The 461,373-nt window shown below is 44.5% G+C and carries 411 protein-coding genes, 5 tRNA genes, 3 rRNA genes, 1 other RNA gene and 7 pseudogenes; 190 read left to right on the plus strand and 237 right to left on the minus strand.

Going from position 1 to position 461,373, the window contains the following annotated elements; genetic code table 11:
* Positions 1-179 precede the first annotated feature (179 nt).
* Positions 180-252 (minus strand) — tRNA-Pro (locus E4N69_RS07990).
* A 386-nt stretch (positions 253-638) separates the two neighbouring features.
* Between E4N69_RS07990 and E4N69_RS07995 the strand changes: the two genes are divergently transcribed.
* Positions 639-2,291, plus strand: a complete 1,653-nt coding sequence (locus E4N69_RS07995) for a nucleoside kinase (RefSeq protein WP_253823496.1) — start codon at positions 639-641, stop codon at positions 2,289-2,291.
* Between the two features lie 311 nt (positions 2,292-2,602).
* On the opposite strand, the gene E4N69_RS08000 is transcribed toward E4N69_RS07995, so the two are convergent.
* The gene (locus E4N69_RS08000; RefSeq protein ID WP_253823497.1) at positions 2,603-3,181 is read right to left on the minus strand and encodes a hypothetical protein; all 579 of its coding nucleotides are present in this window, start codon (positions 3,179-3,181) and stop codon (positions 2,603-2,605) included.
* A gap of 270 nt (positions 3,182-3,451) precedes the next feature.
* Here E4N69_RS08000 and E4N69_RS08005 point away from each other — a divergent pair, with 270 nt between their 5' ends.
* The 7 genes from E4N69_RS08005 (at position 3,452) to E4N69_RS08035 (ending at position 9,534) form a co-directional block, all read left to right on the plus strand.
* Complete coding sequence (locus E4N69_RS08005) at positions 3,452-4,087, plus strand: TetR/AcrR family transcriptional regulator (protein ID WP_371922347.1); 636 nt, start codon at positions 3,452-3,454, stop codon at positions 4,085-4,087.
* 250 nt (positions 4,088-4,337) lie between these two features.
* Complete coding sequence (locus E4N69_RS08010) at positions 4,338-6,119, plus strand: ABC transporter ATP-binding protein (RefSeq protein WP_253823499.1); 1,782 nt, start codon at positions 4,338-4,340, stop codon at positions 6,117-6,119.
* A gap of 118 nt (positions 6,120-6,237) precedes the next feature.
* A complete protein-coding gene (locus E4N69_RS08015) occupies positions 6,238-6,447 on the plus strand; it encodes a hypothetical protein (protein ID WP_253823500.1) in 210 nt (69 codons plus the stop codon).
* Between the two features lie 229 nt (positions 6,448-6,676).
* Entirely contained in the window at positions 6,677-7,108 is a 432-nt protein-coding gene (locus E4N69_RS08020) for a GNAT family N-acetyltransferase (protein WP_253823501.1), read from the plus strand.
* Between the two features lie 37 nt (positions 7,109-7,145).
* Positions 7,146-7,463 (plus strand): BrnT family toxin, encoded by a 318-nt coding sequence (locus tag E4N69_RS08025; protein ID WP_253823502.1) that lies wholly within the window; start codon positions 7,146-7,148, stop codon positions 7,461-7,463.
* Positions 7,435-7,701 (plus strand): BrnA antitoxin family protein, encoded by a 267-nt coding sequence (locus tag E4N69_RS08030; protein WP_253823503.1) that lies wholly within the window; start codon positions 7,435-7,437, stop codon positions 7,699-7,701. Before E4N69_RS08025 ends, E4N69_RS08030 begins: the two co-directional genes overlap by 29 nt.
* 75 nt (positions 7,702-7,776) lie before the next feature.
* Positions 7,777-9,534, plus strand: coding sequence for an ABC transporter ATP-binding protein (locus tag E4N69_RS08035; RefSeq protein WP_253823504.1), 1,758 nt, complete (start codon positions 7,777-7,779; stop codon positions 9,532-9,534).
* 45 nt (positions 9,535-9,579) lie between these two features.
* On the opposite strand, the gene E4N69_RS08040 is transcribed toward E4N69_RS08035, so the two are convergent.
* Entirely contained in the window at positions 9,580-10,443 is an 864-nt protein-coding gene (locus E4N69_RS08040; protein ID WP_253823505.1) for an Rpn family recombination-promoting nuclease/putative transposase, read from the minus strand.
* Between the two features lie 297 nt (positions 10,444-10,740).
* Here E4N69_RS08040 and E4N69_RS08045 point away from each other — a divergent pair, with 297 nt between their 5' ends.
* From E4N69_RS08045 to E4N69_RS08090, 10 genes are all read left to right on the plus strand, one after another.
* The gene (locus tag E4N69_RS08045) at positions 10,741-14,331 is read left to right on the plus strand and encodes a leucine-rich repeat protein (RefSeq protein WP_253823506.1); all 3,591 of its coding nucleotides are present in this window, start codon (positions 10,741-10,743) and stop codon (positions 14,329-14,331) included.
* A gap of 378 nt (positions 14,332-14,709) precedes the next feature.
* Positions 14,710-14,940, plus strand: coding sequence for a hypothetical protein (locus E4N69_RS08050; RefSeq protein WP_162663440.1), 231 nt, complete (start codon positions 14,710-14,712; stop codon positions 14,938-14,940).
* 5 nt (positions 14,941-14,945) lie between these two features.
* Positions 14,946-15,203 (plus strand): type II toxin-antitoxin system RelE family toxin, encoded by a 258-nt coding sequence (locus E4N69_RS08055; protein ID WP_006188751.1) that lies wholly within the window; start codon positions 14,946-14,948, stop codon positions 15,201-15,203.
* Positions 15,204-15,323: 120 nt separating this feature from the next.
* Positions 15,324-15,467 (plus strand): hypothetical protein, encoded by a 144-nt coding sequence (locus E4N69_RS08060; protein ID WP_253716417.1) that lies wholly within the window; start codon positions 15,324-15,326, stop codon positions 15,465-15,467.
* 130 nt (positions 15,468-15,597) lie between these two features.
* Positions 15,598-16,515: an Rpn family recombination-promoting nuclease/putative transposase gene (locus tag E4N69_RS08065; protein ID WP_162663815.1), complete on the plus strand. Its 918-nt coding sequence runs from the start codon at positions 15,598-15,600 to the stop codon at positions 16,513-16,515.
* A gap of 82 nt (positions 16,516-16,597) precedes the next feature.
* On the plus strand, positions 16,598-17,137 hold the full coding sequence (locus E4N69_RS08070; protein ID WP_253823507.1) for a hypothetical protein: 540 nt from the start codon (positions 16,598-16,600) through the stop codon (positions 17,135-17,137).
* Positions 17,134-18,699, plus strand: coding sequence for an InlB B-repeat-containing protein (locus E4N69_RS08075; protein WP_253823508.1), 1,566 nt, complete (start codon positions 17,134-17,136; stop codon positions 18,697-18,699). The genes E4N69_RS08070 and E4N69_RS08075 overlap by 4 nt, the downstream gene beginning before the upstream one ends.
* Before the next feature lie 212 nt (positions 18,700-18,911).
* Entirely contained in the window at positions 18,912-19,805 is an 894-nt protein-coding gene (locus tag E4N69_RS08080) for an Rpn family recombination-promoting nuclease/putative transposase (RefSeq protein ID WP_253823509.1), read from the plus strand.
* 82 nt (positions 19,806-19,887) lie between these two features.
* The gene (locus E4N69_RS08085; protein ID WP_253823510.1) at positions 19,888-20,427 is read left to right on the plus strand and encodes a hypothetical protein; all 540 of its coding nucleotides are present in this window, start codon (positions 19,888-19,890) and stop codon (positions 20,425-20,427) included.
* Positions 20,424-22,193 carry an InlB B-repeat-containing protein gene (locus tag E4N69_RS08090; protein WP_253823511.1) on the plus strand — a complete coding sequence of 590 codons (1,770 nt, stop codon included), beginning with the start codon at positions 20,424-20,426 and terminating at the stop codon, positions 22,191-22,193. The genes E4N69_RS08085 and E4N69_RS08090 overlap by 4 nt, the downstream gene beginning before the upstream one ends.
* A gap of 85 nt (positions 22,194-22,278) precedes the next feature.
* Here the strand turns inward: E4N69_RS08090 and E4N69_RS08095 are convergent, their stop codons facing one another.
* From E4N69_RS08095 to E4N69_RS08115, 5 genes and pseudogenes are all read right to left on the minus strand, one after another.
* Positions 22,279-23,001 carry an Rpn family recombination-promoting nuclease/putative transposase gene (locus E4N69_RS08095; RefSeq protein ID WP_371922348.1) on the minus strand — a complete coding sequence of 241 codons (723 nt, stop codon included), beginning with the start codon at positions 22,999-23,001 and terminating at the stop codon, positions 22,279-22,281.
* Between the two features lie 205 nt (positions 23,002-23,206).
* Positions 23,207-23,449: pseudogene (locus tag E4N69_RS08100) on the minus strand (PD-(D/E)XK nuclease family transposase); the annotation flags it as partial.
* Between the two features lie 207 nt (positions 23,450-23,656).
* Positions 23,657-24,334: an Rpn family recombination-promoting nuclease/putative transposase gene (locus tag E4N69_RS08105; RefSeq protein WP_371922349.1), complete on the minus strand. Its 678-nt coding sequence runs from the start codon at positions 24,332-24,334 to the stop codon at positions 23,657-23,659.
* A 205-nt stretch (positions 24,335-24,539) separates the two neighbouring features.
* Positions 24,540-24,782 (minus strand): annotated as a pseudogene (locus E4N69_RS08110) (PD-(D/E)XK nuclease family transposase); the annotation flags it as partial.
* 118 nt (positions 24,783-24,900) lie between these two features.
* Entirely contained in the window at positions 24,901-25,689 is a 789-nt protein-coding gene (locus E4N69_RS08115) for an Rpn family recombination-promoting nuclease/putative transposase (RefSeq protein ID WP_253823513.1), read from the minus strand.
* Between the two features lie 197 nt (positions 25,690-25,886).
* Between E4N69_RS08115 and E4N69_RS08120 the strand changes: the two genes are divergently transcribed.
* From E4N69_RS08120 to E4N69_RS08140, 4 genes and pseudogenes are all read left to right on the plus strand, one after another.
* On the plus strand, positions 25,887-26,225 hold the full coding sequence (locus E4N69_RS08120; protein ID WP_253823514.1) for a four helix bundle protein: 339 nt from the start codon (positions 25,887-25,889) through the stop codon (positions 26,223-26,225).
* Positions 26,222-26,449, plus strand: a pseudogene (locus E4N69_RS08125) (hypothetical protein); the annotation flags it as partial. The gene E4N69_RS08120 and the pseudogene E4N69_RS08125, both read left to right, overlap by 4 nt.
* 756 nt (positions 26,450-27,205) lie before the next feature.
* Positions 27,206-28,960, plus strand: coding sequence for an ABC transporter ATP-binding protein/permease (locus E4N69_RS08135; protein ID WP_253823515.1), 1,755 nt, complete (start codon positions 27,206-27,208; stop codon positions 28,958-28,960).
* A complete protein-coding gene (locus E4N69_RS08140; RefSeq protein WP_253823516.1) occupies positions 28,961-30,664 on the plus strand; it encodes an amino acid ABC transporter ATP-binding/permease protein in 1,704 nt (567 codons plus the stop codon).
* A gap of 67 nt (positions 30,665-30,731) precedes the next feature.
* On the opposite strand, the gene E4N69_RS08145 is transcribed toward E4N69_RS08140, so the two are convergent.
* Entirely contained in the window at positions 30,732-32,519 is a 1,788-nt protein-coding gene (locus E4N69_RS08145) for an adenylate/guanylate cyclase domain-containing protein (RefSeq protein ID WP_253823517.1), read from the minus strand.
* A complete protein-coding gene (locus tag E4N69_RS08150; protein ID WP_253823518.1) occupies positions 32,491-33,432 on the minus strand; it encodes a CHASE2 domain-containing protein in 942 nt (313 codons plus the stop codon). Before E4N69_RS08150 ends, E4N69_RS08145 begins: the two co-directional genes overlap by 29 nt.
* A 96-nt stretch (positions 33,433-33,528) precedes the next feature.
* Between E4N69_RS08150 and E4N69_RS08155 the strand changes: the two genes are divergently transcribed.
* The 7 genes from E4N69_RS08155 to E4N69_RS08185 all read left to right on the plus strand — a co-directional run bounded on the left by E4N69_RS08155 (position 33,529) and on the right by E4N69_RS08185 (position 39,482).
* Positions 33,529-33,987, plus strand: coding sequence for a hypothetical protein (locus tag E4N69_RS08155; protein WP_253714018.1), 459 nt, complete (start codon positions 33,529-33,531; stop codon positions 33,985-33,987).
* Positions 33,984-35,183, plus strand: coding sequence for a hypothetical protein (locus E4N69_RS08160; protein WP_253823519.1), 1,200 nt, complete (start codon positions 33,984-33,986; stop codon positions 35,181-35,183). Before E4N69_RS08155 ends, E4N69_RS08160 begins: the two co-directional genes overlap by 4 nt.
* Positions 35,184-35,246: 63 nt before the next feature.
* Positions 35,247-35,951 carry a FecR family protein gene (locus E4N69_RS08165; RefSeq protein WP_162663827.1) on the plus strand — a complete coding sequence of 235 codons (705 nt, stop codon included), beginning with the start codon at positions 35,247-35,249 and terminating at the stop codon, positions 35,949-35,951.
* Positions 35,952-36,063: 112 nt separating this feature from the next.
* Positions 36,064-36,627: an O-acetyl-ADP-ribose deacetylase gene (locus E4N69_RS08170; RefSeq protein WP_253823520.1), complete on the plus strand. Its 564-nt coding sequence runs from the start codon at positions 36,064-36,066 to the stop codon at positions 36,625-36,627.
* A 22-nt stretch (positions 36,628-36,649) separates the two neighbouring features.
* Positions 36,650-36,865 carry a hypothetical protein gene (locus E4N69_RS08175; RefSeq protein WP_162663829.1) on the plus strand — a complete coding sequence of 72 codons (216 nt, stop codon included), beginning with the start codon at positions 36,650-36,652 and terminating at the stop codon, positions 36,863-36,865.
* Between the two features lies 1 nt (position 36,866).
* Positions 36,867-37,844, plus strand: coding sequence for a PstS family phosphate ABC transporter substrate-binding protein (locus tag E4N69_RS08180; RefSeq protein WP_253823521.1), 978 nt, complete (start codon positions 36,867-36,869; stop codon positions 37,842-37,844).
* An 81-nt stretch (positions 37,845-37,925) separates the two neighbouring features.
* Positions 37,926-39,482 (plus strand): bifunctional folylpolyglutamate synthase/dihydrofolate synthase, encoded by a 1,557-nt coding sequence (locus tag E4N69_RS08185; protein WP_253823522.1) that lies wholly within the window; start codon positions 37,926-37,928, stop codon positions 39,480-39,482.
* Here E4N69_RS08185 and E4N69_RS08190 read toward each other — a convergent pair.
* From E4N69_RS08190 to E4N69_RS08265, 16 genes are all read right to left on the minus strand, one after another.
* Positions 39,400-40,398 carry a pseudouridine synthase gene (locus E4N69_RS08190; protein ID WP_253823523.1) on the minus strand — a complete coding sequence of 333 codons (999 nt, stop codon included), beginning with the start codon at positions 40,396-40,398 and terminating at the stop codon, positions 39,400-39,402. The two genes, E4N69_RS08185 and E4N69_RS08190, sit on opposite strands and share 83 nt — an antisense overlap.
* Positions 40,399-40,405: 7 nt before the next feature.
* Positions 40,406-41,392: an RluA family pseudouridine synthase gene (locus tag E4N69_RS08195; RefSeq protein WP_253823524.1), complete on the minus strand. Its 987-nt coding sequence runs from the start codon at positions 41,390-41,392 to the stop codon at positions 40,406-40,408.
* 1 nt (position 41,393) lies between these two features.
* On the minus strand, positions 41,394-41,966 hold the full coding sequence (locus tag E4N69_RS08200; RefSeq protein ID WP_371922382.1) for a hypothetical protein: 573 nt from the start codon (positions 41,964-41,966) through the stop codon (positions 41,394-41,396).
* 81 nt (positions 41,967-42,047) lie between these two features.
* Positions 42,048-42,905, minus strand: a complete 858-nt coding sequence (rsmA, locus tag E4N69_RS08205; protein WP_253823526.1) for a 16S rRNA (adenine(1518)-N(6)/adenine(1519)-N(6))-dimethyltransferase RsmA — start codon at positions 42,903-42,905, stop codon at positions 42,048-42,050.
* Positions 42,886-43,776: an acyl-[acyl-carrier-protein] thioesterase gene (locus E4N69_RS08210; protein ID WP_253823527.1), complete on the minus strand. Its 891-nt coding sequence runs from the start codon at positions 43,774-43,776 to the stop codon at positions 42,886-42,888. Before E4N69_RS08210 ends, rsmA begins: the two co-directional genes overlap by 20 nt.
* A gap of 64 nt (positions 43,777-43,840) precedes the next feature.
* Positions 43,841-44,302 (minus strand): type III toxin-antitoxin system ToxN/AbiQ family toxin, encoded by a 462-nt coding sequence (locus E4N69_RS08215; protein WP_162663836.1) that lies wholly within the window; start codon positions 44,300-44,302, stop codon positions 43,841-43,843.
* 604 nt (positions 44,303-44,906) lie between these two features.
* The gene (locus tag E4N69_RS08220) at positions 44,907-46,097 is read right to left on the minus strand and encodes an SGNH/GDSL hydrolase family protein (protein ID WP_253823528.1); all 1,191 of its coding nucleotides are present in this window, start codon (positions 46,095-46,097) and stop codon (positions 44,907-44,909) included.
* A 15-nt stretch (positions 46,098-46,112) separates the two neighbouring features.
* Entirely contained in the window at positions 46,113-47,654 is a 1,542-nt protein-coding gene (locus E4N69_RS08225) for an MBOAT family O-acyltransferase (RefSeq protein ID WP_253823529.1), read from the minus strand.
* 11 nt (positions 47,655-47,665) lie between these two features.
* A complete protein-coding gene (locus E4N69_RS08230; protein WP_162663838.1) occupies positions 47,666-48,289 on the minus strand; it encodes a periplasmic-type flagellar collar protein FlbB in 624 nt (207 codons plus the stop codon).
* 96 nt (positions 48,290-48,385) lie between these two features.
* A complete protein-coding gene (hflC, locus tag E4N69_RS08235) occupies positions 48,386-49,384 on the minus strand; it encodes a protease modulator HflC (RefSeq protein WP_253823530.1) in 999 nt (332 codons plus the stop codon).
* The gene (gene hflK / locus E4N69_RS08240) at positions 49,381-50,319 is read right to left on the minus strand and encodes an FtsH protease activity modulator HflK (RefSeq protein WP_253714029.1); all 939 of its coding nucleotides are present in this window, start codon (positions 50,317-50,319) and stop codon (positions 49,381-49,383) included. Before hflK ends, hflC begins: the two co-directional genes overlap by 4 nt.
* Positions 50,320-50,560: 241 nt before the next feature.
* Positions 50,561-51,028: a protein-export chaperone SecB gene (locus E4N69_RS08245; RefSeq protein WP_253823531.1), complete on the minus strand. Its 468-nt coding sequence runs from the start codon at positions 51,026-51,028 to the stop codon at positions 50,561-50,563.
* The gene (locus tag E4N69_RS08250) at positions 51,010-51,291 is read right to left on the minus strand and encodes a hypothetical protein (RefSeq protein WP_006189886.1); all 282 of its coding nucleotides are present in this window, start codon (positions 51,289-51,291) and stop codon (positions 51,010-51,012) included. Before E4N69_RS08250 ends, E4N69_RS08245 begins: the two co-directional genes overlap by 19 nt.
* Complete coding sequence (locus E4N69_RS08255) at positions 51,288-51,788, minus strand: hypothetical protein (protein ID WP_253823532.1); 501 nt, start codon at positions 51,786-51,788, stop codon at positions 51,288-51,290. Before E4N69_RS08255 ends, E4N69_RS08250 begins: the two co-directional genes overlap by 4 nt.
* A 143-nt stretch (positions 51,789-51,931) precedes the next feature.
* The gene (locus E4N69_RS08260) at positions 51,932-52,885 is read right to left on the minus strand and encodes a D-2-hydroxyacid dehydrogenase (RefSeq protein WP_253823533.1); all 954 of its coding nucleotides are present in this window, start codon (positions 52,883-52,885) and stop codon (positions 51,932-51,934) included.
* A 137-nt stretch (positions 52,886-53,022) separates the two neighbouring features.
* Positions 53,023-54,726, minus strand: a complete 1,704-nt coding sequence (locus E4N69_RS08265; protein ID WP_253823534.1) for a hypothetical protein — start codon at positions 54,724-54,726, stop codon at positions 53,023-53,025.
* Between the two features lie 174 nt (positions 54,727-54,900).
* Between E4N69_RS08265 and E4N69_RS08270 the strand changes: the two genes are divergently transcribed.
* From E4N69_RS08270 to E4N69_RS08300, 7 genes are read left to right on the plus strand one after another with little or no spacing between them, the layout of a single operon-like run.
* On the plus strand, positions 54,901-55,320 hold the full coding sequence (locus tag E4N69_RS08270) for a hypothetical protein (protein WP_253714035.1): 420 nt from the start codon (positions 54,901-54,903) through the stop codon (positions 55,318-55,320).
* Complete coding sequence (locus E4N69_RS08275) at positions 55,298-56,443, plus strand: nucleotide-binding protein (protein ID WP_162663856.1); 1,146 nt, start codon at positions 55,298-55,300, stop codon at positions 56,441-56,443. The genes E4N69_RS08270 and E4N69_RS08275 overlap by 23 nt, the downstream gene beginning before the upstream one ends.
* 10 nt (positions 56,444-56,453) lie before the next feature.
* Positions 56,454-58,655 carry a FapA family protein gene (locus E4N69_RS08280; RefSeq protein ID WP_253714036.1) on the plus strand — a complete coding sequence of 734 codons (2,202 nt, stop codon included), beginning with the start codon at positions 56,454-56,456 and terminating at the stop codon, positions 58,653-58,655.
* An 11-nt stretch (positions 58,656-58,666) separates the two neighbouring features.
* The gene (gene lgt, locus E4N69_RS08285; RefSeq protein WP_162663858.1) at positions 58,667-59,656 is read left to right on the plus strand and encodes a prolipoprotein diacylglyceryl transferase; all 990 of its coding nucleotides are present in this window, start codon (positions 58,667-58,669) and stop codon (positions 59,654-59,656) included.
* Positions 59,657-59,663: 7 nt separating this feature from the next.
* Entirely contained in the window at positions 59,664-60,113 is a 450-nt protein-coding gene (locus tag E4N69_RS08290; RefSeq protein ID WP_253823535.1) for a hypothetical protein, read from the plus strand.
* A gap of 27 nt (positions 60,114-60,140) precedes the next feature.
* On the plus strand, positions 60,141-60,602 hold the full coding sequence (nrdR, locus tag E4N69_RS08295) for a transcriptional regulator NrdR (protein ID WP_162663859.1): 462 nt from the start codon (positions 60,141-60,143) through the stop codon (positions 60,600-60,602).
* A 54-nt stretch (positions 60,603-60,656) separates the two neighbouring features.
* Entirely contained in the window at positions 60,657-62,753 is a 2,097-nt protein-coding gene (locus E4N69_RS08300) for a ribonucleoside triphosphate reductase (protein WP_253823536.1), read from the plus strand.
* A 170-nt stretch (positions 62,754-62,923) separates the two neighbouring features.
* Here E4N69_RS08300 and E4N69_RS08305 read toward each other — a convergent pair whose 3' ends face one another.
* A complete protein-coding gene (locus tag E4N69_RS08305; protein ID WP_253823537.1) occupies positions 62,924-64,078 on the minus strand; it encodes an iron-containing alcohol dehydrogenase in 1,155 nt (384 codons plus the stop codon).
* Between the two features lie 363 nt (positions 64,079-64,441).
* On the opposite strand from E4N69_RS08305, the gene E4N69_RS08310 reads away from it, so the two are divergent.
* A complete protein-coding gene (locus E4N69_RS08310; protein ID WP_253823538.1) occupies positions 64,442-65,452 on the plus strand; it encodes an SIR2 family NAD-dependent protein deacylase in 1,011 nt (336 codons plus the stop codon).
* 22 nt (positions 65,453-65,474) lie between these two features.
* Positions 65,475-65,894, plus strand: coding sequence for an Rrf2 family transcriptional regulator (locus E4N69_RS08315; protein ID WP_253823539.1), 420 nt, complete (start codon positions 65,475-65,477; stop codon positions 65,892-65,894).
* Positions 65,895-66,060: 166 nt separating this feature from the next.
* Here E4N69_RS08315 and E4N69_RS08320 read toward each other — a convergent pair whose 3' ends face one another.
* Positions 66,061-66,765: a B3/B4 domain-containing protein gene (locus E4N69_RS08320; RefSeq protein ID WP_253714042.1), complete on the minus strand. Its 705-nt coding sequence runs from the start codon at positions 66,763-66,765 to the stop codon at positions 66,061-66,063.
* A gap of 101 nt (positions 66,766-66,866) precedes the next feature.
* Between E4N69_RS08320 and folK the strand changes: the two genes are divergently transcribed.
* The 4 genes from folK to E4N69_RS08340 all read left to right on the plus strand — a co-directional run bounded on the left by folK (position 66,867) and on the right by E4N69_RS08340 (position 69,682).
* The gene (gene folK / locus E4N69_RS08325; RefSeq protein WP_253823540.1) at positions 66,867-67,355 is read left to right on the plus strand and encodes a 2-amino-4-hydroxy-6-hydroxymethyldihydropteridine diphosphokinase; all 489 of its coding nucleotides are present in this window, start codon (positions 66,867-66,869) and stop codon (positions 67,353-67,355) included.
* 123 nt (positions 67,356-67,478) lie between these two features.
* Positions 67,479-68,252 carry a segregation and condensation protein A gene (locus tag E4N69_RS08330; protein WP_253823541.1) on the plus strand — a complete coding sequence of 258 codons (774 nt, stop codon included), beginning with the start codon at positions 67,479-67,481 and terminating at the stop codon, positions 68,250-68,252.
* Position 68,253: 1 nt separating this feature from the next.
* Positions 68,254-68,787: an SMC-Scp complex subunit ScpB gene (gene scpB, locus E4N69_RS08335; protein ID WP_006189743.1), complete on the plus strand. Its 534-nt coding sequence runs from the start codon at positions 68,254-68,256 to the stop codon at positions 68,785-68,787.
* Between the two features lie 160 nt (positions 68,788-68,947).
* The gene (locus E4N69_RS08340) at positions 68,948-69,682 is read left to right on the plus strand and encodes a pseudouridine synthase (protein ID WP_253824895.1); all 735 of its coding nucleotides are present in this window, start codon (positions 68,948-68,950) and stop codon (positions 69,680-69,682) included.
* A gap of 64 nt (positions 69,683-69,746) precedes the next feature.
* Here E4N69_RS08340 and E4N69_RS08345 read toward each other — a convergent pair whose 3' ends face one another.
* Together E4N69_RS08345 and E4N69_RS08350 are read right to left on the minus strand one after the other, a co-directional pair.
* Complete coding sequence (locus tag E4N69_RS08345) at positions 69,747-70,073, minus strand: DsrE family protein (protein WP_162663865.1); 327 nt, start codon at positions 70,071-70,073, stop codon at positions 69,747-69,749.
* Positions 70,074-70,107: 34 nt separating this feature from the next.
* Entirely contained in the window at positions 70,108-70,863 is a 756-nt protein-coding gene (locus E4N69_RS08350) for an RluA family pseudouridine synthase (protein ID WP_253823542.1), read from the minus strand.
* Here E4N69_RS08350 and E4N69_RS08355 point away from each other — a divergent pair.
* Positions 70,840-72,045: a hypothetical protein gene (locus tag E4N69_RS08355; protein WP_253714046.1), complete on the plus strand. Its 1,206-nt coding sequence runs from the start codon at positions 70,840-70,842 to the stop codon at positions 72,043-72,045. The two genes, E4N69_RS08350 and E4N69_RS08355, sit on opposite strands and share 24 nt — an antisense overlap.
* A gap of 61 nt (positions 72,046-72,106) precedes the next feature.
* Here the strand turns inward: E4N69_RS08355 and E4N69_RS08360 are convergent, their stop codons facing one another.
* On the minus strand, positions 72,107-73,063 hold the full coding sequence (locus E4N69_RS08360) for a TraB/GumN family protein (RefSeq protein ID WP_162663867.1): 957 nt from the start codon (positions 73,061-73,063) through the stop codon (positions 72,107-72,109).
* A gap of 223 nt (positions 73,064-73,286) precedes the next feature.
* Here E4N69_RS08360 and mraZ point away from each other — a divergent pair, with 223 nt between their 5' ends.
* The 9 genes from mraZ to E4N69_RS08405 all read left to right on the plus strand — a co-directional run bounded on the left by mraZ (position 73,287) and on the right by E4N69_RS08405 (position 82,341).
* Complete coding sequence (gene mraZ / locus E4N69_RS08365) at positions 73,287-73,736, plus strand: division/cell wall cluster transcriptional repressor MraZ (protein WP_253714047.1); 450 nt, start codon at positions 73,287-73,289, stop codon at positions 73,734-73,736.
* A gap of 5 nt (positions 73,737-73,741) precedes the next feature.
* On the plus strand, positions 73,742-74,689 hold the full coding sequence (gene rsmH, locus E4N69_RS08370; protein ID WP_253823543.1) for a 16S rRNA (cytosine(1402)-N(4))-methyltransferase RsmH: 948 nt from the start codon (positions 73,742-73,744) through the stop codon (positions 74,687-74,689).
* 5 nt (positions 74,690-74,694) lie between these two features.
* Positions 74,695-74,976, plus strand: a complete 282-nt coding sequence (locus E4N69_RS08375; RefSeq protein WP_162663869.1) for an FtsB/FtsL family cell division protein — start codon at positions 74,695-74,697, stop codon at positions 74,974-74,976.
* Positions 74,977-74,980: 4 nt separating this feature from the next.
* Entirely contained in the window at positions 74,981-76,372 is a 1,392-nt protein-coding gene (gene murF / locus E4N69_RS08380) for a UDP-N-acetylmuramoyl-tripeptide--D-alanyl-D-alanine ligase (protein ID WP_253823544.1), read from the plus strand.
* A complete protein-coding gene (gene ftsW, locus E4N69_RS08385) occupies positions 76,369-77,511 on the plus strand; it encodes a putative lipid II flippase FtsW (protein ID WP_253714049.1) in 1,143 nt (380 codons plus the stop codon). Before murF ends, ftsW begins: the two co-directional genes overlap by 4 nt.
* The gene (locus E4N69_RS08390; protein WP_253823545.1) at positions 77,504-78,343 is read left to right on the plus strand and encodes a cell division protein FtsQ/DivIB; all 840 of its coding nucleotides are present in this window, start codon (positions 77,504-77,506) and stop codon (positions 78,341-78,343) included. The genes ftsW and E4N69_RS08390 overlap by 8 nt, the downstream gene beginning before the upstream one ends.
* Positions 78,336-79,577 (plus strand): cell division protein FtsA, encoded by a 1,242-nt coding sequence (ftsA, locus tag E4N69_RS08395; RefSeq protein WP_253714051.1) that lies wholly within the window; start codon positions 78,336-78,338, stop codon positions 79,575-79,577. The genes E4N69_RS08390 and ftsA overlap by 8 nt, the downstream gene beginning before the upstream one ends.
* A 22-nt stretch (positions 79,578-79,599) precedes the next feature.
* The gene (ftsZ, locus tag E4N69_RS08400; RefSeq protein ID WP_253714052.1) at positions 79,600-80,883 is read left to right on the plus strand and encodes a cell division protein FtsZ; all 1,284 of its coding nucleotides are present in this window, start codon (positions 79,600-79,602) and stop codon (positions 80,881-80,883) included.
* A gap of 699 nt (positions 80,884-81,582) precedes the next feature.
* Positions 81,583-82,341, plus strand: coding sequence for a hypothetical protein (locus E4N69_RS08405; RefSeq protein WP_253823546.1), 759 nt, complete (start codon positions 81,583-81,585; stop codon positions 82,339-82,341).
* Between the two features lie 120 nt (positions 82,342-82,461).
* On the opposite strand, the gene E4N69_RS08410 is transcribed toward E4N69_RS08405, so the two are convergent.
* Positions 82,462-83,763, minus strand: a complete 1,302-nt coding sequence (locus tag E4N69_RS08410; RefSeq protein ID WP_253823547.1) for a dicarboxylate/amino acid:cation symporter — start codon at positions 83,761-83,763, stop codon at positions 82,462-82,464.
* A 443-nt stretch (positions 83,764-84,206) separates the two neighbouring features.
* Here E4N69_RS08410 and E4N69_RS08415 point away from each other — a divergent pair, with 443 nt between their 5' ends.
* The 7 genes from E4N69_RS08415 to E4N69_RS08445 all read left to right on the plus strand — a co-directional run bounded on the left by E4N69_RS08415 (position 84,207) and on the right by E4N69_RS08445 (position 89,926).
* The gene (locus E4N69_RS08415; protein WP_253823548.1) at positions 84,207-84,698 is read left to right on the plus strand and encodes a hypothetical protein; all 492 of its coding nucleotides are present in this window, start codon (positions 84,207-84,209) and stop codon (positions 84,696-84,698) included.
* 91 nt (positions 84,699-84,789) lie between these two features.
* Positions 84,790-85,536 (plus strand): ABC transporter ATP-binding protein, encoded by a 747-nt coding sequence (locus E4N69_RS08420; protein ID WP_253823549.1) that lies wholly within the window; start codon positions 84,790-84,792, stop codon positions 85,534-85,536.
* Positions 85,537-85,572: 36 nt separating this feature from the next.
* Positions 85,573-85,767 (plus strand): hypothetical protein, encoded by a 195-nt coding sequence (locus E4N69_RS08425; RefSeq protein ID WP_253823550.1) that lies wholly within the window; start codon positions 85,573-85,575, stop codon positions 85,765-85,767.
* Positions 85,754-86,092 (plus strand): type II toxin-antitoxin system PemK/MazF family toxin, encoded by a 339-nt coding sequence (locus tag E4N69_RS08430; protein WP_253823551.1) that lies wholly within the window; start codon positions 85,754-85,756, stop codon positions 86,090-86,092. Before E4N69_RS08425 ends, E4N69_RS08430 begins: the two co-directional genes overlap by 14 nt.
* Positions 86,093-86,152: 60 nt before the next feature.
* A complete protein-coding gene (locus E4N69_RS08435) occupies positions 86,153-87,685 on the plus strand; it encodes an ABC transporter permease (protein ID WP_253823552.1) in 1,533 nt (510 codons plus the stop codon).
* 34 nt (positions 87,686-87,719) lie between these two features.
* Positions 87,720-89,054 carry an ABC transporter permease gene (locus E4N69_RS08440; protein WP_253823553.1) on the plus strand — a complete coding sequence of 445 codons (1,335 nt, stop codon included), beginning with the start codon at positions 87,720-87,722 and terminating at the stop codon, positions 89,052-89,054.
* 92 nt (positions 89,055-89,146) lie between these two features.
* Positions 89,147-89,926, plus strand: coding sequence for an outer membrane lipoprotein-sorting protein (locus E4N69_RS08445; protein WP_253714059.1), 780 nt, complete (start codon positions 89,147-89,149; stop codon positions 89,924-89,926).
* A gap of 507 nt (positions 89,927-90,433) precedes the next feature.
* On the opposite strand, the gene E4N69_RS08450 is transcribed toward E4N69_RS08445, so the two are convergent.
* On the minus strand, positions 90,434-91,771 hold the full coding sequence (locus E4N69_RS08450) for an MATE family efflux transporter (RefSeq protein WP_253823554.1): 1,338 nt from the start codon (positions 91,769-91,771) through the stop codon (positions 90,434-90,436).
* Positions 91,772-92,078: 307 nt separating this feature from the next.
* Here E4N69_RS08450 and E4N69_RS08455 point away from each other — a divergent pair, with 307 nt between their 5' ends.
* From E4N69_RS08455 to E4N69_RS08470, 4 genes are all read left to right on the plus strand, one after another.
* Positions 92,079-93,629: an AbgT family transporter gene (locus E4N69_RS08455; RefSeq protein ID WP_253714061.1), complete on the plus strand. Its 1,551-nt coding sequence runs from the start codon at positions 92,079-92,081 to the stop codon at positions 93,627-93,629.
* An 85-nt stretch (positions 93,630-93,714) separates the two neighbouring features.
* On the plus strand, positions 93,715-94,284 hold the full coding sequence (locus E4N69_RS08460) for an HD domain-containing protein (protein WP_253823555.1): 570 nt from the start codon (positions 93,715-93,717) through the stop codon (positions 94,282-94,284).
* 111 nt (positions 94,285-94,395) lie between these two features.
* Positions 94,396-95,037 carry a TetR/AcrR family transcriptional regulator gene (locus E4N69_RS08465; RefSeq protein WP_230977639.1) on the plus strand — a complete coding sequence of 214 codons (642 nt, stop codon included), beginning with the start codon at positions 94,396-94,398 and terminating at the stop codon, positions 95,035-95,037.
* 28 nt (positions 95,038-95,065) lie between these two features.
* On the plus strand, positions 95,066-96,643 hold the full coding sequence (locus E4N69_RS08470) for an L-lactate permease (protein ID WP_253823556.1): 1,578 nt from the start codon (positions 95,066-95,068) through the stop codon (positions 96,641-96,643).
* Between the two features lie 18 nt (positions 96,644-96,661).
* Here the strand turns inward: E4N69_RS08470 and E4N69_RS08475 are convergent, their stop codons facing one another.
* The 7 genes from E4N69_RS08475 to E4N69_RS08505 form a co-directional block, all read right to left on the minus strand.
* Entirely contained in the window at positions 96,662-98,278 is a 1,617-nt protein-coding gene (locus tag E4N69_RS08475) for a peptide ABC transporter substrate-binding protein (protein WP_253714064.1), read from the minus strand.
* Positions 98,271-99,680, minus strand: coding sequence for a TP0584 family protein (locus E4N69_RS08480; RefSeq protein ID WP_253823557.1), 1,410 nt, complete (start codon positions 99,678-99,680; stop codon positions 98,271-98,273). Before E4N69_RS08480 ends, E4N69_RS08475 begins: the two co-directional genes overlap by 8 nt.
* Before the next feature lie 138 nt (positions 99,681-99,818).
* Positions 99,819-100,673, minus strand: a complete 855-nt coding sequence (locus E4N69_RS08485) for a carbohydrate ABC transporter permease (RefSeq protein WP_253823558.1) — start codon at positions 100,671-100,673, stop codon at positions 99,819-99,821.
* Positions 100,670-101,584 (minus strand): carbohydrate ABC transporter permease, encoded by a 915-nt coding sequence (locus E4N69_RS08490; protein WP_253823559.1) that lies wholly within the window; start codon positions 101,582-101,584, stop codon positions 100,670-100,672. Before E4N69_RS08490 ends, E4N69_RS08485 begins: the two co-directional genes overlap by 4 nt.
* Before the next feature lie 411 nt (positions 101,585-101,995).
* Entirely contained in the window at positions 101,996-103,258 is a 1,263-nt protein-coding gene (locus E4N69_RS08495) for an ABC transporter substrate-binding protein (protein ID WP_253823560.1), read from the minus strand.
* Positions 103,259-103,299: 41 nt separating this feature from the next.
* Positions 103,300-104,085, minus strand: coding sequence for an alpha/beta hydrolase (locus E4N69_RS08500; RefSeq protein WP_253823561.1), 786 nt, complete (start codon positions 104,083-104,085; stop codon positions 103,300-103,302).
* Between the two features lie 11 nt (positions 104,086-104,096).
* The gene (locus tag E4N69_RS08505) at positions 104,097-104,282 is read right to left on the minus strand and encodes a hypothetical protein (protein ID WP_253823562.1); all 186 of its coding nucleotides are present in this window, start codon (positions 104,280-104,282) and stop codon (positions 104,097-104,099) included.
* Positions 104,283-104,506: 224 nt separating this feature from the next.
* On the opposite strand from E4N69_RS08505, the gene E4N69_RS08510 reads away from it, so the two are divergent.
* From E4N69_RS08510 to uraA, 7 genes are all read left to right on the plus strand, one after another.
* Positions 104,507-104,761 (plus strand): DUF6364 family protein, encoded by a 255-nt coding sequence (locus E4N69_RS08510; RefSeq protein ID WP_253823563.1) that lies wholly within the window; start codon positions 104,507-104,509, stop codon positions 104,759-104,761.
* Positions 104,758-105,174, plus strand: a complete 417-nt coding sequence (locus tag E4N69_RS08515; RefSeq protein ID WP_253823564.1) for a PIN domain-containing protein — start codon at positions 104,758-104,760, stop codon at positions 105,172-105,174. Before E4N69_RS08510 ends, E4N69_RS08515 begins: the two co-directional genes overlap by 4 nt.
* Before the next feature lie 25 nt (positions 105,175-105,199).
* Positions 105,200-106,102: an N-acetylmuramic acid 6-phosphate etherase gene (gene murQ, locus E4N69_RS08520; protein WP_253823565.1), complete on the plus strand. Its 903-nt coding sequence runs from the start codon at positions 105,200-105,202 to the stop codon at positions 106,100-106,102.
* 11 nt (positions 106,103-106,113) lie between these two features.
* A complete protein-coding gene (locus tag E4N69_RS08525; protein ID WP_253823566.1) occupies positions 106,114-107,031 on the plus strand; it encodes an N-acetylglucosamine kinase in 918 nt (305 codons plus the stop codon).
* A gap of 104 nt (positions 107,032-107,135) precedes the next feature.
* Positions 107,136-110,873 (plus strand): right-handed parallel beta-helix repeat-containing protein, encoded by a 3,738-nt coding sequence (locus E4N69_RS08530; protein ID WP_253823567.1) that lies wholly within the window; start codon positions 107,136-107,138, stop codon positions 110,871-110,873.
* A gap of 430 nt (positions 110,874-111,303) precedes the next feature.
* Positions 111,304-112,206 carry a tyrosine-type recombinase/integrase gene (locus E4N69_RS08535; RefSeq protein WP_162663892.1) on the plus strand — a complete coding sequence of 301 codons (903 nt, stop codon included), beginning with the start codon at positions 111,304-111,306 and terminating at the stop codon, positions 112,204-112,206.
* A 196-nt stretch (positions 112,207-112,402) separates the two neighbouring features.
* Positions 112,403-113,656 carry a uracil permease gene (gene uraA / locus E4N69_RS08540; RefSeq protein WP_253714071.1) on the plus strand — a complete coding sequence of 418 codons (1,254 nt, stop codon included), beginning with the start codon at positions 112,403-112,405 and terminating at the stop codon, positions 113,654-113,656.
* A gap of 252 nt (positions 113,657-113,908) precedes the next feature.
* On the opposite strand, the gene E4N69_RS08545 is transcribed toward uraA, so the two are convergent.
* Positions 113,909-114,988, minus strand: coding sequence for an NAD(P)-dependent oxidoreductase (locus tag E4N69_RS08545; RefSeq protein WP_253823568.1), 1,080 nt, complete (start codon positions 114,986-114,988; stop codon positions 113,909-113,911).
* Complete coding sequence (locus tag E4N69_RS08550) at positions 114,985-115,953, minus strand: sodium/glutamate symporter (RefSeq protein ID WP_253715758.1); 969 nt, start codon at positions 115,951-115,953, stop codon at positions 114,985-114,987. Before E4N69_RS08550 ends, E4N69_RS08545 begins: the two co-directional genes overlap by 4 nt.
* A gap of 23 nt (positions 115,954-115,976) precedes the next feature.
* Between E4N69_RS08550 and E4N69_RS08555 the strand changes: the two genes are divergently transcribed.
* The gene (locus tag E4N69_RS08555; RefSeq protein WP_253714073.1) at positions 115,977-116,288 is read left to right on the plus strand and encodes a helix-turn-helix domain-containing protein; all 312 of its coding nucleotides are present in this window, start codon (positions 115,977-115,979) and stop codon (positions 116,286-116,288) included.
* Between the two features lie 168 nt (positions 116,289-116,456).
* Here E4N69_RS08555 and rpsD read toward each other — a convergent pair whose 3' ends face one another.
* Complete coding sequence (gene rpsD / locus E4N69_RS08560; protein WP_253714074.1) at positions 116,457-117,071, minus strand: 30S ribosomal protein S4; 615 nt, start codon at positions 117,069-117,071, stop codon at positions 116,457-116,459.
* A gap of 375 nt (positions 117,072-117,446) precedes the next feature.
* Here rpsD and E4N69_RS12815 point away from each other — a divergent pair.
* From E4N69_RS12815 to E4N69_RS08595, 8 genes and pseudogenes are all read left to right on the plus strand, one after another.
* Positions 117,447-117,515, plus strand: a pseudogene (locus tag E4N69_RS12815) (BrnA antitoxin family protein); the annotation flags it as partial.
* 204 nt (positions 117,516-117,719) lie between these two features.
* The gene (hsdR, locus tag E4N69_RS08565) at positions 117,720-121,094 is read left to right on the plus strand and encodes a type I restriction-modification system endonuclease (protein ID WP_253823569.1); all 3,375 of its coding nucleotides are present in this window, start codon (positions 117,720-117,722) and stop codon (positions 121,092-121,094) included.
* Positions 121,095-121,109: 15 nt separating this feature from the next.
* The gene (locus E4N69_RS08570) at positions 121,110-122,540 is read left to right on the plus strand and encodes a class I SAM-dependent DNA methyltransferase (protein WP_253823570.1); all 1,431 of its coding nucleotides are present in this window, start codon (positions 121,110-121,112) and stop codon (positions 122,538-122,540) included.
* The gene (locus tag E4N69_RS08575; protein ID WP_253823571.1) at positions 122,540-123,352 is read left to right on the plus strand and encodes a Fic family protein; all 813 of its coding nucleotides are present in this window, start codon (positions 122,540-122,542) and stop codon (positions 123,350-123,352) included. The genes E4N69_RS08570 and E4N69_RS08575 overlap by 1 nt, the downstream gene beginning before the upstream one ends.
* Before the next feature lie 27 nt (positions 123,353-123,379).
* Positions 123,380-124,957 carry a restriction endonuclease subunit S gene (locus tag E4N69_RS08580; RefSeq protein WP_253823572.1) on the plus strand — a complete coding sequence of 526 codons (1,578 nt, stop codon included), beginning with the start codon at positions 123,380-123,382 and terminating at the stop codon, positions 124,955-124,957.
* Between the two features lie 374 nt (positions 124,958-125,331).
* Positions 125,332-125,475: a hypothetical protein gene (locus tag E4N69_RS08585; protein ID WP_253823573.1), complete on the plus strand. Its 144-nt coding sequence runs from the start codon at positions 125,332-125,334 to the stop codon at positions 125,473-125,475.
* A gap of 90 nt (positions 125,476-125,565) precedes the next feature.
* Positions 125,566-125,826 (plus strand): hypothetical protein, encoded by a 261-nt coding sequence (locus E4N69_RS08590; protein WP_253823574.1) that lies wholly within the window; start codon positions 125,566-125,568, stop codon positions 125,824-125,826.
* Positions 125,827-125,926: 100 nt separating this feature from the next.
* Complete coding sequence (locus E4N69_RS08595) at positions 125,927-126,637, plus strand: endonuclease/exonuclease/phosphatase family protein (protein WP_253823575.1); 711 nt, start codon at positions 125,927-125,929, stop codon at positions 126,635-126,637.
* Between the two features lie 135 nt (positions 126,638-126,772).
* Here E4N69_RS08595 and E4N69_RS08600 read toward each other — a convergent pair whose 3' ends face one another.
* Positions 126,773-127,582: a tyrosine-type recombinase/integrase gene (locus tag E4N69_RS08600; protein ID WP_206182126.1), complete on the minus strand. Its 810-nt coding sequence runs from the start codon at positions 127,580-127,582 to the stop codon at positions 126,773-126,775.
* A 61-nt stretch (positions 127,583-127,643) separates the two neighbouring features.
* Between E4N69_RS08600 and E4N69_RS08605 the strand changes: the two genes are divergently transcribed.
* On the plus strand, positions 127,644-128,171 hold the full coding sequence (locus E4N69_RS08605; protein ID WP_253823576.1) for a restriction endonuclease subunit S: 528 nt from the start codon (positions 127,644-127,646) through the stop codon (positions 128,169-128,171).
* Here E4N69_RS08605 and E4N69_RS08610 read toward each other — a convergent pair.
* A pseudogene (locus E4N69_RS08610) lies at positions 128,142-129,533 on the minus strand (restriction endonuclease subunit S); the annotation flags it as partial. The gene E4N69_RS08605 and the pseudogene E4N69_RS08610 overlap by 30 nt on opposite strands.
* 320 nt (positions 129,534-129,853) lie before the next feature.
* Here E4N69_RS08610 and E4N69_RS08615 point away from each other — a divergent pair.
* Together E4N69_RS08615 and E4N69_RS08620 are read left to right on the plus strand one after the other, a co-directional pair.
* Complete coding sequence (locus E4N69_RS08615; protein WP_253823578.1) at positions 129,854-131,344, plus strand: slipin family protein; 1,491 nt, start codon at positions 129,854-129,856, stop codon at positions 131,342-131,344.
* A 10-nt stretch (positions 131,345-131,354) separates the two neighbouring features.
* Entirely contained in the window at positions 131,355-133,805 is a 2,451-nt protein-coding gene (locus E4N69_RS08620; protein WP_253823579.1) for an ATP-dependent helicase, read from the plus strand.
* 558 nt (positions 133,806-134,363) lie between these two features.
* Here E4N69_RS08620 and E4N69_RS08625 read toward each other — a convergent pair.
* From E4N69_RS08625 to E4N69_RS08650, 6 genes are all read right to left on the minus strand, one after another.
* Positions 134,364-135,326 carry a UDP-glucuronic acid decarboxylase family protein gene (locus E4N69_RS08625; RefSeq protein ID WP_253823580.1) on the minus strand — a complete coding sequence of 321 codons (963 nt, stop codon included), beginning with the start codon at positions 135,324-135,326 and terminating at the stop codon, positions 134,364-134,366.
* A complete protein-coding gene (locus E4N69_RS08630; RefSeq protein ID WP_253823581.1) occupies positions 135,301-138,504 on the minus strand; it encodes a radical SAM protein in 3,204 nt (1,067 codons plus the stop codon). The genes E4N69_RS08625 and E4N69_RS08630 overlap by 26 nt, the downstream gene beginning before the upstream one ends.
* Positions 138,462-140,090, minus strand: coding sequence for a glycosyltransferase family 2 protein (locus tag E4N69_RS08635; RefSeq protein ID WP_253823582.1), 1,629 nt, complete (start codon positions 140,088-140,090; stop codon positions 138,462-138,464). The genes E4N69_RS08630 and E4N69_RS08635 overlap by 43 nt, the downstream gene beginning before the upstream one ends.
* Positions 140,074-140,760, minus strand: a complete 687-nt coding sequence (locus E4N69_RS08640; RefSeq protein ID WP_253823583.1) for a queuosine precursor transporter — start codon at positions 140,758-140,760, stop codon at positions 140,074-140,076. The genes E4N69_RS08635 and E4N69_RS08640 overlap by 17 nt, the downstream gene beginning before the upstream one ends.
* Positions 140,753-141,535, minus strand: a complete 783-nt coding sequence (locus tag E4N69_RS08645) for a Rossmann-fold NAD(P)-binding domain-containing protein (protein WP_253823584.1) — start codon at positions 141,533-141,535, stop codon at positions 140,753-140,755. Before E4N69_RS08645 ends, E4N69_RS08640 begins: the two co-directional genes overlap by 8 nt.
* A 278-nt stretch (positions 141,536-141,813) precedes the next feature.
* Positions 141,814-142,098: a hypothetical protein gene (locus E4N69_RS08650; RefSeq protein WP_253823585.1), complete on the minus strand. Its 285-nt coding sequence runs from the start codon at positions 142,096-142,098 to the stop codon at positions 141,814-141,816.
* Positions 142,099-142,110: 12 nt separating this feature from the next.
* Between E4N69_RS08650 and E4N69_RS08655 the strand changes: the two genes are divergently transcribed.
* Positions 142,111-142,587, plus strand: a complete 477-nt coding sequence (locus E4N69_RS08655; RefSeq protein WP_253823586.1) for a pyridoxamine 5'-phosphate oxidase family protein — start codon at positions 142,111-142,113, stop codon at positions 142,585-142,587.
* A gap of 133 nt (positions 142,588-142,720) precedes the next feature.
* Here the strand turns inward: E4N69_RS08655 and E4N69_RS08660 are convergent, their stop codons facing one another.
* The 8 genes from E4N69_RS08660 to E4N69_RS08695 all read right to left on the minus strand — a co-directional run bounded on the left by E4N69_RS08660 (position 142,721) and on the right by E4N69_RS08695 (position 149,839).
* Positions 142,721-143,989, minus strand: a complete 1,269-nt coding sequence (locus E4N69_RS08660) for an ABC transporter substrate-binding protein (RefSeq protein ID WP_253714084.1) — start codon at positions 143,987-143,989, stop codon at positions 142,721-142,723.
* A gap of 139 nt (positions 143,990-144,128) precedes the next feature.
* Entirely contained in the window at positions 144,129-144,713 is a 585-nt protein-coding gene (locus tag E4N69_RS08665; RefSeq protein WP_162663931.1) for a hypothetical protein, read from the minus strand.
* A gap of 180 nt (positions 144,714-144,893) precedes the next feature.
* On the minus strand, positions 144,894-145,430 hold the full coding sequence (locus tag E4N69_RS08670; protein ID WP_253823587.1) for a GNAT family N-acetyltransferase: 537 nt from the start codon (positions 145,428-145,430) through the stop codon (positions 144,894-144,896).
* 213 nt (positions 145,431-145,643) lie between these two features.
* Entirely contained in the window at positions 145,644-146,438 is a 795-nt protein-coding gene (locus E4N69_RS08675; protein ID WP_253823588.1) for a hypothetical protein, read from the minus strand.
* A gap of 4 nt (positions 146,439-146,442) precedes the next feature.
* A complete protein-coding gene (locus tag E4N69_RS08680) occupies positions 146,443-147,390 on the minus strand; it encodes a DMT family transporter (RefSeq protein WP_253714087.1) in 948 nt (315 codons plus the stop codon).
* A 3-nt stretch (positions 147,391-147,393) separates the two neighbouring features.
* The gene (locus tag E4N69_RS08685) at positions 147,394-147,846 is read right to left on the minus strand and encodes a hypothetical protein (RefSeq protein WP_253714088.1); all 453 of its coding nucleotides are present in this window, start codon (positions 147,844-147,846) and stop codon (positions 147,394-147,396) included.
* Between the two features lie 173 nt (positions 147,847-148,019).
* On the minus strand, positions 148,020-149,114 hold the full coding sequence (locus E4N69_RS08690) for a class I SAM-dependent methyltransferase (RefSeq protein ID WP_253823589.1): 1,095 nt from the start codon (positions 149,112-149,114) through the stop codon (positions 148,020-148,022).
* 77 nt (positions 149,115-149,191) lie between these two features.
* On the minus strand, positions 149,192-149,839 hold the full coding sequence (locus tag E4N69_RS08695; RefSeq protein ID WP_162663937.1) for a redox-sensing transcriptional repressor Rex: 648 nt from the start codon (positions 149,837-149,839) through the stop codon (positions 149,192-149,194).
* A 300-nt stretch (positions 149,840-150,139) separates the two neighbouring features.
* Here E4N69_RS08695 and E4N69_RS08700 point away from each other — a divergent pair, with 300 nt between their 5' ends.
* The gene (locus E4N69_RS08700) at positions 150,140-150,892 is read left to right on the plus strand and encodes a HEAT repeat domain-containing protein (RefSeq protein WP_162663938.1); all 753 of its coding nucleotides are present in this window, start codon (positions 150,140-150,142) and stop codon (positions 150,890-150,892) included.
* Between the two features lie 203 nt (positions 150,893-151,095).
* Here E4N69_RS08700 and E4N69_RS08705 read toward each other — a convergent pair whose 3' ends face one another.
* From E4N69_RS08705 to E4N69_RS08830, 25 genes are all read right to left on the minus strand, one after another.
* The gene (locus E4N69_RS08705) at positions 151,096-151,461 is read right to left on the minus strand and encodes a VOC family protein (RefSeq protein ID WP_162663939.1); all 366 of its coding nucleotides are present in this window, start codon (positions 151,459-151,461) and stop codon (positions 151,096-151,098) included.
* Positions 151,462-151,592: 131 nt separating this feature from the next.
* Positions 151,593-152,696 (minus strand): endonuclease/exonuclease/phosphatase family protein, encoded by a 1,104-nt coding sequence (locus tag E4N69_RS08710; protein WP_253714091.1) that lies wholly within the window; start codon positions 152,694-152,696, stop codon positions 151,593-151,595.
* A 348-nt stretch (positions 152,697-153,044) separates the two neighbouring features.
* Complete coding sequence (locus E4N69_RS08715) at positions 153,045-153,941, minus strand: type I phosphomannose isomerase catalytic subunit (protein ID WP_253823590.1); 897 nt, start codon at positions 153,939-153,941, stop codon at positions 153,045-153,047.
* 29 nt (positions 153,942-153,970) lie between these two features.
* On the minus strand, positions 153,971-155,971 hold the full coding sequence (gene priA / locus E4N69_RS08720; protein ID WP_253823591.1) for a replication restart helicase PriA: 2,001 nt from the start codon (positions 155,969-155,971) through the stop codon (positions 153,971-153,973).
* Positions 155,972-155,974: 3 nt separating this feature from the next.
* Positions 155,975-156,910, minus strand: coding sequence for a uracil-DNA glycosylase (locus E4N69_RS08725; RefSeq protein WP_162663942.1), 936 nt, complete (start codon positions 156,908-156,910; stop codon positions 155,975-155,977).
* A gap of 489 nt (positions 156,911-157,399) precedes the next feature.
* Positions 157,400-157,834 carry a CC/Se motif family (seleno)protein gene (locus tag E4N69_RS12710; RefSeq protein ID WP_269138844.1) on the minus strand — a complete coding sequence of 145 codons (435 nt, stop codon included), beginning with the start codon at positions 157,832-157,834 and terminating at the stop codon, positions 157,400-157,402.
* A 66-nt stretch (positions 157,835-157,900) separates the two neighbouring features.
* Positions 157,901-158,728, minus strand: coding sequence for a hypothetical protein (locus E4N69_RS08740; RefSeq protein ID WP_162663944.1), 828 nt, complete (start codon positions 158,726-158,728; stop codon positions 157,901-157,903).
* A 10-nt stretch (positions 158,729-158,738) separates the two neighbouring features.
* Complete coding sequence (locus E4N69_RS08745) at positions 158,739-159,434, minus strand: ATP-binding cassette domain-containing protein (RefSeq protein WP_253823592.1); 696 nt, start codon at positions 159,432-159,434, stop codon at positions 158,739-158,741.
* A 15-nt stretch (positions 159,435-159,449) separates the two neighbouring features.
* Positions 159,450-160,820: a tRNA uridine-5-carboxymethylaminomethyl(34) synthesis GTPase MnmE gene (gene mnmE / locus E4N69_RS08750; protein ID WP_253823593.1), complete on the minus strand. Its 1,371-nt coding sequence runs from the start codon at positions 160,818-160,820 to the stop codon at positions 159,450-159,452.
* Between the two features lie 13 nt (positions 160,821-160,833).
* The gene (locus E4N69_RS08755) at positions 160,834-161,469 is read right to left on the minus strand and encodes an adenylate kinase (protein ID WP_253823594.1); all 636 of its coding nucleotides are present in this window, start codon (positions 161,467-161,469) and stop codon (positions 160,834-160,836) included.
* A gap of 21 nt (positions 161,470-161,490) precedes the next feature.
* Positions 161,491-162,180, minus strand: a complete 690-nt coding sequence (locus tag E4N69_RS08760) for a late competence development ComFB family protein (RefSeq protein ID WP_253714098.1) — start codon at positions 162,178-162,180, stop codon at positions 161,491-161,493.
* A gap of 92 nt (positions 162,181-162,272) precedes the next feature.
* On the minus strand, positions 162,273-163,574 hold the full coding sequence (rodA, locus tag E4N69_RS08765) for a rod shape-determining protein RodA (RefSeq protein WP_162663948.1): 1,302 nt from the start codon (positions 163,572-163,574) through the stop codon (positions 162,273-162,275).
* A complete protein-coding gene (gene mrdA, locus E4N69_RS08770) occupies positions 163,571-165,424 on the minus strand; it encodes a penicillin-binding protein 2 (protein ID WP_253823595.1) in 1,854 nt (617 codons plus the stop codon). The genes rodA and mrdA overlap by 4 nt, the downstream gene beginning before the upstream one ends.
* Before the next feature lie 5 nt (positions 165,425-165,429).
* Positions 165,430-165,930: a rod shape-determining protein MreD gene (gene mreD / locus E4N69_RS08775; protein ID WP_162663950.1), complete on the minus strand. Its 501-nt coding sequence runs from the start codon at positions 165,928-165,930 to the stop codon at positions 165,430-165,432.
* Positions 165,927-166,790: a rod shape-determining protein MreC gene (gene mreC / locus E4N69_RS08780; RefSeq protein ID WP_162663951.1), complete on the minus strand. Its 864-nt coding sequence runs from the start codon at positions 166,788-166,790 to the stop codon at positions 165,927-165,929. The genes mreD and mreC overlap by 4 nt, the downstream gene beginning before the upstream one ends.
* Before the next feature lie 4 nt (positions 166,791-166,794).
* Entirely contained in the window at positions 166,795-167,829 is a 1,035-nt protein-coding gene (locus E4N69_RS08785) for a rod shape-determining protein (protein ID WP_162663952.1), read from the minus strand.
* A 16-nt stretch (positions 167,830-167,845) separates the two neighbouring features.
* A complete protein-coding gene (locus tag E4N69_RS08790) occupies positions 167,846-168,778 on the minus strand; it encodes a tetratricopeptide repeat protein (protein WP_162663953.1) in 933 nt (310 codons plus the stop codon).
* A 47-nt stretch (positions 168,779-168,825) separates the two neighbouring features.
* Positions 168,826-169,170: RNase P RNA component class A (gene rnpB / locus E4N69_RS08795), an RNA gene on the minus strand.
* Positions 169,171-169,187: 17 nt separating this feature from the next.
* Positions 169,188-170,012 (minus strand): zinc ribbon domain-containing protein, encoded by an 825-nt coding sequence (locus E4N69_RS08800; RefSeq protein WP_162663954.1) that lies wholly within the window; start codon positions 170,010-170,012, stop codon positions 169,188-169,190.
* A 14-nt stretch (positions 170,013-170,026) separates the two neighbouring features.
* Positions 170,027-171,850: an RNA polymerase sigma factor RpoD gene (gene rpoD / locus E4N69_RS08805; protein ID WP_162663955.1), complete on the minus strand. Its 1,824-nt coding sequence runs from the start codon at positions 171,848-171,850 to the stop codon at positions 170,027-170,029.
* Positions 171,851-173,638, minus strand: a complete 1,788-nt coding sequence (gene dnaG / locus E4N69_RS08810; protein WP_162663956.1) for a DNA primase — start codon at positions 173,636-173,638, stop codon at positions 171,851-171,853. It lies immediately after the preceding gene.
* Positions 173,639-173,643: 5 nt separating this feature from the next.
* Positions 173,644-174,663 carry an endolytic transglycosylase MltG gene (gene mltG / locus E4N69_RS08815; protein ID WP_162663957.1) on the minus strand — a complete coding sequence of 340 codons (1,020 nt, stop codon included), beginning with the start codon at positions 174,661-174,663 and terminating at the stop codon, positions 173,644-173,646.
* 3 nt (positions 174,664-174,666) lie between these two features.
* Positions 174,667-174,846: a hypothetical protein gene (locus E4N69_RS08820; protein ID WP_162663958.1), complete on the minus strand. Its 180-nt coding sequence runs from the start codon at positions 174,844-174,846 to the stop codon at positions 174,667-174,669.
* Positions 174,843-175,811: an MBL fold metallo-hydrolase gene (locus E4N69_RS08825; RefSeq protein ID WP_253714104.1), complete on the minus strand. Its 969-nt coding sequence runs from the start codon at positions 175,809-175,811 to the stop codon at positions 174,843-174,845. Before E4N69_RS08825 ends, E4N69_RS08820 begins: the two co-directional genes overlap by 4 nt.
* A gap of 8 nt (positions 175,812-175,819) precedes the next feature.
* Positions 175,820-176,377 carry a YkgJ family cysteine cluster protein gene (locus E4N69_RS08830; RefSeq protein ID WP_253714105.1) on the minus strand — a complete coding sequence of 186 codons (558 nt, stop codon included), beginning with the start codon at positions 176,375-176,377 and terminating at the stop codon, positions 175,820-175,822.
* Between the two features lie 100 nt (positions 176,378-176,477).
* On the opposite strand from E4N69_RS08830, the gene E4N69_RS08835 reads away from it, so the two are divergent.
* Both E4N69_RS08835 and E4N69_RS08840 read left to right on the plus strand, forming a co-directional pair.
* Complete coding sequence (locus E4N69_RS08835) at positions 176,478-176,840, plus strand: DUF488 domain-containing protein (RefSeq protein ID WP_253823596.1); 363 nt, start codon at positions 176,478-176,480, stop codon at positions 176,838-176,840.
* Between the two features lie 81 nt (positions 176,841-176,921).
* Positions 176,922-177,341 carry a thioesterase family protein gene (locus E4N69_RS08840; protein ID WP_162663960.1) on the plus strand — a complete coding sequence of 140 codons (420 nt, stop codon included), beginning with the start codon at positions 176,922-176,924 and terminating at the stop codon, positions 177,339-177,341.
* 35 nt (positions 177,342-177,376) lie between these two features.
* On the opposite strand, the gene E4N69_RS08845 is transcribed toward E4N69_RS08840, so the two are convergent.
* On the minus strand, positions 177,377-177,550 hold the full coding sequence (locus E4N69_RS08845; protein WP_162663961.1) for a hypothetical protein: 174 nt from the start codon (positions 177,548-177,550) through the stop codon (positions 177,377-177,379).
* Between the two features lie 481 nt (positions 177,551-178,031).
* Between E4N69_RS08845 and E4N69_RS08850 the strand changes: the two genes are divergently transcribed.
* Complete coding sequence (locus E4N69_RS08850) at positions 178,032-178,775, plus strand: hypothetical protein (protein ID WP_253823597.1); 744 nt, start codon at positions 178,032-178,034, stop codon at positions 178,773-178,775.
* A gap of 85 nt (positions 178,776-178,860) precedes the next feature.
* Positions 178,861-179,787: an SAM hydrolase/SAM-dependent halogenase family protein gene (locus tag E4N69_RS08855; RefSeq protein ID WP_253823598.1), complete on the plus strand. Its 927-nt coding sequence runs from the start codon at positions 178,861-178,863 to the stop codon at positions 179,785-179,787.
* Positions 179,788-180,039: 252 nt separating this feature from the next.
* Here E4N69_RS08855 and E4N69_RS08860 read toward each other — a convergent pair whose 3' ends face one another.
* The 13 genes from E4N69_RS08860 to E4N69_RS08920 form a co-directional block, all read right to left on the minus strand.
* The gene (locus tag E4N69_RS08860; protein ID WP_253823599.1) at positions 180,040-180,246 is read right to left on the minus strand and encodes a hypothetical protein; all 207 of its coding nucleotides are present in this window, start codon (positions 180,244-180,246) and stop codon (positions 180,040-180,042) included.
* Positions 180,247-180,320: 74 nt separating this feature from the next.
* Positions 180,321-181,037: a potassium channel family protein gene (locus tag E4N69_RS08865; RefSeq protein ID WP_253714111.1), complete on the minus strand. Its 717-nt coding sequence runs from the start codon at positions 181,035-181,037 to the stop codon at positions 180,321-180,323.
* Between the two features lie 44 nt (positions 181,038-181,081).
* Positions 181,082-181,699, minus strand: coding sequence for a DedA family protein (locus E4N69_RS08870; protein WP_253714112.1), 618 nt, complete (start codon positions 181,697-181,699; stop codon positions 181,082-181,084).
* A 12-nt stretch (positions 181,700-181,711) separates the two neighbouring features.
* A complete protein-coding gene (locus E4N69_RS08875) occupies positions 181,712-183,730 on the minus strand; it encodes an NAD(+) synthase (protein ID WP_253823600.1) in 2,019 nt (672 codons plus the stop codon).
* A gap of 48 nt (positions 183,731-183,778) precedes the next feature.
* Positions 183,779-184,882, minus strand: coding sequence for a hypothetical protein (locus E4N69_RS08880; protein ID WP_253714114.1), 1,104 nt, complete (start codon positions 184,880-184,882; stop codon positions 183,779-183,781).
* On the minus strand, positions 184,879-186,003 hold the full coding sequence (gene ispG / locus E4N69_RS08885) for a (E)-4-hydroxy-3-methylbut-2-enyl-diphosphate synthase (RefSeq protein WP_253823601.1): 1,125 nt from the start codon (positions 186,001-186,003) through the stop codon (positions 184,879-184,881). The genes E4N69_RS08880 and ispG overlap by 4 nt, the downstream gene beginning before the upstream one ends.
* A gap of 11 nt (positions 186,004-186,014) precedes the next feature.
* A complete protein-coding gene (locus E4N69_RS08890; protein WP_162663968.1) occupies positions 186,015-187,169 on the minus strand; it encodes a tetratricopeptide repeat protein in 1,155 nt (384 codons plus the stop codon).
* Entirely contained in the window at positions 187,169-188,386 is a 1,218-nt protein-coding gene (locus E4N69_RS08895) for a hypothetical protein (RefSeq protein ID WP_253823602.1), read from the minus strand. The genes E4N69_RS08890 and E4N69_RS08895 overlap by 1 nt, the downstream gene beginning before the upstream one ends.
* The gene (locus E4N69_RS08900) at positions 188,386-189,540 is read right to left on the minus strand and encodes a tetratricopeptide repeat protein (RefSeq protein WP_253823603.1); all 1,155 of its coding nucleotides are present in this window, start codon (positions 189,538-189,540) and stop codon (positions 188,386-188,388) included. The genes E4N69_RS08895 and E4N69_RS08900 overlap by 1 nt, the downstream gene beginning before the upstream one ends.
* Positions 189,537-190,166: a ribulose-phosphate 3-epimerase gene (gene rpe, locus E4N69_RS08905; protein ID WP_253823604.1), complete on the minus strand. Its 630-nt coding sequence runs from the start codon at positions 190,164-190,166 to the stop codon at positions 189,537-189,539. The genes E4N69_RS08900 and rpe overlap by 4 nt, the downstream gene beginning before the upstream one ends.
* A 94-nt stretch (positions 190,167-190,260) precedes the next feature.
* Positions 190,261-192,288, minus strand: coding sequence for a hypothetical protein (locus tag E4N69_RS08910; RefSeq protein ID WP_253823605.1), 2,028 nt, complete (start codon positions 192,286-192,288; stop codon positions 190,261-190,263).
* A 24-nt stretch (positions 192,289-192,312) separates the two neighbouring features.
* Positions 192,313-192,912 carry a DJ-1/PfpI family protein gene (locus E4N69_RS08915; protein WP_253823606.1) on the minus strand — a complete coding sequence of 200 codons (600 nt, stop codon included), beginning with the start codon at positions 192,910-192,912 and terminating at the stop codon, positions 192,313-192,315.
* Between the two features lie 7 nt (positions 192,913-192,919).
* Positions 192,920-193,276 carry a TraR/DksA family transcriptional regulator gene (locus tag E4N69_RS08920; protein WP_162663973.1) on the minus strand — a complete coding sequence of 119 codons (357 nt, stop codon included), beginning with the start codon at positions 193,274-193,276 and terminating at the stop codon, positions 192,920-192,922.
* Between the two features lie 195 nt (positions 193,277-193,471).
* Here E4N69_RS08920 and infA point away from each other — a divergent pair, with 195 nt between their 5' ends.
* Entirely contained in the window at positions 193,472-193,690 is a 219-nt protein-coding gene (infA, locus tag E4N69_RS08925; RefSeq protein ID WP_016523428.1) for a translation initiation factor IF-1, read from the plus strand.
* On the opposite strand, the gene E4N69_RS12715 is transcribed toward infA, so the two are convergent.
* The 6 genes from E4N69_RS12715 to E4N69_RS08955 all read right to left on the minus strand — a co-directional run bounded on the left by E4N69_RS12715 (position 193,687) and on the right by E4N69_RS08955 (position 199,445).
* Complete coding sequence (locus tag E4N69_RS12715; RefSeq protein ID WP_162663975.1) at positions 193,687-194,226, minus strand: DnaJ domain-containing protein; 540 nt, start codon at positions 194,224-194,226, stop codon at positions 193,687-193,689. The two genes, infA and E4N69_RS12715, sit on opposite strands and share 4 nt — an antisense overlap.
* A 4-nt stretch (positions 194,227-194,230) precedes the next feature.
* Positions 194,231-194,917, minus strand: a complete 687-nt coding sequence (pyrH, locus tag E4N69_RS08935; protein ID WP_253823607.1) for a UMP kinase — start codon at positions 194,915-194,917, stop codon at positions 194,231-194,233.
* A 135-nt stretch (positions 194,918-195,052) separates the two neighbouring features.
* Complete coding sequence (locus E4N69_RS08940; protein WP_253823608.1) at positions 195,053-196,729, minus strand: transglutaminase domain-containing protein; 1,677 nt, start codon at positions 196,727-196,729, stop codon at positions 195,053-195,055.
* The gene (locus E4N69_RS08945) at positions 196,726-197,439 is read right to left on the minus strand and encodes an anti-sigma factor family protein (RefSeq protein WP_253823609.1); all 714 of its coding nucleotides are present in this window, start codon (positions 197,437-197,439) and stop codon (positions 196,726-196,728) included. The genes E4N69_RS08940 and E4N69_RS08945 overlap by 4 nt, the downstream gene beginning before the upstream one ends.
* Positions 197,423-197,965, minus strand: coding sequence for an RNA polymerase sigma factor (locus tag E4N69_RS08950; RefSeq protein ID WP_253823610.1), 543 nt, complete (start codon positions 197,963-197,965; stop codon positions 197,423-197,425). Before E4N69_RS08950 ends, E4N69_RS08945 begins: the two co-directional genes overlap by 17 nt.
* A gap of 16 nt (positions 197,966-197,981) precedes the next feature.
* Entirely contained in the window at positions 197,982-199,445 is a 1,464-nt protein-coding gene (locus E4N69_RS08955) for a cysteine--tRNA ligase (protein WP_253823611.1), read from the minus strand.
* Between the two features lie 237 nt (positions 199,446-199,682).
* Between E4N69_RS08955 and murB the strand changes: the two genes are divergently transcribed.
* The 4 genes from murB (at position 199,683) to E4N69_RS08975 (ending at position 203,258) form a co-directional block, all read left to right on the plus strand.
* Positions 199,683-200,651, plus strand: coding sequence for a UDP-N-acetylmuramate dehydrogenase (gene murB / locus E4N69_RS08960; RefSeq protein WP_162663981.1), 969 nt, complete (start codon positions 199,683-199,685; stop codon positions 200,649-200,651).
* A 66-nt stretch (positions 200,652-200,717) separates the two neighbouring features.
* Complete coding sequence (locus tag E4N69_RS08965; RefSeq protein ID WP_253714121.1) at positions 200,718-201,980, plus strand: cyclic nucleotide-binding domain-containing protein; 1,263 nt, start codon at positions 200,718-200,720, stop codon at positions 201,978-201,980.
* Positions 201,981-202,043: 63 nt separating this feature from the next.
* Positions 202,044-202,676: a hypothetical protein gene (locus E4N69_RS08970; RefSeq protein ID WP_253714122.1), complete on the plus strand. Its 633-nt coding sequence runs from the start codon at positions 202,044-202,046 to the stop codon at positions 202,674-202,676.
* A gap of 72 nt (positions 202,677-202,748) precedes the next feature.
* Positions 202,749-203,258: a DUF192 domain-containing protein gene (locus tag E4N69_RS08975; RefSeq protein ID WP_253823612.1), complete on the plus strand. Its 510-nt coding sequence runs from the start codon at positions 202,749-202,751 to the stop codon at positions 203,256-203,258.
* Between the two features lie 86 nt (positions 203,259-203,344).
* On the opposite strand, the gene E4N69_RS08980 is transcribed toward E4N69_RS08975, so the two are convergent.
* The 7 genes from E4N69_RS08980 to E4N69_RS09010 form a co-directional block, all read right to left on the minus strand.
* A complete protein-coding gene (locus tag E4N69_RS08980; RefSeq protein ID WP_253823613.1) occupies positions 203,345-204,508 on the minus strand; it encodes a protein-glutamate methylesterase/protein-glutamine glutaminase in 1,164 nt (387 codons plus the stop codon).
* Positions 204,509-204,591: 83 nt separating this feature from the next.
* Positions 204,592-205,410, minus strand: coding sequence for a CheR family methyltransferase (locus E4N69_RS08985; RefSeq protein ID WP_253823614.1), 819 nt, complete (start codon positions 205,408-205,410; stop codon positions 204,592-204,594).
* A gap of 68 nt (positions 205,411-205,478) precedes the next feature.
* Positions 205,479-207,185, minus strand: a complete 1,707-nt coding sequence (locus E4N69_RS08990; protein ID WP_253823615.1) for a DUF5312 domain-containing protein — start codon at positions 207,183-207,185, stop codon at positions 205,479-205,481.
* Between the two features lie 75 nt (positions 207,186-207,260).
* Positions 207,261-207,375: ribosomal RNA gene (rrf, locus tag E4N69_RS08995) — 5S ribosomal RNA — on the minus strand.
* Between the two features lie 115 nt (positions 207,376-207,490).
* Positions 207,491-210,456 (minus strand): 23S ribosomal RNA (locus tag E4N69_RS09000).
* A 195-nt stretch (positions 210,457-210,651) separates the two neighbouring features.
* Positions 210,652-210,725, minus strand: a tRNA-Ala gene (locus E4N69_RS09005).
* A gap of 102 nt (positions 210,726-210,827) precedes the next feature.
* Positions 210,828-212,377: ribosomal RNA gene (locus E4N69_RS09010) — 16S ribosomal RNA — on the minus strand.
* The 16S, 23S and 5S rRNA genes sit together here with 1 tRNA gene alongside, the layout of an rRNA operon.
* A gap of 851 nt (positions 212,378-213,228) precedes the next feature.
* Between E4N69_RS09010 and E4N69_RS09015 the strand changes: the two genes are divergently transcribed.
* The 3 genes from E4N69_RS09015 to E4N69_RS09025 all read left to right on the plus strand — a co-directional run bounded on the left by E4N69_RS09015 (position 213,229) and on the right by E4N69_RS09025 (position 215,627).
* Positions 213,229-213,840 (plus strand): HAD family hydrolase, encoded by a 612-nt coding sequence (locus E4N69_RS09015; protein ID WP_253714127.1) that lies wholly within the window; start codon positions 213,229-213,231, stop codon positions 213,838-213,840.
* 156 nt (positions 213,841-213,996) lie between these two features.
* Entirely contained in the window at positions 213,997-215,253 is a 1,257-nt protein-coding gene (gene pgk, locus E4N69_RS09020; RefSeq protein ID WP_253823616.1) for a phosphoglycerate kinase, read from the plus strand.
* Between the two features lie 11 nt (positions 215,254-215,264).
* Positions 215,265-215,627, plus strand: coding sequence for a DUF1667 domain-containing protein (locus tag E4N69_RS09025; RefSeq protein WP_253823617.1), 363 nt, complete (start codon positions 215,265-215,267; stop codon positions 215,625-215,627).
* Between the two features lie 225 nt (positions 215,628-215,852).
* Here the strand turns inward: E4N69_RS09025 and thrS are convergent, their stop codons facing one another.
* The gene (thrS, locus tag E4N69_RS09030; protein ID WP_253823618.1) at positions 215,853-217,613 is read right to left on the minus strand and encodes a threonine--tRNA ligase; all 1,761 of its coding nucleotides are present in this window, start codon (positions 217,611-217,613) and stop codon (positions 215,853-215,855) included.
* 155 nt (positions 217,614-217,768) lie between these two features.
* Here thrS and E4N69_RS09035 point away from each other — a divergent pair, with 155 nt between their 5' ends.
* The 6 genes from E4N69_RS09035 (at position 217,769) to E4N69_RS09060 (ending at position 222,314) form a co-directional block, all read left to right on the plus strand.
* Complete coding sequence (locus E4N69_RS09035) at positions 217,769-218,812, plus strand: threonine aldolase family protein (protein WP_253823619.1); 1,044 nt, start codon at positions 217,769-217,771, stop codon at positions 218,810-218,812.
* A 91-nt stretch (positions 218,813-218,903) separates the two neighbouring features.
* Complete coding sequence (locus E4N69_RS09040; RefSeq protein WP_253823620.1) at positions 218,904-219,818, plus strand: DUF4349 domain-containing protein; 915 nt, start codon at positions 218,904-218,906, stop codon at positions 219,816-219,818.
* A 47-nt stretch (positions 219,819-219,865) separates the two neighbouring features.
* Positions 219,866-220,138, plus strand: a complete 273-nt coding sequence (locus E4N69_RS09045; RefSeq protein ID WP_253823621.1) for an antitoxin — start codon at positions 219,866-219,868, stop codon at positions 220,136-220,138.
* 31 nt (positions 220,139-220,169) lie between these two features.
* Positions 220,170-220,634, plus strand: a complete 465-nt coding sequence (locus E4N69_RS09050) for a hypothetical protein (protein WP_253823622.1) — start codon at positions 220,170-220,172, stop codon at positions 220,632-220,634.
* 34 nt (positions 220,635-220,668) lie between these two features.
* Positions 220,669-221,703 carry a S66 family peptidase gene (locus E4N69_RS09055; RefSeq protein WP_253823623.1) on the plus strand — a complete coding sequence of 345 codons (1,035 nt, stop codon included), beginning with the start codon at positions 220,669-220,671 and terminating at the stop codon, positions 221,701-221,703.
* A gap of 254 nt (positions 221,704-221,957) precedes the next feature.
* Positions 221,958-222,314, plus strand: a complete 357-nt coding sequence (locus E4N69_RS09060; RefSeq protein ID WP_253823624.1) for a hypothetical protein — start codon at positions 221,958-221,960, stop codon at positions 222,312-222,314.
* Positions 222,315-222,318: 4 nt separating this feature from the next.
* Here the strand turns inward: E4N69_RS09060 and E4N69_RS09065 are convergent, their stop codons facing one another.
* Entirely contained in the window at positions 222,319-223,320 is a 1,002-nt protein-coding gene (locus tag E4N69_RS09065) for a PDC sensor domain-containing protein (protein ID WP_253823625.1), read from the minus strand.
* 198 nt (positions 223,321-223,518) lie between these two features.
* Positions 223,519-226,281, minus strand: a complete 2,763-nt coding sequence (gene ppdK / locus E4N69_RS09070) for a pyruvate, phosphate dikinase (protein WP_253714147.1) — start codon at positions 226,279-226,281, stop codon at positions 223,519-223,521.
* 202 nt (positions 226,282-226,483) lie between these two features.
* On the opposite strand from ppdK, the gene E4N69_RS09075 reads away from it, so the two are divergent.
* Together E4N69_RS09075 and E4N69_RS09080 are read left to right on the plus strand one after the other, a co-directional pair.
* Positions 226,484-228,148 carry a Na/Pi cotransporter family protein gene (locus E4N69_RS09075; RefSeq protein WP_253714148.1) on the plus strand — a complete coding sequence of 555 codons (1,665 nt, stop codon included), beginning with the start codon at positions 226,484-226,486 and terminating at the stop codon, positions 228,146-228,148.
* Between the two features lie 55 nt (positions 228,149-228,203).
* Positions 228,204-229,628, plus strand: coding sequence for an AMP-binding protein (locus E4N69_RS09080; protein WP_253823626.1), 1,425 nt, complete (start codon positions 228,204-228,206; stop codon positions 229,626-229,628).
* A 115-nt stretch (positions 229,629-229,743) separates the two neighbouring features.
* Here E4N69_RS09080 and E4N69_RS09085 read toward each other — a convergent pair whose 3' ends face one another.
* Positions 229,744-230,127 carry a hypothetical protein gene (locus tag E4N69_RS09085; protein ID WP_253714150.1) on the minus strand — a complete coding sequence of 128 codons (384 nt, stop codon included), beginning with the start codon at positions 230,125-230,127 and terminating at the stop codon, positions 229,744-229,746.
* Positions 230,128-230,349: 222 nt separating this feature from the next.
* Here E4N69_RS09085 and metG point away from each other — a divergent pair, with 222 nt between their 5' ends.
* Genes metG through E4N69_RS09100 form a run of 3 tightly spaced genes read left to right on the plus strand, consistent with a single transcriptional unit; the run spans position 230,350 to position 232,355 of the window.
* Positions 230,350-230,700: a methionine--tRNA ligase subunit beta gene (gene metG, locus E4N69_RS09090; RefSeq protein WP_253823627.1), complete on the plus strand. Its 351-nt coding sequence runs from the start codon at positions 230,350-230,352 to the stop codon at positions 230,698-230,700.
* Positions 230,701-230,745: 45 nt separating this feature from the next.
* On the plus strand, positions 230,746-231,333 hold the full coding sequence (locus E4N69_RS09095; RefSeq protein WP_162664004.1) for a CYTH domain-containing protein: 588 nt from the start codon (positions 230,746-230,748) through the stop codon (positions 231,331-231,333).
* Positions 231,330-232,355: an alpha/beta hydrolase family protein gene (locus E4N69_RS09100; protein WP_253823628.1), complete on the plus strand. Its 1,026-nt coding sequence runs from the start codon at positions 231,330-231,332 to the stop codon at positions 232,353-232,355. The genes E4N69_RS09095 and E4N69_RS09100 overlap by 4 nt, the downstream gene beginning before the upstream one ends.
* A gap of 15 nt (positions 232,356-232,370) precedes the next feature.
* Here the strand turns inward: E4N69_RS09100 and radC are convergent, their stop codons facing one another.
* The 8 genes from radC to E4N69_RS09140 all read right to left on the minus strand — a co-directional run bounded on the left by radC (position 232,371) and on the right by E4N69_RS09140 (position 241,541).
* Positions 232,371-233,039 carry a RadC family protein gene (radC, locus tag E4N69_RS09105; protein WP_162664006.1) on the minus strand — a complete coding sequence of 223 codons (669 nt, stop codon included), beginning with the start codon at positions 233,037-233,039 and terminating at the stop codon, positions 232,371-232,373.
* A gap of 360 nt (positions 233,040-233,399) precedes the next feature.
* On the minus strand, positions 233,400-235,394 hold the full coding sequence (locus E4N69_RS09110; protein WP_253714155.1) for a tetratricopeptide repeat protein: 1,995 nt from the start codon (positions 235,392-235,394) through the stop codon (positions 233,400-233,402).
* 11 nt (positions 235,395-235,405) lie between these two features.
* Complete coding sequence (locus E4N69_RS09115) at positions 235,406-236,176, minus strand: hemolysin family protein (protein WP_162664008.1); 771 nt, start codon at positions 236,174-236,176, stop codon at positions 235,406-235,408.
* 2 nt (positions 236,177-236,178) lie between these two features.
* Positions 236,179-236,640, minus strand: a complete 462-nt coding sequence (gene ybeY, locus E4N69_RS09120; protein WP_162664009.1) for an rRNA maturation RNase YbeY — start codon at positions 236,638-236,640, stop codon at positions 236,179-236,181.
* A gap of 1 nt (position 236,641) precedes the next feature.
* Positions 236,642-239,074, minus strand: a complete 2,433-nt coding sequence (locus tag E4N69_RS09125; RefSeq protein ID WP_253823629.1) for an HD family phosphohydrolase — start codon at positions 239,072-239,074, stop codon at positions 236,642-236,644.
* 54 nt (positions 239,075-239,128) lie between these two features.
* Positions 239,129-240,067: a PhoH family protein gene (locus E4N69_RS09130; RefSeq protein WP_253714157.1), complete on the minus strand. Its 939-nt coding sequence runs from the start codon at positions 240,065-240,067 to the stop codon at positions 239,129-239,131.
* A 52-nt stretch (positions 240,068-240,119) separates the two neighbouring features.
* Positions 240,120-240,608 (minus strand): ferritin, encoded by a 489-nt coding sequence (locus tag E4N69_RS09135; RefSeq protein WP_230977663.1) that lies wholly within the window; start codon positions 240,606-240,608, stop codon positions 240,120-240,122.
* 111 nt (positions 240,609-240,719) lie between these two features.
* Positions 240,720-241,541: a cytidylate kinase-like family protein gene (locus tag E4N69_RS09140; protein ID WP_253823630.1), complete on the minus strand. Its 822-nt coding sequence runs from the start codon at positions 241,539-241,541 to the stop codon at positions 240,720-240,722.
* 63 nt (positions 241,542-241,604) lie between these two features.
* Between E4N69_RS09140 and E4N69_RS09145 the strand changes: the two genes are divergently transcribed.
* Both E4N69_RS09145 and E4N69_RS09150 read left to right on the plus strand, forming a co-directional pair.
* Positions 241,605-242,180, plus strand: a complete 576-nt coding sequence (locus E4N69_RS09145) for an NUDIX hydrolase (protein WP_253714158.1) — start codon at positions 241,605-241,607, stop codon at positions 242,178-242,180.
* 523 nt (positions 242,181-242,703) lie between these two features.
* Positions 242,704-244,800, plus strand: coding sequence for a methyl-accepting chemotaxis protein (locus tag E4N69_RS09150; protein ID WP_162664014.1), 2,097 nt, complete (start codon positions 242,704-242,706; stop codon positions 244,798-244,800).
* Positions 244,801-244,923: 123 nt separating this feature from the next.
* Here the strand turns inward: E4N69_RS09150 and E4N69_RS09155 are convergent, their stop codons facing one another.
* The 16 genes from E4N69_RS09155 to E4N69_RS09230 form a co-directional block, all read right to left on the minus strand.
* Positions 244,924-245,640: a DUF4398 domain-containing protein gene (locus tag E4N69_RS09155; RefSeq protein ID WP_162664015.1), complete on the minus strand. Its 717-nt coding sequence runs from the start codon at positions 245,638-245,640 to the stop codon at positions 244,924-244,926.
* Positions 245,641-245,643: 3 nt separating this feature from the next.
* Entirely contained in the window at positions 245,644-246,603 is a 960-nt protein-coding gene (locus tag E4N69_RS09160; RefSeq protein ID WP_162664016.1) for a hypothetical protein, read from the minus strand.
* A 109-nt stretch (positions 246,604-246,712) separates the two neighbouring features.
* A complete protein-coding gene (locus E4N69_RS09165; protein WP_253714160.1) occupies positions 246,713-247,117 on the minus strand; it encodes a Fur family transcriptional regulator in 405 nt (134 codons plus the stop codon).
* Positions 247,118-247,465: 348 nt separating this feature from the next.
* Entirely contained in the window at positions 247,466-248,059 is a 594-nt protein-coding gene (locus E4N69_RS09170) for a leucine-rich repeat domain-containing protein (RefSeq protein WP_253823631.1), read from the minus strand.
* A gap of 12 nt (positions 248,060-248,071) precedes the next feature.
* Positions 248,072-249,220 carry a 2-hydroxyacyl-CoA dehydratase subunit D gene (locus E4N69_RS09175; RefSeq protein ID WP_162664018.1) on the minus strand — a complete coding sequence of 383 codons (1,149 nt, stop codon included), beginning with the start codon at positions 249,218-249,220 and terminating at the stop codon, positions 248,072-248,074.
* Positions 249,221-249,231: 11 nt separating this feature from the next.
* The gene (locus tag E4N69_RS09180; protein ID WP_162664019.1) at positions 249,232-250,557 is read right to left on the minus strand and encodes a 2-hydroxyacyl-CoA dehydratase subunit D; all 1,326 of its coding nucleotides are present in this window, start codon (positions 250,555-250,557) and stop codon (positions 249,232-249,234) included.
* A 109-nt stretch (positions 250,558-250,666) separates the two neighbouring features.
* Positions 250,667-251,461 (minus strand): acyl-CoA dehydratase activase, encoded by a 795-nt coding sequence (locus tag E4N69_RS09185; protein ID WP_253823632.1) that lies wholly within the window; start codon positions 251,459-251,461, stop codon positions 250,667-250,669.
* Positions 251,462-251,540: 79 nt separating this feature from the next.
* On the minus strand, positions 251,541-252,791 hold the full coding sequence (locus E4N69_RS09190; RefSeq protein ID WP_253714163.1) for a sodium/glutamate symporter: 1,251 nt from the start codon (positions 252,789-252,791) through the stop codon (positions 251,541-251,543).
* A 108-nt stretch (positions 252,792-252,899) separates the two neighbouring features.
* Positions 252,900-254,657, minus strand: coding sequence for an acyl-CoA carboxylase subunit beta (locus tag E4N69_RS09195; RefSeq protein WP_253714164.1), 1,758 nt, complete (start codon positions 254,655-254,657; stop codon positions 252,900-252,902).
* A 20-nt stretch (positions 254,658-254,677) separates the two neighbouring features.
* Positions 254,678-255,475 carry a glutaconate CoA-transferase subunit B gene (gene gctB / locus E4N69_RS09200; RefSeq protein ID WP_253714165.1) on the minus strand — a complete coding sequence of 266 codons (798 nt, stop codon included), beginning with the start codon at positions 255,473-255,475 and terminating at the stop codon, positions 254,678-254,680.
* A 1-nt stretch (position 255,476) separates the two neighbouring features.
* Positions 255,477-256,442, minus strand: a complete 966-nt coding sequence (gene gctA / locus E4N69_RS09205) for a glutaconate CoA-transferase subunit A (RefSeq protein WP_253714166.1) — start codon at positions 256,440-256,442, stop codon at positions 255,477-255,479.
* Between the two features lie 128 nt (positions 256,443-256,570).
* Positions 256,571-257,713 carry a sodium ion-translocating decarboxylase subunit beta gene (locus E4N69_RS09210; RefSeq protein WP_253714167.1) on the minus strand — a complete coding sequence of 381 codons (1,143 nt, stop codon included), beginning with the start codon at positions 257,711-257,713 and terminating at the stop codon, positions 256,571-256,573.
* A gap of 10 nt (positions 257,714-257,723) precedes the next feature.
* Entirely contained in the window at positions 257,724-258,119 is a 396-nt protein-coding gene (locus E4N69_RS09215; protein WP_162664024.1) for a biotin/lipoyl-containing protein, read from the minus strand.
* A gap of 25 nt (positions 258,120-258,144) precedes the next feature.
* The gene (locus E4N69_RS09220) at positions 258,145-258,456 is read right to left on the minus strand and encodes an OadG family transporter subunit (RefSeq protein ID WP_162664025.1); all 312 of its coding nucleotides are present in this window, start codon (positions 258,454-258,456) and stop codon (positions 258,145-258,147) included.
* 185 nt (positions 258,457-258,641) lie between these two features.
* Positions 258,642-259,850 carry a sodium/glutamate symporter gene (gltS, locus tag E4N69_RS09225; RefSeq protein ID WP_162664026.1) on the minus strand — a complete coding sequence of 403 codons (1,209 nt, stop codon included), beginning with the start codon at positions 259,848-259,850 and terminating at the stop codon, positions 258,642-258,644.
* Between the two features lie 52 nt (positions 259,851-259,902).
* Positions 259,903-260,898 (minus strand): 2-hydroxyacid dehydrogenase, encoded by a 996-nt coding sequence (locus E4N69_RS09230; RefSeq protein ID WP_253714169.1) that lies wholly within the window; start codon positions 260,896-260,898, stop codon positions 259,903-259,905.
* A 380-nt stretch (positions 260,899-261,278) separates the two neighbouring features.
* On the opposite strand from E4N69_RS09230, the gene E4N69_RS09235 reads away from it, so the two are divergent.
* From E4N69_RS09235 to msrB, 3 genes are all read left to right on the plus strand, one after another.
* Positions 261,279-263,381 (plus strand): methyl-accepting chemotaxis protein, encoded by a 2,103-nt coding sequence (locus tag E4N69_RS09235; RefSeq protein ID WP_162664028.1) that lies wholly within the window; start codon positions 261,279-261,281, stop codon positions 263,379-263,381.
* A 19-nt stretch (positions 263,382-263,400) separates the two neighbouring features.
* A complete protein-coding gene (locus tag E4N69_RS09240; RefSeq protein ID WP_162664029.1) occupies positions 263,401-264,258 on the plus strand; it encodes an SPFH domain-containing protein in 858 nt (285 codons plus the stop codon).
* 119 nt (positions 264,259-264,377) lie between these two features.
* On the plus strand, positions 264,378-265,484 hold the full coding sequence (gene msrB, locus E4N69_RS09245) for a peptide-methionine (R)-S-oxide reductase MsrB (RefSeq protein ID WP_253714171.1): 1,107 nt from the start codon (positions 264,378-264,380) through the stop codon (positions 265,482-265,484).
* On the opposite strand, the gene E4N69_RS09250 is transcribed toward msrB, so the two are convergent.
* From E4N69_RS09250 to E4N69_RS09285, 8 genes are all read right to left on the minus strand, one after another.
* Entirely contained in the window at positions 265,481-267,373 is a 1,893-nt protein-coding gene (locus tag E4N69_RS09250; protein ID WP_253823633.1) for a S1C family serine protease, read from the minus strand. The genes msrB and E4N69_RS09250 overlap by 4 nt on opposite strands.
* Positions 267,370-269,451, minus strand: a complete 2,082-nt coding sequence (locus E4N69_RS09255) for a tetratricopeptide repeat protein (protein ID WP_253823634.1) — start codon at positions 269,449-269,451, stop codon at positions 267,370-267,372. Before E4N69_RS09255 ends, E4N69_RS09250 begins: the two co-directional genes overlap by 4 nt.
* Position 269,452: 1 nt before the next feature.
* On the minus strand, positions 269,453-270,904 hold the full coding sequence (gene tilS, locus E4N69_RS09260; RefSeq protein WP_253823635.1) for a tRNA lysidine(34) synthetase TilS: 1,452 nt from the start codon (positions 270,902-270,904) through the stop codon (positions 269,453-269,455).
* Positions 270,905-270,988: 84 nt separating this feature from the next.
* On the minus strand, positions 270,989-271,627 hold the full coding sequence (locus tag E4N69_RS09265; RefSeq protein WP_162664034.1) for a 50S ribosomal protein L25: 639 nt from the start codon (positions 271,625-271,627) through the stop codon (positions 270,989-270,991).
* 132 nt (positions 271,628-271,759) lie between these two features.
* Positions 271,760-271,832 (minus strand) — tRNA-Gln (locus tag E4N69_RS09270).
* A 71-nt stretch (positions 271,833-271,903) separates the two neighbouring features.
* Complete coding sequence (spoVG, locus tag E4N69_RS09275; protein ID WP_162664035.1) at positions 271,904-272,164, minus strand: septation regulator SpoVG; 261 nt, start codon at positions 272,162-272,164, stop codon at positions 271,904-271,906.
* Positions 272,165-272,211: 47 nt separating this feature from the next.
* The gene (ispE, locus tag E4N69_RS09280; protein WP_253823636.1) at positions 272,212-273,096 is read right to left on the minus strand and encodes a 4-(cytidine 5'-diphospho)-2-C-methyl-D-erythritol kinase; all 885 of its coding nucleotides are present in this window, start codon (positions 273,094-273,096) and stop codon (positions 272,212-272,214) included.
* A gap of 313 nt (positions 273,097-273,409) precedes the next feature.
* Positions 273,410-273,811, minus strand: coding sequence for an HIT family protein (locus E4N69_RS09285; RefSeq protein WP_253823637.1), 402 nt, complete (start codon positions 273,809-273,811; stop codon positions 273,410-273,412).
* Between the two features lie 430 nt (positions 273,812-274,241).
* On the opposite strand from E4N69_RS09285, the gene E4N69_RS09290 reads away from it, so the two are divergent.
* The gene (locus tag E4N69_RS09290) at positions 274,242-276,164 is read left to right on the plus strand and encodes an AMP-dependent synthetase/ligase (RefSeq protein ID WP_253823638.1); all 1,923 of its coding nucleotides are present in this window, start codon (positions 274,242-274,244) and stop codon (positions 276,162-276,164) included.
* A 506-nt stretch (positions 276,165-276,670) separates the two neighbouring features.
* Here the strand turns inward: E4N69_RS09290 and E4N69_RS12680 are convergent.
* Positions 276,671-276,799, minus strand: coding sequence for a hypothetical protein (locus E4N69_RS12680; protein ID WP_256478588.1), 129 nt, complete (start codon positions 276,797-276,799; stop codon positions 276,671-276,673).
* A gap of 198 nt (positions 276,800-276,997) precedes the next feature.
* Here E4N69_RS12680 and E4N69_RS09295 point away from each other — a divergent pair, with 198 nt between their 5' ends.
* Both E4N69_RS09295 and E4N69_RS09300 read left to right on the plus strand, forming a co-directional pair.
* Positions 276,998-278,560 (plus strand): 5'-nucleotidase C-terminal domain-containing protein, encoded by a 1,563-nt coding sequence (locus tag E4N69_RS09295; protein ID WP_315442735.1) that lies wholly within the window; start codon positions 276,998-277,000, stop codon positions 278,558-278,560.
* Positions 278,561-278,648: 88 nt separating this feature from the next.
* Positions 278,649-279,821 carry a YibE/F family protein gene (locus E4N69_RS09300; protein ID WP_371922383.1) on the plus strand — a complete coding sequence of 391 codons (1,173 nt, stop codon included), beginning with the start codon at positions 278,649-278,651 and terminating at the stop codon, positions 279,819-279,821.
* Positions 279,822-279,948: 127 nt separating this feature from the next.
* On the opposite strand, the gene E4N69_RS09305 is transcribed toward E4N69_RS09300, so the two are convergent.
* The 3 genes from E4N69_RS09305 to E4N69_RS09315 form a co-directional block, all read right to left on the minus strand.
* Positions 279,949-280,341, minus strand: a complete 393-nt coding sequence (locus tag E4N69_RS09305) for a type II toxin-antitoxin system HicB family antitoxin (protein ID WP_253714181.1) — start codon at positions 280,339-280,341, stop codon at positions 279,949-279,951.
* Positions 280,342-280,357: 16 nt separating this feature from the next.
* A complete protein-coding gene (locus E4N69_RS09310; RefSeq protein WP_253714182.1) occupies positions 280,358-280,537 on the minus strand; it encodes a type II toxin-antitoxin system HicA family toxin in 180 nt (59 codons plus the stop codon).
* Between the two features lie 177 nt (positions 280,538-280,714).
* Entirely contained in the window at positions 280,715-282,682 is a 1,968-nt protein-coding gene (locus tag E4N69_RS09315; protein ID WP_253823640.1) for a RecQ family ATP-dependent DNA helicase, read from the minus strand.
* A 151-nt stretch (positions 282,683-282,833) separates the two neighbouring features.
* Between E4N69_RS09315 and E4N69_RS09320 the strand changes: the two genes are divergently transcribed.
* Positions 282,834-284,474, plus strand: a complete 1,641-nt coding sequence (locus tag E4N69_RS09320; protein ID WP_253823641.1) for a PAS domain-containing protein — start codon at positions 282,834-282,836, stop codon at positions 284,472-284,474.
* Positions 284,475-284,586: 112 nt separating this feature from the next.
* Here the strand turns inward: E4N69_RS09320 and E4N69_RS09325 are convergent, their stop codons facing one another.
* The gene (locus E4N69_RS09325; protein WP_253823642.1) at positions 284,587-286,686 is read right to left on the minus strand and encodes a methyl-accepting chemotaxis protein; all 2,100 of its coding nucleotides are present in this window, start codon (positions 286,684-286,686) and stop codon (positions 284,587-284,589) included.
* Between the two features lie 196 nt (positions 286,687-286,882).
* On the opposite strand from E4N69_RS09325, the gene E4N69_RS09330 reads away from it, so the two are divergent.
* The 11 genes from E4N69_RS09330 to E4N69_RS09380 all read left to right on the plus strand — a co-directional run bounded on the left by E4N69_RS09330 (position 286,883) and on the right by E4N69_RS09380 (position 298,826).
* Entirely contained in the window at positions 286,883-288,103 is a 1,221-nt protein-coding gene (locus tag E4N69_RS09330; protein WP_253823643.1) for an alanyl-tRNA editing protein, read from the plus strand.
* 138 nt (positions 288,104-288,241) lie between these two features.
* Positions 288,242-289,072 carry a CPBP family intramembrane glutamic endopeptidase gene (locus E4N69_RS09335; RefSeq protein ID WP_253823644.1) on the plus strand — a complete coding sequence of 277 codons (831 nt, stop codon included), beginning with the start codon at positions 288,242-288,244 and terminating at the stop codon, positions 289,070-289,072.
* Between the two features lie 385 nt (positions 289,073-289,457).
* Positions 289,458-290,009 carry a histidine phosphatase family protein gene (locus tag E4N69_RS09340; RefSeq protein ID WP_253823645.1) on the plus strand — a complete coding sequence of 184 codons (552 nt, stop codon included), beginning with the start codon at positions 289,458-289,460 and terminating at the stop codon, positions 290,007-290,009.
* A 324-nt stretch (positions 290,010-290,333) separates the two neighbouring features.
* Positions 290,334-290,975: a TetR/AcrR family transcriptional regulator gene (locus E4N69_RS09345; protein ID WP_253823646.1), complete on the plus strand. Its 642-nt coding sequence runs from the start codon at positions 290,334-290,336 to the stop codon at positions 290,973-290,975.
* A 93-nt stretch (positions 290,976-291,068) separates the two neighbouring features.
* Positions 291,069-292,784: an ABC transporter ATP-binding protein gene (locus E4N69_RS09350; protein ID WP_371922384.1), complete on the plus strand. Its 1,716-nt coding sequence runs from the start codon at positions 291,069-291,071 to the stop codon at positions 292,782-292,784.
* Positions 292,785-294,509, plus strand: a complete 1,725-nt coding sequence (locus tag E4N69_RS09355; protein ID WP_253823647.1) for an ABC transporter ATP-binding protein — start codon at positions 292,785-292,787, stop codon at positions 294,507-294,509.
* 8 nt (positions 294,510-294,517) lie between these two features.
* Positions 294,518-296,029 (plus strand): ABC transporter ATP-binding protein, encoded by a 1,512-nt coding sequence (locus tag E4N69_RS09360; protein WP_253823648.1) that lies wholly within the window; start codon positions 294,518-294,520, stop codon positions 296,027-296,029.
* Positions 296,022-296,723, plus strand: a complete 702-nt coding sequence (locus tag E4N69_RS09365; protein ID WP_253823649.1) for an energy-coupling factor transporter transmembrane component T family protein — start codon at positions 296,022-296,024, stop codon at positions 296,721-296,723. The genes E4N69_RS09360 and E4N69_RS09365 overlap by 8 nt, the downstream gene beginning before the upstream one ends.
* Positions 296,724-296,743: 20 nt before the next feature.
* Entirely contained in the window at positions 296,744-297,325 is a 582-nt protein-coding gene (locus tag E4N69_RS09370; protein ID WP_162664052.1) for an MptD family putative ECF transporter S component, read from the plus strand.
* Between the two features lie 68 nt (positions 297,326-297,393).
* Positions 297,394-298,152, plus strand: a complete 759-nt coding sequence (locus E4N69_RS09375; RefSeq protein ID WP_253823650.1) for a class I SAM-dependent methyltransferase — start codon at positions 297,394-297,396, stop codon at positions 298,150-298,152.
* A 302-nt stretch (positions 298,153-298,454) separates the two neighbouring features.
* Positions 298,455-298,826 carry a nuclear transport factor 2-like protein gene (locus tag E4N69_RS09380; protein WP_253823651.1) on the plus strand — a complete coding sequence of 124 codons (372 nt, stop codon included), beginning with the start codon at positions 298,455-298,457 and terminating at the stop codon, positions 298,824-298,826.
* Positions 298,827-298,902: 76 nt separating this feature from the next.
* Here the strand turns inward: E4N69_RS09380 and E4N69_RS09385 are convergent, their stop codons facing one another.
* Together E4N69_RS09385 and E4N69_RS09390 are read right to left on the minus strand one after the other, a co-directional pair.
* Positions 298,903-300,249, minus strand: a complete 1,347-nt coding sequence (locus E4N69_RS09385; RefSeq protein WP_253823652.1) for an MATE family efflux transporter — start codon at positions 300,247-300,249, stop codon at positions 298,903-298,905.
* 24 nt (positions 300,250-300,273) lie between these two features.
* Complete coding sequence (locus E4N69_RS09390; protein WP_253823653.1) at positions 300,274-300,867, minus strand: TetR/AcrR family transcriptional regulator; 594 nt, start codon at positions 300,865-300,867, stop codon at positions 300,274-300,276.
* A gap of 152 nt (positions 300,868-301,019) precedes the next feature.
* On the opposite strand from E4N69_RS09390, the gene E4N69_RS09395 reads away from it, so the two are divergent.
* From E4N69_RS09395 to E4N69_RS09410, 4 genes are all read left to right on the plus strand, one after another.
* Complete coding sequence (locus E4N69_RS09395) at positions 301,020-301,340, plus strand: TfoX/Sxy family protein (RefSeq protein ID WP_253823654.1); 321 nt, start codon at positions 301,020-301,022, stop codon at positions 301,338-301,340.
* 169 nt (positions 301,341-301,509) lie between these two features.
* Positions 301,510-301,770, plus strand: a complete 261-nt coding sequence (locus tag E4N69_RS09400) for a type II toxin-antitoxin system RelB/DinJ family antitoxin (protein ID WP_002681992.1) — start codon at positions 301,510-301,512, stop codon at positions 301,768-301,770.
* Complete coding sequence (locus E4N69_RS09405) at positions 301,770-302,036, plus strand: Txe/YoeB family addiction module toxin (protein ID WP_253823655.1); 267 nt, start codon at positions 301,770-301,772, stop codon at positions 302,034-302,036. The genes E4N69_RS09400 and E4N69_RS09405 overlap by 1 nt, the downstream gene beginning before the upstream one ends.
* Positions 302,037-302,110: 74 nt before the next feature.
* Positions 302,111-303,736, plus strand: coding sequence for an ATP-binding cassette domain-containing protein (locus E4N69_RS09410; protein ID WP_253823656.1), 1,626 nt, complete (start codon positions 302,111-302,113; stop codon positions 303,734-303,736).
* Here E4N69_RS09410 and E4N69_RS09415 read toward each other — a convergent pair.
* The gene (locus tag E4N69_RS09415) at positions 303,691-304,908 is read right to left on the minus strand and encodes an ABC transporter permease (protein ID WP_253823657.1); all 1,218 of its coding nucleotides are present in this window, start codon (positions 304,906-304,908) and stop codon (positions 303,691-303,693) included. The two genes, E4N69_RS09410 and E4N69_RS09415, sit on opposite strands and share 46 nt — an antisense overlap.
* A gap of 5 nt (positions 304,909-304,913) precedes the next feature.
* Entirely contained in the window at positions 304,914-305,399 is a 486-nt protein-coding gene (locus E4N69_RS09420; protein WP_253823658.1) for an FMN-binding protein, read from the minus strand.
* Positions 305,400-305,752: 353 nt separating this feature from the next.
* Between E4N69_RS09420 and E4N69_RS09425 the strand changes: the two genes are divergently transcribed.
* The gene (locus E4N69_RS09425; protein WP_162664060.1) at positions 305,753-306,568 is read left to right on the plus strand and encodes a transporter substrate-binding domain-containing protein; all 816 of its coding nucleotides are present in this window, start codon (positions 305,753-305,755) and stop codon (positions 306,566-306,568) included.
* Positions 306,569-306,584: 16 nt separating this feature from the next.
* The gene (locus tag E4N69_RS09430; protein WP_162664061.1) at positions 306,585-307,412 is read left to right on the plus strand and encodes a substrate-binding periplasmic protein; all 828 of its coding nucleotides are present in this window, start codon (positions 306,585-306,587) and stop codon (positions 307,410-307,412) included.
* A gap of 45 nt (positions 307,413-307,457) precedes the next feature.
* Here the strand turns inward: E4N69_RS09430 and E4N69_RS09435 are convergent, their stop codons facing one another.
* A complete protein-coding gene (locus E4N69_RS09435) occupies positions 307,458-308,741 on the minus strand; it encodes an MFS transporter (RefSeq protein WP_253823659.1) in 1,284 nt (427 codons plus the stop codon).
* Positions 308,742-308,867: 126 nt separating this feature from the next.
* On the opposite strand from E4N69_RS09435, the gene E4N69_RS09440 reads away from it, so the two are divergent.
* Positions 308,868-309,554 carry a class II aldolase/adducin family protein gene (locus E4N69_RS09440; protein ID WP_253823660.1) on the plus strand — a complete coding sequence of 229 codons (687 nt, stop codon included), beginning with the start codon at positions 308,868-308,870 and terminating at the stop codon, positions 309,552-309,554.
* Positions 309,555-309,636: 82 nt separating this feature from the next.
* Here E4N69_RS09440 and rpsG read toward each other — a convergent pair whose 3' ends face one another.
* The 18 genes from rpsG to E4N69_RS09530 all read right to left on the minus strand — a co-directional run bounded on the left by rpsG (position 309,637) and on the right by E4N69_RS09530 (position 327,356).
* On the minus strand, positions 309,637-310,107 hold the full coding sequence (gene rpsG / locus E4N69_RS09445) for a 30S ribosomal protein S7 (protein WP_044013319.1): 471 nt from the start codon (positions 310,105-310,107) through the stop codon (positions 309,637-309,639).
* A 12-nt stretch (positions 310,108-310,119) separates the two neighbouring features.
* Positions 310,120-310,494 carry a 30S ribosomal protein S12 gene (gene rpsL / locus E4N69_RS09450; protein WP_016518396.1) on the minus strand — a complete coding sequence of 125 codons (375 nt, stop codon included), beginning with the start codon at positions 310,492-310,494 and terminating at the stop codon, positions 310,120-310,122.
* A gap of 87 nt (positions 310,495-310,581) precedes the next feature.
* Positions 310,582-314,925, minus strand: a complete 4,344-nt coding sequence (gene rpoC, locus E4N69_RS09455) for a DNA-directed RNA polymerase subunit beta' (protein ID WP_253823661.1) — start codon at positions 314,923-314,925, stop codon at positions 310,582-310,584.
* Positions 314,926-314,943: 18 nt separating this feature from the next.
* Complete coding sequence (gene rpoB, locus E4N69_RS09460; RefSeq protein WP_253715762.1) at positions 314,944-318,441, minus strand: DNA-directed RNA polymerase subunit beta; 3,498 nt, start codon at positions 318,439-318,441, stop codon at positions 314,944-314,946.
* 282 nt (positions 318,442-318,723) lie between these two features.
* A complete protein-coding gene (gene rplL, locus E4N69_RS09465) occupies positions 318,724-319,113 on the minus strand; it encodes a 50S ribosomal protein L7/L12 (RefSeq protein WP_253823662.1) in 390 nt (129 codons plus the stop codon).
* Between the two features lie 142 nt (positions 319,114-319,255).
* The gene (gene rplJ, locus E4N69_RS09470) at positions 319,256-319,789 is read right to left on the minus strand and encodes a 50S ribosomal protein L10 (RefSeq protein WP_253714196.1); all 534 of its coding nucleotides are present in this window, start codon (positions 319,787-319,789) and stop codon (positions 319,256-319,258) included.
* Position 319,790: 1 nt separating this feature from the next.
* Positions 319,791-320,471 (minus strand): 50S ribosomal protein L1, encoded by a 681-nt coding sequence (rplA, locus tag E4N69_RS09475; protein WP_253823663.1) that lies wholly within the window; start codon positions 320,469-320,471, stop codon positions 319,791-319,793.
* Positions 320,471-320,905 (minus strand): 50S ribosomal protein L11, encoded by a 435-nt coding sequence (rplK, locus tag E4N69_RS09480; protein WP_253715764.1) that lies wholly within the window; start codon positions 320,903-320,905, stop codon positions 320,471-320,473. Before rplK ends, rplA begins: the two co-directional genes overlap by 1 nt.
* A 105-nt stretch (positions 320,906-321,010) precedes the next feature.
* A complete protein-coding gene (nusG, locus tag E4N69_RS09485) occupies positions 321,011-321,565 on the minus strand; it encodes a transcription termination/antitermination protein NusG (protein ID WP_162664069.1) in 555 nt (184 codons plus the stop codon).
* A gap of 9 nt (positions 321,566-321,574) precedes the next feature.
* Complete coding sequence (gene secE / locus E4N69_RS09490; protein WP_162664070.1) at positions 321,575-321,754, minus strand: preprotein translocase subunit SecE; 180 nt, start codon at positions 321,752-321,754, stop codon at positions 321,575-321,577.
* Between the two features lie 21 nt (positions 321,755-321,775).
* Positions 321,776-321,848 (minus strand) — tRNA-Trp (locus E4N69_RS09495).
* Positions 321,849-321,893: 45 nt separating this feature from the next.
* Positions 321,894-322,064, minus strand: coding sequence for a 50S ribosomal protein L33 (rpmG, locus tag E4N69_RS09500; protein WP_162664071.1), 171 nt, complete (start codon positions 322,062-322,064; stop codon positions 321,894-321,896).
* A gap of 24 nt (positions 322,065-322,088) precedes the next feature.
* A tRNA-Thr gene (locus E4N69_RS09505) sits at positions 322,089-322,161 on the minus strand.
* Between the two features lie 58 nt (positions 322,162-322,219).
* Positions 322,220-323,662, minus strand: coding sequence for a hypothetical protein (locus E4N69_RS09510; protein WP_253823664.1), 1,443 nt, complete (start codon positions 323,660-323,662; stop codon positions 322,220-322,222).
* Positions 323,663-323,839: 177 nt separating this feature from the next.
* Entirely contained in the window at positions 323,840-324,313 is a 474-nt protein-coding gene (locus E4N69_RS09515) for an arginine repressor (protein ID WP_162664073.1), read from the minus strand.
* 164 nt (positions 324,314-324,477) lie between these two features.
* Positions 324,478-325,518, minus strand: a complete 1,041-nt coding sequence (queA, locus tag E4N69_RS09520; RefSeq protein ID WP_253714198.1) for a tRNA preQ1(34) S-adenosylmethionine ribosyltransferase-isomerase QueA — start codon at positions 325,516-325,518, stop codon at positions 324,478-324,480.
* A 143-nt stretch (positions 325,519-325,661) separates the two neighbouring features.
* Positions 325,662-326,561 carry a radical SAM protein gene (locus tag E4N69_RS09525; protein ID WP_253823665.1) on the minus strand — a complete coding sequence of 300 codons (900 nt, stop codon included), beginning with the start codon at positions 326,559-326,561 and terminating at the stop codon, positions 325,662-325,664.
* A 12-nt stretch (positions 326,562-326,573) separates the two neighbouring features.
* Entirely contained in the window at positions 326,574-327,356 is a 783-nt protein-coding gene (locus E4N69_RS09530; RefSeq protein ID WP_253823666.1) for a sulfite exporter TauE/SafE family protein, read from the minus strand.
* 403 nt (positions 327,357-327,759) lie between these two features.
* On the opposite strand from E4N69_RS09530, the gene E4N69_RS09535 reads away from it, so the two are divergent.
* Entirely contained in the window at positions 327,760-328,944 is a 1,185-nt protein-coding gene (locus E4N69_RS09535) for a hypothetical protein (RefSeq protein ID WP_253714201.1), read from the plus strand.
* Here the strand turns inward: E4N69_RS09535 and E4N69_RS09540 are convergent.
* The 7 genes from E4N69_RS09540 to E4N69_RS09570 all read right to left on the minus strand — a co-directional run bounded on the left by E4N69_RS09540 (position 328,926) and on the right by E4N69_RS09570 (position 337,215).
* Complete coding sequence (locus tag E4N69_RS09540; protein ID WP_162664078.1) at positions 328,926-329,588, minus strand: hypothetical protein; 663 nt, start codon at positions 329,586-329,588, stop codon at positions 328,926-328,928. The genes E4N69_RS09535 and E4N69_RS09540 overlap by 19 nt on opposite strands.
* Positions 329,589-329,607: 19 nt before the next feature.
* Entirely contained in the window at positions 329,608-330,783 is a 1,176-nt protein-coding gene (gene thiI / locus E4N69_RS09545; protein ID WP_253823667.1) for a tRNA uracil 4-sulfurtransferase ThiI, read from the minus strand.
* Positions 330,784-330,881: 98 nt separating this feature from the next.
* On the minus strand, positions 330,882-332,222 hold the full coding sequence (locus E4N69_RS09550) for a hexokinase family protein (RefSeq protein WP_253823668.1): 1,341 nt from the start codon (positions 332,220-332,222) through the stop codon (positions 330,882-330,884).
* Positions 332,223-332,257: 35 nt separating this feature from the next.
* Positions 332,258-333,295, minus strand: coding sequence for an aspartate--ammonia ligase (gene asnA / locus E4N69_RS09555; RefSeq protein WP_253714205.1), 1,038 nt, complete (start codon positions 333,293-333,295; stop codon positions 332,258-332,260).
* A 142-nt stretch (positions 333,296-333,437) separates the two neighbouring features.
* Positions 333,438-334,466: a glycosyltransferase family 2 protein gene (locus E4N69_RS09560; RefSeq protein WP_253823669.1), complete on the minus strand. Its 1,029-nt coding sequence runs from the start codon at positions 334,464-334,466 to the stop codon at positions 333,438-333,440.
* Positions 334,467-334,474: 8 nt separating this feature from the next.
* Positions 334,475-336,991: a hypothetical protein gene (locus E4N69_RS09565; RefSeq protein ID WP_253823670.1), complete on the minus strand. Its 2,517-nt coding sequence runs from the start codon at positions 336,989-336,991 to the stop codon at positions 334,475-334,477.
* A gap of 86 nt (positions 336,992-337,077) precedes the next feature.
* Positions 337,078-337,215, minus strand: a complete 138-nt coding sequence (locus E4N69_RS09570) for a hypothetical protein (RefSeq protein WP_253714208.1) — start codon at positions 337,213-337,215, stop codon at positions 337,078-337,080.
* 40 nt (positions 337,216-337,255) lie between these two features.
* Here E4N69_RS09570 and E4N69_RS09575 point away from each other — a divergent pair, with 40 nt between their 5' ends.
* On the plus strand, positions 337,256-337,909 hold the full coding sequence (locus E4N69_RS09575) for a DUF2715 domain-containing protein (protein WP_253823671.1): 654 nt from the start codon (positions 337,256-337,258) through the stop codon (positions 337,907-337,909).
* A 140-nt stretch (positions 337,910-338,049) separates the two neighbouring features.
* Here the strand turns inward: E4N69_RS09575 and E4N69_RS09580 are convergent, their stop codons facing one another.
* The 8 genes from E4N69_RS09580 to E4N69_RS09615 all read right to left on the minus strand — a co-directional run bounded on the left by E4N69_RS09580 (position 338,050) and on the right by E4N69_RS09615 (position 350,765).
* Positions 338,050-338,949, minus strand: coding sequence for a hypothetical protein (locus E4N69_RS09580; RefSeq protein ID WP_253714210.1), 900 nt, complete (start codon positions 338,947-338,949; stop codon positions 338,050-338,052).
* Positions 338,950-339,029: 80 nt separating this feature from the next.
* A complete protein-coding gene (locus tag E4N69_RS09585; RefSeq protein ID WP_162664087.1) occupies positions 339,030-339,962 on the minus strand; it encodes a LysM peptidoglycan-binding domain-containing M23 family metallopeptidase in 933 nt (310 codons plus the stop codon).
* Between the two features lie 11 nt (positions 339,963-339,973).
* Entirely contained in the window at positions 339,974-340,378 is a 405-nt protein-coding gene (locus tag E4N69_RS09590; RefSeq protein WP_162664088.1) for a hypothetical protein, read from the minus strand.
* 95 nt (positions 340,379-340,473) lie between these two features.
* Positions 340,474-340,644: a DUF362 domain-containing protein gene (locus tag E4N69_RS09595; RefSeq protein WP_162664089.1), complete on the minus strand. Its 171-nt coding sequence runs from the start codon at positions 340,642-340,644 to the stop codon at positions 340,474-340,476.
* Positions 340,645-340,707: 63 nt separating this feature from the next.
* On the minus strand, positions 340,708-343,353 hold the full coding sequence (gene mutS, locus E4N69_RS09600; protein ID WP_253823672.1) for a DNA mismatch repair protein MutS: 2,646 nt from the start codon (positions 343,351-343,353) through the stop codon (positions 340,708-340,710).
* A gap of 1 nt (position 343,354) precedes the next feature.
* The gene (locus tag E4N69_RS09605) at positions 343,355-343,873 is read right to left on the minus strand and encodes an OmpH/Skp family outer membrane protein (protein ID WP_162664091.1); all 519 of its coding nucleotides are present in this window, start codon (positions 343,871-343,873) and stop codon (positions 343,355-343,357) included.
* Between the two features lie 13 nt (positions 343,874-343,886).
* A complete protein-coding gene (bamA, locus tag E4N69_RS09610; RefSeq protein ID WP_253823673.1) occupies positions 343,887-346,328 on the minus strand; it encodes an outer membrane protein assembly factor BamA in 2,442 nt (813 codons plus the stop codon).
* A gap of 108 nt (positions 346,329-346,436) precedes the next feature.
* On the minus strand, positions 346,437-350,765 hold the full coding sequence (locus E4N69_RS09615) for a translocation/assembly module TamB domain-containing protein (RefSeq protein ID WP_253823674.1): 4,329 nt from the start codon (positions 350,763-350,765) through the stop codon (positions 346,437-346,439).
* Between the two features lie 403 nt (positions 350,766-351,168).
* Between E4N69_RS09615 and tmk the strand changes: the two genes are divergently transcribed.
* From tmk to E4N69_RS09645, 6 genes are all read left to right on the plus strand, one after another.
* On the plus strand, positions 351,169-351,798 hold the full coding sequence (gene tmk, locus E4N69_RS09620) for a dTMP kinase (protein ID WP_253823675.1): 630 nt from the start codon (positions 351,169-351,171) through the stop codon (positions 351,796-351,798).
* Between the two features lie 3 nt (positions 351,799-351,801).
* A complete protein-coding gene (locus E4N69_RS09625; protein WP_162664095.1) occupies positions 351,802-352,416 on the plus strand; it encodes a hypothetical protein in 615 nt (204 codons plus the stop codon).
* Positions 352,417-352,818: 402 nt separating this feature from the next.
* Positions 352,819-353,844, plus strand: a complete 1,026-nt coding sequence (locus E4N69_RS09630) for a M23 family metallopeptidase (protein ID WP_162664096.1) — start codon at positions 352,819-352,821, stop codon at positions 353,842-353,844.
* Position 353,845: 1 nt separating this feature from the next.
* On the plus strand, positions 353,846-354,271 hold the full coding sequence (locus E4N69_RS09635; RefSeq protein WP_162664097.1) for a bactofilin family protein: 426 nt from the start codon (positions 353,846-353,848) through the stop codon (positions 354,269-354,271).
* Between the two features lie 9 nt (positions 354,272-354,280).
* On the plus strand, positions 354,281-354,808 hold the full coding sequence (locus E4N69_RS09640) for a YaaR family protein (protein ID WP_162664098.1): 528 nt from the start codon (positions 354,281-354,283) through the stop codon (positions 354,806-354,808).
* Positions 354,809-354,820: 12 nt separating this feature from the next.
* A complete protein-coding gene (locus E4N69_RS09645; RefSeq protein ID WP_162664099.1) occupies positions 354,821-355,753 on the plus strand; it encodes a PSP1 domain-containing protein in 933 nt (310 codons plus the stop codon).
* Positions 355,754-355,830: 77 nt separating this feature from the next.
* Here E4N69_RS09645 and E4N69_RS09650 read toward each other — a convergent pair whose 3' ends face one another.
* The 3 genes from E4N69_RS09650 to E4N69_RS09660 all read right to left on the minus strand — a co-directional run bounded on the left by E4N69_RS09650 (position 355,831) and on the right by E4N69_RS09660 (position 359,371).
* Positions 355,831-357,663, minus strand: a complete 1,833-nt coding sequence (locus E4N69_RS09650; RefSeq protein ID WP_253823676.1) for a right-handed parallel beta-helix repeat-containing protein — start codon at positions 357,661-357,663, stop codon at positions 355,831-355,833.
* 493 nt (positions 357,664-358,156) lie between these two features.
* Positions 358,157-358,918 carry a hypothetical protein gene (locus E4N69_RS09655; protein ID WP_253823677.1) on the minus strand — a complete coding sequence of 254 codons (762 nt, stop codon included), beginning with the start codon at positions 358,916-358,918 and terminating at the stop codon, positions 358,157-358,159.
* A 3-nt stretch (positions 358,919-358,921) separates the two neighbouring features.
* The gene (locus E4N69_RS09660) at positions 358,922-359,371 is read right to left on the minus strand and encodes a metal-dependent transcriptional regulator (protein ID WP_253823678.1); all 450 of its coding nucleotides are present in this window, start codon (positions 359,369-359,371) and stop codon (positions 358,922-358,924) included.
* Positions 359,372-359,873: 502 nt separating this feature from the next.
* On the opposite strand from E4N69_RS09660, the gene E4N69_RS09665 reads away from it, so the two are divergent.
* From E4N69_RS09665 to E4N69_RS09675, 3 genes are all read left to right on the plus strand, one after another.
* On the plus strand, positions 359,874-361,349 hold the full coding sequence (locus tag E4N69_RS09665; protein ID WP_162664103.1) for a type I 3-dehydroquinate dehydratase: 1,476 nt from the start codon (positions 359,874-359,876) through the stop codon (positions 361,347-361,349).
* Positions 361,342-362,073, plus strand: coding sequence for a ribose-5-phosphate isomerase RpiA (gene rpiA, locus E4N69_RS09670; RefSeq protein ID WP_253823680.1), 732 nt, complete (start codon positions 361,342-361,344; stop codon positions 362,071-362,073). The genes E4N69_RS09665 and rpiA overlap by 8 nt, the downstream gene beginning before the upstream one ends.
* Before the next feature lie 116 nt (positions 362,074-362,189).
* Positions 362,190-362,906 carry a 5'-methylthioadenosine/adenosylhomocysteine nucleosidase gene (locus tag E4N69_RS09675; protein WP_162664105.1) on the plus strand — a complete coding sequence of 239 codons (717 nt, stop codon included), beginning with the start codon at positions 362,190-362,192 and terminating at the stop codon, positions 362,904-362,906.
* 104 nt (positions 362,907-363,010) lie between these two features.
* On the opposite strand, the gene E4N69_RS09680 is transcribed toward E4N69_RS09675, so the two are convergent.
* The 4 genes from E4N69_RS09680 to E4N69_RS09695 form a co-directional block, all read right to left on the minus strand.
* Positions 363,011-363,838, minus strand: coding sequence for an EFR1 family ferrodoxin (locus tag E4N69_RS09680; RefSeq protein ID WP_253823681.1), 828 nt, complete (start codon positions 363,836-363,838; stop codon positions 363,011-363,013).
* A 151-nt stretch (positions 363,839-363,989) separates the two neighbouring features.
* A complete protein-coding gene (locus E4N69_RS09685; protein WP_253823682.1) occupies positions 363,990-365,333 on the minus strand; it encodes a butyryl-CoA:acetate CoA-transferase in 1,344 nt (447 codons plus the stop codon).
* Between the two features lie 8 nt (positions 365,334-365,341).
* The gene (locus E4N69_RS09690) at positions 365,342-366,121 is read right to left on the minus strand and encodes a short-chain-enoyl-CoA hydratase (RefSeq protein WP_162664108.1); all 780 of its coding nucleotides are present in this window, start codon (positions 366,119-366,121) and stop codon (positions 365,342-365,344) included.
* Positions 366,122-366,138: 17 nt separating this feature from the next.
* Complete coding sequence (locus E4N69_RS09695; protein WP_253714220.1) at positions 366,139-366,978, minus strand: 3-hydroxyacyl-CoA dehydrogenase family protein; 840 nt, start codon at positions 366,976-366,978, stop codon at positions 366,139-366,141.
* Positions 366,979-367,451: 473 nt separating this feature from the next.
* On the opposite strand from E4N69_RS09695, the gene E4N69_RS09700 reads away from it, so the two are divergent.
* The 4 genes from E4N69_RS09700 (at position 367,452) to E4N69_RS09715 (ending at position 372,891) form a co-directional block, all read left to right on the plus strand.
* A complete protein-coding gene (locus E4N69_RS09700) occupies positions 367,452-368,048 on the plus strand; it encodes a TetR/AcrR family transcriptional regulator (RefSeq protein ID WP_253823683.1) in 597 nt (198 codons plus the stop codon).
* An 88-nt stretch (positions 368,049-368,136) separates the two neighbouring features.
* On the plus strand, positions 368,137-370,617 hold the full coding sequence (locus tag E4N69_RS09705; protein WP_253823684.1) for a PEP/pyruvate-binding domain-containing protein: 2,481 nt from the start codon (positions 368,137-368,139) through the stop codon (positions 370,615-370,617).
* Position 370,618: 1 nt separating this feature from the next.
* Complete coding sequence (locus E4N69_RS09710; RefSeq protein WP_253823685.1) at positions 370,619-371,983, plus strand: MATE family efflux transporter; 1,365 nt, start codon at positions 370,619-370,621, stop codon at positions 371,981-371,983.
* 71 nt (positions 371,984-372,054) lie between these two features.
* Positions 372,055-372,891: a mechanosensitive ion channel family protein gene (locus E4N69_RS09715; RefSeq protein ID WP_253823686.1), complete on the plus strand. Its 837-nt coding sequence runs from the start codon at positions 372,055-372,057 to the stop codon at positions 372,889-372,891.
* 287 nt (positions 372,892-373,178) lie between these two features.
* On the opposite strand, the gene E4N69_RS09720 is transcribed toward E4N69_RS09715, so the two are convergent.
* The 3 genes from E4N69_RS09720 to E4N69_RS09730 all read right to left on the minus strand — a co-directional run bounded on the left by E4N69_RS09720 (position 373,179) and on the right by E4N69_RS09730 (position 377,093).
* The gene (locus E4N69_RS09720; protein WP_253823687.1) at positions 373,179-374,213 is read right to left on the minus strand and encodes an ABC transporter substrate-binding protein; all 1,035 of its coding nucleotides are present in this window, start codon (positions 374,211-374,213) and stop codon (positions 373,179-373,181) included.
* A 59-nt stretch (positions 374,214-374,272) separates the two neighbouring features.
* Entirely contained in the window at positions 374,273-375,361 is a 1,089-nt protein-coding gene (locus E4N69_RS09725; RefSeq protein ID WP_253823688.1) for an ABC transporter ATP-binding protein, read from the minus strand.
* 64 nt (positions 375,362-375,425) lie between these two features.
* The gene (locus E4N69_RS09730) at positions 375,426-377,093 is read right to left on the minus strand and encodes an ABC transporter permease (RefSeq protein WP_162664116.1); all 1,668 of its coding nucleotides are present in this window, start codon (positions 377,091-377,093) and stop codon (positions 375,426-375,428) included.
* A 153-nt stretch (positions 377,094-377,246) separates the two neighbouring features.
* Here E4N69_RS09730 and E4N69_RS09735 point away from each other — a divergent pair, with 153 nt between their 5' ends.
* The gene (locus E4N69_RS09735) at positions 377,247-378,113 is read left to right on the plus strand and encodes a MurR/RpiR family transcriptional regulator (RefSeq protein ID WP_162664117.1); all 867 of its coding nucleotides are present in this window, start codon (positions 377,247-377,249) and stop codon (positions 378,111-378,113) included.
* Entirely contained in the window at positions 378,110-379,597 is a 1,488-nt protein-coding gene (gnd, locus tag E4N69_RS09740; protein WP_253714224.1) for a decarboxylating NADP(+)-dependent phosphogluconate dehydrogenase, read from the plus strand. The genes E4N69_RS09735 and gnd overlap by 4 nt, the downstream gene beginning before the upstream one ends.
* A gap of 124 nt (positions 379,598-379,721) precedes the next feature.
* Here gnd and pyrE read toward each other — a convergent pair whose 3' ends face one another.
* The 7 genes from pyrE to pyrB form a co-directional block, all read right to left on the minus strand.
* Entirely contained in the window at positions 379,722-380,384 is a 663-nt protein-coding gene (gene pyrE, locus E4N69_RS09745) for an orotate phosphoribosyltransferase (protein WP_253823689.1), read from the minus strand.
* Between the two features lie 15 nt (positions 380,385-380,399).
* Entirely contained in the window at positions 380,400-381,707 is a 1,308-nt protein-coding gene (locus tag E4N69_RS09750; RefSeq protein ID WP_253823690.1) for an amidohydrolase family protein, read from the minus strand.
* 3 nt (positions 381,708-381,710) lie between these two features.
* Entirely contained in the window at positions 381,711-382,478 is a 768-nt protein-coding gene (pyrF, locus tag E4N69_RS09755) for an orotidine-5'-phosphate decarboxylase (RefSeq protein WP_253823691.1), read from the minus strand.
* Between the two features lie 68 nt (positions 382,479-382,546).
* A complete protein-coding gene (locus E4N69_RS09760) occupies positions 382,547-383,521 on the minus strand; it encodes a dihydroorotate dehydrogenase (RefSeq protein WP_253823692.1) in 975 nt (324 codons plus the stop codon).
* 38 nt (positions 383,522-383,559) lie between these two features.
* Complete coding sequence (locus E4N69_RS09765; RefSeq protein ID WP_253823693.1) at positions 383,560-384,399, minus strand: dihydroorotate dehydrogenase electron transfer subunit; 840 nt, start codon at positions 384,397-384,399, stop codon at positions 383,560-383,562.
* Between the two features lie 12 nt (positions 384,400-384,411).
* The gene (locus tag E4N69_RS09770) at positions 384,412-384,867 is read right to left on the minus strand and encodes an aspartate carbamoyltransferase regulatory subunit (RefSeq protein WP_253823694.1); all 456 of its coding nucleotides are present in this window, start codon (positions 384,865-384,867) and stop codon (positions 384,412-384,414) included.
* Positions 384,868-384,906: 39 nt separating this feature from the next.
* Positions 384,907-385,827, minus strand: a complete 921-nt coding sequence (pyrB, locus tag E4N69_RS09775; RefSeq protein WP_253823695.1) for an aspartate carbamoyltransferase — start codon at positions 385,825-385,827, stop codon at positions 384,907-384,909.
* A 596-nt stretch (positions 385,828-386,423) separates the two neighbouring features.
* Between pyrB and E4N69_RS09780 the strand changes: the two genes are divergently transcribed.
* The 14 genes from E4N69_RS09780 (at position 386,424) to E4N69_RS09845 (ending at position 399,629) form a co-directional block, all read left to right on the plus strand.
* Positions 386,424-387,179, plus strand: coding sequence for a head GIN domain-containing protein (locus E4N69_RS09780; protein WP_253823696.1), 756 nt, complete (start codon positions 386,424-386,426; stop codon positions 387,177-387,179).
* A gap of 46 nt (positions 387,180-387,225) precedes the next feature.
* Positions 387,226-387,579, plus strand: a complete 354-nt coding sequence (locus E4N69_RS09785; protein ID WP_253823697.1) for a nitrous oxide-stimulated promoter family protein — start codon at positions 387,226-387,228, stop codon at positions 387,577-387,579.
* Positions 387,576-388,076: a methyltransferase family protein gene (locus E4N69_RS09790; protein WP_253823698.1), complete on the plus strand. Its 501-nt coding sequence runs from the start codon at positions 387,576-387,578 to the stop codon at positions 388,074-388,076. The genes E4N69_RS09785 and E4N69_RS09790 overlap by 4 nt, the downstream gene beginning before the upstream one ends.
* Before the next feature lie 160 nt (positions 388,077-388,236).
* The gene (locus E4N69_RS09795; RefSeq protein ID WP_253823699.1) at positions 388,237-390,204 is read left to right on the plus strand and encodes an ABC transporter ATP-binding protein; all 1,968 of its coding nucleotides are present in this window, start codon (positions 388,237-388,239) and stop codon (positions 390,202-390,204) included.
* A gap of 208 nt (positions 390,205-390,412) precedes the next feature.
* Positions 390,413-391,024 carry a class I SAM-dependent methyltransferase gene (locus tag E4N69_RS09800; protein ID WP_253823700.1) on the plus strand — a complete coding sequence of 204 codons (612 nt, stop codon included), beginning with the start codon at positions 390,413-390,415 and terminating at the stop codon, positions 391,022-391,024.
* A gap of 70 nt (positions 391,025-391,094) precedes the next feature.
* Positions 391,095-391,592: a GNAT family N-acetyltransferase gene (locus tag E4N69_RS09805; protein ID WP_253823701.1), complete on the plus strand. Its 498-nt coding sequence runs from the start codon at positions 391,095-391,097 to the stop codon at positions 391,590-391,592.
* Between the two features lie 150 nt (positions 391,593-391,742).
* Entirely contained in the window at positions 391,743-393,557 is a 1,815-nt protein-coding gene (locus E4N69_RS09810) for an ABC transporter ATP-binding protein (protein ID WP_253823702.1), read from the plus strand.
* Between the two features lie 214 nt (positions 393,558-393,771).
* Positions 393,772-395,532, plus strand: a complete 1,761-nt coding sequence (gene aspS, locus E4N69_RS09815) for an aspartate--tRNA ligase (protein ID WP_253823703.1) — start codon at positions 393,772-393,774, stop codon at positions 395,530-395,532.
* Positions 395,533-395,535: 3 nt separating this feature from the next.
* A complete protein-coding gene (locus E4N69_RS09820) occupies positions 395,536-396,579 on the plus strand; it encodes an amino acid--tRNA ligase-related protein (protein WP_253823704.1) in 1,044 nt (347 codons plus the stop codon).
* A gap of 79 nt (positions 396,580-396,658) precedes the next feature.
* Positions 396,659-396,895: a hypothetical protein gene (locus tag E4N69_RS09825; RefSeq protein ID WP_253823705.1), complete on the plus strand. Its 237-nt coding sequence runs from the start codon at positions 396,659-396,661 to the stop codon at positions 396,893-396,895.
* Positions 396,896-397,267: 372 nt separating this feature from the next.
* Complete coding sequence (locus tag E4N69_RS09830; protein WP_253823706.1) at positions 397,268-398,062, plus strand: hypothetical protein; 795 nt, start codon at positions 397,268-397,270, stop codon at positions 398,060-398,062.
* Between the two features lie 87 nt (positions 398,063-398,149).
* Positions 398,150-398,737, plus strand: a complete 588-nt coding sequence (locus E4N69_RS09835) for a hypothetical protein (protein WP_253823707.1) — start codon at positions 398,150-398,152, stop codon at positions 398,735-398,737.
* A 339-nt stretch (positions 398,738-399,076) separates the two neighbouring features.
* Entirely contained in the window at positions 399,077-399,250 is a 174-nt protein-coding gene (locus E4N69_RS09840) for a hypothetical protein (RefSeq protein WP_253714242.1), read from the plus strand.
* Between the two features lie 49 nt (positions 399,251-399,299).
* The gene (locus E4N69_RS09845) at positions 399,300-399,629 is read left to right on the plus strand and encodes a hypothetical protein (RefSeq protein ID WP_253823708.1); all 330 of its coding nucleotides are present in this window, start codon (positions 399,300-399,302) and stop codon (positions 399,627-399,629) included.
* Between the two features lie 545 nt (positions 399,630-400,174).
* Here the strand turns inward: E4N69_RS09845 and E4N69_RS09850 are convergent.
* The 6 genes from E4N69_RS09850 to E4N69_RS09875 form a co-directional block, all read right to left on the minus strand.
* A complete protein-coding gene (locus tag E4N69_RS09850; RefSeq protein WP_253823709.1) occupies positions 400,175-400,849 on the minus strand; it encodes a cytochrome c oxidase assembly factor Coa1 family protein in 675 nt (224 codons plus the stop codon).
* A gap of 65 nt (positions 400,850-400,914) precedes the next feature.
* Positions 400,915-401,847: an ABC transporter permease gene (locus E4N69_RS09855; protein ID WP_253714245.1), complete on the minus strand. Its 933-nt coding sequence runs from the start codon at positions 401,845-401,847 to the stop codon at positions 400,915-400,917.
* Between the two features lie 3 nt (positions 401,848-401,850).
* The gene (locus tag E4N69_RS09860; RefSeq protein WP_162664141.1) at positions 401,851-402,951 is read right to left on the minus strand and encodes an ABC transporter permease; all 1,101 of its coding nucleotides are present in this window, start codon (positions 402,949-402,951) and stop codon (positions 401,851-401,853) included.
* On the minus strand, positions 402,951-404,456 hold the full coding sequence (locus E4N69_RS09865; RefSeq protein WP_162664142.1) for an ABC transporter ATP-binding protein: 1,506 nt from the start codon (positions 404,454-404,456) through the stop codon (positions 402,951-402,953). Before E4N69_RS09865 ends, E4N69_RS09860 begins: the two co-directional genes overlap by 1 nt.
* A 178-nt stretch (positions 404,457-404,634) precedes the next feature.
* Positions 404,635-405,726 carry a BMP family lipoprotein gene (locus E4N69_RS09870; protein ID WP_253714247.1) on the minus strand — a complete coding sequence of 364 codons (1,092 nt, stop codon included), beginning with the start codon at positions 405,724-405,726 and terminating at the stop codon, positions 404,635-404,637.
* Between the two features lie 291 nt (positions 405,727-406,017).
* The gene (locus E4N69_RS09875; RefSeq protein WP_253823710.1) at positions 406,018-407,718 is read right to left on the minus strand and encodes a methyl-accepting chemotaxis protein; all 1,701 of its coding nucleotides are present in this window, start codon (positions 407,716-407,718) and stop codon (positions 406,018-406,020) included.
* A gap of 197 nt (positions 407,719-407,915) precedes the next feature.
* On the opposite strand from E4N69_RS09875, the gene E4N69_RS09880 reads away from it, so the two are divergent.
* Complete coding sequence (locus tag E4N69_RS09880) at positions 407,916-408,401, plus strand: ABC transporter permease subunit (RefSeq protein WP_371922385.1); 486 nt, start codon at positions 407,916-407,918, stop codon at positions 408,399-408,401.
* A 433-nt stretch (positions 408,402-408,834) separates the two neighbouring features.
* Here the strand turns inward: E4N69_RS09880 and E4N69_RS09885 are convergent, their stop codons facing one another.
* The 6 genes from E4N69_RS09885 to selD all read right to left on the minus strand — a co-directional run bounded on the left by E4N69_RS09885 (position 408,835) and on the right by selD (position 412,888).
* Positions 408,835-409,980 carry an aminotransferase class V-fold PLP-dependent enzyme gene (locus E4N69_RS09885; RefSeq protein WP_253823712.1) on the minus strand — a complete coding sequence of 382 codons (1,146 nt, stop codon included), beginning with the start codon at positions 409,978-409,980 and terminating at the stop codon, positions 408,835-408,837.
* Positions 409,981-409,997: 17 nt separating this feature from the next.
* Positions 409,998-410,267: a putative Se/S carrier protein gene (locus E4N69_RS09890; protein ID WP_016670444.1), complete on the minus strand. Its 270-nt coding sequence runs from the start codon at positions 410,265-410,267 to the stop codon at positions 409,998-410,000.
* Between the two features lie 3 nt (positions 410,268-410,270).
* Positions 410,271-410,873 (minus strand): sulfurtransferase-like selenium metabolism protein YedF, encoded by a 603-nt coding sequence (yedF, locus tag E4N69_RS09895; protein WP_253823713.1) that lies wholly within the window; start codon positions 410,871-410,873, stop codon positions 410,271-410,273.
* 215 nt (positions 410,874-411,088) lie between these two features.
* Positions 411,089-411,322, minus strand: a complete 234-nt coding sequence (locus E4N69_RS09900; protein WP_016670442.1) for a toxin-antitoxin system HicB family antitoxin — start codon at positions 411,320-411,322, stop codon at positions 411,089-411,091.
* On the minus strand, positions 411,319-411,750 hold the full coding sequence (locus E4N69_RS09905) for a putative toxin-antitoxin system toxin component, PIN family (protein ID WP_253823714.1): 432 nt from the start codon (positions 411,748-411,750) through the stop codon (positions 411,319-411,321). The genes E4N69_RS09900 and E4N69_RS09905 overlap by 4 nt, the downstream gene beginning before the upstream one ends.
* Positions 411,751-411,829: 79 nt before the next feature.
* The gene (selD, locus tag E4N69_RS09910) at positions 411,830-412,888 is read right to left on the minus strand and encodes a selenide, water dikinase SelD (RefSeq protein ID WP_253823715.1); all 1,059 of its coding nucleotides are present in this window, start codon (positions 412,886-412,888) and stop codon (positions 411,830-411,832) included.
* Positions 412,889-413,065: 177 nt separating this feature from the next.
* Between selD and uvrB the strand changes: the two genes are divergently transcribed.
* Both uvrB and E4N69_RS09920 read left to right on the plus strand, forming a co-directional pair.
* Complete coding sequence (uvrB, locus tag E4N69_RS09915) at positions 413,066-415,057, plus strand: excinuclease ABC subunit UvrB (protein WP_253823716.1); 1,992 nt, start codon at positions 413,066-413,068, stop codon at positions 415,055-415,057.
* Between the two features lie 297 nt (positions 415,058-415,354).
* Positions 415,355-415,963: an ATP-dependent Clp protease proteolytic subunit gene (locus E4N69_RS09920; RefSeq protein ID WP_253823717.1), complete on the plus strand. Its 609-nt coding sequence runs from the start codon at positions 415,355-415,357 to the stop codon at positions 415,961-415,963.
* A 203-nt stretch (positions 415,964-416,166) separates the two neighbouring features.
* Here the strand turns inward: E4N69_RS09920 and E4N69_RS12820 are convergent.
* The 4 genes and pseudogenes from E4N69_RS12820 to lepB all read right to left on the minus strand — a co-directional run.
* Positions 416,167-416,967, minus strand: a pseudogene (locus E4N69_RS12820) (hypothetical protein); the annotation flags it as partial.
* Positions 416,968-417,156: 189 nt separating this feature from the next.
* On the minus strand, positions 417,157-417,429 hold the full coding sequence (locus tag E4N69_RS09935) for a hypothetical protein (protein WP_253823718.1): 273 nt from the start codon (positions 417,427-417,429) through the stop codon (positions 417,157-417,159).
* The gene (locus E4N69_RS09940; protein WP_253714252.1) at positions 417,420-418,592 is read right to left on the minus strand and encodes a thymidine kinase; all 1,173 of its coding nucleotides are present in this window, start codon (positions 418,590-418,592) and stop codon (positions 417,420-417,422) included. The genes E4N69_RS09935 and E4N69_RS09940 overlap by 10 nt, the downstream gene beginning before the upstream one ends.
* Positions 418,593-420,323 carry a signal peptidase I gene (gene lepB / locus E4N69_RS09945; RefSeq protein ID WP_253823719.1) on the minus strand — a complete coding sequence of 577 codons (1,731 nt, stop codon included), beginning with the start codon at positions 420,321-420,323 and terminating at the stop codon, positions 418,593-418,595.
* Between the two features lie 445 nt (positions 420,324-420,768).
* On the opposite strand from lepB, the gene E4N69_RS09950 reads away from it, so the two are divergent.
* From E4N69_RS09950 to rlmN, 5 genes are all read left to right on the plus strand, one after another.
* Complete coding sequence (locus E4N69_RS09950) at positions 420,769-422,871, plus strand: methyl-accepting chemotaxis protein (protein ID WP_253823720.1); 2,103 nt, start codon at positions 420,769-420,771, stop codon at positions 422,869-422,871.
* A 227-nt stretch (positions 422,872-423,098) separates the two neighbouring features.
* Positions 423,099-424,796: an FAD-dependent oxidoreductase gene (locus E4N69_RS09955; RefSeq protein WP_253823721.1), complete on the plus strand. Its 1,698-nt coding sequence runs from the start codon at positions 423,099-423,101 to the stop codon at positions 424,794-424,796.
* Positions 424,797-425,255: 459 nt separating this feature from the next.
* The gene (locus E4N69_RS09960; RefSeq protein WP_162664155.1) at positions 425,256-425,588 is read left to right on the plus strand and encodes a hypothetical protein; all 333 of its coding nucleotides are present in this window, start codon (positions 425,256-425,258) and stop codon (positions 425,586-425,588) included.
* Positions 425,581-426,732 (plus strand): tetratricopeptide repeat protein, encoded by a 1,152-nt coding sequence (locus E4N69_RS09965; RefSeq protein WP_162664156.1) that lies wholly within the window; start codon positions 425,581-425,583, stop codon positions 426,730-426,732. The genes E4N69_RS09960 and E4N69_RS09965 overlap by 8 nt, the downstream gene beginning before the upstream one ends.
* Positions 426,733-426,791: 59 nt before the next feature.
* Positions 426,792-427,817, plus strand: a complete 1,026-nt coding sequence (gene rlmN / locus E4N69_RS09970; RefSeq protein ID WP_162664847.1) for a dual-specificity RNA methyltransferase RlmN — start codon at positions 426,792-426,794, stop codon at positions 427,815-427,817.
* Between the two features lie 145 nt (positions 427,818-427,962).
* Here rlmN and E4N69_RS09975 read toward each other — a convergent pair whose 3' ends face one another.
* Both E4N69_RS09975 and E4N69_RS09980 read right to left on the minus strand, forming a co-directional pair.
* Positions 427,963-429,003: an OmpL47-type beta-barrel domain-containing protein gene (locus E4N69_RS09975; protein WP_253714256.1), complete on the minus strand. Its 1,041-nt coding sequence runs from the start codon at positions 429,001-429,003 to the stop codon at positions 427,963-427,965.
* Between the two features lie 44 nt (positions 429,004-429,047).
* The gene (locus E4N69_RS09980) at positions 429,048-429,551 is read right to left on the minus strand and encodes an OmpA family protein (protein WP_162664157.1); all 504 of its coding nucleotides are present in this window, start codon (positions 429,549-429,551) and stop codon (positions 429,048-429,050) included.
* A gap of 381 nt (positions 429,552-429,932) precedes the next feature.
* Here E4N69_RS09980 and E4N69_RS09985 point away from each other — a divergent pair, with 381 nt between their 5' ends.
* Together E4N69_RS09985 and E4N69_RS09990 are read left to right on the plus strand one after the other, a co-directional pair.
* Positions 429,933-430,757 (plus strand): SDR family NAD(P)-dependent oxidoreductase, encoded by an 825-nt coding sequence (locus E4N69_RS09985; protein WP_253823722.1) that lies wholly within the window; start codon positions 429,933-429,935, stop codon positions 430,755-430,757.
* A gap of 101 nt (positions 430,758-430,858) precedes the next feature.
* Positions 430,859-431,353, plus strand: coding sequence for a flavodoxin domain-containing protein (locus tag E4N69_RS09990; RefSeq protein WP_253823723.1), 495 nt, complete (start codon positions 430,859-430,861; stop codon positions 431,351-431,353).
* 106 nt (positions 431,354-431,459) lie between these two features.
* Here E4N69_RS09990 and E4N69_RS09995 read toward each other — a convergent pair whose 3' ends face one another.
* The gene (locus E4N69_RS09995; RefSeq protein WP_162664160.1) at positions 431,460-432,236 is read right to left on the minus strand and encodes a MerR family transcriptional regulator; all 777 of its coding nucleotides are present in this window, start codon (positions 432,234-432,236) and stop codon (positions 431,460-431,462) included.
* Positions 432,237-432,289: 53 nt separating this feature from the next.
* On the opposite strand from E4N69_RS09995, the gene E4N69_RS10000 reads away from it, so the two are divergent.
* From E4N69_RS10000 to E4N69_RS10010, 3 genes are all read left to right on the plus strand, one after another.
* Positions 432,290-433,771: a YfcC family protein gene (locus E4N69_RS10000; RefSeq protein WP_253823724.1), complete on the plus strand. Its 1,482-nt coding sequence runs from the start codon at positions 432,290-432,292 to the stop codon at positions 433,769-433,771.
* A gap of 43 nt (positions 433,772-433,814) precedes the next feature.
* The gene (locus tag E4N69_RS10005; protein ID WP_253823725.1) at positions 433,815-434,954 is read left to right on the plus strand and encodes an amidohydrolase family protein; all 1,140 of its coding nucleotides are present in this window, start codon (positions 433,815-433,817) and stop codon (positions 434,952-434,954) included.
* A 66-nt stretch (positions 434,955-435,020) separates the two neighbouring features.
* Complete coding sequence (locus tag E4N69_RS10010; RefSeq protein ID WP_253823726.1) at positions 435,021-436,412, plus strand: YfcC family protein; 1,392 nt, start codon at positions 435,021-435,023, stop codon at positions 436,410-436,412.
* Positions 436,413-436,449: 37 nt separating this feature from the next.
* Here E4N69_RS10010 and E4N69_RS10015 read toward each other — a convergent pair whose 3' ends face one another.
* Positions 436,450-439,209, minus strand: coding sequence for a PD-(D/E)XK nuclease family protein (locus tag E4N69_RS10015; protein WP_253823727.1), 2,760 nt, complete (start codon positions 439,207-439,209; stop codon positions 436,450-436,452).
* Between the two features lie 247 nt (positions 439,210-439,456).
* On the opposite strand from E4N69_RS10015, the gene E4N69_RS10020 reads away from it, so the two are divergent.
* The 5 genes and pseudogenes from E4N69_RS10020 (at position 439,457) to E4N69_RS10040 (ending at position 443,333) form a co-directional block, all read left to right on the plus strand.
* Positions 439,457-440,719, plus strand: a complete 1,263-nt coding sequence (locus tag E4N69_RS10020; RefSeq protein ID WP_253823728.1) for a DUF2715 domain-containing protein — start codon at positions 439,457-439,459, stop codon at positions 440,717-440,719.
* A gap of 245 nt (positions 440,720-440,964) precedes the next feature.
* Positions 440,965-441,255 (plus strand): BrnA antitoxin family protein, encoded by a 291-nt coding sequence (locus tag E4N69_RS10025; RefSeq protein ID WP_253823729.1) that lies wholly within the window; start codon positions 440,965-440,967, stop codon positions 441,253-441,255.
* A gap of 171 nt (positions 441,256-441,426) precedes the next feature.
* Positions 441,427-442,305 carry an Rpn family recombination-promoting nuclease/putative transposase gene (locus tag E4N69_RS10030; RefSeq protein WP_253823730.1) on the plus strand — a complete coding sequence of 293 codons (879 nt, stop codon included), beginning with the start codon at positions 441,427-441,429 and terminating at the stop codon, positions 442,303-442,305.
* Positions 442,302-442,523: pseudogene (locus E4N69_RS10035) on the plus strand (hypothetical protein); the annotation flags it as partial. The gene E4N69_RS10030 and the pseudogene E4N69_RS10035, both read left to right, overlap by 4 nt.
* A 558-nt stretch (positions 442,524-443,081) precedes the next feature.
* Positions 443,082-443,333, plus strand: coding sequence for a hypothetical protein (locus E4N69_RS10040; RefSeq protein WP_212565530.1), 252 nt, complete (start codon positions 443,082-443,084; stop codon positions 443,331-443,333).
* 725 nt (positions 443,334-444,058) lie between these two features.
* Here the strand turns inward: E4N69_RS10040 and acrA are convergent.
* The 3 genes from acrA to E4N69_RS10055 are packed head-to-tail and all read right to left on the minus strand — an operon-like array spanning position 444,059 to position 447,171.
* Complete coding sequence (acrA, locus tag E4N69_RS10045; protein WP_253823732.1) at positions 444,059-445,162, minus strand: acryloyl-CoA reductase electron transfer subunit beta; 1,104 nt, start codon at positions 445,160-445,162, stop codon at positions 444,059-444,061.
* Positions 445,163-445,182: 20 nt separating this feature from the next.
* A complete protein-coding gene (acrB, locus tag E4N69_RS10050) occupies positions 445,183-445,983 on the minus strand; it encodes an acryloyl-CoA reductase electron transfer subunit gamma (RefSeq protein ID WP_253823733.1) in 801 nt (266 codons plus the stop codon).
* Positions 445,984-445,998: 15 nt separating this feature from the next.
* Positions 445,999-447,171 (minus strand): acyl-CoA dehydrogenase, encoded by a 1,173-nt coding sequence (locus E4N69_RS10055; RefSeq protein WP_162664174.1) that lies wholly within the window; start codon positions 447,169-447,171, stop codon positions 445,999-446,001.
* Positions 447,172-447,392: 221 nt separating this feature from the next.
* Between E4N69_RS10055 and E4N69_RS10060 the strand changes: the two genes are divergently transcribed.
* The 4 genes from E4N69_RS10060 to E4N69_RS10075 all read left to right on the plus strand — a co-directional run bounded on the left by E4N69_RS10060 (position 447,393) and on the right by E4N69_RS10075 (position 452,665).
* Positions 447,393-448,769 (plus strand): aldehyde dehydrogenase, encoded by a 1,377-nt coding sequence (locus E4N69_RS10060; protein ID WP_253823734.1) that lies wholly within the window; start codon positions 447,393-447,395, stop codon positions 448,767-448,769.
* Between the two features lie 110 nt (positions 448,770-448,879).
* Positions 448,880-449,902 (plus strand): calcium/sodium antiporter, encoded by a 1,023-nt coding sequence (locus E4N69_RS10065; protein WP_253823735.1) that lies wholly within the window; start codon positions 448,880-448,882, stop codon positions 449,900-449,902.
* Between the two features lie 16 nt (positions 449,903-449,918).
* Complete coding sequence (locus tag E4N69_RS10070; RefSeq protein ID WP_253823736.1) at positions 449,919-450,812, plus strand: RsmE family RNA methyltransferase; 894 nt, start codon at positions 449,919-449,921, stop codon at positions 450,810-450,812.
* Entirely contained in the window at positions 450,809-452,665 is a 1,857-nt protein-coding gene (locus E4N69_RS10075) for a hypothetical protein (protein WP_253823737.1), read from the plus strand. The genes E4N69_RS10070 and E4N69_RS10075 overlap by 4 nt, the downstream gene beginning before the upstream one ends.
* A 161-nt stretch (positions 452,666-452,826) precedes the next feature.
* On the opposite strand, the gene E4N69_RS10080 is transcribed toward E4N69_RS10075, so the two are convergent.
* The 4 genes from E4N69_RS10080 to E4N69_RS10095 all read right to left on the minus strand — a co-directional run bounded on the left by E4N69_RS10080 (position 452,827) and on the right by E4N69_RS10095 (position 456,046).
* Positions 452,827-453,462: a PrsW family glutamic-type intramembrane protease gene (locus E4N69_RS10080; RefSeq protein WP_253823738.1), complete on the minus strand. Its 636-nt coding sequence runs from the start codon at positions 453,460-453,462 to the stop codon at positions 452,827-452,829.
* A gap of 13 nt (positions 453,463-453,475) precedes the next feature.
* Positions 453,476-454,129 carry a pyroglutamyl-peptidase I gene (gene pcp, locus E4N69_RS10085; protein WP_371922386.1) on the minus strand — a complete coding sequence of 218 codons (654 nt, stop codon included), beginning with the start codon at positions 454,127-454,129 and terminating at the stop codon, positions 453,476-453,478.
* A 251-nt stretch (positions 454,130-454,380) separates the two neighbouring features.
* Positions 454,381-455,379, minus strand: coding sequence for a DUF979 domain-containing protein (locus tag E4N69_RS10090; RefSeq protein ID WP_253823740.1), 999 nt, complete (start codon positions 455,377-455,379; stop codon positions 454,381-454,383).
* Entirely contained in the window at positions 455,372-456,046 is a 675-nt protein-coding gene (locus E4N69_RS10095; RefSeq protein ID WP_162664181.1) for a DUF969 domain-containing protein, read from the minus strand. The genes E4N69_RS10090 and E4N69_RS10095 overlap by 8 nt, the downstream gene beginning before the upstream one ends.
* Before the next feature lie 151 nt (positions 456,047-456,197).
* On the opposite strand from E4N69_RS10095, the gene E4N69_RS10100 reads away from it, so the two are divergent.
* The 3 genes from E4N69_RS10100 to E4N69_RS10110 all read left to right on the plus strand — a co-directional run bounded on the left by E4N69_RS10100 (position 456,198) and on the right by E4N69_RS10110 (position 458,939).
* Positions 456,198-456,500, plus strand: a complete 303-nt coding sequence (locus E4N69_RS10100) for a BrnT family toxin (protein ID WP_253823741.1) — start codon at positions 456,198-456,200, stop codon at positions 456,498-456,500.
* Positions 456,469-456,756 carry a BrnA antitoxin family protein gene (locus E4N69_RS10105; protein WP_230977680.1) on the plus strand — a complete coding sequence of 96 codons (288 nt, stop codon included), beginning with the start codon at positions 456,469-456,471 and terminating at the stop codon, positions 456,754-456,756. Before E4N69_RS10100 ends, E4N69_RS10105 begins: the two co-directional genes overlap by 32 nt.
* A gap of 488 nt (positions 456,757-457,244) precedes the next feature.
* Entirely contained in the window at positions 457,245-458,939 is a 1,695-nt protein-coding gene (locus E4N69_RS10110; RefSeq protein ID WP_253824896.1) for a DNA repair helicase XPB, read from the plus strand.
* A 163-nt stretch (positions 458,940-459,102) separates the two neighbouring features.
* Here E4N69_RS10110 and E4N69_RS10115 read toward each other — a convergent pair whose 3' ends face one another.
* From E4N69_RS10115 to tsaE, 3 genes are read right to left on the minus strand one after another with little or no spacing between them, the layout of a single operon-like run.
* On the minus strand, positions 459,103-460,188 hold the full coding sequence (locus E4N69_RS10115) for an HD-GYP domain-containing protein (RefSeq protein WP_253823742.1): 1,086 nt from the start codon (positions 460,186-460,188) through the stop codon (positions 459,103-459,105).
* A gap of 3 nt (positions 460,189-460,191) precedes the next feature.
* The gene (tsaB, locus tag E4N69_RS10120; protein WP_253823743.1) at positions 460,192-460,857 is read right to left on the minus strand and encodes a tRNA (adenosine(37)-N6)-threonylcarbamoyltransferase complex dimerization subunit type 1 TsaB; all 666 of its coding nucleotides are present in this window, start codon (positions 460,855-460,857) and stop codon (positions 460,192-460,194) included.
* Positions 460,854-461,309 (minus strand): tRNA (adenosine(37)-N6)-threonylcarbamoyltransferase complex ATPase subunit type 1 TsaE, encoded by a 456-nt coding sequence (gene tsaE / locus E4N69_RS10125; protein ID WP_162664184.1) that lies wholly within the window; start codon positions 461,307-461,309, stop codon positions 460,854-460,856. Before tsaE ends, tsaB begins: the two co-directional genes overlap by 4 nt.
* Between the last annotated feature and the right edge of the window lie 64 nt (positions 461,310-461,373).

Consider the following 461,373-nt stretch of genomic DNA (forward strand, 5'->3'; position numbering starts at 1 on the left):
AAAAAGCATTGATTCAGTGTTGCAAATTATTCAATTGCTTATTCTTTAGAAGAAGGAGAATCGATTCAACTATTTTTAATACACGAGCTTTAATGAAAGAATAACACTGCAAGCATGACAAAGCGTAACAGCGCAAAATTATCAGTTTAATAAGTCTATATATAGCAAGGAATAAACTATCGGGATGGAGGGATTTGAACCCCCGATCTTCTGGTCCCAAACCAGACGCCTTAGCCCCTAGGCTACATCCCGTTATGCGAATTACCGGTAGCTGAAATACGGCATACACCAAGAAACCTCTAGAAACTTCAGTTTTTTAAGATGCCTGCCAGTTACTTAGTAAGAGTTGTAACTTTACTTAAAATAAAGTATCCTGTCAAGCGGAAGTCAGGGCAATCGTACCAGACATTCTTCTGAATATTCCCCGTAGAAACAAGGGGTTGTTCAACCAGAGTTGAACCTCTTCGCGGTTCAAATGGTCTCACAACCCCTTGTTTCTACGGAATTTGATTTACCCGTCTGGTACGATTGCCCTTCTCCTAAATAAACTGTACGAAATTTTAGATAAAATTTCGTACAAAAGGAAGGCAACCGCTTAAAATACATCTGGTGCGGTTGCCGCCATGGCGGAGGCTTTTATGAAAGGGTTTGAGATTACATTTCCGGACGGTTCAAAAAAACAGTTTGTCGAACCGATTTCTGCGCGTGCCGCATTGGCATATTGTAAAGAACCGGAGTCGGTTGCATTCGGTATGAAAGTAAATAACGAACTGGTTCCGTTAAACAAGATGATCGATGTGCGCGCTACGATAAAGCCTGTCTTAAAAGGAACCTACGAAGGTTCGAATATTTACCGGCGCACGCTGTGTTTCCTGTTAGCCGCCGCCGCGCGAAAAGTATATCCCGATTTACGGCTCTTGGTTGGGCACAGCTTCGGCTATTCCTACTATTATACGTTTGAAGGCGCTCATGCCTCCGATATCGATCTTAAAATCATCGAAGATAAAATGCACGAAATGGTCGATGCGGATTTGCCGATACAAACGCAATCCGTCGCGTATGCCGAAGCGCTGGAGCTTTTTGCAAACACCAATCAGCCCGATGCATACCGACTGCTTTCTTATAACAGTAAACCGAAAATCACGATCAATATACTGGACGATTATTACGACTTATACTTCCAGCCGCTGATGGATCGTGTCGGCTATTTAAAAGTGTTCGGTCTGATGAAATACGAGGACGGTTTTTTACTGCGCTTTCCTGCGACCGCCGACACTGACACGCTGCCCCAATTTAAAGATATTCCGCAGCTTTTTACCGTATACAAGGAGTATAAGACATGGGGTAAGATGATCGGCGTTTCTTCCGTCGGTCAATTAAATGAAATTATCGAAAACCGCAAAACCAAAGACTTCATTGAAATTACGGAAACCTTGCAGAATAATAAGCTGGCGCATATTGCCGAGCAGATTAGAAATAGAGGAAACGTCAAAGTGATTCTGATTGCGGGACCGTCCAGTTCAGGAAAAACGACCTCTGCAAAAAAGCTTTCGATGCAGCTGCGCGTCGTAGGATATGAACCGTATGTTATCAGCCTTGACGATTATTATGTCGGCAGAGATAAGACCCCGCGCGATAAGGACGGAAAACTCGACTTTGAATGTCTTGAATCTTTGGATGTTCCGCTTTTGAATGAGCTGTTGCTCAAACTGTTTGCGGGTGAAGAAGTTGAGCTGCCGTCTTATAATTTTAAAACAGGCGAACGGTTTTACACCGGAAAAAAACTCCGCCTGAACAGCCGCTCCATACTCATCTTGGAAGGAATACACGGATTAAACGACAACCTAACCCCGCAGATAGACGCTTCGCTTAAATTCAAGATATATCTTTCGGCATTAACACAGCTGACTTTAGATGATCACAACCGGATACCGACTTCGGATAACCGGCTTTTGCGGCGTATCGTGCGCGACGCTCAGTTTAGAGGAAGTTCCGCTTCGATTACCATCGGTATGTGGTCGGATGTGCGGGCGGGAGAGGCAAAACATATTTTCCCGTACCAAAATACCGCCGACGTTATCTTTAATACGGCGCTCGATTATGAACTTTCGGTCCTGAAAATTTATGCGGAACCGCTGCTCCGTGCGGTAAAACCAACCGATCCGGCATACAGCGAAGCATCTCGGCTGCTCATCTTTTTGAACAACTTCCTTTCGGTCTCTCCATCCTTTGTACACGGGCAGTCCATTTTACGGGAGTTTATCGGCGACAGCGATTTTTCGTACCACTAAAATGCTATGTTTTTTGAATTGTCGAAAAATGCGATGTTCTAAATCGTAGGTTTATTCGTGCGGAGGGTTTAATACCCCGACGCTTGCGTCGTAACAAAGGGTATTAAAGCCGACTGCAACCACCTTATAGAACACACAGTGCGAAACGTTGAGCACTGTGCCCCGACGCAAGCGTCGGGGTTCTTGATTTTCAGCCGCTGAAAAATAGCGCGGCTGAAAAACACATAGAGAGAGCGGTAAATCAATCATTGCTGATGCGAGGAAGTTTGTATACGACCGTTACATTTTATATATCATTTTTAACTTTAAGCTTATGGCATCTTTTTTGTTGAGCGCTCGGCTACGACCAATACCGCATCATAAAAGCCCTGATAGCTTTCAGGATGATCCTGCAGATCGGTACGCTTATCAAGCTTAGCGGTATCCAGCAGTTCCGTATATCCACCGGCTTCATATTCTAGTGTATAGGTAATTGCTTGTTGTACCGGCAGTTTTCCTATCTCTTCCTCGGAGAAATACACATTAAGTCCGAACCAATCACTTTTTGCTTCTACCTCTTCTCTTTTTAAGCTGCCGCCCTCCCATGTAAGAGTAAGCTTGTAAGGCATTTTTATAACAGCACTCCACTTATTATTACGGAAAGTTGCCGGAAACATTGCAACAAAACACAATCCCTTATGCTTAACATTTTTAGGCAATGTAAAAGTTCCTTGCACCTTGTCGGCATTTTTAAAGTTAAAATCTTTTTCAGCATACACCCATGAAAACTCATTTTTAAAACGGGCATTTTTTACCGTGTATGGAAAGCGGCAAGTACTAAAAGTCAGCACACACAGTGCCGTAAGCACTACACAGCTTTTGCGGTGCAACAATTTTACTATTTTTTCCATCCGGGTAACCTCCACATGCTCTTTAAAGGCTCTATAGAGAGAGCCTGAATGTCTAATCTAAGGAGTTCCTTAGTATTGCTCTACTATACCATCATCCGTTTTATAACACAAGAGAGTGTGCTACTCATAACCTCAGCCAAGAACTGTATCATCTTGCATATTTCTTCTGATTGCGCTATAGTCTGAATTACAGTGTAATATTACGTTGTAATATTATAGCTAAAAAGATAGCTATCGGTATAATATCCTGTACCGGTTCAATAGATTCTGTTGGAGGGTGATTGTATACCAGGGAATTTTCAGCAAACACACGAAAATCTGCTGCAATGTGCAAAAGAGCAGTTTTTGGCGTTCGGCTTTGAACGGGCAAGCATTCGGGAAATTTGCAAGGAAGCTCATGTAACCAACGGTGCATTCTATAATCATTTTACGGATAAGGAAGCGCTCTTCGGCGCCATAGTAGAACCGGTGTTTCAAACTATTTCTCAAATGTATAACGATGCCGCAGCGGAGCAGTTCGCATTAGTAAAAAACGATGATCTTTTACAGTTGTGGAAACATGAAGAAGAAACCTTGTGCAGCATGATCGAGTATATCTATGCACATTTTGAAATATTTCAGCTTTTGCTGATGTGTTCAGCCGGTACAAAATACGCAGATTTTCAGGATATGGTGGTACGTGCCGAAATGCGGGAAACTAAAAAGTTCCTTGCCGAATTAAAGCGGCGGGGTATTTCTTTTCGGGATTTGGAAGATGATGAATGGCATATCCTTGTGCATGCGCATTACGCTTCCCTTGCCGAACTTGTGTTGCACAATTATCCAAAAGAAACCGCATTAAAATATGCCCATACGCTCGCCGCTTTTTTTGAGGCGGGATGGAAAGCGGTTTTAGGGCTTCCGTAATGGGGAAATAAAACCACGGCAGCAATCCTGATCTATCAGGAGATAGCAGGCATCTTTTAAAAGCTCGGGTTAGATTTTTTATGGAGTGTAAAATAAAAGCCGTACAAATGGCACGGCTTTTATTTACTCAAGTTTGCTCAAGCGCAAACTTGTATATCATCTGCACGTTCTCACTTTGTTGCGAACGTGCGTAAAAAGTCAATCGAAAGTTGATACTTTCTTCTTGACTTTTTATGGGAGAGGAGAATATATGGATATTTTAAAAAAGCATATCGGCGCAATCATCTTTTCGGTGGTTGTCGCAATTATCGGTGTTGCGTGCAGCATTGTGCCCTACTTTGCAGTTGCGTCTATTGTAACACAGCTGATAAACGGCGCAACGGACTACCGCATTTTCTTACCGTATGCAGGGCTTATTTTTGCAGGCTTTGCCGGAGCGATTATCGGACATTCGATATCTACCATTGGTTCGCATAATCTGGCATTCAGCATTATTGAAGATACTCGGAAGCGGGTGGTTGAAAAATTAAGCCGCCTTTCGATGGGTACGATAGAAGAAAAAAGCAGCGGCAAGTGGTCGCAGTTTGTGGTAGAAACAGTAGATAAAATGGAAAAGCCGATTGCGCACGTTATTCCCGAAGTGCTTGCCAACGTTATCATTCCGATCGTTATTGTCGTTATCATTTTTATACTGAACTGGAAGATTGGACTTGCAAATCTCGTAACACTGCCGCTCGGCATGCTCTTTTCGATGCTGATGATGAAAGACTATGAAGCAAAATCGAAACGATACATCGAAGCATCAAAAAAAATGAATGCCGCCGCGGTCGAATATATTCAAGGGATAAAAGTGATCAAGGCATTTAACAAGTCGGCATCGTCGTATGATAAATTCCAAAAAGCGGTGGAGGATAACCGGGACTCAATGCTCGACTGGTATTTGAGCGTGTGTTTTGCGATGACCGCGGCGATGGAAGTGCTGCCGTCCACGCTCCTTGTCGTACTGCCGGTCGGCTTGTATCTGTTTATGACAGGCAGCATTACCACGCCGGTGATGATCATGTGCGTGCTGCTTTCTTATGCTTCATATAAACCGCTCCTCAAAGCAATGACGTACATGGATACGATGGCGAATGTGCGTGTTGTGTTCGGTGAGATTCAATCGGTACTCGATTTACCGGAGCTGGTACGGCAAGACACTGCTCCAGCACCGCACGGCTTTGATGTGCGTTTTGAAAATGTCGTGTTCGGCTACGGCGGAGCGCTGTGCGAAACAGCCGGTGCCGCTGCCAAGGATAGTGCGCCAGGCAGCACGGTAAACAGTGCAGCTGCCAAAGACAGCACAAAGGTATTTGACGGATTGAACTTTATCGCCAAAGAAGGCGAGCTGACCGCGATTGTCGGTTCTTCCGGCAGCGGTAAGTCTACCATCGCAAAACTGTTGGCAGGATTTTGGAATATCGACAGCGGACACATCACCATCGGCGGCGCTGATATCGGGAGCATGAGCTTAGAGCGGAATATGCAGCTGGTTACCTACGTGTCGCAGGAAAACTTTTTGTTCAATAAGACCATTCGGGAAAATCTCAAGATGGCAAAAGAGGATGCAACCGATGCGGAAATCGAAGCCGCCTGTACAAAAGCCAGTATTCACGACTTTATCAAAAGCCTGCCCGACGGATATGATACCAATGCGGGAAACGCAGGCAGCAAGTTTTCAGGCGGCGAGCGGCAGCGGCTCACCATTGCCCGTGCCTTACTGAAAGACAGCCCCATAGTGGTGCTCGACGAGGCAACCGCCTACTCCGACCCTGAAAACGAAGCTATTATCCAGCAGTCTATCGATAACCTCGTAAAAAATAAGACCGTTATTATGATTGCGCACCGGCTTTCCACGATTGTCAATGCCGATAAAATCATCGTACTGGATAAAGGGAAAATCGCCGCTGAGGGAACGCACACCGAGCTGTTGCAACGTTCAACGCTCTATCAAAAAATGTGGCAGTCCCATATCAGCAGCAGGGATAATTGATAATGGGTAATGCGATAATTGGGAATTTAATGTATAATTTGTAATGGACAGTTAAGGTGGATACTTCTCAATTACAAATTACACATTATCCATTACAAATTAATTGAAGGAGGTTAGGATGTCTGATATTGCTTTTAATTCGATGCTTACAGAGCTTGATAATTTGTCATACGAACAATGTGTGACACTTCTTGCACGGTTATCTAAAGTTTTTATGAACAAAAAATATATACCGGAAGAACTTTCTCCTATTGACCGTTTTTTCGGCACTATCGATGAAAGTGAGAGTAATAAAATGCTGACAGCAGTACAGGACTGCGCAGGGTAAAAAATAAACCGCCAAGACGCTAAGATCGCAAAGGGAAAATTCAAGAGAAATCTAAGTCGGTGACCTTTTAACTCTTTGCGTCCTCTGCGCCTTTGCAGTGAATTAAAAATGAAATCGTGAAGTACGTCAAGAACACAAAGAATCATTGAAGGATACCTAATTAGTTCTCCTTATCCTAACTCTTTGCGTCCTCTGCGCCTTTGCGGTGAAAAATAATTTGGAGGAATACATGATACGAACTATACAACTAACAGACGCAAAGACTATTCGGGATATCAGCGAGTTTTCGCTTTGGTATAAAACAACAGAAGCAGTAACCGAACGGCAGATTGCAAAACTCATCTCCGATAACCGGCATTTTATACGGGTGTACGAAGATGATGAAACGCATACTGTGGTAGGCTTTATTCATGCCGAATCGTATGAGCTTTTGTACAAAGAGCCCGGCTTTAACATCTTGGGATTGGCTCTTTTATCTGAATATCAGCATAAGGGTATCGGCAAACAATTAGTGCAGGCCTTGGAAGCTGAAGCTGCTGCACGGCACTACCGCTTTATCCGTCTCAACTCCGGTGAGCACCGCACGGAAGCCCATGTGTTTTACGAACACTGCGGTTATTCATGTACCAAGCTGCAAAAACGCTTTATAAAGGAATGGTAAATGATCAGTAAGAATATAGTGGTTTTGGCAGGTTCTAATGGGTGATACAATTATATCAGAAAATAATCTATTTGAATGGGATAGCCAAAAGAACAGTGATAACATAAAAAAACACGGATTTGGTTTTGATGAGATAACAGACGTTTTTTTAGATCCCTATCTGATCACACTTTATGATGAAAAGCATTCATCTGAGGAAGATCGCTTTTACAGTGTCGGTAGCTTACATGGTTTGCTGATTACTGTAGTATATCATACTGAACGAGATGGAAGAACTCGTATCATATCTGCACGGCAAGCAGAAAAAAAATTGCAGGAGGTGTATTATGACTTCATCAAAAAAATTAACGGCTGAAAGAATAGAAGCGATTAAAAGACAGCCTATCGTGTATGATGACGATATTCCTGAATTTACAGATGAACAGTTGCGACAATTCAAACCGGCTCATCCGGAGCATTACGTTCCATCGGCTGTAGAAAAGAAACAAATACAAATCGGAATCGATAGTGATATTCTCGCGGTGCTTGAAAGTTTTGGAGCAGGCTATCAAAATCAGATAAATGCGATTCTCCGAAAAGCGGTATTCGGATAAGAAGCCCCTACCGTTCTCGGTGTACGGATTATGTGTTTTAAAGTTTTAAACGTTTTATAAAGGAATGGTAAAACTATGTTTGATTTATTGAAGAAGATTTACGCGATTGCGGGGAAGCAATCAAAGCGTATAACAACGATGTTTATTTGCGATATGCTTAAAAGCATATTCGAAGGCTTTACGCTCGGTGGGCTTGGGTATTTTTTGCTAACGCTCAGCCGTGCGGTGTTTCAATCACAGCCGGTTACACGGAGTAATATTATCACGGTGTTCTGCATTATGCTTGTCAGCCTTACGGGAAAAATTATTTTCGGCTATATTTCCGACCGCAATAAAAATATCGCCTCGTATACGATGGGAGCGGAGAACAGGCTTTTCATCGGAGATAAACTGAAAAACGTACACATGGGATATTTTTCCGAAAGTAAACTCGGCGATATTTCGGGAGCGTTGACAACGGTGATTACCGATGTTGAAACCATCAATATGATGATTCTCGAAATGATGTTTGCAGGCGGTATTCAAACGGTTATTATGGCGCTGTTTGTTTTCCCGTATGATATGACGACCGGCTGTATCATCTTTATCACCCTTGTCGTGGCGATTGTATTCAACAATCTATTCCAAAAGAGGACCGATGCGGTAACGACAAAACTGACGGAGCTGAAGCTGCAACTGCATACCGATGTTTTGGAGTATGTGCAGGGGATCGGTGTGGTAAAGGCATTCGGTAGGACAAGCGAAGCGATAAAAAACGTAACGGAGAGTATTAAAAAAAGTAAAACCGGTTTTTTTGCGGTAGAAAAAACACTGATGCCTTCATTGCTTGTTTTTTCGCTCCTGCTAAAACTGGGGACAACCGCAATTATTGTGAGCGCTTTATATCGGTATTCAGATGGGGCAATCGATGTGGAAAAAACGCTGATGCTGATTGTTGCGAGCTTTGTGGTATTCGGCGGGTTTGAAATAGCCGGTACGATGCAGCGGATGCGCGGTGTTGCGGTACAGAATTTGGATACGCTTTTTACGGTTAAAAATATTCAAGCCTTACCGGAAGGTTCGCTCCTGCCGCAGGGAAATGACGATATCACCGTCAAAAATGTTACCTTTGGCTACGGCGGAAAGGAGCAGTCAGAAGAAAAACTTTTCCGCAATGTGGATATGAGTATTCCGAAAAATAGTACAACTGCGCTGGTCGGTTATTCCGGTTCGGGAAAGACCAGTTTGTGCCAGCTGATTGCTCGCTTTTGGGATGTCGATTCAGGAGAAATAAAACTCGGCGATACCAATATAAAAGGCTTTGTGTACGATGCGTTTTTATCGAACTTTACATTTGTATTCCAAGATGTGTACTTGTTTGAAGACACAATAAAGAACAACATTAAATTCGGAAAACCGGATGCAAGTGACGCAGAAGTTATTGCAGCGGCAAAAGCAGCGCAATGTCACGACTTTATTATGGAACTGCCGAACGCTTACGATACCGTGCTGCAGGAAGGCGGCAGCAATCTTTCAGGCGGGGAGCGCCAGCGTATTTCTATCGCACGCGCAATGCTCAAGCCGAGTTCCATTGTCATCCTCGACGAAGCGACTTCCAGTGTCGATCCCGAAAACGAAGAAAAGCTGATGAGCGCCCTCGATGAATTGCTGAAAAACAAAACAGCAATCATCATCGCACACCGGCTTTCAACTATCAAAAATGCCGATCAAATATTCGTCATGGATAAGGGCAGTATCGTCCAGCACGGCACCCATTCCGAACTGGTGCAGCAAGACGGTATCTATGCACGCTTTGTCGGTATGCGAGAAACCGCGGCCGCGTGGAGGGTGTAAAATAATCGGTAATGTGTAATTTGTAATGGCCGACTTAATTACACATTATCCATTACAAATTGATTCAACCTCTGCTTGGGTAAGGCCGGTCATCTTTGCTATAAATGGAATTTCACAATTTGCTTGTTTCATCAATCGTGCTGTTTCAAGCTTTGCTTGGAGGGAACCTTCTAACCGCCCCATATCAAAACTTTCTTCCCGTTGTACTGCTATGTCGGTATCATAATCATACTCACCTATTAACATATTCAGAACCTCCTTCGATTTCCGTTGTAAATATTCCCGTAAAATATCATTTTGTATGCATTCTTTGATTGCTTTTTCAAACCCGTGTTCCTTATCAACAGCAATATTGCGGCGTACGGCATCAACAAACAAGCTGTATTGTTTCAGCGGCTTGCAGAGCTTAAGTATTTCATTTGTTTTATCATAATTGATATTAACCACTTTTACGGATAATTCAAGGGCATATTCATCATGTGTTTGAGTGAATGAATCAGATAGTTTTAAGAGCGAATCACCGCGATATGGTTCTTTTCCGTTATAAAAGACATAAAACTCCGGTGTTGGAATAGCTAACTGTTTACGGCTATACTTTTCTTTCGATTTATAGAACTGCTCATACAAACGAGCGATGTATTCAAGACATCTGATTGGCATATTAGGATTGATGGTCGATTGGTGTTCTGCAAGCACGATAATCTTATTATCCACAAGATACGATACATCGTTAGCAAAACTCATATAGAGCACTTGTTTAAGCCGTATGTTCTTTAGAATAGCGGTAGATTGGTAATCAGTACCGTGCAGCGCGTTATAGAGCGCTAAAAAGTTAGCTTTTGCAGTCCTGTCTTCGCTGAAAAAGTCGACAAAGACAGAATCTTTGTATCGACGGTTGTGTTTTTTCATAGTATGTTCCTCCATAGGCATATATAACTACCTATAGAGCACGGATGAAGAAATGGCTAACAAAATGGGGATAATTCATCATTTTTTTGATAAAAACCGAAACTGAGGGAAAAACAATTCAGAATTATGAATATCCGCTAAAGCGGAGGGTATTAAGCTCTCCGCACGAACAAAGTCATACCCGATAGAGTAACCATGGTTCTTTTTAAGCAACCGAGGTTCTTTTTTATTAAAATTGCTTATTTGATGAAAGATTTTTGCTATTATACTCTAATTTATTTTTAGAGGAGTCGTTCTATGCGGAAATTTTATATTATTTTAACGGGCATACTGTTTACTCTTTTGTTTGCAACCTGTACGCAGTTTACCGCAGATATAGACGACTATTTGAGTCGTTGGTCTTCCGAGGCCTTTATACAAAGCTCGTCCATAGACAAGAAAACATATAATGACGCAAACGGTATGGCAAGTGTCGCTTCTGCGGATAAGGTTACCATTACGCTGAAAGTACAGAACCCCAAGTCCTTTCGGTTTGTTATGCCGTCCGCGTCCGAAACAAGAAAGATTGTCGAGTTCGCTCATTTTGCCGGGACAAAACCCGCAGCCGGTACCGATTATGAACTGATACAGCCTTCGGCGGATACTTTGAAGCTTGTATATAAAGACTCTTTTTTGAAAAAAGCCGAATGGGGCGAAAAAGATATCTCGTCTACCATCACCCTGTATGCCAATGACGGACGGCCGCCGTTTAAACAAACCTTTACCATTCCTCTTAAAGCGAATACCCCACCTCCGAAGCCGGGCTATGCCGTTGCAAAAACGACGGGGACGACCGCTTATTACGTGCTGTGCATCACGGTACCGGATATGGATAAGACAGCAGGGGGGGGGCTTTTGCATAAAGACCTTGCCTGTATTGAGGTTAACGGAACACCCTATACGTTTTCGGTTAATGAAGCGCAAACCGCGTTTACCAAGCCGGAAGATCCGGTCTTTATTACACATTCCGATGTAGAAAAGCTGAGCAACCAGCCTAACGATGCTATTCCCACCGATAGCAGCTGGGTGCTGTACTATCAAACCGATGTTAAGGTTGAACTCGGCGCCGCAAAAAAAGACTATACGATTAAACTTATAGACAAAAAAGGCTTAGCTTCTGACATAGTGAACGCAAGTACAAAGCCGAATAAACCGGAAACGGAAATTGTCCGCATCACGAAGGGAGAAAAGATTCCTGGAAGCGGAAGCGGAAGCAGCGACACTGATCCGATCATTATCGGTACCGATGGTGATAAAGCAGAAATACGTATAGCTTCCGCAACGGCAAATACGACGGTACACTGTACGCGTACTGATACCGGCACATCTATTCCATACGACGGCAATCCCGTTACCGTACCGCTTCCGTTAAACGGCGGCAATGAAAAGCAGTACAAGCTGGAGTATTACACGGACGGCACAGGCTTTGCTGCAACGCCGGTAAAAACGATTTATTATAAGGTTGTGAAGGCCCACACGGTAACCTACCGCGTAGAAATCGTAGACGAAGTAGCGGGAGGAACAATTGAAACCGGATCAAGTGGGCAAAAGACGAGCGGTACCGTTTCGGTTGCGCACGGGAATTCGGTAACCTTTACCGGGCAACCCACTACAGGAGACTGGAAAGTTGCAGGCTGGACGGTTTCTCCGGGTTCTTTTGCATCGCCCCCCGGTACCAGCACTACAGCAACCCTTTCCAACGTAACCGCTGCTACAACCGTAACGGTGAAGTTTTACCAGTCGACCCTACAGAATTCGGCAACGTGGAAAGACCTTGCGCGTGCGGTTAAAAACGCACCCGATAACGCTGTCATCTTCATAGACGGGGAAATAAAGGCGACGAGCGGTACCGGTAACAACGGCGAAATCGTTATCAACAAAAACCTGACGATTAAAAGGGCGACCGGCGCATCATCCGCCGTGATCGACGCAAACAAAGACACCGGCAGCAAACCGAAGCACCGCATCTTCAAAGTGAAAAGCGGCAATACGCTCACGCTGGAAAACCTGACGCTCAAAGGCGGTATTGCGGAAATGTCCGACATGGACGGCGGCGGCGGCGTATACGTCGAGACAAGCGGGAAGCTCATTATGACCGGCTCAAGCATTACCGACTGCGAAGCAATAGGCGATACCGGCGCCAACAAATACGGAGAGGGCGGCGGCGTGTACAACAAAGGCACCGTTAAAATGACCGGCGGCGAAATAAGAAACAATAAAGCGCGCAATGGCGGCGGTATTGACAATAATGGCACGCTGATTCTCACCAACGCGACTCTTACGGGGAATACGGCAACATTTATAGGCGGCGCACTATGCATGTCCGACGGTTCATCGAATGAGATGACCGGCGGCAAAATAATAAGCAATACATGCAGCGGCAGCGGCGACGGCGGCGGAGTCTATATACATGCAGGTACCTTTACGCTCAAAAGCGGCGCTTCTATTGAAAGCAACACAGCCGACTATGGCGGCGGAGCTTACGTCGGCCAAAATGGAACGCTCATTATAAACGGCGGCTCCATAAAATTGAACAAAGCGCAAAGCAGAGGCGGCGGCGTGTATGTAAGCGGAAACAGCGCGAAGAGAGGCACGCTCCGCATGATTCAAGGCGATATCTCAGACAACGGCGCGGGATGGAACGGCACCTCGTACACCGGAACGGGAGGCGGCGTGTACAACAACGGCGTCTTTGAAATGACCGGCGGCGAAATAAAAGACAACAAGGCACAGACGGGCGGCGGTGTGTATTTCTCAGAGGGCACCTTTAAGATGAGCGGCTCCGCAGTCGTTACGCCCGCTACCGGATCAGAGGCGAATGATAAGGGGAAAAACGACGTGTATTTGGAGAGCGGAAAGACGATAACCGTTGACGGAACGCTTACCGGTACGGCTCCCGTTGCACGCATCACGCCGGAATTGTACACGGAACAGGTAGTGCTTAAAGCCGCTTCCGGTTCCGGCGTAACGCTCGCAGATGAAGTAGGTAAGTTTACGGTAACATCGGATGTCAAAGACGACGGTATTGCACAAGCATGGATAATTGATACTACCGGAAAATTAGAAAAGTCCAATATGGAAGTACGGTATGATAAGCTGGCTAGCTATCTTTCACCATCACCTCATGCGGTCGAGGAGGGGGGCGTATACCGCTTTAAAATAACCGGCACTATACCGTCGAACCACTTACAGAGTGCAGGCTACAATCAGATGGGAAGACTTGCACAAACGATACATAATAGTAATAAAAAGGTTGCTCTTATACTGCCCGACAGTATTCCGGATCTTACCAGTATGAACGAGGGCTTTTATGGATGTGAATACCTCGTTTCTCTAGAGAACATTCCTTCAGGCGTTACGGATATGGAGGGCTGTTTTAAAGGCTGCACAAAGTTAACCCACGCTCCCGCTATTCCTTCAGGCGTTACGACGATGAGGGAGTGTTTTAAAGGCTGCACAGATTTAAGGCGAGCTTCTAATATTCCTTCAACCGTTGGGAATATGAATAAATGTTTTGAAGACTGCAAAAATTTAACCGTTGCCCCCCAAATTGAGTCAGGCGTTACAAATATGGAGAGATCTTTTGCCGGTTGTAAAGCTTTAACCCAAGGTCCCGATATTCCTTCATCGGTTAGTATGATGTATCAGTGTTTTGATGGCTGCAAAAGTTTAAAAGGAGTAAAACTTATGTGTAATTACGACGATTCAGTTAGTCTGTTTCAAGATGTTTTTAAGAACTGCACCGCCTTGGAAGACGGCGGAATAAAGGTGCCTTCAGGCTCGCTTACTGACTATCAAAATCATGCAGGTAAGATGGGAACGACGGCGGGTAAGTTTTCAGGGTCTTAAGGGGGAAATTTAACTGTGGAGTGATACAATAAAATTAAGTCATTGCTGGACAAAGACTTAATTTTAAACTCGTCGGGGATGTCGAGAAAGTAACCAACTTTTGAGACATCCCCATCGATTACTTAACACTTTTCCGTCATCCGTGGCGGATTCCTACGGCAAGGGGAGATGGATAATTTTTAATTAAGATTTCAAGGGAACTATGGGGAACCTCTAAAAACCTCAGTTTTTAGAGGTTTTCCTTAGACTTAATTTGCGACGTTTAAACTTAAGTCATTATTGTATAAAGGCTTAAGTTTAAACTCGTCGGTCATCTCTAAAAGCTAACCGAGTTTTTAGAGATGACCTATGGTATAATAAAAGACGAGGAGGCTTACTATGCCTACAATGACTATGACACATAAAGCATATCGGGAATTGGAGCAGGCTGCGCAAATGAGCGGAGCAACCAAAGATACGGTTTTGGAAAATGCCCTAAGCCGCTACCTTGCCGAATTGCAAGAAGATGCTGAAGATGCTGCACTCGCCGAAAAGGCGTGGTTTGACTTTGAAAAAAGCGGGGAACCTGCAATCCCTGCTGAAGTTCTGTACAAAGAGCTTGGACTATAATTAAAATGAAAATTGAATACGCTCCGAAAGCAGGTAAACAGTTTTCAAGTCTTGATAAGCCAATACAAAACCGCATTAAAAGGTATATGAGCGAAATTGCCGCGCTCGGTAATCCGCGCTCCCGCGGAAAAGCGCTTAGTTCAAACCTTGCTGGTCTATGGCGCTACCGCGTGGGCGATTACCGCATTTTGTGCCGTATCCATGATGATAAATTGGTTATCACCGTCATCGAAATCGATCACCGGTCAACAGTGTATCGATGACCGGTCTCAGTAAAGAAGAAGTGGAAGCGATTAATTAATTGGTAATGGATAATGGGTAATTTAAGAAAATTACACATTACAAATTACCAATTAAAAATTACTTATCGGGAGCATTGATGTATGAAGAAAAATTATGTAAAAACAGTACTCTGTGTGCCGGTGTTTTTGTGGATTATGGGAGCTTCCGTTCTTTTTGCTCAAGAGGTAAAAGCGGTTAAATTAAAAAAATCGCCAAGGCCGCAAAGTTCGCAAAGAGGAAAGTAAAGAATACTTCAAACAAAGCTCCCCTTAAATTCCTTTGCGCTCTTAGTGTCCTTTGCGGTTAAATTAAAAAAAATGTTCCTTTAAAACTACTGAAGATATGGTATAATTAAAGCAAGAGAGGGCATAAGTTATGAGTACTTCAAACAGAAAATATAAAGACTCGGTGTTCGTCGACCTTTTCAGTGAAGACGAAAAAGCAAAAGAGAATTTTTTATCGCTATATAATGCTCTGCATGGAACGGACTTGAAAGATACAGAGCAGCTAAAAACGGTCAGGCTCGATCAGATCCTCTATATGGCATTCTATAATGATGTGTCTTATCTTGTCGATAACAAAATAATAGTCCTTGCAGAACACCAATCGACGATAAATCCCAATATGCCTCTCCGCTGTCTTGAGTATGTAAGCCGCTTGTATGAAACCCTCTTTGAATCAAAAGAAAAATACAGCCGTAAGCTTTTAAAAATTCCGGTTCCTGAGTTTTATGTTTTTTATAACGGTGAGGAACCATATCCTTCCGATAAAACTCTGAAACTATCGGAGGCCTTTATAGAAAGAGGAACGGAAACTAATCTTGAGTTGACCGTTAAAGTAATAAACATAAACCGGCAAAACCGTCATCCCGTATTGGAAAATTGCCGGACAATGCAGGAATACAGTATATTTGTGGAAACGGTGCGCAAGTGGAAAGAGATAGATAGTCAAAACGGTTTTGAAAAAGCCGTTGAAGAATGTATAGAAAATAATATTTTGCGTGAATATCTAAAACGCAAGACGAAGGAGGTATTGAATATGTTACTGGCAGAATATGATTATGAAACAGATATTGCAGTACAGCGAGCCGAAGAACATGAAATCGCCTTTGCCGAAGGAATTGAACAGGGGATTGAGCAAGGAATTGAGCAAGGCATACAACAGGGCTTTTCCGACGGTTCATACAAAAAAGCTCTTGAAACGGCAAAATTGATGAAACATGCGAATTGTGAACTTGATTTTATTATGCAGATGACCGGCCTCAGTAAAGAAGAAGTAGAAGCGATTAATTAATTGGTAATGGATAATGGGTAATTTAAGAAAATTACACATTACAAATTACCAATTAAAAATTACTTATCGGGAGCATTGATGTATGAAGAAAAATTGTGTAAAGGCAGCGCTCTGTGCGCTGGTATTTTTGGGCGCTTCCCTTCTTTTTGCCCAAGAGGTTGAGGATGAACCTAAGAGAGAAAAAGACGGCCTTCATTGGTCTTTGGGTCTTTCGGCGGAAGGGAATATGAACATGCCGAAAGGCTATGCCTTGGGCGCAGGGTTGTACGGGCTGTTTGTATTGCCTGATTGGGTTAAAACAGGCAGGTTTTCAGCCGGTGTAAAGCTCTTGTATTCGACGGGATTTAAAAGATACAGTCTTCTTGATACGGCTGTTTTGTTCCGCTGGAATTTTTATGATTTTGCAAAGTTTAAAACCTGCGATTCAGGCTTTTTTGTTCAGGTGGAAGGAGGCGTTTCCTTAGGCTGGAACGGAAAGAGCGCAAAACCCTTTGTATTCGGTTTGGGAGAAGGAACATTCGGCTATCGCTTTGCAGTAAAAAACTTTTTTATCGAGCCGTATATAAGAGGCGGTTATCCGGTAATCTGGGCTGCCGGAATCAGCGGAGGATTTAGAATATGAAAAAAATTTTTGTTTTATTTTTGGCGGTACTTTTGGTATCGGTTTCCGCTTGTAAAAACCCGTTTTTAAAGAAGATGCTGGTTGAAGAGGAAAAGGGTGAAAGTTCTGCGGTTCCCAAACACACGGTAACTTTCAGCGTAGAAGGCGGGCACGGCACGCTTAAAGTAAAGGCGGACGGTATAGAGAAAACGGCGAAGAGTCCCATAACCGTTGAACAAGGCAAAACCGTAACCTTTACGGCCGAACCTGCCGCGCCTTATGTGGTAAAAGAGTGGAAAGTAGATGGTACCGTTGTTACAGGCAACACGTCCAACACCTATACCCACACCGTAACGGCAGCAGTCGACGTAAAGGTGAGCTTTGATGCCCCCTTTGTCGAAGGCGGCGCATCGCTCATCTTAAGCCCCGATAAGCTCACCATCAGAGTTAAAGCAGTAACCTCGGACGGTTCCGCCGTAGCTGTAGAAGGCTGCACCGAAACAAGCCTTGCAAGCGGCAGCACATACACGAGGCTGCACGCAACAGGCACTGTCGTTATCCTCAAAGGCAAGATCATCAAGCTGGGCTGCGACAATAATCAGCTCACCGCACTTAATGTACAGGGCTTAACCGCTTTGCAATATCTGAACTGCGGCTACAATCGGCTTACCGCTCTTAATGCGCAGGGCTTAACCGCTTTGCAAGAGCTGTCCTGCTACAGCAATCAGCTTACCGCACTTAATGTGCAGGGCTTAACCGCTTTGCAAAGGCTGCACTGCTATAACAATCAGCTTACCGCACTTAATATGCAGGGCTTAACCGCTTTGCAATGGCTGCACTGCTATAACAATCAGCTTACCGCACTTAATATGCAGGGCTTAACCGCTTTGCAATGGCTGTCCTGCTACAGCAATCAGCTTACCGCACTTAATGTGCAGGGCTTAACCGCTTTGCAAAGGCTGCACTGCTACAACAATCAACTCACCGCACTTAATGCGCAGGGTTGTACCGCTTTGAGATGGCTGGTCTGCACTGACAATCAGCTTACCACACTTAATGTGCAGGGCTGTACCGCTTTGCAAGAGCTGAGGTGCTATAACAATCAGCTTACCGCACTTAATGTGCAGGGCTGTACCGCTTTGCAAGAGCTGAACTGCGGCTACAATCAACTCACTACACTTAATATGCAGGGCTTAACCGCTTTGGAAAGGCTGAACTGCTATAACAATCAGCTTACAGCACTTAATGTGCAGGGCTTAACCGCTTTGCAAGGGCTGAACTGCTGTGGTAATCAGCTGACCGCTCTTAATGTGCAGGGCTTAACCGCTTTGCAAGGGCTGTGGTGCTACAACAATAAGCTCACCGCACAAGCCTTTACCAAACTCTTTGACGATTTACCGGCGCGGCAGGATAGTGATAAGGGGGAGTGTATTCTTTACACCGAAGAATCCGGCCTTAGCGAAGGCAATCACACAGACTTTAGCACACCTGAGGCACTGAAAACCGCCTTTAATAATGCTAAAAATAACAAGAAGTGGAAGATGTATAAGTGGAATGGAAGCTGGCTCGGGGTTGAGATTTAATGGAATTGGTAATGGGTAATTGTCGAATTGTCAATTACAAATTACACATTACCAATTACAAATTGATTACACATTACACATTATGAAGCGTCTCCCTTTCTTCCCTAAAAAACATCGCAAAGGCGCAAAGAATTTTATACAGAAAGAATAGAACAATCCATTTTTAAATCCTATAATCTATGCTATAATGCAGTCAGTAAGAGGTATCCGCTATGACTACGGCAAATAGAAAATATAAGGACTCGGTATTTGTTGACCTATTCAGTGAAGATGAAAAGGCAAAAGAAAACTTCTTATCGCTGTATAATGCTTTACACGGAACAAACCTTCAGCTTTCATGCCCGGTAGAAAACATAAAGCTTGATAATGTCATGTACATGAATATTGTCAACGATGTTTCCTGCCTTGTAGATAATAAGATTATCGTTCTTGCTGAACACCAATCTACCATAAACGAGAACATGCCATTACGCTTTTTGCAATATATAGCAAGATTGTATGAAAAGCTGCAAAAACCAACCGATCGATATTTACGAACGTTATCAAAAATCCCGACACCTGAGTTCTACGTCTTTTACAATGGGCGGGAAGATTACCCTGAAATGATAACACTAAAACTATCAGATGCCTTTATTACCAAACCTGAGCAGATGCCGTTAGACCTTGAGGTAAAGGTATATAACATAAACAAAAGCAAGGGAGCAGAAGTATTGAGCCGTTGCAAAACCTTAGATGAATACAGTTTGTTTATTGAAGAGGTGCGCATCCAAACGCAACTCGACCCTGAAAACGGCTTTACCAATGCGGTAAAAATATGTATAGAAAAAGGAATCTTAAAAGAATACTTACAGCGAAAGTCACGGGAGGTGATCAATATGTTAATAGCTGAATATGATTATGACACGGATATCGCAGTACAGAGAGAAGAAGCAGGCAAAATAGCCTTTGCCAAAGGGATATCTCAAGGACTATCTCAAGGACTATCTCAAGGTTCTCGCCAAAAAGCGCTTGAAACAGCACGGTTGATGAAACAAGCGAATTGTGAAATCCCATTTATCGAAAAGATGACCGGTCTGAGCAAAGCGGAAGTAGAAGCGATTAATTAATTGGTAATGGATAATTGGTAATTTAAGAAAATTACACATTACAAATTACCAATTAAAAATTACTTATCGGGAGCATTGATGTATGAAGAAAAATTGTGTAAAAACAGCGCTCTGTGCGCTGGCATTTTTGGGAGCTTCCGTTCTTTTTGCTCAAGAGGTTGAGGATGAACCTAAGAGAGAAAAAGACGGCCTTCATTGGTCTTTGGGTCTTTCGGCGGAAGGGAATATGAACATGCCGAAAGGCTATGCCTTGGGCGCAGGGTTGTACGGGCTGTTTGTATTGCCTGATTGGGTTAAAACAGGCAGGTTTTCAGCCGGTGTAAAGCTCTTGTATTCGACGGGATTTAAAAGATACAGTCTTCTTGCTACGGCTGTTTTGTTCCGCTGGAATTTTTATGATTTTGCAAAGTTTAAAACCTGCGATTCAGGCTTTTTTGTTCAGGTGGAAGGAGGCGTTTCCTTAGGCTGGAACGGAAAGAGCGCAAAACCCTTTGTATTCGGCTTGGGAGAAGGAACATTCGGTTACCGCTTTGCAGTAAAAAACTTTTTTATCGAACTGTATATAAGAGGCGGCTATCCGGTAATCTGGGCTGCCGGAGTAAGCGGAGGATTTAGAATATGAAAAAGATTGTTTTAGTTTTGGCGGTACTTTTAGTATCGGTTTCCGCTTGTAAAAACCCGTTTTTAAAGAAGATGCTGGTTGAGGAGGGAAAGGGTGAAAGTTCTGCGGTTCCCAAACACACGGTAACTTTCAGCGTAGAAGGCACCGGCGGAACGCTTAAAGCAAAGGCGGACGGTGTAGAGGAAACGGCGAAGAGTCCCATAACCGTCGAACAAGGCAAAACCGTAACCTTTACGGCCGAACCTGCCGCACCTTATGTGGTAAAAGAGTGGAAAGTAGATGGTACCGTTGTTACAGGCAACACGTCAAACAGCTACACCCACAGCGTAACGGCAGCAGTCGACGTAAAGGTGAGCTTTGACGCCCCCTTTGTCGAAGGTGGCGCATCGCTCATCTTAAGCCCCAATAAGCTCGTCATCAGCGTTAAGGCAGTAACCTCGGACGGTTCCGCCGTAGCTGTAGAAGGCTGCACCGAAACAAGCCTTGCAAGCGGCAGCACATACACATGGCTGCACGCAACAGGCACTGTCGTTATCCTTAAAGGCAAAATCATAGAGCTATCCTGTGGCGATGATAAGAATGGTATCCATAATAAACTTACTGCCCTTAATGTACAAGGCTTAAGTGCCTTGCAAGTGCTGTCCTGCGGCAGCAACCGGCTTACCGCCCTTAATGTACAAGGCTTAACGGCTTTGCAAGTGCTGGCCTGCAGCTACAATCAGCTCACCGCACTTAATGTGCAGGGCTTAAGCGCTTTGGAAAGGCTGGAATGCTACGAAAATCAACTTACCGCCCTTGATGTACAAGGATTAAACAATTTGCAAGTGCTGGCCTGCGGCAGCAATAAGCTTACCACTCTTAATGTACAAGACTTAAGTGCTTTGCAAGGGCTGTACTGCCACAGGAATCAACTAACCGCCCTTGATGTACAAGGCTTAAGCAATTTGCAAAGGCTGGCCTGCAGCAGCAATAAGCTTACCGCTCTTGACATACAAGACTTAAGTACTTTGCGAGATCTACACTGCAACCAGAATCAGCTTACCGCTCTTAACATACAAGGCTTAAGTGCTTTGGAAAGGCTCGAATGCTGGGACAATCAGCTTACCGCCCTTGATGTACAGGGCTGCACCGCATTGCAATGGCTGTGGTGCTGGGAGAATCAGCTTACTAGCCTTAATGCACAAGCTTTAAGTGCTTTGGAAAGGCTGCGGTGCTGGGACAATCAGCTTACCGCCCTTAATATACAAGGGTGTACCGCTTTGAAAGAGCTGGACTGCTATAACAATCGGCTTACCGCCCTTAACGCACAAGGCTGCACCGCTTTGGAAAGTCTGAACTGCAGCGGTGAGCAACTTACCGCCCTCAACGTACAGGGCTGTACCGCTTTGCAAATGCTGTGGTGCTACAACAATAAGCTCACCGCTCTTAACGTGCAGAGCTTAACCGCTTTGCGAAGGCTAAACTGCAGCAACAATCAACTCACTACACTTAACGTGCAGGGCTGTACCGCTTTGGAAACGCTGAACTGCTACAACAATAAGCTCACCGCACAAGCCTTTACCAAACTCTTTGACGATTTACCGACGCGGACTGCAGGCGACGGTGCAAGGTGTATTCTTTACACTGAAAAACCGGGCGTTACCGAGGGCAACTGTACGGACTTTACCACGCCTGCGGAACTGCAAGCCGCCTTTCAAAACGCAAAAGACGTAAAGCACTGGAAGATGCATAAACTGAATACGAGCGGGGATGAGGAGGAGATTTAGGAAAATTGGCCTGACAACGGAACAGGATGTTCCGTTGTCAACTTGGGGGGCTGTCGAAAAGACTAGCAAACTTTTGAGACAGCCCCTAGTTTATCGCTTCCACCTCTGCTTGGGTAAGGCCGGTCATAAGGCAAATTTCTGTCGGCGGATAATTCCGTTGAAGCATGAGCCGAGCCGTTTCGAGGGCTTTTTGATGGGAGCCTTCTGAACGTCCACGTGCTTCGCCTTCGGCAAGGCCGAGAGATTTACCACGGGCTTCACCTTCGGCAAGACCGAGTGATTTGCCGCGTTCGATCCCTGCCTTGAACTGCACTTCAGAAATAGTTGCTATGTCGCTTTTTAGCTTCATTCTCGATTCATAGAGCTTGCGTTCTTCAGGATTCAAACTGAGTATATCGATTTTCTCATTCAACATCTGCAATACCGGTGAAGTTGTTGCTAACATAGTTCTTACCTCCTTGTCATCCGTTTCTATAAACCGTAACCAGTTTAGCAGCTTTTCTTGCTTTTTGGTAGTGATACTTTGCCGTATTTCAGTTCCTTTTACTGCCGACAAGTTGAGGAAATGTATCTCCAGTAAGTCGGTGAGCGACTGATGATTGTTTTGTTCCTGTATGCTATAGACAGAATGAACTGCTCTATTGAGCTTAAATCCTTGTGAGATCAGATTAATAGCGATGCATCTTGTAAGACTGGTATACGGTTCTCCTTCTTTAAAGCCTTCAATGTACATTTTAGACCAATAGAAAAAGTTAGGGGGTATTTTCTTTTTTTCCGATAAAAAGAAAATACCCCCTATAACCCCCAAAAGAAAAACTACGGCTTAGGGTTCTACCCTAAGAACCCGCCTTTGTTCCAAAGCTTATTCTAAAATAAAAGCTGAGCAGGTATGCTTTTTACGCAACTCCGTTTCAGAAGCGGCACGGATGCCGCTGGTTTCAAGCAGCAGCGACGTTTTGCCGAATGGCAAAACTCGTGTTTACCGATAGACATGGACGTCTATCGGTAAACGAAATTTCAATGTCTATGGTCGTGCTGTCTTTTAATCGAAGCTTAACATCGAGAATACCGGTCTTATCGGTTATCTCATCTTTGGTAAGTTCCTTGTCCAGCAGTTCAAGGTCTGCAATCATACCACTGGGCATATCCAGTACGCATTCAAGAAAGTCCTGCAAGCAGGCTTTATTTTCTTCCGAACCGAGCAAGAGCTTGAATAAATAATCGTTTTTAAGTGTTAATCTATAGGTGTCTTCCATTTTTGCCTCCATACCTTTTATATAAAGCACGGATGAAGAAATGGCTAACAAAATGGGGATAATTCAGCGTTTTTTGATAAAAACTGAAACTGAGGGAAAAACAATTCAGAATTATGAATTATGAATCACACATTACCGATTATATATCGGGAGCAAAGCTAAGGGGGGGGGGGGGGTAATTCATAATTATGAATTATGAATTGCACATTACCCATTACAAATTGATTCGACCTCGTCTGTGGTTAGACCGGTCATCTTTGCTATAAATGGAATTTCACAATTCGCTTGTTTCATTAATCGTGCTGTTTCAAGCGCTTTTTGATGTGAACCTTCTGAACGACCTTTAACTTCACCTTCTGCAAAGCCGACTTCAAGACCTGACTTGAATTGAACCTCTGAGATAGTTGCTATGTCGCTTTTCAGCTTCATCCGCGATTCATAAAGCTTCCGTTCTTCGGGGGTCAAACTGAGAACGTCTACTTTCTCGTTCAGCATTTGCAATACGGGTGATGTGGCTGCTAACATTGCTCGCTCCTCCTTATCGTCAGTCGCTATAAACCGTAACCAGTTTATCAGTTTTTGCCGTTTTTCGATAGGGTCTTTCTGTATCTCGAACTTTCGTGCTGCCGATAGGCTGAGAAAATGTATCTCCATCAAATCGGTGAGCGGCTTATATGTTTTTTGTTCCAATAAACTGTAGGCAGAATGCATCTCACTACTTTGGTTAAATCCTTGTGAAATGAGGTTAATAGTAATGCTCTTATCCAAACTGGTATACGGTTCACCCTCTTTAAAACCCTCGATATACATTTTAGACCAGTAGAAAAAGTTAGGGGGTATTTTCTTTTTTTCCGATAAAAAGAAAATACCCCCTATACCCCCCAAAAGAAAAACTACGGCTTAGGGTTCTACCCTAAGAACCCGCCTTTGTTCCAAAGCTTATTCTAAAATAAAAGCTGAGCAGGTATGCTTTTTACGCAATTCCGTTTCAGAAGCGGCACGGATGCCGCTGGTTTCAAGCAGCAGCGACGTTTTGCCGAATGGCAAAACTCGTGTTTACCGATAGACATGGACGTCTATCGGTAAACGAAATTTCAATGTCTATGGTCGTGCTGTCTTTTAATCGAAGCTTAACATCGAGAATACCGGTCTTATCGGTTATCTCATCTTTGGTAAGTTCCTTGTCCAGCAGTTCAAGGTCTGCAATCATACCACTGGGCATATCCAGTACGCATTCAAGAAAGTCCTGCAAGCAGGCTTTATTTTCTTCCGAACCGAGCAAGAGCTTGAATAAATAATCGTTTTTAAGTGTTAATCTATAGGTGTCTTCCATTTTTGCCTCCATACCCTTTATATAAAGCACGGATACAAAAATGGCTAACAAAATGGGGATAATTCAGCGTTTTTTGATAAAAACTGAAACTGAGGGAAAAACAATTCAGAATTATGAATTACCCATTACAAATTGCTTCGACCTCTGCTTGGGTAAGACCGGTTGCTTGCGCTATCTTTTCTCGCGAGAGACCGAATTGTAGGAGATTTTTTGCCGTTTCGAGCGCTTTTTGACGGGAACCGCGGGCTTCGCCTTCATCAAAGGCATCCATCAATACTGCCGGTAATATGTGGTATTCTTTCCGCAGCTGTTCGTTGCGTTTTACTGTTTGTATCATTTGCTCTATCCTCCCTGTATATGCTGTCGTTACTTTGCCGGTTTTTACATACTGTAAAAAGCCTTGTAATTCCTTATTATCTGCGGTTCTAAACGAGTTCGCATTTAGTATAATCTTTTTGGTTCCATCTTGTAAGGGGAGCCTTTTATCCTCGATACAGATATTTTCAAACGTGTAGACTGCTCTGTTACTGCCGATAGGGTCAAATAGACAAATAAAGATGATATAACTTTCGTTGAGCGCTTTATAGGAATGGCCTTTATCTAAAAAGGCGACATCCAGCACAGCCTGATAATACCGCATCCGTTTCGGTATGTTGTATTCATTCCCAACTTGCATTTCAATGTCGTAGGATGTACCCGATCCGTCTTTTACTAATACGTCAAGCCGGACGGTTTTGGCTCCGGAATTAGCGGTAACGGTATTTTGGGACGATAGATACGTGATTTTCTCGATTTTAGCATTAAAAAGCATCTCAAGAAATTCTTTACAGATAGGTTCATACTCCATAACCTTACAGAACATGAAATCATCTGCAATGGTGAGGTCTTCAAAAGGTTTTTGTGTCATTCACACCTCCTATAGTCCTTATACGACTTTTAGATGTTTTTGGCTTGAAAAATGCGGCAAATTCATCATTTTTAATTAAAAATTACTAAATGGAAATACGGACTCCGATGATGCAGTTGCAGTGGAACCAGCCTCTGTTTTCAACAACAATACCAATCCGCATCAGGAGCAAAACTAAGGGGGGTGTTCAATGGGTAATGGGTAATTATGAATTACAAATCACACATTATCAATTACCAATTGATAATGTGATTGTTGATAAATCAAAGGCGTTTGCGTTGGAGGTAATCGCCTTGTACAAAAAGCTTCGCGATACAAACCGTGAGTTTGTTATGTCAAAACAGCTTTTAAAAAACGGAACGAGCATCGGGGCAAACATTAAAAAAGCTCAGCAAGGACAAAGCAAGGCAGACTTTTATGCAAAGCTCTATATCTCGCTCAAAGAGGCAAGCGAAACGGAATATTGGATAGAACAATCCATTTTTAAATCCTATAATCTATGCTATAATGCAGTCAGTAAGAGGTATCCGCTATGACTACGGCAAATAGAAAATATAAAGATTCGGTATTTGTTGACCTATTCAGTGAAGATGAAAAGGCAAAAGAGAACTTTTTATCACTGTATAATGCCCTGCATGGTACAAACCTTCAACTTTCCTGTCCTGTAGAAAACATACGGCTTGATAATGTCATGTACATGAATATTATAAACGATGTTTCTTGCCTTGTAGACAATAAGATTATCGTTCTTGCTGAACACCCTCGTTCAAGAATGTACATCCGTGTACATTCTTGAGCTGCAAGTTTGCAGGGCAAACTTGTTCCTGCGTGGAACCAGCGGCATCCATGCCGCTTCTGATACGGAAAAAACTCTACCAATAAAGGGCAAAAACTGATAACCAGACGACAATTTATACGCGCCAGCACTTTTGAAAATAGATGATGCAGATACAAGGAGTTAGGCGAAAATAAAGCGGAGGCGTATCTTTAATACGTTGAGCATTTATTTTCGGCGTACGACGCAGTAGATGCGCCATATATTTTCAAAAGAGAGGAGGTAATAAATATTGCTAATAGCTGAATATGATTATGACACGGATATCGCAGTACAGAGAGAAGAAAGTCTAAGAATTGGGATACAGCAAGGCTTTGCCGACGGTTAGTACAAAAAAGCGCTTGAAACAGCACGGTTGATGAAACAAGCGAATTGTGAAATCCCATTTATCGAAAAGATGACCGGTCTGAGCAAAGCGGAAGTAGAAGCGATTAAATAATTGGGAATTACAAATTGCACATTACCCATTACAAATTAATTCAACCGCATCAAAAGCATAAGCCCATTGGAGCGCGGATATCCATTTTACTTTCCGCACAGTTTTTTTCCGGAAGAAGGCATTATCGTTAATTATGTTGTTTACACAAATCTTTTTACAGGGGCATATTTGGTGTTTAGGATGTTTCCCATAGCTTGAGGATTTTCCCGCAGAATGGTAATATTATCTTCGTACATAAATTTATGATAAAGAAAAGATTAATTACGTTTTTGGCGCACTCGAAGCGCTACATCTATTTAAATGTTTTATGGCAATGGATTGCCCTCGTTTCGCAGATTGCAGCGGTGTTTTTTATTGGGCGTCTTTTGGAATCCTTGTTCAAGGGGACGATTACCTCAAAAGGAATGATTACGGCAGGTGTTGTTTTCATAGCGGCACTTGCAGTGCGGGCTGTTGCAACAAAGTATGCAACCCGCTATGCCTTTCTTGCCGGACGGGATGTTAAAACAACCTTGCGGGATGCACTCTACGCGAAACTGCTGAAACTCGGCGCAGCCTATCGGGATAGCATCGCTACTTCGGAAGTAGTGCAGCTTGCCTCAGATGGGATTGAACAACTTGAAATATACTTCGGCAGATACCTGCCTCAGTTTTTCTATAGCCTCCTTGCGCCGCTCACCCTGTTTGCGGTACTGGCGCCGGTCAGTTTTAAGGCGGCACTCATCCTCCTCGGCTGCGTTCCCCTCATACCGATTTCCATTGTTGCCGTACAAAAAATCGCCAAGCGGCTGCTCAGTAAGTATTGGGGCGTTTACGCAGGGCTCGGCGACAGGTTTTTGGAAAACCTTCAAGGACTGACAACGCTGAAAATATATCAGGCTGATGAGGCAAAAGCCGAAGAGATGGACAGAGAAGCGGAACGTTTTCGGCGCATCACGATGAAGGTGCTCAGTATGCAGCTCAATTCCATTACTGTTATGGATGTGATTGCCTACGGAGGAGCTGCTGCCGGTATCATCACCGCAGCATATCAATTTGCCGCAGGAAGCATTTCGATTGCGGCGACATTCAGCATCATTCTCTTGTCGGCGGAGTTTTTTATTCCCCTCAGACTGCTCGGCTCTTTTTTCCATATCGCGATGAACGGAATGGCCGCTTCGGATAAACTTTTCTATATTCTCGACTTACCCGAACCTGCGGAAGCGAACGGCTCCATCGAAAGCGCCGCCGGTATCAGCGTTCAAGACCTCTCGTTCTCTTATACCGAGCAACGGGCAATCCTTGCAGACATCAATCTCACCATTCCGCACGGTTCCTTTATTGCCCTTGCAGGGGAATCCGGGTGCGGTAAGAGCACGATGGCAGCGCTCCTTTCAGGAAAACACAAAAACTATACAGGACGCATTCTATTCGGCGCAGACGAACTGAAAACCATCGATGAGCATCATATCATGCGGCATATCACTGTTGTAAAACACAATGCGTATCTTTTTAAAGGAACCGTTAGAGATAACTTACGGCTCGCAAAGCCGGATGCCTCGGCGGAAGAGATGACCGCAGCGCTTAAAAAAGTAAACCTTTCAGAGTTCTTAGATACGCAAAAGGGCTTGGACACCGAACTGCAGGAAGGCGGTGTGAATTTTTCCGGCGGACAGCGGCAGCGGCTTGCATTGGCACGCGCCCTCCTCTTCGACAGCCCCGTCTATATTTTTGACGAAGCAACTTCCAATATCGACATCGAAAGCGAAGAGCAGATATTGCAGGTTATTCATGAGCTGAAACAAACCAAGACGGTGCTGCTTATTTCGCACCGGTTGGCAAACAGCGTAGACACCGATTGTATCTACTTCATGGAACATGGACGAATTACCGAAAAAGGTACTCATAACGAATTGATGGCGTTAGACGGCCGCTATTGCGCTTTGTACAAGAGCCAGTCGGAGTTGGAACGGTACGGCAACACTGCCGATAGTCAAGCAGTACAGGAGGAGCGATAAATGAATACATCAAAACGCAGAAGCGCCCTGACCATAATGGGTTCACTGATTACCCTTGTCCGCCCCCTCCTTCCCGTTATGGTGATTGCAATTACCGCAGGAGTACTCGGATTTTTATGCGCAATCTTTATCACCATCCTCGGCGGCGAAGCTGTTATCGCTGCGATTTATGACAAAGTACCGATCGCGATCGGAAAGACATTCTTCGGGCTCAGCCTTAAACAGATTGCTATAGCGATCATCATTCTCGGCGTTCTTCGCGGTGCGCTCCACTATGGAGAGCAATACTGCAATCACTATATCGCGTTTAAGCTTTTAGCAATTATCCGGCATAAGGTATTCACTGTCTTACGGAAGCTCGCTCCGGCAAAACTGGAAGGCAAAGATAAAGGGAATTTGATCTCACTGATAACCATCGACATCGAGCTTTTGGAAGTGTTTTATGCCCATACTATCTCCCCCATCGTTATCGCGGTGCTAACCTCCCTTTGTATGCTGATCTTTCTCGGCAGCCGCAGTCTTATTGCGGTACCGGTCGCGCTCGCAGGGTATATTACGGTAGGCGTGATTATTCCCCTGCGCAACGGCAAGCGGACAAGCGAACAGGGACTTGCCTTTAGAACGGAGTTCGGAAACTTGAACAGCTTCGTCCTTGAAGCCCTGCGCGGCTTGGAAGAAATTATCCAATACGGGGCGGGGGAACGTATTCGAACCGAGCTGCGGCAGCGCTCGGATAATCTCGGGAAAGGCGGGGAATATCTAAGCACACAGGAAGCACGGCAGCGTATTGAAACGAACACAGCCATTTTGTTCTTTACTTTTGCTCAACTTTTTCTTTCTATTGTACTCTTCCGGCAGGGAAGCATCGACTTTGCCGCTGCCGTAGGAATAACACTCGGCATGAGCGCCTCTTTCGGCCCCGTACTCGCCCTTGCGCAGCTTTCCAATAATTTACATCAAACGCTCGCAAGCGGCGACCGTATCTTGAGCCTATTGGAAGAACAGCCGCTCGTAGAAGAAATCCCCCCCGACGGCAAACAGCGCTCATTTGAAGGAGCAGCAGCCGATCATATTGATTTCAGCTACGGCAACGAACAGATATTGCACGATTACAGCGCTGTCATTCAAAAAGATACGATTACCGGCATACACGGCGCAAGCGGTTCGGGCAAGTCTACCCTACTTAAACTGCTGATGCGGTTTTGGGAAGTGCAAAAAGGCGCGATACGCATCTCCGGCGAGGACATAAAAACGATTCCGACCGAAGCGTTGCGGACGATGGAATCCTGCGTTACGCAGGAAAGCCAGCTCTTCAAAGGCACGATTGCCGACAATATCAAAATCGGTAAGTTGGATGCGTCGGAAGAAGAAGTTATCGCGGCGGCACAAAAAGCATCGATTCACGACTTTATTACCACCCTTCCCGATGGGTATAATACACCGGTCGGGGAACTCGGCGACACGCTTTCAGGCGGAGAAAAACAGCGTATCGGACTTGCCCGTGCATTTTTGCACGACGCTCCCCTACTCCTTCTCGACGAACCTACCAGCAATCTGGATGCCCTTAACGAGCGTATCATCCTCAAATCGCTCAAGGAATCCGGCGCCGGAAAGACGGTTGTGCTCGTTTCGCACCGTAAGTCAACGCTGAATATCGCCGACGCGGTCATTAACATCGAGACAACCGCATCAGACGTTTTTTAACCATTAGAATATCGCATTTCAAGGCAACCTGTTCTGAAACGGACGTTTCCGAACAGGTATTCCTATCCTATTTTTGCGTAAGGCTGAAAACGCCGTCCCAGTTGTCCGCAGGAGGCTTTTGGATAAAGGCCTCGCACTTACGCAGATAGGCATCGGAGGGACCATCATCAGGCCGCTCTTCGCGGAGCGCTTTAAAGAGCTTAAAGGCCTCCTTCCAATCCCGCCGGTCAAACACGCAATGAGCTTCCTCAAAACGGCGTAAAAAGTCGAGCGTTGCCGAATCGACTGCATCCTTTAATTCGACCAACTCCCATAACTGTACCGGCGTATTGATACCGACAACGCGCACGCGGTCGAAGCGGCGGGTAATAAATTCGTCGCCGATTTCATTTTTCGTCATATCGGAAATCAAAAGCCATGAACCGTACTGTTTGTTTACCCCTTCCAAACGGGCGGCGAGGTTGACCGCGTTACCCATAATCGTATAGTCCATCTTCCGTTCGGTGCCCATGTTCCCGACAACCATATCGCCGGTGTTAATCCCGATGCGGGTTAAAAGCGGATTGGGGCTCATTCCCTCACGCATAAAAAGCTCGTTCAGCTCAACCTCTTTCCGCCTCATCAGCACTGCAGCACGGCACGCGAGGCGGGCATGTTCTTTATAATCCACCGGAGCGCCGAAAAACGATATAATGGCGTCCCCTTCGTATTTATCGATAGTGCCGCGCTGTTCCAAGATAATATCGCTCATACCGGAAAGATAGATATTCAGCAATTTGACCAAATGTTCCGCATCGAGCGCTTCGCTTATTGTGGAAAAGCCCTTGACATCGGTAAACATTGCGGTAATCCATTTTTTCTGCCCGCCGAGTTTCAGCATAGAAGGATCTTCTATCATCTCATTGATAACATCGCCGGAAAGATACGTGCCGAATGCTTTGCGGAGAAAACTTTTTTCGCGCTCGCTGATAATGAACGATACCATCGAATAAGTTAAGAACGATACGAAGAGCGCCAATACCGGCGAAATGATAAAGATATAAATGCCGGTTACATTGAATATGAGTTGATTTACAATCAGCACAATGACAGACAGTACAACTCCCGCAATAATCTGAACAAGGGTGCTGAATCGGCGGATAACCACAATAATACCGAAAGAAAACACAATCGCGAGCAGAGCCGACACCCAAACCGGCGCTTGCTGTAAGAAATCACGCTGCAAAATAGTATTGGCGACCGCGGCATGCGTACCGACATTCACATATTCGCTGTGAAAGGGGTTAACACCGATATCGGTTGTACCGGTACTCGACCACCCGATAATACAAAAAGCATCTTTAAGTTTACCGGCAAGCGCCGTTTCAAGCTCCGTATGCCGGTTATACGATGTGACGGCATTTGCATAGAGCGTTCCAAAATCGGCCTTTACCTGATCGTAGAGTTTCGCATCTTCAGGATTCCCAGCTTGTTTTGCCTCGTCGAACAAGTGCGCTACCGACGTACCGTAGTCTGTTTCAAAAAAGCTTTTTACCGTATCCCAATAGGTCTGCACAGCAGTAAGCCAAGCTTTCTTATCCTGCACAGCCCCCGATTCCAGGGCAGTACGACGCAGTTCTTCGCTTTCATCCCATAGCTGCATACATGTATCGATCGGCGCGTAGCCGGGGCCGAGGTTCCATCCTTGATTCGCCCGTAACAGGCGTAAACTGCTTGCCGTTTTTTCTCCGCTTTCGGCATAATCGATCAGCAGATAGAAAGGAATATGAGTAAAGCTGTTTTGATAGTTTTTTTTCGGCCAGCGAATCAACATCATACCGCTTGAATCAAGCGGTATTGAAACATTTACCGTCATACACGGCGCCGATCAACGTAACGAGGTTTTTATCGATGACAACTTCGGGAGCCCCCAGTTTCTTCAACAACGGAGAAAAGGCAAGCTGCATAAACACCGTGTCGCCGATATTATCCGTCAACCGGATACGCCGCCTCACGCCATCACTGTCGATATACACATTAGTAAACCCCGCTCCCGCAGCCATACGGCTGATTTCCGGTATCGGTACTAAAGCGCTATGCCGCCCATCCGATAAAGGGGCGTTCACTTTCAGTTTAGGATAGACAAACCGCTCTTTCGCAATCGCATATAAATCTTCCGTACCCTCGCTCGGAGGATCGTCCTGCATATTAACCGTAATAAACGACGAACCGAACAGCCGCATTGCCTGTCCTAAATAGCTATCGTTCTCTATCGCCACCTGCTTTGTATGCCGGTAGAGAGTATCCCGCGATTGATCGATTAAATCCACCAATTCGCTCCCGTATATTCCCGCCTCCGGCAGTGTAATTTGGTTATTGGCAAGCGCTGCAAAAATATCCTGTACATTTGCGCCGATTTCTTCAAAAGAAGCGGCAAACTCGGACTTTAACGCACCGTTTAAATAGGTAAAATCCACACTCATCGGGCTTTTATCGATATATTCAATATCGAAGACTGCAAACTCCGCACCGAGCTGTGTCAACGCTTCCAAGCCTTTTGCAATCGTATTACGGGGCCACGGATAAAGACCGACTTTTTCGATGGATACATCATCGATATCCAGCAGCACGATAGAAGAATCCTCTTTAACATCAGACTTTAGTCCTAAAAAGAAATCATACAGCCGATTTTCAACACCTATCCAAAACGGAAATAGGTAGACTCCCGCACTCAGTAACCCGATAATGCACGGTATAACAATTGAAGGCCACGATGTTTTTTTCTTCACTCTTTACTCCCCATTAAATCTATAGTAAGATATGTACGAGAGTTATACAATGGGAAGATGCTAAAAACTTCATTTTTTATTAAAAGGGGGGACAGAATGAAACGTACTGTATGTATTACCGTTGCGGTTTTGATTACCATAGCGGCATCATTCGGCCAAGCGGCTGAAAAGATCGATACAATTTTAGAGACTGAAAAAACAACCTTCGGACAAGCCGCCTATCTGATACAGACAGCCTTGAATGACGGATCCGACAAGCTTGATTTTGAAACGGCATTTGACCGCTTCAAAAGCGGAAATAAAAATTTAATACGGGATTCGGTTACGGCAGGCGATGTAATACCGGTCAAGACCTACGCTTTTTTATTAATGAAGTCCTTCAATATAAAAGGAGGTTTAATGTACCGCATCTATCCCTGCCCACGATATGCATATCGTGATCTGAAGTACCTCGCGGTTATCCAAGATAATAACGATCCCGATGCACCGATGACGGGATCTACCATGCTCCAAATACTCGGACGCATCGATACGGTACAAGGCGGTGAACAATGAAACGTATACTATCCTTTCTTATCATAGCGGGTGGTATGACAATGTATGCTGCCGCATTGGATTTCGGTGTCAACCTGTCCAATAGTACCGAGTTAAACGGTACAAATAAGACTTTTAACATATCGCAGGCAAATGCAGTGGAAGCATTTGTTGAATTTCCCGTAAAGGATTTTTCATCGATATATATTTCCGGCGAAGCCCGATTTTCAGGGGCTTTCCCTATTAATCCTAAGGGAGCAGCTCAATTGCTCCCGATCCACCAAGCATTTAGACTGAAAAGAACGGATTGGTCGGGCAGTAAGATCTTTAATGAGATCGGCTTGCAATGGTCAGTCGGACGTACTTCATTCAACGACTATTCAAATAAAATTTTGAGCGGTTTATTTGATGGTGGCAAAATCAACCTTATAATCAAGAAGGCCAACATTGCTTTTGCACTTGGCTATACGGGACTTACCTATAAAACCGATGCACAAATCAAAATAGATTTGGATGATATCGAACGTTTGAACAATAAAAAAAAGGTACTTGCCCCTCAACGGTTGTTCTTCCTTCTTTCGGCCTCTTTCCAAGAGGTTATTCCTTCACATACAATAGGATTCGATGCCCTTGCTCAATTTGATTTACTTAAACTAACCGGAAGGACACACACGCAATACTTTATACCGTATATCCATGGACGGATAGGCAGGAATATTAACTGGCAATACTGGATAGCCCTCCAATTAGGAGAAGCTCCAAAATTTACCTACTCACTCGCATCGGGACTTGCGGTACAATATTTTAACCCCAATTGGCGTTATTTTACGGTAACCGGTAAGCTCAACTGGGCAGCAGGAAACTACGATGGTACAGGACCGATGCGTTCATTTGTACCTATTACAGACACAAAACAAACAGTTGTTGCCAATGGGTCGATCAGCTCGTTTAGCAATACGCTTACCGGAGGACTCACGGTAAACGCTCGCCCGATACAAGGTCTTTTAACGGAATTATCATACATACTGCTGACCTCTCCGAATACCATACGCTCGCCTGCCTACATGGGATCCGAATTATCGGCGAAAGTAGCGTATCAATTCCATAATGATTTTGATGCATCATTCACCGGAGGCATCTTTATACCAAATCGGAAAGTTATCACAGCGTATAATCTGCGCTGGCTGACTGAACTGACATTTACCGTAAAACTATAGGGAACCGCTATAAATTGAAGTTTTTAGCGCTCCCCTATAGTGCTTCATTTTAGGAGGTGTACTATGAAAAGATATCTAGGAATTTTACTACTCTGCATGGCAGGAATTTTCTCAGCTGCAGCAGCTAACCTGACAGCAACAGTCACTGAAATTGCCGGAAAAGTTGAATGCAAACATCCCGGCAAAGATTGGAAAGCCGCAAAAGTAGGTGATGTTTTACCTGCCGGTTCTCTTATCTCTACCGGCTTTAAGAGTACCGCTATTCTTAAAACGGAATCGGCAGTACTGACGGTAAAACCTGTTACCCGCTTATCACTTGAAGAGCTGATAAAATCAGAAGGAACAACAAAAACGCAGATGTTTTTGATGGCCGGGCGGGTTAAGGCGGAAGTTACACCGAAAGAAGGCGAAAAAGCGGAATTTAAGGTTAAGAGTCCGACGGCAACCGCTTCCGTGCGCGGTACCGGATTTGAATTCGACGGATATAACTTATTCGTAGACCATGGAGCCGTTCAGTTTGAATCGGGTATCGGTATCGGAATACCGAAAATGGTTGCCTCCGGCGAATTCAGTACCTTGAGTCAAGTGGGTACGGTAACCGCTCCTGTGGCTGTCGCAACTGACACTTCGGATAACCGATTACAAGCAGCTGCTGCCTACACCGCATCCGGTATTGACTCAGGCAGTAACCGGCAGGGTATAGCCAAGCCTATTAGCGAAGAAGTCCGTCCCGGGTCTACCACAGTCAGCGTCGGCTGGGACGACTAACTCTTTTTAATCCATAACCGGCAGCAGCTCTCTCGTCGACAAGCAATAGGCTGCCGGTTTTTAATTCAAAAACATACCGTATTCGGTTCATATCGATCATAATTAGGAATTTATGGATATCAAAATTATCTGTGCAGATATAACTACGCTAAAAGTAGATGCAATTGTCAATGCAGCAAATACCACTCTGCTCGGCGGCGGAGGTGTTGACGGAGCGATTCACCGTGCCGCAGGCTCCGAATTATTGGAAGAATGCCGCGCACTCAAAGGATGTAAAACAGGGCAGGCAAAAATTACACGCGGATATAAGCTCCCTGCAGAATATGTTATCCATACGCCCGGACCGATCTATCAGGACGGCAAACATGGAGAACCGGAACTGCTCGCAAGCTGCTACCGCAACTCGCTCATTCTTGCCGCAGACTTTCACTGTGAAACGATTGCATTTCCTTGTATCAGTGCGGGCGTATACGGCTATCCTATGGAGGAAGCTGCAACAATTGCTCTTTCCACCGTCTATGCCTACTTAATGGAAACAAAAGCGGATATGACCGTCTATCATGTCTGTTTTAATAAGCAGACTGAAAAACTATACCGTACAATATTATCAAACATAATTATCAAACAGAGCGATTCAAGACAATCAAAAAATGGTAGGCGGATACTCACACGGTAACACAGGAACATGGAGAAAATAAATGGAATTTTTAATTTTTGGTCTTCCTATTGTAGCATTAATTTGGTTGATAAGTGCTATAATACAATTTTGCAGGACAAATAAAGAAAATATTGAAAAAAGAAAAGCCTTAAAAAAAGAAATTATAATTTGTTCAATAATTATTGTAGCATGGATTGTGATTATTGGGGGATTTTTGTTTTCTATCATTTATTCAATTTCTGTTTATGGAATGTAGCATGAAGAAAATTACTGTTATCCTTTTTATTATGATTTCTCTATTAGGAATGATAAGTCTCTTATATTCAGGAATACAATTTAATATTTTACATAGAAATTCAGGTATGATAGCTGTTGTAGCTGGGAGTAACGAAATCTCAACTCTTTCAATTGATTTAAAGGATTATCTTCCATTTGACAAGAACTCAAAAACAAATTATGTAAAATCACATTTTCAAATAGATGACAACATCCCTGTGCTTGATGGAGCAAGTGCACTATATCCGGTCTTTTCTGCGATTGCATCTGCAACTTATCCTGAAAAATCAGTTTGTTTCGATGGTGAAAAGTTCACCAAAGAAAGCAAAGTTCAAATGCGAAATACGAGAGGCGCTTACAAAGCCGTTGTTGATGGCGTTGCAGATATAATTTTTTGCGCCTCACCTTCAGAAGGGCAACTATTGTATGCAAAACAAAATAATATAGAATTAGAGTTTGTTCCAATTGGCTTAGAAGCATTTGTATTTATTGAGAATATAACGAATCCTGTCAATGATTTATCAATTGAACAAATAAAAGGAATATATTCCGGTAAAATTAAAAATTGGAAAAAAGTTGGTGGAACAAATACTTTAATTGCAGCATGGCAAAGAAAAGAAGGAAGCGGCAGTCAAACCGCATTCTTAAAATTTATGAATGGAGAAAAGATACGATTAAATCCTTTAGGCGTTTTCTTTGGAAGTCCTATTGGTTACTCATTTCGTTATTATGTAGAAGGAATAACACAAAATGCAAATGTAAAAATGATTTCTTTAAATGGAATTGCACCAACAAAAGAAAATATACAAAATGGCAGATATCCTCTATCTTCACACTTTTTTGCTGTTTACAGAAAGGATAACAAAAATGCAAATGTAAAAAAGCTGATAGATTGGATCCTTTCTCCTGAAGGTCAAAAAATCATTGATAACAATGGCTATGTACCGTTAAAAAATTGAAAAACGTCCGTTCAATGGGCGTTTTAAACTACAACTATCATGAACAAACCTGACACCTCTGCAAAACGAGCGACAATCATTATGAATACAATATATACCGCTGCACCATCTCAAACGCTTATAGACAATCTAAATGATTTTTACCGATGGCTTGACGGTTTTATCAACTTTGAAAAACGGCCGCATAACAAAGCATTTTCGCTTGAGGTTATCGGATACTATGCCGCGCTTTTTTCCAACCCGCAAACGACGTATAAGTGCGTCCATATAGCCGGTTCAAAGGGAAAGGGCTCCGTTGCGGCGATGCTTTCGGCCTTATTCTCCGAATCCGGTTATAAGACCGGCCTCTACACTTCTCCTCACGTAAACGACTTCCGCGAGCGGATAACGGAAAACGGCCGTTTTTTCAGCGATTCAGCCTACCTCAAAGCATTCCGTACCGTACGGGAGAGCATCATGCCGCATATCGGTAAAGAGACTGAACCCCAGCCGAGTTGGTTTGAGCTGGTGACACTGGCCGCCTTTGTACTGTTCCGGCAGGAGCGGCTCGACTGGGCGGTGTTTGAAACCGGCATGGGGGGTAGGCTTGACGCTACCAATATCGTGCAGCCGGAAATAACCGTGCTGACACCGATCGAGCTTGAACACTGCGAATATCTCGGCCATACCATTCCGCTCATCGCGGCGGAAAAAGCGGGCATCATTAAAGCGGGGGTTCCCGTTTTTTGCTCGCGGCAGCAACCTTCCGCGCTTGAAGTATTCAAAGAACGGGCGGCAGCGCTCAATGCCCCGCTCTTCTATCTCCCCGATTTTATCGAAGCAATCGAACACCGGCTGACACCGCAAGGCCGCGAAGTTACCATCCGCTTTTTTGCCGCGCATCCGGTCGGAGCGCTCTTTAAACGTCCGCTGCACGCAATACTCCCGCTTTTTACGCCCGTGCAGGCGGAGAACGCTGCGCTCGCCGCCGCTGCTTTTAAATACCGATTGCCCGATGTGCCAGAAGACTTAATCGAAAGCGGGCTTTCAAAGGCATGGCTCCCCGCGCGATTCCAGCTTTTAAGTACGAAGCCGCTGATTGTCCTCGACGGCGCACATACGCACAACAGCATACGGACTTGCGCAGACACGTTTTTTTCTCTCCTCAGCAGCAACTCCGATACTTCAACCTTATGTTCCGAGGATTCACTCGTACATTCCGGCGCTTCTGTTCCCTATACAGCGGCTTTATCCGTCCATACCGGCGCTGCACCCGCATACTCCGGCGCGCCGTCCGTATCCGATGCATCACCCAGGGCCAAACCGATACTGGTGTTTGCCTGCGCGGCCGACAAAGACCCCGCCGGTTTTGCGCCGATATTCTACGATAAAGTTGGTTATCTCTACATCACCGTGCCGGGCTCGTTTAAAAAGGGTAATTTAGAAAAAACCGTCGGCGCATTTACGCAGGTTTTCGGGAATGAGAACAGTGTTGTAATGGAAGCGAGCGAGAATTTTAACGCGGTATTAAAGAAGGCCTTTACCCAAAGCATTGCCGAAAACCGGCCGCTGTTGATTACGGGTTCATTTTATCTGGCAGCGGAAGCGCAACGCGTATACTCTGCCGAGGGTTTTCAAGATCGGGGAACTCAAGGCTGACCGCATAAAGCTGCAAACCCACCTGTGCGGATTCCGGTTGAGCTTCCGCTCCCTGCGGCGCATACAGCGGGTCGCCAACAATGGGAAGCCCTACTGCGGCCAGATGAGCGCGCACTTGGTGCCGGTATCCGCGGGAAAGGCGGCATCGTACCCGAATGAGCGGCGGGGACGGCAGAATATCGGCCGCCTCAATCACCGTCGTATACAGCCGCCCGTCTTTTTTGTAATGCCGCGAACCGGAAACGACCGGAGCAACCCTTTTTGCGCCGGGGCCGAAATTCCTAAACTGACTTTCCAGCGTAAGCGGTAACTGTGCTGCTATCCCTCTCTGTGCAGCAGCAAACTCTTTCAGCATAGATAACTCCGTTGCACCGAAACCATACCCGTTATCTATCTCCGGAACTCGGTTCGGTTCTACGAACGCGCAATAGGTTTTTATCATCTGCCCCGCTTCCTGCCGGGCAGCAAGAAAATCATATACCGCCTGATCCTTTGCAAAAAGCACAAGCCCCCGCGTATCCGTATCGAGCCGGTGCAGCAACCCCGCCTCAATCGCCTTTTTGCCGCGTACCTGCGCCTCCCGAATACGTCGTCCTGTCGGCCGTATCGCTGGTTTATTGCCGATCTGAACTTCCTGAATATCCCGCCCGTATTCGGCGGGCGGCTCCTGTGGATCTATCTGCGTAGCATCGAGTAGCGCATCTGTTTGCATATCATCGAATAGAACATCGCCCTCTGCCTCAGGGCTATGCAAAAACCAGTATACCAGCGTATTGCGTTCATCCGCTCGGAGCGGTGCAGTGGGGAGATGCGGCGGCTTATACACAACCGCCCAATGATCGGTTTCCCGTACAATACAGGGTTCCGCTCTATTATAATCGAAAGCCGCCATTACCATATCAATATTTTTTTGCATAGGCGCCTCAGCTATTCCCCTGTGACAGCCGCGTCTGCAAAAGGCGCAGGACAGTCCGGAATTTTCGGGGCAGCGGGGCGGTGAACACGGCTTTTTTTTGTGTTGAAGGGAGCGTAATACCAAGCCGATACGCGTGGAGCATCAAGCCGTATTCCTTCCATTCAGTTTCTTTTTTCCCATAGAGCGGATCTCCAACAATCGGACAGCCGATAAACCGCGCATGGAGCCTAATTTGGTGGGTTCTGCCGGTATCGATTTTAAAGAGCACCAGCGCATACCGCCCATACACCCGCAGCACCTTATAGCGTGAGCAGGCATATTTTCCTTTAGACAGATCTGCCGAGGCGGCAAATCGAATACGACTATGCCCGTCGCGGAATACCGACGTTTCGATAATACCGGCCAGTTTTTCCGGTATGCCGTTCAGAATTGCGAGATAATATTTTTCTGTGCGCCTCAGCTTAAATTCGTTTTTTAAAAAGGCTTCCGCCTCGGCACTACGGGCGGTGATAAGGATGCCGGAGGTATCCTTATCAAGCCGGTGAACGATACCTGCACGCAATAGCTCGGCAAAATTCCCCCTCCCCTGCTCCGCTTCGAGCAGGCAGGCGAAGGCATCATGAATAGGCGACGTGTGCAAGCGGTAATACGCAAGCGCCTGCACCAGCGTCCCCGTCCAATTGCCTGCCGCAGGATGCGTAACCATACCAGCTCGTTTATTCACCACGATGACATCATTATCTTCATACAAGACACGGAGCGGAATAGGTTCGGGTATAAGAACATCGGGAAGCGGATTTTCCCATATCAGTGTGATACGGTCGCCCGCTTGCACCATGCTTGAAAGTTTTGCCTGCCGCTCGTTGAGCTGCACAGCTTGTATCCCTGTTTTCAGCTGTGAGCGGGTCATACCGGTAAGCACACTGCTGCAAAACGCATCAAGCCGCAGCTTACCGATCCCATTCGGTACTGTAAGCTCAAATACTTCAGACATATTATTGTGCAACCGTATCGGTCTTATCACTCTGTACGGAAGGAGTCGATGCAGTAACTTTTGCTAATAGTGTTACAATTCCTCCAATAGAACCCGCAGCCAATGCTGCATCGGTCATAAGTTTCAGAGCCTGAGATTCAGCTTTAGCAGATTGCGTTATTGATATAAATTGAATAGGAGCTTCGGTAAGGGTATTCTCCCTCTCCAAACGTTTTTTTGCTGCAGAACGTTTAATCGCACGATACGTTATATCGATTAACGCGATCGTTATTGATATACCGGCAGCAGTAAGGAATACGCCGAGCTGTTCTTTTTCGGTAAGAGGGATCGCTTTGTCAACCTGTTTGAGCGGCCACGGATAATAGGCAGGATCTTTCGGGTGCTTCGCCGCACGAATCATATCGTAACCCCAAAAGGATAAAAGTGTAACAAAGGGGAGCGCCCCGAAAGACAGTATTTCAAACCGCCGAAGTTCCCGCTGCCAAAGCGGAAATTCCTCTTTTGTATAGGGAACCGGCGTATGGTCTTCTTTTTTTTCTTCTGCAATCAGCGGTATCTGTGCAGCAGCCATCATGCACAGAATAAAAAATGCAGTACAGCGCAATCGTTTATTCATCGGAACCTCGTCGGGGATATATAAAAGCTAACCGAGCTTTTACACATCGCAAAGTGTATCCGATAATCGGATAAAATCATAGACGGTCAGCGATTCCGCACGGGCAGCGGGATCGATTTCGGCCGCTTTTAACAGGGATTCCGCCGGCAGCATCTTTTTTCCTCTAGCAGCGAGAATCGTGCTCAAATTATTCTTCACCGTTTTACGCCGCGCACTGAAAAGGCCGCGGACAAGACTTAAAAAAAGACGCGCATCGCGTACCGGCTGCGGGGACTCCTTTTTGGTAAAACGGAGCGCTCGGGATTCGACATTCGGTTTAGGCCAAAAGGCGGCGGGAGCAATATCACGAATCGACTCTACATCATACGCCCATTGGCACAGTACCGAAAACGACGAATAATCCGCACTTCCCGGAGTCGCGGTCATCCGGAGCCCGACCTCTTTTTGCACGGTTATCACCATACGGTCAAAAAAACACTCGGCTTCGATTGTCGCCGCGATGAGCTTTGCTGCAATGTTGTACGGCAGATTCCCGAAAAAGGCCTTCGGTGCATGCCGTTGATATTCAGCCTTCCATGTTTTAAGCACATCGCCTTCTATTAAATGGAACGAATGATATGAACCGAAATAGGACGTTAAAAGCTGTACGAAGCCGCGGTCTATTTCGAACACGGTTAGATCGGCGCCAGCCTCCAACAGCAGCGATGTCATCGAGCCGAGCCCCGGGCCGACTTCCCATACAGCATCTCCGGCGGAAAGACCGAGTGCGGAAATCAGCTCCTGCCGTATATGTGCATTAATCAAAAAGTTTTGTCCGAATTTTTTCTGCATCCCAAACCCGTGTTCATCGAGCACAGCAGCGAGTGCGGACGGCGCATTATAGTCGGGAAGTTTCATGTTCAACCTGAAGCGGCCGTGCCATCTTCCGTTCATCAGCCCATTCGCTACGGGCGCGGAACACCTCGCTGCCGTCGGAAGTTCTCACAATAGAATGCACGCACACGTTATCTTCAATATGAGAGCAGCGGCAGCAGAGTTCTTCCCCGTATTGAGCAGAAATCAAAAAATTGGTATCGAGGACGCGGAGCAATTTGCCGCGGCAAAAGTCCGCATCCATAAACGACAATGCCCAGCGGATATAATTCAGATTATTGACGTGCCCGTTCATATCGATATCCAAAAGCGACGGATGGAACAGCTCTTCACGCTCCCAGTGTTCCGGCAAGGAAATCTTTGCAAAAACCCGTCCTTCCAAATGCTCGTCACAAAACGTCAACGAACCGAACACCGTGTCGTCAAGAACGGCAGGCTGATTGGTGTGCGTATTCAGCACAACCCAGCACGTACTGCCGCGCACACACAGCGCTCCATGTCGGCGCAACGAGTCTGCCGTCCATTCGGTACCCTTCCGTTCCGCCGCATCAAAATCTTTAAAAGCCGCAGACAATGAAGCTTTCTTTCCGCCCTCAGCGTAGTAATAGGCAAAATCCCGAAAACAAAAAAGCCCCTTCGGCGGCTGCGCCCATGTTTGTAACGTCAGACAATCGAGCCAGAGCGGATATTCATGTATTTCAAAATGCTGCTTCGAAATAATCCACATCAATCCCCGTTCTTGCAGCTGCGGCATAAATATGCCGGTAGAACTATAGTGATTAGCCGCCAAATCCTGCGAAAGCGCAGCAACGGTTAACGGCGTACAGCGATACTGCCCATCGATGGCAGTGGTCGGCACCGTATACGGCATCGTGTATTTATTGTCGAGTATCATAGGCACCAGTGTAACTGCTTTTAGAGCGTTGTTCAATGCAACATATTAGAAATGAAAAGTACGATTATTTAAAATCAAGATATTTTGATTCCAGTAGTGGTAAATCACAGCATCTTTTTTTCACAATCTTTTCATACTCTGAAAGATTTTTTTCATCCTCAAAAATCAACTTCCGTAAGTTTCGAGCTATTCTTAATATGCCTTCCCTATCAGCTTTTATATAATTGTATTGGTTTTGTAGCAAACGACGGTATTTTACATCGGGAATATTTATAATATCAATTTCCATCAGCACAGAATCTAAAACCGGAATCATATTATTGAAATTGATTGCCCCATAAATACCGTTATTTATTTTTCTAAAATCTTTTCCGTTCTTCATGTTTCTATGCTTCGGTTTTGGTGATGAAAATGGAGCATAATACTTTATGTTCTCTATCTGAAGTACAATCCCAACATAAGGACGGGATTCATTTTTATTTTCAGAGACTTTGGAGTCAAACTGCCGTAAATAAGCAATCAACAACCCCGACGCAAGCGTCGGGGTATGTTGTTCTCATAAGGTGGTTGCAGTTGGCTTTAATACCCTTTGTTACGACGCAAGCGTCGGGGTATTAAACCCTCCGCACGAATAAAATCATTTTTTATGTGATAGAATTTCATAAATTTCTCAAAAAAAAGGAGCCATTTCCGGCTCCTTTATAAAAACGTGCGTTTTTAGGTTTTCACTTTATGGCAGAAACTCGCCGCTTTTTTAGCATTTCACTTATTATGGTAGAAATTCACCGCTTTTTTAGGGCTTCACAAATGTGGTAGAAGCTCACCATATCTTTAATATAACAGGAATTATAATGACCGTCAAGCTTTTTAACAATTAGGAATGCGGCATTTCAAACACGTAATCAGGGAAACCGCATGAAAAATATTTTTAGCGGTTGCCTTCCTTCTGTGCGAAATTTTGCTTAAAATTTCGCACATTTTTCCAGCAGACAGGTAAACGCATCAGATAGAGTAGATAAAAACCGCGGAAAAATTGAGACTGTGAGACCATTTGAACCGCGAAGAGGTTCAACTCTGGTCGAATAGTCTCAATTTTTCCACGGGGGTGTTAAAAAAACGGTCTGATGCGTTTACCTGAATGCGTAGTCGCGGTGCAGGCGGTCAATGAAGTGCTTCATTAAATACTCGCCGCCTTCGACTGTGTAGTGGATACCGTCGCCCTGTATAAGTGGTATCCATGCGCTGTCTTTAGGTTTAATTGCGCCGATGTATCCCGTTCCATATTGCTCGACAAGACCTTTAAGCGAAATCCTTACCAGCTTTTTGGAATCGTATTCTTCGGCGACGGAATCGTGTACTGCATTTAGGTATTGCATCTTTTCGTTATATGCAGCGCTCCGCACAACCGGTAAGCCGAGCCAGTACAGCCGCGGAACGGAAGCGAGCGCAGTGTCGAGATGTACTTTTACCATTTTACGATACACCTCTTCCCATTCGGGCGAGCCTGCCGTAAGAATGATGCCGCCGGTTGTCCACATATCCTGATAGTCATTCATACCTAAGAAAATAACAGCCGCATCAAAACGTTCCCCATCTTTTTGATCGGCAAAAATAGCTTCAAGTTTTTGCGGCCAGTTATAGTAATCGGATCGGAGAAAGCCGGAAGAAGGAACGCTTAATTCCCGTACGGCAATAGAGGTATCGGAGCCGAGCGCACGGGTCATACCGGCAGCGATACTGCGCATCTGAGAATCTCCGAAAAAGAATAGCCGCAAGGGCATCCGCGCGGAATGGACAACCGGTAGTGCGACATTGCGGAGCATCGCTTTAGAAACCTGCCCCACCAATTCTGCAGGCAGCCCGCTACCGCCTAAATTATCCGAAAAGCCGGGGATTGTTTCGGTGTACCCCTGTTCTCCGGTTACCGCGTAAAAAGCGGCGACCTCGCTGTCGTACACCCCTTGGCGGTAAAAGAACGTATCCCATTCGCCGCGCTCCGCTAACCCCGCCGTCCGTATAAACACATTCCTCAATACGGGGATAACGGCAGCAACGGGAGATGATTCGGTCACGGAAACAATCGGCGCGGTGAGTGCGCTGTAAATATTTTTTAGCGAGGCTCTTTTGATGTTTTGCACCGGATGCGCAAGCCGCTGCCCTAAAAACGGAATAAGAATAAGCAGCGTTAGCACAACAAAGAAAAAGCATTGATTGGGAGAGTATCGGCCATTCCGCCCTTGCCCGCTCTTTTGCCCTTGCCGATTGTCGTATTCTTGCCGCTCGTATTGAGCCGATTTGCCGCGTTGACTGTTTTCACTCATACTCTGCGTATCCCCCTAAAATCCGAAGTAGATAAACGGTGCGATGCCGGACGTCGACACAATGTTGAGGCCGACAAAAAACAGCACAACGGCAGCGGCCTTCACCGCAAGCGGCAGCCGTACATACCGTGCAAAATACGCGCGGCGTGTCTCTTCTTTCGGGATTTGCAGCAAAAAGGCGGCGGCGAGCGGTACCAGCACAAACCAATGCACCGTGCGGAGCGGCTGTGTGATATTCTTGAGCGAAGAAAAATACAATGCAATTTCCCGCACGGTATTCGACCGGAAAATCAGCCAGCTGATATTGATAAACACAAAAACGCGCCCGATCCGAAGCAGCCGGTTCATATCAATGTTCCGTCCGGCAAACCGCACTATGCCGCGGCGCGGTTTATCGGATACAGCCGTTGCAGTGATGAGAGATTCTTGGTTGCCCGCAGCAGTGTTGATAGCGGCGGCGCGGCGTTCTTTACCAAGCACAGCGACTACCCGCTCTGCGGCGCAGGCAAGTCCCTGCAACAACCCCCACAGCACAAAGGGAATGGAACCGCCGTGCCACACCCCCGCGATGAGCATTGTCCCGACCAGCGCAATCACCGTGCGGACTAAACCGTAGCGTGAGCCGCCGAAGGAGAAGTACACATAATCGCGCAGCCACGACGAAAAGCTGATATGCCAGCGCCGCCAAAACTCACTCACCGATTGGGAAAGATACGGTCGGTTAAAGTTCTGCGGTGCTTCAAAGCCGAGCAAAAGCCCGATGCCGATTGCCATATCGCTATAACCTGAAAAGTCGCAATAAATGACAAACGTATACGACACCAAAGCGACAAGCAATTCGAGGGTATTACACTGTGCAGGATTCGCAAATACGGGATCGACGGCAAGCACGGAAAGAAAGGTTGCCAGCACCATCTTTTTATACAGCCCCGACAAGATCAGCAGTACGCTGCGGTCAAACGCTATCGGGCGTTCCTCCGTTACGTCCTGTGTAAGGTTGTCCGACAAGGCTGTAAAAAAGGCTTCCGCCTGCACGATGGGCCCCGACGCCAGCTGCGGAAAAAACGAGATATAGAGCAGTACTTCGATAAACGATTTAACCGGCCGCATTTTGCAGAGATAAATATCAAAAATATAGCTCATCGAGCGGAACGTATAGTACGAAATACCGATCGGTAATAACAGCGAGCAACTTTGTAGTTGCAGTAACAGCGGGGACTGGAGCTGCCCGTTAAAAAATGTGTAGTTTAAAAAAGAAATAAAATCATAAAAATATTTGAAAAATCCGAGGAAGAGAATGTGCAACGCGGTACCGGTTATCATTGTAATGGTACGGGGAATATAATTTTTTTGTATACCGAGCAGATAACCGGTAAGACCGGACAGAGCCGACACTCCGAACAGCAAGAGGCAAAAGCGCCAATCCCAGCAGGCATAAAAAAAATAGCTTGCGCAGGTAAGTAGAATAATCCGTTGTCTTTTCTGCCTGAATACATACCAATACAGAAAAAAAACAACGGAAAAAAAGAGCGCAAACCGAAGTGTCGGAAATAACATCTCTCAAGAGATTAAGGAAGCGATGCCGGTTTGTTTGCCATCTTGCGCTGAATATCGGCGGCGCGATTCGCCGGCATCAACGAGAACCAGTATGCAACGGAAGAAGTCTTGTTTGCTTTTTTTGCAATTGCCTCTACCGCCCGCAGTACATCGATAATATCTTGATCATCCATTTGCAGTAAGTTTGCGACCGCCTTCTCAGGCTGCATACCGTTGATATACCGTGCGATCTGGTCGATATTCGCTTCCCGCATATCCCGTTCCGTCATCATCTGTTTAAAAGACTTTTCTTTTTCTTCTATAATAGAAAGCCGATCGTCCAGTTCCTGTGATACCTGTGCCGCTTCTTTTTCGCGAGCAGTAACATCAGCCTCTTTTTTATCAAGCTCCTGCGAGCGGACATCCAAGGCGATCAACCGCTTTGCATACCGGTCGGCATCCAAATCCGCATCCGCATCAGCCGGAGAAGCGACACCTGCCGGCGTCTTTAATCCGAACAACGAGTATACCGGTGAAAAAACTCCCCGTGCATTGATTAAGCCGAGATAGCTGAACCAAAAAAGTCCGCCGAAAACCAATATAATAATCAATAAAAGCAATACTATTACTCGTCCAAAAGAACCTCTACGTCTCACCGGAGTCCTCCCTGCATATTTCAGTATCGGTAAAAATCTTAACAAATATTAGGGCATCCCTAAAAAGCATTTTTTAGAGATGCCCATCACGCGCTGTTAATGTTTATAGAGATATTGAAAGTATTCCATATCGGTTGATAATATCTTTTCGGTATCGGGAAGCGCGTTTTGATATACTTCAAGACTCTTCCAAAAGCTATAAAACTCAGGGGACTTGCCGTAGGATACGGCATAGATTGCGGTGGCCTGTGCGTCTGCCGCGCCCTTTATTTTCTCCGACTCGGAATATGCCTTTGAAAGGATGCTCTTTTTCTCGTTTTCCAACTTACCGAGCCATTCCGCCTTTTTTCCCTCACCGGTAGAACGGAAGGTCTGCGCAATCTGATTCCGCTCCTTAATCATTCTATTATATACGGAGGCTTGCAATTCGTCGGAATACTTTATCTCTTTAAAGATAACATCGATAACCTCAATACCGAAATCTTTCAGCTGCATATTCGCTTTCTTTAAAATTTCGGCGGCCAGCACATCACGCCCTTTTTCGATAGCAGCATACACAATCTTTTCCGCACCGGTTACCTCTTCCAACTTCACCTCGTCCGTGTTCAGCCCGATCTGCTCTTGGTGCACCATTTCATTAATGCTGTTGGTGTTGCGGACAACGTCATTCAAACTGTTGACGGTGATGATATCCCGCACTGATGAGTCGATAATATCCGAAAGACGTGAATAAGCGGCTTCGTAGGTTCCGAGAGATTGATAAAACCTACGGATATCTGAAATACGCCAACGGCTGGTGGTATTCACCTCAATAAATTGCTTTTCTTTAGTGAGGATCTTTTGAGGGTCGCCGTCGATGCGCAATAATTTTGCCGTGTATCGATGTACCTGGTACAGAACCGGTATTTTAAAATGAAGTCCCGCCTCCGTTTCGGCTTTGACAATTTTACCGAACTGAGTGATAATCGCAGTTTGTCCTTCATTTAAGATATAAAAGGGCTTTACCGACAACACAAGAATAAGAATAAATACCACCACTGCGCCAAACCGTATGGTCTTTTTAGCCTTTACCGGATCTATTTTGCTCGCTCTCACTGTTCTCCTCCCGAAAGATTTTTTAACGGTAAGAAATTTTTGACGTTTTTATCGATGAAGATTACCTTGTCGGTATTTGAAAATATCTTATCGAGTGTTTCAAGATAAAGCCGCCGCTTGGTAATATCGGGTGCCTTGCTATACTCAGCATAGACGGCATTAAAACGGGCAACATCTCCTTCCGCCTTGTTGATCCGTTCCACCGCATAACCTCGTGCTTCTTGAATCATCCGGTCTGCCTCGCCTTTCGCTTTGGGTATCTCTTTGTTGTAGGCTTCTTTGCCTTCGTTAATTAACCTGTTCATATCCTGAATGGCGATATTAACATCCTCAAAAGCTTGCTGTACATCTTCCGGCGGAACAACATTTTGCAGCTGTACCGACGAAACCGCAATGCCGAGACCCAGCTGCTTATACTTTTCATTCATAATTTCGGGCGCTAAAAACTGAATGGAGTCGCGTTCAGATCCCATAATATCAAAAATAGCGCGATCGCCGATTAGGCTGTTGATTGCCGCTGTGGACACATCGCGGACGGTGTTAATCCGCTCACCTTCTTCAACATTAAAGAGCCATGCTTTGGGATCGATAATACGGTACTGTACCGTCCATTCAACATTGATAATATTCAAGTCGCCGGTCAGCATTGAAGATTCGGTGACGATATTATTCCGGTACTGACTCCGGTCAGAGGCCATCGTGGTACGGAAACCGAACTCCTCTTTTTGAACGGTCGTAACCGGAATGTGATACACCCGCTCGACAATCGGGATAATGAACTGTAAACCGGGCTGCAGCGTCCGGTTATATTTACCGAGCCGAGTTACCACACCGTTATCCGTTGTCGAAACAACGGTAAAACTGAAAAATGCCAATGTGACGAGTACAACCGCCGCCCCTATTGCAACAAGCTGCCCGTTTTTTAATTGCTTCATAAGTTCTCCTCTTCAAATAGACCATTTAAAATATTTAGAGTTTCCCGGTAATTGTTTCTATTTCTTGTACGGTTAGACCGGTAGCTTGTGCGATTTTTTCGGTTGATAACCTCATAGCGTATAAGTTACGTGCAGTTTCGAGGGCTTTACGGTGGGAACCTTCTGCGAGCCCAAGGGATTTACCTTCGGCAAGACCTCTCCCTTATTCTCATGAATACCGGAGACTTATTTTAACACTATATCACCTTTCGATGACTTTTATCTTTGTATCATGTGCCATTGCACTAACATTTATCAGCGGCATAATAGGAACAGCAAAACCTGCATTATACAATGTCTGAGAAATGACAGCTCTTACATAGGGAAATAAAATCGTCGGTCCCTGTATTCGTGCTAAAACATCTTCTTGCTCTTGGGTAAAAGCCCCCAGGCCAACGAACAAGCCCGTAATTTCAAATAATCCGTTAGCCATTTCATGCCGATCTTTCCGGGAGACTATAGAAACTTGAACTTTTATACCCGTCACATATAACACCTTGTCCGCAACGTTCTTATATTTTGAAGCATCTCTAAAAGAAAAAGCATACTGAACTTCATAGTCATCCTGCTTACCGGCAAGCGTTAAAAGGGATGGCTCTACAGAGAATTCTATGTTGGTAAGCTTATATGAATCAAACTGGAAGCCTGATTTTACGCTGCTGTCATCCACTGCATTTCCTCCTCTTTTAAAAGAGTATACGTATTAGTATTTATAAGGTCTCCTTCTTTTTGATACGAAGCAGAATAATTCGCATCTGATTTTAGGATTATCGAATTATGACTATCACAGATAGTATTATACACTATGTTCTCAAAATCTTTTTTGAATGAGGGAGAATTTTTATAAAAATAGTCAAAGAATTCATCGTTTGTCATTGTGCAGAAAAAATCGCATACTTCCGCAAGTTTTTTCAGTTCTTCATCTCTTCTCATTGTTTTACCCATTGCCTCTTAGTTACTAAGTGCGGACTGTTCCGTACAGTATATACATCGACGCATTTTCCCGTCAATTTAGAACCATAAAGCAAATCAGCTTCCGGTTTTTTCTCGTAATACAGATGCGCTTTAATACCTGTGTAGGTATCGGATAATATTTTACATGTCTCAAAAAGATAATTTAGTTTCAAGCCTAACTGTGCCGGTTTTATACCTTTTTGTTGCATGACAGAGTTAAATTTATCTGCGATTCTTGAAATATACTGAAGTTTTTCGTCATCCGTTAAATCCAGTACGTCCGTCAAATTTAACTCTGCTTTTACAATACTCTCTTTATGCTTTTCTGTAAGCCACCATTCGGCACGAGATTCGTGCTCCCAAAAATACATTCCCTTGCCTAAAAAATCAGTATCATTGCTGTCAATTATAAGATAATTCCGATTAGTGATAAACTCAGAACATCGACTGCGGTCATTAGCATGATACCCTATCATTTTGCAGACAATTTCTCCCCTTTTCTAAATCTATATCAAATAGTATCATATTCCTTGAAATTATTTCAAGTATTTTATTTCCACCCCGCCCCCTCACAAACGCTTAAAATATTTATAATGTGTTTGTATTTGTTACCCCCTCCTTACACTACATTCTGCGGTTTACCGGCAAGAAAGCTTTTTACATTATCTGCGGCGATATGCAACAGGCGCGTCCGCGCTTCGCGGGTTTGCCATGCGATATGCGGCGTTATAAAGCAGTTGGGGCAGCCGAACAGCGGATGATTTGCAGGTGGCGGCTCAGCGCTCAGTACATCGGCTGCATAGCCGCCGATGGAACCTTTTTTCAACGCTGCGGCAACCGCCTCATCATCGATAAGCGGCCCCCGTCCGGTATTGATAATAAGCACGCCCGGCTTTACTTTCGTAAGCGCTGCGGCATCGATTATTTTTTCGCTTGCACTGTTAAGCGGCGCATTCAAGCTGATAATGTCGGATTCGGCAAGCAAGGTTGCAATGTCAACCTGCTTCGCCGCAGCGAGATGAGGTACCGTTTTGGGCGAGCGGTTAACATAGAGTACCCGCATCCCCATCACAAGCGCAATTTCCGCAACCCTTTGCCCGATGTGCCCAAACCCGATAATACCGAGCGTCTTCCCCGTCAGTTCAAACGTCGGGAACGAGGTATAGCAGAAATGCTCGCTGCGGCTCCACTTACCGCCGTGAACCTCATCACTGTGTTCCTTTACGTGCCAATAAAACTGTAAGATGAATGCAAATACCAGCTGCGCAACGCTGTCGGTGCTGTAGCTGGGAATATTCGTTACGGTGATCCCAGCCGCATGAGCGGCCTCTACATCGATAACGTTGTAGCCGGTCGCCAGCACGCCGATGTACCGCAGCTTGGGTAACCGCGCAATCAAGTCCTTTGAAAATACAACTTTATTCGATAAAACCGCCTCGCAGTCTTTTACCCGTTCGTACACCTCATCGGGTGCGGTTTTGTCATATATCGTAATATCCGCAATGTCCTGTAAAATCTTCCACGACAGATCCCCCGGATTAAGCGTGAATCCATCCAATACGGCTACTTTCATACATACCTTCCTTATACGGTAATTTTCCGGGAGTATTATAAAGGGCAGAGAGCTTTTTTTCAATTGATTAGTATAAAAAAAGCGGCAAAGCCGCACTAAAGCAGCCTGCCGCTTATCCATATTAAGAATGCCTCATGCTAGTTATTTGAAGCAGCCTTTTTTCCTGACCCCAGCGGAATAAATGCTTGGATTTTAAAACTAGTAATATCAAGCAGATTTCCACTCAATTCAGCATCAAGGTGAGCGCCGCCTTCAAACGGAATGGTAATACCGATACTATGCTCTTCAGTAACCTTCCATGTATAGTCTTTTGAGATCGGTGTATTGTCGTATGTATTGCTGGGATATTGCGTCCCGCCCGATGTACTAACATTGCCATTATCGTCTGTTGTTGACTTTTGCGTCTTATGGTTATTAGCCGTATCTCTTTTTACCGTAACGGTTGTCTCCAACGAAGGCTTTACCCCAAGGAGAAAACCGATCTTCCAGTTTTCAGGCAATAAGCGTAAGCCCATCGGGACTGATACCTCCGCCGTCAACGTTGTTTTATTCTTATACTGTTCGGAATCACCTGTCGTCTTCTTGATATAATAATACTTCGCATTATTAATGTTAGCGGAACCGCTAATTTTTTCGTCATACGCGCCGCCATCCATAGCAGTATGCATCTTCAATTCCAGAGTCGGTGTTACATTAAAGAGTACCGCTTTTTTGGGAGAAGCAAAGTTTAAGGATCGGGATCCATGCACATCTATTCCGAAACCTACCTGCGGCTTGTGCGTTATATTAAGCTTTCCGTCTTTTCCTAAAAATGCGGCATTCTTATAGGAATAGCGGACATGTTTATTATCGCTCGTAAAGTCGAAGCCCAACGATCCTCCTACGCCCCAGCTATCCGTTTCGCGGTCGGCAGCAGGAATGCTGATATCATATTCCAGTTTTAAATCAGTTTCGGCTGTCAATGCGCTAACATTTGCATACTTCTCTATGGTCTTATCATTATTCTTATAGTAATAATAACCGTTCTTACTTTTTATCTCAGAACCGATTTTTAAGGCTGCCGTATGTTCAAATTTGCCTGTTGTAAAAGCAACCGGAATCCTAAATGAAAATGAATCTACGAGCTCAGGAAGAGCAGCTATATTACCGCCTCCCTGTGTAAATGTCTTAAAATCAGCCGCACTACCGATTGCAGTGTCAACATTAGCCCCTGTGATAGTTTTGCTATGCTCTGTATAACTATTTGCAGGAGTATTCATATCTTTATATGTCGTTTTTACATTATTTGCAGGGACGAAATTGGTTTTATCACCGGAATATGCAAACTGGAAACCGGCTACAAAATTCATATCGGTTCCAAGCCCGACTAAATACTGAAAGTTAAACGTACTTTTTTTAAACAAAGGGGCTGCATAATACGATGTTGTCGTTGTATTGATAACTTTCCCATGAGCAGAAGAATCCCAGGTCTTTTGAGTTCCACCCTTCTCCGGAGTAATAATATTAGTGGAATTAGAACTTGCCTGAAAGCGGATATAAAAAGACATCGGGAATTTCCACGGCATATAGTAACCGAAATTAATTTCATCTTTCAGAGTTTGGGATGCTTTTCCGCCCTGTTTCATTGCTCCGGCACCGGGGTTACCCAAGCCGCCGTAGATAAAATGACGGTCATACGAACCGAATGCCGAACCGGCCGAAAATTGGTCGTCAATTTCGTTGCTGAACCCACCGGCTGTTACCCTATTTTCAAGTGAGCCCAGTTTATAAAAATCCTCTCCCGCCGCACACAGCGAAACGGCGGCAAGTACACAGCATAAAGATAATAAAACCTTTTTCATCTGTGTTCCTCCTTAATTTTTTGATAAGAGACCGGCGCAACGCGCCACTCTTACTTTCCTTAACTTTTATGATAAACGATGAAATTTTTTCTGTCAAGAAAATTTCTTATGCTGTTTTTCCAGACTGATGCGAGCCCTTGACCTAACGTAATCTTGCGCATACACTCTATAGAAATGAACAAGAAAACGGTTGCTGCCTATTGTGCCGCTTTTGTGTACGAAATAATAAAAGTTTTTTATATTGCCGCCTTTTCCGTCGGCTATCTGCAGAAGATATCCTTCTTTAAATATAGTGCACTTGCGGCGCTCTGTATGCCGGTACTTTTATGGCTGATGCTCGCATTAAATGAAAAAGACTTCCACTGGGCACTCTATGCATCCGCATTGTTCAAATTAACTGCTGTTTGCGCCGAATTCCTCTATATTTTTCAGCGGGGATTTGCTATAATAGGGATTGTCTTTAACTCGGCACCGAGCAACGGCAGTCTCGATTTTTCAAAGGGAGTGCTTTTTTTCCTTGCAGTCGATACGGTGTTGCTGTTTTATTCATTTATAAAAGGGAGTGTGTATTATGCAAATAATACCGATTGCTAGCGGAAAGGGCGGGGTCGGAAAAAGTCTTCTTTCCGCGAATCTTGCAATTGCCCTCGGACAGGCAGGAAAAAATGTTCTGGTTGCCGATCTGGATTTAGGCGCATCGAATCTTCATTTGGTTCTTGGGCAGCAATCGAACGCGCACGGAATCGGTACTTTTTTGTCGGGAAATTCTTCATTCGGAGATATTATTGTAAATACGGGGTATCCGAACGTACGTTTTGTTCCGGGCGACTCCGAAATTCCCGGCTTCGCAGCCTTAAAAGCCTCCGATAAAAACAGCTTAATCAAAAATATGCTTAAAATGGATGCAGACTACTTGATTCTTGACCTCGGTGCAGGAACACACCTCGGTATTCTGGATTTCTTTTTGCTTTCCCCGCAGGGCATTGTCGTTACCGCACCATCGGTTACCGCGATACTGAACGCGTACCTTTTCTTAAAAAATGTCGTATTTCGTATGCTTTACGGAGCTTTTAAGCGGAACAGTCCGGGTTTTAAATACCTTGAAAAGCTCAAATCCGATTCCTCGTCCATGCAGCGAATGTACATTCCTCGCATCATCACCGAACTCGAAAAAATCGATCCTAAAAACACCGAGCTTTTTTTGTCCAATCTGCATAAATTTAAGCCCCGGCTTATTATGAATATGCTCGACGATCCGAAAGATGCCGACAAAGCCTTAAAGATCCGCCGATCATGTCAGGAATACCTCAACATCAATCTTGAACACCTCGGTGTTATTTACCGGGATACAATACAGGATACGGCGCTTGCATCACGTTTACCTGTCATCCTATACAAACCGCAAGCTATGATTTCTCAGGCAATCTACCGCATTGCCGACAAAATTCTACAGTCCGAAACCGAAACTTTTCAAAATGTGGCGGATTACGCCGAATATACCGATGAGACATTTCAGTCTGCCGAATTGGAAGCCGAAACCGACTTCCGCTCAAAGATGGGCTATATCGAAGACCTTATCGGCAGTGAAGCACTGTCAATGAACGATATTGCCGAAATGCTCAAGAGCCAGCAATATGAGATTTCCGTTTTAAAGAAAGAAAATGCTTTGTTAAAGCGGAAAATAAAAATAGCCCTTGAACAAGGGTATCGTATATAAGCGGTATAATATGAAGTGGACGATAAAACAAAACGAAAAAAATAAAAAGTGGTATTTTTCCGTCAGCGGCGTAGACAATAAAGAAAACTGCGTATTTCCCGCCTATGAGGAAATAGTTGAACAGGCAAAAAAAGAAGGGGTGTCTACCGAAAACCTTATTAATGCACAACAGTTTGAACGTTACTTTGATAAAATAGTGTATGGAACGACAGTACCGCTTCCCCTCGAAATCGAGCTTGATCCATCCTTCGATACGCGGCTCATTATCGATCCGGACAAAACAAAAGCAACGCTCTATATACGGAAAGCAAAAGACGAGCCGCACAATATCGATAAAAAATTGATTACAACAATGCTGAATAACAGCCAGATTGCAAACATCGATTTTAAAGTGCTGGATCAAAAAATAGATGCTTTTATCGAAGCTCCCGATCGGGAAATTGAGCTTGTCATTGCAGAAGGCACACTACCCGGACGAGGAAAAGACCGGTCGCTTATTCCGCACATTACGAAATTGGATGAGGCAGAAGATATTCTGCTCCGCAAGAAATTGCTCCATGCAGTGGGAACAGCTCGTGAGCAGCCGCAGATGATATACGACAAAGATTTCCCGCTTTCCGAAGCACAATCTCTTTCCATCGTCGCAAAACATGATCTACTGTATGAATTTTCAAAATCGGAACTCGGGACAAGTGGAGCGGATATTTACGGGAATACTATTCCGGGGTTACCGGGCAATGATCCTTTTGTGCTGGATTTACGGAATATCACGCAAACGAATGACGAATTGAAGGCCGGTTGCAACGGTATTCTTTTATCGGCGGAAAGCCCTGACGGCCTCAAGCTACGTATTATCCCGTATAAAGATGCTACGGTCAAAGCTGTTATCAGCGACGACAAAATGGAAGCCTCTCTCATTCTCGAATCGGGAAGAGGGGCAGGAGCGCGCCTTTCGCTTTCTCGCTTAAAAAAAGCATTGGACGAAGTGAACCTGCCTCCTGATCGGTATACCGACAAAATACTGAAAGACGCTATTTACGAAGCACGACTTTCTTCCGCACCGGTTAAATTTACCGTCAGTAGGGGTATACAGCCGGTTGCCCCGCATTCGTACCAATTCGACTGGAAGGTTGATTTCGGGTATTCAAACAGTGTTTCGGTAAAACGGGGAGAAACCCTCCTGGAAACATTCTTTCAGGAAGCCGGCGAAAAGGGCTCCGATGTATTCGGAAACACTATAGAAATCAATCAGGCAGCACTGTTAAAACTGCCCCAAACCGATAACACCATCCGTGTTATTAAACAAGGAAGAAAAATTTCGTTCGTAGCGGCTGTGCATGGGGAGTTGATACGTACCGGTGAAAAGCTCAAAATACTCAATTCAAAGATTATCGATACGGATGTAAATAAAGAAACCGGCGATATTATCTTTGCCGGTGATGTGATTATCAACGGGGATATTGATGCAGATCGCAGCGTAAAAGCGGGCGGCTGTTTAACCGTCAACGGAGATGCAGGCGTATCGCTGGTGTACACTAAGGAATCGCTTTTAATGAACGGCGGCATACGGGGAGAAAGCCGCGGCACGGTGTGGGCAAAGAATACGATGGCGCTCCATTTTGCCGAAACGGCACGGCTATTTGCAGGCGGTAATATCTATATCAATGAGTACAGTTTCCGCTGTGTCGTTAAAACAAACGGTCAGCTGATTATGACCGGGGAGCCCGGTAGTTTTATCGGCGGAAATGCTCATGCGGCCCATGGTATCAATGTGCGAAATTTAGGGGATTACAAAACCGTCCGTACGATTATTTCATTTGGACAAGACTACCTGATAAAAGATAAGATAGAGGTATACGAAAAACAGACACAGGACAACCTGTTGGAGCTTGCCCGCATAGAAGGGGAATTAAACGACTCGGAAACCCCTGCCGACCGTATCCAAGAACTGCGGGAACAAAAAGTCATCTTACTTAAATCAAACACATCTCTCGGCATAAAGATTTTTAAGCTGAAAGAAAATTTTGAATCGCATATTTCTTCGGAAATAAAGGTAACCGGCACCGTGTACCCCGGCGTTATTTTGGAAAGTCACGGCAGATATTATGAAGTACGCGAACCGGCTTCTCATGTCATATTCACTTTCGATTCAAAACAGGGCAGGATAGTCTGTAAGCAAATTGAAGATAAAATCGAGTTTACGGCGGAATAAGAGGTATTTTTATGATTTGTGCTATTCAATATCCGTCGTGGATACAACCGGAGATTATTCCGGGCTTTCCCTTTTTACGATGGTACGGGTTTATGTACCTCGTTGCCTTTACAATCGCATTCGTACTGTTTAAGGTACAGGTTAATAAAGGCGAATTACAACGGTATGCAAAAAGCGAAAAGCCTATCACGAATGAAGATATTATTGACTTTTTTACCTGGTCGCTTTTCGGACTGATGCTCGGCGCCCGCATTTTTGCAACGCTGGTATATGAGCCGGAATGGCTTTATTGGCAAAAGCCGTGGTTGATCTTTTGGCCGTTTTCCAAAACAAGAGAATGGACGGGGCTGCAAGGGATGTCGTATCACGGAGGTTTTATCGGCTGCTTCTTAGGCGCCTTTCTGTGGACAAAGCGGCATAAGCAGGACTTTTTTGCATGGGCGGATACCGCAGCAGCGGGGATACCGCTTGGCTACACCTTCGGAAGGCTCGGAAACTTTTTCAACGGCGAACTCTACGGGCGTATTACGACAAGCCCCATCGGTATGCTCTTTCCGTCGGTGCCGCTCCACGACTGCTTCCCGGTTAAAGAAGCATGGGTACGGGAGTTTGCAGCAAAAGCAGGAGTCGCCATACAGGAAGGCGCGCAGTATGTCAACCTACCCCGCCACCCGAGCCAGCTGTATGAGGCACTTTTTGAAGGAGTACTCCTCTGGATTGCGGTATGGCTGGTACGCAATAAAAAACCGTTTAACGGCTTTTTATTTTGCTTCTACACCATCGGTTACGGGGTTGTTCGTTTTTTCATCGAATACTTCCGCCAGCCCGATTATGAGCTGGGCTTCCGGATTGCTGCTGCTGCGGACGAGGCAAATATCTATCTTTTTAGCTCGTTCAAAAATATTTCTACCGGACAAGTCTTTTGCTTTATGATGATTGCAGGCGGATTTATCGGTATCGCTCTTTTAGCTCGGTACAATCGGAAGAAGAACCGTGGATAAGCCCCTGTTGCCTACAAAAAAACAAAACGATAATTTTACCTTTTCACTCCTTTCATTCGGTACGCGGACAGGGTACGCCGTTATGTTGCTGTGCATTGTTGCGGCCTCAGCCCTTATGTATAGTGAACGGCGCCAGCTGCCGATTTTGGGAATCATACTGAGCTGTTTTGCATTGTTTGTGCTATGCTACGTAGATCGGTGGCGTTTTAACTGCACGAAAAAGACCATAGAGTATCGGGTAGGCCTTGTTTTTCTTGCTCTGCGCAAGCAGTATTCCTTCTCAGACATCGAAAAAGTCGAAACTGAGCGCTTTGTCAAAGGTCTGTTTAAAACAGAGTTTATAAAATGTATGCTGTGTTTACGTACCGGAGAAAAAAAGACCGTCGCCATTTTTCCGGCACGCAACAAAGTGCTCGAACGACAGTGGAAAACACTCTCGGCGTTTTTCGCCGATTAAAAAAAACAATTAAAAAAGGGAGAAAATATGCGCTGTCCGTATTGCGGAAGTGTTGACGACAAAGTGGTAGAGTCCCGAACGCTCGGGCAAGGCGATTGTATCAGGCGGAGACGAGAATGCCTCAGCTGCGGGTACCGCTTTACCAGCTATGAGCGGATAGAAGAAAAACCGCTGATGGTGGTTAAACGAAACGGACGGAGGGAACCCTTTGACCGCGCGAAATTGGAACGCGGCATCGAACGTTCGCTGGAAAAACGTCCCGTTTCGATGAACGAAATTGAAAACATCGTCAGCGATATTGAAGATGCGGCGGTTATGAATAGTAAGAGCGCGAAAGAAATCAAGAGCACGGAACTGGGCGAAATGGTACTTGCTCGTTTATACACCGTAGATAAAGTGGCATATATCCGGTTCGCATCGGTATATAAGAAATTTAATGACCTTGATGAATTTATCAATGAGGTGAAAAAAATACATGAGCATCTTTAAAAAACTGAGATTTTTAGAGATGCTCACATGTCAAATATGGGGAGGAAGAAAAACATGGATCAAGCGGTATTTCCTGAATGGACGGCCTTTTTAGGAGACACAACGATAGAAACAAAGCCGGTATTGCGGTCGGTAGTAAAACGGTCGGGTGATATTGAAGTCTTTAATCGGAATAAAATAAAGATAGCCATTCAAAAAGCAATCGAGGCGGTTACCGGTTCGGCGGATGAAGAAAAAGCCGATTCGCTGACGGCTGCGGTGGAAGAGAAACTGACAGAGTTGATGGCTTCGCGCCATGCTCATTCTATTCCCGCAATCGAGGAAATTCAGGATATTATCGAAAATGTCTTAATCGAACGCAATGAAGCAAAAATCGCAAAGGCTTTCATCCTCTACCGTGCAAAACGGGAAGCTGTCCGCGATGCGGAGCGGCTGATGATCGATATCGACAAAACGATGAATGGCTACTTGAGTAAAAGCGATTGGCGGGTCAACGAGAATGCCAATGTCAATTTTTCGCTCGGCGGTCTCATCCTGCATAACTCCGGCACGATAACGGCAAACTACTGGCTTAAAAATATCTACACACCGGCAATCGCCGAAGCGCATCAGACAGCCGCTTTCCATATCCATGATCTTTCGATGTTTTCGGGCTATTGTGCGGGCTGGTCGCTCCGGCAGCTTATCCAAGAGGGTTTAGGCGGCGTTCCCGACAAGATTACATCGAAGCCTGCGCGCCATCTTTCCACCTTGATTCAGCAAATCGTGAACTTTCTCGGCATTATGCAAAATGAGTGGGCGGGGGCGCAGGCGTTCAGCTCATTCGACACCTACCTCGCGCCCTTTGTCAAAGCCGATAAGATGGACGAAAAGAGTGTAAAGCAATGTCTGCAAAGCTTTATCTACGGGGTTAACACGCCGAGCCGTTGGGGGAGCCAAGCACCGTTTACCAATATCACGCTCGACTGGACATGCCCCAAAGATCTTGCCGATAAAAAAGCAGTGGTCGGCGGAAAGGAAACCGATTTTACCTATGGCGATTGCCAAGCGGAAATGGATATGATCAATAAGCTCTTTATCGAGCTGATGCTGGAAGGCGATGCGGCAGGGCGCGGCTTTCAGTATCCTATTCCGACCTACAATATTACCGAAGATTTTAAGTGGGACAGCCCGAACGCCGCCCTCCTTTTTGAGATGACGGCAAAATACGGGACTCCGTATTTTCAGAATTTTATCAATTCGGATCTTAACCCGAGCGATGTCCGCTCCATGTGCTGCCGTTTACAGCTGGATAAGCGAGAGCTGCGGAAACGAGGCGGCGGTCTTTTCGGCTCCGATGAATTTACCGGCTCCATCGGCGTGGTTACCATCAATATGCCGCAAATCGGCTACCTTGCGCGTACGGAAAAAGAATACTTTGACCGCCTCGACTATCTGATGGAACTTGCCAAAACCAGTTTGCAGATTAAGCGCAAGGTGATTCAGCGGCTGTTGGAGGGAGGGCTTTTCCCGTATACGCGCCGGTATCTCCAGCACTTGAACAACCACTTTTCTACAATCGGGATTTGCGGCATGAACGAATCATGCCTTAACTTCCTCGGTGAAACTATCGTTGGAGACGCCGGTAAGGCCTTTGCCGAAAAAGTACTGACCCACATGCGCAAGCGGCTCGCTGATTTTCAAGAACAGACGGGCGACCTCTTTAACCTTGAAGCAACCCCCGCCGAAAGCACCTCATACCGGCTTGCGCGGCATGACAAGCAGCAGTTCCCCGATATTATCACCTCCGGGGAGCGCGATCCTTACTATACCAATTCAAGCCAGCTGCCGGTTTCGTATACTGCCGATGTGTTTGAAGCCTTGGATCATCAGGAAGCGCTGCAACGTAAATATACCGGCGGTACGGTATTCCATATCTTCTTAGGTGAATCGATTAAAGAGTGGCAGGCGTGCCGTGATTTGGTTAAAGCGGTTGCGTCCCATTACCGTATCCCGTATTTTTCCATATCGCCGACTTTCTCCATCTGCCCCACGCACGGGTACATCGACGGAGAGCATTTTGAATGTCCCTTGTGTAAACGCGAAAAAGAAGCTGAATTGGAAGCCCGCCTACGTGAACTGGAAGCGGAGAAGGAGGCCTTGGGCTACTAACCATCAGAGCAATCGCATCAGACTATTTTTAACAGCCCCGCAGAATAAGTGAGGTCGTTCAAGCAGAATTTCGCCGCGTTGCGTCTCAAATGCTTGCCCAACCTCACTTATTCTGCGATTTTTATTTATCTATCTGATGCGATTGCTCTTCTCCTGAAATGTTTATATTTTTAAAAATCAATTTCCTTGCCGTAATAAGCAGCAAGGTAAATCTTCTTAATATCGGCGGGAGAGGTTTTGCGTGGGTTGGTCAGCGTACACGCATCGTTAAAGGCTCTTTCGCTCATCAAATCCAACACCTTGAGGAATTTATCTTCTGCAATAACAGTGTTCTTGCCTTCCTGAATGGTGCGGGTAATGCCGACTTTCCGGTTCAAGGCAGAGACAGCCTTTGCAATATCGTCAATACCCAAAGCGCCTTCCAGCTTGCTGTAGCGGTCGGTTTCTTTTCTATTATAGTTGATAATATACGGAAGCATAATTGCGTTTGCTTCACCGTGTGTCAGATGGAATTCACCGCCGATCTTATGCGCCATCGAGTGTACGATACCGAGTGAGCAGTTGCTGAATGCGATACCGGCAACCGTAGATGCCGTGTGCATTTTTCCGCGTGCTTCCATATCGTTCCCGTTTGCAACAGCCCGTTCCAGATACTCGAATACCAGCCGGATTGCCTCAAGCGCATAGGGGTCAGTGTAATCGTCATGAGCGGTAGACACGTATGCTTCGATAGCATGGGTCATAACGTCCATACCTGTCTGAGCCGTTACCAGCGGCGGCATCTTTGCAGGGATTCTATCATCAACAATTGCAATGTCGGGGATAATATCAGGGCTTACGAGCGGATACTTGATATTCTTTTCCGTGTCGGTAATAACGGAGAAGGCGGTGATTTCGGAAGCGGTTCCGGAGGTAGAAGGAACACCGACCAGCCTTGCTTTTGTCCGCAGCTTCGGGAATTTGAAGGCAGCTAAGTCGTCAAAGTTATAGCCGGGATATTCGTAGTACACCCACATGATTTTTGCAGCATCCATTGCAGAACCGCCGCCCAATGCGATAATCCAGTCGGGATTAAAGGCTGCCATCTTTGCGCCGCCTTCTTTACAGGTTTTAACGGAAGGGTCAGGTTCTACGCCATCGATAACCAGCACTTGCATACCTGCTTTTTCCAGATAGCCCTTCGCTTCATCGACGAAGCCGAATTTTTTCATCGAGCTTCCGCCGGTAACAATAGCGGCTTTTTTCCCTTCCAAGGTAGAAAGGAATTCCAAGGCTCCTACCCCGTGTACAATTTTCGGGGGGATACTGAATGTTGCGTACTTCATAATTTATACTCCTATTCATTAAAAGAGGTGTTATGTGCTACCGTTTTACCTATGTTTAAACGGATAGTTCAACACTCTTTTATTTTATAGATAGTATTATAACGATATATTATTATTTAGTAAAGAGGGAAAACGATAAAAAAACACCGATCAGCCCCAACAGAGAGACTAAACGGTGTTAGCCGGATAAAAAAATTCAGAAGTTCTATTGACATTACAATCAAGCCGCTGTATAGTCATAGATGTAAATTCATAAGAACAACCAACTTTTTTTCCGTTCGCTGGTGAATGGGCGTCATGCTATTCCTGCACGTGAAGCGTTTTTGCATGTGCAAGACGAAGGGATTTACCGGAGGATTTTATATGAGAGAAGCTATTGAGCAATTAAAACAGATTATTTCCGAAGCGGAAACCGTTGTTATCGGCGCAGGGAGCGGTCTTTCCACTTCGGCAGGTTTCACCTATTCGGGTGAGCGGTTTGAAAAATATTTTTCCGATTTTGCGGTCAAATACGGTTTTCAGGATATGTATTCGGGCGGATTTGCTCCTTTTGCCTCGCTTGAAGAGCGTTGGGCATACTGGAGCCGCTATATTATGATAAACCGTTATATGGATCCGCCCAAACCGGTTTATAACAACATACTTTCGCTTGTGCGGAACAAAGATTATTTTGTGCTTACGACAAACGTAGACCATTGCTTCCAAAAAGCGGGTTTTGACAAGGAGCGGCTGTTTTATACGCAGGGCGACTACGGGCTGTTTCAATGCAGTGAACCGTGTCATCACAAAACCTATGACAACGAAAAACAAATCCGTGCAATGTGGGAATTCCGCAACGAGATGAAAATCCCATCAGAACTTGTACCGCATTGTCCTGTTTGCGGAAAACCGATGAGTATGAACCTTCGGGCAGATGACACTTTTGTTACAGATGAGGGCTGGTCTAAGGCAGCCGCTCGATATGAAAGGTTTATTTTCAGCCGCTTAAATAGCGCGGCTGAAAAACACTTCGAGTTTGCCTTTCGGCAAACATCGATTATTGACGTATGCGCTGATCGCGCATCAATGCAACAGTTTTCAGAAACTGATGTTTCTTCAACTGCTGCATCTCAAGGAAGTTTTTTACAAAGCCGGAATATAACAAGCCGTTCCGGTCAACAAGAAGGAACGGGGAATGTGTTGTTTCTTGAACTGGGTGTTGGGAGAAACACTCCCGGAATTATAAAGTATCCGTTTTGGCAGATGACGGCAAAAAACCCGAATGCACAGTATGTTTGTATCAATTTTGGGGAAGCGTTTGTACCGTACGAAATAGAAAAGCGGTCGCTCTGTATCAATGATGACATTGGCGAGGTTTTGCAGGCGCTATTATAAAAAAATGAGATAAGGGTGGAATATGAAAATCAGTGTTCGTTTTACAGCAGCGGTTCATACGCTTTTGTGCATTCAATATTTTGAAAAGGATATGCGCGTTACTTCGGATTTTATTTCTGCAAGCACCGGTGTCAATGCTGTTATCATACGGAAGATTTTGCTGCAGTTGCAAAAGGCCGGATTGGTAAAAACTGCAGCAGGGATCGGCGGTTCACACTTGGCACGGAAGGCTGATACAATCACGCTGCTGGATGTATACAACGCAATCAATGAGGGAGCAGAGGAACGGGAGGTTTTCAATTTCCATCCGAATCCAAATCCGCAATGCCCTGTCGGAAGCAAGATTCACCGCGTGCTCGATGCTGCATTGCAAGAGGCGCAACAAGCGATGGCAGATTCGCTTAACAAAACAACAATTGCCGATTTAGGAGCGGGAATATAACCGGAGTCTTGTTTCTTTTACGCATCCGCGCGAATAAAAAAAGCTGAGAGCTTGCAAACCTAAGGATACAATATCCAAACGTCCACGCTTCTCAGCTTCATACTGTATCATACGGAGCGTTTAATACCCGCTGTTCCGCGGCAACGCTCTGCCTCGGGGGTGTTGATTACAGCTCTATAGAAGGATTCGCTTGCGTCAAAATTTCGGTTGTAACCGAGGCTCCAAGGTACTTTTGAGCATATTCGCCGATAAGCGCCAATGCAGCTTTTAAGTCTTCCAAGCGGGCAGGATCGAGATTTTCCATGATGATAAACGCATTTTTTGTATTTTCCGTAATCATCGTGCGCTGCCCGTCACGCCAATTAAAACAGCGGCAGACGGCGCCTTTATTATCGCGGTAGCACAACTCCCCTTCCAGGGTTTGGCTATGCTCTTCATCGCCGAGCGCAAAAAAATCATCGCCGCCCTTTGTAATACCGAGGATCAAATCGCCGTCAAAGGCATCGCTATCTTCCGCACCGCACGGTAAACCGAATTGCAATGATGCGGCATTGTAAATATCTACCAGCGGATTGATGTACGAAACGGGATTCTGTTTTTCCACCCGCTTGAGCAGCGCCTCGATACTGCATCGGACGCCTTTCTTCGTCTTAAACTTCCGATACGCATCCCGCCAGATAGCGATAACGGGGTTTTCGCTGAACACATTTTTTACCAAAAATTTTTCCGCATCGGCATTACTTCGAGAAAGTAATACCTTTATATCGCGGACGCTTTCGCCGCTATTATCAATTCCCTTTAACAACACCACACCGAGCTGCGCTTGAGGAAAAAGTTCCCAAAAAGAGGCATCCGCCAAAAATTTACTCATAATATCTTCATATCTCCTTTGTTATAAATGATGACAATGTAAAATAATATCGCTACTATAAAAGTATACTATTCTTTTGTAAAGAGGCCGAAAATTTAGTTATGGAAACAATTATATTGGGACTTGGCTCCAACCGCGGAGATTCAAAAGCAATCCTTGCAGAGGCCATTAAACGGCTCGCATCATTCTTAAACGATATTCGAACCTCCTCCGTCTATATCACAAAACCGCAGGATTACCTTGATCAGGATGATTTTTACAACATGGTTGTATCGGGAAACTATGCAGGAAGTTCCGCATCGCTGCTTAAAACGCTCCAGCACATTGAAGCGGATTACGGCAGGAACCGTGAAGCCGAGATTCCCAAAGGCCCCCGCACACTCGACATCGATATTCTCTTTTTCGGAAGTCAAATTGTTAAGCTCGATAATCCTCCGCTTATCATCCCGCATCCGGCGGTATACCGGCGAGCCTTCGCACTCATCCCGCTGCTGGAGCTGTATCCCGACTACCGTGACCCCGTTACGCACCAGCCGCTCGCCGCCGCACTCGCTGCCTTACCCGATCAAGGCGTACGAAAAAGTCTCTGAGCAGTAGATGCATCGTATATTTTCAAAAGTTCCATTCTTCGATATAATAAATCTCATTATATTCAATCGTACCGTGTGCGTATCAATGAATGAATGTACACTGTTGTATTTTAAGGAATGATCATGACTGCCGAAGATGAAAAGCACGAAGAACAGAACGTCGAAGCGCTGACTGCGTTTAAAGTCAATGATTTTGAAGGGCCGCTCGACCTTCTGCTCTTTTTAATTAAGAAAAATGAGATCAATATCTACGATATTCCCATCAGCGATATAACCGAACAGTACCTTGAATATCTCGATTACGCGGTAAGCCTCAATCTGGATAGCTTAACCGAGTTTTATGAACTTGCGGCGCACCTTGTCTATATTAAAAGCAAGATGCTCCTTCCCGTCGAGATCGATCCGGACGATGAGGATATCGAAGACCCGCGTACGGAATTGGTCAATAAGCTGATTGAGTATCAAAAATTTAAAAAACTGTCGGTTTTAATGGAAGAAAAAGAAAGCGAGGCCGAATGGTTTTTTGAACGCAAGAAAATACAACACGCGCTTCCTTTTACCGAAGAGAACCTGTGGGAGCGGGTTGATACGTGGGAGCTTTTACGGACGTTTTCCAAACTGATGTCCAATTATAACTCGGAACAAATTCTTGACCTGTACGAAGAGGTGTCCGTAAATGAAAAGCTGACGCTGATGAACGAATTTTTGGAAGAAAAGGGCGAATGCCTTTTTACCGATTTGATTGTACGGAAGGGAAATCTGCTGGATGTTATTTGCGCTTTCATGGCGTTGCTTGAGGCGGTCAAATTCAGGATGGCAAGCATCTGGCAAAACAGGATGTTCGGCGATATAAAAATACGCCCGTGGGAAGCTGCCCGCAATGATGACGGAGTATAAAATGGAAAAAGAAACAGCCCTCGTAGAGGCAATCCTCTATTTGGAAGGAGAGCCGCTTGACGACGCTGCAATCAGTAAAATTGCAGGCTTATCGGTCGATGTCGTAAAAGAATGCATTAAAAATCTGAAAGATTCATATTCGGAAGGTTCGAGCGGTATCGAAATTACACAGATGATGGGCGGCTGGATTATCACGCCTAAAAAAGAATTTTGGGATGCGCTGAAAGACCGCTACGGTAAAAAGAACGAGAACCGGCTTTCGCGCGCTGCAATGGAAACGCTGTCGATTATTGCCTATTCTCAGCCGATAACCCGTGCCGAAATCGAGGCAATCCGCGGAGTTTCCGCCGACACGATGATTAGGCTTTTGGTAGAAAAAGAGCTGATTAAAGAAGTGGGGAAAAAAGACATTCCCGGAAAGCCGGTACAATTCGGCACGACCAAGGAATTCTTAAAAGTATTCGGTTTAAACAGCATCGCGGACTTACCCAAGATGGATGAGACGGAACAGGAGCGGTTCGAACTTGCGCGATAACAATCATTTTTCCAAATTGCCCCGAGCTTTCGACAGCAAACGGATAAAATCTTTCGATAACGGCACCCATAATGAAGGTAACGAAAACAACGGCAAGCGAACTAAATATTTCAACAACGGTACAGCTCCCGAAGATAACGGAAAAAGCGACAAGCAGGAGATGCGGCTGCAAGTGTATCTTGCCCATGCGGGGATTGCGTCGCGGCGTGCCTGCGAAAAGATTATCGCGGAGGGGCATGTTTCCGTAAACGGAACGCTTGTTACCGACATGGGCAGCAAGGTTCGCACGGGTGATACGGTACTCCTTGACGGGAAGCCGGTGCATCCCGAAGCGCGCAAATGCTACGTACTTTTGAACAAACCGGCGGGCTTTGTCTGCACGCTCTCCGACGAAAAAGGACGCCCCACTGCCGCAGATCTTTTAAAAGAGACCTACAGCGAGCGGCTCTACAACATCGGCAGGCTCGATATGTTTTCGAGCGGAGCAATTCTCTTTACCAACGACGGGGATTTTGCCGCAAAGATAGAACACCCGTCGGCGCAGATCGAAAAGGAATATGTTATCGAAACCACGCAGGACTTTCCGCCGGAGCTGCTCACCCGCTTTGAACGCGGTATCCGCGTTGACGGCATTTTTTACAAATGCCGTTCAGCCGCTGCCATTAACCGCCGTAAGCTGCGGATTGTACTTGTCGAAGGAAAGAATAGAGAAATCCGCCGCGTACTGGATTCATTTAACTGCACGATAAAGCGGCTGGTGCGGGTTCGCATCGGGAACCTCGAGCTGGGCACCCTGAAAGCAGGAGAATTCCGCGACCTTACCGCAAAAGAGCGGCAGGCGCTGCTGGATCTAACGGCGGAGAGCCAAAACGAGGAGCGAAAGTACACAGAATAATGTACAGAATTGAGGCTTTTAGAGGTGAACTCTTTTAAAGAGGGTACCTCCCCTCTTCCTCTTTTTACTCAATCGTATACTCGATAAAGCCTTCTGCTTTCCGTTTGATGATTTCTCCGATTCCGGCACGTACGGTTCTGATATTTTTATACTGTATGTCGTCCATCCCCTGCCCCGCTAAGGCATTATGGCACAGGGCTATGTCGCAACCGCAGTCCGTAAAATCATTTTCAAGATCCTTAAAATATTGTACAACGTCTCCGGCAAACACGATTTCAATTTCCGCCGTATCACCGGTTTCTTTGCAATAATTTCGGTAATTGACTAATTTACTTTGCAATTTAGCGATCAACTGAAGCTTTTCTATTCTGAATAAAACTTTATAGTGCATAGCGCTAAAACTATACCCTGCGCTTATGCACCTGTCAAGAAAGGCCGCATATAGTTTCCGGCATCAGCATATCAATCGCCGCCTGTATATGTTCGGGTACCGGCACGGTAAAGAGGCGAAGCGTGCCGCCGATGGGAAATCGGAGGCGGTATGCGCAGAGCTGGAGCTTTTTAATGCGGGCGGTTTTCCAAAGCTGTTTATTTAATGCAAAGTTTCCGTGCTTGTCGTCGCCAATAATCGGGCAGCCGATACCGGCAAGGTGAATACGGATTTGGTGCATTCTGCCGGTATGCAATCGGACGGAGAACAAGCTGTATGCGTCAGTACCTGCAAGCAGTTTGTATGCACTTGAGGCAGGCTTTGGCGTGCCGTTTTCCATAATCGGCGTATCGATAATGCCTTCTTTCGGAATAGGTTTCAGTATTTTTTTATTTACAGAATGTTCAAAACTGCCGAAGCATAATGCAAGATATTCCTTTTCGACCGCCCGCGACTCAAACAAGGTACGGCACGAACGGGCGGTGGAGGCGTTTTTTGCAACTACCAATAAGCCGGAGGTTTCTTTATCCAACCGGTGTACCGGAAATATTTCTGTCCTGAGCTGCTTGCTTAAAATCTCGGTAAGGCACACGGAAATATGCGCGCCGCCCTGTACCGGAATACCGTAAGGCTTATTAACGATACAAATTGACTCGTCCTCATATACAATCGGAATGGATTTCTTTACAATATTTTGTTGACTATTGTGCATAGTGGGGAGTATATGATGAATCGGAAAAAATTTCAGCACTTGTTATGTTTCATTCTTTTATCGTTTTGTATCGGCTATCCGCTTCGGGCGGAACTGATCAGCAATCCTTCATTAGGCTATACATTGGATTTACCGGAGGGATTCAGACAGGTGAATTCACGGGATAATTCCCGCTATCTTTATCAAAATACAATTATCCCCGTCGGATTACAGGTTGCGCTCTACCCGTATCAGCAGTTCGGTACGGTAACCGCTGCGGCAGAGCATATTTTTTCTCAACTGAAAGCGCAAAAAAAAGCGATACAATTTTTGATGCAGGGCAACCCCGCACTCGTTGCAAACCTTCAATTTACACAGCAAAACCAAAAACAGGCGGGGTGGCTTTTGGTGCAGCCGCTCGCCGAACAAAAGGGATGGCTGGTTGTCTTAACAACAACACAGGCGGCAAAAGCGCAGGAATATGAGCCGATGATGATTTCCTGCTTGGATGCGGTGTTCATCAGCCGTCAGTCCTTTTTTGAACCCGGCCCGATGATTCAGGCCGTTTATCCCAAAGAAGGAACGGTAAAAAAAGAAGTGCTCTTTAACGGAAAAAAACTTCTCGTGCATTTTGACCGCTCCGATTCCGAAGCGAACCAGGCAGTAATAGACCGCGAATTTGCCCTGCTGACACGCTACCTCAATTCCCCGCTGCAGCAAAAAGCATGGCAGCGCTATTACCGGATGATTTATCGCGACAGTATTGCTCGCTGCCGCCATCTTTCGCTGATGCTGGAAAAGGAATTAATCGAGGTGAGTAAAGAAGGGAAAATGCCTTCGGCAGAAGCCGTTGCCGCTTCTTTGCTTGCATGGATGCAAAACTTTACCTACAAGCGAGATGAAAACGGGGCTGACTTTTTAAACATACCGGCTGTGTGTACCGATCAGAGCGGCGATTGCGACAGCCGTGCGCTGTTGATGGCGGTGATATTGCAGCATTTCAACATCGATTCAATCTTGATGATTGCTCCCGGACAAAGCCATGCGGTTGCCGCCGTAGACTGCACCGGAGAAGGCGCCCGCTTTACGCACAACGGCAAACGCTATCTTATCGCAGAAACGACGGCAAAGGTCGCACTCGGAAAAATTGCACAAGACCTTGCCGACCCCAACCTTTGGTTTGCCGTTGATTGGTACACACCTCCCGAACGGGACGAGTATGGCTTCGGCAAGAAGGAATAGTCGGCTCATCTAAGGACGAGGGATTTTAGAGGTTTTCAACTGTTAAAGCGGCACTGTCGCTTTACTCAAGCATATTCTTCTGCCGCATAATTTCAAAAACACTTGACTTTCCAAGGAAGTGCGCACTACCTGCAAAGACAAACGTATTGCCACCTTCGTGCAAGTACTCGTCGAATTTCTGCGCCCATATTCGATTCCGATCGGTCAACAGTGCATCAATATAGGCTTGCGCTTTCTTTTCAGAAAAAGAAGACGGCACTTCCAAGAGTAATTCGACAAGCAGGGATGAGAGCTCTTTTCGATTATTGCTTAGATAAAGATCCCGAATTTTATGCATCGCTTCCGTACTCTTATCAATATCTCGCAACGCTTGTATAGAATCCTTTAATATAGCAAGCTGATCGTCAAAAGTACCGTACGATAACGCTGCGAGTTGCTGTTCTACCGTATCGAGCGCCTCGATTTTTTTATTTTCAGCCCGCTGCATCAAATACATATCGATACCGTCTCCAGGCAGCAAACCAGCCTTAATCGTCAATAACTGCGCCAGTACCGTATTTAATACCCACGGATTAAATAAGGCAAACTGATGTACCGTATCATCGCCGATCATTTCATACAGAAAAACAAGTTCATCCTCTGATAAGACATTAAGTAAACTCTTTTTGGGGTCGGTATTCATATTTTTCATAATAACGGTTTGCATCTCACCGACGAGAGCTTCCATTTCGGCCATACCACCGAGCTCACTCACCAACCGGTCGGCTTTATCGAAGGCACGCAGCACATTCTTTTCAAGCGGATAAAAACTTTTATCGGCAACATGAATAGTTCCGAGTACATAGACGGAGCCCTTATTACCCCTTATCTCCCAAAAAAAACGTTCGGGGCGCTCTATCAGTACCGGCCTCGATAATTCTGACGGCCGCTTACCCTGTCCCGTAGTCGTACAGGCAGTAAGCGCGATGCTCAACAGCAAGAGCAGTGTAATTTTTTTCACATATTTAAAAGCTATCATACAATCCTCCTATCGATAAAATAACGTTTTTTTGCACTTCCTACTAGAGGATTTAATCAGGGAAAAGGTTCAACTCTGGTCGAATAGTCTCAATTTTTCCGCGAGGATATAAAAAAATGTCTGATGCATTTGCTGCATAATATCGGCAAAAAGAGCATTGACATTTATTATTTTACCGGTAAAATGAAGAAAGGTGGGTAAAAGTGGAGGAAAGTAGATAAAAGTGGAAAAAAGTGCGTTCTCGGGAGAGTATAATAACACGCTTGATGAAAAAGGGCGTATTATGTTTCCTGCAAAACTACGCTGTTTACTGCCGGGCTCTCAGATTGTGATTACCCGGGGAATTGACCGCTGTCTATGGATATTTCCTCCTGAAGAATGGGCATTGCTATCCGAAAAAGTTATGCAATCCGCTTCATTGTTTCAGGCAAACTCCCGTCTTGTCCTGCGCAGACTTATCGCTCCGGCGCAGGAAATAGACATCGATAAGGCGGGACGTGTTTCAATACCCCAAAGTTTACGTGAATACGCGCAGCTCGAAAAAGACTGCGTGCTATTGGGCATCAACCGTTATCTTGAATTATGGGATGCGGCTGAATATCGGGCTTATCTGGAGGGAAGCGAGGCGGATTTCCATCAAGCGAGCGAGGACTTGGGGCTTATTCGTTTTTAACATGTATGAACTTTATACACACACCGGTTTTATTACAAGAATGCCTGGAATTACTTGCTCCGGAAACATCCGATCCGCTTCTTATCGACGGAACATTAGGCGAAGGCGGCCACAGTGAGGCTTTTTTAACTCACTTCCCACAGTTAAAAGTTATCGGTATCGATGCCGACCCTGCCATTCAAGCAAAGGCAAAAGTACGGCTTGCCCCATTCGGCGAGCGTATGCAGTTTTTTTTAGGCTGGTCGGATGCTTTTTTCGATGCTTATCCTCAAAATACACCTGCCCCATCGCTCATATTATTTGATCTCGGTATTTCTCTTTTCCATTATATGGAATCAAAGCGCGGTTTTTCATTCAGCGCCGCCGAACCGCTCGATATGCGTATCAACCCGAATGAATCGCTAACAGCCGCCGACATTGTAAACACCTACAGCGAAAAAAAACTCGCGGATCTACTGTACCTCTATGCGGAAGAACGGTTTTCGCGGCCGATCGCTCGTGCTATTGTCGCGGAACGGGAAAACCGTCCCTTTACGGAAGCGCGACAGTTAAGCGAAACCGTATTCCATGCGGTTCCCGTCCGCTTCAGACACGGCCCCATACATCCGGCAACCAAGACGTTCCAAGCCCTACGGATTGCCGTGAACAGCGAGCTTGACCGGCTGCCGCGCCTGTTGGAAAAAGCCTTTGCATGCCTTGCGGCAGAGGGCAAAATGGGCGTTATCTCTTTTCACTCGCTGGAAGATCGTATCGTTAAAAATTTTTTTAGAGACCTTGCAAAAAGCTGTATTTGCCCGCCTGAAATGCCGATATGTACATGTGGAGGCGTGCCCCGTGCAGCTTTGCTTACTAAAAAACCGGTCGGCCCCTCTGCCGAAGAGACAGCCGATAACGCACCGTCCCGCAGCGCCCGGCTTCGTGTTATAAAAAAGCTCTCTTTGAGGAGGTCATAACCGCTATGAAGCACTTGTTAGCATTCATCCTTACCGTGAGTATTCCTTGTTTATTTTTCTTAACCGTCAAACAATCGCAGGTTTACAATACACTGGAACGTGAGGTAAACGCATATAACGATGAGCAGAATCGCCTGATTGCAGAAAATAAACGGAAGATTTCGGCTATTTCCATCCTCTCAAAACCGCAGCGGATAGAAAAAATTGCCGTCGAAGAATTGGATATGCACAAAGCAGATTCCTCGCAGATTATCCGCGTCTCCTTGGATAAGGAAAAGAAGGGATAGCTCCATGTTATTGGGTTGGGAGGCTCTCTGCACGGCAGTCGCAGGCACATTCATTTGCAATTATTCTCCTTATGCGGGCTTCGATTCCGTTACGACAGACAGCAGAACTGTGAATCCCCATGCCCTTTTTATTCCGCTGCGAGGTACACAGCAAGACGGGCACCGTTATATCGAACATGCCCTGCGGCAAGGAGCAGATTGTATTATTGCCGACGCAGCACACCTCGGCGTCCACGATAACACTCAGCATATTATTGCTCTCTGCAAAAGATATGAAGCCTCCTGTATCCGCGTTGAACATACGCTGAAGGCATTGCAGGACGCCGCCGCCGCTTATCTGGAGCGATTTCCACAGCTTCTTAAAATCGGAGTAACCGGTTCAAACGGTAAAACAACGACGAAAGAACTGCTTGCCTCTATCTTTGCACAGGAATACCGCACTGTAAAAAATGAGGGTAACCTCAATTCGGAAACAGGACTGCCGCTCTCGGTGTTCACCGTAACGAAAGAACATGAAGTGGGCATTTTTGAGCTTGGTATGAACCGGAAGGGAGAAATTGCGGAGCTTGCCGCAGTCCTGAAACCGAACATTGCCGTTATCACCAATATCGGCACCGCGCATATCGGGATGCTCGGTTCCAAAGATGCCATTGCTCACGAGAAAAAACAAATATTTTCCTGTTTTGATGAAAACTCAGTCGGCTTTGTCCCCGATAAGGACGAATATACGGCTTTCTTACAAGAAGTACCGCACGGGAAAACCTTTACCTACAGTGCAGCTCCCGACGCCTATACCCTCGAAGGGCTTTCAGGTACAGAGATCCGGTATAAGGGAGAAAACATCCGTTTACCACTCCCGGGAATCCATAACGTACAAAATGCCTTTGCCGCGATTGCCGTTGCGGAATACTGCAATATCCCGCTGCGATCAATAAAAGCAGGCATCGAAAACATGCAGGCACTATTTGGAAGGTCGCAAATTATCCGCGGACCGGTAACCTACCTGCTCGATTGCTATAACGCCAATCCCGATTCTATGAATGCGGGGCTTGCACTGTGTGCGAATATTGCAGTAAACGGCAAGAAGATTTATGTACTTGCCTCGATGAAAGAACTGGGTGCGAAATCAGCGGAAGCACATCGCGCCGTATGTGCGGCAGCTTTCGCCTCCGATGCCGATGCGTTATTTTTTTTCGGTGAAGAGATGTGTAAAGCAGCCGTCGAACAAAATAAAACTTCAAATAAGCCTTTTTTCTGCTTTAGAGAATCCGATGCAAATAAACTCCGCGATACCTTAGATAGTCTATTAAAACGGAACGATTTTGTGTTTCTAAAGGGATCCCGAAGCCTTCAACTGGAGCAGTTTGAATCTATTCTGCAAAAGGAGCGGGTATGACACAGCATACTATCACCGTTGAAAAGAACATCAATCGCGACCGATACAGCTTTACTTTTATCCTGCTTGTGCTCATCATGGTTGGAGTCGGAATTGCGGTACTCTATTCGGGCTCCCTGCATTACGCCGAACGTTTTTTTGATGACCCATCTTATTTCGTTGTCCGGCAATTCCGTAATCTTCTTGTAGGCTGCATCGGTCTCATTTTTTTTTCATTTTTCAGTTTTGACCATTTGCGAAAATTACTCCCCTATCTACTGATAGCCGGTTTTATCTTCCTGTTGCTCCCGTTTATTCCCGGCATTGCTTCGCCGCGGAATGGTGCTAATCGCTGGATCTCTATCGGTGGTTTTAGTTTACAACCATCGGAATTTATCAAGCTTCTGCTCATTATCTTTCTTGCAAATTTCTTCGATAAAAAAGCTGATCAATTGGATGTACCGCTGATTGCCATACTGCCGCCTTTTTTTATTACATCGATATTCGTATTGCTAGTATACCTTGAAAACGATTTTTCTAGTGCAATTTTTCTAATACTTATATTCATGGTCATGTTTTTTGCTGCGGGAGGACCGCTGCTTTGGTTCCTTAAAGGACTGATTATTACCATCCCTTGTGCGGTACTTATGGTTGCTACCTCCACCTACCGGATGAAGCGCGTGCTCTCTTTTATTTCCCCCGATAGCGATCCACTCGATACAGGGTATCAAATAAATGCAGCCCTCGAAGCACTTGCCGGCAGCGGCCTTTACGGTACGGGAATAGGGAACGGCGTACATAAAATTTCAAGTGTCCCCGAAATATACTCCGATTTTATTTTTGTCGCATGGGCGGAGGAAATGGGTTTTTTAGGTGTATGCGGATATCTTGTACTTTTGCTTACCTTTACTGCAGTAGGTTATTTAATTGCATTTTCCTGTAAGAACAGGTTCGGCTGCTATATTGCCTTCGGAGCAGCCTCCTCAATCGTCCTTCAATCTTTTTTAAACTTAGGAGTCGTTGTCCGCCTACTGCCCGCAACCGGTATTCCACTCCCCTTTTTCTCATTCGGAGGATCTTCACTCATTACCAGTCTTTGCCTATGCGGACTGATTATCAATGTTTCAAGCTATTCAAAAAGGAGCGTCTCACATGTCTGATATTATCGGTTTACAAAACCATGCTTACACAGAATTGCAGCAATCACCTCAAACCGTTAAAAAAACAAAAGGGAAGCAGCTCCTTAAAATTATCATTTTAGTAATGTTGTTATTTTTGGCGGGTGACTCCGTTTATTATCTTTTTATCTTGCCTTTTAATTCGACGGCAAAGATACAGTTTTCCGGAATCGACACCGTTCTCGAAGCGGATCTAAAAAAAGCAGCAGGCCTTACCGGCACGGAAAAGTGGGGAAAGATCGATAAAGATGTGTTATTGCATCGGATTGCAAGTTATCCGCTCATTGCGGAAGCACGAGTACTCAAAAAATATCCGGACAAGGTGTTGATTGAAATAATCGAACGGAAACCGGTTGGCGTATTGCTTGCAACAGTTGGCGGCCGCACTATCCAGATGGAAATAGATAAAACGGGAACAGTATTTAAAGCGTCCTCAAAAAAAGAAGCGCAAGAGTTGCCTGTTATCAGCGGTCTTTCCTTTCAGACTATACGAGCGGGAATGAAGGTGCACAAAAAGCTTGTACCATTATTTAAACAACTGGATCTTTTGCAGAAGAAAAATCCGGCATTACTCAGCGAAATCTCCGAAATGAAGATTGAACAGAAAAAATACGGCGGTTTTGACCTCATCCTCTATCCGGTACAAACGCCGGTTAAAGTACGTGCAGACAGTACATTGAATGAGGATCGATTGCAGTATATGATGTTAACGTTGGATGTCATACGGGAACTTGATCTGAGTTCAAAGATTGAGGAGTTGGATGTACGGGCAGGAACCGCTTCCTACCGTTTAAGAGGTGAAGCCAATGAGTGATATCATAGTCGGATTGGATATAGGCACCAGCGCAATCAGAGCTGTTGTCGCTGAAAAACTGGAAACAGGCGTTCTGCAAATTATCGGCGTGGGCACCGGCATTTCCGAAGGCTTACGGAAAGGAACCGTCGTTAATATCGAAAAAACCGTACAGGGAATTCACGAGGCAGTGGAAGCCGCAGAGATGATGTCCGGCGTGGAAATTACGCACTGCATTACGGGAATCGGCGGCACCCACATTGAAGGACTTAATTCCCGCGGTATTGTCGCCGTTACCGATAAAGGTAAAGGAAACCGTGAAATAGACCAACAGGATATCGACCGCGTTATAGAAGCTGCAAAGGCTGTTGTTATTCCGATGGATAGGCGTGTCATGCACGTAATTCCTCAATCATATATCGTCGACGATCAGCGCGGTATTGCGGATCCGCACAACGTAATCGGTGTCCGTATCGAAGCGGAGGTGCATATTATTACCGGGTCGGTTACCTGCATCAAAAATATCGTCGACTGTGTGAAGCGTGCCAATTTGCAAGTTGACGCACCGATGTATCATGGGTTAGCCGCTGTAGAATCCGTTATGACACAGGAAGAACAGGATCTCGGTTCGGTACTCATCGATATTGGGGGCGGCACTACTGATATTGTGGTGATGTCGGGCGGAGCGCCGATACTTACGACCGTGCTGCCCGTAGGCGGAGGTCATGCGACAAACGATTTGGCAATTGTAAAAGGGCTTTCAACCGAGACCGCAGAAAAGCTCAAGATAACCGACGGATGCTGTTGGCAGCCGCTTTTGGAAGATAATAAATCGGTACTGATTTCCGCTCCGGGCGGACGGGCGCCCATACAGATTGAAAAAGCGGATATATGCGATATTCTGCAAGCTCGAATGGCAGAAATTTTTACGATGGTAAAGGATAAAATAAGCCCGGCAATCGCTACGAACCGATTTGCAGGTAATGTTATCCTCTGCGGCGGCGGTTCGCTTATGCAGGGCGCTACGGAGCTTGCTTCCGAAATTTTCGATACCCCCGCCGTCAGATTAGGTATTCCGGGAACCTTCGGCGGTTTAACCGGAGAATACCGCAGTCCCGAATTTGCCGCCGTACTCGGACTGATTTTATCGCAGTACAAACAGCGGGCAGCTTCCGGTGAAGAAACGAAAAAAATGGAAGCAGAACAGGGTAAAATTATCGGTAAACTCAAAGACTTTTGGAAAAACCTATTTTAATATAGAAGGGGAGGGAACATATATGGATTACCAAGTAATGCAGCAAAATGAACTGTTACCGGTTAATCCCACCGTTATTAAAGTAATCGGCGCGGGAGGAGGCGGTTCGAATGCAGTTAATAGGATGTTGGAGTGCAACATACAGTACGTCGATTTTATCGTTGCCAATACCGACGTACAGGCGCTTAATTATTCAAAAGCACCGATGAAATTAGTGATCGGATCAAAGTTAACCGGAGGACTCGGTGCCGGTGGAAAACCTGACATAGGTGAAAAAGCCGCTATGGAAGATACCGAAATTATTGCGAATGCAGTCCGCGGTGCACACATGGTGTTTATCACCGCCGGTATGGGCGGCGGCACCGGTACCGGTTCGGCGCCGGTTATCGCAAAGATAGCCCGTGATCAGGGTGCCCTAACGGTTGGTGTCGTTACCAAACCATTTGCTTTTGAAGGGCGTGCAAAGATGCGTACCGCCGAAGCAGGAATTGAAAAACTTCGCCAAAACGTCGATACGCTAGTCGTCATCCCAAATCAGCATTTATTAAACCTTGTAGACAGTAAGCAGACGATAAAAGACGCATTCGTCATGGCGGATGACGTGCTGCGCCGTGCAGTACAAGGTATTGCCGATATTATTACAAAAAACGGATTGGTCAATATAGACTTCGCGGATGTCCGCTCAACGATGGCCGGTCAGGGCGATGCACTCATGGGTGTCGGCACCGGATCGGGAGAAAATCGAGCGGTGGATGCGGCAACCAATGCCATCAACAACCCGCTTTTGGAAGATTCGCATATCGAAGGCGCAACGCGAATACTGGTGAATATCTACGCAGCGGAGATGCCTTCTACCATAGAAGTCAACGATATTATGGAAATCGTTACAGCAAACGCCAACCCCGATGTAGAAACTATCCACGGTATTACCGTCGACGAAACCGACGAGGCCATGAAAGATAAAATCACCGTAACGGTCATTGCAACAGGTTTCCCAACCGATACGGATCCGATTCCGAATCTTATGCAAAAGCAGGGACAGCCCACAGGGGCAACAGCTCAACCTGAACCGCTCCATACGTCGTTTTTACAAAACGATTTTATTTCAGCAAGCGAATGGGCAAAGCTGCAAACACCGCAACAGCCTACCCTACCCGGTCTCGGCCCGCGGAATGCAGGAATACCGGCAGCCCCGCCGCCCCAACCGGCAATGGCCGAAGCTCCACGCCAGCCTATCCGTGTGCAGCTCCCCGGCGCTAATACGGATTTGGATGTGCCGGCCTACATACGCAACAAACCCTTTTAAAAATATGCGGGCATCTGCGTTGTCGCATCATGAAAAGTGTACATCCTTGTACCTCTCTACCGATGTACGTCCATGTACATCAGTAGAGGACAAGTTTTGTTCCAAAACTTGTTTCTGACTTATTCCCCGCCCATCCTTGGGCGCATTAATGGCGAGTTTCGGCGTCATCGAAACATCGCTTCTCTGACAGGATGTCAGTGGTTCTAAACAGTATCGAGTTTTTCATTAAAAAACTCGAAGCTCCAAAATGTACAAGGATGTACATTTTGGAGTGATAGCATCCGTGCCGCTTCTGAAACTAGTATTCAACGTATAAGAACGAACAGGGATGTTCGTGCTTATAAGCAGTAGCGAGTTTGCACTGCAAACTCGTCGTTAAAAAGCGTACACGGATGTACGCTTTTTAACAGCCTATTTTTCAAAGGCTAACGGAAAGGCTAGGTACAAAATTATGACCCTTTATTCGTACGAGGATTTAATATCTCGGCGCTCTGCGTCGGAGTTGTTGATTCCAGTCTTTTTGTGCAAAATTTTGGATAAAATTTTGCACAATTTATTTTAAAAGAAGGATAAGCACACTAGACAAATTACTCAAAATCGCAGAATAAGAGAGATTGTTTAAAGGCAGTTAGATGTAATTACCATGAATTGGGAAAAGTCTAGAATTTTTACAATATTTCTGATATGGTACCGCCGATTATGACTAAAAAACTAACCTCGAATCGTCTGTTATATATCTTAAATGCCGGAATGGTGACCTTTGCAATGGTAATGAATATCAAAGCAGCTATTCCGTACGTATCTGTCATACCGTATATGAGCTTCATCAAAGCAGCGCTGAATGCTTTCTGCGTGTGTCTTTCCATTATTCTTATCATCCATCCTGAAAGAAAGCTATTAACCTATATCGTCTTTTTTGCCGAAGCAGGCAATGCTGCTCTTGTCGGATTTATAGGCATTGGAACTTCGCTGTTCTGCATAGGGATTGTCTTATGCTTTATAAACGGAGAATTTGCTGTCAACCGCAGAAGAAAAGTGATTATGCTCAGCATTTACTGGGCGCTTGTTATTGTAACAATCTGGCCTGTCCTCGGCTTTATATTTGTTATATTCGAAATTTTAGGGACGCTATTCGGGCTTACCGCATGCATCGCGCTTTATCAAAAACTCGAAGGAAAGCTTTCGTATCTTTTGCTGCCGGAGGAAACGGTAATGGCCGCAATTACGCTGCCGCCTAAAGGTTCAACCTTAAAATTATCGAATTATGAGCTTTCGGAACGACAAATCGCATTTATCCTTGGTTCGATTAAACAAGGTGAAACCTACGAAGTACTGGGCAATCGGTATTATGTAAGCACTTCTGTCGTAAAAAAGGATATGGCGGCAGCCTGTAAGTATTTCGGCGTTGCAAACCGAGAAGCCCTGCGGATTTTACTGTTGCAATATAAGTTGGAATAAAGCCTCTCTCCCCTAACGCTCCGCGCCAAGGGAGAAAATCGCTCCTTTTTTAAAAACACATCCGTTACTTGATGATATAGGTTATATTATATATTCCCTTATATTGATTGACCGGAGAGATTAGTTATTCGCTCGGTTTACCGCTTGATATTTTTCCTCCTGTTTGGAAACAATGAGCGTACCGACCACATCGCCTGTTACATTGATACAGGTTCTTCCCATATCAAGCAGTGCGTCTATTCCGAGAATCATGGCGTAAGCCGCTGCTACGGCAGAACCTTCGGTGAGTTTTAAACCGCAGGAGTCGAGCACCATCAGCAGCATAATAGCACCCGAACCCGGAACACCCGCAGTGCCGACGGCCGCCAGTGTCGCTGTAAGCACCACGGTAATCTGCTGTGAAAGACTCAACGGAGAACCGATTGCATAACCGATAAACATCGCGCAAACGCCGAGATAGATGGCAGTACCGTTCATATTAATTGTCGCTCCGAGTGGCAGCGTAAACGAAGAAATACTGCGCGGAATCCCCAAATTTTCTTCTGCAACGCGCATAGTAACCGGCAACGTGCCCGATGACGAACGAGTTACAAATGCAGTGATCATAATCTCATGAATCTTCTTAAAAAAGGTTATCGGAGAAACCTTTGATGCGGCAAGGATGGCACCATACACTGCAATCGTTTGCACGACAAATCCGAGATAGGCGCACAGCGTTACCATTAAAAGAGGCCCTATTGCCTGCGGTCCCTGTTGAGCAAACACGATGGAAATTAGAACGAATACGCCGATAGGCGCGTATTGCATAATTCCGCCGACGATTTTATACATTGCCTCTGCCGCTCCATTACAGCCGAAAAACACGGTATCGCCGCTTTTCCGAAGCAATTCGTCTTTTGAACCGCGAACAAAAGAAACGGCAAAACCGAACAACATTGCAAATAATATAATGGGCAGCATATCCCCTTGCGCAAGGGCTTCCATCGGATTGGTGGGGATCATTTTTAAGAGGATTTGATTCATTGCAGGTGCTTCACTGATCTTCGCCTTTGCAGCCGCCGAACCGATAACCGAAAAACCGAAGCCGGGACGCAACAGATTGGCAAATACAAGCCCGACGAATACGGCAAGCGCACTGGTTAATAAATAGTAGATAATAATTTTTACGCCGATCCGCCCCAACTTTGCCGGTTCAATACTAGCCGAACCGCAAATAATGGAAAATAATACGACAGGCACAACAATCATTTTCAGCAATCGAATAAATACATCGCCGAAAAATTTTGTATACGTTACGTACGGTTGTACTGCATCGGGGAAAAAACCGAGTACGATACCGGTAATTGCACCGAGTATCAACGCACCGAGAATTCGTTTTAGCAAGTTTGAATCCAGATACAGCCTTAATACATTTTTTTTCATCATGAACCTCCTTTAATTACTGCGAGATAGCTTTAAAAACAAAAAATTTGGAAGCATCCCGATAGTATGATTTTATTATACCCCCTATCAGAGCTAAATGCAAACAAATTTTAAGGTAGCCTGTTTCGCGACGGTAGTTTCGGAGCAACATAAATACAGGGAATCTCTACAAACAGCAGGCATATCGACTCGTTTTGTAAGGAAATGGTTTATCATACCCGCTAGCGCAAATCGCGAATCATTTTTTACTTTAACATTTTACTCTGACGTTATACTTGACCTCACATTACGAACTTATTATCCTAGATATCTCGAAGAATACGGAAGCCGTAATACAGCACCGCCATATAGACGTCGCATATAAAAAACGGAATACAACATATTTTTTCGTAACGGTGTTCGATCTTCTTATGTTTACTATAGTTAATCAAATAGGAGATAATATGATAAAGAACAGTATTGCAGCAGGGATCCTGCTCGTTGTTTTGAGTATGGCCGGATTGTATGCACAATCGCAAAAACCGCAGCCAGAACCGTACTTAACCGAAAAAGCCGTAAAAGGGCTTATCAAAAATCACGAAAAGCTGCTTGAAAGCCTCAATACCATTCTGGACGGCGAGGATTCTAAAGAAAGGCAATGGTTTGAATCCTTTCAGACTGCTCTGGGAGAAGATACCAATCCAGCGGCTTTTCTTAAAAAGAATCCGACGCCGAAAAAACTGCAAGCGCTTTTCCGGAAGTATGGGCTCGACGGAAAAACAGGACTATTGCAAATCATGGTGATTGCCTATGCCGCTTTGAATTCCGAATATGGGGCTATTCCTCTTGAAATTCATCCGGATGATTTGAAACTCGTACAAAAATACCATACGGAACTGTCTGAATTACTCAAGCCCATACCGGTTGAAACGGAAAGCGATACAGGTGATCAATAAAAAACACGGTTACAAAATCAGCAGTCGAAAGCATTAGCTTATCACACTCATTTTATGCTATTTTAGTAATTACAATTCGAGGAGATCATATATGACCATTGTACAAGTTAAGAATTTACGCAAAACCTATCCCTTAGGGAAGGTTTTGGTAGAAGCAGTAAAAGGAATTAATTTTTCCATCGATAGCGGAGAGTTTGTTTCCATTTCCGGCCCGTCCGGCTCGGGAAAATCCACTACGCTGAATATGATAGGATTGATCGATACACCGACCTCCGGCGAGCTTATCATAAACGGAGAAACAATTTACGCAGAAAAAGATTTTATCTCCCTTGCAAATAGAAAAAATATGAAGATTCCCGGCAGACTCGACAGACGAATGACACAACTTCGCCATGAATATCTGGGGTTTATCTTTCAGTCTTTTAACCTAATCCCCGTTTTGGACGTATACGAAAACATCGAGTTTCCGCTTTTGTTCGGTGAGGCAAAGGAAAGCAAAGAAAAGAGTAAGGAATGGATTGAGCACCTCATTGAAAAGGTCGGATTACGCGAATGGACGCACCATAAATCGAACGAGCTTTCAGGCGGTCAGCGGCAGCGCGTTGCTATTGCCCGTGCCTTAGTTACCAAGCCTGCATTGGTGCTTGCCGACGAACCCACTGCAAACCTCGATTCCAAAACCGGCGATCAGATTCTTGCACTGATGAAGGACATAAGCCGCGAGTTTAATACCACCTTTATCTTCTCCACCCACGATGCCAAAATCGTCAATATGACCGACCACCGCATTAAAATCTTAGACGGAAACGTTGTCGAAGACACGAAGGTTAATGGATAATGGGTAATTAGGAAAACGTGAAGAGGAATAGGAAAGATGCCGTATGAAATGCTTGAACAGAAAATAAGAGCATTGCCGCAGGATTACTATGAGGCGCTTGTGAACTATCTCAATTATTTAACTGAGAAAGCTGCGCAAGGGGAACAATTTTGCGAAGCAGATGCTTTTCAGAAAATGCGTGAAGCGGGTCTTCAAACGGTTTGGGAGTATGTAAAAGATGACGCGTGGTGATATATTCATGGTGGATTTCGGTATCCCTTTTGGAAGCGAAGTCGGATATAGGCGCCCTGTTATAATAATCCAGTCCGATAAAGAGAACCTCATAAAATTAAACACAACTCTTGTTATTCCATTGACTTCTAATACCGTTTATGCAGACTATAAGGGAAATGTGTATATCAAAAAATCAGAGTCCGGATTATCAAAGGATTCTGTGGCGTTGGTTCATCAGCTTATCGTTGTCGATAAATTCCGTTTGGATGAGAAAATAGCATCGCTCAATAAAGCTATTTTGCAAAAGCTTGAAACGGCTATTGATTATGTTTTAAAGGATTGATGGTTATGATTTATCCGACGGAAGCGCAGTATTTACATGAATTAAATTGAAGAGGATATAATGAATAAAACGATTTTTAAGTTGGCGTTGAAAAATCTTTTTTCGCATAAGACAAAGACGCTGATTATTATGATTTTGATCGGGCTTGGCAGCTTTTTGGTGGTGTTGGGGCTCGGGGTGCTGAATTTCGCCGAAAAGCAAACAAAGAATGTATGTGAAAGCGATTTTTGCGGCGATATTTTTATTACCGGAAAACCCTCCGATAAAGACGTGAATGTAACAATTGCCGGTGCATATAAAAATGTCAATACGGGGAAATTGCCTTCGATGCCGTATCTATCAAAGATAGAAAAAATTGAGGCAAAGTTACATGACATGCCGGAAGCTTCTGTGTTTACGCGGGGAATGGTTGTCGGGTATGGTATGCTGCGTCCGGCTGACCTTTCCGACACGTGGGAGCCTAAGGGTGAAAACTTTTCGTATATGCCGTATGCCACGACACTCGGTATTGAGCCTTCTTCTTACAAAAAAACATTCGAGACAATCAAAGTGTATGAAGGTGAATTTCCCGATTCCGACGATGCGGAATTTATCCTGCTGCCGCAAAAGGTAAAAGAAAAGTACGAGAAATATTATGAACGGGAATTGCATGTTGGAGATGATGTTGTGGTGATGAGCTTTGGAGAAAAAGCAAAGCTGCGCAAAATAAGAGTGAGCGGTTTTTTTACCTTTGCACATCCCGATACGGCAATTCAGGCGGTACTGTATACGGATATCAACAGCGCGCGTATGCTTGCCGGTGTAACAATGGGTGCTCGTACCGTTACGGAAATTCCTCAGTCAATCGATCTCAGCCTTGCAGAGAAAAGCGAAGACGACTTGTTCTCCGATGATGCAGTCGGTGTTACCGAAGAGGCGGAAAGCATCACTGAAAAAAAAGCGACTGCAGAAGAATTGGAAAATATTTTAGGCAGTACGGAGCTGCGCAATCAGCTCAATATGGCGGACACCGATGCATGGCACTTTGTAACGGTTAAGCTGAAGGATCCTTCAAAAACATCCCGGGTGATTGCAGATTTGAATAAATGGTTTGCAGAAGAAGGTCTTATAGCACAAGCACTTCCGTGGGATAAAGCAGTGGTGCAGTATGCTGCTGCGATAAAAATGACACGGACGCTGATGATTGCGGTGCTGGTATTGCTTGCCGTTGTGGTGCTTATCGTCATTATGAATACGCTTGTCGTTTCCGTTATGGAGCGGACGGCAGAAATCGGTACGATGCGTGCCATCGGAGCAAAGCGTTCCTTTGTCAGGCGGCTCTTTTATACGGAGTCGTTTTTACTTTCGTGCGTTGGGGCTCTGTGCGGTATTGCTCTTGCGATTATCGCAGGGTTCATCTTTAATGCGTTGGGAATCAGACTTCCGAATGAAACGATGGCTGTTATGTTCGGCGGTTATAAAATCCAGACAGCTATCTCGCCGGTTGCAGTATTGAGTACACTTGCCGCTATGCTTGCCGCCGGAGTAATTGCAAATTGGTATCCGGTTGGACTTGCATTAAAGATCAGCCCATTGGAAGCCATCAACAAATAAGGCATTATTAATGAAGGCATTTTAAGGAAAGATTATGAATATATTAAAGATTGCATTTCGGAATTTAAATAGGCAAAAACGGCGTAGTATGTTGTTGGTTATTGCAATTGTATTTGCGTTTCTTATTGTAACATTGATCGACGGATTATCGGCAGGTGCGCGTAAGAGCCTGGAATATCAGATTGCAAAGATTATCGGCGGGCATGTCTATGTAACCGGGGCAGAAAAGGCAGCGGACAAGACAGAAGATGATAAGGCGAATGAATACCTTCCCCCCGAAAGTGTTGAGCTTGTGCATAGAATCATCAAAGAAGAAAAAATTGATGCATTGTATACAACTGTACGTGCACAGCGTTACGGCACGCTGATTTTTGCAGGGAATCAGTTGACTGCTCAAATTGCAGGCTGCAAATTCGATGAGGAAGAAGCCTTACGCAATAGTTTTGCGTTTAAAGAAGGCGGATGGGAGAATGTAACCATAGAAAACGCTCTTTTTATCCCTCAAAAAACCGCCGAAGCGCTGAATGTCGCTTTGAATGATGTTATCCTTTATGAAATGACTACGTTAAGCGGGCAGGCAACGGTTGCGGAATTTCAAATAGCTGGTATCTATCAGGATCAAAGCCAGTTTGATCAAATACAGTTTTATGCGAACTTCGATTATCTCAATAAAATTGCCGAAATTCCCGAAGGGTGTGTTGCTCAGTTCGGTATTTTCTTGAGAGATGAAAACCAGCAAGATGCTGTTGCGTCCATTTTTGAAAAGCGCCTTGCCGAATACGGTCCCGTTACCAGCCGTGAACTGGCGGCGCAGTTTAACCCAACCTCTCCCGGGCAGGAACTGCTGCGGCAGTTGAATGAAGGAAAGTGGGACGGAACAAAATACGCCGTTATGACCTTCTACGATTTTGCGCCGCAGATGGTAACGCTTTCACAGACGATACAGTGGGTCAGTCTCGGTGTGCTGTTGGTATTACTGCTCGTTACGATGATCGGTATTTCCAATACGTTCAGGATGGTGGTGCATGAGCGGAAGGGCGAAATCGGCACCATGCGTTCTTGCGGTGTCAGCAGGGGGAAGGTGAGCCTTTTATTTCTTGCGGAGGCAGGCTTTCTTTCGGTTATCGGCGCCGCAGCGGGCTTTGTGCTTGCGCTGCTCGTTATGCTGATTATCAGCCTTATCCCCATATCGATTGACTCGGTACTCAGTATGCTCACCACAAACGGGCATTTCTTGTGGATACTCTCGCCGACCGTTATCTGCTTAAAATTCCTGCTAACGGCTTTCTTAGCAATCCTTGCAGCGCTCGGCCCCGCAATCCGTGCAGCCAACATGATCCCTGCGGAAGCCTTGCGATCGAGCAAGTAAAGGGAATATACCCCATGAAGGGGTCTCGTGAGTAAAGTAAGAAAATGCCTCGAGCGTTTTACTAAGAGGAGAATATATAAGAGGAGAATATAATGGATTATAAAACGATGACGAAAAAATATGCCGCAGTGTTTTTTGCGGCTATCTTATGTGCGCTGCCGCTCTCGCTTTCGGCACAAATACCGAGCACGGAAGAGATGTACGGTATTTTGGAAAAGCAGTACGAAGCAGGTAACTTTGATAAAGATATAACCTGCACGCTTTCGCTCATTATCGAAAAGCCGAACGAACCGAAATCTGCGCAGCAGTATAAACTATTCCGGCGTGATACAAAAGATCAAACCACGCTTGTGCAGCTTGCGCCTGAGGCGGATAAGGGAACGGGGTATATGCAGGAAAAGAATAACCTCTGGGTATATGATCCTACCTCGCATCAATTTACCCACTCTTCGCTTAAGCGCGCTATCGGGGATTCCGATGCAAGTGTTTCGGATGTTAATAAACGGTCTGAATTTAGAAAGACTTACGAAATTACCGATATAGCAGCATCAAAACTCGGTAAGTTTGATGTATATGCAGTTACGCTCAAGACTCTTCTTTCTGACGCGCGGTATGCGCAGGAAAAATATTACGTGCGTAAAACTGATCCGCTTATCTTAAAAATCGAAAGCTACGGCTCAAGCGGACGGCTGATGCGCACCACGCTCCTGCCTAAATACGTCAAAATCGGTAATTTCAACTGGCCTGCTCAATCCATCTATATTAACGAAATCAATAAGGGTGAAAAGACCACGCAAATACTCTCCGATTTTGATACCTCCGACATACCGGATGTGGTGTTTACGAAGGCCTACTTGGAAAAAATCAATTAATCGTTTGCAAATAGCGGGGCATCTACTGCGTCGCACGGCAAAAAAGTGTCCTCAACGTATCGAAGATACGCCTGCGGGTGTTTTTTGTGCGCTCCTAGCAATTTCAGAACGGACAAGGATGTCGGTGGTGATAACCAGTAGCGAGATTTGTGTTATGCACAAATCTCGTCGTTGAGAAGCGTACAAGGAGGTACGCTTCTCAACAGGCTATTTCCAAACGCGCTGGAGGGGCACATCTACTTCGTTACTGCGCACAAATAAATCCTCGACGTATCAGAACGGACAGGGATGTCCGGGGTGATAACCAGTAGCGAGTTTTTCGTCAGAAAAACTCGTAGCCCAAGAATGTGCAAGGACGCACATTCTTGGGCGAGGATGGCGGGGGAGTAAATCAGTAACGAGTTTAGACGTAAGGCTAAACTCGTAGCCACAGAATGTACAGGACGTACATTCTATGGCGAGGATGTCCGTGGTATGTTGATTTACCTTCCTGCTTTCAGCAAAGTGTTATTTTTTTACCAAGTCGGTTGCGAATATCTTTATCATAATAATAACTGAAAGCACTACGACAATTCCGTCAACGAGCGGCATTGCGAGCCATACGCCCCGCGCCCCGAAAAAATGCGGCAGTATGAGTACGGCAGGCACAAAGAGCACCAGCTGCCGTGAGATCGCTAAAATACCGGCGGGTTTCGGCTTGCCGATGGCCTGAAAGAGCGTCATATTCAATATCATAATTGCAAGCGCAGGGAAGATTATCATGGCAATAACGGCATTGGTTTTTCCTTGTGCAACGAGCACGGGGTTATCGATAAACAGCCCAAGTACCTTTTCGGGACTCAGCAAAAAGATACCCCATGCAATGACGGCGAGCAAAAGGCCGAAGCCATAGAACAAGCCGGTGCCTTTTTTTACCCGATCAAAAAGCCCCGCGCCGAAGTTCGTACCGACAAAAGGCTGGAACCCTTGGCTTAATCCCCACAGCGGAATAAAACTCAACATCAAATAGCGGAAGAATGCGCCCATTAGAACGACCTGATCTTCTCCACCGTATTTTTTCAATGTCGAATACATGACCGTTTGCTGTACCAGCGAAAGAACCTGCATAATCATCGCAGACATACCGATTGCAATTGTTTCTCCGACAATCGATTTATCCGGTTTAAGGGTTTTAAAGCGAACATTTTTGCTGAAGCACAAAAAGTAAAAAAAGCTGACCAATGCAAAAACCGCCTGCGAAATAACCGTGGCAACGGCAGCGCCGGCGATTCCTTGTTTGAACACGATAATGAACAGCGCGTCAAGCACAATATTCAGCACGGCACCGGATCCCATGATAATCATCGCAAGTGCAATTCTTCCTTCTCCGCGCAGTACCATATTTGAAGCCTGTCCAAAGTTTACAAATATGGAGCCGAGGTACACAATCCGTAAATATTGTACACCCATTGTGTGCATTTCTCCTTCCGCCCCGATAAGGGTGAGAAGCTGCGGCGCAAAAATGTATCCGATTATCATTACTACTGAGGACATCAGTACCGACAACACCAAGACGTTTCCCATCACCGCATCGATGGTTTTTTGGTCTTTCCTGCCGACTGCCCGCGATAAAATCGATGCGGAACCAATTCCGACCAATACCGCAATACCGTTATTCACCAGCGTAAAAGCATACGCAACGCTGATCGCACCGAGCGCTTTTTCGCCTACATACCGTCCGACAAACATTGCGTCGACGAAACTGTACAAACTGATTACCAGCATACCGATGATTCCCGGCACGCCCAACTGTAACATGAGCTTGAATATATTTCCCGATACAAGCTCCTCTCGTTTATCTGTCATAAACACTCCTAAAATAGAAACCGACGATACCGTCAGTTATTCATAGTGGAAATATATACGAATGGAAATGGATTGTCAACCGGATATAACAGCGCAATCAGAGCAAGTACATCAAATACACTTCGTTGATTACGCCGGACTTATATGATAAAAAGATATTGATATTATTCGTGCGGAGGGTTTAATACCCCGACGCTTGCGTCGGGGTTGTTGATTAAAATTTATATTTGCCAATACGAAAATCATCGTATATAATTGAAGATATTATCGCATCATGATATGCGAAAACCATTTTCTAGGAGTTCTTATGAGTACAAAAAAGAACAAGGAAGTCTCAGGCTTTCTTAAAGGCGTTGAAAGGATCGGAAATAAGCTGCCTCATCCGGCGATGCTTTTCTTTATCCTCAGCATTATCGTTGTTATTATTTCAGCCATTGTAGCGGCTGTCGGTGCGCCGGTTACCTACTTTGACGCAAAAAAGGGGCAGGAAGTAACGATAAAGGCTGTCTCGCTTTTGAATGTCGAGGGATTTCGCTATATTTTGAACAGCGCAACGAAAAACTTTACCGGTTTTGCGCCGCTCGGTACGGTATTGGTCGCAATGCTCGGTATCGGCGTTGCCGAATGGACGGGGCTCATCAATACCTCATTGAAGAAGCTTCTCACCAATATTAACCCTCGGTTGCTGACAGCAGTTGTCGTTTTTGCCGGTATTATGAGTAACATTGCGTCCGATGCAGGCTACGTTGTAGTTATTCCGCTCGGCGCCATTGTGTTTGCCAATGCGGGCAGGCATCCGCTGGCGGGTCTTGCCGCTGCCTTTGCCGGTGTTTCGGGTGGTTTTTCTGCGAACCTCTTGCTGGGGACTACCGACCCGCTGTTAACCGGCATCACTATTGAGGCCTTGCACAATGCCGGTATGGACATCCCGCTTGATCCTACCTGTAACTGGTACTTTATGGTCGTTTCAACATTCTTGTTGACAATTATCGGAACCTTGGTAACCGAAAAGATCGTAGAAAAGAACTTAGGCGAATACCACGGCACCTATCAACCGGACAATATGCCCGTTTCCGCAGAAGAAACAAAAGGGTTAAAGCGTGCGGGTATTTCCATTCTGATTATGGTGGTCATCCTTGCAATCGGCATGTTCGGCTTACCCGGTCTCCCGTCCCTTGCCATTTTAAGCGAAGTAAATCCCAAAACAGGCGTTAGTTCCCTCAGCAACTTTATGCACGGCGGTTTACTCCCCGTTATTTTAATCCTTTTCTTGGTACCCGGTTTAGTATACGGTAAAACATTGGGAAAAATTAAGAGTTCCGGAGACCTCGTAAAAGGTATGACGCACGGAATGAGCTCAATGGCCGGCTACCTCGTATTGGCATTCTTTGCAGCGCAGTTTGTCAGCTACTTCGGTAAAACGAACCTCGGAACCATTCTTTCCGTAAACGGCGCCAACTTCTTAAAGAGCATCGGATTTACCGGCTTACCGCTTATCATCGCATTCGTAATTATTTCCGCTTTCTTGAACCTCTTTATCGGTTCCGCCTCTGCAAAATGGGGAATTATGGCGCCGATTTTCGTACCGATGATGGTAAACCTCGGCCTCTCACCGGCTTTAACGCAGGTTGCATACCGTATCGGAGACTCCAGCACCAATATCATCACTCCGCTGATGAGCTATTTTGCAATGATTGTTGTCTTTATGAAAAAGTATGATGAGGATTCCGGTCTTGGAACATTGATATCGATAATGTTGCCGTATTCAATCGCGTTCCTGCTTTCATGGCTTGGTTTGATGATTATTTGGTATGTAACCGGCTTACCGCTCGGTCCGGGAGCATTCTTAACACTGTAAGATTCCGGATATTTGTGTTCCCGCAGTGTAAGGCCTTAGAGAAGCCGCTTGCGGGAATGCAAAATTATTTTATCAGGAGAAAGCTATGAACATTGATAGAGATACGGCAATAGGCTTACTCAATCGATATGTTACGACCAAGCATATCATAGCGCATTCATTCGCTGTCGAAGCCGTTATGCGCGCCCTTGCAAAACGGCTTGATCCGGCGGATGAAGAACTGTGGGGAATTACCGGGCTGCTCCACGATTTGGATATGGACGTTTCCAACTGGCAGGAGCACCCTGAACGGCACGGCCCCGTAACGGTTGAGCTGTTAAAGAAACAGAATTTCGGCTGTGAAGAAATGTACAACGCTATTATCGCTCATAATCCCGATACGGGCACCGTACCGAAAACACTGTTTGAAAAAGCGCTCTTTGCAGCCGACCCGATTACCGGCTTTATCACCGCCGTTACGCTTGTTTATCCCGATAAAAAAATTGCGAGCGTTAAGGTTAAATCCATCGTCAAGAAAATGAAAGCAACCGGATTTGCCGCCGGTGCCGATAGAGGCGCAATGATGTCAATAGAAAATATCGGGATACCGTTTCCGGAATTTGCAGAATTAGCGCTTACCGCTATGTGCGGTATCGCCGATCAACTCGGCCTTTAGTGCGCGTTGACGTGTGAGCTTTGCCCGCCTGCGTTGAAGAGGCACTTTGACTTCTCGCGTTAACTCCTTTAAGTCTTGCGGGCTGTAAGCCTGTCTGATATTATACAGCTTATGGCTAAGTTTAAACGGCAATCGAAATCTTCTCGCATGGCGGAGATACAAGAAGCGGCAAAAAAGGTATTTTTAGAGAAAGGATTTCGCTATACGACAATGGAAGATGTTGTGAAAAACACAACGCTTTCCAAGGGCGGCGTATACCAATATTATAAAACGACAAAGGCAATCCTTTTCGATATTATGCAAAACGGAAATTATTTCCGGTATGAACGAACCGAAAAGATTGTGCAGGAATCGGCAGGTACCGAATCGGTTGCCGAGGTCATAACAGACGCTTGTATGGCTAAGCTTTTTGATGAAGTACCCGAAAAAAAACTCTACTTGATGTTTCTAGCGGAAATACCGTATGACCGCGATTATGAAGCGCTATATTTTCAATTGGAAAAACAAGCCTTTGAACTGTTTATAAAAACGTTACACTATCCGTCCCAACAAGAACAAAAAATTATGAATATCATTCAAGAGCAAGAGTACTTTTTGTTTAAAATTTTTCACGGCATGCTCGTTATGCATGAGCTATTCAGCGATAAGGATGTGTTTAATCAAAATAAAGAAAAAATCCGTACAATAATTCTGACTGCAATACAGAACTTCTTTAACCGGCACCAAGATTTGCTCAACCATATTAACCGATGATGTGTTTACCCTGAAGGATGAATAATACATGATACTGATTAATTTCATACTTGCAATGCTGCCGATTGTCTGGCTTGTTATTTCTTTAAGCAAGCTCAAGATGAGCAGTTGTAAAGCCTGCGGTATTGCATTGCTGATAACGGCGATTTTAGCAGGATTTTATTGGAAATTGCCTCCTCTACATATCTCGTCCGCTATGTTTGAAGGAGCAGCGTATGCGCTCTGGCCGATCTGTTTGATTATTGTTGCCGCTCTTTTTACATACAATTTAACGATAAAAACCGGCGCTATGGAAAAAATCAAAGGGATGTTGATCGGTATTTCCGATGATAAAAGAATTCTGATGCTGATTATCGGCTGGGGTTTCGGTAATTTTATGGAAGGCATGGCAGGGTTCGGTACTGCGGTTGCTATTCCCGCATCGATTCTTGCCGGAATAGGTCTTAATCCCATCAACGCAGTAACGGCTTGTCTTGTTGCAAATACGACGCCGACTGCGTTCGGCTCGGCAGGAGTGCCGACAGCGACACTTGCTTCCATTACAGGGTTGGACTTGCAGCAGCTTGCCGCAAATGCCGCGCTCATACAGGCCGTTCATACGTTTCTTTCACCGTTCCTCGCGGTGGTGATCTGCGGAGGCGGCATAAAGGCATTAAAAGGCGTATGGCATATTACGTTGATCGCATCGCTGTCGTTCGTTGTGCCCTATCTCCTTTTTGCGCAATTGTTAGGCCCCGAACTTCCAACTATTGTCGGTTCAATTTGTTCGATGCTCTGTGTAATCCTTGCGGCAAACTTCGGTAAAAGGAAACGTAATGAGGCTCCCGATGCCGTAAAGATCGAATCGGAGTATTCCGTAAAAACTGTTGTGGCAGAGATAACAACACCGGTAGTGCATATCGGCTTTTCCGAAGGCCTTAAAGCATGGGCGCCGTTTATGCTCATCTTTGTATTGTTAATTCTTACCTCCAAGCTCTGTCCTCCGGTGCACAACGCCATTAAGGATTTCAAACATTCGTTTATGATTTATACGGGAGAAGGAGGCAAGCCGCTCACATTTAGCTGGATAAATACTCCGGGAGTGGTGATATTTATAGCGGCCATCTGCGGAGGGCTTATTCAAAAGGCTTCATTGTTCGAAATGGCCGACGTATTGGGCTTTACCCTAAAAAAATATTGGAGAACCTTTGTAACGATTTGTAGTGTTTTGGCAACTGCCAAGGTGATGATATACAGCGGAATGATTTCCGATATTGCCCGTTCGGCTGTTGTTGCAGCCGGTCCGGTATATCCGTTTGTTGCACCGTTAATCGGCGTGTTGGGAGCCTTTATAACGGGATCGGGTACTTCTACCAATGTCCTTTTTGGAAATTTACAGATGGAGACTGCACATTCGCTTAATTTGAATCCATATTGGATTACCGCGGCCAATGCACTGGGTGGGGGAATCGGCAAAATGATATGCCCGCAAAATATTGCAATTGGAGCAGGTTCTATCGGCATTACCGGTTCCGACAACAAAATTCTTGCAGCGGTGTTTAAATATTTTGTTGTGTATGCATTGCTTGCGAGCGTAATCTGTTTTGCCGGCTCGTTCCTGATGTGAGCCGCTGCACATTTCCGTTCAGCGGTTCTCTTTGGTATATAACGCAACTCCGGGCAACGGATCGGGCTGGGCAAATCGGATAAATTTAAACGGATGGATATTAACCGCATTGACATACCAGCCTTTGATATCGCTTAAATCGATTACGTTGATTGCAGGAACGTGAGAAAGTGGAATAAGAACCGATGAATCGAGTAACAGCTGTTCCGCTTTTGCAAGATAGTCAAATCTCGCTTTGCGATTTTGTTCTGCCGATGCTTTCTTGATAAAATTTTCATAATCTATATTGTGCCAGCCTGAATCATTTAAAGTTGAATCGGTGCGGAATAATTCTAAAAACGCAAGCGGATCTGCAAAATCACCAATCCACGAAATGACAGCCAAATGATAGTTATCCGTCTTTAATCGGTCGTAGTATTCTTCAAAGGGTGTTGTCGTAATCTCGGTTGAAATTCCTATTTTTTCCCATGCAGTTTTCAGCAATGCCGCTTGTTGGATGTAGAAGGCTGTTTCCGGTAAGAGAATTTTTACCGGTTGTGTTGTTTCCGACTGCGGGACTTTTTTTAACAATTTTTCAGCTTTTGCTATATCCTGTTTATCAACACCGGGTACGGTTGGATATCCCGTGAGGGGGAATACCAACGTCTTAGCAGGAATTAAATAATCTTTGCGCAATTCGGTATAGGGGAGTGCAGCGAGCAGCGCTTCTCTGAACGTTTGATTATTACACGGCGTTGTGTTTGTTTTAAAATAGAAGAATTCAGTTGCAAACATCGGTGTAATGTGGATGGTATATGCCGCTGCTACTTTATTTAAATTGACGGATCCGCAAAGCCAATGAATAGAACCTTGATTAAAAGCTTCTGTCATTTTATCGGTATCTTCATCTAACAATATGCTGATTGCAGGGAGTCGTACCGATTCGGAATCCCAATAAACAGAGTTCTTTACAAGGCGGATTTTGTCGCCGGTAAAACTTTCTATTTTAAAAGGGCCGCTTGCGATCGGTTTAAAAGCGGCGGCAGAATTTGCAAAAGAAGATTTACCTGCATATTTCGTTATTGCTTTAAGCTGTGAAGGATGTACTGCGGAAAATGCGTGATGACAAAGTATATTAGCCAGTTGTTCGGCGGGATATACGAGCGAAATTTTTAACGAAGTATCCGATTCCGCATACAAGCCGATATGCGATGTGTCCGTAGCCATTCCACTCCGGTATTCTTTTACACCTTTAACGCAATCTAAAAGTGACGCATACGGTAAATCAAGTTTTGGGTTTAACAAATTGATAAATGAATCACAGAATACTTGCGCGGTAATAGGGTCACCATTTTCAAATGTGAGGTTATCCCGCAGTGTAAATGTCCATGTCAAACCGTCTGCACTGATTTTCCAATCCTTTGCTAATCCTGCCACCGGCTGCAACGTATAAGGATCGTATGTACACAACCCTTCGTACAATCCGGTAAGAATTTGCGCCTCATTTGCATTATACGCGGCATGGGGGTGTAAGTTCGGAATACCGGTAGTGACCGAAACAACAAACTCGTTTTGAGGATAGGGTTCATTTTCTGCGCATGCAACAAAGGGAACTATACATAAAACAAGAAACAGTAATATATTTTTTTTATTCATGAATTAATCCAAGTTCTTTCATATTCAAATATTCTTCAACACTCGCATTGTATTCCGCTCTGCATTGATTTGCTTTTATCACCGCATTTCGAATTGTTGTTAATTCTATTTTTATTCCCCTCATTTTTGATCGCAATATAACATCGGTAGATTTATAATAATCATCCAAGCCTCCGAGCGTTTTTAAATACCCATTGCATATAACAATGTATTTGTTTAGCATTTCAAGCAATTGTTCATTGCTCATACCGGTTAAACGCTGCTGAAGGTCGGAAGTCCCCGATGAAAGGATTCTAAAAATACGAATTGTTTTTGCTAAATTATCAGTAAAATCTTCCAGTACGATTATTTCTTTTTTTTGTAGGTTGCTAATAGGATCTTTAATCAGTATGGTGATTTCATGTTTTTTTTCTTCCATATTGAAAGCACGCCTCAGAGCTTCTAAGAACTTGGTAAAAATCGTCATACGTGATTTATATACTATTTCTTGATTAGCCATGAGTTTGGTGAGGCAGGTATCGAAATGATTGCCGGTAGTACCGAGGATGCGGAGCCCTGTTATAAGCACCGGCCGCATATTCTCCTGTTTATTAATTTTTACATCTTCTTTTTGCGTTATATTCAAATGACGCAATACTTCCCGTTGCAGATGTGCCGAATCAGGGCCGTAATCTTCTTTAATAACTTCCATTACAAGATCATGATAAAAAGGGAGTTTTTCATCATTTGTCGCGAGGGCTTTTTTAAGATTTTTTAATAATTTAATCGGGCTTGCGATATCCGCTTGTGAAACCGTTAAATCGGGCGGCATATTTTTTCTGACCGTTAGTTTATATTCTTCCCGGTGTAGACGGGCAAGCTGACGGAGTGTTTTATTGATGTCAGCATCGAGCTTTGCAAGGTGCCCGAGCGAATCTCTCAATAGCCCGCCGGTTAGCGTATCGGAGACGGAATGGAGCGATTTACATATTTCGGCTATTGCACGGGTATTCGCAAGTGTCGAATTTTCATTAAGTGCCGACCACTGAAAAGTTTTATTCAATGCGAGCATGGATGCAATGCGCTGTGGTGTTAAGAACGAACAGTTAAACTGATAGGAGTTAGTTAAAAAATCAAGCATCGTTTGATACTGTGCTAATCGGGAACCGACGATAGCAGCTCGTTCACTATCAGCAAAAGCTTCGTTACTGGGGACTTTTATTTCGGTCATGCGGCTATCGTATTTATACGGATCGTCATAAACTAAGCCTTTTTTTAGTAAATTGCTGCGGAGAATTTTTACCACACTGCCGAGTGCTGCATAATTCTGCTGTAACTGCGGGAGTAAATGCCTATTAAATTCTTCCCGTTGTATGGCTATGTGGTGTTCTAACTCTTCAGAAAAATTTTTCGTAGATTCCATATCATCATCATCGGCACTTTAAAAAAATTTTTTATACGATTTGCGGAATAACTGCCTTAAAAGCAAAGCGAGGGACAGAAGCGATGGGGGTGAGGATGCCTCAAAAGTTAGTTACTTTTTTGCCATCCCCACAATCTCCTATTTTATCGCGCCGGCAGTCATTCCCTTAATGAAATACTTACTCATAAATAAATAGAGAATCATCATCGGGAGGATGGCTACGGTTAATCCGGTAAACAAAAGCGTCCAATTGGTGCTGTGCTGCCCGAAAAAGGTGCTGAGACCAACCGGCAGGGTTTTTAGATTCCTGCTGTGCAAAAAGACAAGCGGAAAAAAGAAGTCGTTCCAGATAGGCACCGCGTTGTAAATGGTTACCAACGCAATTCCGGGTGCAATGACCGGCATCATAATCTTACTGTAAATGGTAAAGTCATGGCAGCCGTCTATCCGCGCCGCATATTCGAGATCTGCAGGAATAGCTTTAAAGAATCCCGAAAGAATAAATATGGTTGAAGGAATCCCCATTGCGGTAAAAATTAAAATAACCGACAAAAAGTTATCCATAAGCCCGAGTTTTCTGATAATCATAAACAGCGGGATGATGGCAGCTTTGAGGGGTAGCATGATACCGCTTAAAAAGACCATATACAGCAGCGTATTTCCTTTGAACACGTATCGGCTAATAGCGTATGATGCCATCGAGCCGAACAGCAGCACTAAAACCATAGAGAAGGCGGTTACGATGACGCTGTTGATAAAAAACGTGCTGAATCCCATATCGACCCAAACCCGCTTATATGACGAAAAATCCGGGTTGATCGGCAGAGCGAACGGGTGCTGGAGAATTTCGCGTGTCGGTTTTAATGACGACATAACCATATTAAAAAGCGGATATGCGATCAAGATAACATAGATAATCATCAGTGTTAAAATACCGGCGATTGCAAGGCGTTTTACAGGGGATTCTGTATTCATGCGTAGATTCATGTTCATACTTGTGTCTCCTTTGCCTTTCCGATTGCGACGGATACGAGCGAAATACAAAAGGTCATAATATAGATGATAACGGCGATGGTACTGCCAATGCCGATTTCGGGGTTACCCGTATCCACCGAACCGAAGGCGGTGCGGTAAAAAAGCGTGCCGATGGTGTCGGTGCTATAGTTCGGTCCGCCGCCGAGGTCGGTCATGGTGTATATCTGTTCAAAAACATTTAAACTGCCGATGACGGTTAATACCGTGATAACCGTTACGGACGGAATAATGAGCGGAAATATGATTTTCCAAAATAAGCCCATCTCGCTTACGCCGTCTATGTACGCGGCTTCGATACAGCTCTGATCGATTGAGTCGATGGCTGCAAGGAATACAAGTGAAGGGAAGCCCACCCAGCGCCAAATATTGGTTGCGATGATGGCAAAGGTTGCGGTGTTTTCGTCGCCGAGCCACGCCCGCCGGAAGGAGGAGAGGTCGAGGAGATTCAAAAAACTATTGACCAGCCCATCGCTCTTTAAATACATACCCCATAAAAATCCGACCGCAACAATTGAAAAAAGCACCGGTATAAAAAATATCCGCTTAAAGGCCCCGTGTCCTGCGATTTTTCTACTTAAAACATACCCGAAAAGCAGTCCGAGGCTATTTTGAATGAGCATTGTGCAGCAAAACCAGATGCCATTGTGCTTTAATGCATTAAAAAAACGTTCGTTATACGGAAAGGTAAAAAACAACTTTTTAAAATTACCCAATCCGGTAAATGTGCCGCGGAGAAGTTGGTTCCAGTTGAATAAGCTGTTGAACAGACTCATAAAAAGCGGCAACAAAATAAACACGCTGACAATCAGCAGCGCCGGCGTTACGAAAAACGCAATCCATAAAAATTTACTTGTTTTTGATGTTATCATACTTTCATATTATCCATGGCGCCTGCCTTCCTTTTGTGCGAAATTTTAAGGAAATAAAATTTCGCACATTTTTCCAGCAGACGGGTGAACGCATCAGGCAAATAGATCAAATTCCGCAAAATAATTGGGGCTGTGAGACCATTTGAACCATCTTCAACTGTTGTACATCCGTGTACAACAGTTGAAGGCGAGTTTTGTGCGTGCACAAAACATCGCTGCTGTGTGGAACCACTGCCATCCTTGGCAGTTCTGGTTGAGCAGCCTCAATGATTTCTGCGGGTAACACGAATATTGTACTTCCTTGTACAATGTTCGTGTCAAGTTTTTCTAATGAAAAACTTGTTGCTGATTAGCATCACCGCCATCCGTGGCGGATATAAAAAAGTGCCTGATGTGTTCGCCCGGGAGCCCCTATTTTTGGAAGGGTTTATAATAGGTAGCGATACCTGTTTGTACGTTCTTACATGCTTGTTCGGCCGTTAAAGAACCTGCTAAGTAGCCCTGCCCTGCTGCCTGCCACAAAGCGGAACCGGTCGGCTGTTCATAGCGGAACGGTACAAGGAAAATATAGCTGGTGCTGTTTTTCATCATCGTGATGACTTTTCCGACAAACGGATCAAGCGAGGTGTCTACCCCGGGTGTAGAACTGATCATTTTCAGATCGGAAATCAGCATATTGCCGACTTCCGGTGAACCGAGGAACTGTAAGAAGGTGAGCGCCGCTTCTTTATGTGCTGTTTTTGCATTGACTGCCCAGTTCATATCTGCATAGAAGGTAACGTACTGTTCTCCTGCCGTTGTGCCCGGTACCGGGAATGCATCGAATTGGAGGGAAGGGTTGTTTGCTTTAAAGGTTCCTGCTTCATACGAACCGCCGATCATGTGTGCGGCCGTTTCGTTCATAAAAGAACCCTGAATGTCGGTATAGCCGACACCGGTAAACAGTTCCGGCATATAGGGGCGCAACGCGCCGATTTTTTTAACCGCATCGATAAAGCGTGGATCTTCGAACGTAGTTTTGCCGGCGACGACTGCATCAAAAAAGTCATTAGCTCCATAGAAGTTGGGGCCGACGCCGCCTAAAAGGGTTTCTACCGTCCATCCGTCCTTTGAACCGTTTGCAAGCGGTATAATACCATTCTTCTTACAGACTTCAAGATTTGACAGGAATTCATCCCATGTCGCCGGAACCTTTAAACCGAGCTTTTTGTAGATATCTTTGTTATAGTAACAGAAGATCGCTTGGCTTAACGCAGGCAGACCGTATATTTTACCGTCTTTAATGCTTCGTGCACCCTGTTTAGCCGGTTCCGAATAATCTTTTAAATTGGGAATAAGGTCATCGAGCGCGAGGAGATACTCGCTGTCTGCAAGCGTCTGTAAACCGCCGTAGGCTCTGCCCATAAAGACATCCGGTCCTCCACCGCCTTGCAGTGATGCGCTTACGATCGTATTATACTCGGTGTTTTTAATGGCGGTTTGCTTTACGCTGATGTTCGGATGCTTTTCTTCAAAGGCTTTAATAACCTTCTCGTAGAATTCTACATCCTCGGTACGCCATGTCCAAAATTCCAGCATAACTTTTTCGCTGGAATTGTTGCTGTTTTCATTTGAACATGCAAACAACATCAAGAGAAAACATGCTGCCAATGCTGCAATGATTTTATTTTTCATCACTTGCCTCCTAACTGTTGAAAATTCCTATTTTAACCGATTTAAAAAAATCGGTTAATAATCTTTTTAATGCCGCGATCCCACAGCGGCCATTCATGCCCGCCGGGACTTTCTTCATAGTAATGCTCGATACCCTGTTCCTGTAAAAAACGATGAAAGTCCCGATTGATGCCGATGAAACCGTCCGAAGTACCGCATTCAAGGGAGATCTGCGGATAAGCCTTTCCCTGCACGGACTTTTTCATTGTGAGCACTGCATTTTTATATTCGCTTTCCATATTCTCTATGCTGCCGAATATACCCTCCGCCCATTCAGGGGTAAAGACGGGATGTTCGGGCGAAAGTTGTTCCCTCGTTAAAAAAGCGGAGGAAATACCTGCGGCGGCTCCGAAGTTCTGCGGATATAAACAGGCTGCCCGTATTGCTCCGGCTCCACCCATCGAAAGGCCCGCGATAACGGTGTCCTCCCGCTTTGCTGAAAGGTGAAACAACCTCCGTGTCAGCTGTATCAGCTCGTCCCCGACAAAGGCGCCATACTGCTGCCCGGGAAGTTTACCGTCGATATAAAACGCATTTTCCGCCGCCGGCATGATGACGGCAATATGCTTTTCCGTTGCGTAGCGGCGTATGTTTGTAAGCGTGAGCCAGTCCGTATGGCAGCCATACAGCCCGTGCAGCAGATAGAGCGTTTTAAGAGGCCGGTTTTCCTGCGCTTGCGGCCTGTTACCGGAGGCATCGGGCGCGCTGTCTTCCGCCGGAATAATTGCGCATAGAGAGACGGGACGCATAAATGATTGTGCAAAAACTTCGGTATAAACAAGAGCCATCTTACTTTTTCTTATCCTAAAACTGCTTTTCGAAGAACTTCATACCATGGCTTGAAGTTCTTCAACTGTACTTCTGACAGTTCAGGACAGTCTTCTGTAATTACAGGCTTTGCTGAATGTATTATTTTTTTATCTTCTTCTGTAAGAGGATTCATAATCAAATCATCTAATGTCATAGTTTTCATATCAAAAGTCATTTAGATACTCTGCGCGTATTATATTCTGTAGATACAGGAAATGTCAACGTAAAAAATCCAAGTGAAAAATCCAATGTGATATTTTAGTACAAAGGGACACCTCTATTCCGAAGGATGCGAAGCAAATCTAACCGAATTTTTAGAGATACCCTATAGATATACGGAGTTTTTTTATATGGACTCACACGTGTTTATGTGTTATGATTACACGTACGAGGTGATATATGTTGGCAAAACTTACGTTAACTATAGAGCAATCCGTAATAGAACAGGCAAAGGAATATGCGCAAAAAAAGAATCGGAGCGTTTCTCGAATTGTAGAAGAGTATCTTAAAAATATCGTAAGCAATCATGACATAAGCACTTCTTTTTCTACACTAAAATCACCGATAACCGATAGTATTTCCGGGATGTTTCATGACAATGGAAAATCATACAGCGATATGCTCAGCGAAGCATTACAGGACAAATATGTATGATAAAAAAAGTTTTTATCGATACCGATGTTATTCTTGATGTTGCATTGGCTCGCGACCCATTTTTTTCTGCGAGTAAAATCATATTGGCAATGGCAGAGAATAATATTATCATAGGAGCTATTTCATCGAATTGTGTTGCCAATATCTATTATATATTGAGAAAGGCCGGAGGAAATAGCCAAGCACGGAAATTTATATCAACGATAGTTAAGTACATAACGGTAATAACGATCGATCATAAGAATGTATTGGAAGCATTGAAATCAAAATTTTCTGACTTTGAAGATGCATTGCAATATTATTCAGCTATAGAACATCAGTGTGAATATATCATAACCAGAAATATTGAAGACTACAAAAATGCAGAAATACCGGTTTTGCTGCCGGAAGAATTTATCGGAATGTTCCAATAATTAATGGAAAGAGGAGTAGATTATAATGAAAGAAATTCCCGTAACGGAGCAGCGCAATCCTGCTTCATATCAAATCGATACGAAAAGTACGGCAGAAATTTTAACGATTATCAATAATGAAGATAAAAAAGTTCCCGAGGCGGTTTCTAAGGCGATTCCGCAATTGACGCGGTTGGTCGATTGTGTGGTTGAGGTGTTTCAAAAAGGCGGACGGCTGTTTTACCTCGGTGCGGGAACCTCCGGCCGTTTGGGGGTGCTTGACGCCTCAGAATGTCCGCCCACCTACGGCGTGTCCCCCGATATGGTGCAGGGCTTTATCGCAGGCGGCGATGCCGCGCTCCGCCGGTCTATCGAAGGCGCCGAGGATGATGAAAACCACGGTGTCGATCAGCTGCGCGGTGCAGGTTTTTCGGCGGCCGATATGCTGGTGGGCATTACCGCCTCCGGTTCCGCCCCTTATGTGCTGGGAGCGCTCCGGTATGCCCGTTCGCTCGGCAGTCCGACCGGTGCAATAAGCTGCAATAAAGATTCACGCACCTTCGAGCTTGCCGATTATCCTATTTATCTGCCGGTCGGACCCGAAATCGTTACCGGCTCTACCCGGATGAAGTCCGGTACTGCGCAAAAGCTCGCGCTGAATATGATTACCACCACCGCGATGATTAGACTGGGAAAGGTCTATAATAACTTTATGATCGATTTGATGCCGGTGAACGCAAAGCTGGTGGAACGGTCGAAGCGGCTGATTAACGAGATTACCGGATGCGGGGAAGCGCGTGCCGCACAGATATTTGAAGATTCCGGACGGAAGATACGGACGGCGGTGATTATGGCTTCGCTTGAGGTATCGAAAGAGGAAGCGGAAGCGCTGCTTAAGCAGGGGAACGGCAATATCAACAATGCGCTCGATGCGTATAAACGGCGATAAACGGCATAGGTATGAAGCAATTATTTTTTGGGATCGACGGAGGGGGAACACAGTCCCGGCTCGGTATCTGTGATGAAACCGATCGGCTGATTGCACAGGTAAAGGGCGGTTCTACCAACCGGTATGCGGTAGGGTTTGATGCAGCTTGCGATAATCTCCGCGACTTGATTCAAAAACTCAAAATTGAAAGCGGCATCGATGTGCAGAACTGCGCTGCAGGCTGCTTTGCTTCCGCCGGTATGAGCACGGAGCAAGAGACCGAAGATTTCCGCCGTTTTTTTACCGGCGAGGGAATCCGCTGCCCTCTGTACCTTTGCAACGATGCACTGGCCGCACTCGCAGGCGGTACCGGAACGGCGGAAGGCATTATCGTGGTGAGCGGTACCGGATCCATTGCCGCCGGCTTAGATAAAAACGGCAGAACCGCCCGCGCCGGTGGGCTTGGCCATTTGATTGGGGACGAAGGTTCCGGCTTTAAGATAGGATTGGACGGGATTAAAGCCGCCGCCGCTGCTTTGGAACGGCGCGGAGAGCGTACCATATTGGCTCCGATGCTGTTTAACCATTACGGTGTCAACACCATACGGGAATTATTTCCCTTTTTGTATACAAACTTTGATAAATCGAGGGTTGCCTCTTTTTCGCCCTGTGTATTTCAGGCGGCGCAGCAATCGGATGCGGTTGCAACACATATTTTGACAACGGCCGCACAAGACCTGTCGCTCCTTACCCGCAGCGTATACGGCGCTCTCTTTGACGGAACGGAGGCTGAAGTGGTATTCTCCGGCGGCATTTTGGAACATCAATCTTCTTTTGCAAAACTGACCGCCGCATATATCTGTGATGCGTTGCCGCAGGTGCGGATTGTCCGCCGCCGTTTTGAGCCGGTAGTCGGTGCGTGTATTCTTGCCCTGCTTGGCAGACAGTAAATTTTGAGAAGGCAAATACATTTGTTCTTTCTTTTTTGATCAATATGATATAAAATATAAAAATAATGCTTTTGTAGCCGTTTTGAATTCTGCCGGAGTTTTACATGAAAAAAGTTGTGCGGATAGTTATTCTCTCAGTTTTTGCGTTTTGCCTTTCCATAGCCTGTAAAAATTACACGGAAGATATTGAAGATTATTTAAGCTATTGGTCAGCTGGAGTATCGATTGCGGAGTATCGGTTTGAGCCGCAGCCTCAAATCTATACGGAAGGTATGCAATACGTTTCCTCAAAGGCACCCGTAACCGTTACATTTACCGTGCACAACTCTAAAAACTTAAATTTAAAAATGCCGGGGGATTCCGATGCTCCTGCCGATATTATTTCATTTCCGCATATTCCGGATGCCCCCGATAAAAGAGTTGCTGCACCGCAATCCGGCAATGATTATGAGTTTAAAAAAATTTCAAATACCGAACTGAAGCTTACCTATAACCCTGCCTTTTTACAAAAGTATGAATGGGGCAGAGGAGATATAACTCCTTCTATTATACTCTATACCACGGACGGCAGAGTGTTTAAGCAAAACATTCCGTTTAAGCTCAACGTAAATACTCCTCCTCCGGCTATTGCCGAATGTGTTATTGGACAGACAGGAACCGCTTCACTTTCCGAAACTTGTTATTATGTGCTGTGCTTGCAACTGTCGGATGACGATATGAAAAAAACATGCGGCAACGGGCTTTTGCATGGGGATATTGCCGGTGTTGAAATCAACGGAACAATATACAACCTTTCGGTTGACCGTAAATCGAAACAGCTGAAAGCACAAGCTGACAGCCCTTTTATCGATAAAGATAAGGTAAAAAAGTTAGATACCATCGATGCGAAAGAAATTCCTTCCGATTGGACGCTGTATTTTAAAACCGAGGTTGAAGTAAAGCCGGCTAGTTCCAAAAAAGACTATACGGTTAGATTAAAGGATGCAAAGGGACTGTATTCGGAACCGGTTACGGTAGGTACTCAGGGGAAGATAGTTACCGTAACCTTTAAACTTGCAGGCGGGAAAATCGGCAGTAGTACAGATGATGTTACGAGAGCCGGTAGATTTGGTGCAGCGTTTACCCCGCCTGCTAATCCTACTAAAGCCGGCTATACCTTCAACGACTGGGATCCTACGCTGCCTTCACCGCTCGTATTCCCTGCAACAGATACGACATACACTGCGCAGTGGCAAGAGATTTCCAAGCCGGGTATGCGTATAAAGGAAGGCATCTCCGCAGAAGAAAAATCGTACGAAGAAAGCGGTTCGGACGATCTTGTATCTGATGCAGGGCAGTATAAGCATACAACCCCGCTGATTATCTATAAAGAGAGCGGTCAGGCAAAGCTGTCGATTACCGGTTCCAGCGGTACAACAGCATATTATCGGATTGATACGGGAAGTGGGACTGAGGGAACTGAAATAAGTCTTTCTGCCGATGGAAATGCTCACAAGCTCACCGTTTGGGCAAAAAAAGGCACCGATGACAGTATTAAAACGGAACTGTATGTCCAAGTTAAAAATGCGCTTACAACATATAAGGAACTGAAAAATGTTGTAACGCATGCCGATGACAACGCTGTTATTAATATTGGAAATAATCTTAACTGTACTGAAGAATCAAGCGAAATTGAAATAAATAAAACTCTTACCGTACAACGCAAAGTTACAAGCAGCGCTCCGTCTCGATACATCATAAATGCAAACGAAAAAGGGAGATTCTTCAAGGTTGCCTCAGAAGGATATTTAACGCTGAAGGAGCTTACGCTAAAAAACGGTAAGATGAGCGGAACTATCGCGACCGGAATAGGCGGAGGAATACAGGTATTAAGCGGCGGTACGTGTCAACTAACGAACTGCATTATCACAGAGTGTAAGGCTGTAAACGGCGGCGCTTTGATAGTAGAGGGAAGGTGTACCCTTACGGATTCCGTTGTCGAAAATAATAGTTTCCTTGCAGGCGGAAGCGCTGCTGCTGCAAACGTTATGGCTGCCGGGACGCTCGTTTTGGAAGGAAATACCGTTATCAAGGACAATAAAACAGCGGACGGTAATCCCGATGCTATGGCTGTAGTGATAACGGGAGGTATAACTCTTAAAGATTCTGCACAAGTAAAAGCCGTAAATAATATTCACTTATCGGTAGAAACGGCTTATATAACCGTCGATGGAAATCTCGCAGCCTCTCAAACGGCAGCCGGGGTATCGGTGCCGTCTTTTTCTGCAGGAAGAAAAGTACTTGCCGGCAATCTCACTCCCGACAATATAGGTAAATTTACGCTTACGGGACTGCATGCCGATCAATGGAAGATAAATGCTTCCGGCGAGCTTGAGGCAGTTGGCGGTCAGGGACCGACAATAAAGGCAACTAGTTGGGAAGACTTACGGAATAAAGTGCAAAGTGCTTCCGACGGCGACGTTATCGAAATAGCACAGAATCTTACTTACAACATAGCTGCTGCAGGTAGTAACAAATCTACAATAACGGTAAAAAAAGATATTACCATAAAGTCAAAAGCCAGTAATACGTATACTCTGAATGCAGGTGGTAAGGGAGCTGATAGTGAGCAATCCAATAACAAGAGTACCGGTATTTTTGAGGTGAGTGGCAACAAAACCTTAACGCTTGAAAATTTAATTTTAACCAAGACCGAAAGATATGCCGTCTATGTTGCTGAGGGAGATAATTCCCTTACAATGAAGAATGTAACGATTAAGGACTGTAAGACCCAAGATAATGCTGCCGGTATTTACTTTAATAAAGGTAAAACTTTAACACTCGAAAACTGTACGATAGAAAAGTGCAATGGAAATGGTGGCTTGTCATCCGGCGGTATCGAGATTCAAGCGCCGACAGAACCGGTGAGCATAAAAGATACAACAATTGAAAACTGTAAAGCAATCGGTTCAGATACTACCGGCGGCGGTATACATCTGTGGAATGGTCAATGTACATTGGAAAATGTAACGGTTGATAATTGTAGTGCAAAGAAAGGCGGCGGTATGTGCGTTAAAAAAAGTACCCTGACCATAACGGGGGGCTCTTTTACAAAGAATGAGGCAAGTGGTTCAATTGCAAACGGTGGGGGTGGTGCTATCTATAGCGAAGATTCCACGGTTACGATAACAGGATGTACCATAGGCGGTGACAATCCAAGCGACGGTAACAGTGCAGGACAGGGTGGAGGTATCTTTGTCAGTGAAGATGCTAGATGTACTTTAAACGCCGGTACAAAAATCAGCGGTAACAAGGCTATTAGGATAGAAGGACATAATAGTAGCGGCGGCGGTATATTTGTGGATAAAGCTAAAAGCGGTACTCAGGCCGGTACATTAACTATCAATAGGTCTAGCGGGAATCCTGTCATCATCTCCAAGAATACGGCTGACTACGGCGGGGGCGTGTATAACTATGGAACGGCAACTATTAACCATGCTGAGATAAAGGATAACAACGTACAATACCACGGCGGCGGGATGTTTAACGCGGGAACTTGTACGATGGACGGTGTTACGCTGCAGAATAACAAAGCTAAAAGTGAAGGAGGCGGCATTTATAGCAATAAAGAACTTACACTCAAAAACACTACCGTTACCGGCAATGAGGCAACAACGAGTGGAGGTGCTATACAGATCGCAACTGGCAGTTCGGTCTTCAATATGTCGGGTTCTACGGTTATTACGGTAGATCCAAGCAAGAATGACATATATTTAACGAATGATGCCTTTATCACGCTGACCGGTGAGTTGACCGCTACGAAAAAGATTGCACGTATTACGTTAAACAGTTCGGGGGGGTAATGGGTATAAAGCCGATCGAGTAGTAGTCAAAGGCGGAAGCGGGTTTAACATTACAGCAGACTATAAAAATAAATTTACGATAACGGATAAAATAGGCAACCCTCAGCACTGGAAACTTATTTATCAAAGTAATGCGTTAAAGCTTAAGAAGAACTAAACTTTCTCTTCGCGGCTGTGCGGTTTTTCTTTGCATTTTCTTGCAATTCCGTGTATAGTATCCGCAAATATGGTAGAGCAATCGCATCAGTTTTTTTTAGGCAACCTCACAGAATAATCAAGACCATTCAACCAGAACTGTCATGGATGGCATCGTTGAAAAATGTACATCCGTGTACAACAGTTGAAGATAGTTCAAATGGTCTCACGGCCTTAATTATTCTGCGGAAGAGATTCAAAAAAACTCTGATGTGCTTATCCTGAACACACGGCTATGACGGAAATACAATTACGGGCATTTTACGGATATTTAATCTCGGCGGAGGCGCGTGCGCAGCTGACCGCTAAAACGTATCTCAATACGCTGCGACTTTTTCAGCAGCAGCTGGGCGAGGAGCGCCTTATCGAAGATGCTTCCCAAGACGACTGTATCGGGTTTCTCCTTGCGCGGGCGGCAGAAGGGGTAACGGGAAGGACACTTGCGAAAGATCAGGCGGCGCTCCGCTCCTTTTACCGATTTTTGCAGCTGGAAAACGTCCGCGCCGATAATCCCGCAGAACAGCTGGAAAGTCCCCGCCGCGAAAAAAACTTGCCGCGGGCGCTTGAACCCGATGAAGTAGATAAGCTCTTAGAAGCTATTCCGCTGGATACACCGAACGGTATCCGTGACCGCGCTCTGTTTGAACTTATCTACTCGGCGGGGCTGCGCGTAAGCGAAGCGGTAACGCTTTCGCTGGAGGATATTTTCTTTAACGAGCAGTTGCTAAAAGTTCACGGCAAGGGGGGCAAGGAGCGCATCATTCCCTTCGGTTCGCAGGCAGGAACGCGACTCGCTGCTTATTTAAAAACAGCACGCTCGCTTCTTTTAAAACCGGCACACCGTGAAAACACCGAAACCACCGGAGCGGTGTTCTTAAATCACCATGGCGAACGGCTTAGCCGTAAAGGTATTTGGAAACGTTTACAAGAAATCGAACAACTGAGCGGCGTTACCACAAAAATCCACACACTCCGTCACTCGTATGCGACACATCTACTCGCAGGCGGTGCCGACCTCCGTTCTGTCCAATGCCTCCTCGGTCATGCAAGCATCGCCACTACTCAAATTTACACCCATATCGAAGACAAGGATTTGGAAGCCTACCATCATAAATTTTTTGGAAATAAAAACGACTAACCACAAAGCTCAATGCAATTACCCTGTACACCGAAACTATCCTATTGCGCCGAAAGCGGTAAAAATGCTACAGTGTGGAAATTTTGGGCAAGTGCCGACGATCCGCTCGGAACTGCCTGCATTTCAAGGTAACCTGTTCTGAAACTTCCGTTTCAGAACAGGTTACCTTGAAATGCGATGTTAGATGGAGGTCTTGATGAAAAAAATCTATCAGGTAGATGAAAAAGTACCGGCTAGCCTTTTCCTTCCGCTCAGCCTGCAGCACACGTTTGCAATGTTCGGTGCATCGGTTCTGGTTCCCATCATTTTCCAAATTGATCCGGGCATAGTTCTGCTGATGAATGGAGTAGGAACACTGCTTTTCATCCTTATCGGAAAGGGAAAGGCTCCGGCTTACCTCGGTTCCAGCTTTGCATTTTTAGGGCCGGCCGGTTTGATTATCTCTAGCATGGGGTTCCAATATGCACTCGGCGCTTTTGTAGTAACGGGATTACTCGGCTGTCTGATTGCGCTGATTATCTATAAATTCGGCTCATCGTGGATCAATATTATTCTTCCTCCTGCGGCAATGGGTTCGGTTGTTGCGCTCATCGGATTTGAGCTGGTAGGCCTTACCGTCCGTGGCGGCAACATCGGCGCTAATATTATGACCGATAACGTTACTACAGCGGATATCACGGTATTTTTTATCACGCTCGGTTTTGCGGTATTCGGATCTGTCCTCTTTAGAGGTTTCTTTTCCACCATTCCGATCCTGATCGCAATTATCGCCGGATACACGGCTTCCGTCTTCTTCGGATTGGTCGATTTTACACCGATTAAAGAAGCAGGCATTTTCACCCTACCCCACTTCCAATTACCCAAATTCGACATCAAAGCAATTTTAACGATGTTGCCGGTACTGCTGGTTATCACAAGCGAGCACATCAGTCATCAGGTCGTTACATCGAATATCATTAAACGAGACCTTATTAAAGATCCCGGATTGCATCGTACCATCTTTGCAGATAATTTCTCCACTGCACTTTCGGGTATGGTTGGCGGCGTTCCCACGACAACATACGGTGAAAATATCGGCGTTATGGCAGTTACCGGCGTATACAGCGTGTACGTTATCGGCGGAGCTGCAGCCATTTCCATCCTGATGGCTTTTATCAGTCCGCTTGCAGCAATTATCCAAACCATACCGGGTGATGTTATCGGTGGTGTAACATTCCTTCTCTATGGTATGATTGGCGCCTCCGGTATCCGACTCTTGGTTGACTCAAAAATCGACTACTCCAAGCCGAAAAACCTTATGCTAACCTCCGTTATCTTCACAACAGGATTAAGCGGCGTATCCATTAGACTGGGACAAATCGAGTTTAAAGGAATGGTACTTGCGTCCGCCGTCGCGGTGTTGATGAGTTTAATCTTTTATCTCTTTGAAAAAGTAAACGCTTTAGAATAGACCTGTTCGATAACTGCGTTGTCGAACAGGTCGCCGAGTTCTAAATCGCACAAATAGCACGATTTAGAACATCGCATTTCAAAGTAACCTGTTCCGAAACGGAAGTTTCCGAACAGGTTTAATCTTAAAGCAGCGTCTGACAGTGCAGTTTCCTGTGCAGGGAATACACTGCACAGGATGCTCACATTATTAAAAAATCAACAACCCCGACGTAAGCGTCGGGGTATTAAACCCTCCGCGCGAATAAAATTACTATTTATAATACGGTAATTGTTCTTTAAAGTGATCTTTACCGTTCTTCAACCAGAACACAACATGGTTCATTGCTTCAGTAGCTTTAGTCTTTGCGGCTATATCCGAATTAAACCCTTGATGGGGCTGCACATAGAAATTCGATTTCCTTGATAACGCTTCATCGATAATCTCTTTAGCTGCCAGGATATTTTCATTACGGCAACCGGTAAAATCGTTTGCACGTAAATAATCCGTCAATTCAGACTCTTGGCTGAACACATCTGCTGCAATACCGGTAATCTTCCCTTCTCCATACAGCTTCAGTAACGTTGCTTCGGGAGCAATTTCACCTCTTGTAACATTGATAAAAATCAAAGGTTTTTTTGCCTTTAAAAGATATTTTTCATCGAAATATCCTTCATTATAAAACCTGCTATTTTTATCTTTTGTTAAATTCATTACATTGATCAGTATATCGGAATTTGCAATAGCGGTGTCCCGATCTGTAAAACGGCAATCTTTATATTCCGGTAGTTGTTTCAATTCATTTTCACGAATATCAACGGCTTGAACAGTTAAACCGTTTGCTTCGAGGTCTTCATAAACTCGCTTACCAATCTTCCCAACACCGTACACGGTAGCAATCCTGCTTTTTCCCAACTCCATAAAAGATTTGGTATTTTTTCGTTCAAAAACCTTCGTGTTATACGAATACTCATTCAGATTGCCCGCTGTGCAATAAAGAAATTTTATTGCAGTTTGTGCAACGGCATCGATACAATACTCTCTTAAACTTGCTAAGTTAATTTTGTATTGCAAATGTTCAAAATGATCATACCCTGCACTTCGTGTAATAACGCTTTTTTTAATCCCTTCATTAACATACGCATTGGGCAACTTTGAATGCGTTTTTGTCGTAATGATATCGGGTAAATCAACTGTATTTTCTTTCAGGTACTCTTGGATAGTCAACGGCGTAATCAAAGAGGTAAAAGAAGCAGGCAATGAACCTCTCTTTTGCAGTTCTTCTGTTATATTCTTCAAAAACTCCGCTTCTTTACCGAGCGCCTCAAAATGCATGATATCGTATCTCATCATAGTTGTTCACCTCCTGAATATTGCATTTTTCCGGGAGTCCACCATTTAAATGCTAAAGCGACAACCGTTAACACGATAAAACCGACCCACATAACTAATGTCGTATACATCGGATACGCCCCGCCCATCGCAATAAAGATAGGAGGCAATGCTTGTAACGCAATTGCAATAGGTCTATTAAGCAAATCTGTTATGCCGGTATCTTCCAAACCTCTTGATTTTTGATCAGGGTCAACAACTCTGCTGAGCAATACCCCCGTTGCAATAACACCGTTTGCGCGACCGTAATTCATAATAGCCCGTTCAAACCAATCTTTAGAAGAACTGTATTTACCGACATACAGGAACCATGCAATATTGAGGACAAGACCGAAGGCAAAGCTGATTAAAAGCGGTCCAAAATTTGCTGCAATAACATTGAGTTTTAAGCCGACGATGGCGGATATAACCAATACATCCGTTGCAGTACTGCTTATTCTTTGTACGGTGTATCTATCAACATACTTGGTAGCACCGGTTTTCTTTAAAAAGAATTGCATGACATACCCGAAGAGTAACGCGGAAACAAATTCCGGAATGGAGAGCCAGCTCACTTGACTCTTGACCATAACTGAGAACCATTTACCCAACATTGTAGCAATCATGATGATTCCAATATGGAACGCAAGCGGATCCAAGGACATATTCGAAATAGTAATTTTTCCACCGCTTTTTTGCTGATTTTCAGGGATAAGTCCCGTGCGGATATGTTCAGGAAGCTGCTTTGGTGATTCAACATAATTCGTATAACCTTTCCGTGTTCCCCAGTTAATAAGAACCATACCGAGCACAATACCACCAACTAATCCGACAGTTGCAGAGACGTTTGCCAAATCGAAAAATTCCGGATACCCATGCTCTTTATAAATCGCGCCAACAGCAGCGGCAGTTCCATGTCCTCCGTAAAATCCGGTTGCCATCAGCATCAAGATTATGATATCCTGCGGTTATGGGCTTTAAGGATAGGCTTAGACAAGAGATTGAATATAAAGGATTGCTCGTAAAAGAACTCTCCGCGGAAGTAGGAATCAGTAACAGTACATTTTTGTCGTATATAGATGCGCGCGGAGTTTTACCGAATGTGGAAACAGCTGTTAAAATAGCATCAGCACTCGGCGTTTCGGTGGAGTATTTGGTGACAGGGAAGGATCCGATTTATAATTCAAAGCATATCGATATACAAGATATCACGCATGATCTTATAAAACTCACCCCTTATCAGATGGAAATCATAAAAAAAATGGTGCATGCACTGGTATAGCGGCTCGGGCAGAGTTGCCGCTTCGTTATCCCTAATCGAAATACAGAAGCAAATGTAATTCTCGCACGGCCGTATAAATAAAAAGGCTTCCCGCTTATGCACATACAGCATATATTAGGAAGCCTTTTGTAGGTGTTGAATTTTTTAAAGTACTTCTATACTACCGAACTACCGAGAATAGAATTCGACGACGTACTGGATATTTCCAACCGGTTGAATATCGGCGGGAGTAGGAAGTGCCGTTACCGTTGCAGATAAGTTTTCATCATTAACGGAAAGCCACCCTCCCTTTGAACCTTGTACGGTGCTTAAGTTGTGCCGGATAAGGTTTTGAAACCCTTTCTTGTCTTTTGTCGTGATGACATCACCGACTTTAACCCGCATGGACGGGATATTTGCCGGTTTACCATTCAGTAAGAAATAAGCGTGAGAAACCATCTGGCGCGCCTGCGCACGACTTACCGCAAAGCCCATTCGATAAATGGTATTATCCAACCGCTGTTCCATTAAGGAGAGCATATTATCACCGGTAACACCGGACATCTTAAATGCTTTTTGGAACAGATTACTGAACTGACGCTCAGACATACCATACGCAAAGCGGAATTTCTGTTTTTCCTTTAACTGTTCGCCGTAAACGGAAAGTTTTCCACGTTGTTTAGCGCCGCGTTCCTTACCGGGAGCATTCGGTTTTTTATCCAATAACTTACTGTATTTAGGATTTCCAAAAATATTTGATCCGAACCGGCGGACCAATTTACCTTTCGGCTGTCTTGTTGCCATTTTTCACCTCGTAAATCTAATAAGAACACCGCAGCGGTGTTACAGTAGTCTCTTTTATTAGGGAACGATAAAAAAGAGCATGGCAAACGCCCAAAACCGCATTTGATTATCAGCGTTTACCGGATCATGCTTACCGTACTTCATCGAGATGAAAGCCGCGTACGGCAGGACATAACAATATAGTCTATCTCAAAAAACCGACTTGTGTCAACGGTTGCTTTAAAGTTTGGTCAAATACAAATCAAAGAAGAATTAGCTCAGTTCCGGCCACTCAAAGAAGCAATCCCTAAGCTTTACGCAAAACTCCATCCTGAATGGTACAAACCAAAAAAGACGGAAATTCATATAAGGGTTGATACCGATGTCTTAGAGTGATACAAATCACAAGGTAAAGGGTACCAGACAAAAATAAATGCCGTATTGCGTGCTCACGCATTCGGCTAATTCAATATTCTTTTACTTTGCTGTCAAAATCTGTAAACCTATGGTATAATACTTGGGGATGTTCCAAAAGTTGGTTACTTTCGGAACATCCCCGACGAGTTTAAAATTAAGTCTTTATACAGCAACGACTTAATTTTAAACATCGCATCTAAATCTAAGGAAGCTGTCCAAAAACTGAAGTTTTTAGACAGCCCCAATATGAGTATGGGAAATTTTACTTTTTTACAGACGTATTGGCCGGATTTTGCGAAAACGATGGAATTTGCAGAATATTACGCATATTCCGACCCCGCATCAAGTAAGAATAAATCCGGATTATTTGTAGAACTGATGGTACGCGAAATGATGCGTATCGAACATATTCCGGAGCCGATAGATGTAAAAGAAAATAATCATTTTAACCGTACAAGAATCCTCAAAAATGAGGGGCTTATTCCGTATGATGTAAACCAATGGATTAATCAAGTCCGTATCAAACGGAATACTGCCGCGCATGAAAATGATGCTACCGAGCAAGACGCCTTGTTGGTACTCCGTTTTGCCCATTATATTGCCGTGTGGTTTATGCAGACGTATGGCGATAGCTCATTTGCTGCACAGCCGTTTATAAACCCTGAACCGCCGAAACGTAAAATAAATATAATGCCGCTTGTTCGGAATCAGGAAAAGAAAATTGAAGAACAAAAAATCGAACTTGAACACGCGGCGGCAACCATTGCCGAACAAGAAGCGTTGATAGCCGAACGGGAGAAACGACTGCAAGCGCTCGAAGCGGAAATAGAAAAAGAACGAAAGACCCGTGCGACCGTATCAGCTCTTACCCCGCAAAGCGCTCGATCAAAACAGGAACGGCAAAACACTTCTGCTCAAGCACTCGCAAAGACAAAACTGACCGAAGCGGAAACTCGTGCACTTATTGACGAACAACTAAGAAAAGTCGGCTGGGAAGCGGATACGGAAAACCTCCGCTATGCAAAAGGAATTCGTCCGCAAAAAGGAAGAAAACTGGCGATTGCGGAATGGCCGGTCGCATCGGGAAAAACAACAACTGCACATGCAGACTATGCACTTTTTGTCGATGAACAGCCCATCGGTATTGTGGAAGCAAAACCGTACGCAAAAAACGTGTATGCAATCATCGATAATCAATGCCGTGAATATGCGCAACACATAACGGTCGAAGATGAAAAATGCTGTTTAGGTATGTGGCACGGGTACAAAGTACCGTTTATCTTTGCAACAAACGGCCGTCCGTATTTAAAGCAAATAGAAACGGAGTCCGGGATTTGGTTTCAGGATTTACGGAATAAAACAAATACGCCGATTGCACTGCACGGATGGTATAGCCCCGAAGACTTACTGGCAAAATTCCGTCAGAATATTGATGAAGCCGACCGCGCATTGGAAAATTTGCCATACGATTTTTTGCGCGACCCTGACGGATTGAACCTCCGCCATTATCAGCTTTCGGCAGTTGAAGCGGTAGAACATGCCGTGGTAAACGGGCAGCGGCAGATTTTGCTCGCAATGGCGACCGGCACCGGCAAAACCCGTACCGTCTTGGGCATGGTTTACCGGTTCTTAAAAACCGGCCGTTTCCGCCGCATTCTCTTTTTGGTAGACCGCACGGCTTTAGGTGAACAAGCGCAAGATGTTTTTAATGATGTAAAACTTGAAGACTTGCAGCCGCTGAATAAAATTTACACTATCAATACCCTCGATGACATAGACCTTGCGACAGAAACCCGCGTGCAAGTTGCCACCGTGCAGGGAATGATTTCCCGCATCATGAGCGAAGAGAAAGACCGCATCCCTTCTTCAGGAGACTTTGACTGTATCATTATTGATGAAGCACACCGCGGATATACACTTGACCGCGAGCTGAGCGACGCAGAACTGTTGTACCGCGATCAAAATGACTTTATCAGCAAATACAAAAAAGTGATTGAATATTTTGATGCAGTCAGAATAGGATTGACTGCAACTCCGGCGTTGCACACTACGCAGATTTTTGGAAATGCGGTATTCACCTATTCATATCGGGAAGCGGTGATAGACGGGTATCTGGTAGATTACGATGCGCCTTACAGCATCAAAACGGAACTGAATCAACACGGCATTCATCATCAAAAAGGAGAAAGATTAGCCCGTTACAATCCTGTAACCAAGGAGCTTTTAAATCCGGAAGAGCTTGAAGATGAACTGAATTTTGATGTAGAAGACTTCAACAAAAAGGTTATTACCCCGTCCTTCAATGAGGCGGTTCTTACCGAGCTTGCTCAGCGTATAGATCCCGAAGGTGAAGAAAAGACACTCATCTTTGCCGTAAGCGACCGCCATGCGGATGAGATTGTCAAACAGCTACGTGATATATATGCACCGCAAGGCATCACTGCATCGGCAATAGAGAAAATCACGTATGCAATCGGTGACAAAGGACGTGTACAAAATGCGATTAAGCGGTTTAAGAATGAGCACTATCCGACCATTGCCGTAACCGTTGATTTGCTTTCTACCGGAATTGATGTGCCGGAAATTACTAAGATTGTTTTTATGCGCCGCATCAAATCCCGTATTCTGTACGAACAAATGCTGGGGCGTGCAACTCGTCTGTGCCCCCAAATAAATAAAACCCACTTTGAAATTTATGATGCGGTTGATTTATACAGTTACCTGAACGAAGTTTCTTCGATGAAGCCGACGGTATCAAATCCAAGCGTTACGTTTGATGAACTCTTAGAGGGATACAAAGCGGTAACAGATAGCGAACATATTGCATACATAAATGATCAGATTATCGCAAAGCTCCAACGTGCAAAGTTCCGCATGGATCAAAAGCAATTAAACTTTTTTACCGTTACATCGAATTACGACAGTATCGAACATTTTATTACCGATGTAAGAGAACGGCGAAAGCATAGTGAAGAAGCGTGCCGGGATTTGTTTTTAGAAAACCGAAGAGCATTCGATGCATTCAAGGAGCAGCGGTCAACCGGCTACTATCTACCGATAAGCGACAAGTCGGATGAAGTGCGTGAAGTAACACGGGGATATGGAAAAGGACAAGAACCGAAAGACTATCTGGAAAGTTTTTCTCAGTATATAAAAACGAACCGCGATAAAATTGAAGCGCTGGAAATAATCTGTACTCGTCCTGCCGATCTTACCCTTGCCGGCTTGCGCAGTGTGAGTATGACACTTGATGCAAACGGTTTTAACCGAACGCGACTCAATACTGCTATTACGCAGCTGACAAAAGAAGAATGCGCTGCGGATATTATCACGCTTATTCGCAGTTATGCTATCGGCAGTCCCCTCGTTTCGCACGAAGAGCGAATCCGCAACGCTGTTAAAAAACTCTGCAAAGCTCATAATTTTACCGCGAGCGAAAAGAAGTGGATTGACCGCATAGAAAAATATCTCATCAACGAATCCGTTTTAAATGTTCAAACCTTTGATGAATTTACCGCATGGCGTACACAAGGCGGCTTTTCAAAAATAAACAAAATTTTTTCAGGCTCGCTCACTGCAATCGTGCGTGAGTTGAATACCTATCTCTACGAAGACAAAGTGGCATAATACGGAGCATACAGCATGACAAATCAAGAAATCGTTTCAAAACTGTGGAATTTATGCAATATTTTGCGGGATGATGGAATCACCTATCATCAGTATGTTACGGAACTTACGTATATCCTTTTTTTAAAAATGGCAAAGGAGACAAAAACGGAAAACACTTTGCCGAAAAACTATCGCTGGGATACACTTGTTTCTTACAGCGGTATTGCATTAAAGAAGTTCTACAAGGAACTGCTGACATATCTCGGTGAAAACACAAAGGGGCGTGTGCGCGAGATTTATCAGGGGGCTAGTTCCAATATCGACGAGCCGAAAAATCTTGAAAAAATTATTAAGTCTATCGATGAGCTGGACTGGTATTCCGCAAAGGAGGAAGGTCTCGGCAATCTTTATGAAGGGCTACTCGAAAAAAATGCGAACGAAAAGAAAAGCGGAGCGGGACAATATTTTACTCCGCGTGTTTTAATTGATATGATGACACGCCTTACCGCGCCACAAGTAGGAGAACGCTGCAACGACCCTGCGTGCGGAACATTCGGATTTATGATTAGCGCCGACCGATATGTAAAAAGTCTTACCGACGACTACTGCGACTTGAACGAAAAGGATGCTGCATTCCAAGTAAAAGAAGCGTTTACCGGCGGTGAGCTGGTACACGAAACACACCGTTTAGCGTTGATGAACGCCATGCTCCACAATATTGAAGGAAAAATTGTATACGGCGACACATTGAGCGAAAGTGGTAAGGCAATGACCGGCTATGACGTGGTACTGACGAACCCTCCGTTTGGGACAAAGAAAGGCGGCGAGCGTGCAACCCGCGATGATTTTACCTATACCACCAGCAACAAGCAGCTGAATTTTTTGCAGCATATTTACCGCTCGCTCAAGACAACCGGCACCGCCCGCGCTGCTGTTGTATTGCCGGACAATGTACTTTTTGAAGACAATACCGGTCAGAAAATTCGCCGGGATTTAATGAATAAATGTAATCTTCATACGATTTTACGCTTGCCGACCGGCATCTTTTATGCGCAGGGCGTAAAGACAAATATACTCTTTTTTACGCGTGGCAAACACGATGAAGATAACACAAAAGCCGTATGGGTGTATGATTTGCGCAGTAATATGCGTTCATTCGGAAAAACAAATCCGTTAAAAAAAGAAGACTTTGTCGAATTTGAAGCGCTCTACTGTGCAGGACATTTTGAAGACCGTAAAGAAACATGGTCGCCCGAAAATCCGAATGGAAGATGGCGTAAGTTTCCAATCGAAGAAATCTTGAAAGATGAAAAGACCAGCCTCGATTTAAAATGGATCAAAGACGACACCGGTGCCGTAGACTGTTCCCTTGCCGAACTGATGCAAACTATTCAAGAGAAAAGCACAAATATTGCCGCAGCTGTTACCGAACTTTCCAAACTGATTGAAGGTATTGAAGAATAATGCATAAAAGCGAACAGCAAGACTTCACTCAACTTTCGGAAGTTATCGATGAGTACAATAGACTGCACATTGCTCAACAGCTTGATTACGATAAGTTCTATTTATATTCGATTATCACGCATTCAACGGCAATAGAAGGTTCTACCGTCACGGAAATTGAAAATCAGCTTCTCTTTGACGAAGGGATAAGTGCAAATAAACCGATTCATGAACAGCTTATGAACCTTGACTTAAAAGCCGCGTATGAAAGAAGTTTTGAATTTGCAAAACAGCACACCCAAATAACACCTGAAATCCTCTGTGAACTTTCATCTCTCGTAATGAAAAACACCGGCACTGTGTACAATACCATCGGAGGAACATTTTCTTCTGCAAAAGGAGAACTGAGACTTTTAAATGTCAGTGCGGGACGGGGCGGGAAGAGTTATATGGCATGGCAGAAGCTTCCGCAAAAACTGGAAGAATTTTGTGCTTGGTTCAATTTGGAAAGAAAAAATATTGCGCAAAAACGAATAGAAGAACAATACGCTTTTAGTTTTCTCTCACATTATAAACTTGTTTATATGCATCCTTGGGCGGATGGAAATGGCCGGATGAGTCGGCTTTTAATGAATTTTATCCAATATGAGGCGGGAATAGTACCTGCAATAATTAAAAAAGAAAACAGGGCGGAATATATTCAAAGTCTTGCTTCTTCGCAAGAAAAAGATGATGCGTCAGATTTCTTACAGTTTATGTTTTCACACCATATATGGAATTTGAACGAACAAATAGAAGAATATAAAACCTCTCTCGAAATGAGCGGAAACTGATAAAGGCTGTTATTGGGAGACCATAAAGTGAACACAAATGCATTACGTCAAAAAATATTAGACCTCGCTATCCACGGAAAGCTGGTGAAGCAAGACCCCGCAGACGAACCTGCCTCCGTGATGCTGGAAAAACTCCGCGCGGAAAAAGAAGCAAAGATTGCCGCCGGAGAGATAAAACGCAACAAGAATGATTCGTATATCTTTAAATATACCGGCACATCTGGTAAAAGCAAAACTGATGACAATCCTGAGGGATTGGAACATAACAGGCACTATGAGAAGTTCGCAGACGGCAGGGTGAAGGATATCGAAGACGAAATCCCGTTTGCCGTGCCGGAGGGCTGGGCGTGGTGTAGGTTGGGGGAGATTATAAATATAAAATCTGGAGATGCAATAAAAGTTCGAGAAAATCAATCGGGTAAATATCCTATTTATGGTGGAAATGGTATTACTGGTTATTATTCAGAATTTAATATAGATATTCCTACAATGATAATTGGGCGTGTAGGTTTTAATTGTGGAACCATTCATATTACAAAAGGAAAAGCATGGATAACTGATAATGCATTTATTACAACATTTAATACCGCATATTGTGATTTAACATTTTTATCATTTGCATTGCAATTTTTAAATTTAAGTAACTATTCTAATTCAACAGCACAACCTGTTATTTCTGGTAAATCTATTTATCCAATTTTCTTAGCTCTTCCCCCACTCACTGAGCAGCACCGCATCGTTACAGCAATCGAAGCAATCTTTACACAGATAGAGCTACTGGAGCAAAACAAAGCCGATCTACAGACAGCTGTCAAACAGGCAAAGTCAAAAATCCTTGACCTTGCAATTCACGGAAAACTGGTGAAGCAAGACCCTGCCGACGAACCTGCAAGTGTTATGCTGGAAAAACTTCGTGCTGAAAAGGAGGCTAAAATCGCAGCCGGAGAGATAAAACGCGGCAAGAATGATTCGTATATCTATAGGAAGCCTACTGATAATTGTTATTATCAAAAATATGCCGATGGCTGCGAGGAAAATATTTCTGACGAAATCTCGTTTGATGTACCGGAGGGGTGGACGTGGTGTAGACTGCCCGAAGTATGCAGAAAGCCAATTACTGATGGTACGCATAATTCACCATCGAATAGCGCTTCAGGAGACTTTCTTTATATCACAGCAAAGAATATAAAAAATCTAGCCATTTGCTTAGATGATGCAACGTATATTTCTAAAGAAATACATGAGTCTATTTATAGTAGATGTTCACCTGAGTTGAATGATATCTTATTAACTAAAGACGGAACTATTGGAGAAGTTGCTGTCAATAATTTAAATTATCCTTTTAGTATGTTATCGAGTGTTGCTCTTATCAAACCTTCAAATGAAATTTTATCTTGGTTCCTAGCATATATTTTAATATCTGATTTATTACAGAATAAAATGAAAAAAGAGGCAAAAGGTTCTGCATTAAAACGTATTATTCTTGCTCAAATAAATGATTTTCTCATTCCGCTCCCCCCACTTGCTGAACAACAAAGAATTGTGACTAAAATTGAAGAACTATTTGCTCAGCTTGATTTTATTATGACCGCGCTGGTAGATTAGTTTGATCGTGATCAGGTTAAGATAACTATAGTTCAATTTTTGTATTGGACGTAATATCTGTGACCTATTACATGAGGTATTTCCCTGTTTATAGATTTTCCATATCGTAAAGTAGTCTTTTTTGAGATTCCTGTTTATGGATTCAGTATAAAAATCTGTTTGACATATACACATAATACGGTTATAGTACCAGTGTAATCAACAACCTCGGCGCAAGCGTCGAGGTATTAATCCCTCCGCACGAATAAAGAGTTTTATGGACAAAGAAACCGAGCGTGTTTATAAACAGAAGTTTTCAAAATGGCTTCCGAATATAATTCATAAAGTAGCATCAAGAAAAATGTAGATATTGTAGACACTACTAGGAAAATAGTATGGTTGATTATATTGAAACTCCGACAATGGGAGACATCTTGAGTGAAGGTTTATTTTCAACCGCTAAAATGGCGTGGCTGAAAATAAATGTCGAGTTTGCTTATCACAAACATCGCAGATTGTATGCGCGCTATCGCGCATGAATGCAACAGTCTTCAAAATTGATATTTTGTTCGACTGTTGCATTTTAAGGAACCGAATTACTAAAACAATATCAGGAAGAGACTGCATTCATGTTGTTTAGCGACCTATTACTTTCTATAAAAAAACAAGAAAGCGACACAAAAATCTTAAAAAAATACATAAAAGCCAAACAGGAAAATCCGTATATAGTGAAGTATTTACTGCATGAAAGTGAATTGCCTGAATATTTACCGGACTATTATGGATTTGGTGATGAAGATGAGGCCGTAACATATTGTTTTGGTTCGATGGATGTATGGATAAAAGATCAAGATACTATTAAAAAACTAAAAGATATTAGCGATGAATAACAGTCGATTCAAGTTGACAATAGAGGCAAGTTCAGTTACTGTTGGATGAGAATATTAGGCGAACTATACTTCGCAGAACATAATAAAAAAGGAGTTTGCTATGAGAATTATTACTTGGAATTGTCGATACGGTTTTTCAAAAGAGAAGATCGATTATATTGCCGAATTACATCCGGATCTATTGGTTATTCAGGAATGCATGGAATCTGACATGATAGAGTGTAAAAAAGTATGGTTAAATGTAGATTGGTACGGCGATCATTTAGAATTTAGTAAATACAGAAAAGGCGGAGATTTAGGTATAGGTATTTTTTCAAATAAATATACTTTTAGTATTTCTGAATTTCACAACACTGCAATTCGTTATGTCGTACCCTATAAAGTAAAAATTGAAAATACAGAGATATATTTATTTTCAGTATGGACAAAAACCGAAGGATGTAAAGAACCTTATATTGGACAAATCAATGAAGCATTGAATTATCCGGAATATCAGCCGTTATTAGATAATTCGATCTTTATCGGTGATTTCAATGCTAATAAGATATGGGATATAAAAGAAAATGTAAGCTCATTTGAAAATGCACTGTCCGGTATTAAATCGCATAATCTGAAAAGTGTTTACCATACATTCACCAATGAAAAGTTTGGACAAGAAAACCAAGCAACATCATATCAATCACAAGGCAATTATCATATTGATTATTGTTTTGTACCTAATAGCATAAGAGTTAATAATGTAAAGCTATTAGAATTTGAAAAAACTAAAATTAGCGACCATTTACCAATGATTATTGATATATCTTTATAACAAAGATACATTATTTCCCTCCTGTTTAACCCGTCATTGCCTTTGTCATTACATATTAAGCAAATGTTAGTCATACGGATAATTTAAAGCAAACGAACCGCCCAAAAAACTGAAATTTTTGGACAGTTCCGATTTTTACCACGTTACAATGCTGTCAACCAGTTCCCGCTGTTCGCTTGCGGTGCGGCGTAAATAAATGCGTGTTGTTTCGATACTTTCATGCCCCATCAAATCGGCAAGAAGAGAAATATCATTGAATTTTTCAAGAAAATTCTTTGCGTAACGATGCCGGAATGAATGCGGATAGACAACTTTTTCATTTATTCCGTATTTTCTAGCATAACTCTTTAGCTGCTGTGCAATACCGCGAGTGGTAATATGCTTTGCAAAGCGATTTAAAAAAAGATAGCCGGATTGTCGCCCGACGGATTCCAGCCATTGTAAGGCTTCTTCCTTCAAAATTTTTGGAATATAAAGACGCCTCAGTTTTCCTCCCTTTGAATATAGATCAAAATATCCTAATTTTACATGCTCAACTTTTATTTGAATAAGTTCGCTGACACGAGCTCCTGTAGCTGCGAGGAACCATACAACAAAATACCATTCACGATTTCCGTCTTTTTTAAGACTCGATTTTAAAAACTGGTAGTCCGCATTGCTGATAACATTTTCAAGAAAGTTTTTCTGCTGAACTTTTACAAACTTTAACTGCAACTGTTCTTTGTGGATAAACTGTAAATACTTGTTAATTCCCTGAATCCTTAAATTCACCGTCTTCGGTTTAAAGAACTCAATCAGATAGCCTTTGTATGCAAGCAGATTTTCTTTGCTGACAGAATCATAATGTTCTGTGTAGTATTTAACTGTCCATACATAGGATGTAAGAGTATTCTGAGAAAGATTGCTTTTCTTCAGATACGCTTCAAAAGTTTCGCCGTTTTCCATAACGACCTCCAAATAAACAAGATTTGCGATTTATCGCTTATATGGAAAGTATACTTGCAGTGTGAGTTCTTGTTATTATGAGAAGTTTGATGATGGGACTGAGGTAGCTATAGAAATAGATTCTATTATTCCTGAGGCATGGATATGGTGTTATTTTAGTGACATTGCTGATGTAATCAATGGAAAAAATCAATCAAAAGTGAAAGATGATGCAGGCAAATATCCCATTTACGGAAGCGGTGGTATTATTGGATATGCTAATGATTACATTTGTCCTAAAAATTGCACAATAATCGGGAGAAAAGGTTCAATAAATAATCCAATCTTTACAGAAGAAAAATCATGGAATGTTGATACCGCTTTTGGACTTGTACCATCATCAATTATTCTACCTCGATATCTATTTTATTTCTGTAAATCATTTGACTTTACATCACTAGACAGCAGTACAACTCTACCAAGTTTAACCAAAACAAATATTCAGCATATCTTATTTCCATTGCCGCCATTAGCTGCACAACAACGGATTTTAGATAAAATTGATGAGCTTTTTAGCCAATTAGACAAGATAGCTTTGAATATCGTCTAAAGCATTAAATATTTCTTCAACTTTTGTAACTATTCGTTTTTGCTCTGAAATTGGAGGAATAGCAATAAAAGATTCTGCCATTTCTTGTAAATAAAATCCCATTTGAGCAGTACCGGTAGCATGTTCAGCTACATAATTTTGATAAAAATTACTGTCAAAAAAGAATTTCACATATTTGTTGTAAACCTTGGTGTTGAGAATGGAAACACTTCGTTGAAAACAGATATTTATGCTGCCGTCATAAATGCAACTTCTTCCTAATGAACCTACGGATGTGAAAAGTATATCACCCGCTGTAGCATTGGTCCTCAAATTTTCTGCCTCAAACATCTCTTTCGTTAAATACCTGACATTTTCTAAGTCTTCTACTGTGTTATGATTAATATTTCGTGAAGAAACCATTATATATTCTGTTTTTTCTTCGATACCTTTAGGTGGATTATGATCTCCATCTACAAGCTTATCGCAAATTCGTCCTAATTTTGTCCATTGCCAGTTTTTCGGAAGCTCAAAAGGAATCTCATTATCAATACAAACATCACTTTCCCCATCGAACTTCTCATAATAACAATTATCAGTAGAATTTTTATAGATATACGAATCATTCTTACTCCGTTTTATCTCTCCGGCTGCGATTTTAGCCTCTTTTTCCGCACGCAGTTTTTCCAGCATCACGCTTGCAGGTTCGTCGTCGGGATCTTGTTGAACAAGCTTTCCGTGGATAGCTAAGTCGAGGATTTTGCTTTTTGCCTGTTTGACAGCTGTTTGCAGATCTGCTTTGTTTTGTTCTAGTAGCTCTATCTGTGTAAAGATTGCTTCGATTGCTGTAACGATGCGTTTGTGCTCGGCGAGGGGCGGGAGTGGAATTATTACAGATAATAAATCTCTTGCTGAAAGAGATGAAATGCCAATTCCCTTTCCGGTAAGCATATTTTGTTCTTTATAAAGCATTAAAACATATAAAAAAAATCTATTTTCTATACCGTTGGTCTTTGGACGCATTCGAGAAACATGATTCTGGTAACAAATATCTTCGTCATAATTCCAAATTGCTGCTCTACCAATATCTCCGCCATTGCATAATACTAAATCACCTTTTTTTATTGTGTATTTATCAAGTTCTTCATCTGTAAAATACATAGATCTCACTTCAGAGAAATCAAAACTATCCCAATATAAGTTCGATGTGGTGATATATTTTTTTAGGGAGCCTTTTTTATTAGATTTTTTTAATGCTTTTCCTGTCGTGTGATAATAAATCTCCCCCAATCTGCACCACGCCCAACCCTCCGGCACGGCAAACGGGATTTCGTCTTCAATATCCTTCACCCTGCCGTCTGAGAACTTCTCATAGTGCCTGTTATACAATCATAGGCATCTGCAAAAAACTCAGGTATAATTTCTAGAAATGCTCGCAAAAAGAAGGCAAGTACACTCACCATATTTTAAGTATTTGCCCTGAGCTTTCACTTTCCCCTAGTCAAGGCCTCGATAAACTCATACAATAAGATGTCTGTTTTTTTCACGCGGTGTTTCATTCAGAACACAGCAGCGCCGGAACGGTAGTCTCCTGCGTTCTGCCGTGAAAAATATGAGATAACCCGGTGTCGAGTTAGAGCAAAGCACTCTCTCGCCCGGCTGGACTAATTGGGTTCGATTCCCAACTGCACTTCACGCAGCGTATGGTAACACAGCTTCTGAAAAGAAGCACCACAACACATACGGAATACTTGCCCTCGCTGTCTGCGGCAAAGGCGCTGATGTCTCGGCGCTTTTGTATACCGTTTCTATCCGATGCCGTGCCGTCCCGAGGACTTGTACGGGGTCAGGTAAGGAGCTTGCAGACGGCAACCGGCGGACAACTTAGCATTGCAGCAGATACCGGAATGTGGAGCGCAGATGCCGAAGCTCAGGCTGCTACGGTTCTCTTTTTAGAAAGGGAACCTAACCGTACCGAGCATAGAAGCATTGCAGCATTCCTAAAGCCGCGATCCGTTCTTCGACGGCAGGACAGGTCTTCCGTATTCTTTTTAATCTCAGGGCAATTGCCTCGGCTATCACAGGGAGTAAATATGTATATTCGATATGATCAAAAAGTATTACTGTTTAAGCACGGAAAGTTTATCAAAATCTTAAAGCCCGGTCTTTTTTGGAATTGGCAAGGCTATACGCTTGAATGTCATTCCGTTTTTGAAGAACTGCATACCGCAGGCGATCCGGCTGAACTGCTTGCCGACGAGGCATTCCGCAATCAAACGGAAACCGTTACCGTAAGCGCCGGTCATATTGCGCTCTATTTTGAGGATGAGCTTTTAAAAGATGTGTTGACACCGGGACAGCATATTTTTTGGAATAATAGCCGCGTTAAAACATTTCAGCAGATTGATTTGAACAATCCTGAAATCAGCGCGGATATTGACCGGAATATCCTCACTGCTGATGTGTTGAAAACCTACGTTATCAGCTATGGAGTTGAACCATACGAGAAGGGGCTTCTCTACTTTGATAAACAATTCATCAAAATACTGGAACCGGGGAATTATTTTTTCTGGAAAGGTGTTCAGTCCATCAATGTGATAAAAGCCGATATGCGTGCACGGCAACTTGAAATTTCAGGGCAAGAAATATTGACAAAGGATAAAATCCTGCTCCGGCTTAATTTTATGTGCCGGTATAAAATAAACGATCCGGTTACTGCGCTGGTTTCAAATGCCGATTATGAAAATCAGCTGTATGTGTGCTTTCAGCTCGCGTTGCGCGAGTATATCGGCACGCTCCTTTTTGATGAGCTGCTGCAGAAAAAACAGGAAATCAATGCCTTTGTCATGGAGACCTTAAAACCCTATCAAGCACAATTCGGTATCGAAGTGCTTTCATGCGGACTGAAAGATATTATTTTGCCGGGAGAGATTCGGGATATTGTCAATCAAGTGCTGATTGCCGAAAAGAAAGCGCAGGCGAATATCATCACCCGCCGCGAAGAAACCGCTTCGACGCGGAGCCTCCTCAACACTGCCAAATTGATGGAAGAAAATCCCTTGCTGCTAAAGCTCAAAGAACTTGAATATGTCGATAAGATGAGCGAAAAGATCAGCCAAATTTCCATTACCGGCGGCGGACAGATTTTAGATCAACTTAAAGAATTGCTGACGGGAAATCTTAGCCAAAAGTAACATGAGAACGATGGAAGAAACGTGCGGATATTTATCGGTTTTAAATCCTGAACAACTTGAAGCCGTGTGTCATACCGGCTCGCCGCTTTTGATTTTGGCAGGCGCCGGTTCGGGAAAGACGCGGGTTATTACAACAAAAATTGCGTGGCTGATTGCAGAACAGAGTGTGCTCCCTGAATCGATTTTGGCAGTTACCTTTACCAACAAAGCAGCTCGGGAAATGGCAGAGCGGGCACGGGCGCTGGATGAACGCGCAGGCAGGTCGAGTATCCGCACCTTTCACTCCTTCGGTGCGTGGATGCTGCGCCGGTATGCCGAATGGGCGGGGCTTTCTCCCAATTTTACGATTTACGATGATGATGATTCGGTAACGCTGCTGATGAAAGCGCTGCCTCAGCTAAATAAGCAGGAGGCGCAGCGCTTTATACGGAAAATCTCCCGCGCGAAAGATTATTGCCTGTTACCCGATAGCCCGCAGCTTACGATGATCGACCCCACGCCTGAGTTCGCTGTAATCTACCGTGCCTATCAACAGCGGCTCCGCGAAACGGGGAATGCCGACTTCGGAGATTTGATTATGCTGCCGGTTCAGCTGCTGCAAGAGCATACCGCTATTGCGCAACAGCTGCATAGACGCTTTAAAGTAATCCTCGTGGATGAGTATCAGGATTCAAACAGCGCTCAGTTTCAGCTATTGCGGGAACTGACCGGCGAAGACACGTATGTCTGTGTTGTCGGCGATGATGATCAGTCTATTTACCGGTTCCGCGGCGCGGAGGTGCAGAACATCCTCACCTTTGACCGTCAATTTCCGCATACAAAGATTATCCGGCTGGTGCGGAACTACCGCTCGTATGAACCGATTTTGCGCGTCGCCGACTCGGTTGTGTCCCGCAATGAGGGACGGCTCGGTAAAACGCTGATTGCAGCGCGCGGAACCGGCGGACAAAAGCCCAGCCTTTATTATCTACCGTCTCAAGATGCGGAGGCAGAGCTGTGTGTGCAGCTCATCAAAAAGGCGGTGCGGGCGGGCGGCTCGTACTCAGACTGGGCAATCCTGTACCGCACCAATGCACAGTCGCTCAACTTTGAAACCACCTTTTTGCACGAAAAAATTCCGCATAAAGTAGTTGGTACGCTCAAGTTCTACGAACGCGAGGAAATTAAGGATGCGCTGGCTCTTTTGGCGCTCATCGCAAACGGACGAGATGAAATTGCCTTCCGCCGTATGGTGAATAAACCCGCGCGGGGAATCGGCGAAACAACGCAAAATAAGTTGGTCGCGTATGCCCGCGCTGCATTTGCAAGCTTATCCGCATATATAGATTCACCTGCAAATGCAAGAGAAGCGGCAGAGGCGGGTTCATCGGAACAAGACAGCAGAAGCGCTCAACAGGAGTTCACTCAACTGCAAGAACCCACTGCCCTACCCTTGCGACAACAGACAGAAGATACACCGCAACAGCAGCCGCAACAAGGAGCCGACTATATTACCGTACTGCTCGGCGCAGGAGCAAAACTCCCGATACCCAAGAAAGCAGGTACCGCGCTGCAGGAGTTTTTAAATACATTGTATTCGCTCCGCAGCCTCCTTGCCGAATACGATTCCGCAAATACCGCCGGCGCTGCGGCGTTTGATACGGCAGTGGAAGCCGATGCACAAGCCGACGACCTGTGGTCTGATGCACCAATCGGCACTACCATAGACACCGGCGCCTCTGAACAGGCAGTTACGCAGAAACACGGGCAGCAGGGCGAGCGGCTCGCTGCCTTTGTATTGGCAGTTATCGAGCAAACAGGTTTGGGTGTTTTTCACCGGAATCAAGATGAAGTGATGGGCACTCAGAAAACAGCGAACTTGCAGGAACTTGCCAATACCGCTTCACTGTACCCCTGCTCGGCTACCGGGCTGACTTCCTTTTTAGAGCATATCGAACTAGACCGCAGTCTTGCGGAAACCGATGCAGGAGCCGATGCCGTACAGCTTATCACTATGCACAACACAAAAGGCCTTGAGTTCCGCAATGTGATTATCACCGGTCTTGAAAACGGTATTTTTCCGCGCAATGACGAAAGCGCCGAAGATATGGAAGAAGAGCGGCGGTTGATGTACGTTGCCTGTACCCGTGCACAAGACGCGCTGTATATGACCAGCTGCGCGGCACGGCGGATGTACGGGAAGCTATCGTATATGGAACCGAGTCGCTTTTTAGCGGAAATTGACAGCGGTCTTGTCGACGTGATAGGACAGTCCATTGCAAACTTTGCCTCTCCCGCCGATGAAGAAGCCGCATTATGGAAGTGCGGGCAGCGGATCTTTCACGACGACTACGGCTACGGCTATGTCGTACAGTCAAGGCAAAGCGGCGGCGAGTTGGTGATTACCGTGCAGTTTGAAAACGGCAGCCAAAAACGCTTTTTCCCTGTGTATCAGAAATCTCAACTTTTTCGTGTCGACTAGTCTTTTGCAAATATACGGCGCATCTACTGCGTCGCACGCCGAAAATAAATGCTCAACGTATATAAATACGCCTGCGCTTTATTTTCGGCTAACTCCTTGTATCTACGCCGTCTCTTTGCAAAAGCGCTGGATGTGTGTATCTACTTCGTTGCTGCGAACAAATTAGTCTTCGACGTATCAGAACCGCCATGGACGGCGGTGGTTCTACGCAGCAGCGTGTTTGCGCAGCAAACACGTAGGTAAAAAATGTACAGGACGTACATTTTTTACCGTGCCTGCGGGTGTTTTTTGTACGCTCCTAGCATCTATACCGTCTCTTTGCAAAAGCGCTGGATGTGTGTATCTACTTCGTTGCTCGTTCAGCGAAGTACATCCGTGTACTTCGCTGAACACAAGTTTGACCGGTGTCAAACTTGTTTCTACTTAATACACGCGGCATCCGTGCCAATGTTTAAGCGGTATTGCCGCTTAAACTTGCAAGTTTTGCCAAAGGCAAAACATTGCTACTGAAAATGCTCAACGTAGCAGAACCGCCCACGTGTCCATATCTGAGAGTATCTATATTGCAAGCAAGTCTTTAAAATACGCTATTGTTTTTTCTAATCCCTTGTCGAGCTGTATAACAGGCTGCCACTGCAATACTTTTTTTGCCAGTGATATATCAGGTTGTCTCTGTTTTGGATCATCCGTAGGTAATGCCATATATTTACAGGTTACATTAGTTTCACAAAGTTTGAGTATGTGCATAGCAAGCTCATTAATTGTTATTTCTTCAGATGTTCCAAGATTAATAGGGCCTGTTATCTTTACCGGAGTTTCCATTAATGCAAGCAAACCGCGTACTAAATCATCTATATAGCAAAAACTTCGAGTTTGTGCTCCCGTACCGTATATGGTAATATCTTTATGCTGTAGCGCCTGTACGATAAAATTACATATAGCGCGTCCGTCATCCATTTGCATTCCCGGCCCGTAGCAATTAAATATTCTGGCTATTTTAACTTTCGTTTTGTATTGTCTATAATAATCCACACAAAGGCTTTCTGCTGCCCGTTTTCCTTCATCATAACAGCTCCGGATGCCGACAGGATTAACATTTCCCCAGTAATCTTCTTGCTGTGGATGCTGAAGTGCATCACCGTAAACTTCAGATGTCGAAGCTTGCAATATCTTTGCATGATGTTGCGTTGCAAGTTCAAGTATATTCAAGACACCGATAACATTTGTTTTCATTGTATAGATAGGATCTTTTTGGTAGTATTTCGGTGATGCCGGACAAGCAAAATTGTATATCTCATCTACATAAAATGAAAACGGTTGTGTTATATCATGTTCAATAAATTCAAAATCAGGATTATGGCTAAAGCATTGTATATTTTTTAATGTGCTGCAAAATAAGTTATCCATACATATTACATGACAGTTCCGATTTAATAGTGCCGAACATACATTTGATCCTATAAATCCCGCGCCACCCGTTACCAATACTACTTTTTTATTTTTCAACATTGTAATTTCCATATACTTTCTCCCAAAACGGAGAAATAATATTTCTGAAAGGAGCTTTTTCGCAGCGGGGTAAAAAATCACCGTCGCTTTCTGCATAGTGTTTAAAATTTCCGCAATATCGGCAATACTTTTTTAATTGTCCGACTAATGTTTCCTCCGTAGCATCCTTTAAGTAAGGTATACCGCCACCGTCTTTTAGTACTCTGCTGATTGCTCCGCAAACGGAACAGGCAAAATAACCGTTTTTATTGAGTCCTATACCGCAATATGAAGTTACCCAACAACCTTTACCAAAATCCGCACTATTAAAATCAGGGTCGTCAACCGGAGCATCGGCAAAGGGAGTAAAGTAGTCAACGGTATTTTTAGTTTTAAATGATTCATAATCTATACGCACGTTTTGAAATTGCTCCGCTTCTTTACATAATCTTCTGGAATTCTCCGTAAATCCGTTTGAGACAACTTGAATAATCACATCGTTATTATAAACATCAGCATACTCTGTTTGCAACATTTTAAGAATAGCAATAAAATCGGGATGTAAAGTAGGTTCTCCGCCTAAAACATTAATGAGCCTCCAGCTTCGATGTAGTTTTTTACTTTCGGTGATAAACGCGCCAATATCTTCGATTGTCATATAATCTTTTGATGGGGCAAGTCCGCAAGAACGATTACATCCTTCACACCTCAGATTGCAATCAAAAGTAATATCTATTTCAATTTTATTTTGGTTCGGCTTGAATATCTTTCTATTTTTATACAACGTAGCGGCCGTCAATGGTCTTTTACTAAGAATTTCTTTAATACATTGTTCTTTTAAAGCCCTATCCGCATTTCGCTTCTCATAATCGCGTTCATAATAATAATTGATAAAATCCATTTGGAAAGGAGATGAACTCATTTCAACCATAGCAATCATCATGGCATAATCATCGCACTTTTCAAACCATTTTTGTTGCGAATATTTTAATTCTGCATTATTATATTTAAAATATGACATCGGAATTGAATCAAAAAGATATTTTCGAAATGTTTTAAGATGCTGCCAGACATTACCGCCATTTTTTCTTGGTTCCATAAAATTTACCGGATAGCGATAATGTGGTTGCAACCGATAGGTTTGATGAACCCGTCCACAAGTCATATCAACACCCCACATTTCATATTTTTTATATACATCGTATAATGCTTCACGTCCTATCAATGCATCATCGGTATCAATGCAAACAATAATAGAATCAGGATTATTACAATACTTGTGAATCGCAATGTATTCGCATTGTAATTTAGGTAAATGAGTTCGCCCTTTTATGAAAGTAATACGATTCTGGTACGGTTTAATTATTTGTTCAATAAAAAGCGACATACCATTATCGGAGCAGTCATCGTAGAACAAAATACCGAAATCTTGAAAACTTTGGCTTATTAAGGAACACCACATCCGAAGAAATTTATCGACAGTAATATTTTTAAAACAAGAAAGTACAACCATTGTCTCATTGCGTTTCGGAGTACACCAATCGTAAAATGAACCTTCGCAGTCAAAATGATCATATTGAATATCCGGAATGATATTCTGTTCTACTCTATCAAGAATATTCATCCAACTATACGCGTTACTCTTCCGATAGTTTTGAGGATGAACATAAAAAGTCCGGTTATCCCCCCCTCGAATAGAACAGTATCCTGTTTCTTTTTGTAATTTTTCAAGCGAGCGATACCATGTTAACTGTAATCTACCGTCACAATCTAATGTATTCGGAAATGGACGAAGCCTAAACATTCTTTGCTTGTCAAAAAGCCCCATTCTGACTTCCGGCACGTATCCGCCGTTCTCAAATCCGAAGTAAGCCTTACTCTGTGAATTACAAATATTAAATCCAACGGAAATCACTTTTTCATTTTTCTTAAGTTCAGCAAGCATATCCTGCATATACGAATGATCAATATCCCTTCGACCAATCATCACATCGCTATCCATTTGAAAAATATAGTCGCCGCTGCACTGCTCAAAAGCGTACAGCTGGGAACTTATCGGTACATTTGAAGACGAATGAGTGTGATTCGTTGACAAACCGAACCAATCCCAATTAATACGCTCTGTGTAATCGGGATTGAATATAAAATATCTATCGATAACGCCTTCTTTCTTTAAAGTATCAACTATGTTAATAACTTTCTCAAAATCGGCATTTTCGGTAAATTGACGAATAAAATTATCTTTTTTTGAGTCGATAGAGACAATGACTTCATGGAATATATTTGGGCATGAAAGCTGCCTGACAATATGTTTTATATTCTGTTCAATTGTTTCAACATCCTGTGCGCAGGTTTTAATCAATAGAGAAACCTTGTCTTGCAACGGTTGCAGTTTTTTATACCCGACAATGATGGCCTCCGGTACAAACGTATTATTGTCGGAAAGTCGTATATCCTTTATCTGAATATCACATAGATATAAATGCTGTTTGATTTTATTAAAAAACAATTGTTCGAGATTATCTATTTGCTGCATTGAATAACTTTCATAAATAAGATCTTTTCTCTTAACAACCTCGAATGAATTAATGACTGTCTTTGATTCCTCATACATAATATTTGCAAATATCTTATTTATAAAAGTACGACAATCTTTTAATTCAGGAAGATCAAAATTATTAATTGCACTTCGTTGTAGTTTTTTTAAATCAGGGTTATCATTTTCATGAAGAAAGATATACATTCGTACACAAGCATTTAAGAACAGGCTATCATTATAATATTGACATCCGTCTAAATCTATTAGTTTTATAATACCGTTGACGCGAATAAAATTTTCTTTTTTACAATCTCGAATGACAATCTTTTTTTGCCAACACTCGGTTAAGAAATTAATCACATCATCTTCTGTAAATGCTGTGACCGGCTTTGATGGTTCATATGGGTATTTCTCTATAACCAATCCTTCAAATTCAATCACTTCTTCCAGTTGATAAAAGGACTTATATGTTTCTTTTTCGAAAAAGAATGTAAGATGTTGATATGTGTACCATTTATTTCCACCCGTGAACCATGGTAGAACAACTTTATACACATGCTGTCCGTTGTGAAACACAACACCTTCAAAACCTTGTCCAAGATACGTAAGATTTTTCAAGCCATACCGTGCTAATATGTTTTGAGCTCTTTCTTTTCGTTCAGTATTTTCCATAAACGTATCCCTTCTTGATAAAGTTTTTCTCTGGCTTGTTTATAATCATCTTTTTTTTTATTATTCGCAGTCATATTTCCATCTAAATTATAGATCGTCAATAATACACCTTCGGCGAAAGCAATATTGTATTGTTTATGACTGAGTAATATTCTTACTGATAAAAAATGATCCTCTGCACTGGGAATATCAGGATATTCTTCAAGACTCTTTAATGTAAGAAAGATATTACAAGACGGTAATTCGGAATCGGCGAATCCTTCTGCCATACTTTTTAATCGTTGTAAAAGATACTGTGGATTTTTTAGCCTCTTGCTCGCTTTATTAATACGATCAATAATCATATTATTCTGCCGCAGATAATTACCTGCAAAAATAACATCTGCATCGGTTTGCCGTTTTAAATTTTCAATGTGTGAAAGAACAAATTGATCGGCATATTCATCATCACAATCCAATCGTCCTATTAAATTTACGGCACCAAAATACTTTGCAATATACTTATTAAGATGATTCCGTGTTTTTGATACGTTCTGATATTGTACTTTTGTGATGATAATCTGCGGATTTATCAACAAATCTTCTACAGTTTCTTCCCAACAATCGGTCGAGTTATCGTCAGCGATTAAAATCCATATCTGTGCATTGACATTTTTTTGTTCAAGAATTGAAGTTAGGCATCGTCTTATCGTATTTCGACCGTTATGAATCGCAACACCGATAACAATTTTTTCAGTACCGGCATTATTCCGGATAAGATTAAACAACTTCAAAATATTCGTTCGATTAGTATATGAAAATAAGCTTTCGGCACGATCCAAAGCCTTGCGTAATACTTCTTCCGAATAAAGCAGTATATGTTTTTCAAAAAACAAAGTAAGCCCTTGTTCTTTCTTCTTTTTGTTATATGTTATGGAACCATTCCAAGCATAGTGATTAACAAGTACTTCGGGTATTATTTTAATATTTTCTTTTGATACGCATTTAAGTATCCTGATCATCAAGTCTCTATCCGTGCAGCTTGGAAGGCTTTCATCAAATCCTCCTATACAATTCAGTATTCCAAGACGAATAAACATATTACTGCCTTGTATTCCCGGATTGCCGCATAGAAAAGAGTTAACGACCAAATCTTCATAACTAAAGATATTCGCCGTTTTGCAGTCGCTTCGCTTCAGATATACTGCCAATAAATCAGGGGCATATGAACCAACACTAATGGCATTTTTGCATTTTTCCAAATACCGTATATCCCAACTGTCATCATCATCCAGAATAGCAATATAGTCGGTATCTAAAAATCGAGCATTATACCATTCAATTCCGGAATTCCATGCTCCGGTACCGCTCATTCCTGATGTTTTAGTATTCTTGATGTAATGAATATTGGCATCATTACGCATACTGATACGATGTCGCACTTCAGCACTCACCGTTTCGTCGGTATTGTCATCAACAATTAAAACACAGTCAGCTTTTTTCGTCTGGCACAAAACTGAAGGAAGCGCACGCGAGAACAGTAGTTCGTTTCTCCCCATCGATGTTGCAATAAGCACTCCGACTTTATAATTATTTGTCATCGGCATTTTTAATCGATAAATCCATATTGACCATCTCGTTTCTTCCTAAATTTTGGCAGAAACATTGATAGCACTGTTTCGATCTTCTTGTCAGTAGATAAAAAAAAGGAGTATCACAGAGTGCAAGAATTACTTTTGCAAAGAAAACACCATACAGCAAATCAGCTACTCTCGGTACAATACCATAAAATGCAATAAAACTGAAAACCGCAGTATCAATAAATTGGCTAATAATAGTGCTTATATTATTTCGAAGAAACTTATATTTTTCAGAATAAGATTTTATCTTATGGAAAATAAACACATCAACACTCTGACTTATTAAATATCCCGATAAACTTGCAATAATAATTCTGGTAGTAGAATTAAAAATTTGATTAAATGCGGAAGTATCATTATCTGACGGAAGTATTAATGCTAAACGGATCAGTAAGAAGCTTATTATAAGACAGATGAAACCTATCTTCACAAGTCGATCAGCCGCTTTTTTTCCGTATAACTCTCCGACGACATCCGTCATTAAGTATGTAACGGCATAGGCTATAGTTGCAGAAGGCATCCGTAATCCGTAAATCGTTACTATTTTTGACCCTAGTACATTAGAGATAAGGAGACCGGTAATAAATATGCTGTAATAAACCGGTAAAATGTTATTTATGTCATCAGTCTTATTCATGGCTGACCCCATCGGCTCTATTCAATACAGCATTCTTCATATCCGTATTAATTCTTTCTACGGCACACATCAACGGTAAATTGAACTGTGCGTTAAACGCCGGGATATCTTTATTAAAACAGTGAGAATCATAATAAGGCGTTTCTTCGTATACAAATGTATGGCTGGCATTAATCCGTGAATCTTTGATAAAAATATTTCTTACATCTTCATATTCCACCCCCTCTTTTTTACAAGCAAGGGCAATTTCATTACAAAAGGTGACTTTCAGAGCAAGAAAACAATTTTCCATATATTTTGCAATAATGGCAGTCTTTATATCCGTATATATAATTTCAAAATCCGCACTATGAATTAATGTGTAAAGATATGCTACTTTGTTGCATAAACCACGTGAACCGCCCAGTACTACATAATTGTGTAAACCTGAATGAGGCGTAGTACCGGTAAACTCGGGAGAGAAAATAGCATTCTGAGGCAAAAAGCGAATAATATCTACCGGTATTGTTGATTTTATAATAATCACATCCGCATCGATTCGGTTACAAAGATCAACAACGATAGAAATATCTGCGGAGCCGCTATCCATTTTATCGGTTGGAACACAGACAAAAGCAAAATTGTAATGCTCATGTAAATCATTAACTTTGTATGGGCAATTTGGACTGTAAGGATCGTACACGGAAAGTGCCGCTTTTGAAGCCGTGGCCATCTTTTGGAAGTCTTGAAATAAAACTTGCCCAATATGACCATATCCGCATTGTAAGATTTTCATATTGTCTCCTAATGAAACCTTACCCCTTTACTTGCAGTAGGAAGTTCTGCATAGTGCAATTATCTTTATGATAACCGTTTATATAATACCGAGCGGTATTATATAAGTCTTACTAAGGTTTCACTGTGACCGAATATACTGAAACTTAACGATACTGTCAAGGACAGGATAAGGAGTCAAGTTTTTTAAAAACTCACAAATCTATAACCGAATATTTTTTGTAACTTTGCGATTCGCAGCGCCGGGTTCGTCTTTTCCGGATTTTCCAGTTATTGTTATTACTGATATGAAATATTCAGCTTATCGGCTATTTCGCTTTGTGTTTTTTCGCCTCGCTTTTTAGGCAGCATAAGAGCAAATTCAATATGTAATTCAGCTTCCACAACATATTCCAACTGAAATTCGGGCAGCGGTATCGATATTCCCCGTACGATCTCGCTTTCCAAAATTCCATTTCCTGCTTTCGTCGCCATCTCCAAGGTTGTTTCTTTCAGTATTCTCAAAAGTAAGAACGTGTGGTAAGTCTTGGGAATAGACAGTTTATGGTATATAGTATGTACCAAGGAGTCTTACCTATGAGAAGATCTGACAGAGAAGTAACCGACTATCAACAAATAAAGTCGATTATTGAACAGGCAAAAGTAGTACATATCGGGATGATCGATAACGGCCGTCCGTATGTAGTACCAATGCAGTACGGTTTTGTATTTACCGGCGGTAAGTTAACTCTCTATGTGCATTGCGCAAAAGAAGGCCGGAAACTCGATATCATCAAAAAGAACCCGTGTGTTTTTATTGAACTTGAAACGAATGTTGCAATTGTCTCCGGCGGCGATGTTCCGTGTAAATACGGTTCGGAATATGCAAGCATTATGGGAGACGGAATAGTAGTTATTGTTGAAGATATTTCAGAAAAGATTTTCGGATTGCAGCTTATGATGAAAACGCAAAGTGGCAGAGATTTTAAAATAACCGAACAGATGGCGGCATCGGTTACAGTGTTACGTATCGATGTTCCGTGTGTAACAGCAAAGAGTAGGGTTAAAGCCTAAGCTTATCATAGAAGAGACTTTCCTGATTGAACAACTGCACAAAGTGTCACCTTTGGAAGTTGTTCAATTTGTAGCGTACTTACAAGCTACAGTGTCTGTTTACCTTAAACTCATCACTGCGTATAACCACAGGTTAGGGTTTATACCACTGTGCAAGCCCTTCCGCTAAAGCATTGGCAGCTTGCTGGGGAGTTTTTTCTCCTTTCATAACGGCAACTACACCATCATTCAGCAAAGTATAGCCGGAAGGCGTTCCGTTCATCAACCTTGGCCATACAAAGCGAACATCCTGCCCTCGCCCGGTAAGAAGTGCATAAATTTCGGCACCTTGAGAACTTTCGATAGGAATACTCCCATTGAACATAGAATAAAAACCGCTCGGCAAATATTTTGCGACAACGGTGGCTCCTTCGGCTGTACAAAGCCACGACAAGAAATCCCAAGCCTCTTTTTGATGCGTTCCGTTCGCATTCATCGCTATTCCTACATCAACATGGAAGCAAATTTCAGGCTGTTTTCCGGCCGGAGGTGGAAATGCGAAATTTCCCCACTGAAACGGTAACTCTTTAAAGCTGTCGAGTGTCCAGGAACCGTCAGCATACATAGCCGCTTTACCCGTTGCGAAAAGCATATTTGAATCAGCATACGTTAATGATTCAAAATTTTCGAAACAATAGGGGGCAATATCCTTCATTGCAGAAAAGGCTGCAACCATATCACCATCGTTAAAAGGACGCAAGCCGTTTTCATATTCATGCCTGCCTTTTTCGCCGCCGATAAAGTTCGGTAATAATCCCATCATAAAACATTCATTGATATCCCATCCATCGGCAAGTCCGTTTGCAAATGGGGTATATCCGGCATCTTTTAAATCTTTGCAGGCAAGCAAAAGTTCTTCCCATGTGGTGGGAATAGCGAGATCTACTCTTCCAAAAATATCTTTATTATAATAAATACTCTGCACCACGGCAGCAACAGGAACTGCGAAAGATTTACCGTCAGAGCCTCGCCATGCATCTTTACTGCTTTCGGAAAAATGTTCTTCTAAATATGGTAAATTGCTTATATCTACCAAAAAACCCTTCTCATACAATTCCATACCGATTGCATAAGAGCGAGCAAACATTAAATCCGGACCGGATCCACTATCCAACTGCATACGAAGCTCTGTATTGTAATTGGGTGGGTTGATCGGCTTAAATTGAATAGATACGCCGCTTACTTTTTCATATTCGGCAAGTAAGCGAGTCCATGCTCCCAAATCATCTGTACGCCATGATCCCAGTGTTAAAACAGTTTTTTCTGCATTTTTTCTTGTACTTTTTACACATCCCAAACAAACCGTAGTGGCACAAAATATCATAAAAAGCAGCATTAGGATTGCGATAAATCTTCTCTGCATATTTTCTCCTCCGCAATTATGACGAGTAAAATGGACTCTCCCCAAATCTTCTGCGAAAATATCCGTAACATACACCGGTAATTGGTCTCTGTCAATCTGTTAAAATGAGCGTGTCAATGGAATAAGGATGGAATACAACTTAAAAATTAGCAAGAAAATAAATACCAAGAAAGATAGCTAAGCGGGCTTTCTCTGCCGGAAGCCTAGGTTGCACCGTTAGACATTCAAGATAATACCAAAAAAGTCCGAAATCGGGATCTATACGAATGGCGTACTCTAAAAAACCTTCACTGTCGATTTGCCGACCGAAAAGCAATAATACCACATCATGCAAAACGCCGAGGCATTCAGGCAGCAAGTCCGCGTAAGCGGCCGGATTTTCTGCCTGCTGCATGGATTCACAAAAACAGCGGAGACGATATAGAATATCCTCTTTTACATCTTCGTCGGCTTTTTCAACCCACATCTTATCGACAAGCAGCTGTACATTTTTTTCAAAGCTACGGATAAGGTTGATTTGATAGTGCCGAGTAATCGGCTCGGTACCTGTAAATACCTGTTCGAAGGACCCGCTCGCATCAAAAGCCCTCGCAATAAGCAATGCTTGTACGGCAGACACTTCAGCCTCCTCCGCTGCAAGAAAGGCGGGAAGATATTCAACCGCCGCCTTCCGTATCTGTTCCGGCAGCTGCATACCCACATCGTTAAAGATAGATTTAAGCATGCCTAAAAATGGTCTTTAATTTATTTTTTGTCAAGTAGTTTCCCCTTTATGTTCCAGTTTAAGATCATGGTGAATGAACAGAGGGCATTTTAGGGAAAACCTCTAAAAACGGCAAACCTACCGGTTCGTCCTACAAGGACATGATTTATCACATTCGCTCTAGGGGGAATTAGAGTCTTTTTATATCGTTTTTTCGTAGATAAAAGCCCTCTTGTCCCCGAACCATGCAAACCGGTCTAAAACCTGTGTGCGGATAAAGCCTTGTTTTTCATAAATCCTGATTGCTTTATGCCAATCTTCATGCACAAGCAAGACGACCTGTTCCACCTGCGGAAAAACGACGGCGATGCGTTCTATAGCGGAAGCAAAAAATTTTTCGGCAATGCTTTGTCCGCGTACTTCCGGCAACAATGCAAAAGAAGATATATACAACACCGTTCCTGCAGGCTGATGACGTTCTCGTACCGAATGTCCGAGTGCAAACGCGCCGACGTCCATCTGTAAGGCATCCCATAGTTCAGCCGTAAAATAACCGCACACCGATTGCGTATCAGCTTTAACAAGAACATAATTGCAACCGGAAGTATATGCGATGCGATCGGCAAATACACTTTCGTCCTCAACGATGTTTTCTTCAAAGCTTTGCCGTTCCACCTGCATAACCGCAGCCAAATCTCTCGGTTCCGCCTTTCTTACGCTATACCCTTTTGCTACCATTATCACTACCCCAAGGCAACCACATCAGATACACGAATCGAATACCGCAGAATAGATAGGCTGTAAGACCATTTGAGACGCAACACGGCGAAACTCTGGTTGAACAGCCTATCTATTCTGCGGGCTGTTATTCGTGCGGAGGGCTTAATACCCCGACGCTTGCGTCGGGGTTGTTGATTAAAAGAATCTGCTGTATTTGCCCCGAGCTCCTCATCACCACCCCAAGATCGCTTTACGATGCAGTAAGCCTATTGTGCGAAGATTTTCTTCCGCAGATTTATGCTGATCGCCCAGTTTTTTAAAATCGATAGCAAAGCAGTTCATCGAAAAATGCTGAAATACATAGACCGGCGCATCGGATTTTCCGCCGTATTGCCGTTGCAGCTCATCCGCATAAGCGGTAAAAAGAGATTTTTTTCTTAATTCGCCGTACCCCACCAGCCAAAGCGGACAACCGAGTGCTTTCTGCAGGGCAGCAGTATGGGCAGCGAGCCATTGTTGCGTTTCTTCAAAAAGGCTGCGGAATTGTTCACCGCCATTTTTGAGTAAGTAATTAAGCTCCTTCGTTTTTGCCGTATGAATAGGAGTTTTGTTGAGGATGATAGCCTCTCGCCTAAAATCGATGTTGAGTTCGGGATTGCGGCGAAAAAAGCCTTCCGCGACCTTCCCCGCCTGACCTACCAAATAGCGCTGATTTTTATGCAGCTGTTCGTTTTTTCCCGGATTATCACTAACGATAATCAGTTTTATTTGATCGGAGCCTTGTAGTTCGTCCAAACTATGGTTGTAGACAATGGGGGTTTCCTGCGGGTAGGCAGGGGTTTTGTTCTCCGCCGCTGCTGCTTGCTGTAACAAATGCAGCACACCTCGCCCAGCCGATTTTTCTACGGATGACACTGCTTCATCAGGGGCTGAATATTCATAGCCACAGCGGGTAAGCCATTGCCGACATGACGTTTTAAAATCGGTTCTAAAGGCGGAAAAAGCCTGCCATTCTCTTTCGGTCATCGGATTACTTAACTTTTATCTGAGAAAAAATTTTTCTGAATACATTACTGCTCAATTTTTTCTTGAGGAATCCCAGCTTGGTTTCGGAAATTACGATAGCGATAAAAATAAAAGCACATCCGATTAAAAGCGAAGCCGTTACCTCTTCATGCCAGAATGCGATGGCAAGGATAATACCGAATACCGATTCAAGGGAGAATATGAGCGCAGCTGTCGATGCGATAACCTCCCGTTGACCGATTGCCTGCAGTATATTAGTCAGCGACATACAAATAATACCTAAATAAAGGGCGGCAAAAACGGACTGCCCGTTCCAGACGATTTTAGCACTGTCTTCAAAAAAATAGGTATATAAACCTGCATAGATGGCTCCGAAAAACAAATTTCCGATCGTGAGCAAAATCGGATCCATGGTGTCGACATATCGTCCGAGATATACAAGGTAGGCGCCGAAAACCACGCTGCCTATCAGAGCGAGGAAATCACCGAGATTTAAACCGACATCGGAAGTTTTTAAAAGGTCCGGCATCGAAATGAAGCTGATACCGACTAGACAGACAACGGCAGCGATAACGTGGTAAATATTCGGCTTTCTTTTCCATACGAACCATGCAATAAACGGAGTGATAACGCAATAGGTCGCGACCAAAAAACCGCAGCGCCCCGGCGGGCATCCCGCAGCAATGGAAAGATTTTGCATCAAATACCCAATGGTCATCAGAAAGCCGAGAAAAGCGCAAACGGTAACGTATGATCGGGACAAATTTTTTAACCGTTTGATAAAAACCAGCATCAACACCCCGCCTCCGATGGCGCACCGCAAAAAGACCAGAAAGGCGGGAGGAAAATAGCTGCTTGTACTGCTGATAGCGACAAAGGTAGTCCCCCAAAATATTGCCGCAACCAAGAGCGCAACATGCGCACCGATTTCTTTTTTTGTAAGTTTACTCATAGGTTAATCCAACCAATATATTTTATCGGGAGCTTGTTCTCGTAAAAAAATTTTTCGATATCGCTGTGAGTGCTGTACCCGCACATCATCGGGGAAATACACATTATGCAAAAACCATACGGCATCCAAAAGATCGCCAAAGGAATCAGAGCACGAGTATCGATAGTACAGCGGTGATTCTTCAAGCAGCGTGCGCATTGCGAGGTCATGAGTATGGTACGGATCGATCGCTTGCCGCAAATTACTCCGCAAGCCTCCATACCACGCATGCGTGATCGCCAGTAAATTGAGCCGCTTATGTGTATCCATATAATACAACTCGTACATACCGGCTATCGCGGGAACGGAAGTCGTAACTTTATACTTGTCGGCACGTGTCAAAGCTGTCCATGTCAGAGTATAATAGGCATCGTTTTTATCTTCTTCTTTTATGATAATAGGTTTTAGTTCAAGCATACTCTCCGTTTACTATAGCATATACCGCCGAAATTGGCTAGCAAGTACAGGAATAGACCTCGAGGCAATCGCATCAGGGCGTTTTTTTAGCAACTACACGGGATAATAAAGGCTGTTTAGTCATTGATCTTCCCCATCCGGTTAATTACGGAATATCTGTTGTGTTAAGAGGACTAATTTTTGTGAAGTAACGAAGTAGATGCTCGCATATTTTCAAAAGAAAAAGTTGTACTGCGCCGTATCTTCCACAACCGGTGAATTTTTTTATTCCGAAAATCTTCCGGTATCGACTGTGTGCTGATATCCTGCACGGTAAAGAGCGTATTTTGACAAACAAACTTATCCGCTCCCATGCTGCCGGAGAGATTATCCGAAAGTTCCGCCGTGTTAAAACGCAGTGTCCGCGAATTCGTAGAAAAGTACAAAACACCTTCTTCCGCCAATACCTGACAGCAGCTGCGGATTAAATCCTGCCAATGCCGGTTCACATCGAAGAATTGAGGTGTCCGCTTTGAATTGGAAAACGTCGGCGGGTCGCAAATAATGATATCCCAGCGCTCCTTCCGTTTTGCTGCCTGCTCCAAAAAAAGACGGACATCATTCTGCACAAACCGGCAGCGGTCGGGATCGGCGACACCGTTCAGCTGAACATTTTCATGCGCCCATTGCAAATAGTTTTTTGATAAGTCAACCGAACAAACTCGCCGCGCTCCATTTACCAACGCATGAACGGAAAAAGAAGCGGTATAGCAGAATAGATTCAATACCGTCTTTCCGGCAGCGCTCTCAGCAACTACAAGTCGAGTAGGCCGGTGATCAAGGAACAGTCCGGTATCGAGATAATCGGATATATTGACAAAGAAGCGGCACTTACCTTCCCGCACGATAATCCGCTTTCCGCTGTCGGCAATCTTTTCGTATTGAGCTTCGCCGCGCTGTCGTCTTCGGCATTTTTCATATACTTGCTCCGAAGGAATCTGTAACGCAGTACATAACGCTTCCGTCAACTCAGAGAGAGAGGCTGTCGTTTTACCTTCTTTATTACGGGGAGACCGTTCATATTCGGTGAGTACCGCAAATATGAGATCGGTTTTATCTTCAATATAAAGATCGACGGCAACAGATATTTCAGGAATGTCTTTATCATACAAGCGATAGGCGAAGATGCCTAACCGCCGTGCATATTTCTTGAGGTGTTTATATCGCTTTACAAGGCGGTTATAAAACAGTGTCGTCTGAGTTTGGTTCGATAATCCGAAGGAATTCATAAAACATGGTTATGGCACCTTAATACGTAATAATACATTCTTAAAGTCCCATGATCAAAAATAGGAGAAAATAATTACTATTCGCTCGCTTGCTGAATACGGGTATTCATCATAACACCTAAAAGCGCATAGCCTGAGGTAAGATCTTCCTGCTGAACAAGGACATTATCGGGCACTTTGATTTTAACATTTGTAAAATTCCAGATCGCGTCAATTCCGGCTTCTACCAATTGATCGGCAATAGCCTGTGCACTAGGTGAAGGCGCAGTTAAAATTGCTAATGCAGGATGCAAAGCGTTAATTTCCTCGGTTAATTTATTCATTGCGAAAATCGGGATACCGTGAATTTTTTTTCCGATCTTGCTTTTGTCACTGTCAAAAGCTGCGCAAATTTCCAATCCGTGGTCTCTAAATCCTTGATATCCGGTGAGTGCGGTTCCAAGATTGCCTGCCCCAATAAGAATCGCTCTTTGCAACGTATCCCAGCGAAGGAAATGTTCAATAGCTGCGATGAGATCTTCAACCGGATACCCTTTCTTCGGCTTACCGATAATACCGGTAATAGCCAAATCTTTCCGAACTTGGATCGGCTCAAGGTGTAGCTCTTCAGCGATAACGGTACCGGAAATATACGGATATCCATCAGCTTGGGCTTGCTTTACTATATGCAAATAGGACGGTAATCTTCTGATTGACGGCACTGCAGGTATCTTTAACTTTTTCATTCAAATCACCTTACTTGTTGAAACTCAAGGATTAATAGTCTTGCAATCCTCTATAATAGTTCTTGTTTATGATATAAGTAAAAGAATGAAAGGTCAAGCGGTAATCAACATCCGGCGCAGTGCGTCGTGGTATTAAACCGCATGAATAATTATCGTGTAATAATCGCCGGTGGTTATTAAATGCCCCGGAATTTGAAAATCTAAAATAATCGGCCTCTTGACACTTGCAAAAAAATAACTGACAATAAGTCGGTATTCTAATAAAATACCGACTTTGAACAAAGGAAGGGGGTCGTTACCATGCGGCACAAATTATTGATACTATCACTGGCTTTAGGACTGCTTACTGCTCCGCTTATCTGCGCGCAAAATAAAGACGCTGCAAAGAAAAATGATAAGAACAGTGAATCTGACAGTATGATTACCGTCGAACAGGCATACCTCAATTCAATTGAGGGCGTTATGATTAAAGAAATGGTTGCCGCTGAAGGGCGCGATTCAAAACGTGTCGCCTTACAGTACATCGAAGAGGCATTAAATGAAGGCCGTCAATCGGAAGAAATTCAGGTGGCTTTGAGTACGTTAGCAACCGAAGGGCTTTCAACCGTTGTGAGAGAAGATGGCAGGGTGGTAAATAATTATCCGGAAATAAGACGCCGTGCATGTGAATTGCTCGGACAAATGGGAACTGATAAAGCCAAGGATTCATTAGTCACAGTCATGTATACCGATAATGAACCCTCCGTTATCACAGCCGCAGTAAAATCGCTCGGTGATATTGGAAAGAATGACAATGATGAAGTATTCAATATGATCAACTGGATTGCTCGCAAATTTGATACGGTTAATCCAACGAGTTCGCTCGCACTTGAAATCCTGAATACCTTCGAAAAAATGTCCGGCTCAATTATAAATAAAAAGGATATGTTTGAAACGGTAATGCGTATTGCCAATAACTATAACTATGTAACTCCGGTAAGAACCAGAGCTTACGAGGTAATGCGGAGCATTTCGAACTCAAATACCAATACAGATCAAAAAAAGAATAAGTAATTCTCTATTGAGCTGTTTTTATTTATCCGGAGGATTTAATACCGCTGTGCTTTATGCCATAACAGCAGTATTAAAACCGGATGAAATCTTCAATAACGTGCTATAAAAAAGCGTTGTAAAGTATTTACAACGCTTTTTTATGAGGATCTTCCAAGACTTCAAAGGACTTCTAAGAGACTCGATTTTTAGAGGTTTTCTCCTGTTTATTTGGCTTCAATAAAATCTATTTCGATTCCATTGGGATCGATCGCTGTTAATATCTTTTTACCATCCTTTACCGTTCGCGGCTGCATAATAATACGAACATCTTTAGAGCGAAGATATTTTTCCGTCTCTCCAATCTGATTCACAGTAAAAGTCAACGAAATAGAATTTTCTTTTTTTACCTTTGAATGATCGTTATGGATCAGCTCCAACCGGCCGTTCGACTTAGGATCGTACAAAAAGGCGATCTGCTTACCAGGGGCAGCAGACATCATAGATTCAAAGGTGAGTCCGAGTACTTTCTCGTAAAACTGCAACGACTTTTCCATGTTGTCGGTTCTAATAACCACGCTATTCATCTGCATCTTTTACTCCTTGGCAAATAGCGGTATTCCCGCATCTGCAATACTTAAAGTATATCCGACAATAAACAATTTTGCAAAAGGGAATGTCTTTATTCAGCTGAGAGGTTAATAATCTCAAACGCTCTGAGCCGCTAAGGATTTAACGTAACACGCAATTTTACCGGATTATGATCGGCATACCGGAAAGATTCATCGAGTGTTTCCACCGACATAATAGAGATATTCGGAGAAACGATAAAGCCGTCGATGACATAGTACGGCCACTTTTTACGAATGTTTTCGTCGGAAAGGGCAGACCTGTAAGGAGCGTTGTTAAGGCGGCACGAAGGGACCCGATCATCGACAGCAAAATGCCAACCTTCCGGGAGTAATCCTCCATCCATTACACCGGGCGCCCAAAGCCCGTCATAGAGGGGATAAAGTGATCGCGATCCTGGGAATATCTGGTTGAAATCACCGCCCGCTATGACATAATTACCCGCTTCATATTCGGCTCGAATAAAATCGACTACGGCTTTTGTCTGTGCAATTTTACCTTCTCCTTCATCATAGGCCTCCAGATGCAGCACAGCAGTTACCAACTCCCTGCCCGATTCGAGCGGGAAACGGGTTATCAGCATACAGCGTTTCAAATTAACCGTGCTGACCGGCCATTTAAATGGTACCGGCAGCGCAAAACGGTATGCGTCCGTAAAGGGATACCGCGTAAAAAGGCCAACTCCGCTCGCCACCTTTCCGATAGGCGGGATCGGATAAGGCACATAAGATGCCTTAAAATTATAGGTATAGGTCAACGCAGTACCAAGCGCTTCGGCAAGTGCGGCCGTTTGGTCAATATAATAAGAGCGTTTTGACGACTTATCCATTTCCTGAATAAAGTAAAAATCGGAAGGATACCGTTTCAGCGTCTCAATAACTCCTGCAAGATTTTCTTCCACTTCTTTTTTATCTGAAGGACGCACCATAGTACCGCCGTCCATGAAGAAATCCTGCCCTGCGCCGAGTCCGCAATACCCGATATTCCAGCTGACAATATCGATCGGCTTTGCAAGCTCAACTGATTCTTTCGTAAGGGCTGCTTCCCCTATGATTTCGGCAGGTTCTTTGTCTTGAGGGCGATACTCCGTTATCGTAATAAACAGCAGTAAGATTCCAAATGAAACGGCAGCAACAGCTATAATCCCGCCGACCACTTTTAATATCAAAAGAATACTTCGTCCCAAAATTATTTTCATATTCATTATCCTTTAGCATAGAGCCGCTCAAATATTGACAGAACTTAGCGGCTCAGCTCTTTTCATTTTTCCTGATAATAATTATCGTCCCTCGTATCCGTTCTGTCAACACAGTTTTATCGGGGTAAACGCATCAGGCCGTTTTTTTAGTAACCCCGCGGAAAAATTGATACTATTCGACCAGAGTTGAACCTCTTCGCGGTTCAAATGGTCTCACAGTCTCAATTTTTCCGCGGTTTTTATCTACTCTACCTGATGCATTTACCCATTTGTCGGAAAATGTACGAAATTTTAAGTAAAATTTCGTACAGAAGGAAGGTAACCCCGCTGAAAATATTTTTAATGCGGTTACCCCATCAGCATAATCGAAAGTGACGAACCTTGATTTGGAAGTACCGAAACGGCAGTATCACGCCGCACCATGATACAGTCCTCAGCCGCTACCTGCGAGGATGGAGCTCCGGCAGTTTTAAGTATGCCGTTTTCTGTAATTTCAAGCGTACCGCTTCCGGCGATGATAAAGAGGCTGCACCATCCGGTTTTTGCAGCAGGGGTATCAAATGCCGAAAACGAAATAGTCCCCGCAACGGAAAAATCTTTTTTTTCAAGCCTGAAATACGGACACACTGATTTTCCGCTAAAAGGATGTTCCGGCATCAGTGTAGACTTAGGCAGATACCGCAATACATCAAGTCCTTTTTGTATATGCACCTCACGGGGTCGCCCCCAGTCATAGAGCCGGTAGGTTATATCGCTTGACTGCTGCACCTCTAAAAGCCGCAAGCCGCCCTGTATCGCATGGACGGTTCCGGCAGGGATAAAGATAAAGTCCCCCTTCGCGACGGGAACGGAGCGGAGACAGCATTCGAGCGTATTATTTCGAATAGCCGTTTCCAGCTCGCTTCGGCGGTAATCCTTTTGCAATCCGTAAATAATCTTTGCGTTGGGTACCGCATCGAGCACATACCAGCATTCGGTTTTACCGGCGCTGTGTTCATGAAGGCGCGCATAGTCATCGTCGGGATGCACCTGCACCGAAAGCGTTTCGTTCGCCTGAATGATTTTAATCAAAAGCGGATACGAAGCGCCGGCGATAGCGTCAAGCGGTGTTCCGCCTATCTGCGGCGTTGTATCATCTACGAGAGACTGCCCCGCCGGATGAACGGAAACAATCCACCGCTCATATCCCCATATTTTCTCGGAAACAAAAGGCTGTGTTTTAAACATCGTTATACACTGCTGCATATCATCCCCCTCAATAGCATATTGCTGCCTCACAATAAACTGACCGGATCGACATCCGTTTCGATATACACACCCACAGCCGCTTTGTATTCGGTGATAAATCGGTAGACGGCTTTTTGCATCGGTGCAAGCGTTTCGGCGCGCAACAGCAGCTGCATCCGGTGATTGCCCGCCACGAGCGAAAGCATACAGTCGGACGGGCCGAGTATTTCTATGCCTTTCGCAGCATCCGGCGGAAACAGCTTCGGTAAAAGCTCCCGCGCACCGAAAGCGGCTTCTTCCGCTTTGTGTTGATCTTTACTGCGAAACACCAGCCGGATAAGGCGGGCAAAGGGCGGAAATTCCAATGCCTGACGCTGCTTTAGCTCCTGTGTATAAAAACCTTCCACATCATTGTGCTGCGCACAGACAATTGCAGGATGATAGGGATTATAGGTTTGAATGATAACCTCCCCGTCCGGAACATACCGCCCTGCCCTGCCCGCCACCTGCATGATGAGCGAAAAGGTGCGCTCGGCGGCTCTAAAATCGGGCATCTGTAAGCCGGTGTCGGCAAGCGCAATTCCGACCAGCCGCACGCCGGGAAAGTTTAAGCCTTTGGCAATCATCTGCGTGCCGAGCAAAATATCGATAGCGCCGTCCCGAAAGTTATTTAAGATCTGAACCGCCTGCTTGTTTTTTTGCAGAACGTCGGTATCGATACGCTGAACGGTGCAATCGGGAAAGGTTTTCCGCACCTGTTCTTCAATATATTCCGTACCGATGCTCGTGTAGCCCGCCTCGATGGAGCCGCATTCGGGGCAGGCACTCGGCGGCTTTGCCGTCCATCCGCAGTAGTGGCACTTCATCAGCCCCTCGCTTTTATGAAAGGTGAGCGGCACCGAACAGTTTTTACACAAGAGCTCGTGTCCGCAGTTCTTACACTTAAAGAAATGAGAGAACCCGCGGCGGTTCAAAAAGAGAATGGTCTGTTTCCCTTGCGTTTTGGTGTGGCGCATTTCATCGATCAGCGCAGTGCTTAACGCTCCGGCCGTATGCAACAGCGATTCGATGCGGATATGGGGCAGCGCCCCGCCTGAAAGCCGCTCGCTCAACCGCAGAGTACGGATTGCGCCGGTTTTCATCAAATGCCATGCCTCTACCGACGGCGTTGCCGAACCCATCACCAGCGGGCAGCTATGCTTTTTGCAGAGGTACATCGCAACCTGCCGCGCGTGGTAGCGGGGCGCAAAACCCGACTTATACGAACCGTCGTGTTCCTCGTCGATGATGATGAGTCCCAAATCACGGACGGGGGCGAATATGGCGCTGCGTACTCCGACGACAATCCGCGCCTCGCCCCGCGCAATACGCCGCCATTCCGCAAGCCGCTTGCTGCCGGTCAGTCCCGAATGGAGCACCGCACAGCGGTCGCCGAAACGCTTTTTAACGGTTTCCGCAACCTGATGGCTCAACGTGATTTCGGGAACCAGATAGATAACCGATTTTCCGGCAGCAAGCGCACGAGAAGCGGCCTGTAAAAAGACCTCGGTTTTACCGGAACCGGTAATGCCGTACACATAGAAGAACTCGCCGCCGGTGCAGCCGGAAATCGCTTCTACGGCGGAACGTTGTTCTTCCGAAAGCGTAAGCGCCGAAGCGGAAAAATCGGTTCCGGCGAATTCGATCCCGTCGGTATTCAGCTCTCCCGCTTCGCGTTTGCCGGAAGGCAGCATTGCGGAAAGCGCAATCCCCTCGGCGCAAATATAAAAGTGGGACATCCAGCGGGCGAGCGCCGCCTGTTCATCGGTGAAAAGCGGTTCCGCATCGATAATGCGGTCGATCGGCTTTATGTCGGCTTCGACAAAAGGACAACTTTTCGGCAGCGTTTCATGCTCTGCAACGATAAAACCGACGAGCTTGCGCGAGCCGAATCGAACCGCCGCCCGCCTGCCGGCTAAGGATTGTTGCCCGTCCGCAGCGACGGCATTCCGATAAAAAAACGATTGATACAAAGGAAGTTTAAAGACAAGCTCCAGCCACTGCGCCATAGATTAGCCCTGCGCCTGAAGTTCGTGCAGACGGGCGCGGAACCGCTTGAGGTCTTCCCATGCGGGGCGTTTAAGGCTTTCGTCCCGCAGCAGCGCGCTCGGATGATAGGTCGGCATCAGCGGTATCCCCTGATAGTCGAAAAAACGCCCCCGCAGCTTTCCGATGCCGTCGGAGGTTTGCAGCAAATGCTGTGCGGCAATGCGCCCCATCACCAGAATCATCTTAGGACGAAGAAGCCGTATTTGCGCATCCAAAAAGGCGGCGCAGCAGCTCCGTTCCTCCGGCGCAGGGTCGCGGTTTTGAGGCGGGCGGCATTTGACCACATTGGTGATATAGCAGTTCGTCTTACGCGAAAGCTGAATAGCCTCCAGCATCTTGTCGAGGAGCTGCCCCGCCCTACCGACAAAGGGTCTGCCCTGCCGGTCTTCGTCCGCGCCCGGTCCCTCGCCGATTACCATCACCTCAACGGAGTTGGTCAGGCGGGACAGCTCTTCGGGGCCTTCTCCCGCCACCGGATGAGTACGGGTTTGCCCCAATACACAGGCGGAGCACTGCGCAACCGCAGTGTAAATCTCCTGCATCGACCGAAACAGCGTTCCACCGTTACCGCCTACCGTCTCCGTATACATTCCGCCGGAAGCGGAGCCGCCTGCTGCCCCCTCAAGGCTATTATCGGCTGCAAAACCGCTGTTTCCGGCAAGACCGGTAAATGCCGCTTTGCCGATACCGCTTTGTTCATTGCCGGTACCTGCCGGATACGCTGCAGCACACTCGGTATTCACTGCAGCGCCGGTTGCCGCAACAACAGACGTTGAATCTCCGGCAAATGCAAACGATTCGGGATACGGCGCATCGCTGCGGTACCCTTCAATATATTCCGATGCGGTTCTAAAAAACCGATATAATACTTCACACGCTTCCGTTTCCATAATCACCATGACCACTGCATTATCAATATTTTAAGCGGTTACCTTCCTTTTGTTGTGCGAAATTTCGTAGGTATAAGGTGAGCGTCTAAAATGACGTCGCTCACCTTAACCGTCAAGTTTTCTTTCGAAAACTTGCATATTGACTTGTGCGCTTACCGCGCACCAATGCAACAGTTTCCAAAATTCATATTTCGTTCAACTATTGCATTTTCGAGAAACAAAATTTCGCACATTTTTCTAGCAGACGGGTAATCACATCGGGCAGAATAGATAAAAATCGCCGCATATTTCCTTTTGAAATATGCGGGCATCTACTTCGTTATTTCACAAAAATCACTCCGCAACGTTTCAGAACCGCCACGGACGGCGGTGGTTCTTTGCAGCAACGATGTTTTCTCTGCATATTATCTCGTAACTCACGAATGGACATGGACGTTCATTCGTGGGCGTTTCTGCGGGGCTATTAAAAAACGGCCTGATGCGATTGCCTGAGATTTTTTATTGTACAATCCCTTTTACGATAAATATCTCCTGCCAAAATGAGCTTTCCGCAGTTATCGTTACGGTACCATTAATCGTATCGGTTCCTTTTTTCATATAGACATCGATTCCGTTCGCTTCAAATTTGTCATAGTTGTTAATATCTTTAGGCATCCCGACAATCACGGTCGGATCTACAATAGTACCGCCTCACGATGCTCCCATTGCTATACAATAAATAGCTGTCGCTTTTTGCTTGCTAAGCGCAGCCAACGCTTTATCATCAAACACAACCTGAGCAACCGGCTTTTCGACCCCTGCACCGGTTTTAGTCTTTTCATTTGCTGCACAGGTCTGTGCTGTATCCCGCCGCGATTCAGGCTTACATGCGATACAGCCTACTATCAGTAAAACCGAACATACATACAAAAAATTTTTCTTATATTTCAGCATTGTTAGCTCCTCACATAAAACACAATAATGATTCTTAATATATAATGTCAACTATAAAAGAAATTCCTATACCTCTACCCTCTTTTTTAAAAGCCATACCGAAGCAAAAAAACACGCGATGCCTATCCCCAGAGAAATGAACGTCGAAACGATAGGGACATTAACAACCATACCGCCTGGGTATGATGCAACCTGCGCTGAATACTTAATACCGTATATAGTAATGGGACAATAGGCACTTAAAACCCTGCCGACCATTGCTTCAATTCTTCCGGTAAGAAAGAGCGTACCGGTAAAGATAAGAATAAAGCCGACTATCCATACTCCCCGCATCCGTTTAATATTAAAGGAACGCATCACTGTTTGAACGGCAAGCGCAACATTTCCGATAAATATGAATGACACTAACGATCCTAATAGCACAAAAGCAACGAGAGGAAAATTTTTAAGAAAAATAAGATTGAGAATATCTGCTGCTACTCGAAAAAACTGTTCACTCGTAAAACCGATATAATGATACGTCCAGCCTATCCAAACCGCTATTGAAAAAACGCCTGAGACAGCAATACAAATCATAAGTTCTGCGAGGCCGCATAGTATCCTACCGAGCAATATGAACTCGGTACGTACCGGCAACGTCAACATAAGATAGCTTTCATCGGTAAACAACAATGCCCGTGCGTAACCGCTGCTGCATCGAATAAACAGAAAGAGCGGAATGACCGTTAATACGGTTACAGTGAGCACAAACCACAACATATAAAACCCGTTAAATATGTTTTTGGTAAAGGCTAAAAAGAGCAGCTCGACGCCGCTCATACCTGCCATAACGGCACAGCTTAAAATAATACTCGGCAGCCGCTGCAAAAAAGTATATTTAAAAATCCGTTTCATTTGTTCCCTCTTAACCGAAAATTTCAAGATACAACTGATAAATCGATTTTTGATGGGCTTCCCTCAGTTGTTCCGCATTCCCCTGCATGGCAATTGTTCCATTGCGTAGAAACGCAACATCGGTAAACACATGCTCAACATCCGTAACAAGATGTGTACTGATGATAATCGCACTGTTTTCCGTCCATGTTTTAATGATCGTTTTGATAATTCTTTCACGAGCAACAGGATCCGTGCCTCCTAACGGCTCATCAAGCACGAACAGCTTTGCCGCCCGCGAAAATGTAAGCGTTAAATTCATCTTTTCGATCATCCCCTTCGACATCGTTTTAATCGTCTGCTTTTGTTCAAGCTCCATAAATTCGAGCAATTCCAAAGCCTTATTCCGATCAAAGTCATCGAAAAAATCCTGATAAAATTGAATAACATCAAGCGCAGTCATCCGCGGATATAAGCAGTTTCGATCGGGTAAAAACGAAACCATACGCTTTGTCTCAAGCCCGATCGGTTGGCCGCACACTCGAATATCGCCCGATGTTGCATGCAACAACCCTGCAATAATCTTCAAGAAAGTCGTTTTGCCCGAACCGTTCGGGCCAAGCAATCCGAGTATCGAACCTTCTTCTATCGCTAAAGAAATACCGTTCAACACCGGCTTGGTAAAATAGGATTTTTTTACCGAATCTGCCTGTAAAATAATACTCATATTGTAAACTCCCTCTTATTTGCCAACGCAAAAACCCGAAAATATTTTATCCAGAATATCGTCGGAGCGCACTTCGCCGGTAACGCTTCCGAGGGCATGCACCGCCTCTTCCACATCCTGGATGACGGCATCGAGCGGATATCCGCTACGTCCTGCTTCAAGCGCGTGGCGTACAGCTTCAAGCGCGGCGGTTACCGCTTCCTTTTGCCGCTCCGTGCCGAGCGAGATGCCTGCGTCCTGCATCGGCAGTGCGGTATCCGCCGTAACAAGACCGGCAACCGTATCAATCAGCACATCGATACCTACGCCCGTTTTCGAGCTCAACCTCACGGCGGGATACCGCTGCAAAGCCGCCGACAATGGTTCCGTTTGCCCCTTATCCGCCTTGGTTTGCACGATAATCAGCGGCACGGTATTCCGTTCGATAAACGCACTATCTTCTTCTGCCGGCGGCTTTGTCCCGTCAATTAAATACAGCACAATGTCGGCTGCCGATGCCAGCTCAACACTGCGTTGCACCCCTATCGCTTCGATTGTATCCTCCGTAGCGCGGAGCCCGGCGGTATCGAAAATATGCACAGGAATACCCTTAAAATCAAGTTCCGCTTCAAGCCAATCCCGCGTTGTGCCGTGAATATCCGACACAATTGCGCGGTCTTCTTTTAACAGCGCATTAAAAAGAGAAGACTTCCCTGCATTTGTTTTACCGGCAAGCACGAGGCGTACCCCCGCCTGATATATTTTTTCCGCTTGCCACGATGCGGCAAGTTGCTGCAATACCGAAAGCGGCTTTTTAAGAAGCGCTTCGTCAAAACTGTCTGCAATCGTTTCCTCATCTTCGGGATATTCAATTCCTACTTCAAGAGCAGCAAGCGCTGTCATTAAATCCGTTTTGATTGTTTCTATTTCGTGAAATACGGTGCCGGAGAGCCGGCCGGCTGCCTTTTGCTGCGCCGTATTTGTTTTTGAATCGATGATTTCCAGCACCGCTTCCGCACGGGTTAAATCCGCTTTACCGTGTATAAACGAGCGAAAGGTGAACTCGCCACGCTCCGCCGCACGAAAACCGTTTTTGATACAGAGCCGATAAATCGCTTTTACGACCCCCGGCCCGCCGTGGCAGATAATTTCGACGGCATTTTCACCGGTATTGCTTTTCGGAGCGCGGTACACACAGAGCACTACCTCATCTATTTTGATACCCTCATCGTGTATCCAGCCGTAAACGAGCGTATGCCCTTGTGACTGTAACAAAGCATTTGGACGGGAAAAAAAGCGAGAGATGAGCTCAATGCTCCGCGCCCCCGAAGTCCGCACAATACCGAGCGCCGCAGGAGCGAGAGCTGTTGCAATAGCGGCGATCTCATCATCAAGCGTATAATTCAAGCAACGGTATCCTTTAACGCTTAAGGGGGAAGAGTTTTATAAAATTATCCAAAATAACCGCCGGAGCGGGCTGTGCATCCAAGGTTATCAGGAGATGTTTATTTTGATAAAACTCAATTAGCGGAAAGGTTTGCTCGCGATAGGTTTCAAGCCGCTTTATGATCGCCTCTGTCCTATCATCCTCACGGATAATCAATGTCGTCCGGCAATTGTCGCACACACCCTCAATAAGGGGTTTCATAAACTCAATGTGAAAATTTTTACCGCACGAGGGGCATAGCCGCCTGCCCGATAAGCGTTTAATCACCGCTTCATCCGAAATATCGAAATTGATAACAGCATCAAGACTACAAAAATCTTCCAATATTTCCGCCTGAGCAATCGTACGCGGGAATCCGTCTAAAATAAAACCGTTACGAGCATCATCATGGGTAAGGCGTTCTTTTACCAAAGCGGCAGTCGTTTCATCATCAACAAGAGCGCCCGAATCGATAATCTTCTGAATTTTTTCTCCTAATGGGGTATGATTCTTGATAGCGACACGAAACATGGAACCCGTCGAGATATGGGGAATACTGTAATATTTTGCAGCATCCGACGCCAACGTTCCTTTTCCCGCACCCGGGGGACCTAAAAAAACCAATTTCATATATAACCTCTCGCGAAGTTTTTATGCCCTGCTAAAAAGGTATAAATCGGGTAAATTATGGCAGCTTTCCGCATCAAGCTCCCGTTTTACGCTTGCATCGCTCACCAAACCGAGTTTAAAATGGTAATGAATAGGATCGTACCCCTCACGTTCCGCATGAATATAAAAATTGAAAATCCGCTTTTCGCCTAATTCCGTCGCAAGAACGGGGAACGGCCAAAAGGTATACGTACCCGGCGTTTTTTTAGAAATAGTATACGGGTTATCCCAAAGATGATTCATCTGAGCTACCAAAGCATCTTCCAAATATAAGGCAACGGGAAGATCGGAAATAGGAGAAAAAGTTTGTCCGTCTAAGATACGTCCCGTAATGGTAGGAAAATTAAATACATAACCGGAAGGCAGAACTTGCTCAGATGACGTATGGGAACGCTTTGTGCTAAGGACAGTTTTCATACCTTCAAATGCCAATGTCGAAATATCGGCAAGAAGCTGATTTTTTTCCGACTGATCAATCTGCAAGAAATGTGCCATACCTCTACCGGAAGCCGTATACCGCGGTTTAATCCGATTTAAAACAAAACAAACCGTATCCAGACGGCATTGCATACAATTACAGGTGAACCATGGTTCATTTTTTTCTTTTGCAGCATCAAAAACTTTATTCACTTCGTTGTATACGAAATCTTCCATAAGGTTATGTATTGTCATTACGAAAGCTCCTATTTAATTAGTGTAGCGTAACATTATAGATTTTGCAAGCTTCTATATAAAGTATTATCGACAGTTTTTATAATAGCTTTTTACAGCTGTCTTAGACTGATTCCTATCACAAGCCCCACAGCAATCATTGCAGTCCATAAAGAAGACCCGCCATACGATAGAAATAAAAGCGGAATACCGGTTATCGGCATAAATCCCATAACCATTCCGATATTTACAATAAAATGAAAAAACAACATACCGACAACACCGGAAGCGATGAGCTTACCGAATAAATCATTTGTCTTTTTAATGATAAGAAATATCCGCAAAAAAATGATTGCATAAAGCGCAAAAACCAAAAGCCCGCCGAGAAACCCCCACTCTTCCGATAAAATACTGAAAATAAAATCGGTGCTCTGTTCAGGCAAAAAACGATAATGGCTTTGCGTTCCTTTTAGGAAACCTAAACCGGCTCGCCCCCCCGAACCGATTGCCGTCATCGATTGGAGAATATGCCAACCGGCTCCCAACGGATCGCTATTAGGATCCAGAAAGATAATCAACCGTTTCATCTGGTAATCCTGTAATTTTCTGCTCCCGACCAATGCGCCGGATAAGGAGACGGCAATAATGCCTAATACATACCCAATCCAGTAATAATACCGCTTTTTTAACAAAAGATATCCAATTGCGGCAATAATCCCTGCCCCGACAACAGAAAAGATAAGCAACAATGTAATATTTTTATTACCTAATACTTTAACCGCAAGAGAGTATCTATGTAAAATAGTCCGTTCCCAAAGAGGCAGGAGTGTAAAAATAAGTGTACAGACTGTTGTACCTAATAAGCCAAACACATACCGCAACGGGAAGCCGGCTATAAAGCACATGATCAAAAAAATAGGAAGATATACGGACGCTGTTCCAAGATCGGGCTGCAGTAGTATCAACCCCATCGGTATGAACATAATAACCGCAGCCTTTACAAATCGGCGAAGTTCCGGCTCATTCTGAGATCTTGACAGATACCATGCGAGAAATAAAATATAAATAATTTTTGTAAACTCGGAGACTTGTATACCGAAGTCTCCAATTCCAATCCAACTCCGGGCTCCTTTAACACTTTTTCCGAACAGTCTTGTATACACCAATAATAACATCGTGATAATATAGATCAATAAAGTACGATCAGCAATTTTAGTATAATCATATACCGCTACCGCAAACAGTAAAATCAATCCCGATACTACCCAAATAAGCTGTTTAATATATTCATGCGAAACTGATATGCCATCGGAATTAACTCCGGAGGAATAGATAAAGAGAATGCCAATAACCGACAAGCCGATCACGGCTAAAAAAAGTACATAATCAAAATTAGTAACATGTCTCAGATTCATTCTTGCCTTACCCTTACAGCCGGTAAAAAACTCTTACCACCAAGAGCTTCGAGTGCTTCTTCATACGTTTGGTCTGCAAAGACACCCTGAAAGATAATATTCGTAGCATAGGGTGCCCACCATTCCCATTTATTCTGCGCTTCAACCAATACAACTACTACAACGGCGTCTTCTGCCGGGGCATTGTATGGCCCATAAGCCGCCATCCATGAATGCCATCGATCGGAAAAACCTACTTCTGCGGTGCCGGTCTTCCCAGCAAGTTGTACAATTTTATTACGCATTGGGTATTGAGCCGTTCCGTCCGTAATGGTGTACCGCATATCAGCTCGCACCTGAGCGAATACATCTGAAGGAATATCACTTTGCCGTAATACCTCCGGCTTTTTTTCGTAAATAAGTTCGTTAGTACCGGGTGCTCTGACTTCTTTTAACAAATGCGGTTTATAAATCACACCATCGTTGACAACCATTGCGACCATATTCGCAACTTGTAACGGGGAAGCGAGCATAAATCCTTGCCCGATAGCCATATTCATCGTATCCCCGCCAAGCCATTTTTCATGGAATTGTCGTTCTTTCCATACAGGGTTGGGCACTTGGCCGATTGCTTGGCTCGGTAAATCGATTTCAGCAGACTTACCGTACCCAAAGTCGCGAACATGATCGACCATCTTATCAATACCGAGGTTATCGCGGCATACCGTCCAATAATAAATATCGCAAGACTGTGCGAGTGCATTCTTCAAATCGAGATATCCATGTCCGGAACGTTGATGGCAACGAAATAAGTGATTACCATATTCTATTTTACCGACACATTGTACTTTTTTGTCCGGAGGAAATGCCTTTTCCGCCAGAATCGCAGTAGACATCGCAATTTTAAATGTTGAAGCGGGAGGATAGCTTGCATTAACAGCCCTGTTCAATAGTGGATTGCGGGGATCATGCAGCACCTGTACATACATCTCATTTCCATTATCATTCAAAAAAAGATTGGAATCAAAAGAAGGATACGAAACAAGCGCAAGAATTTCTCCTGTTGCAGGCTTCAGTACCACGGCAGCTCCAATACGTTGACCAAGCGCGTTTTCCGCAAGCTTTTGAATTTTTCGATCGATCGTTAAAATAAGATTATTACCCGTCTTAGGAGGAATAAGAGCCGTATTGTTTTCAATTAACCGCCCTCTTGCATCAACTGTACGGTATTCACTACCATCTTCCCCGCGCAACCACTCATCATAATATTTTTCGATGCCAGCCTTACCGATTGAAGTATTCGCGGTGTAGCCCTTGTTATAGAAAGTCTTAAGTTCTTCTTTTGTTATATCACCGACATAGCCGAGAATATGGGAAAATGATCCTGTTTCTACATAGTTGCGCACCGGCTTTGAATGCCACGAAACACCCGGCAACTCATCGATATTTTCTGCAAGCGAAGTAATAACTTCATACGGAAGATTAGACCGTATCTCGACACTCTGAAAAGAGCTGCGCTTCGCCGGCAATTTCCTTTCAATCTCTGCAACGGGAATTCGTAGAATATTTGCAAGGCGAGCGATAACCGTCGAAAATGCCTTTTTCGGAATTTCTCCCGGTGTTACCGATACGGCAAAGGTGTTGGTATTGAGCACCAGCGGGACATTTGCATTACGGTCAAAGATTTCTCCACGCTGTGCAGAAATACGTTCAGAACGTTGGGATATTGTTTGAGACTGTTTCCTAAACTGATCACCGTGAATGATCTGCATCGAAAACAACCGAAAAAGATATATCACTAAAATACAGAAAACAAAGGCAGTAAAAAACTTCAGCCGTCTATCAACTTGTTGAAAATCTTGCTCATACATGGAATTCAGAGCTTCCTTATTTCAAATGCATTCGGAAATAAACCGAGCAACATAAATAACGGCGGCGAACAAAGGCTATTTTCTGCAACTTCAATCCAAAAGGGAACTGCAAGCAGATTATAAACCTGAATACTTTGACCGAACAGCACACGTAACACTAATAAAATTCCCGCCTTTAAAAACGTTGCCGAAAGACCGAGTATAAGTGGAAAAAAGAAGCGCCGCACATTGTATTTCCCATACAGCATACCATAAAGAAATCCGAGTACGGTAAATACAAATGAATGGAGCCCCATCGGCGCCAATGAAAGGAAATCAAAAATGAGTCCGGAAAAAAAACCTGCTGTAATACCGGCAGCAGTACCGTTATACAGCGCGATATACACTACTAGAATTAAAATTAAATCCGGTAATGCCGGCAATAACTGAATATGAGACAAAATAGCTGTTCCAAACACACCGAGTAAAAAGGCTGCCGCAACCGTCCACAGAATAACTTTTCTCACTGCACCGCCTCCTCATCAGAACTCGATAAGATTAACACAAATACATAATCGAGCCGGGAGAAATCGATAATCGGCTGCACTGCTAACTCTAGATAGGATTCGTAATCATGCACCTTAATACCGGTCACAATACCGATAGGACTGCCTTTAGGGAACAGATTATTCTCCCCCGAAGCGAGAATTCTATCGCCGATGGCAATTTCGTCTTTTGCCCGCTTTTGCACATACTTCATAATAAGCGGGAGCTCAGCAGTACCCTGTCCGTTAATCAAACCCCGATGTTTCGTCGTTTGGATGGAGGCTGCAACATAACACTGATAATCATATATCGGAATGATCATACTGCTGTCGCGGCCGGTTTGTACGATTTTTCCCACCAAGCCGACATTGCTGCCTTGGAATGCCAATACCGGCATATTTTTGCGCACACCGTGCTTTGTTCCGCGGTTGATGATAATACCGGAGTAGAGATTATCAGGGTCAAATCCGACAACCTGCGCCGGAATATTTTTATAGGCGATCATGTCCGCAAAGCCGAGTAATTCCTTTAACTCCTTGTTTTCGCGGCGTATATCAGCATTTGATCGCTGCAAAAGCTCATAATCTTTAAGTTTCTCGCTCAACGCCACATATTTTGAACGCAGCTCTGCAAGCTCTCGCACAGCCGAGACCGCATCCGTTACAAATGTAGACACCGAATGAACGGCATTCTCCGTCCCAGCCGCAACCGAAAAGCCGACCGATTTAAAATCGACGATAAATCGGCCTCCGGAGAACGTCAATAACACTGAAGATATGATAAGCAGTAGGATCAGCAAAAAGATATCAAGCTTTACCTTAAATGAAAATTTTCTTCTCATTATATTAGCGGTTTAAGCTCTCATACAAACTGCGGTTTCCCGACATATCCTTATACACGTCATAGTATAAACCTGCGCCGATAGCCACACAGTCCATAGGATTTTCCGCAAGAATGACCGGAACGTGCGTTTCCTTAGAGATGAGCTTAGGTAAACCCTTCAGCAAAGAACCCCCTCCAGTCATAACGATCCCCCGCTCTACAATGTCAGCGGCCAGTTCCGGCGGTGTTTGTGCAAGGGTCGTTTTTATCTCTTCTACAATTTGAGTAATCGGTTCCCTCAATGCCTCGCGCACCTCAACCGAATCGATTTCGAGGCGACGGGGAAGTCCGGTAATTGCATCGGTTCCTTTAATTTCTACCCGTTCCATATTCTTTTCAGGGAATGCATTACCGATTTCAATTTTAAGGCGCTCGGCAGTCTGTTCTCCGATGATAAGGTTATGCACAGAGCGGATATGCTTAATGATGGCCTGATCGAATTCATCGCCGCCGACACGGATGGCATTGGTAACGACCATACCGAGCAGCGAAATAACCGATACTTCCGTTGTACCGCCGCCGATATCACATACCATATTACCGGCAGGTTCGGTAATTGGAATATTGGCGCCGATAGCCGCTGCGAGCGATTCTTCAAGCACTTCAACGCTACCCGCACCCGCTTTTAGAGCACTTTCATGCACGGCGCTGCTTTCCACATCGGTGATGCAGCTCGGAATTCCGATAACCATACGCGGCTTAATGAGCCTATGTCGTGGTAATATCTTGGAAATAAAATACCGGATCATTTTTTCCGTCGTATCTTTATCTGCAATAACACCGTCTTTGAGCGGCCGTATTGCGATGATATTTCCCGGTGTTCTCCACAGCATCCGTTTAGCCTCGGCACCAACCGCCACGACCGATTTTGTTCCGCGTTCTACGGCAACAACCGAAGGTTCATTAACAACAATCCCCTTCCCCTTTATATAGATAATAGTATTACAGGTTCCTAAATCAATACCTATATCGGCAGAAAATCTTTTAAAAAAGCCCATACCCCGAACGTTCCTCCTATTTTATATTCAATTTTGCACGCGTTTCCGCATGTATGGGATTAAGTCGTATCGCAGAGCGCCACTCATACCGCGCCTTAATCATATCACCCTGCATCTCATGTATCAGCCCGATACCGTAATGAGCATCCGCAGAGTTCACGTCTTTTTCAAGTACAAGCTTGAACTGCGCCAAAGCCTCTTCCGGTTTATTCTCCTCTAAAAAGAGCAATCCAAGCTGATTTCTGCACCGCACTTCCAACGCAGCATTACCGGTCTTTTTAATTGTTTCAAAAAGATAGAGCTTTGCATTCGGTATATCGCCCTTTTTTTTATAATTTTCCGCTACAGCATATAATACGAAGTCGGAAGGGTTTGTCGCAAGCGCTTGTGTAAACGCTTCTATCGCCTTATCGGTATCGCCTAATAAAGAGGCAGCCATACCGCGAAACTCCGATAAATCGCTCGCCTCGATACCGCCCGCATAGGCCTCATCCAAGTATTTTACGGCGAGATCGGCATAGTAGTAGCCTTGTTGATAATATGCCTTTCCGAGCACATACGCAATCTTAGGAATATCCTTATCTTTAGTCAAATAAAGTGCACGGCGCAAGTGTACAACAGCTGCTGTAAGATAATCCGCACCAATGGATAAATCAGTCTGCTCGGCAAAAAGGTAATACGCCGCAAAACCGTGCAATGCAAGCGCAGTTCCATCCATCGGGCGCTTCTCTAAAATTTGAGCGGTTTCAGCATATACTCCCGCATAATCTTTATTTTCCCAATGGGTATACACCGTATGCATCGATGGCACACGGAAATAGCGCGCCCTATAGACAGTAAAAAAGAAAAGAGCTCCCGCAACGATAAGCGCAACGCACAAAAAAAGAACGACATATCTTCCGATATGCGGTTTTGAGGAATACTGTGTCTTACCGTCGTACCTTTTCATACGTTTCTAATTAATATCCTTTCATACAGAGATACTCCGTATAAATAAAAAATAGAGAGCCATAAGCCGGATTCTGTCTGCGAACAGGGTAACCATCTATCTTATTCCTGCATTACTACAGTAATTTCCGCAATCAACCCGTAAATAAAGGATCGGATATCCTTTACTATTCAATTTTGCTCCTGATGAGGCTTGCACTGCCGCTCCGTTACCGGAGGCGCGGTGGGCTCTTACCCCGCCTTTTCACCCTTACCGTTTTACCGGCGGTTTATTTTCTGTTGCGCTGTCTGTCGCCTGTATTTTACAATACAAGTGCCCGGCCGTTAACCGGCATCATTTCCGAAGGAGTCCGGACTTTCCTCCGTATACCACGGCGGTTACCGGCTCTCTATCCTTTTATACCAGTAATCTAATCTTCGCTATTGTCCGATTCAGTCTCATCATAGTCTGATGAATCATCCAAATCGGCTAAGCTTCCCATATCCACGTCGTCAAAAATCATATCTTCAGCAGAATCTTGATCACTCTCTTGATAATATAAAATTCTACTGCAATAGGGGCAGTACATAATATTTTTACCTTCCCGTACTTCGATGGCAAATTGAGCTGACAGGATCATGTGACAACCCATACATACATTACCTTGGACAGGAACGATACCGATACCTTGCTTATTTTTAATAATCCGATCGAATTTAAACAACGTATCGCTGTCGAGATCGGGAGCAATCCGCTGCTCACCTTCAGCAAGTTCAGCCAGCTCATTCTTCTTTTCGGCAATTTCTTTTTCAATCATTGCTTTCCGCTCATCGAGTTCCTGCTCCTGCTGTTTAATCAATGCCTCTTCGTTTTTAATCTCTTCGTCAAGGCGTTTATGATTTGCTTCATTCTTTAATATCTCTTTCCGCAGCTCGGCTTCTTTTTTAGTAGCATCCTGAATTTCTCGATCAAGGGCATCATATTCTCGCTGGGTAGTAATACCATCCATACCCTTTTCAGCACGTTCCCGTTTCTGTTCGGTTTCAAACAGTTCTGCTTTCAATGTGCCAATTGTTTGCCGTATTGCCTCGTCATCAGTATTCTTTTTAACATAATTGGTTTTATACCGTGCCAACAGCTCTTCCTGCTTTACCAATAGTTGAGGCGCTTCTAAAATCTCACTGTCAAGCTGATTCTTTCGTGCAAGAATATCCTGTAACTCACGCAGTTTATCAAAAATCTCCGCTGTAACCATCGTCGTTCACTCCCCTATGTATCCAAATAATCTTTTAACTTGCAACTCTGTTTGGGATGCCGGAGCCTGCGTAATGCCTTCGCTTCAATTTGGCGGATACGCTCACGCGTTACATTAAAGTACAATCCGACTTCTTCCAGCGTCAGCGCATAGCCCTCGTCAAGGCCGAACCGCATTTTAAGCACTTCTTGCTCTCGCAACGGCAGGCACGACAATACGCCACGCAGCTGTTCTTGCAACAAAATGTACTCTGTCAAGTTGGACGGATTTTCGACATCCTTATCTTCAATAAAATCGCCGAGCGAAGAATCTTCTTCCTCGCCTATCGGCGTTTCCAGTGAAATAGGTTCACGCGCGACATTTTTAACCTGCTTAACCCGCTCGACATTCCAGCCAAGCTGCGCGGCGATCTCTTCATCGGTAGGCTCTCTGCCGAACTTCTGCATCAGCTGCCGCGATTCGCGGGTAACCTTATTGATCTGTTCAATCATGTGTACCGGCACACGGATGGTTCGCGCCTGATCGGAGATGGAACGCGTAATTGCCTGCCGTATCCACCATGTCGCGTATGTCGAAAATTTATACCCTTTACGGTATTCAAATTTTTCAACCGCTTTGATCAAGCCGATATTACCTTCCTGAACCAGATCGAAAAAGTGTAATCCTCTATTAGTATATTTTTTTGCGATTGATACGACCAAGCGCAGGTTTGCATTGATAAGCTTATCCTTCGCTTTTTTTAACATTGCATGACCGTGGCGAATTTCTTTTGCCAGTGCGATAATATCTTCTGTAGGCGCTTCAAAATCATATTCGATCTTCCGCACTTTACGAATAAGCGTTTGAATATGTGTATAAATATCGCGGATATCGTTTGCCGTCATACCAAGCTCTTCTTCCAGCTTCTGCCGTTCACGAGGAATGGCAAGTCGCTTTCCAAGCTTTCGTAAGTCGGAGTATGCCCGTATGCCGAGCTGACGTTGTTTCTTTTCGCGCCGCCGCCGATACTCCCGTATCTTTCTTGCTGCCTCCAAAAAATGATCCGAAATTTTTTCAATTTCTTCCGTTTGGAACTCAATTTTTTGTAAATAATTAAGAATCTTTTTCCGTGTTTTTTGAAGATCTTCATCATCTAAAAAACTGGCGAGCGTCTCTTTATCGTATAGTTTCTTTTTTAATAAGATATATGCTTTTATATCGGAATAGATGGGTTTTAATTGTTCGCCATACGATTGACGAAGCCGTTTTTTTTCAGCATCTTCATAGCTTAATTCCTTGCGCGGCTTATTGTTTTCTGAAGAACTGATTTTTGCAAAAGCTTTTTGAGCGATCATCTGGACTTCGGAAATGAGCACACCGGAGTTTCTTATCGCATTTTTGATGATATTCTCACCATCTTCCATCGCTTTTGACAGAATAACTTCCTGCTCGGCCGTCAATAAGTTTTCTTTACCGATATCACGTAAATAGAGTTTAATAGGGTCATCGACAATTGCTTCTCTATCATTATTCAAAAGCTTCTTATGCGTTTCTTCGGGTTTTGGAAATTCGGGGGCATTTCCAGGTTCGAGTTCAGCCTCTTCAAACAGCTGCTCCTCGCTTTCGAGCTCTACTTCATCAAGCTCATCTGCAAACACATCGTCCGTTTCTTCAGATGCATCATCAACTACTTGGATCTGCTCTTGCTCAAGCATATCCAAAATTTCATCCATCATAGCCTCGGATGAAGTTATTTTTTCAGGCAACAAATCGGTCAGTTCATCCCACGTTAAAGTTTTACGTTCCTTCGCATGGGCAATCAACTTTATAACAATAGGATCTTCAGAGATATCTATCATTTACATCGTTTCCTTTAATTCTGCAAGAGCTCTGTCGATATGCAGCTTCTCGTTCAGCAGGTCATTGGCATGCCGAATATCATCAATACTGCCGTTTTCATGCACTGCTTGCAATTTACGGATTATGAGTTCCTTTTGCCGCTGTAAAGCGTTTTGCTTAATATAGTAGATACCGTCATACACCAGTTTATCGGGATTTTCTGCAAACTCACCTTTAATAATTGCACCGCTTACGGCATCTCTCAACGTTTCTGAAGGACAATGCGCTAATAAGCTGTCGTACGTATTTGCATCTGCGCGATAACATTCTTCTAATACAATAAACAAATCCTTTGCAGCAGGATCCTCAAAATCATCGGAAGTCAACTCTGCCCGCATTTTTTTAAACAGATGAGGATTTGCAGCTGCTGCGAGCACAATCCTCAGCTCCGCGGTCATTTTAAGCGTAACGCGCTTTTTTATTTCACTTTTTCGTGTAGGCGGTACCCGTTCTTGTTTTTGGTCATACTGTATATAATCAGTGAATAACGCTTTTGAGCTTATACCCAAGTCCGCCGAAAACTTATGTATTGTTGACTCTTTTTGAATATCGGATTCCAGCACCTCAATATAGGGGAATAGGAAAGCTGCAGCTTGAGCCTTTCCTTCGGGACTCACTACATCAAATTGCCTAACAGCAATTTGAATAAGATAATCACTGTCTAAAATAGCATTTTTCACCAGTTCCGTCAAGCTCTCGGCACCCATATGCGCCAGTATCTCGGCAGGATCCTTCCCCCCCTTTATCATCAACACCCGCACATGCAAATGTCCGGCACGGCAAAGTTTGATTGCCTTGTATGTTGCCTGTTGTCCTGCAAAATCGGAATCAAAAGAAAGGATAACCGTATCGACAAAGGACTGAATAAGCTTTACCTGATCTTCCGTCAAAGCGGTACCCAACGGAGCAACGGCATTAGTGATACCCGCTTGGTGAAAGGCGATAACATCCATATACCCTTCGCAAAAAATGACCGTTTTTTCTTTTCTGATCTGTGCAAGCGCTTCTGAAAATGCAAAAAGGGTTTCACCTTTTTTATATTGCGGTAAATCCCCAGTGTTAAGATATTTCGGTCCATCACCTTCCAAAAGCCGCCCTCCAAAAGCGACTGGCTGACCGTGCCGATTACAAATTGGGAACATAATTCTGTTTGAAAAAAAAGAAACTCCGGGGTAGTTTTTAGAAAACAACCCCGATTTCGCTAAGAAGTCTGCGGAGTACCCTTTTGTCTGTAAAAATTTAAAGAGCCATAACCGGTCAGCCGGCGCATACCCGAGGTTAAACTGTTCGATCATTTCGGGACTTACAGCTCTCCCCTCCAGATACCGGAGTGCGGCAGCCCCTTCAGGAGTGTTCAGCAAAAAATAATGAAAGGTACCGCTCACTCTTTTATATAATTCAAGTAAGGTTTCTTTAAGTGAATCTTCCGGCGCGGGACTATAACCCCCTTCCGCATACATAACCGGGATACCGGCACGCTTAGCAAGCACTTCTACCGATTCGGTAAAGGACAGTTTTTCCATCTCCATAACAAACTTGATGGTAGACCCGCCTGCGCCGCAACCGAAACAGTAATACATTTTTTTATCAGGGATAACGTGGAAGGATGGTGTTTTTTCGCTGTGAAAGGGACAACAACCCCACCAATCATGCCCACGCTTTTCCAAATGGGTATAGTTTTCGACGAGCGACACCAAGTCGGTATGATTATTGACCGCATCGATCGTTTCGGTGGTAATTTTTGCCATCGCGGTCAGCGCCCCGCAGCTCGTTTTAAAATAATCGCACCGGCTTTTGTATGTTCCGTTAAATTTTTGGTAAAAATATGTGTACCGGTATCCACATCTTCCAAGCGAAAGTAGAGGTAATCACTTTTTTCGGGATTACAAGCCGCGTACAATGCTGTCATACCCGGATTGGAAATCGGCCCCGGAGGAAGTCCTCGCCATTTATAGGTATTATACGGATGATCTATTTCCAAATCTCTATTCAATAATCGCTCGGGGTGAGGTTTATGCTGCACCTCAGTCAGAATGTATTCGACGGTAGCACACGATTGCAGTCCCATGCCGATTTGCAGTCGATTTGAGAAAACCCCCGCGATTTTTACCGCTTCTTCCGGCACACGGTATTCTCGCTCTATAATACTTGCTAAAATAACCGTCGCATAACGTTGAGCGGGATCCTTCGGAAAATGGGGAATATCGGCGGTTTTATTGAAGAAATTATCGAGCATTGTCGCTATGACACGTTCTGCCGTTTCGTTATATGCAAAAAAGTAGGTGTCGGGAAATAAGAAGCCTTCGGCGGAATCGCCGAGAATTCCGTAAGATTGCAGCAAAGCTTCGTTTTCTGCTGCGGCGAGGAAATCACCAGCAACAACAACATGCCGGTCTTCAAGGATTGCTGCCGTTTTTGAGAGTGTCAGTCCCTCCGGTACGGTAACCTTGATCAATTCTTGTTTCCCTGCCTGTAAATAGGTGCAGAGCGTGGGCACCGACCAAGCAGGAGAAAGTTTATATGTCCCTGCTTTAATTGATTTATTAGAAAAACGAAAGTATAGATATGTCGGATACTCAAACCGGATAAGTCCGGCTGCTTTTAAATCGGCAGCGATTGACCGTGAAGAAGTACCTCGTTTAATAGTAAAAAGTTGTTCTGCAGGGTTTGCATCAAAAGAAGCAGGCCGATAAACAACAACAGCTGCTGCTACAATAATAAGGAAGAAACATATCGGTATAATTATCATCAAGAAAAGATATTTTTTTTTCATATACTATCGATTACCATAGAGCTGTTCCGCTTCACCGATGGTAAGACTTCTATAAATATACTTTTCAGCAAAAACATTAAATGAATACAGCTCATCGGGCAGCGGAGAATTCTTCCTAAAAAAAGAAACAAGCGCTTTGAGTTCGGAATCCGAAAATCGATAAATCGGCTGTTCATCGTTCATAGGTATAAATCCGTTCCTTCAACTGCGCTGAATATTTCAAGCTTATCGGCACCGACATAGTCGCAGTAATGTTGAGCACTCGATTGTATCGCAAGGATCTTTTTATCGTTATACGTCGGTTCATGATGAAAAAGTGCTAATTTTTTAATGCCCCATGAAGTGGCAAAGTCAATAGCAAGGGAGAAGGTGGAATGCCCCCAGCCTATTTTCTCGATGGAATCCGTCATTGTATACTGAGCGTCGATAATAAGCAGTTCTACATTGCTGTAAAACGCGATATTGACATCGTTTTTTTCAAAGTCTTGAGGACGAAGTTCCGTATCGGTCGAAAAAATTACCTTTTTTTGATTATCAAAAATTGAATATGCCACACAACCGCCCGGGTGACGTACACGATGCCAACCTATGCGGGTATTACCGATATGGATATACGGTTCATCAGCAGCAATACAACGAAATTCAAACTTTGCAGTAAATCCACCTTTTTTTCCGAACATCATAACCGGGAAATACGGCCATTTCATCTGCTCTTCCAAGAACTCTCGCATTTTAGGACGAGTACTATACACAATAATCGTATTACGAGAATCATACGCAGGGCCGAAAAAAGGCAAGCCCTGCACATGATCCCAGTGAAAATGGGTGAAAAAGAGATGATAGGTTTGTGGCCGATCAAAATAATCAAATCGATTTTGTAAATTAATCCCTAATTCACGGATACCGGTGCCTGCATCAAAAATGAGATGATTTCCCTCTTCGGTTTCAACTTCCACGCAGGTAGTATTTCCGCCGATAGTCCCAAAGAGCCACGGCGGTAAAGAAGCGATAAAACGTTCCCGAGCATCTTGATCGATAATATCTTTTTCGGTTATCCGTTGGACAACGGCAGAAATTTTAGCTTGAATTTGCGCTGCGCTCAATGGAGTTGCAATCGAGCCGCGGACGCCCCAAAAATGTACCCGCATACACTCCTCTATTTTTCGGTGAAATCTCTGCTTTCTCCGGTTTTTTTTCGTCGAATGGCAGGGAATTGTTTTGCAGTATCGAGCAAGTCTTGGATTTCTTCCGCCGAATACCGTTTACCGCGGTTTATTCCCGAACAGCTGCGGGCATTTGCACTCCAACGCTGTTCATTTCCAAGTAAATAATCCCAAAATGGATATGAAGAGCATTGAAAAGGCCGATAATTATATGCAATACAGCCATTATTCCATAAAATACAATCGTAATTCGGAAGTTCCTTTAAGCAAAGATACTCGTATCCGTCTCCTTTAAGTACCCACCGGCAATACTTTTGAATAAGGGCAGGTCGTTCGAGCGATGCCCATGTCTGCAAATTCCTGAGATCGCGAGGAGACAAATACACAAATCCCGGATCATAACGACAACATGCCGAACATTGATTGCACGAAAAGCATAAGCCACTTTCCCAAAATAATCCCTGCTGCAAAAAATACTCCATTACAATTACCTTATTATATATGAAAAATCGTGCTGTTTCAAGCATTTTTACCGGTGTTTTTACCGACATAAGTTAAACTTATTCAGAGCAAACACACCGAACGCTTTTCACAATTAAGAATTGTTTTACTCCGATAACCTTGTTATACTACTTATATGGAGGTTCTATTATGGGAACATTATATTGGAAACGGATATACGAGCCGACTGAACCACAAGACGGATTTAGAATATTAGTCGATCGACTTTGGCCGCGCGGCATTACAAAAGAAAAAGCAATGCTTGGGGATTGGGCGAAAGATATTACACCGTCATCGGATATACGACAGGCATATCACAGAGGAGAAATGAATTATGAGCATTTTTCTGCTTTGTATGCAAAGGAATTAGCAAAGAACCCCGCTGCACCGGCTTTTCTTGGAAAAATAAAAGAAAAATTGCGAACCGGTAACGTTACGATACTGTATGCTGTCAAAGATCCTACGGCAAGTCATATTCCTACGTTACAAACATTTATCAAAAAAAATATATAAAGGGAGTATAGGACGTCTCTAAAAAAATGGAGTCTAAAAAAATTTCCTATCGTTTACAGCTATCGCAATATGGAGGAGTATATGGAAGTCGGAATTAAGGGAGACATGAGTTTTATTGTTACAAAGGAAATGCTGGCGAGTCAGGACGGTGACGATACACTGGAAGTTTTTTCAACGCCAAACATGGTTTTAAAAATTGAAAGAACTGCAGCGCTCAGTGTATTGCCGTTTTTAGAAAAAGGATATACGATGGTCGGCGTAAAAGTCGATATCGAGCACATTGCGGCAACGCTTGAAGGAATGAAAGTGTATGTCCATACCGAACTGATAGATATCAGCAAAAATGGAAAATTTTTAACTTTTAAAGCAGAAGTATCGAATGATCGGGGAATTATAGGCCGCGGTACCCATGTACGGGCAATCGTCAATAAAAAATATTTTATGGAAAAACTTTGGGCGACTATACATAATGATACGCATTCCATATCCTGTGGCATTTGACTTCCATACCTAATGAGTCCGTTCTTCTTTTTAAATCAGCTGTACAACAGAAAGCCGCCGCTTAAAGTATCTCCGCTGCGGTTGACATCGATCAGGGTAAACGCATCAGGTCGTTTTTTTAACACCCCCGCGGAAAAATTGAGACTATTCGACCAGAACTGCCAAGGATGGCAGTAGTTCCATACAGCAGCGATGTTTTGTGCACGCACAAAACTCGCCTTCAACTGTTGTACACGGATGTACAACAGTTGAAGATGGTTCAAATGGTCTCACAGTCTCAATTTTTCCACGGTTTTTACCTACTCACCTGATGCGTTTACCCGTCTGCTGGAAAAATGTGCGAAATTTTATTTCCTTAAAATGCAACAGTTGAACAAAATATGAATTTTGGAAACTGTTGCATTCGTGCGCTAAAAGCGCACACATCAATACGCAAGTTTTCGAAAGAAAACTTGACGGTTAAGGTGAGCGGCGTCATTGTAGCCGCTCACCTTATACCTATGAAATTTCGCACAGAAGGAAGGCAACCTCTGAAAATATTTTATAATGCGGTTGCCCTGTGACATCGATGCAAAGACCTTGCATTAAGAGGTGGTTTTCCGTACAATTCGGCATAAAAAGATATGCTAAAAACTGTATTTGACATCATTGTCGATGTAGTTTTTAACCCAAGTTTTTATAGGAGTTATTATGAAACGTATTATACCCCTGTGTTTACTGATTGCAACGCTCGGTACTGTATTTTTGAGCGGCGCATGTGCCTCTACGCCAAAAAAGTATGATCCCGATTTCCTCGGTAATTACCCTGTGCAGTCGTTAGGCGTACTGCATCTTAATATAGTAAAACGTTATTCCAACGATTTACTGCCGCGCGATATCAGCTTTGTTTTTGAACCCTCGACAAACACTGTTAAATTTCATCATAAGATGATGGGAGATAATATTTGGATTTCCTTAAAAAAGAAGGAACGTGCACTTCTACGGGAGGCCATTGCGCAATACCTCACAGCTTTTGCCGATAAAACGCTGACTCCCGAAGGGGCAAAGAAAAAGGGAGCATTTGGAAAGACTGATATCTTAATGACATGGGGACTATTCGGTAGCGCACATGAAGCATATCCGACTCTGCGGTTTGATTATCAGTTTATTACTCCGCATCGGCCATACTTCATTCTGGCCAATGCGACAACTCGGGCAGACGACGGCGCTAACTGCCCTGCAATACGGATTGCAATTTCACCTGCACAATGTCAGGATGTTTTAAAAGCATTGGACGAACCGGCTCTCTTGCAGCTTGTAGAAGAGTTAAAAGCCGACTATGACAAATACGATGAATTTAATTCAAATACATCAGCTGTAAAAAACATAGAGAATACTCCCGAAGGAAGCGATACACCTGTAAAACAGGAAGAGGTTTCTTTTGATGAGTTTTAAAACACTCATCAACTGATGGACAAAAATGTCCATCAGTTGATGAGGCCAAGTTTTTAAAAGAAAACTTGGCTTTATAGGAGGGTTTATGTGCAATAAAAGGTTATTCGGTTTAGCTGCAGCAGGTATGCTGATAATCGCAATCGGTATTTCCGGCTGCGCGGGAACGCCCCGAAATTCTCGGCCGTTGGTATTTCAGACTGACTTCGGATTAAAGGACGGCGCGGTTTCCGCAATGAAGGGTGTCGCTTTTACGCAATCATCTACGATTCCGCTGTATGATCTTACCCACGAAATACCGGCTTACAGTATCTGGGATGCAGCGTATCGACTCTTTCAGACGGTAGAATACTGGCCTGCAGGCACAGTCTTTGTATCGGTAGTTGACCCCGGTGTCGGTACCGACCGCGATTCGGTTGTCTTAAAGACTAAAACAGGTCACTATATTGTTACTCCTGATAATGGAACGCTTACACTTGTTGCAGATCGGCTTGGAATTGCAGAAGTCCGTTTAATCGATGAAGCGGTGAACCGCCGAAAAAACTCAGAAAAGAGTTACACCTTCCACGGACGTGATGTATACGCCTTTACCGGTGCGCGGCTCGCAGGAGGAATCATCAGTTTTGAACAGGTTGGCCCCGCAAAAAAAGAGATTGTCCGTCTTCCTTACGAAAAGCCCCGTTTTGATAAAGGTGCACTATTAGGAACCATTCCTGCCCTCGATATCCAGTATGGGAATGTGTGGACAAATATCAGCCGTGAAACAGCGGATGCATTAAAATTAGCCGTCAATGATATCGTACAGGTAACGGTATTCAATAACGGAAAACAAGTATACACCGGCTCTATGCCGTATGTGAACAGTTTCGGTGATGTTCCCGATGGAAAGCCGCTGCTGTATTACAATAGCCTTGATTGCTTATCGATGGCATTGAATATGGACAATTTTGCATCCGTGCATAAAATCGAATACGGCGGCGAATGGACTGTAAAGATTACCAAAATTACAAAATAACACCCTTTTGAAAATATAGGGGCTGTCCAAAAACTTGAAAGTCTACCGGCTTTTTCTGTAAGGAAATAATTCATCGTATCCGCTCACACGGAATCGCTAATCAGTTTTTGGACAGTTTCCGTGCAGGAATACCATCTGCCGTGCTTTGCGGGTATTCCGCTGTTCGCAAGCGGCATTACCGCGCATTTCTTTTGGCCGTATGCAGAGCGGAAAATTAACAGACTCGAAATTGAGATTAAGAAACTATAAGTCTTATGCCTTTTTTCCGTGATAATTATACCGAAATCCTGCACTGAAATTAATTATTTCCGGTATTCCCGGGATAATGGTAATGGAAACATCGAAATTATCATTTACTTTAACATTCGTTTCAATTTCGTCGGCATACCAATAAAAGAGGTGTTGCCAATCTTCACCTTTTGTTCCCCCCCCCCTTATAGGACTCTGAAGAAGGATCATAATTAGGTAATTTATACCAACTCCGCTTATATAAAATGGAGCTGAGTGTCAATATATCTTTCTTAACCTATATTTTAAAAAGGAAAGCGCGGAAAGAGCATACGGAAAAGGCTTGCATGTTCTTTTTTATGTAAGTCTTCTTTATGATGAGAAAAAACAAAAATATGCTCTTCCGAACCTGCTAAGAGGAGAATATCATCTGCGGCAAAGCGATAGTCCGGTTCAATAAATTCAAAACTTTCACAGTCTTGCTTTCGTACCGCAACAACATTAAGACCGAGTTCTTTTCGTAAATTTGCTTCAAGGAGCGTCATGCCGATATATTTTTCATTAATGCTTACTTCCGCCAATGCAAGCTCAGCTGAAATCGGCATAAAATTCAACAACAAAGTTGAGGCCAACATCGGCATAACTCGCTTTGCTGCTTCTCGATCGGGGAAAATCACCTTTGTTGCCCCAACCATGGACAGCAGATTCTCATGTTGGTCGGTTTCAGCCTTTACAACAATCTCTTTAATACCAAGCTGCTTTAAATATTTGGTTACCATCAGCGAAAGTTCAATCCTTCCGCCCAGATCAACAATAGCAGTACCGATTCTTTGAGGAATATTTTTCCGGAGACTCTCTTCATCGGTAATATTCACGACCGAGCCTTTAACAGCCTTGCCTTCATACTTTTTAATAAGATTAGGATCTTTATCTATAATGATAACTTCATCGGTAAAATGGAGCAGTTCTTCCAACATACGGACACCGAACGCACCTAAACCAATAATTGCGAATTTATTCATACCGCCTCCTCTTTACCGATGAATATCTAATTCCTATAAGTAAGTCATTCGGCGCTGTGTTTCTTTTGTGAAGACTTAAAAAATTTTTCCGATCGCATAACATAAATACTAAAGCCGATAAAAAGCAGTAAAAGAACAATTCCGATAATCTTCATAAAATGACTGCCCCTTTGCCCAAGAAAGTAGACCAGCCAGAATAAAGCCGAAATATTGCAAACCGCTGCAATAGCGTCAAAAAAAGCGAACTTATAAAACGGAAAATTAACAAAGCCGGATGTCATTGAAATAATATTGCGTATACCGAAAGGAATAAAACGCCCGAATAAAAAAGTTAGAAAGCCGTGCCGTTCAAGTGCATTGGAAATACGACTTATATTATTTTCGCTTATCAATTTTGAAAAAAATTTCCCCGAAATTCTGCCGTGCCCTAAAAGCCATCCCCAAAAATAGACAAGATAATCGCTGATCACTGCACCGAAATAGAGAGCAGCATAAAATGATGGAATGGACGCCTTCTCTTGTCTGCAAAGCAAAGCAGCAGTAATAACAATGATATCCTCCGAAATCGGCAGGTTAAAACCTCCGAGAAACAAGCTGATAAAAATAACCAACGGAAAATAAGAAATATACTGTCCTATCCACGCGGCAATTGTTTGAAACATTAAAAAGATATATCACACTTCCGACAACTTTTCAAGTTCGGCAAGCCATACGGCAGCATTCATATCGCTCGGCATTTGCCATGCTCCCCGCGGAGAGAAACTGCCGAATCCTACCTGCACGCCGTCGGGAGCACAGGAACGTTTAAACTGCTGAGAAAAAAGGCGCCGGTAAAAAATACGCATACAGCCGAGTATCTGCTGACGGTTATACCGCTGCTCCGTAGAAAAACAATGCTCCGCAAGCAGAAGAATTTTTGCAGGACTGAAATCCGTGTGCAGCAGATAATATAAAAAGAAGTCGTGCAGCTCATAGGGGCCGAGTATGTCCTCGGTTTTTTGCGTGATGACTTGTTTTTGGGCAGGAAGTAGTTCGGGACTGATCGGCGTATCGAGAATATCCTGCACAATAGCGCGGAATTCGGTATGCTTATCGGCATCCGGTAAAAATACCGACGGATATGCCGCAACATAGTCGATGCAATGGCGCAACATAGTTTTTGGGATCCCGGCATTGACATTATACATCGACATATGATCGCCGTTATACGTTTCCCATCCGAGCGCGGATTCGGAAAGATCCCCAGTCCCGACAAGCAGCGCCCCAAGCTGGTTTGCTTTATCCATCAGAATTTGAGTTCGTTCCCGTGCCTGCGCGTTTTCGTAGACCGTATTGCAGAGATCTGCGGGGTGCTCGATATCCGCAAAATGTTGCAGCATCGCCTTTTCTATAGGAATGGTAAGAACGGTACAGCCGAGTAATTCCGCAAGTTTAAGCGCATTGGATTTGGTTCTGTCCGTTGTTCCAAAGCCGGGCATGGTAATTGCCGTAACCGAATCGGCTTTCTGACGGAGCATTCGCGAAGCGAGTATCGCAATAAAGAGCGCCAATGTGGAATCCAAGCCGCCGGAAATCCCAAGCACTGTCTTTTTACAACCGGTGTGGTACAACCGCTTCGCAAGTCCGCGCGCTTGGAGCTCCGTTACCTGTGAGAAAAAACTTTCCCATGCTTGCTCGTTATTTTGCACCGCAAGCGGAATGAATGGATTGGGATTGCGCGGACGAACAAGTAGAACCCCTCGGGAAGGTATGGCAGGAATGACAATACGGCGGCAAACCGATGAACTACGACCGAGACTGGAGGGAGCCTCGCAATCCATATCTGCAAGAGTAATGGCAGCTTCGTCTTCATAGCCGGAAAAATTGAAATCGCCTGTTTTATTAAAAGAAGACAGTTCAAACCCGTTTGCCGCCGCAAGCAGTTCACCGTTTTCGTAAATGCCGCGCTCGCCCGCACAGACAGTGTCGGTTGAAGACTCCCCCCAACCGGCGTTGACAAACAGAACCGTATTCCTTTCTTGCTTTGATCGGGCTGCAGCGCTGCGGCAAAGTTCCGTAAAAGACCCCGCGAACGAAGCCTGTGCGAGCGGTTCAATGTATAGCGCCGCTCCGGTTACCGTTAGGGTGCTGCCCGTCGCCGGAGAACCGTCTTTGATTCCGGCTTGACTTTGATTTTGTATATTTTTTGGGCTGCCGATTACAAACGAAAATCGGCTTTTTTCTACTTCAAACAGCAAATCGGAACCGAACGGAATAGCCGTATTTTGCAAACCGGTAAGAATTGTCGAAGATTCTCTTCCGCTATATACGGAAAAAACACGGGAGTGAGCGGTTCCATCCAGCGGTACAATGCCGTAAATAGTTCCTCTACTGAAGACAGCAACAGCACTGTAGATATTACCCGAAAAAAAGAATGGAAAACCAACCACACCGATAATCGGCTCCATGGAGGTTTGCCGGACGATATACGCAAGCCGGTCTTCTGCAGCATTCAGTAATGACCGGTGTTCGAAAAAAGTGCCGCAGCTGGCGGATGTTAGAGCCAATGCGGGGAATACGGCAATATCGGCTCCCATTTCGGCGCTTTTCCGCAATGCACCGATAATCCGTTCGGCATTACCGGTGCAATCGCCAACTGCACAAGGAGGAACTATCGCAGCAACCCGATAAAATCCGTAGTCGTGTATATTCATCTTCCACCTCCCCGGTTTTACTGCTGCCGATGCAGCAGTGCTTTTCGTTTAAAAAGTTTGAGAAAGCCTGTAAGTTGCTTCCTTTGCATACGTAAAAGAAGGACAGCTCTCCGACAATTTGTGATAGAGATCATTTGCTTGTACGACAAATCCCTGCCGGTACAGCAAATCTGCAAACTGCAAAAAGACATTCCAAATTTGCTTGGTTTCCGTCCATTGTAAGATTTCATTATTTGTGCCGATTCTCTGCAATAGATCGGAAAAGTTACTGTACGTATACATAAAATCAGCTTTTTTCAAGGTGTTGCTTAAATACGTAACGGCAATATCGGCGCCGAGAAGCGCAGTTCTAAATGCGCGATCGTATTCTTCGGCACGAAGATAAATATCGGTCAGTTCAATATAAGCACGAAGCGCTATATCATTATGATGCCGATATAATGAAAAAAACTTTTCAACCGTCTGTTCATTTTTAATCGTATGGATCATCGCCCTCAATGTAGGACTTTCTACATTGGTAGTTCCATACACCGGATCTTCCGTTAAAATAAGGAGGAGGTATTTTTCCTGATCGTCATACTGCTTTAATAAACCGGAAATTTGTGCAAGCGAATAAATAATTTCAAACCGCATATCGGGGATGTATAAAAATTCTCTCGCTTCCCATGCAGATTGATAAAATCTGCGGGACTGAGTAAGCTCTCCTTCAAGCTCATAAACCTTCCCGATAAGATAATCACATTCAGGATAGACATCGCTCTTTTTTAACCATGTAAGTACTGCAGAAATCGACTTATCAAAATAAGCAGGAGGATGAATAAGAAAAATTCTATCAAGAATTGCACAGGCTTCATAATCCTGCCGCTTTTCCAACACACGGTATACATCCGAGATAAGATCACCGGCAGCCCTTACCTGATGCGGTTTAAGTGCGGCAAAAAGATAATCATATTGAGCGGTTACCTGTGTTTTATGCATTTCCCGCGCTTGCCTGAACAAAAGGAGAGCCTTGCCGAATTCCCGTCCTTCATACGCAACCTTTCCTTGCTCAAGCAGATGCCAAGGGTACTCCAACGAGTCAGTCGATACTTTTTGTGCATACAGAAACGCACTGATAAGGATTGTAAAACACGCTATTACTAACTTTTTCATAAACTCCTCAGCTCCTTTTCAAAGGCTGCATCGACAACCGTATTTTTTTCCGTTTCCGTCAAGCCTTGTATATCGATACGCTGAACGATAACGCCCCGCTTAAACAACAGGATAACGTTTTCCGCACCGGTAATCCCGATATCGGCAAATTTTCCCTCGCCCGGCCCGTTGACAACACATCCCATCACCGCAACAGTCAAGTCTTTCTTTTCGGCAAAAAGCCGGTGCTGCCAGCGTGCAACGAACCCGTGAACATCGAAACCGTTACGGCCGCAGCGCGGGCACGACACCAACCTGATACCGCCTTTCCGTTTACCGCATTCCGTCAAAATTTCCCGCGCTGCAATAACCTCATTTTCCATAGTATCGGAAAGGCTTACCCGCACGGTAGCGCCGATATTCCGTTCAAGCAGCTTTGAAAATGCGAGCGTACTTTTGACAATGCCCGAAACCAAAGGCCCCGCCTCCGTAACACCTAAATGGAGCGGCGCAGTGGATTCGGCAGCAAACAGTTCATTGGCAATGACCGTCTCGTTTACGGATGAGGCTTTCATCGACACAAGGTACTGCGTAAAGCCGTGTTTATCGAAAATCGCCGCTTCCCGCTGCGCCCCGGCAACCAATGCGGCAGCCCTCGCCTCCTCTGCATTACGTCCTTCGCGGATTTCCTGCTCCATACGGTTCCGTATATCGGCGGGGAGAGAGCCGCTGTTGACACCGATGCGGAGTACGGTACCGGTATCCTGTGCTTTTTTAATGACCGCGCTTACCCGATCTTCCGTTCCGATATTTCCCGGATTGATACGTATTTTTGCAGCACAGCCGTCCATACAGCGCAACGCAAGCCGATAGTCAAAGTGAATATCGGCAACAAGCGGCATCGGCGTCATTTCAGTAAGCTTGACAAACGCTTCGGCACTTTCGGAATCCGGTACGGCAAACCGGAGAATGTCACAGCCGAGCTGCTCCAATTCGGCAATTTTCCGTGCCGTTTCCTGCAAGGTATCTCCGCTCAGCGGCTGTTTCCACATAGTCTGGATAGCAATAGGACTATCACCGCCGAGCTCAATACTCCGAACGCTGCCCTTGCCGCCTATCCGTACTTTTTCCGCCGTATACATATTTTCTCCAATCAGCGCTTGTTTTCTGGTACTTGGCTTTGATGAATACCGGCAGCTTTTAAAAAAAGGATACCGCCCCGCTGCTGGATTTTTCCTAATACTTCTATTGGGCGTTCAGAATCTATCCTGACCGAAAAATTACAAAAGATAGGAACAACACCTTCCAACTGAATACGCTCGCTATACCCTACCAAAAGATCGAAGCTCGTATTGTCCCCATCGGATTGTATATTTGTTGCACGTCCCGACCAAATTGTCCAGCAATCAAGATAAAGCGGAATATCAGCTCGTACCTCGCTGTAGGATGGAATATCCCGAACAGTATCGAAGCCAGGTTTCGCAAAATAGTCCATTAACAACCGCGCCTTCTGTTTAATCGAATGGGCGGCGTTCGAAGACAAAATCCGGTTAACTTCAATTTGCGCCAGGTTATCCCGTGAATCCTGAAAATATTTCTGTGCATTCCGATATGCCGCAAGCACCTCTTTTTCCGAAAGCATATACCGATACGTCCCGCCCGTATCAATCGGACGCGCTTTTTCATCCGACAGCAATGCGAATGCCGAGAGATCAGCCCTATTATTATTCTGTGTCCGCAACGACAGAGGAATTTTTATCAATACCATTACTGCAATCACCGCAACAAACGCAGCAACTACCAAACAGGCAAACAAGATTATTCTTTTTTTAATATAGGACTGTACACCTGGACGAGGATAAAACTTTTTTATTTCACCCGATTGAACGGCATCTCCTATTGCCTCCGGCGTGTTATGAGTTCGAATAAACTCCAATCCGCTGCGTGCCAATTCATGGTTAGGATTATACTCAATCGCTTCCAGATAATAGTCGATCGCGCGTGCGGTGTCGCCTCGCCGTAAAAACAGCACAGCCTGCGCACATAGCAAATCGGGATCAGTCATTTTAATTTTCCGTGCGCAAGCCAAATAATCAACGGCGCCGCCGATATCCCCGGCATGTAAACAAGCAAGTCCTAAATACAGATAAAAAGGAAACGATTTATTAAATGATGCATTATACACAACATCTTTGGTATCGCTCGATACAACGTATTGCGTAACGTGCGGCTCCAATAGATTAATAACCTGTTGATAATTCCCCTTGACAAATTGTTTTTTTGCTTGTTCAAGAATCGATGACGGCATTATTGTTCCTGCATAGCCTCTATTGCGTTATCTACTTCTACACGTAATTTAGCAATCTCTTCCGTGGATAATACGTCAGACGACTTTTCAAGTTCTGCAATCCTATCCAGCAGTTCCTGCACATACCGATAATCTTTCTTTGGTTTCTCGGATTTTGTCGGTTGTACCGATGTATTCCGTTCGGTAACTTGAACAGTGTTAGGCTCCCCTACTGAAGTCGAAGAAACAGAACTATCCACCGACTGTGCGTTAGGATCAACAGGTTGAGTTACGGGAGCTGCTCGGTAAACGGTGGTAACGGTCAATTTACTAGGAGGTGCAGTAACCGGTAGAGCTGGCTCCCCCCCTGCCTGTTGGGTATATGCCGAATATGCTGTTACAGTATCAGCTGCATTCCGATAATCATAAAAGCCGATGCAGTTTGTAACACTGAAAGTCTCTTTATTGAGCATCTTCTTTTCAGACCATACGTATAAAAGCCCGGGATCGGAAAACGCATACTTACGGAATGATCTGCCACTTACGTAAGAGGGTAGCCACTTCTTTGTTACCAGCCGTTCCCAATTTGCAATATACACGGCTGTCGGTACCGTCATATATTCATTTCGTAAGAAAAAAAGACAGGCATATCCTCTATCCGCAGAAAAGATAACGGAATCTTTTTCCAATACCGGCTGCAACATCAATTCTGCTCCAACTTCGCTGCGTAAGTCCGTATACAGCGGAACAAGGTTTTTTTCACCTAACGAAGTGTCAAATAAAGCCTTTAAACCGATATCAGCAATATCCCCCGAAATATTTTGAATTTCGGTTACGATTTTCAAAAGTTTCCCCGTTGACCGCTGTTTTGAAGATACAAACGAAAAAGTTTGCGTCGCCAAAAAATCCATGCTGATTTGGAACATGACCGTTATCTCATTTTTTGACTGGCTAATAATAATTTTCTTTCCACTTTTATTATTGAGGTGGAATATCTCCCCATTAAAAAGCACTGAGTAAATATTTACGGAAGATTGAGAGCGGTCATCATACAGCGGCTCATACGCGCGCGCATCCTCGGCTTTTGAATGATATAAACAGAAATTGCCCGTGTTAGGGTAAATGACCAACTTTAACGGATCGCTGATCATTTCGACTGTATTTTCCGCCGCAAATAATCCACTCAGCAGCCACACCGAGAGGCATAATAGAATCATCTTTTTATTGGGTTTCCACATTATTTTGCTCCTTTCATATGCTGTTCATAAAGTTTTTCCAAGGTTTGGGCGCGAGCCTTTAGTCCTGCCAGCTCCTGACGGCGCTTTTCAAGTTCCTGCTGCTCGGCTTCTTTTTGTTGCTGCTCAACCTTCTGCTGTTGTTCAAAAGCTTGCTGCTGTTCCCGTATACGCTGATTTTCTTGTTCTTCAGCAATAAGAGAAAGTGCTGCAGAAATTTCATTAATTTTTTTCTCCAACGCTGTTAAACGGCTAACAAAGTGTTCGATCTGTTTTCCTTCTTCTACTGTTGCTAATGGAGAAGTCTCTGTAACCGGCGCCGCTTCCACGCTGTCGGTCGGTACAGCAACCGCTGTTTCAGTTGTATCGGGTTCGCCGGCATCCGTGGTAGTATCGGTAGTATCTGCAGCAACCGTTATAGCAGCTTCATCTGCAACCAGCGCATCTTCGGTATTGCTGTCCGTAGTGTCTGAGGCAACCGAAGCGCTTGATTCATCGGATTTCGGGGCTGCTTTATCGGGTTCCGGCTCCGGTTCGGCGTCTGCACGTGTTTTTTCGGCTTGTGCCGATGCGGAATGGGCTTCATTCGCCATCTGCAAAAGTTCTTCTCGAACCGACTGTTGATCAATAAGCACAATTTTATACCGCGCTTCATTAACCTTCCCCGATTGCGGATAGTCTACGATGACTTTACTAAAAATTTTGCGGGCTTCGGTGTGATTCCCTGCTGCATAAAGATTTTCGCCTATCCAATAATAAGCAGACGGAATTTTAGGATGATCGGGATACTTTTCAATAAACCGATAGAGGACATCCAATGATGCCTCATAGCTGCCGGATAAATATAGAAGCCGTCCTTTTTGATAGTTCACCTCGGCAGCGCGTTCATCTGCGGATGCACTCTCCAAAAATGTATCGGCATAATTCAATGCACGTTGATAATTTTGTGCAGAGGTTTCAGACATTACTAACCAGTATAATGCCTCAGTACGATTATTCGGATCTGCAGTGGTAAGCACCCGCTCAAATGATGCCGTTGCAGTAGTCCAATCTCCGCGGCTGTATGCATCTAAACCGGTTAGTAAATCATCACTATCGGCAAAGAGATTGCATATACCAAAACACACAAGATAAGCCAGTATTAATTTTTTTTTCATTTCTTTATCTCTCCGGAAAAAAAAGATGATCCTGACACGATAACATCGGCACCGGCATTGCATACAGCCGGAAGCGTTTCCGCATTGACGCCGCCGTCAGCGGAAATTAAATAGCGGTAATCGTACTTTTCACGGTGCTCATACAACGTTTTGATCTTTTCGAGGCAGCGGGGAATCATCGTTTGTCCACCGAAGCCCGGATTAACCGTCATCACCAACACAAGATCGACAAAAGGTAACACCTCATCTAAAAGATGTACAGGGGTCGACGGCACGATACTCACGCCGGGTTTCATACCTGCTGCACGAATTTCCGTAATAAGCCTATGAGCATGCACTGCCGCTTCAATATGAAACGTGAAATAATCTGCTCCTACCGCTGAAAAATCTTTTACAAAATCTTGAGGGCGGGAAACCATCAAATGCACATCAAAAGGAAGGGTGCTCTTACTCCGTAGACTACGCACAACGGGAGCACCGAACGTTAAATTCGGTACAAAGACTCCGTCCATCACATCAAGATGCACCCATTGACCTCCGTTTGCTTCAATAAAATGTAATTCTTCGGCGAGCCGTGAAAAATCTGCACTCAATAAAGACGGCGCTAATATAAACGATGCCCCCATCGTCTTAAACCCTCCCATAAAAAGTCAAGAAGAAAATCCAATATCTCGATTACAATATCGGATTTTTTTCAAAATTCTGAACCGGCCATCGATACTAAGAAAAAAATGAACTGCGAAATGACCTCATCTTTATGATACCGGCAATCGAAATTCTTTCTTTATATTGCGTGTCATCTTCCTGCATCACCAAGACCGCATCATGATCCGTTTTCTCAATTGCAATAGGGATACCCATAATTATCCGACGTCCGGAAACTCCATCGATCGACACCTCCAAACGACTGTTGTCGGCAATCGCAGTTTCTGCAAGATGGATTTTTCCTAAAAAATCAAGCCCCGAAATCTCTCGAACTTCGTTGTCTGCCACTGCTCCATACAGTTGTCCTTTGGTAATAATCAGCTTTTTTGCAATTTTTTCTTTCAAGCTTTGTTTATTATACTGATCGATTGGCATCGTATCTACAACAGCTTGCAGTTCCCGAATATATTCATAATAGTTCTTTTCCTGTTCACATTGAACTGCATACCATTCCTCTGTTTTCTTATCGAATCCGCCAAGAGCGGAATGCCGGTGTTCAATAGAAGAAAATCCAACAGTAGTATACCGTCCCGTAGCACATGGGGTATAAAAAGTTACATCCAGACCGGCAGACTTAATCATCGTACGCACCGAATCCAAATCCATCTGTTTTATCAAATAAACACCGTCAGCTAATTCCTTATAGATAATATCCTGCAACCCTGCATTTTTCTTAAAAAGATTCCGTTTATCCTCTGCAACGGTTATCACAAATCCATAATACAAACCGACAGCGGTACACTGCAAATACCATTCGGAAATACTCACCTTTATATTTTGAGGAAGTTTCCCACCGGAGGCTTCATCAAGTAATGCGATCAGAACTTTATCGGTACTGCATCGCTCAAAACAGCGCAAACAAGCTGTCCGCGTGATAGTAAACCGACCGGTTGTCAAAATAGATATCGGTTCCATACAGCTCAGTACCGGAAATATACGCCAAAGAGCGGTAAAGGGCAACATAGTTATTTCGAATGAAGGAGCAGCAATCAATGGCTGCTCTACCGATTCTTGGTTAAAAGAAGCTGCATTCAGCTGCCAATATTCCCCGACCGGCAGCAGAAACTTAAGCATTTTGAGCGTATCGATCATACGCTGTTCATCCTCGATCATCATATCAGGAAAAACTGAGGCATCTCCGTTTGCTTCGACATGTAAACGCAAGAATAAAAAATCAAAAAAGCGCTTCAATGTGATATCATCATATACACCACAGGGATCGAGCGACGCTAAAAAATCCGAAAAAAATTGCGCCCGTTTTTGCATACTATCATGGCGTGCATGGCCGTACACTGCGGCGATAATATACATCTTTCGATCAAAGGGTGTCCGTTTAAAAAACTCCTCCCATCGGCCTTGCTGCGGGATAAGGCTTGCCGACTCAGCTATTAGCAAACCAAGGTTTCGTAAGCCGATACAGAGCGTTTTAAAAGCACCTATATCTGTTACGGTATCCTGAAAAACCGCTTTAAGCTGCTTTTCGGCTCTTACTTTAAAAGCGCCATTCATTTTCAGCACATCGGTTTCTTTGAGGAAAAAGGTGTAGAGTCCCGCCAATACGATATCATCACAAAGTATAGCCTCACTCTGTGGTTCTTTTTTCTGCTGTGATAAAAAAAGTAAGCGCGAATCTAACAAAGGTTCGACGGACTTATACAAAAAAGGATTAATACTATAGTTGTTAATTACTCTGTCGTAATCGTCGGTATAACTGTTTCGATAGAGAATAAGCCGCTCTTCCAGATTAGCTAGCCGAGTCTGTAACATGGTTTCAGAAGATAAAAATATCAACAGAGCCCCGCGGTTAGGTAACGGTAGCGTATGAACGGCTGTTAAAATCAACAGATCGAGGCGGTCAAGACCTCCTATCATAGTTTGCTGTGTTTCTGCCTTCGACAAAAAGCTACCAAGGCTTTCTACGAGGCGTTGCTTATTAAAGGGCGTTTTAATTTCCCCAAGATACAGACGCATTAAGAGAAAAAATGTCCTTTCGGGAAGCTGCAACATCGCCTCTTGCCAATCTTGATAGCCGCTTATCTTCATTGTATTATCAATATATATACCGCACTATCGGGCGACGATTGAACTTTTCAGCTCAGCAAGTCTTTTTTCGCCATACAAGGCATCCACCAAGGTAAAAGCGAATTCTTCAGCAGCTCCGGCTCCACAGGCAGTAATAAATTGACCGTCACGAATGATACGCGCGCCCTTTACAGGCTGCGTCGGTAAATCTGCTCCCATACCCGGATAACAGGTAAAGCGTTTCCCCTCAAGCAAACCCCATCCACCAAGTGCAAGTGCCGGAGCCGCACAAATCGCTGCGACTAATCCACCGTGCTTTACCGTCTCAGTTATAAAAGAGCGGAGCTCAGTATTTTCACTGAGCGTACGACTGTTTGGAAGTCCGCCAGGCAATATCGCCAGTGCAGTACTAGCTGCCAATCGCTCGGCATTTTCTTTCGCTTCGACACCCCTTCCAATAAGTTCGGATAACGCAATGTCGCAGGTAACAGTCAATCCGCGCGACGAACGAATGACATCTGCATCAACTCCGACTAAGGTCAAGTCAGTTCCACAGCGACGCAAATAATCGAGCGGTGTAACTGCTTCAACTTCTTCAAATCCGTCCGCGATGAATAAAAAAACTCTTTGCATTGTATCTCCCATTGTCCGACTAGCGTTTTTTTCGTTCGATCGCTGATTGACATTCGATACACATCAATGCGTAAGGAATAGCCCGCAACCGGTCTTCCGGTATTTTTTTTGCACATTTGATGCACTTACCATACTTCCCTTGCTCGATACGGGCTAGAGCAGATTCAATTAACTGCATCCGTTTGGCGTCTTTTTCATTCATACTCTCCAGCATCTTCCGATCGGTATCTTCCGAAGCAATATCACCAAAATCTTTAGGATCTACCGATTCAATAATCTGTCTAAAACTTTCATGATTTGCCACAAACGTTTTGATAATTTCAGCACGGTGCTCATGCAGAGATTGCTTCATCTCTTGGTAAAACTCTTTTTCCATCTATTTTTGTAACTCCTCTCTTTTTATACCTCTTTCCATTAGTTGACAAACTAATGAATAGACTCTACAATTATATGCGTTATTTCGGTAAAAAAGCAACTGGAAATTTCTAAAAAACTGGAGTTTTTAGGGGAGCTGCCCAAAAACCGAAGTTTTTAACAGTCTCGTTGTTTTTAGATGCTTTTCGGAGGAATTGTGGCTAAAGAAGAAGCAATTGAAGTTGAAGGAATAGTTAAAGAGTCCCTTCCCAACACGATGTTTCGTGTTGAATTAAAAAACGGTCATGTCATTTTGGCTCATTTATCGGGAAAAATGCGCAAACATTTTATCCGCATCGTCCCCGGCGACAGCGTAAAAGTTGCGCTCTCTCCTTACGATCTAAATAGAGGCAGGATTATTTTCCGCGAACGCTAACTGCTGCTTTTGAAAAACGACACGAATGCTATTTTCAGGTTTTTAACGCCTTTCACAAGCAGCGGCACACCGATAAAAAGACTTAAAAAACCAAAAGCATATATAACACGAAAACTGAGCAATCCAAGCCACAGATATAAGATACCGGCGAGTAAAGCTCCCAATCCTCTGCGATGTGAGACCGGCTCGTTTTCCTGTTCCGGCGAATGGTAGAACGTCCAGTGATACGAGTGGCCGAACATCGGATCATCATCGTCTTCTGCGAACGGGTTATAGGTAAAAGGATTCTGCCGTGCATACTGTTGTGTATAGGCTCCGTATTGCTGCGATGCGGTACCGCCGAGGTCATAATCGGCGCGTTTCTTGGAATCCGACAATACAGAATACGCTTCGTTTATCTTTTTGAACATTTCTTCAGCAGCTGCATTTCCCTGATTTTTATCGGGATGATATTGCAGCGCCTTTGCACGGTATGCTTTCTTTATTTCTTCATCGGAAGCAGTTTTAGAAACTCCCAGAACCTCATAATAATCCATACGTCTAGCCTATCGTCGTGCCTTTAAAGGGGCAGTCATTTAAGATGTTATCAAGATTATTCAAATCGGTACCACCGGCACAGATTACCTGTATTCCCGCTTTTTGAGCACGCAAACTTGCAACAGGATCAAAAGGCACATTTTTGCCGGGAACCCATTCCGTACCGACCAACCGAATAAATTGCTCCCACGAAATCGTATCAATCGGTTTTGCATCAGGATTTTTCTTAGGATCGTCAGTATACACTTTTTCGATATTTGAAAGGTTAATTACCTGCTTTGCAGAAAAGCGTTCAGCCAATAAAACTGCATCATTGTCGGTAGAAAACCCCGGCTTCCAACCGGCGGCGATCAATATCTGTCCGGAAAAGAGTTCGACCGCCGTTGGGTCATAGACAACGGGATTTGGACAGATATCCGAGAAAATTGCCTTTAAAAGCTGAGCATTAAGCCGCGTCGCCATAATACCGATCCAATCGGCCTCATCATTTGAAGGGGTATTATCTATAATCTTCCTATATGCTTGTTGATAAATGCGAGCGGGACCGCCGCCGCCGACAACCAAAATCAGCTTTCTCTCTGCCGACACACTGAGCCATCTGCGTATATGGGCGGCAAAATCCCGTAAAAAGGCTTCATCAGGCTGTTGAGGCACCACAATTGATCCGCCTACCGATAAAACACGTACCATAAAGATCCTCCTCATTCGCATTGGAAGTTTACTTTAGATCATAAAACAAGTAAAAAACACTATCAGTTACCGCCCATTTACAGGCTGTTCTACACTTTACAATGTAATAATTAATTTAAAAAAATGCAATTCTTTTTAGTACACACCTGTTATCTTCGGGATTCGCCAGAGTACGCTGTAACCACTTATATTCGGCGTTGCTTCTTCCCAAATAGACCGAAAGGCATAACTTCGAATCTTTTCCGTCGTTTTACCGTTCGGTAACATTGGGGTCTGAGTCTGGTACCCGCGCGAAAATGCAATATGGTATGCATCCAAATTACCGAAATACCATCTTCCCTTATCAGCAACGCCGGTATCAAAAGGGACGCTGGAAGCAAGTGCAGGGTCAACAGGAATCCAGCCGAAACCGTTTATATAGAACTCCGCCCACCAATGTAACATCGCTTTCTGCTCCTGATCGACCAATAGCCCTGCAGCCGGAACAGCCGGTACGCCGGCCGCGCGGGCAAGCGTACAAAACAGCAGCGCAAGGTCATACGCACTACCGTTTTTCTCTTCTAAAGCAGTAAGAATAGACCTACCCGCATCTGCAACGCTGCTTTCCCGTGCTTTTATCTCGGAAGTTAAAAAAGTATAGATACGCCGCGCTTTCTGATATGGATTCGTTTCAGAGCCGATAATTTGTCGACATATCTTTTTAATTACTGTGTTATCGGCAGGGAGGAAATCATCGGATTCGGTATACGCTGCATATAAAAGCGGATTATTTTGTTCCGTTCTCTTGAGCGAAGCAATGTTAACATTCGTTTCTACTCTACTACGAGATACACTGTATTCTTGCCGGATCTGTATTTTATTGCCTGATTCAACATTATGAAAACGGAAAATACTCGCTCCCTGATATGATGATACAAACGGCTCCGGTTGAGTGGAACTAATGGTAACGGTACGCTGTGTCTCCGTTTTTTGCGGCAACGGTACCTGTAAAAAGAACGTATTAGGGGTCTCTGCCAGAAAATCGGAAATCTCCACTTCGGAAACAAGACGATATGTCCTCGCATCCGTATAAGTTTTAGTACCGTATTTGTTTTTTAATCGGAACGGTACAGGATTGCTTATTCCCGCTTCGGTAATAACCACAACATTTCCCGTATCTGCGGCATCGGGCACCCGTACCCGTAATTCACGATCACTCCAAAATTCGTAATCAAAGTCCGATTCGCTGCATTCGGCACCAATCAGCGCCGCTTCTTTTGCAGGATTTTGCGCATAAACGGTATTCTGTGTTCCGGTAAACAGTACAACCGAATCATTTCGCGCATGACCGAAATTTTTGCCGTGAATGGAAATCAGATCGCCTACATTGCCGGAATCGGCGTCCAAAGAGCCGATAAACGGAAGATTTTCATCTGCGGTGTGCTCTGAGTTGACCGGAAAAACCGTCTGATTCACCAGCATGACAGCATTTCCTTGCTTATTCTTAGCCACCACGTACAGTATGTCTTCATAGAGGGTATCAGGGGCTTCAAAAATAATCTTCGTATCCGTCCATTCAATACACCGATCGGATTTAATTTTGTTATTCCCGATCATCAGCCACGAATGGACTGAACGCTGTCCAAAGCCCTTACCTGTTATGGTAACTTGTTCACCCTGCACGGTAACTTGAGGAGACACGGCAATAATAATATTGGAACGAATGGTAGATCGAGAAAAGAAAATAATACCGGCCGCTATACCGCCGATAACAAACGAAAAAACAAGAAAGCGAAACCAGGAATACTTTCTTATGAGATAAAAAAGTTTCATCGATTGCTAATTCTTATATTGGGATCGGTAATAATGTAAAGCGATTGGTACTCCGATGACAGCGGAAATGATGAAGAAGAAATTTTAAGATCAACCGTGGACTCAACCGGCTGAAACAAACTTTCATCTTTTGAATATAAACGAGCAAATTCGCCGACCGTAAAGAACTTAGCATTTGTATTCACCGCTTTGGTCGATACGGTATAGCTCTGATCGCTATTCGCATGCGTGATACCGTAATCTATTTCGGAGATCGGTTTCTGCTTTTCAAGTGAAACGGGGATGATCGGTGTAAAGGAAGATTGTACCGCAGCAACCGAATTAACGGTATATTCTATTTTGAAGAACAATATAAGCGGTAATAAGACAAAAACCAAAACAGCAGCGGCTGCGGCAGGCACGGGAATACGAATGGAAGAAGAAAACCAGCGTTCACCTGAACTTACTCCCCATTGCCGCTTTTGGACTTTGGATTTATTCTGTAATATGGCATTCCGCTTTTCAATCAATTTAGCAAAAGAAGCGTCCGTATCAAGTTCCGCACCGGTAACAGATATTTGCATGTATCGGTGCACCGTCACATATTGATCGTATATGCCTTTGCATACGGCACATTGCTGTAAATGCTGTTCTATCGAACCTTTCCAAGGAACAGGAACTTCACCATCGATATAAGCAGACAAAATATCTTTATTAGGGCATGTAGACATTATCTTCTCCTATAACTTTTGCTAAATACTCCCGTGCACGAAAAATACGGACTTTCACATTTCCCTCGCTAATGCCAAGGATGCGTCCAATCTCCTTATAATTTAACTCGGTATATTCGCGAAGCTGTAATGCAATTCGCAGTTTTTCAGGCAATTGTTCCAATGCATGCTTTACATCTTGAATTGTTTCATCTTTCAAGAGCGCAGTCTCACCGGAATCCATTTTGCGCTGGTCTTCTTTAAACGCACGCGTATATACTTTCCGTTCCAACACTCTCCGCTTTGCATAATTGAGTGCGGCATTTTTTACCACTCTAATAAGCCAATACTTTGCATCATTCAACGACGGAAACTTCATCTCTTTTTCCGTCATCTTAATCAACGCATCGTGACACAAGTCTTCGGCAGCATCCTCCTCCCGTACAACATTATAGGCAACCTTGTACAACGCAGGAACCGCCGCATCATAAATGGTTTTAAAATCTTTATCGGAGAGTGCATCTAACGGTACTAATTCATCAAACAACTTGGTCTCCCTAAGGTTACATTTTTCGCCACAGCGTTCCGTTTGCTGTATCTTCCAAAGCAATTCCGTAATCTTTTAGCAAGTTCCGGATTTCATCAGCTCGTTTAAAGTCCTTAGCTTTTTTTGCTTCCGTCCGTTCGGCAACCAAGCGTTCGATTTCTTCCGCATTATCGATCGATTCCGGCTCGGTATGAAGAGATTTCGCTTCTTCTATTAACTGCAATGCAAGCACGGTGTCAAAAATACGAATCAGCGTGATCACTTCGCCTACTTCAAGCTCCTTATCTTTAACCGCCTGTTGCAACACGGAAAGGGCACGCGGCGTTGAAATATCTTCTTCAAGCGCATGCACAAAATCCGCCAAATAGCAGCGCGCTTTCTCGGTATGGAGCAACGAAACAGCCTGTTCTGCCGTTACACCGCTGGTAGGAAAATCGGGGAGTGTTTTTGCCTCAGTCAACAGATTGGCAATCCGTTGCTCAAGGTTTCTGCGCGCATTTTTCGCGGTATCCATCGCTTCCCACGAAAAGGTAAGCTGGCTGCGGTAATGCCCTCCTAACAACAGGAATCGATAATCGAGTGGCGCATAGCCTGCCTCGATCACCTTATCCAACGTGATAAAATCGCCGGTAGACTTAGACATCTTGCCTTTATTCATCACCAAAAATTCGTTATGGAGCCAATATTTTACCCATTTTTTACCGGTTGCCCCCTCCGACTGGGCTATCTCATTCGTATGGTGAATACGGATGTGGTCGATGCCGCCCGTATGGATATCAAACTGCTCGCCTAGATACTTCATACTCATTGCGGAACACTCGATATGCCAACCGGGGTATCCCCTGCCCCACGGAGAATCCCACACTAAGGCTTGATTCTCAAACTTACTCTTGGTGAACCAGAGCACGAAATCATGCGGATTACGCTTATTTTCATCTACTTCGATACGGGCACCGGCCTTAAGGTCTTCGAGATTGATCGAGGCAAGTTCTCCATATTTGGGAAAGGTCATAATATCATAGTAGAGGTTTCCGCCTGCCGAATACGTGTGTCCGTTCGCTTCGATCCGTTTGATCAGTTCTATCATATCGGATACGTGATCGGTAGCCTTGCACACGACATCGGGACGCTGAATGTTAAGCCGTTCGGTATCCTTAAAGAACGCTTGAGTATAGAAATCGGCAATTTCCAACACACTCTTTCCACGCTCCTTCGCTGTCTTTACCATCTTATCTTCACCGTCATCGGCATCGCCCGAAAGATGCCCTATATCGGTTATATTCATTACATGGGTTACCGGATATCCCAAAAAATGCAACAAACGCGACAACGTATCCTGAAATACATAGGCTCGTAAGTTACCGATGTGCGCATAATTATATACGGTTGGCCCGCAACCGTAAAAGCCTACTTTTTTCGGATTGACGGGGACAAAATCTTCTACTCTATGCCCCAATGTGTTATATATGCGTAATCCCATAATAAATCTCCTCTATGATAACCAATTGGTATTTTTCTTGCCATTTCTGAAAATACATTTTCCGTAAGCCTTTTGAAAATAGACGGTGTAGATGCTAGGAGCCTAGCCGAAATAAAGCGGAGGCGTATCTATGATACGTTGAGCATTTATTTCGGCGTAGCGACAACGCAGATGTGCCGTATATTTTCAAAAGACAAGTCTTTTATAAATAGTGCCAATAGTATATAGTGTTTTAGTATGTTTAATCTAGGAGAAAAAGAGAAAAAAAACAGTTTTCCGGTCAAATTCCGTAAGATAATACAAGAAAACGTAAAATTAGGTTCATTTACGAGTTTCAAAATCGGCGGAAATGCCGATATATATATTACGCCTTCTTCGCCGGATGAATTGTCGGCAGCTCTGGCATTTATTCGAGAAGAACGTATACCGACAATACTACTGGGCGGGGGAACGAATCTGCTAATTCCTGATGAAGGGATACGGGGTGCCGTTATCCATACCGACCGCTTAAACAAGATCCGACTGCTGAACACTGGCAAAGAACCGCTCGTACAAGCGGAGGCAGGAACACTGATGAAGGATCTAACGGAATTCTGTGCAGAGTACGGCCTTGCCGGGTTGGAAGATTTCGCAGGACTTCCCGGAACCGTGGGCGGAGCGGTTTTTATGAATGCTCGCTGTTACGAAAAATCGATTTCCGATGTACTGATTTCCGTGTCAGCGTTGTATTTTTCTGGGAAAGAGTGCACACTACAGAAATATGACTGCAATAAAGGAGACTGGGGGTATAAACAATCGCCGTTCCAACCATCGGATAAACGATATGCAGTTATTAATGGTAACCGGCCGATAATTGTTTCCGCAACGTTTCGAGTTGAACAAGGGGATGCGATACTTATCCGTAAAATAATGGAGAACCGTATTGCGGATAGGACGGCAAAGGGGCATTTTAAACTCCCTTCGGCGGGCAGTGCCTTTAAAAATAATCACGCATTCGGAAAACCATCCGGTCAGCTGATAGACGAAGCGGGTTTACGCGGATTGCAGATAGGTGGCGCTCAGGTGGCACCGTGGCATGGAAATTTTATTGTGAATACCGGTTCTGCAACTGCGCAGGAGGTTGTAGAACTAATTGAGATTATTCGGAAACGAGTAAAAGATACAACAGGGTTTGAACTTGAACCGGAGATCATTTTTGCCGGATAGAGAGGTTATATACATTGCAGCAGGCTGGTATTATAATAAATATGCAGAAAATAAGAGGGTAATAAAGTGCTTCAACTATCTTTTGTAAATTTTAAACGTGGGTCTTATATCCTCATTGAGGGGAAATCCGATACCGACCGTTTTTATATTATTCAAAGCGGTCAAGTACAAATTGCAAAACAAAAAGAAGTTGTAGCGGAAGAAGAGGGGAATCTCCTCGGACCGGGCGACTTCTTAGGGGTTATTGCCTGTATGGCTCATCACAGTCAGATCGAAACAGCTGTCGCGGTTTCCGATGTCGTGCTTATTGCCGTACACTATGCGCAATTTCCCGAACTGATTGAAAAAAACACTCCCATTGCAATGAAGATTATCTATTCTTTCAGTAGGAAGATGCGTTATTTAGACGAAGCCCTGACCCGAATCACCCTGAAACGGAATATCGAAACCGATATTTCCCATCTTTTCACTATCGGCGAATATTACCTGCGTATGTCGAAGTTTGAACTGGCGCTGTATGCCTACTACCATTACCTGAAAGAAAAACCGAATGGGCAGTTTGCCGAAACGGCACGAAAACGTTTTATGGCGATAAAGTCTACCGGCGTAAAGGCGCCGATTGAGATGCTCGAACCGGACACCAAGCAGATGGTGCGCGTGTATCACGGTGAATCAATGATTTTCTGTGAATGCCAGTCGGGGACGGAATTGTATATCATCCAAAAAGGCCGTGTAAAAATCTCCAAGATTGTAGATAACAGCGAAGTATTGCTTGCCGTCCTCAGAGAAGGAGATATGTTCGGAGAGATGGCGCTGCTCGAAAACAAACCACGATCGGCAACTGCTATCACCGCTGCGGAAGAGTGTCAGCTTTTAGCGGTAAACCGGCAAAACTTTAACCAAATGGTCACAACGCAACCTCAGCTGATTGCTCGCCTGACCACTACCCTCGCCGACCGTATTTGGGCTATGTACAAGCAACTGGCAAATACGCTCATCCCCGTTCCGATTGAAAAGATGTACGATATGCTGAGCATTCAGCTTGAAAAAATGCGGATACAGCCCGGCGCAGGTAAGCAGCATACCTTCTTATTCGGCCCCGCAGAACTCGCAAAAATGTGCAGCATTCCCAAAGAACAGGTAGCACAAGCTATTGCAGAATTTTTAATGACACCGATTGTACGCAGTACCGATGATAGCATCATCATCACCGATACGCTTGAGTTATCAAAGCAAACCGCGTACTTTAAAAAAATGCAGGAAATTGAGCAAGCACGCAAGCAATCCCGTGCCAACGAACCGACCTATCGCGGGAAACCGGTCTGGTAATACGCCGGACATCTTCTAAAAACTGAGGCCTTTAGAGGTACCCCGGTAAAAGCGAGGATTAAAATGAAAGTTCTTCCGTATGCGGCTTTTCTGATTTTGACCGCTACACTGCCTTTAGCTGCAGCCGAGACTTTTACGTCGGCCGCAGAGCAATCCGGCAAAGCCGTTCAAACTTCCGCTGAAAATCCTGCAGTGACTCCTCCGGCCAAAACAAACGGACAGCAAGTCAAAGCCGCGTTACCGGCTGAATACCGCAGTATCCGGCTCGGAATGGGTATTGACGCGGTAAAAGAGGCGCTCAAACAGGATGCCGTTTTCGGATATCGCGGCGAACGCGATGTTTCGTTGCTTCCGACGGAAAACAGAAGCCTTATCGAATCGGCAGGCTCTTACTTTATCAGTAGGTCGTGGTTCCAGTTTTATAAGGATAATCTCTATACAATGATCTTTAAGCTGAATACCGATACGGTCGATTACTATTCAGTCTACTCCAAATTTTGCGAAAAATACGGCGAGCCTGCCTCTATCAACCCGCAGCGGGCTGTCTGGGAGGACGAACATACCAGGGTAGTTATCGAGCGACCACTCATTGTGAAATATATTGATTTAACGGTATTCAACGAATTGATTTCTCAAAGTACGACCGAGAAGGCTGCGTCTGAAACGAACCGCCAAAACTTTATCGACGGGTTTTAGACGCAAGATATGGGGATATCCTAAAAGTTAGCTATTTTCAGGCTACTCCCCGCTCTCATAGGGAAAATCACCATGTATTTTTATTCCATACAAAAACGCTTAAAACACACATCCGCCGTCTTATGCTTTCTTATTCTTGTAGCGGCAGCCGTATCTTGCACCAACGCGGAAAGACCGAAAAGAGAACCTATGACGATTCTCATCGAATCGAAAAGCACGAAAACGACGATTCCCATTGAAGTGGAACCCGCGGTAACCGCTCAAGAACAGGAACGCGGCTTTATGGACCGGAAGGAGATACCGGACGGTACCGGTATGATTTTTGTCTTTAAACGAGATCAAAAATTACGCTTTTGGATGAAAGACACTCCCCATCCGCTTTCCATTGCCTTTATCGATTCGACAGGCTGTATCCGAGAAATCTATGATATGCAGCCTTTCAGCTTGGACATTACCGCCAGCACCTATTCAGTGCGCTATGCCCTTGAAGTGGCGCAAGGGTATTTCGAGCGGGCAGGGATTAATGCCGGGGATAAGCTTAGTACGGAAAGCCTCGAACGCCTGAAAGCAGCGGCGGAGTAATGGCAGCTTGTCATCCAGACTGAAATACTCTTCAAATCGATACACAGCGCATATAATCCGCCAGAGTTTTTCATTTATATCATTGCTTAGGCAAACTCCCTCCCATAGCGATTTATAACGGATGCCATATTGCTTAAAGAAACTTGTTCCATTACTCCGCCCATTTCATAAGCAACGCGAGGCATACCATATACAATAGCAGACGCTTCATCTTGCCCGATAGTACGGGATCCTTCCTGATATAACCGCGTAAGGCTTGCAGCACCATCCTTGCCCATGCCCGTCATGATAATTCCAAGTGCGCGATTTTGGAACTGTTCTGCTACAGAAGCAAACAACACATCTGCACTCGGACGATGCCCGCTTTGAGGAGGGGCATCGGAAATATGAGCGATAACGCCAAGAGGTTTCTTTTCAACTAAAAGGTGTTTTCCTCCCTGTGCAATAAGAATGCGCCCCGGTTTTACAAGATCTCCTTCTTGTGCTTCTTTCACTTCCAATGGGCATATCTTATTTAGACTATTCGCAAATTCATAGGTAAATCCCGGAGGCATATGCTGTACGACAACAATCGGCTGTGGTAATTTCGGGTCTAATTCCGCAAATACTTCACGCAAGGCATTTGGTCCACCGGTAGAAATCCCAATTGCAATAATCTCAAGTTTCCCCGGCTGGCGAACTTGCATCGGTTTTTCAGCAGCTTGTGAAGGCGTCATAAATGCCGAACCGCTACTCACAACTGCATGCGTTTGAGGTGTTGTCTGTAAATGAGGCGTATGAATATAATGCTGGGCAGGAGCTGCCGAAACAGCCTTGATGCCGGCAGTAGCTTGCCTTTTCAATTGATATTGTCGACCATATGCCTGCAAAAATTCCACAAGCTGACTAGCGACCGTGGCCAAATTTGCCGATTCGGATCCGGAAGGCTTGGTAACAAAATCACTGGCACCGAGTTCCAAACAATCCATTGTGATACGGGCACCCTCTTTTGCAATACTGGAGAGGATAATTACCGGAATATCAATATTAAGCCTTTTTCGCTCGCGCAAAAATTCTATGCCGTTCATTTCCGGCATTTCGAGATCAAGCACAATAATATCGGGCTGAACGCGCTCTAACTTTTGTAATGCAAACCGCCCGTTCATCGCTTTATCAGCGACAGCCAGCCCGGGCGTCCCATCAATTATCTTTCCAATCAAACTCCGCATCAAGGCCGAATCATCTACTATTAAAACTTTTATATCTTCCATATTAAAACAACCTCCCGTATTTTCAGTAGATATGCTAAAATTTTATATATCCTTTTCGTATATAATTGCAACTATAAAGAACTTTACTTAACATTTTTTTGGTACAAACATGCCCATTGGGTTTTAAGAAACTCAAATTTTGTATCCATCCCGAATAAAGATTCTGAATGTCCGATAAAAAGAAATGAATGAGGCGCCATCGCATCCCAGAAACGATTAATAACAGCCTGTTGTGCGGGTTCATCAAAATAAATGATCACATTACGGCAAAAAAGAATATCGATGTTATTCCTATTGGCATCATGTTTTAAATTATGATAATCAAACTTAACCATTTGCATAATCTCAGGATTCATCTGATAGCCATTTCCTTGTTTAGTTAAATACTGAGCCAAATAATCATCAGGAATTCCAACGACACGATTCTCCGGATAAAAGCCTTGCTTTCCGACAACCAGCGACTTAAAAGATAAATCGGAAGCGATAATATCAGCTGTGAACCCCGGTGGCAAATGCCGCTTCATAACCATAGCGATTGTATACGGTTCTTCGCCCGTGGAACACCCAGCACTCCAAATATGAATTTGCTTTTGCCCTGCGGCTTGTTTTATTTTGACAATCTCAGGAATAACATAATGAATTAAAGCATCGAAATGAGGTTGATTTCTGAAGAAACGAGTCAAATTAGTAGTAACCGAATCCAACATAATTTTCAGTTCTTCTTTATTGGAAGTCAGAATTTTATAATACGCATCAATATCATCCATTTTATTTTCGCGTAAACGATCTTTCAAACGACTTTCCAAAATAGATCGGTTTGTTACAGAAAAAGTGATACCGCTTTCATTGTATATTAAGTCTTTAAAGAGTTCAAAGTTACGGTCACTTAGAAATTCTGCCATATATTTTCCTCCTTATAGAGTATATGTTGCCCTATTTTTTTGTCAAGCAAACTGTTTTCTATTTGATACTACCAATCTGCTTCAATCTTATCTGCTTCCATTAGAATATTTGTTACCTCCTGCAATAATTTCTTTACACCTTCTACTCGTTTTCTAAAGTCTGCATTATCGTTTCCTTGGATATTCAACCAATTTAAAAGCGGGGCGTATACGCTATTTTTATTACCGTCAATAAAACCGTTGAGCAAAGCGCACAATATCTTAAGTGCATTTTGAGAAGAAGCAATAATTTGCTTAGCTTCGGTTTCAATACTTTTCATTAATGCTTCAAGGCTGCTTTTACTCTTTAAACTCGCTATCGTTTTTTCTCTTAATTGAAGAAATGCTGCCCCGATTTCACCCTCTGGGGATAAGCGTGATTCAAAAGTGTTGATACAACTCTGCTGTTTTTCCAATACGGTAAAAGCATTCGTATATTCCGCAAGATTCTCACGTCGATAAAAGTTCCCTTCCATCAACAACGTTTTTAACACCGGTTGCACAAAAGTTGGATATAATCTTGAAAAAAAAGACGCGAGAAAGCTAAATGAGAATTCACGCTTAAATTGAAGCACAAGCCAAGAATCTTCCCATGGGCGATAGGGCAAAGGCTCAAGTCGATCAGTTTTCAACAAATCGAGCATCTGGTGGCTCAATTGAACACGCCTCTGCTCCGAAGCCCATAGTTGCCACCGTTCAGCAAATCGTTTTTTCCATGCTACCTTAAAGAGTTGAAACCAATCTTCCCCCCCCTCAAGGCATTGAGGCTCCCAGTGTATAGATTTTAATGTATATCGGGCTAGATCTAAAATTGGAATTCTCACAGAAAACTCCCTAATTGTTTCCAAAGCATGAGAAGCTTGTGAGATGAATTCAACCGATTCTTCATCCATATTAACAGCTTTATCATTCAACTTATCTTGTTTTGATAGCAAAAATAAAGCTTGAAGTACGACATCCGGAATTGGCTTTATTGTACTGAGAACCGATGCAAGCATATTAATCTCTACAGAGAGCAGGTAAATTGAACATGATGGTTCAACTGCCGGATTTACGGTAAAGCATAAAACAGCTTTATCAATCGGTAATTCACAGAAATGCCGCATCCATTCAATTGCATTAGCCGCTTGGTACATTCCGGCTTTATAATCTGTCGTCATCAAAGAAAATGTTTCATCAATTTTCTTCAAAAGCTCAGATCGGAGGTTTGAATTCGCCTGCGAACTTGGAACACAGCTAAAAGGATCAGTATTGTACATTAATTTTGCATACACATCCGGTGCAACAAAAGAGCTTACTAATAAGTAAAAATTTCCCTTATCAGCATCATAAGCGGACAAAAGGGAGGTAAAAAAAAGTTGTGTTTTTCGTAATTCGCGCAACAATTCATAGAAATCTTTTGTAAAAACATTCTCTTTTATATTGATATATTGCTTGTACTCATGTTGCAGCCCCTTCCCAATACGTCGAATCAATTCTTCTTCATATACTTTTTCAATAGGTAATGCCTTAAAAAAAGACTTGAGATGCAACCATAAACGAATAAAGAAAGGTTCGTCATTTATTTGAATACTTTTTTGTACCTGAGTATCGCTCAGCAACGGCTCATTTTTAGAATCCGTCTGTATATCTTCAGACATCTTCATATTCTCAGCAATATGAGTGAGCATTGCCTGTGCTTCTTCCGTCGAAAGAGAATCAACCAACTTATCAAATGTAGAAACTTGAGGATTCATAAAGGAAATTATATACAAAACAGATAAAAAAAACTATAGGTTAGTTCCAAAATTTTGAGAGTTAAGTAAAAAAAAGCCCGGCAGCTACCTACTTTCCCACTCTGGATGAGCAGTATCATCGGCGTAATGAGAGCTTGACTTCCGTGTTCGGGATGGGAACGGGTATGACCTCTCCACTATGGCAACCGGGCAATAAAAGACGAAACAAAAAAGAAACGAAATTTATTAAATAAAGGGAAGCGCTTTATTATTGATAAGCGACAGGAAAGAAAGTAAATAAAAGAGAATAAAGAAGAGAAGATAATATGGTCAAGCCTCACGACTTATTAGTATTGCTCGGCTAGAACACATTACTGTGCTTAGACCTGCAACCTATCAACCTTGTAGTGTGCAAGGAGTCTTTAGCGGGGTTAAACCCCGAGGGATATGTAATCTTGAGGTGGGCTTCCCGCTTAGATGCCTTCAGCGGTTATCCCTTCCGAACGATAGCTACCCAGCACTTACCCTTGGCAGGATAACTGGTACACCAGAGGTTCGTCCACTTCGGTCCTCTCGTACTAAAAGCAGCCCCTCTCACATATCCAACGCCCATAGCAGATAGGGACCGAACTGTCTCGCGACGTTCTGAACCCAGCTCACGTACCGCTTTAATTGGCGAACAGCCAAACCCTTGGGACCTACTTCAGCCCCAGGATGCGATGAGCCGACATCGAGGTGCCAAACTTTCCCGTCGATGTGAACTCTTGGGGAAAATCAGCCTGTTATCCCCGGAGTACCTTTTATCCGTTAAGTGACGGCGCTTCCACTCGCGACCGCCAGATCACTAAGACCTACTTTCGTATCTGCTTGAGCTGTCACTCTTGCAGTTAAGCCTCCTTGTGCCTTTACACTCACTGCGTCGATTTCCAACCGACGTGAGGAGACCTTCGCGCACCTCCGTTACATTTTAGGAGGCGACCGCCCCAGTCAAACCGCCTGCCTACCACTGTTCCCATTCCGGCTTCACGGAACGGGTTAGAAACCTAATTCATCAAGGGTGGTATTTCACTTGGCAACTCCACTCACCCTAACGAGCAAGTTTCACTGTTTCCCACCTATTCTACACATGATAAACCAAGTCCCAATAGTAAGTTACGGTGAAGGTTCACGGGGTCTTTCCGTCTAACTATGGGTAACCGGCTTCTTTACCGGTATATAAATTTCACCGAGCCTCGCGTTGAGACAGTGCCCAGATACGTTACACCATTCGTGCGGGTCGGAACTTACCCGACAAGGAATTTCGCTACCTTAGGACCGTTATAGTTACGGCCGCCGTTTACCGGGGCTTCAATTAACAGCTTCGCATTACTGCTCACCGCTCCTCTTAACCTTCCGGCACCGGGCAGGTGTCACCACCTATACGTCTCATTACTGATTCGCAGATGGCTGTGTTTTTGATAAACAGTCGCCTGGGCCTGCTTTATGCTACCTCCACTCATTACTAAACAGAGGCCACACTTTTCCCTAAGTTACGTGTGCATTTTGCCGAGTTCCTTAACGCGAGTTCTCTCGAGCGCCTTAGATTTCTCATCCTACCTACCTGTGTCGGTTTACGGTACGGTCTTTTATAACCTAGCCTTAGACAGTATTTCCCGGCACCATGACTTACCCCGCTTCGCTTCTCTCATCGATCCACTCGCTGTCGCTTCTCACCTTGGATAGCGGATTTACCTACCATCCTTCATAACGGCTTAAATACTTCGACCGGAACAACCGTTCTCCGGCCGGGGGTCGCCTCATGCGTCCTGCCATCGAAATTATAAAAGGTATCGGAATATGAACCGATTTCCCATCGACTACGGCTTTCGCCCTCGCCTTAGGAGCCGACTAACCCTGGGCAGATGACCTTTACCCAGGAAACCTGAGGTTTTCGGCGGAAAGGAATCTCACCTTTCTTTTCGTGTACTTATACCTGCATTCTCTCTTCCATCCCCTCCAGTGCCCCTGTCAGGTACACCTTCATCAGTCCATGGAATGCTCCCCTACCGCCTTATGCTTATACTGCATAAGACCCGTAGCTTCGGTATACTGCTTAGCCCCGTTACATTATCTGCGCATGTATACTCGACCAGTGAGCTATTACGCACTCTTTTAAGGAATGGCTGCTTCTAAGCCAACCTCCTGGCTGTCTAGGTATCCACACTTCATTTCACACTCAAGCAGTATTTCGGGACCTTAGCTGACGGTCTGGGCTGTTTCCCTTTTGACTACGAACCTTGTCGCACGCAGTCTCACTCCTATACGTTGATTACCGGCATTCAGAGTTTGATTGGGTTTGGTAGGCGGTGAAGCCCCCTAGTCCATCCAGTGCTTTACCTCCGGTAATTTTGTATAAGGCTGTCCCTAAAGGCATTTCGGGGAGAACCAGCTATTTCCAGGTTTGTTTAGCCTTTCACTCCTAGTCACAAGTCATCCAAACCTTTTTTAACAGATTGTAGTTCGGTCCTCCACAGCGTTTTACCGCTGCTTCAACCTGCTCATGACTAGATCACTCTGGCTTCGGGTCTACGACATGCAACTCTTACTTCGCCCTTTTCAGACTCGGTTTCCCTCCGGCTCCGGAACTTCTATTCCTTAACCTCGCTGCATACCGTAACTCGCAGGCTCATTCTACAAAAGGCACGCCACCACCCATAAAGGGCTGTAACATCTTGTCGGTTTATGGTTTCAGGTTCTATTTCACTCCCCTCACCGGGGTTCTTTTCATCTTTCCCTCACGGTACTTGTCCGCTATCGGTAGCCAACTCGTATTTAGCCTTGGATCGTGGTCGACCCGGATTCCGACAGGATTTCTCGTGTCCCGCCGTACTCAGGTACTGCACCGGCAAGACGACTGTATTTCGCGTACGGGGATTTCACCCTCTCTGTCAGGCTTTCCCAAAACCTTTCCGCTATACATTCGCTTTATCACTTGCTGTACGTAAGCCCGTGCAGCCCTACAACCCCCGTTTAACGGGTTTGGGCTCTTCCAATTTCGCTCGCCACTACTTTCGGAATCTCTTTTGATGTCTTTTCCTTGAGTTACTTAGATGGTTCAGTTCACTCAGTATTGCTTTACCTCTCTATTTTATTCAAGAGTGTAATGATAGAATCACTCCTATCGGGTTACCCCATTCGGCTATCTCCGGATCACAGGATATGTGCTCCTCCCCGAAGCTTTTCGCAGCTTATCACGGCCTTCTTCGCCGGCTGGCTCCAAGACATCCACCATAAACCTATTCTTCGCTTGACCATATTATGTTCTCTTCTTAAAACGATCATCTATTCAATAACCGTCAAGAATTCTTCTTTTCACCTTATTTTTCACTCTCCAGTTCATCCCTTTACTTTAAATAAAGAAAATTCACCTTCAAGCATTCTTTCTTTCCCTTCCCTAGCTTTTCAAAGATCTCTTCGTAAAAACAAAACACTTTCTGTTTTACGTTTTTGGAGATAAGGGGATTCGAACCCCTGACCTACGGCTTGCAAAGCCGCCGCTCTAGCCAGCTGAGCTATATCCCCTTACTACAAACCAAAAATATAAAAAAGGGAGGAAAAGAAGAGGAGATAAGCGGACGCTTTGTGTACAACCTACAAAGCATTTAGTATTTACCTTTCTCTAAGAAAGGAGGTGATCCAGCCGCACCTTCCGGTACGGCTACCTTGTTACGACTTCACCCTCCTTACCAAGCGTACCTTCGGCACCGTCCTCCTTTGCAGGTTAGACAAGCGACTTCGGGTACCCCCAACTCGGATGGTGTGACGGGCGGTGTGTACAAGGCCCGGGAACGTATTCACCGCGCCGTGCTGATGCGCGATTACTAGCGATTCCAACTTCATGAAGTCGAGTTTCAGACTTCAATCCGAACTACGATTGCTTTTTTGCGGTTTGCTCCACCTTACGGTCTCGCTTCGCTTTGTAGCAACCATTGTAGCACGTGTGTAGCCCTGGACATAAGGGCCATGATGACTTGACGTCATCCCCACCTTCCTCCGATTTGTCATCGGCAGTTCCGCCAGAGTCCTCAAGCTTTACCTGTTAGTAACTGGCAGTAGGGGTTGCGCTCGTTGCGGGACTTAACCCAACACCTCACGGCACGAGCTGACGACAGCCATGCAGCACCTGTCTAGCAGGGTATTGCTACCCGGCCTTATCTCTAAGACCTTCTACTAGATGTCAAACCCAGGTAAGGTTCCTCGCGTACCATCGAATTAAACCACATGCTCCACCGCTTGTGCGGGCCCCCGTCAATTCCTTTGAGTTTCACCCTTGCGGGCATACTCCCCAGGCGGTACACTTATCGCGTTTGCTTTGGCACTGAAGCTCTTGCCCCAACACCTAGTGTACATCGTTTACAGTGTGGACTACCAGGGTATCTAATCCTGTTCGATCCCCACACTTTCGCATCTCAGCGTCAATTATCGGCCAGAAACCCGCCTTCGCCACCGGTGTTCTTCCAAATATCTACAGATTCCACCCCTACACTTGGAATTCCAGTTTCCCTTCCGTAATTCAAGCTATACAGTACCCAATGCTATTCTAGGGTTAAGCCCCAGGATTTCACATCAGGCTTACATAGCCGCCTACATGCCCTTTACGCCCAATAATTCCGAACAACGCTCGCCCCTTACGTGTTACCGCGGCTGCTGGCACGTAATTAGCCGGGGCTTATTCGTCGATTACCGTCATCAGATGAGCATTCCCTCTCACCCTTATTCTTCATCAACAAAAGGATTTTACAACTTTTCAGCCTTCTTCATCCACGCGGCGTCGCTCCGTCAGACTTCCGTCCATTGCGGAATATTCTTAGCTGCTGCCTCCCGTAGGAGTTTGGGCCGTATCTCAGTCCCAATGTGTCCGTTCACCCTCTCAGGCCGGATACCCATCGTCGCCTTGGTGGGCCTTTACCTCACCAACTAGCTAATGGGACGCAAGCTCATCCTCAAGCGAAGCCGTAGCTTCCTTTCCTCAACATCTCTTGTGATATGCCGAGTGTATTCGGTATTACCTGCTATTTCTAGCAGCTATCCCCATCTTAAGGGTAGATTACCCACGTGTTCCTCACCAGTCCGCCACTCTAGGAGAGAAGCAAGCTCCTCTCTTGCCGTTCGACTTGCATGCTTAAGACGCGCCGCCAGCGTTCGTTCTGAGCCAGGATCAAACTCTCCATTATTTTATTTCAAACACCCCGAAGGGCGTCTGATCTCAATAATTTTGAAAGCAAGTCCCGTTTCTTTTATTTTAGGAACGTTGACCTTTAAGAGAAAGAAAAATAACAATGCAAAGCAATTATTCATCACCCTGCACGCTCTCTTTCTCTCTCAATTCTTTGTTCTACGCTTATTTCCTTACCAAAGATTTTTCGCTCTTTGGCTTTTCTTCTTTCCCCTCCCTTTAATTTCAAAGACCAGTTTGCTTAACTGCGCTTCGCCTTGGCATCGCAGCAAGCGAAAAAGAATATATCAAAAAACCATTCGTTTTGTCAAGTACCTTTTGTCCTTTTTTATTTTTATTTTTTTAAGTTTTTTTTTCATACATCAAAACCGGAAAAATAAAAAAACATCAACAACGCTTACCGTCTTTATACCGAAACATCAAAAAGAATAATCAACTTTTGCTGTTTTAAATACTGTTCGGTATCATCAACACCTACCTATAACAAACAGGTCTATTAGGTTGATAATAGAAGGAATTGGTAAACCCAAAGGCTTTTCATTCTTGCTACACTGCTTAGCTGCCCGACAGTCATGAAGTGCAACGGAAGAGATAGTATCACATATTACCTCACACTGTCAACTATCTCATGCTACTTTTTTTTGATAAAATCTACTTTCTTTCTCTTTGCATTCTATTTCTGCGATTCACTTCGCTTTTCCACCCTTTCATGGTTATTGAAATAGTGAACATCGCTCAAGGCAAATGTGTTTTGAGGAGGAACAATTACATCTGAAAGATTGCATCTTCTACTATTCACATCATCATATTTCAGTATATTGTTGTACTCAATATCGCAAGGAGCCTCTTATGATTAAAGCACTGATTTTAGATTACGGCAATGTGATTTCTTTAACCGACACGAAAGCTATCGATGAAGCAATGGCTGCTGAAACCGGTATCCCGGTGGAAGCATTTGGAAATCTTTACAGCACGCACCGTAGCGATTTTGATCGGGGAGTCATCAACGGTGAGGAAATGTACAGACGCTTGCTGCAAAATAACGGCTATGAAGAAGCCGCTAAAGATACCGGACTACTGAAGAAGATGGTAGATATTGATTTAGCCGGTTGGCGAACTTTAAATGATGCGGTATGTGATTGGGCTTTAAATATTCAAAAACAAGGTTTCAAACTGGGGATTCTTTCCAATATGCCGTATCAATTTTTAGATCGATATGAAAAAGAAATACCTCCCTTTGTGGCCGCCGATTACGCATGCTTTTCATGCCGATTGCATCTAATAAAACCCGAACCTGAAATTTACCTCAATTGTCTTGAAGGTTTAGGTATCAGTGCAGATGAAGCTGTTTTTTTCGATGACATGGAACGGAATATCGAGGCAGCTCAAAAACTTGGATTTCACGCTTTTGTATGGACGGGATTGGCGCAAGCGCAAAAAGATTGGCTTTCTTGTCTGTAAGGCTGTTTAACTATAATTGCTGAGCGTTGCATTTTTTTATATAACAGAGTATATTTTTATCGGATATAAAACTCTTGGTAGGTGTTGTCATTTTGGAAGATGCGGGGTCGTCTGAACCGAGATACAAGCACCGCCCTAATATAATGGAGGAATGCAATGGTTAAAACGGTAAGAGATGTAGATCTTCACGGCAAGCGTGTTATCATGCGGGTTGATTTTAATGTTCCGATGAAGGACGGGGTTGTGCAGGACGATACGCGAATCGTTGCAGCATTACCGACTATCAAATATATTTTAGAGCAAAAGCCGCGTTCGTTGGTGTTGATGAGCCACCTCGGCGATCCTGCCAAAGATTCAAAGAAAGCTGAGGAAAAAGCGGCTAAGGACGGCAAGCCGTTTGATAAAGAGGTCTACATCGCCGGTAAGCATAAGATGAAGCCGGTAGCGGCATATTTGGAAAGACTGTTAGGTATGCCCGTTCGGCTTGCCGATTCCTGCAAGGGAGAAAAGGCGGTAGTCGATGCACTTCCTGAAGGCGGTATCTTGATGCTGGAGAATACGCGCTTCCATCCCGAAGAAACCTCGAAGGATGCTGCAGAACAAGAAGCGCTTGCCAAAGAGCTTGCCTCCTACGGCGATGTATACGTCAACGATGCGTTCGGCACTGCACACCGCGCTCATGCTTCTACGGCGACCATCGCAAAATTTATGAAGGTAAAAGTCGCCGGTTTTTTAATGGAGAAAGAAGTTAAATATATTGAACCGATGGTAAAAAATCCGCCCAAACCGATGGTCGCCATCATCGGCGGCGCAAAAGTTTCTTCAAAAATTGCCGTACTGGACAGTCTTTTGAAAAATGCCGCTGCGCTGATTATCGGCGGCGGTATGGCGTATACCTTTCTTAAAGCGCAAGGTCATTCAATCGGGAAGTCCTTGGTTGAAGATGATTTTATCGACACGGCAAAGAAACTTTTGACCGATGCAAAGGCAAAGGGCGTTAAAATAATCCTACCGGTGGATCATATTTGTGCCGCCTCTTTTGCCGCCGATGCAAAACCGGAAAGCATAGACGGCTGCGACATCCCCGATTCGCTTATGGGAATGGATGTCGGGCCTAAAACCATCGAATTATACAAGGCGGAAATCTTAAACGCAAAGTCCATCGTATGGAACGGGCCGGTCGGCGTCTTTGAGTTTGAAGCTTTCTCCCACGGAACGGAAGCGGTTGCCCGCCTTGTGGCCGAAGCGACCGGAAAAGGCGCAGTAACGGTTGTCGGCGGTGGGGATTCCGTTGCGGCTGTCAACAAGTTCCATCTTGCCGATAAGATGAGCCATGTATCTACCGGCGGCGGCGCCTCACTCGAATTCTTGGAAGGGAAAACCCTACCGGGAATCGCCTGCCTCGATGCATAAACGAAACCGGCATGAAAGAATTTACCTGTGTTTCCTGTCCTATGGGCTGTAGGCTCCGGGCAATCGAAAAAGACGACACCTACACAATAGAAGGATATAGCTGTAAACGAGGGCTTGAATACGGCTTGCAGGAAATGAAAGATCCTCGAAGAAATATCAGCTCGACGGTGCGCATTGAAAACGGCTTTTTATCGGCGCTTCCCGTTAAAACCGCTGCGCCTATTCCGAAAGGCATGATTTTTCAGGTGATGGCGGAGATCAACAAAATCAGGGTAACGGCACCGGTAAAGACAGGAGCAGTCATTATTCCCGACGTGCTGCATACGGGCATCGACATTGTCGCAACCCGCGATATGCCGTGCCGCGCTGAGTAGTGTATGATGCAATGGCGCCGATTTTGACACGCCATACAATCACGAGCCTATAACAAAACGGCCGGTAATTCTTGCTGAACTACCGGCCGTTGTCATTTATACATACTAGACCTGTTCAGAAACGGAAGTTTCCGAACAGGTTTATTTTCGGTCGAACATCTCTAGGGCATCTGAAAAAAAACTCAGGTATAGCATTTAGAGATGCTTCATCACTATATCTTTCCGTTAAAATTCTGCGCTTGTTGCAACGGTGTCGGTCTTGAGTTTTAAGAAAGCGGTAAATTCATCGACGGACATCGTTTTTTGCGCTCCTTTCAAAAGCCGGACGGTAACACTGTTGTTCTGCTTTTCCTTTTCGCCGACAACAAGCTGATACGGAATTTTTTGTTCCTGATACTTCCGTATCTTTGCATTCATACGGTCGGTATCAATATCAGCCTTTACGCGGAAGCCGGCTTTTGAAAGAGACACGGCGATACTTTCGGCATATTCGTTAAATACGGGAGCGACGGGAATAACCATTGCCTGCACCGGAGAAAGCCACGGGGGCAGCGCACCGCCGAATTGTTCAATCAAAATACCGATAAACCGCTCCAGCGAACCGAGTGCCGCGCGGTGCAGCATGACGGGCTGATGCTTTTGGTTATCCTCTCCGATATACTCGGCATTCAGCCGGTCTTTAGAGGGCAGTTGATAGTCCGCCTGTATGGTACCGCATTGCCATTCTCGGCCAAGCGCATCGACAAGCGTAAACTCCAGCTTCGGCCCGTAAAATGCTCCTTCTCCGGGAGCAATCTCGTATTCAAGACCGGCGGCTTTACACGCTTCCGCAAGCGCATTCTCTGCCCTATCCCACGTTGCATCGTCGCCGACCCGTTTTTCCGGCCGCGTAGAAAACTTGACGAGTATAGCTTTATCGTCAAAGCCGAAATCTCGATAGAGCGATTTAAGCAGGTTACAGAACTTGCACACTTCGGAGGAAATTTGTTCTTCCGTACAGAAAATATGCGCGTCATCCTGCACAAAACCACGCACCCGCATAATCCCATGCAGCGAACCGGACGGTTCATTCCGCGTACAGGAGCCGAACTCCGCAATACGCAGCGGCAAATCGCGGTAGCTTTTAATTCCCTGTTTAAAGATTTCAACGTGCCCGGGACAGTTCATCGGTTTAAGCGCAAACACCCGTTTCTCGCTTTCGGTGATAAACATATTTTCCTTGTATTTTTCCCAGTGCCCCGACCGAAGCCAGAGACTCTGCGGCATAACAAAGGGGGTATTTACCTCAACATAGCCGTCTTCTTTAATCTTCTGGCGTACATGCTGCTGCACGGTTAAATAGAGCGTCCAGCCGTTCGGGTGCCAGAATACTTCGCCGGGATTGTCTTCTTCGATATGGAATAAATCAAGTTCCCGTCCTATTTTGCGGTGATCGTTTTTCTCCGCTTCTGCCTGCATCGTCAGATAGGTTTTAAGGTCATTGGGCGTTTCCCATGCCGTACCATAGATACGGGTCAGCATCGGACGTTTTTCATCGCCGCGCCAATAGGCTCCCGCAATTTTTTGCAGCTTAAAACTTTGAGCGTTAATTTCTTTTGAATTGGCAACATGCGGCCCTCGGCATAAATCAACAAAATTACCCGACCGGTAAATCGAGATTTCCGCATCTTGCGGTAAATCATTGATAAGTTCGCACTTATACGGTTGATCCTTAAAAAGCTCAAGCGCTTGTTGCCTACTGACGATTTCTTTTACAAAGTTCTGCGGAGTTGATAAAAGACGGCGCATTTCTTTTTCGATACGAGCAAGATCATCCTGCGTGATCGATGTCGGAAGGTCAAAATCATAATAAAATCCATGTTCAACGGCAGGCCCAATAGCGACCTTTGTGCCGGGGAATAAATTCATAACAGCTTCTGCCATTATGTGCGCAATACTGTGCCGTAGTAACGGTAATTTTTCTGATTTCGGTAATGAATACTTCATACACCCTCCCTTTATCTCTTCTATTATATAAATATAAATAAAAGCATACCGCCGAATTTTTAGGCTGTCAAGACGGCGTACAACTGTAAAACCGTCAGGGTAAACACGAGGCAAAAAATCTTGCGCAAAAATCTGTTATCCGATAATCTTACGGTATGAACACTCAAAATAGACTCTCTTTTTCTTCGGATTACATGGAAGGGGCTCATCCTGCGATTATCCAGCGTCTTGTACAAACAAATATGGAACAGACGGCAGGATACGGAACCGACGAATATTGTGAACGGGCACGTGCCCTTATCAGAAAAGCGTGCGAATGCCCTGCGGCGGCGGTGCATTTTCTTGTCGGCGGTACCCAGACAAACGCAACGGTTATCGATGCACTCCTTAACCGGTATGAGGGTGTTATCGCGGCACAGACAGGGCATGTCGCCGTACACGAAGCGGGCGCGATAGAGTTCGGCGGGCATAAAGTGCTTTCTATTGCCTGCGACAAAGGTAAAATCACGGCCGCTTCGGTTAAGCGGTATCTACTGGATTTTTATGCGGATGGAAACTATGAGCACATGGTATATCCGGGGATGGTATATATCTCGCAGCCGACGGAATACGGAACGCTCTACAGCAAGCAGGAGATGACCGCAATCAGTGCAGTGTGCCGCGAGTATCATATTCCGCTGTATGTTGACGGAGCGCGGCTTGCGTATGCGCTTGCCTGCAAAGAAAACGATGTAACGCTTGCAGACTTTGCAACGCTCTGTGATGCCTTTTACATCGGCGGCACGAAATGCGGCGCCCTCTTCGGAGAAGCGGTTGTTATTCCCGATCCGAAACGTAGCCCGCATTTTTTTACCATTATAAAACAACACGGCGCCTTGCTCGCAAAAGGAAGACTGCTCGGCATTCAGTTTGAAACGCTTTTTACCGATGACCTGTATCTTCATATCGGGGAAAATGCAATCCGTGCCGCCGATACTATCCGCGCTTTTCTTGCTTCACACAGGTATGAACAATATTTTACCGCCCCGACAAATCAGATTTTTATCGTCCTTGACAATACACGCTATGCAGAACTTTCAAAAAAAATCGCATTCGGTTTTTGGGAAAAGAAAGACGATTCGCACACCGTTGTCCGCATCGCAACCGACTGGGCAACCACACCTGAGAACGTAGAAAAGCTCTTACAAGCACTTGCATAAACAACAAAGGTCTATATAAAACAGTCGATTAGATTTTTAGAGATGCGCTCATTATGATATAATACAGACTTGATGTAAGGAGCACCATTATATGAATCGTCATTGTATTTTTCTATCTTTTTTTATTATCTTTTCAGGAACGGTTGTCTTCAGCTCATGTGCTAAAAAAAGCGATTCGGTTTCAACTAGACAGGTATATGCCGAAGCCGAACATCCCGCAGGAGCGGTAAAAAATGCAGCATACGCAAAAGATGTAAACCCCGCTGATGTAGATACCGCCGATATGCAGCGTCCTTTAGACGGCACAGAGACTGCAAATGCCGCTGCAATGCTCGACCGGCAGCTCATAAAAGAAGGTTCACTCGATTTTGAAACATCAGACATAATGGAAACCCGTCAGCATATCGAAACGCTCGTACAAAAATACAAAGCCTATATCAGCCAAGAAGACGAACGGACTACTGCTTCGCGAATCTATCAGGATATTACCGTTAGAATACCGAAGACGCACTTTGATTCATTTTTGTCGGAACTGTCCGGTGATATTAAAAAATTTGATAACAAGTCTGTTACCGTGCAGGACGTTACGGAAGAATTCGTCGATAGTACCGCACGCCTTGCCGTCAAAAAAGAAACGGAGCAAGGATACCTGCGGCTGCTCAACCAAGCAAAAACAATAAAAGATATCCTCGATATTCAAAATGAGCTGCAGGATATACGGTCGGATATAGAATCGATAGAAGGCAGACTGCGGTATCTGAAAAATTCCGTTAATTTCAGCACGCTGCATATCAGTATGTATCAACAGATAAAAGCCGCATCGGAAACCGGTTCAGTTTTTATGCCGGTATGGGATGCAATAAAAGGCGGAGTACAGGCCTTTGCCGCGGTCTGTATCGCACTGTTGTATGGCTGGGTATTTATCGCCTTGGGAATAGCCGCAATTATCATCATACTGCGTCTACGGAAACGGCGGCGGAAGGATAAGGCTGAGAAAGCACAATAGAAAATTTTATGTGAATAGGTATAATGAGGAATGTATGGAGGCCTACTATGCCAAATCTTCAAGTACGGGATATAGATGCACAATTGTATAACTGGCTTTGTGTGAATGCTAAATTAGCAAATCGTTCGATAAGTCAGCATGTTATAACGATTTTGCAGGAAAAAGCAGCGGCTCCACAGGAAACTCCGACGACCGCAGTTGATGCATTTCTCGCATTAAATGATTCTTGGGGAGATGATCGAAGTGCAGAAGAAATCGTATCCGAAATAAGAAATTCAAAGATAGAAAACTTATCACTGGAAAACTGGGCACAAAAATAAATAGGGAGATAAGCATTGGAGAAGATTAAATATGCCGCAGATGAGTAAAGGTGGAAAATATATTTTCGGCTGGTCTGAGATACAGGAAGATGGAGCGCTCATCTTTCCGCTACCGGCAGTGGAAGAATATAAATTACGCCAAGAGCAATATATTTACATCGTTTCCGGCAGTAAGCAGACGGGCGGATTTTGTGTGATGAGCGAGCCCCTGCTTTCCCTATCAAAACTCAATCACATCCTAAAAGAAAATCCTCGTTTGGCGGATAGGACACTCAAAGAGGGTGAGTTGATTTCATATAAGGGAAGAAAATACGGCTGGCTTACCTTGAAAGATAATGGAGTTCGCCTTTCAGAATCTTTAATGCAGATGTTGGATATAAAGACGGGAGATAAACTATTGGCAATTCGAAGCAGTAATATTGCTTTTACTATGGGTGCAAAAGGTTCATTGATACAAAAAGCGAATGAATATACAGGAGAAATAGAAGTCTTCTGAAAATATGATAAGAAGCTAGTGAGGAGTAAAAACCATGACGGTAAAAAAGATAGCGATTATCAGTCTTTCACGGGGCTTGCTCGGCGAGCCGTTTATTAAGCACGGGGAAGAATTGGGGTTTAAGCGTTTACGCTCATACGGAATAGAAGTCGTTACTACTGCGAATGCCTGTAAAGGAATTGATTTTCTTCAAAGTCATCCCGAAGCCCGTGCGCAGGATTTATTGGATGCTTTCTCCGATCCGTCTATTGATATGATCCTGTGCGCAATCGGCGGAGACGACACATACAAGCTGCTGCCGTATTTATTTGAATATGATGAATTACGAAAGGCGGTACACCATAGCAAAAAGATTTTCCTCGGATTCTCCGATACAACGATGAATCATTTTATGCTGCATAACATCGGCGTGAACACTTTTTACGGTCAGTCGTTTGTGGCGGATATCTGTGAACTTGAAGATGAAATGCTGCCGTATTCAAAAAAGTATTTTGAAGAATTGATTACAACCGGCACAATAAAAGAAATCCGCCCGAGCGATATGTGGTATGGCGAGCGTACGGCATTTGATGAATCACAGATCGGTGTAAAAAGAATGCGGCACCGGAACAATGGATTTGAATTGTTGCAAGGGAAGTCCGTATTCTCCGGCGCTATTCTCGGAGGCTGCATTGAAACGATGTATGATATGTTTGACAACACCCGCCATAATGACAGCCCTGCTCTGTGCCGCCGGTATCATCTTTTCCCGAGCATTGACGATTGGCATGGTAAAATACTGCTTTTGGAATCGAGCGAAGAGCGCACAAAACCTGAGCTCTATCAAAAGATGTTACAAGTATTAAACACTACCGGCATTTTTGAAGTTATAAACGGCATCCTTGTCGGCAAGCCTATGGACGAAGCATATTATGAAGACTACAAGCGCCTTTTAATCAGCGAAATCAACAAACCGGATTTGCCGATTGTGTACAACGTTAATATCGGACACGCGACACCGCGGTGTATTATTCCGCTCGGCGTTGAGGCGATGGTTGATGCGGATGAACAGGTTATACGGTTTGCGTAATTCGCATCATCTATCTTAAAGCATGATGCCGCCGATAATTAATAACTTATACTATTAAAGATGAGAAAAACAGTTTATATCAATTCAAGAGCCGGTATATTTGAATTTCTCTATACTGAAGAAGCTCTCTATTTTCTCAGCGGACTGATAAGTGAGTATGATACATTGTATAAAAATATAATATAAAAGAGTTTACCGGAAAATATCTTTCCGAACAATTAGAAGAGATAAAAAATGCAGTCGATTTAAAAAGTATGTCTAAAAAAGAAATAAAAGAAATTATTAATACTCATGCAGAACAGTTATTAGATTGTTTTTGTCCGCTATGCAATAAAAGAAAAGGTATAAATGCATTAACCATAAATACCGTCTTCAGTATATTGATTTTGACGTTCCGCCATACGAACATTGAAATCGGCTGCAAAGAGTGTTTAAAAGAAAAAGTAAAAAAAGCAAATATCATGTCTTTATGCTGCGGAATCTGGAGCCTTCCATTCGGCATTCCTGTAACGTTGTTTGCAATTTTTAAAAATATACATTCCTTGAAATATCTACACATGGATATACCGACAAAGACATTAAAAAAATATGTATTAAAAGCGGTAAAATAGCAAATTATACCATTTTCCGTATTGCTACACCAACAATAGTTATTGCAACTACGAGGAAAAGGACACTTGTCACAACGACCATACTAGTAAACTTTTTTGTAGCTCCAGTTAATTCCAACTCAGGAGCGTTAAGGACGACCGTCCATCCGGTAGTCTGCATGGTAGAGTATGCAGCTATACAAGGAAGATCCATAAACGTGTAGTGCCCAACCCCTGTTTGACCGGTTAACGCAGTCTCTATAAAAACCTTAAAAGATGCAAGACTTTCATCTGCTGCTGCTTCCGATATGATATTGTACTTATTTTCTACAAAATGTAGATCCCTATCAGCGATTATTATTCCCGTTGAACCGAGTACGGAACAATAGCCGGTATGTCCTACTGTTATGGATTCGATTTTTTTCGAGAAAAAATCCGATGAAACAATCATGCTGAGTACGCCGGTAATTTTATCACCCATGTGGATAGGAACCGCAAAGATAAATGATACGGTATCTATAGAGGAAAACACAGTTGGTTCTGAAACGAAATATTTCCCGCTTGCTGCTGCGCTAAACCATTCTTCATGTAAAGCCGATACTCGTTCACCGCTATTTATAAAGCCGTGCCCATCCATATCACAGAACATTATTCCACGGATTGCATCGTTAAAAGCAGCTTGTTCATACACGATCTTTGCTTTCTTACTATTGGGAATAGATCGATCATTAAGCACCGGCGCATGGGCCAGTACTTCGGCATATTGAAAACAAGCGGCCGTTTCTTTATCTAACATATCAGCGACCGCTTCCGTTTTATCAACCAGAGCTGTTTCGGCTTGTTCACGAACCATTCTTTTTACGGCTTTGACTGCAAACCGGCTTTGTACGGCAATACCTATAATCAGCATACAACTAACTACGGCTATCAGTTTTCTGCGCAGCCGTATTTTTTCCGTTTTACTTTTTTCAGCCTCATATCCGTCAGAATGTTGATTTTCGGTATATATTGTTCTATATCTTCCCATAATAATTACCTTGCTCGTATAACTACATCCGACTCTATTTCTACAATACTGGGCATCTCTAAAAAACTAACCGAGTTTTAGAGATGCCCTATCGATATATTATAATATCCGATATCAAACTATAAAGTAAAAAGGCTGCCCAAAAACTCATAGCTTCGGACAGCCTTCCGGTCGCAAGTTATATCAACTAACGATTATTTACTTCTTTTTTGTTGCGGTTTTAGCAGATTTTGCCGTTTTAGCTGTCTTTGCAGTTTTAGCCGCTTTCTTAGCTCCGGCCTTTTTATCCTCTATTGCAGCCTGTGCAGCAGCAAGGCGGGCAATCGGGACGCGGAAGGGTGATGCCGAAACATACGACATACCGGCGCGGCAGCAGAACTTGACAGATTCCAAATCACCGCCGTGCTCACCGCAGATACCGACCTTTAATTCGGGGCGGGTAGAGCGGCCTTTTGCAATACCGTCTTTCACCAGTAAGCCGACTCCGACCTGATCCAAAGATTGGAACGGATCGGCAGGGAATACTCCCGCTTTTTGTTCATCGACATAGGCAGGCAAGAATTTCGCAGCATCGTCGCGGCTGATGCCAAGCGTCATCTGCGTCAAGTCGTTGGTTCCAAACGAGAAGAACTCTGCCCGTTCTGCGATTTTATCGGCCAACAATGCTGCGCGCGGAGTTTCGATCATCGTACCAACCGCATATTTAATCTTAGCATCGTGTTTTTTAAGGATTGCATCGGCAACATTGCGGACTCTCGCTTCAAGGATCGCAAATTCTTTCGGATCGATGGTAAGCGGGATCATGATTTCCGGCAGTACCGTGATGCCTTTTTTATGCACATTGCATGCCGCAGTAATAATAGCGGTTACCTGCATTTCGAGGATTTCGGGATAGGTAATTGCCAAGCGGCAGCCACGGTGTCCGAGCATCGGGTTCGCTTCATGAAGCTGTTCAACCCGTTCCTTTACGCTTGCGAAACTGATATTGAGCGCTTCGGCCAATTTCTGCTGTCCTTCTTTATCATGCGGCACGAACTCGTGCAGCGGCGGGTCGATTAAGCGGATGGTAACGCCCTTTCCGTCCATCACTTTAAAGATGCCTTCAAAGTCCTTTGTTTGAATCGGGAGCAGCTTAGCCAAGGCTTTTTTGCGTCCTTCGGTGCTGTCTGCAACAATCATCTCACGAATCGCAAGGATACGCTTTTCGTCGTTGAAGAACATGTGCTCGGTGCGGCACAAACCGATACCTTCGGCGCCGTGTTCAAGGGCGACCTTTGCATCTTCGGGACGATCCGCGTTGGTGCGTACTTTGATAGCACGTGTCTCATCAACCCACTTCATCAAGGTCTTATATGATTCCGGCTGTTTTGCCTGTACCAATTTCAGCTCGCCGACATATACGTCGCCTTTAGTTCCGTCAAGGGTGATAAAATCGCCTTCTTTAAGAACCTTACCGTTATAGCTGCATTCGCCTTTTTCGTAATCGATGACAAGTTTTTCGCATCCGACGATACAGCATTTTCCCCAACCTCGCGCAACAACAGCTGCGTGGCTCGTTTTTCCGCCGGTCGCAGTTAAAATACCCTGTGCGGCATGCATACCGCCGACATCTTCGGGGCTGGTTTCCTTACGTACGAGAATTGCTTTTTCTTTCTTTGCAGCAAGCGCCTCTGCCTTAGCAGCGGAAAAACAGATTTTTCCGGCGGCAGCGCCCGGGACTGCGGCAATTCCGCTGACAAGCAAGGCGGATTTCAAATTAGGCTGCTTATAGTCAATGGCAGGATAGAAGATACCTTCAATATCGCTCGCCTTAATACGCATAATCGCTTCTTCTTTGGTGATAAGTCCTTCATTTACCATATCGACGGCCATTCTGAACGCAGCGGCAGGAGAACGCTTACCGGTACGGCACTGGAGCATATAGAGTTTACCTTCTTCTACGGTGAACTCCATATCCTGCATATCTTTGTAGTGGTTTTCCAAAAGAGCGCGGACTTTACAGAGCTGATCGTAGGCTTTTTTATCTTCTTTTTCAAACTCGGAGAGTTTAATCGGTGTACGGATACCCGCAACGACGTCTTCACCCTGCGCATTAAAGAGGTAATCGCCGTAGAATATGTTTTCACCGCTATTGGGATCGCGCGTAAAGCAGACTCCGGTACCGGAGGTATCCCCCTTGTTACCGAATACCATCTGCATAACGTTGACTGCAGTACCCTTAATCCCGACGAGATTTTCTACGCGGCGATAGGTAACGGCTTTTTCAGCCATCCAAGAATTGAATACTGCTCCGATAGCACCCCAAAGCTGTTCGATCGGATCCTGCGGGAAGTCTTTTTTAATTTCTTTTTTATACAGTGCCTTAAACTTTGTGATAACTTCTGCAAGCTCATCTTCATTTACATCGGTATCGCCGACTTTCTTACCCGCTGCAATGTTCAAGCGTCCGCGGGTATGCTTTTCTTTTATCTCATCAAAAAGGTCATCGAACTTTATGCGATCGATGCCCATTGCCGTTGAGCCGTACATCATAATAAAGCGGCGGTATGCATCCAAGGCGAAACGGCGGTTAGACGTCTTTTTCGCTAAGCCTTCGACCGACTTATCGGTTAAACCGAGGTTCAAAATCGTTTCCATCATACCGGGCATCGAAACCGGAGCGCCTGAACGAACGGAAACCAAAAGCGGATCATTGGGATCGCCGAGCTTCTTACCGGCACTTTTTTCCAGCTTTGCCAAGTTTTCTTTTACAGACTGCTCCAGGCCGGCAGGATATTTTTTATTGTTCGAATAATACAACTGACAAACTTCAGTAGTAATCGTAAAACCTGCGGGAACGGGCAACTTTGCGCGAGTCATTTCGGCCAAGCCGGCGCCTTTACCACCCAGCAGCTGCTTCATTTCGCCGTTGCCTTCCGCCTTGCCGTTTCCGAAGAAATAGACGTACTTTTCTTCTGCCATGATTTCCTTCCTTAATTAAAGTAGATAAAAATAGATTAAATACCTATCATATAAATAATACAATTATTGTATAATGTACGATAGTTTATGTCAACGGCTCGATCATAGGCTCAATCAGAGCTGCGGGCAACATCATCAAACCGGTTTGATAAAAACCGTGGATATCATTGCAAAATACATGACCTTTTGCTATGCTGTCGGCATGAAAATAGTTGTAATCTTCCTGCAGGCTCTGGGGAGTCTTGGCTTCATTCTGTACGGCATGAAATTGATGAGCGAAGGAATTCAAAAAAGTGCCGGCGGAAGCCTTCACCGAATCCTCAATATGATGACCGGCAATCGGATCCTTGCCGTAATTACCGGTTTTGCAGTTACCGCTATTGTTCAATCATCAGGCGCAACCACCGTTATGACCGTTTCTTTCGTCAATGCGGGCCTACTCTCGCTCACGCAGGCAATCGGCGTAATTTTCGGCGCCAATATCGGTACGACAGTTACCGCATGGATTGTCGCGTTGGTCGGCTTTCAACTTAAACTCGCCGAAATCGCAATACCGGCATTCGGTATCGGCTTCTTCCTTACCTTCTTCAAAAGAATCCGTCAGGAAAGCCTTGGCGAGGGCATTATGGGGTTTGGGCTCCTTTTTACGGGACTCGGTATTCTTTCTTCCCTGATGCCGGATATCTCCGCCGATAACCTTCCATTTTTATCATTAGCTGCGGACGGCGGTATCTACAGCATTGCCATCGGTTTTATTGCAGGCTTCCTTTTAACGGTTATTCTGCACTCCTCATCGGCAACCACCGCTATTATTCTAACTATGGCGTACGGCAAGGTTATCGGCATTGAATTTGCTGCGGCAAGCGTACTCGGCAGTAACGTCGGTTCGACAATCGACGCAGTTATTGCGGCCATCGGCAGTAAACTCAACGCACGTAGGACGGCCATGGTACACGTACTGTTTAACGTATGCGGCGCGCTTTTGTTCTTAATCTTTTTTAAACCGTCGCTTGCGTTGTTGTATCGCCTAACGCCGGAAGGCAGCAGACTTGCAAACATAACCATCCGGCTGGCACTTTTCCACTCATTGTTCAATATCATAAATACCTTGATTGCACTCCCGTTTGTTTCGTATATTGCGCGTTTCGTAGAATGGCTTGTTAAAGATAAAGGAAATGAATCGCCGGAACGGTATCAGCTGGTTATGCCGAACGAAACGGCAATTAAAGAGAACATCGAAGCGTACATCCTACAGGCGGAACGGGAAATCAGCATGATGTCAACGGTCGTACGAAAGATGTTCGATACGATTCGCCCCTTATTGGAAGATGATTACAAAGGATCCGTTGAAGCCGTCATTGAACAGCTTGTACAGCAAGAAGACTATGCAGACCAAATGCAAGAAGAATTATCCCGTTTCTTAATTGCAACCTCCCGTTTGTCGCTCAGCGTTAAAGCGGAACATAATGTACGGCTGATGCTGACCATCGTCGATAACCTCGAAAATATGACCGATCATATCTATGAATTGGGGCTACACATCGAAAAGAGCAAGAAGAAAAAGCTCAATATTCCAAAAGAGGATATGGATAAACTGTTGCCCTATCTCGGCGTCGTCAATCAGTTTATTCACTTTGTACACGATCACTTGAATAAGCCACTGGCACAAGATCAATTGGCTCTTGCCGATGAAATGGAACAAACAATCGATGCAATGCGCAGCAATCTGAAAAAGCTCGCACGAAACCGTTTGGAAGAAGGCGGCAATGTTAAGGCGGAGCTTTTGTATATCGATATGGTACGGACAATTGAAAAGGTCGGAGACTGCGCGTTCAGTATTTCCGAAACACTCAGCAAAACGATGTAACAGTTTACCGGCAAGGTAATCCAATACAGTCATCCTATGGTTAATGAGGTGAAATATGGAATTGTTGAGATATGCTGAAGAAGATCCGCAGCGGGTATTGGCGATAACCGATAGCGGTAAAACATTACATTACAGCGAAATCAATACAGCTGCAGCAGCACTCCCGAAAGAAGCAGCCCATCAGCTGGTGTTTCTACTCTGTAGAAATTCGCCCGGGACGCTGCTCGGATACCTCGGTTGCTTAAAGGCAGGCGTCGTACCGCTTTTGTTGGATGCACACATTGCACCCGATCTTTTACAACACTTAATTCAAACCTATACGCCCGCCTTTTATTATATTCCGCAAGACTTACCGGAAGAGACAAAAAAGATACTCCCGATGAATAAACCCGTTACAACAATAGCAGACAGCATACTGCTCCGTTCGGATAAAAAAGGGCCGGAGCTTTTTCAAGATTTAGCGCTGCTCCTCACCACATCAGGAAGTACCGGCAGCCCCAAACTCGTACGCTTAACGTACCGCAACATCTGTGAAAACGCACGGTCAATCGCAGAATACCTACACATTACCGACAAGGAGCGGCCGATAACCATGTTGCCGATGAGCTATTCATACGGAATGTCCATTATTAACAGCCATGTTCTTATGGGCGCAACCGTCATATTGACCGGGCACGATATCTTAACCGCTGCGTTCTGGGAACGGGTTAAACAAGAGAACGTCAGTTCGCTTGTGGGAATCCCCTATACCTATCAAATGTTCTCCCGTCTACGGTTGACCGAAATGGAGCTGCCGGCGCTCCAAACACTGACGCAAGCGGGGGGTAAATTGCCGTATGAGCTGCATCAAAAATTCGGCGAATGGAGCCTGAACACCGGACGGCGCTTTTTTGTGATGTATGGGCAAACCGAAGCCGCACCGCGCATGGCATATCTGCCGCCTGATAAGACAATGGAAAAATGCGGCAGTATGGGCATTGCAATCCCCGGCGGAGAATTAAAACTAATTGACGAAGCCGGTGCGGAAATTACCTCGTCCGATACTGTCGGTGAATTGGTGTACCACGGACAAAATGTTTCGATGGGATATGCGGAATGCGCTGCCGATTTAGCGAAAGGCGACGAGTGGCAGGGAACGCTCCATACCGGGGATATGGCAAAACGGGATTCGGACGGTTATTTTTTTATCGTCGGGAGGAAAAAGCGGTTTATCAAGATATTCGGTAATCGGGTTAATTTAGACGATACCGAACGGCTGCTGTCTGCCGCCTTTGCCGATGCCGAATTCGCTTGTATCGGACAAGACGACCTTCTCTGTGTTTATACAACGCTTAAAACTAAAGAACAGCATCGCGCAGTATCGGAATATCTCGCACAAACGACACGGCTTTCGGCAAAGGTGTTCCATGTCTTTTTTATCGAGGCTATCCCTAAGAATCCCGCGGGTAAAACGCTGTATTCGCAGCTGGAGATACGCTAGGGCATCTCTAAAAACTCGCATAGCTTTTAAAGATGCCCTGTACAGTTGTCCGTACATACAAAAAACGGCTGCCTACCTGCACGGTAAGCAGCCGTTGTATTGCCCAGTCTATTTTTTAAAGGTCTTTCATCTGTTTTGCCGTAGGACTAGAAACCTTCTTTAATTTAAACGTCATTGCACCACCCTTTGATATTGTCATCGTTTCGCCGCTAATTTTATAATTACATTCAACAGCAGCTATATACGGAGCTTTAATTTTTCCGTTTTTTGCAGTATAGTCGCCTGAGGTTACCTTCGAAAGTGTACCCAACATCTTCTGGGCGACAATCATTTTGCCATTCGCACCAAAGTAAACATACTGTTCGAAAACTGGCGAGCCAGCAGCAGTGTCTGTCACCTGCCAAACAGAATCAGCCTGTACCTTTCCGCCGCAGCTGGTAACAAACAGGGCGCTTCCGATAAGAAGGGTGAGCATTGCAAGTAATGAAAGTTTTTTCATCTTTTGTTCCTTTACATAATGCAATAATACATTACGTTTCTGAAAATGCGTCCGCCATACGGCGAACGTAAGTTACACATTGCGCATAACTTCTTTTCTATATTACTCTCCCTCTCCCCTTAAAGTCAAGCACAAATATTAAAAAAATGAAAAAAACCAGTCCGATGCAATTGCTATCTTCTCGGCTTGCAGTTTTCGGCTCTTTCTCATATACTGGACAGCATGAGTGAGAAAACAACTGAAATAATTACCTATGATGATTTTGCAAAGCTTCAGATGAAAGCCGGCAAAGTTTTGGAATGCGTAAAGGCTGAAAATGCGGAAAAACTCTATATCTTACAGGTAGACCTTGGCGAAGAAAAGCCGCGCCAAATCGTTTCGAGCTTAGTAGACTACTACACTGCCGAAGAATTGGTCGGCAAAGAGATTATCGTGCTTGCAAACCTCAAGCCTGCTAAAATGCGCGGGCATATTTCCGAAGGTATGCTGCTCTGCGCGGAAACTACGGATTCTTCGGTCTGCGTTCTGCTCAAACCTGAAGCACCGGTACCTGTAGGCGCCGATATCACCTAATAACCGTAAGAGCAAACCGCTTTCCATATTGGCACAGATGAGCGTATGCACGAAATCGAATTAAAAGCGCATCTTGAACATCCCAAAAAAACCGAGGCGCTGTTATCCCGTATCGCAGATTTTTCACTCCGCTGCACCAAGACCGACCGGTACTGGACACTCGGAGAAAAAACGATACGGATACGGCGGGAACTGATTGGGGACAAGGAAACGGTTTTCATAACGCATAAGCAGAAACACTATACCGATACGATAGAAACCAACCGCGAACTCGAATTTGAGCTTGCAGCTGTGTCCGTACCGGTATTTACCGAAATGCTCAAAAGCCTCGGTATGACCTGTACCGCAGAGAAGCAAAAGGAGACAAAAGTTTTTGTTCCATACACAGATTTGTTCCCGGCTGGTATACTCGAAGGCTCCGTATCGGTAGAGCTTTCAACAATACATCCGATCGGACATTTTTTAGAAATCGAAGTCCTCTACCCCGATGAAGGTTCCGATACCGCCGCTTACGAACGGCATATCCGTAATGCGCAGGTTATTTTCGATACGCTGCTCACCGCTTTAGAGATACCGCAATCGGCTATCGAAGTGCGCCCGTATAATGAACTACTCGCTTGTAGGTGTTTATGAAAACATATAAAAAGATATTTTTATCGCGTATATTCTTCTTTTTTACTTTACTGCTTCTGTCGGACAAAACAGCCGCGCTATATGCACAAACCGTTGACGCGCTGCTTGAATACGAAGTTGCTGTCTTGAATCCTGAAACTTTAAAAAAATATAACCGCATATACAGCTATGAACCCAATCACGCTTTTGAAGCGCCGGACTTAACTGACGCGGTTATTTTAGATAGTCCTCTCACTGTTTTTTATCCGGTACTTGAGGGGATCTACCCACTCGTTATTATCAGCCATGGCTGGCAGGTTTCAAAAAAACCGAATGCAAGCCTTGCCCGTTATCTTGCCTCTCAGGGATATGTCGCAGCGATTCTGTCGGCAAAAGAGAAAAGTTATCCCGAAGAGTTTATCGCTGCGTTTGAGTCGGCTTATACACTTTTAAAAACGGCAAACGAAAATACTGAAAGCCGTTTATTTAAGCGGATGGATATGCAAAAAACGGCAGTCATCGGCCACTCGATGGGTGGGACGGCGGCACTGCACTTTTCGAAATCAAGTCCCGATATCAGTGCCGTTATTGCATTGAACCCGTATAATGGAGCCTCGTTCCTTATAGAACGAGTCGGCGGCAAAAATGAGGTACTCGGTACCGATCTCACCACTCTACAAATCCCTGTCCTTATTGTTACCGGAAGCAAAGATAATGTCGCGTATCCCGAAAAAACCTTTGAATTTTACAAACACTGCAATACATCTGCTCCGACAGCTTTTTTATCTGTTAAAAACGGTGTCCACGGCAGCGGACTCGATAGTAAAGGCAACATCCTTTCAGGCTGGTTCGATATTGAACTCTATACACGTTACAGGCTTTTAATACTTGGCTGGCTTGACCTATTCTTAAAGCAGAAAATATCGGAGGCCTCTATGCCGTATTTACAACCGGCAGCGTTTGAAGCCATAAAAGACTGGTTTTACTCCGGCAACATAAAACGATACCCTGCTTACGCTTTTCGTAACTTTTTGCGCCGGTAAGTGCCAAGCATAACCCTAAATAAGAGGAAAACCAGCCTCGATAAAGCTCATGTACTCGCCGTTCGGCGACAGAATGATGTGATCCAACACCTCAATTCCTAAGAGCCGTCCGGCCTCACAGAGTCGCTTTGTCAAGTTTAAATCCTCAGCAGAAGGCGCCAAAGCTCCCGACGGATGGTTGTGGGCAAGAATAACTGCGGCAGCTCTATCTGCAAGCGAATCGGCGAATACCTCACGAGGATGAACCAGGGTATGAGTCAACGTTCCTACGGAAACCACACGGATCGCTAAAATTTCGTGAGCGCCGTTCAGCGATACACAGATAAACTGCTCTTGTTTACGCACCGAGTAGTGCCGCAAGAATGGAACAATATCACTGGGGTGCCGAACTTTTTCGCCTCCGACACCGTAATATCGCCTACCAAGCTCGAACGCCGCGAGAATAGTTGACAGCTTTGCTGCACCTATCCCATTCACAGTTCGTAACGCTGCTTCGATACTTTCCGCTTTGCGCGTATCGATATGCCGGACAATTTCTTCGGCAAGTTTTGTTACCGGCTTATTCGCAATACCGGTGTGCAAAAGAACTGCAAGCAAATCCGTATCGCTCAACCGTTCCACTCCACACTCTAAAAGGCGTTCCCGTATATCCGGTTTTTTACGCATATTCTGATGTATAGTCATACCTCGTATATAGCGCATGAGCAGGCATTTTGGCAAGAAAAATGATAAAAATACGTCGAGGATTTTCAGTAGCCGTTGAGTAAAAACGCTTCGCCAGCGCCTTTTGAAAATAGCCTGTTGAGCAGTGTACATCCGTGTACACTGCTCAACGACGAGATTTGATCGGAGCTCAAATCTCGCTACTGTGTGGAACCACCGCCATCCGTGGCGGTTCTGAAATACCATTTGCCGTTAGCCTTTTGAAAATAGACGGCGTAGATACGAGGCGCGAGCACAAATTAACCGCAGGCGTATCTTTGATACGTTGAGGATTAATTTGTGCGCAGCAACGAAGTAGATATGCCGTATATTTTCAAAAGGTTAGCGGATGCTTCGTAAAAGAGACAACAATTGCGACATCTGCTGCCCGCGCGGGTCGGTACCGTCGACGGTTTTTTCCGCCTTACTGCCGGTCTTTGCCGGATCGGTGTAAATGAGTACCGCCATATCGCCTTTCGTCATCCTATCGTAGTAGCCCTTCCGCGTAAGCGTTCCTTCGGTAAGGTCTTCCGAAATGCGCCCTATCGTGAACGTCCCGAGTACGTCTTTTTCGTTATACAAGAGCCCGATACCTTCATTCGCAATGGTGAGCGTTCCCTTCTTGACGATTTCGATAGTATAATCGGTAAAATCGCAGTCGCCCGAACCGATATCGATAACCGCTTCCGCCTGAGAACGTCCGGCGATGCTGCCGATAACCGGCATTGCTTGATTAAATAGACCGATGATGCGGCGGACAGCGTTGCCGAACCGGTCATTACCCGACCGGTACACCGTTAAAGTTTCCGCTTTTGAACCGGTACGCCCGACATAGAGATCAAGCGTAATCTGTATATCCCGCTCATTTTCCTGCAAATTGACAATACCGAAATAATCGTTTCCGGCAGTGCGCGCCTGTCTGAACGCCTCCGTATACGAACTGGGGCTATCCAAATGAGCGGAAACCGCAAAACGGCGATTGTAAGAAAGAATATCGTTTATCAGCGCCGCGGTGAGTTTTTCCGCTTCGGGGTGAAACACATTGGCCGCATTTACCTGATAAAAAAGCCCGACGGAAAGGTGCGCTTTGTTCAAATACAGCGGATCGATCTTCCAGCGGTTCCGCACCGAGTGGTCAAGCATCTTGCTGTAGGCCTCTACCGTGTCGTTGATCCGGGCGGTACTCTTTTCGATGGACTGAATAAATTCAAGCTGCTGTACAGCGCGCTCGTAAAAGCCCTGCCGCATCAGGATATTGGCATACGCTTGACGGCTTTCCGTGTCATACGGGTACACCTTGAGGGCGCGCCGGTATTCATATAAAGCTTGGTCAGTCATGTTGCGGTTTAAGAAAGCATCGCCCTTTATGCGGTGCGCACCGGCGAGTGTTTTTCGCTGCGTATCTTCAAACTCAAAGGTCTGAACGGCGATATCCTCAAGCAGGGTGCGCATCAGTTCGTTTTCGGTATCGACGGAAAGCCCGATTTGCGCAGCTTCAAAGGCTTGTTTTTTTTGCGCAAGCTTCATTAAGCAGAGCGCTTTTACATACCACGCATCGGCACGCTTACGGTCCCCCGCAATGCGCAAATCGGCTACGGACATTGCCTCGCGGTAACGGCCGGAGCTGTATAACAGCGAGCAGAGCAGCGCCCGTGCCTTGTCGTAGTCTTCGTCAATGGTAAGCGCCGCACGGATACGCCCTTCCGCTTCGCTCAGGTTGCCTGCAAGAGCGGAAAGGTAACCGGCAAAGTAATGCACCTGCGCGTTATCTCCGTGGTATTGCAGGGCGCGGCTGATGTAACTCTGCGCCGCTTTGTTATTACCCGTTTCGTGGCTGAGCAGCGCAAGCGACAGAAGCGCTTTGCGGTTCTCACTCTGGCGGCGAAGCGCGGCGGTATACAGTTCCGAAGCATTGGTTAAGCGGCCGCCCGTTACCTCGATTTCCGCCATGCCGAAGCGGGCGTCGAGGTTGTTCGGGTAACGGTTCAGAATACTCGAAAAAATCTTTTGCGCGTCTTCGATACGCCCGATACCGATTAGGATAAACGCATAGAGGTTTTCGATATCGACATCCTGCGGGGAGTAACGGCGCGCCTTTTCCGCGTAGACAATAGCCTGATCGTATTCGCCCAGCGCGTAAAAACATTCGGCTAATCCCCGATACACGGCATTATAGGCGGGATTTTCTTTTAAGGCTTGTTGATAGAGTTCTATAGCGCCGTACCAGTTTTCATGGTATTGCAGCTCTTTTCCTTTCTCAAAGAGTTGGATAGGAGAAGCCAAAAGAGGCAGCGCGACGCAGAGCAGAAACACACTAAACAGACTATTTTTACGCATAAATCTTCCTTTTATTGATCCTCATCTTTAACCGCAGCGATCTTTACCGTGTTTATTTTATGCCCGTCCATATCCTGAACGATAAAATCAAAGTCCTTCCAACGCACCTTTTCGTAACGGACGGGAATTTTTCCGAATAAATCAAATACAAAGCCGCCGAGCGTTTCAAACTCATCGGAGGGAAGCTCCGTATGCAGAGCCTCCGCCAGATCATCCATATCGACACGGGCATCGCAGAGCCAAAGCCCATCGCCGATGGAAACGATATCTTCATCTTCATTATCGAACTCATCTTGAATGTCGCCGACAATCTCTTCGATAATATCTTCCATACACACGATACCCGAAATGCCGCCGTACTCATCGACCGCAATAGCAATATGCACATGACGGCGTTTAAATTCCCGTAATAGGCCGTCGATACGCTTGGATTCGGGCACAAAGAACGGCTTTCTGATAATTTTTTCCAAATCGATCGGCTCCTTTTTTGCGAATGAATTGATCAAATCCTTCACATACAGAACGCCCACTACATTATCGATTGATTCGGCATAGACGGGAAATCGAGAATGTCCGCTTTCAGCCACCCGTTTCAGTAATTCCTCCGTTTCCATATCCAACGGAATAAAGTCAACGTCAATACGCGGTATCATCACTTCTTTTACTGCGGTGTCGGATAAGTCGACCACCCCACGTATCATATCTTCTTTTTCTTCATTGAGCGCCTCCTGCAAAATCTCGGAAACCGCCCGCTTTTTTTTCAGTTTATCAAATATCCCCATATTTATTCCTGATAGACAACCGTATTACTATATTCCTTGAGTATTTTTTCCTGTAATTGCAGCATTTCCTGCTGCGGATCGTTATCACTGTGATCCATCCCACTCAGGTGTAAAATACCGTGTATCAGTAGTCGTTTCAATTCTTCATTCATCGTTACATTAAAAGTTTCGGCATTTGAGCGCAAACTATCGAGGCTAATTACGATATCTCCGGCATTAAAACGAAGATTCCCGTCTTCATCATCGTATTCATCGCCCTGCTCAAACGAAAGTACATCAGTCGGGGCATCAATCCGACGGTAGGTTTTATTCAGCTCATGGATAAACGCATCACGGCAAAACACGACGGATAAATCCCAATTTGTATGCTCAAGTTGTGCAAGTACCGCGTCTAAAAAGGGTAAAACCGCCCTCCCCCATTCGGGTTCGGGGACATCCTGCCATGTAATCGCAATAGTATTCATTTTATTCTTCCTTACTTTCCTTCCCGTCCGCGTTTTCGGATGCCGTTAATCCGAGGTCTATTTGCAGATAGTTTTTTACATCGGGAGAAATGCTTTTCTCAAGCGGCATTTCAGGCTGCGCCGATTTTTCGTCGGGAGTCTTCTCCGGCGAGGTATCCTGCGGCGCGGCTTTTTCGTCGGAAGTATTGCCGGTCGTACCGTCTTTTTCGTCGGGGTCTTTTTGATTCGGGTACTTGATACGCGAATGATAATATCCGGCGAGTGTAGTAACAAACGACTCTTGAATAATGTGCAGTTCCCGCAGCGTTAAATCGCAGTTATCCAGCTGTCCCGATTCCATTTTAGCCTTAACGAGCTTTGCAATAAACTTTTCGAGCCGCGGAACCGACGGGTGATCCAACGTCCGGCAAGCCGCTTCGCTCACATCGGCAAGCATAACCACGGCAGCCTCTTTGGTACGCGGCGGCGGCCCCGGATACGAAAAGTCCTTGGGGCTGACATTGGGGTCAAGCTCTTTAGCCTTTGCATAAAAGTATTGTACCAAAGAATTACCGTGGTGCTGCCCGATAATATCGATCACTTCACGGGGTAACCGCATACTTTCCGCCTTTTCCACGCCGATTTTTACATGACTGCGGATGATGGCCGCCGAAAGCCGCGGGTTTAAATCCAAGTGCTTGTTATACGATGTCTGGTTTTCGACAAAGTATTCGCTGTTTGCCATCTTACCGATGTCGTGATAATACGCGCCGACCCGCGCTAACAGCGCGTCTGCCCCGATTTCGCGACAGGCTGCTTCCGCCAATGTTGCAACCATCATCGTATGGTTATAGGTACCGGAAGCCGTCAATAACAGCTGCTTCATCGTCGGGGAGTTAAGGTCGGAAAGTTCCATCAAGCGGAAGCAGGTCGGCGTATTCAGCCGGTCTTCCAAGATGGGCAAAAAGCCGAGTACGAAGATACCGCTGATAAAGCCGTTAATGACTGAGCCGAGCAATACAAATACAAAGTCGCCGTAAGAATTGGGAAATACCGTGCAGAGCACAAACGTGATAATCGGATGAATAACCGCAAGTTGGCACGCCGTTTTAATCAAATCCATCCGCCGTCCGGTCAGCTTCATCAACGAAACAGCCGATAAGCCGGAAAACAGTGCAAAGAGCGCCGGTTCAAGCTTAAATCCGGTCGCAGTCAGCACAATCAGCATAACAAGAAATACAATCCGTATTGCAACCCGTGTAGAAATAAGCGTTGAAACCAGCATAGCGGTCAGCGCGGCGGGAATAAACGGGATAATGTCGAGCGCCTGTACGAGGGGCAATGCCTTTGTCGTAAAAAGTACGATAAGATACACGGCAAGCGAAATCAGCAGCAAAAAGACCTTCCGGCTTTCTTTTAACTGATCGCTGATCGTCTGCGGCGACAGCATAAAAACACCGATTATATAGAGGCACAGAATAAAGGCGGAAAGACCGAAAAATTTATTCAGATCAAGATAGTTCCCCGCATCGGAATAGGCTTGCAGCTGCCGGTAATTTTCCGTAGTAATAATAAAGCCGCGCTTAATAATCTTTTGATTTTTTTGAATGGTTACGATAACCGGCTGCACCTGCTTCAGCGCTTCCTGTGCCCGCATTTCCGTTTCTTTTTCATCATAAATGACGGTCGGCTGCAAAAACGGCCGAATGAGCGCAGCCGTAATATCGATATCGAGACTTGCATCGAGCGACCGTATTGCGTTTTTAATGTATGAATCCAGACTCTCTTTTTTGATAACTGCAGTTCTCTGAATGTTAGTATATTCTCGGTTATTTCCTCGCCGCATCACCAGCGTGATTTCGGCTTGATTGAAACCTTCGAGCCCTTTTTCGGGAAATTCCGCAATACCGACCGCCATCATCTGTTTAACGATTACCTGAGCAGCGGCTAGGATGCCGTCAAATTGTTTTGACTTTTTTAAATTTTTCAAAATCTGCACATCGAATAGCCCCGGATATTGTTCCTGCACACGCGCGTCAAAGGTTGCCTCCGCATCGTTATGCAAAGCGAGCATAAACGAAACAAACTCATCATATTTTTTGAGTGTCTCGGATACAAGCTCCGTATCCTGCATAAAGATAGGGGCAATTGTCTGTAAGCGGGCAGCTTTTCTGATCTCTGTCGCCGCTTGATCCGTATAAGAAATATCCCGACCCGCAACCACATCGCGCTCAGCCACCCGCCCCACAGGAAATTCATCAAGGTTGAAATAGGCAAGGCCGCCGCGGTCAAGCGTCGTAAACAGCATCGCTGCGATAACGATAAAAAAACTTACAATAAAGAGAATAAAAAAAACTTTTTCAGCGCAAAAGCTGTCTTTCATCTTACGGAAAAAGCCCGCTACGGGCGGCAAAATAACCGATTTAATATATCCTGAATTGTTTTCGCCTTTCATTCGATGGCTCCGCTATTATCCGCAAGGATTGCATTATTCTTTAAAAATACGGTGTTATTGTTTTTCATACGCATTAATAATCTTTTGTACGAGAGAGTGGCGGACTACTTCATCCGCAGAAAATTCAACGGTTCCGATCCCGTCAATAGTACGGATTAAAGAAACGGCATGGACAAGCCCCGATTCCGATCTTCCGCGGATATCCGATTGGGACGGGTCTCCGGTAATAATCAATTTTGAACCTTCGCCCATCCGCGTTAAAAACATCTTCATCTGTTCTTTTGTGGTATTCTGCGCTTCATCCAAAATCACAACGGCATTGTGGAGTGTCCGTCCGCGCATATAGGCAAGCGGCGCCACTTCGATGGTATTGGACTCTTCCATACCGCGCAGTACATCGGCGGGCAGCAATGTTTCCATAATATCGAACAGCGGGCGCAGATAGGGATTTATTTTTTGGACAAGATCGCCGGGTAAAAAGCCGAGGCTCTCTCCGGCTTCCACCACCGGACGGGTTAAAATCAATTTACGTACCGTATGGGACAGCAACATTTTTAACGCAAGCGCCACTGCAATATAGGTTTTTCCCGTACCGGCGGGGCCGAGCCCGAATGTTATATCGTTTGCATAGATGGAATCGATCAGCGCCGCCTGTTTCCTGTTCTTAGGATAAACCGATTTTATGCCGCGTGGAATATGGATACACTGCGGGCAAAAAGCCCCCTGTTGCGGCGCACTGTTGGCGACGCAGGAGGCAATAAAATCGGCCGAACCGTCCGATGTAATTTCGGGGCTTTCCAAAAGAGTGTCAATGAGTTTTTGAAACCTTTTGCAAATCGCTTGATCGGAAGTTACAACCGTTACTTCGTTCCCCCTGCAGATAACGGGAACACCCAAATACGTTTCAAAAACATGCAAATTCTCATCATTCGCGCCGCATAGCGAAGACAGCACCGTTTGATCTTCCAACACGATTGTATATGAGGTATCCAAAAACACTCCTCTCTAACTTTTCAAATGTAACAACAGGATACTCACTGCAAGGTTATTCCCGTTTTCCGAGTTCTTTATCCAAAATAAGAAGCCCGGCATTGCCGTTGATATGTTTGAAGACATCGAGGATATTGCGATCGTTCTCCTCTTCTTCCACCTGCTCATTGATGAACCACTGCAGGAATACTTGAGTTTTATAGTCCTTTTCCGCAAGCGCAAGTTCATACAAGCTGTTAATCGAAGCCGTTACAAACTGTTCATGCTTGAGCACATCCTGAATAACTTCTACAGGATGCTTTGCGTAATGTACCGGCGCTTCTTCAATCGGTTTTAATACGGGCTTTGCATCAACCGAAAAAAGATAGTCATATATCCTCATCGCATGCCCTTGTTCTTCAAGCGCCTGCACCCGCATCCACTTGGCAAAGCCTTTAAGCCCTTCCGATTCAAAATGGGCTGCCATGCCGAGATACAAATAAGCAGAATAGAATTCTTTATTGATCTGCTCGTTTAACGCATCTTCCAATTTCTTGCTAATCATAGTTTGTCCCCTTCTATCCGGCGTTAGGTATTTTAGATATATATTCCCGCATCCGGCTATAGTGGAATAAGTCTACAATGAAGATAGGGGATAGTCAAGAACCGCATCCGACTACGGATAAGGCTTATATTCGTTGACGATGCTGATCTGCGTAGATACCGAACGCCCCTGCGCCAAGCCTTCGGCTATTTTAATCGCTCTATCGATACACGCAACGGAGTCTGCAACCCCATGCAGTATAATCTGCGTATCGGATACTTCCGCATCCAAAAAATAAATGGGCAGCTCTTCTTTAAAAGCGATCACATTGACAATCCGCTGCCCCAATAACAGTTCGGCAATGCGCTTGAGTCCTTCTTGTTCTTCCGCTGGTAAAATAGCTTCCTTGCAAGCATGCGTGATAATACTCGCGGCAAGCGGCGCCGTAGCAAAATCGGTGTTGATAACGAGGTGATAATGAGTAGGATCTTCCGGTTTCATATCAAAAAAGCATCTGTGAAAGCCTTCGCGGTTGGCATCGCTCTCCGCCATCAAAGCGCGGGCTTTTTTTTCGGACCAATCGAACTCCTTCATTAACCGCCCGATTCGCACCTCATCGGAAGCTACCAGCCGTACCGCATAGCAGCCGGGGATGCCGCGCAGTAATGCAAAACCGCCGCGCCCGATAAAGATGCTGTTTCCTTTCAGCGCATATCCGTAAACGATCTCCCGTAAATAATCAAAATAAGAATCTCGGTTGCGGGAAAGCGATGCCCAAAAGCCGGGTTTTCGTTCGTCATAGTGAGCAAGGCTCTCTTTCGAAATTCCCTTGTCAAGCAGATCTTTCTCTAGGTCTTTTTTATCGATAAACTCATAGCCGAGCGATTTTGCCAACTCTAAAGCCGTTTCATCGCCGTAAGAAGCTATTTGCCGTGAAATAGTGATAATTGCCATAAAGCCTCCTCTTCTATAGAATAAGGCTAAATACTCATTATGTCAAAGGAAGGTTCTCTTTTTATGCAAAAAAATTCTAATCTTTCATGGAAGCCCATCGCTGCAAAAGAAATATGCACCACACGGGTATTTACCGTTAACGAAATCACCAGTCTTTCGCCTGACAACGAAACAAAGACATTTTCTACATTGTCCGCACCGGAATGGGTTATCGTTATTCCCCGCATTACCGATGCAAACGGTCGGCATTATTTTTTGATGGTAAAACAATGGCGGCATGGATCGGCGCACCTGTCGATCGAATTTCCCGGCGGCGTAGTCGACGAGGGGGAAACGCCGGAGCAGGCGGCACGGCGGGAGCTGCTGGAAGAAACGGGGAAAACGGGACAGAACTTAACGCTGCTCGGTGAAGTATATCCCAACCCTGCGATTATGGGAAATAAAAGCCATATTTATTTTGCAGATTGTGAGGCAAATACGCAGGCGCAGCATCTTGATGAAGATGAATTTTTAGAAGCCGAGGCGGTACCCGTTGAAGAAGTGTTAAACAAGATGGGAACGGACCCCTACGACCATGCGCTTATGTGCACTGCGCTCTTTTTTTATTTACGGGAAGTTGCTAAAGACGTCAAATGTTAAAAACAACAGACATTTTTGTAAGCGCTCCTGTGCGGCTGGAGATTTTGAAATTTATCGAAAAAAGTATTTGCAAAAAATATAAAGTTGTTGTAATATGGGCGAATATCTCTAAAAGTTTCAGCTTTTAGAGGTGCCTAAACCATATTCATTCTGATCCGGATCTAAATTGGGTCAGTAAGAATAAAAATATTTTGTAAAAAGTATTTAATGTCTTTTGTAAAAAAAGAGGTCTTAACAAAATGAAAAATGTTTATACTCACCCGCCAATTGATTAATAATTGTCAATTCATAATCAACAACCCCGACGCAGAGCATCGGGGTACAGTGCTCAACGTTTCGCACTGTATGTTCTATAAGGTGGTTGCAGTCGGCTTTAATACCCTTTGCTACGACGCAAGGGTCGGGTATTAAACCCTCCGCACGAATCAAAAATAAGATACGGAAACCACCTTTTTCTAATTGATAATCAACACATACAACGATAATTCATGATTTTTAATTATGAATTATATGGAGGTTCACAATGAAAAAACGTTTTTCTCTTCGCTATAAGCTCATGATTATTTTCGGTGCGTTAATTGCAGCAGCTTCTTTGGCTGAAATCATACTTGCCGTACATACGGCTCGTCTGGCTGTAACCAAAGGGATCGAAGATCATCTTATCGATAAAGCATCCGATACAGCTGGAATTATCGACAAGCAAGTTACCGCTTTTTGGCAATTATTTGAAGGTCTCGCTCGTACACCGATATTGCGGGATCCCGCTGTTTCGTATCAAGAAAAAACGGCATTTTTGGCAAAAGAAGCTGCATTCAACGATAATATTCACAGAATGGATTTATGCGACATGAGCGGCCGACGCCATACAAACACGGGGAAAATAATCGATGTTTCCGACAGAGCTTATTTCCAAGTTGCTGCACAAGGTAAACCATTTGTCGAAGAACCGGTTATATCCCGTTTGGATGAAGAACTGGTATTTGTATTTACAGTTCCCATCTATGACGATAACCGGACGGTGGTCGGCGTTCTTCTCGCAACGGTAAAAGCCGGTGTACTGTCAAACCAAATAAATGATATTACCATCGGTAAAAACGGTTACTGTTGTATACTCGGCACTACGGGAAACATTATCGCGCATCCTGATTTCAGTTTTGTAGAACAGATGACCAATCATAGCGAAAAAGCGAAGTCCGATGATAGTCTGAGTTCTATCGCTGCGTTTGAAAAAATGGCGCTGGAAACCAACCAATCTTCCGTCGGCTTCTATGAATTCAAAGGGATAAGCAAAATAGGTTCTTATGCCGTAATGAAGACAACCGGTTGGATTGTTATTATTTCAGCTCCGGTCGAGGAATTTATGGGGGTTGTTCAAACGTTGCGTATAACCATGCTCGGTCTCGGCATACTCATATTGATTCTCGCGGTTGTTATCATTTATTTTGTTACCCGTACGATTATAAAGCCGATACAAAGAGCAGTATACGCTTTAAAAAATATCGCCCAGGGCGAAGGCGATCTAACAGTAAGATTGCCGGTTATCGGTAATGACGAGATTACCGATATGTCAGAATACTTTAATGAAACGATCGCAAAGATCGGTGCTTCAATACAGGTTGTCGGTACAAATAGTAAAATAATGGAAGGAGTCGGCAATGAGCTTGCTTCCAATATGACCGAAACGGCCAGCGCCGTAAATGAAATCAGTGTAAATATCGACGGAGTAAAACAGCAAGCCCTTACACAGGCAGCGAGCGTTACCGAAACTGCAGCAACGGTAGAAGAAATTGTCCGCACCATTAAACAGCTTAATACCAGCATCGAAATGCAGACAGCCAGCGTCGCACAATCGTCTTCTTCCGTAGAAGAGATGGTTGCAAATATCGCTTCCATCGGGCAGACACTCAGCAAAACCGATGATGTTATCAACAATCTTACCGTTGCAACCGGTGACGGCAAAGCGACACTCGTAACCTCGAACACCGTAACACAGAAAATAGCCGAAGAATCGGGTTCATTGATGGAAGCGAGCAGTGTTATTCAGCATATTGCATCACAGACGAATTTGCTCGCAATGAACGCTGCAATCGAAGCCGCTCATGCAGGAGAATCGGGGAAAGGTTTTGCTGTTGTTGCCGATGAAATCAGAAAGTTGGCCGAAGAATCTTCCGTACAAGGAAAGACCATTACAACAACACTGAAAACCTTATCCGGTGAAATCGATACGTTATCCACTTCTTCTAAAACGGTGGAAGAGAAATTCAACATCATCTTTAACCTTGCTGAACAGGTAAAGGAGATGAGCAACCGCCTTACCGAATCGATGAGAGAGCAGGAACACGGCAGCAAGGAAGTACTTACGGCTATCAAAAATATCAATATGATTACAACAGAAGTACAAGCCGGTTCGGAGGAAATGCTCAAAGGAGGTGAGGGCGTCGCCGAAGAAATGCGGAAACTGGATAATTTAACCCGTGTGATCACTGATAGTATGAATGAGATGGCGTCCGGGGTAATGCAAATTAACAATACGGTACAAGATGTCCGCGAAATAACGCAGAAGAATAAGCGGAGTATTGAGAATCTGGCGAACGAGGTTTCCAAATTCAAAACCAATTAACAATTAAATAAAAGAAAACCTCTAAAAACTGTTTTGCAACTCGCATTAGTGGATATAATAGCTATCCCCTACAGAAAAAGCCGATAAGCTTGCAGTTTTTAGAGGTTCCTATCTGATTATTTTTTACTTTTTGCCGGATGGTAGCTTTTCATACGTTACCGCGGGATCGTACATACCGTCGCGTTTTTCACCGCGGAGACTCGGGATTGTCAAAATAATACCGGGCTCAACCCAATCAGGGTTATTGGGGTCAGGCAATTTATTCTTGTTTGCTTCATACAGTTTTCGCCACAGATACGGATTGTCATAAATAGCCTTATCTTTCGCAATATTCCATAAACAATCCCGTTCGCCGCGCCATGTGCGGATACGGTATTGAGCCGGAAGGGTTGCAAACGAAGATTCATCACCCGTAACCACAGCAAGCGCATCCAAAACTTTTTTCGCACAGACAACCGCAACATCAAAGTCTTTATTCCCAAATGCGGTATTTCCTGCCTGTAAAGCTTCGGTTGCCGTCTTAAATGCCTCAGGGTATTTCTCTTCAGCCTTGTTATTCTTCGCCCATGTATAGCGGGTACGTGCCCTATTCATTGCTTGTTCAGCTTCGACACGGGCGAGCATATACTGAATATAATCGGCTGATTTTTGGGCATTCTCTTCAGCGAGCCGTGAATACTCTATCGAAGCATCATAATCACCTTCACTATATGCCCGCCGCGCCAATTCGGAATAAGCTCGGCTTTTTCGTTGATATTCATTATTATCATAGGATACGGCAAACAGTAACACAGCTCCTAATACAAAGAATACGGTACAGAGAATAGCTGTCTTTTTCATAGGTTACCTCCCGTTACCGGATGACGCTGCATTGCCGGTATCTGTAGAACGCTGTAATTCATCAAGGTTAACCGGTTCTTCGGAAAAACCTTCCGCATTTTCCGGCAATGGCGCTTCGCGGTCGGCTTCTTTTGCAAGCTTGCTGCTGGCTTCCTGGCGAGCTTTTGCTCGTTCCATAGCGTCATTTGCTTGCGCACGTTTAACCTTCACCTTTTCATAGATATCGTTAAACTCATCGGAAGCAGTCATATACCCTGTATATGCTTGTTCGTATTTCTTATTGCCGGCAGCGATTCCTGCTGCACGATAACGATTCACCGTTTTTGCATACGGATCTTTCATCGCCACGGCTGCTTTAACCGAATCGGCACGGGAACGCGCTTCATCTGCCTTCTTTTTTGCATCGTTCATCATCGAAGCAAAACCGGCTTCTTTTACCTTTTCATAGTAACCCAGTGCTTCCTCAGAGGTTTCAAAAGCTTTTGCCGGATCGGGCTCATAAAGACCGGGTATCTTTGCAGATAAATCCTGCGCTTTTTTATAGCTGTCTGCATCATAGGCCGCAAAGTTATTTTTATCGATCTTCGACTTTAACTCGGATATCTTCATTCGATTAGTCAAAGTACGATACTGATCAGTAGCTCTCTGAGCCTTTTCCTGTGCTTCAGCAAGGTTATTTGATTCATAACTCTTTCTTGCTTCGGCCGCCGTATCGTCGGCTGATTTAAACTGCGTAGGATAAGTCGTATCTGCTTTGACGTTAACCGCTTCAGCGCGAGCCTTTGCCATCTCATCCAGTAGACGAGCTGTCTTTACCTGTTCTTCGTTTTTCTCCGAGTCAGCAGGCTTTACCGATTCAGGTTTTTGCTCCGGCTTAGGTTTGTTAGATGCACATGCACCGAAACCGAATAATAGAACACAAACACCAAGAATATAAAACAATGTTTTCAGTGTTTTATTCATTATAACCTCCATTTCTAAACGGATATTCAGACATTTAAAAAACTCATAGAGCTCTTAAAGAAGTTTGTCTAGTGCGAAAGCTTTTCGCATAGATAAATTACTATAGAACTCAATCATGTTCAAGACACTGGCACTCAGGGCAAAGTCCAAAAAAATCAAAGCGATGTGAATCAATACGATAACCGCTAATCTCCGCAGCTTTTTGATCACAGTGTTCATCGGACGGCATAAAAGCATCTTCCACCTTGCCGCACCGTGTACAGATAACATGATTATGCACACTCATATCCGCATCAAAATGAGCAAAGGTGCCGTCAACATTGATGACCTTAATCCGTTTCTGTTCGGCAAGAATATTCAAATTGCGATACACGGTTCCTTGACTCAGATGTGGAAAATCCTTTCGCAGCTGATCATACAGCCATGCCGCCGTAGGATGCGTATTAGTAGAACTTAAAAGGTTGAACAGTGCTTCCCGCTGTTTTGAATGCTTGTATGACACAGCTTTTTTCATATACAACTCCTCACATCAAAGTATAGCGCCTAAAATTGATAATCAATATTACAATTTTAAAAGCGGTACTGTCAATATTAAGCCTAGGCAAACGCATCAGACACTTCATATTATACCCTGCAGAATAATGGGGCTGTTCAACCAGAGTTGAACCTCTTCGCGGTTCAAATGGTCTCACAGCCCTCATTATTCTGCGGATTTTAATTTACCTGTCTGATGCGTTTGCCCGTCTGTTAGAAAAGAAGGCGTTATGTAAGTTTTTAGCGATTCCCATGATATGGTTACAGCGCTCATTCCCGACATACACGGATGCATATCGGGAAAAAGACATTGAAAGTAGAGTGCTTTTTATTTTTTTACTTCGGTAGTCGGTTCAAATGCATGTGCATGCAAAAATTCCACCGATTTGGGGATTTCCACTTCTTTGATGTTGTTCTTCAAAAAAGCGTACATATTGATTTTCTTCACCGATGCAGGAATCTTGACTGCCGTCAGCTCATTCTTGTAGAAGGATGAAGTATCAATCAGCTCGAGGGTTTCGGGCAAGTTGAGTTCCGTCAACGCATTTAATGCAAAGGCGCTCGGCTCAATCTTTGTTTCCTTACCCCCGAAGGTAACTTCTTTAAGACCGTTCCGGTAAAAAGCAAAGCCTTCGATATCCTTCAACGCACTCGGCAATTTAACCGAAGTCAATTTACACACACCGAAAGCATCATAGCCGATGCTCTCTACCGTGTCGGGGATAACAACGGAGGTTAAACCCCTGCGGTAAAATGCATTGTCGCCGATCCGTGTAATAGGAGTCCCGTCCGGAGCTGTCGCCGGAATGGTCAAATCGGTAAGCCCTTGTGCTTTTACCTTATCCTTTCCCTTCTGTGTCATGCCCTTTAATTCGGCGCCTTTAAAAATAAAATCATCATTTTCCCATACATTTTCACTCATACTGCTACCCCCTTACATCCGATTGAGCTGTACAATCTCGTTGAATGTTTCGAGCTGTGTTTTTACCTGCCCGAAGTCCGACATCTGCTGATCATAACCGACTTTAATCAACGGGATTTTTGCTTCACTGAATGCTTGCTTGAGCGAAGGATATTCCATCTCTTCCGTATCATCAAAGTTGAGCATAAAGAGGAGGCATCCGTCAGCCTTGTTGTCCTTTGCCAGTTTCACCACATACGCAGGACGCTTTGTCAAATCAGGATCATAGAGAAGCGGATCCTCATCCATACGGGCAAATTGATCGGCAAGTGCCAGCATCGGATCGTCGATGGAAAGATCGATATCAACCTTCAACGCACGGGATTCATGCGCAACGTCATCGGCAACAACACAGACCTTGTAGGAATCTAAGATATCCAGCAAGCCGGGGTTATCGGTAATAACACCGCTGGTAACCACCCGAACGCCGTCCCATTTTTCTTCCGGCAAGGCTTCGAGCAAGGCGTTCAGCTTTTTGAGCAGTTCGGTGTGTTCGTCTTTCAGCATGAAGTATGAACTTTTCAGCACATAGCAGCGGTCGGAAGCCTTTATGCTCTGCGGATGAGCCGCGGCGAGCTTGATAAACCGGCGCTTTTCAGCCCTGTTTTCGTTATACACTTTGAACGCTTTCTTTAAGTTCTCATCGGTTACTTTAACGCCGCAGATTTTCTCCAGCTCTTCCTTTGCCTTGGTAAAGATACGTGCGTTGTACTTCTTGCCGAAGTCCTCTTTACGGTGCTGACCGTGATTGATGAAGATCATCGGAATTTTCCGTCCGGCGCTCACCTTGTAGTTCTGAGAAAGCGGACGAAGGGTGTCATCCAGCGTTGTCAGCATTGAAGCGGAAAGCCCGTCGAGGGTACCGTCCAAGGCCATTTCCAAACAGCGCAATGCCAGCGAGTAATAGAATGTCGGGAAGTATTCCTTTGCCCGCTCGATGGGGCCTTGACCACCCCATACGCCGAACGGTGCGATACCTGCCGCATAGACAATCTCTTCGGGTGCGTAGTACGGGAAAATACCGACGGCTTTTTTCCCTGCTGCAAGGTATTTATCCAGCTGCTTCCGCGGATTGTTTGCCAAATATTTAAATTGTTCCAATAATTCTTTGATTGTTTCCATACTGTCCTCCCCTACTCCAACGTCGGCTTCGACCAATCGGTCTCTTTAGTGTTTTTAAAGTTGGTATAGACGTCCTCGCCCTTCGCCTGTTTCTCCTGCTTGCGCTCGTCCATAATTTCTACCAAGCCCTGTACACGTGTTTTATACTGTTCCGTAGAGAAGTTACGCTCATCAGCCTGATCGCCGTCGAAGTGGACGACCGGAATACCGAGGTCTTCCTTCCAGCGCCGTTCAATTTCGGGCATCGCGCCGCTCCACGGTTTACAGCTGCGGTTGTAGTTGACCAAAGCGCCGCTGATACCGTTTTCTTTTGCCATGGTCTCGCGCCATTCAACACCGGTTTCGATACAGACGGAACACGGTGCCTTGCAGTACGCGGCGGCCATTTCACGGATATTCGAATATCGGAAGCCGAATGCCGGAGCATATACGACAGCGGTTACGTTAACGCCGCTATCCTTTAAGGGGTCAAACAAGGGACGGAGCGCCGGCCAGCACGGAATGCCTTCAAACAAGATACGGTGCTCTTCGGGATATTCCCATGTAGAGGTATTCTCTTTTACCGATTGTTCAAATTCCTGTGCCAACAGTTCAAAACCGACAGCGGCGTCTTCCTCACAGCGGGCGGCGACAATGTCTGCCATGTGGTTAAACAGGTCAAACCCGCTTAACGGAGACGGCTTATATGACATAAACGAACAAGCTTTCAGCCATGCCGCGGCGGTTCTGTTTGCACGCGCACAGGCATCCTCAAATTTCTTTTCATCGAATTTTTTACCGGTCAATTGCTCCAGCTGCTTGATGGCATAATCAAACTGCCCGAGCAAATAGTCCACTTTTTCTTCGGGGACATCCACCGTATTGGAGAATGGAATGTCGACCATGATGAGCGGAATATTATGCATACGCGCAATATTTTCGTACCACTTTGTCATCATATTGCAGATATTATTACAGCACAGCAAAAAATCCGGCTGCGGCATTCTGCGTGAATCGGTCGGTTCTCCTGCGGCATACGCAAGACTGATGCGAGCATACCCGCAAATATCATTATCGTAGCCCATATCCTCCGCGGCTTGGCAGAGACGTAAGCCGTCTTTCTTTGCAGCCGTCGACGCCGCGTGGTTTTCGGGATAAACAACGTTAAGATCAAAAGCTTTCGCTAATTCAATTGGAAATTTAGAAGAACTCCATCCGACTAATTCACCGCGCCGTTTCGCTTCCCACGCATTCGCATAGACCTTATCTACGACATCGCGTAACAGAGCTGCTGCGGGCTTATGCCCTTCAATCGGCCGTGGCGTTTTGTTGGGTAACTTTTCCATTTTTTGAGCCATTTGTTTCCTCCTCGTATCTCTCGGTCATCTTCCATAAAACCGGAAAGGGCATTGTGGAAGATACCGCGTAGACCGGCGCCGACCTTGCATTTACCGGCGTCGACCGTACTTATTTTGCTGCCTGTCCACACTTTTGATATGCAAACAGGGCGGCTCCAATTGCACCATTTAACTGGCAGTACTCACTCGTGTGAATTTTAAATCCTATATTTCTTTCTAATGCCCGGACCATTCCCTTATTCAGGGCAACTCCTCCGGTCATAACAACATCATCCTGAATGCCAACACGCTTGGCCAAACTACCGACACGGCTGGCAATCGCCGTATGGATTCCTTTTACGATATCGGGAATTTTTGCACCACTTGCCAGCTGAGAGATAACCTCCGATTCGGCAAAAACGGTGCAGGTAGAGCTGATGGTCAGTTCTTTGGTGGACTGTTCATCAAGCTTTTCCAGGTCTTCCAAATTGATTTCCAGAACCTTTGCGATAACATCGAGAAAGCGTCCGGTACCGGCAGCACACTTATCGTTCATAACAAAGTTTTCGAGCATACCGTTATCGCTGAGCTTTAACGCCTTTGAATCCTGCCCGCCAATATCGATAATAGTACGAACACGCGGGAACAAGAAATAAGCGCCTTTTGCATGACAGGACAATTCGGACATCTGTGCCGGGACTTCCTTTAACGAATTACGCCCATAACCGGTTGCAATAGCTCCGTCAAGCTGTTCTATCGAGGTAAAACCGACTTGATCCAATGCGCCTTTCATAACCCGCGCGGGCCCGCTGGTACCCGTTCCAACCGGAACAACCGCCGTTGCAACGATATCCTTTCCATCCTTGATAATAACACATTTGGAAGCTGTAGAACCGACGTCCACGCCCATTGTAAATATACTCATAACGATATACCCGCTCTCTTGCCGATTAAATCTAAGGGAAACCTCTAAAAACGGAAGTTTTTAGAGGTTTCCCTACATATTAAAGACCAAGCATGTGCTTTGCCAAATCCAAGAATTTCGTGATAATAATAGCATTGGTAATATTACTGATAAAACCGCCGATGACCGGCACGACAAAGAATGCCAACTTGGAATAGCGGTACTTGCGGCAGACCGTCTGCATCGTCGTCATCGAAACAGGCACTGCACCCAAGCCGAACCCGATGTGACCAACTGCCATAACCGCCGCATCATAGTTCCTCCCCAAGAGGTTAAACGTAAGGAAGTAACAGAACACAACAATCAGCACAACTTGCACCAGTAGCAATACAATCAATGCGGTGCCTAAGCCTGCAAGCTGCCAGAGTTTCATAGAAATAATGGACATCGATACGAATAGAGCCAGCGAGAATTCACCGACGATATCGAAAGCTTCATAGAGTACGCTGTGTTTTGCCGGATTAGTTTTTGAAGTCAGATCAAGCAAAAGGCGTGTCGCAATTCCTCCAAACATGCAGCATACGTGAATCGGAAAGTTGATTTTGAAATACTTCAATATTAAAAACAGCACTTGCCCGACTCCGCATGCAATACAGAGCATAAACACCGCTTGCAGCATATTGTATTTGTCGACTAAAGCACCCGCTGTTCCGCCGGAACCTTCCGCCTTTAATTCCGCAGCTTCTTCCTTACCGTCCAGTTCGGGATTTTCGAGGTGAAAGCGCTTAACCATAAAGTTGCCGAACGGCCCACCGATGATACAACCTGAAATCAAACCGAAGGTTGCCGCTGCAATCGCTACTTCCATAGCCGCGGTTGCGCCCGCCTCTACGGCAATGGGCGCAAACGAAGCGGCATTTCCATGTCCACCGGTCATCGGGATACTGCCCGTCATCATAGAGATGAGGGGACTGATATGGAAAAGGCTACCGACGGAGATAGCGGCAGCATTTTGCAATGCTGCAAGCAAGGCAGCCAGTACGGTAAAAATAATCACCAGCTTACCGCCTTTTTTCAGCAGCGCCAAACTTGCAGCAGCGCCGCTCGCAGCAAAGAATAAACAATAGAACAGTTGATTGACCGTTTTATAATCAAAATTCAATTCAAAAATATTGAGCGAATAGAGCAATAGCGAGAGGAGCGCAAACAAGGTGCCACCCACAACGGAAGCGGGTAAACAATATTTTTTGAGAACCGGAATTTTATTACGTAGAAACTCTCCCACATAAATTGCGATAACCGCAACCATGAGTGTTTCGAACATGCCCAATTTTAAAACAATTCTTTCCATAACTCGATAACTCCTGATAATGAATATTTTTTTGCGTAACCATCACGAGAATTACAATAGGGAACCTCTAAAACCTAAGATTTTTAGAGGTTCCCCGTAAGATCTTTTCTATTTTTTAACGAATGTATTATATTCTCTGATTGCCCTCGGAAGCAGCATTTGATGGAAAGCGCAGATTGCTTTCGGGTTCTGATAGACGGAATTCGCAAAGGCGATCATATACGCCCGTATATCATACAAACTGACGATTTCGTCGACCATACCGGTTTTGGCGCAATACTGCGGAACGGATTTTTCCTTATATTCATTAATCAGCTTATTCATCTTTTCAATGGTAGGCGTTAAATCCTTTCCCGCATCCTTGTCTTTTACTAAACGACGGCAATACATCGCAGTTGCAGCGGTTTCTCCGTTCATTACATTGATTTCGGTTGCCGCAGTACCGAGCGAGAACGCATTGGTATCGTTGCCTTGAGGCCCGCCCAACACATAGTGAGCCGCAGCAGTACCCTTTCGGAGCGTAACTTCCATCTGCGGAATATTGGAATTCTGAATGGAGTAAATAAGCGACTGTCCCAGACCGAGCAGTTCCGCTTTTTCCGCATCGTTTCCGACGTCGATACCGGTGGTATCCTGCAGCCAGATAATCGGAATCTTATCGCGAGCACAGAGTGTTACGAACTCATTCATCTTCATAAGCCCCTGCCGGTAGAGTTTACCGCCGATGCCGACTGCGCCTTGTTTGTATTCGGGATACTTCAGCAGCAAGCCTTGGAAGTTCGCGACAAGGCCGACTAACAACCCGTCAACTTTTGCAAGTCCGGTTACCATTTCGGGACCGTAGCCTTTTTTGTACTCGCTGAATTCGCTGTTATCTACCAGCCGTCCGATAATATCGTAGATATTGTATATCTTCTTCTGGTTCATCGGCAAAATGGAATACAGATCGTTCGGATCGAGCGCCGGTTCCCGCGGTTCGTCTACACGGAAAAATTCCAAATTGTAGGCGGGCAGGTAGTCCATATATTTTTTGATACCGTCTAATACGCCGATTTCGTCGCTGTACACCTCGCGGAAAAAGCCGGTTTCATTATAGTGAATGGAAACCGTTCCCGGTACATCGACGCCCTTGGATTTTTTGCTTGCCTCGATAATCTGCTCGGCGCCCTCTTCGTCGATATAGCCTTTCGGATTCATACCGCCGACGATGCCGGCGCCACCGACTGCCATATTCGCTTTCTCATGTGCGATAAGGATGGTCGGGCTGATACTGTGATAGCCGCCGCCCGCGGGGTTTGTTCCATAGATACCGACGATAACGGGAACACCGAGCTGCTGCAGTTCTACGTTCCGATAGAACGGAGTACCACCGCCGCGCCGGTTCGCATAAACTTTTTCCTGCTCGTCGAGTTTAACTCCGCTACAGTTCAGTACATACACGAGCGGAATGCGCAAGCATTTTGCCGTGTCGGAAGCCCGCAGTAAGTTTTCCGCCTGCCCGGGAACCCACGCGCCGACAATCTTCTTATTATCGGAAGCAACGATGACCGCCCACTTTCCGTTAATCCGTCCCAAGCCTTTGACGATACCGGTCGCGGTTTCAAAGTCCTGCGGATTATAGAGGCTGTTCAACGGACACCATGTACCTTCGTCAATCAGGTCGGCAATCCGCTGTAGTGCAGTCATCTGCCCTTTTTCGTTGATAGCCTCCGTCGGCGTTCCTGCTTCGTGGATTTCATCTATCAGTTTGCCGATTTCTTCTTCAACGTCTTTAATCAGCTTCTCATTTTCTTCATCAATATGTGCCAACTCCTTTCCAACTTGTTCCATATTTTGGAAATAGTTCGGCATCGAATAATCACCCATGTCTATTCCTCCAATACTACTTACTCTTCTACAGGAACTTTGATAAACGCCTGCCCGGGATCGATTTCCTCGCGGATCATCTTAATAACATCTTCGCTCGGCGCCTCAAGCAGAACAGCTTTGGAAACATCGAGGTCAAAACCGGTATTTTCCAGTACGTCTTCGGGGGAAGAGGTCGGATAGTAACCCGCTAAGTACATCCGCTTGGTCTTATCATCAAATTTGAGAATACCGCGGTCGGTAACAACGGCGATCGGACCTCTGTTTCCCGGAAGACCGAGCTTCTCACGTCCGCCGGGGCCGTCTCCCCATCCGGCGCTGGTGATGTAGTCGATTTTATCGATAAAGCGTCGTTTTTCGTGCTGCATCATAATAACGGTGTTGGAATAGGTTGCGATACCGTTTGCACCGCCGGAACCGGTAAACCGGGTAATAGGGTTATGATAGTCGCCGATACAGGTTGAGTTTACGTTGCCGAAAGGATCAATCTGTGCACCGCCGATAAAGGCGATCATACGATCGTTATCATTGAGCCATTCGTTTGCTTCAAACCCGATAAAGCGGACGTTCGGCCACTGTACACCGCAGTGAGCCATCAGCCGGTTATCGCCGACACTGCGGGGTACTTCAACCGGAGCGCAATCCATCAAACCGCTTTCCACAATCAACTTACAATGCGGAGCAAAAATCCGTTTTGCCAACGATGCTCCGATTAAAGGAAGACCGGTACCTACAATAACAATCTGGCCGTCTTTGATAGTCTTTGCGATTGTAATTGCCTGCATTTCTTTATTAGTATAATTTTTATAATTTGCCATCTTACTTATCCTCCTTTACAAGCCGTGCCGCATAACCGAATCCCGGTACAACCTTCAATTTTGCCAATCTGCTTGCACCGAGTTTATCGATATATTCGGTATGATCTTTTACGCCATATACCCATTCCTGTAGATAAGCCTTAAAATCTTCTTCGGTTTTGGTAACGCTGTCATACATTTTAAAGAAGTTTGCATCGTAGTCATAATAGTTATAGCACTGAGCGGGATGAGCACCGTAAGGGGTATGCACAACTGCATCGACACAAAATTCGGGTATCGAGTTTTTAGTCGGATCCTTTCTGATCTCTTCCTCGGTTACAAGCTCTTCGCATGTTACGATACACTTTTTTGCGGCAATCGCGATATCGATATCATGGAATTCATCACCCTCTATGGAACAGGTTCCTTCGATAGAAGCCTTTTGCACGTGGATGATTGCAGTATCCAAGCGCGGCACAGGAACGGCAACAACCTTTTCACCGGGATTGAAGGGGTTTTCCACCTCAACCAATTTATCATTGGGAAGGCGCGGATCTTTTGCACGCTCTTCTTTACTGATACCCCATTTGTTTACCAAGTCAGTGCCCTGCATCAGCCGTACCGGAAGATACGGGAGTCCGAGGGAAGATGCATGAAGCATCAGCATCAGTACATCTTGCGAATAGTCTTCCAGCAGCATTTTTTTGTTTTTTTCTATTTCGTGGCGGAAGCGACGCGCTACGTTTGTATAGCCGGAGTTTGCGATATAGCAGTTGATAAAGGCCTTTACCCTTCCTTCACCGATCAGCATATCCCAGTCGCCGCCTGCCGGGCCGGAGTACCCGATAAAATTGCCTAAGCCTTGCCGCAGAATTTCGTTTACCGCAGCATACGGCTTACGATTCGTCGTAAAACCGCCGAAGCAGAGGACATCGCCCGATTTTACATATTTTTTAATTGCGTCGTGCAATGACATAACCTTACTCATAATACATCTCCTTCCAACTATATGTACGTTCTAATGAAATAGAGGCAATCGCAAAAATTATTTTCCAGCGATAAGCTCCATTCATACAGAGAGGGAACGCCGATAACATCGGTATTCCCTCTGCATTATTACTTTCCAAAGATCAACATAAAATAACCGGCCGCAACCGCAGAACCGATAACACCGGCCACATTCGGCCCCATCGCATGCATGAGCAAGAAGTTCGTCGGATTTTCGGATGCGCCTACCGTTTGCGAAACACGCGCAGCCATCGGCACGGCGGAAACACCGGCAGAACCGATTAATGGGTTGATTTTTCCACCGGTAACAACATACAAAAGCTTTCCGAGCAAAACACCGCCGACCGTCGACATGCAGAACGCAAACAATCCCATAAAGATAATGCTAATCGTTTGCACTCGCAGAAACAACTCTCCGTTTGCCGTAGCGCCGACGGTAACACCAAGCATAATCGTAACAATATTGATCAATGCGTTTTGAGCCGTATCGGATAAGCGCTGTACAACACCGGATTCTCTAAAGATATTGCCTAACATCAGCATGCCAAGCAGTGGAGCAACCGAAGGTAGCAACAACGAGGTAAATAAAACCGTTCCGATCGGGAATACAATTTTTTCCGTCTTACTTACCTTCCGCAACTGTTTCATCTTAACAGCACGCTCTTTTTTGGTGGTTAATAGCTTCATAATCGGCGGCTGAATCAACGGAATCAGCGCCATATACGAATACGCTGCAACGGCGATCGGCGCCAGCAGTTCGGGGGCTAAGTTGTTTGCAATATAAATAGAAGTAGGACCATCGGCGCCGCCAATAATAGCAATAGCGGCAGCCTGCTTTGCCGTAAAAATCGGTAAAGCACTGGCAGCCATAAAGGTGATATAAATGCCGAACTGCGCCGCCGCTCCGAGCAACAAGCTAATAGGGTTGGCGATAAGCGGCCCGAAATCGGTCATTGCACCTATCCCCATGAATATTAAGCATGGGAAGAGGTTACTCTTGATACCGCTATAAATAATCCGCAGTACACCGGACGTATACCAAGGCTCTGCTTCCTTCATCAAATCCGCTAACGGTAAATTCGTCAAAAACATACCGAAAGCAATCGGCAACAGCAGCAACGGTTCAAACTGCTTGACGATAGCTAAATAAATTAAAACGAACGAGATGAGAAACATCACAAGCTGCTGCCATGTCAACGCAGCAAAGCCTGATTGTTGCATCATCGCCCCTATAACCTTAATGAATTCCATGCAGTGCCCCTTATTTAACCTCTACCAATACGGTATCAGTATCGACGGCATCTCCTTTCTTTACCCTGACAGCAGCCACGGAACCGGCAACTTCGGATACGATTTCGGTTTCCATCTTCATGGCTTCCAAAATAACAACCACTTGACCGACGGAAACTGCATCGCCTTCTTTTACTTTTACATCAAGGACGGTGCCGGGCATCGGGCTGACTACGGAACCGGCAGAAGCTGTGGGAGCCGACGTAGGTACCGCGGGTTGCGGGGTAACAGGTTGAGCAACGGGAGCTGCTTGAATGGCGCGAGACACCCGCTCTGGAGGACGCCGTGATAAAGATGAAGAGCCGCTCCCGACTCTTTCCACTTCAACTTCATATTTCTCACCGTTTACAGTGACTACATAATTCATACGAAACACTCCTTCTCTTTATGATCTATAGTTTCTTAATACTCGTAATTACGAATGAATTCAAAGGCTCGCGCCTTTCTTCGCTAATAGCGGCTGCAATAACTGCAACTTTTACCGCTTCGGCACCCGCTGAAGACTTTGTATTCACGGCTGTAGGGGTCGCTGTTGCAGGGGCTGCTTGAGGTTTGGTAGGTAATTTTTTCTCTAAGCCCGAAATAACTTTCGAAACAATCATAACGTAAATCGCTAAGAAGATTAGAGATAAAAACACAATACCAAGCCCAAGCAAAGATGACAACAAGCTCGTAACAAAGCTTATGTACTCTGTTGTGATCATTCATACCTCCTATAAGGAATAAATAGCTTGAAAAAGCATCCCGGATAATAGCTTTATCACTATCATAATACAAAAAGTGCTTCACTGTCGAGACAGCAAAGCACTTTTCATCTGTTCTAGGGTATCTCTAAAAGTTTGGTTCGATTTTTAGAAGCCCCCTCACAATAGATAGGTTCCCGTCAAAATTATCCGACGAAGATGCTGGTAAAGGTCTGAATAATAAACGCATTAACAAAGTCGATAAACAGCGAACCTACGAGCGGAACAGCCAAGAAAGCCTTCGTCGAGAAACCGTTTACGGAAGTAAAGGCTTCCATGTTTGCAATAGCGTTCGGAGTAGCTCCCATACCGAAACCGCAGTGGCCGGTTGCCATAACCGCTGCATCGTAATCCCGTCCCATAAGGTTGAAAGTAACGAAATAGGCAAACAAGCCCATAACAACAGTCTGCACCAGCAGGATAACGATAAGCGGAATTGCCAAGTCTGCCAACTCCCACAACTTCATTGACATCAATGCAATAGCCAAGAAGAAGGAAAGGCATACGCTTCCGATAATACCGATTTCGTCGATAGGCGTTTTGTTAGGCGTTGCATCTACAATATTACGCATAATAGCAGCAAGAAGCATCGGAATAAGATATGCCGGTAAAGACAATCCCGCTTTTTTAATAAGCGGCGTAATAAGACCACCGACACCCATTGCAATACCGATCATACAAGCTGCTTTAAAGAAAGATTTCTCGGTCATAGTAGCTTTCTGAGCGAGAGTCTCTTCATTCTCAGCTTGCTGTTGAGCCTCTTTTGCGTTTCCTTCTTTGCACACAAGGTTGTGCTTATCCTTTAAGCGTTTTGCAATCGGCCCGCCGAGTAAACAGCCTGCTACCAAGCCATACGTTGCCGAGGCAATTGCGACAACCGTAGCGCCTGAAACACCCCGTTCTTCCAAATAAGGGCCGAAAGCGCCCGACGTACCATGTCCGCCTGTCAATGGGATTGAACCCGCCGCCAAACCGATACCGGGATTAAGCCCGAACACTTTTGCCAAAGCGATGCCGACACCGTCTTGCACAACACAGAGCACTGCCGCTGCGGCCAAGAACAGGAGCGTTGCAATGCCGCCCTTTTTCAATGCGGAAACACTCGCCAAAAATCCGACGCTGGTAAAGAACACAACCATAAAGAAATTCTTTAAATTTCCGTCAAAAGTAAATGTAAACAGTCCCAGATTATGGCCTATCAACATTACAATTGAAAACAGCGTTCCTCCGATAACCGGCGCAGGAATATAGTATTTCTGCAAAAACCCGACTTTTGCTTTAATACCGCTTCCCAACAGGTACAGTATGATCGCCAGTCCCAACGTTAGATACATATCAAACGTAAATGTAATCATCTTTATTACCTCCTCATACAGATGCATTTACTGTAGCACACTATGCAGCGAATTACTGGATTTTATTTTTACAATCTCCGGTGTCGAGATATTCTTTTATGTTATCAAAAGTTGTTTCGATCATATTCAATGCAGCCTCATCGGTATAGGAACCTACGTGCGGCGTAATGATAACCTTCGGATACATATCGATCAGTTTTTCGAAAGCAGGCACAGGCAAGGTCTTACCTTTGAAATCTTTAAAGAAAATTTCAACCTCATTTTCCAACGTATCGATACCTGCGCCATATATCTTTCCACTTTCCAGCCCTTCGACCAGCGCATCGGTATCGACAAGCTCTCCCCGCCCTGTATTAATAAGGATGACGTTATTCTTCATCTTAGCAATTGCTTCTTTCGTGATGATCTTCCCGTTTTCCTTAATATACGGAGCATGGAGCGTGATAATATCGGACTTTGCAAGCACTTCATCCAGAGACATCTGCGTTACGATGTCCTCCACCCCGGTTTTCGGGAAAATATCAAAGCCGATAACATTTGCACCTAAGCCCTTAAACAGTTTGGCTGCCGTCATACCGATTCGTCCCAATCCGAGTACACCGACCGTACAATTCCGTACTTCGCGCGAGAACATCTGCTTGTCGACGATAAAGTTCTTATCTTTTGTTTTGTTTCCGGTATAGGTAACATTCCTCAATAGCGTCATTGCCAAAGTCAGTGCCAGTTCCGCGATTGCATTTGGAGAATAGAACGGCACATAAGCCATTTTAAAGCCTAGTTCTTTTGCGTATGGTATATCGATATGGTTAACACCCACCGTTCGGGTCAATACGTATTTAACGCCAAGCTCTTTGTAGATATCTAACCGCTCCTTTGTCGCAAAGCAGTTTCCGCGTAATACGACAACGTCATGCCCTGCAGCCTTTTTGGCGGTCGCCTCGTCGGTTAAATATTCGGGAATTAACGTCATTTCGTACCCGAATTTCTTATTTACCGCCTCAAAGATAGGCCGTTCGACATCACGTACGCCATAAAAAATAATTTTCATGTTACAGTGCCTCCTTATATTACATACACCGAAAAAAGCGCAACCACCATTCCGTCAATCAATAGTAAACACACTTATCCATCTATCGATAAATCTATAAATGAAAACACTAACTGCTTATATATATTGATATAGCGAATTATGATGTTCATACTCATTCCGGTATTGTTTAATCTTACAATGCCTCTATTGAGTTGTCAAGAAAATAAATAAATTTATTTTTATATGACCGACAATATCAAGACTATTCTAAACATTTAGTGTTGTATTACCATGCAGAAGCATAGACAGCCATAAGCAAAAGGACTAAAATACATCCGATGTAGTCGGATCATGTAGATACAAAATTACACCCACGTTTGGAAAGGAGCCCTACCCTTATGGAAAAAACAGCACCGAAACGGTTTCCAATCCGCTATAAGCTCATCCTTATTTTCGGTCTTTTGGTAGTAGTTGCCGGCATTACAGAGGCAGTCCTTGCTATTCACATCGCACGCAAAGCCGTAACCGAGAGAGTCGAAACACATTTAACAGACAAAGCGGTAGACATTGCGAATATTATCGACGGAAGAATAACCGCACTCTATCAATTCCTTAACGGCATTGCCCGTATGCCTTTTTTAACCGACCCCGCATATTCGTATCAAGAACGAGTTGTACTCTTACAAGAAGAGGCTGCAGCAAACAGTAAAATTATTGAATTAGATATAACCGATCCCAATGGTACATTCTATTATGCGGGAAATACCGTTCAAGTAGGCGACAGGGTATGGTTCCAAACAGCCCTTTCGGGAACCCCCTTTATTTCAGAACCGTATAGAGAACGAGCCAAGGGAACACTTGTCATCACGCTTGCAGTTCCCATATTCGACGAAACCCATCATGTACACAGCGTTCTTTCGGCAGATGTCAGCGGATTGCTCCTTACACAAAATATCGAAGATATTGCCGTCGGCAAAAGCGGGTTTTGTTATATTATCGGTTTAACGGGAACTACCATTGCCGATAGGGACGCTTCTTTAGTGGAGTCGCTGTTTAATGCTTCCGAGTCGGGGAAAACCGATACAAGCTTGGCCAGCCTCGGAACATTTGAACAAATTGCTCTAAAAGCACAAAAACCTGCTATTGGTCATTATGAATATAAAGGAATTTCAAAAATAGCCGCATACGCAAAAAGCAATATCTCAGGATGGACGATTGTTGTTAATGCGCCTTATAATGAATTTATGGGGACAGTCAATTCGATGAGTATCACAATGATGACTATCGGTATTTGTATATTTATAACGGCTCTTATCATCGTCTATTTTGTCGCTCTTAAATTGGTAAAACCTGTTCAGACAGCAGTCTATGCATTAAAAGATATCTCGCAAGGTGAAGGAAATTTAACGGTCAGACTACCGATTACGGGTAATGATGAAGTGACCGACATGTCCGAATACTTTAACCAAACCATTGAGAAAATCGGCAATTCGATCAAATCCATCGGAATAAGCAACGCCGAAATGGAAGCTATTGGTAATAAGCTTGCAAGTGATATGGTACAAACTGCAAGTGCAGTAAATACAATCAGCTCCAATATCGAAGGCGTTAAACAACAAGCACTCACGCAGGCGGCAAGCGTTACCGAAACGGCAGCAACCGTTGAAGAAATTATCCGTGCCATAAAACAACTTAACAGCAATATCCAAACTCAAGCGACGAGCGTTGCGCAGTCTTCATCTTCGATCGAGCAAATGGTAGCAAATATCGCGTCCATTACCGGTACGCTCGAAAAGGCAAACGGAGCGGTAAAGAGCCTCGCAACCGCAACCGATGACGGTAAAACAACACTCGTAACGTCAAATACCGTAACACAAAAAATTGCCGAAGAATCCGGTTCGCTGATGGAAGCCTCAAGTGTTATTCAGCATATTGCATCACAAACAAACTTGCTTGCAATGAATGCAGCCATCGAAGCGGCTCATGCGGGAGAGGCGGGGAAGGGTTTTGCCGTTGTCGCGGATGAAATTAGAAAGCTAGCGGAAGATTCCGCCATGCAAGGAAAAAACATAACAACGACGCTTAAAACACTCAGCGGTGAAATCGAGACGCTTTCCGCCTCTTCCAAAACCGTAGAAGAAAAATTCAATGCTATCTTTCATTTAGCCGGGCAAGTAAAAGATATGAGCGATACACTTACCCACGCAATGCGCGAACAGGAGAACGGCAGCAAAGAAGTACTGGCTGCTATTAAGAATATCAATATGGTGACTACGGAGGTACAAGCCGGATCCGAGGAGATGCTGAAAGGAGGGGAAAGTGTCGCAGAAGAAATGCGGAAGCTCGATGATCTTACCCGCATCATCACTGATGGCATGAACGAAATGGCTGCGGGAGCAGTACAGATCAATAATGCCGTTCAAGAAGTAAATGACATAACACAGAAGAATAAACGAAGTATTGAAAATCTAACAAAAGAAGTAGGCAAGTTTAAAGTCTAACCAGCAGAAGAGGATAAATATGAAGAAGGTATGTATTATCACGGTAATTGTACTCGCATGCGCGACATCGGTGTTCTTTTTCGGGTGGACACAATTTTCGGTTCCTGCAGGGAAATACGGTATCATGCTGTCGAAGTCGGGGGGATATTATCCCCAAGCGATTATGCCCGGGAATTTTACCTGGCGATGGGAGCGGATTGTTCCCACAAATGCACAGATACTGGTATTTGACCTTACGCCGCGGCAAGTAAATTATGCGGCAGACGGTATGCTCCCGTCGGCAGACCGATACGCCAAAGTATTGAATACAAAAGATGATTTTTCATGGGCGTTTGGTATCGATGCTCTCGTTACCCTGAAAGCCGAACAGCTGGTACCGGTTGTGGAAAAAAATACTATCCAAACGCAGGAAGCGCTTGAATCGTACATCGATTCGCATATACGTGCAATACTGCAAACAATTATGTATCGCTATATTTCGGAACTGATCGACAATCCCTACGAATATCAGCAAGTAAAAACCGATTATCATCTGCTTTCAGAAAAGCTCAGAGGCGAACTTGTAAAAACAATCGGTCAAGATTTCTCCGTCGAAGCTGTTACTTTAACGAAACTCACCATTCCCGATATCCATACCTATAAGATTGCGGAACAAGCTTATAACACGTATGAACAACAGCGCGAAATGCTTTTGGCGGAAACAGCGGCAAAAGAAGCACAATACGCAGCATCGGAGCAGTTCCAGATAGATCGGCTGACGAAATGGGGAGACTTTCTGGCGAAATACCCGAATATCATCGAACTGATTGCCGTCGCACAACAGGATTCCAAAGCAGCGCTCAACGCTTTAAAATCCTTAGAAAAAAAACAGGAATAATTACGAATTTGTAACTCAATATTATAGCTTTTTGTTCATTATAAGACTGCCGTTTGGTAGGTCATACCGACCTCCCGAACGGATATTTCCAATCGAATATAACAAGGAGCTAAAAAATTATGGTTCATAAACGTATTCATTTAGCAGTACCACTCTGCATTGCCCTGACCCTCTGCAGCTGCGGGAAAGCACAAGCCGAAGAAAAGCACAAACTACGAGACGAAAGTAACACACAGCCAACGAAAAACATCGGAAACGGAGGTTCATCTATGGTAACGGCAGGAAACATAAAAGAGATTTACTTAGCCGGAGGCTGCTTTTGGGGTGTTGAAGGATACTTCCGCCGGATTGCAGGCGTCGTTGAAACCGATACCGGATATGCGAACGGCACAACCGATACAACCGATTATCAGCGCATACATGGCACCGATCATGCCGAAACCGTCAAAATAACCTACAATACCGGCGTTATCGCACTCGAAGAGCTGTTGGAGCACTATTTCCGCATTATCGACCCGCTTTCCGTAAATAAGCAGGGAAATGACGTCGGCAGGCAATACCGTACCGGCATTTACTACACCGATAAAAAAGATGCACCGGTTATTCAAGCGTTTCTAAAACGGATGCAGGCAAAGTATGCACGCCCGCTTGCAGTAGAAACGGAACCGCTGCGGAACTTCGTATTGGCAGAAGACTATCATCAAGATTATCTTGAAAAAAATCCCAACGGCTACTGCCATATCAACTTAAACCTTGCCTCCGTACCGCTCCACGATGAAGCAAAATTCCAAGCACCTGATGCAAAACAGATTAAAGAACGGCTGACACCGCTGCAATATAGTGTAACACAGGAGAAAGCAACCGAGCGACCGTTTACCAGCGAGTATGATAAGTTTGAAGGAAAGGGAATTTACGTTGATGTTGTTACGGGAAAGCCGCTTTTTTCTTCGAGCGATAAATACGATGCAGGCTGCGGATGGCCGAGCTTTACCAAACCGATTACCTCGCAGGCGGTTGATTTTACGCCCGATGGCAGTCACGGTATGAACAGAGTTGAGGTTACCTCAAAAACCGGCGGCGCACATTTAGGCCACGTTTTTGACGACGGCCCGCAGGATAAAACAGGCTTGCGCTATTGCATCAACGGAGCATCACTGCGGTTTGTTCCCTACGAAGAAATGGATGCCGCCGGCTACGGAGACTATAAACAATACGTAAATCCCTAAAAGTATGACGGATTGTCTAGGTATGCCCAGATGTCTATAAAGGTATCGAGATAGGCGGACTTCCGGCGTTTGGTATAAATCCGGGTGAACAGGGCTTCTTCGGCTTTTTGCACTTCCATCTTATGGATTTCAAGGTAGTCTCCGGCGGAAAAACCTGTTTCATCGGCGTAGCTACCGGGAATAACTTCCGTTATCCGAAAAGATTTTTTTCCACCGGCGCTTTCAAGATACATTCCATACGCCGGCAGCATAGCCCGCGCGCGACTATCCTTACGATACACCAGCTCGGCTGGCTGTCCGGGGCGGGCTTCCAGCTGTACATACCAATCCTGCCGCGTTTTTTCCCAACGGTGCTCCTTCCGTTCCGCCCCGCCCATATTGTCGGCGGCATCACTCGTAGCGCCCGCCGTATCGCCGGTGCTGATATGTGCGGTACCGACCGCGCTATTACCCGAGCTGCCGATTGCATCGGGAGCAGTGCTGACATTTGCATTTCCGGTAGTGCCTGTTGTATCGGCGCCCGAACCGGAAGGACGAGCATCATTCGTAGAAGAAGTATGCAGGGGGGCATAGCCTGAAACTTTAACGATAGTACCGGCGCTCAACCGCATCAGTTCGGCCTGCAGTGCTTCCAAACTGGGAACCGCCCGACCATTCAGATGAGTAATAACGGCACCGGCGGGAATAACAGACGCAGACGATCCCGGCACTGCATAGACCAGTTCCGTTCCTGCCGCCTGCTGCGGCGACTCCTTTACGGAAACCCCATAGCAGGACATCCATGCATGAACGGTTTCGCCGCCTGCATAGAGCTGAGGCAGGATAAGGCGCAGCAGTTCCACCGGTATTGCAAAGTTTAAACCTTCGTTGCGCTCCAGACCGGCAAACACAATCGCCTGTACCCTACCCGCCTCGTCGATAATCGGCCCGCCTGAGCTACCATGATTAACGGGCGCATCGATCTGCAATACGCTGCCTAAAGACAGAAGCCGCCGGTTTTGCGCCGACACGATACCGGAAGTAAGCGTCTGTTCCAATCCGGCGGGCGAGCCGATCGCATAGATTCTACTACCAATGTTTAAGTCTTCCGAAGAGCCGAGCTGAAAATACACTTCGGGATTAATCTCCGTTTTAAGAAGCGCGAGGTCGAATGTCGTATCCCAGCCGACTACCTTTGCCGGTATCCGCACCGTAGGATTTTCCGCACGCTTGATGTACACACGGGAAAATCCTTCGTATTCGGGATCAACTTCGCTTTGAATAACATGATAGTTTGTAATGAGATAGCCGTTAGCGTCGATAAAAAACCCCGAACCGATCATCCGGTCGGCTCTCCCTAACCCTTTTTCAATCGTCATACCGCGGTCAACCCACACCGTCACGGTTCCTTTCATCATTTTTCGAACCGTTTCCAATGACGGCGCATCATGTACTCCGCCGGATAATCGGGCAGTATCCTGAATCAGCGCATCAAATTTCTTTTCTTTCCATTTATTCCGCTGCGCCGACACAAGTTTTTCCTCACTCCACTGTGCAGGCGTATGTCCTAATGCGGTGAGCGATCGGAATATTTTGAGCGCTTCATCCCATGTACCGTTTTCGACAGCCTTAAAAAACAATTCTTCAACAGCGCTTTTGGAGTCTTGATACAACGTGTTTATTTCATCGGTACGTTCGGTATACAGCGTTAAACGCTTTGCCCGCAATAGGGCATCGAGCGGTTTTTCTGCGATAAGGCCGCGAACAGCTTCAATCTCCCGTGTTACGCTGCGACCGTCCGCGTAATTGACACTTTGAGAAAAAGAGGGTGTAACAGAGGTACAGGCGCCGAAAGTAACCAAAAGTACAATCAGTGCGGATATGTTATACAAAAACCGACCCAATCTCACTTTTGTCCCTCAACTTTCACAGGAGCTGCCCGATCGGGAATGCGCAACATTTGAACAAACACAGCGCCTTCGGAACGGACGGCATAGAGCTCATAACTTCCGATTAATATCGTCCGCGCTTCCACATCGGAATCGGTATCCTTGAACAACGCTGTCAGTTTTTCAGCGACTTTATCGGAAAAAGCGGGGCGCATTTCGAGCCAATATACATTATATGAAGGATCTTTTATCAGCGGCATACTCGTTTTGCCGATAGTCAAGCGTTCCGGGATTCCTTTTTTATAGTATACCGACACCGGCAGCCCCGAATACCGATGTTTCCACACCGTCTGAGCATTTCCCGACGGAAACTGCGTATACTGAATTTCCGGCGTTCCGTCTTCATTTTCATCCCAATTTTTTATAACCGTCCCATCCGTCTTGTAGAGTTCGTAATATTCAAACAACTTATTTTTATTGATATCAACCGAAATCTTATCGAGCTTTCCCTGTTTGCCATATTGCTCCAGCACTTCAAAAAATCCGTCGCCGTCATAGTCATACTCTTTTTGTGCAAGTACGCCGTTCCGGTACCGAGCAAGCGCAAGCGTTTGCGTCCCCGTCTTTATTTCAGCCGAAATAATCCGGCCATCTTCAAAGTGCATCCGCATAACCGCATTTGTATCAAACGGTGAAGGTTCTTCACTGTATAACACCGAAAAGATAAAATCATGCTCTTGCAGCAGGCGGGCATTGTTGCGTAACCGCAGCGTAAAGAAAGCCGGGGCTTCCGCATCGGTATCGCGCAGTCTTAAATCAAGTTCGGTCTGAGCAACCGGCTCCCATCGAAGTGCAAGCGGACGCATGATATACTCCCGCTTTTCCGCCTTTTGTACAATAGAATGTACTGCCGGATAGCTGTCATATTGGACGGCATAACCGTTCTTCGCCGTAACAATAAGATCGGGGGCGCCGAAATTGCACTGTATCTGATATTCATACACCTCATCCTGATTCAGATCGAAAAAGGCCGATACGGGGCGTCCCTGTTCAAAGAAAACAGCCGCATTAGAGATGCCGTCACCGTTATCGTCCTCTAAAAGTACGCCGCTAAAGATTTTAAGACGATTGCCAATCTCTTTTCGCATAGCATCCGTGCCGGTCAGCCGACATAACTCGATAAGCTGATCGGAATACAAGGCGGACACGGGTGCTTTAATATTTGTCGTTTGAGGTAGGTGGTCGGCAACAGTGGTACCAAAAAATTCTTTGACGGCGACCTTTTCATCGATAACGCCGTACCGGAGCTCCGCGAGCACCGCGGCAAGCTGCGTCCGTGCATCAAGCTTTTCGCTGTCTGCCGCATGCATATTACGGTACACTTTTAAACGGCGGCTGTTTTCCTGCGGGTTAGGGTCAAAGGGAGCTGCATACACTGCCAGCGACGGCTCCTGTTCAATCCAGACATAGAGTTGCTGCAAAAGAGAGTCGGCAAGTTTTTTCCCCGCGCGGGTCATCGCTTTATCCCGCTCCTGTAAAAAGAATAGCCGAGGGAACCGAACGTCAAAACTCCAACGGTTTAACGCAGTTTCGATTACCTCCCGCGCCTGCCCGTCACGCCCTAACCCATAGAGCGCAGAAGCGCGGTAAAAGTCACGGTCGGCGGAATCGAAGGCAAGTGAATCCAATACTTGAAGTGCTTCGTTATAGCGTTCGGTTTCAGTATAAAGGCGGGCAAGGAGTAAAACGAGCTGGTTCCGATTATAGATACGCAGCTTTAATCCCTGCGTCAGAGCCGTTTCCGCAGCATCGAGGCATTGTGCGCGCGTGGCATTCAACCGGATAAGGCATTGAGCCTTTAAATAAAAGAAGTCTGCAAAAGAATCGTCAAACGTCATGCCTTTTTCGACATATTCAAGAGCTTCCGCATAGTTTGCATCGGTATAGAGCGCGGCGGCCTTTTGCAAATATTGCAGCGCATACGAGGTATTCATTTGCTGTAATTCACGGTTTACCGTTTGCGAATACACTGCCGTTGCAGGTAGTAAAAATACCAGCAGCGTTTCTATTAAAAGGATCCGCTTTATAGTCTTGAGCATTCTATTGTTCCTCCACAAACCAGTCTTTATATCCAAGGAAGCTGCCATACAAGGCGCGTATACGAGTACGCCTCCGAATACAAGTGTCCTCTATGATAATCGGCAAAAGTTCGCGAGCAAGTGAATCAACCTGCCACTCATTTAAAATTTTTTTTACTTCTTTTAAATTCCCCGATTTCATTTGAATCCGATCGCTGCCGCGCCTGGACCTAACGGAAATGGGAAGTGTAAAAGGACCTACTCCGTTGCTTTTATCCTCGCTATCTCGTACAAAAATACCGTCGGCCGTATGATAAACTACCAACTGCCCCAAAGGATACGCATACTCGCCGCATTGCAGAATAGTAAGAAAGTATGACTTTTGATTATACAGCGTAAGATAGGCCGTGCTGTCAAAAAGCAGGATACGATCACCGCGGCGTTCCAAGCGGAGAGCGCCGGCAGCAGTAATCTTTGATCGAGTATCCGGTTGCTTTTCCATATGAGAAGCCACACATTCGGATGAAAGCCGAAGGAGTATGCCAAGCGGAACCCGTGTCCCGATACCGAGCCGGCGACACCCTTGTTCAAGTACCCTGAGCCGCAGCGCAGGATGAAGCGAATCGAAGAAATCCGCCGCGATTACAAGCGCACCGTGCTTGCATTGCGCCCAATTTGCCGCGTCGGCCACGCTGCTTGCATTGTCGGCCATACCGGTAAAGGTTTCGCGCGCAGTGGCCAGCGATTCCTCGCAAAATGAACGATCCAAGGCAATCCGTTGCAAAGTTTTATCCAATCCGGTGCGCCATCCGCCGAAGGTTGCAGCTAATGCCGGTACCAAGTAATGCCGGATTCGATTACGCAGATACGTATCTTCCGCATTGGTGGCATCCTCACGCCATACGATACCCTGCTGCCGTAAAAAGGCTTCTATATCGCTCCGTTCTACTGTAATAAGCGGGCGTAAATACCGTCCGCGCCGTATCGGCATTACGGGTAAACTCGCCGTGTTGCCGCCTTGGAAGAGCCGCATCAGTGCTGTTTCATATACATCGCTGCGGTTATGCGCCGTTACGATATAGTCGGCACCAACGGAAGCGGCGGTTTCTTCAAAAAGCCGGTACCGAAGCGTACGTGCGGCATCCTCCATTCCACGATTGCGTTCTTTTGCATAACGCGCCACTTCTCCGGCGGGGATTTCCGCAATAACACAGGGTACCGGCGGCTCTAAACGGCTGCACAATTCGGCGACAAAGGCTGAATCGGCAGCGCTTTCTTCCGCACTGCGGATATTATGATTAACCGTAACGGCGGTTAATCGGCAGTGGAGCCGCGTCTGTAATTGATGAAAAGCTAATAGCAATGCCGTAGAATCCGCACCGCCTGAACACGTAAGAAGGAAACTATTCGGGTTATGTGTCAAAAATGATTTAAGATTATCAAAGACGGCATTGATAAGCGGATGAGAATACATACAATGAGAAAATAAAATGTTTTTGAGGAAAAGACAAGAACAGAAAAAAAGTGCAGGTGTAAGACCTGCACTGTAATGAGAAAATTAGGCTTTTGCGTCCGGGGTCGCAGCATCCGCGGGTGCGGCACCCTCTGCAGAAGCAGCTTCTTCTGTGGGTGCGGGAGCTTCTTCTTTGGCAAATTTAACCATTGCAACCGCCAAATCGGCATCCGTTAAAATTTTAACGCCTTCGGGAACTTTAATATCACGAACGTGAATTGCTTCGTTAGCGCCGAGTTTTTCAACATCGACAACAATTCGTTCAGGCAAGTCGCGCGGCAAGCATTCAACTTCAAGTTCCGCAATACCGGTTTCCAAAACAGCGCCTTGACGGCATGCTTCAGGAGATCCTGAAAGCCGGATCTGAATTTTAGTCCGCAACAGTTGGCCGCGTTCAACGGCATAGAAATCAGCATGGAAAACTTTATCGCTTACGATATCATATTGATAATCTTTGATAAAAACTTCAAACTCGTCTTTCTCGTCAACCTTGACGGTAATAAGGGTACTCTCAGTAACTGTTTTGAATAATTTTTCAAAATCGCGATAGGGAACTTCAATAGCTGTTGAACGACCGGCATTATCATAAATAACAGCGGGTAAACGATTGGCTCTACGGCATTTTGCAGCAGCAGCTTTTCCAAAACCTGTCCGACGACAGGCTGTCAAAACTCTCTCTTCCATAATCAGGAACTCCTTTGCATATAAAGCAAACAAGAGGCTCCTTCCGTACGAAAAGCCCCTTTTTTTCTATTTACATTCATATAAAGTCAACACGGATTATTTTGCAACAAAATAATCCGTCTTTCCTTCAGACTGGGACGGTAGGATTCGAACCTACGGAATGACGGCACCAAAAGCCGTTGGCTTACCACTTGCCGACGTCCCATTATAAAAAACTGTACGTTTACGTACAGCAATTTCCAAATCTTTTACAAACCGATCTGCATAACGCCGATTTCAACTTTCAGCAGAAGTCTCGTATGCGGAAAGTATCTTTTCTTGCAGTACCGATCGGAATTCAGGCGTTATCGGATGCGCAATATCTTTATACGCCCCGGTCTTCGTTCTGCGGCTTGGCATCGCAACAAAAACACCCTTTTCTCCTTCAATCAGCTTCACATTGTGCAATACGAAGCAGTCATCAAAGGTAACGGTTGCATAAGCCTTTAATTTGCCTTCAGCTACAGTCTTCCGAATTTGGACATCAGTGATTGTCATACTATGCCCCTCCTTACGGTAGACTTATTATACACCGCAAAGTATTCTTAGGCAAGTAAAAGGAACGGTTTACACCAGCTCCATCTTTTTGCCAAGACTTGGAAAGCGGAAGCCATAAGGCTCTCAGAGCTAAACAATCCGAAAACAGCCGAACCCGACCCGCTCATCTGTGCAAATGCTGCACCTTGTTCGTAAAGCTCTTTACGCACACGACCGATAACGGGGTAGCGCTGCTCAAGCACCGGCTGAAAATCATTTACAAAACGCCATGTTTTAAACGGAGCCATATACTGTGCAGCAAGCTTTTCATATCCCCACGCCTCACACTCGTGGGATAACGCTTCTTTTTGGTTGTCCAGCAGTTCATACGCTTCTTTCGTTGAGCTCTGTACATCCGGCCAAATCAATATGCCGAAACAATCAGTACGAGCCCGTATCGGTTCAAAGACTTCACCCCGTCCTGTAACAATTCCTGCCGAACTTTTTAGAAAGAACGGCACATCGCTTCCAACCTGTAAGGCAAGTGTTGTAAGCTCGGAATCGCTCAACGGCATCGCAAAAAGCTCATTTGCCGCTTTCAACAAAGCGGCCGCATCGGAAGAACCTGCCCCCAAACCGCTCCCTGCAGGGAGATTTTTTATCAGCCGCACCCGAACACCGGTATCAACATCCGACACATTACAAAATGCTTTCCACGCTTCGGTTAAAGTGTTGCCCACCGGTAAAGGCATCAAAGGGGATTCAACCGTACAACTACGTGAATCGCTCGACTTTTCTAGAGAAAGATAATCCGCTATTGAAATACGCTGAAAAATACTTTCGAGGTTATGGAAGCCGTCTTTTCTTTTTGCCAGAACCTTTAGATGAATGTTAATCTTTGCATAAGCACAAAGACTAACCACATCGGCACTCATGCTTGAAGCATTATTCATATAATATGAGTTTTGTCAATACTGCAATTTTTTTGAAAATATACGGTGCATCTACTTCGTTGCTGCGCACAAATTAATCCTCAACGTATCAAAGATACGTCTGCGGTTAATTTGTACTCGCGCCTTGTATCTGTACCGTCTATTTTCAAAAAGCATTTGTTCTACCTAACCTCTTTATTTTACGATTTTGATCTATATTGTCTGATGCAGTTTGTCCTTCTTCTAAAACAAACCGTTCGAAATTTTAAGTAAAATTTCGAACAGAAGGAAGGCAACCGCTAAAAATATTTTTAATGCGGTTGCCCTGATACTCTTAGATTTTGAGCTTTTTGTAGGTTTCTTCGAGCGGGTGTACTGCTCCACCGAATTTCGGGAAGCTCGGCACGGCATCACCTGATTTTCGCGGAATCAAATGTATATGCAGGTGAAAGACCGTCTGCCCTGCACATTGATTATTTGCATTGAGCATATTGACACCCTCGTATCCGCAGTCAGTCACGCAATGGTTGGCGACCTTTTTTACCGTATCCATTATATGATGGAGCGTTGCTTCATCCGCATCCAAGATATTTGTAACATGTTTTTTGGGGACGACCAGCATGTGACCGTCAACATCTTTTGCAATATCCATAAAGACAATCGTATATTCATCTTCATAGATTTTCATGCACGGAATTTCACCTTTAATAATCTTACAAAAAATACAATCATCCATCGTTAGCTCCTGTTATTTATTGTAAGAGGAAACCTCTTTGCCGTCAATCATACGTCTTGAACATCCTCTTTATTTTGCGGGAATATCCGGAAACCGTCTGATGAAGTTGCCCTCCTTCTGTGTGAAATTTTGTCAAAAATTTCACACATTTTATTTTACCAGAAAGGTAACCTCATCAGACAAATAGAACAAAATCGCAAAATAAAGAGGCTGTGAGACCATTTGAACCATCTTCAACTGCTGTACATCCGTGTACATCAGTTGAAGGCGAGTTTTGTGCACGCACAAAACATCGCTGCTGTATGGAACCACTGCCATCCTTGGCAGTTCTGGTTGAACGGCATCAATTATTCTGCGGGAATATCCGGAAACCATCTGATGAGGTTGCCTTTTACTTGACTGATTTTTTCTTTTATGCTAGCGTTTTGGCATGAACGACATCACAATGCCGCAATTGTTGCAACAAATTACAAAAAAATATCCGAATATTGCCGCTCAATATTCCAAGAATGAGCAAGGCGATTTTAATCCGCTCTCCTACACTGATGTTTTTGATCGGGTATTGAGTTTTGCAGGCGGACTGTTATCCCTCGGCATCACGCGGGGAGACAGAGTCGGCCTTATCGCAGATAACAGGAAAGAGTGGTACCATGCCAGCATGGGGATTATGACGATCGGAGCAGCCGATGTTCCGCGCGGCTGTGATGCAACCGAACAGGATTTAGTACGCATTTTATCTTTCGCTGAATGTACAGCTGCTGTCATAGAAAATCGGGATCAATTTATAAAAATCTTAAAAAATCAGCAACAGTTCCCGCTGCTCAAAACGCTCATTGTGTTTGATCCTTTCGATATTCACGATGAAGAGCTCAAAACAAAGGGCAACACTTCCCGCTTTGCAATGTACAGTTACGATGAGATTATCGAACGGGGTATGGCATATCGGAAAGAACACCCCGAAGCGGTTGAACGGGAGCTGGAAAAAGGCAGCGATACGGAAGTTGCTACGATCATTTTTACCTCCGGTACGACAGGCGAACCTAAGGGCGTTATGCTGACGCATAAAAACTTTATTGTGCAGCTGGATGACCTTAAAACGAGGGTTATCCTCTATCCCGGCGAAAAGGCCATTGTGGTACTGCCGGTATGGCATAGCTTTGAGCGACTCTGCGAATACGTTATCTTAGCTTCCGCCGCGGGGATGGTGTACTCCAAACCGGTGGGAAGCATCTTGCTTGCAGATATCGCAAAAACCAATCCAGCGCTGTTCCCATCGGTGCCGCGTATCTGGGAGTCCGTCTATACCGGTGTTTTTAAGGCAATGAAGCAGGCAGGCGGTATTAAGCAAAAACTGTTCAACTTCTTTGTCGCGGTAGGCTTGTTCCATGCACACCATGCACGGAATGTTAAAGGGCTTAATCCTCATTTTGTCTCTTATACGAAGATCACCCGTCCTATTATTTCCTTTATACCGTATCTTTTCTCCCTGCCGCTCTACGCGCTGGGTAACGTGCTCGTGTTTAAAAAGATCCGTACCAAACTCGGCACCGGCTTCCGGCAAGGGGTTTCAGGCGGAGGGGCACTACCGCCGAATATCGATGCGTTCTTCTGGGCTATCGGTGTAAGCGTTACCGAAGGCTACGGTTTAACCGAAACGGCACCGGTTGTGTCGGTTCGCCCACTCGGGCGCCCCGTATTCGGTACTATCGGGAAGCCGCTGTCATGTACGACGGTAAAGATTGTCGATGACAACGGTACCGAGCTGCCGGTAGGTCAACTCGGTACCGTAATGATCCGCGGCACCAGCGTTATGAAGGGGTATTACAAGCGGCAGGATTTAACCGATGCGGTCATCGACAAGGACGGTTGGTTCGACAGCGGCGACCTCGGATTAAAAACGCTTGACGGCGAACTTATCCTACGTGGCAGAAAAAAAGATACGATCGTACTACGCGGCGGAGAAAATACCGAGCCGGTACCGATTGAAATGAAGCTGCAGGAATCACCATTCATCGCGCAAGCCGTAGTTCTCGGGCAGGATCAGCGCTTTTTAGGCGCACTCATTGTCGCAGACGAAACCGAGGTTAAAAGCTATGCGGCAGAGCAAGGGATATTGGCAGACTCATTTGAAGACCTGCTGGCAAAACCGGAAATCAAGAAACTTTTTGAGCGACAGATCGCTTCGCTGATAAACCATGAAAACGGCTTTAAACTGTTTGAACGAATCAACCGTTTTGCACTCCTTGCCAAACCTTTTGAAGCAGGCGTAGAACTCTCGGCAAAGCAGGATGTAATGCGCTATAAGATCACGTCGTTATATAGTAATCAAATTGATAGTTTATTCGCTGATTAAATAGAAAGGCTTTTCCATCGCAGCCGCGATCTGTAACGTTAGAGATTGTATCAGCTTCTTTGGCCGAAAACGACCTTCATATTCTATAGTGAGCCTCAATTTCTTGTAAGATATTTAATGAGTACATATCTTTTGCGAGTTTTTCCTTCAAAATATAAAGGTTTTGAAGGAAGCCTTTAGGGATTTCTGTGGTATCACTTTTTCGTATAAGTGAATACAAAAGCTCAATACATTCGGTACATAAATAGGGGTTTGTTTCAGACTGTATAAAAAACACAACTTCCATTATAGCGCTAAAGGCATCTTCTGCAGTAAATGCAGTATCTATTTTATCCCGTGCTTTTGCAAAAAACCATTCCTATAAATTCGACAACCACAGCCTTTATCAAAAGGCGAGGATTGGCGAATTGCCGCACTTTTGCAACGAAATGAAAAAGTGCAGTCAATAGGCGACGTTTGCGCTTACGCAAACTCGCAGCGTTTTTAGACAATGCCAACTGCATTGTCTAAAATAAGCCTTCATCTTTTTGCAGCTCTGTTTGCCAATTGAGCTGTAAATCTTTAAGCACTTCATTTATTTTCATGTTTATTCCTATATATGCGGTATTATACAGCATATCATTCTTAATTAACATAAGAAATCCAATCATTATACAACAGCGTCATATCTTTTTATTTACGCCATGGTTTATAGAGGTTTTCCTTATAACTTTTTCTCTCTTTTTTCCTTGCATTTTTTCTGTATCCGTTTTACACTACAAAGTACAAGGAGTATGCAAATGACGCAGAAAAAAGTTTTTAAAACGCTGTTTGTTGCATTGGCGGCTGTATTTATGCTGTTCTCGTCGTGTAAAACGACTGAGCCGGAACATATTCCCGCACCCGTACCGATGCAATACAGCGCTATTGAAGCAACAGCGCCGGCTAATCAGGTGGATGTGATCTTGTTTAACGACTTCCACGGTAACGTTGCAGAAGATGCCCGTCCCGGTAAAGGAAAAAATGCCGGTATGGCAAAGCTGCTCGGCTATGTGCACACCGCACAAAGGGAAAACCCGAATACGATTGTCGTAGCAGGCGGTGATAACTATCAAGGTACTGCAATTTCCAATTTGACCTACGGTGCACCGGTTTCCGCAATGATGAAGGCAATGGGCGTATCGGTATGCGCAGTCGGAAACCACGAATTCGACTGGGGCGTAACGCACATGAAGGAATGGCAGAAAGACGGCAATTTTACCTTCTTGGCGGCAAATATCGTCGACAAAAACACCAAGAAGCCTGTCTCGTGGGCAAAGCCGTACGCGATTATCACTAAAGGCGGTTATAAAATTGCGTTTGTCGGTTTAGCTCATCCCGATACGGTCAGTTTAACAAAAGCGGAACATGTCAGCGGTTTAGAGTTTACCGATCCCGTTAAAGCCGGACAGCAATGGGTTGATTACCTATTGGCCGGAAAAGCAAAAGAAGGGAAACCGGATGCCATTATCGCATTAACTCACATAGATTCCGATCAGAAGGGTGAAGAAATCACTGGAAATGCAGTCGCGCTTGCTCAAATTAAGGGCTTAAACGCGATATTGTCAGCTCACAGCCATCGACCGGTACAGGGCGCTGTAGACGGTATGCCGATTATGCAAGCTTACTGCTACGGACGCGCAGTTGGAAAACTCAGCATCACCTTTGATGAAAATAAAAATATCGCTTCGATCACTCCTACCCTTGATGAAATTTGGAAGCACAAAGACACTATCGTCGAGGATGAAGCTGGGAAGGCTATTTATGCGAAATACGATGCAGACTTAAAACCGATCTTGAGCAAAGTAATCGGTACCGCAGCCGGTGAGTTTACCCATGAAAGAAAGGATAAGGGCAGCAATACCTTGCTCGGCGTATGGGCAGCAGAAGTACAACGGAAAGTTGGAAAAGCCGATATTGCTATCCAGAACGGAGGCGGATTACGCAGAACGCTTGCAGCGGGAAATATTACCGTCGGCGATCTGTACGAAATCATGCCGTTCGACAATTTCTTAGTCACCTTCGACCTTAGCGGAGCGGAAATCAAAAAGGCAATTGATCACGGTATTATGAACCCGAATATCACAGACGGACAGTTTGCGGGATTAAAGGTTGAATACGACGGCACCAAACCTTTTGAAAGCAGAGTCACTTCTATCGCATTAGCCGATGGAACTCCGCTCGATATGAACAAAACATATAAGGTTGTTGTCAATGACTTTATGTTTACCGGTGGTGATAAATACGATTTCTCGAAGGCAACGAACGTCGTCGAAACATATATTCCGATTCGTGATGCCCTAATCGACGAAATTAAAGCGGCAAAGACTATTACGCCGAAGGCTCCGGATTACATCAAAGATATCAGCAAAAAATAAAAGGAAGTCCTTATACACAATGGAACAAGCAATGTATGTTCACATGCATTGCTTGTTTTTCTTTTTGGTATTCGTCATGCAGCAAAAAATCAAACGATTTTGTATTTTTCTTTTTTTCATCCTTACAACTATGCTTACAGCGCAAATCCCCGTATTTGCAGAGGCAGACACCGATTCAAAAGATGCCGGATTGGCGGAATATTACGACACGCAACTTAATTTGCCGAAGAATCAGGTGGTAAAAGCGCGCGTTATTGAAATCGTATATGATGACCTCGCGGAAAGCAGACCGGATGTTCCGATTGAATCCGACTTTCGGTATCAGCATTTAAAAATAGAAATTTTAACCGGCAAGCATAAGGGCGAAGTGTATACCGTCCGCAACACTATTGAACTGGCAATTCCGTACCGGCTTATCTTCCGGCTCCATGAAAAAATGATACTGCAGGTGGACGAAGATGAAGAAACCGGAAAGATAATAAACTTAAAAATCTACGAGCGTGCACGGGACACAAAAGTCTATGCGCTCATCGTAATCTTCGCAGCGGCGCTTATTATCGTCGGCAAAAAAAACGGCCTCAAAGCATTGATTACGCTCGGCATTACCGTAGGTCTTATTTTCGGTATTTTTCTCCCGTGCATTATACGGGGTTTTAATCCGATCTTATTGGCGCTCGCTGTATGCAGTTCCGCAACGGTTATCACGCTGCTAATCATCAGCGGTAACAATAAAAAAACATATACAGCCATCATAGGTACAATCGGGGGCGTTATCATCGCAGGGATATTCGCATTTATTGCCGGTAAGATACTCATGCTGACAGGGCTGGGAAACGAGGACGCGCAAATGCTTGCCTTTATACCGCAGCACCGTAGGATTGACTATCAAGGATTGTTGTTTGCAGGTATTATGATCGGTGCACTCGGCGCGGTGATGGATGTGGCAATGTCCATCTCATCGGCAATGTGGGAGATTATTTCCGTAAGTCCCGATATATCAAAAAAACAACTGATAAAATCCGGCATGAATATCGGCCGAGACATTATCGGCTCAATGTCGAACACACTGATTTTGGCGTATGTCAGCACCTCCATTCCGGTACTGCTGCTGTTTATTCTATTCTCCAACGGATTTACCGAAATTATCAACCTCGAACTTTTAGCCTCCGAGGTACTGCGCGCTGTTGCCGGAAGCATCGGGCTTATTTGCACCATCCCTATTACGGTGCGCCTTGTCGGGAGATGGCATCATACATCATGAGGCGATTACCGGACGGGGAAGCGTACTAGGAAAATTTTGATTAATACGATTACTTTTTATTTTTTTACTATTACAAGCAACAGCCCCGACGCAAGCGTCGGGGATTAACCTCTCCGCACGAATAAAATTACAATGCAATTTGCAACCGCTGTTTCAATGCGTTTTGTAGCTCTTGTGAAAAATTAACCCCGGCTTCTTCCGCTTTATAATTGAGCCATGCCGGAATAGTAACAGTTTTCTTTATTGCTTTTTCAGAAAACTGTTTGCGCCAAGCATCAGTGTCGGCTATTACATAATTCACAAATCCGTTTTTTATTTTAATTTTAGATATATCACTCGGTTCCGGTATCTGTTGCCGATGATCTTCATAATGAGCAAGCATCATAGCTATGGCATCCTCTGCCATTTCTATTGCTTCCGTGATTGTTTCTCCAAATGTAAAACAGCCGGAAATATCAGGAACTCTTACACCTATTTTTCCATCATCGTATTCAAAAATAACGGGATATGTATATTTCATATTATGCCTCCTTTTACTATTTTAAACCTGCTTCTTTGAGAATATTATGCGCTGTTCCAGTCGGAACATCACCTTTATGCCGAGGTATCGCAATCATTTTACCTGTCTCTTTATGGATTGCTTTATCGTGTTTTGCTCCGGCAGTAATTTCATAACCGGCTTTTTTTAATAGTTTTATAATCTCATCTGCTGTCATAGCATCACCTTATGATACAATTATAACACGTATAAGCACGTATTTCAAGGTATCGCGATTTACAAAATAATTGGAGAAGTTTCAAAATCTAAAGATTTCCTTAACTGCTGTATTTTAAAAAACGATTTTTCAGCAGCCTGCTCCTCTTCTTCGCAAATTCTTTTTGCCCACCCACTGCTACCTTCCCGTATTTTCCACAAGACGCAAAAGCGCTGCACCGAATTTTTCTGCTTTTATTTCGCCGATACCGAATACGTTCAGCAGTTCACGTACCGTGCGCGGTTTTTTGAGGATGAGGTCTTCGATTGTTCTATCTCCGAATATAACGTAAGGCGGAACGTTTTCTTCTTCGGCGGTGCGCTTGCGCCATTCTTTTATTGCCCCATACAACGCCGCATCGTCCTCATCCAAAGTGCGTAAAAATTCACCTCGTTTATATTCACCTTTTTTAGATGCGGTACCCTGCGTCTTAGCGTCGATGCCGGAGTTTTTAGATCCGCGCTGAGTCAAAGCGCGCTGCCCCATAAGCTCTACCGGAAGTTCTATTTTTGCGCGGGATGTAAGCACCTGTTTGCCGCTCTCCGTGATGCTGAGCACGTGGTAGTCGCCGTTTTTTTCGATAAGTCCCGCATAGATGAGCGCATCGGACAGCGCAAACCAATCCTCTTTTGAAAGCTCCCGCCCGATTCCCCATGTTGAAACTTTATCATGTCCGTTTTCAATAATCCGCTTTTGCTTTGAGCCGAGCAGCACATCGACAATATACGAAAGCCCAAACCGCGATTGCGTGCGGTATATACAGCTCATAAACTTTTGAGCCGGGATGGTAACATCCGTCAGCGGAGGCGGAGGCGCGGAACACACATCGCAGCATGGGAAAGGACATCTTTGTTCGGCAGCGTTTTCGGATTCACTGCTGATGTCTTCCGGTGTTGCGTCAGGGTTTTCGGGTTTCCCGTTAGTCGCCGCCGGAACAAACCGCTCTCCGAAATATGACAACAGAAAATGACGGCGGCATGTCCGGGCGGAGGCAAACTTGAGCATTGCCTGCAAGAGCCGTTCGGAATTGGCACTGTCCGCTGACTCGCTAAAGAATGAGCGAATTTTATGTGCATCGCCTGCGCTGTATAAAAGCAGGGCGTGAGAGGCAAGACCATCGCGTCCTGCTCGCCCAATCTCCTGATAATATTCTTCGAGCGACTTGGGTAAATCATAATGGATAACAAAGCGGACATTCGGTTTATCAATTCCCATACCGAATGCAACCGTCGCAACCATAATCCGTACCTTATCACGGATAAATTGCTGCTGGTGATTTCTCCGCTCTTCGTCGGAAAGCCCTGCGTGATAATTGAGCGCCGCGTAGCCGGAATCCGTGAGCTGTTCGGTGAGCTTATCAACTTGCTTGCGCGAAAAACAATAAATGATTCCGCTTTCACCGCTGTGTTGTTCAAGACAGGCGATGACCTCGCGCAGCGCATTCCGCTTGGAGCGTACTTCAAGAAAAATATTTGCGCGGTTAAAACCCGCGACAAAAACTTCCGGCGTTTTCATACGGAGATTTGCCGTAATATCTTTTTGTACCTGTGCGGTTGCCGTTGCCGTAAGCGCAAGGAAAACCGCATCCCTAAACTGCGCACGGATATTCGAAATTGCCAAGTAGTCGGGACGGAAATCATGCCCCCACTCGCTAATGCAATGAGCTTCGTCAATGGTAATGCAGCTAACCGGTAGGCTTGCATCATGCAGTATAGACTGCGTGCGCTCCGCCGCAAGCGCTTCCGGAGAAAGGTATACCAGTTTGACACTCCCCGACTTAATACGCTGCACCGCATCGAGATACTCGCCCCATTCAAGCGAGCTATTTAAAAACACTGCACTCACACCGTTTTCTACAAGGGAAGCAACTTGATCCTGCATGAGTGAAATTAGCGGAGAAACAACAAGCGTAATACCGCCGAACAAAAGCGCAGGGATTTGATAGCACAACGATTTTCCGCCGCCGGTCGGCATAACAGCAAGCGTATCACGCCCCGACAGCACGGAGGCAATCACTTCCTTTTGTATAGGACGGAACTCATTGTAACCGAATGTTGTTTTAAGCACAGTATGAGCGTGTTTTAGCAGTTCATCGTGTTTTTCCATAAAGCGATTATATCTATTCCATGCGGCTTGCAGAAGAGATTGACTTGACGCATCTTAGATATTTCCTTATCTTCATTGTAAATAAAGACTAACAGATATCTCTTATCGCTTCCGGGAATAAGAAACTACAGTCTTTATACGGAGGACACCTATGGAAATGAAACGCCATTTAGATTCAGTAAATGATGCAAAGATAAAAACGGTTCTTCAGCTGAAGAATGACTATAATGCAGGCAAAATCAGCTTGACGGATGCTAAACGGATATTAAAGGAAGAAGTCGGTTCCTTAAAACCGTACGAGATCGCCCTCGCAGAGCAGGAACTTAAAGAGTTTGACGAAAATGAATGCCAAAAAGAAGACATTCAAAAAATGCTTGAGCTTTTTGAGGACATTATGGATACGAGCCGCCCCGACTTACCCGACGATCATCCTATCATGTGCTATTACCGCGAAAACGATGCGCTCAAAAAAATCCTATTGGAAATCGAGGATCTCGTCCAATATCCGCTTATCAAAAATCAGTGGCTCGGCATATATGACCGGCTGGATCAGTTCAGAATACACCTGTCACGCAAACAAAATCAGCTCTATTCCATTTTGGAAAAAAAAGGTTTTGACCGACCTACGACAACAATGTGGACGCTGGATAATTTTATCCGTGATGAAATACGGGATGCGCGAAAGCTGCTGGAAGAGGATGCCGACGACCAATTTATTGCGGTGCAATCTTCGATTGTTGCCGATGTGCGTGACTTACTGCAAAAAGAAGAAGCAATTTTGTATCCTACTTCGCTTGCGATGATCACTGAAAAAGAATTTGAAGAGATGAAATCGGGAGACAAAGAAATCGGCTTTGCGTGGATAAACGACAGCGGAGCACATAGTTCAACGGTTAAAAACAATTCCGCACAAACGGCACACGATACACAAACGCAGGGCGCTACCGGCACTGCTTCTTCTTTAACGGATGATTTAACCGCAGTATTACGCAAGCACGGTTTAAATGTCGGTGGTGAAACCAGTTCCGTTTTTGACGTGGCAACCGGCAAGCTGACACTCGAACAAATCAATTTGATTTACCGGCACCTACCGGTCGATCTTTCGTATGTAGACGAAAATGAAATGGTCTGCTTTTATTCCGATACGGAGCACCGCGTGTTTCCGCGCAGCAAAAACGTCATCGGGCGGAATGTTAAAAACTGCCACCCGCGGGCAAGCGTGCATATCGTCGAAGAGATTATCGAAAAGTTCCGCTCGGGCGAACAGGACTCTGCGGAATTCTGGATCAATAAACCCGGCATCTTTATCTACATCCTGTATACGGCAGTCCGCGACGAACAAGGCAAATTCCGCGGTATCCTTGAGATGATGCAGGACTGTACACATATCCGCAGTCTAACTGATTCGCAAACCTTGCTGACATGGAAAAAAGGCGGCGAGATAAGCGGCCAAACCGTTATCCAAGAAAACTCACATGAATCTCATAACGGCAATACCGCCGATGCGAAAAATGCAGCCGATACGTCACATACACAGAGTTCCGAATCTCCGCAGCGGGATAAAAAACTTTCCGCAGCGGATATTACCGCCGATACGCTTTTAAAAGATATCTTTGAAGATTATCCTGCGTTAAAAGATCAAATGGAAGAAATCAGCCCCAAGTTTAAAATGCTGAAAACGCCGCTTGCACGGATTATGCTGCCAAAAGCAACGATTAAAATTGCGAGCGAACGCACCGGCGTTGAACTGAATACTTTAATTGCGGAAATAAAAAAACGGCTTGGAAAATAGAGCATACAAAAACGTCTCTTGAGTAATTATGCCGCATAATTACTCAAGAGAAAATATGCATAGAATCCTTAAAAGCTACCCGAGTTTTTTCAGATGCCCTAAAGCCTCTCTTCTATATTTTAAACTTGGATACTTCCTGTGCCAAATTTTCGATACTTCGTTTGTTCTTATTGGTGATTTCTTTTACGCCTTGGATTGCATTATTGATTTGCACTGCCGCTGCCGCCATTTCTTTCATACTCGCAGCGATTGTGTTGGTCAGCCCATCGAGTTTTTTCATTTCGTGCGCAACTCCTTCTCCGCCTTTCAGCATATCACCTGATCCGGCTTCTACTTCAACAGTTACCTCGCTGATGTTTTTAATTGCCTCCAATACCTCGCGGCTTCCGTCTTCCTGTTCCCTCATCGACTCTGTTAAACGGGTACTCATATTTTTTACCTGATCGGAGAGCGTAAAAATAGTAGCAAATTTTTCACCTGCAACTTTCGAAGAAGTAGAAAGTCCTTCAATTTCTACAGTCAACGTTTTAAGCGTCGCAGTAATTGTTTTACCCTGCGCAGCGGAATCTTCTGCAAGTTTGCGGATTTCGTCGGCAACAACCGCAAACCCCTTTCCGGCTTCACCGGCATGAGCTGCTTCGATAGCGGCATTCATTGCAAGTAAGTTCGTTTGAGATGCGATGTGTTGAATCACACTTGAAGCCTCCATCAAACTGCCCGACTCCTCGGCAATCTTTTGAGTAACGCTGCCGGTATTCACGATAATCTCCCGTCCGTCGGCGGTTGCTTCCGCAAGCGTTTTAATAACCCCGTCCGTCTTTTCAAGCGTATCGGTAATCGATGCGATATTGGCAACCATCTCTTCTATCGCAGAAGAAGAAATAGATACGCTTGCCGACTGGCTTTCTATGCGGGTATTTAATTGCCGTATCGTTTTGATAATTTCTTCAACCGTTGCTGCCGTTTCTCCGACGCTTGCAGTCTGTGTCAACGCTTGCTGTTTTACACCGTCGATATTTTCATTTATTTTATGGACAGCTTGCGCAGTCTCGGTCATATTCTGAGCGAGCTCATCGCCAATCGATCGCATTATTCCGGCATTGCTGTCGATAGATTGTATGGAAGAACGAATCTTTTTAATCGTCTCATTAAAATATTCCGATAGCCGCGTTACCTCATCATTACCGATAAGAGGAAGCTGCACGGTCAAATCGCCTTCCCCTTGCGAAATATCTTTCAGCGCATTAACCGCTGTCTGGACGGGAGCCACCATCTTCGCCGCAATAAAAAATACAATTGTCAGCGTTACAGCCAGTATGATAACACCGATGATAATGATCATTTTACGAAAATCCGTAATTGCGCCGAGAAACTCTTCCGCCGGAGCAGCGATAATAATTGTCCACTTCGTATCCGGCATTTTCGTATAGGCTGCAATATGCTTTTTACCGTCATAAGTGTAATAACCGATACCGTCGGAAGAACTTGAAATCGCTTGTCGTTGAAATTCTGCGATAGATGCAAAGGAGCGGTCAGTCTTTGCCAGTTCCATTGTATTCTGTTGCGATTCAACAATTGATGTATCCTTATGGGCAATAGTTGTTCCGTCCATTCCTAAAATATGGCAATTTCCCGTTTTACCGATTGTGATCTCTGATATGGTATCGCAAATAACGGTTCCCCCCAGCCCTGCACCCAAAACCGCAATAACATTATCATCATTATCTAATAGCGGAACAGCCAAAATAACTTCCAGTTTTTTAGTGAGCGTTGAAATATGAGGTTCGGTGATAAAAGAAACTCCACTCACCGCGCTCTTATACCAATCCGTATCCCCGACAAAGCTAACCGTACCGTCGGCATAATAGCTGTTTCCCTTAGTATCGCATATATTAAAAAAACTGAGAGTGTCTGCATATCCGATATCGTCACGCACAATTCGCGTTTTTTCCGTAAAAGACACAGAAGGGTCCTTTATTGCCGGATTACGCATAAAACCGCTTAAGAAACTGAAGTCCCCTTTAATATCGCTACTGATAAATAAGGCGATATCGTTTACCTTGTCAATGAGATGCGCATTGACCCGCGCGGTAAGCGCCCGCTGTGCAGTGTACCGCGATAAGGAACCTTGTATAACACCGGCTACCGTAATCAATGTTCCGAAAATGATAAGCAACTTCTTACGAATAGAAAAAATTTTCTTTTCCCGCATAAAGAGAAATCCCTCCGCATACCGAGCTTCCCTAACAACTCGCTTGGTTTTTAGAGACGCCCTTGCCTTGTCTATAATAATATAGTTACTATATCTGAGTTTAGCAGAGATGACAATACGTATTCAACAGATAAAAGATGATTGGATTTATTGCCGTATCGGAGTATAATGAACTTACTCGATACAAGGAATATTTATGGAAAACTTTAATGCACTGTATTACCGCAAACCGTATATCAGAGAATTCGATGCGACGGTAACCGCTTGTTCAAAAACCGAGAGAGGGTATGAGATAGAACTGTCGGATACGGCATTTTATCCCGAAGGGGGCGGACAGCCCGGCGACAGGGGCAGCCTTGTTGCGGAAGGACAACCTGAGAAGACTGTCCGAATATCTGATACGCAATTTGCAGGTGAACGCATCATTCATATTGCCGATGGAGAGCTTGCTGCCGGAACAAAAGTTCACGGAGTATTGGACTGGGTAAGCCGCTGCGACAATATGCAAGGACATTCGGGCGAGCATATCCTTACCGGCATCCTCGCGCAAACCTACGGGTACGAAAATGTCGGTTTCCACATGGGAGAAAGTTTTATCACCATCGACTTTAGCGGTCCGTTGACTGACGAGCAGGTACTCGATGCGGAACAGCGTGCCAATGAAATTGTCCGTGCAAATCTTCCGATTCAAGAAAGCTTTCCGAACGCCGAAGAGCGCAAAACAATGCAGTACCGTAGCAAAATAGAACTTTCGGGTACCGTACGCATTATCACCATTCCGGGACTTGATTCGTGCGCATGCTGCGGAACACATGTTACCGCCACCGGCGAAATCGGTTTGATTAAAATCCTCAACTTTACAAACCGCAAAAAGGGCGTCCGTTTGGAAGTGCTCTGCGGCAGAAAGGCGGTTCTTGCATACGAACAAGAGATGGCGCAAGTACGGGCTATCTCCCGCTGCTTATCGGCAAAGCCCTCCGAAGTGCAGGATGCGGTGGAAAAATTAAATGCCGAAAAAGGAAAACTCCAGCAGCAACTCCATGAAATGACCGAAAAATATCTAAAGCAGAAAGCGGAGTCGGCGGCAGATGTTGAGAACGCACCTCTTTATTTTGAAGATAATCTCAGTATCGAATATCTGCGCTCGTTCTGCAATCTGCTTTTAGCGACAGGAAAAATGCACACTTGCGCAGCATTATCAGCGGTTGCCGTTGAACCGGAAGGACTACAACCGACAGCATACAATTACGTCATCGTCAGCAATGCCATCGATTTAAAACCGCACATAAAAACATTAAACCAACAGCTCAACGGCCGCGGCGGCGGAAGCAGTTCTGCCATTCAAGGAACGTATTTTGCGGGGAAGGAAATTATTGAGGAAACGCTTACCGGCTTGTTGAGCAGGGCACGAGGATAGTATCCTGTATAACTAGATGAATCAGCCATAGGGGAGGAGCACTTTGAAAAAGAGATTAACACTATCATCATGGAAAGGCAGATTAACTGTCATTGCCGATAAGAATGAAGATGAAGAAATCATGGGAGAAAATAAGAAATGACGAAAATCAATAAACCCTTATTTGCCGTTCTCGTGATTTATATATTGTGCTTTATATTCCGATTTATAGAGTATTTTATTATTCGTACGGATCAAACATTTTGGGGAGAGGCATTTTTACACAAACTTTTAGGGATAGTTGTTTTATTCATAGCAGCTAAATTATATAACTTTAAAGCGCAAGATATCGGATTTAATAAAAATAGAGCTGTAAAATATACATTGATGGGATTGCTGTTTGGAATTTGTATATATGTATTAGCTTATAGTATAGAGATTGTTATAGCTGTTTCAAATAAAAATTTTCAATCATTACAATTATATGTCAGTTCTTATTCTGTAGATAAAAATATAGGAAATCAAACTTCACTACTCTTTTTTGTAATTTGTATTATCGGGAATATCATTAATGTGATTATGGAAGAAGGGATATTCAGAGGCCTGTTTACAAAAATGCTTGAGAAAAATCATACATTTTTTGTATCTGTGCTTATTACTTCTGTTTTGTTTGGATTATGGCATTTTATCGGACCTGTAAGAAACTATTTTGACGGCAGCAGCAGTATTGAAGGTATGTATGTAAATATTATTCTGTTGGTTACTGCTTCCGGATTTATCGGATTTAAATTTGCTTTATTAACAAAATTGACCGGCTCTATTTATATGGCAATGGGTGATCACTTTGTAAATAATACAATCATTAATATTTTTCATATTGTTTCTTCTACGGGGTGTGATGAATTGATGTTTTTAAGAATTGCAATTGCCCAATCCGTGTCGTTTATAATTGTTCTATTTGTCTATCTGCATAAAAAAGATTGTAGGTAGTAGGTAAGAACTGTATATCCCATCATTTATTGTACAACATGGGCGATGCAGTAACGATTCTGTTGGTTAAGCAGTTGCTATCCTTTTTACAAAAGGCAGTGTTTCAAATGTCTGATTTTCCAGCATACTGATTAAGCGGCATGCGGTACCGGTTGGGCGATTTGTTCCTTTTTCCCATATAAAATACGGCGAATCGTTCTTAGAAATGCCCTATTATCCATTATTGACTTTTCACCCTCTTTTATATATCGTTAATGTCTCGTTCTAATAGATTCTAACAGAGCGTATTCTGTTACACTGACTATCTCCGGTGGTGCTGCACAAAGATTGATCCTCAACACACACAAAGCACACTGTAGCGGGAACACATGAGGTATGCACCATAATGCTTATTTTGATACGGCATGCACACGTGCTTTTTAATTGGAAAAAGAAATATACGGCTGAGGGCTTTGCTCAGGCACAGGCTGAGTATGATGAAGCACCGATAGAACAGATCAACGATTCACAGCTTCGGTCTATCAGAGATGAATTGCCGGAGCATTTTGAACTTTATACGAGTACGTTAAAAAGAAGCATTGCCACGGCTGCTCAGCTCTTTCCTGATAAAACACCGATACGGTTGCCGGAGCTTTCGGAAATACCGATTTATCCGTATCGAGATTCTGATAAGCCGCTTTCGCTCTGGCGATGGCTATTCTGGGGACGGGTGCAGTGGTTTCGCAACAATCCGCGGCAGGAAAGAACAAAACAGAAGGTCAAGCATGAAATCGAAGCATTGATGTCTTTAATGGAAAACAAAAATGCGGTGATTGTAGGTCACGGATTTCAGATGCGGACAATGCTGAGCATACTTGCACAGCGTTATCCTGTTCAAAAACCGATGCACATAAAAAATTTAGACATAGTGAAATGTTTTGTTTATGAGAAGCAATGACGGAGTTCCGCCTCAATGGAGATTGGAGAAACGAAAGAGAAGAAAAAATTGTAAGCAAATTGAATATTCGGACTGAAAGATAGCGAAAAGAATGTTTTTAGAGATGCCCAGTAATATTTTAATTGTTTAAGTAGAAGACCACTCATACATACTATCTTTGCCGCTCGCCACCGCATAAAGGCAGCGGCTTCATTAATTTTCCCGTTGGTGAGAAAAATAGAGAAAATTTTTAGATGAACGCTCTATTGACCAAAATGTAAAGATTTGATAATCTAATTATCAAAAATAATATTATTATCATTTTTAAGGCTATGGGGAATCTAAATGTCTTACTGTTCGGATATAACAAAAAATAGAATTTTAGAGTGTGCTAAAAAAGAATTCCTGAATAAAGGCTTTGATAAGGCTCAGGTAGGTGAAATTGCAAAAGCGGCAAATGTAACTACAGGTGCGATATATCGTCATTTTAAGAACAAAGAAGATTTATTTTTCACACTGATTGAAGATGTATACAAATATACCTTAGAAGTTGTGGTTGAGGTTGAAACCAAGAATGAGAGTGAAGATTATAAGACGCTGTTAGCGCAAGATGAACATATTGTTATTGAGGCCATGTTTTCCGAGGCAATGAACTTTGTAAATTATATGTATGAACATTTCGAGGAGTTTAAGCTTATTTTTGAATGCAGCAAAGGCTCAATGGTTGAAAATTTTGTTGAAGAAATTGTCAACAGATACACGAAAAAAAACATGCGGTTAATACACTCTTCCGGAAATAAGAAATTAGGAATTGATAAGATTGAGGAATTTGAAGTTTATATGCTTACGAGAGGATATATCATTTCTTTGTGTGAATGTATCATACATAACATTCCACACAATTATGCAAACAAATATATAAAAAGTATTGTTGCTTTTCAATATTATGGTTGGAACGGCTTGCTAAATTTCAACACCCGAAAATAACCTTTCTCGTGTCAAGGTTAGTAGGAACTAAGTATCTAAGTATAGAGAGGAATGTTTGTGAAAAATAAAAAAAATAATGCAATCGCGTTACTGATGAAGTATGCAGCGGATAATAAAAGAGCATTATACAAATCAATATTTTCTGCAATTATAGGTGAGTTGTTCGGAATGATACCATTTCTTGCGATAGCTCAATTAATAGAAAAAATATATGTATCTGAGGCTTCTGTTAGAACTGCTTTGCAAATAACTGTAATAGCCTTATCTGGACAGATTTTAAAAGGAGTATTTACATTATATTCAACGCTGACTTCGCATAAAGCAACCTATCATATTTTGAAAAATATAAGAAGTAAGGTCGCAGAAAAAATGCTAAAGGTACCGATGGGCGTGATGATTGATACACCGACAGGAAAGTTTAAGAATTTAATGGTAGATACTATATCGAAACTTGAAGATTCTATGGCTCATTTTATGCCTGAGATCACATCAAGCATAGTTTCGCCTGTATTTTTTTTGATTTTAATTTTTACTCTGGATTACCGAATGGGCTTTGCATCTTTACTTACGATTCCGTTAGGTATGCTCGGCTATATAGGCATGATGAAAGATTACAAAGTGAAAAGTAAAACGTATACGGATGCTCAAAATAATATGAACAGTACATTAGTCGAATATGTAAACGGCATTGAAGTGATAAAAGCATTTAATCAAAGTGCGGTCTCCTATGGAAAATTTACCGACGCGATTAATTTTTTTCATGATAGTACACTGAGCTGGTGGAAGCAGAGTTGGTTATGGTCAGCTTTTGTTCAGGCCGTTATGCCGTCAACTTTACTTGGAACGTTACCGGTCGGCGCATATTTATATATGAAATCAGAAATATCCTTATCAAATTTTATTGTATGCATTATTTTACCTATCGGCTTTATTGCTCATTTGATGAAAATCGGAAAATATTCCGAACAATTTAATATGGTTAAAGCAAGTTTAGAAATTATAGAAGATTTTTTATCGAAAGACGAGCTTGTCAGACCAAAAGAGAAAGTGAATTTTGATGATACTTTATATCGATTTGAAGATGTGTCTTTTGCTTATGATAATACTGAACTAGTACTGAAAAATATCAATTTTGGAATAAAACCTCATACAGTTACGGCAATCGTAGGAAGCTCAGGTTCCGGTAAATCAACAATTGCTAAGTTGATGGCTGGTTTTTGGGATTCAACAAAAGGAACGATATATTATGGCGGAAAAAAAATATCAGAGATTCCCTTTGAACAACTGAGTGGTGAAATAAGTTATGTCTCTCAGGATAATTTTTTGTTTAATACAAGTGTAAAAGAAAATATCAGAATAGGAAAGCCGGATGCAAATGATGAAGAAATCATAGGAGCGGCAAAAGCTGCAGCGTGCCATGATTTTATTATCGGATTGAAAGATGGCTATAATACAATCGTCGGTGATGCCGGAGGTGCCCTTTCCGGCGGAGAAAGACAGAGAATTACAATTGCACGAGCAATATTAAAGCAGTCAAAAGTGATAATTTTAGATGAAGCGACTGCCTTCGCAGATCCTGAAAATGAATATTTGATTCAGAAAGCGATAAATAATCTCATAAAAGGTAAAACACTGATTGTTGTTGCTCACAGACTTTCTACAATTATAAATGCAGATAACATTTTAGTGATGAAGAACGGTGAGATTGTAGAAAGAGGAGTTCATAGAAGTCTATTAAATAAAAATGGAGAATATGCATCATTGTGGACAAATTATATCAGCGGCATAGATGAAGATATGGAGGCATAAATGTTCAATATTGTAAAACGAATATTTCAAATAGCAGGTAAGTATCGCTCCAGTATCATTATAGGTCTTATCTTCGGCGCATTAAAGTCTTTTTTTGCTTCTTTTATGTTACTTGCGGTTTTACTGATAATGATCAATCTTGAAAAATTAAACATGACTATTATTATGCAAGCAATGTTAATAGTGGGAATAAGTATATTAGGGAGATTTATATTTCAATATCTTTGCGATAGAAAATTAAGTGCATCTGGGTATGAGATTTTCAGAGACAAGAGAATTGAAATAGGAGAAAAATTAAAGAAAGCACCCATGGGTTATTTTTCGAAAAATAATTTAGGGACGATTCAAACTATTCTAACAACAACAATTTCCGATTTGGAAGGAATGGCAATGCTTGCGCTGAACTTTATTGTAGGTGGATTTTTTCATGCTTTCGGTATGACAGTTATGCTATTGATATTTTGTATTCCAGTAGGAATAATTTCTTTGATAACAATTATTCTCGGAGCATTTTTACTTGGAATAATAGCACAGAAAGCTGAAAAATATTCATCCGTTATGCAGAAAGCAGGAGAAGAACTGGTTATTGACTCTATCGAATATATCAGAGGTATTTCCATTCTTCGTGCATTTAAAAGTGGCAAAGAAGGTAAAAACAAAATCGAAGAAGCTTTTAGTAAAAAATGTAAAGTTGACATAGAAGTAACAGAAGCTACCGCATTGGTAATGAAACTTTACGAAATGGTTTTTAAGGTAGCAAGCTGCATGTTGGTTTTTGTTTCTGTGATTTTATATTTAAATCACACTATCCCGCTTTCTTATTCACTGATGTTTATCGTATCGGCATTTTTAATATTTATGGAACTGGAACTGGTGAATAATGGTGCATTTCTAAGTAAATTGCTGGCAACTTGGCTGGATAGGCTCGACTATATTTCGAATATTCCTTCATTAGATAAGGACGGAAAGAATATAAGCTTATCGTCTTACACTATAGAGTTTAAGGATGTTAGCTTCGGATACAATGAAAGGAAAATTTTAAAGGATATACATTTAAAAATAGATTCAAAAAGCTCTTTGGCAATCGTCGGTGTTTCGGGCTCAGGGAAGACAACCCTTTGCAATCTGATAGCACGGTTTTGGGATGTTCAGAAAGGTGAAGTTCTTATAGATGGAAAGAATGTTAAAGAGTTTACTTCTGAAAGTTTATTAAAAAACATCAGTATGGTTTTTCAAAAGGTGTATTTATTTAATGACACAATAGAAAATAATATAAAATTCGGTAACCCTAATGCTTCACGCGCTGAGGTTATAGAAGCTTGCAAAAAAGCACAGTGTTATGATTTTATTATGAGCCTTGCGGACGGATATAATACGGTTGTCGGAGAAGGCGGCTCCACATTATCAGGCGGAGAAAAACAGAGAATATCTATTGCAAGAGCAATTCTTAAAGATGCTCCTATTGTTATTCTTGATGAAGCGACCTCGAGTGTTGATCCTGAAAATGAATATATGCTAATCAGTGCGATAAAGGAATTAACCAAAAATAAAACGCTTATCAGCATTGCGCATAGATTATCTACGGTAAGAGAAGCCGACAAGATTATTGTTATTGATAAGGGGAGAATTGTGCAACAGGGAAATCATAACGAATTGATTAATCGAGAGGGAATATACAGACATTTCATTGAGATAAGAAAAAAATCAATCGGTTGGAAAATATAAGTGATAAAATGAAAGATACTATTATTGATTTTAATAATGTGAGTTTTAATTACGGAACACAGACAGAAGGCTGTCTAAAAAATATAAATTTTAAAATAAGAATGGGTGAATTTGTGCTATTTACGGGAGCGTCGGGTTCCGGGAAGACAACTGTTATGAGATTGATAAACGGTTTGATTCCTCATTTTTTTGAAGGAAACTTATCAGGGCAGGTGAAGGTCTTGGGGAGAGGGATAAAAATAAGTTCTCCCGGTGTACTTGGCAGAAATGTCGCATCCATATTTCAAAATCCGCGGAATCAGTTTTTTACAACAAATAGCACTCATGAAGCTGCATTTGCCTGTGAAAATTATGGAATCGACAGAAACGAAATAATAAAGCGAGTAGAAGCTGCTTTTAGTGATTTTAAGGCTGAAAATCTTATGAATAGGGATATATTTTCTTTATCAAGCGGGGAGAAACAAAAAATAGCGATTATTGCAGCAAAAACTCTCAATCCTAACATTTATGTATTCGATGAACCATCAGCAAACTTAGATATTCGTTCAATTATACAATTAAAAGAGTTTATGAAGAAACTAAAAGAAGCGGGACATACGGTAGTTGTTTCAGAACACAGGTTGTTTTATTTGACAGATTTATGCGACAGATGTCTGATAGTGAATGACGGGAAGATAGTTAAAGACATTCCCGGAAATGATATAAAAAATATGGATAACGGTGATTTAGAAAAATGCAATCTAAGAACATTTGATTTAAATACAATCGAATTTTCTTTGGAACAGAGAGAAAGCGGAAATAAAGAATACGCTGATTTTGAAATTGACAATGTATCATTTTCATATAAAAGCTCCTTATCCATTCTTCAAAGGTGCAGTTTGAAGGCTAATTATGGAGATACCGTGGCCATTATCGGGCATAACGGTGAAGGCAAAACCACCTTAGGAAAAATTATTGCAGGCCTGCTTAGAAGTGAAACAGGACAATTCTTTCTTGATGGTAAACAAATAAAACAAAAGGAACTGTATAAAAGTGTGTATTTCGTAATGCAGGATGCCGACTATCAATTATATTCCGATTCTGTTGTGTCGGAACTAAGATTAAGCGGAGAAGTTCATGGTAATATAGATGATGACGAAATTGAAAATACAATGAAATTATTAAATATTTTTGAATTTAAAGACTATCACCCTCAGGCACTTTCAGGCGGACAAAAACAGAGAGTAATTATCGCAGCAGCTATGACTTCAAATAAACGGATTATTGTTTTTGATGAGCCTACTTCGGGACTTGATTATAGTAATATGAGAGCCGTTGCAAAAGCAATAAATACTCTTCGCGAACATAAAGTATTGAATTTTGTCATTTCACATGATTTGGAATTTTTAAGCAAGATCGCTACAAAAGCAGTATTTGTTGAGGAGGGAAAAATAAATAACACTATTCGACTAACTGATAATTCTGATTTTAAGATAATAAAAAATTTTTTGCTGCAAAAAGAGGTTGAAAACTATGCTTAAATCTTGTAAACAGCACGGGGTAAGATATGATCCCAGGATTAAGCTGTTGCAGGTGTTGTTAGTAGGGATTCTGGTTTTTGTATTAACAGGGAAAAAATATGAAATATCATTATTCCTTTCGGTTTTTACTTTTGCAATGTTGAGCGGTCTTTTTAAGACCGGTATAAAATTCCTAGTTATATACAGCGGGCTGTTTCTTGCAGCTGAAATCAGTCCGTTGTTTATTGCAACAACTATACATTATTTTGTTTTATGTTTTATTACGATAGCATTTGCGGCTTTGAATTTGGCTAAAACTACCGATATTTCAGAAATACTGGCTACACTTCATAATATGAAAATTCCGTATTATATCAACATTCCTTTGGCGGTAATCCTGCGATTTTTTCCTACCATAAAGCAGGATGTCATTTGTATTAGGCAGGGCATTAAAACAAGAGGGATAGACATCTCAGTATTAGGTGTATTAAAGCATCCGTTTAAAATATACGAAATGATGATAATACCACTCTTGATGAGAATATTGTCTACTGCAACAGAATTGGCAGCCTCTGTTGAAACAAGAGGACTTGGTATCTCATGTAAAAAGACAAGCTATACTGAAATTCATTTCAGTATATTTGATGCATTGTTATTAATAGCAATGGTAACATTTTATACAGTCATTATTGTTATGAAAATGAAAAATTATTAAACTCCAAGGAGGACTGAATAATGAAAGAAAAAAGAAGGTTTCAACTCAAAGATTTGATTGTTACCGCATTAATGGTTTTATGCTCACAGATTTTGTATAGAGTATTATCATTTCTGTTTATATCACCATATACCTTGCTTTTTGCTATTCCTATCTGGGCAATCATAGGAGCAATCGCTTATTTCCTAGTACCTACTAAAACAAAAAATCCATGGATGATATTACTGTTTTGTGTACTTACCAGCCTGATAGGCTTTTATCCGCCATATATAATCAGCTGTATTACCGGTGGAATTGCTGCAATGCTGATCGCAAAAATAAAAGGCATAGGGGATTATATAGGTTTAACCGTAGGATATATGATATTTTGTGTACTTGCAGGATTTGGTGGAATGTATGTACCGTTCTTATTTTATGCGGAACAGACAATTACTTCTTATAAGGAACTATTTGGAGATGAATACTTAGATATTTTAACTAAAATAGTTTCACCAATCACAACAGTAATAATGCTTATTATTATAGCAATCTGCGCGATTATTGGTGCAATGATTTCAAAAAAGCTTCTAAAAAAGCATTTTGAAAAAGCAGGGGTTATTTAAAAAGTAATAACCGATAGGGACAACCCGATAGTTGATACTTTCTTCTTGACTTTTTATGGGAGCATTTTATGAATACACATCAAAATTATCAGGATGCAAATGCAGCGGTGATCGACCGTTGGATTACTGAAGGCTGGGAATGGGGTAAGCCCATTGATCACGAAACCTATATCAATGCACAAAACGGACAATGGTCTGTAGTATTGACGCCGACAAAAGCGGTACCGCGTGAATGGTTCGGTGATTTAAAAGGGAAAAAGCTGTTAAGACTTGCGTCGGGAGGCGGTCAGCAAATGCCGATTTTTACCGCAGCCGGAGCGGAATGTACCGTGCTTGACTACTCTGAAAAACAGCTTGAATCTGAGCGGGTCGTTGCCGAACGAGAAGGTTATCGAATTAACATTATACGGGCAGATATGTCAAAACCGCTATCCTTTGCCGATGAATCCTTCGATATTATTTTCCATCCGGTAAGCAATTGCTATATCGAAAAAGTTGAACCGGTGTTTTTGGAATGTTTTCGTATACTCAAAAAAGGCGGCGTGTTACTGTGCGGACTTGATACGGGGATCAATTATATTGTCGATCAAAAAGAAGAGAAGATTATCAACGCACTTCCGTTTAATCCGCTTGTTTACGAAGCGCACCGCAAACAGCTTGAAGAAGCGGACTGTGGATGGCAATTTTCTCATACAGTAAGCGAACAAATCGGCGGACAGCTGCGCGCAGGTTTCACGCTCACCGATATATACGAAGACACGAACGGAGAAGGACGCTTGCACGAATTGCATATCCCGTCATACATTGCAACGCGCGCGGTGAAGTAAGAAGAATCCGTTGTGTCGTTTATAAAAAAATATTATTGAGGTGATCATGGTATTAAGAAAATATGAAGCGCAAGATTCAAAAATCATTTGCAGTTGGATTAAGAATGTAAAGCAGCTTTATCAATGGTCTGCCGACAGAATAAGGCGGTTTCTGCGGGAGTGTTTACGAATAATGAGCGTGCACGGTATTGTTATGAAGCCACCGGTTTTCAACCAACAGAAAAAGTTATAACCTATATGATGCCGGATTGCGCATGGGAATGTATTGAAATGGAATTGAATATCTAACTTTGAGGCTGGTTATGAACATACAAGATTTTTTGAATGCAATATTAAAACAGGATGCCGAACAATTACGCACTTACTTTTCCGATTCGGCATATATCAACTGGCATTGTACCAATGAGCATTTCACGGTTGAAGAATACATACAAGCAAATTGCGAGTATCCGGGAACATGGGACGGAACAATCGAAAGAATAGAACAAATCGGTAATCTAATCATCACCGCTGTCAACGTATATAGTGTTGATAGAACAAGTTCTTTTCATGTGGTATCGTTTATAAAACTAAAAGATAATAAAATCATTGCGATGGATGAATATTGGGGAGACGATGGAGTCCCACCGCAGTGGAGATTGGAGAAACGGCTTGGGAGAAAAATACATATCTAATGGCTCATCCTTTTCAACCCTGTCATTGAGTATCATCTCCCATAAAAAGTTCATTGTTTTAAGATTAAGGAATCTCTTAAGCGACTTCCTTTTCTATTTTTCTCATTTCATTAAGCATTAAAAACAATCCGACTATAATCATTGTAAAATCTACAATAGGTTCCGCCCACCAAACAGCTGACGCTCCGAATAATTGCGGCAACAGAAGTATCGCCGGAATAAATAATACCAATTGTCTCAACAGTACAATAATCCCTGCTTTTTTACCGTCTCCAATGGATTGGAAAAAGGTCAATGTCATAATCATAATTCCGTATAAAATAAATGTGGAATAAAACATCTTAAAGTTTTTAACACCGGCTTCAATAATCTGATGTCTTACACTGAATAACGACAGTAATGTATCGGAACAAAACATTGACGGTATCCACGAAGCAGCCGCAAGAATAGTTGCTCCATACATAAAAATCTTCATCGTATCTTTTACTCGCCCGTATTGTTTTGCTCCGAAATTTGCTCCTATAACAGGCTGCAATCCTTGACTCATTCCCCATAACGGAATAAATGAAAACATATATAATCTCATTGTTGCAGACATCAAAATTCCCCAGTTATCTCCGCCATATACAAAGGCTTGCTTAAATAAAAATGTTTGCTGCACCGCAAATAAAATTTGCATCATCATTGCCGAACTGCCGATACTAAACATTTCACGGTAAATTGCTTTGTACTTTTTGACTTTATGGATTTTCACAAATGAACTCTTCTTTGAAAAATAATGAAATGTTAATAAAGCTTGTACGATCTGAGATAATACGGTTGCGATAGCAGCTCCTTCAATAGCATACTCTCCCATGAGCTTCATAAGAATAGGGTCTAACATAATGTTGAGTATGGCTCCCGTTCCCATAATCATCATTGATTGTTTTAATGCCCCTTCGCCGCGCATTGTCATATTACCCGCTTGAGCGAAATTAACAAATAGAGATCCAAAGAACACAACCCGCAAATATCTCCCCCCCAGCTCTTTAATATTTCCTTTAGCGCCAACCATATCTAAAAAATGAGGTGTAAATATCAAACCTACTATTGTGATAATTGCAGAAAATAAAATAACCCAATAACAAAAATTGCCGAATATTTTATCTATTGTTTCTTTATCGCCCTTACCGATAGCTCGTGATAATATCGATGCACTGCCTACGCCTATCAAAGCCGATATTCCGCCATTTATAATTGTCAAGGACATGGATACACTAATTGCCGACATCGCATAGTCCCCAATAATCCGTCCTGCAAATATCCCATCCATAAACGGATATAGACCGATAACCAGCATTCCGATTATTCCCGGAACGGCTAACTTAAACAGTAATTCTTTAGGACTTTTAGTTAATAGCTGTGTTTTCATATCTTGTTTCATCGTAATTCACCTCTTCCTATTGGTTTAGTTATTTTTTTCAAGATCAATAATGTATTGAATCATTGTTTCTTTTATATACTTCTTATGAACGTCAAAAGAATTTCGTGCATTAAGCACTTCCGAACTCACGATTAAACTGTTAATGTAATGAACTAAAAAGCCATCCTTAAAAATATGTGCTGTAATTCCCAGTTTCTTTGCAATGAGATCAAGTTCTTTGGTTGTATGCAATTTTAGTTCTTGATATAAATCTTCCAAATCTTGATTATAGTTTTTTGCTTGTAAAAGAAGCGCGTACAGCTTCATTAAATCGGTTTTCGCTAATGCCTTACTTGTTAAAATATCACCCATTTGCTGATATTTATCTTTGCTCCGATTATGCGCTAAATATTCAGTTATCAAGCTATTTCTGTATTCATTTCCATCAAGCATCAAGTCTTTAAGCATTTCAGTTGTACTTGCATAATGATGATACACACCGCCTCTACTCATACCTATTTCCGTAATGATATCTTCCATTGTTGTATTCTGAAAGCCTTTATCTAAAAAGCATTTTTTTGCAGCTTCTCGAATTTCTCTTTTTCTCATCTGTCCGACTTTTTGTTTTTCTTCTTTCAAAATAAAGTCCCTCCTTGCAAAAAACCGACAATATTGTCGGTTTTTAATATAACGTTATTATTAAGTGGTGTCAAGTAAAAAAACACTTTGTAAACAATGCGAAATGAACAGTATAGACAAATAACAGCTAAAAACAGTAGACTTTAGTAATTATGGCATCGAGTAAAACATATTTAGACTTCATTTTGGAGCAGTTATCGGAATTGCAAGACATACGCTATCGCGCAATGATGGGAGAATTTATCATTTACTATCGAGATAAAATTGTGGGCGGTATCTACGATGACCGCTTACTGGTAAAAGCGGTTCCGGCGGCAATTGCGTATATGCCGAATGCTTCCTACGAATTGCCGTATCAAGGCGCAAAAGAAATGCTTTTAGTAGACGAAGTTGATGACAAAGCATTTATAACGGGCTTGTTTAATGCAATGTATGATGAATTACCGGCGCCGAAAATGAAGAAGAAAAGATAAAAAGTGTGCGGTATTTATACTATGGAGCTGCTCCACATTAAGTTTTAGACTGAAAGTGATGTTAAAAATAATTCCCCGCCCTCTCCACACGAATAAATCAAATTTTTAACAGACAGGATACTTGATTTTTGGGAGCTCATGTATTACATTGTAGTAAGAGGTATTAGAAATGACTACAATATCAGCAAAAATCACACAGAACGATAAAATAAGTTTTGAACGAATATGTGATTCTATGGGTATCAATATTTCTTCGGCTATCAATTCTTTTGTAAAGGCCACGATTCGGGAAAATGGCTTGCCCTTTGCACTGAAAGCATCCGAGGATCCGTATATTTATTCGGAAGAAAATATGAAATATTTGCGTAAAAGTATACATCAGATTGAAACCGGAAAATGTCAAATTCATGAACTGAAGGAAACTGATTGATGGTAAAAGTTTGGTCTGATATTGCATGGAAAGATTATTGCCAACTTTTTGATAAACATCAGCAAAAATTGATAAAAACTACACATGATTTAATTAAAGATATTGAAAGAAATGGTATCGATAAGGGAAAAGGACAACCTGAACCATTAAAGCATGAATTATCAGGGTATTGGAGCAGAAGAATAGATGCGGCAAATCGACTTGTATATAAAGCTGAAGATAATAAATTATATATTGTTCAGTGCGGTACACATTATCATCAATAAAAAAATCGTAAGGCATCGGTAATTATGGCATCGAGTAAAACATATTTAGACTTCATTTTGGAGCAGCTATCGGAATGATAACACTACAAGATATTTCTTTTTCATATCCGGATTCTGCGGAGATATTATTCGACGGATTCTCCGCAGCGCTTGGAGGAGCATCCCATTGGACATGTATTACCGGTGCAAACGGCTGCGGAAAAACGACATTACTCAAATTAATCGCAGGGATGCTACCGCCGCTTTCAGGGATAATTAAATGCGAATCGGCAGTATACTGTGCGCAAAACAGTACGGAACTGCCCGATACTGCGTATACATTGTTCTGGGATGCGGATAACGAAGTGCGTCGCTTTTTCTCGCTGCTTAATATTACGGCAAAACAGCTTGAACGCTGGGAAACACTTTCGGGCGGAGAAAAGAAGCGGCTGCAAATTGCCTGTGCTTTAGCGGAGCGTCCTTCGGTTCTGCTGCTTGACGAACCGACCAATCACTTGGATGCCGTTTCAAAAGAGCTCATTATAAATGCCTTAAAACTGTTTACCGGCACAGGGCTCATTGTCAGTCATGACCGCGCCTTTGCCGATTCATTGTGTACCGCTACCTTCTACTTATATCGGGAATCGGCAGCGTTCGCAGACGGAGCCGATTCAATCAGAGGTAAGCTCTATGCTGCGAATGTAAGTACAGCGCTTGAACTTTGGGACACAGAGCGAGCTTCCTGCCTTTCGGAATGGCATAAAGCGGATGCAGGGGTTTCAAAAGCAAAAGCACTTTCAGATATGTGGCAGCGCGAGGCAGAACATTCTAAGAACCGCCTGAGAAATGTGTACGGCGGCAAAGACCACGATGCAGCACAAAAAATCCGCCTTGCCATTGTTACCGGTAAAGACCGTACGCCGGGCACCGTAAAAAAATGTTTTGACAGCCGCCGTGAACAAGCCGAAAAACGCCGCGATACTCAAGCAAAACCGCTGAACCGTAAGGAAGGGTTTTCACCGGCGCAAGCAGACACGTCAGTGTTCATTCCAAAGGTACTCATACACCTGCCGCCGCAAATCATCACTGCAGGAGAAGATGGCAGTTATACCTTGCAGATTCCCGAATTGACGGTGCAAAAGCAGTCCCGCATTGCGCTGACGGGAGCCAACGGAACAGGAAAGACATTGCTTGCACATACCATATTAAACCGGATACGGGAAGCTGATCTGCAAAAGAAAAGCGATGGAGAAAGTCTTTCATTTTATCTGCCGCAGGAAATTCCGAAAGCAGAAGAACAAGCAGTGTTAGCACACTTCTTCTCGCTCGATAAAGAACTGCGAAGTGAAATTCTTTCTACGGTGTACCGCATGGGATCGAATCCCAAAACGCTGCTTACCTTTATTGACAGCAAGCGGATCAGTCCCGGCGAACTTCGCAAGCTCATGATTGCACTTGCAATGTCAAAACCACTCAAAGTTCTTATTTTGGACGAACCGACCAATCACTTGGATATTCTTTCTGCCAGACTTCTCGAAACTGCCCTTGCAAAAATATCATGCGCACTCATTATTATCAGCCATGACAGTGTTTTCCTGCAAAATTGCAACTGCATGGAATTGTGGCGGATTATCAAAACCGGCAGTTGCGGAATGTTGGAACAGATAGATAATCCCTATCCTTGCAGCTGTAACGCAGGCTCTTGTTTGGAAAATCCGTGAATGGTTTTAAGCGCAGCAAGCGGGCCGATACCCGAAATAACCGATAAGGTTAAAAGGGCGCACAACAGTATCCACAAAACCGGCGGCGTAAGAAAGGGCATTTTAAGACCGGCGATAATTGCCTGATTAAACAAGAGAACAATTAAGCAGGACAGTCCCGTTCCGATTCCCGCACCTGATGCACTGATGATAAACGCTTCGGCAGAAGCAAGCTGCGCAAGTTTTTTCTTTGTACCGCCGATAATCCGAAGCATTCCGAATTCTTCTTTCCGCTCATGGAATATCGAAGAAAACGACACTGCAAGTACAATGAACGACAACAGCCAGAGCAGCGCAAGCAGCACATAAATATACACATTGAGGTTTGCGATACTTGCGGAAATATTGGTCATCATCCGTTTGGAAATAAGAGGATAAATCTGTTCACCTTCAAACTCAGCGAGGATGCGCTTGGCAACCGTTTTGACATCGGCATTCGGTTTTATCCGCACCATAACGCTGGAGATAAGATCCTCGTCTTGTGCAACCGGATGTTCCATAATCCGCTCATATTCTTTTGCAAGCCGCTTTGCATTTTCAATTGTCATAAACACGGAGTTATCAAAGCCCATACCTGTTTTTGCGAGCCGTCCCGTAATCACAAAAGGCTGATTAAAGAACTTAACTTGGGACTGCGTATCCCCGACGATGTTACTGCCCACGACAATCTGATTATCGGTAAGCGGTAACCGAATCTGTCTTTCGAGCCACGGCTTGATATTAAAATCGGAATCAAAGTCGATGCCGATTACCTGCAACGGAAACGAACAGCATCCGGCGGAAAGGGTTGCGATAAAAAGCTGCGGAGAAGCAAGGTCAACCCCTTCAATCTTTTTAAGGCGATCTACAACCTCGGACTTAAAGTAAAAGCTGTTCGGTTCACCCCGCAGTAGTGCGCTTTCGATTTTTGAATCATACCCCTGCGGTACGACAATGATGTCTGCACCCAGCCGGTTCGACAGAGACTGCATTCCGCCGTTCAAACTCTTGACCAAAAAGCTGCCTGCAAAAAGACTGAACGCCAGCACCGCGGTCAGCACAATCAAACTCACCGTCCTAAACGGCTTGCGTTTAAGGTTCTGTTTCGCAAGTTCGATAACCGTTAATTTTTTGACCGGTTCGGAAGCTGCCATCGTTACTACTCCGCCTTCGCCTGTTTAAGCGCGATACCGACTACGTTCTCAAACAGTTCATAAGATACGGTCGCGCCGGCAATCGCATCCACTTTATCAAGCTGCTGCGTTTCAACCAGTTTCGGTCCATACTTTTCGGCATTCTTAATTGCGTTCTGCGCAATTTTGTATAAACCGGCATTCTTAATCACTCCGTCGGTTTTGCCGTAGTCCTCGCCTTTCAGCGTTCCGTCCTTCTCGTAAGACAGAAATTCACAGTCGGTTATTTTACCGTCTTTAACGGTTATCGTTACCTCAGCATACCCGCCCCAATCGTCTTTAATACCGGAAACAGCTTTGTAAACGCCGTCCTTATACCGTACCGCAGTCTGCGTTTCCTGTACCGATTGTCCGGCCTGCTGCGCCGCCCCTTCATTTTTACTACACCCTGCGAAACAAAACGCCGCAAGTGCCAATGTAATTGTGAATATACGCAAAGATATTTTTTTCATTCTTTATCATTCCTCCTTATAAATCCATATCACAGGATATCTCTTTTCAGAATGCATTAAGCGGTGCACTATAACACGATTATCCGAAAATTTCAATGTTACAGTATAACTTTTCACGGAAATCAATTTTTACCCTTTTCATATTCGTGAAATCAATAATTTTTCAATTTTGTAAAATAGAACTCATCAGTAAGAGCAGCCTAATGCGATTCCATCAAACGGACATGAACAATTTACCCTGAACACTCTGAACAATTTCTCTTTACAGGACTCATAAAAAGTGTTAGTCTGTGGCCACAGAAGTATTAAACTCACCGTGCGAAAAATTGTTGTTGAAGGTTGTAAAGATAAATATGAAAAAACGGGTAACTGCATGTGCAGTATTATGTATACTATGTATTTTATTTTCTTCATGCCGCAGTAATAAACTTGAATATATTGAAGATCCGTCTTGGTCAAAGGTTCAGGTAAAAGCCACACTGGTCATCGGTGTTTCAGATTTTGTTCCCATCCTCTCTTTTAGAAATGAAAAGAACGAAATAGTGGGATATGATATCGATATATTAACGGAATTATGCCGCCGCCTCGGCATTCATCCTATCTTTTATCCGATAGATTGGACACAAAAAGAGATTCTTTTGAATACGGGAATAATTGATTGCATTGCGAGCGGCTTCAGCCTTACGGAAGACCGGAAACAGCACTATCGGATGTGTACGCCATATCTTCAAAATGCGAAAATTGTCGTAGCTCTTGCAAGCAAAGAATATCAAACGTTGGCACAGTTACGAGATAAAAGGATAGCAGTTGAGGTGGGAACAGCAGGAGACGAAGCTTTGTTGGATGTAGAAGTGTTGAAAGACCATGTGAGCATCCGGCAGCTTGACTCTATTAATCACCTGTATGAAGCCCTCGATGCAGGAACATGCGATGCTGCTGTATTAGATCTTATTTACTCATGGAATATGCTCGACAAAAATCCACGATACCGTATTATCAACGAAGCCATTGCCACCGAATATTATACGTTTGCATTTCGAAAAACGGATAAATCGCTTGTAGCTAAAATTGAATCTGTTTTGATTGAAATGAATGGAGATAATACTATCCCGAACTTTTCAAAGAAATGGTTCGGTTCTAATTTGTCAATACTGAATACCAGATTCTAATAGTACTGAGGTAAAAATGAAAGTAAAAATTTTTTTTGGTATTCTTTTGCTGTTTACAATTCTTTCCTGTACCGAGCAGCGAACAAATGAAGAAGGTATAAACGATTCTTCATTGGCAAGAGTCATTGTCAAAAACGAACTCGTAGTCGGCGTCGACCCGTCAATTCCTCCGCTCAGTTTTTTTTCCAGTACGGGTGAAATCATGGGATACGAAGTAGATATAGCCAAAGCCGTTACCGAAAAGCTCGGAGTAAAGCTGCGGCTTGTCCCCATTACATCCCAAAACAGAATTGCAGAACTCGAAAACAGAAGAATTAATTATATCGCAAGCGGTTTCATCAATAATGAGGCCAATGCCGAACGCTTTTTACTAAGTATACCGTATTTACGCGATGCGCTGGTCGTTGTTGTGCTACAAAGTTTTAGTGGTGAAGTACAGTTCCGCCAATTTACCGATTTACGGAATAAGCGAATTGGTATGCTGTCCGATGAGGAGATGCGTAAAATTGTCATGAAGTCCCCTCTTTATATTAATAACGGACGCCGGCCATATCTTTATCCCCGACAGGAGATCATGCTAACTGCATTGGATTATGGACAACTTGACGCTGCCGTCATGAACTTACTAACATATTACAATAAAACCACAATAGAAAAGAAACCTTACGAAGTAATTGGAGATCCGATCAATATCGCGACTTATAGTTATGCATTTAGGAAAGAAGACGAAGAGTTGGTAAAAGCGATAAATATTCTTCTTGTCGATATGGCGCAAGACGGAACCCTTCGGAGAATATCCGAAAAATGGTTTGGTGTCGATGTGTCAATCGCTGGGAAATACTGATGAATATCTCTAAAAACCGATTCGCAATCCACGCTAGAGGGAGGTTCAATTGCTTTTTTGCCACAGGCACAGAAGACAAAAGCCGATACCGATAGCAGGGAATACGCTAAACAATAAAAAAAGAGCCTGATACCCCATATATTCGATAATATATCCGCCGATCACACTGCCGAGTACATAGGCGACACCGTTTGCTGCAGTAAAAAAGGTCATCGCAGTTACTGTATTGCCACGGCTATGCAAAACGCAGAGCAGCACGCTCAACGGATGGAATAAGCCGAAACTAAGCGAATGCAAAAGCTGTCCTACGACAGCGCCTGCAATGCCGGGGATAAAAATATAACAGCAATTCCGTACGATGATACTAAATAAACAGACAGCAAGGAGCCGCTCTTTGTCAAAATGCCGGATAAGCTTTCCGGAAATAAGAAGCACCGGTATTTCTGCCATTGCCGACAGAGCCCATAAACCGGCAGATGCTTCTATTTTGATATATTCTTCTACATAGAGCGAAAAAAAACGTTGGCAGGGAACTAACCCTAAGAATGCGAGAAAAATCAACAACAGGTATTCCCAAAATAACTTAGCAAATACGGCAGGTGCCCTCCGCTGTCCTGCGGGCGTTACAGTCTCCTGTGCATTCAGTTGTATCAAATCCTTTGGGAACTGCTCTACCGCAAGAGGTTCCGCACCGTCCGGCAACACCGTATTCCTTCCGGTCAGACTTTCCGCACCATTCTTTTTATCTGCCCGAACTTGCAACGGATCATATAAATCGGGCACCCATCGGAGCATTGCCACAAACAACAGTGCCCCCGTACTAATGCTCAGCATCATTGAAATGGGTCTTTTTCCCGAAATAAGCGGATGCAGTTGCAAAAATAGATTCATTCCGACAAAGCCGACAGAACCGAGCGCTCGAATTTTCCCATATTGGGCATTATGCTGTCCAAGCGCTTTTGTTGTGAATCCGTCTAATACCGGTACCATTCCCTTAAAACCTATGGCGAAAATACCAAGGCAGATCGCCGTAACAAAAAAAGAATGGGAGTGGAGGAGCGGTAACAGCAATAGCGCAATATCAAACCCGAATATGCACATGACCAATCCGTAACGACCGGTTTTATCAAGTCGGCGCGTAATAAAGAAAGGTGCACATACACCCGCTATTTCGATAACACCGAGCAGAATACCGATCTGTGCCGTTGAAAACCCGAGTGTTCTAAGCATAATCGGCAGATAGGTATTGACTATCGCATATATTGAAAACAACAAAAAATACGGCATACCTCTGCGCACTATCAGCGGCCGCGTTATCGCCTTTTCCATAAGGTTTATACTCCCCATAATCGGATCATACGAATAATACAAATATGCGAAGGTTTTGTCAAAAAATTTCTATAGTTTTAGCCATTTTAAATTGACAGAAGAGCATTCCGCAGTATACTGAACGCTATGAATATTTCAGAGATTAAAGATCAGATGTGCGATATTTGCCATAAAATGTGGCAGCTTGGCTGGGTAGCGTCAAATGACGGGAACGTATCGACTAAGCTGGAAAACGGAAATTTTTTGGTAACGCCGACAGGTATCAGCAAAAGCCTCATCACTCCTGAAAAACTGCTGATCATTACCAAAGACTGTGAAATCATTGAAGGCGCATCAGGGTATAAACCCTCGTCGGAGATTAGAATGCATTTACGCTGCTATCAAGATCGCGATGATGTCGGCGCTGTAGTCCATGCGCATCCGCCTGCCGCAACGGCCTTTGCAGTCGCGCACCTACCGCTGGATCGCTATACAACCATTGAATCGGTTATTACCATCGGTTCGGTACCGCTTGCCCCTTATGGAACGCCGTCAACCGACGAAGTTCCCGAAGCGATTGCTCCGTATTTACCCGAACACGACGTGCTTCTTCTCGAAAACCACGGCGCGCTTGCCCTCGGCCGTGATCTTTTAACCGCATATTACCGAATGGAGACCCTGGAGCTTTCGGCAAAAATCAGTATCTACGCCCATATCCTCGGCGGTGAAAAAGAAATTTCTCGCGAAAACATAGACCGCCTCTGCCGTATGCGCGCCGACTATAAGGTATGGGGTAAACACCCCGGATACAAGCATTATCGGAAAGATGAATAAAAAAAGCCTTGAAACATATTGTTTCAAGGCTTTTCGCGCTCTGCTGCATTACCGATAACGATCGGTACCGGCAGATATAAAACTACCAGCGGTAGTGCGCAAAGGCTTTGTTCGCTTCCGCCATACGGTGGGTATCTTCCTTCTTTTTGAAGGCAGTACCGGTATTGTTGTAGGCGTCAATGACCTCGGCAGCCAAACGTTCGGACATTGCATGACCGTTCCGGCTGCGGGCAGCGCCGATAATCCAACGCATTCCGAGCGCCTCGCGGCGGGATTCGCGGATTTCGATCGGTACCTGATAGGTGGCGCCACCGACGCGGCGAGATTTTACCTCGACAAGCGGCTTAACATTCTCAAGCGCCTTGGTAAATACGGTAAGAGGATCTTCACCGGTCTTCGATTTAATTACATCAAAGCTGTCATACAAAATAGCCGTTGTAACGGATTTTTTTCCGTCAAGCATCATACGAGCAATAAACTTTGAAAGCACGACGCTGTTATAGCGTGCATCCGGCGCAATCGGTCTATTGATAGTCTTCTTTTTTCGTCCCATAATAAACCTCCCTTACGCCTTGGGCTTCTTCGCGCCGTACTTTGAACGGCCGCGCTTACGATCGGCAACACCGAGCGTATCCTTTGTTCCACGGATGATGTGATATCGCACACCCGGTAAATCCTTAACACGGCCGCCGCGGATTAACACAACGGAGTGTTCCTGTAAGTTATGTCCAATACCCGGAATGTAGGCAGTTACTTCGATACCGTTGCTCAAACGCACACGGGCAACCTTCCGCAATGCGGAATTCGGCTTTTTCGGCGTAACCGTCATTACACGGGTGCATACACCGCGCTTCTGCGGGCATGACTGCAATGCAGGGCTCTTGGTTCGCGAGACGACCGCTTTACGCCCCTGCTTTATCAATTGATTAATTGTAGGCATTTGCCCTAACTCCTTATATCTCTCCGCCAGCACTACGGATTAAGTTATAACAACAGTTGTTTATTTTAATGCACTATATGCAGACTGTCAATCCTCAAAATCCCCAGCATCTCCTGCAGGTTCTTCACGAGGCTCTTCATCATAAGAAGTTTCGACGGACTCCGTACCATCGTAGCCGAGATCGTCATCCGTATCAAAATCTTCTTCATCCATCTCCGCTTCGGCTTCGGCAGCTGCCGCTTCTTCCAGCTCGCGTCTGCGCCGCTCGAGAATTTCATTGACTTGCTCGTCCAAGTCGCTCATGTTCTTATCAAAGAGCTTAACCGAACGATACTGCGGCATACCGGTACCGGCGGGAATAAGATGTCCGATAATAACATTTTCCTTTAAGCCGCGCAGCTCGTCGGTTTTTCCGGCAATAGCGGCATTCGTCAAAACCTTTGTCGTCTCCTGGAACGAAGCAGCCGAGATAAACGAATCGATATTCAATGCCGCTTTGGTAATACCTTGGAACATCGGACGAGCGATAGCCGGCTGACCGCCTTCCGCGGTAACGCGCTTATTTTCCGCATGGAACTGATACTTATCAACCTGCTGACCGTAGATAAAGCGGGTATCGCCGACGGAAACCACCTCAATCTTACGGAGCATCTGGCGGACAATAACGCCGATGTGCTTATCGTTGATGGAAACGCCCTGCATTCGGTAAACGTCACGGATCTCATTCATCAGATAATTCTGAAGTGCATTTTCACCCAAGATTGCAAGAATATCATGCGGATCAAGGTTACCGTCGCATAGCCGCTCACCCGCTTCAACCGTGTCGCCGTCTCGGACAAGCAGTCGCTTGGACATCGGAACCAAGTGCTTATAATCCTTGCCGTAATGGTCGCGCACAATAACGATGCGCTTACCTTTCAGCAAGCCTTTAAACGAAACGGTACCGGCGACCTGAGCCAGTACTGCAGGCACTTTGGGACGGCGAGCTTCAAAGAGTTCCGAAACACGGGGAAGACCGCCGGTAATATCCTGCGTTCTCGCAGCGGCTTTTGCAAGTTTTGCGATAACGGTACCGGCCTTAATCTGCGTATCTTCTTCGACCATCAGCTGAGCGCCGTCCGGTAGATAATAGAAACCGAGCGCATTACCGGATTCATCAGAAATAAATACACGGGGCTGTAAGGTCATATCCGATTTTAATTCGGAAATATGGCGTTCCACGACGCCGGTTTCATCGTTGACTTCTTCTTCGAGGGTCGAACCGGGGATAATATCCTCAAACCGGACAAATCCGTCCTGTTCCGCAAGAATCGGTTCATTATACGGATCGAAGGTTGCAACAATCGAGGTAGCCGGTACGTAATCACCCTTTTTAATAACAACGGTAGAACCGTTTCTGATTTCGGTCTTCTGTTCGGGCGCCGTCAAATACAACGTCGAACCCTTCAAATAAGCAAAAGCGTTCAGCGGGCTCTTTATAACCGTGCCATCCGCAGCGGTATACAGCACGTCGTCGCGCAGAATGCGAACACCCGTTTCCACCGCAACGGAATCCCCTGCCGCAAGCGTATACTCTTTAAGTACCTTCTCAAACAGAAGCGTACCGCGCCGGGTAAACAAGAGATTGCCGTCATCAAGCGGAATGGATGTTCCCAAAATATCCTTGATGATGACGGGATATTTAAAGGTGATATGATTCTCTTCGGTCGTGCTGCTTGCCGTACCTCCGACGTGGAAGGTACGCATCGTGAGCTGAGTACCCGGCTGACCGATGGACTGTGCGGCGATGATACCGACCGCCTCGCCGATTTCGACAATCTTATTGCGGGCAAGGTTGCGGCCATAGCACTTGACACAAACGCCGTGTTTGGACTCGCAGGTTAATACCGTGCGGAGCTTAACGGTCTGGACGCCTGCTTCTTCGATCTTCGCAGCAATCTCATCGGTGATATATTCGTTTACATCAATTAAGAGCTCATGCGAAATCGGGTGCTCAACCCGCTCGAGCGTATACTTACCGACAATCCGTTCGCTCAAAGATTCAATAACCTCGTCTCCGGATTTTACCGCCGAGTATTCAATACCGTTGATGGTGCCGCAATCTTCTTCATTGACAACAACATCCTGTGCAATATCGACAAGACGACGCGTTAGATAACCGGCATCAGCAGTCTTCAACGCGGTATCGGCAAGACCCTTTCGGGCGCCGTTCGTAGAAATAAAGAATTCGATAACGTTCAAACCTTCTTTGAAGTTTGAACGAATGGGCAACTCGATAATATCGCCGCTCGGCTTAGCCATAAGACCTCGCATACCGGCAAGCTGACGAATCTGGTTACGGCTACCACGAGCACCGGAGGTGGCCATCATATAAATTGTGTTGAAGCCGTCCTGATCCTTTGCGAGCGTATCCATCATTATCGTGGTCAACTCTTCGTTTGTCTTTGACCACACTTCAACAACCCTGTTATACCGCTCTTCCTGCGTAATATGACCGCCGCGATACTGATTATATATAGAAAGAACTTCGCTGTTTGCTTTTTCAAGCATAGCCGATTTTTCCGCAGGGATAATGATATCGTCCATACTCAACGTCGCGCCGAAGAAAGTCGCATAGTAATACCCGACGGATTTGAGCTTATCGAGCATCTGGACGGTAACCCATGTTCCCTTCGTGCGGTACACGGTTTCAATCAGCTTGCGGATTTGCTTATCATCCAGAGCGGTATTGACAAACGGAACTCCTTCCGGCATCTCTTCGTTAAAGGCGAGGCGGCCGGGCGTCGTTTCAACCTCTTCACCGCGGTACTTAATCTTTATCAGTTCCTGCCAACCGATGGAACCGGCCTCTGCGGCCATCATTACTTCGGCAACCGAAGAATACCGGCGAATATGCTGACCTTCCTTTAATGAACGCTGCTTGGTTAAATAGTACAGACCGAGAACCATATCCTGTGACGGATATACGATTGTCTTTCCGTTTGCAGGGTCGAGCAAGTTTCTGCTTGAAAGCATCAGCGTCCAACATTCCATCTGCGCCGCCTGTGTAAGCGGTACGTGAATAGCCATCTGGTCACCGTCAAAGTCCGCGTTGAAGGGTTTACAAACGAGCGGGTGCAGCTTAATAGCCTTCCCTTCGACAAGAACCGGTTCAAAGGCCTGAATACCGAGCCGGTGCAAGGTCGGTGCACGGTTCAGCATAACAGGATGTTCGCTGATAACCTCATCGAGAATGGCAAAAACCGGAGCGGCCTCCTGCTCAACCATAATCTTTGCTTTCTTGATATTGGAAACGATTTCTTTTTGCACGAGCTTTTTCATAATGAACGGCTTGAAAAGCTCCATTGCCATCTTGGTGGGCAAGCCGCACTGCCACAGCTTTAATTCGGGCCCGACGACGATAACCGAACGTCCCGAATAGTCAACGCGCTTACCGAGCAGGTTCTGGCGGAAGCGCCCTTGCTTGCCTTTGAGCATATCCGAGATGGATTTAAGCGGGCGGTTTGACGAACCTTTAATGACACGCTTCCGCTTCGAATTATCGAACAAAGCATCTACCGCTTCTTGCAGCATCCGCTTTTCGTTGCGGATAATGATATCGGGTGCTTTTAAGCTCATCAAGCGAGTTAAACGGCTGTTCCGATGAATAACGCGGCGGTACAAATCGTTTAAATCCGAGGTTGCAAAGCGTCCGCCGTCCAACTGTACCATCGGGCGCAAATCGGGCGGAATAACCGGAATAACGTCAAGGATCATCCATTCGGGCTTATTGTTTGACGTTCTAAAATGCTCGACAATTTCGATGCGCTTTAAAAGCCGCTTATCGCTTTTTGCACCCTTTTCTATCATCTTCATTCTGAGCTGAGCAGCGAGCTCATCCAGATTTAAGTTGCTTAATAAGGTTTTAACGGCTTCCGCTCCCATATTTGCGGTAAAGGCTCCGCCGTACCGTTCCTGAGCATCGCGATATTCGTCTTCGTTTAACAGCTGATTTTTCTTTAAATCCGTTCCACCCGGCTCAATAACGATGTACTTTTCGTAATACAACACCGAACGGAGCGCCGCAACCGGTAAGTCCAGCAAAAGCCCCATTCGGCTCGGCACCGACCGATAGTACCAGATATGAGAAACAGGTGCTGCCAATTCGATATGCCCCATACGCTCGCGGCGTACTTTAAAATGAGTAACCTCGACACCGCAGCGGTCGCAGATAACGCCTTTGTAACGGATTGATTTAAACTTACCGCAATAGCATTCCCATTCTTTTGTAGTACCGAAAATACGCTCGCAGAAAAGCCCTTCCCGCTCAGGACGCAGGGTACGGTAGTTAATTGTTTCGGGTTTCTTTACTTCGCCGTACGACCACGCGCGGATCGCTTCGGGCGAAGCTAATTTAATCATAATATTGTCGAAATCTTGTATATCTCTCATAGCCCATCCTCATCTCAATTAAAACTTGGAGCTGTTTTCGGTGATTAATTCTTCATCACGCTCGGTCAGCGGGATTTGCTTTCCTTTTTCATCGTAAATTGTGAAGTCCAACGCCAAACCGCGCAATTCCTGTACCAATACGTTAAACGATTCGGGAATTCCGGCGGCGGTTGCGGCTTGTCCCTTCACGATAGACTCATATATCTTGGAACGTCCGTGCATATCGTCCGACTTAATGGTTAAAAGCTCCTGCAGCGTATTGGCCGCACCATAAGCTTCGAGCGCCCACACTTCCATTTCTCCCAAACGCTGACCGCCGAACTGAGCCTTACCGCCGAGCGGCTGCTGAGTTACCAACGAATACGGGCCGGTGGATCGGGCATGCATCTTGTCGTCAACAAGGTGAGCGAGCTTCATAAAATAAATAACTCCGACAAATACATCGTTCTGGAAGGGCATACCGGTTCGTCCGTCACGCAGCTTCACCTTTGAGTTGGCGGGGATACCCGCTTCAACCAGTTTCTTCTCGATTTGCTCATTGGTCGGCGACTGGAATACGGGCGCTTCGTACCATTCGTCAAGGCGCAAGCCCGCGAGGCCGAGTTCCGACTCCAAAATCTGACCGATATTCATACGAGAAGGAACACCGAGCGGATTTAAGCAGATATCGAGCGGCGTACCGTCTTCCATATACGGCATGTCTTCTTCCGGCAAAATGCGGGCAACGATACCCTTGTTTCCGTGGCGGCCGGCCATCTTATCACCCTCGCGCAACTTACGTTTTGTCGCGATGAGAACTTTGATAAACTCATCAACACCCGGATTAAGATCATCACCCTGAGAACGCTTCAAGCGCTGTACATCGATAACCGTACCTTCAACACCGTGCGGTACGCGCAATGAGGAGTCGCGAACATCCTTTGCCTTCTCACCGAATATCGAATTGAGCAGCTTAAACTCAGGTGTCGTCTCCGACTCGTTTTTAGGCGTAATCTTTCCGATTAATATATCGCCGGAGCGGACTTGCGCACCGATGCGGATAATACCTTCCGCATCAAGGTTATCGAGGCTTTTTTCAGACTTATTGGGAATATCGCTGGTAATCCGCTCCGAACCGAGTTTGGTCTCACGGACTTCCGTCGTAAACTCTTTAATATGCACCGACGTGAACATATCTTCTTTCAGCACGCGACGGGAAATCAAAATAGCGTCTTCGTAGTTATACCCGTTCCACGGCACAAAGCCGACCAGAATATTGCGGCCGAGTGCGAGCTCTCCCTGATAGGTTGCAGGCCCGTCGGCAATAACATCACCGACTTCTACATGCTGTCCGACGGCAACGATCGGTCGCTGATGATAGCAGGTATCCTGATTGGTACGCTGATATTTCAGCAGCGTATAGTCGCGAACCTTTTCCTCCGTTCCTTCCGGCGCGTCCGATTCAATGGAAATCTTCTCGGAGGAAACGAACGTAACCGTACCGCTCCGCTTTGCTTTGACTAACACACCCGAATCATACGCGCACTTACCTTCCATACCGGTACCGACACGAGGCGGTTCGGGGAATACGAGCGGTACACCCTGCCGCTGCATGTTTGAACCCATGAGCGCACGGTTTGCGTCGTCATGCTCAAGGAAGGGAATGAGCGATGCAGACACGGATATAATCTGTTTGGGCGACACGTCCATGTACTGTACTTCTTTTGAATTACGCGTCGTGTAGTCTCCCTGATGGCGACATGCAATCTGTTCTGCTGTAATCGTGCCATCGCTCTGCACTGCAGTGGACACCTGTGCAATGTAATATTTATCTTCGTCCATCGCCGAAAGGTATTCAACCTCTCGGGTTGCAACACCGTTGACAACCTTGACATACGGTGCTTCCAAAAAGCCGTAGTCATTGACATGCGCGTAGCTTGCCATCGATACGATAAGACCGATATTCGGACCTTCCGGCGTTTCAATCGGGCACATCCGTCCGTAATGGGTGTAGTGAACGTCGCGGACTTCAAAACCGGCGCGATCGCGAGAAAGACCGCCGGGGCCTAATGCATTCAGACGGCGTTTATGGGTAAGCTCCGCGAGCGGATTAACCTGATCCATAAACTGTGAAAGCTGACTTGCCCCGAAAAATTCTTTAATGGTTGCCACGATAGGCTTTATGGAAATAAGCTCTTGCGGCTTAATCGTTTCAATTTCTTTTGACCCCATCCGCTCGCGCGCAATCCGCTCCATACGGAGAAACGCGGTTTTAAGCGTATTGGTCATCAGCTCACCGACGGAGCGGACACGTCTGTTACCGAGGTGGTCGATATCATCGATTGAAGCGTCTCCGATGTAAACCTGAATGAGGTACTTCATCGTATTTACAATATCGTCGAGGATAAGCGTACATTCTTCAACGGAATGCTCGTAATCAAATTTTTTATTCAGCTTGTACCGCCCCACACGTCCGAGATCATATCGACGAGGAGAGAAAAACATCGAGGTCAAATCTTTCTCGGCAGCTTCTACTGTCATAGGATCGCCGGGCTTTAAAGCGGCGTAAACAACAGACAGTGCCTCTTCCTTCGTCGGTTCCTGCCCTTTTGCAGTATCGGCAAAACGGATTTCCTCCCGTTCAAAGCAGTTGATGATAACGGGAGAATCAAGACTACCCTCTTTTTTGAAATCGATAACAGTAACTTCGGCGATATGGTTTTGGCGAAGCTCATCGACAACATGCGGATGAATCTTTTCACCGGCCTGATAAAGCGTCCGTTCTCCGGATTCGTCGGTCACGGTAACCCGCTTGGCAAGCACACGACCTACCAGCTTATCGTATTCCGTTGCCCCTTCCGCAATCGGCAACACTTCGGTTTTATAGAAAAAGTCGATAATCTGTTCGCGGGTTTCATATCCCAGTGCCCGTAAAAACAGGGTTCCTAAGATACGTTTTTTCTTATCGAGCTTTGCATAAATCAGATCTTTTTTCTGGTCAATTTCAAATTCAAGCCAGCTTCCACGATAGGGAATAATCCTGCTTGAATAGACGCCTTTATCATGAGAAAAAATAACGCCCGGAGAGCGGTGTATTTGAGATACGACGACGCGCTCGGCACCGTTGATGATAAAAGTACCGCGTTCGGTCATCAACGGAATATCACCCATATAGATGCTCTTACGGCGGATTTCACCGGTTTGGTTAAATACCAAATCTATCTGAGCCTTTAACGGAATGGCATAAGTCAAGCCTTTCTGCTTGCACTCGTATTCGCTGAATTTAATATCATTTTCATCAAGCGTATACGATTGATACTCCAACGTCATATCGCCATTCGGGCTTTCGATCGGGAAGGTTGTCCGAAACACATCCTCCAAACCGACTTCCTCCGAAGTATTCCCGCTTTGGTGTGTTCCGCGGCGCAAAAATTTTTCATACGATGCGAGCTGAATGTCAATTAAATTAGGCAGCTCCATAAAATTTTGGATATTTTTTCCGATATATTGGCGATTAACCGTTTTCCGCACAGGCATCCCGTTATCCCCCTTCTCTCGCCCGAGCAGTTCCGCGTCTCTATCAAAACTTAGAATGAGCACAACGTACTGCACAGCACATAGTATACAACCGTCTTACAATCGACCCATTTTTTAAAACAGACTTTTTAAGCAGCTTTTTATTTTTACTACCATATTTTTACCTGTTTAAACTACAAAAGCCTCCCCTATTCACGAGGAAGCTTAACATAGTGTTTGAGAAAAAATCAGAGAATCAAACAATAGCCGGTTGCATAGCACAACCGGCTCATATTAAAAGAATTAAGCAATCGTAATCTCTGCACCGGCAGCTGCCATAGCCTCTTTAATCTTCTGAGCTTCTTCTTTAGAAACATTCTCCTTCAATACTTTCGGAGCGCCTTCTACAAGTTCTTTTGCCTCTTTAAGACCGAGACCGGCAATAACGTTTCTAACCTCTTTGATTACGCCGATTTTCTTGCTGGGATCTGTCAAACCTTTCAGCGTTACGGTAAATTCAGTCTGCTCTTCAGCAGCCGCCGCACCGCCTGCAGCGCCACCGGCAACAACTGCAACCGGAGCAGCAGCTGTTACGCCGAATACTTCTTCCATCGACTTAATCAATTCGGAAAGCTCAAGGATTGTTTTCTCTTTGATTGCCTCAATAATTTGTTCGTTTGTTAATGCCGCCATATTATCTTCTCCTATAAATTAAAATTTCACAGCTTATACAAGCTGCAGTAACGGCAGACAGGAAGACAGCGCATGAAGCCTGACTGCCGCATTCAAAAATCGGGAATCTCTAAAAAACCAACGAATTTTTAGGGATACCCGGTTATGCTTCAGCTGATGCAGGAGCAGAGCCGGAAGCACTGCCTTCTTTATCAACGATAGCTTGAAGGGTACGCACAAACTTTGCAGTCGTTGCATTAACCGTAGACATAAACATTGCAATAAGCTCTTTTTTGCCGGGTAATTTTGAGAATGCTTCAATCTTTGCAGCATCGTAGAATTCCCCGTCAACTACTGCGCCCTTTACCACCAGCGCAGGAGTTTCTTTTGCAAATTCAAATAATGTTTTCGCCGCGGCGTTAGCATCTTCGCTCATCATTGCAACCGCAGTAGGACCGACCAAATAGTCTTTAACGTCCAAATTAACGGAATCGAAAGCGATGCGTGCAAAATTATTGCGCACAACTTTGTAGGTGCAATTATTTTCGCGAAGCTTTGCGCGCAACTGTGTAATCTGCTCGACAGACAACCCGCGGTATTCCGTAAAAATGAAAGACGAAGCAGCTTTTAACTCATTCGTAATATTTTCGATAGCAGCCGTTTTTGCAGGCTGCGGTTTATGTGCTCGCAGTGCCATCTTATTCTCCTACCTTATAGTCAAGCCAGACTCCCGGCCCCATCGTAGAGCTGATGGAAACCGACTGAATAAAATCAGCCTTTGCATCAGCGGGCTTTTTTCGTCCGATTTCAGTTAAAAGGATTGTAATATTCTCGGCAATTTTATCCGTATCCATCGAAACCTTACCGATTGCAAGATGCACAACACCAGTTTTATCGGCACGGAATTCAACACGACCCTTTTTAAGCTCATTGATAGCGGCACCGATATCAGCGGTAACCGTTCCCGTCTTGGGGTTTGGCATCAAGCCTTTCCGACCAAGCACCATACCAAGTCGCCCGACATCCTTCATCATATCAGGAGTAGCAACGGCAATATCGAAATCAAGCCAACCGCCTTTAACCTTTTCGATATAATCGGCAGCACCGGCATACGCAGCACCGGCCTCCAAAGCTTCTTTTACGCGATCTTCTTTACAGAATACCAATACCCGTTTCTCACCTCTAAACTGATGCGGTAAAACAACGGTATCACGAACGCTTTGGTTTTTACCAAGTTTCAGGCTCACATGCACTTCAACCGTCTCATCGAACTTCGCAAACTTCAGCTCTTTCACCAACTCCACAGCTCTAGGAATAGAGAAAAGAGCAGCGCTATCGTATTTTTTCAACGCATTGCGGTAATTTTTTCCGTGTTTCATTAGCGCTCAACCTCCACACCCATACTTCGTGCAGTCCCTGCAATAATCTTCTTTGCGGCTTCCAGATCATTTGCAGTAATATCAGGCATCTTCATTTTTGCAATTTCTTCAAGCTTTGCTTTCGACAAAGTTGCAACCTTTTGAGTTATGGAATTTGAAGAACCTTTTTGAATATTACACGCTTTTCTGATAAGAACCGCAGCAGGCGGAGTCTTCAAGATAAAAGTAAAGCTTTTATCCGAATAGACGGTAATAACAACCGGAACAACCAGTCCCTGCTCCATTGACTTTGTGCGGTCGTTAAACTGTTGCACAAACTGGGGAGCGCTTACGCCATGCGGCCCAAGCGCAGGCCCGACAGGCGGAGCAGGCGTCGCCTTTCCGGCAGGACACTGCAATTTAATAACCGCAGTAACCTTTTTCTTTGCCATAATTATCTCCTTCTGGTACTAACGGGAAACCATTTCCCTCCCATAAAATGAAAATCAAAAAAAAGACACGGAAACATCGTCGAACGCTTAAGTGTTAAGAAATATCCCTTAAATCAATTCAACCTGAAGCATATCCACTTCAACGGGAGTAGTTCTACCAAATATAGCAACCATCACCCGCAGCTTATTGCGATCCGCCATAACTTCTTCTACAGTGCCGGTAAAGGTATCAAAAGGTCCCTCTATAATTTTAACCTGCTGACCGGCTGTAAACAACTGAGCCGCCCGAGCTTTTTCACCTTTGATTTCACCGGACTTCTGTAAAACACTTTTCGCTTCATCCGCAGAAATGGACTGAGGGCGCGCATCACCGACAACACCCAAAAATCCGGTAACGCCGTGTATCCTTCTAATCGGAGTACAAACCCCCTTCCAGTTTACAGCAGGCAAGTCCATTTCAATAAGAATATAACCGGGTAAAAACTTTCGGCGAACAACTCGCTTTTTACCGTCTTTCACCTCAGTCAATTCCTCTTCGGGAATCTTAATCTCAGAGATAACTCCGGCAGGAATTTCGCCATTCTCTATCAACGAACGTATTGCACGCTCTATTCTCTTTTCATACCCTGAAAAGATATGCAAAATATACCATTCTTTAGCCATAACCGTTCCTTAAAAGAACCAACCCAAACAAGCGACAAAGAATGTATCGACAACACCAAGAAAAATAGCAACAAGAATGGTAGAAACAATAACAACCTTCACAGCAGAAACAACATCATCACGCGTAGGCCAAACCACCTTACGAAGCTCGGCAACACATTCTTTTCCAAAAGTAATTATTTTTGACATATCTACCCCTTTTTTATGAAACAGGCCAGGAAGGACTCGAACCCTCAACATTCGGTTTTGGAGACCGACGCTCTACCATTAGAGCTACTGACCTCTATTTAAAAGCCGCAGGCCATTAGGTCGGTCGGACTTCAAATACTTATTTAACTTTTGCTTCTTTATGTAAGGTATGTTTACGATCAAACGGACAATATTTGCTTAACTCAAGCTTACCCTGAATATTCTTCCGGTTCTTTGCGGTCGTATAATTTTTTCGCTTACACTCAGTACATTGCAGTGCGATAAGCTCAACAGATGTTTTCTTAGCCATCACAAACCTCCTATAAAAACAAAAAGCTTCCGAGCGGAATCGAACCGCTGACCCCAACCTTACCATGGTTGTGCTCTGCCGACTGAGCTACAGAAGCAAAATGACAGCTGAGGATACCAGAAGAACGGGAAAGTGTCAAGGACTCAGAGAAAATTTTACGGATTAAAGAGGCCTGCTTCCGGAGCGCGCACACGTACAAAAGCGGCATAAGCATCTTTATTTTTTTCGATAAACTCGGCGATCGGTATCCGTTCACTGTTCTCATAGATATCAACGTGGAATTCGCCCCAACCGTCAAAATACGGAAAGAATACAACTACCCTGTCATACATTCTCAGCTCCGTAGCTGAAGACACCGTGCTGACACATGCAAGATAAAAATGATCAGGCTCGACGAGAGTAAAATAATATAAAAGCGGTAAAAGATACGATATCTGATACCCTGCATATCGTTGATACCCCAAAAAAGCAGGTTGTTTTAGCAATCCGGTTTTTGCATTCGTATTTATCGGGATCGCCGCGCCGGTAAGCGCAAAAGGACAACTATTCACATCCAATCCGGAAGAGTCGGGATAAACGGTACGATTCAAATTCAAGCTTAAAGCGGCAGCACCAAGATTGCGTATCCAATCCAATCCGAAAAAGACATTTTCGGTATCCAGATACGGCCTTATAAAATGTGTTTTAGGCGCATCAGTCTCACGTTTTAACGCTTCAATAACCGTCCCCTGCCCTGCAATGGGACGGATCATCCCATCGATAATCCACTTTGCAAAGCCGGCCGAATCAACACCACCGATTATTTCAGAACGGATTTGGTCGATATTCATCGAAGCCGTTATTTCCGCTTCGGTTTGCGGTTGCGAGCTACTGATGTGCACAGGTTTCCCGTCGTGGTCAAAGCAACCGTCTTTCAATCGTACTAAGTGATACCGAAGATTTTCGACTATGCGCGACATCGTTTTAACAGAGCTGTTATCACGTGGCGGATTAAATAAATCCCATGGAATGATTGCTTGACTCAAGGATTTCAACCGTAAAAGCGAAATATGGTAAAGCGTTTCAAAAGGGACGCCTATGGCAATATCCTTTCGCACATACGCATTAAAAAGACATATATCGATAAACGATTTGCCGCTGTAAGCTTTTTGACTCGCAGGTCGGAGAGAAATCGAAAGAGCAGGATTTTCGCGCGGGTATATCTTGATCGATAAGGGAGCCCCGGTATCAACCCTTCGGTACAGTATCCATGTACCTTGCGGTATAAGATTGTGCTCCGGGAAACTGTAATCAGTAAGATGGGGAACAATAGAGATAGTGTAAATATTCCTACTGTCTTCCGCATACTTCCCCGATACCGTAAACGTATTTCCTTTTGAATCCGTATGCAATTCGGGCGCCTTTTTGATGACTTTTTCAATCGGGGCGGAAAACCATGAGGCCGTAATCGCTTCGCGAATTTCAGCAGAATCCGGTATTTGATCCAAGGGATAGAGGCGCACAGCTTTCAGATCCTTACCGGCTACCGTTTCTACCGTAACAACGGATTCTTTACTCTCAGTACTTTTTTTTACCGCCGTTGAATTCGGTGCGGGCACATCGGCTCCGAAAGCTGTTGTTATACCTACTATGCATATGAGAATACTTCCTATTAGACAAGAAGACATCCTAAAACAAGCGCTTTTCATACTTCTATGGTATCGGCATTTCCACATCATATCTTAAAGCAGTATCACGACGCCCCTAAAAACAAACCGAATTCTTAGAAACATCTATCAATCTTCCAATTCGGGAATCCGGTCTTTCAGCTCACGTAAAAACTGTTCACCGCTTACTCCCTCTCTCAAACAAATAAACACACAGTTATCCCGACCGGCAATAATACCGAGAACGGAGTCAAACCCCATATTTTCGAGCGCCATCGAGATTAATTCGGTATGTCCCGAATATGTTTTGATAACCGCCATATTTCCCGAATAATCTATAGAAATATACCCGCGCAAAAAATCTTGGATGCCTGCTTGTTCCGCTTCATGGGGGTGGTCTTCACTCGGCACTGTATAAACATAATCGCCCTTCCCATTAGAAACCTTACTCACCTTAAGCATCTTTAAATCACGTGACAAAGTTGCCTGCGTAACGGAAAATCCTTCACGATCCAAATAGCCGAGCAGCATCTCCTGAGATTCAATCGGGTATGATTTTATCAATTTTCTGATTGTTTTTAATCTTGTTAGCCGTTGTTTCACTTATGCCACCTATAGAATAATAGTGCATAAATATTCAAAAAAGTCAATAAAAATAAAAAATATCGGAAAAATATGCATAATTTTGCATAAAATTCCGTACAGAAAGGGAATCCCCCGCTTAAAATATTTTTAATGCGGATTGCCCCGGATATATGCCGCTTTTCTTAAAGTATAAGCATGGCATCGCCGTAAGAGAAAAAACGGTATTTTTTTTCTATTGCATGGCGGTAAGCGGCAAAGATATTGTCGCGGCCGGCAAATGCGGATACTAACATAACGAGGCTCGACTGCGGCGTGTGAAAGTTGGTAAGCAGGGCTCCGGTAAGCCCGAACTGAAAGCCGGGATAAATGAAGATGTCGGTCGCCTGCATCCCGCGACTCAGCTGCTGCACATCGGACTTCCATGCAGATTCGAGCGTCCGCACCGAAGTTGTCCCGACAGCAAGGATGGTTTTACCGCTCCGGTGAGCGTTTTCAACCATCTCTGCCGTTTCATCGGAAATAAAGAACTTTTCGGAGTGCATTGTATGTTCTTCGACCACTTCAGTCCGCACCGGTAAAAACGTACCGAGCCCGACATGCAGCGTTACGGCGGTTCGTGCAATATGCCGCTTATCCAGTTCCTGTAAAATCGGCTCCGTAAAGTGGAGTCCTGCGGTAGGCGCTGCAACCGATCCGGTGTTCTTTGCGTACACGGTCTGGTACCGCGCGGCATCTTCATTCGTGTCGCCGCGCTTGATATACGGAGGCAGCGGGATATGACCGTTGGCTTCAAGCCAACGGTCATCAATGCAGCGGTCAAAGCGTACATATTTGCAATCAGGCTCCGCTGCATTGGGGGAAGGGGGTGGAATCAGCACGGCACGGGTGCCGTCGTTAAAGGTGTACTCCTTCCCCTCCCGCTGCCGCTTGGCACGCTTTACGATGGTTTTCCACACAAAGCCTTCGTCGAGCGGTTCAATCAACAAAAACTCAGCCTCGCCGCTGGCAGTATGGGCATACAAACGGGCATGGCGCACCTTTGTGTTGTTAAACACCATTAAATAATCAGGCGATAAAAAATTTGACAAGTCGGAAAACATCGCATCGGTTAACGTCCCCGTCCGTCTATGTAACACGAGCAGCCGGTCATTTCCGCGTTCGGCTGAAGGGTACTGCGCAATTAATTCTTTCGGAAGATCAAAATCAAAATCTTTAGTAAACATAAGGCCTCAAAAACGGCGAATACTATACCCGAAAACCTCCCCCAGTGACAAGGTAACCGATCAGGGTTGTTTTTTGCAGCCCCGCAGAATAATGGAGACATATACTACAAAGAAGTCGGTAGGTTCGCCCCATGCTTGCGACTCTATAAATAATATTTTTGGTGTTCAGGATATACGCCCCGCTCCAGAACACGGTTGACTTGCGCAAGCATTGCGTCCCGATCCTGTGGCAGCGTTCCTTTCAGCGTTAAAAAGTTGGAGGCGTGATTGGAGCGGAAAATCACCGGAGCGGTCATCTCTTCAACATGGATATTTTCTAATATCAGCTTTAGTTCTTTAACGACTTCTTCAATCCCGACGATTGTGTATTTTCCTTCGGCGGCGGCTTTGGTAAGATAACTGCCATCCTCAAGCCGCAGGGTGAGCAGCCCCGCATACGTCAAATACATTTTGGAGATAATCTCGCCGGTTTTAATCGCATGCTGCGTATTGTCCCGTTCGGCGCCGTTAATCCCTAAAATAAAGGTGGCCGACAGCTCCATCCCGGCATCTTTCACCTTGTTGGAAAGTTTGATCAGCTCCGCCGCCGTTGTTCCCTTTCGGATAAACTTGAGCGTTTCATCATCGCCGCTTTCCACACCGAGATACAAAAGCGTCAATCCCTTTGAGGCCAACAGCTGCAATTCTTCCGGAGATTTTTGTCTGATATTGAGATGAGTTGCATAGCAGGACACCCGTTTGCACTGAGGAATAACGTCAGCAATCGCGTCCAACACCTCAACCAAATATTCCGTCGGGGCGGTTAACGCGTCGCCGTCAGCCAAGAACACCTTATCGACACGGCGGTAGTGTTCGGCAAACATCACAAGTTCCTGCTTCACCGTTTCAATCGGCTTAATCCGGAATTTTTTTGTCTGATACATTCCGCAAAAGACACAGCGGTTATACGAACAGCCGAGTGTTACCTGTAAGATTAACGAATAGGCCTCGCTCGGCGGACGGTATAGCGGATAATCATAAGGGTCGTAAAGTGAATATTTCATGCTCATCGGCAATTACGAAAACAGCAGCGATCCGAAAACATCGTAAAAGAGTTTTCCGAATAGCAGCACGATAACGCAGATCATCAGCGGTTTGATAAACACAGTGCCTTTTTTTATTGCAAAACCCGCCCCGATATAGTTTCCGATGATGCCGAATACGGCGGCAGGAATTGCAATGGAATAGATGACCTTGTTGCCGGTTATAACAGCAATGAGCGATGCATAATTCGATGCAAGATTCATGACTTTTGCATTGCCGGAAGCGGTTTTAAGGTCGTACTTCATCCCTACAGAAAAAACGATAATCGCGATGGTACCCGTTCCCGGTCCGATCAGTCCGTCATAAAATCCGATCACCAATCCTGCACAGGCAGCTAAAATAAACGCTTTCTTTTTAGGAATATCAGCTGATTGATTTTCCGCACCGAAGTTGCGCTTGAATAAAAGGAGCACGGCGACAATCGGGAGGACGATAACCAATACGGTTTTAAGCGTTTCTTGATTAATCATCAATGCAATTCTTATACCGAGGTACGAAGCTACAAATGAACAGACTGCGGAAATTGCAGCGACCTGCCAGTCGACCGCTCCGTTTTTAAAAAAACGCGCTGCAGAAAGTGTGGTTCCGCATGCAGAGGAAAACTTATTGCACCCGATTGCCGTATGCGGCGGAAGCCCGACAAACAGATACGCAGGCAGCGAGATTAATCCACCACCCCCTGCCGCGGAATCGACAAAACCCGCCAAAAAAACGAAGAACCACAGGAACACAAGCGCCCAAATACTTAAATGCATAATGATATTCTATCATCCTTTTGTTCTTTTGAAAATATACGGTGCATCTACTGCGTCGTACAGCAAAAAAGTGTCCTCAACGTATCAAAGATACGCCTGCGGTACTTTTTTGCCTAACTCCTTGTATCTGCACCGTCTCTTTTCAAAAGCGTTGGCTGTAAGGACATCTACTTCGTTGCTGCACAAAAATAAATGCTCGACGTACAACAAGTACGCCTCCGCTTTATTTTTGTTCGCGCCTTGTATCCGGTATCACTATTTTCAAAAGCGTTGGCTCAAAAATATACGGGTAATTACTTTGTCGCTGTGTGTTTGCACCGGATATAGTCTTTTTCGCAATAAACGTATATATTGATAGTGTTCTCTTATCTTATATTCATGGGATGAACAAAGGCGGTTTTGTATGGATAATCTGAAGAAAAATTTAGCGGACAAAAAAAAAGAGCGAGAAGATTTACAAACAATGCTTAATTCATTGTACAGAGAATACGGCGAAACCCAATTCGAATATGTTTTGCAACGTAAAGAAACGACACCTCACATTGACGAACGGGACTTTGAGGCGTGGAAAATACTGAGAGAGTCCCGCCGAAAGGATTCGGATACTATTTTGAGCATCAAAACGGCACAATCGCGGCAAAATGAATTAAAAGCTTTTTCCAAGGAAGTCGACAAACTGTTAAATGAACGGCAGCGCACATATCAAAAAGCACGAAACGATTTTATTTTGCTGTTCTTTCAAACCTATCAAAATAATCCGCTGCCACAAATTGCACAGATTGCACAATCAATTGGACCGCTCAAAGAGTCTATCGAAAAGGTACAGCAAGACAAACAAGAACTTGAACGCCAAAAAAACGATGCACACTTTTTTAAAAAGCTGACCTTGAGTCCGCAGCTGTTATCGTTAAAAGGGAAATTAGCCGGCCTACAGAAAAAAATGAACGAGCAAATTATTGCTGCAGGAGAAGAGTTCCTCACCGATACTGTTATAAAAGAGGTACGCGGAGCTTCCTTTCCGGAACAACTTGAAGCAGCGTATCTTGCCCTCCAAGCAATCGTTTCAAAACAAGATGAGACGGAAGACAGAAAGGAAGCGTTGACTGCCGAGCAGAAAAAGCTTGAAGAAACGCTAGCGGAATGCGGTGTTATCGATACCCCCCAGAAACGAATCAATACACTGACTGAAACCATAAAAGATACGGATGAAAAAATTGAAGAAGCCGAGAGACGGCAAGGTTCGCAGTATAGCGATATCTTTTATACCGATGCAGGAATGAGAACCGGCGAATCCCTTACCGGCGTACCGGATCTGTTTAAACCGTATTTAGACTCCATTGCGGAGTATCGCGTAAAGCTGGAAAAAAATGCAATCGACATCGAATATATCGGAAACGAAATTGCTCTTGCCGGCGAGGTACATAAAATAGAAACATTACAAAAAGCAATTGCCGGGTATAAAGACGGCATTACGCAGTACGAAAAGCTCATCGAAACAGCCGAACGGGATATCGCACGGGCAGAAGAAATAAAACTGGGACTTCAGGAAAAAAATAATGAACTGAAATCTCAAGGTTCAGCGGACTGAGGAGGAATTCGGCTGATAGCTCTCAGTTCCCATTTTTTCGGTTTAAAGAAACCTCGAGCGTATATAGCGCCGAAACCGGGTTCATACAGATGGATTTTTCGTATCTGCTTTGTTATGTTCCATTTTTTGATATACATACCATAAGATTCCAGAAAATTGAGCGGCTGCAGCTTCGTAAAACCGCATCGAGTATCGTATGCAGCCGTTGCAATCTCAATGTAAACGCTGTAAGGGGCATTAAGCTCCAGCTCAAGCGGATTTTGATTTTTAGTAAAACAAGCTCCGACTTGTACGCTCACTATAGTATCTATCGGTAAGAGCTGCTCGACAGGATATCCTCCGTAGCTAAATGAGGCTCGTGCATTGCGAAGAATTTTTCCCGAAATTTCAAGCCGCTTATTATTCACGGCAAGATAACGGTACATACAATCGATCAGTTCAAACAAGTTAATACCTGTATCTGCTGCTGTGCCGAGTATGAGTTGTATATCATCATCACTTGTATAATATATGGTATTCTTTTGCATCGGCAGTGCCGAAACTGTTTTTTCAATAATAGGATAGGCATCATCAGCGCTCATACCCACTAAGAGAACAGAAGAAAAAAACAAAAGATATAAAACAGGTAATAATTTTTTATGCATTATAAATAAAATCCTTTCTTTACGGCAAAGCCCATTCTATTTTTTTTGTTTCACGCTGCTCGAAGGCTTCCATAAGCAGCGGCTCTATGTCTATACGCGCATAGATATCTTCGGCATCTTTCTGCCGTGTATGCAGTACCGGATGCTTAGGTGAAAACAGTACACAGCAATCTTCATACGGCAGTATGGAAGTTTGATAGGTACCGATATCAACTGCATACCGTATGATTTCTTCCTTATCCATGCCGATAAGCGGACGCAGGATCGGGAGTTTTGCACAGCTGTCGGTAATCGTAAGGTTTTCGATTGTTTGGCTTGCCACCTGCGCGAGACTCTCTCCCGTAACCAAGCACTGCGCATTAACCTTTTCAGCCAGCATTTCGGCCGTGTGCATCATACACATACGGAGCAGGAGCGTCAAATAGGGTTCCGGCACCGTCCGCTTGAGGTGCTGCTGCACCTTGGTAAACGACACGACGGTAAGGTACCCGCCAAGCCCGTAACGGGCTAAAATACCTGCTAAGGTTTCTACCTTTTGCTGAGCTTCCGGCGACGTATACGGATGGGAATGAAAATACACGTAATCGACTTTCATACCGCGGAAGAGCATTTTGTATCCGGCAACGGGGGAGTCGATTCCGCCCGAGAGCAGCAGCAGCGCCCGTCCCGAACAGCCGCAGGGGAGGCCTCTCCTGCCGGTATGCTCTACGCCGTAAATGAACGCTTGCTTTTCGCGTACCTCGATGCTGATAACTGCGTCGGGGTTATGCACATCGACGGTTAAAATCCCCGCCGTATGGATGGCGCCTCCTACTTCTCGTGCAATATCATAGGAAGTAAGGGGAAATTGTTTATCGGCGCGGCGGGCTTCAATTTTAAAGGTGCGTGCGCCTTGCGCCTGCAAGGCCTTGGCTTCGGTAACAGCCGTTTCGGAAATAGCGTCGAGCGTTTTATCCGCCGGTTTTGCCTGCGCCCAGCTCGTAATGCCGAAAAGGTGATTTAAAGCCGCTTCTACCCGCGACTGCAAAGCCTCATCAGCCCGTACATACATCCGCCCGGCGCGTACCTGTACGTTCGGCGCCGCTCCGTCAAAATAGCTTCTGAAGTTTTGCGCAAGCCGCCGCTCAAAATCCTTTAGGTTCCCTTTTTTAAGATTGATTTCTCCGATTTTTGCCAGATAAAAAAGCTCCGCCATGTGAGTCTCGTTAAACCTCCGTTACATTGTTACAGCACACCTCTAAAAACTCAGTTAGATTTGCTTCGCATCCTTCGAAATAGAGGTGCGCTACATTGTTAAATCGTGCCCGCGATGGCGGTGCCGAACGTAATTGCATGCTCGAGGGACACCACATCAAAATAAATGCCTCGTTCTTGCGTCAGCGCCCGATAGAGGTACGCAATGACGGCATCATGCAACCGGTACGTTTTTAAAAACGTTGTACCCTCCGCAAGGATACAAACCGGCAGCGCAGGATTTTTTCCCTTGCCTGTTTTAATGACAGCCGCCGCGATATTCCCCGCAGCGAGCCGTGCCGTGCGCATAATCAGCGCATCCAATATCCGGTAGAGAACCTCGCGGTCTTCCTCCGTGCCGTCTGCTAACAGCTGTCCGAGCGGGGTTTGATCGGAATACGGCGCTTGCAAAAAGCGGTTTACATCGATGAGCGGAAGGTCGGCAATGGTAGCAAAAGCCTTTTTAACGCCGGCGGAAAAAAGATTGTCCGCAGCGGCTGCCCGTATCATCACCGAAGCAACCGAGCCGAGGTAGGCGCCGGAGCACATTTTTTCAAACCAAAACATCTGCGGCTGGTCGGTCTTTTTTGCGAACGCTTCGTCAAAATCGCTGCGCGGCTGTTTGTTCGACTTGCCCGACTCGCAGACAACAATCTGCGCAGGCAAGGCTACGGTACCGGCGCTGTTCGACGCAATTTTCGGAATATTCTGATATTCGATATACGCAGCATTCATTCCGGTTCCCAGGATAAAGCCCACATACGAATCGTATTTTTTCCCGCCGACAGCAGTTGATGCCCCTGCGAGGAGCGCCGCAACCGTATCGTTTAACAGTACAATGCGTTTCAGCTTATTCCAACCCCGCTGCATCAGCGCCGCCTCAAGATTTTGACCGACTAATGAGCCGATTACCTCGGGCGCTTTGATTTCCTTAGAAAATTGCAGCACTTCGCCGTCGCCTGCCGGAGTAATCTTCATCGCATACGAAAAGCAAAATGCGATAGAATCCGCAGCGTTTTTCAAATGGTCTAAATAAGAGGCGATGGTATCAAAAAATTCCGCTTTGGAGTATTCCCGATCGGTTGCCGGCATCGGCTTCCGCTCAAGCTGACTGATGGACGGGACGCTGTTTTCGTCAAAGGTAACCAAGCATGACCGGAAATTGGTTCCGCCTGCATCGATAACGATAACCGAAGTATTTTTGGGCGGCTGCTGAGGCGGCATAAACCACGTAGGAATCATATCCAGAGCCGGCCCCGTACCGATGGGGATGCTCGGATCCCGTTTCAGTCCTTCTTCCATATCATACAGCAACGTATCGATAACCGTATTGACCGTGGGGCCTTCCGCATCAAAATTATGCCGTCCGAAAAACGCAGCAACCGAATGCCGAATGTCCATCGTAATGCCTCCCGATAAATTCATTCACAAATGTTCTATAATAACAGAATGCTCCGTCCCGCGCACTGCGCCCGCATATCATCAGGCCATACCGAAACCTGCGTTTCACCGATATGGGCTTTCCGCAAGAAGAACATACAGAGCCGCGACTGCCCGATTCCTCCGCCGATGGTTTGGGGCAGTTCTCCGTTCAGCAGCTTGGTATGAAAAAACAGCGATGCCCGTTCCATGCAGTTGCGGGCGGCAAGCTGTTCCCTCATCGTTTGAGGACTTACCCTGATCCCCATTGAAGAGAGCTCAAGCACATCATCTAACACGGGATTCCACACCAACAAGTCTCCGTTTAATCCGTGCCGTCCGCTGCCGGTTTCGGTAATCCAGTCGTCATAGTCGGGCGCCCTGCCGTCATGCGGTTCTCCGTTTTTGAGCGGAGCCCCGATACCGATTAAGAAGACAGCACCGTACTGTCGGGCGCACTTCCGTTCCCGTTCCTTTCCGGAAAGATTGGGATACTGCGCATAGAGGTCTTCCGCATGGATAAAGGTGATATGCTTCGGCAAGATAGGCTCTATCGCAGAATAATTATCATAGATGAAAAACTCGGTACACTTTAAGCAATCGTATATTTTTTCTACGGTTGCCTTCAAAAAATCGAGCGTTCGGTCGGACTCCTCCATCGCGAGCTCCCAATCCCACTGATCGACATACAGCGAATGGATATTATCAAGTTCCTCATCAGCTCGGATCGCATTCATATCGGTATAAATACCGAAGCCGGACTGTAATCCCATTTCCGCTATTTTAACACGCTTCCACTTTGCAAGCGAGTGTACAATCTCAAGTTCCTGCTCGTTCATATCCTTTACCGGAAAACGCACTGCCCGCTCCGTACCGTTCAGATCATCGTTCAAGCCCTTTCCTCTGGGAACAAAGAGCGGCGCTGTAACACGGGTTAAGTTCAAACGGGTCGATAAGGTGAGCTGAAAAAAGTTTTTGATACGGACGATAGCCTGTTCCGTTTCTTTACCGGTTAAAACCGGCCGATAGTGTTCGGGGATATAAAGATGCGGCATAAACTCTGACTTTCCTCAATGATTTTTACGGGGAATACGTCAATTTATCCTTTTTCCGGGGAAAAAACAAGGGTACATCCGTATCAATGAAATATGCCAGACTGATAGATCGGCAGCCGACCAAGAGCGCATAAGTCCGCACCTATGCGAGCCCCCACCACTCATCCAGCATAGCCCGCGCCTCTCTTTGTAATGAAGGAACCACACAGGCTTCCAGCTGCTTGAGGTTATCGGCATAGTGAGCGCGGCCTAAATCCTGTATGGCTTCGCGGATACCGCCGTCAACAGCGGGATGCTCATCTAAATATGAAAGGATGATGGTAAAAACCGAAGCAACGGAGCATACCTTTTGCCATTCGGAAAGGCAGGCGATTGTACGGCGGGAAGTAACGCCGGTGTTGATACGGTAGTGATACACAACATCCCGTATGCCGGCGTATGTATGCGCTTTTTCGGTATACCCGTCCTCTAATACGCCGACAGATTTCGATGCAGTCAAGGCAATAAAAAAATAGAGCAGCATATCTTCCGCCATTGTACAATAGGTAAACGGAATTTCGCCGTACGCTTTTTGAACAAGATCGGTTTTAAAAAGCTTGCCCCATACGAAACTGCTGTATGAGCGTTCAACGATATATGTACGGAGGATTTCATCGCCGGTTAAAACGCCATCGTACACATTCTGCGCCCTTTGAGCAAAGGCTGCAACACGTGCGTCCGGTTCTCCTTCCATACCGCATACCGCAGCCTTGCCGTGTACAATATCGGCACCCGACGTAGCGGCTGCATCGTACAATATACGGAGAGCATTAGGCGGAAGCTCATCGTCCGGATCGGCAAAGGCAAGGTATTCGCCCGATGCCGCATTTACCGCCGTCCGGCGCGCTTCAAGCGTACCGAGGTTTTTACTGTGTTCCAAAAATACGAGCGGCAGCCCCCGCTCCTTAAACCGCTTTGTATATGTTTTAACAATACCCCGCAGTTCTTTTGCGCCGGAGCTGCCGTCATTTACGACGATGGTTTCAAAAAGTGGCGCTTTCGCCTGCTGCAGCACGCTTTCAAAAAACCGTCCAATAAGCCCCTCCGTCCCGTATACGGGAACGCAAAGGCTTACAAGCGGCTTATGCCGAGCCGCTCGCCCGAAGCGCGCGGCTCGAGAAATAAAACTCATCCTACGATTTAATTCCACTCAAAGCCGGATTCTTGTAACACCTTAGAAAAGCTTCCGCCCGAATTCTGTTCGCCTTGTAAACTGCCTTTCAAATCGTACTCCAATACCTTGTCCGCATTTTTACAGTAAGGCCGATCAGGGAAAATAACAGTTCCATCCTTACCCCATGCACCGTCCGAGGCGATAATGAGCCTGATCCGCTCGGCTTCGTCGTATTTTACGGCAATAAAGCGATAAAAGCCGTAGCCGACTTCATTCCCTGCCGCACCTACAGGATCCTTTTTAGCCAATTCGACGGCACTACCGGAGAATCCATCCTTCGCGCTGCCGATTTTATACAGCTTGCCGCTGTTTTTAAAGGTATCGGCTTTGTAATCGAAACTAGTTTTTTTCATACCGTACTCTTCTTTTGAAGTGACGGCATACAACACACCGTCGAGAATCTGTAAGTCGTTAATAGCGCTCATAATTTTCGTATACGGAGGATAGGGAGAACCAGGTTCGGTAGGAGTCGGTTGGAATGCCCCGACAGCGATCGTTCCTTTATCGGCTCCGTCCTGTTTGGCATATTGCTTTACCGATAATGTATAACCGGCAGGAGATATGCTCATTGTCCTTGTGCCGACAAACAGCCCGTCCTTGTTTGCTGCAAGCGCGGTAACTTTTTCGACCGCCGGGATTGAGATACTGTAGGTAGGATCCTTAAAACCGGAACCGAATAACGCAGTCCATTCAAACCTTTTTACGAGCGCCGGAGTACTAGCGGTATTTACATAATACAGATACTTTTTCCCGTCGGAAATATCTACCGCAATGGCACAGCCAGCATTAGGCGAGAAGGGTACAGTTAAATCCAAATTTTGATCCGGAGTCTCAGCTGTATCCTTATCATAAGTACCGTCTTCTTTCAGCGCAAACCGTCTAACGTTGTAATTAGAATTATCTTTCCACAAAATATACAGATTGCCGTCTTGGTCGTAACAGAAAACATCGGCAGGCTCTATTGTGGGACTTGTAGAATCCTCAAACAGCAGGTCTGAGGGACGGATATCCGTTCCGTCTGTACTTATCCAATAGTTCATGGGGGAAAGAGCCATGACAGGACTTCGCTTTTCCCACAGCAGTATCTTTGTATTGGGCTTTTTATAGACGGCGTGCTCTGTAAACCATGTTGCACCAGAGTCACTGAAAGACAGACTATCGTTTCCGCGGTTGAATGCGGCAATGCGGTTTTTATTCCCGTTAATCCGCCAATTTTCGTTCAGATACTCGATATTTACACCGTCATCCGCTATGTAGATATTGTCTTCGTCATAGCCGATAAAACCGATGGGGTTAGAAAAATACTGTGCATTAAAGGCGATGGGGTCTGCAGTTGGAGCAGCAGGATTAAGTCCTATCTCAGTTTTCTTGGTAAGCGCGCTGCCGGAATATTCATAGCGAACGAGCTGCCCAAGCGCATACTTTTTTCCTGCTTCCTCTTTCCGCTGAGTAAGCAGACAGTACACACCGCTTTTGTCGGCAAATAGTCCGGTACACTCAGTACGATTATTGCCGAAGTCACTATCTGTGCGAAGTTTATCCAAGTTTTTATTCGCTAGTGTAGGCGATTTAAATTGTAAAATCTTATTGCCCGGTATGAGGGAATTTGTAAATTCAAACTCACAGGCATACAAAATCTGATCATACACAGCAAACAGTACATCATCATATACCGCAACGGCGCGAGCCTCTGTGGATGACGGCGCACTCGAGAATGAAGCACTGCTAAAAGATTTAAACGAATGATCATCTTTCTCCTTGAAGCAATAGACGGTATTTTGTTTAAACAAAAAGATATAATTATCGTCTATATCAATCGCGATATTATCAATACCACCGATAGTAACACCGGACGGCAGTGCAGCAGTAAGATTTGTTTCAAATCCGGTATCTTCATTACCCTCTACATCAAAGCGTTTAAGATGAGTAGATGAAGTATCTGCATACAACACATATATTCTGCCGATTTTGTCCCGTGCCGTTACCGGTTTTTTGCCGATAAGAATTCCATCGAGCAGTTTTGTACCGTTTTGCGTGCTCAAGGATACGATATTGCTGCCTAAATGATGCTTCCCCGTAATAGAGACCAGCAGATTGGCAAACCCTTTCGGTGCTTTAGACAGTTTTATTGCAATGAAATTATCCCCTGCCGTAACAGTGTGCTTCTCGGAACCGTGCCACTCTCCTGCCGCTGTTGTAACAACCGCTTTTACGGTAATTTTTGTACCGATAGCAAGCGTGACCGTAACCGATGTTGTTTCCCGTGCTAGTGCAGTTCCCTCTTCATCCGCAATGGTGATAACGGTATTATTCTCATTAAGCGCAGGGAGGCCTTTTCCATCAACTGAACGGGCAGTTCCGCCTCCAATAACAACCCGTACCGTGCCGGTGTCTCCGCCGGTAAGCATACCATTACATGCCGTAAACGCAAGGCACAGTATTGCAAAAAGAATACTGACAGAGTTCACATACTGCTTTTTCATATCCTACCTCCTCGTATATCCCCTTTTGTCTTTATCATAGAATTCAACATGCTATCTTTTTAGGTAATCACACTTTACCCTTTTTTTTAAATGTAGTATACACCGTCCTCGATAAAAACACAAATACTAATTACAATCATGCCGAGACAGCCGCTTTCCATAATAGCGATTTCGGTGTATTTACCCCCTGTCGTTTCATTGACCGAAACCGGTAAAAATGCCATACTTGCGCTAACTTTATACCTTTTAGGAGGATTATAAGATATGAAGAAAAGAATTTGTATTCTTTGTTTACTCACCGTATTTTCGGTAGGTTTTCTTTCCGCTAACGTAAAGATGAACCTTGAACTCGGCCCGGTCTATACCTACTTCGGCAGCCACGAGCCTTCCAATAGCTTCCATTTTGGCAGCGGACATAGATCATGGCAAACCCATACCGGCGGTCTGAATGTTCTGTTTGGTGCCGAATTCGTCAAAAATTTCGGAGTATACGTAAGCGCAAACTTTGCTTTTGGGAGATACTATTGGGGTAAGGAGTCATACCAAACTCACTATGAAGGAACCAGAAGTCCGGCAGGCGTAACCTATGCAATCGACAGCCAGTTCGGATTTTTCTATGTATTCCACCCCTCAAAGAATTTTGATCTGAGACTCGGTGCAGGACTCGGCATCGGCGGAAGCGGATACAACAAACCACTTTCTAAATCGCAAGCCAATATCGGAGGCGGCGTCGATTTGAATATTTCCTATATGTTTACCAAAATGATAGGTATTTACGGCGGCGTATCGGATACTTTATATGCACCCGTATACACGGAAACCCAAATTAGTTCCACTCGGTCAATAAAAGATACAGACGTATCCGGCAAGATTGCCAATTCGTTAAATATCAAAGCAGGAATAAGATTAGTATTTTAAAAGCGGGTGCACAAAAAAAAAGCCGGTTAAAGAACCGGCCCGCCGTCTGGCTATCGGCCGGTTAATGGGTGGGAGGGGAACTAACCGGCCGATACTCTATATATCGGCTTTGAGGTACTAAACCTTAATGTATTTCAATGTTAATTGGCAATTTCCTGCAAGAGGACATCCATCGTCATCGTCATTTCGTAGGTCTTTCCTTCCTCAACGGTAATTTGACGGGTTAGTTCATAGCTGCCCATCTTAAAGACGACGGTATGCATACCTACGGTAACCGGCAGTGGCTCTTTTGAAAGCCCTATCTCTTGATTATCAAGAAACACTGCCGTGTTTTCGGGTGCTTGTATGTGCAGTAACGGCGTAATAGATTTCAACTGAACTTCCAACTGCGTTATTTTTCCCCGCTCGACAATACAGGAGCGCATTTCAGTTCGGTACGCATCCGAACTGATACTTACCGAATACGTCCCCGGCAATAACAGCTGCAAATTTTCGAACTGCGTGAGATATTCGTTATTCAACTGTACGGTAACAGGTTTCTGTTCCTTTTCGGGAAATTGAAGCTTCAGCTTTAAACCACCTTCAGCGATCAGAAGGGGGCGAATAATAACCGTAAAAGAGGCTTGCTCAAAATCGTCAGGCAAGCCTTTCATAACAGGATTCAGCCGCAGCATAATAGGACTTACACCAATTCTGCCTGTATACGGTAAGAGTTCGCTATTCTTTATGTGCTTAAAAGTATAGTCTTTTTTTAACGGAATCCTCAGGATATGCGAAAACCTATTCGGAAGCAATGCCGTACTGATTTTTTTTGCAGAATAGTCGACATATTTCTTTGAAGGTTCCGGTTTTATATCGGTATATACCGTATAGGCAATGGAATTAGGATAATTCATACTTGTCTTATCCTGCTTTATTTCAAGTTCTATCCCTTCCAAAAACAAAAAATCGCTTTTAACCGCAAACGAAACCGCATCATTATAACCGATGGTAAGCGATACGGGGGCAAATGCATCCCTGTCAAAGACATACGAATGCATATTGCTGATCCTAAAACTGTCAGCGTAAAAAAAAGAAACGGCAAAAAAGAAAAAATATGATGTTATACACAAGAGCTGCTTCATGACTTTGCTTTCTTTGTATCAATGAAAAGGGACGGATTCTTTGCCTTCCCTTGCTCACGTACCTCAAAGTGCAGATGAGGCCCTGTGGAAAGACCGGTAGAACCGACATACCCTATTACTATACCTGATTTTACCTTTTCATACAAGCGGGCACGAACCTTGCTTAAGTGCCCGTACAAACTTTCCCTGCCGTCGTCATGGCGCAGCAAGATATAATTACCGTAGATATTGCTGTATGCAATTTCAATAATCGTACCTGAGGCGCATGCATAGACAGGGCTTCCGGTTGGGGCGGCAAGATCAATGCCTGCATGGTAGGTTGATTTTCCGGTAAAAGGGCTTTTCCGCATACCGAAGTCTGACGTAACAACAGCATGCTGCAACGGAAACCGATAGAACGGAACAAAAAAGAAGCTGCGCACGGTGCTGTCAAGCATCGCATTCGGAAAACATTCTACCCGTATCTTTTTCTCGGGATTTGCAGCGGAAGGGAGCGTAATGGAAAAAGATTCGGTTTTAAGCTTTTTACTCAGCGCTTCGGTCAATTTTTCTATATCGGAAACCGCTTTTTCGGGGAGATAGAGCGCCGGTAAAGTCGGCAGCAAGAACATCTTGCCTGAAATATCGGTTTTAACGGATTCGATACCGTTTAAGGTGATCAATGCATCATACGGAATACTGCATCGGGCAGCGATTCGGATAACGGTATCCTCTTTTCGTGCTCTATAGCGATAAAATTGCAGGGGTAATTCGCGAGCGGTTTTCCCTGCGGCAAGCGCTTTCCGTGCATAGAGGACATCATCGCTATATTGCTGAAAAATATGATTTTGCGGAGACAGCTCCGGTATCAGCGGCAGTTCAGCGTTTTCGGCAACCGCAGCAATAGAAATAAAAAAAATAAGTACACAGCAGAGTGGAAATTCTTTCATCGCCGAGAGCGCTATATCCGGTCTTCCGAAAACCCGAAAGCTACGAATCCGTACAATATAAACGAGAGGATAAGCACCGAAAAGGCCAAAATACGATGATAAGCAAAAATAAAGACAAAGAAGAGGATCAATCCTCCGAAGAGAATGAGCTTTTTTATGAGCGAATAGAGGAATCTTCGCGGATGGGCTTTATAGCTTTTTATACTGCGCTTAACAATAAAAAACAACAGAAGCGCAGAAAAAAGCAAAAGACTGATAGCGGTATACGTTTGTGTGTACCGAGTTGCCAACAGCCAGAGCGGATAGACAATACAGAAACTAAAGAGGAGGCAGCCTCCTAAAAGTAAACCGAATACACACACCTTCAAAAATAGGGACTTATAACCGGCCGCTATTTTGTGAAAATACTCTTTCACGCTTAAAACCTTTTGTAATCAACATAATAGCGGCAGCCTGTGCATACCGAACCGTTGAGAGCGGTTCCAGAACTGCCGCCAAGAAACCTAAACCGTTATCCTTCGGAAATTGCTTCCGTAGGACAAACGCCGGCACATGCACCGCAGCTGATGCAAGCATCAGCATCGATAACCCGTGCTCCATCCGCTTCACTGATAGCGCCTACGGGGCATTCGCCCTCGCATGCACCGCAATTGACGCAAGCATCGGAGATCTTATAAGCCATAATCATACTCCTTGATATGTGTGATGCCCGTATCATAATCAGAACGGCCGAAAAATGCAAGCATCAGGAGCACCCGGCAAAGAGCGTTTTTTTCCAACGGGAGAGCATCTGTAGGGCTTGGAGCGGCGTGGTTTCGTCGGCGTTTGTAGAAAGGATTTCGTTTATAACCATTTCTTCATCACTAAAGAGATTCTTTTCCGGACTCGTTATCTTCTTCTCCGGCACGGTAAAGTCCGTAAGTATGGTAGTACCGGGAACTTGTGCGTTCAGCAGCTCCGTCGCCCGCCGGATAACCGTTTCCGGCAGCCCGGCAAGTTCCGCAACGTGTACCCCGTATGAATGGGCTGCGACCCCTTCGATAACCTTCTTTAAGAATACGATTTTTCCTTCGGTTTCCAGCACATCCAAGCACAGTTTTTGCAGCCGCGGATGGGTGAGCTGCGCTAATTCATGGTAATGGGTTGCAAAGAGCGTTTTTGCACCGATCGTATGCAAAAGGTATTCGCTCACCGCCCGCGCGATTGAAAATCCGTCTCCCGTCGAAGTCCCTCTTCCGATTTCGTCCATGATAACAAGACTGTTGACCGAAGCATTCCGCAGGATGTATGCGGTTTCGGTCATTTCAACAAGGAAGGTGGATTCCCCGCGGGCGAGGTTATCGCTTGCACCGACACGACAAAAAATACAGTCGACGGGAGTGAGCAGTGCTTTTTCCGCCGGCACAAAGGATCCTATCTGTGCAAGCAGTGTAATGAGCGCCGTTTGCCGCAAAAAGGTGCTTTTACCCGCCATATTGGGGCCGGTAATGAGCGCAAAAGAGGGAATATCCGAAACGGAGGAAGAAGAAAGCCGTATACTGTTCGGCACGAATTCGCCCGTCGGCAGATGATTTTCTACAACAGGGTGCCGACCATCGCGGATATCCAAGAGGCCGTCGGCGGAAAATTCCGGTTTTACCCATGCATGGAGCGCTGCCGTGTATGCAAAAGATTGCAGCACATCTAATTCCGCGATTTCTTTTGCAAGGAGATGCAAAAGCTCAATTCGATTGTATACTTCCGTATGTACTGCAAAAAACAGCTCTTTTTCGCACGCGATAATATTTTCGCCGACATCGTTCAGCTTCGTTTCAAGCTTACTTAAAGCCTCAGTTGTAAAGCGATCGGCCGTTGTCAGTGAGCGCCGTTTAATAAAATGCTGAGGAATTTCTGCCGTTTTCAGGCTGCCGCGGGTTACCTCAAGGAAATAGCCGCTTAACCGGTTATACTTGATTTTTAAGTTTTTAATCCCCGATTTTTCCCGCTCTTTTTCCAAATAGTTTTCTAAAAGCTTATTGGCGTTATCCCGCGTATCGCGCAGCTCATCCAGTTTTTTTGACCAACCCTGCTTAATCAGTCCGCCTTCGGCAAGGACAATCGGACAATCTTCGGCGATGCTATTATCCAGAAGCGTATAGATCCGCTCCATATCATCGCTCAACTTTTGCGGCAGCTGTAAAAAAAAGAGGCTATTGCTTTTACTCAGCCGGGCAAGCTCGATGCAGGCTTTAAGGCTTTGCTTAATCCCCAGCAGATCCTTTCCATGTGCCCGCTGCATTGCTACCCTGCCGGTAAGCCTGTGTATATCAAGCACTGCAGCAAGTATGTTCCGCACGGCAGCGAGCGCCTTTTCATTGCGAAAAAGTAGAGCCGTTTTATCAAGCCGTGCGTTTATTTCTGCGGCAGTTCTGAGCGGATGGTAGAGCCAGTGCCGCAAAAGGCGCGTCCCCATCGCCGTCTTTGTATAATTGACGGTTTCAAACAAGGTAAAAGAATCCGTATTATCGTGCAGGTTCTGCAGTAGCTCAAGGTTTTTGCGCGTTGCATCGTCCATCATCACAAAATCGGAATCGCGGTATACCTTTATACCTGTAATATGGGGCAGAGCAGCTCCTGTCGTTTGATCCAAATACTGGAGCAGCAGTCCTGCCGGCGGTAATTCGGGAGAAGCGGACGTTAAGGAAAAGGATTTAAGGTTTTCGGTACCAAAGCACGCACAAAGCCTCTTTTCGGCGGACGAAGCGGAAAAATGCCAGTCGGGATAGAGGTTTTGCAGCATCTGCGGATACTCTCCGCACAATGTTTTTAAAGCTGGTACCGAATCGGCAAGCGATATTTGAATAAGGATTTCCCGCGGCTGTACACGGCCAAGCTCTTTCTTGAATTGCTCTGCAAAATCGGCACGCGGAAATGAAGTAGCAAAAAACTCCCCCGTACTGACGTCAAGATACGCAAAACCGATAAACACATCCGTAACAGTACCGCAGGTAATTTCTTTCGGTGTACAGTAAACGGCAGCCAGATAATTATTTTGCCCTTGTTCAAGAAAATCCTCCCCCGTAGCGGTGCCGGGGGTAATCACTTCTACAATTTTTCGCTCGGTAAGTTCGCCGGGTACGACATCGGAGACCTGTTCACAAATCGCAATTTTTTTTCCGGCACGCAGCAAACGCGCAATATAAATACGCGAAGCATGATACGGAATGCCGCACATAGGACTTCCCGTCCGCTGTGTCAGCGTTAGGTTCAGCAGTTTACTCACCTCGATCGCATCGTCATTGAACATCTCATAAAAATCGCCTAAGCGAAAAAAGAGAACAGCATCTCTATACTGTGCCTTGATTGAGAGATACTGCTGCATCATCGGGGTGATAGACGCCGGCTTTGTCATATCAATTCGAACTGAGTTCTCGGATAACGGTTTCCGTAATATCGACAGTCGGACTATACCAGATAATCGCTTCACCCTGTTGTAAGTTCAGTACCATCGTATAGCCTTGGCTCTCTGCGACTTTTTTAATCGCGGCATAAAGGCGGGAATAAAACACATCATCGCTTACCAAGCTTTTCCGCAACATCGCCAACTCATCATTACACGCCTTAGAATATTCAAGCAAAAAGCTTGTCTTTGCGTCGATTTCGGCCTGGTATTTTTGAACGGCATCGGATTTTCCGATTGCTTCCGCATCTACTTTTTTTTGGCGAAGCGCGATAATTTCATCGGACATCCGCTGTATTTCAGCCTGATACTTTACCTGTTTTGCCTGATAGTCACGAACGGAACGGGAATCCCGCAAAAAAGTAGAGTAAATACGGGAAGTATCGACCACTGCAAAACGGGTTATCTGCTGTGCCGATAATGCAACGGCACCCGCCACCAGACAGAATAATATAAAAGCATATTTTTTCATCTATTTACTCCTCTTATAGGTTTGGTACATTAAACGATAATACAAACCGCCAGTCGGCGCCTTTACCGTTGCCCCAAACCGGCTTTCCATTTTGTGATCTAAAGGTATTGGCAAACATCAGCCGTAACGGGAATTGCGGAATAACAAAGCGTAACCCCGGTCCAAAGCTGAAATAGTAATCATCGAATTTAAAGGTCTTTAAATCTGCCAAATCTTTTTTAATGGCAGCCGCATCGACAAAAAAGTCAAAGGATAGGATACCGTGTGCGAGCGGCCATCTAAATTCTATCCAATGGTTTATCAACACATTCCCTTTACCGGTCGATCCCAGCGTCAGCCATCCCCGACCGGTAAACATACCGTCAATAGCGAGTTTACTGCTATCTCCGATATGACTGTTCGGCATCGGAATCTGGAACGAAAAGCCCGTATAAAAAGCCAGTACAAACTTTAGGTTCCAAATTCCAGAAACAGGATAATCGACAAGAGTAATATATGCTTCCGCTTTTGTTTCGGAACGGAAGAAATATTCATCTTCGACTTTTGGTATAAGGCCAAAGAAAGAGGCCTGTTCACTTAGGAACCAGCCCTTACTCGGGTCATAGGTAATATCGCGTCCGTCAAGCGAGAGGCGTGTCCAAACCGAGTTGCTGAGCCGCCATTTAGCCTGCTGCTGCCGTACCGTCGGATCGGCTGCACGATAGAGCGTAGTATCGTAGAAGTTCTTGACCAATGAAAAGTTAATTCCCCCGCGCAACGTAGTGGTAAAGAAACGGTTATACCATCGATAGCCGGTATGAACGCCGAACGTTGTTTCAAAGCGGTCATAACGCATCCGATAAGCATTTGCCAAGTCCTTATTTTTTTCAAATTCTTCTTTATTTTTAAACGGTCCGTAAGGGAATACCATATCTTGATAATCAAACAACAATTTATGCGTAAGCGACAGGTCAAAACCGAGCGTCAGCGGATAGCCGAGAAACCAATTTTCAGCATAACCGAGCTGGAGCGTTTGATTGTCCGTTGCCGCAGTCGCATTAACCGATAGTTCGTTCCCGCGTCCTGCAAGATTTCGTTCCTGCCACTGAACAAATAACGAAAGCGGGAAACTGTCTGCATCAGAGATGCCCGAAAACGTAATCCCGAATTGAATACTGGCCGTCGACTGTTCTTCAACATTGAGGATAACATCGATCAGATTCTGCTCGGAACCGGGCTGTACATCCGGTACAACCGTAGAGAAATAACGCAGATTAAATAAATTGCGCAAACTGTTGGTAAACTTTGATTTGGAAAATACATCGCCTTGCTCGAATAAAAGCTCGCGGAGTATAACGTAATCTTTTGTCCGCTTATTACCACGAATAATAATATTTTCGATATGGCTTCTACTCCGTTCAACAATAGTAATCACAAACGATACTTTCTTAGTTGTTGAATCCCGCTGCATTGCTTTTGCAATATAATTAGAAGTATAACCGCTTTCAAAATACATATCGGCGATGGCTTGAAAGCCTTGCTCAAATCTGGTCATATTCAAAACATTGCCGGGTGTCAATCTTATTTTTGCAGTCAAGTCTTCGGTAGAAAAAATCTTATTTCCTTCAAAAGAAGTCCCGCCGTAAGTATACTGTTCGCCTTCCATAATGACATACGTCAGCTTTACCATGTTTTTTTGCGGATCGGATTCGGAATCTATATCCCGAATAATATTTTCAACGTGTGCATCGATATAACCACGTTCACCGTAGAATTGCTGTATAGCTGTCTTATCTTCTGCGAGCAGATTTTCTTGAAAGATTCCCTTTACGAGAAATTTTGCCGGTTTGGTAAGGAGGACTCCTTTCAGAGCCTTTTCTCCTATAGCAACGTTACCTTCAAACGCGACGGCAGAAACAATCGTCTGTTTCCCTTCTGTAATGGTAAATTCAAGGATAATACCGCCTTGCGGACTATCGGATACACTTGAACTCACAACAGCCGATGCATAACCTTTTTCTATATAGTAATTTTTGATGGTTTGTTCGTCGGCATTCTTTTTTATCTCATTGTAGATATCACCTTTTTTCAACAGTACCTTGGATAAAATATCGCCGCGTGAAATTTGATGATTTCCCGTTACTTTTATCAGTGTAACGACCGGTTTTTCGGTTACCTCAAATTCAAGCCGAACATACTGGTAATCGATGTCGGCAGGAACCGCTTTGGGTATAATATTGGAAAAGTAATCGAGCGCATATAATTTTTGCAGTATTTCCGAGTACGTTGCATCGGAAAAGGGCTTCCCTTTAAATGAATCAAAAATGCCGTCCATTTCGGTTTTTGATACACTATTCAATCCCTGAAAAACAATGCTTGATATCGGTTTGTTTTCATACCAATTATCGGGAGCTTGTGCCCATAAAAAGCAGAAGGATAACATGAGCGCCGTTACGGCTATCACCTTTTTTAACATTAAAGACTCCTCTATTTCATTTACATTAACATTATATTATCCAAACAGTACTACCGTCCCGCATCCTTTCCAAACTACGGGATAATACTATTCTTTAGGGTATTGAGTTTAATATGAATATTTCCATGAAAAAGTCAATGCAGTATCTCCTACAAATAAGGTATCCGGTTTTGTCGGGGCAACCGACCAACGGAGCAGGAAGAAGGGAGTTGCCATTTCCAAACCGATTTCAGGTTGAAATAAAAGATCCTTATAAACAGGACGCTTTGAACCGCCGTTTTTAAGCGATTTTGAATCATAGTGGCTTAGGTGCAACAGCGCATCCGCATAGATAGCCGAACCGAAATATTTCCCTATATAAACACTTGTATTATCAAGATAGTTACTCATTGTTAAAGTAGTATTCTGATTTGCCGTGAACAAGTTGCCGAAAATAGCATTCTGCAGCAGCAATGTACGGAAAGAAAAAGCATCCAGTCTTAAAAAATCCCTGACTTTACTTTCCACTTTTTTGAGAAAACCCACTTGTGCAAGAATATCGGAACTGGAAACCAGCAGATTTTGCCATAGATTATCTTTTCCCGTATCCCCGATAGCCACTTGACCCAATAATTGCATAATTTCATTCGTAGAACGGGGCGGATCCGAGCTGATTTCCGGATTAAAACTGAATAATGATTGATCCTTTGCCGTCAAGACAAGCCGTAGCGGCTCACCGTTACTATCACGATCGCGAATCTCTGCCCTTAATGTTACCAACGGTTCAATTTCCTTAGCTACATCCGCAAAGGTGATAGCGCCTTCACGGATATAGAAACTGCGCTTAATATAGAAGACTTCTCCTCCCCGCATCTTTATATCACCTTTCATTGTAAAGTCACCGGTTCCGGCATCGGCAATCAATGAAAGCGGGGCATCGGTAGGGACAAGCGTTCTTAAGATCGGAAAATCTGCGGTAGGCCAGCGGAATTCGGCTTTATGGCCAAACTGTAAATCGAGCTTCATATCAAAAGCGACACCCTGCTCCCCTCCGTATTTAGCATTGAACTTATCAAGATCGTTAAATTTAAACACAAAATACCCTGAATCAAATGTTGCAGACCCGTATACACCGACAAGCGTAGGCGTTACTTTTATTTCAACAGTACAGCCGGCAAGACCGTCTGCTTTGAACAAGATATTATCAGTCTTAAATACACCCATCTTGGTTCCCAACGTTCCGCATTGGACTGAAATATTGTTAGGAATCCAACCTGAAAATTCTGCGGTACACCGTGCCCAAATATCCGTCGACGGGCCTTTCAATACGGTATACGGAACCTCTAGACCCGTACCGTCCGCAATAATATCGAGTAAAACAGGGCCATACATTTCCGGTGCATAGTGGGGTGAGTTGACGGTTATATCTTGCCCGACTAATTTCCCGTTAAACTCAGGCTCTATCGGCTTGCCTCCGATCGACAAATCTCCGGTAAGTGTTCCGCCGTAAAAAAGTACATAATCCAAGCCGGTTATATCCCATATCCGCTTAACATCGGCACGGATACCCGACACTTGCAAATTTAAAGCATCCTTTTTCACCGTACCGTCCAAATTAAGCTTAAGCGGAAGCGATTCCGCTAATTGGAGCGAAACGACACCATCGTCTAAAATAAAGCCGGTTATATCATCATTCTTCCCTGCATAAAACGCAGTAACGCCCGGATCACGGATCATTGAAAGCGGTACAGGATCTTTTCCCGTAAAATCGCCGAACCGCCAATTGCTCAAGTAGGTGTTAATCGTAAAGCGCTCCGTTACGTTTTTAAGTCGGGAAAACAATGCCCGTTTCGTTTTTTCATCAGGTTGTACGCCGGTATACTCAGTACCGATATGAGCCTCCAGCTGTTTGTCGGCAATCATACCGGTATAATCGGCTTCGAGCTTTCCGGTCATCTCAGCCAGAGAAAAACTACCCACTATATCGGAAACCTTATGCGCACCCCAGTCAAGCTGTGTAATATTCAGTTCCGCTTTTTCATCTTCTACCGTCAGGGAACCGGCCAGATTCAAATTCTCTCCTTGCACAAACACTGAAAGTTCAGACAAATTCAATCGAGCTGAAAAGGAACCCTGCGCAACCGAAAAAGCAGTATCGGCCGACACAGTATGTCCCTTTCCCTGAGTATATAAAAAGCGGGCCAACGAAATATTATCGAGTTTAAGCGATCCGTCTGCACGGATATCTCCGCTTGAAAGATCGAGATTTGCTGCAAGCTCAAGCTTTTCGGTGGCATCGGGAGAAACAAGATTCATCTCGGCAGTGTAGCTTTGTCCGCCCTCACCATCAGGCGCAGGAGCTGCTGTTACGGCCAACATACCGGTAAGAGCGGCGTCTTCACCAAGTTTTACTTCAGACAAAAACAATCCCGAAGGATCCGCTTTTCCCATAAAATTAAAGCCAATTTTTGCCGGAGTCAATGAAGCAGGGGCTCCGTAACTGATATATCCGGCGTCGATAGTATAAAGCCAATCCGCACGATTATGATACTGAAACTCCGAATCCAAGGTTAAAAAGAGGGGCAGAAAAGGTAGCGGTATTTCACTGGTCTTAACGGTTCCCTTAAATCCCGTACCTTTTTCATAGAGGGCGCTAATTGCAAGACCGTAGTCACCGTAAATACTGAGAACATTCTGAGAAAAAAATCCCTGTACCTGATAGCCGATTGAGTTAATAGCTAAAGAGCTGGTAAAAATAATATCGCTTAAATGCTCAAAATCGGCATTGACATTTCCACGGACGGACATATTTTTATAGGACAGTTCGATATCGGTCAATGCAAAGGAAGATTGATTACCCTTTACCGATAACAGTGCATAAAAGTCATTTAGTATATTTGAAACTAAAATGAACCTGGTGCAGTTGTATGAGAAACTGCGCAAATCACTTGAAATGTAAAATTCGGTTGTGCATTGGAGCGATTCGACCGCTTCATGCGGTATATCTACGCCGGGAACAATCGCCTGAATAAAGCCGCAGATTGTACCGATACCCACGGCATCGAATGCCCCATGCAGTTCTGCAAAACGGGGAGAAGCAGATGCGCTACCATTACCTTCATTATAAATATAGGATCCGTCAAAACGATACTTCCCGTATCCGTCTTCGGCAGATAAGGTATAATCAGCCTTCTGCGCCGAAGGGGTAACAGTCAAAGTGATGTTATGAAGGGCTCCTTCGCCGACAATTAGCTTCGGTATTTTGCAAAAGAATGTCCTTCCTTGCTTTAAGAAGTGAAAATCTGCCGCTACCGAAGCGCCGGTTGGAAGATTAAACCGTTTTATGGATGCCTTCCCTGTAGGGATTATAGTGTTGAGGTTAAAAGTAAATTCGGAAAAGACATCTACATCTGCCCCTGATAATGAAAGCCGTGAAACGTCGATCTCTGCATCCTTTCCTTCAGCCGCAAGCTGCAAACGAGAAGGTGCAAGCCGATATGAAGGGAGCTGCAGCGACGGCAGAGCAACAGTTAAATCGGTAGCCCATTGGATATGCTGTCCTGAACGCATAAATTGAAAGTTACCGGACATTGTCATAGAGGCAAATTGGGTGAGGCTTATGGGGGCATTGTATACCCTAACGGACTGCAAAGGGGCAAAATCTTTGCAGCTGAATCTTCCGGTTATATCGTTTGTTGCAATATTCCAGTTTGCGGTAAAGTCAACCGGCTGGAAATCTTGCATGGTATTAAAGGTAAAAACTTTATCACGATAATCCGCAAACAGTTTTACCCGATATATGCCGAACCGATCGGTAGAAATACGAGAGAAGTCGGCAACTGCCGAACCGGCAGTTAAATTTTTGTCAAACTTCCCTTCAATGGTGAAGCCCGTCTCGGCCTGACCGATGGCTGTATAATCAGTATTGCGGTAAGAAGCAGTACAGCTCAGGCTAATCGTGATTGCCTCCGCATCAATGCCGACATATCCGTCCGCTATTTTTGCATTTATATCGTGTACAACATTTTTAAACCGCAAGCGGACATTCTTAATATGCACATTCAACATTTGAGCAGAAAGGAAAGAAAAAATCCGCTCGGTATTTGCCGGGGGTTGAGCGGAAGTTCGGACGTGCGTTGCCGCGTTAAGCTTTTCGGCAAGTGCTTTATTATGCACTAAGTCTATATCTATAAATCCGTCGGCAATATTCACGGAATCTAAAATTTCGGCAGTATTTCCCCATAAAAGCGCCCAGAACCGATATTGGATGGAAAAATCTTCAAAAGAAGCAATTTCAACACTGTGTTCAGCGTCATAAACTTTTACATTCCGCAACGAAATCGATCGCATGATTGAAGGAGATAACGATTCATACGACAGGCGTACATTATACGTTTGCTCCAGTTCCGTCAAAAGTGCCGAACGTACTGCCGCCAACTTTTTTTCCAGCGTTTGCATCAGAGGGCGAAGCGCCGCAAAAGAGAGGATAAGTATACATAAAAATAACAAAAACTCTACTTTAGTTCGCGCGGCAGGTTTCATTAGGGGGCTATTATATCAAAAAAGAAATTGTTATGATAGATAAGCATGCTAGACAAACACATCAGACTTCTTTTGAAAATATATGGCGCATCTACTGCGTCGTACGCTGAAAATAAATGCTCAACGTATCATAGATACGCCTCCGCTTTATTTTCAGCTAACTCCTTGTATCTACACCATCTATTTTCAAAAGCACTGATTCTACGCAGTCTCCTGAACTCTGGTCTCACCGCCTCATTTTTTTCTGCGTTTTTATCTATTCTGCCTGATGTGTTTGTCTGCCGGCTGGAAAAAAGGAAGAACTAAGGAAAAACTATAGATGATTTTGAAAAATTTTGTGGTGTTTGAGGGGCTGGACGGGACGGGGACGACGAGTCAGCTGAGGTTGTTACAGGAAGCGTTTACAGCTCGCGGGCGGCAGGATGCTGTGCACTTTACCTGTGAACCGACCGGAGATTCCATCGGGAAGTTAATCCGCGAAGCGCTTTCCGGTGCAGCGGGCTTTGATGCAAAGACGATTGCGTATCTTTTCGGAGCGGATCGCTGCGAACATATATATGGTAAAGAAGGTATTTTAGAACAGCTCAAAGCGGGGAAGGCGGTCTTTTCCGACCGCTATCTGTTTTCCAGCCTTGCCTATCAGGGGCTCGCGGCGGGAAAGGAGTTGGCGCAGGCAATCAATGCACCGTTTCCGCTCCCCGAATACCTTTTTTTCTTTGACCTGCCTGCGAAAACTGCGATGGAACGGATCGGAAAGCGAAACATCCCGCGGGAAATATACGAAAAAGAGGCGTTTCAACAAAAAGTCGCGGACGAATACCATGCCATTTTCCGGTATTATGCGGAAACGGTGCCGGATATGCGGATTATTCGCATCGATGCCGCCCAAACAATAGCAAAAATTCACGAAAACATCTGGAGCATAGTCTGCAATTTGCCGATAGTATAAAGGATGAAAAGGCATTTTTGCTTATCTGCAGTGTTACTTTTTTTCTCTTTCGCCCAAACAGCGATGCTGCCTGCATACTTTGTAACGTATAAAGAGCAGTATTATAAGCTGTACCATATTCATTATCAGCAGTATCCCGACGATACGCTTGAGAATATCTATTGGCTTGAAAAGGCGATCAATGCGGATTTCTGTAATCCCCTGTATGCGTTGGGTAAGATAAACGACAGAACGGACTGGGAAAAATACCGGTACCTGTTTATGATGCACTTAAACCTCAAAATGGTAGAACAGCACCTGAGGCTCGGCATGAAATACGATAAACAGGTCGCGTACTTTTATAATGCGCCGTGGAAAGAACAAAACATCGAAAGCTTGAAGATGGCCGAAGATTGTTATAATACCGCCTTATTTTATTGGAAAGAAGCAACACTTTGGGCGGAAAAGGCAAATGTGCGGAAGTTTCAGTTCCTTTTTTTAACCGACCTACAGTATTGGGAGGATGAGCGAGAACGGATCGCGCAAAAAAAGCTCAACTACGAACGCACAATAACACGAGAATTGGAACGGCTCGCCAAAGTCCGCGCCGAATTTATGCAGATGGAAGACACATATTGATTACCATCCAGGGCAAATACATCAGGTTGTTTTTTACAACCCCGCAGAATAATGGAGATTGGGCAACCAGAGCTGCCAAGGATGGCAGTGGTTCCATGCAGCAGCGATGTTTTGTGCACGCACAAAACTCGCCTTCAACGGTTGTACACGGATGTACAACCGTTGAAGATGGTTCAAATGGTCTCACAACCTCCATTATTCTGCGATTTTTATCTATTCTGCCTGGTGTATTTGCCCGTCCACAAGAAAAAGTGTGCGAAGTTTTAAATAAAACTTCGCACAAAAGGAAGGTAAACGCCTAAAATATTTCTGGTACGTTTTCCCTGATGCAAGCGAATGCTGGACAGGTAAGGCGTTAATTGGTATACTTAACTATTAGCATTGTATAAAGAGGTGCAAAAAGTGTCCCGAACACGAGGGTATAAGAAAACCGAAAACAACATTGTACGATATATATCGAAACAGATAAAGAAAGCAGCCGAAGCGGTTCTGCATTTTTTTAAGAGCGTCATTGCAGGCGGCAGGAAGAAACTGACTATTATGATAGTTCCGCACTCACAAAAGAAGGTGCTGAATTTTCAGACAAGTATTTTTAGTTTACTTTTTACATTAATCGCGATTATCGGCTTTTTCTCATCATTTTTTTGGTTTGCACACAAAACTGCCGTGTCGGTACAAGACCTGTCCGCTACCAAAGAGGAAGCTCGTAAAGCGCAGGCAAGTTTGGATGTATTGCGGGATGAAACAAATGAACTTTTAAAAACGGCGCGAAATTTTCAAACAGCGCTTACTTCAACATTTTCCTCGCTCGGTTTAAAGACTGCTGTTCCTGTGGGGCAGGCCACAAACGGAGACTTGTCCTTCTTATTCAATATGCACGAGGTCGCGGAAGGCTCGCTGAAAGAGGCTGCGGAGCTGCAGCAACTGACTTCGTACCTTAACGATGCCGTTTTGCCGGTACAGGAAATGGGAAAACTCCTTAATATGCAAACTACCCTCTTTTCCGATATTCCGAGCTTGTGGCCGATTAAGGGCGGCATCGGGCATATTTCGATGGCGTTCGGCCAGAACCGGCACCCGTTTACCGGCCAATGGTATATTCATAAAGGAATAGACCTTTCTACCTATCGTTCGGGAGATCCCATCGTGGCGACTGCCGACGGACAGGTGGTTACCGTAGAATTCGATCCCGGCTGGGGAAATTATATCATCATTAAGCATAAGCACGGTTTTTACACCCGTTACGCACACATGCAATCTTACCGCGTTACCAGAGGCGAGTACGTACAGCAGGGGCAAACCATCGGATATATCGGGACAACCGGCGTTTCAACCGGACCGCATTTACATTATGAAGTGCATATCGGTTCCGATGTCGTAGATCCGATTAAATATCTGAATATAAAAGCTTCCAACACAAAACAATAGTATGGCAAAAAAAAACTTTATCGATGATATTTCGGTCAATACCATTGTAGGGCCGGGAGCACTGATATCGGGGAATGTAACGGTGTCGGGGCTTTTGAGGATAGATGGCGATATAGACGGCAACGTGCAAACCCAAGGACGCGTTATTATCGGGGAGGATGCCCGAATACGGGGGAACATCAGGGCAGCTTCGGTGAGTGTCGGAGGGATTGTGCAGGGGGATATTATTGCGCCGGATTATGTTATCATTCTTTCTTCGGGAATGGTGATAGGGTCGGTTCTGACAAAAAAACTGCGGGTCGACGATGATGTTATCCTGCACGGATTTTGCTCTGCAACCGGCGAGCAAACCGGCTTTGAGGAAGCGGAAAAAAAGTATCTTAACCGACAGGCTCTGCATTCATCCACTTTTTCTTATTCAAAATAAAGGAGAAAGATGGGAAACCAGATAGAGAGTTCGAGCTATGCAGCGGGGATAACCGTCCAGCCGTCTCTGCAAACAAAAACGGCACAATCGGAAAAAGACAAAAAAAAACTAAATAAATTTAAAGAGATGCTGCGAAGCGTCTTACCTCAAACACAACCGGAAAACGAAGCCGACATACTCGAACAACTGAGCAAATTACCTCAAGAGGAAGCAATCGCGTTACTCCAAGATGATGTCCGATCCGCCGGTGATACGTTGCGGACTCATCAAAATCCCCAAACGATTTTACGATATAAGCAAGCGGTTAAAAACTTTATCGGTTATGTCGCACGCGAAGCATATACGGTTACGACACGGACTCATTTACGACGCGATAAGACCAACCACTTACGGCCGCGCTCTTTTACCCAAATTGTCATTATCAATGAAAAACTCGATAAGTTTGCCGGTGAGCTGCTCTGCGATCAAAAAAGCCAGCTTTTTATTTTGGAGCGACTTGAAGAAATATACGGCTTGATTATAGATTTAATTACCTAACGGGAGTACAAAATGGATGTTGAATTTGAAGAAACATATACCGAATATGAAGAAATAGATGATTTAAGCGTTTTGGAAGATACCGATGATATACCGCAGGTTGAAGAACCGCTGCAAGAGGGGGCTTTTCCTCAACCGCTCTATCAGTTAAAACTTGAATATTCACAAGAAACTTTTTATGCAACAACGACGGAATTAAATCTGCAAAGCGGAGACTATGTTATTACCCCCACACGCTACGGAGACGATATGGCTCATGTAATGGGGTTGGTACACCATCCCATCAGAGTGGCAATTAAGGATATTGTTACGGTTACCAGAAAGGCAACGGATGAGGATTTTCAGCGGCAAAAAGAAAATCTGAAAAAAGAAAAAGAAGCAAGCGCTCTTTTTAAAGAAAAAGTACTTATCCATAAGCTCGATATGAAGTTGGTTGACTGCCACTATTTGCTGGAAGACCCTAAAGTGATTTTCTTTTTTACTGCGGACAGCCGTATCGACTTCCGTAAGTTGGTTAAAGATTTGGTCGCTATTTTGCGTCTCCGTATCGAGCTGCGGCAAATCGGTGTTCGCGACGAATCGAGAATAGCGGGTGGTATCGGCTGCTGCGGCCGACCGTTTTGCTGCCACGCCGTAACTGACAAGCTACGGCCGGTATCCATCAAGATGGCAAAAGAGCAAAACCTTTCGTTAAATTCGCTCAAAATATCGGGACAATGCGGCCGCCTGCTTTGCTGCCTAGCGTATGAGTATGACTGGTATGTGGAAACCCGAAAAAAGCTGCCAACCATCGGTACCAGCCTCTACTACGACAATACCCTGTTCCGCATCAGCGAGATAAATCTGATTACCGGCATTATCGCACTTTCGGGAGACGACGGAAGAGTCATTTCCATGCCCGTGCAGCGTCTTTCTCAACAGCACGGAAAATGGAAAATTAATTAGCACCGCACCGGAGCTCAAAATCAACGTTTCATCCTACTAGGCGCCTCTAAAAACTTGGTTAGATTTTTAGAGATTTTCTAGGACTCCTTTTTCAGTTTGAGTGCATTGGTGCCCAGTTCCGTCGTCCATTCCTGCTCAGGTATGGTCTGTTTGGTTATGGGGAATTTGTTGATATAGCCTAGCGTAAGCGGAAATCCGTCTCCTTTTACAACTTCCCGCCCCTCAGTATAACCAAAATCGCTTCTCACTGTGAGCGTTGCCGCGTGTGGTTCTGTAAGCGCTCCGGTAACGGTGATATACGCATAGTTGCTAGAGTTGGAACCGCCCAAATGCACATCATTATTTTTATCAACTGTTGCACTTCCGGACATCTCAACCTTCGTTCTCTTAGTTTCCAGATACATACCCTTTCCCAAACCGGACGGGGCGGTATTACCGGTTACAGTGCCTCCGGTAAAGCTTAGTATATTATCGTAGCGGAGATATATTCCGCCGCAAATAGAGTTTGCTTTATTCTCCTTTATCGTAGGTGTTTTAGAATCATGTTCTTTTATAGAAAGTTTATACTCTGAAGTAATTCCGCCGCCACTGTCTGCGATATTATTGGAAATAGTAGAATTGCCGGACACGATAATTTCACCGTTATTGCTACCACGAGCGTTACCATGAATACCACCTCCGTATCCTGCTTCATTGCCGTTAATAACACCGCCCGTCATATCCAGTGTACCATAAAGCACAGAAACACCTCCGCCACTTCCCTGTTTTTTATGGGATGAATCTTCATATGAGGCCTTATTCCCGGAAATTTTACTATCATCGCCGCTCATCTTAAACGAGCTATTGTTCGTAACGGCAACACCGCCGCCGTATCCGGCTTCATTATCGCTGATGGTACCGCCCTTCATCGTAAAGGTAGCATCGGAAGTACCACCATCTACACTATCCCCTACGCATACGCCGCCACCTGTGTGTCCAAAATATCGCTGATCCCCCTCAAGCGCTTTGTTATTTTCTATGGAGCCGGCCTTCATCTCGAATATTGCGCCGTCACACACGCACACACCACCGCCTATTGTCAATAGGTCAGTGCCGCTGCCCGCCTTTTTAACTTCGTTATCGGTAATTTTAGGGGAATTCCCTTCCATAATGAACTTACTTCCGCTGCCGCTGACGCAGACGCCGCCTCCCATCGCTTTTGAACCGACGGAGGTTCCTTTTGTAGTTGCCGTATTATCGCTTATCGTGCCGCCTTTCATCGTAAACGTTGCACCGACGCTAACGAATACACCGCCGCCCCTCGCCTTCGGAGCCGTCGATTGCACCGTATTTCTGCTGATGGTACCGCTATGCATGGTGAATGTCCCTCCGGCGGTTACATACACGGCGCCGCCGTCAGTCGCCGAATTGCCCGTAAGCGTACAGCCGGTTATGGTAACGATTCCTCCCTGACTTCCAATGGCTCCGCCCTTATTCGCGTTGCAGCCTTCAATCGTGCAGTTTGAAAGCTCTGCCCTTCCGCTGCTCTGAACAAAAATGCCGCCGCCGCTTGCCCCTGCGGAAGCCCTACCGCCTTTGAGCGTCAGCCCGCTTAGGATAAGCGTCGCACCGCTTTGCACTTCGAAGATACGGTGTGTTTTGCCGGTTCCATCCGTATTTGCGTTAAGAATGTCGGTATCCTTGCCGTTTTTGCCCCGTATCGTGAGATTTTTGTCAATGATGATTTTGCCCCAGTTTGCATTTGGAAGTGTGCCGACATTCGTCGCTTTTATTTCGCCCTTTATGGCGATGATGTCGTCTGCATTAGCGTCTTCAACGGCCTCTCTCAGCTTTTTCCACACCTGATGCGGGTGTTGGACAGAGGCGTCTATAGTTACGCCTCCTGCACGGGTCAGTGTGTAGTACACCACACGGGTGTCTTCGGTAAATCCCGGTGCCGTGGCTTTAAGAAAAACTTTATACTTCTTTATGTCTCCCGGATTAATGGGCGCAGGGAGCTGTATCTCCGTAAGCGGCGAATCTCCCGAACCCTCGCTTTTTTTTGCTTCCGTACCGCTTGTTATGTCGTAAACCGTGTACGAAATAGTAACACCGGGCGTATTACATGTTGCTTTAAGCGTTGCACCGTCTTCATCACATCTTATACGATACGGATGAGCCTGTTCGCCGGTTTCTCCGGATTGGTGGATATACGAGGATGGATTTGTTACCTCAAGCTTTATTTCTCCGACTTCCCATTTAACGGTACTGCATTTAACCTCGTTTGAACGAAGCCCCGCCGCATCGCTGAGCTGTGCGGTGTATGTTTTTGCCGCCGACGAAGGAGATATTTCGATATCCGTTTTATAGTATATGAGCCATTTATCCGCAGGCGCCGGGAAGTCAGGCGCGGCTCCCTCATAATCACGGCGTTGCAGTATCTAAAAGCGGATCACCGGGGCTCCAGCTGAATGTTTGGGAGCTAAAATTAATATTTTGAATGGTGTAAACAGCGCTTGCTCTGCCTTCTTTTGTAATGTGCAGCTTTTTAATGTCTTTGTGTACATACTCCGTGCCTATCATGGCATTCATGCCCTTCGCTTGAAATATGAGCACATAGTACCGTTTGCCGCCTACCTGTGTTTTCCCGATACCTTTGTACTCCAAAGCAGGGGAAGTGTCAGCCCTTAGGTTTAGGTGGAACTTCTGGCCAAATACTCTGTCATTATCGGCAGCGATGAGGCTAATTTCGGGACTGATATCTCCGGTGCCCCATTCATACTTTTTTAAAAAGCTGCTTTTATACGTCAGGGTAAGCGTATCGTCCGCCGACTGCGTTAACGTATAGTCCGTGCCATACGTCGGCTGCGGCGAAAGCCCGGGAAAGCGGATAACCTTTCCCGCATCGGCGGGAGGAGCAGCAGGCATAACGAGCCTAAAGTTTTTAGGATTGTGCAGGTTAACCGTAACCGTTACATCGGTATCGGTTCCATCATCAGCAATGGACGGTACACACAATGCACCGGCAACATTCGTTGAATACGACGGATTGATGCGGTAGTCCGTAGCAATCACCTCCGCCGCCCAACGACTTAAATATTCGTCTATATCTGCGGTAAACGGCTTACAGGTTGTACAAAAGAGGATTAAACATATTCCGGTTAGAGTGGCATAAACTCTGCGCATATATTATTTAATAAGACGGTCATAAGAGGTTTGCACTCTTTGGGTTTTTGATATCTTATCGGTCGGCTGCGGCGCCTTATTGAGTTTACTGAGGTATGCATATAACTTATCAGAGGTATCTTGGCTGATTGCATGTTCCATTTCGCACGCCTCGCGGTCGGCGGTATCTTCGTCTACACCCAATATATCGGTCAAGAACTTGTACAGCGTGTTATGCCGTTCACGAACGTTTTTTGCGACAGCACATCCGCTTCCGGTAAGACGCACCAACCCGTACGGTTCATGCTCGACAAAACCGGCATCTTTTAACAAGCTTAAACGCTTATTCACGCTCGCCCTCGAAACTCCCAACAAATTGGCGATATCGATTGAACGGACAGACTCGGTACCGTGCGATAAATCATAAATAACTTCCAAATAATCTTCTTGCGAAGCTGAAACTCTTGCTATCATACGCTTATTATATACCCCTTTGAGTCTGTTTGCAAGTTTTAATTTTCCCGATACCGACTTTCAGTAGCGGCACGGATGTCGCTGGTTATATAAGAAGCGATGTTTCAGCAAAGCTGAAACTCGTAGCCAAAACTATACACGGATGTATAGTTTTGGCGTAGATGCGTCGTATATCTTTGAACCAGCGCTTTTGAAATAGACGATGCAGATACAAGGCGCTTAGCAAATTCCAACCGGAGGCACGCTAAAGAATGAACGTCCATGTTCATTCTTTAGCTGCGAGTTCGCAGTGCGAACTCGATTCTGCTTAGAGCCACCGCCATCCTGGCGGTACTGATACGTCGAGTATTTATTTCAGTAGCGGCATGGATGCCGCTGGTTATATAAGAAGCGATGTTTCAGCAAAGCTGAAACTCGTAGCCAAAACTATACACGGATGTATAGTTTTGGCGTAGATGCGTCGTATATTTCAAAAGGAATTGCTTTGTGCTATACTGTCGACATGGTACCCAAAATATGCCTCGTATTGACGGAAAATACAATCGACAAGAATATCCAATTAATCGAGAGGTACCGCCCATGGATCGACATCGTCGAACTGCGGGCAGATTTCCTTGATCCGCAGGAGTTGCTGTATATCCGCGCGTTTCCTAAGATTGCGCATATACCGGCCATTCTAACCATACGCAGATTTTTAGACGGCGGAACATTCAAAGGCGGAGAAGGTTCTCGTATCACACTGTTTGCCCGCGGTCTTGCCTTTGCGGATACCAATCCACTGAATAATTTTGCATATCTCGACCTCGAATCCGATGTGCAGGCGCCGAGTTTGGAAGAAGCGGCGCAGGCTTTTAATATCGGTATTATTCGCAGCCTCCACAGTATCAAAGCACCGATCAAGGATATTGCCGCTAAAATACGGGATATCCGGCGGACGGATGAAGAAATTGTAAAGATTGCATATAAGGCAGACAATCTTACAGAAGCGACGGCGGTATTCAAAGAAGCACAGCAGCTTAATGGGCAAAATATCTTAATTGCTATGGGTAAATACGGTATTCCTTCCCGTATTTTAGCGGCAAAACTACATTCCCCGATTGTATATACCATGCCACGGGAGTACATCGCAAAGTATCATTTAGAACAGGAATACATCGATCCTATTACGCTCAGCGACTTGTATCACTTTCGCACAATACATGAAAATACCGCAATATACGGGGTTATCGGTACGGATACGACAAGGAGCCTGAGCCCCGCTATTCACAATAAAGGTTTTGAACGAAAAGGGATCAACGCTGTCTATATTCCGATTTCAGCTGCGAACACTCAGGAAGCCATTACATTCGCCGATTGTACAGGGGTAGCAGGACTCTCGGTTACCCATCCGTTTAAATTCGATATTATTCCTTTTTTAGATTCGATCGGCCCCGCTTCGACAGCCTGCGGAGCAGTAAATACGGTACTATTTGACGGCGGTAAACGGCGAGGCTTCAATACCGATATCGACGGTTTTTCGCGGGCTTTACAAGAGTTTTTGAACATTCGAAGCCTTGGCTTTAAACATATTGCGATTATCGGTACCGGCGGAGCGGCTCATGCAATCGCCAATGCCGTACATCTGCTGCATGGAAAAGCTTGTATCTTCGGACGTTCTGCAGAAAAGTCAAAACAGCTAGCGGGGCGGTATAATTTTCACTGGGCGGTATTAGACTCAGCATCCGTTCGCATGCTCAAAAAATATTCCGATGTTATCATACAGGCTACCTCCGTCGGGATGCATGAAGGTGAAGACCCGCTTGAGTTTTACAGCTTTTCGGGTACAGAAAAGGTGTTTGACGTTATCTACACCCCTGAGAAAACAGCACTCTTAAAACGTGCCGAAGCTACCGGCTGCGATATTTGCAACGGATATGATATGCTGAGGTATCAAGCATATAAACAATTCGAACTATTTACAGGAGGTTCCTATGAGTAACACAATAAGTGTTGAAGATCAGAAGGTATTAGTTGCCCGTACTGCTATCGATAAATTGATTTCTGAAGGGCTCATTTATTCCGGTATGAAGATCGGCCTCGGAACCGGCTCCACCGCGATGCCTGCCGTAAAACGCTTGGCTGAGTATATTGCAAAGGGGAAATTAAAAAACATCGCCGCTGTCCCTACCAGTTTTCAAACATCGATAGCGTGTGAGGAATTCAACATTCCGATTTTTTCTCTCAGTTCAGGACGAATTAACGGATCGCTAGACTTAACAATTGACGGGGCAGATGAAATCGATTCAAAAAAGAATCTTACGAAAGGCGGGGGTGCAGCATTGCTGCGCGAAAAGATTATCGCGTATAACAGCGAACTATTCGTGGTTATCGGTGATGAAACAAAAAGCGTCAAAACATTAGGGGTGAATTTTCCGCTCCCTATTGAAATTGTACCGGAAGCACGGCTCAGCATTATGAAAAAACTGGAATCTTATGGAGTCTCAATGATTATCCGCGACGGAATCCGGAAAAAGGGGCCGGTTATCACCGATAACGGAAACTTCATTATGGATATAAAATGGCCGGCTAATGCAAAAATCAATCCTGTCAAATTAGAAAGCGAATTGAATGCAATACCGGGCATTATCGAAAACGGCTTCTTTACTCAAAAACCCCCGCGTGTCTTTTTAAGCCATTCAAACGGAACCGTCGAAGAATTCTAACGAGTGAGAGGATAAAAATCAGAGCAACCGCCCCGAAAGTTAAGCGGTTGCTTTCCTTTTGCGCAAAATTTTGAAAAAATTTTGTGCAGGTTATATTATGAAGAAGGGGAAGAGAGATGAGAATTGGTATATTTGCGGCGGAGCAACAGGAAATTGAAAACATCCGACAAAGTCTGCAAGGGCGGAAAATCGAAAAAGCAGGGCTCGTATTTTATGAAGCGGAACACGGCACGCATACGGTTATCAGTGTGTGCGGCGGAATCGGTAAAGTGAATGCAGCGATTTGTACGCAGCTGCTGATTTCGGAATTCGGTGCGGAGGCGATTATTAACACCGGCACTGCAGGAGGTTTAAACGATTCGCTGCATATATTCGATTTGGTTGTGTCTACCGATGCGGTACAGCACGACGTGGATGTTTCGGTATTCGGCTATGCGAAAGGACAGATCGCCGGTACTGCGTCTCCGTTTTGGAAGGCAGACGACGGTCTACGTACTGCGATAACGGAAACGTTTACCCGTCTGAAAGCAGATCGTGCGGAAGATTTTGCACATACCAACAGCATGATTGCAGGCCGCGTCGCTTCGGGCGACCGCTTTATTGTAGACCCTGCGGTAAAGCAGGAAATCATCTCGACGTTTAAGGCCGACTGTGTCGAAATGGAAGGCGCCGCTGTTGCTCAAACCTGCGTAATGAACGCCGTACCCTTTGTAATATTGCGCTGCATTTCCGACAATGCGGGGGAGCCTGCCGCAATCTCGTATCAGCAATTTTCAAAAGAGGCTTCTCGCATTTCTGCCACGCTGGTGTTGCATACGATTGCCCTCCTATAACTTTTGCAAACAGACGGCGCATCTGCGTTGTCACATCATTAAAAGTGTACAAGGATGTAATTTTGGGCGAGGATGTCCGGGGTTTTACACAATAGCGACGTTTTTTACTCTGCAAAAAACTCCGAAGCGGCAGGGCGCGTATAGTTTTGTTCCAGCATAGCTTTATGCGACAGGAACAACGGATCGTCGAACGACTTTGCTTTGGTGTGGCAATGCACAATACAGGCTTGGCACTTTATACAGATACCGGGAACTAATGACACGTCGTTTTTGTCGATCGAACCCATCGGACATACGGCTGCGCAAACGCCGCAGTTGTCGCATTTAGCTTTATCGGTAACCGGTTTTGCCTTTAAGAAATTCACCGGTTTGCCGTCAGTGCCGAGCGGAACATAATAGGCGGTAAGAGCTTCGTTCCTTTTTATCGAGGCATTGGAGAGGGGCAAAGCGGATTTTTGCAGTTTTTCAAAAACGGTATCGGCAAAAGCGGCTATACGCTTCTCATCGGCATCATCCGGTCGCCCGATACCTACCTCGGCAAACGCATGCTTGCACACTACCGCACCGGCACCGATTACCGAAAAATTATTCTTTTCCAACTCCATGTGAAGCTCGCTCAAGGAATTGTCAAAACTGCGGTTACCGAAGGTAACAACTGCTACGGCAGGGGTTCGCTTCCCTTTAAACAGATTTTGCACAAAGGGCAACACTTTATTCGGGATACGCCCTGCGTAAGTCGGTACACCGAAAATAACCAAATCCTCAGACGAATACGTTCTGGCGTCAACATGAGCTGCAGGCAGCGTAAAGTCATCCGATTCAACCGGAAGATTCAACTTTTGTGAAAGCAACGCTGCCAGCCGTTCAACCACCCGCTTGGTATTGCCGGTAGGGCTAAAAAAAACCGCCTTGATATTTTTAATTGGTTGCATACTCTTTTCCTTTTATAGCGGAGATTAGGAACAAACGCACCGGAATCTTGTTTTGCAATATCCCGATGCGTTTGGATTTCGATTGAAAAAGCCGTACGAGGATGTCGCAAAAGTTAGTTTACTTTCTCGACATCCCTACGCAGGAGAATGGCTATCGTTTATTGGAGCGCTTCCATATATGAAGTTTTTCCGCTTCGGCAATGAGCGAATCTCTAAAATCGGGGTGCGCGACCGAAATTAAGGCTTCCGCCCGCTGCCATGCCGGTAAGCCCTTTAAGTTGACCTTTCCGTATTCGGTAACGAACCAATGGACATTCGCCCGCGTGTCGGTAACGACGGAACCGGGTTCAAGTGTCGGGCGGATACGGGAAGACAGTGTTCCATTCTTGTCCTTAAAGGTTGACGAACAGCAGATAAAGCTCTTACCGCCTTTGGATAAATATGCGCCCAATACGAAGTCAAGCTGTCCGCCCGCTCCCGAAATATGTTTTGTTCCCGATGTTTCGGCATTCACCTGACCGAATAAGTCAATATCCACTGCGTTATTGATGGACATAAAGTTATCGATCTGTGAAATAACCCGTGCATCGTTCGTGTAGGAAACGGGAGCCGCCATACATGCAGGATTGTTATGCACATAGTCGTAGAGCTTTTTTGTTCCTGCCGCAAAAGCAAACACCTGCCTCCCCGGATCGATCGCTTTCTTTGTGCCGGTAATTTTTCCTGCTTTTGCAATATCGACAAAAGCATCGACATACATTTCCGTGTGCACGCCGAGGTCTTTTAAATCGGACTTTGCAATCATCGCACCGAGCGTATTAGGCATACCGCCGATACCAAGCTGCAAGCACGCTCCGTTCGGAATTTCTTCGATAATGAGCTGTGCGACGGCCTTATCGACCTCGGTGGGTTCGCCTTTATCGACAAGCTCATCTATCGGCGGATTATCCCCTTCGATGATCATATCGACATCGGAAATGTGAATCTTATCATCGACGCCGTTTATACAGTTCGGCATATTAGTGTTGACTTCTACGATGACGATATCCGCACAATCCGTAACTGCTTTGAGGTGAGAGGCATTCAAACCGAAATTGAAAAAACCGTCTTTGTCCATCGGGGTCGTTTGGAAAACCGCTACGTTGAGGTGCTTAATATTTTCGTAATACCAGCGCGGCAACTCCGAATAGCGGAGCGGTATATAAAAGCCGAATCCGGCGACGATGGTTTTACGTTCATACCCTGACATGTGCCAAGAATTCCACGTAAAGTGAGCCGCAGGAGCTTTTATTTTAAAGATTTCCGGCTCTCGCAACAAAACACCGCCTCTGATATTGATATCTTCAAGCTCAGGCAGCCGGGCGGCAAATGCTTTATCGAATGCGACTGTGGTGTTATTGCCCCATCCGTAATCGAGCCAATCGCCCGACTTGACCGCCTGAGCTGCTTTTTCCGCTGTAGTCAGCTTTTGTTTGTATAACGTACTGTAATCCATGACCATTCCTAGCGGTTATTGAACTTTTCGATTTTTTCTTTTTTGACAAAAGCGTTCATAGCCATTTTTTGGTCTTCCGTTGTAAAGCATTGAGCAAATTCTTCCGTTTCAATGGCAAGCGCTTTGTCGATACTTACCTGCAGGCCTTTATTGATGGCTGCTTTTGCCTGTTTTATTGCAAAGGGAGCTTTTTGGCAAATGGTTTGCGCCATGGCGAGCGTTTCCTGCATTAAGGCTTCCGGTTTTGTTACTTTATTAACAAGACCGATTGCAAGCGCTTCCTCCGCTTTTATCGTGCGGCAGGTGTAGATCAGCTCTTTTGCACGCCCCGCCCCGACAAGTCGTGCGAGCCGCTGCGTACCGCCAAATCCCGGCGTAATACCCAAGCCTGTTTCGGGCTGCGCAAAGCGGGCGGTTTCCGAGGCAATACGAATATCGCATGCCATCGCAAGTTCGCAACCGCCGCCCAAAGCAAAGCCGTTCACTGCAGCAATAACAGGGCACGGGAAGTTTTCAATATGCAAAAACACCTTGTTCCCAAAGGCACCGTATTCTGCTGCCTGTGCCTTATTTTTATCTTTCATTTCCGAAATATCGGCGCCCGCTACAAAACTCTTTTCTCCGGCGCCGGTAATAATCACTGCATAAATGTTTTCAGCTTTTTCAACCTCATCCAATGCATGATTAAGGTCGGTCAACACCTCGGTGCTGAGCGCATTTAAAACCTGCGGTTTATTAATGGTGATTGTCGCAATATGTCCGTCTATATGGAACAGTACCGTATTCATCTGTCATACCTCCGCTTTTACTTTGAATAGTCAAAAAAGCCTTTCCCGGTTTTACGTCCGAGTAATCCACCCCGTACCATCTTACGGATAAGCGTACAGCAGCGATATTTGCTGTCGCCCGTTTCACGATACAATACGTCCATAATCGCCAACACGACATCAAGACCGATTAAATCGCCGAGTGCAAGCGGCCCCATCGGATGATTTGCGCCGAGCTGCATTGCCGTATCGATATGTTCAGCAGTCGCAATACCTTCCTGCAGAATAAAAGCGGCTTCGTTAATCATAGGAATGAGGATCCGGTTTACAACAAAACCGGGTCCTTCTTGTACCTCAACGGGTGTTTTTCCCAAACTCTTTGCCGTTTCTATAATCGTATTTTTTACTTCGACAGGCGTGTTGACTCCTGAAATAACTTCTACCAACTTCATTCTATCGGCAGGATTAAAAAAGTGCATTCCAATAACAGGGTGCTTAATGCCCTTCGCAATTTCGGTAACAGACAGGGAAGATGTATTCGTCGCGAAAATGACTGATTCTTTACAAATACCATCCAACTCGGTAAAGAGCGTTTTTTTAGCTTCGGCGGTCTCCAATATAGCTTCGACAATTAAGTCGCTATCGGCTAAATCTTTGTATACGCCGGTCTTTAAATTGCCTTTGATGGAGGCAACCGCTTCTGCGGTTATCTTGCCCTTTGCGGCCAATTTGTCATAATTTGCCGCAATCTTATCTATTCCCGACTGTGCCCATTCGATCTTTATGTCGCACACCGTAACCTGATACCCGTTCGAAGCAAATGATGCGGCAATCCCCTGCCCCATCGTGCCTGCACCTACAACACCGATTTTCTTCATAGTGAAGCTCCTATACATACCATTTTGTAACACTTACCGCCCGAGAAGGGATATTCCGGGCGGTGCTGCCGCCGGCAACGCCGGTGAAAAGCGCCTCATAGACATCTCGAAAGGCTCAGTTGTTCTTCAGGGATGCCCAGCTTTAAACACAAATATAGCGTATCACAAAAAACGCCTAAAATAAAGCCCCAGTTTCCTTTAGATTTAATATGCGAGAGGTGACATCAATCATCGTCTACGCACTTTTCCTCCTTTCCGGCTTCCATACGGATAAGTACCCGGTATCCCATAGGCGTTCCCCTTCCCTATATCAATCAATAAATATAAAGCAAAATATTCATTGACATGCACGAAGTCTTTTGCTATATTAGCAATGAATAAATGATAAAATATTCACAAACATAGAGACGAGTGAGTAATCCCGAAACACTGTGACGAGGTATTAAACGCTCCGTATGAACGAAGGATGCAGTATGCCGAAAGCATTTACCGAAGAAGAACGAATAAAAATAAAAGAAGCGCTTATGGAAACCGCGCTCGATTTATTTCACGATAAGGGCACAAAATCGTTAAGTATAGCCGAATTGACAAAGCGGGTCGGTATTGCGCAGGGAAGTTTTTATCATTTTTGGAAGGATAAGGATGCATTGATTATCGAACTCATTGTGTACCGGTCAAATCAGAAACTACGCAATAGTGAAAAAAAGTTTTCAACTTCGCTTACCGACCCGGCAGCATTTCTCACGGACATGATATACAAATCTTCGATTGATCTTATGACAAAAATTCAAAGTCAGCCTATTTATCAGGATGCGTTTAAGCTATTTGACGTAAAGGGGCAAAATGAAGTGCATAAAATCGAAATACTGTATCAAGATTTTTTAGCAAAGCTGATACAATATTGGGAACAAAATAATGCGGTAAAAAGGGTTGATAAAAAAGGCTTAATGAGCGCATTTATCGGAAGTTCGGTTTTGTGTTCTCAGTGTTATCAATTTGATAAATCGTATTTTAACGATGTACTGCAAACATTTATCTCCGGAATTGTGAATAAGTATATAGAAGTATAGCGGCATGAATGGAACCGCTTAAAAGAAAAAAGGAATAGAAACTGCACCGAAAATACTGTGCGCGTTTTCCTTAAAGGAGTTGAATACAATGCGGATAGCTGATTTTACACAGATACATAAAGATGATGTACTCATTGCAGGCGGTAAGGGAGCAAACCTTGGTGAGATGACTGCTGCGGGAATACCGGTTCCTAAGGGATTTGTGATTACCGCAGATGCGTATCGGGAATTTCTCAAAGAAAATAACATAGATGAAATTATCTTGCGTGTTCTTACAGAGGCGCAAACGGATGAACAGGCATTGTTATCCGCAGCAGGAGTATTTCGAGAAAAAATCATAGTAGGACATTTTCCCGCTCAATTGGAAAAAGAGATACGGAATAAATATGCGGAACTCGGAGAAGCTGCGAGGGTTGCGGTTCGCTCATCGGCAACAGCGGAAGATTTACCTGATGCGAGTTTTGCAGGCCAGCAGGAAACGTATTTAAATGTGCAAGGGATAGAAGATGTACTGATTCAAATACGCCATTGCTATGCTTCACTATGGGGAGAGCGAGCGGTAAGTTACCGGTTTAACCAAGGGTATAATCAAAGCGCTGTAGCGATTGCCGTTGTCATTCAAGAAATGGTAGAAAGTGAAAAAGCGGGCGTTCTGTTTACCGTCAATCCGGTAACACAAAACAAAGATGAAATGCAGATCAACGCAAGTTACGGATTGGGAGAAAGTGTGGTAAGCGGCCGGGTGACGGCAGATAGTTATATTGTAAATAAATCAGGAGATGTACTGGAAGTAACTATCGGAACTAAAGAAACGCAAATTGTCTATGCGGATAAAAACACAAAAGAAGAATCGGTAAGCGAGGAAAAAAGAACAGCGCGGGCATTGAATGATACTGAGATTGCAGCTCTAGTGAGCGCTGCATTAAAAATAGAAAAACACTACGGTATGCCGATGGATATTGAATGGGCAATACAAAAGAACGAAATATATATTTTGCAAGCACGCGCAATAACAACCTTAAAAAACAATGATGATGAGAAGCTTATTCAAAAATATATCTCAAAAAGGCCATTATCAAAAATGATGAAAGAAAATATGGCTTTTCAGTTTGAAAAAATGCCGTTTGCCTACCGCGCGTTGGACTTTGATTATATGATAGCAATTAACGACCAAAAAGCACGGATATTCGCAGAGGGCGGTATTGTTTTTAATTCGAATCCTACAATTGATGACGATGGTATTCAGACACTTCCGGAAAATAAAAAAGGGTTTACTCTGCGTATTTTTCATATCTTTAAAATCATACGGATGCTCAAAAATTTTGGCTATTGTTCGGACGTATGTAAAAATTTTATGACTCAGTATGAACAAGAGATAGCACATATTAAAACCTTAGATTTCGAAAATATGACGTTAGCCGAATGTACTGTATTTATGGAACAGAGTTATGCGCTGACAGAAAAACTTACATACGATAGATTTAAATATGCCTTATTTCCATCTTTTTTAATGAGCAAAAAATTCACCAAAATAATCAAACGTGTAGATACGAACTACTCCGCCTTTGATTTTTATTGGGAACTCAATAATAAAACAGCTGTCGTTACCAATGATATTTCACGCATGGCGGATACGATACGGAAAAACACAGCTCTAACGGAAGCTATATTATCCGGAGAGAGCTTTAAAACATTATGTATCGATTTTCCTGTATTTAAAAAGCTTGCGGATGATTTTATCAAATGCAACGGTTTTAAGTCTGATTACAACTGCTATTGCATCGAAGCAAAAACGTTTATTGAAGATCCCAATAGGCTTGTCAATATTATACGCCCGTTATTAAACACCTCTGATACAACCGATCAGGATTCCGATGATAATAAGAATAAAAATTATACGAATTTAATACAGCAATTAAAGCATATTTATGGAAACAAATATCCGCGTATAGAACAAGACATACAGCACTTCCGATACTTCCATGTCGTTCGAGAAGAATCGCAGTATTTATGGGAAACACTCTTTTATTATGTTAGGCAGTGTGTAAAGCGGATAAATATTCTTCTATTAAATAGCGGAGATTATAAACATGGAATTGCAAATCTCTTTCACCGTGAGTTAATGGAAGTATTGAAAGCCGGATATATCAGTGATGTTTATAAAGAAAAGATCGCAAGGCGGAATGAAAAATTTCCACTTGCGGAAAAGGTTTGGGAAGCTTCAAAATTACTGGTGTTCAATTCAAAGGGCGATGTGCTGAAAGGGGTGAGCGGAAGCCCGGGAACTGCTGTAGGAACGGTGCGCCTTATCCGCACACCTAAAGAATTTTATAAGATGCAAAAAGGAGATGTGCTTGTCTGTCATCTCACCGATCCTGAATGGACACCGCTTTTTAAACTTGCAAGCGCTGTCGTTGCGGATACCGGCTCTGCACTCAGCCATGCTGCGATTGTTGCACGGGAGTTTAATATACCGGCAGTATTAGGCGTCGGTTTTGCCACCACCAAATTCAAGGACGGCGACCTCATCACCGTTAACGGCAATACCGGTGAAGTGCGGAGCTGTTGAGATGGATTCAAAAGAACAAAGACGGTTTAACATTTTAACAAAACCGATTTTTCCGCTATTGGTCAAAATGTCAATTCCGACAATAATCGGCATGTTGATCAGCGTTATATATAATTTAACCGATACCTTTTTTGTCGGACAATTACACAACAGCTCAATGATTGCGGCAATCGGTGTGGTATTTAGTTTTGTCAGTGTTATTCAAGCAATCGGTTTTTGGTACGGCTACGGCAGCGGTAATGTAATGTCAAAAAAAATCGGCGCAAAAGACTATGCGGAAGCGGAAATTTTTTCTTCAATAGGTATTGTCATTGCAATCGTAACCGGCATCGTAATCGCAATCGCAGCATATATTTTTGTTGTACCGCTTGCAAAACTGATCGGCGGTAGTGCATCGCAGGATGTACTCACCTTTACAGTGCAGTACTTAAAGATCATTATCATCAGCATTCCGTTCAGTTTATACGCAATAACCGTGTATAATCAGCTGCGCCTGTGCGGGAATGTACGCGATGGAATGATCGGCTTACTTTCCGGAATGTTGAGCAATATGGCGCTGGATCCGCTGCTGATGTTTCCGCTTAACATGGGGTTTATCGGTGCAGGCTATGCAACGCTCATCGGCCAGATAATCGGGTGCATTGTGTTGACGCTCTTAGCAAAACGACACGAGAGTATTTCGTTCAATCTAAAAAAAGTACAATGCAACAAGGCGCGCATGTATCATATTCTTGCGGGCGGTCTGCCTAATTTTTCGCGGCAGGCAATTACCGGTGCCGCATTGGTGCTGCTCAATGTTACGGCAGCGCACTACGGTGAAAGTATGATTGCTGCTTTGACGATAAGTTCAAAAGTTGTCGCATTGGCTTTTATGATTATGATCGGCTGGGGACAGGGGTTTCAACCGATTTGTGCAATGAATTACGGCGCAAAAAAATACTCCAGAGTAAAAAGAGCTTTTATTACTACCGTTGCCGTGGGTACCGTTTTTTTAACAATCGCCTCAATAATCTTATACATCTTTGCCGAACAATGTATGCAGATGATGTCAAACGATGATGAAGTTGTATCTACCGGAATTAAGATACTCAGGATGCAATGCTTCTCGCTGCCGTTGCTCGGCGCTTTTGCCGTCAGCAGTATGTTCATGCAGAATATCGGCAATTATTTTTCAGCGCTCCTGATATCAATTTCACGGCAAGGCTTTTTTTATGTGCCGCTCTTATATGTTTTACCTGCCCTATACGGAAAAACCGGGATCTACCTGTTGCAGCCGGTTTCCGATTTTTTATCGTTCCTGTTTGCCGTTGCGGTGGTGTGTAGGTGGTATGGGAAAAAGAACCCATCCAATAGTTGTACAAATTAGTTAAAGTATTCCTATCATTTCACAATTTTAATACCTTTATTGTTTTTTATAATTATGCTAAGCTCTCACCTATGACCAGTATAAGCAATGTTATCGAAAATTTCACCGGCTTTTTTACTACCGAAACAAACGAAATACTCACTGCAAAAATATGGAGTATTACACAATTTATTGTAATTCTTTTTGTTCTCTCTCTCTTCTTTAGAGTAGTTAATTCCATCGTAAAAAAAATCACAGTAAAAAAATGTTCACTGCAAATACAGCATGTAATCAATAAGATTATCCGATACGCGGGTTTTACTGTCATGGTGTTAACAGCCTTTCATCGTTTAGGCATAGATATCAGTGCAATACTTGGAGCTGCGGGAATTGCCGGCGTTGCTATTGGCTTTGCAGCACAAACTTCAATATCAAATATTATTTCCGGACTCTTTGTTATAACCGAACGGGCATTTAAAATAAACGACACTATCGAAGTAAACGGGACAATAGGCACTGTGCAAGCAATTAATTTATTGTCGGTTATTCTCAAAACATTTGACAGCCAATATGTCAGAATTCCGAATGAGACCATCATAAAAGCAAACCTGATTAATTACTCACAGTTTCCGTATCGGCGTGTAAAGACGGAATTGTCCGTCGCTTATGGTACTGATTTAAGAAGAACGGAACAAATTCTATTAGCCGTTGCAAAAAACAATGCATTCACTCTTGATGATCCGGCGCCTTCAATTCTTTGGACAAGCTTTTCAAGTTCAAGTATTGATTTTACGCTTATGACATGGACAAAAATCGGAGACTTTGGAAATTTACGTAATTCATTATTCATCGAAATAGATGAAAAGCTTAAACAGGAAAATATAATCGTACCCTTCCAGCAACTCGACATTCATATAAAGGATGACTAAACAATAACGATACCCGAACTTGACCAATCAATACCTCCAACACAGAGCATTGCCGAGGACGGCGGGTATTAAACTCTCCGCACAAATAAAAAACCTCTCAGCCCTTACATTGTAAGTTCCGGCAGATATTGCGAAAACAAAACGTCCCTCTGAAATAGTATGCTTATGTTACAGCGACTTGAAGAAAAACGAGCCGTATGAAATATTTTTATCTTTTATAAATTTAATGCGATCTGCTATAAACACAGACCGCATTTTATGCACAATGATTTAATAACCGTCTTGTTCTACTTTGACTTAATTGCGTTGTTCCATGCTTCAAGTAGGCGGTTCTTGTTTTGACCCGACCAGATAAAATCATATTTGATGAGTTTGGTATCGCGTAATGCAACAGCTTCATCGGGAGTATGCGCATCGGGATTGGTCAGAAAGTGATAGGAGTCGGTGTATTTCTGACCGATTTCGAGGCATGCGGGAGTCATACACCAGTCGATGAATATCTTGGCAGCTTCAGCCTCCGGAGCGCCTTTGATCATGGCAACGGAACCCACCTCGTAGCTGGTGCCGTCTTTCGGAACGGAAAGATGAATGTTGGTATAACCTTGTTTCATCAGCCGGATACCGTTGTGCAAAAAGGTAATGCCGACAGCGCATTCACCGAGCGCAGCCGAACGAGACGGCGCTTCACCGCTTTTAGTATACTGCTTAACTTGACCGTTCAACGCCTTCATATACTGAATACCTTCTTTTTCTCCCCGCATCTGTACCATTGTTGAAAGCAACAAATAACCGGTAGAAGCGGAACCGGGATTCGATACGATAATCTGTCCTTTAAATTCAGGCTTTAATAAGTCGTCCCACGATTCAGGATAGGCGACACCGGGGTGATCTTCAAACCAGCGTTTGTCGCAGATAAAACCGAGATAGCCTACAGTAAGCCCTGTCCAATAACCTTCCGCATCTTTAAAGTTCGGTGCAATTTTTGCGGCAGACGGCGAAACGTATGCTTCCAATAATCCCTCACCCTTTGCAGTGATGAACGAATCGGCAGACCCGCCGTACCATACGCTTGCTTTCGGGTTTGCTTTTTCGGCACGGATTCGACCCAAGGCTTCGCCTGCGCTCATGCGTACAAAATCGACATGAATACCGGTCGCTTTTTCAAACTCTGCTGCAACCTTCATACCGTATTCTTCAACATAACCGACATACATCGTCAAATGTTTCGGTTTTCCATTTCCCTGCTCCGCTTGCCCGCCCATGGCAAAGAGCATCCCTGCCGCAGCGATTGCCGCAAGCATCATACTGCACATCCTTTTCATATAGACCTCCTCATTAATGGGAACCTCTGAAAATCCGGCTTGAGTTTTTTAGAGGTGTCCTAATCTACTATATATATGCTATCCTCATGCAGACGGATAGATACATGCTCATTTTCCGCAAACAATTTACCGCCCATCGGGTTAAGTTGTTCGGCATCCAGTACGGTATCGCCGAGTTTAACTCGGTACTCTTGGTGCGCGCCCATAAAAGCGGACATCACGATATCGCCTTCAAACTGCCCTTCCGTACCGACCGTTACGGATTCGGGGCGCACCACTGCCGTTACCGTGTCGCCTACGGTGAATTGTTTATCCGCATAATTTTTTATGTGCAACACCGTACCGTACAGTTCAACGGCAAGTCCGTGTTCATCGCGTCCCTTTACCTCGCCCTTGATAAAGTTTGCCCGCCCGATAAAGTCGGCGACAAAAACGGAAGCCGGACGCAGATATACTTCTTGAGGAGTGCCTACCTGCTCTATCTTCCCCTTATTCATAATGATGATACGGTCGGAAAGCGCCATTGCTTCCGCTTGATCGTGGGTTACATAGATACTCGTAACGCCGAGCTTCCGCTGAATCTTGCGGATTTCGGTACGCATATTTACGCGCAGCTTTGCATCGAGGTTGGACAGCGGTTCATCAAACAGCATTACAGCAGGTTCCATAATGAGGGCGCGGGCAAGTGCCACACGCTGCTGCTGTCCGCCGGATATCTGCGTCGGGAAGCGGCTTTCCATACCGGTTAGTCCGACCAGCTCAATCATCGCTCCGACCTTCCGGCTGATTTCTTCTTTAGATAATTTACGGAGCCTCAATCCGTATGAAATGTTATTGAACACATCATAATGGGGAAACAGCGCATACGATTGGAACACCATCGCCGTATCGCGCTTATCGGGTGTTAACGTGTTAATCCGCTCAGTCCCCAGAAACATATCGCCTGACGTCGGCGTTTCAAAACCTGCGATCATCCGCAGCGTAGTGGTTTTTCCGCAGCCGGAAGGACCAAGCAGCGTTACGAATTCGCCTGCATTGATGGTAAGATCAATATCATTGACTGCGCGGAACACCGACTTATCGGGAGAAACATATTCTTTTACAATGTGCTCTAACCGTACCGGTTGAGATTTCTCATTCTTTACCATATCGTTACCTCATTGTGTGAACAAGGGTATCTCTAAAAACTAACCGAGCTTTTAGAGATACCCATTATGTCAATTTAATGTCTTTTTTATTTACGCCGAGCAGCCGTATCAGCCGGTAGAGGATTGCAATTGCAATATATACAACGACAATCAGCATCGTTGATAAGGCCGAAGCGACGCCGAATTTTCCCGAGTCTACCTGATCGAGAATGGAAACCGTCAAAAGCTTGTACCGTGCCGATACCAAAAAGATAACGGCGCTGATCGATGTCATACTCTTTACAAAAGTGTAGACGAGTCCGCCGAAAAATGCAGTTTTAATGAGCGGCAGTGTAACGGTTGTAAATGTCGTAAACGAGTTCGCGCCTAAATCAGCCGCTGCTTCTTCTATGGAAGGATCAATCTGCTTTAACGAGGTTACGCCCGATTGTACGCCGACGGGAAGATAGCGGAACACATACGACAGCACGATGATGAGCATTGTACCGGTAAGCACAAGCGGCGGAGTATTAAAGGACAGCACATAGCCGATTCCCATGACCGTACCCGGCACCGTCATACCGAGCATTGAAATCAATTCCATTGCTTTTCTACCGACAAACCGCTTACGTACCGTTAAAAAGGCGATAACCATTGCCAATATACCGGTAACCGGAGTCGCAAGCGCCGCCATCAGCGTTGAGTCACGAAGACTCTTCATACCGATACCGAATGCATACCGGTAATGTTCAAGGGTGAACGTATAATTGATACCCCATAGTTTAACAAACGAAACGAGTGGAATGAGGATATACAAGCCGATAACGATGAACGAAATAAAATAGCAGCCTGCATTGATGGGCGCTGCGATATGTTTTTCATCAATCAGCACTCGTCCGCGTGCCGCCTTGCCGGTAATGGTAACAAAGGTTTTCTTTTCTACCCAGAGCTTACTAAGCGCAAAAAGACCGATCGAAATCAGCAGCAATAAAATAGCCACCGCTGCGCCGCCCTGCATATCATAATTACCGATTGCCTGATAGTAAATTTGTGTCGCTAAGGTCTGATAGTTGCCGCCGATGGTGATGGGGTTCCCGAAGTCGGCAACCGATTTGATAAATACCAGCAAAAATGCGTTCGCAATACCGGGTAAGCAAAGCGGCAACGTAACGTGAAGAAAGGTCTTGCCCCGTGAAGCACCCATATTGCGGGCTGCTTCTTCAATTGAAGGATCAATCGAACCGAGCACTCCGTTTAAAAGCAAGTATGCAATAGGAAAGTACGAGAGCGTTTGTGCAAACAAAAGCCCGCGGAATCCGTAGATATTCACATCCTGTAAACCGAGCAGCGTGTAAGAAATCAGCCCCCTGCTGCCGAACAACAAGATAATCGACAATGCGATGGCAAAAGGCGGCGAAACAATCGGAAGCATGGCAATCAGGTTGAAAAGCCGCTTCCAGCGCATGTGGACATAAGCGGCACTGTAGGCAAACAAAAAACCGATAGCAGTAGAAAGGATGCCGCTCGCTGCCCCAAGCGTCAAACTATGACTGAGTGCCTTAAAATTTTCTTCCGACGTAAACGCACGGAGATATGCATCAAAGGAAACGACACCTTCATACGAAATAAAACTTTGAATGAGTACTTTTACTAATGGGATAACGGCAAACACAATCAGCGAAACCATTGTAAATATAATGGTAAACACTAAAAGCGGATCAACCGGTTTATTTGACGCCGGCATCTTCAGCATATCTGCAATCTCCTTCTAAACGATCCCTCAAAAAAACAATTGAGGTGAACTATACTAATAGCTTACACCGAAGAATATCTACTGTCAAGAAAAAAATATTCCTTGCATAAAAAAAATTTTCAAGATATACTAATAAGAGAGATGGTCAATAAGATGAATACAGAAAGCGAAACAACAGTAAGTGTTCTTTATACTATTAAAAACCAGTATGGATCACTCAGTGAAAAAGAACGGCTCATTGCAGATTTTATTATCGAGCACAAAGGGGCTACTGTTGATCCAAGTATCACCGAGCTGGCAGCACAAATCGGTATCAGCGAGGCGACACTGGTACGGTTTGTTAAAAAGCTCGGTTATCAAGGCTATCAGAAATTCCGTATTGCGCTTGCCCGCGAAAGTGCTGCCGATAATGCGCATATTTTTGAAATAGCGGTTGACGGAGATGAGCAGGAAGAAGATGTTATCGACCGTATCTTTAAACATACCATACAGGCGCTCGAATCCAGCCGGAAACTCCTCGATAAAAAAGCCGTCATAAAAGCAGCGGAGCTTATGACAACTGCCCGACATTTGCTGCTGTTCGGATTCGGCGGTTCAAATGTAAACGCCCGCGATGCTTATCATAAGCTGTTACGGACGGGGCTTGCATGTATGTACACTGATGAATTTCACATGCAGCTCATGCTCGCTTCACAGGCATGCGCTGAGGATGTGGCATTGCTGTTTAGCCATTCGGGAAGAAATTATGATATTGTTGCGTTGGCAGAGGAGTTGAAAACACATAAATGCCCGATCGTTGTCATAACCAGTTATGACAACTCACCGCTTGCGCATTGTGCGGATATATTGCTGACGGTGAGTCCCGTACTCAATTCGGTTATTTCGGAATCGTTTTCGGACAGTTTGGCGGTGGGTACGCTCATTAATGTGCTCTACGTTGAGGTCATGAATAGGCTGAAAGAAACCGGCTTACAGAACTTAGCAAAAATGCGCAGAGCAATTGCAGGGAGAAGAATATGAAAGCATCTATCGGTATTATCGGCCTTGCCGTTATGGGAGAAAATCTTGCATTAAATATGGAAAGCAAAGGTTACACTGTTGCGGTGTTTGATATTCGCCCTGAACGGCCGGATGAATTTGCCGGTTCAAAGGGTGCGGGAAAGCGGTTTATTCCTGCACACAGTCTGTCGGAATTGGCCGCTTCTCTTGAACGTCCCCGAAAAATCTTGATGATGATAAAGGCCGGTGAGCCTGTCGATCAGGTAATTCAAAGTCTACTGCCGATTTTAGATGAAGGCGATGTTATTATTGACGGCGGTAATTCCAACTTTGCCGATACGGAGCGGCGTATAAAACAGGTTGAAGCAAAAGGAATCTTGTATATTGGGATGGGAGTTTCCGGCGGAGAAGAAGGTGCTCTGAACGGGCCGTCTCTTATGCCCGGCGGAAGCGCAGCCGCATGGCCGCTTGTACAACCGCTGCTGCAAACCATTGCCGCACACATAGATACGAGCCCCTGTTGTAATTGGATTGGAACAGGCGGTGCAGGGCATTTTGTTAAAATGGTGCATAACGGGATTGAATACGGTGATATGCAGCTTATCTGCGAAATATACGACATTATGCGCAAAGTGCTCAAAATGCCTAACGAAGTGATGAGCACGGTTTTCTCCGATTGGGATAAAGGAGAACTCTGTTCGTATCTGATAGAAATCACTGCGAATATCCTCAACTACCACGATACGGACGGATCCTATTTAATCGACAAAATTGCAGATACAGCCGCACAAAAGGGAACAGGTAAGTGGGCAGGTATGACGGCCTTATCCGAGAGTGTTCCCCTCACGTTGATTACCGAGTCGGTATATGCCCGCTGTTTAAGCAGTCAACGGACACAGCGGACGGAAACGTCGGAAGTATTCTCCGGTATACAAACAAAGGCACCGGATGCAGCAGGAATATCTGTTGCCGAACAGTCCGACACATCTGCCACCGGCAATGAAGTCTTACGCATTTTGCATGATGCGCTTTACGCTGCTAAGATTATTTCCTATGCACAAGGATTCGAGTTGATTAAAACAGCGGATGAGCATCACAGCTGGGGAATCGATCTCGGAGAACTTGCACTTCTCTGGCGCGGAGGCTGCATTATTCGATCGGTGTTTTTGGAGAAAATCAGCGAGGCCTACATCCGCAATAAAGATTTACAGAATTTAATTGCCGATCCCTATTTTAGCGGAGTTTTATGCCGTACGCAGCTTGCACTGCGGCAAGCGGTAACGTTCGCTGTTCTCAATGGAGTTCCTGTTCCGGCGCTTTCCGCAGCGCTGGCATGGTTCGACGGTATACGCTGTACCCATCTTCCGGCAAATCTTTTACAAGCGCAGCGCGACTACTTCGGTGCGCACACGTATGAACGCACCGATAAAGCTCCGGGTACATTTTTCCATACAAACTGGACAGGTTGCGGAGGAGAAACATCATCTACAAGCTATACGGTGTAAAAAGTAGAGACTTGTACACCGCTTCGATACTAAGACAAGCCAATTAACACACTTATTCCTACCGGCATCACCATGCGGCGACAGTAATGACACACCTCAATACGAAAGAAACGGTTCCTTCCCCTTACCCGCGCCGTACACGGTCAAACCAAGTTTCGGGTTCCTTGTTCCATTCAAGCGCGATAGCGGCTTCTTCGGGGCTTAAATACTTTTCTTTTTGCAAGAGCTCAATTAAAACCGAAAAACGGGAAAGCGCTTCAAAGGGACAGTTTTCGTTTTTAAAGTTGGTATCAGCCTGCGCAAATTGATATGAAAAAATCGCTTTTAAACTCACCTCGGCGGCTCCGGCTGCACGTAAGGACTTCACCGCGCCGATGCTGCTCTTTCCTGTCGAGATTAAATCTTCGATAAGCGCTATCTTCTTACCTGCAACGGCCGCCCCTTCTATTGTGCTGCCCGTTCCGTGATCTTTCGGCGCGGAACGCACGTAAGCAAGCGGTTTATTCAAGGCATTTGCAATGAAGGCAGCCCACGGAACCCCCGCCGTAGCAACGCCTGCAATCACATCGGTATCGGCAGGAATTAATTGTGTAAAGGCCTCCGTAATGAGGGTGCGCTGCTGAGGCCAACCTAAAAGAGAGCGATTATCGCAATAGATAGGGCTGCGTATCCCCGAAGCAAAGGTAAAGGGCTCTGCAACGTTAATCTTGACGGCTTTTACCTCAAAGAGCGTGCGGGCAACCGCAATTTCTATTTCTTTTTTGTCACGACAAATCGAATTACACACAGTATTCCATCCTCCCTATGCCTGAAATACGAAATGTCCGGCGGGACGTTCCCGTAAGTCGGCGGCAAAACGGCCGTCGCGGTAGACTATCTTGCCGTTTACAATAGTCATATAATTTTTACCGATAAAGTTCCAGCCCTCAAAAGGAGACCATCCGCATTTCGATACTATGTCCTTTCGGCCGAGCTGCCAGTGTACCGCGGTGTCGGCAACGGTAATATCGGCATCGGCGCCTTTTGCAAGTCCCCCCTTGTGCGTTAAGCCGAGTATTGCAGCAGGATTTTCACTCATCAGCTTTTGAAGCAGCGGCAGCGTGATATTTCCTTTCGCCGCCGCAGTAAGCATCAGCGCCAGCGAGGTTTCGGCGCCGGGGATGCCGAAAGTCAGCTGTGCCAGTTTCTCATCCAGCGTATGAGGCGCGTGATCGGTGCCGATGGTATCGACATAGCCGTCCCGGACGGCCTGCATCAAAAATGCAGTATCGGATTGCGCTTTCAGTTCGGGCTTCATCCGCAACAGCATATCGGCTTCGGCGCTCGCTTCGCGCATACCGGTGTGTAAAAAAAGATGATGAGGCGTTACTTCCGCATAAATGGGATGCTGCCGGTTATGTAATGCAGGATTTTGCTTCGCCTTGATGACCGTCCGCATCTCTTCTTCGGAAGAAATATGGCAAATATACAGACCGTTCCCATAGCGGGCATTCAGCTCAATCGCTTTGTCGATCATCTCCGCTTCGGCATGCACAAAGACCAAGCCGCCGACCTTAAAAATTTCAGCCAGCAGAGCGGTGTCTTCAATCAGCATAAGACCGGTACTCACATTCATAAACACCTTCGTGCTGCGCGCCTGACCGCTGCCGATAACGCGCCGGATTTCATCAATATTATTATTTTTTGAGGCGCCGAAGTGAAAGCCGAAATTAACGGCTGAAACCCGCGCCGCCTGTGCAATTTTTTCCGTAAGAGCCTGAGCCGTTACCGTCGGCGGTTGCGTATTCGGCATATCAAAAAAGGTCGTTATGCCGCCTTTCGCACAGGCACGCGAGCCGGTATAAAAATCTTCTTTATGAGTAAGACCCGGATCTCTCATGTGGGTATGCAGGTCGATAATACCCGGCATAACGAGGCGGCCTTCCAAGTCAACAACCCCGACGCGACCTTCCAAGTCAATTTCCTGCGAATCCTGTACGGCATCCACCTCTTTTATGCAGCGCTGAGCGGACAGCCCCTGTTTGATGATGATGTCATCTATTATATCGCCGTTGATTACAAGGTCGATAATTTCGTTGCGGACGGTTTTCCCGTTTTTGAGTATGAGCACCGTTTAGTCCTCCGTTGCCTTTCTAATTTCCTCCAAAACCGCGTGCACCGCCTGAACGGGATCGGGATGCTGGGTAATCGGGCGGCCGACCACCAAATAATCGGCTCCGTTTTTTACCGCTTCGTAGGCAGTCATCACCCGCGCCTGATCTTCTTTGCGGTTTTGAGCATACGAGCCGCTTTGGGTAAAGGCTGGGCGGACTCCCGGACATACGGTAATAAAATTCTTGCCGAAACGCTGTTTAATAGCGCCAGCTTCTTGAGCGGAACAGACAATACCCTGTAAACCGGCATTGCTGACAGCGGCCGCCATCGCTTCGACGGTTGTTTCGACATCGACGGCAGCTCCGTAGAATTGCTGTAAGTCTTGTGCGTTTAAATTGGTTAAGACCGTTACGCCGATGCAAATGCTCTGAGAGCCTTTTTCTTTGAGCATCTCGGCGACTGCCCGCATGGTTTTTTCGCTGTTAGAGCAATGCACATTGAACATGAACACATTTTGCTCCGCTGCAAAAAGGCAGGCCTGTACAACCGTGTTGGTAATATCGTGAAACTTTAAATCCAAAAACACTTTTTTGTTTTTTCCGTGCAAGTAATCGACAATGGCTCCCTTTGTCCGTAAGAAAATTTCGAGCCCTGCCTTATACACCGTAACACTATCGCCGAGCTGCTCCACGAGGGCGGCTGCTTGGTCGAGTGTGTCATAGTCCAACGCAACAATCAATTTTTCGCGGACAGCGCTGCTGATGGTTCCGCATTGTGTTTTTTCCATATTGTAAAACTCCTCCGGGATGAGGGTATCTCAAAGCTGTTTGCTTTCGAGACTCCCCTACTCTCCTCTTATTGAACGGTATTGCGAACAGTACTGCGATGTTTGAGTTTGCTGCGGTATGCAGCTCCTCCGTCGGGATGGCTGCGGCCAACCAAATCCGTAACGGCAGTTTGATGCCTTTCACAATACCGTTCAAGACCGTCAAGTATTTCTACCGCAGCGCAAGGATTGTTAAAAAGACCGCACCCAACCGCAACTGCCGAAGCGCCTGCAAGTATAAATTCGATTGCATCCTCCGCAGTCCGTATACCGCCCATCCCGACAATCGGCAGCGACGTAATCTGCGACACCTGATAGACCATCCTGACCGCGATGGGTTTTACCGCCGGGCCGGACAGTCCGCCGAAAATATTACCGAGCAGAGGCTTTTGCGTAGTGATGTCGATTGCCATACCGGAAACCGTGTTAATCAGCGACAAGGCATCCGCGCCTTGGGCCTCCGCGATGCGGGCAAAAACCGTAATGTCGGTAACGTTCGGCGACAGCTTCACGATGAGCGGTTTCCGGCTTGCCGCCCGTATCAGTGAGACCACCCGCTCCGTTTGCGCCGGATCGGTACCGAAAGCCATCCCTCCGTGCTTTACATTCGGGCAGGAAATATTGAGCTCTACGGCCGCGACTTCCGCGATGCCGTTCAGCCGGGCGGCAAGTTCCGCATATTCTTCTGCGGTTTTGCCGTTAATATTAATAATCAACGGGATGTGCAGCTGCGGAAGGATTTCCGGCAATACCCGCCGCACAAACTCATCATAGCCGACATTTTCCAAGCCGACGCAGTTGAGCATACCGGACGGCGTTTCTGCAATCCGCACACCTGCATTACCGTCCCGCGGCTCAAGCGTTAACCCCTTCAGTACCGCCGCACCGAGTATATTCGGATCAAAGAAATCCGCATAGTCGGTACCGTAGCCGAAGCAGCCGCTCGCCGTCATCAACGGGTTCGCTAAATGTAAACCTAAAAAATCAAGTGTAAGTTTGCTCATATCATTCTCTCTCATTTTCACGGCTCATTCTCTCATTGTTACGGCAATTCGTGCGGGAATAAAAGCGCATCGAAAACAGGACCGTCGGCACATACTTTTTTAACCCCCGCAGCCGTTTGAATGGAACATCCCATACAGGCGCGCACACCGCAAGCCATCCTGCGCTCAAGGGAAAGCTGACAGGGTAACTGCGCCGACTGCGAAAACGCACGTATTTTATTCAGCATTGCAGTTGGCCCGCAGGCATAGATCATCGCGATGTCCGCAGAGGAAGCCCCGCTACTGCGGTGTTTTTCAATATACGCTGAAAGTACGTCCGGCACAAACCCGTGAATACCGAGGCTGCCGTCATCGGTACAAAGGATGAGTTCAATATCCGCAGGCAGGGCAAAAAAATCGATAAGTTCTTGAATATGCCGATTGCGTCCTCCTGCAAAAAAAATAATGCGCGCTTCCGGCTGCCTGCTCCGAATCGCCCGTATCAGTTGAGGCAGCGGCGCAAGTCCTATACCGCCTCCCGCGATAATATGACAGGAACCGGCGGAAGGAACCATAAAGCCGTTCCCCAAGGGGCCTTGAATAGCAAGGCTTTCACCGGCACGGTACTGCGTTAATTCGTGTGTGCCGGCACCTGTCGGACGGTATACAAAGCTCAAGATTCCCTGTTTCTCATCAAATGAATGCAGACTGATGGGGCGGGGTAAAATATGGGATTTATCGTGCAAACTGATCATGTAAAACTGTCCCGCACGGGGAAGATCGAAACCTTCCATCATCCGCGGCAATCGGACGGTAAGACAGTAACAATCGGCTCCCGCATATTCATGGGAAACAATTTCGGTTTTTTCAAAATACTTTTTTCCGCACCGGTGTTCCATACCGCTTCTCCGCTAATTTAAATTAAGCTTAATGTCGGCGACTGGAATAACCCGTTCACAATAAAAACACTTGTAGCAGTCCTGTCCATGCGAATGTACCTTTATAAACCGCGACGGTACCGCTTCATTATTTGAAATACATTTAAAATTTTCGCAGTGTATAAACGCTTCAATTTCATCTGGCAATTCAAGCGGTATTTTCTGTACAACCTTACTGTCTTTAATAATGTTCACCGTCGCATGAGGCGCCAACAGCGAAATTTTTGCCAGCTCCGATTTGGTCAATGTTTTATCGGCAATCTTAATCAGACCTTTTTTATTGTGCGCCTTGCTATGCAAATTAAAACCGACGGTTACCATGTCGGTATACTCTTTTAATTTCAACATTTTGACGATCGCAAAGGTACGCTCAGGCGGTATATGGTCAATCACTATTCCGTTTTCCAATGCAGTTATCTGTAATTCCATCATTCAACTCCTTCTGACTTTAATACACTTCATTCCCTACTACCGTTCTAGGGAGAGCATCATCATTGCCTGTCTAATCGGGATGCCGTTCCGCGCTTGTTCAAAATAACGCGCATATTTTGTAGTGTCCAAATCCACATCGATTTCATTCACACGCGGCAGCGGATGCAGGATAATCATATCGTCTTTGCACTTCCCTTCTATGTTGCCCCTATTGATGATATAAACGCCTTTCACCTTTTCGTATTCTTCCGGATCGGGGAAGCGTTCGCGCTGAATGCGGGTCATATAAAATACATCGAGTTTATCCAAACAGCCGGTAAAGTTTTCTTCTGTATAGTAGGTAACCCCTGCATCATCCAAATCGTCAAGCAGATATTGCGGCATGGCAAGGTTTGACGGAGAAACAAAGTAGATAACCGGATGAAAATGCTTGAGGGCTTTAGCCAACGAATGAACAGTACGCCCGTATTTTAAATCGCCGGTAAAAGCAATATGGAGATTTTCCAAAGTGCCTTTTTCTTTCATAATGGTATACAAATCGAGCAGCGTTTGGCTCGGGTGCTGGTTTGATCCATCACCGCCGTTTAACACCGGCTTATGCGAAACGGAAGCAGCAAGGCGCGCCGCTCCGTCCATCGGATGGCGAATAACAATGATGTCCGAATAGGATTCCACCATACGTATGGTGTCCGAAAAGGACTCCCCTTTTTTAACCGATGAATGTTCCGTATCGAAATAGAGGATATTTGCACCGAGCCGCATCGCAGCCGACTCAAATGACAGTTTTGTCCGCGTGCTCGGTTCATAAAACATGGTTGCGACAATCTTGCCGTGCATCAGCGAAAGTTTTTCCTCATCGGACATTTTTTCTATTGCTTCCGCCTTTTTCAAAATGAGCAGAATTTCTTCTGCGGTGAAATCATTCATTGAAATGATATCCTTCTTCCCGTTTATCATAGAACCTCCCATAAAAAGTCAAGAAGAAAGTATCAACTTTCGATTGACTTTTTACGCGCGTTCGCAACGAAGTGAGAACGTGCATAAGATATACAAGTTTGCGCTTGGCAAACTTGAGTAAATCAACAACCCCGACGCAGAGCATCGGTGTATGTTGTTCTCATAAGGTGGTTGCAGTCGGCTTTAATACCCTTTATTACGACGCAAGCGTCGGGGTATTAAATCCTCCGCACGAATAAAAGCCGTGCTATTTGTACGGCTTTTATTTTACACTCCTCAAGCAAAAAAAAAAGGATACTGTCTTCATTTAGAAAACAGTATCCTTTTTTGTTACGGTAATAATGCTTACCGGCAGTTGAAAGGGTGAACCCCTGCGGATTATACCTCCGAATGGTACACAAGGATTATACTGGTGTTGCCGTAAGCGCTTTGTCATTATTGCCTCTCTCAATTTGAATCGCGGGTTTATAACATAAAAAAGAAGGATATGTCAAGTATTGAATTTTCTTCGGATGACAGCCTTGGATGATACATTGACATATTTACAGCCTTAAAGTATGCTAAAAACCACAAATTTTATCAATTGAGGGGTTGTGATGAACAGGACAAAAAACAATATAACCAGTATCGTATACATTACCGTTATCGTATTGCTTTTGTTTGCCACCGGCGGCTGCCCGGGGTCGCTCATCCCTATTCGCGGGAACGGGAACATAACACAACAGAACTTTCCACTGAATGATTTTAAGACCGTTTCCGTCAGCGGCGACTGGACTGTCGAGATAACACAGAACGTAACATTTTCCGTTACCGTAGATGCCGATAGAAATCTTTTTGACTATTTAGATATACGAGTCGATGGTAATCATAACCTCCATATCGGCTTCAAAAAAGGGTACGCTATAAGCAACGCCCACTGCAAAGCTTCAATTAAGATGCCGATTTTAGAGCGGTTAACAACTTCCGATTCGATTACCGGGGAGATTAACTTATTTAATAATATGTCAGGAAAAGCAATGTCGATTGCTATTTCAGGATCAGGCAATATTACCGCAAACAACATTAAGGTAAAAAACTTAGCCTTGGAAATATCCGGTTCGGGTGATTTTAAAGCGATAGGGGAAGCCCAAACGTTTAAGGTAGACATTTCCGGTTCCGGCGAGATTAGAACTACCGGCTTGAAAACCAAGGAGGCGAATATTTCCATTTCCGGCTCAGGCTCTGCCGAAATATGGGTTACAGACTCTTTAACAGCCGATATCAGTGGGAGTGGCAGTGTTCTTTATAAAGGCAACCCCGCCAATGTTATCCCAGATATCAGTGGCACCGGCAGCGTAGCCCCTCTTCCGTAGAATGCGCCCGCGTCCGTTATTCTGAAGCATTGCCGGTATACATACCATGACCGTAGAAGATGAAGTACGTTTAGTTGATTCGATGATCGACTTGTATGCGGCGGCGCACCACTCTCATTCTTCACAGGTCGATGCAGAGAATATTGATGCAGCGGTGCCGGACACCGAGGCATTAAAAGCATATACGCACAAACGGATTGAACAATGCCGGTATCGCAGCGAGAAGCAGAAAAAACCGTTTTGTAACGTTTGCCCCATACATTGCTACAAACCGGAAATGCGCCGGCAAATCCGCGCGGTTATGCGTTACAGCGGCCCGCGTATGTTATTCCGACATCCGCTGTTAAGCTTACAGCATCTGATCGGCACCATCCGCAGCAAAAGGACTCGTCCCCTATGAAAACAAATGAACAAGAACATCTCCCTGTAATGGGTATCGGTCCTGTATGTATTGCAATTATGATTGCGTTCACTGCCGCAGGTATTACCGCGGTAAAATTCGATCTACTGACAAGCGGAAACGTGCGTAGTGCAATCATTGCAATCGTTTTTGTCATTGCCGGAATACTGTGTATTGGTGGCGGCATCGCACTGTGGTGCGCTGCAGTATTCGGTTCCCGTATCGATATTACGATAAAAGCAAATCAGCTTGCAACCGGCGGCGTATATGCCCTTGTACGAAATCCCATTTATTCCGCTTTTTTATTTATCTGTACCGGAGTACTGCTATTTTGCCGAAATTGGTATGTATTGATTTTACCGCCACTCTTTTGGGTATACCTTACCGTGTTTATGAAATTGACGGAAGAACAATGGCTTTCCGAACGTTTCGGCGATGAATACGCAGCGTATTGCAAACGGGTTAATCGCTTTCTTCCATGGAAAAGACGAAAATAATGTTTAATTAAAACGGCTTATATGAAGCACTTAAAGAAGCGGTTGTTGTCTACAAGTATCTTTGTTAGATATTGTTGACAATCTATTCCTGTTTGCATATATTTTCTATACTAAATAGCTGACGACACCGTCGATTATTTGATATGGAGGATTATTCTCTATGAATGATACAAAAAGGTCGCTGGGGAAAAACGCTACAAAGGACCGGCAATCCCCGGCAAATACTACAGAGGAAAATCCGGCACGGGGAGAAAAGACACCGCAGCAGCAGGAACGAAATCCGGCAAAACAGCAAGCCATTAAACGACTGTTAAGCTATGCGGGCAACAGCAAGAAATTTTTATCGCTGTCGCTGGTGCTTTCCGCTTTAAGCGCACTCGTCAGTTTTGTGCCGTACATTATGGTGTTCTTTGTAATGCGCGATGTGATTTCCGCAGTTGCGGCAAAAGAAGCGGTGAATGCAGCAGCTCTTACACGCTACGGGCTGTGGGCGGTCGGTGCTGCGGCGGCGGGCTTTGTGCTGTATTACGCGGCGCTCATGCTTTCACACGCGACGGCATTTACCATTCAGCAAAACCTTTCGATACGGATGGCGGAAACACTGGCAGACCTGCCCATTGGCTGGCATATTACGCATGTCAGCGGCAAGGTACGCAAGGTGTTTGAAAAAAACATTAATCAACTTGAAACGCTCATTGCTCATAATATGCCTGACACCGCACAAAACATGGTCTCTCCTTTTGCGATACTCGCGCTTACATTGGTATTCGACTGGCGGCTCGGACTGATTTCTCTTTTACCGCTTGTGCTTGCGTTTGTTCTGCAAGCTGTTTTAATGCGGATTAGCACCAACTCGGGCTTTATGCAAAAGTATGAAGACGCGCTTGAGCAGATGAACAACGCGGGTACCGAATATGTACGCGGTATTTCGGTTATCAAAACTTTTAATCAGTCTGTTTACTATTTCAAAAACTTTTACACCTCTATTATGCACTATAAAGAATTCGTTCTCCAATATTCGATGTCGTGGGAAAACGGCTATGCGATTTTTTTATCGCTTATCAAACTCGGGTTTGTCTTTTTACTTCCGGCAGCGTTATTGATGGCTGGGACAGCAACGCTTGACCCGCACTTTTTTTACAGCTTTGTGTTTTACCTTGCTTTCGCACCGGTTACCTACACAATGCTGATGAAAGTTATGTATGCAAACACGTTTTATCAGCGCTCAAACGATGCGCTCAACCGTATCGAAGATATTTTGCAAGCACCGCTGACCAAAGAACCGGAAACATCCATACTGCCTAAAAAATATGATATAGCATTTAACAACGTGATATTTTCATATAAGACGGAACCGGCTGCCGCCTCTGCAAAAACCGCACCGGAAACAGACGGAGGAAACACCGGCAGAGCAGCCCCATCTCCTCAGAGCCGAACCGCGATAAACGGCATCACACTCAGCATTCCCGAACATTCGCTCACTGCTCTGGTCGGTCCTTCAGGGGGCGGCAAAACAACCCTGGTAAATTTGCTCGGCCGCTTTTGGGAAGTTGATGCAGGAAGTATCAGCATCGGCGGTATTGACATCCGCGATATAAAAACACAAGACCTGCTGCACACTGTCGGCTTTGTGTTCCAAGAGAATAAGCTTTTTAAGGAAAGCATTTTAGAAAATATCCGCTACGGCAAAAAAGATGCAAGCCGCGAAGAGGTAATGGAAGCACTCCGCAAAGCCGAGTGTATGGACATTATCGAAAAACTCCCCGCCGGTATCGACACGGTGTACGGCACCAAGGGCACATACGTCTCAGGAGGAGAAGCCCAGAGGCTCGCCATCGCCCGCGCCCTGTTGCAGGATGCCCCCATCATCGTACTGGATGAAGCAACCGCCTTTGCCGATGCCGAAAACGAATACAAAATCAAAAAGACCTTCGACGTACTGCTCAAAGACAAAACCGTCATCATGATTGCACACCGCCTTTCCTCAGTCGTAAACGCAGATAAAATCTGTGTTATAGAAGAAGGCAAAATCGCAGAAGAAGGCACACATAAGGAACTGCTTGCGCGGAAGGGTTTGTACGCAAGTATGTGGGACAATTTCCAAAAAGGCATCGAATGGAAAGTATAGGTAATGGGTAATGAGGAGAGCAGTTTCTTAATTACCTGATAGACATTACACATTGGTAATAAGCGTTAGGGATTGAAGGGGCAGCGCAGCTGTTCCGTAGGAATGGAGCGATAGCGGAACCCCGCAAAGCCCGACGGTTTAGTTTTGCTTAAGCAAAACTAAACCGGAACGCCCAAAATAATATCACAGTACATAAAAGGAGACAGAAATGAGTTTAGGAGATAATTTTAGGAAGCCTGCGGGCTTTATCGGTAAGCTGATTGTCGCGGGAATGAATTCAGGACATACGCGCATGGCGGAATGGGGCTTTTCGCATTTGGATGGAAAAATTTTAGGCAGCGGTCTTGATATCGGATGCGGCGGAGGCGCAAATGTCAAACGATTGCTTGAGCGCGGCTGCGAAGAGGTAACCGGTATTGATTATTCCGATGTCTGTGTTGCGCAATCGACGAAATGCAATAAGGCGTATATCGAACGGGGAACCTGCCGTATACTGCAAGCAAGCGTTTCTTCTATGCCCTTTGAAAACGATTCATTCGATATTGCGACGGCATTTGAAACGGTTTATTTTTGGCCGGAAATAGAAACAGCGTTTAAAGAAGTGTTCCGCGTGCTCAAAAAAGGAGCGCACTTTTTTATCTGCAACGAAGTAGACGGGCTTCATAAAGGCGATGAAAAATGGCCGAAAAGAATCAGCGGTATGAAAATCTATACCGGTGAACAGTTGAGTGCACTGCTGACTTCGACAGGTTTTACCGGTATACAAACCGACTCGCTTTTTGCAAAAAGGTATCTGTGTGTAACAGCGCGGAAAGGGTAAATAATTGATAATTGATAATTAAATAAGATGGTATTGGTAACCGGTTTATAAAAATATTATCGAGGTGTTCATGATATTAAGAAAATATGAGGTGCAAGATTCCAAAATCATTTGCAGTTGGATTAAGGATACAAAGCAGCTTTATCAATGGTCTGCCGACAGAATAGGGCGGTTTCCGTTAAACGGCAATGAGTTAAATGAATACTATGATTCGATGAACGGTATACAGTCTATCATCCCTCTTTGCGCCGTTGACGAACACACCGTGCTCGGTCATTTGTTTATCCGGTACCCAAATAAAGACGATAAAACACTCGTCCGATTTGGGTTTATTATACTTTCGCCTGAGAGCAGAGGAAAGGGAAACGGAAAGGAAATGGTAGCACTTGCAATAGAATATGCAAAAAACGTTTTGCATGCTTCAAAAATAACATTGAGAGTGTTTACGAATAATGAACGCGCTCGGCATTGTTATGAAATCGCCGGTTTCCAACCAACAGGAAAAGTTATAACCTATATGATGCCGGATGGCGTATGGGAATGTATTGAAATGGAATTGAATATCTAACTTTGAGGTCGGGTTTGCATCAAACGCAAATCTCGTTCCTGTATGAAACCACCGCCATCCGTTGCGGTTCTGATTAGAAGGGGTCGTAGGGGAAGACCTTTCTTTTTATCGAAAAAAAAGAAAGGTCTTCCCCTACAATATGGAGAAATTATGTTACAAAGATTTTTTGCGTTATCCGATGCGGGGACGCGGAATTTACGCTTGTCGATTACGCTCGGGGTTATTATCAATTTATTTGTGATGGTGCCGCTAGGACTTTCGCTGTATGTGCTGCAGTATTTTTTGGCGCGTATTATGCAGCAAGGTTTTCAAGCCCCGAATGTATGGGCGGTGGTAGCAGCCGGAGCGGCGTTTATTGCCGTGCTGTTTATCCTTGAGAAATTAAAGTACGGCAGAACGTATAACGGCGCGTATGAAGAAGCGGCGAATGTACGTATTTCGCTTGCAGAGTCGCTTCGGAAGCTTCCGCTGTCGTATTTCGGCAGGCAAGATTTATCGTATTTAACCTCGACGCTTTTAAACGATGTTACAACGATTGAACAAGCGTTTTCTAATGTCGTACCGGAAATGTTCGGCGGTATTATTTCGATTTTAATTGCGGCGGCTCTTTTAGCGTTTTTGGATTGGCGGATGACTATTGCGTTGTTTGTTTGCGCCTTTGCAGGATTTTTTATTGTTGTCGGCTGCCGGAAGCTGTCGGAAAAAAAGATGAAAAGCGTCATCGTACGGAAGGATGGGATATACGATTCGCTGCAGCAGATGATAGACAATATCAAGGTGTTGAAATCTTCCGATAAAAAAGCTTTGTATGTGCAAAAGCTCAAAGACGATATTACCGAAACGACGAGCGTTGCGCTCAAATCGGAAGCTGCGATCGGAGCGCTTATGTTCGGTGTGGCTGCGTTGATCCGGTTCGGCTTTCCGCTCGTCATTTCTTACGGAGCGTACTTGCTGTCGCAGGGGCAAATCGAACTGTTGACCTATATCGTTTTTTTACTGGTCTCATGTCGTATCTTCGATCCGTTGACGACAGTGTTTATGCTGCTTGCCGAATTCTTTTATACACTGATTGCAGTTGAGCGGAAGCAGGCGATTGTCAATTATCCCAAGCAAACGGGAAGCGAAACTTTTAAGCCGAATGGGTATGATATCTGTTACGATAATGTGTCGTTTTCGTATAATGAACCGAGCGGCAAAGGTGCGACTGACATCGGTGGAAGCGCTGCCGGTAATTCACATAATGCAGGCGGTGCCGCAAACGATACTGGAGAAAACACGGTAAGCGGAATCAGCTTTACTGCAAAGCAGGGCGAAATTACGGCTCTCGTGGGACACTCCGGTTGCGGAAAATCCACCATTGCGCGATTGGCTGCGCGCTTTTGGGATGCGTCATCGGGTACAGTCAGCATCGGCGGCGTCGATGTTTCTACGGTAGAACCGGAAACTCTGCTGGGCGCATTTTCGATTGTATTCCAAGATGTCGTGCTCTTTAACGACACGGTGTACAACAATATTTTAATCGGCAACCGGAATGCGACAAAAGAGCAGGTGCTCGCCGCCGCAAAAGCCGCGCAGTGTGAATCGTTTATCGAAAAACTGCCGCAGGGCTACGACACGGAAATCGGCGAAAACGGCTATACCCTTTCCGGCGGAGAACGCCAGCGGCTTTCCATCGCCCGCGCTCTCCTCAAGGACGCACCGATCATCCTCTTGGACGAAGCAACCGCCGCCCTCGACCCTGAAAACGAAACGCTTATCCAGCATGCCATCGGTACGCTTATAAAAGGTAAGACAGTCATCGTCATCGCTCACCGCCTCCGTACCGTAGAAAATGCCGATAAGATTATCGTGCTCAACAAAGGTACCATTGCCGAAACCGGTACCCACGCCGAGCTGATGGAAAAAGACGGTATTTACCGTGAGATGTATAGGTTGCAGAGAGAATCGGAACAGTGGTCTGCGTAACTTGCAAATATGCGGGCATCTGCGTTGTCGCTTTGCAAAAAACAGTCCTCGACGTACAACAAGTACGCCTGCGGGTGTTTTTTGCACGCTCCTAGCATCTGCTCCACCTATTTGCAAGTTGAGGGGATTACTCTCTCTTCTCTGTCCAGCATGAATCAGAACACGAATTGCATAAACACTCCGTTTCAACTATACTTATTCCATTATGATAGAAATGAAACGTACAGTTACCTGCGGAGAGCTGCAAAAAAGCGACGCCGGTAAAACAGTAGTATTAAACGGATGGGTGCACCGCAAGCGCGACCACGGCGGTATCTCTTTTATAAACTTACGCGACCGCTATGGGCTGACACAGGTGGTTGTCGATGACGATGCAAGCGCTGAACTAAAGGAAATCGCAGCCGGTTTGAAGATGGAATATTGTATTGCCGTTGAAGGCACAGTGCGGGAGCGTCCCGATTCCATGGTCAACACGGAAATGACAACCGGACATATCGAAGTGAAGGCGCAGCGCATTGTCGTGCTGTCGAAAAGCGCCGTGCTGCCCTTCCAGATTGACGAAAAAACCAACGCCAACGAAGACCTCCGGCTCAAGTACCGCTACCTCGACCTGCGTTCCCAGACTATGCAGGATCACCTGATACTGCGCTCAAAGGTTACGTTCGCCGTGCGGGAGTACCTCACAGCGAAAAACTTCTTGGAAATTGAAACGCCGACCTTTATTAAATCGACGCCGGAGGGCGCACGCGACTATTTGGTACCCTCCCGCCTCTATCCGGGCAAGTTCTATGCGCTGCCGCAGTCCCCGCAGCTGTACAAGCAGATACTGATGGTCTCCGGCTTTGACCGCTATTTTCAGATTGCCCGCTGCTACCGTGATGAAGACGCACGCGGCGACCGCCAGCCTGAATTCACCCAGATCGATATTGAAATGAGCTTTGTTTCCCGTGATGACGTGCTCGATGTTACCGAAAATATGTTCCGCACGGTATTCAAAAAGACGATCGGTGCGGACTTGGCGCAATCCTTCCCGCGAATCAGCTATGATGATGCCATCGACCTGTACGGCACCGACAAACCCGATATTCGCTTTGAGATGAAGATGCAGGATGCCGCATGGCTGGCTGAATGCACCGAATTTGCCGTGTTCAAAGATGCGGTCGCCGCCGGAGGAGCTGTCAAGGCGCTTGTAGTGAAAGGACAGGCACAAAACTACAGCCGCAAAAAGATTGAAGAGCTTGAAGCTGCGGCAAAAATCTACAAGGCAAAGGGGCTTGCATGGACAAAAGTTGCAGGCGGCGCATTTGAAGGCGGTATTGCCAAATACTGTGCCGGTGCCGAGGCTGAAATATGCAAAAAGCTGAATGCCGGGGACGGCGACCTCCTCCTCTTTGTTGCCGATGCAAAATATAAAACTGCCTGCACCGCACTCGGCGCTGTCAGAAGCAAACTCGGTAAGGATTTAAATCTACTTGACCCAAAAGTATTCGCCTTTTTGTGGGTTATCGACTTCCCGCTCTTTGAATGGAATGAAGATGAGCAAAAATGGGATCCCGCTCACCACATGTTCTCCGCGCCGCAGGAACGCTACCTCGACACGCTGGAGCAAAACCCCGGCGAGGTAAAGGGAGACCTGTACGACCTCGTACTCAATGGCTACGAAGTCGCTTCCGGCTCAATCAGAATCCACAATCCGGAGCTGCAAAAACGGATATTCAACATCGTCGGCTTTAACCCCGCCGATGCGGAAAAGAAGTTCGGCTTTTTAACGGAAGCATTCAAATACGGAGCGCCGCCCCACGGAGGTATTGCCCCCGGTCTTGATCGCATCGTGATGCTGATGGCAGGCGAAACCTCGATTAAAGAAGTAATCGCCTTCCCCAAAAACACCTTCGCCGTCAGCCCCATGGACGAAAGCCCCAGCGAGGTTGATGAAAAGCAGCTTGCCGAACTGCACTTGAGCATTCGGGAATAAACAGTGGACATAGAAGCTATCGAATTCCGTGCGGCTTGTTTACAGGCTGCGCGGAATTTTTTTATTACACATGGCTATCTGGAGCTGGACACTCCGGCGCTTGCTCCGGCGCTCATCCCCGAAAGCTGTCTCGAAGTGTTCCGCACAGAATACCTCAAACCCTTTAAGACCGGCGAAGAAGCGGCAGTCCCGCTCTTTCTTGTCCCCTCCCCGGAAGTATTCATCAAACCAGTTATCGCCGCGCACGGGCGATCGGTGTTTCAGCTTTCCAAATGTTACCGCAACTGCGAATCCGTCGGACATATTCACAACCCTGAGTTTACCATGCTGGAATACTACACCATGCAGGCGGATTACCGCGATTCCGTCACGCTTACCGAAACTTTTCTACAGACTATGGCGCAGGCAGTTGCGGGGCTGCCGCTTGCCGATCCCGAATTGGGTGCGATACTTTCCAAACCGTTTTTGCAGCTGACTATGGACGAAGCCTTTAAACGATTCGCCGGTTTTTCCCTTGCCGAAGCGGAAACACCGGAACTTGCCTTCCATGCTGAACGGCTCGGCCTCGGCGACAGAGCGCAGTATGAAAGCTGGGCCTGGGATGATTTATACGAACTGCTCTTGGTGCACTGCATCGAACCGCAGCTTCCGTTCGATATGCCGGTTGCACTGCTGGACTATCCCGCACGGGTACCCTGCCTTGCACGGGAACGGTCGGAACAGCATACCGCCGCTGACGGGCACTGTTTTATATGGAAGACAAAAGAGCGGTGGGAAGTATATGTGCGCGGAGTAGAGCTCGCAAACTGCTATACCGAAGCGCGGGATGCGGGAGAGATCAACCGCTCTTTTGCGGATGAAGCAGCGGTTAAAAACGCAACGGCGCGGGTTCCGCATCCCGTACCGGAGAACTTCGGCGGGATCTGCGCCCGTATGCCCCCATGTTCGGGCGTCGCGATGGGCTTTGACCGCTTAATCATGCTCCTCGGCGGCAAAAAAACACTCGAACCGTTTTTATATGGTAGAAAGGTGCAGCTGACAGTTTAGATTGAAAGCGAAACGTTTCTATGATATGCAGATGCTTTTCTCATAAAGATATGATATAATAACATGAGTGGAGGTTTATATGTCATACGATTCAGTTTGTGAACAAGTAAAAACTCTTCCTGAGTCATGTCTTGAAGATGCCTCAAAATATTTAACATATTTATTGTATCAATACAATCAGTCTCAAGTTGAAGGTATGTCAGAATCTGATGAAGAATTTTCAGCAAAAATGCAAAAAGGTTTTGATGAAATGAAAAATGGGCGTGTAACTCCGTTGAATGAAGCTTTTTCTGAAATCAAGAGAAGATTTGCATAATGGAATATAGCATAGTTTTATCTGACCAGGCAAAAGAGGATATTGCCGGAATTTACGGATATATTCTTAATGTCTTAAATCGATTGTACTCGGTAATGAATGAATTAAGTTATATGGCAGAAAGTCATCACTCGTATCCGGATGGACTCTAGTATTCTAAAGGTGTACATTATTTTTATGTCGGAAATTATTCGATTTTTTATGTTGCTGAAAATAATGTAGCAACAGTAATACATGTCACTTATGGAACAAAAGATTTAGAAAAAGTTTTATCTGATTATAAATAAAACCGAACATTATTTTCAGAACCGACATTTGGTTTGTCATAAAACTTGCTTAATGTGCCTATACGGCACCGCTTTGGAGAAAATTATGAAAAATAAATATGAATTAAAAAGTTTAATTACATTAGCCATAGATATATTACAAAATGAAACAGAATATATTTTCTATAGAAAAGTAATCGATAGAATATTTGAAGAGACAAGAAAAAACTTCTCTATAGAATCAGTAAATATAAGACTCACAATAATAGATTCCTTGTATTCAACAAATATGGGACGAAGATTATTTGGTATAACAGATTTATCAAATGAAATATTTTTAATTGGAAAAGATGAGTATTTATTAACGGAAATAGAAAAATATAAGAAAGATAGTGAAGATTCAAAAATAAGCATATTATTGAAAAATGAATATGGAATAAGAAAATATGGAAAAAAAGTTGGAGCAGCCCGTTCATTAATATCAAAATATTTATACTTTGTTTCAGGTCATAATTTTCCGATAGAAGATTCATTGGTAAAATTAAATATAAATGACGTGCTGAAATATTTTTATGAAAAAGCTATAATTATAAATGATAATCTTTTACATGAATTGATATCTTTCTGTGAAAATGAAAAAATTAAATTTGATGAGTTTGATAATTTTATGTGGCTGTTAGGAAAGTTATTAAGAGGTTCTTTATCGTTATTATTACCTAAAGATAACTATTTGAATATTATTAAAAACTTAAAAATAAGCTCAACAAAAAGTAAAGAAGTTGATAAAGAAATTGCAAGAAAAATAATTGATACACAATATTTAGATTTAATTAATAAAGATATTTCTAATGCTTTATATAAATTTCTTACTTTTATAAAAGATTTTAAGAATATCACCTAACACCCGCTTCAATCTGACATTGCCTTTGCTGCACCGCAGGTTAAGTGAATGTTATGTTGACTGCCCTTCGGGCAGGTTGGAGGAAGAATGAAAAAAGGATGTCTTATATCTCTGTTACTTTTTATGTTTCTTTATTCTCCTTTGTCATCACAAAATTATATTACAGTTGGGGCAAACATTGATTTAGGTTTTAATTGTGATAAAGCAGTTATTGATGAAATTGGATTGATTATTCCAAAACCTAGTTTATATTTAGGATTCAATATTTTCAAAGAAAATAAAAAACTTGGAGTTCATTTTGATGGAAATATAATTTTTTCACATAGTAAAGAAACCTTGTGTTTAGGATTTGGTTCTTTGCTTGCACCTTCCTTTCTTTTACTTTTAACAAAAAACAACGGTTTTATAATTTCTCCGGGACTTTCATTCGGTTTTCTTCTTGGAGGAACATCAAATAAAGAAAAAGAGACCACAATTGGACAAGCCTATATAGGAATAGGAAGCAATATTACATATTTTTTCAAATCTGGATTCAGTATTGGACTTAATTTAAATTATTATCCATTGATGCTCATACATCATTCTATCAAAGAAGATGATATATCAAAAAGATTAGAAAAAAACGAAAATAGTTTTTCAATCGGAATAACTATCGGCTATACAGATTGGTTTTAATAGTAATCGGAAAAATCAAGTCAAGCCTGATCATTTTAATATAATTTTTGATTTAAAACGAAAATAACTAAAAAACATGTTATAGTATCAATATATAATTCAGAAAATGACACTGAGTATATAATTACTGTATATTATTTTGGCGAAGAAACTGCGCAAGATATTTATAATCGTGCTGAGCATTGCGTCTCTTCAGAACAGGAAGTTACGATTATGGAATATAAACAGCTTGTCTCTGCGTAAAATCTCATTGCGGCTTTCTCGTTTCTCCCAGCTTATCCGCCGCTCTGTTAGATGAACGTACTATCGTACGAATTATCAATTCAGGAGTTATAAAGTATGAATGAAAAAAATGAACTAAAGAAAAAGTCGGATATTGATTTATGGATCATTTTTATATCAACAATGCTTGTTATTATTTTATACAATAGTTTTTTATCAATAATTAGAACTATAACAAAGAATGCATGGGGATGTGTATTTATTTTCATTATATTTTGGAATGCTTATTAAATAATTTATTTGATCTAACACCCGCTGGGGCGCTATAATGGGATAATAAATGAGAAAAATTACGATTATATTTATATTATTTTGTATAGTATTTGTTTCATGTTCACAAAGACAGATTCCATTTAACAAAAAACAATGGATGAGAGAAAAAAATCGATTTTATATGACCGATTCGCTTATTAAAAAATTAAATGAAGATAAACCCAAAAGAGCTGAAATATTCGATTTGCTAGGAAAACCAAAACTTGAAGGTAGGATAAGTGATAATGAGGCCTCTTATTGGTTAAAATCTGACGGTTTCCTTGCTATGTGGGAATTATATATTGATTTTGATGATAACGGAAATTTTAAATCTGCTGTGGTTGCATATGCCGATTAAAAAGAGAAAAATCTTTTTCAGCAAGTTTTAGTTGCTGAACATAAGCTGAACTTTTAAGATTCAGTTTAAAAAGCTTTTTCACATCACATGCGCACCGTTTTTTATAAAATATTTTGTGTTGACAAATCGATAAAATAGTATGTATAGTATAGATGTATATGACATTTAAATGGGATGAAAATAAAACTCTGAAACTATAATGTTAGGTCGACAAGCTAACCACTTGCGGAAAATTTATAGGGGTTCTTAAATGAAAAGGAATACATTTGTTGTGCTACTAGTCTATCTATTGACAATATCAGTAGCAGTTGGATTTACAAGTTGTGAAGTAAAAGAATCACCCTGTCTGCAATGCCGTGGAACTGGAAAATGCTCACACTGCGATGGGACTGGACAGGATTACGATACGCATTGTTATAATCATAATTGTGTTGCGTGTAAAGGTTCTGGAAAGTGTCATAGATGTAAAGGAACCGGAATATTATAATAGCAAAGAAAGTCTAAAATCCAGGTTTACAGTACCACATAGAACGGCTACTAAGCAATTATTTTTCTTCCAATAGATTCACAACATTAGGGCTATCAACTTCTTTATAAAATAAGATTTTTTGATATGTCCAAATCCCATTTTCTTTTTTAGCCTTTACATAAACCCTAGAAATTCCGTTTTTTCCCTTTATCTTATATGAAATTGAAGCATCACCGGAAGAATCTCCACGTGCATTAATTGATCCCGATATCATTCCTATTTGTTTATAATCAGCTCCAATATACTCCATTATCTCATGGTTTGTTTCAATTAATTCTATTGAATGCTTGAATGGTGTGCTCATTTTAAATATTTGCATTATCGAAATAACAATTATGGAGGACAAGCCAATAATAATAAACAAAACACAAACTACAGTAATTATTATTTTCTTACTTTGTTTTTTCTTTATATCTTTGATTTCAGTTTCGGTTTTATTTGCTAAAACTGTTTCTTTTCCGCAATAGGGGCAAAGTTTAGCCCCATTAGGAATTTTTTTATTACATGATTCACAGATTTCTAAAGGCTTTAAAATTAACATTACAATAAAAACCCATATTCCTATTCCCGGCCAAATTCCAAGCCAAAACCAATGGGGCGAGCGATTTTTCTTTTTTGCAACAATTATGCCGGCTATTATTGGCCCAATCCATAAAATAAGAAAAATGATAAGGAATATTTTTGTGTCCATTTTATACTTCCTTTAAAAAAAATGCGTGAAACTTTTAAAAATTTCACGCATAAGGTTGGGATTCTTTAATACGGTTCGCCGTTTGCCTTTGGCGCGGCGGAGTTTTTACTGAACAGCACGAGGGCTATCAGTGTAACGAGATAGGGAAATATCTTGAGCCACACCGGCGGTATACCGCTTAAAGCGGGAATAACCTGTGAAACATTCGCAACGGTGCGGGCAAACCCGAAGAAGAAGGTTGCACCCAAAATACCGAACGGCTTCCATTGACCGAAGATCAAAGCGGCGATAGCCAAGAAGCCAAGTCCGTCTACGCTGCCGTTAAACTCTCCCGAATAGGTTACGAGAATGATGGAGCCGCCCAATGCGGAAAGCGCACCGCTCGCACATACCGCAAAGTACCGCATCCGATGTACGTTGATACCGGCGCTCGCAACGGCAGACGGATGCTCGCCGCAAGCACGCAGCCGTAACCCGAACGAGGTCTTATATAGCAGTATCCACGATAGAATAAGTATCAGTAGTACCAGCCACGTGCTCCAATACACTTGCGAAAAGAAGAGCGGCCCCAATACGGGAATTTTTGAAAGTCCGGGGACGTCCTGCCGGATAATACCTGCAACACGTACGTTTCCCGAACCGGTTATGGTACGAGCCATATAGATGGTTAACGCGGCGGCGAGCATATTGATAGCAGTACCGCTGATAACCTGATCCGCTTTCAGTGTAATCGACGCAAAGGCATGCAACAGCGAAAAAAGGATACCGGCTACAGCGGCAACCAGCAAGCCGATAGGAATAACAATCCCAGCCGGAACGGAATGTTGCAGCAAATTGATAGTGACCGCTGCGGAAAAACCGCCGATCAGCATCAATCCTTCAAGGCCGAGGTTCGTAACGCCGCTCCGTTCGCTGTATAGCCCACCGAGCGAAGTAATCAAAAGAGGAATCGTATATGCAATTACATATGGAAAAATAAGGGTTAAAATATGCCACATACGTTATACCTCCTCCGCAGCAAGCCCTGCTGTTTGACGTGTGCGTATTTTTTTGGAAATCATACCCCAGAAGCGTTTAAAGAGCAGGCTGGTCGCTGTAAAATAGATGATAACCGCAATGATGGTATCTGCAATTTCCGGCGGAACAATAGTGTTTGCGCTCATAAAGCCCTTACCGACATGAAGCACGCCGAAGAAAATCGAACTGAGCGCAACGCCGACCGGAGTACCGGCGCCAAGTAAAGAAACGGCGATACCGTCAAACCCTTGTGAGGGCATTACGCCGATCTGCATATTCAGTGCGTAGCCGGTATAGTAGGTAAGTCCCGCCAAACCCGACAGCGCTCCCGCAATCATCATCGAAATAACGATATTCCGGTTTACTTTGATTCCTGCGTATTCCGCACAGTTACGGTTATAACCGACTGCTTTTAATTCAAAGCCGAGGGTAGTCTTATCCAAGATAATTTTAAGAAGGATCATTGCAAGAATACCGAGAAAGATACCGTAGTTTACATATTCGCTGCTGAACAAATCGGTAAGCCATGGGGTACGAAGCGAGCGGGCAACTGCGATGGATTTACTTTCCGTTTCCAGATATTCCGCTTTTAAGTAGCCCGGTACGATATAAAAAACGAGCCAATACGCAATCCAGTTCATCATAATGGTAGAAACAACTTCATGCACATTGAACAGCGCTTTTAATAAGCCGGGAACAACGCCCCAAAGCGCTCCGCCTGCGATACCGATAAGAATCAGTACAATGAAAAAGATCGGCCGCGGCATAGATGTCGCCGACAAGGCAAACATACTGCCAAGCAATCCGCCGATCAGCATCTGCCCCGAACCTCCGATATTGAAGAGTCCGGTTTTAAATGCAAATGAAACGGAAAGCCCCACCAATAAGAGTGTCGTTGCCGTTGCAAGCGTATTCCCGATGCGTTCAATATTCATAAGTCCGCCACGGAAAAGGTAAGAAAAAGCGGTAAAAGGATTTTCTCCGATACAAATAATCAGAATCGCTCCGGCAATTAAACCGAGCAATACGGCGGAAAGACTGATTACAAGGGTATTATCCGAAAGCGAAGTGTGTCTTTTTATCATCACTGTTGGCCTCCATGTTTGCGCGTATCTCCGGCCATCATCAATCCCACTTCCTCGACCGTAGTTTCTTCAGGACGAACTATACCGGTTAGGGTGCCGCGATGCATAACTGCAATTCGATCCGACAGATTAAAGATTTCGTCCAACTCAAAAGAAATGAGCAATACGGCTCGCCCTCTGTCCCTGTGTTTGACCAATTCTTTATGGATTGCCTCGATAGCGCCGACATCCAGCCCACGGGTAGGCTGTACGGCAATCAGCAGTTCCGGATCAAGGGCAATTTCACGGCCGAGGATAGCCTTTTGTTGATTTCCACCACTCAAGTTCCGTGCAGCCGAGTAAACCCCTTCGCCGGAGCGAACATCGAATTGCTTGGTAATATCACCCGCAAATGTGAACATCCGGTTTTTATGCAGGAACCCGTGCTTTTGAAAAGGTTCTTTGTAGTATGATTTGATAATCGTATTTTCGGCAATCGTATACTGCATAACCAAACCGTGTTTCTGGCGGTCTTCGGGAACCAATCCCATACCCGATTCATTGCGTTCGCGGATAGAGGTCTTCGTGATATCCTTACCACTTAGCAGAACGGTTCCTTCCGCAATCGGCATTAATCCCGAAAGTGCATGAACAAGCTCACTCTGCCCATTCCCGTCAACCCCCGCGATACCGACAATTTCGCCTTTATGCACTTGCAGTGAAAAGTCATTGACGGCAGGTACTTTTTTTGCACCGATAACTTTGAGGTGTTGTATATCGAGTACGACTTCGCCGGGCTGTGCAGGCGTTTTTTGTACCTTAAATTCCACCGGACGCCCGACCATCTTTGCTGCCATCTCGTTTTTGGAAGTAGTGGCGACGTCTATCACATCGATCAATTTTCCTCGCCGTATGATGGTGCAGCGATCCGCAACGTCCTTAATTTCCTGTAATTTATGGGTGATGAGGATAATGGATTTTCCTTCCTTTACCAGATTCCTCATTATTTGGATAAGCTCTTCGATTTCCTGCGGCGTTAAAACGGCGGTAGGCTCGTCAAAGATGAGCACTTCCGCATCGCGGTACAGCATTTTTAAAATCTCCACACGCTGTTGCATACCGACTGTTATATCCATAATGCGTGCATTCGGATCGATTTGTAATCCGTATCGGGCGCTTAATTCTTTTATTTTTTTTTCGGCCTTATGCAAGTCGAGAAAAAAGCCACCTTCTTTTCCGAGGATAATATTTTCGGTGACGGTAAAGTTATGTACAAGCTGGAAATGCTGATGTACCATACCGATACCGAGTTCGTTAGCATCATTCGGATTATTGATAACCACCTGTTTACCGTTTACAAGGATTTCTCCCGCATCAGGGTGGTATAAACCGAATAAGATACTCATAAGAGTGGATTTACCCGCGCCGTTTTCCCCGAGAATTGCATGGATTTCCCCCTTTTTTACCTGCAATGTTATATCATCATTTGCAACAATACCGGGGAATTCTTTGCGGATATGGCGCATTTCAATAGCATATTGTTCAGACAGATCAGGCCTTCCTTTATTTACACTGTAAACTTTTATCTAATTACTATTGTTAAAAACCTCAGTTTTTAGAGATTTCTCAATAAACGATTAAAGAAAAATCCGAGGCGTACGTAGTCATACATCCTCGGATTTGCAGAAAACAAACGCTTATCGATTAGCGGAATAAATCGCCCTGCTTGTCGGCAACGACAATGGCGCCTGACTTAATCTGCTGATAAATTTCATTCACTTTCGCTTGTACCTCATCGGAAAGGTTGGGGTTCTCCGGAGGAATACCGACCGCATCTTCTTTTGCAGTCAAAATAAGTGTTCTTCCACCTTGAAATTTACCATCGAGTTCGTCTTTGACCATATCATAAGATGCACGGTCTACATACTTCATTGCAGAAGTTAAAACGACCGATTTTTTATCGGGGAGTAATCCTTCGTTATACTGATTAACGTCGACACCGACAACCCATACGTCTTTTCCGACCTGACGGCGTGCTTTTGTTTCATTGATTACACCGACGCCGACGCCGCCTGCTGCAGCGTGGATACAGGTAACACCGCGGTCAAACATGGAAGCAGCGATCTGCTGTCCCGCTGCGATATCGCTAAACGTTCCCTGATATACGAAATCCTCCGGATGCATTTCGATGTTCGTTCCAAGATTTTCATTGGCATATTTAATACCTTGCTGCCATCCCCAGTTGAACTTCTGAACAGCCGGAATTTCCATACCGCCGATAAATCCGAAGCGGCCTTCTTTTAATTGAAGCGCTGCGGCAAGGCCGGCAGTGAAGCCTGCTTCCTGTTCGGCAAAGAGAATACCGATGGTATTCGGCCCGTTTTGAGCATCATACGAATCGGCAGGATGAGCGTTGCCGTCGATAAGGACGAGTTTTGCATCAGGGTATTTTGTCTGTGCCTTGAAAATTGCAGTTTCAAATTTAAAGCCAGGGCAAACGATGAATTTATATCCTGAATCATAGAGGTTGGAGATTTCTTTTACATAGTCCGCTTCGGTTGTCCCCACCGGCTTTAAGTATTTAATCTCAACGCCAAGTTCCTTTTCCGCACGGATAATGCCTTCCCATGTTCCCTGATTGAATGATTTATCATCAATCGTCCCCGCATCGGTAACCATACCGACTTTCATAGCTTTCTTTGTCGTTTCCTCGCTTTTTGTACATGAGCAAATGACAAATGCACTTAATACCAGTACAGCTGCTCCCAGTACCGCTTTTAAGCTTATTTTTCGCATATTTGCGCCTCCTCAAATAAGTTCAATAAGTATACCTCAATAAAAATACCGTGTCAAATCGTTAATATAATGGAGGTAAACGCATCAGGTTGTTAGGAGTATATCCCCCGCAAAATAACGAGGCTGTATCAGCAGAATTTCGCCGCTTTGCGGCTCAAATGCTGCTCCAGCCTCGTTATTTTGCGCTATGGTTTTGACTGTCTGATGCGTTTACCCATTTACCGAAAAAATTTCGCACAAAAAGACAGCAGTCGCCTAGAATATGTATAATGCGAAAGCCCTGATACCTTGCTAGAGTTGGAATGAATCAACTTCCCGTACGACTTCTTGGATAGCTTGTGCATTTTTTTGAGTAACTTCGTGGACGGTTTGGATTGCCTTGTTGATGTTCAATACATCACCGGTCATTTCGCTCATTTTCTCTGTCAGCGCTGCGGTTAGGGTATTGAGCATCGCCATTTCCTCTGCAGTATGGCGGCCGTTATTTGCCATTTCTTCCGATTTAGTTTTTATATCATGTGTTATACCGTTGATATCCGTAATAGCTGCGGTAATTTTTTCACTGCCGGTTTCCTGCTGTTGCATTGCTTCCAAAATACCGGCTTCCTGCTCGGAAATTTTGCTCACCAATGTGTATACCTGTTCAAACGCCTTTTCAGTCGTGCTTTCGGTATTGGTTAATTTCTGGATAATCTGTAAAGATTCTTTAATGACCGCGGCAATCTTTTTTCCTTGCATACTTGATTCTTCCGCTAATTTCCGAATTTCATCGGCAACGACAGCGAAACCTTTACCCGATTCACCGGCATGTGCCGCTTCAATAGCTGCGTTCATCGCTAAGAGATTAGTTTGGCTCGCCACATTTTGAATAACTTCACCTGCTTCCAAAAGATCGCCTGACCTTTTGGCAATTTCCATTGCCGCTTCATTGGCATTTTTTGCCCCTGCCTTTCCTTGCATACTCAGTTGATACGCATCTTTGATAACGGTATTACTTTCTTCAAGTAATTCGGTAACGGCTCTCACGTTTGTTATCATCGTTTCTATCAATGAAGAAGACTGCATAAGTTTATTTGATTGGATAACAATGTAGCCGTCGAGCGTATTGAGTGTTTCCAAAATCGTTTTTACCGTACTGTCGGTCGTTGTTACACTCTCGGCCTGATTCATCAATTGCTGCTTGAGGCTATTGATATTTCCGGCAATGTGACCGGCGCCTTCTGACGTAGTCTGCATTGTTCCTTCAAGAATGGTTCCGTGCTCCGTCAAATTACGGAGAGCGTGATGAATCGCTTCTATGACCGATTGATTGGCCGTTTGCTTTGCGCGTAAAAGCGCCTCATCTTCTTGCAGCTGTTTGATGTTTTCCTGTTTTCCAAGATCCGTAATCAAGAATAACACCGCAGCGATAATAACGGCATTAATAATGATTTGCGGAAAGAGAAGCAGATCGAACATGAGCGCGGCGGCCTCTGCGAACGGTTTCTCTCCGAGGAGCGGTACAAATACCATGATGTGCAGTATTTCCCACACTCCACCGAAACCTGAAAAAAGCAAAATCGTTTTGTACGTTAAAGTTATGCGTTCGTATTTCTGCCGAAGGATCAAGACGATACCGGCACAGACGATACCTGAGAAAAAAGTTGCTGCAGAACAGCCGAGCGCTGTCCATCCTCCGACAGTGTATCGATACACGCTGCCGATCAGTCCGACAATGATTCCCGGCAGAGGTCCAAGCAGCGCCGTTGCAACAACGACAACGCCTGTTCTGATATTCGCGAGCGCATTTCCCACTTGGATACCGAGAACCGAAGCCAAAATATTTAAAATAGAAAAGACTAATGTTAGCCCGATTGCAGCAATAAATTCCGCTTGTGTTTTTGTATGATATACCAAAGCGGCTTTTATCGGTCTTATTTTAAATAAAAAATAGAGAGCCATAAAAAAGAGCGCTACATTTGATGTAAGCGAAAAAAAGGTAGTTGCATTCACTGTTTTTCTCCATAAAGATATAAAAATATTTTGAAATTGATAATCCCCCTCCCCCCGATGCAAAGCGCAGAGGTAGTATCCCCTCCGCACGAATAAATATTTCTAACAATAGGAACGATTATCAAAAATCGTGTTAAATACATATCATATTATGTGATAACGCATCAAGTCTGCGATGATAAGGACAACCGCAGGGTATTGATTTTGCGTATACACCGGCCGGTGTTGTGATGGCACAGTTTTTTGTGAACCTTCCATACACCGTTAAAAACTTTTCCGCACTTTTTGATATGCTCGATCATAATTATGTTTTTATCGGAAAAAATCTCGGCTTATCCAATGTACAGATATTTTTTCATATTGTGCTTCCAAACCTCAAATATCAGATAGGCTGCATCTGGATAATATGCTTTGCACGAGTGTTGGGAGAATTCGGCGCTTGTATGATGCTGGCCGGAATTACCGGTATGAAGACGGAAACGCTTACCACCGCTATTTTTCTCAATATGACTACCGGCGACTTTGAAGCAGCGGCGGATTGTTCCTTTCCCATTGAGCGATATCGCCAGTTTGCAAATCGGAACGAACGACTACGATACGGCAATTTTTATTGCAGTACTCAATGCGCTGCACACACCCCTACCGCTTTTGAAAACACATTTTCCGTAAGCCTTTTGAAATAGACTGTTAAGCAGTTGTACATCCCTGTACAACTGCTTAACGACGAGTTCGCAATGCGAACTCGCTCCTGTCGAAAACCACCGACATCCATGTCGGAAATGATACGTTGAGGATTCCCAGTAGCCGCACGTAGTATATAGCTTTCCGTAAGCCTTTTGAAATAGACTGTTAAGCAGTTGTACATCCCTGTACAACTGCTTAACGACGAGTTCGCAATGCGAACTCGCTCCTGTCGAAAACCACCGACATCCATGTCGGAAATGATACGTTGAGGATTAATTTTTCAGCAGCAGCGTATCGTAAAGCATACTCCTCCGTAAGCCTTTTGAAATAGGCGAGGTAGATCCGAGGCGCGAGGAAAAATTAACCGCAGGCGTATCTTTGATACGTTGAGGATTAATTTTTTCGCAGCAACGAAGGAGATACCCGCATATTTCAAAAGGACTCGCTGATGGCCCCAAGAGCATCGATACTAGCCTCTATCTCTTCCGTTGTATTAAACGTAGAAAAGCTGAAGCGGACAATCCCCTGTGCTTCCGTTTTATAGCTCCGGTGCACAAGCGGAGCGCAGTGGGCACCCGGACGGGTTGCAATGCCGTACCGTTCATCAAGGAGGCGGCTCACTTCAGAAGACGGCACGGTTCCAATGTTCAGCCCGATAACGGGACCGGCATTTTGCACGTTCGGTGCATAGAGCGTGATAAATGGAAGGTCTGCGGCGAGTTTAAAAAAGTATGCGCGCAGCTTCGCTAAGTACGCAGCAGCATTCTCTTGTCCGAGCTGTTCGATATATGCACATCCTGCAGTCAGTCCCGCAAAGGAGGGGACATTCATTGTACCGGCTTCAAAGACATCAGGCATTGTTGCGGGGTGTGTTTTGTCAAAAGAATGAATGCCGCTGCCGCCGGAAAACACCGGCTTAAAAGCAAAGTCGCCGTTCACGACGATGCCGCCGGTACCCTGCGGACCATACAACCCTTTATGCCCGGTAAAGCAGACAATAGTTTGCTCATAGTGCGAAATATCCATCGGCATGGTACCGGCGCTTTGGGATGCATCGATAATCAACGTCAGTCCATTCTTTTTACATAAGTTGTAAATTCTCTGCATATCGGGGACTGCGCCGATAACGTTGGAGCAGGCGGTAACAATAATCGCCTTGGTATTGCCCCGTATCTGCGCTTCCATTGCCGTATAGTCAAGCTCGCCTGTTTCAAGATCAAAGCCGATAATCGACAGTTCCGCCCCCTGACTTTCCAGCTGATAGAGCGGACGCAAGACGGAGTTATGTTCAAGCGCGGTGGTAATGAGGTGATCGCCTGCTCCGAACAAACTTTTGAGCACGAGGTTCAAGGCTGCCGTTGCATTTTGGCACAGTGCAACTTGCAGCGGATCTGTTATATGGAAGATGCGGGCAACGGCAACACGGGTTTTATACAAAGAAGCAAGCGCCGCATGGGCGGTTTTATGCGCAGCACGCCCCGGATTTGCAAACTGCTGCGAGACTATCGCGTCATACACTGCATCCGCAACACTGTCCGGCTTATGGAGCGTCGTCGCGCTATTATCAAAATAAATCATACTACTTACCCTTCTGACTATTTCCCAGACATCTTCACTGCGGTTCTGTCTGCACCGTGGACGGTAAGGGTATACACATCCTGATACGCGGCTCCGCTTGTTTTTAATAAGTCAACCGCTTTTTCAGCATCTTCACGGTTGACCCGCAGCGCCATTCCGCAGCCTTCTGAGATTTCCGGAGGGAGCGGGATCAGGCGGGCGCCGGAGAGACCGGTCACTGCCATTTCCGCTGCGATTGCCTGATGAGTACTATCAAATGAAATAACGCAAAATACTTCGTTCTGCATAGCTTAGGGCTTTACGACCTTATTGGTACGCATAATTTCCGTAATACGGTACATATTGGTAGCCGAACCGACTTGCAGTTTCTCTTTTAAACCGTAGAAATCCAAACACAGCCCGCACGCAAGCACTTCCGTCCCCTTGTTCTGCAAGGTTTTTAAATCATTGACGGTTTTTTCGTTCTCGGTTGCAAGGCGGACACCGGAGTTATACATCACCACCATTTTAGGGATCCGATCCTGTTCGGTCAGCGCATACACAAAGTTCTCCAACAGCTTTGTGCCGAAGCCTTCATCACCGGTGCCCATCTTGTCGGAATTGATCACCACAACATATTCGTCAGCGCCTTGTTCCAACACGCTTGTGTCGTTCAAAATAGCACAAGCCTCGCATCCTTGAAAGTCATAGAGTACGGTGTATTCCGCATCGTTCAGCTTGGTAACGCTTGCTTTGATATTCAGCTGTCCTGCCATCTTGGTCAGGTTCTGGGTCGCAATTTCGTTATCCACCCGTATCAGGATGTTTTCTCCTGCGGTGTTTTCGCGTAATACTTTTTTCGTCATAATGACGGGAATGGGACACACTTTGCCCATCGCATTTACTTCAATCATCATTTTCCTCCATAAAAGCCTTTTGCAGGAACTATCAAGTTCCGAAAAAGGTTTTTAGCCGCGCTTTCGTAAATGTCAGTTGAGAAAGCGCAATTAAAGTATATGAGTTTGCGTAAGCAAACTCGAGATAAAAAGCGGAGGCGCTATTGTAGCCGATGCTTTTTATCATTCCTCCATATATTATCTCACCACAATCGGATAATCCGTATGAGGTTTTATACATCACATTCTTCAGGTTTGCTGTTAGGAGCTTTTTGTAAAACAGCTAAAAACTTTTCTCGCGATCCGTTTTTTGCCCGTTGCTCAATATACTGTTCCGTTTGTAGTGCCGATAATTTTTCTCCTATTGCAGCGGCAATAAATTGATTTATTGAAATGTTATCGATTTTAGCAACTTCTTTTATCATTGTGTGATATGAATCCGGGATTCTAATACTCAATGTGCTCATTTTTGACCTCCATTTAATATATCCATAAATTCCCGCGGCGTTAGCGCAACGATTCCTAAATGTTCCGCTTCTTTGAAATCTTTTTTATTAAATGTTATTATCATCTCACTGTTTGAATGAATCGCAAGCTCCAAAATATGATCATCAAAGCCATCTCTTAAATATGGTCGCCACAAATAGAATAGTTGTATATGCTTTCCAATCTGGCATAGATAATTTAAAAAATCATTAATATCAGCATCGGAATAGTATGCTCTATCTAAGTGTTTTTTCAAAACTGCTTCATATTCTAAAATAAGCGGAACTGAAATAGCAAAATCAAATCTACCGGTACCGATTTCTTGTAATAACTGATTTGACTTTCCATTTACACTTTTTAATGCCGATAGCATAACATTTGTATCTATAACGACTATTGGAATATCCATAATTGGTATTATATATGATACCAATTATTTGTCAATGTTAATCTTGTAAGCATTTTCCTCCATAGATACTAAGTAACCATTATTTCACCGTAATCGGATAATCCGCACGCGATTCGATGGTGCCGATTTGGAATAGACTGATGCCTGCCTCGGCAAAGGCCGGTCTGATTTTTTCCGCTTCGGCGGGGCTGACGGCAAAGAGCAAACCGCCTGAGGTTTGCGGGTCAAAGATAATTTCTTCGAGCGCAAAATCTTTTATGCCGAAGTGAATTTTCCCTTGGGCAAAGTTCCGGTTCCGCTGTCCGCCGGCGGTAAGCAAAAATTCACCGGCTGCCTGATACGCTGCCTCGATATAGGGAATACGGTTTGCCTCAAGGCGGGCGGTAAAATCCGTGCCGGTCATTTCCGAAAGGTGTCCGCTCAAGCCGAAACCGGTTACATCAGTGCAGGCATGAACGGTAAAGTTCCGGAGAACCTCGGCTGCGTATTTATTGAGGTAGGTCATTGAGGCAGCCGCTTCGTCAAAGGCGGCGCGGGAGACTTCTCCTGCGCTGTACGCGGTGGTGATAATCCCGATCCCCAGTTTTTTGGTTAAAAATAACACATCTCCCGCCTGCGGGGTGTTGTTTCGCCAAATGCGCTCAGGGTGTATCGTTCCCATCACGGAAAGTCCGTATTTTATTTTGGGGTCGTGGATGGAGTGCCCGCCAACGAGTGCCGCCCCTGCTTCTTTTACCTTTTCCGCGCCGCCGGTTAGAATACTTTGCAGCGCTGTGTATGCATTATCGCGGGTTGCTTCCTCAGGATAGCAGACAATGTTCATTGCACATACCGGCTCGCCGCCCATCGCGTACACATCGCTTAAAGCATTCGCTGCTGCAATCTGCCCGAAAAGGGTAGGATCGGTTACCATCGGCGGGAAAAAATCAAGGGTCTGGATGACTGCTATATCGGGTGTCAGCTGAATAACAGCCGCATCATCGGAGCTGTCGAAGCCGACCAATAAGCCTTCGTGTGAAGTTTTAGGGAGAGTTTTCAGTAAGGCGCTCAAAACACCAGCGCCGATTTTTGCATTGCATCCGCCGCAGACAAAAAGTTCATCGCCCTGCCCGCTCGCGGATTTATTATAATTTTCCATTGATTTATTATAATATATGGGGATGCTTTTTACAAGCAAATTGCCGACTACATCAGAGTAAACGCATCAGCACCGCAACAGACGTCGGTGATATTACATTCTTTACTGCGTATTTTCGTGTACCCGTACCAAAATGATAGAAATAAACTACAGAATACAGTACAATCTCATCCATATATGAAACAGTTTAAACTGATGGCGGATTATCAGCCTGCGGGTGATCAAGGCGATGCGATACGGCAGCTTTCGGACGGCATACTTGCCGGCGACCGGTTCCAAACGCTCAAAGGTGTTACCGGTTCGGGTAAGACTTTTACGATGGCGAATATCATTCAGGCGGTGCAAAAACCGACGCTGATTATCAGCCACAACAAGACGCTCGCGGCGCAGCTCTACCGTGAGTTCAAAGGCTTTTTTCCTGAAAACGCCGTCGAATACTTTGTTTCATACTATGATTACTACCAGCCGGAGGCTTATGTCCCGGCGCGAGACCTCTATATCGAAAAAGACGCTTCTATCAACGATGAGATAGACCGACTCCGGCTTTCGGCAACATTCAGTTTGATGGAGCGGCGGGATGTCATCGTTGTGTCAACAGTGTCGTGCATTTACGGCTTGGGCTTACCCGAATCGTGGCGCGATTTACGCATCACCATAGAAAAAGGGCAGACCGTTGATCCCGGTAAACTCAAAAAGCAGCTGATCAGTCTGCAATACGAGCGCAACGATGCGGTATTGGAGCGTGGTCGGTTCCGTGTGAAGGGCGATGTGATGGAAATATTCCCTGCGTATATGGAAGAAGCCTACCGCATCGAGTTTGACTGGGAAGAGATTGTGCGTATCCGCCGCTTTAGCCCGCTGACCGGCGAAGTGAGCCAAGAATACGAAGAGCTTTCGATTTATCCGGCAAAGCACTTTGTTATGCCGGAAAATGCTATCCCCAATGCCATCGAGCGGATTAAGCAGGAGCTTGATGCCCGTTTGGAAACGCTCAAGGCGCAGGGAAAGCTCTTTGAGGCTGAACGCTTGAAAACCCGTACCGAATACGATATCGAAATGCTCTCCGAGATGGGGCATTGCCCGGGGATAGAAAACTATTCAGCGCCGATCGCAAACCGCAAGCCGGGCGAGCCTCCTGCAACGCTTTTTCATTACTTTCCCAAGGACTTCCTCCTTTTTATGGACGAAAGCCACGTAACCTTTCCGCAGATCGGCGCGATGTACGAAGGCGACCGCAGCCGCAAGCAGAACCTTGTAGACTTCGGCTTCCGGCTCCCCTGCGCGCTGGATAACCGCCCGCTCAAAATCAATGAGTTTGAAACAATGCTCAATCAGGCTGTCTTTGTTTCCGCAACACCCGGCCCCAAAGAATTGCAATATTCTACCCGCGTTGTTGAACAGCTTATCCGCCCGACCGGTCTGTTAGACCCGCTCATCGAAATTCATCCGAGCGAGGGGCAGATGGAGCATATCTACGGCGAGGTGAAAAAGCGTATCGCAAAGGATGAGCGGAGCCTCATCCTCACGCTTACCAAGAAGATGGCGGAAGACCTTACCGACTACCTCACCGGTTTGGGCTTAAAGGTGAAGTATATCCACAGCGAGGTGGAAACCATCGAGCGGGTAGAAATCCTCAAAGGCTTGAGGGCGGGTGAGTTCGATGTGCTCATCGGAATTAACCTCCTGCGGGAAGGTATCGACCTGCCGGAAGTGTCGTTTATCGGCATCCTCGACGCGGATAAAATCGGCTTTTTGCGGTCAACCACCAGCCTCGTACAGATTGTCGGACGGGCGGCGCGTAATGCCAACGGCAGCGTAGTGATGTATGCCGACCGTATCAGCGACGCGATGAAGGAAACAATAGAAGAAACCACCCGCCGCCGTTCAATTCAGCAAGCCTACAACGATGAGCACGGCATTACGCCTAAAACCATAAAAAAATCGATTGAAGATATTTTGGTACGCGAAACGGAAATCAAAAAAGAAGCCGCCCGCGCCGAAACCGAGCCGCTTGTCAACAGCTTCAATATTCTGAACCCCGCCGACCGCAAAAAGCTTATCAAAAAGCTCGAAGCGCAGATGGCTGAATATGCCGATATGCTCCTCTTTGAAGAAGCGGCGGTGGTGAGGGATAAAATCGAAGAAATCAAACGCCTCGGGAGCTTTTGAAAATATGCATACCGTCTACGGCGTTGCTACACAAAAATAAATGCTCGACGTACAACAAGTACGCCTCCGCTTTATTTTTGTTCGCGCCTTGTATCCGGTATCACTATTTTCAAAAGGCTTACGGCAGGCGCATCTATGGCGTTGCTGCGCACACACATTCCATACCCGCTGTACTAAAGTGTGCTTTTTTAGTATGGTAGTACGTCAACGGTTTTTATGACAACCGTATTTTTATTGATAGGCATTTCTGAAAATCAAAACGATTCAGGGATGTTTTATACTCATAAAGGACACCTCATGAATACTTTTTATAACGCGGAAGAAACATCAAAAGAAAAAACAAGCGATAGCGCAAATGATCAGCTGATGCAGAAGTTCTTGAATACCCGTCAAATTATCTTGTCGGGTGAAGTGAATAAAGAACTGGCGGAAAAAGTTATCCGCCAGCTTTTGATACTCGAATCCGATTCCGCTTCAAAACCGATTTATGTGTATATCGATTCTCCGGGCGGAGATGTTGATGCCGGTTTTGCGATTTTCGATATGATCCGGTTCATTAAGCCGCCGGTTTATACGATCGGTATGGGATTGGTAGCCAGTGCAGGTGCGCTTATTCTTTTAGCAGCGCCGAAAAACTATCGGCTTGGGCTTCCGAACAGCCACTACCTCATCCATCAACCGTTATCCGGCATCAAAGGGGTTGCGACGGATATTGAAATTCACGCAAAAGAAATTGAAAAAATCCGCGTAAAAATAAATGCGCTTATCGCCGAAGAGACCGGTAAAAACGTAGCTGAGGTTGCTAAAGATACCGATCGCGACTATTGGCTTTCGGCAGACGAAGCGGTGAATTACGGGCTCATCTTACAAGTCATTAAAACCCGCAGTGACCTTCCAAAAAAATAAAAACAGCACCGCCACGGACGGCGGTGGTTCCATATAGCAGCGACGTTTTTGCTGCGCAAAAACTCGTCGTTGACCAGCGTACAGGGACGTACACTGGTCAACAGCGCCATGAACAGCATCATTCAAAGATGTACTTCCTTGTACATCTTTGAATTACGAGTTTTTCAGTGAAAGACTCGTTGCTATCCGAAACCACTGACGTCTTATTTAATCGCTTCAACATCTTCTCGAGTAAGACCGGTAGCTTGTATTATCTTTTGCATGGAATCTCCGTACTGTTTTAGTATCTTTGCTGTTTCGAGTTTTGCTTGGCGGGAACCTTCGGCGAAACCTTTGGCTTCACCTTCATCGAAAGCGTCCATAAGAGCTACCGGTAAAATATGGTATTCTCTCCGTGCTAATTCATTCTGTTTTACTGTCTGTATCATCTGCTCTATCCTCCCTGTATATTTAGTTGTTACCTTACCGGTTTTTACATATTGTAAAAAGCCCTGTAAATCTTTATTATCTGCTGTGCTAAATGCATTTGCATTCTCAATATAATCTTTTTTTGTATCTTTTGAAAATATGCGGGTATCTGCGTTGTCGCTTAACAAAAAACAGTCCTCGACGTACAGCAAGTACGCCTGCGGGTGTTTTTTGTACGCTCCTAGCATCTACTCCGCCTATTTACAAAAGGCTAACGGAAGGCTTTTTTCGAAAAGTCTGGTTCAGCAGCGGCATGGATGCCGCTGGTTCTAGCAGCAGCGATGTTTTGCCGAATGGCAAAACTCGTGTTTTCCGATAGACACGGACGTCTATCGGAAAACACATCTCAATATCATAAGATGTACCGGCTTCGTCTTTTACCAATACGTCAAGACGAACATTTTTTGCGCTCGAATTAGTGGTAACGGTATTTTGGGACGATAGATACGTGATTTTCTCTATCTTAGCGTTAAAGAGTATCTCAAGAAATTCTTTACAAATAGATTCATGTTCCATGACTTTGCAGAACATAAAATCGTCTGCGATTGTTAATTCTTCAAATGGTTTTTTAGCCATCTTTCGCCTCCGTTAGTAATATCTCTTATAAAGCACTGATGCAAAAATGGCTAAAGAAATGGAGAAAAAATCATCTTTTTTATTCGTGCGGTTTAATACCTGCCGTTTCTCGGCAATGATCTGCGTCGGGGGTGTTGATTGTCAAGCGTTCAGCCCATTACCTTAAAGCCGTCATCGGGCTTTAAGGTAATGGCTACGGTTTTGTCCTTTTCGACGGTAGTATCGGTTTTTATTTCTGTTTTGTTTGTCTTTGCTGTAAAGACCTCATCTACGCTAAAGGTTATCTTGTACTTGGGCGTTGTCGGCTTATTTCCGTTTGCATTCTGGCAAGCCGGTACACAAAACCGATGAAAATAATGGGGAACGGATAAGAACAAAGGTACCAAACCTTCCGCACAAATAATGTGCCTGTTCAGTTCCACACAAGCGGTCGTTTGTTGTCGGATAGCCGCTTATCAAGATACTCCTTATTTAAGTGCAGCTCTTTTACCAATGTGCGCATTTGATCAGCGGAGAGTAGATTCTGTTCGGCAAAAAGGAAGATGAGCGCTCGTTCTGCGATGCAGGGAACACGGAGCGCATTGATCCGTTCAGGCGAAGGATTGGCGCAATCGAGATATTCAGTCTTAAACGTATTAAATAATATGGAATGCTCCATATTATCTTGAATTGCCGCAAGTTCCTGCATAAGCGGCTGCATATTTCCTCTGCTTGCTTCTATTCCAAGCGGCTTTAACGTAAAGAACGTGTACTGCTTACCGGGTAAAAAATGGTGCTGATCGCAGCGGGTACAGTAATTCGGTTCAAAAGGGTCTTCTTTTTTGCGGTCTCCCCCGATGATAATCAGCGGATCAAAATAGAGGGCGGGGCATTCAACGCCGTTTACAATGTAGTATCGATAGGTATTGTAGCCATTTTGCAGACAGTCTGGATGTTCGCAATAAGCGGAGAACGGATATATTTCCGTTGCCGTTTCTACCAGCAGCCGCGCTGTTGCATTGAAAATTTCGCCGCGGAAGTTTAGCAGCAAGGTCGGCATCACAAACACAAGGCCGCGGCGGTCGCTTTCTTTTTTAATCACGTATGCGAGCCGTTCGTCATAAAATGCTGCCTCATCGATAATCCATGTACCGATATGCGGATTTTCCTGCAACAGCTTTTCAAGCGCAAACGAATTACCGACCGTCGCAATATGTTCCCCGCACCGTTGATAACCGCCGCGGTAGGCAAGCGCATCCTCAGGATAGTCGGGAAAACGCTCTTTATCGAGGCTGTAGCGTGCAAAAAAGGTATATCGCCTATCCGCCGAGCCGATACCGCTTGCAGGATCAAACAAATCTTTTTGAGAATTTGCTCCGCTGGTCAGCTTTTGCACGGCGCCGCTTTTAGTGCGGGCGACTTGCGCATCCCGCCATACGTGTCCCGCATATTCTGTTTTTCCTGACCCCATCGGCCCTACTACGAGAATACGGCGAGAGGCGGTGGTAAAGTCAAAATGAGCTTTCGGCTCATGCATCAATAAAGAAGGAAAGCCAAGGTTTTTAAACCATGCATTAATCTGTTCTTGTGCGGGTTCCAATTGCATTTATAAAGCTCCAAATCGCGAGAAGGGAAATACCCGCAGTATCGTTGTACCGAGTATTTTTTCCGCAGGGACATATTTCGGTTCAATATTACTTAAAAATCGAATGGATTGTGCATCGTTTTTATCTACGGAGGTCAGCTTAAAAACAGTCGTATGGCGCATATCTGTTGAATTAAACCGGTTGTCCCCCATCATAAAATACGCATTCTCAGGAATGTACTCATCCTGTCCGGCAGGAAATACATTCATGTTGCGCTGATTAGTCCATGCAAGATAAAAGGCGTAAGTTTGCGCTTCTTGTAAAAGACTGTTCCGTACTTCGTCGTTGATGAATTGCTCCGCGGTAGCGTTTGCGCGGAACAGTTCAATATTGCGGATAATGATTTTACCGAAGCAGAGCTTGATAAGTGCATTCAACTGCGCAAACCGTTTTTCGTATAACGAAGCTTGCTGTGTATCGCCGCTTTGCCAATAGGGAATCCATCCCGTCATAAAGCTGCGGAACCATGCAAGTCCGCCGTTGGTCGTTAAAATTTCGCGGCTTATCGTATCGTTGGCACGAAAGAGTGCACTCATCTCATATTCAGCTTCCTGTAAGAAATCTGCAGCTGCCGCCGTGTCGTTATTGCCTTTTAAAAGCGAAAGTCGGTTGACAAGTGATTCGGTTTGCTTTACCGCATCGTTTAAGTTGAGTGCTTTTCGCTGTGATTCAACTGCTTCCATTATACGCAGTTCTTCGGAGCCGATATATATATCTTTGATTAACCGGCGTTCTGATATGGGAAGGCTCGCTAAATCCCAATTTGCATAGAGGCTATCTTCTTCTACCGGTAAAAATTCGGTATCGTTGCGGTGTTTAACGTACAAAACCCCGTCGACCAGCATCAGCTTTTCGCCGGGAAGTCCGGTAACCCGCTTTACCAGCGGATCCGCTTTCGGTTTGCCGTTGTCATCGGTATTAAGATTCACTCGTGCAAGGGTGAGCATATACACCAACTGCGACATAAATGTTTTAAGCCGTGCCTTGGGCGTATCAGGATAATTCGGGTTGTTCAGGATAACGATATCGCCGCGCTGATACTTTTTCCATTGCGGAAGTCTAAAAGAAGAAAGCGGGAAAAAAGGCCCCGAAGGAGTTTTAACACCGATAACCGTATCACCGATCATAAATTCAGGCACCATAGATTCCGATGGAATGCGGTATACCTGAAAAATAAAGATGTTGACTAATAGCACAAAAAAGATCGCATAAAAAGCGGCATCCACCCATTCGAGCAGTTCGATAAGAATTGATTTTAGTATTGCACCGTCCTTTTTACCCTTGAGCGGAAGCATCTTTTTCTTTAATTGAACGGGAGTAATATCAGGGAAATATTTTTGCAAATGTTTATTTTTCATATAATGAACGGTAACTGCTTTTAAAATAACGATACCGAACCACAGCAGCGCAAGAATGGCATCCATTGTATAAGGTGAATGCTCTACAAGTGCACGGGAGCATACAAAGCAAGCTATCATAACAAACGGCCAGTAGTCAAAGAGCTTTCTCGTAAAAACGAGTGAGATATAGGTTCTCTTCCGGTTTAACTTTAATTGCGCGTAAGTGAGCGCGGAAGAGAAAATAACACCGGCAACACTTCCTACAAAGGCTAAACCATGCATATTATTGACAATTAATAGGAGAGAAAAAACGAAAGACAGCCCCGAACAAACACGGAAAAATAGTGCCATGAATTACCTCGTAAATAGTTGTTTATTGTAGCTGTTATCATTTAGAATGTCAATTTTTCGGTGTATATCGTGTAACAATATTTTAATTTCAATATTATAAAGCAATTAAACGCTTGAACAGTCAATAGTAAAATGATAGTATCTGCTCTTAATTAGAGAAAGTTGATATACGGGGATTCAATAATATCGGCTTTTCTCTATAGGCCGTTTTAACGGCTACACATCCTACAAGTGAAGTACTCCATATAGTAGCGGATTCTTGTATCAACTATTCACTGCTAACACGGACGATCCTCCACGGCATTCAATGTAATGCGGTAGTTTGATGTAATCTTGATATTAAAAGGAGATACTTGACAAAATGAATGAAAAAAGTATAATCCCCCCCCCCCCCCCCCCCGATACGTACGTGCGGAAATCATCATTACAAGACGGGAGGTATCTTATGAATACCGGAAAACGAATTTTCCCGCTTAGATATAAGCTCGTTTTATTTTTCGGGTTATTGATTTTAGCGGCGGGCATTACGCTGGGAACTTTGGCAATAAGAACAGCCCGTAAAGCCGTTATGGAAAAAATTGAAGTCCATCTTACCGACAAGGCAACAGACGTTGCAGAGATTGTCGACGGAAGAGCCTCTTCCTTTGTACAATTTGTAGAAGGACTTGCCCGTATGCCGTTTTTACGTGATAACAGTCTTTCATTGCAGGAAAAGGCGCGAATGATAACAATAGAAGCGGAACGGAATACAAATATAGATTACTTCGGCGTATGCGATCTCGAAGGTAATCGGTATGACGCGCATAGATCCCTCACGCTTGTAAGTGACAGGGAATGGTTTCAGTCCGCTGCTAAGGGAAAAAACTATATTACGGAACCATTCCTTTCGCAAATAACGAATACTATGCAAATACTCTTTGCTGTTCCGATCTATGACGACATGGATACCATCATCGGTGTTCTTAGTGCGGCGGCACCGGCAAAATTGCTTTCCCAAGAGATAAGCAATATTATCGTCGGAAAAACCGGTGAATGTTATATACTCGGATTAACAGGGACTGTCATAGCGCATAAAAATTATGAGATGGTAACAAGTAAACAAAATCCGCTAGAAATAGTCAAAAAAAACTCATCGCTTACCTCTTTAGCGGCTTTTACCCAGCATGCACTTGATACTCAAAAAAGTGAAGTCGGCTATTATGAATATGATGATATCAGGTATATAGCCTCTTACGCTACCGTGCCGGTAACCGGCTGGACGGTTATTATAAAAGCTCCGGTGGATGAATTTATGGGAACCGTGAACGCGCTTCGCAAAGGCATTATGCTTACCGGTATTATTATTTTAGTATTATCGCTTGTCATTGTGTATATTATCGCCTATAAAATGATGCAGCCTGTTCAGGCGGTTGTCGCTGCATTGGGAGATATTGCTCACGGCGAAGGGGATTTAACGGTTCGCTTGCCGGTTTTTGGGAATGATGAAATAACGAATTTGTCCGCATACTTCAATGAAACAATCGAGAAGATTGGATTATCGATACGTGCCGTCGGCGTAAATAGCCAATCGATGGAAGAAGTCGGAAATGAGCTTGCTTCCAACATGGTAGAAACCGCGAGCGCCATCAACGAAATAAGCGCCAATATCGAAGGTGTAAAACAACAGGCAATGACACAAGCCGCAAGCGTAACCGAAACGGCAGCCACTATTGAAGAGATCGTTCGAACGATTAAGCAGCTTAATGGCAGTATCGAAATGCAGGCGGAAAGTGTTGCGCAGTCATCTTCTTCTATAGAACAGATGGTTGCAAATATCGCTTCAATTACCAAGACGCTTGAAAGTACCGACGGTGCTATTAAAAAGCTGGCCTCTGCAACAGGGGACGGGAAAGAGACGGTCGCGACCGCCAATACCGTAACACAGAAAATTGCAGAGGAATCGGGCAGCTTGTTGGAAGCGTCGAGCGTTATTCAGCATATTGCTTCGCAGACAAACCTACTTGCTATGAATGCCGCTATAGAGGCAGCTCATGCAGGAGAAGCCGGTAAAGGTTTTGCGGTTGTCGCCGACGAAATCCGCAAACTTGCGGAAGATTCTGCAACACAAGGTAAAGCAATAACTGCAACACTGAAAATTTTAAGCGGAGAAATTGAAACACTTTCGGATTCTTCCAGAACTGCTGAAGAAAAATTCAGTACCATCTTTAACTTATCGGAACAAGTAAAATCGATGAGCGATCGTCTGACCGAAGCGATGCGTGAACAGGAAAACGGTAGCAAGGAAGTGCTTACCGCAATTAAAAATATCAATATGGTAACGGTTGAAGTAAGCGAGGGGTCTGCCGAAATGCTCAAAGGGGGCGAAGGCGTTGCTGAAGAAATGCAAAAACTGAACGATCTTACCCGTATCATTACCGACAGTATGAATGAAATGGCTGCCGGAGCTGTTCAAATAAATAATGCCGTGCAGGAAGTAAATGAAATTACACAAAAAAATAAACACAATATTGAAAGCTTAGTAGCCGAAGTTAATAAATTTAAAGTTTAACCGACTTCCGTGAAAACTTAAACAAGAAGGTGTCCCAATTCTTCGACGCCTTCTTGTTTGAATCTCCATCGTTTCAATTCAACCTTTAATCGCTCGTTCCTCCTTCTATAAACGGAATACGATATATTCTGAGAAGAAGTGTCGTATTTTTTTATATATATTTTTATAATGACTTGTATAATGAATGGGCAGTTCAAATTGACTCTGCCTTTACCAGGAGGAATAATATGGCAAAAAAAGTTGTGATTGCCGGAGGCGTCGCAGGCGGAGCTTCCGCCGCCGCCCGTGTAAGACGTTTGGACGAAAGCGCCGAAATTATCATGTTCGAAAGAGGACCGAATGTCTCTTTTTCTAACTGTTGTCTGCCGTTTTTCTTAAGCAGAATGGTGCCTGCAAGTGAGAACCTCGTTTTAATGACGCCGGAGCAATTTAAAAAGCAATATAATATCATTGCAAAAACCTCGCACGAGGTATTAAAGGTAAATGCTGCGGCCAAAACGGTTACCGTAAAGGATTTGACTTCCGGCAAGGAATTTGAAGAAGCTTATGATGTGCTGGTGTTGTCGCCCGGTGCTTCGCCGATTGTGCCCGCTTCCGTTAAGGGGCATGATAAACCGCACGTGTTTACTGTACGCAACGTAGTCGATATAAAAAAGATAGACGATTATGTTCATGCCAATAAGATAGACGATATTGCTGTTATTGGCGCAGGTTTTATCGGTATGGAAGTTGCAGAAAATTTCCGGCTTGCAGGGAAAAATGTTTCGCTTGTCGAAAAATTGGATCAGGTTATGGCTCCCTTCGATTACGATATGGCACAAATTCTACATAAAGAATTGCACGATAAGGGCATTAATCTTATTCTGGGCGACGGCATTAAGGAAATCGGGAACGATTTTATTGTACTGGAAAGCGGAAAAAAGGAGAAAGCGCACGCCGTTATTATGGCGCTTGGTGTACGCCCCGAAACGGAACTGGCAAAGACCGCAGGAGTGACGCTCGGCGAAACAGGTGCCATTTTAGTTGACCATAATTACCGAACAAATGTAGACGGGATTTATGCCGTCGGGGATGCCATAGAAGTAACGCATTTTATTACCAACAAAAAGACACGCCTTACGCTTGCAGGCCCCGCCCAGCGGCAGGCTCGTGCCGCTGCCGACGATATGTACCGCATACCGCACAGAAACACGGGCGTTATCGGTTCTTCGGTTATCCATTGTTTTGATTACAATGCTGCCTGCACCGGTCTTAACGAAAAGGACTGCAAAAAGAACGGCATCCAGTACGATTATGTGTATGTTATTCCGGGCGATAAGGTCGGTCTTATGCCCGCCTCGAATCCGCTCTTTTTCAAACTTATCTTTGAAAAACCGTCGGGAAGAATTCTGGGGGCACAGGCTGTTGGAAAGGGTAATGTCGATAAGCGTGTCGATGTTATTGCTTCGTTTATCATGCTGAACGGTACGCTTGAGGATCTAAAAGAGCTCGAGCTGTGTTATTCACCCATGTTCGGAACCGCTAAAGACGTTGTAAACCATGCGGCGCTGGTGGGAATGAATATTTTGAACGGTGTGTTCAACCAGGTGCCTGTTACGATGGTACGCGAATTAGTGGAAAAGAATGCCTGTATTATCGATGTGCGCGAACCGCGTGAATTCGAGATGGGGCATATTATAAACGCAGTCAATATTCCTTTAAGCCAACTCAGGGAACGGATGCACGAGATTCCGAAGGATAAACCTGTGTATGTGCATTGCCGATCCAGCCAGCGCAGTTACAATGCGATTTGTGCGATGCAAGGTCGTGGGTACAAGAATGTATACAATATCATGGGTTCGTTTTTGGGCTTAAGCGTATATGAGTATTTCAACGATATAAAAAACGGCCGGAAACCCATTGTTACGAAGTACAATTTTAATTAGGATCGTAATTTGCAGGGCTCCGATATGCCGGCAGAAAAGGAAGGGCTGTCCAAATTCGATATTTTAAACCTTGTCATTGGTTCGATTATTGCGATGTATCGTCGTTTAAGCTTTCGGTGAATCTCATCAATGTAGGACTGGTGATAGGCGCTCTGTTTACTCCGATTGCGCATTTTTCGCTTTCAGGATGGCTGTATCTTATTTTCGTAACCTCGGGCGGTATTTTAGGGAATATGCTTTTGAAGAAGATGAAGCGCAAAACATCGTACATGCGGAACTAAACAAGTTAGTTTTGTTTCCCATCAGCTAATTAAGGCACCTTCTTAAAACAGATTTTCGTGCAGCAAATGCGGGGGCTTGCAATAAACGCACCTATCTTATAGAATAAGTGCATCAGTATTAAAAATAAATCGTTCTGTTTTTCAGAAAAGTTTATGAATTTATTAAAGACGAAGCAAAATGGAATCGGACAATAAGCATTTTATTAAAGTAACGGAAAACGCACTCACTCCTCTCAGTTCTGAACAAAAGGTAGTATTAAACCGGCGCGGGAACCAACTCTTTAACGAAGGCTTTATAAACGAAGCTCAACGTATCTTTGTTACGACCGGTTATTCGGACGGGCTTACAAGAGTCGGCGATTACTATATTGCGCATGATAATACACTGGAAGCGCTCCGCATGTATTGTCTTGCGAAAAATAAACGAAAATCCGACCCGATTATTGATTCGCTTGTTCGGCTCATTAGAGTGTTAATAGATACTGAAACAAAAGGAGTAGAAAATGTTTGAAAGTATTGAAAATGGTTATTCCGAGCAGACCGATTCGTTATTTCCTGCTCAAGAGCTTCCTCACGCAGAAGGAACCGATGAACTTACAAAGCTTTCACGCGAGGGCTACCTTCTCTTAAAAGCAAATGAAATTGATCGGGCAGAAGCTGAATTTAAAAAAATGTTGGAACTTGATGAAAACAATAATTATGCCCTTGTCGGACTTGGAGATGCCGCACGAAAGCGGAATAAATGCAAAGAAGCCGCAGAATACTATAGTGAATGTTTACGGCACCATCCGGGGAATAATTATGCTTTGTTCGGATTAGCAGATTGCTATAAAAATATGAATTTATATGCTAAGGCAATAGAAATTTGGGAACAGTACCTTGAGCATGATAATGCAAACATTACCGTCTTTACCCGCGTTGCTGATGCATATCGAAAGATACATGATTTTCAAAATTCAAAAAAACTCTATTTGAAAGTACTTGAGATCGAAGAGAACAATCCTTATGCGCTCATCGGCTTGGGGCACCTCCATTATGATTTTAAAAAGTATCGAGAAGCGCTCGTTTATTGGCAAAAGATTTTTGATCAAAATCCTGAAAATGTCGATATCCGTATCTTAACATCGATTGGAAATTGTTACCGAAAGATGAAGCAATTCGACCGCGGTGTGTATTATTTTGAGAAAGCGCTTGAAAAAGATCCCGATAATTTTTACGGACTTTTTGGTCTTGCCGATTGTTATCGTGGTATGAAGCAGCAGCAACATTCAATAAAATACTGGGAAGCAATTCTGAGTAAAGATCCGAATAATAAAGTAATTCTTACCCGTATGGGCGATGCATACCGGCACATCGGCGATTATGAAAAAGCCGAGCAGATTTATCAGCGTGCGCTCGATATCGATTATGATTCTTATGCGATACTTGGGCTTGCGATTCTGTGCAAGATACAGGGAAAATATGATGAAGCAATAACCAGTTTAACGCATTTGTTGCAGGCAGATCGGAAAAACTATCGTATTTACCTTGAACTTGCCGACTGTTATATTCACATAAACGAAAAAGCCAAAGCGATTGAAGTACTGCAAGCGTTCCAACAGTACGGCATTAAAAACCAAGCAGTAAGCGATACCCTTTTTTCATTACAAAATTAAGGCAGTGGTGATTGGGACAGAGCGATAACGGCATTGTAAAAAAAACAGCCCTTTCGGGAATGCTGCCGGAAGAAATTGATGCGGTATGCAATTTACCGCAACGCTTTCACTCTATACAAATTTTTCAATGGATTGCGCAGGGGTGTTCGTCGTTTGAAGGTATGACAAATCTTCCACTTAAAGTGAGGGAACGACTTACCGATGAATATACGCCGTGCGATACTGTATGCGAAACCGTGTTGAAAGATCCTGACGGTACGGTAAAACTCGGAATAGGCTTGCATGACGGCAGCAGCATTGAAACGGTACTGCTGTTTGATAAAGCTTCGCGTAGGACTGCCTGTGTTTCCTGCCAAGTCGGCTGCCCGATGGGCTGTACCTTCTGCCAAACAGGCCAGCTCGGTTGTTTGCGTAATCTTAGCCCCAACGAAATTGTAGAACAATTTTTGCATCTGGAAAAAATCTGCGGTAAGTTGGACAATATCGTGTTTATGGGCATGGGCGAACCGTTATTAAACCTCGACAGTATCGCAAAAACTATAGCCGTTCTTACTCACCCCAAGGGCAGAAATCTTTCACACAGGCGGATAACGCTTTCCACGTCCGGTATCTGCAAAGGCATTTATGAGCTTGCAGATAGCAAACTCGATATTCGCCTAGCCGTTTCGTTGACGACCGCGGACGAAGACTTGCGAACAACCTTGATGCCGGTTACAAAAGCAAATCCGCTCAGCGAATTAAAAAAGGCAATCCGCTATTTTAATGATAAAACCGATAAGCGGGTAACTCTGGAACTCGCGCTGCTTAAAGATGTAAACACTTCCTATAAAGCTGCGCAGCAAGTACGCGCTTTCGCCGAAGGACTCAACGTTCATATCAACCTTATCCCGTGGAATCCCGTGCAGCAATTACCGTATAACACTCCTTCCGATTCCGAAATACGATCATTCTATAATTATTTAACAGCGGAAAATCTCAATGTAACAGTTCGCCAAAAGCGTGGCAGAACTATCGGCGGCGCCTGTGGGCAATTAGGTAAAAAAGGACGTACCGAACCGAAATACTCCGGTACAAAGCAAATCTAACTATATTTTTAGAAATCTCAGCATATAAAAAAAGCACCGACTAATCCTGGTCGGATTAATCGGTGCTCCGGTTAACTAAAGGTTAAGTTTCAACCGCTAAAATAGCGCAGCTGAACAACACTGTTGAAGTTTCAGTGTACCCGATTTATTGACCATCGGCGGGAACGCTCCATGTCGCCGGTTCGTTTCCCTCTCTGTCGATAATCTCTATGTCAGATGCAGGAGTGATCTTATCTACGTAGAACTTGTATGAGACGGGCTCCGATACGTTACCGACGTTATCAATTGCTTTTACATCGATATTGTAAACAGTGTCGGTAGAAAAATGGAGCGGCTCGATATACTTAACGTAATCGGCATCGTTGATTTTGACATAAAGTGCATCAACACCGGAAAGTTCGTCGGTCGCACCAAATGCCACCGATTCTTTGGTTGAAACGATAATACGTCCCTCTTCGTCAACGACATCGGAACTCGGGAAAATCATGTATGCATCATCTTTATTGATAAGGCGATCACTGTTTTCGATAAAAACAGTCGGAGCGGTTGTATCAACGATAACGGATGTTACCGAAATAGGAGCTAAGTTGCCGACGTTATCAACAGCTGTATAATATATCTTTGCGGGTCCTTCTTCGCTTATAGAGTAATAAGCACCTTCATCTTCTTTCCCATTACCATGGAGTGCTAAAGAATCCAAATCTGTGCCGATATAAGCTCCCGCAGTCCCGGAACCGGTTAAATCATCGATTGCCGAAATATACCATTTTGTCTCTGCAGAGCAGTAAGCAGCTAAACCTTTGTAAAATAACGGTTCAGTTGTATTCAGCGTCGTTTTGGGCGCAGTATTGTCGACAATTACCGAAAGGGTTTTTGCAACTTCAAGGTTTTTGCTGTTATCGAAACCACGATATGAAATATCATGTTTACCTTCTTCCAAGATCTGGAAGGGATTGCGATAAGTCATAAAGCTCGAACCGTCCAGTGAGAATTCGACAAAATCGAGACCCGTCTCTTTATCTGCCGAATTAAGCTTAAAGAATACATCGCTGTTGACAAAATGTTTATCACCGTTACGGTATTGCATTGCCGCGCGTTGATAATCATGGGTCATTGTTTCAGGCACTTGTGCCCAAACTGAGAAGCAAAGAGCCGCAAAAGCAGCGGCAAAGAGTGATTTCTTCATAAATCCTACCTCCAAATACTATAAAAGATGACTCCGCATCTTTTTTAATAATAAATTTCAACTCTGCGGTTGTGTTTCCGTTCGGAAATTTCCGCATGAGATCCTGCGGGGTGCTCAGCCCCTTCCGCCGATATGGTAATATTACCCGCTGTAAAGGCTCCGGTTGATTCAAAATACTGTGCGACGGCATACGCACGTTGTAACGACAGTTTTTCTTCTTCTTTTGTGCTATCCAATTTTGCACAATGTCCGACAATTTTTATCTGTGTTACATCCTTCGCTTTCAACAGTTCGGCAATACTGTCCAACTTATGTGCGGTGAACGTATCAATCTTATACGTCTTCGGAGCAAAATAAACCGTCGTTTCGTTGCCGGTATTATTTTTCTCGCTTTGCTGCGGCTCATCTATTTTCTCTTCCGCAGGGGCATTTTCAACCTGCTGCGTTTCTGCAACAGGCTTTTCTTCCTTCTGCTGCTTAGGTTGTGTAGTACATCCCATCACAATTACCGCGATCAGCAACAGAAGAATACCTTTTAGCTTGCTCAAATTTTGACCTCCTCAAAATTTTTGTATTGTATAAAGGAAACTTTTGAAAACTAAAGTCTCTAAAAGTTCCATCCAGTTTTATAACTTCTCTTCAAACCGTTTAGTACTGTTATTATTTTAAATTGACATTTTTTACTGGGATTCAAAGAATATCGGCCGATACTCTTGCCAAAAGATATGTTATTGATAAGTGAAGTATTCTCTTACCGTTCGTAAGCTTTATATCCAAGGTGCTCCTACACCATAGATGTTATACTATCATCCCCATTTTTTTGTCAAGCCTCTTTTTTAAAAAGCCTATTTCTAGCTGAGTTTTTTTTGTATATTATGCATTATCATAGCTACGGTAGCGTGCAAGATTCGATAGTATGGGGTAACACAATGAATACGGAATACGGAAAAAAGGCAAAAAAAGTCGCAGTGGTAACGGGCGGAACAAGCGGAATCGGCTTGGAAACGGTCAAAGCTTTAAACAATAGCGGTTATACTGTGTATACCGTCAGTAGGCGCACACTTAACGGTCAAGTACCTGAATATGGCGAGCATTTTTCTGCGGATGTAACAGATGAAGATGCATTGATCAAAGTTTTTGCCGAGGTATGGGAACGGGAAGCTCGATTGGATGTCTGTGTCTGTGCTGCCGGTTTCGGTATTTCGGGAGCCGTTGAGTTTACGAAGCTTGAGGATGCAAAAAAACAGCTGGATGTAAATTTTTTCGGCGCTTTTTTAACGATGAAGACAGCCGCTTCATACATGAGGAAGCAATGCTTTGGAAAGATTCTCGCGGTGAGTTCGGTCGCAGGAGAAATTGCCATTCCTTTTCAGGCCTTTTACTCCGCTTCCAAAGCAGCGCTTGGGAAATTGTTGGAAGCATTTGCCGCTGAAGTTTTCCCGTTTGGTATACAGTGTGCGCTTATTATGCCGGGAGATGTCGCAACTCCGTTTACGGATGTTCGTAACAAATCGAATGCCGGTAACGATGTGTATTCCGGAAGAATCACAAAGAGTATCTCAAAGATGGAACGTGATGAACGGCATGGCATACCGGCGAATAAACTCGGTTCTTTTATTGCATCGTTAGCGGATAAAAAGCGGATTGGCTTCTTGTATCCCTATAACGCTCCCTATGCTCTGTTGATAAGCCTGTACCGTTTACTACCTCGCCGTTTAGCCCTCTTTATTGTCCGAAAGCTCTATGCCTGTTGAAGAAAATAAGACTTATTCTTGCTTTTTCTATAGGAATGATTATATTATAGTTACAGTTGATGTGTCAGTAATGATAAATCCATCATCAATAGGAGCGTTATATGAGCAAAACAGGAATTTTTTATGCAAGTAAAGGCGGCGTAACCGAAACTTTTGCAAAGCAGATTGCGGAAAAGCTGGGAGCCGATTTGCACAATATGAAAGATACGAAAGTTGATGCGATAGCGGACTACCAGAATGTCATACTGATGTCCTCCAGCTATTTCTTCGGCGCATTAATGGAAGATTGGGGCGGTAAAATAAAACTGCTGCACACCGTTGATTTTTCCGGGAAAAATGTCGCGATTGTCGGCGTCGGAAGCCAAGAACGCCATCCCGACAGCTTCTGCTCCGGAGCTGCGGACTTCTATGATAAGCTCCGCTTTAGCGGCGCCCGCTTTGTCGGTGATGTATGCCCCTGCGGATATGAATTTAAGTTCTCCCGCATGGAAAGAGGCGGCAGAATGCTCGGTCTGTGCTTGGACAAGGGCGATGCTAAAGTGAACGAAAAAATCGACGAATGGGTAAAAGCCGTTCAGCCGGTATTTGCAAAATAAGTTTTGCCTGGGAACCTCTAAAAACGGCAAGCCTATCGGCTTGTTCTGTAATGAAATTCATTAAGTTATCCGCTTTGTGGACTGTGAATCAGTTTTTAGAGGTTCCTTAAAGTATTTCTATATAGGCTTTTAGATAATCTATTCTTTGATTGCGTATGCTTTCGCTTATTAAATAGTTTACGAGAATTTTTCCCGTCCTATGTCTTTTATGTATTATTTTTAGCTTTTCAGGGATATTGTTTAAGAAATTTCGATTTACAATTTCTTCTACAAGAAAAACAATATAACGCTGTTTTTCAGTTTTTTCCCAAAGAATTTTATCCGTTTTATCGGGATATTGCGTAATAATACCCCTCTCATCATCATTAATATCCGAGCTGTTAATGCAACGTACATAGAGAGAAGGATTATTCGCGTATTGTATTAGCTTTTGCTTGTCTCCGTAATCAAACTTTACAACATAGTTAAAGGGTATATCTTCATACGCATATTCTGTATTTTTTAGCTCTTTTATGTTTTTTATTTGTCGGTTTTTTAAAATAATTTTTTTCAACATTATTTTATAATTGTTTATTTTTGTTTCAAAGTCTGTATAGGCATCATTAAGTATTTTTTCGTAATCATTTAAATTTAACATATTAAACCGGCGCATCTCTTTTATAGGAATACCAAGATTGCGATAAAACGAGATTTCGGCAATATTGACTAAATCTGCAACCGAATATTTTCTATAATTATTCATACCATCTTGATTAACAGGAAAAATATTTTCCTTTTGCCAATACCGTAATGTCGGACAGGAGATATTTAAAAGCTCCGAAACTTCGCCGATTGTTAAGTCCTTATTCATAGAACGAAATAATAATAAAATTTTTGTTGACATTCAAGTTACTTTAAGCTTTATGATAAATCTAAAGAACCGGTTACCTTAAATAAATGGCTATTGGATTTTTTATAAGAGAGCTGCGGATTACCTGCACTTCTCATTTTACAGGAGGTATTTGTATGTCTGACACTGTGGTAGCAAAAAAATGGTTTGAACGTATTAAAGTTCCCCATACCTATGTAATTCTCATAAGTATTCTTATTATTATGACCATCCTTACCCACATCATACCGGCAGGGCAATATGAAAGAGTAAAGGAACCAATATCCGGAAAAATGGTCGTCGTTCCCGGCAGTTTTCAATTTATTGATACTAAAGCTCCAGGATTTTTTGATATATTTCTCTCTTTACAGAAAGGGTATGTCGATGCAGCCAATATTATGTTTTTAATTATATTTGCATACGGATTTGTATATGTACTGGTAAAAAATGGAACGATGGATGCTTCTCTTGGAGCACTCGTTAGACTTGTCGGTAAACATGTACAGCTTATGATTCCGATAGTCATGCTTGTTCTTGGAGTGTTAAGTTCAACAATGGGGATTTTTGAAGAGGTATATGGTCTTTTCCCTGTTTTTGTAGGAATAGCAATAGCGTTAGGTTACGATGCAATAGTCGGTGGTGCAATGGTATATCTGGGGGTTACGATCGGATATGCCGCAGGTACTTTTAATCCGTATAATGTCGTTATTGCTCAAGACGTGGCAGGCGTGGCCGCTTATTCGGGATTAGGATTAAGAATTGCGGTTTTTGTTGTATTTGAAGCTGCTGCAATATTTTATATAATGCGCTATGCTGCAAAAATAAAAGCAACTCCTGAAAAATCGATACTATACGGTTCCGATCCTTATATCATAAAAGAGAAAAGTATTGAGGAACTGACAAGTATAAAAATGACCGGAAGGCAAAAAGTTTGTTTGCTTATCTTTTTTGTTACCTTAGGTATATTATTATATTGCACGACTCAACTTGGTTGGTATATTGACGAAATAGCAGCCATGTTTCTAATGATGATGATATTTGCAGGCATTGCGAGCGGTTATTCCGCTACGGAAATATGTAAGACATTTATCGAATCTACAAAGTCTATGGTATCATCAATGTTAATTGTAGGATTTACCCGTGGGATTTTAATTGTTATGAAGGACGGAATGATTTCAGATACGATTGTCTATTATTTGGTATCCCTACTTTCGGAAACAAGTAAATATATATCTGCCTTTGGAATGCTCTTCTTGCAGAATATCATAAAATTTTTTATTACGGGTTCTTCCAGTCAAGCGACAATTACAATGCCGATTATGGCTCCTACTGCTGAACTAATCGGTTTAAGCAAGCAAATAGCCGTGTTGGCCTATCAATTCGGTAATGGGTTTGCGGAAATGTTTTGGCCTACCTCTTGTGCTTTAGGCTGCGGTTTAATGGGTGTGCCGATTGATAAATGGTATAAATTTGTTACGCCGCTCTTTGTTATCGTGCTGTTGCTAGAAATAGTATTTATGACAATTGCGGTAACTATAGGGTATCATTAATAATAATCAATGATATTTTTAAAAGAAAAGGAGATAGGGAATTATGCTTATAAAGAACGGAAATATTTTAAACTTTCAAGCCGGCGGATTTGTTCGGCAAGATATTAGAATTATTGATGGAAAAATAACCGAAATTGCAGAAACATTGGATGCCGATAAAAATGAAGAAATTTGTGATGCTTCAAATAAATATATAACACCGGGACTGATTGATGCTCACAGTCATATTTGCATTAGTGAAGAAGGCCGCGGAGCGATCGGAGATGATTGCAATGATTATAGTGAAGCAGTTATGCCGTATCTTGATACAATCGATGCAATATATCCCTTCGATTCTGCTGTACAAGAAGCAACTGCTCACGGGGTAACATGCGCTTGTGTATGTCCCGGTAGCGATAGTGTAATTGGAGGAATGAATAGCGTTATCCAATTATATGGTAGAACAGTTGAAGAGATGTTGATAAAACGGAAAGCCGCAATAAAATGCAGTTTCGGCGAGAATCCGAAAAAGGCCGGATATGTTTTTAAGTCGAGAATGGGAAACGCGTACCTTTTGCGTAAATGTATAGAAGAGAGCCTTGATTATAAATATAGAAAGGACGAAGCTTTGAAACGGGGCGATTATTTTAAGCGGGATATAGGAAAAGAAAATATGCTTTTAGCAATAGATAAAAAGATTCCGTTCCATGCTCATGCGCACCGTTGTGACGATATATGTACAGCTATAAGAATATGTAAGGAATACGATATTGATTTGGTTATCATCCATTGTACCGATGGAGAAGCTATAATCGATCATTTGGCTGCACATAAATATCCTGTTATTCTTGGCCCAACCATGTACCCGCGCTCAAAATTGGAAAGCATGTCCAGAAGTTTTAAAACGGCAGGGATTTTAAATAAAGCCGGCATAAAAATATGTATTACAGCAGATCATGATGTTACGCCAATATATTATTTATCGGTTTATGCAGCGCAGTCCGTTCGCGCAGGCTTGGATGAAATTGAAGGTTTAAAATCTATAACAAAGAATCCTGCTGAAGTATTGGGCATTGATGATAGAAAAGGCGAAATTCTTGTAGGAAAAGATGCAGATGTGGTAATTTGGTCAAAACATCCGTTTGATTATGATACGAATGTTGAAACTGTATATATTGCAGGAAAACCTATAAGGGGTCGCTAAAAATATACCCGAGTTTTTAGCGATATCTCACAGTATAATCAGTGTAGTTCTAATAATGGAGCGGCTATGATACAGTTTAAGAATAAGCTTCTTAATATTAAAATGCCTCATACTTATGTGATATTAGGTATTATTCTGTTATCGGTTATAGCACTTGCATATATTATTCCGTCTGGAGAATTTGATAGAGTGCTGGATGAAAGTTCGGGAAAAATGATAATTATTCCCGATAGCTTTCATTATGCGGAGGGTATAAAGCCTCATTTCTTTGATATTTTTTTGACGCTTCAAAAAGGGTATGTCAGTGCAGCCGGAATAATGTTTTTAATGATTTTTGCTTATGGTTATGTATATCTGTTGATTGATAACGGAACATTAAACAGTGTGATAAATATTCTTATAAAAGCGTTGGGTAAAAAAACATATTTGATTATTCCTGTCGGTATGCTCATCTTTGGCGTCCTTGGTTCAACGATGGGAATTTATGAAGAAGTATACGGTATGGTGCCTGTCTTTATAGGGATTGTTACTGCCTTAGGATATGATGCCGTAGTAGGAGGCGCTATAGTGTTTGTCGGAGTTGCTACCGGATTTGCTGCAGCTACGACAAATCCGTTTTCAGTAGGTATTGCGCAAAGTATTGCCGGCATCAGTATGTATTCCGGGATTGAATATCGAATTTTAATTTTTATTGTATTTGAAGTAACGGTTATTTTATATCTACTGCAGTACGCAAGAAGAGTAAAAAAAGATCCTAAAAAGTCTATTTTATACGGCGAAGAACGGACGCTTATTTTCCCTTTTAAACAGAAAGAAGCTGTTATAACAGTAAGACAAAAAATTTGTTTGATGTTGTTTGTTTTTACAATCGCTATGTTGCTTTATGGGACAACCAAACTGGGATGGTATATTAATGAAATTGCGGCGATGTACCTTATGATGATGATTATAACCGGAATAACTTCAGGATATTCGACGGATAAAATATGTAAAACTTTTATTAAATCGACTCAAAGTATGGTAGGCTCTATGATGGTTGTAGGATTTACCAGAGGTATTGTATTGGTAATGCAAAATGCAAAAATATCCGACACAATTGTTTACTATTTATCGAGTATTTTATACGGACGAACAAAATATATATCCGCCATTGGGATGCTCTTTATTCAGAATATAATAAATTTTTTTATTACCGGTTCTTCAAGTCAAGCTGCAATTACAATGCCTATTATGACTCCCGTCGCCGATATTATACATTTAAGCCGTCAGACAGCCGTATTGGTTTATCAATTTGGAGACGGTTTCTCAAATATGTTTTGGCCTACAGCATGTGCTGTTGAATGCGGTCTTATGGGGATACCAATAAATAAGTGGTATAAATTTATGGCGCCTTTATTTTTGATTATGATAGTATTGCAGATTATCTTTGCCGCTCTATCGGTTTTGGTGTACGTTTAAATCTATTGTATACTATTAAATACAACAGATATAAGTCTTATTCCCCAACGGTAAAGGTTGTTCTGCAAATAGTGTGAAAGGGGCATCCCATACAATCGTGCCATTGTACGGCTGCCGGTTTTCTAAAGTCTTCCATACCGACCTGTTGCGCGTACGCTTGAGCAATTTGTAAAAAAGCCTGAATCGACGGTTCAAATTCTTCCCTCGTTTTAGAAGAACGGGCACTTCCCTGAGGTATCACCTCTTTATCGTTGACGATGTACTTTCTCTCTTCTTTCGTAATACCGAGAAAAAAAGCATGGAGTACTTCTTGTTTCAGTCTATTTTCTGCAAGGAAGATGTACATCGGCATTTGGAAATCTCGCATAGCTTCCGAGGTATAGTCTGTAGCGGACGGAACCTTGCCGGTTTTATAATCAATGATAACGGCGCGGCCTTCAGCTTCCTGATAGGCGATGCGGTCTACGAGCCCGTGATAAAGGATGTCTCCGCTCCGGTACTGCAGCTTGCCTTCCATTAAATACGGCGCATAGCCGTCCAGCTTTTCCGCATCGAACGTAAGCACAAAGTCAACGCTTTTTAAACTGCGCTTTTTAATCGATTCGATAAAAGGCGCGGCGAGCGGCCCGCGGAAATCGGTTTGGCTGTGAACGGTCTCATTAAATATCGATTCAGCCCACTCCCTATAATCGGCGAGATGCGCAGAGATAAACACCCTATCGTTTTCCCGTATACGCTGATAGAGCCGCTCCAAAATACGATGACAAATGATACCGATATAGCGCGGATTGAAAAGTTCCGCATCAGTGTCTTCTTCGTCGATGGAAAGTGCCGACGACAAAAACCATTGAGCCGGACAGTCGGAAAAAAGATGTAAGCCGCTTTGACTGATGCGGAATGCCCCGTCCGTATAGTGTCCGTCTTTGAGCTTTTCAGAAAGTACCGGTAGGCTGCCGTTAAAAGGTTCGGTTAAAAAGGAAAAGCCGCGTTCTTGTTTAATACCTGCGAATTGTTCAAATCCCGCTTTTTGTACGGAATACAGCGCTTCCGGCGCAGGTTCTTCCCGTTTAAAGAAGCGATATTCCTGCAAAAGAGAGTCGCTGTCATTCAGGTCGGGACGAGGAGCAAAGGCGGTAAAAATACCATTGCTGACGGTAAAGCCCGAAAAGGTTTGTTCGGAAACGGAAAAGCGCACTGTGCCGTATGTTGCATACACCGCAAAAAAGGCCTGCGTTGCATCTTTTTCGACAACGCCGAGTTCTTCCCGTTTGTCTTTCCGTAAGAAGGGAAGTTTTTGATAGATCACCCTGCTTGCCTTTTGGTTGCAGTTGAGGACAAAGTGATGCGCAAAGGGCGTTGCAGCCGCGACTCTAAACGGAAAGATACTGACCGCTCTTCCGGTATTTTGCGGTACATAGATTTCGCGGGAAAGTTGGGCGGTAAAAAAGCGATAGGGTTGTGCAGGCAGACAGTCGGTAAAATCCTCTTCAAGCTGTACCAATTCCTGCATAAGCGTGATACAGCGGCCGATGACGGCATTATCTTCGGCTGAGAAGCCGTCGGGATTCAGATACTGCGCTCTAAAGAGGATATATTGCCGTCGCATTTCAGAAAAGCTTTGAGCCTGCACGAACCGCTCCGCAGCCTTCATAAAGGGGATGAGCCACTCTTTTGCCTGCTCTTTTTCGGCTTGCTCTCCCTCAGCACTGCTATGGGGATTATACGGGATAGGGAGTTTAAACGCCTCCTTCCAGACGTTTTTATAGTGTCCTTCATCCTTCCACGAAACGAGACAGTTGTTTTTTATGCCGAAATTGATGAGCGCTTGTATCTGCGCGGGATGCTTCCACGGAATATGAGGATTGAGCAGCAGCGGTTTAAGGCTTTCAAACGAGTAATGTTCCTGTACGCACTGTTCAAGCAACGGAAAGAGCTGCCCCGCCTGCTGTTCGCCGAGTTTAAACCCGAGCCGAAATTCAGCAGGGATATTCCGCAATGCAAACTCCCGCTTGAGATACGGTACGGTATCTTCAATACCGGCAATGCTGAGCGCAATGTCATCGGCGGGAACTCCGGTTGCCAAGAGCTGCTCAACAGCGAGCGCGGTTGAACGAATCTCTTCCCGCATGGTGCCGAATTGGATAAGCGGCGTTGTTTCCGTTTTAAAGGCTGGGGAGGGGAGTATCGACAGTTCCGGCCGTTCTTCCAATAGACTGCAATACTCGTCAAAATCTTCCATTAATTCGGGATAGAGTAAAATGTACTGTTGTGCATGCGGGATAAATTCCGCCCCTGCCCACGAAGGTTCAAAGAGGCGGTGCGCATCCAAAAATTCCGTATATGCTTTTTTCAAAATCCGTAAATCGGAGAACTCGGCGTCTTTACCGGCTTTATGCTGCGCCGCGCGTTTTTCCCAGTGATCCAACTGCGGCAAAATACCGGCAATCCATTGCGCAAATATAGCGCCGTCGGCTGCGTAATCCGCCGGGATGATGTTCTGTAGAAAGGGCTTTTCCGCCGCAGCATTGTCGGCTGCAATATGATGCGCAAAAAGCAAGCGGATAATCTGAGACGCCGGATTTTTATTTTCCGCTTGAGCGATACAGCACTCCGCCTTAAAGGCATCCCATGCGATAAACAGTTCGGCAGGAACTGCTGCAAGGCCGGTCAACGCAAGCGCACGATGCATCCAAAGCCGAGCCGCAATCCGTGACGGAAACACAAAACAGGTGCGGGCGTCCGTACCGTAGCGGCGGATACAATCTTCTATAGTGGAACAGCCGGATATGATGCGCATAATAACCTCTTAAATATGTGAAGCTTCTAAAAATCTAACCGACTTTTTAGAGATGCCTATGATCTGGTTTCTATCAGCGATGAAAGCTCAATAATGTATTATACACAAAAAAATCGGATTGAGCATCTCTTAAACGCAATTAGCGGTTTGCTTTACTTTTGCCCGGCAGGATAGTATAATATCCCCATCATACCGCTTTTCCATCGTCTGTAAATTCAGTGATACATGAGAACGGAGGGATGAATAAATGCACAAATTTTATTTTATATTTCTTCTTTGTTTTTTCTCTGCGATTCCCTGCTTTTCACAAGAAACGGCGCTGCAGTCCAATGATACGGCGGAAGTCGAACACCGAGAACATGATACGAGCAGCGGGCAGCCGAACAATACTGCGCCATTGCAGAAGAAACACGCCGGATTTGACGAATATCTTTTTGCGCCGACTGCCGGCATGGGTATCGGTTTTGAGCTTTCTACATCAAAAAATACATTGGAACTTCCGTTCGTCTTAGGCCCTTCAATTAAATTCGATATGCAATTTTCCCTTAGATCCGGTTTTTCGTTTTTACTCTTAAATGAAGTATTTTTTCCGCTTGCCTACACCGCAACAAACAAGGATTCTGCACAAGCGGGTTATATTCCGGTGTGGCATGGCGGGGTATTGTTCGGATATACCCACGGAGTAAAAACCGATTTGGAAATTACGGCAGCAGGCGGCTTGGGGGTGATGTTTATCTTACCTGAACTCGTAACTCAATTAAGTATTTCAAAATTCTTTACCGAAAAATACGGACTGTATTTCACATTAAATAATAAATTTGTTTTTTTACCTGCGGCTTTAGCAGATGATGGAAAAATGCAAGTGTTGAGTACTGTAGGTGCCGCCTTAGGAGCGTCCTTCCGTATCTATCCCAAAGAAAGATCGGTTACAACTCAGCCTACGGTAAAATCTAAAAAACAGCGGAAGCGGGCTTTTGAACAGTATGTATTTGCACCGTCATTTGCTTTATCAACGGTATTTTTAGGGATACCGCCGGATTTGTATATCATTATGGGACCATCACTTAATCTTGATATGATTTTTACAAAAGAAAAATCCGGGTTTAGTTTTTTTATCCATAATAATACGGCGGTGTGGTTTACAACCTATCCCAAAGACCCTGATGAACCGACACCGAAATTGGTATCTTTGCCGCTTACTCTATTTCATTTTATGTTCGGGTATACTCACGGTAGAGGCAGTAATTTTGAAATCTCCGCGGGTATCGGCCCGGGATTTGCGCTTTCTCCTGCTCATTTTTTCAGGCCGGTCACACTCATGCCTACTGTCAGCACGGAAATTGCATTCACAACATATTTTCCAAAAAAATACGGGTTATATGTTTCGGCGCTTAACTCGTTTATATTTATTCCTTTCGGTTCATACAGGGGGGCTGACGGAAAAAGAAAAACAAGCTATTTATTTATCGATATGCTCAATATCAGCATTGGACCTTCGTTCCGCTTATAAGGAACCGTTCATTTTCTACGCCGATACCGGTGCACAAGAAACTAACGGTCGTTGTTGAAAATAAGGATAGTAATGAACTAAGGTTTATGTGTACCGGCAAACAGTTCGTCTTGCAGCAGGGGGAAATGGTGATGCTGCATTTTCGGTAAACGATAAACGCCGCTTGCCATCACAGTAGCTGCAAACATCAGCAATACGGCTTATCTCTGCACGAAAAGCCGAAGTTGATGAGGAGGCAGAATATTATGAAAACTATGACGCTCGATGAAGTTAAAAATCTTCCGCTGCTTACGGAAGAACGGCTAAACGAAATCAAAAATTTTCAAAATACTGATTTTTCGGACTGCCCAAAGCAGACAAAAGAGGAGCTTAAACAATTCCGCCCTTATTATGAGCTTCATGCAACATTACAAAAACGTAAAAACCACACTGTACAGGTTAGTATTGATAGTGACATAATAGAAGCGTTACAGATTGAAACTCAAGAGTACCAACCACGCATAAATGCTATCTTACGGAAAGCTGTTTTTGGATAAACCATAAGGAACGAGGCACGAATAATCGACCTTTGTTGATTACAGCTAAAGGTCTCTCTAAAATCAGCTTTAGCTTAGAAAATGGGTATACTGATAGCAAAAATCGCTGAGGGTACCCCCTCTTTAAAACCTGCCCATCTATGCTATAATACAACAAGAGAGGAAACAGCTATGACTACGGCAAACAGAAAATATAAAGATTCGGTTTTTGTCGATCTTTTTGCAGAAGACGAAAAGGCTAAAGAAAACTTTTTATCGCTATATAACGCTTTGCACGGAACAAATCTGCAAATGTCTTGTCCTGTAGAAAACATAAGGCTCGATAATGTTATGTATATGAACATAATCAACGATGTTTCCTGCCTTGTCGACAATAAGATTATCGTTCTTGCAGAACATCAATCCACCATAAACGAAAACATGCCTTTGCGTTTTTTAGAATACATAGCAAGGCTCTATGAAAAACTTCAAGCTCCGACCGATAGATATTTAAGAAAGCTGTCTAAAATACCTACGCCGGAATTCTACGTTTTCTATAACGGCAAGGAAGATTACCCTGAAACTACAGTTCTAAAGTTATCTGATGCGTTTATAACAAAACCAGAAAAAGTGCCGCTGGAGCTTGAGGTAAAGGTATATAACATAAATAAGGACAAAGGAGCAGAAGTATTGAGCCGCTGTAAACCGCTTGAAGAATACAGTCTCTTTGTTGAAGAGGTAAGAAAACAAACGCAACTTGATCCTGAAAATGGCTTTACCAATGCGGTAAAGATATGTATAGAAAAAGGAATCTTAAAAGAATACTTACAGAGAAAATCACGGGAGGTAATAAATATGTTAGTAGCCGAATATGATTACGATACGGACATCGCAGTACAGAGAGAAGAAAGTCTAAGAATTGGAATACAACAAGGAATACAACAGGGTATTAAGCGAGGCTTTTCCGATGGAGTAATAAAAACAGCTTTAGCTTTTAAGAAAATGGGTATACCGATAGCAAAAATTGCTGAGGGTACAGGGCTTACTCAAGCGGAAATAGAAAAATTATAAACATGTTACTAGCCGAATATGATTATGAAACCGATATAGCCGTACAACGAGCAGAAGAACGGGAAATAGCCTTTGCCGAAGGCATTGAACAAGGTATATCTCAGGGAGCCTATCAAACCAAACTTGAAACGGCTAAGGCTTTTAAGCAGTTTGGTTTTGATATTGATAAAATAGCTGAAGGAACAGGCCTTTCCATTGAAGAAATAAAGGCTCTATAAAAATCAGCTTTTTGCAAATAGGCGGAGCAGATGCAAGGAGTTAGGCAAAAAAGTACCGCAGGTCTGTTGAACAGCGTACATCCCTGTCCGTTCTGCAGATGCTAAGAGATGACATGTTTTTAATTGCCGGTAAATGTGCTATGCTTATTTTGAGCGGCTCCAATAAAGCCGTTCAAAAATGCTGCCCGCCGAATATGGTTATAAAACCGATAGAACCGAAGCAAGATGTTTTAATCCATTCCCTACCGGCTTTGCAGGGCATCTTCTCTTTTAGGAAATGCCCTGCACCCAACTAACCGTGAGCCTTGCCGTTGCCAAGTAAAGCAAGGGATGTAGCCTGAGGTCGTTGTTGAAAATAAGGATAGCAATGAACTAAGGTTTATGTGTACCGGTAAACAGTTCGTACTGCAGCAAGGAGAAATGGTGATGCTGCATTTTCGGTAAACGATAACAGCCATTTGCTATCACAGTAGCTGCAAAGACGACCAAGCTCGCAGAGTTTAATGAAACGGTAAAGTGTGCTATACTGCTATGGGATGGGTAGATAAGGAGCATTCTATGAACGATATAATGATGCGGCAATACAATATGCTTTCAAAGGAGCTGCAGCAGGAAGTGCAGCATTATATTGAATATTTATTTGTAAAAATGAAAAAAACGAATAGACAACATATTGTAACAATACCTCAGCAAGAAAAAAATAGAGCTTATGATGCCCTGATACAGTATGCTGGTTGCCTACCGCCGGATATTGATTATAAACAAGAAGCTATAGAATTTGCGGTTACGAAATATGAAAGTCTTACTTGATACAAATATTTTGGTTGATTTTCTGGCAAAGCGTCCTGTTTTTTTTAATAATGCACAAACTATTATTAAGAAATGTAAAGATAACGAAATAACAGGAATTGTAGCAGTTCATACTATTTCAACGTTTATTTTCAGCCGCTCAAATAGCGCGGCTAAAAAACACGTCGAGTTTGCTTGCTGCAAACTCGCTGATTGTACGTACGCTATCGCGTACCAATTCAGCATCCTCCAAAATTGATATTTTGTTCGGCTGCTGAATTTTAAGGAACGTTATTTTATATCTTAAAGAAGTATATTCCGGCAGAGAATGTACGAGAAATTTTTTGCAATTTATTCGAAATCATTGAAATCGGTAGTGCAAATAAAGAAAGCATTTTAAATGCTTTAAAGAATAAAACATTTCCTGATTTTGAAGATGGTTTGCAATATCAATGCGCATTAGAAGTGTCGGTAGATTGCATTATTACACGCAATCAACATACCCCGACGCAAGCGTCGGGGTATGTTGTTCTCATAAGGTGGTTGCAGTCGGCTTTAATACCCTTTGTTACGACGCAAGCGTCGGGGTATTAAACCCTCCGCACGAATAAAAAAGATTTTTTTGGGTCAAAAATACCCGTGTATACGCCGGATGAATTTTTAGCATAAAGCTTTGGGTAGGTTAACTAAAAAAGCCTGTTCTTCCGCATAGGAAAAACAGGCTTTTTGCATCACAGCTTAAAAAATTACAGGCTGCCTTTTGCCGCTTTAACCGCTTCGGTCAGCATCGGCAGTACCTTGAACAGGTCTCCTGCAATACCGTAGTCGGCTACACCGAAGATCGGCGCATCAGCGTTCTTGTTGACCGCGATGATGTACTCGGAATCCTGCATACCGGCAAGGTGCTGAATTGCTCCGGAAATACCGACTGCCACATAGATGTGCGGATGTACGGTTTTACCGGTCTGTCCAACCTGATGGTTTGCATCCATCCAGCCGGAGTCAACAACGGCACGGGAAGCTCCGACAACGCCGCCGAGCGCCTGAGCCAAATCTTCTGCCAGTTTGATACCCGCTTTGGGGTCTTTACCAATACCGCGGCCGACGGAAACAACGACGTTTGCTCCGATCAAGTCTACGATATTCTTTGCTGTTTTCTTGATTTCGAGGATATCAACGCTGATATCGGCCTTGGAAAGTTCAACTTTCGGCTTTTCAATTACGGTCTTTGCCGCTTTTGCCGAATCAAAATCCTGCTTCTTCATAACGCCGGGACGCACGGTTGCAATCTGCGGGCGGAAGCGGGGACACACAATCGTTGCCATCAAGTGACCGCCGAAAGCCGGACGGGTCATCTTCAAGTTGGTATTTACCTTAAAGGGTGTCTTTTCGACATCCATCGTCGAGCTGGTGCGGAGGAATTCCTTGTATTTTTCCGTATCGACGTCAAGGTGCGTGGTGTCGGCGGTCAATCCGGTATGGAGCCGTGCGGCACAGCGGGGGCCTAAGTCGCGTCCGATGGTTGTTGCACCGATGAGGAAAACCTCCGGTTTTTTATCCTGCACCAATGCGGTAATCACTTTTGTATACGCATCGGTTGTATAATCGGCAAGAAGATCGTGCTCGCAGTAGTACACCTTGTCGGCACCGTAGCCGCCGAGATTCTTTAATGCATCTTCTTTAATACCTTTTCCAAGTACAACGCCGCAGAGTTCGCCCTTTAATTCATCGGCGAGCTTCCGGCCTTCGCTCAATAATTCAAACGAGGTGTTGAGGATTTCTCCGTTGCGCTGTTCACAAAATACCCACACGCCTTTGAAGGCTTCAGTGTCTTTGCTATCGTAAGCCATTTGTACATTCTCCTCCTTCATTAAATGATATGTTTTTCTGCCAGCATTCCGACGAGCTTTTCACAAGCGGCTTTGTCGGCGCCTTCCATCATCGTACCGGCGCCCTTCTGCGGCGGGGTAAAGGACTTGTATACGTTTGTCGGAGAACCTTCCAAACCGATCGTGTCTTTATCGATGAGCGGATCGTCCTTCAAGGTTTCGTAATTGTATACCTCATACGGCTTTGAGTAGCATTCCATAATACCGCTGACGCTCATATAGCGCGGTTCATTCAGCTCTTTAATACAGGTGATAAGACAGGGAGTTTTTACCTTGAGCATCATATAGCCGTCTTCGAGCATACGCTTTACCGTCAGTGTGTTGCCTTCTTTTTTAATATCAGCTGCGTAGGTGATCTGCGGGAGATTCAGTTTTTCAGCGATCTGTGGGCCTACCTGTGCGGTATCGCCGTCGATTGCCTGCCGTCCGCAGAATACAACGTCTTCCTGTCCTACACCGACGCGGCGTACAGCTGCTGCCAAAATCTGGCTGGTAGCATACGTATCGCTTCCGCCGAACTCACGGCTGGAAACCAGTACCGCCTTGTCAACGCCGCGCGCCAACAGCTCACGGAGCATGCTTTCTGCAGGGGGCGGCCCCATCGAAATAGCGACAACTTCACAGCCGGTTTGATCTTTCAGTTGCAGCGCCGCTTCAATCGCGTTTAAGTCATCGGGGTTGGTGATGGTCATCATCGAAGCGCGGTCAAGCTGCCCGTTTTCTTTGACGGCAACTTTTCCGGATGTATCGGGAACTTGTTTTACACAAACAATAGCTTTCATCTGTTCTTGTCCTCCTTAATTGACGCCGAGGTTTCCGGCAATAACCATGCGCTGAACTTCGCTCGTGCCTTCGTAAATTTCCGTAATCTTTGCGTCGCGCATCATCCGCTCAATCGGGTAGTCGCGGGTGTAGCCGTATCCACCGAAGAGCTGCAGACAGCGTCGGGTTACGTCGCTTGCGACCTCAGCCGCAACGAGCTTTGCCATTGCCGCTTCTACGGAATAACGAATATTGGGATTTTCGTTGGCTGCCTGTTTCTTGCATGCTGCCGCATAGACAAGATACTGAGCGCCTTGAGTGCGGGCTGCCATATCCGCAAGCTGGAACTGAGTGTTCTGCTGCTGGCTGATGCGCTTTCCGAACTGGACACGTTCTTTTGTATATTTGATGGTTTCTTCGATAGCGCCTTCCGCAATACCGAGCGCCTGTGCTGCGATACCGATACGTCCGCCGTCAAGGGTTGCCATAGCGATGATAAAGCCGCGTCCCTGTACGCCGAGGAGGTTTTCTTTCGGCACGATGCAGTCTTCAAATACCAGCTCGCAGGTGGAAGATCCGCGGATACCCATTTTCTTTTCATGCTTACCGATGGAGAAACCGGGGAATCCTCGTTCTACGATGAATGCGCTGATTTCTTTCATAGAACGACCTTTCTTATCTTTTACCGTGCCGGTTACTGCGATAACGATAAAGACGTCGGCATAGCCCGCATTGGTGATAAAGATTTTGCTGCCGTTTAACACCCAGTGATCGCCGTCAAGCACTGCGGTTGTCTGCTGACCTTGAGCATCGGTTCCGGCGCCCGGTTCGGTTAACCCGAAAGCACCGATCTTTTTACCGGCGGCTAAATCGGGTACATACTTCATCTTTTGTGCTTCCGTTCCGAAGTGCATAATCGGATCGATACACAGTGAAGTATGCGCGGAAATGATAACGCCGGTTGTTCCGCATACCTTGCTCATTTCTTCCACACACATGGCATAGGTTAAAACGTCAGCCCCCTGTCCGCCGTACTGTTTCGGGACGGGAATGCCGAAGAATCCCAGCTTTGCCATCTTTTTGACATTTTCTTCAGGAAATTTTTCCTCTTCGTCGACTTCGGCAGCGAGCGGTTTTACTTCGTTTTGCGCAAAATCGCGAAACAGCTGCTGCGCCATGAGCTGTTCTCTGCTCAACGTAAAATCCATGTTGAATCTCCTTCGTTATATTGATTTTTATTAAAAATCTCTACTTTATATAGAGGCTTTTCTATAGTATAATAATGACCTACGCTGTTGTATCCCAGCAACCAATAGTAGTATTTTTATAGATAGATTATATCAGCAAACCGTCGAAATGGATAGGGGAAGAATCGTATTTTATCATACTTTTTTTCTCTTGAGCCTTTACGTCGGAGGAGAACGATTATATGACAAGAATAGCCATCGCCGCATTGGTGCGGAATACTTCAACTTTTTTTGCATCAAATGCGACAAAATCATATCAATTCCGCGCAGAACAGCTCCGTAAGTTGGGAGCCGCCGTTCACGCGTATGAGCAACGGATAAGCGATGCGCTCTATAAGGATTTACACAAGGCGCCGATGGAAACTTACCTTACGGAAATCGGTATGGTGCAGGAAGAAGTCCGCTTTCTATCGAAACATTTGAAAAAATTGATGAAGCCGAAACGGGTACGCACGCCGCTCAGTCATTTTTTAGCGTCGAGTACGATTTATTATGAACCGTACGGCACCGTGCTGATTATGTCGCCGTGGAATTATCCGGTCAATTTAACGCTGACGCCGCTTGCCGGTGCGATTGCTGCAGGCAACTGCGCGGTGATAAAGCCTTCGAATTACACTCCCGAAACCTCAAAAGTAATCGCCGATTTGATTGCGGAAACCTTTGATCCGAGCTTTGTTACGGTTGTAACCGGCGGACGAGAAGAGAATGCCGGGCTTTTGGAGCAAAAGTTCGATTACATCTTCTTTACCGGCGGTACGGTAGTCGGTAAGCTTGTTATGGAAGCAGCTGCGCGGAACCTGACGCCGGTAACGCTCGAACTCGGCGGCAAGTCCCCCTGTATCGTCGATAAAACCGCCGATATGAAAGCGGCGGCGCGACGTATCCTTTTCGGTAAGATACTGAACGGCGGACAAACCTGCGTCGCTCCCGACTATGTGTTAATTCACACTGCGGTAAAAGAAGCGTTTATCGAACAGTGTAAGGCAGTTCTCCGTGAATTTTTTCCGACGGACGCGTATGTCTCATGCAATATGACGCGGATTGTCAACGGCAAACATTTTGAACGGCTCTCACATTTAATGGAAGGAGAAATGGCTGTTATCGGCGGGGAAAAGAATGCGCACGGGCGTTTTATACCGCTGACGATACTGGACAATATCAGCTTTGAATCGCCGGTTATGCAGGAAGAAATTTTCGGCCCTATCTTACCGCTCATCTCATTTAGCGATGTGCAGTGGGCTGTCGACCAAATCCGTGCCCGTCCGAAGCCGCTTGCCCTCTATCTCTTTACCAAGGATGCCGCCGTAGAGCGGAAGATTCTGTCGGAAGTATCGTTCGGCGGCGGATGCATCAACGACACAATCGTGCATCTTGCGACACCGTACATGCCCTTCGGCGGCGTCGGAACAAGCGGCATGGGGAATTACCACGGAAAACAAAGCTTTTACACATTCAGCCACGAAAAGAGCGTAATGAAAAAATCCCTGCTGGTAGACTTACCGATGCGCTATCATCCCTACAGCGAGAAAAATTTCAACCTCGTTAAAAAGTTTATGTAGGTGCATACCGAACGGTGTATCCGGCTGTGCCCTGCAAGTCGTCTTGCGTGATTCCGCCTAAACCGGTATATTTCCACATATTCCGGGTACTGATATTTTAAGAGGTTTATATGGACGCGCTCTTACATGATTTTTTAATGAATTCATCGGTTGTGATATCGTTGATTGTGCTTGTTGCAAGTTTGTTTACGCTGAGTAAGGGTGCGGATTGGCTGGTAGACAGTGCGGTTGCCCTTTCGCTCAAATGGGGAATGCCCAAGATGGTGATCGGTGCAACGATTGTCAGCCTCGGCACGACCCTGCCCGAAGCGTCGGTGTCTACATTGGCAGCAATTAAAGGCAATGCGGAGCTTGCGCTTGGGAATGCTATCGGCTCGATTATTGCGGATACGGCTCTCATTATCGGGCTTGCCGCCATGCTTGGTACGGTGCCGGTAGACAAACGGCTCATCCATCGGCAGGGTACCGTTCAGTTTTCGGCAGCGCTGCTGTTGACACTTGTTTCGCTTCCCTTTTTCTCTCCGGGCAGGGAGGGGAAAATCTATCAGTGGATGGGTTGGATATTTGTCGTGCTGCTCGCGTGTTATATGTACATATCGTTCCGCTGGGCAAAAGAATCTATGGAAGAGAGCGAACAGGATACGGCAGAAGAAAATCAAAAGCCGTTGTGGCTGCTACTTGTGTGGCTGGCTGTAGGAATCACGGTGGTCGTGCTCTCGTCTAAGATACTGATCCCTGCGGTAGAAGTTTCCGCCATAAAGATCGGTATTCCGCAGAGTATTATCGCGGCAACTTTGGTTGCGTTCGGCACGAGTGTACCTGAATTGGTAACTGCAATTACCGCCGTTCGGAAAGGACACGGAGAACTCGCGGCGGGCAACATCATCGGAGCGGATATCTTGAACGTCCTCTTTGTGTTAGGTGTAGCGGCTGCCGTAACTCCCGCCGGTATCCGTGTGCCGGTTGATTTTTACTATCTGCAATTCCCGACTATGCTGCTGGTGCTTGGCATTTTCCGCTTTTGTTCAACACGTCAGCGCAGCGTCATAACACGTCTGCAAGGCGCGGTTCTTTTTATCTTTTATGCCGCATACATTGTTCTCAATTTTACATTAAGACATATCACGGGTTAAGGGCGGCAAGGCTGCCATGAATATCATTTTATTACGACAGGAAGAACTTTTAGACGGGAATTTTTCTTTTGCTAAAACTGATGAACGCTTTTTACATATCAAAAAAGTGCTGAAGCTCGGCGCGGGGGCGGTATTCAAGGCGGGTATCATTGACGGCGAAAAAGGAATGGCGGAGATCACTTCCTTTTCCGATGAGCTGTTGACTGCACGGTTTACTGTAGCGGACAAAGCGGACGGAGGAGCCGATGATTCCGTGCTGCCGCCCATCAGACTGATACTCGGGTTTCCGCGTCCCATTCAGCTGCGCCGTATTTTGCGTGATGTCGCAGGGCTTGGGATTGAAGCGTTGTATCTGACCGGCACCGAGTTGGGTGAGAAATCCTACCTGCAGGCGGATATCGCTGCGGAAACGGAGATAGAGCGGCTGCTGATTGACGGATGCAGTCAGGCAGGGGATACTCATATTCCGAAAGTGTATCGAGCCTATAGTGTACGGCATTTTTTCGACCGGTATGAGGATGATATCCGTCCGGATCATCTGCGGGCAGCGCTCGATGTTCCTTTTCAAATTGAGCAAGGTTCTCAAGGTTCTATTGAACAAAATCGCATGAAACAAGGCCATATTGGGCAAGACCGTGTTGAACACGCGCATAGTGAACAAGGCGACACACGCTGCATTCCTGTGATGCATCCGCTGCCTCAGCTGCAGTGGGACGGAAAACAAACGCTGTGGCTTGCCGTCGGGAATGAGCGGGGCTGGAGTCTGAATGAACGGCTGCTGTTTGCAAAAAAGCAGTTCACTGCCTATACTATGGGACGGAGAATTTTGCGTACGGAAACCGCCGTTACTTCCGCTGTTGCAGTGTGTCTTGCAAACTCCGGCGCATGGGATACGAGAGGAGCGCAATGAATCAGGATCAGGTAAAAGAGATATTATTGCAGATTGAAGAGTCGGGGCTTGAATTTTCGGTAACGTTTACCGGTAAGGCGAGCAAGAAAGTCAACGGGCTGTATAAAAGCGATACGCATGAGATTTTGCTGCACAATAAAAACTTTTCCGTCGATAACGAACTGCTGTACACCGCTATTCACGAATATACGCATCATCGGCTCTGCGAGCTGGACGGCACCCGTTCCGGTCGTGTACATACGCAGCGGTTTTGGAGCTATTTTCACCGGCTGCTGCAAAAGGCGGAGGAGAAGGGGCTGTATAAAATCGCTATGGAAGAATCGCCTGAGCTACTCGAACTGACGGATACAATTAGGACGACCATCATGGCGGAGGATGGCAAGCTGATGAAGGAACTCGGCAGGCTTTTGAGCAAGGCGCGGGTGCTCTGTAAGCAAGCCGGTGTCCGCTACGAAGATTATATCGACCGTGTGCTGTGCCTGCCGCGCGCCTCCGCTGCGACGATTGAGAAAATACATGCGTTCGATGTAAAGCCGGAACTCGGCTATGAAGCGATGAAGGTGGTTGCGAATATTGCAAACCCCGATAAACGCGCCGCAGCAGAGGATCTTTTTTTACAAAAGCACAGTCCTGCGTTTGTGCGCGACAGCGTAAAAAGTAAACCGCAGGATGAAGACCCGCGGCGTAAGTTGGAAAATGAAAAGCGCCGAATTGAGCGCACGATTGTCAGCCTGCAAGCGCGGCTCAGCGAGTTGGAAGACACGCTTGCAAAGCTGCCCGTAACGCCGTTTATCTTTTGTTTTTTCTTTTTGCTGCGGTTGCTTTCTCCCCTTGCTGCGGATAATACCGGAGTCGGGCAAATGCAAATACCTGCGATACCGGACATTCCTGAAGTTACTATCGGCGGAGGGATCACTCGGCCGCCGGCGCCTCCCGTTATTCAGCCTCCGGCATTTTTACAGCAAAAGCACACTCCATCGTCCGCAGCAGGGACGAAAGGCAAACAGACAGGTAACGCCGCTGCCGCTTCCGGTAATTCCGGTAAAAGCGATGTAAAAAAATCAACGGCGCTGAATGGGCTCAACGCTAAAACGCTGGCGGCATTAAGCCAAAACAGCGGTAACCTAACGCTGCTCAATAATTTGCTCGGCACTGATGCGGGGTTAGGCGGCAATGCAGGTTTGGGCAATGTAACCGGTTTGCAAACCGATACGGGCGGCGCCGTTTTAACAAAGATTTTAACTGAACTGGAAAAACTGCAAGCGCAAACCGCTCAAGCTGCTCAAAAGGAAACTACGCAAACCGGCCAAGCTGTACAGAAAGCAACCACAGCGGCTGAAAATAGCGCTGCCCGCGCTAGCGGAATGGTCGGTGGTCAAACGGCGGAGGGGATTGCCGCGCCGAAGGCAGTTGCAACGGACAATGCTGCCGGTACTGCCGGAAATACCGGCGCGGGCAATGCGGCAGATGCTCACATTGCGCTTGCACAAGGGGCTGCGGCGGAGCTTATTCGGTTGCGGATAAACGGTAAGGAAATTAAAGACGATTTGATTTATACATTTTGTTCCGCTCCCGCCGCAAACGGTTCGTTCTTGTACGGTGCAGACCGCCGCTTTACGGCTAACGGCGCCGAGCTGAATGAGACCGCTTATTTTCTGTGCCGGAAGACGGAAGCGCAGCAGTACGAGATTACGATGGATTTACGCCAAGAACCGCTGAATGCAAATTCGTTTCTGTATAAACTCTATCAACTCAGTCCCGTATCGGTGGAGCAAACTTCGGACATCATCTTTTGGCATTATAAGGCTTCCGACCTTGAGGTAGAGTTGATATTTAGAATTGTGCATCTCTAAAAGCTCGGCTAGCTTTTAGAGATGCACGACGAGTTTTGATTTAAATCTTTACACTGTAATGACTTAAATCAAAACATCGCATCTAAATCTAAGGAAACTGTCCAAAAACTGAAGTTGTTGGACAGCCCCTCTAAAAAACTGCGGTTTTTAGAGGTTCTTAATTAAGGACGCGAAGGCGTAACAAGCCGTCCCGCATATAAGCAGGCAATGCCGAGCACTGCCGCTGCGGGGAGTATGAAGCCGCCGCCCAGCGAAATAAAAAAGTTATAAAGCCCGTGGAGAACAACCGCTGTGAGAAAGACGAACGCAGCTTTCCGCTTTGTTTTTGTGTATGCCATGGATGCATAAAAACAGCCGAGCGTCCCGTGTAATAGGGCGGCGGTAACAAGCCGGAGAAACTGCACATTGGAATACCGCAAACTATATGAGATATTTTCAAAACCGCTAAAGACAAAGCCGAAGAATACGCCAAGCAGCATACTCTGTGTAATCCCGAATCTTTTTTTTAAAACCATAGCGGCCGTTAAACCGAATACCGCTGCTTTAACACCTTCTTCTATCAAGGCTGCCGTAATAAAGCTGTTAAACAGGAGCCTCACCGCTTCCGATCGTTTTGCAATACCGGCATCTAAAAAAGTATGCACACCATGCTGGAGCGCAAGCACCGGAAGCAATGACGCTGCTGCTGCAAAGAATACGGCGGTAAGCGCATAAACGGGAATGTGTTTTTTTATTGCAATACAGACCGCTGCGGCAGCCGGTAAAAAGGCGGTAATTAACAGTCCGATAATACTCATGCTGAACCTACTGTTAGCAGATTTTCCCGCCTGAGACCTTTATGTCGGAACCGTGTTCGACGATGGCTTCAAGCGCGTGTGTAATGCCGCTGACAATTGTTTCCAAGCTCATCGAGGGCGTAAGCGCCGGTTTCCCGATTGCTTGTTCGGGCAGGAACGGAATATGGATAAAGCCGCTTTTCATCGGTTTCCCTGCCGCCGTTCTGGCTGCCGCAAGGTGCGCGACACCGTAACAAACATGGTTGCAGATAAAAGTACCCGCCGTGTTGGAAATTGAAGCGGGAATGTTATGCGCTTTTATGTTTTCAACGATAGCCTTTATCGGAACGGTAACAAAATATGCAGCGGGGCCGCCTTTTACCACCGGTTCATCGATCGGTTGATTCCCTTCGTTATCGGGAATACGGCAATCGTCAATGTTGATACCGACTCTTTCTACGGTAATTTCGGATCTGCCGCCTGCCTGCCCGATGCTTAACACCGCATCGGGATTTTCTTTCTCGACCGCTTCTTTTATCTTTGCTAAAGACTTTCCTACAACAGTCGGAATTTCGAGTTTGATAATCTGTGCGCCTAAAATGGTATCAGGCAATCGTTTAATGGTTTCCAGGGCGGGGTTGATTTTTTCTCCGCCGAAGGGATCGAATCCGGTAACTAAAATTTTCATCATGGCTCCTACAGGGCAATCGCATCAGAAAGTTTTTGGATATCCCCGCAGAATCAGAGGCCGTTCCCCCAGAGTTTCGCTGCTTTGCAGCTCAAATGGGTGCCCAGCCTCTGATTCTGCGGAATTTGCTCGATTTGTCTGATGTGATTGCCCTTCTGCTAAAATAAACTGCACAAAATTTTTTTAAATTTTGTGCAGATGGAAGGCAACCGTGTAAAGTATTTCCAGTACGGTTGCCCTTGTTTCTACTCCTAAAAGGCGAAGATTGACATCAAGATGATGTGCACGATGATCAAGGCAACCGACATAAAAGCTTGCGTTTTAATAAGCGTGTATTTATTTTCGGTTTCCAAAATTGCTGCGGGAACGATGTTGAAGTTCGCCGCCATCGGCGTTAAAAGTGTGCCGCAGTATCCGCAGGTCATACCGAGTGCACCGACAACTGCCGGATTCCCGCCTTGCATAATAACAAATGGAACGCCGACGCCGATGGTAATGACGGTGAAGGCGGCAAATGCGTTACCCATAATCATCGTAAAGATTACCATACCGAGGCAGTAGGCGATAACACCGAGAATGGCTACTCCTTGCGGTACAATACCGCTTGCAAACTGACCGATGATTTTACCGATACCGGCAGTTGCGAATATCGCTCCTAAAACGCCGAGTAATTGCGGGAGTAAGCTGGAGGAGCCGACTTGCATCAGCATCTTTGAAGTATCGTTGACGGTATTTTTCAATGTCGGTTTTGCCAACACCACCGCGAAAATCAACGCAATAATCGATGCAGCGCCGACAACCTGAGCGGTCGAAAAACCGAAGATGATTGCCTTACCTGCGGCATTGGTTCCAAGCGAAATATTAAAGCTTTTGACCTGCGCCAATAGCATTGCTACAACGCCGATTAAAACCGCCGGAATAAAAATCTTATTGCCGACCTTTTGCGAATTTTTTTCTACCTCTTCTTTTTCGGCAGTCGGGATGTCTGCAATCTTTACCTGTTTTGTCAATGTCAGGATGCCCAGCAAAATCAATAAACCGCCGATAATGGCTCCGCCGTTCGGAACGTTCAATACGATCACTTTGCCGAACATGAACAACAAGCCTAAAATACCCCAAAACAAAAACGTCCCGCTCAAATGCTTTTTCCCTTTTAAAGAGATGAATGCGGTAATAATGGAAACAAGACCGCAGAGGCCGTATATGATTTCATCGATAATCATACTGTGCGAATGGATAAAACTAAACATCGCTTTTCTCCCCTTTTCTTAAGTGCTTTTCGAACAGCCAGCACTGGACAAGCGCGATGAGCACCATCGCAACACCCGCTAAAATGGAATACTTTGCGACATCGATATTGCTGATATCAAGTCCCTGTTCCTTCAAGGTGCCGGTAATCAACAGAACACCGGATGCAACGGGAAATATGTTTTGCCCGAAGAAGTTTCCGTAGTTTTCGGAAGCGCCGGCAAGCCCTTTGATTTTTTCAATATCTTCGTCAGTCAGTTTGATATTCTTCCGTGCGGCTCCCTCAGCCATCGGCAAAATGAGCGGACGGATAAACTGAACATGACCGCCCAACCGAATTGAAAAAGCGGAAGCAATCGTTCTGATTACAATGTAGAGCCAAATAACCATACCGGCGCTTGCGCCTTTAATCTTTTTGATACATTCCGCAGCGCGTAGTTTTAAGCCGTACCGTTCCATAATGGCGATAACAGGGAACGAAATAAAAAACAAGCTCATATAACGGTTATTGACAAATCCCGTTCCTATTGCATTGAGTACTTCAACCAGTCCCATTTTTGCAATTAATCCGGTAACGAGACCGGAAATCAATACGACTGCGACAACATCGAGTTTAAAAATAAAACCGACGATGATAATCGCAATGCCGATGAGAACAAAATAGTTCATATCATCTCCTATAAAAACTTTTGTAGAACACATTTTATCAGACTTACAGCCTGCTGTCTATTTAAAATTTTTTACATCGCAAATTAAATCTAAGGAAAACCTCTAAAAAATATACGCTTGACAAATGACTAAAATGTATATACAGTTAAGTATGGATAATGAGTTATTTGAATGGGATAACGAAAAAAATACCATCAATAGGCAAAAACATGGAATAGGTTTTGAAGAAGCTCTTTTGGTTTTTGATGATCTTCTTCATATAGAGTTATATGATGCCGCTCATTCTGATAAAGAGGATAGATTTTTAGCTATCGGCACGGTTTTGAATGTTCTTATTGTGTTGGTTGTTTATACGGAAAGAAATCAAAAGGTAAGAATTATATCGGCACGTCCTGCAACAAATAAGGAAAAGGAGTTGTATTATGATGCAGTCAATGACACTTTCGGAAGCTAAAAGTATGCTTACACAACAGCGGATAGAACAGTTAAAAACACTTGCTGAACAACCGATTGATACATCTGATATTCCGGAGCTAACACAAGAAGAGTTTTTTAAAATGTATCGTCCAATAAAAAAACCTCTTTCAATCCGTCTTGATTCGGACATTATTGTATGGCTTAAATCATACGGTAAGGGGTATCAGAGCCGAATAAATACCATTTTACGCAATGCGATGGCAGCGGAAAAACAAGCAGCACAGCGAAGATAATCCATTTGACACCGGTCAAACTTGTGTTCAGCGAAGTACACGGACGTACTTCGCTGAACGAGCGACACCGCAGATGCGCCGTTGACCAGTGTACGTCCCTGTACCCTGGTCAACGACGAGATTTGTGTATACCACAAATCTCGCTACTGCTTAATACCCCCGCCATCCTCGCCCCAAAATGAACATCCTTGTTCATTTTGGGCTGCAAGTTTGCATTGCAAACTTGTTACTGTATGGAACCAGCGACATCCGTGTCGCTTCTGAGATACGTTGAGGATTAATTTGTGCGCAGTAACGAAAGAAATCCCCTTACAGCCAGCGCTTTTGAAAATAGACGGCGCAGATACAAGGAGTTTAGCAAAAGCGAAGCGGAGGCGTACTTACTGTACGTTGAGCATTCGCTTTTGCGTAACGACGCAGTAGATGCGCCGTCTATTTTCAAAAGACCGATTTGACTAAACGTGAAGGATAGCGTAAAATTATCCGTTATGTCCGCTTCGTTAAAACCGCTTATCATTCAAGGCGACCGCTCCATATTACTCGACGTCCATGCGCCGGAAGCAACGGATGCACGCTTTGCACTTATCCCCTTTGCCGAACTTGAAAAATCCCCCGAACATTTGCATACCTATCGTTTAACCGGCTTGTCGTTATGGAATGCCGCAAGCGCAGGCTTCACTGCCGAAAAAATTACGGAGACGCTCAAACGTTTTTCCCGCTTTGATATTCCCCCTGCGGTACTCGGTTGGGTGGAAGAAACGTTCAGCAGATATGGCAAGATCAAACTGACCGAGTGTGAAGATAATTCGTTTTTGTATTTGACAGCGGAAAGCGATCGGATTTATCAGGAATTAAAAGCTTCGCCGAAGCTCGCAAAGTATCTGGTTGCTGCAGAAAAGCCGCGTTCGTTTTTAATTGCGCTTTTGAACCGCGGTACGGTCAAGCAGGCGTTGCTGAAAATGGGCTGGCCGGTGCGCGATGAGGTACCGTTGAAAGACGGTGCGCCGCTTGCGATAGCTTTACGTACACAGACAAAAAAAGGAAAAGATTTTATTATCCGCGACTATCAGCGGGAAGCGGCGGAAACCTTTACCGGTGATAAGGGGCCGGGAACAGGCTTCGGCACGATTGTACTACCGTGCGGTGCAGGTAAGACGATTGTCGGTATGCTGGTTATGTCTATGCTGAACACTGATACATTGATTCTAACCACCAACACCGCCGCGGTGCATCAGTGGAAGCGCGAGTTAATCGATAAAACCGAACTGGAACCCGATACCATCGGTATTTATTCAAGCGATACCAAAGAGATTAAGCCCGTTACCGTGGCAACCTATCAAATTTTAACATGGCGGCCGGACACCGAATCGGAGTTTCCGCATTTTAAACTATTTCGTGAACGGAACTGGGGCTTGATTATCTATGACGAGGTGCATCTGCTTCCGGCTCCGGTGTTCCGCATTACCGCAGAGCTGCAAGTGATTAGACGGCTCGGCTTAACGGCAACGCTGATCAGAGAGGACGGCTGCGAAGGTGATGTATTCAGTCTCGTCGGCCCGAAGCGCTATGACGTGCCGTGGAAGGAACTGGAAGAAAAGGGCTGGATTGCCCACGCCTATTGTACGGAGATACGCATCCCCTTGCCGGTTTCCAAAGAGATTGAGTATGCCGCCGCCCCTTTGCGCGAAAAACACCGGATTGCGAGCGAGAACGAAGCAAAAAACGAGATTGTCCGGCAGCTGCTTGCACGGCATACCGACGACCAAATTTTGATTATCGGGCAATACATTACACAGCTGAAAAAGATAGCCGAAGCGGTACATGCGCCGCTCATTACCGGAAAAACACCGAATGCCGAACGGGAAGTGTTGTACGACTCATTCAGAGCAGGCGACATTTCCGTACTGGTGGTTTCCAAGGTAGCGAATTTCGCAATCGATTTGCCCGATGCTTCCGTGGCAATCCAAATTTCCGGAACTTTCGGCAGCCGGCAGGAGGAAGCCCAGCGACTCGGGCGCATTCTCCGTCCTAAAGAGCGCGATTCATTTTTTTACACGCTGGTAACCCGCCATTCCGTCGAAGAAGAATGCGCCGACCACCGTCAAAAATTCCTTGCGGAACAGGGCTATGCCTACTCGCTCATCACCGATGCGGATTTCGCCGCCGATACATGCATACGATAGTGCAATGGAATCAACAGGGGGCTGCCTCAAAAACCGATTACTTTTTCGGTATCCCTGATGCAACGCAACAGATGTGCCGTATATTCTCGAAAAACCGTCAAGCTGTCCGATTCGATTCAGGGGAATGATAACTTTTGATTATGAATTGATCGCTAAACGCTCACTACACCACCGCTCGTGGCACGGAATCCGGAGAATGTTCCTCTTGTTCATCTTTGAGGGTTTGCCATATTCTATCAAATGCATGGTGAATCTTTTTAAAATGTGTTACCAGCAGTGGATCAAAATGTTTCCCTGCATTTTCAAAAATATATTGTACCACTTCATCATGAGAAAGTTCGTTTTTATACGAACGCTTCATACGTAACGCATCATATACATCAGCTATCGCTACAATTCTCGCCGAAAGCGGTATCATCTCTCCTTCCAATTTAAACGGATACCCAGAGCCGTCCCATCGCTCGTGATGGCTTAACGCTATTTCTTTTGCCATTGCAATAGGATAAGAAGACATAATAAGCGCTCCGTTTATTGTGTGTTCCTTCATTACTTCCCATTCGAGGCCGGTTAGTTTGCTTTGTTTTTGCAGAATATAATCCGGCGTCCCGATTTTTCCCACATCATGAATGGCAGCTAAAAAGGAAATATTATCGACAAAGTCCTGGGTAATTTGAGGATACCGGTTAAGTCCAAACAAGTAATCGGCAAATTCTTGGCAATAAAAATTGAGCCGTTGTGCATGGTTTCCGGTATCATTATCTTTCAACATAGATGCTTGCAGTAAACCGTTTAACATCATTTTATACATTTCGATCTGTTGAGCCGTTGTATCTTCAATAATTACCCAATATCCAAGCAAGTAACGATTCTCCTTATCAAAAAGCGGATGGAACCGTACTCTCGTATACAATGTTTTTAATGTATGCGATTTATGAACCATATTACCGATCCATGACCAACCCTTTTCTCGCGATCGTATACTTTCAAAAAAGTCTTTTATTTCCGTTTGAGTAAAGACTCTACCGAAAACATTAAAAAACGGCTTTTTTTCCAATGTATAATAACCTGCAAACAGTTTATATACGCTTTCGGTCATGTGGCGTATAACCAAATTACTGTCTACAATCATCGTAGGGATACTCCCTACTTTTGTTAATTCAGCAAGCTCGTTAAAATACGCCTCTTGTTCTGCCGCTGACATCTCTCCTGCAATTTGTTGTTTCCGTCCCGATGATATACTTTTTTCCATAGATTAGTCCTTCTCCGCATCGCTCTTCCGAACATACTGAGGCCCCGCATAATCTGCAGCATTCTTCAGTACATTACCGTGCCTTTGCATATACTTAATCATTGAATATGCAAAAGAGAGAGGAGCCGCTTCAATAAAATAAAAGCGAATATTACTTTGTAAAATTGCAACAGCATCTTTAAACGCTGCCGTTCCGTAGCCGGTAACCAGCCATTCTTCGTTTTCCGAAAAGTACGGGAGCATATCTGCCGCCGTCTTGTCAAAAGCTTCCGTTACTGCTGTTCCGTTTTTAAAGAGTTGGATATAAAAGCGATCTCTTTTTGCATCTATCACTGCGGCAATACTTCCATTCCACACCTCATACTGTGATGCAATGCATGGAAGTGTAGGAACGGGAATAAAGCAGCTATTACTGCTGAGCTGTAGCGCTTTTGCCGCAGCGAAGCCAAGTCTTAGGCCGGTAAAAGAACCGGGTCCTTCCGGCGCCAGTACTATTTCCGTGTCGGCGGCAGTAAATCCCGCTGCTGACACGGCAGCATCAATCAGAGGGAGCAACCGTTCAGCATGGGACGGACCGTTGCCGGCGAAGGATTGAGTAACCAATCCTTTAGAGCCAAGCGCCGCAATTGTAAGGGTCGGAGTGAGGGTATCTATTGCAAGTATATTCATGGTGCCGCCTCATATTCGATTAAGCTGTCCGTTTGATACGGCCAGTTTGTGATAGTAATAGTTCTGCTTGTATCTTCTTCTGTTTTGATATGGATAAGGATGGTGCGTGCCGGTAATTCGGACATAATTTTTTCACTCCACTCGATGATACACACGCCCTGACCGTAGAGCATATCTTCAACGCCGAGATCTAAAAAATCTTCAGGTGAGCTGAGACGATACACATCCATGTGGTAAAGAGGCAACCGTCCGTAATATTCCGATATGATGGTGAAAGTGGGGCTGGTAACTGCTTCGGATATACCAAGCCCTTGCGCAATACCTTTTGTCAGCTGCGTTTTCCCTGCAGCAAGCGACCCTTGCAATGCGAGCACATCGCCTGCATTGAGTAAGCAGCCCAAAGCCTGTCCAAAGTTAATAGTATCTTCTACCGTTTTTGTTCTGTATACCATATCAGCCCTAACTTTTTTCTTTCTTAGTTAAAGAAAGCATCCTTCGTAATAGTTACAAGCGCAA

This window comes from Treponema sp. OMZ 906 (assembly GCF_024181185.1).
Taxonomy (GTDB): domain Bacteria; phylum Spirochaetota; class Spirochaetia; order Treponematales; family Treponemataceae; genus Treponema.

Bases quoted from the DNA above. Each gene is read 5' to 3' on its own strand.
- radC (WP_162664006.1), bottom strand. From the start codon at position 233,039: ATGACTATACATCAGAATATGCGTAAAAAACCGGATATACGGGAACGC.
- E4N69_RS09115 (WP_162664008.1), bottom strand. From the start codon at position 236,176: ATGGGGATATTTGATAAACTGAAAAAAAAGCGGGCGGTTTCCGAGATT.
- E4N69_RS08160 (WP_253823519.1), top strand. From the start codon at position 33,984: ATGAAACGTATACTATCCTTTCTTATCATAGCGGGTGGTATGACAATG.
- E4N69_RS08115 (WP_253823513.1), bottom strand. From the start codon at position 25,689: ATGACACAAAAACCTTTTGAAGACCTCACCATTGCAGATGATTTCATG.
- E4N69_RS08000 (WP_253823497.1), bottom strand. From the start codon at position 3,181: ATGGAAAAAATAGTAAAATTGTTGCACCGCAAAAGCTGTGTAGTGCTT.
- E4N69_RS09580 (WP_253714210.1), bottom strand. From the start codon at position 338,949: ATGCATTCGTATGTCTTTGACAGGGATGCATTTGCCCCCGTATCGCTT.
- E4N69_RS09830 (WP_253823706.1), top strand. From the start codon at position 397,268: ATGAAAAATAAATATGAATTAAAAAGTTTAATTACATTAGCCATAGAT.
- E4N69_RS08210 (WP_253823527.1), bottom strand. From the start codon at position 43,776: ATGATACTCGACAATAAATACACGATGCCGTATACGGTGCCGACCACT.
- E4N69_RS09110 (WP_253714155.1), bottom strand. From the start codon at position 235,394: ATGCGTAAAAATAGTCTGTTTAGTGTGTTTCTGCTCTGCGTCGCGCTG.
- pyrF (WP_253823691.1), bottom strand. From the start codon at position 382,478: ATGGAAAAAACACAATGCGGAACCATCAGCAGCGCTGTCCGCGAAAAA.
- E4N69_RS08165 (WP_162663827.1), top strand. From the start codon at position 35,247: ATGAAAAGATATCTAGGAATTTTACTACTCTGCATGGCAGGAATTTTC.
- pyrH (WP_253823607.1), bottom strand. From the start codon at position 194,917: ATGGTACGTGTTTTATCGGTAGGCGGATCAATTGTGGTGCCTCAACAG.
- msrB (WP_253714171.1), top strand. From the start codon at position 264,378: ATGGTTCATAAACGTATTCATTTAGCAGTACCACTCTGCATTGCCCTG.
- E4N69_RS09185 (WP_253823632.1), bottom strand. From the start codon at position 251,461: ATGAGTATATTTACAATGGGCGTGGACGTCGGTTCTACAGCTTCCAAA.
- E4N69_RS09190 (WP_253714163.1), bottom strand. From the start codon at position 252,791: ATGGAAAGAATTGTTTTAAAATTGGGCATGTTCGAAACACTCATGGTT.
- E4N69_RS08740 (WP_162663944.1), bottom strand. From the start codon at position 158,728: ATGAAACGGATTTTTAAATATACTTTTTTGCAGCGGCTGCCGAGTATT.
- E4N69_RS08510 (WP_253823563.1), top strand. From the start codon at position 104,507: ATGTTGGCAAAACTTACGTTAACTATAGAGCAATCCGTAATAGAACAG.
- pyrB (WP_253823695.1), bottom strand. From the start codon at position 385,827: ATGATAAACGGGAAGAAGGATATCATTTCAATGAATGATTTCACCGCA.
- E4N69_RS09330 (WP_253823643.1), top strand. From the start codon at position 286,883: ATGGAAAACTTTAATGCACTGTATTACCGCAAACCGTATATCAGAGAA.
- E4N69_RS10015 (WP_253823727.1), bottom strand. From the start codon at position 439,209: ATGCGCATCATATCCGGCTGTTCCACTATAGAAGATTGTATCCGCCGC.
- E4N69_RS09080 (WP_253823626.1), top strand. From the start codon at position 228,204: ATGGAATTGTTGAGATATGCTGAAGAAGATCCGCAGCGGGTATTGGCG.
- E4N69_RS09635 (WP_162664097.1), top strand. From the start codon at position 353,846: ATGGCAAAAAAAAACTTTATCGATGATATTTCGGTCAATACCATTGTA.
- E4N69_RS10030 (WP_253823730.1), top strand. From the start codon at position 441,427: ATGACTACGGCAAACAGAAAATATAAAGATTCGGTTTTTGTCGATCTT.
- uraA (WP_253714071.1), top strand. From the start codon at position 112,403: ATGAAAAAAATCTATCAGGTAGATGAAAAAGTACCGGCTAGCCTTTTC.
- E4N69_RS08865 (WP_253714111.1), bottom strand. From the start codon at position 181,037: ATGAATAAATTCGCAATTATTGGTTTAGGTGCGTTCGGTGTCCGTATG.
- E4N69_RS08570 (WP_253823570.1), top strand. From the start codon at position 121,110: ATGACAAATCAAGAAATCGTTTCAAAACTGTGGAATTTATGCAATATT.
- E4N69_RS09795 (WP_253823699.1), top strand. From the start codon at position 388,237: ATGAATGATACAAAAAGGTCGCTGGGGAAAAACGCTACAAAGGACCGG.
- E4N69_RS08120 (WP_253823514.1), top strand. From the start codon at position 25,887: ATGGGTAATTATGAATTACAAATCACACATTATCAATTACCAATTGAT.
- murQ (WP_253823565.1), top strand. From the start codon at position 105,200: ATGAAAGAAATTCCCGTAACGGAGCAGCGCAATCCTGCTTCATATCAA.
- E4N69_RS08090 (WP_253823511.1), top strand. From the start codon at position 20,424: ATGAAAAAGATTGTTTTAGTTTTGGCGGTACTTTTAGTATCGGTTTCC.
- rpsD (WP_253714074.1), bottom strand. From the start codon at position 117,071: ATGGCAACAAGACAGCCGAAAGGTAAATTGGTCCGCCGGTTCGGATCA.
- E4N69_RS09420 (WP_253823658.1), bottom strand. From the start codon at position 305,399: ATGAAAAAAATATCTTTGCGTATATTCACAATTACATTGGCACTTGCG.
- priA (WP_253823591.1), bottom strand. From the start codon at position 155,971: ATGGCGCAGTGGCTGGAGCTTGTCTTTAAACTTCCTTTGTATCAATCG.
- E4N69_RS08985 (WP_253823614.1), bottom strand. From the start codon at position 205,410: ATGGCAGAATTTCTAAGTGACCGTAACTTTGAACTCTTTAAAGACTTA.
- ppdK (WP_253714147.1), bottom strand. From the start codon at position 226,281: ATGGCAGAAGAAAAGTACGTCTATTTCTTCGGAAACGGCAAGGCGGAA.
- E4N69_RS08175 (WP_162663829.1), top strand. From the start codon at position 36,650: ATGGAATTTTTAATTTTTGGTCTTCCTATTGTAGCATTAATTTGGTTG.
- E4N69_RS09770 (WP_253823694.1), bottom strand. From the start codon at position 384,867: ATGGAATTACAGATAACTGCATTGGAAAACGGAATAGTGATTGACCAT.
- bamA (WP_253823673.1), bottom strand. From the start codon at position 346,328: ATGTTAAAAAAGGTGATAGCCGTAACGGCGCTCATGTTATCCTTCTGC.
- E4N69_RS08915 (WP_253823606.1), bottom strand. From the start codon at position 192,912: ATGGGAGATACAATGCAAAGAGTTTTTTTATTCATCGCGGACGGATTT.
- rplJ (WP_253714196.1), bottom strand. From the start codon at position 319,789: ATGGCACTGCGAGCACATAAACCGCAGCCTGCAAAAACGGCTGCTATC.
- E4N69_RS09785 (WP_253823697.1), top strand. From the start codon at position 387,226: ATGACCGTAGAAGATGAAGTACGTTTAGTTGATTCGATGATCGACTTG.
- E4N69_RS09985 (WP_253823722.1), top strand. From the start codon at position 429,933: ATGAATACGGAATACGGAAAAAAGGCAAAAAAAGTCGCAGTGGTAACG.
- E4N69_RS09655 (WP_253823677.1), bottom strand. From the start codon at position 358,918: ATGCGCAGAGTTTATGCCACTCTAACCGGAATATGTTTAATCCTCTTT.
- E4N69_RS09310 (WP_253714182.1), bottom strand. From the start codon at position 280,537: ATGACAGCAGATGAGATTATAAAACTATTAAAAAAAGCCGGTTATGAA.
- E4N69_RS09690 (WP_162664108.1), bottom strand. From the start codon at position 366,121: ATGAATACGGTACTGTTCCATATAGACGGACATATTGCGACAATCACC.
- ftsW (WP_253714049.1), top strand. From the start codon at position 76,369: ATGACACAGCATACTATCACCGTTGAAAAGAACATCAATCGCGACCGA.
- E4N69_RS09435 (WP_253823659.1), bottom strand. From the start codon at position 308,741: ATGGAAAAGGCGATAACGCGGCCGCTGATAGTGCGCAGAGGTATGCCG.
- E4N69_RS09410 (WP_253823656.1), top strand. From the start codon at position 302,111: ATGATAACACTACAAGATATTTCTTTTTCATATCCGGATTCTGCGGAG.
- E4N69_RS08475 (WP_253714064.1), bottom strand. From the start codon at position 98,278: ATGAATAAAAAAAATATATTACTGTTTCTTGTTTTATGTATAGTTCCC.
- E4N69_RS08660 (WP_253714084.1), bottom strand. From the start codon at position 143,989: ATGCAGAGAAGATTTATCGCAATCCTAATGCTGCTTTTTATGATATTT.
- E4N69_RS09360 (WP_253823648.1), top strand. From the start codon at position 294,518: ATGAAAGATACTATTATTGATTTTAATAATGTGAGTTTTAATTACGGA.
- E4N69_RS09425 (WP_162664060.1), top strand. From the start codon at position 305,753: ATGAAAAAACGGGTAACTGCATGTGCAGTATTATGTATACTATGTATT.
- E4N69_RS08975 (WP_253823612.1), top strand. From the start codon at position 202,749: ATGTATTTTTATTCCATACAAAAACGCTTAAAACACACATCCGCCGTC.
- gnd (WP_253714224.1), top strand. From the start codon at position 378,110: ATGAAAGCATCTATCGGTATTATCGGCCTTGCCGTTATGGGAGAAAAT.
- E4N69_RS08320 (WP_253714042.1), bottom strand. From the start codon at position 66,765: ATGAGTAAATTTTTGGCGGATGCCTCTTTTTGGGAACTTTTTCCTCAA.
- E4N69_RS08260 (WP_253823533.1), bottom strand. From the start codon at position 52,885: ATGAAAGTAGCCGTATTGGATGGATTCACGCTTAATCCGGGGGATCTG.
- E4N69_RS08135 (WP_253823515.1), top strand. From the start codon at position 27,206: ATGATAAAGAAAAGATTAATTACGTTTTTGGCGCACTCGAAGCGCTAC.
- E4N69_RS09015 (WP_253714127.1), top strand. From the start codon at position 213,229: ATGATTAAAGCACTGATTTTAGATTACGGCAATGTGATTTCTTTAACC.
- E4N69_RS09715 (WP_253823686.1), top strand. From the start codon at position 372,055: ATGACCAGTATAAGCAATGTTATCGAAAATTTCACCGGCTTTTTTACT.
- scpB (WP_006189743.1), top strand. From the start codon at position 68,254: ATGGAAAAAGAAACAGCCCTCGTAGAGGCAATCCTCTATTTGGAAGGA.
- E4N69_RS08075 (WP_253823508.1), top strand. From the start codon at position 17,134: ATGAAAAAAATTTTTGTTTTATTTTTGGCGGTACTTTTGGTATCGGTT.
- rlmN (WP_162664847.1), top strand. From the start codon at position 426,792: ATGCTGCCGGAAGAAATTGATGCGGTATGCAATTTACCGCAACGCTTT.
- E4N69_RS09675 (WP_162664105.1), top strand. From the start codon at position 362,190: ATGAGAATTGGTATATTTGCGGCGGAGCAACAGGAAATTGAAAACATC.
- E4N69_RS09570 (WP_253714208.1), bottom strand. From the start codon at position 337,215: ATGGCATTTTTACCGGTTTCGGTCAATGAAACGACAGGGGGTAAATAC.
- E4N69_RS09870 (WP_253714247.1), bottom strand. From the start codon at position 405,726: ATGCGAAAAATAAGCTTAAAAGCGGTACTGGGAGCAGCTGTACTGGTA.
- E4N69_RS09065 (WP_253823625.1), bottom strand. From the start codon at position 223,320: ATGGGAAGATATAGAACAATATATACCGAAAATCAACATTCTGACGGA.
- E4N69_RS09355 (WP_253823647.1), top strand. From the start codon at position 292,785: ATGTTCAATATTGTAAAACGAATATTTCAAATAGCAGGTAAGTATCGC.
- murB (WP_162663981.1), top strand. From the start codon at position 199,683: ATGTTTAATCTAGGAGAAAAAGAGAAAAAAAACAGTTTTCCGGTCAAA.
- E4N69_RS10060 (WP_253823734.1), top strand. From the start codon at position 447,393: ATGACAAGAATAGCCATCGCCGCATTGGTGCGGAATACTTCAACTTTT.
- E4N69_RS08990 (WP_253823615.1), bottom strand. From the start codon at position 207,185: ATGAATCCTCAAGTTTCTACATTTGATAAGTTGGTTGATTCTCTTTCG.
- E4N69_RS09150 (WP_162664014.1), top strand. From the start codon at position 242,704: ATGAAAAAACGTTTTTCTCTTCGCTATAAGCTCATGATTATTTTCGGT.
- E4N69_RS08705 (WP_162663939.1), bottom strand. From the start codon at position 151,461: ATGCAGATGAATAGCGTGGTTATTAGAACCGACAACATGGAAAAGTCG.
- E4N69_RS10005 (WP_253823725.1), top strand. From the start codon at position 433,815: ATGCTTATAAAGAACGGAAATATTTTAAACTTTCAAGCCGGCGGATTT.
- hsdR (WP_253823569.1), top strand. From the start codon at position 117,720: ATGGGAAATTTTACTTTTTTACAGACGTATTGGCCGGATTTTGCGAAA.
- E4N69_RS08180 (WP_253823521.1), top strand. From the start codon at position 36,867: ATGAAGAAAATTACTGTTATCCTTTTTATTATGATTTCTCTATTAGGA.
- E4N69_RS09440 (WP_253823660.1), top strand. From the start codon at position 308,868: ATGAATATTTCAGAGATTAAAGATCAGATGTGCGATATTTGCCATAAA.
- E4N69_RS12715 (WP_162663975.1), bottom strand. From the start codon at position 194,226: ATGGATTATTATGAGGTTCTGGGAGTTTCTAAAACTGCTTCCGATGAA.
- secE (WP_162664070.1), bottom strand. From the start codon at position 321,754: ATGTCAAAAATAATTACTTTTGGAAAAGAATGTGTTGCCGAGCTTCGT.
- metG (WP_253823627.1), top strand. From the start codon at position 230,350: ATGAGTGAGAAAACAACTGAAATAATTACCTATGATGATTTTGCAAAG.
- E4N69_RS08635 (WP_253823582.1), bottom strand. From the start codon at position 140,090: ATGCCGATGACAAATAATTATAAAGTCGGAGTGCTTATTGCAACATCG.
- E4N69_RS08830 (WP_253714105.1), bottom strand. From the start codon at position 176,377: ATGTCGGTAAAAACACCGGTAAAAATGCTTGAAACAGCACGATTTTTC.
- E4N69_RS08835 (WP_253823596.1), top strand. From the start codon at position 176,478: ATGGGAACATTATATTGGAAACGGATATACGAGCCGACTGAACCACAA.
- E4N69_RS09215 (WP_162664024.1), bottom strand. From the start codon at position 258,119: ATGAATTATGTAGTCACTGTAAACGGTGAGAAATATGAAGTTGAAGTG.
- E4N69_RS09175 (WP_162664018.1), bottom strand. From the start codon at position 249,220: ATGGAAACAATCAAAGAATTATTGGAACAATTTAAATATTTGGCAAAC.
- E4N69_RS09950 (WP_253823720.1), top strand. From the start codon at position 420,769: ATGAATACCGGAAAACGAATTTTCCCGCTTAGATATAAGCTCGTTTTA.
- E4N69_RS08485 (WP_253823558.1), bottom strand. From the start codon at position 100,673: ATGAACATGAATCTACGCATGAATACAGAATCCCCTGTAAAACGCCTT.
- E4N69_RS09145 (WP_253714158.1), top strand. From the start codon at position 241,605: ATGCAAAAAAATTCTAATCTTTCATGGAAGCCCATCGCTGCAAAAGAA.
- E4N69_RS08675 (WP_253823588.1), bottom strand. From the start codon at position 146,438: ATGACCGAAAGAGAATGGCAGGCTTTTTCCGCCTTTAGAACCGATTTT.
- E4N69_RS09860 (WP_162664141.1), bottom strand. From the start codon at position 402,951: ATGATAAAAAGACACACTTCGCTTTCGGATAATACCCTTGTAATCAGT.
- E4N69_RS08440 (WP_253823553.1), top strand. From the start codon at position 87,720: ATGAATATATTAAAGATTGCATTTCGGAATTTAAATAGGCAAAAACGG.
- E4N69_RS09885 (WP_253823712.1), bottom strand. From the start codon at position 409,980: ATGATTTATTTTGATAATAGCGCGACGACGCTCCATAAGCCGGACAGT.
- E4N69_RS09350 (WP_371922384.1), top strand. From the start codon at position 291,069: ATGAAGTATGCAGCGGATAATAAAAGAGCATTATACAAATCAATATTT.
- nrdR (WP_162663859.1), top strand. From the start codon at position 60,141: ATGCGCTGTCCGTATTGCGGAAGTGTTGACGACAAAGTGGTAGAGTCC.
- E4N69_RS08670 (WP_253823587.1), bottom strand. From the start codon at position 145,430: ATGGTAGCAAAAGGGTATAGCGTAAGAAAGGCGGAACCGAGAGATTTG.
- E4N69_RS09810 (WP_253823702.1), top strand. From the start codon at position 391,743: ATGTTACAAAGATTTTTTGCGTTATCCGATGCGGGGACGCGGAATTTA.
- E4N69_RS09725 (WP_253823688.1), bottom strand. From the start codon at position 375,361: ATGGTAAAGAATGAGAAATCTCAACCGGTACGGTTAGAGCACATTGTA.
- E4N69_RS09700 (WP_253823683.1), top strand. From the start codon at position 367,452: ATGCCGAAAGCATTTACCGAAGAAGAACGAATAAAAATAAAAGAAGCG.
- E4N69_RS08870 (WP_253714112.1), bottom strand. From the start codon at position 181,699: ATGTTTCAAACAATTGCCGCGTGGATAGGACAGTATATTTCTTATTTT.
- E4N69_RS08330 (WP_253823541.1), top strand. From the start codon at position 67,479: ATGACTGCCGAAGATGAAAAGCACGAAGAACAGAACGTCGAAGCGCTG.
- E4N69_RS09790 (WP_253823698.1), top strand. From the start codon at position 387,576: ATGAAAACAAATGAACAAGAACATCTCCCTGTAATGGGTATCGGTCCT.
- E4N69_RS08270 (WP_253714035.1), top strand. From the start codon at position 54,901: ATGAACAAGAAAACGGTTGCTGCCTATTGTGCCGCTTTTGTGTACGAA.
- E4N69_RS09160 (WP_162664016.1), bottom strand. From the start codon at position 246,603: ATGAATAAAACACTGAAAACATTGTTTTATATTCTTGGTGTTTGTGTT.
- rpsG (WP_044013319.1), bottom strand. From the start codon at position 310,107: ATGGGACGAAAAAAGAAGACTATCAATAGACCGATTGCGCCGGATGCA.
- E4N69_RS09825 (WP_253823705.1), top strand. From the start codon at position 396,659: ATGTCATACGATTCAGTTTGTGAACAAGTAAAAACTCTTCCTGAGTCA.
- E4N69_RS08525 (WP_253823566.1), top strand. From the start codon at position 106,114: ATGAAGCAATTATTTTTTGGGATCGACGGAGGGGGAACACAGTCCCGG.
- E4N69_RS09050 (WP_253823622.1), top strand. From the start codon at position 220,170: ATGCCGCAGATGAGTAAAGGTGGAAAATATATTTTCGGCTGGTCTGAG.
- E4N69_RS09140 (WP_253823630.1), bottom strand. From the start codon at position 241,541: ATGGCAATTATCACTATTTCACGGCAAATAGCTTCTTACGGCGATGAA.
- E4N69_RS10055 (WP_162664174.1), bottom strand. From the start codon at position 447,171: ATGGATTTTACGTTGAGCAGAGAACAGCTCATGGCGCAGCAGCTGTTT.
- E4N69_RS08375 (WP_162663869.1), top strand. From the start codon at position 74,695: ATGAAGCACTTGTTAGCATTCATCCTTACCGTGAGTATTCCTTGTTTA.
- E4N69_RS07995 (WP_253823496.1), top strand. From the start codon at position 639: ATGAAAGGGTTTGAGATTACATTTCCGGACGGTTCAAAAAAACAGTTT.
- E4N69_RS08445 (WP_253714059.1), top strand. From the start codon at position 89,147: ATGGATTATAAAACGATGACGAAAAAATATGCCGCAGTGTTTTTTGCG.
- E4N69_RS09125 (WP_253823629.1), bottom strand. From the start codon at position 239,074: ATGAAAGGCGAAAACAATTCAGGATATATTAAATCGGTTATTTTGCCG.
- E4N69_RS09055 (WP_253823623.1), top strand. From the start codon at position 220,669: ATGACGGTAAAAAAGATAGCGATTATCAGTCTTTCACGGGGCTTGCTC.
- E4N69_RS08680 (WP_253714087.1), bottom strand. From the start codon at position 147,390: ATGAGTAAACTTACAAAAAAAGAAATCGGTGCGCATGTTGCGCTCTTG.
- E4N69_RS08015 (WP_253823500.1), top strand. From the start codon at position 6,238: ATGTCTGATATTGCTTTTAATTCGATGCTTACAGAGCTTGATAATTTG.
- E4N69_RS09210 (WP_253714167.1), bottom strand. From the start codon at position 257,713: ATGGAATTCATTAAGGTTATAGGGGCGATGATGCAACAATCAGGCTTT.
- E4N69_RS09680 (WP_253823681.1), bottom strand. From the start codon at position 363,838: ATGCAACCAATTAAAAATATCAAGGCGGTTTTTTTTAGCCCTACCGGC.
- E4N69_RS09170 (WP_253823631.1), bottom strand. From the start codon at position 248,059: ATGAGTGAAAATGTATGGGAAAATGATGATTTTATTTTTAAAGGCGCC.
- E4N69_RS08850 (WP_253823597.1), top strand. From the start codon at position 178,032: ATGAAACGTATTATACCCCTGTGTTTACTGATTGCAACGCTCGGTACT.
- uvrB (WP_253823716.1), top strand. From the start codon at position 413,066: ATGAAACAGTTTAAACTGATGGCGGATTATCAGCCTGCGGGTGATCAA.
- E4N69_RS08225 (WP_253823529.1), bottom strand. From the start codon at position 47,654: ATGTTATTTCCGACACTTCGGTTTGCGCTCTTTTTTTCCGTTGTTTTT.
- E4N69_RS08425 (WP_253823550.1), top strand. From the start codon at position 85,573: ATGCCGTATGAAATGCTTGAACAGAAAATAAGAGCATTGCCGCAGGAT.
- E4N69_RS09625 (WP_162664095.1), top strand. From the start codon at position 351,802: ATGAAAAGGCATTTTTGCTTATCTGCAGTGTTACTTTTTTTCTCTTTC.
- E4N69_RS09905 (WP_253823714.1), bottom strand. From the start codon at position 411,750: ATGGATATTCCAATAGTCGTTATAGATACAAATGTTATGCTATCGGCA.
- E4N69_RS08045 (WP_253823506.1), top strand. From the start codon at position 10,741: ATGCGGAAATTTTATATTATTTTAACGGGCATACTGTTTACTCTTTTG.
- ybeY (WP_162664009.1), bottom strand. From the start codon at position 236,640: ATGAATACTATTGCGATTACATGGCAGGATGTCCCCGAACCCGAATGG.
- E4N69_RS09540 (WP_162664078.1), bottom strand. From the start codon at position 329,588: ATGCATAAAAAATTATTACCTGTTTTATATCTTTTGTTTTTTTCTTCT.
- queA (WP_253714198.1), bottom strand. From the start codon at position 325,518: ATGTTTACTAAAGATTTTGATTTTGATCTTCCGAAAGAATTAATTGCG.
- E4N69_RS09575 (WP_253823671.1), top strand. From the start codon at position 337,256: ATGAAGAAAAGAATTTGTATTCTTTGTTTACTCACCGTATTTTCGGTA.
- E4N69_RS09850 (WP_253823709.1), bottom strand. From the start codon at position 400,849: ATGGACACAAAAATATTCCTTATCATTTTTCTTATTTTATGGATTGGG.
- E4N69_RS08910 (WP_253823605.1), bottom strand. From the start codon at position 192,288: ATGAAGATAAGCGGCTATCAAGATTGGCAAGAGGCGATGTTGCAGCTT.
- E4N69_RS09060 (WP_253823624.1), top strand. From the start codon at position 221,958: ATGTCTAAAAAAGAAATAAAAGAAATTATTAATACTCATGCAGAACAG.
- E4N69_RS09325 (WP_253823642.1), bottom strand. From the start codon at position 286,686: ATGCGGGAAAAGAAAATTTTTTCTATTCGTAAGAAGTTGCTTATCATT.
- E4N69_RS08430 (WP_253823551.1), top strand. From the start codon at position 85,754: ATGACGCGTGGTGATATATTCATGGTGGATTTCGGTATCCCTTTTGGA.
- E4N69_RS08825 (WP_253714104.1), bottom strand. From the start codon at position 175,811: ATGCGGGTACATTTTTGGGGCGTCCGCGGCTCGATTGCAACTCCATTG.
- E4N69_RS09375 (WP_253823650.1), top strand. From the start codon at position 297,394: ATGAATACACATCAAAATTATCAGGATGCAAATGCAGCGGTGATCGAC.
- E4N69_RS08200 (WP_371922382.1), bottom strand. From the start codon at position 41,966: ATGATGGCTGCTGCACAGATACCGCTGATTGCAGAAGAAAAAAAAGAA.
- E4N69_RS08250 (WP_006189886.1), bottom strand. From the start codon at position 51,291: ATGAGAAGAGATGAAGAACTGAAAAAACTTGCGGAAGTATGCGATTTT.
- E4N69_RS08530 (WP_253823567.1), top strand. From the start codon at position 107,136: ATGAAAAAAGTTGTGCGGATAGTTATTCTCTCAGTTTTTGCGTTTTGC.
- E4N69_RS08085 (WP_253823510.1), top strand. From the start codon at position 19,888: ATGAAGAAAAATTGTGTAAAAACAGCGCTCTGTGCGCTGGCATTTTTG.
- E4N69_RS08710 (WP_253714091.1), bottom strand. From the start codon at position 152,696: ATGAAAATAATTTTGGGACGAAGTATTCTTTTGATATTAAAAGTGGTC.
- E4N69_RS10080 (WP_253823738.1), bottom strand. From the start codon at position 453,462: ATGAGTATTATCGGACTGTTAATTACCGCCTTTTTACCGGCTGCCGCA.
- E4N69_RS08595 (WP_253823575.1), top strand. From the start codon at position 125,927: ATGAGAATTATTACTTGGAATTGTCGATACGGTTTTTCAAAAGAGAAG.
- E4N69_RS10000 (WP_253823724.1), top strand. From the start codon at position 432,290: ATGGCTATTGGATTTTTTATAAGAGAGCTGCGGATTACCTGCACTTCT.
- E4N69_RS09370 (WP_162664052.1), top strand. From the start codon at position 296,744: ATGAAAGAAAAAAGAAGGTTTCAACTCAAAGATTTGATTGTTACCGCA.
- E4N69_RS08465 (WP_230977639.1), top strand. From the start codon at position 94,396: ATGGCTAAGTTTAAACGGCAATCGAAATCTTCTCGCATGGCGGAGATA.
- E4N69_RS08645 (WP_253823584.1), bottom strand. From the start codon at position 141,535: ATGAAAATCTTACAATGCGGATATGGTCATATTGGGCAAGTTTTATTT.
- acrB (WP_253823733.1), bottom strand. From the start codon at position 445,983: ATGAAAGCTATTGTTTGTGTAAAACAAGTTCCCGATACATCCGGAAAA.
- lgt (WP_162663858.1), top strand. From the start codon at position 58,667: ATGATTTGTGCTATTCAATATCCGTCGTGGATACAACCGGAGATTATT.
- E4N69_RS08840 (WP_162663960.1), top strand. From the start codon at position 176,922: ATGGAAGTCGGAATTAAGGGAGACATGAGTTTTATTGTTACAAAGGAA.
- E4N69_RS08900 (WP_253823603.1), bottom strand. From the start codon at position 189,540: ATGAAAAAAAAATTAATACTGGCTTATCTTGTGTGTTTTGGTATATGC.
- E4N69_RS09075 (WP_253714148.1), top strand. From the start codon at position 226,484: ATGAAAATAGTTGTAATCTTCCTGCAGGCTCTGGGGAGTCTTGGCTTC.
- E4N69_RS09135 (WP_230977663.1), bottom strand. From the start codon at position 240,608: ATGATTAGCAAGAAATTGGAAGATGCGTTAAACGAGCAGATCAATAAA.
- E4N69_RS08585 (WP_253823573.1), top strand. From the start codon at position 125,332: ATGGTTGATTATATTGAAACTCCGACAATGGGAGACATCTTGAGTGAA.
- rpe (WP_253823604.1), bottom strand. From the start codon at position 190,166: ATGGGGGCATCGTTTATATTAGCGCCGTCTTTATTGAGTGCAGATTTT.
- E4N69_RS08875 (WP_253823600.1), bottom strand. From the start codon at position 183,730: ATGAATATACACGACTACGGATTTTATCGGGTTGCTGCGATAGTTCCT.
- E4N69_RS09710 (WP_253823685.1), top strand. From the start codon at position 370,619: ATGGATTCAAAAGAACAAAGACGGTTTAACATTTTAACAAAACCGATT.
- E4N69_RS08655 (WP_253823586.1), top strand. From the start codon at position 142,111: ATGAGAAGATCTGACAGAGAAGTAACCGACTATCAACAAATAAAGTCG.
- E4N69_RS08955 (WP_253823611.1), bottom strand. From the start codon at position 199,445: ATGGGATTACGCATATATAACACATTGGGGCATAGAGTAGAAGATTTT.
- tsaE (WP_162664184.1), bottom strand. From the start codon at position 461,309: ATGGTATACAGAACAAAAACGGTAGAAGATACTATTAACTTTGGACAG.
- E4N69_RS08725 (WP_162663942.1), bottom strand. From the start codon at position 156,910: ATGGTGATTATGGAAACGGAAGCGTGTGAAGTATTATATCGGTTTTTT.
- E4N69_RS08415 (WP_253823548.1), top strand. From the start codon at position 84,207: ATGATAAAGAACAGTATTGCAGCAGGGATCCTGCTCGTTGTTTTGAGT.
- E4N69_RS09430 (WP_162664061.1), top strand. From the start codon at position 306,585: ATGAAAGTAAAAATTTTTTTTGGTATTCTTTTGCTGTTTACAATTCTT.
- rpmG (WP_162664071.1), bottom strand. From the start codon at position 322,064: ATGGCTAAGAAAACATCTGTTGAGCTTATCGCACTGCAATGTACTGAG.
- E4N69_RS08715 (WP_253823590.1), bottom strand. From the start codon at position 153,941: ATGCAGCAGTGTATAACGATGTTTAAAACACAGCCTTTTGTTTCCGAG.
- E4N69_RS10040 (WP_212565530.1), top strand. From the start codon at position 443,082: ATGAACGATATAATGATGCGGCAATACAATATGCTTTCAAAGGAGCTG.
- E4N69_RS09660 (WP_253823678.1), bottom strand. From the start codon at position 359,371: ATGATAGCAAGAGTTTCAGCTTCGCAAGAAGATTATTTGGAAGTTATT.
- rplL (WP_253823662.1), bottom strand. From the start codon at position 319,113: ATGGCGGCATTAACAAACGAACAAATTATTGAGGCAATCAAAGAGAAA.
- E4N69_RS08880 (WP_253714114.1), bottom strand. From the start codon at position 184,882: ATGAAAAAGTTAGTAATAGCGTGTTTTACAATCCTTATCAGTGCGTTT.
- E4N69_RS08025 (WP_253823502.1), top strand. From the start codon at position 7,146: ATGGGTGATACAATTATATCAGAAAATAATCTATTTGAATGGGATAGC.
- E4N69_RS08435 (WP_253823552.1), top strand. From the start codon at position 86,153: ATGAATAAAACGATTTTTAAGTTGGCGTTGAAAAATCTTTTTTCGCAT.
- E4N69_RS08060 (WP_253716417.1), top strand. From the start codon at position 15,324: ATGAAGAAAAATTATGTAAAAACAGTACTCTGTGTGCCGGTGTTTTTG.
- E4N69_RS08590 (WP_253823574.1), top strand. From the start codon at position 125,566: ATGTTGTTTAGCGACCTATTACTTTCTATAAAAAAACAAGAAAGCGAC.
- E4N69_RS08080 (WP_253823509.1), top strand. From the start codon at position 18,912: ATGACTACGGCAAATAGAAAATATAAGGACTCGGTATTTGTTGACCTA.
- E4N69_RS09995 (WP_162664160.1), bottom strand. From the start codon at position 432,236: ATGTCAACAAAAATTTTATTATTATTTCGTTCTATGAATAAGGACTTA.
- E4N69_RS08145 (WP_253823517.1), bottom strand. From the start codon at position 32,519: ATGACGGTAAATGTTTCAATACCGCTTGATTCAAGCGGTATGATGTTG.
- E4N69_RS08035 (WP_253823504.1), top strand. From the start codon at position 7,777: ATGTTTGATTTATTGAAGAAGATTTACGCGATTGCGGGGAAGCAATCA.
- E4N69_RS08615 (WP_253823578.1), top strand. From the start codon at position 129,854: ATGGTAACACAGCTTCTGAAAAGAAGCACCACAACACATACGGAATAC.
- ftsA (WP_253714051.1), top strand. From the start codon at position 78,336: ATGAGTGATATCATAGTCGGATTGGATATAGGCACCAGCGCAATCAGA.
- E4N69_RS10115 (WP_253823742.1), bottom strand. From the start codon at position 460,188: ATGGAAAAAAGTATATCATCGGGACGGAAACAACAAATTGCAGGAGAG.
- E4N69_RS08855 (WP_253823598.1), top strand. From the start codon at position 178,861: ATGTGCAATAAAAGGTTATTCGGTTTAGCTGCAGCAGGTATGCTGATA.
- E4N69_RS09760 (WP_253823692.1), bottom strand. From the start codon at position 383,521: ATGAGCAAACTTACACTTGATTTTTTAGGTTTACATTTAGCGAACCCG.
- E4N69_RS09400 (WP_002681992.1), top strand. From the start codon at position 301,510: ATGACTACAATATCAGCAAAAATCACACAGAACGATAAAATAAGTTTT.
- E4N69_RS08550 (WP_253715758.1), bottom strand. From the start codon at position 115,953: ATGCTGATGGCAACCGGATTTTACGGAGGACATGGAACTGCCGCTGCT.
- E4N69_RS08185 (WP_253823522.1), top strand. From the start codon at position 37,926: ATGAATACAATATATACCGCTGCACCATCTCAAACGCTTATAGACAAT.
- E4N69_RS09565 (WP_253823670.1), bottom strand. From the start codon at position 336,991: ATGAAAAAGCAGTATGTGAACTCTGTCAGTATTCTTTTTGCAATACTG.
- E4N69_RS09165 (WP_253714160.1), bottom strand. From the start codon at position 247,117: ATGAAAAAAGCTGTGTCATACAAGCATTCAAAACAGCGGGAAGCACTG.
- E4N69_RS08480 (WP_253823557.1), bottom strand. From the start codon at position 99,680: ATGGAATCTACGAAAAATTTTTCTGAAGAGTTAGAACACCACATAGCC.
- E4N69_RS08360 (WP_162663867.1), bottom strand. From the start codon at position 73,063: ATGATAGCTTTTAAATATGTGAAAAAAATTACACTGCTCTTGCTGTTG.
- E4N69_RS09100 (WP_253823628.1), top strand. From the start codon at position 231,330: ATGAAAACATATAAAAAGATATTTTTATCGCGTATATTCTTCTTTTTT.
- E4N69_RS09290 (WP_253823638.1), top strand. From the start codon at position 274,242: ATGAACGACATCACAATGCCGCAATTGTTGCAACAAATTACAAAAAAA.
- pcp (WP_371922386.1), bottom strand. From the start codon at position 454,129: ATGAAAATTTTAGTTACCGGATTCGATCCCTTCGGCGGAGAAAAAATC.
- rsmA (WP_253823526.1), bottom strand. From the start codon at position 42,905: ATGAAACTTCCCGACTATAATGCGCCGTCCGCACTCGCTGCTGTGCTC.
- E4N69_RS09585 (WP_162664087.1), bottom strand. From the start codon at position 339,962: ATGAAAGAATTTCCACTCTGCTGTGTACTTATTTTTTTTATTTCTATT.
- E4N69_RS09155 (WP_162664015.1), bottom strand. From the start codon at position 245,640: ATGAAAAAGACAGCTATTCTCTGTACCGTATTCTTTGTATTAGGAGCT.
- thiI (WP_253823667.1), bottom strand. From the start codon at position 330,783: ATGGCGGAGCTTTTTTATCTGGCAAAAATCGGAGAAATCAATCTTAAA.
- E4N69_RS08505 (WP_253823562.1), bottom strand. From the start codon at position 104,282: ATGACTTTTGATATGAAAACTATGACATTAGATGATTTGATTATGAAT.
- E4N69_RS08070 (WP_253823507.1), top strand. From the start codon at position 16,598: ATGAAGAAAAATTGTGTAAAGGCAGCGCTCTGTGCGCTGGTATTTTTG.
- E4N69_RS10100 (WP_253823741.1), top strand. From the start codon at position 456,198: ATGGATAATGAGTTATTTGAATGGGATAACGAAAAAAATACCATCAAT.
- rpsL (WP_016518396.1), bottom strand. From the start codon at position 310,494: ATGCCTACAATTAATCAATTGATAAAGCAGGGGCGTAAAGCGGTCGTC.
- E4N69_RS09235 (WP_162664028.1), top strand. From the start codon at position 261,279: ATGGAAAAAACAGCACCGAAACGGTTTCCAATCCGCTATAAGCTCATC.
- rpoD (WP_162663955.1), bottom strand. From the start codon at position 171,850: ATGATAGATATCTCTGAAGATCCTATTGTTATAAAGTTGATTGCCCAT.
- E4N69_RS09685 (WP_253823682.1), bottom strand. From the start codon at position 365,333: ATGGATTACAGTACGTTATACAAACAAAAGCTGACTACAGCGGAAAAA.
- E4N69_RS09095 (WP_162664004.1), top strand. From the start codon at position 230,746: ATGCACGAAATCGAATTAAAAGCGCATCTTGAACATCCCAAAAAAACC.
- E4N69_RS08315 (WP_253823539.1), top strand. From the start codon at position 65,475: ATGAAAATCAGTGTTCGTTTTACAGCAGCGGTTCATACGCTTTTGTGC.
- E4N69_RS09800 (WP_253823700.1), top strand. From the start codon at position 390,413: ATGAGTTTAGGAGATAATTTTAGGAAGCCTGCGGGCTTTATCGGTAAG.
- E4N69_RS08890 (WP_162663968.1), bottom strand. From the start codon at position 187,169: ATGCCGTCATCGATTCTTGAACAAGCAAAAAAACAATTTGTCAAGGGG.
- gctA (WP_253714166.1), bottom strand. From the start codon at position 256,442: ATGAGTAAGGTTATGTCATTGCACGACGCAATTAAAAAATATGTAAAA.
- tsaB (WP_253823743.1), bottom strand. From the start codon at position 460,857: ATGAATATACTTGCAATAGATACCCTCACTCCGACCCTTACAATTGCG.
- E4N69_RS09920 (WP_253823717.1), top strand. From the start codon at position 415,355: ATGAATACTTTTTATAACGCGGAAGAAACATCAAAAGAAAAAACAAGC.
- E4N69_RS08495 (WP_253823560.1), bottom strand. From the start codon at position 103,258: ATGAAAAATAAAATCATTGCAGCATTGGCAGCATGTTTTCTCTTGATG.
- E4N69_RS08310 (WP_253823538.1), top strand. From the start codon at position 64,442: ATGAGAGAAGCTATTGAGCAATTAAAACAGATTATTTCCGAAGCGGAA.
- E4N69_RS09045 (WP_253823621.1), top strand. From the start codon at position 219,866: ATGCCAAATCTTCAAGTACGGGATATAGATGCACAATTGTATAACTGG.
- E4N69_RS08055 (WP_006188751.1), top strand. From the start codon at position 14,946: ATGAAAATTGAATACGCTCCGAAAGCAGGTAAACAGTTTTCAAGTCTT.
- gltS (WP_162664026.1), bottom strand. From the start codon at position 259,850: ATGATTACATTTACGTTTGATATGTATCTAACGTTGGGACTGGCGATC.
- rpoC (WP_253823661.1), bottom strand. From the start codon at position 314,925: ATGAGAGATATACAAGATTTCGACAATATTATGATTAAATTAGCTTCG.
- E4N69_RS09640 (WP_162664098.1), top strand. From the start codon at position 354,281: ATGGGAAACCAGATAGAGAGTTCGAGCTATGCAGCGGGGATAACCGTC.
- E4N69_RS08600 (WP_206182126.1), bottom strand. From the start codon at position 127,582: ATGGAAAACGGCGAAACTTTTGAAGCGTATCTGAAGAAAAGCAATCTT.
- hflK (WP_253714029.1), bottom strand. From the start codon at position 50,319: ATGAAGCAATTAAAAAACGGGCAGCTTGTTGCAATAGGGGCGGCGGTT.
- E4N69_RS09805 (WP_253823701.1), top strand. From the start codon at position 391,095: ATGATATTAAGAAAATATGAGGTGCAAGATTCCAAAATCATTTGCAGT.
- E4N69_RS08345 (WP_162663865.1), bottom strand. From the start codon at position 70,073: ATGCACTATAAAGTTTTATTCAGAATAGAAAAGCTTCAGTTGATCGCT.
- pgk (WP_253823616.1), top strand. From the start codon at position 213,997: ATGGTTAAAACGGTAAGAGATGTAGATCTTCACGGCAAGCGTGTTATC.
- E4N69_RS09855 (WP_253714245.1), bottom strand. From the start codon at position 401,847: ATGTGGCATATTTTAACCCTTATTTTTCCATATGTAATTGCATATACG.
- E4N69_RS09840 (WP_253714242.1), top strand. From the start codon at position 399,077: ATGAATGAAAAAAATGAACTAAAGAAAAAGTCGGATATTGATTTATGG.
- E4N69_RS08820 (WP_162663958.1), bottom strand. From the start codon at position 174,846: ATGAACGATGAACAGCCGATTTATCGATTTTCGGATTCCGAACTCAAA.
- E4N69_RS09960 (WP_162664155.1), top strand. From the start codon at position 425,256: ATGGAATCGGACAATAAGCATTTTATTAAAGTAACGGAAAACGCACTC.
- E4N69_RS09940 (WP_253714252.1), bottom strand. From the start codon at position 418,592: ATGCAATTGGAACCCGCACAAGAACAGATTAATGCATGGTTTAAAAAC.
- E4N69_RS08030 (WP_253823503.1), top strand. From the start codon at position 7,435: ATGACTTCATCAAAAAAATTAACGGCTGAAAGAATAGAAGCGATTAAA.
- E4N69_RS09705 (WP_253823684.1), top strand. From the start codon at position 368,137: ATGCGGATAGCTGATTTTACACAGATACATAAAGATGATGTACTCATT.
- acrA (WP_253823732.1), bottom strand. From the start codon at position 445,162: ATGGCTTACGATAGCAAAGACACTGAAGCCTTCAAAGGCGTGTGGGTA.
- E4N69_RS09605 (WP_162664091.1), bottom strand. From the start codon at position 343,873: ATGAAAAAATATGCTTTTATATTATTCTGTCTGGTGGCGGGTGCCGTT.
- E4N69_RS08690 (WP_253823589.1), bottom strand. From the start codon at position 149,114: ATGAATTCCTTCGGATTATCGAACCAAACTCAGACGACACTGTTTTAT.
- mutS (WP_253823672.1), bottom strand. From the start codon at position 343,353: ATGACAAAGCCGGCGTCTATCACCCCGATGATGCAGCAGTATCTCTCA.
- E4N69_RS08050 (WP_162663440.1), top strand. From the start codon at position 14,710: ATGCCTACAATGACTATGACACATAAAGCATATCGGGAATTGGAGCAG.
- E4N69_RS09735 (WP_162664117.1), top strand. From the start codon at position 377,247: ATGAATACAGAAAGCGAAACAACAGTAAGTGTTCTTTATACTATTAAA.
- E4N69_RS09265 (WP_162664034.1), bottom strand. From the start codon at position 271,627: ATGGAAGAGAGAGTTTTGACAGCCTGTCGTCGGACAGGTTTTGGAAAA.
- E4N69_RS10110 (WP_253824896.1), top strand. From the start codon at position 457,245: ATGTCCGCTTCGTTAAAACCGCTTATCATTCAAGGCGACCGCTCCATA.
- E4N69_RS09415 (WP_253823657.1), bottom strand. From the start codon at position 304,908: ATGGCAGCTTCCGAACCGGTCAAAAAATTAACGGTTATCGAACTTGCG.
- E4N69_RS10090 (WP_253823740.1), bottom strand. From the start codon at position 455,379: ATGTTTAGTTTTATCCATTCGCACAGTATGATTATCGATGAAATCATA.
- E4N69_RS09645 (WP_162664099.1), top strand. From the start codon at position 354,821: ATGGATGTTGAATTTGAAGAAACATATACCGAATATGAAGAAATAGAT.
- E4N69_RS10010 (WP_253823726.1), top strand. From the start codon at position 435,021: ATGATACAGTTTAAGAATAAGCTTCTTAATATTAAAATGCCTCATACT.
- E4N69_RS08625 (WP_253823580.1), bottom strand. From the start codon at position 135,326: ATGGAAATTACAATGTTGAAAAATAAAAAAGTAGTATTGGTAACGGGT.
- E4N69_RS09240 (WP_162664029.1), top strand. From the start codon at position 263,401: ATGAAGAAGGTATGTATTATCACGGTAATTGTACTCGCATGCGCGACA.
- tilS (WP_253823635.1), bottom strand. From the start codon at position 270,904: ATGTATTCTCATCCGCTTATCAATGCCGTCTTTGATAATCTTAAATCA.
- E4N69_RS08155 (WP_253714018.1), top strand. From the start codon at position 33,529: ATGAAACGTACTGTATGTATTACCGTTGCGGTTTTGATTACCATAGCG.
- E4N69_RS08785 (WP_162663952.1), bottom strand. From the start codon at position 167,829: ATGGGCTTTTTTAAAAGATTTTCTGCCGATATAGGTATTGATTTAGGA.
- ispG (WP_253823601.1), bottom strand. From the start codon at position 186,003: ATGTATACGGCGGAAAAAGTACGGATAGGCGGCAAGGGCAGCGTTCGG.
- E4N69_RS08410 (WP_253823547.1), bottom strand. From the start codon at position 83,763: ATGAAAAAAAATGTATTAAGGCTGTATCTGGATTCAAACTTGCTAAAA.
- E4N69_RS08405 (WP_253823546.1), top strand. From the start codon at position 81,583: ATGACTAAAAAACTAACCTCGAATCGTCTGTTATATATCTTAAATGCC.
- E4N69_RS08355 (WP_253714046.1), top strand. From the start codon at position 70,840: ATGAATCGGAAAAAATTTCAGCACTTGTTATGTTTCATTCTTTTATCG.
- E4N69_RS08640 (WP_253823583.1), bottom strand. From the start codon at position 140,760: ATGAATAAGACTGATGACATAAATAACATTTTACCGGTTTATTACAGC.
- E4N69_RS08860 (WP_253823599.1), bottom strand. From the start codon at position 180,246: ATGATCCTTCTTCAGAGTCCTATAAGGGGGGGGGGAACAAAAGGTGAA.
- E4N69_RS09550 (WP_253823668.1), bottom strand. From the start codon at position 332,222: ATGGACATTCGGCATTCGGTTGCTGCGTTTTTCGGACGGCATAATTTT.
- E4N69_RS09530 (WP_253823666.1), bottom strand. From the start codon at position 327,356: ATGCATTTAAGTATTTGGGCGCTTGTGTTCCTGTGGTTCTTCGTTTTT.
- E4N69_RS09405 (WP_253823655.1), top strand. From the start codon at position 301,770: ATGGTAAAAGTTTGGTCTGATATTGCATGGAAAGATTATTGCCAACTT.
- E4N69_RS09695 (WP_253714220.1), bottom strand. From the start codon at position 366,978: ATGAAGAAAATCGGTGTTGTAGGTGCAGGCACGATGGGGCAGGGGATT.
- E4N69_RS08490 (WP_253823559.1), bottom strand. From the start codon at position 101,584: ATGATAACATCAAAAACAAGTAAATTTTTATGGATTGCGTTTTTCGTA.
- E4N69_RS09345 (WP_253823646.1), top strand. From the start codon at position 290,334: ATGTCTTACTGTTCGGATATAACAAAAAATAGAATTTTAGAGTGTGCT.
- E4N69_RS09040 (WP_253823620.1), top strand. From the start codon at position 218,904: ATGAATCGTCATTGTATTTTTCTATCTTTTTTTATTATCTTTTCAGGA.
- E4N69_RS09035 (WP_253823619.1), top strand. From the start codon at position 217,769: ATGAACACTCAAAATAGACTCTCTTTTTCTTCGGATTACATGGAAGGG.
- rodA (WP_162663948.1), bottom strand. From the start codon at position 163,574: ATGAATCTGAGACATGTTACTAATTTTGATTATGTACTTTTTTTAGCC.
- E4N69_RS08665 (WP_162663931.1), bottom strand. From the start codon at position 144,713: ATGCTTAAATCTATCTTTAACGATGTGGGTATGCAGCTGCCGGAACAG.
- E4N69_RS09615 (WP_253823674.1), bottom strand. From the start codon at position 350,765: ATGCAAACGCTGGAAAAAAAGTTGGCGGCAGTACGTTCGGCACTTTTG.
- E4N69_RS10075 (WP_253823737.1), top strand. From the start codon at position 450,809: ATGAATCAGGATCAGGTAAAAGAGATATTATTGCAGATTGAAGAGTCG.
- E4N69_RS08010 (WP_253823499.1), top strand. From the start codon at position 4,338: ATGGATATTTTAAAAAAGCATATCGGCGCAATCATCTTTTCGGTGGTT.
- E4N69_RS08275 (WP_162663856.1), top strand. From the start codon at position 55,298: ATGCAAATAATACCGATTGCTAGCGGAAAGGGCGGGGTCGGAAAAAGT.
- E4N69_RS09295 (WP_315442735.1), top strand. From the start codon at position 276,998: ATGCTGTTCTCGTCGTGTAAAACGACTGAGCCGGAACATATTCCCGCA.
- E4N69_RS09975 (WP_253714256.1), bottom strand. From the start codon at position 429,003: ATGAAGAAATCACTCTTTGCCGCTGCTTTTGCGGCTCTTTGCTTCTCA.
- E4N69_RS08190 (WP_253823523.1), bottom strand. From the start codon at position 40,398: ATGCAAAAAAATATTGATATGGTAATGGCGGCTTTCGATTATAATAGA.
- E4N69_RS09025 (WP_253823617.1), top strand. From the start codon at position 215,265: ATGAAAGAATTTACCTGTGTTTCCTGTCCTATGGGCTGTAGGCTCCGG.
- nusG (WP_162664069.1), bottom strand. From the start codon at position 321,565: ATGGCTAAAGAATGGTATATTTTGCATATCTTTTCAGGGTATGAAAAG.
- E4N69_RS09380 (WP_253823651.1), top strand. From the start codon at position 298,455: ATGAACATACAAGATTTTTTGAATGCAATATTAAAACAGGATGCCGAA.
- E4N69_RS08040 (WP_253823505.1), bottom strand. From the start codon at position 10,443: ATGAAAAAACACAACCGTCGATACAAAGATTCTGTCTTTGTCGACTTT.
- E4N69_RS10105 (WP_230977680.1), top strand. From the start codon at position 456,469: ATGATGCAGTCAATGACACTTTCGGAAGCTAAAAGTATGCTTACACAA.
- E4N69_RS08575 (WP_253823571.1), top strand. From the start codon at position 122,540: ATGCATAAAAGCGAACAGCAAGACTTCACTCAACTTTCGGAAGTTATC.
- E4N69_RS08970 (WP_253714122.1), top strand. From the start codon at position 202,044: ATGAAAGTTCTTCCGTATGCGGCTTTTCTGATTTTGACCGCTACACTG.
- E4N69_RS08220 (WP_253823528.1), bottom strand. From the start codon at position 46,097: ATGAGTGAAAACAGTCAACGCGGCAAATCGGCTCAATACGAGCGGCAA.
- aspS (WP_253823703.1), top strand. From the start codon at position 393,772: ATGAAACGTACAGTTACCTGCGGAGAGCTGCAAAAAAGCGACGCCGGT.
- E4N69_RS08020 (WP_253823501.1), top strand. From the start codon at position 6,677: ATGATACGAACTATACAACTAACAGACGCAAAGACTATTCGGGATATC.
- E4N69_RS09560 (WP_253823669.1), bottom strand. From the start codon at position 334,466: ATGAGTTTTATTTCTCGAGCCGCGCGCTTCGGGCGAGCGGCTCGGCAT.
- ispE (WP_253823636.1), bottom strand. From the start codon at position 273,096: ATGAATAATGCTTCAAGCATGAGTGCCGATGTGGTTAGTCTTTGTGCT.
- E4N69_RS08535 (WP_162663892.1), top strand. From the start codon at position 111,304: ATGACGGAAATACAATTACGGGCATTTTACGGATATTTAATCTCGGCG.
- E4N69_RS09335 (WP_253823644.1), top strand. From the start codon at position 288,242: ATGACGAAAATCAATAAACCCTTATTTGCCGTTCTCGTGATTTATATA.
- E4N69_RS09340 (WP_253823645.1), top strand. From the start codon at position 289,458: ATGCTTATTTTGATACGGCATGCACACGTGCTTTTTAATTGGAAAAAG.
- rpoB (WP_253715762.1), bottom strand. From the start codon at position 318,441: ATGCCTGTGCGGAAAACGGTTAATCGCCAATATATCGGAAAAAATATC.
- E4N69_RS08940 (WP_253823608.1), bottom strand. From the start codon at position 196,729: ATGAAACTTTTTTATCTCATAAGAAAGTATTCCTGGTTTCGCTTTCTT.
- E4N69_RS08895 (WP_253823602.1), bottom strand. From the start codon at position 188,386: ATGTGGAAACCCAATAAAAAGATGATTCTATTATGCCTCTCGGTGTGG.
- murF (WP_253823544.1), top strand. From the start codon at position 74,981: ATGTTATTGGGTTGGGAGGCTCTCTGCACGGCAGTCGCAGGCACATTC.
- E4N69_RS09285 (WP_253823637.1), bottom strand. From the start codon at position 273,811: ATGGATGATTGTATTTTTTGTAAGATTATTAAAGGTGAAATTCCGTGC.
- E4N69_RS09365 (WP_253823649.1), top strand. From the start codon at position 296,022: ATGCTTAAATCTTGTAAACAGCACGGGGTAAGATATGATCCCAGGATT.
- E4N69_RS10070 (WP_253823736.1), top strand. From the start codon at position 449,919: ATGAATATCATTTTATTACGACAGGAAGAACTTTTAGACGGGAATTTT.
- E4N69_RS08305 (WP_253823537.1), bottom strand. From the start codon at position 64,078: ATGAAGTACGCAACATTCAGTATCCCCCCGAAAATTGTACACGGGGTA.
- E4N69_RS09220 (WP_162664025.1), bottom strand. From the start codon at position 258,456: ATGATCACAACAGAGTACATAAGCTTTGTTACGAGCTTGTTGTCATCT.
- E4N69_RS08500 (WP_253823561.1), bottom strand. From the start codon at position 104,085: ATGGCTCTTGTTTATACCGAAGTTTTTGCACAATCATTTATGCGTCCC.
- E4N69_RS08280 (WP_253714036.1), top strand. From the start codon at position 56,454: ATGAAGTGGACGATAAAACAAAACGAAAAAAATAAAAAGTGGTATTTT.
- E4N69_RS09195 (WP_253714164.1), bottom strand. From the start codon at position 254,657: ATGGGTGATTATTCGATGCCGAACTATTTCCAAAATATGGAACAAGTT.
- yedF (WP_253823713.1), bottom strand. From the start codon at position 410,873: ATGATTGAAGTAAATGCGATGGGCAAAGTGTGTCCCATTCCCGTCATT.
- E4N69_RS08695 (WP_162663937.1), bottom strand. From the start codon at position 149,839: ATGAAAAAGTTAAAGATACCTGCAGTGCCGTCAATCAGAAGATTACCG.
- E4N69_RS10095 (WP_162664181.1), bottom strand. From the start codon at position 456,046: ATGAACTATTTTGTTCTCATCGGCATTGCGATTATCATCGTCGGTTTT.
- E4N69_RS08065 (WP_162663815.1), top strand. From the start codon at position 15,598: ATGAGTACTTCAAACAGAAAATATAAAGACTCGGTGTTCGTCGACCTT.
- E4N69_RS09255 (WP_253823634.1), bottom strand. From the start codon at position 269,451: ATGCTCAAGACTATAAAGCGGATCCTTTTAATAGAAACGCTGCTGGTA.
- E4N69_RS09835 (WP_253823707.1), top strand. From the start codon at position 398,150: ATGAAAAAAGGATGTCTTATATCTCTGTTACTTTTTATGTTTCTTTAT.
- E4N69_RS08790 (WP_162663953.1), bottom strand. From the start codon at position 168,778: ATGAAAAGGTACGACGGTAAGACACAGTATTCCTCAAAACCGCATATC.
- E4N69_RS09180 (WP_162664019.1), bottom strand. From the start codon at position 250,557: ATGGCTCAAAAAATGGAAAAGTTACCCAACAAAACGCCACGGCCGATT.
- E4N69_RS09305 (WP_253714181.1), bottom strand. From the start codon at position 280,341: ATGAAATATACATATCCCGTTATTTTTGAATACGATGATGGAAAAATA.
- E4N69_RS09900 (WP_016670442.1), bottom strand. From the start codon at position 411,322: ATGAGCACATTGAGTATTAGAATCCCGGATTCATATCACACAATGATA.
- E4N69_RS08265 (WP_253823534.1), bottom strand. From the start codon at position 54,726: ATGAAAAAGGTTTTATTATCTTTATGCTGTGTACTTGCCGCCGTTTCG.
- E4N69_RS08760 (WP_253714098.1), bottom strand. From the start codon at position 162,180: ATGACAATACATAACCTTATGGAAGATTTCGTATACAACGAAGTGAAT.
- E4N69_RS09230 (WP_253714169.1), bottom strand. From the start codon at position 260,898: ATGAAAATTATTTTTTATGGCGTACGTGATGTCGAACGGCCTATCTTT.
- E4N69_RS08450 (WP_253823554.1), bottom strand. From the start codon at position 91,771: ATGACAGATAAACGAGAGGAGCTTGTATCGGGAAATATATTCAAGCTC.
- folK (WP_253823540.1), top strand. From the start codon at position 66,867: ATGGAAACAATTATATTGGGACTTGGCTCCAACCGCGGAGATTCAAAA.
- selD (WP_253823715.1), bottom strand. From the start codon at position 412,888: ATGGAAAATTATAATAAATCCGCGAGCGGGCAGGGCGATGAACTTTTT.
- E4N69_RS09955 (WP_253823721.1), top strand. From the start codon at position 423,099: ATGGCAAAAAAAGTTGTGATTGCCGGAGGCGTCGCAGGCGGAGCTTCC.
- E4N69_RS08800 (WP_162663954.1), bottom strand. From the start codon at position 170,012: ATGGTTACAGCGGAGATTTTTGATAAACTGCGTGAGTTACAGGATATT.
- E4N69_RS08255 (WP_253823532.1), bottom strand. From the start codon at position 51,788: ATGATAGGGTATCATGCTAATGACCGCAGTCGATGTTCTGAGTTTATC.
- rpiA (WP_253823680.1), top strand. From the start codon at position 361,342: ATGAGTAACACAATAAGTGTTGAAGATCAGAAGGTATTAGTTGCCCGT.
- E4N69_RS09595 (WP_162664089.1), bottom strand. From the start codon at position 340,644: ATGGCTTATAAGATCTCCGATGCTTGCGTCAATTGCGGTGCATGCGAG.
- dnaG (WP_162663956.1), bottom strand. From the start codon at position 173,638: ATGGCAAAAATTACCACCGAAACGATCGATGCGGTCAATAATCATACC.
- E4N69_RS08980 (WP_253823613.1), bottom strand. From the start codon at position 204,508: ATGGAAGATATAAAAGTTTTAATAGTAGATGATTCGGCCTTGATGCGG.
- E4N69_RS10065 (WP_253823735.1), top strand. From the start codon at position 448,880: ATGGACGCGCTCTTACATGATTTTTTAATGAATTCATCGGTTGTGATA.
- E4N69_RS09965 (WP_162664156.1), top strand. From the start codon at position 425,581: ATGTTTGAAAGTATTGAAAATGGTTATTCCGAGCAGACCGATTCGTTA.
- E4N69_RS08545 (WP_253823568.1), bottom strand. From the start codon at position 114,988: ATGATGAGATACGATATCATGCATTTTGAGGCGCTCGGTAAAGAAGCG.
- mrdA (WP_253823595.1), bottom strand. From the start codon at position 165,424: ATGTATGAGCAAGATTTTCAACAAGTTGATAGACGGCTGAAGTTTTTT.
- E4N69_RS08685 (WP_253714088.1), bottom strand. From the start codon at position 147,846: ATGCTTGAACTAAAACCTATTATCATAAAAGAAGAAGATAAAAACGAT.
- E4N69_RS09845 (WP_253823708.1), top strand. From the start codon at position 399,300: ATGAGAAAAATTACGATTATATTTATATTATTTTGTATAGTATTTGTT.
- E4N69_RS08630 (WP_253823581.1), bottom strand. From the start codon at position 138,504: ATGGAAAATACTGAACGAAAAGAAAGAGCTCAAAACATATTAGCACGG.
- E4N69_RS08920 (WP_162663973.1), bottom strand. From the start codon at position 193,276: ATGGAAAAAGAGTTTTACCAAGAGATGAAGCAATCTCTGCATGAGCAC.
- E4N69_RS09320 (WP_253823641.1), top strand. From the start codon at position 282,834: ATGGAAATGAAACGCCATTTAGATTCAGTAAATGATGCAAAGATAAAA.
- E4N69_RS09890 (WP_016670444.1), bottom strand. From the start codon at position 410,267: ATGCAGAACGAAGTATTTTGCGTTATTTCATTTGATAGTACTCATCAG.
- E4N69_RS09085 (WP_253714150.1), bottom strand. From the start codon at position 230,127: ATGAAAAAACTTTCATTACTTGCAATGCTCACCCTTCTTATCGGAAGC.
- E4N69_RS10025 (WP_253823729.1), top strand. From the start codon at position 440,965: ATGAAAACTATGACGCTCGATGAAGTTAAAAATCTTCCGCTGCTTACG.
- mltG (WP_162663957.1), bottom strand. From the start codon at position 174,663: ATGAAAAAAAAATATCTTTTCTTGATGATAATTATACCGATATGTTTC.
- E4N69_RS08755 (WP_253823594.1), bottom strand. From the start codon at position 161,469: ATGAAATTGGTTTTTTTAGGTCCCCCGGGTGCGGGAAAAGGAACGTTG.
- E4N69_RS09665 (WP_162664103.1), top strand. From the start codon at position 359,874: ATGGTACCCAAAATATGCCTCGTATTGACGGAAAATACAATCGACAAG.
- E4N69_RS09525 (WP_253823665.1), bottom strand. From the start codon at position 326,561: ATGAAATATTCACTTTACGACCCTTATGATTATCCGCTATACCGTCCG.
- E4N69_RS09990 (WP_253823723.1), top strand. From the start codon at position 430,859: ATGAGCAAAACAGGAATTTTTTATGCAAGTAAAGGCGGCGTAACCGAA.
- thrS (WP_253823618.1), bottom strand. From the start codon at position 217,613: ATGAAGTATTCATTACCGAAATCAGAAAAATTACCGTTACTACGGCAC.
- E4N69_RS09865 (WP_162664142.1), bottom strand. From the start codon at position 404,456: ATGCGCCATATCCGCAAAGAATTCCCCGGTATTGTTGCAAATGATGAT.
- E4N69_RS08460 (WP_253823555.1), top strand. From the start codon at position 93,715: ATGAACATTGATAGAGATACGGCAATAGGCTTACTCAATCGATATGTT.
- E4N69_RS08620 (WP_253823579.1), top strand. From the start codon at position 131,355: ATGGAAGAAACGTGCGGATATTTATCGGTTTTAAATCCTGAACAACTT.
- rplA (WP_253823663.1), bottom strand. From the start codon at position 320,471: ATGAAACACGGAAAAAATTACCGCAATGCGTTGAAAAAATACGATAGC.
- E4N69_RS09720 (WP_253823687.1), bottom strand. From the start codon at position 374,213: ATGAAAAGGATGTGCAGTATGATGCTTGCGGCAATCGCTGCGGCAGGG.
- tmk (WP_253823675.1), top strand. From the start codon at position 351,169: ATGATTTTGAAAAATTTTGTGGTGTTTGAGGGGCTGGACGGGACGGGG.
- E4N69_RS09765 (WP_253823693.1), bottom strand. From the start codon at position 384,399: ATGGAACACCGGTGCGGAAAAAAGTATTTTGAAAAAACCGAAATTGTT.
- E4N69_RS09315 (WP_253823640.1), bottom strand. From the start codon at position 282,682: ATGGAAAAACACGATGAACTGCTAAAACACGCTCATACTGTGCTTAAA.
- E4N69_RS08945 (WP_253823609.1), bottom strand. From the start codon at position 197,439: ATGTCTACATGCCCTAATAAAGATATTTTGTCTGCTTATATCGATGGT.
- E4N69_RS09535 (WP_253714201.1), top strand. From the start codon at position 327,760: ATGGATAATCTGAAGAAAAATTTAGCGGACAAAAAAAAAGAGCGAGAA.
- E4N69_RS08140 (WP_253823516.1), top strand. From the start codon at position 28,961: ATGAATACATCAAAACGCAGAAGCGCCCTGACCATAATGGGTTCACTG.
- E4N69_RS08195 (WP_253823524.1), bottom strand. From the start codon at position 41,392: ATGTCTGAAGTATTTGAGCTTACAGTACCGAATGGGATCGGTAAGCTG.
- lepB (WP_253823719.1), bottom strand. From the start codon at position 420,323: ATGGCACTATTTTTCCGTGTTTGTTCGGGGCTGTCTTTCGTTTTTTCT.
- E4N69_RS08390 (WP_253823545.1), top strand. From the start codon at position 77,504: ATGTCTGATATTATCGGTTTACAAAACCATGCTTACACAGAATTGCAG.
- E4N69_RS08470 (WP_253823556.1), top strand. From the start codon at position 95,066: ATGATACTGATTAATTTCATACTTGCAATGCTGCCGATTGTCTGGCTT.
- gctB (WP_253714165.1), bottom strand. From the start codon at position 255,475: ATGGCAAATTATAAAAATTATACTAATAAAGAAATGCAGGCAATTACA.
- ftsZ (WP_253714052.1), top strand. From the start codon at position 79,600: ATGGATTACCAAGTAATGCAGCAAAATGAACTGTTACCGGTTAATCCC.
- E4N69_RS09730 (WP_162664116.1), bottom strand. From the start codon at position 377,093: ATGCTGAAGATGCCGGCGTCAAATAAACCGGTTGATCCGCTTTTAGTG.
- E4N69_RS09395 (WP_253823654.1), top strand. From the start codon at position 301,020: ATGGCATCGAGTAAAACATATTTAGACTTCATTTTGGAGCAGTTATCG.
- asnA (WP_253714205.1), bottom strand. From the start codon at position 333,295: ATGCCGCATCTTTATATCCCCGAACACTATCGGCCGGTTTTAACCGGT.
- E4N69_RS08170 (WP_253823520.1), top strand. From the start codon at position 36,064: ATGGATATCAAAATTATCTGTGCAGATATAACTACGCTAAAAGTAGAT.
- E4N69_RS12680 (WP_256478588.1), bottom strand. From the start codon at position 276,799: ATGTTAATTAAGAATGATATGCTGTATAATACCGCATATATAGGAATA.
- mreC (WP_162663951.1), bottom strand. From the start codon at position 166,790: ATGAGAAGAAAATTTTCATTTAAGGTAAAGCTTGATATCTTTTTGCTG.
- E4N69_RS09385 (WP_253823652.1), bottom strand. From the start codon at position 300,249: ATGAAACAAGATATGAAAACACAGCTATTAACTAAAAGTCCTAAAGAA.
- E4N69_RS08300 (WP_253823536.1), top strand. From the start codon at position 60,657: ATGGATCAAGCGGTATTTCCTGAATGGACGGCCTTTTTAGGAGACACA.
- E4N69_RS08745 (WP_253823592.1), bottom strand. From the start codon at position 159,434: ATGAGTATTATTTTACAGGCAGATTCGGTAAAAAAATCCTATTTTACC.
- E4N69_RS08340 (WP_253824895.1), top strand. From the start codon at position 68,948: ATGCGGCTGCAAGTGTATCTTGCCCATGCGGGGATTGCGTCGCGGCGT.
- E4N69_RS10020 (WP_253823728.1), top strand. From the start codon at position 439,457: ATGCACAAATTTTATTTTATATTTCTTCTTTGTTTTTTCTCTGCGATT.
- E4N69_RS08455 (WP_253714061.1), top strand. From the start codon at position 92,079: ATGAGTACAAAAAAGAACAAGGAAGTCTCAGGCTTTCTTAAAGGCGTT.
- E4N69_RS08700 (WP_162663938.1), top strand. From the start codon at position 150,140: ATGCGGCACAAATTATTGATACTATCACTGGCTTTAGGACTGCTTACT.
- E4N69_RS08420 (WP_253823549.1), top strand. From the start codon at position 84,790: ATGACCATTGTACAAGTTAAGAATTTACGCAAAACCTATCCCTTAGGG.
- E4N69_RS08515 (WP_253823564.1), top strand. From the start codon at position 104,758: ATGATAAAAAAAGTTTTTATCGATACCGATGTTATTCTTGATGTTGCA.
- rsmH (WP_253823543.1), top strand. From the start codon at position 73,742: ATGAACTTTATACACACACCGGTTTTATTACAAGAATGCCTGGAATTA.
- spoVG (WP_162664035.1), bottom strand. From the start codon at position 272,164: ATGACAATCACTGATGTCCAAATTCGGAAGACTGTAGCTGAAGGCAAA.
- E4N69_RS08555 (WP_253714073.1), top strand. From the start codon at position 115,977: ATGGGCTTTAAGGATAGGCTTAGACAAGAGATTGAATATAAAGGATTG.
- E4N69_RS09780 (WP_253823696.1), top strand. From the start codon at position 386,424: ATGAACAGGACAAAAAACAATATAACCAGTATCGTATACATTACCGTT.